The 461373-nt window shown below is 49.1% G+C and carries 390 protein-coding genes, 15 pseudogenes and 3 riboswitches (1 of these 408 cut by a window edge); of the genes and pseudogenes, 112 read left to right on the top strand and 293 right to left on the bottom strand.

Features of this window, described 5'->3' with window-relative positions; all coding sequences use genetic code 11:
• From KZ483_RS06975 to KZ483_RS06955, 5 genes are all read right to left on the bottom strand, one after another.
• Positions 1-790: the 5' portion of an MFS transporter gene (locus tag KZ483_RS06975; RefSeq protein ID WP_220351955.1), read on the bottom strand. Its footprint begins 482 nt before the window's first position; only the first 790 of its 1272 coding nucleotides appear in the window; it begins with the start codon at positions 788-790; its stop codon lies off the left edge, out of view.
• Between the two features lie 58 nt (positions 791-848).
• Complete coding sequence (locus KZ483_RS06970; protein ID WP_220351954.1) at positions 849-1265, bottom strand: GIY-YIG nuclease family protein; 417 nt, start codon at positions 1263-1265, stop codon at positions 849-851.
• 32 nt (positions 1266-1297) lie between these two features.
• Positions 1298-2062 (bottom strand): DUF2087 domain-containing protein, encoded by a 765-nt coding sequence (locus tag KZ483_RS06965; protein ID WP_220351953.1) that lies wholly within the window; start codon positions 2060-2062, stop codon positions 1298-1300.
• A 132-nt stretch (positions 2063-2194) separates the two neighbouring features.
• Positions 2195-5878, bottom strand: coding sequence for a 5'-nucleotidase C-terminal domain-containing protein (locus tag KZ483_RS06960; protein WP_220351952.1), 3684 nt, complete (start codon positions 5876-5878; stop codon positions 2195-2197).
• A gap of 123 nt (positions 5879-6001) precedes the next feature.
• On the bottom strand, positions 6002-6187 hold the full coding sequence (locus KZ483_RS06955) for a hypothetical protein (protein WP_220351951.1): 186 nt from the start codon (positions 6185-6187) through the stop codon (positions 6002-6004).
• A 304-nt stretch (positions 6188-6491) separates the two neighbouring features.
• On the opposite strand from KZ483_RS06955, the gene KZ483_RS06950 reads away from it, so the two are divergent.
• Entirely contained in the window at positions 6492-7574 is a 1083-nt protein-coding gene (locus KZ483_RS06950; RefSeq protein ID WP_220351950.1) for a lactonase family protein, read from the top strand.
• Positions 7575-7721: 147 nt separating this feature from the next.
• Here KZ483_RS06950 and KZ483_RS06945 read toward each other — a convergent pair whose 3' ends face one another.
• The 6 genes from KZ483_RS06945 to KZ483_RS06920 all read right to left on the bottom strand — a co-directional run bounded on the left by KZ483_RS06945 (position 7722) and on the right by KZ483_RS06920 (position 12626).
• The gene (locus tag KZ483_RS06945; RefSeq protein WP_220351949.1) at positions 7722-8090 is read right to left on the bottom strand and encodes a LytTR family transcriptional regulator DNA-binding domain-containing protein; all 369 of its coding nucleotides are present in this window, start codon (positions 8088-8090) and stop codon (positions 7722-7724) included.
• A gap of 13 nt (positions 8091-8103) precedes the next feature.
• Positions 8104-8238 (bottom strand): AgrD family cyclic lactone autoinducer peptide, encoded by a 135-nt coding sequence (locus tag KZ483_RS06940; protein WP_220351948.1) that lies wholly within the window; start codon positions 8236-8238, stop codon positions 8104-8106.
• Positions 8235-8762: an accessory gene regulator ArgB-like protein gene (locus tag KZ483_RS06935; RefSeq protein WP_220351947.1), complete on the bottom strand. Its 528-nt coding sequence runs from the start codon at positions 8760-8762 to the stop codon at positions 8235-8237. The genes KZ483_RS06940 and KZ483_RS06935 overlap by 4 nt, the downstream gene beginning before the upstream one ends.
• The gene (locus KZ483_RS06930) at positions 8752-9441 is read right to left on the bottom strand and encodes a hypothetical protein (RefSeq protein WP_220351946.1); all 690 of its coding nucleotides are present in this window, start codon (positions 9439-9441) and stop codon (positions 8752-8754) included. The genes KZ483_RS06935 and KZ483_RS06930 overlap by 11 nt, the downstream gene beginning before the upstream one ends.
• Positions 9442-9520: 79 nt before the next feature.
• Complete coding sequence (locus KZ483_RS06925) at positions 9521-10747, bottom strand: MFS transporter (protein WP_220351945.1); 1227 nt, start codon at positions 10745-10747, stop codon at positions 9521-9523.
• A gap of 154 nt (positions 10748-10901) precedes the next feature.
• Positions 10902-12626, bottom strand: coding sequence for an ABC transporter ATP-binding protein (locus tag KZ483_RS06920; protein WP_220351944.1), 1725 nt, complete (start codon positions 12624-12626; stop codon positions 10902-10904).
• Positions 12627-12827: 201 nt separating this feature from the next.
• On the opposite strand from KZ483_RS06920, the gene KZ483_RS06915 reads away from it, so the two are divergent.
• Entirely contained in the window at positions 12828-13889 is a 1062-nt protein-coding gene (locus KZ483_RS06915) for an efflux RND transporter periplasmic adaptor subunit (RefSeq protein ID WP_220351943.1), read from the top strand.
• Between the two features lie 199 nt (positions 13890-14088).
• Here KZ483_RS06915 and KZ483_RS06910 read toward each other — a convergent pair whose 3' ends face one another.
• From KZ483_RS06910 to KZ483_RS06885, 7 genes are all read right to left on the bottom strand, one after another.
• Positions 14089-17202, bottom strand: a complete 3114-nt coding sequence (locus tag KZ483_RS06910) for a beta-galactosidase, LacZ type (RefSeq protein WP_220351942.1) — start codon at positions 17200-17202, stop codon at positions 14089-14091.
• Positions 17203-17354: 152 nt separating this feature from the next.
• A complete protein-coding gene (locus KZ483_RS06905) occupies positions 17355-18560 on the bottom strand; it encodes an ABC transporter permease (RefSeq protein WP_258881569.1) in 1206 nt (401 codons plus the stop codon).
• Complete coding sequence (locus tag KZ483_RS06900) at positions 18493-19236, bottom strand: ABC transporter ATP-binding protein (protein WP_220351941.1); 744 nt, start codon at positions 19234-19236, stop codon at positions 18493-18495. Before KZ483_RS06900 ends, KZ483_RS06905 begins: the two co-directional genes overlap by 68 nt.
• Positions 19236-20678: an efflux RND transporter periplasmic adaptor subunit gene (locus KZ483_RS06895; protein WP_220351940.1), complete on the bottom strand. Its 1443-nt coding sequence runs from the start codon at positions 20676-20678 to the stop codon at positions 19236-19238. Before KZ483_RS06895 ends, KZ483_RS06900 begins: the two co-directional genes overlap by 1 nt.
• 46 nt (positions 20679-20724) lie before the next feature.
• Positions 20725-20850 (bottom strand): hypothetical protein, encoded by a 126-nt coding sequence (locus KZ483_RS28350; protein WP_258881568.1) that lies wholly within the window; start codon positions 20848-20850, stop codon positions 20725-20727.
• 163 nt (positions 20851-21013) lie between these two features.
• The gene (locus KZ483_RS06890; RefSeq protein ID WP_220351939.1) at positions 21014-21343 is read right to left on the bottom strand and encodes an antibiotic biosynthesis monooxygenase family protein; all 330 of its coding nucleotides are present in this window, start codon (positions 21341-21343) and stop codon (positions 21014-21016) included.
• 310 nt (positions 21344-21653) lie between these two features.
• Entirely contained in the window at positions 21654-22256 is a 603-nt protein-coding gene (locus KZ483_RS06885) for a sigma-70 family RNA polymerase sigma factor (RefSeq protein ID WP_220351938.1), read from the bottom strand.
• A 419-nt stretch (positions 22257-22675) separates the two neighbouring features.
• Here KZ483_RS06885 and KZ483_RS06880 point away from each other — a divergent pair, with 419 nt between their 5' ends.
• Positions 22676-23647, top strand: coding sequence for an aldo/keto reductase (locus KZ483_RS06880; protein WP_220351937.1), 972 nt, complete (start codon positions 22676-22678; stop codon positions 23645-23647).
• Positions 23648-23870: 223 nt separating this feature from the next.
• Here the strand turns inward: KZ483_RS06880 and KZ483_RS06875 are convergent, their stop codons facing one another.
• The 4 genes from KZ483_RS06875 to KZ483_RS06860 form a co-directional block, all read right to left on the bottom strand.
• Complete coding sequence (locus tag KZ483_RS06875; RefSeq protein ID WP_220351936.1) at positions 23871-25079, bottom strand: MFS transporter; 1209 nt, start codon at positions 25077-25079, stop codon at positions 23871-23873.
• Between the two features lie 51 nt (positions 25080-25130).
• Complete coding sequence (locus tag KZ483_RS06870) at positions 25131-25868, bottom strand: DeoR/GlpR family DNA-binding transcription regulator (protein WP_220351935.1); 738 nt, start codon at positions 25866-25868, stop codon at positions 25131-25133.
• 164 nt (positions 25869-26032) lie between these two features.
• The gene (locus tag KZ483_RS06865; protein ID WP_397376159.1) at positions 26033-26587 is read right to left on the bottom strand and encodes an acyl-CoA thioesterase; all 555 of its coding nucleotides are present in this window, start codon (positions 26585-26587) and stop codon (positions 26033-26035) included.
• A gap of 43 nt (positions 26588-26630) precedes the next feature.
• Complete coding sequence (locus KZ483_RS06860; RefSeq protein ID WP_220351934.1) at positions 26631-27515, bottom strand: AraC family transcriptional regulator; 885 nt, start codon at positions 27513-27515, stop codon at positions 26631-26633.
• A 496-nt stretch (positions 27516-28011) separates the two neighbouring features.
• Here KZ483_RS06860 and KZ483_RS06855 point away from each other — a divergent pair, with 496 nt between their 5' ends.
• Positions 28012-29400, top strand: coding sequence for an MATE family efflux transporter (locus KZ483_RS06855; protein ID WP_220351933.1), 1389 nt, complete (start codon positions 28012-28014; stop codon positions 29398-29400).
• A gap of 40 nt (positions 29401-29440) precedes the next feature.
• On the opposite strand, the gene KZ483_RS06850 is transcribed toward KZ483_RS06855, so the two are convergent.
• Positions 29441-30880: a flavin monoamine oxidase family protein gene (locus tag KZ483_RS06850; protein ID WP_220353304.1), complete on the bottom strand. Its 1440-nt coding sequence runs from the start codon at positions 30878-30880 to the stop codon at positions 29441-29443.
• A gap of 230 nt (positions 30881-31110) precedes the next feature.
• Here KZ483_RS06850 and KZ483_RS06845 point away from each other — a divergent pair, with 230 nt between their 5' ends.
• Entirely contained in the window at positions 31111-32274 is a 1164-nt protein-coding gene (locus tag KZ483_RS06845; RefSeq protein ID WP_220351932.1) for a glycosyl hydrolase family 18 protein, read from the top strand.
• Positions 32275-32434: 160 nt separating this feature from the next.
• Here KZ483_RS06845 and KZ483_RS06840 read toward each other — a convergent pair whose 3' ends face one another.
• The 5 genes from KZ483_RS06840 to KZ483_RS28345 form a co-directional block, all read right to left on the bottom strand.
• Positions 32435-33328, bottom strand: a complete 894-nt coding sequence (locus KZ483_RS06840; protein ID WP_220353303.1) for a carbohydrate ABC transporter permease — start codon at positions 33326-33328, stop codon at positions 32435-32437.
• Between the two features lie 31 nt (positions 33329-33359).
• Complete coding sequence (locus tag KZ483_RS06835; protein ID WP_258881710.1) at positions 33360-34217, bottom strand: ABC transporter permease; 858 nt, start codon at positions 34215-34217, stop codon at positions 33360-33362.
• 254 nt (positions 34218-34471) lie between these two features.
• The gene (locus KZ483_RS06830) at positions 34472-36103 is read right to left on the bottom strand and encodes an ABC transporter substrate-binding protein (protein ID WP_220351930.1); all 1632 of its coding nucleotides are present in this window, start codon (positions 36101-36103) and stop codon (positions 34472-34474) included.
• A gap of 269 nt (positions 36104-36372) precedes the next feature.
• Complete coding sequence (locus KZ483_RS06825; protein WP_309568650.1) at positions 36373-38604, bottom strand: helix-turn-helix domain-containing protein; 2232 nt, start codon at positions 38602-38604, stop codon at positions 36373-36375.
• Between the two features lie 341 nt (positions 38605-38945).
• Entirely contained in the window at positions 38946-39116 is a 171-nt protein-coding gene (locus tag KZ483_RS28345) for a hypothetical protein (RefSeq protein ID WP_258881709.1), read from the bottom strand.
• Positions 39117-39663: 547 nt separating this feature from the next.
• Here KZ483_RS28345 and KZ483_RS06815 point away from each other — a divergent pair.
• The 4 genes from KZ483_RS06815 to KZ483_RS29075 all read left to right on the top strand — a co-directional run bounded on the left by KZ483_RS06815 (position 39664) and on the right by KZ483_RS29075 (position 43750).
• A complete protein-coding gene (locus KZ483_RS06815; protein WP_220351928.1) occupies positions 39664-41349 on the top strand; it encodes a cellulase family glycosylhydrolase in 1686 nt (561 codons plus the stop codon).
• Positions 41350-41386: 37 nt separating this feature from the next.
• Positions 41387-43111: a cellulase family glycosylhydrolase gene (locus KZ483_RS06810; protein WP_220351927.1), complete on the top strand. Its 1725-nt coding sequence runs from the start codon at positions 41387-41389 to the stop codon at positions 43109-43111.
• A 107-nt stretch (positions 43112-43218) separates the two neighbouring features.
• Complete coding sequence (locus KZ483_RS29080; protein WP_397376158.1) at positions 43219-43431, top strand: hypothetical protein; 213 nt, start codon at positions 43219-43221, stop codon at positions 43429-43431.
• Between the two features lie 34 nt (positions 43432-43465).
• On the top strand, positions 43466-43750 hold the full coding sequence (locus KZ483_RS29075) for an SGNH/GDSL hydrolase family protein (RefSeq protein ID WP_397376157.1): 285 nt from the start codon (positions 43466-43468) through the stop codon (positions 43748-43750).
• A gap of 179 nt (positions 43751-43929) precedes the next feature.
• On the opposite strand, the gene KZ483_RS28890 is transcribed toward KZ483_RS29075, so the two are convergent.
• From KZ483_RS28890 to KZ483_RS06670, 27 genes are all read right to left on the bottom strand, one after another.
• Positions 43930-44142 carry a beta-galactosidase trimerization domain-containing protein gene (locus KZ483_RS28890; RefSeq protein ID WP_309568649.1) on the bottom strand — a complete coding sequence of 71 codons (213 nt, stop codon included), beginning with the start codon at positions 44140-44142 and terminating at the stop codon, positions 43930-43932.
• Positions 44045-44260: a beta-galactosidase gene (locus KZ483_RS28885; RefSeq protein ID WP_220351925.1), complete on the bottom strand. Its 216-nt coding sequence runs from the start codon at positions 44258-44260 to the stop codon at positions 44045-44047. Before KZ483_RS28885 ends, KZ483_RS28890 begins: the two co-directional genes overlap by 98 nt.
• Before the next feature lie 309 nt (positions 44261-44569).
• Positions 44570-47584, bottom strand: coding sequence for a glycoside hydrolase family 2 TIM barrel-domain containing protein (locus tag KZ483_RS06790; RefSeq protein ID WP_220351924.1), 3015 nt, complete (start codon positions 47582-47584; stop codon positions 44570-44572).
• A 100-nt stretch (positions 47585-47684) separates the two neighbouring features.
• Complete coding sequence (locus KZ483_RS06785) at positions 47685-48014, bottom strand: SGNH/GDSL hydrolase family protein (protein WP_220351923.1); 330 nt, start codon at positions 48012-48014, stop codon at positions 47685-47687.
• The gene (locus KZ483_RS06780; protein ID WP_220351922.1) at positions 47965-49143 is read right to left on the bottom strand and encodes a carbohydrate-binding protein; all 1179 of its coding nucleotides are present in this window, start codon (positions 49141-49143) and stop codon (positions 47965-47967) included. The genes KZ483_RS06785 and KZ483_RS06780 overlap by 50 nt, the downstream gene beginning before the upstream one ends.
• On the bottom strand, positions 49124-49417 hold the full coding sequence (locus tag KZ483_RS06775) for a hypothetical protein (RefSeq protein ID WP_220351921.1): 294 nt from the start codon (positions 49415-49417) through the stop codon (positions 49124-49126). The genes KZ483_RS06780 and KZ483_RS06775 overlap by 20 nt, the downstream gene beginning before the upstream one ends.
• Before the next feature lie 142 nt (positions 49418-49559).
• Positions 49560-52460 (bottom strand): glycoside hydrolase family 9 protein, encoded by a 2901-nt coding sequence (locus KZ483_RS06765; RefSeq protein ID WP_258881567.1) that lies wholly within the window; start codon positions 52458-52460, stop codon positions 49560-49562.
• Positions 52461-52672: 212 nt separating this feature from the next.
• Positions 52673-53809, bottom strand: coding sequence for an SGNH/GDSL hydrolase family protein (locus tag KZ483_RS06760; protein ID WP_220351920.1), 1137 nt, complete (start codon positions 53807-53809; stop codon positions 52673-52675).
• A 57-nt stretch (positions 53810-53866) separates the two neighbouring features.
• A complete protein-coding gene (locus tag KZ483_RS06755) occupies positions 53867-54661 on the bottom strand; it encodes an alpha/beta hydrolase (protein ID WP_220351919.1) in 795 nt (264 codons plus the stop codon).
• A gap of 25 nt (positions 54662-54686) precedes the next feature.
• Positions 54687-56126: a family 43 glycosylhydrolase gene (locus KZ483_RS06750; protein WP_220351918.1), complete on the bottom strand. Its 1440-nt coding sequence runs from the start codon at positions 56124-56126 to the stop codon at positions 54687-54689.
• Between the two features lie 139 nt (positions 56127-56265).
• On the bottom strand, positions 56266-56385 hold the full coding sequence (locus KZ483_RS29070; protein WP_397376188.1) for a glycoside hydrolase family 95-like protein: 120 nt from the start codon (positions 56383-56385) through the stop codon (positions 56266-56268).
• Between the two features lie 113 nt (positions 56386-56498).
• Positions 56499-58031 carry a glycoside hydrolase family 43 protein gene (locus KZ483_RS06745; RefSeq protein WP_220351917.1) on the bottom strand — a complete coding sequence of 511 codons (1533 nt, stop codon included), beginning with the start codon at positions 58029-58031 and terminating at the stop codon, positions 56499-56501.
• Between the two features lie 207 nt (positions 58032-58238).
• The gene (locus KZ483_RS06740) at positions 58239-59981 is read right to left on the bottom strand and encodes a type 2 periplasmic-binding domain-containing protein (RefSeq protein ID WP_220351916.1); all 1743 of its coding nucleotides are present in this window, start codon (positions 59979-59981) and stop codon (positions 58239-58241) included.
• Positions 59982-60110: 129 nt separating this feature from the next.
• Entirely contained in the window at positions 60111-60995 is an 885-nt protein-coding gene (locus KZ483_RS06735; RefSeq protein WP_220351915.1) for a carbohydrate ABC transporter permease, read from the bottom strand.
• Positions 60996-61019: 24 nt separating this feature from the next.
• Positions 61020-62006, bottom strand: coding sequence for an ABC transporter permease (locus KZ483_RS06730; protein ID WP_258881566.1), 987 nt, complete (start codon positions 62004-62006; stop codon positions 61020-61022).
• Between the two features lie 758 nt (positions 62007-62764).
• Entirely contained in the window at positions 62765-64453 is a 1689-nt protein-coding gene (locus KZ483_RS06725; protein WP_220351914.1) for an ABC transporter substrate-binding protein, read from the bottom strand.
• A gap of 26 nt (positions 64454-64479) precedes the next feature.
• Positions 64480-66057 carry a response regulator gene (locus KZ483_RS06720; protein WP_220351913.1) on the bottom strand — a complete coding sequence of 526 codons (1578 nt, stop codon included), beginning with the start codon at positions 66055-66057 and terminating at the stop codon, positions 64480-64482.
• Entirely contained in the window at positions 66050-67858 is a 1809-nt protein-coding gene (locus tag KZ483_RS06715) for a cache domain-containing sensor histidine kinase (protein WP_220351912.1), read from the bottom strand. Before KZ483_RS06715 ends, KZ483_RS06720 begins: the two co-directional genes overlap by 8 nt.
• Positions 67859-68013: 155 nt before the next feature.
• On the bottom strand, positions 68014-68958 hold the full coding sequence (locus KZ483_RS06710) for a carbohydrate ABC transporter permease (RefSeq protein WP_220351911.1): 945 nt from the start codon (positions 68956-68958) through the stop codon (positions 68014-68016).
• Between the two features lie 13 nt (positions 68959-68971).
• A complete protein-coding gene (locus tag KZ483_RS06705; protein ID WP_258881565.1) occupies positions 68972-69805 on the bottom strand; it encodes a carbohydrate ABC transporter permease in 834 nt (277 codons plus the stop codon).
• A 74-nt stretch (positions 69806-69879) separates the two neighbouring features.
• Positions 69880-72435, bottom strand: a complete 2556-nt coding sequence (locus KZ483_RS06700; RefSeq protein WP_220351909.1) for a DUF5696 domain-containing protein — start codon at positions 72433-72435, stop codon at positions 69880-69882.
• A 20-nt stretch (positions 72436-72455) separates the two neighbouring features.
• On the bottom strand, positions 72456-73091 hold the full coding sequence (locus tag KZ483_RS06695) for a Yip1 family protein (protein WP_220351908.1): 636 nt from the start codon (positions 73089-73091) through the stop codon (positions 72456-72458).
• Entirely contained in the window at positions 73072-74538 is a 1467-nt protein-coding gene (locus tag KZ483_RS06690) for a hypothetical protein (protein ID WP_220351907.1), read from the bottom strand. Before KZ483_RS06690 ends, KZ483_RS06695 begins: the two co-directional genes overlap by 20 nt.
• A 15-nt stretch (positions 74539-74553) precedes the next feature.
• The gene (locus KZ483_RS06685) at positions 74554-75423 is read right to left on the bottom strand and encodes a carbohydrate ABC transporter permease (protein ID WP_220351906.1); all 870 of its coding nucleotides are present in this window, start codon (positions 75421-75423) and stop codon (positions 74554-74556) included.
• 8 nt (positions 75424-75431) lie between these two features.
• On the bottom strand, positions 75432-76388 hold the full coding sequence (locus KZ483_RS06680) for a carbohydrate ABC transporter permease (RefSeq protein WP_220351905.1): 957 nt from the start codon (positions 76386-76388) through the stop codon (positions 75432-75434).
• Between the two features lie 17 nt (positions 76389-76405).
• The gene (locus KZ483_RS06675; protein ID WP_397376156.1) at positions 76406-79303 is read right to left on the bottom strand and encodes an extracellular solute-binding protein; all 2898 of its coding nucleotides are present in this window, start codon (positions 79301-79303) and stop codon (positions 76406-76408) included.
• Positions 79304-79388: 85 nt separating this feature from the next.
• Entirely contained in the window at positions 79389-80783 is a 1395-nt protein-coding gene (locus KZ483_RS06670) for an ABC transporter substrate-binding protein (RefSeq protein ID WP_220351904.1), read from the bottom strand.
• 629 nt (positions 80784-81412) lie between these two features.
• Between KZ483_RS06670 and KZ483_RS06665 the strand changes: the two genes are divergently transcribed.
• Complete coding sequence (locus KZ483_RS06665; RefSeq protein WP_220353300.1) at positions 81413-82273, top strand: helix-turn-helix domain-containing protein; 861 nt, start codon at positions 81413-81415, stop codon at positions 82271-82273.
• A gap of 682 nt (positions 82274-82955) precedes the next feature.
• Here the strand turns inward: KZ483_RS06665 and KZ483_RS06660 are convergent.
• Positions 82956-85871, bottom strand: coding sequence for a glycoside hydrolase family 3 protein (locus tag KZ483_RS06660; protein ID WP_220351903.1), 2916 nt, complete (start codon positions 85869-85871; stop codon positions 82956-82958).
• Between the two features lie 754 nt (positions 85872-86625).
• Between KZ483_RS06660 and KZ483_RS06655 the strand changes: the two genes are divergently transcribed.
• The gene (locus KZ483_RS06655; RefSeq protein WP_220351902.1) at positions 86626-87246 is read left to right on the top strand and encodes a hypothetical protein; all 621 of its coding nucleotides are present in this window, start codon (positions 86626-86628) and stop codon (positions 87244-87246) included.
• 898 nt (positions 87247-88144) lie between these two features.
• Here KZ483_RS06655 and KZ483_RS06650 read toward each other — a convergent pair.
• On the bottom strand, positions 88145-89761 hold the full coding sequence (locus KZ483_RS06650; RefSeq protein WP_258881564.1) for an SGNH/GDSL hydrolase family protein: 1617 nt from the start codon (positions 89759-89761) through the stop codon (positions 88145-88147).
• 956 nt (positions 89762-90717) lie between these two features.
• On the opposite strand from KZ483_RS06650, the gene KZ483_RS06640 reads away from it, so the two are divergent.
• Entirely contained in the window at positions 90718-92433 is a 1716-nt protein-coding gene (locus KZ483_RS06640; protein WP_220351901.1) for a cellulase family glycosylhydrolase, read from the top strand.
• A gap of 337 nt (positions 92434-92770) precedes the next feature.
• On the opposite strand, the pseudogene KZ483_RS06635 reads toward KZ483_RS06640, so the two are convergent.
• Both KZ483_RS06635 and KZ483_RS06630 read right to left on the bottom strand, forming a co-directional pair.
• Positions 92771-94199: pseudogene (locus KZ483_RS06635) on the bottom strand (IS4 family transposase).
• Between the two features lie 296 nt (positions 94200-94495).
• Positions 94496-94936 (bottom strand): winged helix-turn-helix transcriptional regulator, encoded by a 441-nt coding sequence (locus KZ483_RS06630; protein WP_258881563.1) that lies wholly within the window; start codon positions 94934-94936, stop codon positions 94496-94498.
• 307 nt (positions 94937-95243) lie between these two features.
• On the opposite strand from KZ483_RS06630, the gene KZ483_RS06625 reads away from it, so the two are divergent.
• The gene (locus KZ483_RS06625; protein ID WP_220351899.1) at positions 95244-96002 is read left to right on the top strand and encodes an alpha/beta fold hydrolase; all 759 of its coding nucleotides are present in this window, start codon (positions 95244-95246) and stop codon (positions 96000-96002) included.
• 364 nt (positions 96003-96366) lie between these two features.
• Here KZ483_RS06625 and KZ483_RS06620 read toward each other — a convergent pair whose 3' ends face one another.
• Entirely contained in the window at positions 96367-96735 is a 369-nt protein-coding gene (locus KZ483_RS06620) for a tyrosine-type recombinase/integrase (protein ID WP_258881562.1), read from the bottom strand.
• 1278 nt (positions 96736-98013) lie between these two features.
• Complete coding sequence (locus KZ483_RS06615; protein ID WP_220351898.1) at positions 98014-98781, bottom strand: nucleotidyltransferase domain-containing protein; 768 nt, start codon at positions 98779-98781, stop codon at positions 98014-98016.
• Positions 98782-99196: 415 nt separating this feature from the next.
• Between KZ483_RS06615 and KZ483_RS06610 the strand changes: the two genes are divergently transcribed.
• Both KZ483_RS06610 and KZ483_RS06605 read left to right on the top strand, forming a co-directional pair.
• On the top strand, positions 99197-99364 hold the full coding sequence (locus KZ483_RS06610) for a hypothetical protein (protein WP_220351897.1): 168 nt from the start codon (positions 99197-99199) through the stop codon (positions 99362-99364).
• 1012 nt (positions 99365-100376) lie between these two features.
• On the top strand, positions 100377-100628 hold the full coding sequence (locus KZ483_RS06605; protein WP_220351896.1) for a hypothetical protein: 252 nt from the start codon (positions 100377-100379) through the stop codon (positions 100626-100628).
• A 41-nt stretch (positions 100629-100669) separates the two neighbouring features.
• Here KZ483_RS06605 and KZ483_RS06600 read toward each other — a convergent pair whose 3' ends face one another.
• The 5 genes from KZ483_RS06600 to KZ483_RS06580 form a co-directional block, all read right to left on the bottom strand.
• Positions 100670-101134, bottom strand: a complete 465-nt coding sequence (locus KZ483_RS06600; protein WP_220351895.1) for a hypothetical protein — start codon at positions 101132-101134, stop codon at positions 100670-100672.
• Between the two features lie 102 nt (positions 101135-101236).
• Positions 101237-101656, bottom strand: a complete 420-nt coding sequence (locus KZ483_RS06595; protein WP_220351894.1) for a hypothetical protein — start codon at positions 101654-101656, stop codon at positions 101237-101239.
• Positions 101640-102422, bottom strand: a complete 783-nt coding sequence (gene istB / locus KZ483_RS06590; protein WP_309568613.1) for an IS21-like element helper ATPase IstB — start codon at positions 102420-102422, stop codon at positions 101640-101642. Before istB ends, KZ483_RS06595 begins: the two co-directional genes overlap by 17 nt.
• Positions 102419-103657 (bottom strand): IS21 family transposase, encoded by a 1239-nt coding sequence (istA, locus tag KZ483_RS06585; RefSeq protein WP_220351893.1) that lies wholly within the window; start codon positions 103655-103657, stop codon positions 102419-102421. Before istA ends, istB begins: the two co-directional genes overlap by 4 nt.
• Before the next feature lie 83 nt (positions 103658-103740).
• Complete coding sequence (locus tag KZ483_RS06580; protein WP_220351892.1) at positions 103741-104535, bottom strand: hypothetical protein; 795 nt, start codon at positions 104533-104535, stop codon at positions 103741-103743.
• A 539-nt stretch (positions 104536-105074) separates the two neighbouring features.
• Between KZ483_RS06580 and KZ483_RS06575 the strand changes: the two genes are divergently transcribed.
• Positions 105075-105638, top strand: coding sequence for a beta-class carbonic anhydrase (locus KZ483_RS06575; protein WP_220351891.1), 564 nt, complete (start codon positions 105075-105077; stop codon positions 105636-105638).
• Between the two features lie 1120 nt (positions 105639-106758).
• Here KZ483_RS06575 and KZ483_RS06570 read toward each other — a convergent pair.
• The 11 genes from KZ483_RS06570 to coxB form a co-directional block, all read right to left on the bottom strand.
• Positions 106759-108090, bottom strand: coding sequence for an ABC transporter permease (locus KZ483_RS06570; RefSeq protein ID WP_220351890.1), 1332 nt, complete (start codon positions 108088-108090; stop codon positions 106759-106761).
• Entirely contained in the window at positions 108083-108985 is a 903-nt protein-coding gene (locus KZ483_RS06565) for an ABC transporter ATP-binding protein (RefSeq protein ID WP_220351889.1), read from the bottom strand. Before KZ483_RS06565 ends, KZ483_RS06570 begins: the two co-directional genes overlap by 8 nt.
• A gap of 39 nt (positions 108986-109024) precedes the next feature.
• Entirely contained in the window at positions 109025-109933 is a 909-nt protein-coding gene (locus KZ483_RS06560) for an ABC transporter ATP-binding protein (protein ID WP_220351888.1), read from the bottom strand.
• A gap of 7 nt (positions 109934-109940) precedes the next feature.
• Positions 109941-110351: a GntR family transcriptional regulator gene (locus KZ483_RS06555; protein ID WP_220351887.1), complete on the bottom strand. Its 411-nt coding sequence runs from the start codon at positions 110349-110351 to the stop codon at positions 109941-109943.
• A 58-nt stretch (positions 110352-110409) separates the two neighbouring features.
• Positions 110410-111123 carry a hypothetical protein gene (locus KZ483_RS06550; RefSeq protein ID WP_220351886.1) on the bottom strand — a complete coding sequence of 238 codons (714 nt, stop codon included), beginning with the start codon at positions 111121-111123 and terminating at the stop codon, positions 110410-110412.
• A gap of 227 nt (positions 111124-111350) precedes the next feature.
• Positions 111351-111806 (bottom strand): DUF420 domain-containing protein, encoded by a 456-nt coding sequence (locus KZ483_RS06545; protein WP_397376155.1) that lies wholly within the window; start codon positions 111804-111806, stop codon positions 111351-111353.
• Between the two features lie 44 nt (positions 111807-111850).
• Positions 111851-112768, bottom strand: coding sequence for a cytochrome c oxidase assembly factor CtaG (gene ctaG / locus KZ483_RS06540; protein WP_220351884.1), 918 nt, complete (start codon positions 112766-112768; stop codon positions 111851-111853).
• 90 nt (positions 112769-112858) lie between these two features.
• Complete coding sequence (locus KZ483_RS06535; protein ID WP_220351883.1) at positions 112859-113179, bottom strand: cytochrome C oxidase subunit IV family protein; 321 nt, start codon at positions 113177-113179, stop codon at positions 112859-112861.
• Between the two features lie 3 nt (positions 113180-113182).
• Entirely contained in the window at positions 113183-113803 is a 621-nt protein-coding gene (locus tag KZ483_RS06530; protein ID WP_220351882.1) for a cytochrome (ubi)quinol oxidase subunit III, read from the bottom strand.
• Complete coding sequence (gene ctaD / locus KZ483_RS06525; RefSeq protein ID WP_397376187.1) at positions 113800-115608, bottom strand: cytochrome c oxidase subunit I; 1809 nt, start codon at positions 115606-115608, stop codon at positions 113800-113802. The genes KZ483_RS06530 and ctaD overlap by 4 nt, the downstream gene beginning before the upstream one ends.
• A 61-nt stretch (positions 115609-115669) precedes the next feature.
• Positions 115670-116710, bottom strand: a complete 1041-nt coding sequence (gene coxB / locus KZ483_RS06520) for a cytochrome c oxidase subunit II (RefSeq protein WP_220351880.1) — start codon at positions 116708-116710, stop codon at positions 115670-115672.
• A 352-nt stretch (positions 116711-117062) separates the two neighbouring features.
• Between coxB and KZ483_RS06515 the strand changes: the two genes are divergently transcribed.
• A complete protein-coding gene (locus KZ483_RS06515; RefSeq protein WP_258881561.1) occupies positions 117063-117809 on the top strand; it encodes a hypothetical protein in 747 nt (248 codons plus the stop codon).
• Positions 117810-117972: 163 nt separating this feature from the next.
• Here KZ483_RS06515 and KZ483_RS06510 read toward each other — a convergent pair whose 3' ends face one another.
• Complete coding sequence (locus tag KZ483_RS06510; RefSeq protein WP_220351879.1) at positions 117973-118599, bottom strand: cyclodeaminase/cyclohydrolase family protein; 627 nt, start codon at positions 118597-118599, stop codon at positions 117973-117975.
• Positions 118596-119462, bottom strand: coding sequence for a bifunctional 5,10-methylenetetrahydrofolate dehydrogenase/5,10-methenyltetrahydrofolate cyclohydrolase (locus KZ483_RS06505; protein ID WP_220351878.1), 867 nt, complete (start codon positions 119460-119462; stop codon positions 118596-118598). Before KZ483_RS06505 ends, KZ483_RS06510 begins: the two co-directional genes overlap by 4 nt.
• Positions 119463-119866: 404 nt before the next feature.
• Here KZ483_RS06505 and KZ483_RS06500 point away from each other — a divergent pair, with 404 nt between their 5' ends.
• From KZ483_RS06500 to KZ483_RS06490, 3 genes are all read left to right on the top strand, one after another.
• Entirely contained in the window at positions 119867-120361 is a 495-nt protein-coding gene (locus tag KZ483_RS06500; RefSeq protein ID WP_220351877.1) for a MarR family winged helix-turn-helix transcriptional regulator, read from the top strand.
• A gap of 95 nt (positions 120362-120456) precedes the next feature.
• The gene (locus tag KZ483_RS06495; protein ID WP_220351876.1) at positions 120457-120846 is read left to right on the top strand and encodes a DoxX family protein; all 390 of its coding nucleotides are present in this window, start codon (positions 120457-120459) and stop codon (positions 120844-120846) included.
• A 122-nt stretch (positions 120847-120968) separates the two neighbouring features.
• Positions 120969-121745 (top strand): pirin family protein, encoded by a 777-nt coding sequence (locus tag KZ483_RS06490; RefSeq protein WP_220351875.1) that lies wholly within the window; start codon positions 120969-120971, stop codon positions 121743-121745.
• Positions 121746-121953: 208 nt separating this feature from the next.
• On the opposite strand, the gene KZ483_RS06485 is transcribed toward KZ483_RS06490, so the two are convergent.
• Positions 121954-123597: an RNA polymerase sigma factor gene (locus KZ483_RS06485; protein WP_220351874.1), complete on the bottom strand. Its 1644-nt coding sequence runs from the start codon at positions 123595-123597 to the stop codon at positions 121954-121956.
• Between the two features lie 188 nt (positions 123598-123785).
• Positions 123786-124655 carry a helix-turn-helix domain-containing protein gene (locus KZ483_RS06480; RefSeq protein WP_220351873.1) on the bottom strand — a complete coding sequence of 290 codons (870 nt, stop codon included), beginning with the start codon at positions 124653-124655 and terminating at the stop codon, positions 123786-123788.
• An 83-nt stretch (positions 124656-124738) separates the two neighbouring features.
• Between KZ483_RS06480 and KZ483_RS06475 the strand changes: the two genes are divergently transcribed.
• Positions 124739-125554: a phytanoyl-CoA dioxygenase family protein gene (locus tag KZ483_RS06475; RefSeq protein ID WP_220351872.1), complete on the top strand. Its 816-nt coding sequence runs from the start codon at positions 124739-124741 to the stop codon at positions 125552-125554.
• A gap of 288 nt (positions 125555-125842) precedes the next feature.
• Here the strand turns inward: KZ483_RS06475 and KZ483_RS06470 are convergent, their stop codons facing one another.
• From KZ483_RS06470 to KZ483_RS06405, 14 genes are all read right to left on the bottom strand, one after another.
• Positions 125843-127561, bottom strand: coding sequence for an extracellular solute-binding protein (locus tag KZ483_RS06470; protein WP_220351871.1), 1719 nt, complete (start codon positions 127559-127561; stop codon positions 125843-125845).
• Positions 127562-127574: 13 nt separating this feature from the next.
• Entirely contained in the window at positions 127575-129128 is a 1554-nt protein-coding gene (locus KZ483_RS06465; protein WP_220351870.1) for a response regulator, read from the bottom strand.
• Between the two features lie 7 nt (positions 129129-129135).
• Entirely contained in the window at positions 129136-130902 is a 1767-nt protein-coding gene (locus KZ483_RS06460) for a cache domain-containing sensor histidine kinase (RefSeq protein WP_220351869.1), read from the bottom strand.
• Positions 130903-131172: 270 nt separating this feature from the next.
• Positions 131173-132969, bottom strand: coding sequence for a type 2 periplasmic-binding domain-containing protein (locus KZ483_RS06455; RefSeq protein WP_220351868.1), 1797 nt, complete (start codon positions 132967-132969; stop codon positions 131173-131175).
• Between the two features lie 153 nt (positions 132970-133122).
• Positions 133123-134019 carry a carbohydrate ABC transporter permease gene (locus KZ483_RS06450; RefSeq protein WP_220351867.1) on the bottom strand — a complete coding sequence of 299 codons (897 nt, stop codon included), beginning with the start codon at positions 134017-134019 and terminating at the stop codon, positions 133123-133125.
• A gap of 27 nt (positions 134020-134046) precedes the next feature.
• Positions 134047-135003, bottom strand: a complete 957-nt coding sequence (locus tag KZ483_RS06445) for an ABC transporter permease (RefSeq protein WP_220351866.1) — start codon at positions 135001-135003, stop codon at positions 134047-134049.
• Positions 135004-135172: 169 nt separating this feature from the next.
• Positions 135173-136681: an alpha-glucosidase/alpha-galactosidase gene (locus tag KZ483_RS06440; protein WP_220351865.1), complete on the bottom strand. Its 1509-nt coding sequence runs from the start codon at positions 136679-136681 to the stop codon at positions 135173-135175.
• A gap of 100 nt (positions 136682-136781) precedes the next feature.
• Positions 136782-137705, bottom strand: coding sequence for an AraC family transcriptional regulator (locus tag KZ483_RS06435; protein WP_258881560.1), 924 nt, complete (start codon positions 137703-137705; stop codon positions 136782-136784).
• A gap of 159 nt (positions 137706-137864) precedes the next feature.
• Complete coding sequence (locus KZ483_RS06430) at positions 137865-138080, bottom strand: spore germination protein (RefSeq protein WP_220351864.1); 216 nt, start codon at positions 138078-138080, stop codon at positions 137865-137867.
• A gap of 75 nt (positions 138081-138155) precedes the next feature.
• Entirely contained in the window at positions 138156-138539 is a 384-nt protein-coding gene (locus KZ483_RS06425) for a spore germination protein GerPE (protein ID WP_220351863.1), read from the bottom strand.
• Between the two features lie 17 nt (positions 138540-138556).
• A complete protein-coding gene (locus KZ483_RS06420) occupies positions 138557-138760 on the bottom strand; it encodes a spore gernimation protein GerPD (protein WP_258881559.1) in 204 nt (67 codons plus the stop codon).
• Positions 138750-139376 (bottom strand): spore germination protein GerPC, encoded by a 627-nt coding sequence (gene gerPC, locus KZ483_RS06415; protein WP_220351862.1) that lies wholly within the window; start codon positions 139374-139376, stop codon positions 138750-138752. The genes KZ483_RS06420 and gerPC overlap by 11 nt, the downstream gene beginning before the upstream one ends.
• Before the next feature lie 49 nt (positions 139377-139425).
• Positions 139426-139653 carry a spore germination protein GerPB gene (locus tag KZ483_RS06410; protein ID WP_220351861.1) on the bottom strand — a complete coding sequence of 76 codons (228 nt, stop codon included), beginning with the start codon at positions 139651-139653 and terminating at the stop codon, positions 139426-139428.
• Positions 139650-139892 (bottom strand): spore germination protein, encoded by a 243-nt coding sequence (locus KZ483_RS06405; protein ID WP_220351860.1) that lies wholly within the window; start codon positions 139890-139892, stop codon positions 139650-139652. Before KZ483_RS06405 ends, KZ483_RS06410 begins: the two co-directional genes overlap by 4 nt.
• A gap of 200 nt (positions 139893-140092) precedes the next feature.
• Between KZ483_RS06405 and KZ483_RS06400 the strand changes: the two genes are divergently transcribed.
• Both KZ483_RS06400 and KZ483_RS06395 read left to right on the top strand, forming a co-directional pair.
• Positions 140093-140305 (top strand): spore gernimation protein GerPD, encoded by a 213-nt coding sequence (locus KZ483_RS06400; RefSeq protein ID WP_397376154.1) that lies wholly within the window; start codon positions 140093-140095, stop codon positions 140303-140305.
• 11 nt (positions 140306-140316) lie between these two features.
• Complete coding sequence (locus tag KZ483_RS06395) at positions 140317-140784, top strand: Hsp20/alpha crystallin family protein (protein WP_220351859.1); 468 nt, start codon at positions 140317-140319, stop codon at positions 140782-140784.
• Between the two features lie 85 nt (positions 140785-140869).
• On the opposite strand, the gene KZ483_RS06390 is transcribed toward KZ483_RS06395, so the two are convergent.
• The 6 genes from KZ483_RS06390 to KZ483_RS06365 all read right to left on the bottom strand — a co-directional run bounded on the left by KZ483_RS06390 (position 140870) and on the right by KZ483_RS06365 (position 150149).
• On the bottom strand, positions 140870-142459 hold the full coding sequence (locus KZ483_RS06390) for a DUF3502 domain-containing protein (RefSeq protein WP_220351858.1): 1590 nt from the start codon (positions 142457-142459) through the stop codon (positions 140870-140872).
• Positions 142460-142570: 111 nt separating this feature from the next.
• Positions 142571-143476, bottom strand: a complete 906-nt coding sequence (locus KZ483_RS06385; RefSeq protein ID WP_220351857.1) for a carbohydrate ABC transporter permease — start codon at positions 143474-143476, stop codon at positions 142571-142573.
• Positions 143477-143783: 307 nt separating this feature from the next.
• A complete protein-coding gene (locus KZ483_RS06380; RefSeq protein WP_220351856.1) occupies positions 143784-144752 on the bottom strand; it encodes an ABC transporter permease in 969 nt (322 codons plus the stop codon).
• Entirely contained in the window at positions 144749-147661 is a 2913-nt protein-coding gene (locus KZ483_RS06375; protein ID WP_220351855.1) for a beta-galactosidase, read from the bottom strand. The genes KZ483_RS06380 and KZ483_RS06375 overlap by 4 nt, the downstream gene beginning before the upstream one ends.
• A 302-nt stretch (positions 147662-147963) precedes the next feature.
• Complete coding sequence (locus KZ483_RS06370) at positions 147964-149019, bottom strand: LacI family DNA-binding transcriptional regulator (protein WP_220351854.1); 1056 nt, start codon at positions 149017-149019, stop codon at positions 147964-147966.
• Between the two features lie 191 nt (positions 149020-149210).
• Positions 149211-150149: an aldo/keto reductase family protein gene (locus KZ483_RS06365; RefSeq protein WP_220351853.1), complete on the bottom strand. Its 939-nt coding sequence runs from the start codon at positions 150147-150149 to the stop codon at positions 149211-149213.
• Between the two features lie 177 nt (positions 150150-150326).
• Between KZ483_RS06365 and KZ483_RS06360 the strand changes: the two genes are divergently transcribed.
• Positions 150327-150659 (top strand): winged helix-turn-helix transcriptional regulator, encoded by a 333-nt coding sequence (locus tag KZ483_RS06360; protein ID WP_220351852.1) that lies wholly within the window; start codon positions 150327-150329, stop codon positions 150657-150659.
• A 22-nt stretch (positions 150660-150681) separates the two neighbouring features.
• Here KZ483_RS06360 and KZ483_RS06355 read toward each other — a convergent pair whose 3' ends face one another.
• Positions 150682-151485 (bottom strand): phosphotransferase, encoded by an 804-nt coding sequence (locus tag KZ483_RS06355; protein ID WP_220351851.1) that lies wholly within the window; start codon positions 151483-151485, stop codon positions 150682-150684.
• Positions 151486-151518: 33 nt separating this feature from the next.
• Complete coding sequence (locus KZ483_RS06350) at positions 151519-152031, bottom strand: DUF6886 family protein (RefSeq protein WP_220351850.1); 513 nt, start codon at positions 152029-152031, stop codon at positions 151519-151521.
• A 406-nt stretch (positions 152032-152437) separates the two neighbouring features.
• Here KZ483_RS06350 and KZ483_RS06345 point away from each other — a divergent pair, with 406 nt between their 5' ends.
• On the top strand, positions 152438-153061 hold the full coding sequence (locus KZ483_RS06345; RefSeq protein WP_220351849.1) for a GyrI-like domain-containing protein: 624 nt from the start codon (positions 152438-152440) through the stop codon (positions 153059-153061).
• 138 nt (positions 153062-153199) lie between these two features.
• Here the strand turns inward: KZ483_RS06345 and KZ483_RS06340 are convergent, their stop codons facing one another.
• Positions 153200-155272, bottom strand: coding sequence for a serine hydrolase domain-containing protein (locus tag KZ483_RS06340; RefSeq protein ID WP_220351848.1), 2073 nt, complete (start codon positions 155270-155272; stop codon positions 153200-153202).
• A 140-nt stretch (positions 155273-155412) separates the two neighbouring features.
• Here KZ483_RS06340 and KZ483_RS06335 point away from each other — a divergent pair.
• A pseudogene (locus KZ483_RS06335) lies at positions 155413-155606 on the top strand (EamA family transporter); the annotation flags it as partial.
• A gap of 118 nt (positions 155607-155724) precedes the next feature.
• Here the strand turns inward: KZ483_RS06335 and KZ483_RS06330 are convergent.
• The 11 genes from KZ483_RS06330 to KZ483_RS06280 all read right to left on the bottom strand — a co-directional run bounded on the left by KZ483_RS06330 (position 155725) and on the right by KZ483_RS06280 (position 164647).
• Positions 155725-156240: a DinB family protein gene (locus KZ483_RS06330; protein WP_220351847.1), complete on the bottom strand. Its 516-nt coding sequence runs from the start codon at positions 156238-156240 to the stop codon at positions 155725-155727.
• Between the two features lie 233 nt (positions 156241-156473).
• The gene (locus KZ483_RS06325) at positions 156474-156995 is read right to left on the bottom strand and encodes a DUF2179 domain-containing protein (protein ID WP_220351846.1); all 522 of its coding nucleotides are present in this window, start codon (positions 156993-156995) and stop codon (positions 156474-156476) included.
• A complete protein-coding gene (gene thpD / locus KZ483_RS06320; RefSeq protein WP_220351845.1) occupies positions 156996-157898 on the bottom strand; it encodes an ectoine hydroxylase in 903 nt (300 codons plus the stop codon).
• Positions 157899-157915: 17 nt separating this feature from the next.
• Positions 157916-158320 (bottom strand): ectoine synthase, encoded by a 405-nt coding sequence (locus tag KZ483_RS06315; RefSeq protein ID WP_220351844.1) that lies wholly within the window; start codon positions 158318-158320, stop codon positions 157916-157918.
• Positions 158321-158740: 420 nt separating this feature from the next.
• The gene (ectB, locus tag KZ483_RS06310; RefSeq protein WP_220351843.1) at positions 158741-160039 is read right to left on the bottom strand and encodes a diaminobutyrate--2-oxoglutarate transaminase; all 1299 of its coding nucleotides are present in this window, start codon (positions 160037-160039) and stop codon (positions 158741-158743) included.
• Between the two features lie 14 nt (positions 160040-160053).
• Positions 160054-160536 (bottom strand): diaminobutyrate acetyltransferase, encoded by a 483-nt coding sequence (gene ectA, locus KZ483_RS06305; protein WP_258881705.1) that lies wholly within the window; start codon positions 160534-160536, stop codon positions 160054-160056.
• 49 nt (positions 160537-160585) lie between these two features.
• A complete protein-coding gene (ehuA, locus tag KZ483_RS06300) occupies positions 160586-161413 on the bottom strand; it encodes an ectoine/hydroxyectoine ABC transporter ATP-binding protein EhuA (RefSeq protein ID WP_309568673.1) in 828 nt (275 codons plus the stop codon).
• 40 nt (positions 161414-161453) lie between these two features.
• On the bottom strand, positions 161454-162119 hold the full coding sequence (ehuD, locus tag KZ483_RS06295; protein ID WP_220351842.1) for an ectoine/hydroxyectoine ABC transporter permease subunit EhuD: 666 nt from the start codon (positions 162117-162119) through the stop codon (positions 161454-161456).
• Positions 162120-162126: 7 nt separating this feature from the next.
• Positions 162127-162777 (bottom strand): ectoine/hydroxyectoine ABC transporter permease subunit EhuC, encoded by a 651-nt coding sequence (ehuC, locus tag KZ483_RS06290; RefSeq protein ID WP_220351841.1) that lies wholly within the window; start codon positions 162775-162777, stop codon positions 162127-162129.
• A gap of 1 nt (position 162778) precedes the next feature.
• Complete coding sequence (gene ehuB, locus KZ483_RS06285; RefSeq protein ID WP_220353290.1) at positions 162779-163687, bottom strand: ectoine/hydroxyectoine ABC transporter substrate-binding protein EhuB; 909 nt, start codon at positions 163685-163687, stop codon at positions 162779-162781.
• Between the two features lie 357 nt (positions 163688-164044).
• Positions 164045-164647 carry an RNA polymerase sigma factor gene (locus tag KZ483_RS06280; protein WP_220351840.1) on the bottom strand — a complete coding sequence of 201 codons (603 nt, stop codon included), beginning with the start codon at positions 164645-164647 and terminating at the stop codon, positions 164045-164047.
• Between the two features lie 270 nt (positions 164648-164917).
• Here KZ483_RS06280 and KZ483_RS06275 point away from each other — a divergent pair, with 270 nt between their 5' ends.
• Positions 164918-165793: a helix-turn-helix transcriptional regulator gene (locus KZ483_RS06275; RefSeq protein WP_258881558.1), complete on the top strand. Its 876-nt coding sequence runs from the start codon at positions 164918-164920 to the stop codon at positions 165791-165793.
• Between the two features lie 4 nt (positions 165794-165797).
• Here KZ483_RS06275 and KZ483_RS06270 read toward each other — a convergent pair whose 3' ends face one another.
• From KZ483_RS06270 to KZ483_RS06250, 5 genes are all read right to left on the bottom strand, one after another.
• Positions 165798-166694 carry a carbohydrate ABC transporter permease gene (locus tag KZ483_RS06270; protein ID WP_258881557.1) on the bottom strand — a complete coding sequence of 299 codons (897 nt, stop codon included), beginning with the start codon at positions 166692-166694 and terminating at the stop codon, positions 165798-165800.
• Between the two features lie 22 nt (positions 166695-166716).
• On the bottom strand, positions 166717-167637 hold the full coding sequence (locus KZ483_RS06265) for an ABC transporter permease (protein ID WP_220351837.1): 921 nt from the start codon (positions 167635-167637) through the stop codon (positions 166717-166719).
• Positions 167634-169349: a type 2 periplasmic-binding domain-containing protein gene (locus tag KZ483_RS06260; protein WP_220351836.1), complete on the bottom strand. Its 1716-nt coding sequence runs from the start codon at positions 169347-169349 to the stop codon at positions 167634-167636. Before KZ483_RS06260 ends, KZ483_RS06265 begins: the two co-directional genes overlap by 4 nt.
• A 120-nt stretch (positions 169350-169469) precedes the next feature.
• Positions 169470-172235 carry a DUF5695 domain-containing protein gene (locus KZ483_RS06255; RefSeq protein WP_220351835.1) on the bottom strand — a complete coding sequence of 922 codons (2766 nt, stop codon included), beginning with the start codon at positions 172233-172235 and terminating at the stop codon, positions 169470-169472.
• A 304-nt stretch (positions 172236-172539) separates the two neighbouring features.
• On the bottom strand, positions 172540-173382 hold the full coding sequence (locus KZ483_RS06250; protein ID WP_258881556.1) for a helix-turn-helix transcriptional regulator: 843 nt from the start codon (positions 173380-173382) through the stop codon (positions 172540-172542).
• Positions 173383-173510: 128 nt separating this feature from the next.
• Here KZ483_RS06250 and KZ483_RS06245 point away from each other — a divergent pair, with 128 nt between their 5' ends.
• Positions 173511-174608 carry a zinc-binding dehydrogenase gene (locus tag KZ483_RS06245; protein ID WP_220351833.1) on the top strand — a complete coding sequence of 366 codons (1098 nt, stop codon included), beginning with the start codon at positions 173511-173513 and terminating at the stop codon, positions 174606-174608.
• Positions 174605-175435, top strand: coding sequence for an SDR family oxidoreductase (locus tag KZ483_RS06240; RefSeq protein ID WP_220351832.1), 831 nt, complete (start codon positions 174605-174607; stop codon positions 175433-175435). The genes KZ483_RS06245 and KZ483_RS06240 overlap by 4 nt, the downstream gene beginning before the upstream one ends.
• A 67-nt stretch (positions 175436-175502) precedes the next feature.
• On the opposite strand, the gene KZ483_RS06235 is transcribed toward KZ483_RS06240, so the two are convergent.
• Positions 175503-176114, bottom strand: a complete 612-nt coding sequence (locus KZ483_RS06235) for a phosphatase PAP2 family protein (RefSeq protein ID WP_220351831.1) — start codon at positions 176112-176114, stop codon at positions 175503-175505.
• Between the two features lie 201 nt (positions 176115-176315).
• Between KZ483_RS06235 and KZ483_RS06230 the strand changes: the two genes are divergently transcribed.
• The 3 genes from KZ483_RS06230 to KZ483_RS06220 all read left to right on the top strand — a co-directional run bounded on the left by KZ483_RS06230 (position 176316) and on the right by KZ483_RS06220 (position 178264).
• Positions 176316-176873, top strand: a complete 558-nt coding sequence (locus tag KZ483_RS06230; RefSeq protein WP_220351830.1) for a DJ-1/PfpI family protein — start codon at positions 176316-176318, stop codon at positions 176871-176873.
• 229 nt (positions 176874-177102) lie between these two features.
• The gene (locus tag KZ483_RS06225) at positions 177103-177666 is read left to right on the top strand and encodes an SLOG family protein (protein ID WP_220351829.1); all 564 of its coding nucleotides are present in this window, start codon (positions 177103-177105) and stop codon (positions 177664-177666) included.
• 25 nt (positions 177667-177691) lie between these two features.
• Entirely contained in the window at positions 177692-178264 is a 573-nt protein-coding gene (locus KZ483_RS06220; protein ID WP_220351828.1) for a 5' nucleotidase, NT5C type, read from the top strand.
• Between the two features lie 101 nt (positions 178265-178365).
• Here the strand turns inward: KZ483_RS06220 and KZ483_RS06215 are convergent, their stop codons facing one another.
• The 6 genes and pseudogenes from KZ483_RS06215 to KZ483_RS29065 all read right to left on the bottom strand — a co-directional run.
• Entirely contained in the window at positions 178366-178830 is a 465-nt protein-coding gene (locus tag KZ483_RS06215; RefSeq protein WP_220351827.1) for a hypothetical protein, read from the bottom strand.
• A gap of 364 nt (positions 178831-179194) precedes the next feature.
• On the bottom strand, positions 179195-179320 hold the full coding sequence (locus KZ483_RS28330) for a hypothetical protein (RefSeq protein ID WP_258881798.1): 126 nt from the start codon (positions 179318-179320) through the stop codon (positions 179195-179197).
• A gap of 173 nt (positions 179321-179493) precedes the next feature.
• A pseudogene (locus tag KZ483_RS06205) lies at positions 179494-179758 on the bottom strand (NUDIX hydrolase); the annotation flags it as partial.
• 182 nt (positions 179759-179940) lie between these two features.
• Complete coding sequence (locus tag KZ483_RS06200) at positions 179941-182892, bottom strand: transglycosylase domain-containing protein (protein WP_220351826.1); 2952 nt, start codon at positions 182890-182892, stop codon at positions 179941-179943.
• A gap of 150 nt (positions 182893-183042) precedes the next feature.
• On the bottom strand, positions 183043-183453 hold the full coding sequence (locus KZ483_RS06195; protein WP_397376153.1) for an RDD family protein: 411 nt from the start codon (positions 183451-183453) through the stop codon (positions 183043-183045).
• A gap of 276 nt (positions 183454-183729) precedes the next feature.
• A pseudogene (locus tag KZ483_RS29065) lies at positions 183730-183996 on the bottom strand (carbonate dehydratase); the annotation flags it as partial.
• 181 nt (positions 183997-184177) lie between these two features.
• Here KZ483_RS29065 and KZ483_RS06190 point away from each other — a divergent pair.
• On the top strand, positions 184178-185893 hold the full coding sequence (locus KZ483_RS06190) for a methyl-accepting chemotaxis protein (RefSeq protein ID WP_220351825.1): 1716 nt from the start codon (positions 184178-184180) through the stop codon (positions 185891-185893).
• A gap of 374 nt (positions 185894-186267) precedes the next feature.
• Here the strand turns inward: KZ483_RS06190 and KZ483_RS06185 are convergent, their stop codons facing one another.
• The 3 genes from KZ483_RS06185 to KZ483_RS06175 form a co-directional block, all read right to left on the bottom strand.
• Positions 186268-187023, bottom strand: coding sequence for a hypothetical protein (locus KZ483_RS06185; protein WP_220351824.1), 756 nt, complete (start codon positions 187021-187023; stop codon positions 186268-186270).
• Positions 187024-187090: 67 nt separating this feature from the next.
• Positions 187091-187420: a DUF6572 domain-containing protein gene (locus tag KZ483_RS28320; protein WP_258881555.1), complete on the bottom strand. Its 330-nt coding sequence runs from the start codon at positions 187418-187420 to the stop codon at positions 187091-187093.
• Positions 187421-187503: 83 nt separating this feature from the next.
• Positions 187504-188040, bottom strand: a complete 537-nt coding sequence (locus KZ483_RS06175; RefSeq protein ID WP_220351823.1) for a GNAT family N-acetyltransferase — start codon at positions 188038-188040, stop codon at positions 187504-187506.
• A 293-nt stretch (positions 188041-188333) separates the two neighbouring features.
• Here KZ483_RS06175 and KZ483_RS06170 point away from each other — a divergent pair, with 293 nt between their 5' ends.
• Positions 188334-189233, top strand: a complete 900-nt coding sequence (locus KZ483_RS06170) for a LysM peptidoglycan-binding domain-containing protein (protein WP_220351822.1) — start codon at positions 188334-188336, stop codon at positions 189231-189233.
• A gap of 110 nt (positions 189234-189343) precedes the next feature.
• Here KZ483_RS06170 and KZ483_RS06165 read toward each other — a convergent pair whose 3' ends face one another.
• Positions 189344-189880 carry an NUDIX hydrolase gene (locus KZ483_RS06165; protein ID WP_220351821.1) on the bottom strand — a complete coding sequence of 179 codons (537 nt, stop codon included), beginning with the start codon at positions 189878-189880 and terminating at the stop codon, positions 189344-189346.
• 126 nt (positions 189881-190006) lie between these two features.
• Here KZ483_RS06165 and KZ483_RS06160 point away from each other — a divergent pair, with 126 nt between their 5' ends.
• Positions 190007-190927: an NAD-dependent epimerase/dehydratase family protein gene (locus KZ483_RS06160; RefSeq protein ID WP_220351820.1), complete on the top strand. Its 921-nt coding sequence runs from the start codon at positions 190007-190009 to the stop codon at positions 190925-190927.
• Positions 190928-191262: 335 nt separating this feature from the next.
• Here the strand turns inward: KZ483_RS06160 and KZ483_RS06155 are convergent, their stop codons facing one another.
• Together KZ483_RS06155 and KZ483_RS06150 are read right to left on the bottom strand one after the other, a co-directional pair.
• Complete coding sequence (locus KZ483_RS06155) at positions 191263-193110, bottom strand: ABC transporter ATP-binding protein (protein WP_220351819.1); 1848 nt, start codon at positions 193108-193110, stop codon at positions 191263-191265.
• A gap of 15 nt (positions 193111-193125) precedes the next feature.
• Positions 193126-194745 (bottom strand): ATP-binding cassette domain-containing protein, encoded by a 1620-nt coding sequence (locus KZ483_RS06150; protein ID WP_220351818.1) that lies wholly within the window; start codon positions 194743-194745, stop codon positions 193126-193128.
• A 614-nt stretch (positions 194746-195359) separates the two neighbouring features.
• On the opposite strand from KZ483_RS06150, the gene KZ483_RS06145 reads away from it, so the two are divergent.
• The gene (locus KZ483_RS06145) at positions 195360-196124 is read left to right on the top strand and encodes an alpha/beta fold hydrolase (protein WP_220351817.1); all 765 of its coding nucleotides are present in this window, start codon (positions 195360-195362) and stop codon (positions 196122-196124) included.
• A gap of 92 nt (positions 196125-196216) precedes the next feature.
• Here the strand turns inward: KZ483_RS06145 and KZ483_RS06140 are convergent, their stop codons facing one another.
• The 3 genes from KZ483_RS06140 to KZ483_RS06130 form a co-directional block, all read right to left on the bottom strand.
• A complete protein-coding gene (locus KZ483_RS06140; protein WP_220351816.1) occupies positions 196217-197065 on the bottom strand; it encodes a carbohydrate ABC transporter permease in 849 nt (282 codons plus the stop codon).
• Between the two features lie 3 nt (positions 197066-197068).
• Positions 197069-198010, bottom strand: a complete 942-nt coding sequence (locus tag KZ483_RS06135) for a carbohydrate ABC transporter permease (protein WP_220351815.1) — start codon at positions 198008-198010, stop codon at positions 197069-197071.
• A 67-nt stretch (positions 198011-198077) separates the two neighbouring features.
• Positions 198078-199409, bottom strand: coding sequence for an ABC transporter substrate-binding protein (locus KZ483_RS06130; protein ID WP_220351814.1), 1332 nt, complete (start codon positions 199407-199409; stop codon positions 198078-198080).
• A gap of 380 nt (positions 199410-199789) precedes the next feature.
• Here KZ483_RS06130 and KZ483_RS06125 point away from each other — a divergent pair, with 380 nt between their 5' ends.
• The gene (locus tag KZ483_RS06125) at positions 199790-200737 is read left to right on the top strand and encodes an ArsR/SmtB family transcription factor (RefSeq protein WP_220351813.1); all 948 of its coding nucleotides are present in this window, start codon (positions 199790-199792) and stop codon (positions 200735-200737) included.
• Here KZ483_RS06125 and KZ483_RS29060 read toward each other — a convergent pair.
• From KZ483_RS29060 to KZ483_RS06100, 6 genes are all read right to left on the bottom strand, one after another.
• On the bottom strand, positions 200712-200897 hold the full coding sequence (locus KZ483_RS29060) for a DNA glycosylase AlkZ-like family protein (RefSeq protein ID WP_397376186.1): 186 nt from the start codon (positions 200895-200897) through the stop codon (positions 200712-200714). The genes KZ483_RS06125 and KZ483_RS29060 overlap by 26 nt on opposite strands.
• 56 nt (positions 200898-200953) lie before the next feature.
• Positions 200954-201787 carry an ABC transporter permease gene (locus tag KZ483_RS06115; RefSeq protein ID WP_220351811.1) on the bottom strand — a complete coding sequence of 278 codons (834 nt, stop codon included), beginning with the start codon at positions 201785-201787 and terminating at the stop codon, positions 200954-200956.
• Complete coding sequence (locus tag KZ483_RS28880) at positions 201784-202032, bottom strand: hypothetical protein (RefSeq protein WP_309568647.1); 249 nt, start codon at positions 202030-202032, stop codon at positions 201784-201786. The genes KZ483_RS06115 and KZ483_RS28880 overlap by 4 nt, the downstream gene beginning before the upstream one ends.
• An 8-nt stretch (positions 202033-202040) precedes the next feature.
• Positions 202041-202733: an ATP-binding cassette domain-containing protein gene (locus tag KZ483_RS06110; protein WP_309568646.1), complete on the bottom strand. Its 693-nt coding sequence runs from the start codon at positions 202731-202733 to the stop codon at positions 202041-202043.
• A gap of 75 nt (positions 202734-202808) precedes the next feature.
• Positions 202809-203630 (bottom strand): NAD(P)H-binding protein, encoded by an 822-nt coding sequence (locus tag KZ483_RS06105; RefSeq protein ID WP_220351810.1) that lies wholly within the window; start codon positions 203628-203630, stop codon positions 202809-202811.
• Positions 203631-203708: 78 nt separating this feature from the next.
• Entirely contained in the window at positions 203709-204605 is an 897-nt protein-coding gene (locus tag KZ483_RS06100; RefSeq protein ID WP_220351809.1) for a helix-turn-helix transcriptional regulator, read from the bottom strand.
• 95 nt (positions 204606-204700) lie between these two features.
• Here KZ483_RS06100 and KZ483_RS06095 point away from each other — a divergent pair, with 95 nt between their 5' ends.
• Complete coding sequence (locus KZ483_RS06095) at positions 204701-204997, top strand: hypothetical protein (RefSeq protein WP_220351808.1); 297 nt, start codon at positions 204701-204703, stop codon at positions 204995-204997.
• Between the two features lie 25 nt (positions 204998-205022).
• Here KZ483_RS06095 and KZ483_RS06090 read toward each other — a convergent pair whose 3' ends face one another.
• The gene (locus KZ483_RS06090) at positions 205023-206042 is read right to left on the bottom strand and encodes a ParB/RepB/Spo0J family partition protein (RefSeq protein ID WP_220351807.1); all 1020 of its coding nucleotides are present in this window, start codon (positions 206040-206042) and stop codon (positions 205023-205025) included.
• Positions 206043-206230: 188 nt separating this feature from the next.
• Between KZ483_RS06090 and KZ483_RS06085 the strand changes: the two genes are divergently transcribed.
• Together KZ483_RS06085 and KZ483_RS06080 are read left to right on the top strand one after the other, a co-directional pair.
• Complete coding sequence (locus KZ483_RS06085) at positions 206231-207292, top strand: DUF2268 domain-containing putative Zn-dependent protease (RefSeq protein WP_220351806.1); 1062 nt, start codon at positions 206231-206233, stop codon at positions 207290-207292.
• A 6-nt stretch (positions 207293-207298) separates the two neighbouring features.
• A complete protein-coding gene (locus KZ483_RS06080) occupies positions 207299-207841 on the top strand; it encodes a DUF5946 family protein (RefSeq protein ID WP_309568645.1) in 543 nt (180 codons plus the stop codon).
• A 24-nt stretch (positions 207842-207865) separates the two neighbouring features.
• Here KZ483_RS06080 and KZ483_RS06075 read toward each other — a convergent pair whose 3' ends face one another.
• Entirely contained in the window at positions 207866-208771 is a 906-nt protein-coding gene (locus KZ483_RS06075; protein WP_220351804.1) for a hypothetical protein, read from the bottom strand.
• Positions 208772-208951: 180 nt separating this feature from the next.
• Between KZ483_RS06075 and KZ483_RS06070 the strand changes: the two genes are divergently transcribed.
• Positions 208952-209407, top strand: coding sequence for a DUF6526 family protein (locus tag KZ483_RS06070; RefSeq protein ID WP_258881554.1), 456 nt, complete (start codon positions 208952-208954; stop codon positions 209405-209407).
• 54 nt (positions 209408-209461) lie between these two features.
• Positions 209462-210457 (top strand): phosphotransferase, encoded by a 996-nt coding sequence (locus KZ483_RS06065; RefSeq protein ID WP_220351802.1) that lies wholly within the window; start codon positions 209462-209464, stop codon positions 210455-210457.
• 78 nt (positions 210458-210535) lie between these two features.
• Here KZ483_RS06065 and KZ483_RS06060 read toward each other — a convergent pair whose 3' ends face one another.
• Positions 210536-212593 (bottom strand): beta-galactosidase, encoded by a 2058-nt coding sequence (locus KZ483_RS06060; RefSeq protein WP_220351801.1) that lies wholly within the window; start codon positions 212591-212593, stop codon positions 210536-210538.
• 186 nt (positions 212594-212779) lie between these two features.
• On the opposite strand from KZ483_RS06060, the gene KZ483_RS06055 reads away from it, so the two are divergent.
• Together KZ483_RS06055 and KZ483_RS06050 are read left to right on the top strand one after the other, a co-directional pair.
• Complete coding sequence (locus KZ483_RS06055) at positions 212780-212995, top strand: hypothetical protein (RefSeq protein WP_220351800.1); 216 nt, start codon at positions 212780-212782, stop codon at positions 212993-212995.
• 189 nt (positions 212996-213184) lie between these two features.
• Positions 213185-213328 (top strand): hypothetical protein, encoded by a 144-nt coding sequence (locus KZ483_RS06050; RefSeq protein WP_220351799.1) that lies wholly within the window; start codon positions 213185-213187, stop codon positions 213326-213328.
• Between the two features lie 320 nt (positions 213329-213648).
• Here KZ483_RS06050 and thrS read toward each other — a convergent pair whose 3' ends face one another.
• Complete coding sequence (gene thrS, locus KZ483_RS06045) at positions 213649-215562, bottom strand: threonine--tRNA ligase (RefSeq protein WP_220353287.1); 1914 nt, start codon at positions 215560-215562, stop codon at positions 213649-213651.
• Positions 215563-216113: 551 nt separating this feature from the next.
• On the opposite strand from thrS, the gene KZ483_RS06040 reads away from it, so the two are divergent.
• Positions 216114-216836: a metallophosphoesterase family protein gene (locus KZ483_RS06040; protein WP_220351798.1), complete on the top strand. Its 723-nt coding sequence runs from the start codon at positions 216114-216116 to the stop codon at positions 216834-216836.
• A 108-nt stretch (positions 216837-216944) separates the two neighbouring features.
• On the opposite strand, the gene KZ483_RS06035 is transcribed toward KZ483_RS06040, so the two are convergent.
• The 5 genes from KZ483_RS06035 to KZ483_RS06015 all read right to left on the bottom strand — a co-directional run bounded on the left by KZ483_RS06035 (position 216945) and on the right by KZ483_RS06015 (position 227036).
• On the bottom strand, positions 216945-217466 hold the full coding sequence (locus tag KZ483_RS06035; protein WP_258881553.1) for a DinB family protein: 522 nt from the start codon (positions 217464-217466) through the stop codon (positions 216945-216947).
• A gap of 107 nt (positions 217467-217573) precedes the next feature.
• Positions 217574-221251, bottom strand: coding sequence for a glycoside hydrolase (locus KZ483_RS06030; protein ID WP_220351797.1), 3678 nt, complete (start codon positions 221249-221251; stop codon positions 217574-217576).
• 310 nt (positions 221252-221561) lie between these two features.
• Positions 221562-222596 carry a LacI family DNA-binding transcriptional regulator gene (locus KZ483_RS06025; RefSeq protein WP_258881552.1) on the bottom strand — a complete coding sequence of 345 codons (1035 nt, stop codon included), beginning with the start codon at positions 222594-222596 and terminating at the stop codon, positions 221562-221564.
• A gap of 178 nt (positions 222597-222774) precedes the next feature.
• Positions 222775-226215, bottom strand: a complete 3441-nt coding sequence (locus KZ483_RS06020; RefSeq protein ID WP_220351796.1) for a glycoside hydrolase family 2 TIM barrel-domain containing protein — start codon at positions 226213-226215, stop codon at positions 222775-222777.
• A 14-nt stretch (positions 226216-226229) separates the two neighbouring features.
• A complete protein-coding gene (locus tag KZ483_RS06015; protein WP_258881551.1) occupies positions 226230-227036 on the bottom strand; it encodes a Nif3-like dinuclear metal center hexameric protein in 807 nt (268 codons plus the stop codon).
• Positions 227037-227235: 199 nt separating this feature from the next.
• On the opposite strand from KZ483_RS06015, the gene KZ483_RS06010 reads away from it, so the two are divergent.
• The gene (locus tag KZ483_RS06010) at positions 227236-228039 is read left to right on the top strand and encodes an HAD family hydrolase (protein WP_220351795.1); all 804 of its coding nucleotides are present in this window, start codon (positions 227236-227238) and stop codon (positions 228037-228039) included.
• A gap of 40 nt (positions 228040-228079) precedes the next feature.
• On the opposite strand, the gene KZ483_RS06005 is transcribed toward KZ483_RS06010, so the two are convergent.
• From KZ483_RS06005 to KZ483_RS05995, 3 genes are all read right to left on the bottom strand, one after another.
• Positions 228080-228835, bottom strand: a complete 756-nt coding sequence (locus KZ483_RS06005) for a DUF899 domain-containing protein (RefSeq protein ID WP_397376152.1) — start codon at positions 228833-228835, stop codon at positions 228080-228082.
• Between the two features lie 157 nt (positions 228836-228992).
• Positions 228993-233102, bottom strand: a complete 4110-nt coding sequence (locus tag KZ483_RS06000) for an IPT/TIG domain-containing protein (protein WP_220351793.1) — start codon at positions 233100-233102, stop codon at positions 228993-228995.
• Between the two features lie 273 nt (positions 233103-233375).
• Positions 233376-233537 carry a hypothetical protein gene (locus tag KZ483_RS05995; protein WP_220351792.1) on the bottom strand — a complete coding sequence of 54 codons (162 nt, stop codon included), beginning with the start codon at positions 233535-233537 and terminating at the stop codon, positions 233376-233378.
• A 179-nt stretch (positions 233538-233716) separates the two neighbouring features.
• Here KZ483_RS05995 and KZ483_RS05990 point away from each other — a divergent pair, with 179 nt between their 5' ends.
• Positions 233717-235405 carry an extracellular solute-binding protein gene (locus KZ483_RS05990; protein WP_220351791.1) on the top strand — a complete coding sequence of 563 codons (1689 nt, stop codon included), beginning with the start codon at positions 233717-233719 and terminating at the stop codon, positions 235403-235405.
• 175 nt (positions 235406-235580) lie between these two features.
• Here KZ483_RS05990 and KZ483_RS05985 read toward each other — a convergent pair whose 3' ends face one another.
• A complete protein-coding gene (locus tag KZ483_RS05985) occupies positions 235581-237185 on the bottom strand; it encodes a response regulator (RefSeq protein WP_220351790.1) in 1605 nt (534 codons plus the stop codon).
• Positions 237163-238917, bottom strand: coding sequence for a sensor histidine kinase (locus KZ483_RS05980; RefSeq protein ID WP_220351789.1), 1755 nt, complete (start codon positions 238915-238917; stop codon positions 237163-237165). The genes KZ483_RS05985 and KZ483_RS05980 overlap by 23 nt, the downstream gene beginning before the upstream one ends.
• Positions 238918-239074: 157 nt before the next feature.
• Between KZ483_RS05980 and KZ483_RS05975 the strand changes: the two genes are divergently transcribed.
• The 6 genes from KZ483_RS05975 to ribD all read left to right on the top strand — a co-directional run bounded on the left by KZ483_RS05975 (position 239075) and on the right by ribD (position 246202).
• Positions 239075-240034 (top strand): ABC transporter permease, encoded by a 960-nt coding sequence (locus tag KZ483_RS05975; protein WP_220351788.1) that lies wholly within the window; start codon positions 239075-239077, stop codon positions 240032-240034.
• Between the two features lie 20 nt (positions 240035-240054).
• Positions 240055-240933 (top strand): carbohydrate ABC transporter permease, encoded by an 879-nt coding sequence (locus KZ483_RS05970; protein WP_220351787.1) that lies wholly within the window; start codon positions 240055-240057, stop codon positions 240931-240933.
• Between the two features lie 18 nt (positions 240934-240951).
• Positions 240952-242934 carry a beta-galactosidase gene (locus KZ483_RS05965; protein WP_220351786.1) on the top strand — a complete coding sequence of 661 codons (1983 nt, stop codon included), beginning with the start codon at positions 240952-240954 and terminating at the stop codon, positions 242932-242934.
• A gap of 60 nt (positions 242935-242994) precedes the next feature.
• Positions 242995-243870, top strand: coding sequence for a pentapeptide repeat-containing protein (locus KZ483_RS05960; protein WP_220351785.1), 876 nt, complete (start codon positions 242995-242997; stop codon positions 243868-243870).
• A gap of 192 nt (positions 243871-244062) precedes the next feature.
• Positions 244063-244154, top strand: a riboswitch (cyclic di-GMP riboswitch).
• Positions 244155-244335: 181 nt separating this feature from the next.
• Positions 244336-245088, top strand: a complete 753-nt coding sequence (locus KZ483_RS05955) for a GTP cyclohydrolase II (RefSeq protein ID WP_220351784.1) — start codon at positions 244336-244338, stop codon at positions 245086-245088.
• A gap of 16 nt (positions 245089-245104) precedes the next feature.
• Positions 245105-246202 (top strand): bifunctional diaminohydroxyphosphoribosylaminopyrimidine deaminase/5-amino-6-(5-phosphoribosylamino)uracil reductase RibD, encoded by a 1098-nt coding sequence (gene ribD, locus KZ483_RS05950; RefSeq protein ID WP_220351783.1) that lies wholly within the window; start codon positions 245105-245107, stop codon positions 246200-246202.
• Here ribD and KZ483_RS05945 read toward each other — a convergent pair.
• Positions 246193-246513 (bottom strand): hypothetical protein, encoded by a 321-nt coding sequence (locus KZ483_RS05945; protein ID WP_220353283.1) that lies wholly within the window; start codon positions 246511-246513, stop codon positions 246193-246195. The two genes, ribD and KZ483_RS05945, sit on opposite strands and share 10 nt — an antisense overlap.
• Before the next feature lie 241 nt (positions 246514-246754).
• On the opposite strand from KZ483_RS05945, the gene KZ483_RS05940 reads away from it, so the two are divergent.
• On the top strand, positions 246755-247489 hold the full coding sequence (locus KZ483_RS05940) for a superoxide dismutase family protein (protein ID WP_220351782.1): 735 nt from the start codon (positions 246755-246757) through the stop codon (positions 247487-247489).
• A gap of 117 nt (positions 247490-247606) precedes the next feature.
• Here KZ483_RS05940 and KZ483_RS05935 read toward each other — a convergent pair whose 3' ends face one another.
• From KZ483_RS05935 to KZ483_RS05855, 17 genes are all read right to left on the bottom strand, one after another.
• Entirely contained in the window at positions 247607-248131 is a 525-nt protein-coding gene (locus KZ483_RS05935; protein ID WP_220351781.1) for an anthrone oxygenase family protein, read from the bottom strand.
• A 297-nt stretch (positions 248132-248428) separates the two neighbouring features.
• Positions 248429-249256 (bottom strand): phosphoenolpyruvate hydrolase family protein, encoded by an 828-nt coding sequence (locus KZ483_RS05930; protein ID WP_220351780.1) that lies wholly within the window; start codon positions 249254-249256, stop codon positions 248429-248431.
• A 7-nt stretch (positions 249257-249263) separates the two neighbouring features.
• Entirely contained in the window at positions 249264-250493 is a 1230-nt protein-coding gene (locus KZ483_RS05925) for a Tm-1-like ATP-binding domain-containing protein (protein WP_220351779.1), read from the bottom strand.
• Between the two features lie 29 nt (positions 250494-250522).
• Positions 250523-251275, bottom strand: coding sequence for a sugar phosphate isomerase/epimerase family protein (locus tag KZ483_RS05920; protein WP_220351778.1), 753 nt, complete (start codon positions 251273-251275; stop codon positions 250523-250525).
• 82 nt (positions 251276-251357) lie between these two features.
• Positions 251358-251720, bottom strand: a complete 363-nt coding sequence (locus KZ483_RS05915) for a cupin domain-containing protein (protein ID WP_220351777.1) — start codon at positions 251718-251720, stop codon at positions 251358-251360.
• A 23-nt stretch (positions 251721-251743) separates the two neighbouring features.
• A complete protein-coding gene (locus KZ483_RS05910; protein WP_258881550.1) occupies positions 251744-253243 on the bottom strand; it encodes an extracellular solute-binding protein in 1500 nt (499 codons plus the stop codon).
• Positions 253244-253279: 36 nt separating this feature from the next.
• Positions 253280-254161 (bottom strand): carbohydrate ABC transporter permease, encoded by an 882-nt coding sequence (locus tag KZ483_RS05905; RefSeq protein WP_220351775.1) that lies wholly within the window; start codon positions 254159-254161, stop codon positions 253280-253282.
• Positions 254162-254185: 24 nt separating this feature from the next.
• Entirely contained in the window at positions 254186-255148 is a 963-nt protein-coding gene (locus KZ483_RS05900; RefSeq protein ID WP_258881549.1) for an ABC transporter permease, read from the bottom strand.
• 16 nt (positions 255149-255164) lie between these two features.
• Entirely contained in the window at positions 255165-256160 is a 996-nt protein-coding gene (locus tag KZ483_RS05895) for a Gfo/Idh/MocA family protein (RefSeq protein WP_220351774.1), read from the bottom strand.
• A 197-nt stretch (positions 256161-256357) separates the two neighbouring features.
• Positions 256358-257659 (bottom strand): serine hydrolase domain-containing protein, encoded by a 1302-nt coding sequence (locus tag KZ483_RS05890; RefSeq protein WP_220351773.1) that lies wholly within the window; start codon positions 257657-257659, stop codon positions 256358-256360.
• Positions 257660-258124: 465 nt separating this feature from the next.
• Positions 258125-259813, bottom strand: a complete 1689-nt coding sequence (locus tag KZ483_RS05885; RefSeq protein ID WP_309568644.1) for a cellulase family glycosylhydrolase — start codon at positions 259811-259813, stop codon at positions 258125-258127.
• Positions 259814-260613: 800 nt separating this feature from the next.
• The gene (locus tag KZ483_RS05880; protein WP_220351772.1) at positions 260614-261420 is read right to left on the bottom strand and encodes a chemotaxis protein; all 807 of its coding nucleotides are present in this window, start codon (positions 261418-261420) and stop codon (positions 260614-260616) included.
• A 129-nt stretch (positions 261421-261549) separates the two neighbouring features.
• Positions 261550-262464: a phosphotransferase gene (locus KZ483_RS05875; RefSeq protein WP_220351771.1), complete on the bottom strand. Its 915-nt coding sequence runs from the start codon at positions 262462-262464 to the stop codon at positions 261550-261552.
• Between the two features lie 228 nt (positions 262465-262692).
• Positions 262693-263136, bottom strand: coding sequence for a MarR family winged helix-turn-helix transcriptional regulator (locus KZ483_RS05870; protein WP_220351770.1), 444 nt, complete (start codon positions 263134-263136; stop codon positions 262693-262695).
• Complete coding sequence (locus KZ483_RS05865) at positions 263117-263590, bottom strand: EVE domain-containing protein (protein WP_397376151.1); 474 nt, start codon at positions 263588-263590, stop codon at positions 263117-263119. The genes KZ483_RS05870 and KZ483_RS05865 overlap by 20 nt, the downstream gene beginning before the upstream one ends.
• Entirely contained in the window at positions 263583-264023 is a 441-nt protein-coding gene (locus KZ483_RS05860; RefSeq protein WP_220351768.1) for an SRPBCC family protein, read from the bottom strand. Before KZ483_RS05860 ends, KZ483_RS05865 begins: the two co-directional genes overlap by 8 nt.
• 161 nt (positions 264024-264184) lie before the next feature.
• On the bottom strand, positions 264185-264748 hold the full coding sequence (locus KZ483_RS05855; protein ID WP_220351767.1) for a helix-turn-helix domain-containing protein: 564 nt from the start codon (positions 264746-264748) through the stop codon (positions 264185-264187).
• An 82-nt stretch (positions 264749-264830) separates the two neighbouring features.
• Between KZ483_RS05855 and KZ483_RS28315 the strand changes: the two genes are divergently transcribed.
• Complete coding sequence (locus KZ483_RS28315) at positions 264831-264965, top strand: hypothetical protein (protein ID WP_258881548.1); 135 nt, start codon at positions 264831-264833, stop codon at positions 264963-264965.
• 203 nt (positions 264966-265168) lie between these two features.
• Here KZ483_RS28315 and KZ483_RS05850 read toward each other — a convergent pair.
• From KZ483_RS05850 to KZ483_RS05840, 3 genes and pseudogenes are all read right to left on the bottom strand, one after another.
• Positions 265169-265635 (bottom strand): annotated as a pseudogene (locus tag KZ483_RS05850) (glycosyl hydrolase family 18 protein); the annotation flags it as partial.
• A 31-nt stretch (positions 265636-265666) separates the two neighbouring features.
• Complete coding sequence (locus KZ483_RS05845) at positions 265667-265948, bottom strand: hypothetical protein (protein WP_220351766.1); 282 nt, start codon at positions 265946-265948, stop codon at positions 265667-265669.
• Positions 265949-266026: 78 nt separating this feature from the next.
• A complete protein-coding gene (locus KZ483_RS05840; RefSeq protein ID WP_220351765.1) occupies positions 266027-266899 on the bottom strand; it encodes a sugar phosphate isomerase/epimerase family protein in 873 nt (290 codons plus the stop codon).
• 200 nt (positions 266900-267099) lie between these two features.
• On the opposite strand from KZ483_RS05840, the gene KZ483_RS05835 reads away from it, so the two are divergent.
• A complete protein-coding gene (locus KZ483_RS05835; RefSeq protein ID WP_220351764.1) occupies positions 267100-269421 on the top strand; it encodes an AraC family transcriptional regulator in 2322 nt (773 codons plus the stop codon).
• A gap of 70 nt (positions 269422-269491) precedes the next feature.
• On the opposite strand, the gene KZ483_RS05830 is transcribed toward KZ483_RS05835, so the two are convergent.
• The 15 genes from KZ483_RS05830 to KZ483_RS05760 form a co-directional block, all read right to left on the bottom strand.
• Positions 269492-271114, bottom strand: a complete 1623-nt coding sequence (locus KZ483_RS05830) for an extracellular solute-binding protein (RefSeq protein WP_220351763.1) — start codon at positions 271112-271114, stop codon at positions 269492-269494.
• A 35-nt stretch (positions 271115-271149) separates the two neighbouring features.
• Positions 271150-272058 carry a carbohydrate ABC transporter permease gene (locus tag KZ483_RS05825; protein ID WP_220351762.1) on the bottom strand — a complete coding sequence of 303 codons (909 nt, stop codon included), beginning with the start codon at positions 272056-272058 and terminating at the stop codon, positions 271150-271152.
• A gap of 19 nt (positions 272059-272077) precedes the next feature.
• The gene (locus KZ483_RS05820) at positions 272078-273013 is read right to left on the bottom strand and encodes an ABC transporter permease (protein WP_397376185.1); all 936 of its coding nucleotides are present in this window, start codon (positions 273011-273013) and stop codon (positions 272078-272080) included.
• Between the two features lie 347 nt (positions 273014-273360).
• Entirely contained in the window at positions 273361-274893 is a 1533-nt protein-coding gene (locus KZ483_RS05815) for an ABC-F family ATP-binding cassette domain-containing protein (RefSeq protein ID WP_220351760.1), read from the bottom strand.
• A 646-nt stretch (positions 274894-275539) separates the two neighbouring features.
• The gene (locus tag KZ483_RS05810; protein WP_220351759.1) at positions 275540-275977 is read right to left on the bottom strand and encodes an HD domain-containing protein; all 438 of its coding nucleotides are present in this window, start codon (positions 275975-275977) and stop codon (positions 275540-275542) included.
• 62 nt (positions 275978-276039) lie between these two features.
• A complete protein-coding gene (locus KZ483_RS05805) occupies positions 276040-277302 on the bottom strand; it encodes a stalk domain-containing protein (protein WP_220351758.1) in 1263 nt (420 codons plus the stop codon).
• A gap of 122 nt (positions 277303-277424) precedes the next feature.
• Positions 277425-278084: an SIMPL domain-containing protein gene (locus KZ483_RS05800; protein ID WP_220351757.1), complete on the bottom strand. Its 660-nt coding sequence runs from the start codon at positions 278082-278084 to the stop codon at positions 277425-277427.
• A gap of 199 nt (positions 278085-278283) precedes the next feature.
• Positions 278284-279288: an LLM class flavin-dependent oxidoreductase gene (locus tag KZ483_RS05795; RefSeq protein ID WP_220351756.1), complete on the bottom strand. Its 1005-nt coding sequence runs from the start codon at positions 279286-279288 to the stop codon at positions 278284-278286.
• 420 nt (positions 279289-279708) lie between these two features.
• A complete protein-coding gene (locus KZ483_RS05790) occupies positions 279709-279978 on the bottom strand; it encodes a hypothetical protein (RefSeq protein ID WP_220351755.1) in 270 nt (89 codons plus the stop codon).
• 54 nt (positions 279979-280032) lie between these two features.
• A complete protein-coding gene (locus KZ483_RS05785) occupies positions 280033-280452 on the bottom strand; it encodes an ester cyclase (protein WP_220351754.1) in 420 nt (139 codons plus the stop codon).
• A gap of 299 nt (positions 280453-280751) precedes the next feature.
• On the bottom strand, positions 280752-281342 hold the full coding sequence (locus KZ483_RS05780; protein ID WP_220351753.1) for a TetR/AcrR family transcriptional regulator: 591 nt from the start codon (positions 281340-281342) through the stop codon (positions 280752-280754).
• Between the two features lie 79 nt (positions 281343-281421).
• Positions 281422-282453, bottom strand: coding sequence for an alpha/beta fold hydrolase (locus tag KZ483_RS05775; protein WP_220351752.1), 1032 nt, complete (start codon positions 282451-282453; stop codon positions 281422-281424).
• Positions 282454-282714: 261 nt separating this feature from the next.
• Positions 282715-282936, bottom strand: a complete 222-nt coding sequence (locus tag KZ483_RS05770) for a DUF2905 domain-containing protein (RefSeq protein WP_220351751.1) — start codon at positions 282934-282936, stop codon at positions 282715-282717.
• 92 nt (positions 282937-283028) lie between these two features.
• On the bottom strand, positions 283029-283901 hold the full coding sequence (locus tag KZ483_RS05765) for an SDR family oxidoreductase (protein ID WP_220351750.1): 873 nt from the start codon (positions 283899-283901) through the stop codon (positions 283029-283031).
• Positions 283902-283930: 29 nt separating this feature from the next.
• Positions 283931-285136 (bottom strand): stalk domain-containing protein, encoded by a 1206-nt coding sequence (locus KZ483_RS05760; RefSeq protein ID WP_220351749.1) that lies wholly within the window; start codon positions 285134-285136, stop codon positions 283931-283933.
• A 151-nt stretch (positions 285137-285287) separates the two neighbouring features.
• Here KZ483_RS05760 and KZ483_RS05755 point away from each other — a divergent pair, with 151 nt between their 5' ends.
• Positions 285288-285692, top strand: a complete 405-nt coding sequence (locus KZ483_RS05755; protein ID WP_397376184.1) for a winged helix-turn-helix transcriptional regulator — start codon at positions 285288-285290, stop codon at positions 285690-285692.
• Positions 285693-285827: 135 nt separating this feature from the next.
• On the opposite strand, the gene KZ483_RS05750 is transcribed toward KZ483_RS05755, so the two are convergent.
• The gene (locus KZ483_RS05750) at positions 285828-287297 is read right to left on the bottom strand and encodes a serine hydrolase domain-containing protein (RefSeq protein WP_220351747.1); all 1470 of its coding nucleotides are present in this window, start codon (positions 287295-287297) and stop codon (positions 285828-285830) included.
• 207 nt (positions 287298-287504) lie between these two features.
• Between KZ483_RS05750 and KZ483_RS05745 the strand changes: the two genes are divergently transcribed.
• Genes KZ483_RS05745 through KZ483_RS05735 form a run of 3 tightly spaced genes read left to right on the top strand, consistent with a single transcriptional unit; the run spans position 287505 to position 289991 of the window.
• Positions 287505-288266 (top strand): prolipoprotein diacylglyceryl transferase, encoded by a 762-nt coding sequence (locus KZ483_RS05745; RefSeq protein ID WP_220351746.1) that lies wholly within the window; start codon positions 287505-287507, stop codon positions 288264-288266.
• 2 nt (positions 288267-288268) lie between these two features.
• Positions 288269-289708, top strand: coding sequence for a radical SAM protein (locus KZ483_RS05740; protein WP_220351745.1), 1440 nt, complete (start codon positions 288269-288271; stop codon positions 289706-289708).
• The gene (locus KZ483_RS05735) at positions 289692-289991 is read left to right on the top strand and encodes a hypothetical protein (protein WP_220351744.1); all 300 of its coding nucleotides are present in this window, start codon (positions 289692-289694) and stop codon (positions 289989-289991) included. The genes KZ483_RS05740 and KZ483_RS05735 overlap by 17 nt, the downstream gene beginning before the upstream one ends.
• 72 nt (positions 289992-290063) lie before the next feature.
• Here the strand turns inward: KZ483_RS05735 and KZ483_RS05730 are convergent, their stop codons facing one another.
• The 4 genes from KZ483_RS05730 to KZ483_RS05715 form a co-directional block, all read right to left on the bottom strand.
• A complete protein-coding gene (locus KZ483_RS05730; RefSeq protein ID WP_220351743.1) occupies positions 290064-290465 on the bottom strand; it encodes an NAD(P)-binding domain-containing protein in 402 nt (133 codons plus the stop codon).
• Positions 290466-290653: 188 nt separating this feature from the next.
• Positions 290654-291103 carry a MarR family winged helix-turn-helix transcriptional regulator gene (locus KZ483_RS05725; protein ID WP_220351742.1) on the bottom strand — a complete coding sequence of 150 codons (450 nt, stop codon included), beginning with the start codon at positions 291101-291103 and terminating at the stop codon, positions 290654-290656.
• 193 nt (positions 291104-291296) lie between these two features.
• Positions 291297-292256, bottom strand: coding sequence for a glycoside hydrolase family 43 protein (locus tag KZ483_RS05720; RefSeq protein WP_220351741.1), 960 nt, complete (start codon positions 292254-292256; stop codon positions 291297-291299).
• A 27-nt stretch (positions 292257-292283) separates the two neighbouring features.
• On the bottom strand, positions 292284-293723 hold the full coding sequence (locus KZ483_RS05715; RefSeq protein WP_220353280.1) for an arabinan endo-1,5-alpha-L-arabinosidase AbnB: 1440 nt from the start codon (positions 293721-293723) through the stop codon (positions 292284-292286).
• A 131-nt stretch (positions 293724-293854) separates the two neighbouring features.
• Between KZ483_RS05715 and KZ483_RS05710 the strand changes: the two genes are divergently transcribed.
• On the top strand, positions 293855-294787 hold the full coding sequence (locus KZ483_RS05710; protein ID WP_220351740.1) for an ArsR/SmtB family transcription factor: 933 nt from the start codon (positions 293855-293857) through the stop codon (positions 294785-294787).
• Between the two features lie 88 nt (positions 294788-294875).
• On the opposite strand, the gene KZ483_RS05705 is transcribed toward KZ483_RS05710, so the two are convergent.
• From KZ483_RS05705 to KZ483_RS05690, 4 genes are all read right to left on the bottom strand, one after another.
• On the bottom strand, positions 294876-295724 hold the full coding sequence (locus tag KZ483_RS05705) for a carbohydrate ABC transporter permease (RefSeq protein WP_220353279.1): 849 nt from the start codon (positions 295722-295724) through the stop codon (positions 294876-294878).
• A 38-nt stretch (positions 295725-295762) separates the two neighbouring features.
• Positions 295763-296647 carry a carbohydrate ABC transporter permease gene (locus tag KZ483_RS05700; protein ID WP_220351739.1) on the bottom strand — a complete coding sequence of 295 codons (885 nt, stop codon included), beginning with the start codon at positions 296645-296647 and terminating at the stop codon, positions 295763-295765.
• 88 nt (positions 296648-296735) lie between these two features.
• Positions 296736-298115 (bottom strand): ABC transporter substrate-binding protein, encoded by a 1380-nt coding sequence (locus tag KZ483_RS05695; RefSeq protein ID WP_220351738.1) that lies wholly within the window; start codon positions 298113-298115, stop codon positions 296736-296738.
• A gap of 707 nt (positions 298116-298822) precedes the next feature.
• Positions 298823-299359: a hypothetical protein gene (locus KZ483_RS05690; protein ID WP_220351737.1), complete on the bottom strand. Its 537-nt coding sequence runs from the start codon at positions 299357-299359 to the stop codon at positions 298823-298825.
• Positions 299360-299448: 89 nt separating this feature from the next.
• Between KZ483_RS05690 and KZ483_RS05685 the strand changes: the two genes are divergently transcribed.
• Entirely contained in the window at positions 299449-300039 is a 591-nt protein-coding gene (locus tag KZ483_RS05685; RefSeq protein WP_220353278.1) for a TetR/AcrR family transcriptional regulator, read from the top strand.
• Positions 300040-300321: 282 nt separating this feature from the next.
• Here the strand turns inward: KZ483_RS05685 and KZ483_RS05680 are convergent, their stop codons facing one another.
• The 3 genes from KZ483_RS05680 to KZ483_RS05670 all read right to left on the bottom strand — a co-directional run bounded on the left by KZ483_RS05680 (position 300322) and on the right by KZ483_RS05670 (position 303197).
• On the bottom strand, positions 300322-300621 hold the full coding sequence (locus KZ483_RS05680; RefSeq protein ID WP_220351736.1) for a hypothetical protein: 300 nt from the start codon (positions 300619-300621) through the stop codon (positions 300322-300324).
• Positions 300622-300696: 75 nt separating this feature from the next.
• Positions 300697-302820: a protein translocase subunit SecD gene (gene secD / locus KZ483_RS05675; RefSeq protein WP_220351735.1), complete on the bottom strand. Its 2124-nt coding sequence runs from the start codon at positions 302818-302820 to the stop codon at positions 300697-300699.
• Positions 302821-302846: 26 nt separating this feature from the next.
• Positions 302847-303197, bottom strand: a complete 351-nt coding sequence (locus tag KZ483_RS05670; RefSeq protein ID WP_220351734.1) for a hypothetical protein — start codon at positions 303195-303197, stop codon at positions 302847-302849.
• Between the two features lie 119 nt (positions 303198-303316).
• On the opposite strand from KZ483_RS05670, the gene KZ483_RS05665 reads away from it, so the two are divergent.
• Together KZ483_RS05665 and KZ483_RS05660 are read left to right on the top strand one after the other, a co-directional pair.
• Positions 303317-303808 carry a hypothetical protein gene (locus KZ483_RS05665; protein WP_220351733.1) on the top strand — a complete coding sequence of 164 codons (492 nt, stop codon included), beginning with the start codon at positions 303317-303319 and terminating at the stop codon, positions 303806-303808.
• Complete coding sequence (locus KZ483_RS05660; RefSeq protein ID WP_220351732.1) at positions 303805-304392, top strand: hypothetical protein; 588 nt, start codon at positions 303805-303807, stop codon at positions 304390-304392. Before KZ483_RS05665 ends, KZ483_RS05660 begins: the two co-directional genes overlap by 4 nt.
• Positions 304393-304418: 26 nt before the next feature.
• On the opposite strand, the gene KZ483_RS05655 is transcribed toward KZ483_RS05660, so the two are convergent.
• On the bottom strand, positions 304419-305126 hold the full coding sequence (locus KZ483_RS05655) for a DNA alkylation repair protein (protein ID WP_220351731.1): 708 nt from the start codon (positions 305124-305126) through the stop codon (positions 304419-304421).
• A 224-nt stretch (positions 305127-305350) separates the two neighbouring features.
• Here KZ483_RS05655 and KZ483_RS05650 point away from each other — a divergent pair, with 224 nt between their 5' ends.
• Together KZ483_RS05650 and KZ483_RS05645 are read left to right on the top strand one after the other, a co-directional pair.
• Positions 305351-306337 carry an NAD(P)-dependent oxidoreductase gene (locus tag KZ483_RS05650; protein ID WP_220351730.1) on the top strand — a complete coding sequence of 329 codons (987 nt, stop codon included), beginning with the start codon at positions 305351-305353 and terminating at the stop codon, positions 306335-306337.
• Positions 306327-306995 carry a hypothetical protein gene (locus KZ483_RS05645; RefSeq protein WP_220351729.1) on the top strand — a complete coding sequence of 223 codons (669 nt, stop codon included), beginning with the start codon at positions 306327-306329 and terminating at the stop codon, positions 306993-306995. Before KZ483_RS05650 ends, KZ483_RS05645 begins: the two co-directional genes overlap by 11 nt.
• A gap of 31 nt (positions 306996-307026) precedes the next feature.
• Here KZ483_RS05645 and KZ483_RS05640 read toward each other — a convergent pair whose 3' ends face one another.
• On the bottom strand, positions 307027-308808 hold the full coding sequence (locus tag KZ483_RS05640) for an ATP-binding cassette domain-containing protein (protein WP_220351728.1): 1782 nt from the start codon (positions 308806-308808) through the stop codon (positions 307027-307029).
• Entirely contained in the window at positions 308781-309623 is an 843-nt protein-coding gene (locus KZ483_RS05635) for an ATP-binding cassette domain-containing protein (RefSeq protein WP_220351727.1), read from the bottom strand. The genes KZ483_RS05640 and KZ483_RS05635 overlap by 28 nt, the downstream gene beginning before the upstream one ends.
• A 99-nt stretch (positions 309624-309722) precedes the next feature.
• On the opposite strand from KZ483_RS05635, the gene KZ483_RS05630 reads away from it, so the two are divergent.
• Complete coding sequence (locus KZ483_RS05630; RefSeq protein ID WP_220351726.1) at positions 309723-310337, top strand: biotin transporter BioY; 615 nt, start codon at positions 309723-309725, stop codon at positions 310335-310337.
• A 167-nt stretch (positions 310338-310504) separates the two neighbouring features.
• Positions 310505-310927, top strand: a complete 423-nt coding sequence (locus KZ483_RS05625) for an organic hydroperoxide resistance protein (protein ID WP_220351725.1) — start codon at positions 310505-310507, stop codon at positions 310925-310927.
• Between the two features lie 49 nt (positions 310928-310976).
• On the opposite strand, the gene KZ483_RS05620 is transcribed toward KZ483_RS05625, so the two are convergent.
• From KZ483_RS05620 to KZ483_RS05610, 3 genes are all read right to left on the bottom strand, one after another.
• Positions 310977-311603: an SGNH/GDSL hydrolase family protein gene (locus tag KZ483_RS05620; protein WP_220351724.1), complete on the bottom strand. Its 627-nt coding sequence runs from the start codon at positions 311601-311603 to the stop codon at positions 310977-310979.
• Positions 311604-311799: 196 nt separating this feature from the next.
• Entirely contained in the window at positions 311800-313200 is a 1401-nt protein-coding gene (uxaC, locus tag KZ483_RS05615) for a glucuronate isomerase (RefSeq protein ID WP_220351723.1), read from the bottom strand.
• Positions 313201-313220: 20 nt separating this feature from the next.
• Complete coding sequence (locus KZ483_RS05610; RefSeq protein ID WP_220353277.1) at positions 313221-314510, bottom strand: Gfo/Idh/MocA family oxidoreductase; 1290 nt, start codon at positions 314508-314510, stop codon at positions 313221-313223.
• Positions 314511-314679: 169 nt separating this feature from the next.
• On the opposite strand from KZ483_RS05610, the gene KZ483_RS05605 reads away from it, so the two are divergent.
• The 3 genes from KZ483_RS05605 to KZ483_RS05595 all read left to right on the top strand — a co-directional run bounded on the left by KZ483_RS05605 (position 314680) and on the right by KZ483_RS05595 (position 317607).
• On the top strand, positions 314680-315528 hold the full coding sequence (locus KZ483_RS05605; protein WP_220351722.1) for an AraC family transcriptional regulator: 849 nt from the start codon (positions 314680-314682) through the stop codon (positions 315526-315528).
• A gap of 29 nt (positions 315529-315557) precedes the next feature.
• Complete coding sequence (locus KZ483_RS05600) at positions 315558-316022, top strand: SRPBCC family protein (protein ID WP_220353276.1); 465 nt, start codon at positions 315558-315560, stop codon at positions 316020-316022.
• 130 nt (positions 316023-316152) lie between these two features.
• A complete protein-coding gene (locus KZ483_RS05595) occupies positions 316153-317607 on the top strand; it encodes a SulP family inorganic anion transporter (RefSeq protein WP_220351721.1) in 1455 nt (484 codons plus the stop codon).
• Between the two features lie 373 nt (positions 317608-317980).
• On the opposite strand, the gene KZ483_RS05590 is transcribed toward KZ483_RS05595, so the two are convergent.
• Entirely contained in the window at positions 317981-318799 is an 819-nt protein-coding gene (locus tag KZ483_RS05590; protein WP_220351720.1) for a WD40/YVTN/BNR-like repeat-containing protein, read from the bottom strand.
• A 115-nt stretch (positions 318800-318914) separates the two neighbouring features.
• Here KZ483_RS05590 and KZ483_RS05585 point away from each other — a divergent pair, with 115 nt between their 5' ends.
• Positions 318915-319430: a GNAT family N-acetyltransferase gene (locus tag KZ483_RS05585; RefSeq protein WP_220351719.1), complete on the top strand. Its 516-nt coding sequence runs from the start codon at positions 318915-318917 to the stop codon at positions 319428-319430.
• Positions 319431-319479: 49 nt separating this feature from the next.
• Here the strand turns inward: KZ483_RS05585 and KZ483_RS05580 are convergent, their stop codons facing one another.
• From KZ483_RS05580 to KZ483_RS05550, 7 genes are all read right to left on the bottom strand, one after another.
• Positions 319480-319896, bottom strand: coding sequence for a VOC family protein (locus KZ483_RS05580; RefSeq protein ID WP_220351718.1), 417 nt, complete (start codon positions 319894-319896; stop codon positions 319480-319482).
• Positions 319897-320036: 140 nt separating this feature from the next.
• Positions 320037-322556: an S-layer homology domain-containing protein gene (locus KZ483_RS05575; RefSeq protein ID WP_220351717.1), complete on the bottom strand. Its 2520-nt coding sequence runs from the start codon at positions 322554-322556 to the stop codon at positions 320037-320039.
• A 197-nt stretch (positions 322557-322753) separates the two neighbouring features.
• On the bottom strand, positions 322754-324226 hold the full coding sequence (locus KZ483_RS05570; RefSeq protein ID WP_220351716.1) for an O-antigen ligase family protein: 1473 nt from the start codon (positions 324224-324226) through the stop codon (positions 322754-322756).
• A 64-nt stretch (positions 324227-324290) separates the two neighbouring features.
• Positions 324291-324788, bottom strand: coding sequence for a DinB family protein (locus tag KZ483_RS05565; RefSeq protein ID WP_220351715.1), 498 nt, complete (start codon positions 324786-324788; stop codon positions 324291-324293).
• Positions 324789-324920: 132 nt separating this feature from the next.
• Positions 324921-325910 carry a helix-turn-helix transcriptional regulator gene (locus KZ483_RS05560; protein ID WP_220351714.1) on the bottom strand — a complete coding sequence of 330 codons (990 nt, stop codon included), beginning with the start codon at positions 325908-325910 and terminating at the stop codon, positions 324921-324923.
• A gap of 139 nt (positions 325911-326049) precedes the next feature.
• Positions 326050-326811 (bottom strand): ankyrin repeat domain-containing protein, encoded by a 762-nt coding sequence (locus KZ483_RS05555; RefSeq protein ID WP_258881547.1) that lies wholly within the window; start codon positions 326809-326811, stop codon positions 326050-326052.
• Between the two features lie 124 nt (positions 326812-326935).
• Positions 326936-327367 (bottom strand): NUDIX hydrolase, encoded by a 432-nt coding sequence (locus tag KZ483_RS05550; protein WP_220351713.1) that lies wholly within the window; start codon positions 327365-327367, stop codon positions 326936-326938.
• 257 nt (positions 327368-327624) lie between these two features.
• On the opposite strand from KZ483_RS05550, the gene KZ483_RS05545 reads away from it, so the two are divergent.
• Complete coding sequence (locus KZ483_RS05545) at positions 327625-329274, top strand: bifunctional metallophosphatase/5'-nucleotidase (RefSeq protein ID WP_220351712.1); 1650 nt, start codon at positions 327625-327627, stop codon at positions 329272-329274.
• A 55-nt stretch (positions 329275-329329) separates the two neighbouring features.
• On the opposite strand, the gene KZ483_RS05540 is transcribed toward KZ483_RS05545, so the two are convergent.
• Both KZ483_RS05540 and KZ483_RS05535 read right to left on the bottom strand, forming a co-directional pair.
• Positions 329330-329695, bottom strand: coding sequence for a phosphotransferase (locus tag KZ483_RS05540; protein WP_397376183.1), 366 nt, complete (start codon positions 329693-329695; stop codon positions 329330-329332).
• 46 nt (positions 329696-329741) lie between these two features.
• Positions 329742-331328, bottom strand: a pseudogene (locus tag KZ483_RS05535) (alpha-amylase family glycosyl hydrolase).
• Between KZ483_RS05535 and KZ483_RS28310 the strand changes: the two are divergent.
• From KZ483_RS28310 to KZ483_RS05510, 5 genes and pseudogenes are all read left to right on the top strand, one after another.
• Positions 331302-331562: pseudogene (locus KZ483_RS28310) on the top strand (Mur ligase family protein); the annotation flags it as partial. The pseudogenes KZ483_RS05535 and KZ483_RS28310 overlap by 27 nt on opposite strands.
• A gap of 186 nt (positions 331563-331748) precedes the next feature.
• Positions 331749-333302: a spore germination protein gene (locus tag KZ483_RS05525; protein ID WP_220351709.1), complete on the top strand. Its 1554-nt coding sequence runs from the start codon at positions 331749-331751 to the stop codon at positions 333300-333302.
• Between the two features lie 55 nt (positions 333303-333357).
• Positions 333358-334560 (top strand): Ger(x)C family spore germination protein, encoded by a 1203-nt coding sequence (locus tag KZ483_RS05520; RefSeq protein WP_220351708.1) that lies wholly within the window; start codon positions 333358-333360, stop codon positions 334558-334560.
• 23 nt (positions 334561-334583) lie between these two features.
• Positions 334584-335684 (top strand): GerAB/ArcD/ProY family transporter, encoded by a 1101-nt coding sequence (locus KZ483_RS05515; protein WP_220351707.1) that lies wholly within the window; start codon positions 334584-334586, stop codon positions 335682-335684.
• 33 nt (positions 335685-335717) lie between these two features.
• Positions 335718-335891, top strand: coding sequence for a hypothetical protein (locus KZ483_RS05510; RefSeq protein ID WP_220351706.1), 174 nt, complete (start codon positions 335718-335720; stop codon positions 335889-335891).
• 263 nt (positions 335892-336154) lie between these two features.
• Here the strand turns inward: KZ483_RS05510 and thyA are convergent, their stop codons facing one another.
• Positions 336155-336988: a thymidylate synthase gene (thyA, locus tag KZ483_RS05505; protein ID WP_220351705.1), complete on the bottom strand. Its 834-nt coding sequence runs from the start codon at positions 336986-336988 to the stop codon at positions 336155-336157.
• A gap of 467 nt (positions 336989-337455) precedes the next feature.
• Between thyA and KZ483_RS05500 the strand changes: the two genes are divergently transcribed.
• The gene (locus KZ483_RS05500) at positions 337456-338943 is read left to right on the top strand and encodes a diguanylate cyclase domain-containing protein (RefSeq protein WP_220351704.1); all 1488 of its coding nucleotides are present in this window, start codon (positions 337456-337458) and stop codon (positions 338941-338943) included.
• Between the two features lie 49 nt (positions 338944-338992).
• On the opposite strand, the gene KZ483_RS05495 is transcribed toward KZ483_RS05500, so the two are convergent.
• Both KZ483_RS05495 and KZ483_RS05490 read right to left on the bottom strand, forming a co-directional pair.
• Positions 338993-339859, bottom strand: a complete 867-nt coding sequence (locus tag KZ483_RS05495; RefSeq protein WP_220351703.1) for a VOC family protein — start codon at positions 339857-339859, stop codon at positions 338993-338995.
• Between the two features lie 41 nt (positions 339860-339900).
• Complete coding sequence (locus KZ483_RS05490) at positions 339901-340539, bottom strand: NAD(P)-dependent oxidoreductase (protein WP_220351702.1); 639 nt, start codon at positions 340537-340539, stop codon at positions 339901-339903.
• A gap of 187 nt (positions 340540-340726) precedes the next feature.
• On the opposite strand from KZ483_RS05490, the gene KZ483_RS05485 reads away from it, so the two are divergent.
• Positions 340727-341161 (top strand): Rrf2 family transcriptional regulator, encoded by a 435-nt coding sequence (locus KZ483_RS05485; RefSeq protein ID WP_220351701.1) that lies wholly within the window; start codon positions 340727-340729, stop codon positions 341159-341161.
• 110 nt (positions 341162-341271) lie between these two features.
• On the opposite strand, the gene KZ483_RS05480 is transcribed toward KZ483_RS05485, so the two are convergent.
• Positions 341272-342747 (bottom strand): MDR family MFS transporter, encoded by a 1476-nt coding sequence (locus KZ483_RS05480; protein ID WP_220351700.1) that lies wholly within the window; start codon positions 342745-342747, stop codon positions 341272-341274.
• Positions 342748-343032: 285 nt separating this feature from the next.
• On the opposite strand from KZ483_RS05480, the gene KZ483_RS05475 reads away from it, so the two are divergent.
• Together KZ483_RS05475 and def are read left to right on the top strand one after the other, a co-directional pair.
• Positions 343033-343653, top strand: coding sequence for a TetR/AcrR family transcriptional regulator (locus tag KZ483_RS05475; protein ID WP_220351699.1), 621 nt, complete (start codon positions 343033-343035; stop codon positions 343651-343653).
• A 14-nt stretch (positions 343654-343667) separates the two neighbouring features.
• Complete coding sequence (gene def / locus KZ483_RS05470; RefSeq protein ID WP_220351698.1) at positions 343668-344186, top strand: peptide deformylase; 519 nt, start codon at positions 343668-343670, stop codon at positions 344184-344186.
• Between the two features lie 160 nt (positions 344187-344346).
• On the opposite strand, the gene KZ483_RS05465 is transcribed toward def, so the two are convergent.
• On the bottom strand, positions 344347-345033 hold the full coding sequence (locus tag KZ483_RS05465) for a PadR family transcriptional regulator (RefSeq protein ID WP_220351697.1): 687 nt from the start codon (positions 345031-345033) through the stop codon (positions 344347-344349).
• A 165-nt stretch (positions 345034-345198) separates the two neighbouring features.
• Here KZ483_RS05465 and KZ483_RS05460 point away from each other — a divergent pair, with 165 nt between their 5' ends.
• The 3 genes from KZ483_RS05460 to KZ483_RS05450 all read left to right on the top strand — a co-directional run bounded on the left by KZ483_RS05460 (position 345199) and on the right by KZ483_RS05450 (position 347861).
• Entirely contained in the window at positions 345199-346407 is a 1209-nt protein-coding gene (locus KZ483_RS05460; RefSeq protein WP_220351696.1) for an FAD-dependent oxidoreductase, read from the top strand.
• A complete protein-coding gene (locus tag KZ483_RS05455) occupies positions 346404-346931 on the top strand; it encodes a hypothetical protein (RefSeq protein ID WP_220351695.1) in 528 nt (175 codons plus the stop codon). Before KZ483_RS05460 ends, KZ483_RS05455 begins: the two co-directional genes overlap by 4 nt.
• Before the next feature lie 105 nt (positions 346932-347036).
• Positions 347037-347861: a COG4705 family protein gene (locus KZ483_RS05450; protein WP_258881545.1), complete on the top strand. Its 825-nt coding sequence runs from the start codon at positions 347037-347039 to the stop codon at positions 347859-347861.
• Between the two features lie 147 nt (positions 347862-348008).
• On the opposite strand, the gene KZ483_RS05445 is transcribed toward KZ483_RS05450, so the two are convergent.
• A complete protein-coding gene (locus KZ483_RS05445) occupies positions 348009-349982 on the bottom strand; it encodes an alpha-L-rhamnosidase-related protein (RefSeq protein WP_220351694.1) in 1974 nt (657 codons plus the stop codon).
• 170 nt (positions 349983-350152) lie between these two features.
• On the opposite strand from KZ483_RS05445, the gene KZ483_RS05440 reads away from it, so the two are divergent.
• Together KZ483_RS05440 and KZ483_RS05435 are read left to right on the top strand one after the other, a co-directional pair.
• Positions 350153-351043, top strand: coding sequence for an AraC family transcriptional regulator (locus KZ483_RS05440; RefSeq protein WP_220351693.1), 891 nt, complete (start codon positions 350153-350155; stop codon positions 351041-351043).
• 206 nt (positions 351044-351249) lie between these two features.
• Positions 351250-351381 (top strand): annotated as a pseudogene (locus KZ483_RS05435) (IS110 family transposase); the annotation flags it as partial.
• Between the two features lie 215 nt (positions 351382-351596).
• Here the strand turns inward: KZ483_RS05435 and KZ483_RS05430 are convergent.
• The 4 genes from KZ483_RS05430 to KZ483_RS05415 all read right to left on the bottom strand — a co-directional run bounded on the left by KZ483_RS05430 (position 351597) and on the right by KZ483_RS05415 (position 355347).
• Positions 351597-352175 carry a GNAT family N-acetyltransferase gene (locus KZ483_RS05430; protein ID WP_220351692.1) on the bottom strand — a complete coding sequence of 193 codons (579 nt, stop codon included), beginning with the start codon at positions 352173-352175 and terminating at the stop codon, positions 351597-351599.
• Positions 352176-352694: 519 nt separating this feature from the next.
• Positions 352695-353981 carry an IS110 family RNA-guided transposase gene (locus tag KZ483_RS05425; RefSeq protein ID WP_220351691.1) on the bottom strand — a complete coding sequence of 429 codons (1287 nt, stop codon included), beginning with the start codon at positions 353979-353981 and terminating at the stop codon, positions 352695-352697.
• Positions 353982-354209: 228 nt separating this feature from the next.
• Positions 354210-355022, bottom strand: a complete 813-nt coding sequence (locus tag KZ483_RS05420; protein ID WP_220351690.1) for a permease prefix domain 1-containing protein — start codon at positions 355020-355022, stop codon at positions 354210-354212.
• Positions 355015-355347, bottom strand: coding sequence for a PadR family transcriptional regulator (locus KZ483_RS05415; protein ID WP_220351689.1), 333 nt, complete (start codon positions 355345-355347; stop codon positions 355015-355017). The genes KZ483_RS05420 and KZ483_RS05415 overlap by 8 nt, the downstream gene beginning before the upstream one ends.
• Before the next feature lie 404 nt (positions 355348-355751).
• Between KZ483_RS05415 and KZ483_RS05410 the strand changes: the two are divergent.
• Positions 355752-356289: pseudogene (locus KZ483_RS05410) on the top strand (IS110 family transposase); the annotation flags it as partial.
• 359 nt (positions 356290-356648) lie between these two features.
• On the opposite strand, the gene KZ483_RS05405 reads toward KZ483_RS05410, so the two are convergent.
• The 5 genes and pseudogenes from KZ483_RS05405 to KZ483_RS05385 all read right to left on the bottom strand — a co-directional run bounded on the left by KZ483_RS05405 (position 356649) and on the right by KZ483_RS05385 (position 362284).
• Positions 356649-357377 (bottom strand): class I SAM-dependent methyltransferase, encoded by a 729-nt coding sequence (locus KZ483_RS05405; RefSeq protein WP_220351688.1) that lies wholly within the window; start codon positions 357375-357377, stop codon positions 356649-356651.
• A gap of 235 nt (positions 357378-357612) precedes the next feature.
• A complete protein-coding gene (locus tag KZ483_RS05400; protein ID WP_220351687.1) occupies positions 357613-357990 on the bottom strand; it encodes a YciI family protein in 378 nt (125 codons plus the stop codon).
• Positions 357991-358222: 232 nt separating this feature from the next.
• Positions 358223-358951: an RNA polymerase sigma factor gene (locus KZ483_RS05395; protein ID WP_220351686.1), complete on the bottom strand. Its 729-nt coding sequence runs from the start codon at positions 358949-358951 to the stop codon at positions 358223-358225.
• Positions 358952-360121: 1170 nt separating this feature from the next.
• On the bottom strand, positions 360122-360328 hold the full coding sequence (locus tag KZ483_RS05390) for a hypothetical protein (protein WP_220351685.1): 207 nt from the start codon (positions 360326-360328) through the stop codon (positions 360122-360124).
• A 1031-nt stretch (positions 360329-361359) separates the two neighbouring features.
• Positions 361360-362284, bottom strand: a pseudogene (locus tag KZ483_RS05385) (LamB/YcsF family protein).
• A gap of 286 nt (positions 362285-362570) precedes the next feature.
• A riboswitch (cyclic di-GMP riboswitch) is annotated at positions 362571-362665 on the top strand.
• A 134-nt stretch (positions 362666-362799) separates the two neighbouring features.
• Positions 362800-362891: riboswitch (cyclic di-GMP riboswitch) on the top strand.
• A gap of 295 nt (positions 362892-363186) precedes the next feature.
• Here KZ483_RS05385 and KZ483_RS05380 point away from each other — a divergent pair.
• The 3 genes from KZ483_RS05380 (at position 363187) to KZ483_RS29055 (ending at position 365776) form a co-directional block, all read left to right on the top strand.
• Positions 363187-364404 (top strand): MFS transporter, encoded by a 1218-nt coding sequence (locus KZ483_RS05380; protein WP_220351684.1) that lies wholly within the window; start codon positions 363187-363189, stop codon positions 364402-364404.
• Positions 364405-364448: 44 nt separating this feature from the next.
• Complete coding sequence (locus KZ483_RS05375) at positions 364449-364871, top strand: gamma-glutamylcyclotransferase family protein (RefSeq protein ID WP_220351683.1); 423 nt, start codon at positions 364449-364451, stop codon at positions 364869-364871.
• A 422-nt stretch (positions 364872-365293) separates the two neighbouring features.
• The gene (locus tag KZ483_RS29055; RefSeq protein ID WP_397376182.1) at positions 365294-365776 is read left to right on the top strand and encodes a carboxyltransferase domain-containing protein; all 483 of its coding nucleotides are present in this window, start codon (positions 365294-365296) and stop codon (positions 365774-365776) included.
• On the opposite strand, the pseudogene KZ483_RS05365 reads toward KZ483_RS29055, so the two are convergent.
• The 10 genes and pseudogenes from KZ483_RS05365 to KZ483_RS05320 all read right to left on the bottom strand — a co-directional run.
• Positions 365718-366122, bottom strand: a pseudogene (locus KZ483_RS05365) (helix-turn-helix transcriptional regulator); the annotation flags it as partial. The gene KZ483_RS29055 and the pseudogene KZ483_RS05365 overlap by 59 nt on opposite strands.
• 401 nt (positions 366123-366523) lie before the next feature.
• Positions 366524-368146, bottom strand: coding sequence for a S8 family serine peptidase (locus KZ483_RS05360; protein ID WP_220351681.1), 1623 nt, complete (start codon positions 368144-368146; stop codon positions 366524-366526).
• 277 nt (positions 368147-368423) lie between these two features.
• Positions 368424-370136 (bottom strand): proline--tRNA ligase, encoded by a 1713-nt coding sequence (locus tag KZ483_RS05355; protein WP_220351680.1) that lies wholly within the window; start codon positions 370134-370136, stop codon positions 368424-368426.
• Positions 370137-370946: 810 nt separating this feature from the next.
• Positions 370947-372233, bottom strand: coding sequence for an IS110 family RNA-guided transposase (locus KZ483_RS05350; RefSeq protein ID WP_220349494.1), 1287 nt, complete (start codon positions 372231-372233; stop codon positions 370947-370949).
• Positions 372234-372377: 144 nt separating this feature from the next.
• Entirely contained in the window at positions 372378-372611 is a 234-nt protein-coding gene (locus KZ483_RS29050; protein ID WP_220353273.1) for a GNAT family N-acetyltransferase, read from the bottom strand.
• A gap of 67 nt (positions 372612-372678) precedes the next feature.
• The gene (locus KZ483_RS05340) at positions 372679-374046 is read right to left on the bottom strand and encodes an immunoglobulin-like domain-containing protein (protein ID WP_220351679.1); all 1368 of its coding nucleotides are present in this window, start codon (positions 374044-374046) and stop codon (positions 372679-372681) included.
• A 438-nt stretch (positions 374047-374484) separates the two neighbouring features.
• Positions 374485-375201, bottom strand: coding sequence for a leucine-rich repeat domain-containing protein (locus KZ483_RS05335; protein WP_220351678.1), 717 nt, complete (start codon positions 375199-375201; stop codon positions 374485-374487).
• 127 nt (positions 375202-375328) lie between these two features.
• Positions 375329-376549, bottom strand: coding sequence for an IS256 family transposase (locus KZ483_RS05330; RefSeq protein ID WP_220350410.1), 1221 nt, complete (start codon positions 376547-376549; stop codon positions 375329-375331).
• 358 nt (positions 376550-376907) lie between these two features.
• Positions 376908-377609, bottom strand: coding sequence for a DUF3600 domain-containing protein (locus tag KZ483_RS05325; protein WP_220351677.1), 702 nt, complete (start codon positions 377607-377609; stop codon positions 376908-376910).
• Positions 377599-378177, bottom strand: a complete 579-nt coding sequence (locus KZ483_RS05320; protein ID WP_220351676.1) for a sigma-70 family RNA polymerase sigma factor — start codon at positions 378175-378177, stop codon at positions 377599-377601. The genes KZ483_RS05325 and KZ483_RS05320 overlap by 11 nt, the downstream gene beginning before the upstream one ends.
• 91 nt (positions 378178-378268) lie before the next feature.
• On the opposite strand from KZ483_RS05320, the gene KZ483_RS05315 reads away from it, so the two are divergent.
• A complete protein-coding gene (locus KZ483_RS05315; protein WP_220351675.1) occupies positions 378269-378418 on the top strand; it encodes a hypothetical protein in 150 nt (49 codons plus the stop codon).
• Here KZ483_RS05315 and KZ483_RS05310 read toward each other — a convergent pair.
• The 3 genes and pseudogenes from KZ483_RS05310 to KZ483_RS05300 form a co-directional block, all read right to left on the bottom strand.
• A complete protein-coding gene (locus KZ483_RS05310) occupies positions 378410-378952 on the bottom strand; it encodes a GNAT family N-acetyltransferase (protein ID WP_220351674.1) in 543 nt (180 codons plus the stop codon). The genes KZ483_RS05315 and KZ483_RS05310 overlap by 9 nt on opposite strands.
• Before the next feature lie 30 nt (positions 378953-378982).
• A pseudogene (locus KZ483_RS05305) lies at positions 378983-379321 on the bottom strand (thermonuclease family protein); the annotation flags it as partial.
• Positions 379322-379332: 11 nt separating this feature from the next.
• Positions 379333-380064, bottom strand: coding sequence for a tyrosine-type recombinase/integrase (locus KZ483_RS05300; protein WP_220351672.1), 732 nt, complete (start codon positions 380062-380064; stop codon positions 379333-379335).
• Between the two features lie 164 nt (positions 380065-380228).
• Here KZ483_RS05300 and KZ483_RS05295 point away from each other — a divergent pair, with 164 nt between their 5' ends.
• Both KZ483_RS05295 and KZ483_RS05290 read left to right on the top strand, forming a co-directional pair.
• Positions 380229-380480 carry an AbrB/MazE/SpoVT family DNA-binding domain-containing protein gene (locus KZ483_RS05295; RefSeq protein ID WP_220351671.1) on the top strand — a complete coding sequence of 84 codons (252 nt, stop codon included), beginning with the start codon at positions 380229-380231 and terminating at the stop codon, positions 380478-380480.
• On the top strand, positions 380477-380914 hold the full coding sequence (locus KZ483_RS05290) for a type II toxin-antitoxin system VapC family toxin (RefSeq protein WP_258881702.1): 438 nt from the start codon (positions 380477-380479) through the stop codon (positions 380912-380914). The genes KZ483_RS05295 and KZ483_RS05290 overlap by 4 nt, the downstream gene beginning before the upstream one ends.
• 578 nt (positions 380915-381492) lie before the next feature.
• Here the strand turns inward: KZ483_RS05290 and KZ483_RS29045 are convergent.
• The 3 genes and pseudogenes from KZ483_RS29045 to KZ483_RS05280 all read right to left on the bottom strand — a co-directional run bounded on the left by KZ483_RS29045 (position 381493) and on the right by KZ483_RS05280 (position 384046).
• The gene (locus KZ483_RS29045; protein ID WP_397376181.1) at positions 381493-382287 is read right to left on the bottom strand and encodes an imm11 family protein; all 795 of its coding nucleotides are present in this window, start codon (positions 382285-382287) and stop codon (positions 381493-381495) included.
• A 72-nt stretch (positions 382288-382359) separates the two neighbouring features.
• Positions 382360-382678: pseudogene (locus KZ483_RS05285) on the bottom strand (helix-turn-helix transcriptional regulator); the annotation flags it as partial.
• Between the two features lie 312 nt (positions 382679-382990).
• The gene (locus KZ483_RS05280; protein WP_220351669.1) at positions 382991-384046 is read right to left on the bottom strand and encodes an ABC transporter substrate-binding protein; all 1056 of its coding nucleotides are present in this window, start codon (positions 384044-384046) and stop codon (positions 382991-382993) included.
• Between the two features lie 82 nt (positions 384047-384128).
• Between KZ483_RS05280 and KZ483_RS05275 the strand changes: the two genes are divergently transcribed.
• Positions 384129-384266, top strand: a complete 138-nt coding sequence (locus KZ483_RS05275) for a hypothetical protein (protein ID WP_220351668.1) — start codon at positions 384129-384131, stop codon at positions 384264-384266.
• Position 384267: 1 nt separating this feature from the next.
• Here the strand turns inward: KZ483_RS05275 and yjfF are convergent, their stop codons facing one another.
• The 4 genes from yjfF to KZ483_RS05255 all read right to left on the bottom strand — a co-directional run bounded on the left by yjfF (position 384268) and on the right by KZ483_RS05255 (position 388929).
• A complete protein-coding gene (gene yjfF / locus KZ483_RS05270; protein WP_220351667.1) occupies positions 384268-385230 on the bottom strand; it encodes a galactofuranose ABC transporter, permease protein YjfF in 963 nt (320 codons plus the stop codon).
• Positions 385223-386251, bottom strand: a complete 1029-nt coding sequence (locus tag KZ483_RS05265; protein WP_220351666.1) for an ABC transporter permease — start codon at positions 386249-386251, stop codon at positions 385223-385225. The genes yjfF and KZ483_RS05265 overlap by 8 nt, the downstream gene beginning before the upstream one ends.
• 6 nt (positions 386252-386257) lie before the next feature.
• On the bottom strand, positions 386258-387775 hold the full coding sequence (locus tag KZ483_RS05260) for a sugar ABC transporter ATP-binding protein (protein ID WP_220351665.1): 1518 nt from the start codon (positions 387773-387775) through the stop codon (positions 386258-386260).
• 92 nt (positions 387776-387867) lie between these two features.
• Positions 387868-388929 carry an ABC transporter substrate-binding protein gene (locus KZ483_RS05255; protein WP_220351664.1) on the bottom strand — a complete coding sequence of 354 codons (1062 nt, stop codon included), beginning with the start codon at positions 388927-388929 and terminating at the stop codon, positions 387868-387870.
• Between the two features lie 251 nt (positions 388930-389180).
• Here KZ483_RS05255 and KZ483_RS05250 point away from each other — a divergent pair, with 251 nt between their 5' ends.
• The 3 genes from KZ483_RS05250 to KZ483_RS05240 are packed head-to-tail and all read left to right on the top strand — an operon-like array spanning position 389181 to position 393591.
• Positions 389181-390983 carry a sensor histidine kinase gene (locus tag KZ483_RS05250; protein WP_220351663.1) on the top strand — a complete coding sequence of 601 codons (1803 nt, stop codon included), beginning with the start codon at positions 389181-389183 and terminating at the stop codon, positions 390981-390983.
• Positions 390984-390989: 6 nt separating this feature from the next.
• The gene (locus KZ483_RS05245; protein ID WP_220351662.1) at positions 390990-392648 is read left to right on the top strand and encodes a response regulator; all 1659 of its coding nucleotides are present in this window, start codon (positions 390990-390992) and stop codon (positions 392646-392648) included.
• Positions 392623-393591 (top strand): sugar ABC transporter substrate-binding protein, encoded by a 969-nt coding sequence (locus KZ483_RS05240; RefSeq protein WP_220351661.1) that lies wholly within the window; start codon positions 392623-392625, stop codon positions 393589-393591. The genes KZ483_RS05245 and KZ483_RS05240 overlap by 26 nt, the downstream gene beginning before the upstream one ends.
• 55 nt (positions 393592-393646) lie before the next feature.
• Here the strand turns inward: KZ483_RS05240 and KZ483_RS05235 are convergent, their stop codons facing one another.
• Both KZ483_RS05235 and KZ483_RS05230 read right to left on the bottom strand, forming a co-directional pair.
• Positions 393647-395707: a YhgE/Pip family protein gene (locus tag KZ483_RS05235; protein ID WP_258881544.1), complete on the bottom strand. Its 2061-nt coding sequence runs from the start codon at positions 395705-395707 to the stop codon at positions 393647-393649.
• 132 nt (positions 395708-395839) lie between these two features.
• Positions 395840-396418, bottom strand: coding sequence for a TetR/AcrR family transcriptional regulator (locus KZ483_RS05230; protein ID WP_220351659.1), 579 nt, complete (start codon positions 396416-396418; stop codon positions 395840-395842).
• Between the two features lie 188 nt (positions 396419-396606).
• On the opposite strand from KZ483_RS05230, the gene KZ483_RS05225 reads away from it, so the two are divergent.
• From KZ483_RS05225 to KZ483_RS28305, 3 genes and pseudogenes are all read left to right on the top strand, one after another.
• Positions 396607-398676, top strand: coding sequence for a methyl-accepting chemotaxis protein (locus tag KZ483_RS05225; RefSeq protein WP_220351658.1), 2070 nt, complete (start codon positions 396607-396609; stop codon positions 398674-398676).
• Between the two features lie 44 nt (positions 398677-398720).
• Complete coding sequence (locus KZ483_RS05220; protein WP_220351657.1) at positions 398721-398903, top strand: hypothetical protein; 183 nt, start codon at positions 398721-398723, stop codon at positions 398901-398903.
• A 326-nt stretch (positions 398904-399229) separates the two neighbouring features.
• Positions 399230-399503 (top strand): annotated as a pseudogene (locus tag KZ483_RS28305) (hypothetical protein); the annotation flags it as partial.
• Between the two features lie 64 nt (positions 399504-399567).
• On the opposite strand, the gene KZ483_RS05215 reads toward KZ483_RS28305, so the two are convergent.
• Both KZ483_RS05215 and KZ483_RS05210 read right to left on the bottom strand, forming a co-directional pair.
• The gene (locus KZ483_RS05215; RefSeq protein ID WP_220351656.1) at positions 399568-399981 is read right to left on the bottom strand and encodes a DUF2203 domain-containing protein; all 414 of its coding nucleotides are present in this window, start codon (positions 399979-399981) and stop codon (positions 399568-399570) included.
• 59 nt (positions 399982-400040) lie between these two features.
• Positions 400041-400505 (bottom strand): helix-turn-helix domain-containing protein, encoded by a 465-nt coding sequence (locus KZ483_RS05210; RefSeq protein ID WP_220351655.1) that lies wholly within the window; start codon positions 400503-400505, stop codon positions 400041-400043.
• 442 nt (positions 400506-400947) lie between these two features.
• Here KZ483_RS05210 and KZ483_RS05205 point away from each other — a divergent pair, with 442 nt between their 5' ends.
• Positions 400948-401646 carry a class I SAM-dependent methyltransferase gene (locus KZ483_RS05205; protein WP_220351654.1) on the top strand — a complete coding sequence of 233 codons (699 nt, stop codon included), beginning with the start codon at positions 400948-400950 and terminating at the stop codon, positions 401644-401646.
• A 48-nt stretch (positions 401647-401694) separates the two neighbouring features.
• On the opposite strand, the gene KZ483_RS05200 is transcribed toward KZ483_RS05205, so the two are convergent.
• The 10 genes from KZ483_RS05200 to KZ483_RS05155 form a co-directional block, all read right to left on the bottom strand.
• Positions 401695-402630, bottom strand: a complete 936-nt coding sequence (locus KZ483_RS05200) for a S66 peptidase family protein (RefSeq protein ID WP_220353272.1) — start codon at positions 402628-402630, stop codon at positions 401695-401697.
• 121 nt (positions 402631-402751) lie between these two features.
• A complete protein-coding gene (locus tag KZ483_RS05195; protein WP_220351653.1) occupies positions 402752-403591 on the bottom strand; it encodes a PRD domain-containing protein in 840 nt (279 codons plus the stop codon).
• 32 nt (positions 403592-403623) lie between these two features.
• A complete protein-coding gene (locus KZ483_RS05190; RefSeq protein WP_220351652.1) occupies positions 403624-404127 on the bottom strand; it encodes a PTS sugar transporter subunit IIA in 504 nt (167 codons plus the stop codon).
• 16 nt (positions 404128-404143) lie between these two features.
• Complete coding sequence (locus KZ483_RS05185; RefSeq protein WP_258881701.1) at positions 404144-405475, bottom strand: PTS transporter subunit EIIC; 1332 nt, start codon at positions 405473-405475, stop codon at positions 404144-404146.
• 210 nt (positions 405476-405685) lie between these two features.
• The gene (locus KZ483_RS05180; protein ID WP_220351651.1) at positions 405686-407023 is read right to left on the bottom strand and encodes a glycoside hydrolase family 68 protein; all 1338 of its coding nucleotides are present in this window, start codon (positions 407021-407023) and stop codon (positions 405686-405688) included.
• A gap of 49 nt (positions 407024-407072) precedes the next feature.
• Entirely contained in the window at positions 407073-408410 is a 1338-nt protein-coding gene (locus KZ483_RS05175; protein ID WP_220351650.1) for a glycoside hydrolase family 68 protein, read from the bottom strand.
• 325 nt (positions 408411-408735) lie between these two features.
• The gene (locus KZ483_RS05170; RefSeq protein ID WP_220351649.1) at positions 408736-409578 is read right to left on the bottom strand and encodes a carbohydrate ABC transporter permease; all 843 of its coding nucleotides are present in this window, start codon (positions 409576-409578) and stop codon (positions 408736-408738) included.
• Between the two features lie 20 nt (positions 409579-409598).
• On the bottom strand, positions 409599-410477 hold the full coding sequence (locus tag KZ483_RS05165) for a carbohydrate ABC transporter permease (RefSeq protein WP_220351648.1): 879 nt from the start codon (positions 410475-410477) through the stop codon (positions 409599-409601).
• A gap of 83 nt (positions 410478-410560) precedes the next feature.
• Positions 410561-411916, bottom strand: coding sequence for an ABC transporter substrate-binding protein (locus KZ483_RS05160; RefSeq protein ID WP_220351647.1), 1356 nt, complete (start codon positions 411914-411916; stop codon positions 410561-410563).
• A gap of 23 nt (positions 411917-411939) precedes the next feature.
• A complete protein-coding gene (locus KZ483_RS05155) occupies positions 411940-413061 on the bottom strand; it encodes a glycoside hydrolase family 172 protein (protein WP_220351646.1) in 1122 nt (373 codons plus the stop codon).
• Positions 413062-413290: 229 nt separating this feature from the next.
• Here KZ483_RS05155 and KZ483_RS05150 point away from each other — a divergent pair, with 229 nt between their 5' ends.
• The 4 genes from KZ483_RS05150 (at position 413291) to KZ483_RS05135 (ending at position 418192) form a co-directional block, all read left to right on the top strand.
• Entirely contained in the window at positions 413291-414169 is an 879-nt protein-coding gene (locus KZ483_RS05150; protein WP_309568642.1) for an AraC family transcriptional regulator, read from the top strand.
• Positions 414170-414269: 100 nt separating this feature from the next.
• On the top strand, positions 414270-415835 hold the full coding sequence (locus KZ483_RS05145) for a spore germination protein (RefSeq protein WP_220351644.1): 1566 nt from the start codon (positions 414270-414272) through the stop codon (positions 415833-415835).
• Positions 415836-415840: 5 nt separating this feature from the next.
• Complete coding sequence (locus KZ483_RS05140; protein ID WP_220351643.1) at positions 415841-417055, top strand: Ger(x)C family spore germination protein; 1215 nt, start codon at positions 415841-415843, stop codon at positions 417053-417055.
• Between the two features lie 15 nt (positions 417056-417070).
• On the top strand, positions 417071-418192 hold the full coding sequence (locus KZ483_RS05135) for a GerAB/ArcD/ProY family transporter (protein ID WP_220351642.1): 1122 nt from the start codon (positions 417071-417073) through the stop codon (positions 418190-418192).
• A gap of 52 nt (positions 418193-418244) precedes the next feature.
• Here the strand turns inward: KZ483_RS05135 and KZ483_RS05130 are convergent, their stop codons facing one another.
• The 9 genes from KZ483_RS05130 to KZ483_RS05090 form a co-directional block, all read right to left on the bottom strand.
• The gene (locus tag KZ483_RS05130; protein ID WP_258881543.1) at positions 418245-420515 is read right to left on the bottom strand and encodes a LamG-like jellyroll fold domain-containing protein; all 2271 of its coding nucleotides are present in this window, start codon (positions 420513-420515) and stop codon (positions 418245-418247) included.
• Between the two features lie 163 nt (positions 420516-420678).
• Entirely contained in the window at positions 420679-421689 is a 1011-nt protein-coding gene (locus KZ483_RS05125; protein WP_220351641.1) for a LacI family DNA-binding transcriptional regulator, read from the bottom strand.
• 87 nt (positions 421690-421776) lie between these two features.
• Positions 421777-427803, bottom strand: coding sequence for a GH32 C-terminal domain-containing protein (locus tag KZ483_RS05120; RefSeq protein WP_220351640.1), 6027 nt, complete (start codon positions 427801-427803; stop codon positions 421777-421779).
• A gap of 117 nt (positions 427804-427920) precedes the next feature.
• Complete coding sequence (locus KZ483_RS05115; RefSeq protein ID WP_220351639.1) at positions 427921-428898, bottom strand: ABC transporter permease subunit; 978 nt, start codon at positions 428896-428898, stop codon at positions 427921-427923.
• Positions 428899-430458 carry a sugar ABC transporter ATP-binding protein gene (locus tag KZ483_RS05110; RefSeq protein WP_220351638.1) on the bottom strand — a complete coding sequence of 520 codons (1560 nt, stop codon included), beginning with the start codon at positions 430456-430458 and terminating at the stop codon, positions 428899-428901.
• A 37-nt stretch (positions 430459-430495) separates the two neighbouring features.
• On the bottom strand, positions 430496-431470 hold the full coding sequence (locus tag KZ483_RS05105) for an ABC transporter substrate-binding protein (protein WP_220351637.1): 975 nt from the start codon (positions 431468-431470) through the stop codon (positions 430496-430498).
• A 437-nt stretch (positions 431471-431907) separates the two neighbouring features.
• On the bottom strand, positions 431908-433209 hold the full coding sequence (locus KZ483_RS05100; protein WP_220351636.1) for an MFS transporter: 1302 nt from the start codon (positions 433207-433209) through the stop codon (positions 431908-431910).
• Between the two features lie 189 nt (positions 433210-433398).
• Positions 433399-434292 carry an SDR family oxidoreductase gene (locus tag KZ483_RS05095; RefSeq protein WP_397376150.1) on the bottom strand — a complete coding sequence of 298 codons (894 nt, stop codon included), beginning with the start codon at positions 434290-434292 and terminating at the stop codon, positions 433399-433401.
• A gap of 286 nt (positions 434293-434578) precedes the next feature.
• Positions 434579-435301 (bottom strand): Stf0 family sulfotransferase, encoded by a 723-nt coding sequence (locus KZ483_RS05090; RefSeq protein ID WP_220351635.1) that lies wholly within the window; start codon positions 435299-435301, stop codon positions 434579-434581.
• 394 nt (positions 435302-435695) lie between these two features.
• Here KZ483_RS05090 and KZ483_RS05085 point away from each other — a divergent pair, with 394 nt between their 5' ends.
• Positions 435696-437054, top strand: coding sequence for an N-acyl-D-glucosamine 2-epimerase (locus KZ483_RS05085; RefSeq protein WP_258881542.1), 1359 nt, complete (start codon positions 435696-435698; stop codon positions 437052-437054).
• A gap of 15 nt (positions 437055-437069) precedes the next feature.
• Here KZ483_RS05085 and KZ483_RS05080 read toward each other — a convergent pair whose 3' ends face one another.
• The 4 genes from KZ483_RS05080 to KZ483_RS05065 are packed head-to-tail and all read right to left on the bottom strand — an operon-like array spanning position 437070 to position 439147.
• Positions 437070-437270 (bottom strand): DUF5957 family protein, encoded by a 201-nt coding sequence (locus KZ483_RS05080; RefSeq protein WP_220351633.1) that lies wholly within the window; start codon positions 437268-437270, stop codon positions 437070-437072.
• 29 nt (positions 437271-437299) lie between these two features.
• Positions 437300-438547 (bottom strand): multicopper oxidase family protein, encoded by a 1248-nt coding sequence (locus KZ483_RS05075; protein ID WP_220351632.1) that lies wholly within the window; start codon positions 438545-438547, stop codon positions 437300-437302.
• Positions 438507-438746, bottom strand: coding sequence for a hypothetical protein (locus tag KZ483_RS05070; RefSeq protein ID WP_220351631.1), 240 nt, complete (start codon positions 438744-438746; stop codon positions 438507-438509). The genes KZ483_RS05075 and KZ483_RS05070 overlap by 41 nt, the downstream gene beginning before the upstream one ends.
• Positions 438743-439147 carry a DUF6220 domain-containing protein gene (locus KZ483_RS05065; protein ID WP_220351630.1) on the bottom strand — a complete coding sequence of 135 codons (405 nt, stop codon included), beginning with the start codon at positions 439145-439147 and terminating at the stop codon, positions 438743-438745. The genes KZ483_RS05070 and KZ483_RS05065 overlap by 4 nt, the downstream gene beginning before the upstream one ends.
• Positions 439148-439313: 166 nt before the next feature.
• Here KZ483_RS05065 and KZ483_RS05060 point away from each other — a divergent pair.
• From KZ483_RS05060 to KZ483_RS05050, 3 genes and pseudogenes are all read left to right on the top strand, one after another.
• Positions 439314-440000 (top strand): annotated as a pseudogene (locus KZ483_RS05060) (response regulator transcription factor).
• Complete coding sequence (locus KZ483_RS05055) at positions 439997-441358, top strand: sensor histidine kinase (RefSeq protein WP_220351629.1); 1362 nt, start codon at positions 439997-439999, stop codon at positions 441356-441358. The pseudogene KZ483_RS05060 and the gene KZ483_RS05055 overlap by 4 nt, the downstream one beginning before the upstream one ends.
• Before the next feature lie 232 nt (positions 441359-441590).
• Positions 441591-442973 (top strand): hypothetical protein, encoded by a 1383-nt coding sequence (locus KZ483_RS05050; protein ID WP_220351628.1) that lies wholly within the window; start codon positions 441591-441593, stop codon positions 442971-442973.
• Positions 442974-443039: 66 nt separating this feature from the next.
• On the opposite strand, the gene mnmH is transcribed toward KZ483_RS05050, so the two are convergent.
• Entirely contained in the window at positions 443040-444110 is a 1071-nt protein-coding gene (gene mnmH, locus KZ483_RS05045) for a tRNA 2-selenouridine(34) synthase MnmH (protein ID WP_220351627.1), read from the bottom strand.
• A 36-nt stretch (positions 444111-444146) separates the two neighbouring features.
• Positions 444147-445196, bottom strand: a complete 1050-nt coding sequence (selD, locus tag KZ483_RS05040) for a selenide, water dikinase SelD (protein ID WP_220351626.1) — start codon at positions 445194-445196, stop codon at positions 444147-444149.
• A gap of 157 nt (positions 445197-445353) precedes the next feature.
• On the opposite strand from selD, the gene KZ483_RS05035 reads away from it, so the two are divergent.
• The gene (locus KZ483_RS05035; protein WP_220353268.1) at positions 445354-446400 is read left to right on the top strand and encodes a permease; all 1047 of its coding nucleotides are present in this window, start codon (positions 445354-445356) and stop codon (positions 446398-446400) included.
• A 740-nt stretch (positions 446401-447140) separates the two neighbouring features.
• On the opposite strand, the gene mmsB is transcribed toward KZ483_RS05035, so the two are convergent.
• The 7 genes from mmsB to KZ483_RS05000 form a co-directional block, all read right to left on the bottom strand.
• Positions 447141-448304, bottom strand: coding sequence for a multiple monosaccharide ABC transporter permease (mmsB, locus tag KZ483_RS05030; protein WP_220351625.1), 1164 nt, complete (start codon positions 448302-448304; stop codon positions 447141-447143).
• Between the two features lie 8 nt (positions 448305-448312).
• The gene (gene mmsA / locus KZ483_RS05025; protein WP_220351624.1) at positions 448313-449842 is read right to left on the bottom strand and encodes a multiple monosaccharide ABC transporter ATP-binding protein; all 1530 of its coding nucleotides are present in this window, start codon (positions 449840-449842) and stop codon (positions 448313-448315) included.
• Between the two features lie 83 nt (positions 449843-449925).
• Positions 449926-451038 (bottom strand): multiple monosaccharide ABC transporter substrate-binding protein, encoded by a 1113-nt coding sequence (gene chvE, locus KZ483_RS05020; protein WP_309568641.1) that lies wholly within the window; start codon positions 451036-451038, stop codon positions 449926-449928.
• Between the two features lie 159 nt (positions 451039-451197).
• Positions 451198-452424 carry a response regulator transcription factor gene (locus KZ483_RS05015; RefSeq protein ID WP_220351623.1) on the bottom strand — a complete coding sequence of 409 codons (1227 nt, stop codon included), beginning with the start codon at positions 452422-452424 and terminating at the stop codon, positions 451198-451200.
• A 4-nt stretch (positions 452425-452428) separates the two neighbouring features.
• On the bottom strand, positions 452429-454252 hold the full coding sequence (locus tag KZ483_RS05010) for a cache domain-containing sensor histidine kinase (RefSeq protein ID WP_258881541.1): 1824 nt from the start codon (positions 454250-454252) through the stop codon (positions 452429-452431).
• Between the two features lie 26 nt (positions 454253-454278).
• Entirely contained in the window at positions 454279-455295 is a 1017-nt protein-coding gene (locus tag KZ483_RS05005) for a substrate-binding domain-containing protein (RefSeq protein WP_220351622.1), read from the bottom strand.
• 438 nt (positions 455296-455733) lie between these two features.
• The gene (locus KZ483_RS05000; RefSeq protein WP_220351621.1) at positions 455734-458751 is read right to left on the bottom strand and encodes an alpha-mannosidase; all 3018 of its coding nucleotides are present in this window, start codon (positions 458749-458751) and stop codon (positions 455734-455736) included.
• A gap of 183 nt (positions 458752-458934) precedes the next feature.
• On the opposite strand from KZ483_RS05000, the gene KZ483_RS04995 reads away from it, so the two are divergent.
• Positions 458935-460116 carry a GntR family transcriptional regulator gene (locus KZ483_RS04995; protein WP_220351620.1) on the top strand — a complete coding sequence of 394 codons (1182 nt, stop codon included), beginning with the start codon at positions 458935-458937 and terminating at the stop codon, positions 460114-460116.
• Positions 460117-460365: 249 nt separating this feature from the next.
• On the opposite strand, the gene KZ483_RS04990 is transcribed toward KZ483_RS04995, so the two are convergent.
• On the bottom strand, positions 460366-460770 hold the full coding sequence (locus KZ483_RS04990; RefSeq protein WP_220351619.1) for a nuclear transport factor 2 family protein: 405 nt from the start codon (positions 460768-460770) through the stop codon (positions 460366-460368).
• A gap of 110 nt (positions 460771-460880) precedes the next feature.
• A complete protein-coding gene (locus KZ483_RS04985) occupies positions 460881-461348 on the bottom strand; it encodes a DinB family protein (RefSeq protein WP_220351618.1) in 468 nt (155 codons plus the stop codon).
• Between the last annotated feature and the right edge of the window lie 25 nt (positions 461349-461373).

Raw genomic sequence — 461373 nt, 5'->3', positions numbered from 1 at the left:
ACTCCTTCGGCTTGCCAAGCCGCTCCGTAACAATGAACAATCCGAGCGTTTGGGCGATGCCGACGGCCAAGCCTGCCAGTGCAAAAACGCCGCAAAGCGTGCGCAGCACCGGATTGCGCAGGACGTACTGCAAACCCTCTTTCATTTCACGGACGATGTGCTTCTCGACCTGTTCATCCCGATTCACCGGAGCATCGTCAGGCAGCCGGAAGAGAACAAGCGCAGATAACAGAAAAGCTACGCCCATGACAGCGATCGAAGGTAAGATATCGAAATTCTGGTAAACAATAACGCCGAGCGACGGCCCGACAACCATAAAGACTGCAATAAGTGACTGGAAAATCGCCATCGCACTCTGCAGCTGCTCAGGCGCAATATTCTGCTTGAAGAGCTTCATAACAGAAGGCTGGGAGAACTGGGATAATATCGCCGATACGAAGGTTGCCAAATATACGGCCTCCCACGCCGCAAAGGTAATGGTCAGCAGCACAACGAAGACGGATACGGCCGACAGGAAATCGCACCAAATCATTGTCCGCTTCGGACGCCAACGGTCGGCGAATGTACCGCCTATAAACGAGAAAACGAAGATCGGCGCAAATTCGGCTACAGATATGAGAGAAACAGCGATAGGATCATTTCCCGTTTTGTCGGTCACATATAAGAGAATGGCAAAGTTGCGTACCCAAATTCCGATTTGCAGGAGTATGTTGGATAATAACACCGTTTGAAAAAAACGGTTGCGCAGCACATGGCCGCTGGAAGCGGCAGCTGCGGTATTTGTGGACATTTCCGGCACCCCTCATTGTAAAATATTCAACCCTCAAGGGCTGCTGCAGCCTGCATGCTTACAGCTTCGGAGGCTTGTTGTAGCCTGCAGGCTCGTATGGCCGAAGCTTCTCCAACCATTTTATTTCCATTTTTTTAAGATTATCCCTATAAGATAATATCACACTACTGCGCAGTCCGCCCTCATTCTGAAGCCCGATATCTTTGTAATCCTTGCGGACTTCATCGCCCAGCTTCAATGTCTCAAGAATTTCAAATTCAAACTGTGCTTCGCCGTCGCGTTTCCAGTCCGCTTGCAGCGCGGAGTTGCGGTGCGAGCCTAAGTTCAGCATGAACCGCTCACGTTTCTCCGCGGAATCGAGCGTTGACGAGTAAGCGATATAGCGTTTGCCGCTGAGCCGGTTCGTGATTGCAAACACACCCATTTCGCGCTTCTGCATCGCGTATTCATTTTGCAATTCTTTTCTTCTGTCCATCTGAAACATTCCTCCTCTAATGCTGCCAAGCTCTAAACGTTAAGCCAATAGACGCTGCCGTCGCTTTCCCGGTTTAAGAAACCGTAATCTATCAGATACCGCCGGAGGGTGACATATTCATCCGTCATAAACCGCTGCAGAATCTCGTTGACCTCACGTTCCTTATATTTGCGGCCTTTCTTGAAGCTCTTCGCAATATGCCTGAGAAGCGCCAGTTTTCTCTTTTCCTTGCGGGGAAATCCGGTAAGCGGCCCCTCCGGTCCCTGAGGCATATATTTGGACAGCAAAGCGCTGTACTCGTCCTGAGTAAGTGCATATCTCTCATCTACCTGAGGCGCAATCCGGTGAATCGGCACAAATCTGGCACCGCTCGGAAGAGCGCCGTCCATCATCTCCATTATCGCAAGGAATAGTTTGGCCTGCTTCGCTTTCTCCTTCAGCGCGAAACGATGATTGCGGATCGTCGAAGCGCTGCCTGCTCCTGTGAGCTTCACAATATCCGTATCGCTCATGCCCAATGCGAAGGCGCTGATGAGCTGCTTCTGCAGGTCGGTTAGACCGGCTGCCTTCTTGTCTAGCCCCAGCAAATACTCCAGCATGGAACCGTGAGCATGCTCCACATGATAACGGATATATTTGCGGGCTTCGAAATAACGTTTTTCAAACGGGTAAACTTCTCCATCCTCAAACTTATCTCCGCATACGAGACAGTAATAGCTCTCGGTCGCAGCATCGTAAACAAACCCCTGCTTCAAATCAGCCAGTGATGCGCTGTAAAAGTATTCGGAAACATCCATAAACAAACAACTCCATATCACGTTTATTAATTTAATAGACATAATACCATTTTGTTTGTTTAATTTCAAATATATTTCTGAAAAACAAAGCCTCTGTCCATTTCGGACAGAGGCATAATATTCACTGTACCTTCATTTCATCTGTGTGATGGCATAAGAGATATTTCGAATGAGCAGCTCAGCGAAGGCGGCTTCGATTTTTTTGCCGGACTGGGCTTTCACGAAATTTTGCATCAGCTGCATTTGGATGACTTTGGCATTGTGCAGAGCAATTTTTTGCGCAATCCGGGCCTGGTTCATTAGAACATTAATCGTGCCTGCGTGGCTAATTTTGCCGGCATTAATTCCGGCAAGGACGAGCTCATCCAGATGGTGGAGGTCCATTATCACGTGAAGCGGTATGGACTTGGTCGCCTCGTTCCCTACTTTATCGAACGCCTTGACCTCTACCGTGTAATCGCCGGGCTCAAGCGTGAGCGGTGCGATCTCAGTCGCCGGATTGACAGGCTTTCCGTCAAGCATAACTGTGAGCTGCCCCAGTCCGCTTCCCGCATCGGCAGCCTCAATATTCAGCTGCAGCTTATCGTAGGTGTAGATGCTCCACTCTTCCGGAGCGTTGATGACAGGAGCTGCAACGTCGCTGCTGATTCGGCCTTCCGCTGCCGCATAATGAACCGGACTCGTAAGGCTCTTGATGTAGTCAACGGAAGCTGTAATATCCTCAGGACCTTGCGTTACGTTCCGGCCATACTGCCCGAGGAGTTTATATTTAGACGTCGTCTGGCTGTACATGAAGTTATTCACCGTCAGCGTATAGACTGCGGCAGGATTGATCGGCTCACCGTTATCCAGCGTCAGCCGTTCGACTTTGTTTGTCGACGTATTCCAAGTGTACCTCGCTCCTGCAATAAAAGAATCCGGGCCATATTGCGGGCTGATCATCGCGTTCAAGATATCGACGAACTGTGCGCCGGTGACCTCAATTCTAACAAGGGTGTTGCCAAACGGCTGAATATTGAACATCTCGCCCCAAGTAATTGGTCCTACATCCAGGTCATCCCGGACACCGCCGCCGTTCATCAAGGCAAAATCGCTGTTCATCCCAGCTCTCATGCCGTCTGCGATCAGATTGCCGAGACCATTGTCGCCAAATATGTCTTTGGTCGGATAACTATTGCTGAGCGCAAGGTCGTTTGTTCCGATCACTTCATTCACTTTCGGAGCGACAACGTCTTTATAATGCTGAATAATGGCCGCTACGGCCGGGTCCGGCGTAATCTCGGATTGGATGACGTCCACGATCTCGGCTGATTTGCCGATGATATCGCGCGTGACCGGATCAATGTCCAAATCGACATCGGAGAAGGCCTTGCCGTATTCCCAGGACTGAACGATCAGCTTGTTGTCCACAACAGCATTGACCTTTACGTGGTTGTGACCTGCATAAATAACGTCAACCGCGTCGCTCACCTTCATCGCAAGATCGGCAATATCGCCTTTGGCGGATATTCCGTCCTGTTCACCCGGTACATGGGCAAGCACGACAATCGCTTCGACACCCTGCGCCTGCAGCTCGGGCACATATTTATTCACCGCCTCCGCCTCGTCCGTGAACCGGATATCGGCGATGCCCTCAGGCATAACGATGGACGGCGTTTCCGTAGTTACGACTCCGATAAAACCGATTTTGACGCCGCCTACTTCCTTCAACGCATAAGGCGGAAGAACAAGCTGTCCGTTCGACTTGAATTCCACATTGGCCAGCACCACCGGGAAATTCATTCCATCGTAGCCCGGCGTTCCGTTAGGATGCTGTCCTCCATGGACGAGACGAAGCATCTCCGCCGTACCTTCGTCGAATTCATGATTGCCGGGAACGCCAACATCGAAGCCGATCGATTCCATGATATCAACCGTCGGTTCATCCTGCAGCAGTGCCGATACAGGTGAGCTTGCGCCGACCATGTCGCCTGCGTGGATGATCAATGTGTTCGGGTTGCCCGCTTCCCGCTGCCGCAAATAAGCGGCGAGGTAATCGGCGCGGCCGTAATTGACGCCCGGCTTGCCGGAGACTGTGCCTGTCACGTCAATCTTGCCGTGAAAGTCGTTCACGCCAAGAAGCTGAACATGAATCGGTTCCTTAGAGCCCGGTTGTTCGGGGGCATAGCCGTTAGCCTGGGCTTCCTGCTCGGAGGCAAAGAAGATGCGCGACTCCACTGGAACTTTCCCCCAGTCTTCCGGTGCGACATAACGTTTGGTCGCGTAATTGCCGACATAACGGAGCAAACCCTTCCCCTGCTCCCTCGCGCGGAATACAAATGGCAGCTCAAGCAGCGGGTTCGAGGCACTCCATATGCCAAGCCCTGCGGACTTAGCTTCCTTAACGGCTTGCGAGAACAGCTCGAAATCGTCACTGATTGGCCATATGAAGTAGGTGACGGCGAACCCGTCGCGAACCATTTGCAGATTCACATTCATCCCGTCCGATTTGCGGATGACCTGCGCCAGCAAGCGGCCATAATCGTCGGTCGCCTCTTGCCCTACTTTCAGCGTTACCTGGTCGCCTGGGCGAAGCAGCGTATTGAGGTGCGCCTTAGCCGCATTTCCGTGATCCAGCTGGTTCTGATCCAGCTCGTTATGCACGGTATGATACGTCTCCGGTGTGTCCACATTGAGAAAACGGACCTTCGTTACCCCGAGCACCGGAGTTTGCAAATGAATCGTGTCTCCGTCAACGACGCTCTCCACGACCGAATCGTACTCTCCGGCAGCGGATGGAGCCGGAGGCTGAGGATCAAGCATAACGAGATCCGACGCTTTGCGCGGAATAAGCTGGTAGCTGTCGTATTGGCTGACGATCGCGGTAATTTCGTACCATTTGCCGGGCTGTATATCCGAGACCGGAATTGATCCTTCCATGACGCGCAGCGTCGTACCTTTAAAATCGCTGTCGATCAGAGAGATATTGTAGCCGCCGCCTGCCGGGCTCCCTGGAACCTGCTGAATGAAGCCCTTCAGCTTAACCAAACGCCCTTCAAGCGCTTCGCTGAGCGTTCCAATGGAAGCTGCCTCCGGAGCAGGGAGCGGCTTGCCAGACTCAAGCACCTCTATGCCGCTGACTGCCGCAGGCATAATTTCCGTCAAGCCTTTATATTCGGCAATCTTACCCGTAAGGCGAACGAGGTCGCCTTCATGCAGATCGAACGGGTCAACCTGGAACACATTGATTCCGCCTGTCGCATCCTGAATATAGGTCGACAGCTTACCTCCGCCGATTGCGGCGTTGTCGGCCGTAACGACGCCTTCCACTATGACGGTTTGACCGATTCGCGCTTTAGCCTCGGCAATCGTCAACAGCTCAGGTTCATTCGGGTTCGGATCCGATGGCGCTGCCGTCTCGAACGCTGTCGGACTCTTGATGCCCGGAACCGTGTAATACGCGGATAGCGTGCCGGTTACCCGGATCTTGCTGCCGATAAGCTGAGGGTTCGTTTGCAGCCCATACTCGGCCCTGAACGACGCGGGAATTTGAACCGGCAGCATGTGCGCTGTATCCCGCTCACCGGGAGCATCCGCCAGCGCGAGGTTATAATCGTTACCGAATGGGGCTTCGAAATCGTACGCATTCGTTCCTGTCGTATGCGCCACTACATACCCCTCAACCGTTGCGGTACCGCTGTTATTTGCGATCGCCGCACCGACCGTGATTCTACCGTCTTCCGCATATACCGGTGTCAAGAGAGAACCAAATACGGTTGTGAACAAGAGTGCATAAGCGAGAAAAGCCAATCCGACTTTTGCAAAACGAGATTTCAAAATGTTTCCTCCTCTATCAATAAGATACATTGCTAGGATAGAGGAATATTATTAAACGGCTTCCTGATTTATGTAAATAATTTGTAAGCCGCGGCAAATAAAAAAATGGCGATGATCCAAACTTTAAGCTGCCTCAGCTGCTTTAAAGATTCGATCATCGCCATTTTTCAGATACGCGTACTTTCTTTTATCCTGTTTAATCTTCGTTACGGGTTTGACGCCATTCCAGCTGCCCCGATGCATTCTTGGGTCCAAAGCACCCTGCTGCAGCCGTTTTTCCAGTTTTCTGCGGGCTTTCGTTTTAGCCATTCTTCATGCACACTCCTTGATTAATATGATAATTTGAATCTTCGTTCTATCTATAGAATACGCCACAATGCACCGTTTGTTCAAGGTCCGTGAATTGAATCTCCTTAAAATGGTTTAAAAATATAAATATGTGACCGAGAGGGGGGATGAGGGCATTTATACGCTTGGCGGCTGGCGGTTGAAGCAATTGAGAGGGGCAAAGAGGGAGAAAGCCGAAGCACCGGTTAACTGTATTCTTCAATTTGTTTATGAAGCGGTATAACTCTATAATTATAATTAATCGTTATTAATAGGAGGAAGCCGAGTGACTGATAAACAACAGCGTTTGTTCATATTTGCGGGCTCGTACGCGGAGCCGGAGGAAAATGGGGTGCATGTTTACGCCTTCGATGAGAACACGGGAGAATTAACACTTACGGATCAATTTGCCGGCCTTAAAAACCCGACCTTTCTTAATGTGGATGACCGCAATCTTAAGCTGTATGCGATATCGGAAGGCGCCAACTCAGAGGGCAAGAAAATCGGACAAGCCGCCGCTTTCGCTATCGATCCTGCCGCAGGGACTCTTCGTTTTCTGAGCAGAGCCGACACCGTGGCTGCGCCGACCTGCCATATACAACGGGATTCGGACAGCCGCTTCCTGATCGTTGCAAGCTATCATGGCGGTATGGCCGGCCTGGTCACCCTGATGGATGATGGCCGGATCGGCAAGCTTCTGGACACCGAGCAGTACGAAGGACATGGCGCCAACCCCGAGCGTCAGGACCGTCCGCATCCGCACTCGTCATTCTTCAGTCCGGACGGCAAATACCTATTCATCCAGGATTTGGGACTGGACCGGATTAATACCTATACGATCGATGCGGCCGCCGGAAAGCTCAGTCCTCACGGAAGTATAAGCACTCATCCGGGAGCGGGACCGAGGCATCTGGTTTTTCGCCCGGACGGCTTATTCTCTTACGTCATCAACGAAATTGACTCGACCGTGACGGCTTTCGCCTACGATGCCGATTCAGGGCAATTGACCAGCCTCGAGACGGTCTCCACGCTCCCTGAGGGCTTCGATGGAGAAAATACGTGTGCGGAGATAACGGTTTCCAGGGACGGCAAATTTCTATACGGTTCCAATCGCGGGCACGACAGCATCGTTATCTATTCAATTGATCCCGCATCCGGCAAGCTTACGCTTGTTGACCACGTTTCTGTTCAGGGCGCGCATCCGAGGCATTTCGCTCTCACGCCGGCCGGTAATTACCTTATTGCCGCTAACCGGGACACGAACAATATCGTGACGTTTCGGGTCCATAAAAATACAGGAATGTTAGAATATACAGGCAAGAGCATAACGGTGTCCAAGCCGGTATGCGTACAACCGTTGTATTTATAGAATAGTTAAATTCACGGCGATAACCGGAGCCTCGGAAATCATGGATCTTGGTTATCGTCTTTTTTATATCCATTGGACAAGAAAATGACCTTTACCGCACAAAAAAGACGATTGCAGATTTCACAATCGTCCGTTCTATCAGGCTGACTATAAATTATTGCTGGCGTTCTTTGTAAGTCCAATCAACTTTTTTACTTTTTGAATGTAACCCGTGGCAACCGTTGCAAATTTCGACCGTTTTTCAACCGTCTTGTCAAAATATACAACGCCGTAATCGGAATCGAAATACGTGACATTGTCCATTTTAACGACGACTGAACGATCAAGCTTCTCGAAGCCTGCGTCCGGAGTCAAAAGCCTGAGCAATTCATCAAAGTTGTTAATTTGATAGAAGGTTTCAGTCTTTGTATGAAATGCAATTCGCTTCCCATCCATAGAAGAATAGCATATATCTTCGATATTCAACCAATATATGCTTTTATCGCTTCTTAAGACAGGGATGTGCTTATGCTCCATCACATAACAACCTTTATCGCTTCTTTAATAAACCTTCGGGAGCTGTAGGCCGATGAGACCACCATGGGGAAGCAACACAGACCGAGCTGAAAGCAACCAGAAACAAGGCTCCCGATACAACCATGACGAACAGTTGTTTTATCTTCATTTTTTCACCCCCTTTAATTTAACAAGTAAGATAGATTGTGTAAAGAGAATTTTTGCCAATAAGGAGGAAACAAGGAAAAAATTAGAGATAACGATCAGAATCGATATCACTTTTAACAACGGAAAATATTTCTCGGGAATTCTGGTCTGGTTCTCAATCCCCGATGGCGCCAAGATGGCAGTCAATACCAGACTTGCTGCAGTCAGTATTAAAGTCCAATTTCCGTAAACAGGTATATACGGAAGCGCTATCATTAGGGTAGTTGAGAAGATGATGCATTTCAAGGCGGATTCAAAGTGAAATCCTCCGGAGAAAAATCTGAATATGCCGAATGCTACAAGTGTGTATAAAGTTTCTGTGAAATGCCCCCCCAGCCAGCCGCCAAGGAGTGAGAGACCCGCTACCGAGAAACCATTGAATGACATAATGATTCCATACTTCATTATTTCAACGCTTGTTGTTTTCTCGGGGTTGATCTCTTTTAACGATATTGCAGCCCTTTCAGCGAACGATTCAATCATCATTGGCCCCAACCTTAACTTTTTCTTTTTTGTTTGCCGCATAGATCAATAATGACGTCTCAACGATTAATACAATAATTGCCGATATGAAACTGATCGCACTTCCATGTTCTACCGTGAAATAATACGCGTAATACACAATGCCGACACCAAACAATAAGAATAATAACACCAACAATAACGTAAACAGCTCTTTCTTTTTCATCGACGATATCTCGAGCTCGTCACTGTTGGGGACGAACGAATATCCCCAATTCTTCCGTTTAATATAATAGCTGATCACAATAGCCACAGAGCTCGTTATTAAAGCTACTAAGTACATTTTCATTGTAAAAGGTTCCAGATTATTCACAAAAACGCGGGCCAAAAGCATGATAAAACCCTGCAGCAATCCATAAGCAAAGTAACCGATAAAAGATATAAACACCGAGTATCCCAAGTGAATTTGAAACAACAACCACATTAGAATAACAAGCACTCCGAGTTGAACAAACGGAGATAATGCCGCCAACTGGTCTTCTCTCATCGTAAAAGACAGGTAAGACAATGATACGCATACAAAGATCATATGGTATGCATACCAGCGGTACTTGATTCTGAATAATGTAAATATGAAAATGAGAATCGCTGCGTATTCAATTGAAGAAACGAGCGTGAAGACTATAAATTTCGTAAACTCCATTCTGACAGCTTCCTTTTCAAGGAAAATCAATCTGCTACCTAAAATATACTTAAAATTGATAATTAAGTCACTAGTTATTTTAAAATGAGGCTTCGCGCCGGTCCGGGGGCAGCAGAATCGATAGAAACCCGAGCAGCGGAAGAATGCTAGAGTAAATCATAACGTCGGCAAGTCCCCAAATCTCGGCAGCCTTGCCTAACACAACCGCTCCGAGAGCTCCCATGCCAAATGCCAGGCCGGTAATGAGTCCCGATGCCATTCCAACCTTGCCGGGAATCAGCTCTTGGGCATAGACAACGCTCACAGAGAAGCCGGAGAGCAGAATAAATCCGAGAACGACGGTGATCGGATAAACCCAGAATAGAGGCACGTGCGGAAGCAGGAGCGCGAAAGGCGCTGCCCCGCCGACTGAAAACATAATCATCTTCTTACGGCCGAAGCGGTCTGCCAGAACGCCTCCGAAGAAGGTTCCCAGGACGCCGGCAGCCATAAAGAGAAAGATCGGCACCTGTGCCGCGCGAATGGATAACCCGTAGCTATTTTCCAAATAAAATTGGTAGAAGGTCGATATCCCGCTGAAATACCATGACCGTGCAAACACCAGCAAAATCAGAATCGTTAATGCAAAAACGACGACTGACCGTTCGCGTTTGGCGAGCGCGCTCGAAACCGTATTCGCGGCCCGTTTGACCGGCTTCCCATACAGGGCGAGCTGGTTCCGGTACCAAGGCACGACCCGCAGCAGTACGATTATTGCCGCAGCCGCGAGCAGCGTCCCCCATATTGCGCCCGGCTGTCCGAGGGGCACGAATATGAATATCGTCATGAGGGGAGCAAGCGAGCTGCCTGCATTGCCGCCAACCTGATAGATCGACTGTGCCAGTCCGCGCCTGCCGCCGGCCGCAAAGTAAACGACCCGTGAACCCTCGGGATGAAACACCGCCGAGCCAAGTCCGATGAAGACGACCGCGAGCATGACAGGCCAGAAGCCAGGCGCAAACGCCAGCCCGGCCATGCCGATGAGGCTCATCCCCATACCCACAGGCAGCATCCATGGAGCAGGCCGTTTATCCGAGATATATCCGACAAGCGGCTGCATCACCGAGGAGGTCATATTGAGAGCAAAAGCGATCCAGCCGATCTGCGCATATGACAGCTCGAGCGATTTCTTCAAAACCGGAAAGAGCGCCGACACAACCGCCTGCATTGTATCATTAAGCAAATGTACCGAGCTGATCGCATATAAAATTGCATAGATCGTTCCGGCTTGAACCGCGGCCGAACGTGCCGTTGCCGTTGTTGCCATATCTTTATCGCCTCTCTTTCATGACACTTGCCAATAAGCTCCTGCCTCAAAAATCTACTGCAACGATAGCATATCATGCCAACGGTGACAACGATTCTTTGGCCGCGCTGCTGCCATTTTCACAGTGTCGCTATATACGGGCGCCGTCAGCCGCTTACGTCGCGACCGCTCCGAACTGGGAACGGTGAAGTCTGGCGTATATGCCGCCGGCCGCAAGCAGCTCATCATGCTTGCCGGACTCGGCGATTCCGTCTTCTGCAACAACGATAATCCGGTCCGCATGGCGGATTGTCGCCAGTCTGTGAGCAATAATCAGCGTAGTCCTGTTGTGTGCAAGCTCGGCCAGCGCCTGCTGGATAATCGACTCCGTCTCCGTATCGAGCGCCGATGTCGCTTCGTCAAGTATGAGAATCGGAGGATTTTTCAAAAACATGCGGGCGATCGCAAGCCTCTGCCGCTGACCGCCCGACAGCTTCAGCCCCCGCTCGCCGATTACGGTATCCAATCCATCCGGAAGTGCGTCGATCATCTCAAGCAGATGCGCTCTGCCCGCCGCATCTCTGATATCTTCCTCGCTTGCGCCGAGCTTGCCGTATGCAATATTGTCGCGAATCGTGCCGGCGAACAGAAATACATCCTGCTGCACAATACCGATTTGAGAGCGAAGCGAGCGCATCGTCATGCTGCGGATATTGCGGCCGTCGATCTCTATATCTCCTCCGTCCACCTCATAGAACCGCGGAATAAGACTGCACAGCGTCGATTTCCCGGCCCCCGAGGGTCCTACCAGAGCGATCGTTTCGCCGGAACGAATGCTGAGGTTGACGCCCGTCAGCACATCAGAATGTCCTTCATAGCTGAATTTTACATCCTTGAACGTAATATCGCCGCGCAGCGGGCTCGCTTCGATTGCTCCAGGCGCATCCTTCACATCAGGCTCCGTATCCAGCAGCTCGCAGAAACGCTTGAAGCCGGCCATCCCTTTGGGATAAGACTCCATAAGCGTATTGATCTTATCGATCGGTTTAAGAAAAATATTCACATACAAAAGAAATGCGACCAGCTGTCCGTTCGTAAGCTGGCCCTGATACGTATACCAAGCGCCGCAAATGAGGACGATCAGAGAGATGAGCCTTGTCAGCATATAGATCGAAGAGGAGCTGTAGGAAATTGCAAGATAAGACTGCAGCTTGGATAATCTGAACCGGTGGTTGTTTTCCCGAAAACGGCGCAGCTCATAGTCTTCATTCGTAAAAGACTGTACGACGCGAATGCCCGAGACGCTGTCTTCCACCCTGCTGTTCACATCCGCGATCCGCTCAAACATGCCTGTCGCCGCTTTGCTGAGCCGCATGTTGAAGAAAACGATAATCCAGACCAGAACGGGTACCACCAGAAACGTAATCAGGGCAAGCTGGCTGTTCACCGTCCACATGATGCCGAATGCGCCCGCAAACGTCATAAGCGCAATGAACAGATCCTCGGGACCATGATGGGCCATTTCCCCGATTTCAAACAAATCATTCGTCATTCTTGACATCAGGTGCCCGGTTTTATGATTATCGAAGAACCGGAACGAGAGCTTCTGAACATGAGTGAACAGCTGCTGGCGCATGTCCGTCTCTATATTGATGCCGAGCTTGTGGCCCCAGTAATTGACGATAAACTGCAGCCCCATACTGAACAAATATAAGGCGAGCAGCCCGATTCCCGCCCAAACGATCAGCGGCCAATTGCGGGAGGGAAGCAGATTATCGACCATCCACTGGACCGCCATTGGGAAGCTTAGCTCGATGAGGGCAGCCATAACTGCGCATCCGAAATCAAGTAGAAACAGCTTTTTGTAAGGGTTATAATAAGAAACAAACCGACGCAGCACGGGAGAACCTCCTAATACGATGTTTCAATCCGGAGCCCTGCATTCAGGGCAGGTTTTTCCTAAAACTAACATCTTTCGGTTGATTGTGCAATTCAAAATGCCATCCCTCTAATAACTGGAAATGAAAACGTTGACACTCCTTTATTTGACCGTTATGCTTTGGATAGGCATATGGCTTGTCTTGTCCGAATGTGCGGATTTATGGGGGGAAAACAATTGCGGATTATTCATCATACTCATTTTCAGCGTTCTTTTGTCCGTCGCGCCGCGGCGGCATGCTTGGCCGTTTGTTTGCTCAGCGGATGCTCGCTTCTTCCGGAAGAAGAAGAAACGCTTCAGCCGCCTGTCCAGCAGAAGAAAGAGGAATCCTACGAAACTACTCCGGTAAGAAAAGGAAATATCGAAAAGTACTTAAAAGCTGTAGCAACGGCTGTATCCGGCAGCAACGCATCCGTCTCGTTCTCCGAGTCCGGCGGCCGGGTAAAAAAAATGTTCGTTCAGGAAGGTGATTCCGTAAAAGCCGGTTCGCCTATCGCCGAGCTTGATACAGGGGATCTCACCACTCGCATAAAGCTCCAGCGGCTTGCCGTAGAGCAGAAGCAAATCAGGTATACAGGGGCCATATCGAAAGCGGCCGGCAAAACCGACCTTCGCCTCTCTCAAATCGATCTGGACCGGGAGAAGCTTGTTCTTGATTCGTTGGAGAAGCAATACCGGAAATCGTTATTGCTATCGCCCATTAACGGCGTCGTAACGTATGTTAACACACTCGACCCGAGCGAGCCGGTAGCCGCTAATGTAAACATTGCAGTCATCTCCGACCCGAACACGGTCAATCTTATTTATGAGTCAACGGATATTCGGAATATTGCCGCTGTCAAGCAGGGTACGGACGTAGAGGTCGAAATCGACGACAAATTATATAAAGGGAAAGTCGCACAGACCCCGTCCACCGCGCCGAAAACCACTGATGAGAAGATTCAAAGGCAGAATGCGAAATCTCTTATCATTTCGCTTAACCAGCCCAGGCCGGCGCTTAAAATAGGCGAAACAGCCGATATCAAGCTGTTTATCGAGAAGAGGGACAATGTGCTTATCATCCCGCGGGCCAGCTTGCGCTCCTTTCTGGGCCGGACCACCGTACAAGTTCTGGAGGGCGGCCGCGTGAAAGAGCTTGACGTACAGGCAGGACTGACAACAACAACGGAAGTCGAAGTAATCAAAGGCCTGGAAGAAGGCCAGAAGGTCATTATAGATAACTAGTAATATCAATATAAATAAGCAGACCGTTCGGAGCTAATGCTTCGGTTTGCTTTTTTTGTTGCGCTTGCGTTCTATCCGGGCTGATAAAATTCAAAGCTGCCAACTCATCCCCGGTGCCCTGCCGAGGCATCTGACTGAAGATAAAGACGGCTTTGCCCAGCTTAAGCTGAAAGCAAAACCGTCTTTGATTTTCACTCCATCAGATACCTTTAATCGTGAATCCAAATGCATACGGCTTGTTCGCCTGCAGCAAATACTGCTGGTGAGGAAGCGCGCCCCAGCTATCGTCACCGCCAACGCCCATTTGCCTGTGATTGATGCGGATTACCGTCTTGTCGCTCTCCGGCAGCTTATACACATGGTCGTGCGCTTCGAGTTCAAACGGAGTATACGGGAGGGCATTCAGCTCAAACACCGGCAAACCTGTTATAAGCAGTCCGGCGCCGTCTGCATTCGTAACAGCCGCCCGCCGGACTTCCATCTTGTTGCCGCATTCCTGCGGCCGGATGTAAGGCACGAACTGGTCCTCGACCTTCGCGCTGTAAAAGCCCAGCTTGGCGCCCGTCTGGCGGTCCCAATACGATTCGTGCGGTCCTTTACCGTACCATTCGATCGTGTCGAAGGACCGATCCAGGACGAACATCATGCCAATCTCCGGAATTTCCGGCAGATCCCCGTTTCCGCCCGGCGTAAGCTGCTGGTAAATATCGATTTCGCCGCTGCCCCGCACGGTATATGTGACATCGCAGCTCGAAGCCTTCGTCGTCGGCAGCAGGTAGCTTGCTTGCACGACCACCCGGTCCGGCAGCACTTCCCACGTGAGCTGGCGCAAGCGGCGCTCCACTCCGGCCGAGCGCCAGGTGGCGCAGCGCTCATGCTGCTTATTGCCGCGGTCGTTATCCGTGTACGCCCGCCAGAAGTTCGGAGCCGGCGGGGCTTTCAGCAGCTCCTTGCCGTTGGCGGCGAAGGAGACGAGGTTACCAGTCGCCTTATCGAAGCTGACGGCGAACTGCTCGCCTGTAATGCTCAAGACAGCCTGTTCTTCCGACACCTGCACAGCCGGACTCCCCAGGATACGGACTGCCTGCGCGCGATGCTCTGCAGGAGGAAGCAGGAACTGTTCGAACGCGACTTCGTGTCCCGCCTCGGCCCAAGCGGTCGCCTGCTTTGTAAAGAAGCCGACCGTCAGTACAGCCTCGCCTTCCGCACCGCTCAGAACCGGGAGCGGGATGGTGACTTGCTGCGAATCACCCGGAGCGATTGCCGCTGTAAGACTGCCTTTATCCGTGACGACGCCATCGACGGCAAGCGTCCACTTGAGCTCATATTCTCCCAGGTTGGTGAATAGAAATTTATTCTCTACCGTCAGAACTCCCTCGGCGAGATTGACTTCGGAGAACGTTACGTTCTGGTAGCATTTTTTCACTTCATAGATTTTCGGCGATACGCTGCGGTCTGCGAATATAATTCCGTTCCCGCAGAAGTTGCCGTCATGCGGCTTCTCGCCGAAGTCACCGCCATAGGCCATATACGAGATGCCGTCATCGTTCTTTGTCCAGATTGCCTGGTCGATCCAGTCCCAGATAAAGCCGCCCTGCAGAACCGGATAGCGGTCGAACAGCTCGCAATAAAGATGCAGCCCTCCGCAGGAGTTGCCCATCGCATGGCTGTATTCGCACAGAATGAACGGCTTTGCCGGATTGCTGCGTGCGTATTCTTCGATCTTCGCCGGTTTCGAATACATATGGCTTTCCATGTCCGTAGCCGCATCCGAATCCCGCCACATCGTGACTCCTTCATAATGAACGAGTCTTGACGGGTCTGCCTCCCGCAAAAAGTCGTGCATCTTGATAAAGTTGTCACCGCCGAATGACTCGTTCCCGAGCGACCAAATGATGACGGACGGGTGGTTCTTGTCGCGCTGCAGCATCGAATTGGCCCGGTCGAGCACATTTGCGGTCCACTCCGGGCGGCTGCCCGGTACAGTCTTCTCGCCCAGCTCCTTCTGTCCGTAATTCCAGCTGCCGTGCGTCTCGATATTCGTCTCATCGATGACGTATAAACCGTATTCGTCGCACAAGTCGTACCAGAGCGGATGGTTCGGGTAATGCGATGTGCGAACGGCATTGATATTATAAGCTTTCATCAGTTTGACGTCCGTCACCATGTCCTCAAAACCTATCGCCCGTCCGGTGTGACAGGAAAATTCATGCCTGTTGACACCTTTGAAGACAATTCGCTTTCCGTTAATAAGCATAAGGCCGTCCTTCAGCTCGAATTTACGGAAACCGATTCGGCAGCTTACCGCTTCAAGCAGTTCACCCGCTTCATCCTTCAAGCTGAGTACAAGCGTATACAAGTTCGGCTGCTCGGCGCTCCATTTGAGCGGGCTTCTCACGTCTTGAGCCCCTTCAATCCCGGCCTGGGCTGCACCGTCCAGCGGCGCCGTCATCACAATCGGGTGCGCCAGTACCGGCTGCAGGTCCCGGTCGTACAGTTGGGCTTCGACGGTTACCGTACCGAGCTTGTCTTCGAAATAGTTCGTTACGTTCGCCTTTATCTTAAGACTCGCATCCTCGTAAGCTTCATCCAGCTCCGTCGTGGCGAAGAAATCGTACAGATGCACCTTCGGTGTCGTATATAGATAGACATCGCGGAATATGCCGCTCATCCGCCAAAAATCCTGGTCCTCGAGCCAGCTTGCGTCGCACCAGCGGTACACTTCAACAGCCAGCTTATTATCGCCCTCGCGCAAATATGGAGTCAGATCGAATTCGGCCGGTGTGAACGTATCCTCGCTGTAACCGACAAGCTCGCCGTTCACCCAAACATAGAAGGCGGATTCAACGCCCTGAAAGCTGATAAATACCGGCTGACCCTGCCAATTCTCAGGCACGGAAAACGTCCTTACATACGAACCGACCGGGTTATATTTAGTCGGCGCGAACGGAGGCATCAGCTCCTCCGTCTCCTCCCAGGGATAACGGACATTCGTATATTGGGGGTAGTCGTAGCCCTGGAGCTGCCAATGCGAAGGAACCGGTATTTCGTCCCAGCCTCCGCAGTCGTAGCCTTCTTCATAGAAGCCTGCGATACGTTTGTCGGGCGTTTCGGCAAAAGCGAACTTCCATGTGCCGTTCAGCGACAAACAGCTGCGCGAGGATGCCCGGTCTCCTTTGAGAGCTTCCTGAACAGTATCGAAGGGGATGAGTGTAGCGTGCGCTTTCATCCGGTTCAGTTCAAAGATTTCGGGATTGTTATTCCACTCGGGATAGCCGTTCTTAGGCGGCGTATACACATATTTGGACTTCATATTCGCACCTCTCGATAGAAAAATAGTAGCTTATTAGCTTACTTTAGCCGACAAACCGGTCATCGTAAATAAAATAATCGGGTTATTACGTATCGAAAAAGCGCACAAAAAAGAATGCACACGGTGAACGTGCGCACTCTGCGGGCAAACCGCTATTCAAACCTTAGAGCTTCAATCGGCCTCAGACTGGACGCTTTGTTCGCCGGGAACAGTCCAAAGACAACGCCGATAAAGACCGAGAATCCGAATGCCAAGCCGATGATCGGCAGCGATAAAACGACGGTCATGCTCATCGCCTTGGACAAAAACTGCGCTGTCCCGACCCCTATTCCGACTCCGAGGAGGCCGCCGATGCCGCTGAGAGCGATAGCCTCGATAAGGAACTGAACCAGAATATCCTTTTTCTTGGCGCCGATCGCTTTGCGGATTCCGATCTCTCTGGTCCGCTCCGTGACTGACACGAGCATAATATTCATGATTCCGATACCGCCGACAAGCAGCGATATGGCCGCCACCCCGCCGAGTGCAAGCGACAGCGTATTCGAAATGCTGCTGAAGGAATTGAGCAGGTCCTGCTGGTTGAATACTCGGTAGCTGTTCGTATCGCCGCGGAATTTCTTGTTCAGCTCGGTCACAAGCTCGCCCATTACTTTGTTCATTTGATCCGGCGACGCCACTTGCACGTTGATTGTCTTGACGCCTTTGGATTTGAACAGACGTTCGGAAGTTGTAATCGGAATTATGACGACTTCGTCGTTCGATCCGGTGAGCGAGCTACCTTTGGACGCCAGTACCCCGACTACTTTATAACGGACGCCATTGATGAGAAACGTCTGTCCGACCGCATTAGCCGTGCCGAACAGATCAGTTGCCGTCGTTGAGCCGAGAACGGCAATTTTCTGATAATAGTCAAGGTCGATTTGCGAAATGAACCTTCCGGCTGCCAGCGTATATTCTTTCACATCCAGATAATCGGCAGTCGTTCCGACGACGCTTACATCGACGCTTTTCAACCCGTTCTTGGCGGAGCCGCTCTGCTGATTGACCGGCGCGGCGTATTCGATATCGCTATTGTTGGTGATCTCATCCGCTTCCTTGTAGTCCAGCGTCGTCTTCGAACCACGTCCGGTTATATTGACCGTGAGCAAATTGGTGCCGAGACTCTGCACCTGGTCGGTTACGTTCTTCGTCGTACCTTGGCCGACTCCGACAAGGGCGATTACGGCCGCAACGCCGATTATAATGCCGAGCATTGTGAGCAGCGATCTCATTTTGTTCGCCAATATGCTTTTAACCGCCATTTTGAAGGCTTGGCTGACGTTCACGTCTCTCACCGCCTTCCTCGTCGATTTGTCCATCCTGAATGCGGACTACCCGGGAGGCTTGTTGCGAAATCGATGGATCATGCGTAATAAGCACGATGGTGTGTCCCTGATGATTCAATTGCTTCATAAGTCCCATTACTTCCGCGCCTGTGCGGGTATCAAGCGCGCCGGTAGGTTCATCCGCAAGCAGGATAGGCGGATTGCCGGCCAGAGCCCTTGCGATCGCTACGCGCTGCTGCTGTCCGCCCGACAGCTCGCTTGGCTTATGCCGGACACGCTCTTCGAGCCCTACCTTGCGGAGCGCTTCGACCGCTTGATCCCTGCGCTCCTTGGCCGGAATGCCCCGGTAAATGAGAGGCAGCTCGACATTCTCGAGAGCTGACAGCTTGTTAAGCAGGTTGAAGCCTTGAAAAATAAATCCTATCTTGCGGTTGCGGATTTCGGCAAGCTTGCTCTCGCGCAGCCTGCTCACTTCTTCTCCGTCAAGCCAATAGCTTCCCGAGCTGGGAGCGTCGAGACAGCCGATGACGTTCATCAAGGTCGATTTGCCTGAGCCGGACGGGCCGACGATTGCAATAAAATCCCCGTGCTCAACGCGTAGTGAAATATCACTCAGCGCGTGAACGGTCTCGCCGCCCATCTTATACTCTTTGGACAGGGTGTCGATGAGGATTAACGGCTCTCGTAACGGTTCTCGTATCGCTTCCATTACCGCCCTCCTCCTCCTCCGCTATTCGAACCGCCTGGTGCGCTTGAATTACTGGAACGCTGCGTGTTGCCGCTTCTCTGTCCGCCTCCGAAGCCTCCGCCTCCGAATCCTCCGCCGCCAAACCCGCCTAAGCCCCCTGCTCTGAAGCCACCGGCGCCCTGCTGTTGACCGGCAGCGGTAGTGGTCGCTGTGACAGTCGGCACAATTACACTGTCGCCTTCATTTAAGCCCGAGACAATTTCAATATAGTCTTCATTGTGTATCCCTACCTGAATGACATGAGGAACACCGCCGCCGAACCGGCTTGCACTACGGTCACCGGTTCGCCTGGACCCGCTGCCAAATTGATACCCTCCATTACCTGATGAACCGCCGTATCCAGTGCCATTGCCTGTTCGGCCTCCTGACTGATTGCCGGACCCGGGCCCTGCTTGACCGCCGGTCTGGGAGCCTGTTAGACCGCTGTTTTGGTCGCTGTTTTGGCCGCTGTTTTGACCGCTTGTCCCAGCTCCTGTTTGACCTGTTGTCTCGCTGCCGGCAGGCAGGAATACCATGTATCTGCTGCCAAAGGACTGGACTGCATCGATCGGCAGCATGAGCACGTTGTCCTTCTTCTCAACTTCAATGCTCGCTTCGGCTGTCATGCCGGGTTTCAAGCCTTCTATGCTGCTAAGCGAAATCGTTACATCGAAAGATGCGACACCATTGCTCGACGTCCCCTCATCGGCGATTTTGACGACTTTACCCGCATACGTCTTACCGGTAATCGCATCGACTGATATCGCTGCCGTCTGTCCGAGCTTCACTTGTGAAATATCCAGCTCGTCAATACTGACCACGATATTAAGATGATCGTAATCGGCAATTTCAAACAGGTCGGACGCACCGCCCAGTGAATCTCCATCGGCGACGGAGACCGCTGTCACGTTACCTCCGACCGGTGCGACGATCGTGCTGCCTGCTTCAGCTGTCTTCAGTTCTGCAATTGTTTCTCTGGATTGGTCGATATCAAGCTGCTGCTGCTCTAGGTTCAGCTTTATATTTTGTATGCTTTGATCGTCGGCTGCGCTTTTCAACTGCTCCTGCGTGCTCTGAAGCTGCAGCAGCTTCTTCTCCAAATCCACCTCTGCGGACTTGATTTTATCCGTATTGTCTTCACCCTCTATCGTTGCGAGGACGGCGCCTTTCTTCACTTTGTCGCCTTCTGCGACATTTACCTGTCCGATCGTGCCCTGCTTTCCGGAGGACTTGACGCTCTCCTTCTCGGCAGGTGCGATGCTTCCTGTGCCGCTGACGCTCACTTCTATGGTCCCTTTGCGCACCTGAGTGGTCGTGACCGCCGCCGCCGCCGCAACCTCATCCTTCGTTCCCAGCTTGAAATAATAGATAACGGCAGAAGTGACAAGCAGAACGCCGATACCCAGCAGCCACCATTTTCTCATCCCTGATTACCCGCCCTTCTGAAATTTCCCGGATTAAACCGCTGCATTATGAATTACGCCGTTTTCTTATCCGAATTTCCTTGAGCTGCGGCCGAATCCTCTGCCTTCGCACCGCATCTGTCAGCAGCAGCGCCAGACTCAGCATTCCCGCTGCAAGTTTTTTATTTCCCATTGTTCCAAGAGCTCAGCCTCCACCTCCGTGTTATTATGAGACTTCAACTGAGGTAAGAGTATCACGCCCAGATGAAGTTACAATGAAGGATATATTTTCCGCAGACAGCAAAAAAAGCGCCTGCATGGTGCTGGCGCCGGAACATAATAAATTAAAGTAAACCCTATATTTCAAAGAAATAATCCCGCTCTACTTTCGTTACCCGCAAGCCGTATCTCTCGTACCAGTCTGTTCGCCCTTTATCTTGGGCCGCTTTATGGGAGGCATGATCCTTCCAGTTTCTTATCGCCTCAAGGGATTCCCAATACGAGACGGTAATGCCTAATCCGTTCTGATCACGCGCGCTTTCCACGCCTAAAAAACCGGGCTGCCGGGAAGCAAGCTCTTCCATTCTCACTGCCATGCTGCCGTAGCCATTATCTCCTTCCTTCCGTTCCGAGGTGAAAATCACAGCATAGTAAGGTGGCTGCGGGGTCTTGGCAATACCGCTCATATACCCATCCTCCTTGGTAAGCCTAATGTAAACAAAGCATACCACAGGCAATGAAACGACGGTATCACACAGTGTACGAAAACGGCGACTTCGACCCTTATTTCAATCGATGGGTGATATGATCTGCCGTACGAATCGCTAAAGCAAATGCTATCCGTTACAGGATTTATGATATTGTTGGGTATAGACCGAAATTAATATGCTATTCCCAAAGAAACGCCCCTTTTCAAAGCAATGGATTTGAGTCCATTTCTTTAAAAAGAGGCGTTTGTTTTTATGCTTACCCGATATTACAATTCAGAAGGCGATTTCAGAAGAAACCAAACAACAGAATGGAGTAAATAAGCAGCGTCTTGCCCCATCTTTTCTTCATGAAATCTTTCCCCCGGTGAATCCGCGATTTGACGGTATTTACCGGTATATTGTTCGCCCGGCTGATGTCTTCCATCGACATCTCCAGCACGTAGCGCTGATATACAACGTTCTTGTACTTCGCGGGCAGCTTATCGATCATCTCGGCCATCTTGGAGGAAAGCTCCCGTTCGATTACTTCTCCTTCCGGACTCGGTCCGGTGTTCGGGATAACCTCATGCAGTGACAGCTTCTGATCGGAACGGGCGACGACGGGCTGATCGAGCGGCAGCGAAGGGGCCTTCCTGCGGCGAAGCAGGTCCAGGCAGATGTTTTTGCCAATGTGAAAAATCCACGGGGAAAATCGTTTTTCCTCGTCGAAGCGGTTCAAGTTCAAATATACCTTGAGAAACGTTTCCTGTACGACATCCTCGCATTCCGTCTTGCTGCGGAGGATCCGGTGCGCCATATTGAAGATCTTATCCTTGTACAGCTCCACCAACTGATTAAATGCGAGTTGATCGCCCTGCCTCGATAACATTACCAACTGAGCCTCGTTCATCGCAATTCTCCTTTGCCGCTCCGTCGTGAAAACACCTTATTATCTATTATAGCAGGAAAACAAATAAACGCATCTGCAAAAGCGTCCTTTCCGCAAAAAAACGGACAATTGTCCGGAATTATGACAGATTGGCGACGCCGCCGGTATTGATGTCTGGTATTGTACCAGATTGGTTGGAATCATTTCCTGGTGGAAGGTCGAGATCGCAACATAAAGGGAGGGAGTTCCATCATTTTGTTCAATCTATACAAATGATGCGGTGGCCGGCTCGAACTTCAAAGCTCTTTTATATACTCCGGTATACTAAATATACTTTGTATAATTACATATCATAAATTTCACTACTTTTAATGATGAACCGTCTGGAATTATAATAAGCATGAACCTTTTTTTAAACACAGACGGACGGAGGCAAATAAATGAAAACGATTCCACTTCAAAATCGCGGCATTAACGCAAGCCAGCTTGTTCTGGGCTGCATGCGAATGGGCGGCGGCTGGGACCAGAGCCCGATTACGGAAGAGCATTACAAGGAAGGCCGCGAAGCGGTCGAAGCGGCTCTGCAGATCGGCATCAATATGTTTGATCATGCCGACATATATACCTCCGGCAAAGCCGAGCGCGTATTCGCCAAGGTATTAAAGGAGCGCCCGGGACTTCGCGAGCAAATCATCATTCAATCCAAATGCGGAATCCGCTTTGCAGATGATACGAACCCGCACCGCTTCGATTTTTCCGAAGTGCATATTCTGAACAGCGTCGACGCCATATTAGAGCGCCTTGACATCGACTATCTCGATATATTGCTGCTGCACCGACCCGATCCGCTTATCGAACCCGAGGAAGTGGCAAGCGCGCTGCGCCGTTTGAAGGAAAGCGGCAAGGTGCGTCACTTCGGCGTATCGAATATGAGTCAAGGCCAGATCAAGCTGCTCCAGGCTTACTGCGACGAGCCGTTCGTCGCCAACCAGCTCGAGATGAGCTTGCTTAAGCTCGGTTTCGTCGACACCGCCGTCAGCGTGAATCAGGAGACCGCGCGGGACAATGTATTCCCGGAAGGCACGATGGAATTCTGCCGCCTTGAGAATATCCAGCTGCAATCCTGGGGTCCTTTGGCACAGGGCAGGTACTCCGGCCGCTCACTCGAAAGTGAAAGCGAATCCATTGTGAACACCGCTAAGCTGGTCCAGCAGCTGGCGAATGAGAAAAGCACGACTGCCGAGGCAATCGTGCTGGCGTGGCTGATGACTCATCCGGCGGGTATACAGCCGGTGATCGGAACGATCAACACAGAGCGAATCCGCGCCTGTAAGGACGCAAATGAGCTGCGCCTGTCGCGTGAAGAGTGGTACGCCTTGTATAGAAGCTCCCGCGGGAGAAACTTGCCGTAAGGCTGACGCTTATGGCAGGCTGCGGCGTTTGATGCGCTGTTAAAGGGCGCCCATGGCGGTTACATCCGCGGGGCGCCCTTTAGCTTGAAGAAATGGAAAAGACCAAAAGTCTGCTCCGCTTTACGAATTTAACAATACTGCAAATCGCCTATTCGCTTGGATATCCTTCTATTCATGGGTTCAGCCAGGCATTTAAAAACAAAGGGCAACCAAGCCCAACCGCTTATCGCGCTTCGGTTGGACAGACAGCAACCCCTAAATGAGCTCTTCTCGAGTAACGGATCGCGTATAAGAGCATAGCCATCATGACTGCCATTAACGCGGCAAGCGTCCATATCGTGAATACCGATCGGTAACGATCCATGATCTCGCCGGTTAACAGCGGCAGCAGTGCGCCTCCAAGGCCTCCGGCTGCGATAAGCAGGCTTGTTGTCCGCTCTTCGGTGCCAGGCAGGACATGGGTCGTGAACACGAGCGCCATTGCGAATATTCCCGCCATCAGAAGTCCCAGCAACAAAATTATGATATAGCTCCCGGCAAGTCCGGTCATGACCGGTAATATGGCAAGAAAAAGCAGCGACCCAAAGCCGGTAATAACCAGATACCTTCCGTACCCCCATTTTTGAGCCAAAATCCCAGAAAAAAACCGCCCGATAACCATAGCCATCCAGAAAAAAGTGACTCCTAAGGTTCCAAATGCGCTGTTCGTACCGATATGTTCAATGAGGACCGAAGGGAGAAAATTCACCAGGCTCATCTCGATGCCCACATATAAGACAAAAAACACCAACATGAACGCAAGGATCGGCAAACCGCGCCGCGGCGTTCTTTCATAGGTCTGGGAGGACGCCGCCTCTTGACTTGTGTCCCGTCTGGCCAATACGGCATTCATCGATCCGAAAGAGGTAAACGACCAGAGCAGAAGCATTGCCAGGGACAAAACGGTCAAGATGGGGAACGACATTTTCCATGCCCCCATCGAAATAAGCAAACTGCCTGTCAGAGGCATAACGAAAGCCCCGATGCCGAAGAAAACCTCCAGCCGGCTCATCGCTATTGCCTTGTTTTCTTTAAAGTATTCCATCACAAGAGCACCGATAGCGGCTTCCACGGTACCGAAGCCGAACCCGGCAACCGGCGCAGCCGCCATCATCCAATTCCACGAGGGCAGAAAGCTGTAGACGGCTTCGCCGACGGTCAATGTCCCGAAGGCGAGCAATAACAACCCCCGTCGGCCAAGCCGTTTGGACCACAAGGGAGCGGTCAGGACGCCGACCAGAAATCCGGCGAACTGGGCAAATATCAGCTGACCGCCATCACTGTAATCTCTGTGGAAATGCTGCAGCAGCTCTTCCAGAACCGATCCCATTACAACGTGTGCCAAGCCGATCAGCAAATAGGAAAAACAGCCGATCCATAAAAAAACCTTCATCCTTTATCTCCTCCTGAAATTCTGCGCTTTTCCCGTAAGGCAGTGGCAGAGTCACACCCATTCGATATGCTTGGGACGGGACAAGCCTAATCGATTCTCCCCTGTGTCCGAATCGGTAATGAGCACATCAATATCTTTAAGCGGGCTTACGCAGAAGGGCATCTTTAACCCGACTTTGGAGTGGTCGGTTAGCAACAGCACTTTCTCCGACCGGGAAATCATTTGCTGCTTGACCAGGCAATCCTCCGCGTCAATTACGACTACTTCTCCTTCGTGTATGCCGCAGGTTCCAAGCAGGGCCAGATCGGCCCGAAACAGCTCCAGCATCTTGATCACCATAGAGCCTTGTACAAAGTGTTCCTCCTTATTCAGTTTGCCCCCCGGCAAATAAACCTCAACATGCTTCATCCGAGCGAGACTCTGGGCAATATGCAGGGAAGCAGTGATGACCGTCAGCTTCATATCCGAGATAAATTCGGACAGGTAAGATACGGTTGTAGAGGAATCCATAAAAATAACATCTCCCTCTTGTATGTAAGAGGAAGCTGCGCGGGCGATCTTTTTCTTCGTAAGCTCATTATCGAGGTGCCTGCTGCTGAAGCTGCGAACCTTCGGCGACACAGCCCCGCCGCGAGTCCTCGTGATTCTGCCCTGCTCCTCAAGCAGAACAAGATCCCTTCTTGCCGTATCCCTCGATACATGAAACAACTCGCAAATATCCTGGACGGTGAGGAGCGATTGCCGGCTCAGTATTTCTGCAATCTGATCTAATCTCTCTTCTTGCTTCACACAATCTCACCTCACCTCATGGCGATAGAAATAAGGAATTTCGATTACATTATAAGTATATTGGCTTAATAATGGCAATAGTCATAATTAATATTGCTCATATAATCATTTGGCAAGCCGATATAAAAAAACGGTCATCCGATTGTCTCGGATGACCATTTGGTTTATTCCCACGGAAAATGAATGGTTAAATAATTCGCAAATTTCTCGCTCTCGAGCCTTCTTTGCTTCCTCATTTCGGCCCGTTGGACTGCCGTTTCGTGCAGCTTCTTCTCCTCTTCCGTTTCCGGAATGACTTGGGGCACGCGGACCGGCTTATTATTATCGTCCTTTGCGACGAAGGTGAGGAATGATGTAGCCGCTATTTTGCGTTCGCTCGTTCTCAGGTCTTCCGTTAATACTTTGACGAAAACCTCCATCGAGGTCGTGCCGGTCCATGTCACGAAGGACTCCAGACAGACCGAATCCGTAGGACGGATCGGTGAGAGGAAGTCGACGGAGTCCGTCGATGCCGTCACTACGGAGTAGCGGCAGTGCTTCGAGGCCGCGATCGATGCGATATCGTCGATGTAGGACATCAGCTTTCCGCCGAACAGCGTATTATGATTATTGACGTCCGTCGGGAAAATCCGTGCGGTTTTGTAGCATCTCGATTGCTTAACGAACCTTCGTTCCAACCCGGTATCCCCCTTAGCTTGTACATATCTGATTTCAAACATAATGCAAAGAACCGCCGCCGTCAAATACACTCGACAGGATACATTATCCATGTGCAAAACGCTGCCGGTACTTACGCGGTGATATTCGTTCATACTTAGAGAAGCATGATGTAAAATACGCGGCTTGATTAAAACCAACCTCTTCGGCAATGCGCGCGATCGTATAGTCGGTTTGCAGCAGCAGCAGCTTGGCTTGCTCGATACGGTACCGCAGCACATACTGCACCGGTGAACAACCGAACTCCTTTTGCATGCAGCGGGCAATATAAACGGGATGGAAATTAAGGCTCTCTCCCAGCGCCTTGGCGCTCACTTCATCACGGTAATGGCTGCGCAAATAGGCCGCAGCCTGCTCGGCGCAGGCAACTCTTGGCGATGAACCTTGCGATTCGATGGATGCGGACAGATGCTGAAGCGTTTCCTGAAAAAGCATTTGCTGCTTCCACCGGATTCCGCTTAAGTGATCGCTTTGCTGCAGCTGAACAAGCTGCCCGAGTGTGTCTTCCAGCTTGTCCGGCTGCAGCAGCTTGGCGAACTGCGGCACTTGGAACTGGAAGGTTTGCGTGGAGAAGGAACGCGTGAGCCAAGACCGGTCCTCATCGTTATCCGGGCGGTGCAGAGGAAGCATGATTTCCGAGGCCGACCATCTCCCCGTCGTCTGGAAATGGAGCCAATAATAGGAAGTGCGCTCCCTGCAGCTTTCCGTTGCATAGTGATAGCAGTCCGGCCGAAGAATCAAGGCGCAACCCTCGGATACCTCATAATGACGATCTTCCTCCCCAATGAACAGACATCCTTGCAGAACAAACAGCAAATCGAACACCTGAATGTTGCTTCGGCTTACGTGTCTGTTCCCCGGACTATATTCCGTAAGTCCGCTCATCATGTAATGCGGCATGGGCGGCACGGTTAATTGAATCAAGTCCATCGACTCATTCCTTCCGCTTGCAAAAGGTTTCAAAATTGAAAGTTTAAGTTCCAATACTGATACATGTTTAACATTATAGCATCTATAATTTGATTCATCACACACGAACCGTTAATGCGTTAATTTCGCATTCGGTTCTGTGTACACGAACCGTTAATGCGTTAATTTCGCATTCGGTTCTGTGTACACGAACCGTTAATGCGTGAATACCGCATTCGGTTCTGTGTACACGAACCGTTAATGCGTTAATTTCGCATTCGGTTCTGTGTGTACACGAACCGTTAATGCGTGAATTTCGCATTCGGTTCTGTGTGTACACGAACCGTTAATACGTGAATATCGCATTCGGTTCTGTGTGTACACGAACCGTTAATGCGTTAATTTCGCATTCGGTTCTGTGTACACAACCGTTAATGCGTTAATTTCGCATTCGGTTCTGTGTACACGAACCGTTAATGCGGTTCAGCGAACATTTCATGGAGAGCAGGAAAATCCTATGGTCAATCCCGATAAAAACAAATACACGCTGTGGATGCTTGCGTGGCCGATTTTCATTGAACTGTTTCTGCAGACTTTGCTCGGCACGGTGGATACATGGATGGTCAGCCATATTTCCGACGATGCCGTGGCGGTTGTCGGATTGTCCAACCAGCTGTTTAACGCGTTGACCACTCTGTTCATGACGGTTGCGGGAGGAGCGGGCATATTGATCGCCCAAAAAATCGGCGCCAAGCGTGAAGAGGAAGCCCGGACGATCGCCGTTATGGCGGTAAAAGCAAGCACGCTGATCGGTCTACTTATAACAATCCTGCTTTGTACTCAGCCGCGGGCTATAGCCAGGCTGCTTCAATTGCCCGATGATCTTCTGCCGCTCTCGGATATTTACATTTCCATCAGCGGCGGGGGTATGGTTCTTACCTCGTTGACAGCCACACTCAGCACTGTAATACGCAACACCGGGAATACAAGAGGGCCTATGTATACGGCGGTCGGGATCAATGTCATTCATGTGCTGTTGAATTACGCTTTTATTTACGGGGCCTTCGGCTTCCCTGAGTGGGGACTTACAGGAGTGTCGATTTCCACCTTGATAAGCCGGTTAATCGGAGCCCTTGTCCTTATAACAATATTTCTCAACACCTTTAGTCGCAAGGTTGGAATCGCGGACATTCGGTTGTTTAATCGTAAGCTGTTCAAAGACGTAATGCGCATCGGCTGGCCTCTTGGCGTAAACATGTCCTGCTTTCTCTTCACCCAGCTGGTCATTTTCTCCTTTCTCGCTTCACTCGGGGCGAAGGAGCTGGCAGCCCGGACTTATATGAACACACTGGAGTCGTATTGCTTCATGCTAGGCTATTCGCTCGCATTAGCGGGCCAAATACGGGTCGCCCACCTCTACGGGGCGCGAAGAATGAGAGAAGCTTATTCCGGGGCGTACCGGGTTCTCTATATTGGCCTTGCAATCGTATTCGTAAATGCCCTTATCTTGTTTCTGTTCGGTACGAAACTGCTTGGTCTATTTACATCCGACCGGCAAATCATTTCATTGTGCGTTTCCCTGCTTGGATTAAATCTCATTCTGCAGCCTGGGAAGATGCTGAATATGGCTCTTGGAAGCTCTCTTTATGCCGTAGGCGACACAAGGTTCACCATGTATACGTCTTTAACTTCGATGTGGCTGGTCGCTACCGGCTGCTCTTACTTGCTGGGCATTGAGTGGGGCTTCGGGCTGATCGGCATTTACTGCTGCATGATCGCAGACGAATATGTACGCGGGATCCTGACTCTCATAAGATGGAGAGGGCGCAAATATATCCGGAACGCCGAGGCGGCACAGCAGCTGGAGGGCGAATCTTCTCAGAGCGGCATGACTGTAGGGGTATAAGCGGGATTGGAAAAGAAGAGCCCTTCCGCGAGGAAGGGCTTCATCTTGGTTTTGGGCGGTCATTTACTTCAACGGCAGCACGGATGCCGGACTCAATGGCCCCCTCCATCCAGCCGTGGGTAAGCGTTGTATGTTCCCCGGCGAAGTGAACATTCCCTTCCGGAGCTGCAATATAGGGGTAAAGCTCGGTTTGCTGTCCCGGCTTGAACATGGCCCATTCTCCGCAGGAGTACGGATTTTGGGCCCAGCTGAAGGAAGTGCCTCTCACAAACTCACGATAAACAATATCCCCGTGAATGACAGCTAGGTTCTTTAAGGCGTAACGAACGCGCTCTTCGTTCGGCAGGCCATCCCAGGACATTACATCGTCCCCAAGCGTATAACTTGCCAGAATGACAGCCGGACCCGGCGTTCCGATCCCGTGGCTTGGATAATAAGTAAACCTTATCGGAAGGTCTGTAATAGCCCTTCCGCCCTTTTGCCCGGCCCTTTCCCAGAACCTGCTTTTGAACTCGATCCCGATTTTGGTATCTATCACGTAGTGCAGCCCGCGTATCGCTTTCCATTTGTTGTGCGAGAAAGAATTGCGCGGTTCCACCTCCACAAATCTCATCACGGTAAAAGGAATAGCAACAATTGCTAGATCGCCTGCAAAGCTGCAGGTATCCAAAGTTCCTTCATGAGACGAGTGGATGGTTACTCCGCCTTGATGCAGGACAATCTTCGTCATTTTTTGCTCAAACATGATATTTTCATGCAGCTTGGGAAGAAAGGCTCGGGGCAGCAAATCGTTGCCCCCTGATATCTGGTAAAAGCGATTCGCCCGCAAAGTGTTCAAAAATCGCAAAATGTCCAGGAAGGACTGTTCCATGTATCCTTCCGAGCCAAGCAGTACTCCGATCATTTCAATGGCCCCTTCCGAAAGAGGAGCCCCAAACAGATGAGGGCGATACTTCAAAAATGTATACATCGAATATTTATCGAACTCTTTCTCAATCAGAGGCCAATGTCGGCCAGGATCTTTCTTGATAAATTCAAGGATGGGCTCTACCGCAATATTCAGCAGCTCCTGCGCGGTCTTCCCTCTTTCGTGCTGAGCTACCGGATAATTCAGTATATCCGGCTGGCTCCGGTAGCTTTTCAGCCAGGTCCTGATCCCGTTCACATAAATGGTGTCCTCAGGCGTTTCGTTAATAAACGACCCAATGGATAAGCCGAATTTCCGAATGTACTCGAGTACCAGATAATGAGAATCGGGAATGCGCATTGCGCCCACATCCAGATATAATCCGGCGGTAAACGGCGCCCTCAGGGTGTATACCCGCCCTCCAACCCGAGTGTTGGCCTCAATGATCTTCACGCTGTGACCCGCATCCTTCAGCAAAGAACCAGCGACCAGACCTGCCAGACCTGCTCCTGCAATAATGATTGTTTTCGGAAACCTTGTCTTAATGAGCCCGTTTCTGATAATTTCAACCATTTCATAAGGGGGAAGTGACGTTGGGATTAAAGGATCCAACCGGACATCACGCTCCTATGCAGGCTGCCAACTTACCTGTACGAATTTATGAGACTCATCGACATCATATTCAATCGCTTAACTTCCTATTCCCTCTGTGTTCGCTTGCATTTTGGATAAGAATGAACATTCCGGATAATCCTTCTCTTGAATTGGAAAAATACAAAAAAACAAGAGGAGCTGTTCTTATTATGAAAAAATTGTTACTCCTCATGCTCTCCCTTACCTTGACCTTTACAGGATGTGCCGGAAATGCTCAAAAACAAGGTACAGAAGAGCGTAAGGACGTTACAAATCCTCATCCTCGTGTCCAGCAAATCAAGACGAACGATAATAAACCGAAAGAAATCCGGCCGTTCGAAACGAATTACGGAAAAACTCCAACTCATACCATTGGGTTTCTTGAACCGGTCGATGCCCGTAAAGCCGTGTCCGATGTAAATGACGTAGGGAAACATTTATCCTACATTGCTTTTTTCAGTTACCGCGTGAAAGCCGATGGCAGCTTCTACCCCTTCAAGGCTGAAGAGGCTCTTGCGGCAACGCGAAAAACAGGCGCTGCTCCTATGATGGTCATCACCAATTTTACAGAAGGAAACTTCTCACCGGATGTTGCTTACACCATATTCACGGATAAAGCAGCCTCCAAAAGGCTGATTCAAAATGTTCTCCAAACAATGAAAGATAATGGCTACAAAGCATTGAATATCGACTTCGAACATATACGCGCGAAAGATCGCGGGTTGTATAACGGTTTTCTGGAGACCATTATTCCCCAGGTAAGAAAAGCGGGTTACAAAGTTTCCACGGCATTGGCTCCGAAAACGAGCGATGAGCAAACCGGACCGTGGCACGGCGCCCATGATTACAAAAGACACGGCGAGCTCACCGATTTTGTCATTCTGATGACCTACGAATGGGGGTGGTCCGGCGGCCCGCCGATGGCGGTGTCTCCTATTCCGCAGGTCCGGCAGGTGCTTGATTACGCCGTGTCGGTCATTCCGCGCAATAAAATTGTGATGGGAGCTCCTCTTTACGGATATGATTGGACCTTGCCTTATATAAAAGGCGGCCCTTTTGCAAAAAGAGCCGCACCGCAGGAGGCGGCGGATTTAGCGGTCAAGGAGGGTGCAAAAGTCAATTTCGACAACACGTCACAGGCCCCTTATTTCAATTACACGGACGATAACGGGAAAAATCACGTTGTCTGGTTTGAAAATGAACAGAGCATGCAGGCTAAATTCAACCTTGTAAAGCAATATCGGCTTCATGGGGTTGCTTATTGGGTGCTTGGGGAACCATTCCCGCAAAACTGGGAGCTGCTGGACGATCAATTTAACATAATAAAGCCGTGAAAGCTCCCGTGAACTGAAGATGGACAGCGTTTCTGAATTTGAAGGGCCTTAACAGCAGGAAAAGGGGCCGGTGGGCCCCTTTCATACTGAAATGCAAACATCCTCTCATCACCGGCATCAGACTTACCATATTGGAACTGATGTATACACTATTAGCCAATCAGCCTTTGACCGAGCCGATCATAACGCCTTTCTCAAAGTATTTCTGCAGAAATGGGTATAGCACTAAAATCGGCAATGTCGATACGATGATGACGCCGTACTTGATCTGGTCTGCGTATCTCTGCGCATAGCCTCCCGCATCTCCGCCCACGCCTGCACCGCTGGCAAATACCTGATTCGATAATAGAATATCCCTTAATATAATCTGCAGCGGCTGCAATTCATTGCTTCGGATATAAATTAAAGCTGTGAAGAAATCGTTCCAATGTCCGACCAGATAATAAAGTCCGATTACGGATATAAGCGCTTTGGACAACGGCATGGCCACTTGTATGAAAAATTTGAAATGAGAACAGCCGTCTATCGCCGCCGCCTCATACAATTCGGAGGGCAAAGAAGTTTCAAAAAACGTTCGTGCGATGATCAGATAAAAAACATTCACAGCGAATGGAAAAATAAAAACCCCTATCGTGTTAGTCAGATGCAGCCCCTTCATCAATAAGTAAGTCGGAATCAGGCCTCCGTTGAAAAACAAGGTCACGACGAAGAAGAACATAATAAACCGTCTTGCCCGAAATTCCCGTCTGGATAGTACATAGGCAGCCGGCAAGGTAAATAATAAATTCACAAATGTACCCAGAATCGTGTACGTCATAGTGTTTCTATACCCGGTCCAAATTCTCGGATCCTGAAATATTTCCTTGTATCCGAAGAGGCTGATTCCTTTCGGTATCAGAAAAACCTTTCCTGTCGATACGAGCTGGGAATCGCTGATCGACGCTATGATGATAAAGTACAATGGATATGCAACGATAAGAAACATGAACGTGCAAACCACGAACATAAAGATGCTGAACATAATTTCACTGGGACTTTTACCTCTTATACTCATACCCATAGCCATTCCCTCTTTCGACAGCCGTTTAGAACAAACTCATGTTTGAAGCTCTCTTTGCAATGGCATTCACGGCAAACAGGAAAATAAAATTAATGACCGTATTGAACAAACCGATTGCTGCAGCGTAACTGAACTGGTTCGACATAATGCCGATCTTGTAAACGTACGTTGCAATAACCTCCGATACAGGGAGATTCAATGAATTTTGCATCAGAAAGACTTTTTCAAAGCCTGTGCCGAGTATCCCGCCCATGCTGAGAATAAACAAAATAATCATCGTCGGAACGATAGCCGGTATGTCTACATAACGTATCGTTTGCCACCTGCTGGCGCCGTCCATTTTCGCGGAATCATACAATAGCGGATCGACAGTCGAAAGCGCAGCCAGATAGATAATGCTGTTCCACCCGCAATGCTGCCAGATGTCGGAGAGCACATATACTGGGATAAATGAAGTGGTCGAAGCGAGCAGATTAATATCGCCCATTCCGCCGGACTTCATCAAATATCCGACAATGCCCGTTTCCGGCGATAACAGGACATTCAGCATTCCCACCAGTACAATGATCGAAATAAAGTGAGGTAAATACACGGTGGTTTGCATGATTTGCTTTAACTTTTTCCTTCGGATCTGATTCAGGATAAGCGCCAGTATAATAGGCGCGGGAAAACCGATGATAATCGTTGCAAGACTGATGAAAAATGTATTCTTCATTAAATCGGCAAACAAATAGCTGTTAATAAATTGGTCAAAGTAATATAGTCCCCGCCATTCTCCTCCGGTAATCCCTTTGCTGAAGTCATAATCCCGGAAAGCCAGTTGAACGCCATACAGCGGGATGTAATTAAATATGAAGATAACGGCAATTGCCGGAAATATCATGATCCACAACTGATAGTCCCGCTTGAACGTGTTAATAACCGTCGGCTTCTTCGCGGACCGAACTCCGGCTGCGTCCTTATTGCCGCCAATCTCAATCGTTTGAGAGCTCATAGGCATTCTCCTAAAAAGTAGTGTTGAGCCCTAAGCTTACGGAGCAAGAATCGCAGGCGAAACCTTGCTCCGTAAGCTTAGGCGATTTAAGGAAGATGCTCTGCCGTCTTTAAGGACGGCGGCAGCATCTTCCGGCACTTGATTTAATTTTTGCTCATGTAGTCGTCGTAGTATTTTTGCATGATTTCAATGTTTTGTTCCAAGCCGGCTTTTTGATTCTCTTTCACATAGTTGTCCCACTCGGATTCAACTCCGCCTTTAATGACCCACTTCGCAAATCTGGTATTGGCCAGATTCATCACGTTCGTGTTGTTAAGGCTCATTGTGTTGTTGTCCTGAGTCGTATACTTGATGAACATGCCCGGGAATACATCTTTCTTCGGGTCTACCTCCAAAGCGTTCTTCAGCGGTTCCGACTGCGTGAGAACCTCCTGCATATCTTTGCCCAGCTTCAAATTTAACGAATCGGCAATATACATAGGTCCTGCATCAGCCATTGTTGATGTCCACTTCCATGTTCCCGGATCCATCTTCGGATCACTCGGCGGCAGTACACTGTAAGTGCCGTCTCCATTATCCTTAATGTTCGGGCCGATTGAACCGAATAACACCTGCATGCTCACTTTAGGGTTATACAATTCATTGATAAATCTTATGGCAGCTTCTTTATTTTTCGTTTTGGCCGACATGACAACCATGTTGGAACCATAATTTAATGAATTGTAATCATAGCTCCAGGAAGCTTTCGTCGTAGAATCGACCGTTAACGGCGACATCGACGTATATTGCGGTGCAAGCTGCTCGCCGAATCTGTCCGATGCTACCCAGCCCCACGTAAAGCCGACCTTCGCCGTATCTCCCGTTCCGCGGGCGACTGATTGGTATTTCGTGTAATCATGAGTAAATACTTCAGGGTTGATCAAACCGGCTTTATACAGTTTGTTTAGGAAGACAACCAGATTTTTATAGCGCTCGTCGATCAGGAAGTTCTTCACTTTACCGTCTTCAACAAAATAACCATTGCCGCTTCCATCCGTTAAAGTAATACCCTCGCTCCCGAGTAGAACGGCCGGATTGAAGTATCCTCCAATGCCGCCAGGCCAATCCATCGGGATCTCATCGTTCGGATCGCCGTTTCCGTTAGCGTCCTTTTCTTTAAAAGCGACGAGTACATCATATAATTCATCCCAGGTTGTGGGCATCTTTAACCCCAGATTGTCCAGCCACTTTTGATTAATGTATTGTCTTGTTGCAGAGGCAGGCCAGAATCTTTGGTATTTGGGCAGGCCGTAAATTTTTCCGTCCGGCTGCGTTGCAATAACTTTCGTTTCCGGCTTCTCTTCGAACATCGCCTGGACATTCGGAGCCTTCGGCAGCAATTCGGTCAAATCCTGGAACAGACCTGAGAATTGTGCAAAATCAGCGTCCGTAATAACATTGGCTCCGACAAACAAATCCGGAATATCGCCGCTGGCAAGCATTGTACCTTTCTTCTGTCCCCAGTCGGCGGTAATCTCCTGCCACTCGATTTCAACACCTGCGGCATCCTCCGCTTTCTTCAGCCATTCCATTTGTGCGAGCGGTTTCGTGAGAGGGTGCTTGACCATGATAGCCGTTAATTTAACTTTACCGCCGCTGCCGCCTGCATCCCCCGAAGTGGATCCGTTCGTATCCCCGCCGCCGTTGCCGGAATTGGAGCCGGAACCGCTGCATCCGGAGAGTACAAGTGCCAATACCGTAATCACCGACAAGAAAATCATGAACTTATTACGCATTGCATAACCCCCAACATATAGAATGTACATAAACTTCGCTGCGGCTTATTGCCGCTCCCGGCATCAAGTTGAACCTCGTAACCTCCCCCCCGTTCGCCGGGTGAATATGCTGTGCACCCTTACCCTAACCGAATCGCCTCAGGACCGTATACGGACAGTTTTTGAGCGATCATCAATTTTTGAAAGCGCTTATATTTACAGCATGAAAACGGTTGCAAATACACAGTTTTTGAACAAATCAAAAATTGCATATCTTCAAAAAATGCATCTCACATTCTCAAATCACGGAATTGCCCCGGCGTTGTGCCTATGTTTTTCTTGAAGGAACGAATAAAACTGGACGTATTGGAATAGCCTATCTGATGCGAGATCGATTCCAGCGTCTCGTCCGTGTTCCTAAGCAGCTCGATGGATTTTTGGATTCGAAGCCGGTCGATGTGCACTTTGAAATTTTGCCCCATCGTTTTCTTGAAGTAATAGCTGAAGTTCGAAAGCGACATTCCGAAGTGATCGGCAATCAGCTGCAGAGAAAAGTCGGGATTCATCCCCTCTTTTTCTATAAAGGCCAAAATCTCTTCTATTGAGACCGTTCGGGAAGGCGGCACCGTGCTCCTAATGAAATCGCACAGCTTACCGCAGCTCTCCCGCATTATCCCTACCATCTGTTCGATGGTATAACGATGGTGGAAAGCAGCTTCGGACAGCTGCAGCAAGCTCCGGTCGTCCTGTCTGAACCGGTCCAAGCCTGCCAATATAACGGTGATTGTATTCAAATATACCGTTCTCACCATATGCGGAGGCGTCCCGTCATTGCCGATATAATCGATGATCCGCTCAAGGACCGATTCGATTGCGGTGATGTCGTTTTTCAATATGAACAGCTCGAGCGATTGCAGCTGCTCCGCAAAATAGGAAACCGTACCGGTCTGCTGGACAACGATTTCCTCGAAAACAAGAACCGAGTATTGCTTACGGATGCGAAGATGCTCGGCCGCGCGCACAGCCTGCAAATAAGACAGATGGACCCCTTCCGGGGACGGCTCCGGCGACCCTATTCCAATCAGCGAACGAATGCCTGCCCGTATGGCCAGCTCTTGCTGAAGGCAGCCCAGATACGTCTTCAACTGCATATCCTGTTTGCCGGAACAGACAAAAATGATTTCGTGGTTATAGATGCTTTTGAAAAAATACCCTTGCAGACCTTCCGGAAGCTCGTTTTCCTTCATCCGGAAATAGTCGGAAGCTGTACCGATCAGATTATCTTCCGTTTCGCAGGAAATTACAGCAACCATAACTAAGGGGTAATTGAATGACAACCCGTATGGAGCGGCCTCCCTTTGAAAGTCCTCCCATGTCGTGTAATGCCCGCTTACCAGCTCAAACAACAGATTTTCCCGCATAATCGGAAGCGTGCTTCTCACTCTTTCGTCCAGCTTGCTGTTGTCGGAGGAAAGCTGATCCAGCGCAAATCGTATCGTATCGATTTCGTTCATCTTCGTTTGTTCGTTCGGTAAAAACATATTTCTGGCGAAACTGACCAAACCTTTGATCGGACGATAATTTTTGCGTATAGAAACATAAATGACGAGCACCTCAAGCAGCAGAATTAAAATAAATAGAAAAACGGTATTGCGCTGAATGGTTCGGATATCCTGCAATGTCTCCGCCACAGGTATCAAACTGACATATTGCCAACCGTTCTTATCCGAAACGTCGTGCGAGACGATATAAGACTCGCCACCCATCTTGTAAGTTCCTGATCCTGACTTGTTTTGGTCCAAGCCCGATATTAACTTGCGAAAATCGTCCGAATGACTGTAGGAGGTATCGCGCAAAGAGACTAACCGATTCCCTTTATGATCCAAGATAAAGAAGTCCCCGTTATAAGCCTCGGAAACCGACTTCATCATTCGAATGATCGTCTCTTCTCTTACCATGATTAATACCGAACCGGGGGAGCTAGTGCCGCCTAGGGGCAGCGGCAGCAGGAAGGTCAGCATTCGCATCCGGTTTTTGCCTGGAACGATGACGTTCTCGACAGGCCGGACGGTGGGCACACTCAGGCTGTTCAATTGCTCGAACATGTTCGGCCAGTCCTCGTAATAATATCCGACTCCCGGGCTTTCGAAATCATGAACACTGTATGCGCTTCCAGTCTTGGAAAAAAGATAGCCGGTGCTTTTGACGTATAAAAAGATGTTGTCGATAAATGCATCCGTCGCATTGTATTTGCGCATTTCTTCCGAGATTACAACTTTTTGATAGTCTTCTTCGTTCGCCATGTAAAGCTTCATCTCCCGGTTTTGCACCAGCTCCGACGGCAGATTGTACGCGTACCGGGTGAATATATCCATTGAGTTCATAACTTGGTCGGTGATGTGGGCGTTCCATTCCATTTGTTTCTCCTTCACGATATCCATTGAGTACGGATAATAGTAGAACAGGATAACGATGACAGGGAACAACAGGACCAGTAAATAAGAAATCAAGAATTTAGCCAACAAATTGAACCTGGTTTTTTTCACGTTTGTCACCTGCCTGTTGAATAGATCTTTAATAGAAGATAAAGTACCTTATTTATAGTATAACAGTGAATTCTGGCAGTGAATAATAAAAAGGATGTCCAAAGCGAACCGGCGCTTCGGAGACATCCTTGGTCCCAATCACCAAAACTCATTGGCCCATTCTTGGCCAATTCCTACGGCATCGGATCGCGAAAAGCCAATTAATATTCACATTATATCTTTAAGGTGTATATTAACTCAACCGCACAGATCATGGGACTTGATCCAGGCGGCCTCTGCGTACAACAATTATCAAAATTGGTTTTGCATATGATTCCTTATGAGTGCACGACTACCAACGTGGCTGCAATCAAAGTAATCATAAAGGCCGGTGCCGCACTTCCGACAGGATGCTTCACTCTGAAATGTAAAAGGCATGCCACCAGCATCGTGATGCCAATCCAAAGGCCTGCCCATGCGGCTGCTACCGGATTCCAGTATCCGATCACAAGTCCGGCTGCTCCGGCTAGTTGAACGAACCCCGTGACAACTCGAAACCGGCAGTCCAAGCGACTCGAACATATCAACGAAATTTTTCGCACCAGCCAGCTTGCTCCCGCCGCCAAAGACCATGGAGACGAGCAGAAAACTTTGTAAAATAACTAAAATGATATACATAAGGCTCCCCTTCCTTTTATTTTAATGAAACAGGCAAAAATGATGCTTCTTTCCGGACTCCCCATCAAACACGTAGCCGTTAGTCTTGGATATGGAGATATTTATTCCTTTACCAGACAATTTACGAAATCGTAAGGAGTGTCTCCCGGACGGTATATCCGTAACCGCCTCAATCAGATCGTTTAAATCCAATTTTGATATGATTTTTGGTGCATTTTTTATTGTATTATCTGGAAGTTCACACAGTTAAAATAAAAATGACACCGCTTACACCAATTTAGGGAGGTGCATAAAAAACTACAAAGGAGCGAAGTGTCGCTGTAATCGGTTTCTCGAAAGATAGCAAGCTTGTAATTTATTAGAGCAGGGGAGGAAATTATGTGTAAAACAAAAGCTTTCCTGTCGTTGATGTTGACTATCGCTTTGTTGTTTACTGCGTTTTCGTTTTCGTACCCGGCCTCGACCTCTGCCGCAACTCCTATGCAAACGTATGTGAGCGCGATGCAGCCCGGATGGAATCTGGGGAACACGTTAGAGGCGATCGGAACCGATTTCGAGTCTTCCTGGGGCAACCCGCCCGTAACCCAAGAATTCATTCAGGAAATTAAAGCGCAAGGCTTTAAGAGCATTCGTATTCCTGTTTCGTGGAATCAGCGGATGAGTGCCGCCCCTGACTATACGATTGATCCGGCGTTCCTGAATCGCGTTGAAGAAGTGGTCGACATGGCGCTCGCAGAGGGTCTGTACGTTATGCTCAATATTCACGACGTGTGGCAGTGGATGAGGCCGTCGATGGCTACGCAGCATGATGCGGTGATGGAACAATTCGAAGCCGCATGGACGCAAATCGCCAACCGCTTCAAGAATCATGACATCAAACTAATGTTTGAAAGCGCTAACGAACCCGATTACCTAAACGTTGATGAGGCGACGCAGCACGCGTATCTTGATGAGGTTAACACGACCTTCTTCAACATTGTAAGAGCGTCCGGCGGCAATAATGCGGTTCGTCCACTTGTACTTCCGTCTCTGATGACGAATGCCAGTCAAGTACATCTGAATTCGCTCGCAACCACGATAGAAAATTTGAATGACCCGAATCTGATCACTACCGTTCATTTTTACGGCTTCTGGCCGTTTGCTGTAAATATCGCGGGCGTTACAACGTTTAATGCCGAAACGAAAAACGATATCGATACAATGGTTAACAATGTCTATAATACGTTCGTATCGAAGGGCATTCCCGTTGTCGTAGGCGAATACGGAATACTCGGTCACGATAAGAACAGGGAAACCGTCGAGCGTGGAGAGATGCTTAAGTATTTCGAATACTTCCTCCACGCTACGCAGTCGAAGGACATTGCGACGATGTGGTGGGATAACGGCTCGTACTTTAACCGCACAACCTACGAGTGGAGAGACCAGGAGCTTTACAATATTATCATGCACAGCTTGACAGGCCGCACTTCGACGACGTCTTTCGATCAGATCTTCATCAAGAGCGGCGAGCCGGTCAGCGACCAATCGATCACCTTGAACCTGAACGGCAACAGCTTTGTCTCGCTTAAGAATGGCGATCAAACGCTGGTATCCGGCACAGACTATACCGTTAACGGGAACGTGTTAACCCTTAAAGCAAGCTATCTTTCTGGTTTCGCTACAGGCGGGTTCGGCCAAAAAGCGGTATTGTCGGCTCATTTCAACTCGGGCCCCGATTGGAAAATCCGTGTCCGCTATTATAATACGCCGGTACTATCAAAAGCATCAGGTACATCCAGCGGCGGCTTAGCTATTCCGACTGCTTTCAACGGGGATGTGCTTGCCACAATGGAAGCGGTATACACGAACGGCACTAACGCCGGCCCGCATAACTGGACCTCGTATAAGGAGTATGCTTACGCATTCTTGCCAGACTATGCGAATAACACGATCATGATAACACCGAACTTCTTCGCCGAAACAACAGGCGGAACGATCAACCTGACGTTTCACTACTGGAGCGGCGCCATTGTCAAATACCAGTTAACGATGAAGGGCAACCGTTTCACAGGTTTGCCCCAGTAAGGATCTGCTCAATTCATGAAACCAAAGGAGAGTTCCTATGAAAGCAAAAAGATCGTATTTATCTGTCTTCTTGGTCGTTGCCCTGCTCATGACGATGTTTCCACTCGTCAGCTCGGCCGCTGATTCCCAGCAAGAAACCAAAATGCAGTCTTATGTCAGTGCGATGCAGCCTGGATGGAACCTGGGCAATACATTTGATTCATTTAATACAAATGCTCCAAATAATGGAGACGAGACGTCCTGGGGCAACCCGATCGTTACCAAAGAATTCATTAAGGAAATTAAGAAACAGGGCTTCAAAAGTATCCGCATTCCGATTACATGGAGCGGGCGGATGGGCGGCGCACCGGATTATACGATCAATCCTGATTGGATGGACCGTGTACAGCAAGTAGTCGACTGGTCGCTGCAAGAGGGACTGTATGTCATGATCAACATTCACCACGACTCCTGGATGTGGGTCAGCAAGGCGCCGGAGAATCATGACGCCGTATTGGCCCAATATAATGCGATCTGGACGCAAGTTGCCGACCGCTTTAAGAATCATTCCAACAAGCTGATGTTCGAAAGCATCAACGAACCGTTATTTGAAAACGTTGATGTGGCGACGCAGCACGCATTTCTAGATGAGTTTAACAAATCCTTCGTACATATTGTAAGAGCGTCGGGAGGCAACAATGACGTTCGTCCGCTCGTGCTGCCGACGTTATTTACGAATCACTCGCAAGAGCATGTGGATTCGCTTGCAAGCACGATTGCCGATCTGAACGATCCGAATTTGATCGCTACCATTCATTTTTACGGCTTCTGGCCGTTCAGCGTAAACATTGCGGGCTTCCCGAAGCTTGAAGAATTAACGATTAACGATATCGATACAATGGCTAACAATGTATATAGTACGTTCGTATCGAAAGGAATTCCCGTTGTCATAGGCGAATTCGGACTGCTCGGCTGGGATGCTGTACCTTTCAAAACGCCGTTCAGCGAAGGTGTGCCTCAGCATGGCGAAATGCTGAAGTTTTTAGAGTATTTCACCTATAAATCCATAGAGAACAAGCTTACCCTTATGCTGTGGGACAACGGCGGGCGGTTTGACCGCAGAACGCTTGAGTGGAACGATCCGGAGCTCTACAATCTGATCATGGCAAGCTTGAAGAGCCGCTCTTCCACGGCCGAATCCGATCTGATCTTCGTAAGGAAAGACGCCCCGGCGCAGGACGCCGTAATGCCCTTGAGCTTGAACGGCAATGTTCTGACCGGCATTAAGGCCGGAGACTATAAGTTGATGAAAGGCAAAGATTATGAGTTGAACGGCGAAAACCTGACCCTCAAAGCAAGTTATCTCGCCAAGCTGACCGAATCGGCCGAACTCGGCGAGGCAGCCGTATTGAAAGCGGAGTTCAACAAGGGGGCAGATTGGACCTTCTATGTCATGTACAATGACACGCCTGTGCTGCAAAACGTGGAAGGCACCACAGCAAGCTTTGCGATTCCGACCGCCTTCAACGGCGACCGACTTGCTACGATGGAGGCCGTGTATGCTGAAGGGGGCAACGCCGGTCCGCATAACTGGACTTCGTTCAAGGAGTTCGCCCGAACATTTAAACCATCTTATGCTACAAATCAAATCACGCTTACACAGAGCTTCTTCAACGAGGTGAACGACGGAACGGTGATTCTGAAGTTCCACTTCTGGAGCGGCGCCATCATCGAATACACGATTACGAAGAACGGCACGAGCATCACGGGCACAGCATCGTAGAGCCGGATTCGTTTCGGGAATTAAGGAGTCCTGCCTTACGCCCGTGCGTACGGCAGGACTCCCTTCTTGCTGCCAAAAAATATCCAATAACGAAAGGAAAATCAATTATGAATCCAAGACGACAAACGATTTTGTTTCAAGGCGATTCCATTACCGATGGCAACCGTGACCGCAACGAGGACCCGAATCCCATTTTGGGGCATGGCTTTGCATTTACCATTGCAAGCTCGGCTTCGAATTGGCCTGCAACCGGCCTCATTTTATCAACCGGGGCGTCAGCGGCAACCGGGTTGCGATTTGTACGCCCGCTAGGACGATGACGCGATCCGCTTAAATCCGGATCTTATCAGCATCTTGATCGGCGTCAACGACGTTTGGTGGACTATGTCGGAATGTTCGGTCGACCGTTTCGAGAGAGCGTACCGGCATTTGCTTGCGGAGACGAAGGAGAGGTTGCCTTCCGCAGGATTGGTGCTATGCGAGCCGTTTATATTGAAAGTCGGGGCGACTGAGGAAAAATGGGAGGATTGGCGAAAACGCATCGATGACTACCGCCGTATCGTTTGCCAGTTGGCCGAAGATTACGATGCGGTAGGAATTTCGAGTGCCCGTGTTGGAGCGCAACTTCATTGCCGCTAACTGCATCGTATACGGCAATCGCCTTATCCGAATTTCATTCGTTTTAAACAGTCGCAGCAATGGATATTCCACCAAATTCTTCGACTAACTTGACGATTTCAACCGCATACGGGTCAAGATGGCAAACCGGTAAATCGGGTTAGACCCGCTCCATCGGCAGCCTTCCCGAATAATTCCAGTTAGAAGCTTTCCTCGGCAACGATACCCATATAGTAAACTTTACCCTTCCCATATGAATGAACCTTCACAGCCGTTTTACCCGCATAGAAATCGTCCTCATACCAAGCAACCGTCTCAGCGCCCGCAGGCTCCAGCATACGGAGCGCTTCGCCACCGGAAATGAACGAGCGTATCGGCGCCGCGGGCAATGCATTGCCAAGCGAAGGCCCCAATAAATCCGGGCTGCGGGGTCCGCCACATCGGAAACCAGCATCCGGAAGGGCCGCTTATCGTTTCCGTCGGCAGCCATCCGATACTTCTTTGACGATGTCGCCATTCCCGCCGCGCCATGGGCTATGTTTAATCGAATGCTCCGTGTAGGCGCTAGGCCGGGGCAGAATCTGTCATGATGCTTGCAAGTCAGGATCAATCCGGTCATTCCGGCAGATTTGCATACCTCCACCCATTACTTCGCATCGAACGCGGCAGGATGGAAGAGCGCCGTGGCCTCGTCGCCAAGCCCCCATTCTCTATCCGTAAAAGTGTTAATCTCGAAATGAATAAAGGAGTAAAACTCCAATTCCTGCCATGCCAGCTATCTTGCCGACGGTACAATATGCGCTGAGTTTCTGATCGATTCATTCATCGTAATACTCCCAGTCATCGAATTTGTGTTGGCTTAATCCAAAACTCAAACTCAAAATCTTTTTCATTTAATTGATATTGCTCCAACAAGAAAGGTCCACAGCTGTTTGATCCTATGCCGGATTGTTTGTAATCCATGCACACAACAGAGTATCCGCTCTTTTCGAGCTCGTAATGATGTCTTTTGGCCGATAATTCCTCTTGCGTGTATTCGGAAGCGTTGAAGGAAAATGGCGTTTCTGCCTGAAAGGCGACCAGGATATCGTTGGAGCTGATGTTCACATATTCGCAGCCGTAATGGGATGAATTTTCTTGCGGTTTGATATAATCCTCATGCATTTCGGAAATATGCTGTGAGAATACGCCCATATAGGAAGCTTGATGCTTATCGTTATAGCTTTCATACGGTCCGTACCCGTAATATTCCACCTGATCAAATTGTTTGTTCATAAACATTCTCACGCCAAAGCGCGGCAAGTAAGGACGTTCATCTGCAACTTGAACCTTATATTTTATTTTTATTTCACCGCTATTGAAGATAGCGGTTTCGGTCTGCAGTTGAAACGTATTATGGTAGGAGTGCCCCCCAAGAGCGATTTGGGAGCGAATCAGAACGTCGGAATCCGATTTCTCCACTGATATATGGTAAACCTTGGTCGTAAGGTTCCCGAAGCTGAACATATTCCACTTCGATTTAATCCATTCGTTATCCGTTGGTGCTCGATAAGCGTTGAATTCCATTGGTTTTTCGATTAATTCTTTATGGTGGAAAGTCAATTGATCAAAAAGTGCAATCGATTTATTGAACCGATAATCGAAGTCTTCGCCAGAAATATAGATGTATTTCTTATCCTCCGAATAATTAACAGATTCGATCGCTTGTGAAGGTGAAGGTTCGATCACTTTGAGTTCCTTGTAAATCAACAATTGATCGAAGCCGATCTCGTGGCCCTTTTCCGACCACAGCGTGTCTTGCTTTTGCGAGAAAATAAATCGCACATAAACACTTGCGCCGGTCACCCCTGCAAGACTTGGGATAGTCACAATAGTTGAGGTCTTTGCCGGCACTTGAATATCCAATTCCTCTTGTAAAATTACTTTGCCCGTGTCCGTAACCTGAACGGTGCATGCCAGCTTCTCGGACAAATTAGAAAAGTCATAGGTATTGATGAACTCATATACTCCATTCGAGGCGTCAACTGATTTGATTCGAATCGGACGATAAACATTTTTTGCTTCTTTCAACCCCGTATGAGGCGTACGATCCGGATATACCAGTCCGTCAATACAGAAGTTTCCGTCATGGCGCGGCTCATTGAAATCCCCGCCATAGGCATACTTTGGTTTGCCATTGCTGTCTTCCCCGATTTTAATCCCGTGGTCGCACCATTCCCAAATAAATCCGCCGCTAAATCTATCATTTGAATAAATGATTTGCCAATAGTCTTCTAAATCTCCAGGTCCATTGCCCATGGAATGGCTGTATTCACATAATACTAACGGACGTTTTTCGTCTTCTTTATTCAGAAAATCGTTTTTCATCCATTGAGTTGCAGGATACATCGTAGAAACAACGTCTAATACCGCTTCGCTGTCGTCCGCTTTTTCTTCGCCTTCTAATTCGTGCATGCTTTGATAATGGACTAATCTTGTTGGATCGTATTGTTTAACGTATTTCGCAGCCTTTTCCATGATTTTGCTGTAGCCGGCTTCATTGCCTAGAGACCATAACAATACACAAGGGCGATTTAAATCTCTAGTAATCATGAGGTCGATTCGATCCAAGATCGCTTTCTCATAGTCGTCTCGAACGACAAGCAAAGCAATCCCGGAATAGCCCCCCCCGTTCTCTTGTGTGTGTGCCGCCACTACGGAACCGTGAGATTCAAGGTCCGCTTCGTCAATGACATAAAAGCCAAGTTCATCGCAGAGTTGAAGGAAAATCGGACTGTTCGGGTAGTGTGCTGTTCGGATGCTGTTGATATTGTGCTGCTTCATTAAATAGAGGTCAGCTAACATCTGTTCCCTGCTAATAACGGAGCCAGTCACAGGGTCGCTGTCATGACGGTTGACTCCTTTGAATTTAATCGCCGCCCCATTCAACAGGATGACTCCGTTCTTAACGGCAACCTCCCGAATACCAACCTTCTCGGCAATCATTTCCTCATCGGTCTGCAACGTGATTTTGTATAAATCCGGATGCTCCGCATTCCACAGTGCTGGCTGATCCAAACTGAAGACCGCCGTTGCTTCACCGGATTGCAAATAACTTTCACCAAGCAATGTGCCCATCGGATCATAGAGCTTCACTGCAACGTTTGTATTTGCATGAACTTCGACAGCAATGTCCGCCTTCGTATATGAATCATAGAGTTTGGAGGTGATACGATAACTGTCGATTCGATTCCGCGGCCTGGAGAGGATGTACACGTCTCTGAATATGCCCGACATCCGCCATTTATCCTGATCCTCGAGATAGGTCCCGTCACACCATTTGAGCACAACAACCGTCATCGTATTCCTGCCGCTGACAAGATATCTGGTAATGTTAAACTCACTTGTCATATGAGATACCTGACTGTATCCGACGAACTGGTCATTTATATATAAATAAAAGCAGCTATCCACCCCTTCAAAGTTTATAAATCGTTCAAAGCCATCGGATACATCCATCAAAAATTTCAGGTTGTATACGCCTATCGGATTCTGATCAGGGACATACGGCGGATCAAACGGTATGGGGTAATGAATATTTGTATATTGAGGCACATCATATCCGTGCAGCTGCCAGTTGGAAGGCACGGGGATTTTATTATATTGGTTTAATTCCAGGAAGTTGTCTTCTAAATTTTGGAAGCTTTCATAATACCGAAAGTTCCAACTTCCATTTAATAGAACAAAACGATGGGATGTTTCCCGCTCTGCGAAAGCATCTTGTTCTGGAGAAAACGGGATATAATAATTGCGATTTTTTTCCGTATTTATATGCAGCTGCTGTGGATCCTCATGGTAGTTGGTCTGGATCAACATAATTCCTCCTCAACACGGGCCTCAGATTGTTTGAGAGGCGGTATGGTAAACCTCTCTAATCACTAATTATATAGCGCTTTCATACTAATTTCCTTGATTTTCAAGTCAACAAATAGCACAATATAGACAGATGAGCACACAAGACAATGGCGCACCAATTCGAACCTACCATCCCAGCCGATTGAACGTCAAACTTCATAGCCGAAATATTGGTATCGCCGGTTTCATCCGAATAAGCTGCGACTGCTTGCTCCACCATCGGGAAAAGAGCATCCCCCATTATGCCCAGGGTGCACATCAAATGCGCATTCGCATTACGCGATCGAACCTGCTTCAGGAATTCGACATAGGCATCTCTGTACTCAGCCTGCTTCACCGGATCATCTTTCGTATACGAATAGTCGTTCGTCCCAAGATTTATAACAATCATAATCTGTCTGCCCTAACGCAACCTGGTCGCCTTTTATCGTAATTTGCGCCTTTGTGCCCCTAAACTTGAACTCCGCCCCGCTGCCGGACAACGCCAGCCAAAGCGTGTCATTATAGAAAACGGTCCTGCCGATCGGCTTTACGAAGTTCTCCTCTGCTCTAAATAATTGATCGCCCTGCGCCAATATAATATAGTCTACATTCCAGCCCGAATCTCCGGCATCATATTGGAACTTCAATGTCGCGCCTGCAGGGATATTGACCGGCACGGTTACGCTAGTGTAGGCACCATTCCATTGGCCATTCCCGGTGAAGCTGATGGTCTTTGTCTTGACCCCATTCACGTACATACTATACGTACCCGAGTTAGTGGCAGCGTATCTCACAGTAAGGCTGGTTGCAGCAGGAACATTGTTGAACTGAATGCCATTTCCGCTCACATGAAGATACTCAACCGCCTGACCGCCTGACGCTGAGGAGTCATTGTAGACAGAAGCGAATCCTAGCCTGGTCGCAGTTTCCGCTTCAATTGGCGCAGGAGAAACCCGAATATGGTCAAGGTTAATGATTCCCGTATCGCCATATTTGTAAGCGATCGTATTGACGCCGGCATTTAATGTCACCGTTTCCGTTTGATTGCCCCATGTATCCCAGTTCGCAAGCATAGGCAAGCTTGTTTGCTTGATTTTCGTTCCATTCACAATAAGACTCACTGTAGCCGGATTGAAAGCGGCATTGCCGTAACGTGCGGTTACTTTGTATTTCCCTGCAGCCGGAACGTTAACGGTAAAAGTCGCTGTTCCTCCAAAGTTCCAGTATCCATCCACAAAGCCGCTGCCCGTGTATCCTGGATGATTGGTATTGACCTTAACCCCGCCTGACAGCTCAGCTTGTTCGGCTTCAAGTTGAATGGTGGCTTCATTCGAGTTGGACAACATCGCAACCAAGAAGGTCAGGGGCGAGTTGTAATTCAAGGCTTGCTCATTGGTCTCCCAGTCGATAGAGGAACCGTTGTAAGCCTTGCCGCTGAAAGTATAGCGTCCGTTGTTGTTCGGACCGCCAGGCATGTAACCGCTGGGCATCTCCAAGAGAAAGTCTGCATTGTAAATTTCATGAATGGTTTTTGTCACACGGCGCTCTGCTGGCCACCCAGGAGCCGTTGGTTTCGATCTTCTTCGCTGCCTTGCCCAGATAGGTTTCATCGGTTACCGTATTGCCGTGGCCATATTTATAATCATTGATCACGAGATCCTTTAGCTTGTTCCAATCCGCACCACCGGGAGGCAGATAAGGATCGTCGTCAGCAGCTGTGGCGGGAAGCGCACACAACAGCAGCAGTGAAACGGACATACATAAGGAAATGATTTGTTTGATGATGCGAAGCGACTTTTTCTTTGTTTTCATCTTGATAGTCTTCTTTTTAAAGTCTTTTTCTTCATAAAAGCGCATACATTAAATGATACTGCAACATCGATCATGATATGGACATCTCACCTGAAATACCTCCGAACCATTCCGGTCGGAGGTATCAAGCTTCTAAACAAGCTTATTTATTTCCTGACTGATCATGGGGAACCGTGACGGTGACAGATGCTTCCGTAACATTCCCTGCTTGATCTATCGCTCTATAAGTAATGGTATAAACTAGAGGCTCTTTACCCTTTGCTTTTTTGGCCAGAAGCATGAATTCCGTATCGGATGTGCCGAAATCTGCCTCTTGTACCATAGATTCATAGCTGTCGACGGCTACGCTCGGCGTAATAGACAGCAATTCCACTTGAGACTCATCCGCAGTTTCTACGGTTGCCGTCACCTTAACCAGACGATTGTTGGCCGGCCACAATGTTTCCTTATCCAGGACAACATTCAGGGTTGGAGCAACCGTATCAATGATCAAGCTTCTGTACGCCCACTCCGACCAGTCGCCCCGATTGTCCTTCAATCGAACCCTGATCGACCAATCTCCGTCCTCCAATCCATCCAATGTGTATGAACCGGATGCGCCAGCCAGTTCACCGCTGTCCACGTCAACCGTCTCCCAATCGCTGCTGGAGGCTTGAACCTGATAGGCGGCTTGTACATCCGCATCGTCGGCGTCAAGGAACGTCCAGTCAATCCGCGGATTATTTAAATGGATTGCCTGGCCTTCCTCATACGAGGTGATCGAGACGGCTGGAGCAGAATTCGATTCGGACAACATCGCAACCAAGAAGGTCAGGGGCGAGTTGTAATTCAAGGCTTGCTCATTGGTTTCCCAGTCGATAGAGGAATTGTTGTAAGCCTTGCCGCTGAAGGTATAGCGTCCGTTGTTGTTCGGACCGCCAGGCATGTAACCGCTGGGCATCTCCAAGAGAAAGTCGCCATTGTAAACTTCATGGATGGTTCTTGTCACACGGCGCTCTCCGTGCCCGGTAATATAGCTCATCTGAAGCGGGTTAATCCCAAGCAGATAGTTCAGATTGCTGGCGGCTACCTTAAGGTCTTCTTCATTAAACAGGCCGAGAATGCGGCTGCCGATCGCGAGGCCAACCGGAACGCCGGCATTATTGGAGTTCGCTCCCCAATAAAAATCATCCAGGGTGGCATTTCCCCACACCGATTTATTCCTATTGGCATTGATGAGAATGTCACGCCATTGTACAAATTTATCGGTAAACCATGTCTTCACTGCGGCGTTCGGCTGATCCCCCATCATGTAATGGTAGAATCCCATCCTTTGCAAGGAGCCGATATTGTGCGAGAACGTTTCATCCTCGAAAATAGAAGCGAAATTCAAGTAATGAGCGACGACGTAATCGTTATACACTTGCTCTCCGGTTGCCCGGTACAGCGTCGCTGCGGCATAGAAGCGGTCGTTCACATCGCTGGAAGAGTAGTATGGACCATCCGGCTGCGGGATGAATTCCGGATGCTGCTCCAGATAGTTCCATCCGCGGAGAGCGGCAGCCTTCAACGTCTCGGCATAATCCGTCAACCCAGGAACATCCTTCATGACGATATACGCATGAGCCAGAGCGCCAACTGCAGCGCCGGTGTGGAACGTCGGTATGAGTCTATTGCTTGCCGTTCCATCCATGATATAGCGATCAGGTGAATGCTCCCGATTGACGAAAGCATAGAAGCCTCCTGTGGCCTCATCCTGCATTTTGAGAATAAAATCCGTTTCAACCTTGATCTCGTCCAGCAGATCCGGGATGCCGTTTCCGCTTTCCGGGATATTCATCGAATGATCCTGGAATTGGCTCGGAAAGCTCTCGTATGCCCAGAGGAGATCAGAGATGGCTGTCGCTCCCACTGTGACATATTTGCCCAAGTCGCCGGCATCCCACCATCCGCCGGAAACATCCTTCGTGATCGTCGGATTGGATTGGAACGGAAGGTTCTGGTCTTCCTTGCGATCGCCGGTCCTGGCGAAGATCCCTGCGTGTTCCGCTAACAGATCCTCATTGGCGCGCTGGAAGTAGAAGAACTTCTGCACATCTTTCAAAAGGGTGCTGTAAATGCTGCCATCGCCGATCTGGAAGGCAACGGAAGGTTCAGCGACCCCATCCACAGTCAGCACATATTCGCCCGGTTCGTTCAGGCCGGTGAAGTCCGCCTTCAGCACCTTCTCCCCGGAGGAAGCATCATAGGCTGCGACCAAGGACAACGCGCCGGAGTAAGCAACGCTCATATCCGATGCCTTTTTCACTTGAAAAGGTGTGCCGGGCACCGCAGTCAGCTCGTCGTAATAGCCGCTCACCAGAGCGTATTTCTCGCTATTAACAATATAACCGACCTGGTTCACCTTGATCGGAGCATAGCTTGCCGCCTCATCCGGCGATTTGATGACAATATTGCTGATCCAGAACGTTTTCGGATTGTTATCCCCGGTGAAGTTCAGCATCTGCACACTGGAACTACTGAAAATGCTGTTGGAGTCAAAGATATCCTTCAGCGGAACAGAATAATGTTTCCATTCTGTTGTAAGCTCCTCTCCTAACGGAATCGATGCAGTCACAGAGGTTTGATACGGATGCTTATCGTTATCCGTGAAAAACTCTCCGTCCACCAACCGTTCCGTGACGACATCTACAAATCCCACGGAGAAGGTTTCGCCGCCAACCGCTCCAACCGCATCGAACTCTAATGTACCATTTTCGTACGGGCTTATATCCAACGTCTGCCAACCGTTCAGGATATAATTGGCTCCCCAAAAGCTGTCGACAGCGATTTTCCTCGCTGCCTGGCCCAGATACGTTTCATTCGTTGACTGGCTGCCGTAATTCCATGCAAAATCATTGATCGCGAGTTCCTTCAGCTTGTTCCAGTCCGCGCCTCCGGGAGGCAGAAACGGATCGTTCTCATCAGCTGCAGCGGGAAACGCGCAGGTCAGCAGAAGCGAAACGAACACCAATAAGGAAATGATTGATTTGGTGAATCCACGCGACTTTTTCCTTGTTTTCATCTAGCAAGTCCCCTTTTTATCGTTTTCTTCTATGAAAGCGTATACTTGGAAATGATTATATGACACAGCTTGATCATAAACCTTGATATTCAGGACATAAAATAGCACGATAGAGACATATAAGACCATAGCTTTTTTTGGTAAAAAAAAGCGGTTAGGAGAAGATGTCTCCTTACCGCGTGTTTAATACAGACTCAATAGGCAGCTCTCATTCAATACCATGCCGAGAAAGCTGAGGCAATAGCAGACCCTGCTTTACCATTCGGATGCGCATCGAACTCGTTCGACATATATTCAGGTATTATCAGGTTATCGCGAGGAGTCGCTTGCGAGAGTACTTCCGCAATATCGAATATTCGATCGACTCCGGCAATAGCATGGCTTCGTATTGCCTGATTCACATCCCTCCAGACAAGCTCCTGCGCGTCGGTCAGATTGTAAGGGGGGACGGTGCAAAGGATGACTGACATATCGATACGGCTGCCTTTAAGGATGGACACAATTGTTTGCAGATCCTCCAGCACTTGAAGGGCGCTTCGTCTGGTCGTACTTATATCGTTGACCCCCAATGCTATGACAACCTCATCGCTTTGCTTGGCTTTGCTTAGCCAAGCCTTGTCGCTTGCGGCATCGTAAGCTCGCGCCCACCCCGAACCGAGATTCCATACACTGTATTCCGGGCCAAGCCCCTCCGCAATGCGGGCAACCCAGTATTCATAAGCGTCGGGGCGCGTTCGCACACCCTGGGTGATGGAATCGCCCAAGAACGCAATACGCTTTGCTCCCTCACGCTCGCAGCCGATGAAATCCGGCAGAAACAGACAATTTGCGGATTTTTGGAAACCGTCGGCTGTGCTTTGGCCCGCTGCATTCCCGGGCGCATCGTAGGCGGACACCAATGGGCATTCCGTATTGTAGGGAAAGCTTACGCCAGCAGCCAATGTCGTAATCGTCCACGAAAATACCAAATAATGCTCCTCCGGGATCATGATCCGGGCGGCATCGCTCCAAAACTTTTCTCCCGGCATAACCAACCTAGCGATCGACGAATCGAACGTTACCGGAATTTGCGTACCCTCTACAACGCTTCCATCAGGCAGCCTCCCGCCATTAGCAATGTAAGCGGACTCGATTTTCCACGAGCCTCCAATCAGATTGGCGCTCGATTCAGAGCCGTCTGCCCATGTAGAATCTACCAGGTTGCTGCACCAGAATCTCAGCTTTAATTCCCCGGATTCCGTTGTCTTGATGTAAGCTCTGTACGTATGGGTAAAAGGTGATTCGCTTTTCATCATAAAATTTTTGGCCGTAGATTGAACCGTCGCCGAAGCATAAGAACTCCACCACATGGATACTTTCCCCCTGTCTATTGTTTGCAGCTTTATGCCATTCAGTGAAGCGTATCGTTATACAAAATTTCGTTTTCTTAGCCATGCCTCACAGAGTTCCGGCCAAGCCTTCACTTCAGGATGACCTTCGGCTAAACCTTGTCCATGTCCGCCGCTTTCAAATACATGCAAATCAAAAGGCACCTGATGGCGGCTAAGAGCTCCGGCAAAAAGCAAACTATTTTCAACCGGAACCCTCTCATCATCCGCCGCATGCCAGAGAAACGTTGGCGGGGTGTCTTCTGTCACTTTCTTTTCCGTGGACAATAAAGCAACAAGCGATTCATCCGGAGAATCGCCAAGCAGATGGTGCATGGACGGTCGATGACCATACGCTCCGAATGTGATGACCGGATAACACAAGATTAGCAAATTCGGACGGCTGCTCTGTCTTTCTATCGGATCGGATGACTGGTTATCTCCTGTGTCATACAAAGTGCCCGTTGCGGATGCCAAGTGACCGCCTGCGGAAAAGCCCAAAATGCCGACTCGCTCAGGATCGATGTTCCAATCCTTTGCATAATGTCTTACGGTTCGTACAGCCCGCTGCGCATCCTGAAGCGGAATCGGATGTTGATACGGCGATACACGATAATTCAGGACGAAAGCGGATATGCCGAGCCCGTTTAACCACTTGGCAACCGGCTCGCCTTCGTGCGCGGCTCGTCTGAAATATCTCCCGCCCGGACATACGATGACTGCAGGGCTTTGGTCTTTTCCATGCACAGGGTATGCACTCAAACTTGGACATCCCTGGTTCTCATCGCCAATGCTTTCTTTGGATGCTCCAGACCATAATTCAATCGTATTCATATTGCCCCCTGAACGTTGGAGCCTCTTAAAGACTCCGGTATTGAAAGTTTTTGAACAAAACCTTCCCATCCCCGCAAGTGTCCAATCCGATTCGCAAGGCCAGGAAGCCTCCCAGCGCATTGTGATGGAAACCAGATGCTTCGAACGAATGCGGAAGCTTCTGCCATGTGCTGCCGTCATGACTATAGAAATAGATGACCTCATGCTCTAAATTGCGCAATCGCATATGAACACTTTTTCCATTGAATGGAATGCACGGCGCAGGCCATCCGCGAAGTATGCCATAGATCCCTTCTTCAGAAATCCCCATGCCGCTATAAAACATTTGATTATAGAAGAGCAGCAGTCTTCCCTGGCTGCCCGCTTCAATGACTACCTCCACGGTAACCTCGTAATTGTGATCCTCCGGCATAAAGACGAGCGGCGACACACCCTCTGAAGCATGGAGCACAATTGCATCTCCCGTAAACGCATATCGTTCCTTGTCATGCTGCCTAAAGAAACTCCATTGCAGCCCTAGCCGATCCGATGTGAAGGAATCGGAATGCGGCAAGCCATGCTTGACAGCCGCACCATCCGGCTTGGCAATCGGTTGATCTGTGGAAATGTCCTCCGGTACTCGGAACCAACCGTCTGCCGTCCATTCAATCGGCTCCAGTAACGTTTGCCTGCCTAATGGATAGTTATTTTTTTCGTAAGCATGGTACAGGATCCACCATTCTCCGTTCGGCGTATCGACCAAGGTGCCATGCCCTTTCGAATACCAGCGCTCATCACGGCTTTCGGTGCGAATGATCGGATTGTATGGGGAGTTCTCGAACGGCCCCCACGGGTTTTTGGAACGCGCGGATATAACCATATGGCTCGTCGGAGGACCGGATGTTCCGCCTTGAGCGGACGTCAGATAGTAATAACCGTTACGATAGAATAACTTGGGCGACTCAAGAAACTTTCCTTCCACCACCCATTCATCCGGAAACTCCCATCCGTCATAGACGTGAACGGTTTCCCCTTCAATCGAAAGACCGTCTTTGGAAAGCCTGGTCATATAACCGCCGCCGGTATACAAATACCGGTTGCCTTCTTGGTCGACAACGTGCCCCGGATCAATCGCTTCCAAGCCTAACTGGACAGGCTCGCCCCATGGTCCTTCGGGTGCCGGCGCAGTTAGCGCCACGATTTTCCCGTCCACAGGCACATAGATATAAAACGTACCCTCATACACAATGAAATCCGGCGCCCAGACATCCCCGATATAGCGATCCAGCGCTTTGCCAACCGGACGCCAGTTGACCAAATCCCTCGAATGCCAGATCAAGAGCCCCGGGGCGAATGTAAAGCTGGAATGTGTCATGTAATAGTCGTTGCCTAGTCGCAATACGGAAGGATCGGCATAATCTCCGGCTAACACCGGATTCCGATAGGTGCCGTTCCCCAAGTCCCCTTTTCTAATATCCTTGGTCATCTCTTCTTCCTCCTACTGTGTTTGATCATTCTTCGTTTTTTATCGCACAGCCCTAATAGAATAGTCTCCCCTACGAACGCCTGAAACTTCAACACCGACGCACCATCGCTTTGAGCCTGCAAAGAGCCGTCTGCCAGCGTTACGCGAATGGCGCTCGAACGCGCATGCTGCACAGAGCATTCCGCGTCGCTCTCAGTTCGGCCTCGGCAACATATCCGTCTTTCCAGGCAATATCGACCTCGAAACCGCCCCGCTTGATTATCTAGTCATTGTAATAGCACATTAGAGACATTATAACTTCAAAAACCGAGTAGGCCCATGAATAAATTCATGGGCCACTTACAGATGAAGCTTGAATATTCGAGCTGTGCATCATCCGTTCAATGGCTCATATTCGAACCAATCAAAGCATGCCGGAGAACCCTGCCCCGTTTCGCAGACCGCGTACATCGCAATGATTACTCCTGTAAAGCCACCCGCTACTTCCGTTGAGAGCAGATGCGTTTCTCCAGACCCCAATTCAAGGACATTGGATTGATTCTGCTGAATCTTGAAATGAAGCCATTCCGGATGAGCTTCAATCTTAAGAACGACAGGACCCTCTAAGCATTCCAGCGTGCGCTCCATCCTCATGGATCCTACGGTTCGCCGGAATACGATCACCTTGCGACCTTCTTTGCGCATTACAGCCAGATCGTAATGATATCTTTCGCTCATAAATACGGTAAGTCCGGCTTCCTCGCCCTCGTGCTGCGGTTCGAAATCCAGCAAGGTGGAAATGTTGCATGACCAGTGGCGCAAACGACGACCTACAAAGGCGGGAGCGCCGGAATCGTCGAGCGACGCCTCGGTTCCGCGCAGTACAAGATTACCGGGAGATTCGCTGAGCGACCAGCATAACGGATCCGGATTCCGCAGGAATACCCAGTCGAAGCCTAAGGTTGAATCGTCAAAATCATCTCTGGTTGAGTTAGTCTGCCACCGGACCTCCGTCAACTGCGGAGCATCCATGACGCTCTCGACACTTCCCCCATTACCGATGATTGGCCAGCCATCAGCCGTCCATGACACGGGCGCCAGAAACGTCTCTCTGCCCAAATGATGCCGGTAGGGATATGAGACAGGTCTGACACCCAAGAAAACCGCCCACCAGCTGCCGTCATGCGCCTGTACCAGATCTGCATGCCCTGTTGCCTGTATGCTGCTCTTCATGCTTCTGTGAGAAAGAATCGGATTATGGGGACATGGTTCGTACGGTCCATATGGAGCGTCGCTTCTCGCTATCGTCACCATATGACCGTATTCCGTCCCGCCTTCGGCAAGCAACAAGTAAAAAAGTCCGTTGATCTTGTAAAGATGAGGCGCTTCCGGATGCGCTGCGCCCGTTCCCCTCCAGATTAGACGACTCTCTGTCAGCAATTTCCCGGTCGATATATCAATCTCGCATTGATAAATGCCATAGCCTTCATTGCCGAAACAAGTGGATTGAAAGTATACGCTGCCATCTTCATCGAATAATAGAGATGGATCAATGCCATCCTGCGCGACAGTAATCATCTCAGACCAAGGACCTTCCGGTTGTTGGCTGCGAACATAGAAGTTGCCGACCCCGCTCACATTCGTCGTGACCATATAGAACCAGCCGTCGTGATAGCGGATCGTTGGGGCGTAAATCCCTCCCGATAACCAGGTGTTGGCCAGCGGCAATTGCTGCTCGGTAGTGAGACAATGTCCGATCTGGCGCCAATTGACAAGATCCTTGCTGTGAAATATGGGGACTCCAGGAAAATAAGCAAACGAGCTTGTTACCAAATAATAATCATCTTCGACACGGCAGATGCTCGGGTCGGGATAAAAGCCTGGAATTACTGGATTGCTATACGTCGCGATGCTACACGTCTCCATGTTACAGCTCCTAATCAATCTAATGTTTGATAATACCGTAGTCCTTCCATTCGATTATAAAACACGGCATAGACTTGAACCTTGATTTTCAGGTCATCGAATAGCATGATTTAGCCATTTGTATTTCAGGCGCCGGGCTTAGCTAAAAAAAAATTCCGCAAGCTTATTACGCTCACGGAAATTAGATGTCAGTTCATTTCTTGTTGATTACTTTTTCAAGGCTGCTCCGACCGTTTTTTCGTAATTATCGACTTGGAACTTAATAACATCGTCGTAGCCCAGGCCTTTGGCTTTCGATACCATAGCCTCTTTTAAGCTGGCAAACTCATTATCGTTCTTCGCGAACATCATCTTCCAGGAATATTCCTTGATGACTTTGCCCACTTCGGCTTTCTTCTGCTTAATGTCGGACGGTTCCTGCGTTTTAGCTTTATCGCTAAAGTATGGAGGCTGCACGGCTACTTTGTTGTTCTTCACAACATAGTCTTTCACCGTCAGTGCATCCATAGCGTCCCGCCAGCTCTTCGTGACCGGATTCGGATTGTTGTTCAAATAAGAGGTCCACATCGAGTAATCGTACGGTTCCCCTGTTTCCGGATTGATCATGGACAGATTAACCGTTCTGTTGTTCATTTGGTTTACTCCGTCCTTGAACAGACCGCCGCCGTATTCGGCAGGCATATCGACGGAGTTGGAGACCGCTTTGTATCCGAATTCGGTCAGAGTCGGCTTGCCATCCACGATATCCCACAGCAAACCCTTTGGACCTATATGGGTTTCCTGAACGCCCTCCGGCGAGAACATCCAGTTCATGAATTGCATCACGCGCTCCGGATATTTTGTCTTCGCGCCAATAGACCAATACCAAGTGCCGCCATAAGGCGAGAATCCAGCAGAAGACATTTTCTCTTCGGCGAATGGCACGAACGCGAAGCCTTTACCTGCGTTTACGTGCTTCTCGGTGTTGTAGCCATCGGTAAGCCACGGGAGTTGCGCGAATAGAATTTGTCCGTCACTATACTTGTTGGTCACGTCGGGGAACTTCTGCGTCAAAGAATCTGGGTCAAGCAGCCCCATCTTATTCGCTTCAAAGAAGAATTTCAAACCTCTCATGTAGTAGCTGTCTTCGTCGAGCAAGCCTTGCCATTTCGCTTCATCGGCCTTCGTCATCATCAGTTCGGCGTCATTGAAGCCATCTCCATCATTATAGCCATAGAATTGAGCCATAACCTTGGGGTTCAGCGCCATCACCCCATCCCAGTCCGACCACAGCGAAAATCCGTACGTAGGCTTGCCGGAATCACTCTTCGGACTAAGCTCCTGCATTTTTTTGACAACGGGAAGGTAGTCTTCCAGCGTCTTGATTTCCGGGCTTCCCAGTTGTTGATATAAGTCCCAACGAAGCCACGGGCCAAACGTCATATTGGCGCCTTCGCTCGGACCGCTGCCGCTGCCGACGTTTTGACCGATAGCGTAAATCGCCGTGCCGCCGCCATACTGCTTGCTGTTGGCTTCGAGCGCCTGACCGGCATATTTCTTAATGTCCTGGCCGTATTTGTCAAGCAGGCCATCCTTGTTCCAATCCAGCAGTAATCCGGCTTTGGAAGCATCCACTATATCGATTGCGATCGCGATGTCGCCTAAATCACCGGAGGCCATCATCGTAGCAGCTCTTTGCTGCCCGCCGGAGATAATGTTTAATTTGATGTTAAATTTATCCTTGATCAACTTCCCAAACCAACCCGGTTGCTCGCCAGTATAGTTGGACAGGTTCGAGAATACGTTCAGCGTGATCTCCGGTTGCTTCGAAGGATCGGTGCTTACTTCCGTTCCTGTGTTATTGCCCGAGTTGGTTGCCGAGTTGGTTCCAGCGGATCCGCTGCACGCGGATAAGAATACAAGCATGGCGATCATCGCGACAGCAGCCGCTGTCCATTTGTTTCTTTTCATGTGTTTGTTACCCTCCTTGTCATATATCTGCAAAAACCTTCTCTTTCATTGCTAAGAATGCTGACTCCCATTTGACAAATTTTTCATGCGTACAACGACCCGCCTCACCCCCTTGCTAGTACTCACCATTTAACCCTTAACAGCCCCGATCATGATTCCTTTGACAAAGAATCGTTGGAAGAACGGATAGACGAGCAATATCGGAATGACGACAACCATCGAAACCGTCGTCCGAATCGAAGTAGCCGTCTGAATATTGGCCAGATTTGTATCGGAAGCCCCGGACTGCAACAGAGTTGCCAGCGATGTCGCTCCGTTGAAATAGCGATACAGGATAAATTGCAGCGTAAACAGGTTCTGATCTGTTACCAGGAACAACGTGTCCTGGAACGAGTTCCACTGTCCGATGGCCGAGAAGATGGCGATCGTGGCTAGAATCGGCGTGATCAACGGCATGACGATCTTCCAGAAGATCGTCATATTGCCGGCTCCGTCGAGTTGCGCCGATTCCTGCAGGGAAATCGGCGTCGACTCGACAAACGTTTTGACGAGGATAATAAAGAATGGCGAGACGATCCCAGGCACAATATAGGCCAGGAAATTGTTGACGAAGCCAAGCTTAAGCATGATCAGGAACCACGGAATCAAGCCGGCATTAAAGTACATCGTGGCGATGAGGAAACGGTACCAGAACTTGCGTCCCCACATGGTAGGTTTCGAAAACAAGTAACCAAGAAAACCCGAAGCGGCCACGGTCAGCGCAGTGCCGATCAAAGTGCGTGCAAAGGATACTAGCGTGGCTTGGCCCAGCCCAGGAATCTTGAACACTTGGATATAGTTGTCGAAATGAATCTCTTTGGGGTAGAACATAACGAGTCCTCTGCTGCTCAAGTCGTTACTGCTGATTGTATTGATGAACAAATAATAAAACGGAAAGAAACAAGCAGAAGTAAATAAGGCAAACAGCGTATAGTTAAATATGTCAAAAATTGTAATCCTGTTATTAATCCTCATATCGGTTCTCCTTCCTAGGTCGACTTAGATAACGCCTTCGCCGCGAACCAGCTTTGACAGGCTGTTGGCTGCAAACAGCAAGATCAAGCTGACAATCGATTTCAGAATGCTGACCGCTGTCGCGAACCCGAAGTTATTGTTCACTACACCGACGTTGTACACATATAGATCAAGCACCTCGATATTATTCATGTTTATCGCGTTCGAGAATACAAAATATTGCTCAAATCCATTATTGATAAAACCCGCGATCCCGAGTATGAGCAGCACGAAGAATGTCGGCATAACCCCTGGAACCGTCACATGCCACATCAGCCGGAACCGGCCTGCTCCGTCCACTCTCGCCGCCTCATACATTTCCGGATCGATGCCCGTAATCGCGGCAATGTACAAGATCGCTCCCCAGCCGAGTCCTTTCCATACCCCCCACAACGTCATAGACAGCCAGGTGTGGTTGTCCGATGCCAGAATGTTCAGCGGCCGTTCGATCAGGCCCATGTTTATGAGCAAATTGTTCAGGAAGCCATTGTCAACAGAAAACAACATAAAGGCGAAGGAGTACACCAGCACCCAACTGATAAAGTTCGGCAGCGTTGTAAGCGTCTGCACAGTTTTCTTAAATCGTGTGCTCTTTATTTCCATCAGGAAAATCGCGAAGATAACCGGAAGAACCGAAGTCAGAAGGCCAAGCGAACTGATCGCGAATGTGTTACGCAATACTCGGAGAACTTCCTCCATCTGGTACTTATTTGACACCAACGTTGTAAACCACTGAAACCCTACAAACTCGGTCTTGGACAGCGGAATGGCAGGCCTGTAGTCGAAAAAGGCATAAATCCAGCCGTAAAGCGGCAAATAAGAGAACAAAAAGACGAGTACCAGAAAAGGCAAAGCCATGAGGAACAATTTATATTTTTCTTTAAACTGAAACTGCTTCATCGCAGCTGTCGTATAAGCTTGACCATTCAGTTTCGCCCCCATATCGTTCCCCCTGCCCGGTTGATTTGACATCTCAACAACAACTCCCTCTATATTTTTTGTGTCCTCATCGTAGAGTATCATGAAAGTAGCGCCACCAAAGTGTAACCGCTTTCTTTTTCAAATCCAATTTATTGTCTGTAGTCGGCCTTCATGCTAAACCCCCATATTCGCCGTGTTGATTCTTCTATCCGCACTCCGAGTTTCTTGAATTTCTCCTTCAATACGGATTATATATGATGTTATAACATTAAACCTGCAGTTTCAGGACATAGAGTAGCATTATATAGACTTCTTTTTACTGGATAAAACTGCCCCCTGCACGATAGTACAGGGGGAGCACGTAAATGTCCGCTTGCTATAGCAAACTAGACTATTATATTTTTCCGATGAGATACGCTTGTTTGCCATCCCGTAAAAATACTGGAATCGAGCTTAGAGGAGCTTCAAGATGGATGGTCTGTCCACCTTCGAAAGTATTTCCTGTGCGCGCATCCGTCCAGCAGACCTTATCGTCATTCTGGAATATTGCCGCCCGATATGAGATATATCCGGCCACATTCGGAATTAACAGAATGATCATATACGATATAAGAAAGCTTCTGAATATGTTTGGAAATCTTGTTCTGAGCATTCAAGCACCCCAAAAAGAAAGCGTTTTCAAAAAAATATAACAAAAAATAGTAGCACATTTAGATGGTTAAGTCTATTGGCGTCTTTTGTATTAAAAACGCGCTATATGAAAAGCAGCCGGGCAAGGTAAGCCTCCGCCCGACCGCTAAAGGATCAACTTATTCATTCCAAAGTTTCACGCGGTCTTTCACCAGCTTGGTAAACTCTTCGTTCAGCTTCTCGACGCCTGCTTTCTCCAGCTCCTTCATGAAGACGTCCCATATAGCGTCGAATTGTTCCGGCTCTGCCAGAATCGCTTGGGTAATGTGCCACCTCGTAATGTCTTGGCACTTTTGGAAGATGGCATTCGCTTCAGAGCCGGTCTCCATGTTGATGTTCCATGCCGCTCCCCACGGTCTAACCGGGAATTCTTTCTCGGACGGCCACAGATCCTTGTAACTTTTAATATTGTAAGCAGCCAATGTCTCCCTGTCCGCTTGGGTGTATTCCTTCTCGATTTGTTCCGGGAAGACGGTGGTGTAATAGTTGCCCGTTGGATCCTTCACCCCGTCACCGTAGCTCTGTCCAAATCGGTACATATCTACACCGGTCGTCTTCTTAAAGTTTTGGTTGTCATTGACTTTCATATTCAGAATGTCTTCCGGAATGACGCGTTTACCATTTTCCACCTTATAATGCTTGCCTTCGATTCCCCAGTTCAGCAGTACTTGCCCTTCATCTGACGCCAGAAAATCAAGGAACTTGATGACGCGAACAGGGTCTTTGGCGCTCTTCGTGATCGATATGCCAGTACCCGCCAAGTATCCGGTGCTCTGAAAATCATGCCTTTTGTAAGTTTCATTCAAGGTAACCGGGAAGTGGGCATAGGTTTGATCGAACTTGCCTTCCTTCTTCAATACAGCTACTTCACCGGCGAAGTCCCAATCAGCATCGATGAGTCCCAGAACGCGTCCGCTGGCAATCTTCGCCCTGTACTGATCATACTTCTGGACGAAGCTCTCCGGGTCCAGCAAGCCGATGTCGTGCATATGGTTCAGCCATCGGAAGTATTCCTTCTCTTCCGGGCGCAGGTAATGGAACTTCGCCTCATAAGTATCCGGATCGATATAAAATTCGCCTTCATCCGGCCCGCCAGTCGTTGCGACGGCCGGGTTGGTGACGCTAATTAAAAACTGCCATTCCCCTCCGTTCAGGGACAAGGGAATGATCGGTTGACCGTCGGCCGTGGTCTTGTGCTTGTCATAATAAGCTTTGAGCGAATTCTCGAAATCCTTCACCGTCTTGATCTGTGGATAGTTAAGCTCCTTCAGCACTGCGTGCTGCAGCTCGAAGCCCGTTCCTGCCTTGAAGTAGGTTTGGTTTACCGGTGCTGACGGCAGGACATAAATGCCATGGTCGTCATTGCTCCAGCGCAAACGTTTCATGTATTCTCCATAGAGCTTCTTGATGTTCGGCGCATGCTCTTCAATGAGCGGCGTCAAATCGATCAATGCGCCGGCGTCCTTCAGCTTGCCCACGCTGCCTTTGGCTGAAACAATATCAGGATATTCGTTGTTTGCCACCATCAGCGCGAATATATCCGTGTCATTGCCGCTCATCGGGAATTGCGCTTTGATCGAAATGCCGGTTTTTTCCGTAATGAGCTTCCCGACCTCGCTTTGCATGTCGTCCCAAAGCGGGTTATTGTCGCCTGCTGCAAAAGTGATCGTCATGGGTGTGAGATCTTTGTTCGGCGATGCGTCAGGACTGCTGGAGCTATCGGAGTCCGAGCTGTTGCTGCAGCCGGCGGCAACAAGAAGTGCTCCGATCATTAAAAGACATGCCACTTTTGTTTTGCTGACATTCATGAAATGCCGCCCCCCACTCTAAATATCTATGATGTTTCCAGCGAAAAGGTCTTGGCCTTGGGAGGAGCCCCTTTGATCGAAGATGGGGAAGCTCCTACATATTTCTTGAATTTGCTATGGAAATAACTCACATTGGGATAACCTACGAGCTCCGAGACCTCGTAGACTTTGTGTCCTTCCCTGAGGAGACGGCTCGCTTGCTGAATACGGACCTTATCCAAGAAGGTATGGAACGAGTCTCCTGTATGCTGCTTGAACATTCTGCCCAAATACCCCTTGTTGTAATTGAACATCTCCGCCATCGTCTCCAGCTTTAGATTTTCATGGTAATGCCGCTGGATAAAATCCATCACTTGCTTGACCACAGGCAGGCTGCCGTCCCCTCCCAGTCTTCCCGCCAGTTCGGCGAGCTGGGAATTAGCGGCGCTCATCACCCTATCGTAATGGCTGTGCTGGTGAATCTCGGCAAGCAGAGGCGCATAATCCTGGATATTGACGCTTTGATGGAGAGCCGCCAGATTGCTCAGCGCAACGGACAACACTTGGGCCAGGCCAGTCTTGATCGCGGTTTCGGAAGAATCGTAAGCCGCAATTGCCCTTCCCGCTTCTTCAAGCGTCTCCGCCACCCCCTCGCCTCTACCGAGATCCAGCATATAGAACAGCTTGGTTGAGAGCGCCTCCAAATTCGGAGGAGCATGCCTGTTCGGCTCCGTCGCAAAATGGCTTAAGACCGGTTCCGTCGCCATGTGGATCTGCCCTTCAGCAAGCAGGAAGCGGTTTTCCAACAATCTCAAGGCACCCTCGTGCGATTGACGGATATCCGCAAGTTCACAGACAATCTGTCCAGCGGCAGCAGTGAAGCCCAGCTTATGCCCGCAGGCGTCTTGCAGAAGCCGGGTCCATTCGTTTTTGACGTCGGACCGGTTCAGATCTTCCTTCAACAGGAATCCGATATACGGTCCGGTCTGAAACCCGTACCCGAGGCTCTCCGCCTCCACGGCTTCCAGCCATCTCGTCTTGACCGACTCCAGATATCCAGGTCCTGCATTAGAGAAGTCCTCCGCCTCAACCAACAGAATCTGCTTGGATTTCCCTGCGAAGCTGGTTAAGTGCACAAGTTCGCTTTCCAGTTCCGCAGCGTCTGCAGCTTCAGCCGCGATCAACTTGAGGATAAGTTCCTCCCGTAGCGCATCGGTATGGAATTCGGACAATTTTGCGCGACCTGACAACTGATCCAGTTTGGCTCTGATGCGCAGCAGTTCCTCCCTTAGTTCCTTTTTATCGATCGGCTTGAGCACATAGCCGCTCACGTTCATCTCGATGGCTTGCTTGGCGTAGGCAAAATCGGCGTATCCGCTCAGGATAAGAAATTGGCAATCCCCATCCGTCTTGCGAATTTCGCGGATCGCTTGAAGACCATCCATGCCCGGCATCCGGATATCAATGACGATCAGTTCAGGAGAAAGCTCCTGATGGAGGGCAACCGCTTTTCTTCCGTTTGAGACGTCTCCTACTACGAAGAAGCCGAGCGCTTCCCAATCGACAATTTTCAGAAGCCCCTGCCGGATTGCCGGTTCGTCGTCGACCACTAGCACTTTATACATGCAAATTTCCTCCCAACGGTATGGAAAATGTTATGCGCGTACCGGATCCCGGCGGGCATTCTAGCTTTAGCCCGAACCCTTCTCCGTAAGTCAGAATAAGGCGCTGATGCACGTTGCGGAGTCCTATCCGATGCTCCTCGGCATCTTCCATATCCAGAAATGAATGCTCGATTGCCCGCATTTTACCTTCCGGTATGCCGCACCCGTTATCCTCCACCATAATCACTACTCGGTCCGACTCCACACGCGTACCGATGATTACAATTCCCCTTTCTTCAACATCCTCCAACCCGTGCACCACAGCATTTTCCACTAGAGGCTGAACGATGAGCGGCGGAATCTCCACGCTCATTGCCGAATGATCCAGATGGAGCTTGTAGGTCAAACGTTCATCGTCGAAACGGAATTGCTGAAGTTCCAAGTAGCAGCTCACAATATCAAGCTCTTCCTTGAGCGTGATTTTGCGGTCTCCGATTTCAATGCTGCGCCTCATCAGTTTCCCCAAGAGATGCACGACATTGGAGATCTCCGTATCTCCCCTCACAAACGCTTTCATTCGGATAGACTCCAGCGCATTGAACAGAAAGTGCGGGTTCATTTGACTCGCCATCATCTTCAGCTTGATGTCGCGCTGCCGCAGCTCCAGCAGGTTTTTCTGCATGTGGGACTCTCTCACTTCTTCCATCAGACTCCGGATGCTGGCTAGCATATGGTTGAACTGTTTAGATAACGTGCCAATTTCATCGTTTCCGTCCACATCCGACTTCACGTTCAAATTGCCCATTGAGACCTTGTTCAACACCTTATTAAGCAGAAGCAGTCTTCGGGACAAAAAGGAGGAGGTGAAGTAAATGAGAACGATCGCGATGGACAAACTGACCGCAATGATGGTGAACCCCAACCTGCTGACCCGGTTTGCTTCGCTCACGATACTGTCGATCGTAAAGACCGAAATGACTTTGAGCCCGTTCCGGCTAAATGGCGGAACCACCTCCTCCAGAACAATCTTCGAGGGCTTCCCCTCATAATTAAACTCGTAAGCGCCAGCCGGTCTATCGCTCAAATCCTTGGCAAAATCCATGCTGTCGATATTCCGTCCGACCCATTGTGGTTGTTTGGCAGCGACTATTAAGCCCTTCTCATCGAAAATCATCGTATCGAACGGTTCCTGGCTTAGAATCCCATTGAGTTCATCCTGATCCAAATTGATGACCAGCACCCCGTGGGAACGGTACAACGGAAAATCAATCCTGCGAACGAGGCTGAGATAAGGGCGATTTTCCTTCGTCTCGTCCGTGATGTAATGCCACCCGATGGACGAACTGGATTTGTCCAACGCCTCCTGATACCATTCCGAGTTCTTGACAGACTCATCCGCGCTTAAAAAGTCCCAATTGCTAAGCGGCATCGGAGGGTCTGTATAGAAGCGGACGCTTTGAATTTCCTTGTATAGCTGCACGTAGTCCCGGAAATAGTGAAAATCCCAGTATGCTGTCACCAGGTCGAACGTGGTCTCATAGCGGGAATTGACTAAATTAGAAAACCTGTCGTCGACTTGCAAGTTGTTCGATATTTCAATCGGCATCCGAAGAATGTCCGTTACGTGCTTCTTGATCTTATCCACGTTGTTCATGGTTTGCTGTGTAGCCTGATCTAGTACATTCTGACGGTAGGAAGCCGTCAAGATAATGCCCACGAGAAGAACCGGGATGAACACCACTATCACGATGGAAATGATCATCTTGTTCTTGAGCCGGATATTGTTCGTTTTCCTAACCGCGGCGAGGATCTTGCTTCCCATTCCAGGTCTCCTTTCTGCTCCGTTATCGTTTGTCCAAGGTCCCTGTTCAAATTATACCTCACAAATACTTTAATAAAAATAATATATTAAACGCCAAAAAACCGATCGATACCGGGCGTTATTACCTGGTAATCGATCGGTTTGCGGTCGGCTGATCAGCCGACAATGCCTGTGCGCTCGATCCCTTCAACGAAGTACCGCTGCACAAAGAAATAAATGATAATAAGCGGCAGGATAGCGAGCAGAATGCCTGTATCCTGCACCATGCTCAAATAGAAAGGATCTAACTGAGAGGAACCTCCTCGATCAAGATTGTTTAGGTTGTATGGCAAGGCAGCCAGCTGCACGGACATGACCTTGCCTGAAGCCAAATACGTTGTCGTAAAGAAGCTGTCATTCCATTGCCACACGAACGAAAAGAGCAGCACGGTGATAATCGCCGGGAGCGCGTTCGGGAGCATGATTCGCGTAAACGTCTTCCCGACCCCTGCGCCATCAATATATGCGGCCTCCTCGATCTCTTTGGGGATTCCCCGAAAAAATTGTCTGAATATAAAAATAAAAAGTCCCGCCTTCAGCGAGTTGGCTGTCAAGGCTGTCAGTATGAACGGCCAGTAGGTATTAAGCAGATTGGCGGATTTGCCGGTAAGCAATGGAATTAGTCCCATCAGCGTAAAATCCTTCAGATTGAGATAAAGGGGAATGAGAATCGTCGAAGGCGGAACCAATATGGTCAGAATGACTCCGGCAAACAGCAGATTGCTTCCTTTGAATTTAAGCCGTGCAAATCCGTAACCAGCCAAAGCGCAAGTTATCGCGGTAAGGATTGTAGTAGAGATTGACAGCGCAAAGGTATTGACCAATGTTTCCCAGTAATCCATAATCATGATCGCTTGCTTGAAATTGTCCCAAGTAAAATGGACGGGAACCCACACCACGATCGGCGAATATAGATCCTCCTTATCTTTAATCGCTGTCGAAATTTTTTGCAAGATCGGATACAAAATCAAAAATGACAGTCCTGCAATCAATACAAGACGGATGAATGACCAAATCCACCTTTTCCAGGATTCTATCGATAACAGTCGGGAATAGCTCACTCGTACATCCCCCCTAATCATAATAAAAAACTTTCCTCGATATCAGATAAGTGCTTATCAGTAAGATTAGAGCAACGGTCAGAAAATAGATCGTTGCCATCGCCGAGCTAAGTCCGAAATTAAAAGTAGTAAAACCGGTGTCCAGAATCAAATCCGTTATTTTGTTGGTGGAGACCGAGTCTACAATGGTATAAATCACATTGACCAGAATAAGCGGACTGACCATCGGGAACGTAATCTTCCAGAAGGCTTCGTAGCCGGTTGCCCCTTCCATCTTGGAGGCTTCGTACAGCTGCGGCGAGATGGTCTGGATTCCCGCGAGGAAAATCAGAATCTGAACGCCAGATTGGCTAACGATCTGATAGATACGGTCAACGGAACCTGTGAGGTAGCTGACGATCCAATCGCTAACCCCGGCTTGCAGCATCAGCTTCTCCAATTCGAAGCTCTGTAGCGAATGAACGACCTTTGCCCCTGAGCTTGCATCGCTTATCGCTTGCACCAGGCTTGTACTCTCCAGATTCATAATAATGCCGGATGCCAGAATAACGGGAAGGAAGAAAATCGCCCGGGCAGCGGATCTACCGATGAATTTCTGGTTCAGCAACACCGCGAGGAATAAACTGAAAATGACGATCAACGGAATATTGACCACGATATTCACAATCGATTCGGTCAAAACGCGGTTGAAGCTTGTGTTTATCGTCAAGGCTTCCACGTAGTTTTTGAATCCAATGTATTTAACTATTATCCCGTCTGAATTGGCCGTAATCGAACTGAAGCTGAATCGCAATGAATTCAACAAAGGGACAAAGAAAAAGAGAAGAAATCCAAGCAGCCATGGCAAAACGTAAAGAAAACCCCATAGTGCCTTTTTTTCCGCGTAAGACCTTTTCAACAGGCGAGGTTTAAGTATGGATTTCATTTTTGTACACCACCCATTACATAGCCTTCGGCTTCAACATTTATGCCATCCGCCTGTACCATTGATCGATTGTAGTTCACAATAACATAGATACCGTTCTCATAAACGGTTTTGAAGACGCCGTTGCTCAACTTCTCGTGCGAAATCATCTTCTGGTTCTGCACTTTGCCTAAGACTTCATTCACATTCCCATAGATCTGAGCAGCCTGATCCAGCCATTGCTCGTAATGAACGGCATACAAGTCGTCGTAATCCGTATCCTTAACTTTGTCATTCGATTCGTGAATCCATTCGAAGTAAACGCCGGATCCATATTCCAGACACTTCAATATATACTGGTTCATGTCGGTGAAGGTCGCCAGATTATAAGGCATGCCCGTATAGTCGATATATCCGTGAACGACCATTTGATAGAATGGAATTTCTTCGTCTTCGATCTTGAACCCGCTATTCGTCATCGGCGCATTCGTAATATCTGTAACGTACGGAAACGTATAGGCGTTGCCGCCATTCGCTATAATCTCAAGATTCCGTTCGCGTACCTTGGCCAGCGCCTGTTCCGATATCGTCTCAGACTCCGTCCGGTCGATCTGATGATCTGTCCGATAGTCGGTATTCAACCTGTTGCCCAGATCCCGCAGCGATATTCCTTCAAGGCGATAGCCGTTCAGTCCGTTCAGCATGGAGTCCACAACCTTCGGAATATAGCGCGGCGATACAACATAGAACGGAGCTTTGCTGCGGTCACGCTGATTCGAGACCGGATCAATCGGATAGATCACGGCAGGTTCTCCCCTTAATGTTCTGGAAGCTTCCTTGGTTACATCGAAGCCATCGCTTGTACGCGCCTCTGCGATGTAGACGTCTGGGAAAAAGGCAAGGTTCTTATCACGGGCGAAGGAGATAAATTCCCGAAGCGCTTTGCTCCCTCCTACAGCTCCGTCGACCGAGACATGATCCGGAACCTGATGATCAAGTCCTTTATTAAACCAACCCGAGTACTGAAGCTTAATATTGCGAATATTGCGTTCCTGCACCTGATTTACGATATCCTCTGCCTGTTTAAAGGTTGTCAGAGGTTCGAGCGACTTATAGGGAATTCCCACCGCATGCTTATTTTTGGCGATGCTTCCGATCAGTCGCAAATAAAACGGCACATCCACGGAATTTGAATCGCTTGCCGACTTCAATTCGGGAAGTCCATGCGTTTTGATCAAATACTGTTGATAGTACTGTGCCATTCCGGAATAAGTAGCTTCATCCCCGCTCAGAAAAGCGTAACGGATCGTAAAGTCCGATTTTGTCGGATTCTTTTGAAACCGGGGCAAGGAACGTTCCTTTCCGTTCGCGTCCAGGGAGACTTGGCCATTATTGATCACTTGAAAGCTTGGATAAATATAGTTATAGCCATTCAGTCTGCCGCTTACGTCTGCATTTACGCTTGCAACTGACTCGCCTTCTTCAATAATACCGAGAAAGGCTGCATCTCTGCGAATCATTCCGAATACCGGCAGTCTGGCGTTTTCTTCCCAGACGCTGTCTTTGACACTCTCCATCGTTAGATCGGATCCATAGATACTTTGTTTGTATGACGGATATTTGATTTTGCCATTGTTGAAATGAATAAGCGCCCCGGATCCGTCCGGAACCAATAATGAGCCTTCTGTCCCCTCTCCTTCTGCGCCGAAGAAACCAAGAACCGATACCGTGCTGATCGGATATTCGTCCGGGTAATGAATGCCGGAAACCGGCACTTTGACCACGAGGCTATCGTCATCCAAGGTATACTCGATCGAGGCAAGGAATATACGCGGTTCGGGTTTGGTTTGCTCCAGATGAAACGCCTCGAGATCCTTCTGGAAATCTTCAGCCGTATAGCCGGCATCATCGAATGCCTGGAGAGTCCGTTTCAGTTGAATTCCGGACAGAGATTCATTTCGCACATACACAGAAGGGTCATCGCTTTCTTGGTAGGCAATCATCAGCGCGCGCTGTCCCGTTTTATCCACTTTCCCCTTAAGTTCATCCAAGCGCGCTTTAGTCAGCTTGCTTGGAATATCGTCAACCGTTTTCTCGTCCGTTCCGAATTGATAAGTCACTCGAATGCCGTTAGGAATGCTTTCGAATCTGACTTGCTTATGAATGACGCTATCCGTATAGGAGTTGACCGAGCTGAGCTGGCTGAACGAGTTAAGGAAATCGAGTTTTAATTGAGCGGATAATAAATCCTTGTTAATTCCTGTCGCCAGTTTATCGGATTCTCGCTCCGGCGGGTTGCTGTACCATACTTCTCCGCTTTTTTTATCGAGAACGGCAATAACTCCCGACTGATCGTCTGCGAATAATTGCAGACGATTATTGGCTGCAACACCTTTCATACCTGCAACTCGAGGATCCGTGAAGGAAACGGCAAGAGCCGTACCCTTCACAAATTCTGCTGCAACAGAGCGATTTGCCTCCGTTTGTTTGTCAGAACCGGAGCCCGCACACCCAGCAGTCATTATTCCGAACAGAAATAACGAAGTCAGCAAAGCATATCTTTTCATATTCATGGCTGCGCATGCCTCCTTCCTTAACTTCTCAAGTCAATTTCCTGGTAAATAGTTATTGCAAATGATAAGATTTGCTGAATCAGGCTGAAGAAAAGCAAACACAGGAACGCCAGAAACCCCATAGCGATAACCGATAACAGAAGAGTGCCAATGGTCTTTGAAGGCGTAAACTGATGAACCGTCATATTCCCGACGAACAACAGATATAATGACCAAATAACGGCGACGCTGTGTGAGAAATAATAAAAGCTCGTTTCCTGGATCGAGATGACGTTGCTTAACCAAATCCATGGAAATGGGATGATGACCATAGGAATAAAGGCAAAGCAGGTCGACGTGAAAATTTCGACAAATTTCCCTTCCCCGTCCATCAAGGTCGTGAGCGACCAATTGGCCACGCACCAGAACAACACCGGAAGCAGTACGTACAGAACCTCCATCAAGCTGTTCATGTCAGCGGGATTGTATATATTGACGAGGAAACCGCTATACTGGCTGCTCATGATATTGGTAACGACCAAGAGGAACAAGATTGAGAAGGAAACGATCAGATTATTTTTTTTGTTCCAATCATACTTCAAATCCCAATAGCCGTTAAATGGGTGTAGAATCAGATAAAACGGGTGTTTAAGCAGTTCACTGTTCAATTGCGGCATGTTTCCTTCCCCCTTTCCAATGCCGGAGCTTCCTGAACGCGATCGTGCCGAGCGCAATCAAGACAATGCCGGTCATGATCGAAGGAAAGTATCCGCGCAGCACTTCCTTGCGATGAAGCAGGAATGCCTTCGAATAGCCCAGCTGATCCTTGCTTTCCTTAAAATATTTCATCGCCTCTGCGTATTTCCCTTGCCGAAGCAGCGCTTTGCCGATTCCGGCATACGCGAATTCCAGGTTGGCGTTCATATTAATCGACTTCTGGAATAAGGCGAAGGCCGCCTCTTCATCGCCCCTGTAGTAGCTTCGAACGGCTTCGTTGAGGGTCCGGCCGTATTCCGTTGTCTCGAATAAAGTGATCTCACCGAGCCCCTTATCCAGAACGAGAAATTGATCTCCTACACGCTCGATGGCTGACGGCGTTTTGAATTCGCCCAGCCGGTTGCCCAGACCGCCGAACACATACATGAGATATCCATCGCCGTTGTAAGTGAAAATCCGTCCGTGCCTGGAATCTAGCACCGAATAGATTTCGCTGTCCGCGACATCGATGTCAATCAATCTCGAAGCGTCCATCTGAGACGTGGCAGCGATGTCGCCGCGCGGGCTGAAATACCCCGTTCGCCTCAAAATATCGTTTCCCTGAGCATTTAATTTCTTGATCGTATCGCCAAATCTGTCCCCGTTCGTCGCATAAATAAAGCCTTCATCGTTAATATCCAGGTTCGTGAATTCCGTAGGCGTAAACTGGGCCATCTGACTCCGCTGGGCGCGGGTCGACAGCCGTTTCCATAACAACTCGGCTGGGTCGACCCTTACGCGGTTCGCACCGATGAACGTCGAAAATTCGCCATTAGCGTTAAATTCCATAAATCCGTCAAATACGCCGACGGCCATGACATAAATCCGCTTGGCCTTATCGACAACAACTCGAGCGGGTTGGAATTGGAATTTCTCCTGAAACAGCTCGGATTGAGGATTCTCGATCACCTTCACAAGCTTGCTATTCGAATCGAGATGGACAATTCGATTATTGCCCGTATCAGCGACGTAAATATGCTTGTCTTCGGTTACAAACAGGCCCTGCGGGCTCATAAACTTATCGGGTTTTCCATTCACTTCAAAGGAATCGATAATTCGAACCAGCTTGAAGCTCGCATCCATCACCACGATTCGATTATTGCCGGAGTCCAGCACATAAATTTGATTGTCTGCCGTAACGTGTATATCGTTCGGTTCCTTAAATGATCCGACTCCCAGACTGTCGCCGTTCAAGAGGGCCGTTGCCCGATAGGCCAAAGGCGAGGCGACTGCGTCTCCCCAGTAGGAATAATTATAGGATTTGGGAGTTTCTTCGGCATGAACGATCGCGCTTCCCATTCCAATGCTTAGCAAACAGATGAGCGTCGTGAGTACAAATGTCCTTGCTTTATATATGCTGCTCAACATCGCGTCTCATCCTTTCTACTCTTTCATCCCGGAGGTTGCCATCGTCTGCATGACGCTGCTCTGCGAGATGATAAAGAGCGTAATCGGAACGATCATCAAGAGAAGTGCGACCGCCGCTCCAACGCCTGCGCGGGCGATGCCGCCTGCCGAGATTATGCCAAGCGCGTAATGGAGCGTCTTCAGATTCTCGCTATATATGAAGTTGCCTCCGTCGGTCCCCCATAATGCGGGGAACTGCAAAATCATTAGCGTCAGCCATGCGGGCTTCACGTTCGGCATGACGATGCTCCAATAAATCCGGTATTCGTTAGCCCCGTCAATTTTGGCCGCTTCCAGCAGCGCATCCGGAATCTGTTCCATGAATTGCTTCATGAGGAACAGTCCGAGTGGGAAGGCGAGTGACGGCACGATCACCGAGGCGTGCGTGTTGACCCAGCCGAGCCAGGACATGACCATATAGTTCGGTATCGCGGTAACATGTCCGGAGAACATGAGGGACAAAATTACGATAGAGAACAGTGTCTTTGATCCCCAAAATCGATATTTCGCCAGAGGATAGGCCGCCGCAGACGCCAGCAAAATATGTCCAGCCGTCCCCACGACCGTAATAAAGAGGGTGTTGGAGATATAACGGGACAGCGGCACCCACGAGTTCCCCATCAGGGCGAACAGGTCGAAGAAATTGTCCAGCGTCGGATTGTTGACCAGAAACCGCGGCGGGAAAATAAACAGTTCGTCAAGCGGCTTGAATGCGTTGCTGACCGCATAGATGAGCGGAAGCGCCATAAACGCGCCGAAAACGGCAAGAAGCGCGAACAGTAAAAAACTGACGGCAAAGGATCGGTTCAACCGCCTGGGGGTCCGGAGTACAGTTAGCATCCTCATGACCAATTTTATTCACCTATCTTTCGCAACAGTTTTTGCGTCAACTTATTGGAGCCGATCATAATGCAGAAGAGCACTGTCGCGATAGCGGATGCGTAACCCATCTCGAAGCGGATTGTGCCGAAGTCCATCAAGTGCGTTACGATGGTATGCCCCGCGTAGTTAACGCTTGGAAATCCGGCTAGCGCGATCGATATATCGGCGACCGCAAGCGAGCCGGTAATCTGCATAACGGCTCCGAACATCAGCTGCGGCCGCATGGACGGCAGCGTGATGAACCATAATTCCTGCCAGCGGTTCTTGATGCCGTCTACTGCTCCCGCTTCGATCAGCGAACGGTCGATCGTCTGAAGACCTGCGATGAAGGCCAGGAAGCTGGTGCCCAGGCTAAGCCACAACTGGACTATGATAATAATAGCCAGAATATATTGTTCGTTCGAAAGCCATTGAATCGGTTCGAGAATAAAACCGAATTTCATGAGGAACCCGTTCAAATAACCGTAGCTGTCTCCTGAGAATACGATCAGCCAAATAAAGAAAACGTTCCCCGAAATGGACGGCGCATAAAACACAAGGGTCATAAACGCTCTGACCTTGGGCGACAGTTCATTGATAATCCAGGCAAAGAGGAAACACGCGATATAGCTGACCGGGCCGGTCACGACTGCGAACATGAACGTATTCTTCAGAGCGATCATGAACACATCGTCGCCAAGGAACAATCGGGAGTAATTCTGCCAGCCTACGAATCTCGGAAACTCCAACATGTTAAAATAAAAGAAACTGAGTGCCAGCGAGATGACGACTGGAATGACCGTAAAAGTGAAGAAAATCAGCATGTACGGACTCATCAACAAGTAGTAGTGCTTGTTTTTTTGAAGCTCTCGGACAACATTAGCGAGTCGTGACGGCTTTTTTACCTGGATGACGCTCGACGCGGCATGACGGTTTACTTCTGCTTGCATCGGCTTCCACCCCCTAACTATTTCTGCAGATTGAATTCCTGCCGCTTGAGTGCGATTTCGTCATTAATGTACAAAATATAATCCGAAAGGGCTTCGCGCGGATTTTCACTTTCGTTCACAACGCGTCGGAAGGCGTTATCCAGATGCCTGCCGGTGAAATACCCGCCCGGCACTTGAGGGATGCCCCGTACCCATTGCCATTGGCGTTCAAGATTGTTGAAATCATTGACCGGCCAAGGCAGCTGCTCCAACGCTTCGATGTTGGCTGTCGGATATCGCGCAGCCTCGCCGAGCAGCCCTTCCAGCTCTCGTCCGTAAGCGATTTGGGTATCCTTGTCTGTCCACCACTTCATGAATGACCACGCCGCGTCCTTGTCGTCGGCATTATCCAGCATCATGACCGCGGTCGTATGGCTGGCGACCTCATGACCTACGGAGCCGTCCTCGCGCTCGGTGCCGGGTACGATGGTAAAGTCCCACAACCCTTTGATCTCCGGCGCCAGAACCGTCAGCATATTGTACGTTGTATAATCGGCAATACCTATAGGCATCTCGCCAGTCCGGAACCGATTAGCGAAATCCGCTTGCAGCGGAAATTTGTAGTTCGAATAAAATTGCGTCCAGCGCTTGAAAACCTCCATTGAAATCTCGGAGTCCAATGCGCTCTTCCTGTCATTGTCCCGGTAGAACTGGCCGCCGTTCTGGTAAAGCAGCATGGCGAATGCAGCATTCGGAACCAGAGTCGCATTGTTTGTAGCCGATTCGATCGGCAAATAAAACTCCATGTTGTGCTTCTGCAGGACCGAAATCATGTTATATACATCCTGCCACTTCTTCGGAGGCTCCAAGTTTAGCTCTTTGAGAATATCCTTGCGATAGAACAGCATCGGGAAAGTCTGCTGCTCCGGCAGTGCATATACCCCTCCATCATATTTGTAAGGAGTTATTGCGCTATCGCGGAACCTGGCGGCGACTTCCCCGAAATCCGGGAAAGCAGTCAAATCGGCTGCGGCTTTCCTCATCGCATAATTGACAGGGAGATCCTCGCCGGCTTGCAAGGCAACATCCGGTCCTTCACCTGAAAGTACAGCCGGAAGCAGGATGCCGCCCGGGACGAGCCTTAAATTCACCGATATGTTCGTCTCTGGCGAAAACGTGTCGTCAATCAACGCTTTCAACACTTGCGCCTGGTCCCTTCCCGTCGTTACCCAAACCGTGACGGAACGCCCGGTTTCTTCCGTGCTGCCGATACTATCGTAGTCTTCGGTATAAGAGGCGACGTAAGCGCCTAGCTCGTGCTTTATCTTCTCGAGCAATGTCGCTTTCGCTCTCGGAAGCTTGCTGTCCGGAGACGCGACGATCAGATAATCCAACGTAAGCGGCTGTTCGCGCACGGTCAGAATCCACGTGCCAAGTCCGCCGACATTCACCTTGAAGGAGTTCAGTCGGTTCGCGATCGTTTCCGGCTTCTCCGCCATTTCGTTCAACTGCCTTACCATCGTATGAAGAACAGCGACTTTATCGCTCCGCTCCCCTGTCGATTGTTCGAGATAATCCGCCACTGCCTGGATATTGACAGCTTGTTCGCGGAAAACATCGATCATGTCGGGAATCCGCTTCTCCAATTGATAATCACGGTAAGGGTCCGGCGTATTCGAGGTAATTAATATAATTTTTCGATACGTCTCATTGAGCTTCAGCACACTCGATTGAATCGTCTTAATTAGCGGAGCGAGCTCGCCGAGCGAAACCGCCATACGAATGGTATGTTTCCCTTTCGTCAGATGGAACAGGTAAGGCTCATCCCCTCCCAGCACATCTGTCTGCCAGTCCATATTGAAGCTGAACCGCGTCCGCTTCATTTCCTGGAATGGATATTTACCATCGATCATTATGCTGCGCGTCGCATAGACGCCCCGAAGTTGATCCTGTTTGCGCTTCAGCGCAATCTGGTACAATCCATCCTCCTTCACTTCGAATTCCCATTCAATCCACTGCCCCGGCAGCTTCCAGTTCAGGCCCCCAATCGCGTTGACCCGAATTTTCGAAGCGCTGTTCGGCATGACCGCAGGGCTTGACCGATCGGCAATCGGATACAGTGTAGGGGAAGATTTCAGGGTCGCATCCTCAGCCTGAATCATGATAAAATGACCTTCGGTGGCTGCAGCTCCTTCGGCTTTATATTCAGCTTTCCGTTCTTCATAGGTTTTTGTCTCCGGCTCCTGGTATAACTCGATATAGTCGATAGCCATCGGTTCCCTCAAGGAAGTCAAAGAAACGGTCTGAACCCCTTTGCCGAAATAAAACAAATAGGGCTCGTCATTGTATCCTTCGCTGTCCTTGAAGGACGCGATTTGCCAAGCCGGCTTCTCTATCTGCCTCGGGCGCAAATCGTTTCCGCGATCGTCCCGCTCGATTTCGTCTTCACGATTGCCCCAGTATCGATCGAACAATAGAATTTCGGCGTCTTTAAAAGGCACTTCATGATTGATCGCGAACTCCCTCTCGATAGCGGAGCTTTTCCCCTCAATAGGAAAATAATGAATTCGAACATTGTATAAGCCCGGTTGATCGACCTGGACCTTCCAACTAATCGTACCCGACTCGGGCGTTAACACCGCTTGGCCTTCCAGGCCTTGAAATCCATTCGCAAGCTTAAAGCCGTCCCCTTCAACTGCGGAATATTGCTCGCCTTCGATTCGGATTTCTGCCGCTGGTCGGTCCGCGTTCGAGTAGCGTTTCATATAGGCGGCATATCCGTCATTTGCATCAGATTCCGTTACTGCTTTAAAATCGCTAATAGCCCGAACATTGCCGATGCCTTTTTTACTTGATGGGTAGATAGCCCATATGGACAAACTCAATACAAAAAAAACAACTATCCATTTCACTATTTTCTGGCTTCTGACGCTCAATTCTGCTCCCCTCCCGCGGCAAGAGTGAAATTCAAACAGTCCACATTATTAACTAGATGCGGACTGTTTGATTTCACTTCAATCGTTACTTCTTCTTGTAAACTTCATCAATCGCCGCCTGGAAAGGCGCTTTATACTTCTCGATGACCGTGGATACGGATTGGCCTTCGCTAATCTCATCAGCGAACGCATAATAAGGCATATTTGGGAAGGTGCCCAGACTGTCAAAATTAAATCGCTTACTCGCTAATTTAACATTGTTGATATCATCTTCGTTGTCAAACGATCTCTCGTACCAGTCCTGACCAGGATAGTCGTAAACCGAATCGTAGGTTTCAATTTTCTCCCAGATATACATGAGCTGCTCCGGATTCTTCGTTGCCTTCGGAATTACCATTGCCCCTGGATTGGTATCAGGTGTATTGTAGGAAGTTCCATTCGGCCCTTTAGGGAAAGGAATAAAGCCGATATCGAAGTCCTTCATGTCTTTCTTCAAAGCTTCCGCCTCATAATTTCCAGATAAATACAACAACGTGTTGCCTTGACGGAAAAATTGACTTGGCTCCGTCCAATCGCCGCCCTCTGAAGGTCTGACGAGTTTATCGGTATTCAGCTTGGATAGGAAATTCAAGACTTCGACGGTTCTAGGATCGTCCAGGTTCTGCTTATCCCCCTTCGTCAAGCTTGTCTCGTTGGAGGCAAGCGCTGAATCCAAAACGCCGGCGCCTGCCAATCCCCATCTATCAAGCTTTCCATCGTTATTCGTATCTTTATTAGCCTCTTTGACCACTTGTACGAACGTTTCCCAATTCCAGTTATCTTCATCAATATATTCTTGAAGCGGTTTCATGCCGAGATCTTTCATTAATGTGCGGTTGTAGAAGTAACCCGTCGCTCCCATTGTATATCCGCCAAAACCATACCCTCTCCCGTTATACTGCATAATTGTATTGGTTACATCCGGATTGAACACTTTTGTATTCTTCGTGTATTCGTCAACCGGCCACAACAGATCTTGACTTGCCAGCGTTGGAATGGTGTACGATTTGCTTACTGCAATGAGATCGCCTACCGGTTCGCCGGCAAGCAACGATGCCGTAACCTTTTTCTGGTACTCGGCGCCATCAATGACAACGTATTCAACCTTGAAATTATGTTTCTTCATTAGGGCTTCCAGATTCTTTTTCCTTTGAATATTATCAGGATTATCTTCTGGGATTTCCAAGCTCCAGAAATTTACAATCTTGATTGTTCTGCCGCCCATATCGAAATCCATCTCCGGCGTTTCGTTCGAATTTGCCACTGGAGCGTCATTCGTCTCCTTGGAAGTATTCGTCGTCCCCGGATCGTTTGATGCCTTCTCGGTAACTGCATTGGTGCTTCCTGGATCGTTTTTGCTGTTGCTTCCGCTGCTGCAAGCCGCTAAAGAAAAAATCAACATCAGACTAACAAGCAACATAACCAGTTTTTTGTTGTTCATTTCCATCCCCCTATAATTGAAATGTAATCGCTGTCACTTTGATGCAATGTTAATGAAGCGGTTTAAAGTCGAACCAACTAAGCCATTCAACTTGTGCTGCTATCCATTCCGCACCTATCACCTCCTGGCCGCTTCAACTTCCCTGAACACAGTTGAAAGCGGTGTCAAATCCATTTCAAATCGCGCATGGGACGAAATCCATATCGTGTCACTCCTTGCTCCTTTAATATAATATTGTAAAAAATTAACGAAAACCTTCATTTTATAGACATGAATATAGCATCATTTAGTCATGATCCAGTTATATTGAATCCTTGATATCAAATTAACAAAATGGCGTTTGGGATTACTTTTGTCCATATAATCCCCTCAATGGGAGTTGGGGCATGCGGGCATCACGGATTCAAGGTCCATCCGCATGCCCTTAGTTTCTTAAATAACGATTTTTGATATGTTTTTTAGTACATTTTTGATTGTATGATCAATAATTTCACACGGTTAAAATAAAAATGTTACCGCATTCATTTACCACAGAAAAAGGAGTGTTGATGGATGTCAAATCAACCGGACGAGGAAGCAACATGAAGTCGAACTGCATGCTCAAGTTGCCATCAATTAAAGACGATATCATGGATACCGTTTATTTGAACTGGTTTACCAAAGACGAGCAATTTCCGTTTTTTATTCAATATGGCGGGCACGAAGAGGATATGCACCTTCATAAGCATGAGGACTTCACCGAACTCGTGATCGTATTGAACGGGAACGCTACGCATATCGTCAATTCTGAAACTTATTTTATTAAGAAGGGGAACGTATTTGTCATTAACGGCCCTACCTCTCATGCTTACAAAAATCCTCATGAATTCAAAATTTGCAATATTATGTTCCGGCCCGAAATACTTCGAAGCGCCGGTCCGGATTTAATGACCTCCAACGGCTTTCAGGCACTTTTTGTTTTGGAGCCGTTTTATCGCAATATTCATTCTTTTCAAAGCGGGCTTAGTTTGTCGATTCCAAGCATGGAACACGTCGCATCGATTATCTCCTACATGATCAACGAATATAACAGCAAGAATCAGGGCTATCAGACGATGCTCATTTCCCTGTTTATGGAGCTCGTCGTCTATTTGTCCAGACAGTATGACAATCAGGAGAACGACACGGACAGCAATCTGATGCATCTGGCGAGTGCGATCTCCTACATTGAAGATCATTATCTTGAGCCCCTTACTCTGGAGGAAGTCGCGGCCAGATCCAATATTTCGGTTCGGCATCTGAATCGGATTTTTCAATCTTATTATCAAACGACTCCTATTTCATACCTGCAACGACTTCGTTTGGAGCGCGCGCGTATGTTGTTGAGGCAAAGCGGACTCCCCATCACGAAAATTTCATACGAATGCGGGTTTAACGATAGCAATTATTTCACTCGTCAGTTTTCCAAAGCCTATGGACTATCCCCCAAGGCCTATAGGCAGCATCGGTGATGCGCGATGGAACAAAAGATACACTAGTCTGGAGAACGTCTATCACGATGTGGCAATCGGATCAAACCAAATAGCTTAACCTATTCACTTCAGAGTTTCGCAATCTATATCGCTGAAGGTCTTTTCATACGACCTTCATCTTTTAAGGAAAATGATTTCATTAGGAACGGAAGAAAGTAGAGGAGTTAATTCTAATGATTTATATAAATTTCCTAGAGGGGTAGACTCTCGTTTGGGCTATCAAACGAAGGAGTCCGTCAATCCTACTGGGGGCAAAGCAAGGCGCCATTAGATAAATATCGACCTCAAAATACCATTCTGACGCAATATCTTCCTTTATTAATTCAAAGTGGAAGGCCTCTGATTGAGTATAAACGCGCCCCTACCGCTTTCAATACTCGTCCAATAACGGGTCAAACCAATGTAGGTCCTCCTAAGGGGCAGCTGAATTAACTTTGATTATTACACGCACTCTAAGCATCTGATCGAGCGACTTCAGCAAGGGTTTAATCAGTTTTAGAGCACCCCTTACAGTAAGTTCCTACTATTAGGAACTTACTGTAAGGAGCTGCACCGATCAAGACTCCATTTGCTTCGCTTCGTAGGAAAGTACCCGATTGAAATAGGAGCATCGCCATCGCCCCTTACTTGAATGCCATGCATACCGGAACTTTATTTATATTTAATCGGCCATCATTCGGAACCAACCGAGAGACACTGGCCCATCCAAGACTAGGTACACGTCGCGCCTGCCGGAAGCGCCCGTCAGCCCGCAAGTGAGGCTCCGCCAGTCCTGTTCTCCGCCAGTCGGAATCTTGCACTTACCTGCGACTGGACCGTCCGGTCCATCCAACCGAACTTCAACCACTGCATTCTCAGTGGCGGCGGCCCGCAGCTCGACCGCGGAGATGCCAGCACCGAGTTCTGCGTCATGGAATGCAAGCCAGCCCCTATTGCCGTGTACGGCTGCGGCGCTCCCGCCTTCGATACATTCACCGAGATGAATGCCTTGATACGCATCGTAGTTTGCGGCCCGAGTCACCCTCGTAAGGTCACGCGGCGGAATCGTCTCCCCGGCGACTGTAAGGCTGCCTTCAAGCCGCAAATCGGCGGAGGAAGCGCCGAGCATGACCGTGTACGTTCCGCTTTCTAAGCAGAATCGGTCGCGCGTTACATCCCAGATGGCCAGCGATTCGAGCTGTAGTTGGAACGTCACCTCCGCAGACTCTCCCGGAGCCAGAGCAATACGTTTGAAGTCCACCAGCTGAAGGCGCGGGCGCTTGACCCGGGATTTGTCAGCACGAACATAAAGCTGCACGACCTCTTCACCCTCACAGTCGCTTATGTTCGTCACACGGCAGGCAACCTGGACTGCCGTGTCAGTCCCGGCCTCAGCGCGGTTCGGCGACAACTGCAAGGCTTCGTAACGGAATTCGCTGTACGAAAGGCCGTGTCCGAACGGATATAGCGGTTTGCCTTCAAAATATTGATACGTTCGGCAGCCACGGATGATGTCGTAGTCCATGAATGGCGGAAGCTGATCGACGGACTTGTACCACGTCATGTTCACTCGGCCTGCGGGATTGACATTGCCGAACAGAACGTCCGCAACGGCACGGCCAAGTTCCTGACCCGCATGGGACGTGTAGATAATCGCCTTCGCCTTCTCCTGTAAAGCGTTCAAGGCGAACGGGTAGCTACCGACGACCACTACAATCGTGTTCGGATTCTCCTCAATTACCGCAAGCGCCAGCTTTTCCTGCGATTCCGCCAGCTTGATGTCGGGCCGATCCATCGTCTCCTTGCCGTTGATCAGCGGATGATTGCCGACAAACACGATCGCCGCATCGGCGCCGCGAGCCGATTCGACTGCCGCGTCCAAGCCGCTCGACACGCATTCAAACTCGAACGTGTCCGCATGCGTTCCAACAACCGAACTCCCCACCTCGGCTGCGCCTCCGACGTTAATATCATTCGCGGTCTCAGCCGCTTGGCCGTCACCGACGAGCAGTACACCTGTCTCTTCATCAACCGTTACAGGCGTTCCGTTCCAGGTCGAGGCGGTAACTAGCGAACTGTCCTGATCCACAGGTCGTATCTGGAACACTTCCTTCGTAAACCATTCCCAAATCCGATGAGCCGACGCTTGCAAGTTCTTGTCGTCTGTTGTCACATAGAGGTTATTACGTAACGCAATTAATGTATGGCTATCCCAGCCCCAGTCCGATATCTCGAAAATGTCGCCTTCTTCCGGCCTCTCCGCGCGAGCAGCGAGAGGGGCCTTTGAATCGTCGCTGAGCCGGACATACCGCCTGCTACGAACAGCCTTAATGCGCACTCGATCAGTGCCGGCGGAGTATGTCGTTTCGGCGCCTTTTCCCTCCGCCGCCAGCCTCTCGCGAATTCCCTGCAGCGGGGTAACCGCATATGGCAATGATCCGCTGTACCAGTCTCGATAAACAACATCGGCAAGCGGGCCGATGACGGCAACCTTGCTTAGCTTGTCAGCCTGCAGCGGCAGCGTCCGCCCGTCGTTCTTGAGCAGTACGACAGCTTTCTGCGCCGCCTCCTTCGCCAACTCCGCGTGCTCTGGATGGAGGATCGCCGATTCGTCGATCGCATCATATGGATTCCGTTCCGACGGGTCGAACTCCCCGAGTCGGAAACGGACGCGAAACGTGTTCCGAAGAGCGGTATCCAGATCATTTTCTGTCAATAGCCCGTCCTCTAATGCCTCGCGGATCGCTTCCGTCACTGCTGCTGCTTCGTCCGTAATACTGTCGATTCCGCCGTCCCGGATCGACCGGGCCACCGCTTCCTTCAGCGTCTCTACGTGGTGATGATCCCGCACCGTGCCCGTTACGTCGAAAGCATCGCTAACGACAAAGCCATTCATTCCCCATTCGCGTTTAACGATGTCGATCACGAGCTCGCTGAGGTTCGCCGGCACTCCGTTGATCGCATTGTATGCCGTCATCATCGACTGGGCTCCGCCTTCTTTGAACGGGATCTCGAACGCCTTCAAGTAATACTCGCGCAGGTTGCGCGGATCGAGGCTGACAGATGTATCGCTTCTTCCTGCCTCATTATTGTTACCAATAAAATGCTTCAGCGTGGCAACGGCCTTCAAGAAAAAAGGATGGTCCCCCTGAATGCCCTGCGTGAGCGCGGCGGCTAGTTTGCCGGCCAAAACCGGATCTTCGCCATACGCTTCTTCCGTCCGGCCCCATCGAGGGTCGCGCTCCATGTCGACCGTCGGCGCCCACAGCGTCAAGCCGTTAAGATTCGGATTCCGCTTGTAAAAGCCGCGAGCTTCGTCCCCAATCGCGCCGCCGATTCTCTTAAGCAACTCGCTATCCCACGTACAAGCGAGACCGATCGGCTGAGGATAACTCGTCGCTTCCCCGAGCCATGCCATGCCGTGTGCCGCCTCCGTACCATGCTTGTACGCCCGCACGCCCAGACGGTCTATTGCGATCTGGTACTGTGGCATAAGCCCAATTTTCTCATCCAGTGTCAGTTGTGCAATCAAGTCGTTCACACGGTCCTCGAGAGGCATATTGAAATCCCAATAAAGACAGGTCTTTTCGATTGTCATTTTCTCACGCTCCTAGGAATTACTATAAATAATACTCATACCATCATCAGCGACCTACTCTAATACTTGTTATCCGAACCAGTCAAACTGTGCGTTGATGGAGAGCGGACGCCGTTCATTGTAGCATTCTAAATGTGTGACAGACAATCCTCATATTACTTCTCAGCTTTACGCATTCATCTTGCATTGTAGTTCAAGAATGACAAGCATACCTCGATTTTTCGGACTTATAATAGCACAATATAGACAACTTATTTCGCGAACCCTCCAATTTGTTAAACACAAACAAAGCCCACCAGATCAATAAACTGATCGGACGTAGTTTTCTCCATCGGAGTGAAGATGTCCTAGTGTGATGGTTCACAAAAAATTATAAAGTAAAAACCTGAGAACCCGCGTGACACAGCTCTCGTCGTTTCATAATGAGAAAATAGCGGGATAATGATAACTTTAATTTTGTTCTTGTTTCACCATATATTGAATGGTCTTTTCTTATCGCCTTAACTCATATGCAGAAATTGCATAAATATTGAACCCGTTAGTGCAACACATATTCAACTATAGATTACTGATTATTAATTTGCTCGGCGGTTTTTTCAGCTTTAAGCATTGACTGGTCATCATTGAAACCAGCATAGCATTTCTTTTTCTCATCATATCGATAGCACGTCAAGGTTCCAGTGACCGACTATAAATTTTCCATTTATTACATTATAAACTGTGAAACAATGTACACTAAAGGGACGTTTAGATTATGAACGAATCAAATAATGTAGGTGATGGTATGAGAAAATATTTATTTGTATTGCTATCAGTAATACTTGTGATTAGCAGTTTTGGGGTAATTTTACCAAATAAGGCTTACGCTTGTTCTTGTGCTAACAACCCAGACCCTAAAACCGCATTAGAAAAAGCAGAAGCGGTTTTCGTAGGGAAAGTGATAAAGGTTAAGCAAGAACGGAAGCAACAAGGTGTTGTCGGGGCAATCGAGTACAGGGATGCTAACTTGTTTGAAGTTGATAGGGCATGGAAGGGCGTAAAGCAATCGCAAATTATCGTTTATGACTTTGGACATGATATGTCTTGCGGGTTCGTCTTTGAAGAAGGTAAGTCATATCTTGTTTATGTGTATAAGACTGATAACGGTGAGTTATATACAAGTTATTGCAGTCGTACTGCGGAATTATCAAATGCAGGAGAAGATTTGAAGCTGATAGGTGAGGGACAGGAAGTTGATAAGCAGGTAAACCTTGAAGGCGAGATGAAGCAGATTTCAAATAAGGATTATGATATGGAAATTTTCGTTGGGGGCATTGCGGTTGTATTAGCTATAGTATTTTTAATCGGTATGAAAATCAGAAGGAAGCATCAATAAAAGAGATAGTTCTATTAAAGAAACCACTCCATTGTCAGGAGTGGTTTTGTCTTATATAAACTGATGTATATTTTGTGGTCAAACTGCACTTTGTGCTTAGATACATAAAGGTGATCCGTATCGTAAATTGAACAGGCACGTTTGCGTTAAACTGCCCGTTAACATTCCTGTAGGTGTTAGTAGATTCAATTTGCAGAAAAACGAACGCCCCGCTCGTGTTTATTACGCAATAGTTATCCGTTAGCTTTATTATTTAATGGATTTCATTTTTTTCCTGAACCCAATTATTAATAAAGTAATACCAATCAATAAAAATAAGATCTTAAATGGATTTGTAAATAATCCTGGCATTTCTGGATTAGAAGGAATTTCTATAGTATGACTTCTTTGCAAACCAATAAAGATTTAACCGTCAAATTCATTAAGAATCAAACGATTGGCAATTCTCCGACAACTTAACAAAAAAAGGCCGCTTATTAGCTACAGAATATATTGCTCATATTTAGGTTTACCCTTCGGAATAACTCATGGCATAATGTCTGAGTATAAATACATTGGAATTGTTGTATGACTAGAAGGCAAATAGTAAAGAACAGCATTCGCTGTAAGCACTGTTTAGCAGTGATTGAATTGAATCTAAAAATGTACATGAATTTAAATTCTGCTCGTGTGGAAATGTTGGAGTTTATGGTGGCCCGAATACCTAATACCAATTGGATCTTTGGCGGATTACGAGGAGCTATCAGAATGGAGCAGCAAATAGCCAACTTTACAACACTTTCACAAGAGAAAACCCCCAACCATTTCGGTTGAAGGTATCCTACAGTCCGCTACAGCGCATCCCAGATATTACGTTCGTCATCTATTCCATTACACCAACTGCATGAAACTGCCGATCCTACCATCCCATCACTGCTTTAATATTGGCAATTAGCTTGTTTGCAGCTTTGGTATGGGTTGCTTCCGACGGATGCCAATCTGCACCGAAGCCGTCTTCCCATAATTGAACGTCAAACTTCATAGCCGAAATATTAGTATCGCCGGTTTCATTCGAATAAGCTGCGACTGCTTGCTCCACCATCGGATATAGATCATCCCCCATTATGCCCAGGGTGCACATCAAATGCGCATTCGCGTTACGCGATCGAACCTGCTTCAGGAATTCGACATAGGCATCTCTGTACTCAGCCTGCTTCACCGGATCATCTTTCGTATACGAATAGTCGTTCGTCCCAAGATTTATAACAATTAGATCAGGTACGAATTTGTTAAAGTCCCATGGTGAGTTGTTGACATCCAGATTCCCGTCAATACGGCCGGCAGATCTGGCAATGATTTCATAAATATTCGGAACCAGCAGCCCGGTGTTCTTCACACCATCACCGGTATAGCCAGAGACGATGCCATGACCGCTGTAGGCAACTATGCTGTGGTCGGCCTGGAGTGCAGCTGCCGTTTTATATGCATAGGTTTTGGTCACATCTTGTTTCGCAGTGGAATACCAGTTCATCATCGACACATCATCAACCCCGTAGCCTGTCGTGATCGAATCGCCGATGATCTCGATCTTATGAGCCAAGCCCTGCGTCGGGTGAATCCCATCCACAGAATTAACGCGAATCTCCTGGATTCCTGCGGTAGACCTCATCGCCTCCGACAGCTTGACGATCCGAATGACGACATCCTGTTCGGTAGCACTTTCAAATACGGTGTAAGTCTTCTGAGACTGATTTAATAAATCGTCTACGACTCGTACTCCGTTGGCATAAATGCCGATCCTTGCATAATCGGTCAGCCCCGACGCAACCTGGTCGCCTTTTATCGTAATTTGCGCCTTTGTGCCCCTAAACTTGAACTCCGCCCCGCTGCCGGACAATGCCAACCAAAGCGTGTCATTATAGAAAACGGTCCTGCCGATTGGCTTTACGAAGTCCTCATCTGCTTTAAATAATTGATCTCCCTGCGGCGCTTCAATTGGTGCAGGTGGTGGTGTAGGATAAATCCGAATATGATCAAGGGTAATGTTTCCCGTATCACCATTGTCATATTTGTAAGCGATCTTATTGACGCCGGCTTTTAATGTCACCGTTTCCGTTTGAATGCCCCATGTATCCCAGTTCGCAAGCATAGGCAAGCTTGTCTGCTTGATTTTCGTTCCATTCACAATAAGGCTCACTGTAGCCGGATTAAAAGCGGCATTGCCGTAACGTGCGGTTACATTGTAGTTCCCTGCAGCCGGAACGTTAACGGTAAAAGTCGCTGTTCCTCCATAGTTCCAGTATCCATCCAGAAAGCCGCTGCCCGTGTATCCTGGATGATTGGTATTAACCTTAACCCCGCCAGACAGCTTAGCTTGTTCGGCTTCAAGTTGAATGGTGCCCTCATTCGAGGGAGGCCGATTAGGATTGCCGTCAGCAGCTGTAGCGGTAAGCGCGCACATCAGCAGAAGTGAAACGGACATGCATAAAGAAATGATTTGTTTGATGAAGTGAAACGACTTTTTCCTTGTTTTCATCTTGATGTCTCCTAATCTAATCGTTTTCTTTTATGAAAGCGCATACTTTTAGAAAATTATATGATACAGCTCGATTGTAAACCTTGATATTCTGGACATAAAATAGCACGAAAGAGACGAAAGACCTAAACGTTTTTTGCGGCAAGTAAAACGTAGGCCGCCGTCCTTGGGACGGCGGCACACGTTTGTATCGAGCTATCAGATGAGCATAAGGACCTCTCAATCTTATACTTTCTGATAGTTTTACAAAATAAGCACTGTGATCAGTAAGTTCACAGTGCTTCCCCAAAGAAAGAATTTTCGACATTATTCTTGATCAGAGCTTCATTCAATCTCCCAGCCCCTCCTAAAAGAGAAGAAATTGCTACAGCTATATTATCCATTCTGATTGAAGAAGGGAAGGATACAGCTACGCTGACATATTTCGATATGAAAGGCACTCGCTTAGTCTCGAAGCGAATTTTACAATCAATGGCGATGTTGATTGTTTACAGCGGACATGCGGAATATGTACCGCTTTTACAAGTCCAGAACTATCCATTCCCTCCACAAATACAGGAACATGTCCCTCTCTAAGGCTTGCTCAGCAAAGAGCTTCTTTAGCTTCTGACTCTCCCATGCCTCAATATTATTGTATCTGAGTAAGGGGTGTAACTGTCCAAGTCTCCTAGGGGACTAGATAGATGGCATCATTCCGATTCTCTCATCTGTCTTAGCGAGAATTAGCCGAATAGCAACCGATAGTATACAGTAGTTTGTCGAAAAATTGATTTTTTATATGATTTTTAGTACATTTTTGGTTGTAGAATCAGCAACTTCGCACTGTTACAATAAAATTGTTAACGCTTACATATCGTCCAATAAGGAGGTAGTGTGGCAGAAGTAAGTGATCGCGATGCAGCCCGGCTAGATTGTACAGGACAAATGGCAAATTATGAAACTAAAGGAGAATTTCAATGCGCGCAACAAGATCCTACCTATCCGTCTTTGTGGTAGTTGCCCTTCTGATGGCTTTGTGTTCATCCGTCGGCTCGGCCGCTGCTTCCCCGAAACAAAGCAAAATGCAGTCTTATGTCAGTGCAATGCAGCCCGGATGGAACCTGGGCAATACTTTTGATTCATTTAATACGAATGCTCCAAATAATGGTGACGAGACGTCCTGGGGCAACCCAATCGTTACCAAAGAATTCATTAAAGAAATTAAAAATCAGGGCTTCAAAAGCATCCGCATTCCGATTACATGGAGCGGGCGGATGGGCGACGCACCGGATTATACGATCAATCCTGACTGGATGGACCGGGTTCAGCAAGTCGTCGACTGGTCGCTCGAAGAAGGTCTGTATGTCATGATCAACGTTCACCACGACGCTTGGATGTGGCTCAGAACGATGCCAACGAATCATGACGAAGTATTGGCCCGATATACCGCGGTATGGACGCAAATCGCCGACCGCTTCAAGAATCATTCCAACAAACTGATGTTCGAAAGCATCAACGAACCGGAATTTTTAAACGTTGATATCACGACGCAGCTCGCATTTCTTGATGAGATCAACACAACCTTCGTCCATCTTATAAGAGCGTCGGGAGGCGCAAATGCCTATCGTCCGCTTGTGCTGCCGACGTTATACTGCAATCACGAGAAAGTGCGTGTGGATTCGCTTGCAAGCACGATTGCCAAGCTGAACGATCGGAATTTGATCACAACCGTTCATTTTTACGGCTTCTGGCCGTTCAGCGTGAATATTGCGGGCTACCCGAAGCTCGAGGCCGACACCATTAAGGATGTCGATACATTGATTGACAATGTATCTAATGCGTTTGTATCGAAAGGAATTCCCGTTATCGTAGGCGAATACGGACTGCTCGGCTGGGATGCCAGCGAAGGTGTTCCCGAGCATGGCGAGATGTTGAAGTTTATCGAGTATTTCACCTCTAAAGCCGTAGAGAACAAACTTGCCCTTATGCTGTGGGACAACGGCGGGCGTTTTGACCGCAGAACGCTTCAGTGGAACGATCCGGAGCTTTACAATCAGATTATGGCCAGCTTGAATGGCCGCTCTTCTACTGGCGAATCCGATCTGATCTTTATCAAGAAAAACGCGCCGATCCAGGACACCGTAGTGCCCTTGCACTTGAACGGCAATGTTCTGATCGGCATCAAACTCGGAAACGTCGCATTGATGGAAGGCAGGGACTTTGTGTTGAACGGCGAAGACTTGACCCTCAAAGCAAGCTTTCTATCTGGGCTGACCGAATCCGCCGAACTCGGCGAGGTAGCCGTATTGAAAGCCCAATTCAACAAGGGCGCCGATTGGACCTTCCATGTCTTGTACCAAGACACGCCGGTGCTGCAAAGCGTGGTGGGCACCACCGCAGATTTTGCGATTCCGACTGCCTTCAACGGCGACCGCCTAGCCACGATGGAGGCCGTGTACGCTGCAGGGGGCAACGCCGGCCCGCATAACTGGACTTCGTTCAAGCAGTATGGCCGGACTTTCAAACCATCTTATGCTGCGAATGAAATCTCTCTTACACAGGAATTCTTCAATGATGTGAACGATGGCTCGCCGGTCATTCTGAAGTTCCACTTCTGGAGCGGCGCCATCATCGAGTATACGATTACGAAGATCGGCACGAGCGTCACGAGCGAAATTACACGAATCCTATAAATTCCACGTTATAATTTCGCGGGGATTCAGGTACGATGCTGTTTTTAGCTACTTATACCCTGCCAACATTCCCCATTCCACGTTATAATTATAACGTGGAACGGGGAGATGGTATGCCGCTCATTTATTTGAAAAACAAATAAAATGGCATTACATACGTTTATGAGTCCGAAAATTACTGGGACAAAGGGGTCCCGCCACATGCCCATCAAGCTAAGAACAAAGATACGGATATCTTTTATCCGTTTCACTTGAGTCTGATCCAATTAAGCTCTAAACAGAATTTCGTGCAGACCTAAATAAGCCTTGACAGGCTTTCTTTTTTTAAGTTCAATTTCTAAACAACAGGTCGAGATTTCTGTGTACACTCATAGACCACACTCAGGATATCAAACACCGTTTTCTTCTCATATCGATGGGACTTGCGTCCATTCTTTTCAATCATTCGAAAGATCTGGACAAGAACCTGTCCGACATCCTGTTCTTGCTTTTTCATGGCATCGTGAAGGGAAAGAAAATATTCTTTGACGATGCAGATCACTTTGAATTCGCTGGCTTCTTTCTTTTCTTCATCAGCAGAAGCCTACGCATTTGAAACATGAGAGAAGAACTAAGCAAACTGGCGATTAACTGCCCGTATACATGACATTCAAAGCGTTCGGTTTTGATGGGCTTGCACCGGTCGATATGGAAGATGGATTTCCACGTTTTAAATAAAATCTCGATTTGCCAGCGTAGAGAATACAACTCGTGGATATGCTCTTTTTTCAAGTAGATGTCAGGGGTATTGGTCATGTAGATATTGATGGCACTTAAACGCTTTGTTCGCTCTTTGTAGGTGATATTTTTCTTTTTCTCCTGTTTCTGTCGTATCATAAGCCGTTTTTGAGTCTGTTCCACTGTGAGTTTATATAAGAGAAGCCGTGTGCGGAATTTTTTGTGCGACCGAGATACACTTCCCGAAGTTCTATGATTTCTCCGGGTTGAAGGCGATTCATGATGGCTTCCAAATCGATTTCTTTGTACAACGATTGCTTTTTTACCTTGCCATCTTTGAACTGTTCCACTTCTTCATTCTTTTCATATACGCGGATATTCAATTTTAATCGTGAAAGGTAAAAAGCTCCTCGTCGCTCCATTTCTTCGAAATCAACTAAACAAAAGTAGCCCAAATCTCGAATACAAAGATCGTTCTTTTCTACCGTTTGCGCTCGTTTTTTGCCGTATAAGCCGTCGTTATTTTTTCCGGGACCGACATCCACTTGTAAAAATTCTCCGCTTTTCAGTTCGTATTCGAGTTGAATTTTCATGCCAGCCGTATGAGAACTTCCTCCGGATCCGTGGTAACGGTGAGCATAGGGATCTGGAAGTTGAAACACCGTCGAGTCCAGAAGACGAATTCGATGAAAATAGGAGTTACATTCACAAGGCAGCGAGAAAGAAGCCATGATTTTTTCTTGGAGAAGCATTGAAAAAAGCGATTGAAGAAAGGCTACTGCAGAAGGATTGAACCGTTGGTTCAGCCCTTCTGAGCTCATCGAAAGATGATTGGAGGCATCGAGTTGGCCGCATAATCGTATGAGAAGAGTCACAGAGACCTGTTCGTTTAAAAAAACACATAAGGAAACCAAATCCTGTGCGGTATATTTGCTTTTACGTTGGACGAAGCCAGCTTTTCTAGTGAGCTCTTCGAGCTGGATAGGAGAAAAATGATGTTGTAATTCTTGGGCTAGTAGCTGCATTTCTTCGCTGATAGAAAGTGGAATAGAATTCATGACAAACCATCCTTTCTATGGAATCATGCTTGATATAGAAAGGATATCTTATTTTTCCAGTTTGGATATCGTTTCATCTAGCCTTGGGCATGTGGTAGTACCAGCGAAGCTGACACCACCCGCAAAGCAGATGGTTACCGAACATATAATTTCCATAAAAGGTGATATGTCATTTCATGGTAACCTTGTACACGGAACTAGTGAAGTTCAATCGAAACAGGAGAATCCAGACGAAAACAGGGTGAGAAATGTTTATCCCCACCCTGCTCGTTAACCTGCCTAGTTACTTAAAACCAATACAGCGATCCGAATTTCTGCTCTTCCAATTGATCGTTAACACAATTCGGACCCGCACAGACAGAACCCCCACTTTTCACGGTAGTTCGAATAAGCTTTATAATCCTCTCCCGATCTTCCTGAACCTCCGCGATCCATTGTTGGGACGCCAACGTCTCCGGGTCATATTTTGCTCCCCAAGCTGTCAGTTCAAGCAAGATCGGAATAAGATCCAACCCTTTCTCCGTGAGAAAATAAACCTCCTTTCGATGATCTGTTTCATGCGGTTTCTTTGCCAAGATGGCGCTTATCTCCAAGTTAGCAAGACGATTGGCCAGGACACTTGGAGAAATATGTTCCTCGGAATCGAGGAACTCTCCGAAGGTTCTTTTTCCGGAAAATACAATATCCCGAATGATCAATAGCGACCAACTATCGCCAAAAATCTCCAAACTGAAATTAATGGCACAATGCGATTTCATATTCATATGTTTCATAATGACATTATAATACTACTTATTTAAAAGTGAAATAGATCAAAATAGCAATCCATAAGAAATATTAATCATTTATTATGATATAATAACTTCAACACATCATCAAAATATAGCTACTAAAATAATAGTAAAATGGGTGCGAGTGCAGTAATTCATTCATAAGGAAGCGACTTTGAGAGTTGTTCAAATGTGTATGGAAGTAAAGATTGGAGTAGGACAGGAATTGGAATCAAGTATATTAGGAATATTGGAGGGCTATTGAATGAGCAAAGTGATTTCCAGAGACGGCACGATTATCGAATATGATCGCACAGGGGACGGACCCCCGATTATTTTGGTGATGGGTGCATTTAATGATCGTTCGACCGGTGCGCCTCTCGCGGGGCAACTGGAACCGGATTTCACTGTAATCAATTATGACCGCAGGGGGAAGGGAGAGAGCGGAGATACTTTGCCTTACGCGATCGAACGGGAGATTGAAGACTTGAATGCGCTCATTGCAGAAGTTGGCGGATCGGCTTTCGTATTCGGCTACTCATCCGGCGCAGTTCTTGCACTGCATGCGGCAGTAAAAGGAGTGCCGTTATCCGGACTTGTTCTATACGATCCGCCCGTTGAAGGTTACGACGGTCGTCTCGTCCATCAGCTAACCGAATTGATATCTGCCGGTCGTCGCGGCGATGCAGTCGAGTTCTTCCAATCCCAACTCGTCGGCATGCCGGAACAAGTCGTGGTTCAACTTCGAAATGCGCCCTTCAGGCCATATTTGGAAGCTATTGCGCACACGACAGTTTATGATACTAAGATTGTTTGTGAACCGCCGAAACAGGAGGAGTTGGCTGGTATTTCCGTCCCCGTTCTTGTTGTTGCCGCCGAGGAAATGCGCGATAAATTCAAGCAAGCTGCCGAGTTGTTAGTATCTGTTCTTCCCAAAGGGCAGCACCTATGTTTGGAGGGTCAAAGCCATCACATTGTAGCTCCTGTACTGGCTCCGGTTGTTAAAAAATTTCTTCTGTCCTGATTCATACAACGGAGAAGGGATCAGAAAAAACAAGTGGAATTGGGCAACAGCAAGGCAATCTCCGCTTGTTTTTTCGTCTCATCGGAAATACGATACGCTTCCCGACTCACTCCGGCTATCATTCCACCCTCCACCTTAATAGGAGTCACTGTACTTTTTGGGGTAAACTGTCAAGCCCATCAAGCTAAAATTTTCGAAGACCCCCAAAACGAAAAAAAGCCATCCATATTTACGAAAAGAATAGCTTTTTTCGTTTTGGGGGTGTATTAATTTCTTAGCTTGATGGGCATGGGGTCCCGCCAACATTTTAACGAAAATATACGCTAAGCCTTCGGAGGTGACCGGCTTAGCGTTTTTTCTTACTCTAAGCTAAAGCAATCCTGACGATCTCAGATGACCACATTAGTTGGTGGTTAGTACAAACTCCTAAACCGCCGGTACAATTCTCTTCGCCGTTCTCCACGAAGCTGCTGAGCATAAATCTGTATGGTGGATCCCGGCTCTCCAAATATCTTTTTATCCAGATTTTGCATTCGGTCGTAAAATAAATCTCCCTTTGCTTTGCCCCCTTGTCATTCACAATGGCTGAACAGTTTTCCAAGTTGATGTCTTCAATATCTAGTTTCTGCACTTCGCCAACACGGCAACCCGTGCTATAAAGAAATTCAAGCATTGCATACTCCCGTGGAGATTCACAAGAAATTTTCAGATGAATGACATCTTCTTCAATCAAAAATTTAGGAATGCGCTTATCTGTTTTTGGCTCTCTCAGTTTTAGAGCCGGATTCTGTGAAATATGGCCTTCTTCAAATGCAAACCGAAAAAGGAAGGGTGTGAGTAATAGTTACAATTGAGACTAAAATGGACCAAAAAATACCGGAATTATAGCAACAAATGAGATTTGTTTCTATTTAAAATGAGACTTCCCGTATTTATAACGGTTACAATTGAGACTTTCCAATTCACAGGAAGTTTGCTCCATCGGAGTGATGAACTTGTCATAGACATTCCCGCCGACGACCAAAAAAAGAAAGAAGAACTTGAGCTTGCGCTAAGCGGAAATATGACCGCACATTAATTCATAATTCCAATTTCACCATTACCACTATTCAGACGCTTTTCAAAAAATGAATGGACGGCGTCTTCTTTAGTGCGGCCTTTTTCTGATACTGCGGATTTAATTTTCATGGGAGCTGAGGAAGGGGTTGCCACGCGGCAGCTCCTTCAGAGTTGAACTCTCAGTTATCTGTTAGTGTCGTGATTCAATCGATATTAGCCTATTTCCTCGGAGCTTAACAATTGAGAAAATAGCTAGGACAAAGCCAAGAATTAATAAGAATAACCATGTTTCGTAAGCAATCATTAATAGAAGTTCCCACGTGCTTGTTGGGCCTGAATTAGGGCCACCGCTGTAGGGATAGGCAAAAACAGATGGGATTGCTGAAAATACAATTAGTGCAACTCCAAATATCAGAGAGTACAAAATAAAGTTCTCTTCATACAAAGCCCCCTTTATTCCCACAAGTCATGATTAGGGACATTTCCAGTTTAAATCATATTACTCAGTTACTTCAATAAAACAAAAGAGAGCTGTTCAAGCACTTACTCCTCCCTCAACTCGTACCCGTTTAGCCACACATGCAACAAGCGCTGCACCACAGATGATGTAATACTGAGAGCTGCTTGATAGACACACCAATCACCTCGCGGTAAGTTTTCCCGTCATAAACAGTGACTATGCGAAAGCACGATCTGATTCACTGGAAAATCTTCGTCGGGAATGGGATCAAGTTCTTGTCAAAATCGGGAATGGGATCAAGTTCTTGTCATTGGCAATTGACAAGAACTTGATCCCATAAATAAAAAAACCGCTATTTATGCGACTTTTAATGGGATAATGTTCTTGTCACCCGACTATAATTTATCTTCTCTCTCAATGTCGGATCGACGGGCTTAGGGGGCTGGATGTGGTCACTCGCTTCTCAGAGTGACCCGGAGCGTCAATATGGTGTTAGCCGAAGGAAGTTCTGGAAGCAGCCATTGCATTTAAGGCGTTCTCAAAATAGCTATATACTTCATCTGCAATTCCCAGAAACTCTTCAACAAGTACATTACTATCCAAGTAACAAGCATACAGATAATCAACTAAAGCGGAGTCAATCTCACAATAGTTTAATATGGCATTCTTCATCTTAATAATGTCATCTTGCCATACACCTGTATCTTCTAAAACCAAAGAGTATAATGCACGAATTAATCTCTTAGAGTAACCTTTAATATATCTAGTTTTCATTGTGTTATCACAAGCATTAGAAAGTAAACTATGTATACGATCTACTTCCTCCTTGGTCTCTGTATTTAAGTCTAAAATGAACTCTGGAGAAATAATTATCGGTGGTACTTTTTCACCAACGTCATGGCCATATATGCAAACACAAATTATCTTAACCCAAAAACCCCACTCATTTGGTTTACTTAATACATCGTCAATCGAGCAAATTATCGTATCAATCTTAGTTACTACTGGATATTCTTCCAAAAGCCTGTCTTTAATATTTGACAATCTTTCGTAATCAATATCTTTGGGATTTACACATACAATAGTAAAGTCTGCATCTGACTTAAAAGGTTTAGCAGTTCCTTTTGGAATCGAGCCACACATATAAATGCTATGAATCTTACCTTTAAATTCAGTAAGTATATTATCTATATACTTATCAACAAAATCCTTATATTCACTTTGTATTACAATTCTATTTATAACTTTTTCTAATATCATATAGACTCCTCCTAAATTAAGAACTTCTTTCGGCTAACGTTCTGGTATTCACGAGCCCGAGAGGCTTAAGTGACCGTAGGGAACGGGTCGTCAGACTTAGCCTCGCAGGGTTGTCCGGCTGCCACGCTTCCCCGAAATCACTCTGCCGGACCGAGGGCGTCAGCCCGAAGCGTGAATATGGTGTTATCGGACGGTCTCGCCTTCATTGAGTTACCTTCAAACTGTCTTTCGTCTTCTATCGCTCTTAGGACTCAATTTCTCTCTTAATCTTCAATCGCTCTTCTATCTTCTATTGTCTTTTGATCTTCAATCGCTATTCTATCTTCGATTGTCTTTTGATCTTCAATTGCTCTTCTATCTTTAATATTTCTTGATCTTCAATCGCTCATAATCTTCAATCATTTTTCGTCTTCAAATGTCTCTGATTCTGGATCTTAATCTGGATCTTGATCTTAATCTTGATCTTGATCTTGATCTTGATCTTGATCTTGATCTTGATCTTGATCTTGATCTTGATCTTGAGCTTGATCTTGATCTTGATCTTGATCTTGATCTTGATCTTGATCTTAAAATGAGATTTTAAATCGAATTGCGAGACTGTCCGATAACCGTCTTATTTACGAATTTCGATAATACTTCCATTTTAAGCAAATTGACGACCTTCGTAAATACATAACTGGTGAAAAATAATACGCTCTCACTGTATGCTCTAAATATGTTCTACCTTTAAGTCGATCGTAGGGATCTCTGTCCAGACTGGGAATCTATTAGGGCCATAATGTACAAATGCATTATGAACTGGGATGTCTTTGGTCGGTTCTATAAGGATCGATTGTTGTAGAAACGACCGGAGCTGCTGCATACAGTTATTTTAACGTTTTCTTTTTCAAGATATGGAAACGATTGTTGCTTATAACATCGAATCCGCTATGACGCCTTCATTACATCTGTAAAATGAATTCGAGTCCAAAACAGTATTCCGTATCATTTTCGTTTTGTATCTTAAGATCGCCAAATGCTCAAAATCGTGTACACAGTGATTGTCTTAGTCGATTCCGCTGCCAAGCGCACCAAAGACAGCCGATCGTTTCCTTCCGACTGCCTTAGTGTGTTTATTGAACTCTCATGCCCTTATCTCAACGAAAATAGAGAAAACCAAATACTAGGACATTAAGTTGTATTGTATAATGAAAAAGTGACACTCAACTTGTATCCTTTAGCAACAACGGGAAAGGTATCATCTTTTCGTCCATTTTCGGCGAACAATACAACTTCTTGTCTTTTGCAAAGGACAAGAAGTTATATCCATAAATTAAAAAATCCGCTCTAATCGCGGATTCTAATCGATATATGTTCTTGTCCTCTTACATCTCACGTTTTTTTTATATATCAGGATTTGTCGGTTGACAAGAACTTGATGCCGGTATATCACGCCTGGGACCTGGTTCCGAGTATGCAGCTACCAGGGTTAAATACGACTTACCGCGATATGGTATATGTCGAGAAAGAGGTTCGCCGTCTTGCAACTCAGGTCATAAATCTAGGGATGGGGGTTGAGCAGCAGCATGAAAATGGACTCTCAAGCTGAGGTAAACATGCCTCAACTTGACGCTGCATTTATGATGATGGAGATCGAGCACCGTATTCGGGCACTCTCTTCTCTTGACGATCTGGAGATACAAATGGTGAACATGGAATGGCTGCTAGGGCGAATACACGAGCTGCGCAGCCTACACCAATTCTTTACGCGACACCAGGCTGTATACGGCGGTGGGTATCCAGTAGGTAGGGATATTGACGATTGCATCATCCGGCCGGAGATTAGACAGCGGTTCGGTTTGACATAGCAAAGGCAGGGGTTACATTATCCCCCTGCCCTTTTTATGCTTTACAACTTAAAAGGATCAGCCACTTCTTCACCCATAAGATTTAGATACATATGCTCCTCTGGTGCATAGTTCCAATACAGTTGACCATTAATATCAAAGATATGAATGTTCTCTTGCAAAAGTTCCTTATTTGGGTATTTTTCCTTCAAAAGAGAGACGATCTGCTCATACTTTAAAGGAAGTTCAACTTGGTCAGTTTTACCGTCATCACGAAAAATTACCGCAACCTGATTGTCCTTCTTATCCTTTGCAATAGTAATAAATGGGCTTTGGAAATAAGGTTTTGCAATAACTTCCGTTAACCCTCGCTTGCCGAGTTCATTTTTGTAGCCCTCAGGTATATATAATTTGTCCCCTGTAACATCACTGGTCGATCCTTGCTTATCGATTGTTTCGCCCCCTCCACACCCAATTAACGTGATACACATCGCTAAAACCAACAGTGTTCCCTTTATTATAGACATGATATCCCTCCCTTTATTAACCAGACGCAGTGGGTAATCGTAAGGTTACAGGCTGCTAAAGGAAAAGCTGAAACCAGAATCGGGTATCAGCTTTTTGAGAAATTACATGCTAAAAGTTACTGAGTATAACGAGGTGTAGTTCCTTCCGTAAGCAACATAAACCTTCTCTGGGGTACTGCCCCAGTTATCATGTACAGTCATATACTGATGGCCGTAGGAGCTTCCATTATAAAAGAACTCTTGGTATCCAATCCCCGTAACTGTATGGTCACCATAATAAGTTTGGCCTAAATAAGATAAAAGAGTTGGGCCAACATTGTAAATATTGCCTTTAACTGTGGAGTAAGTAGGATTAGAGAAATTATATGAATAGGCTGTATAACCACGTTCTTTCGCAGCATTAATCATACCTGTCAACTGCAAACGAAAATTACCCAAAATCGGCACTTGAATTTTCCCCATTAAGTGCAAGGTGAAGGCCCCCGAGGGGGCAGCGAAAATCGGTTCAATCTGTTTTTTCATTTTCCGTATCGGGTCGAAAGAAGCCTGCCTTTTTCTTTTCTTTAATGCGGTAGCTCTCCCCCTTGATGTTAATGGTGGTGGAGTGGTGGAGCAGGCGATCGAGAATCGCTGTGGCTAAAACGGAGTCGCCGAAAATCTCTCCCCAGGCACCGTAGGACTTGTTGGAGGTGAGAATAATGGATCCGGACTCGTAGCGCTCGGCAATGATCTGAAAGAAAAAGTGCGCTGCCGTTTCGTCCATCTTGCGATAGCCGATCTCGTCGATGATCAGTAAGTTTGGCTTGGTCAAAGCCCTCATTTTTTGCGTAATCGTGTTGTTCAGATGTGCTTGCTGGAGGGTTTGCACTAGATCGTGCGCGGTCGTGAAATACACCGTGTATCGCCGTTTAATGGCCTCCAGTGCAAGTGCCACGGCTAAATGTGTTTTCCCTACACCGGGCGGTCCTAAAAAGACAAGGTTTTCTTGGTGCTCCACAAAACGGAGCGTCGCTAGATCCCGGATACGTCGTTCCTCAACCGACGGTTGGAAACCGAAGTCGAACTGATCAAGCGTTTTGTGGTACGGTAAGTGAGCCATCCGGGTTTTCATGCGAATAAAGCGGTCATGCTTGGCGGAGAGCTCCTCCTGCAGTAGCCCGTCGAGAAAATCCAGATACGTTCGGTTCTGGGCGGCAGCCTCCTCGGCATGCTGATGCAATATTTCCGGAATTCGGCTCCATCCAAGATGCTCGAAAGCCTCCTGCAAGCGTTCGGTTACGACCATCATTGCATCACCGCCTCATCCAGAAACTGCTCGTAGACCGACAGGTCGCGCTGAACGACATCAGGCAGCGCTAGCTGCATGAGGCGCGGCATCGGGAGTTGCGCGGGCTTGCCGCCTGCTGCGCGGATGCCTTCGGTATGCTTCTTGTCGAAGATGACCTCGCGATGTCCGGCAGCCTTGTCGTGTTCGGCGATGAGCTTGTCTTGTACAAAAATTCGGATGCGGCCGTTACGCTCATCCTGTACCTCCACAACCTGACCGACATACCGCCAAGGCACCGAATAGCGGTTTGCTCCGTAGGAGATCAGCGCGTCAGCTGCTACCTTGCGGGGGTACCGCTCCGCTTGATCGAAGGGAACGAGATTGAAGGTTTTCAGGCCCTCATGCAGTAGGCGTTGCTGCGGTGCTTCATGGGTGGTGCCATGGATACGGACATTAGCAACGGTGTCGAGCCACAAACGAGCCTTACTATTGAGATCGGCTAAACCGGTAAACGTACGTACCCGCGGCCAGAAATTCTTGCGCACATATCCGACGCCATTTTCAACTTTACCCTTGGTTCGCGGACGGTACGGAGCACAGCGCCGCAGCAGGAACCCATGGTGGGCGGCAAAACGTGCGAATCGTTCGTTCCATAGGGGATGACCCTGTTCGTCGGCACCGGTGACGACTGTTTTCATATTGTCGTAGAGTACCGTTTCCGTTCTTCCGCCGAAGTATTGCATCGCCCGGACATGGCAGCCCATCAGGGTATCCAGTTTTTCATCTTCCGTATACTCCAGATACATCATCCGGGAGTAGCCGAGCACCATGACGGAAGCATACAGCCGCTTAGCTTCACCGTTCCACTCGACTTTGAAATGACCCCAGTCGACCTGCGCCTGTTTACCAGCCGGCGTCTCGAAACGTTCAGTCGCTTTGGCCAGTACCGCAGGCCTTAGAGGTTCCATAAAGGTGCGCAGCAACCGGATCTGCCCTGGGTATCCTTTGGCTTTGATTTCGTCGAACAACACGGCCGCATTCAGGCAGCCTTCTTCCATCCGGGAATGGATATAGTCTTGATACGGCGCCAAGATGCTCGATTTCGGTTTTTGGCGTTGATAGGATTTGGGCCCTTCTTCACGAAGCCACTTGTCAATGGTCTTCCGGTCTCGGCCGAGTTCCTCGGCAATTTGCGTCTTATTCATACCTTTTTGCCGCATGTGCTGGATCACGTAAAACTCCCCATTCTTGATCATTGTCTCTCTCCCCCGTAAGGAAGAGTCTCTGCCGATTATGGGGAATTTTCAAGTGCCGTTATTGGGGATTTTACCACTGCCGTTCACATACCGGAGGTTTGAGCTGAAATAAGAGTCCAGCCCCTAGTGTCAGTTCCCATTTTTTGTCGTAATAAAAGGACAGTCGCATCCTTATCGACGTAGCCTGAGCTGTTTTTTAGCAAGCTAGATTTTCCCTTTGTGTAATGCCACCAATAAAAGACATTATAAGCAGAGGTTGGTGCACAACCCGATGGTCCACTCCACAATGAGCTATAGTATTGGTTTGCATCACCTACAGTACCATAACTAAAACCATTTCCCGAGGACCATCCTTGCTCAAAGGCAAGACTGTCAGTTACCCCATCACTGGTAGTTCCGATTTCTCCAGTTGCAAGTTTTTTAATTTCCCCCCATATCTCCTTGCTTTCATTGTTTTTTTGCTTGGGTTCTTTAGCTTTCGGAATATTCTTTTCCGCAGAAATAACTTCGATATTATCAGGGGTCGCCAGATCAGCAGAACCATCAGAATAGTCAACCTTCAAGGCGAATTTACCAGTACCGTATACCACGACTTTTTCTGATGCTTTATTTTTTTCCTTATGCTTTGTTTGGGCTAGATTTGTGATGGACTCGATATCCGCAGCGGTCATACGATTTGATTGCTCGCCAAAACTGAGAACTGGGAAATCCCCGGAATTGTTGGCGATTTCAATAAAGCCAGCAGGTTGACTATTCGAAGTTAAATTCACAATATAACTATGTAAATCCCCAGCGGCATCATACACTTCGATAGGCTCTTGGGCTTCTACATTGCTCCCCTTCCAAGTAGATGTAGAATCCGTGGTTTTCTGCATCATGACAATGTAATACAATGCGGCAGCAATTGCTTCTTTCTTAGATACCTCCCTTTAAAGGAGAGTGCTTTTTTTTATGCTTTATAGACCTGGATGTTGAGACGGAACCTAGCTTCCTCCCCCGATTTACAAGAACTTTATCTCATTCCCGACGTAATTCAACTTATTGGTCTGAAACGAGAGTGTGTCCCTCGGTCATTTAAAGACTTTTGGTACCCTCGGGAAATACTGCATCACGAGGCTGCCGCAGAAACGATCGGTGTTGCGCTCCTTCGAAGACGTTAGTTAAAAGCCAGAGATGGTCTCCGGTTTACAATTTGAGGAGCCTTATGATGTAGCACCATAAATTTTCATGGTAAACCATCCTTTCTATGGAATTATGCTTGATATTAAAAGGATAGTTTATTTTTCCAGTTTGGAGTATAGATTTCATTTTAGCTTGATGGGCATGCGGCAGGGCCCCTTTCAGAAGTTTAGTTGTTGGATATTGAATATCAGAGAAAGATATGAAATAATTTTATTAACTATTAGGAGGGATTTAAATGACATTACTTTCAGAGATTCTTGAATACAATAAACAATTCGTTGAAAATGAGGAATATGAAAAATACAAAACGACTAAATTTCCTAATAAAAAAATGGTTGTTCTTACATGTATGGATACTCGACTTGTTGAATTATTGCCACAAGCGATGAACATTAAAAATGGTGACGTAAAGCTTATCAAAAATGCAGGAGCGATCGTTTCACACCCGTTTGGAAGTGTGATGCGGAGTATATTAGTTGCGATTTATGAGCTTGGAGCAAAGGAAGTCGCCATCGTTGGACATCACGGTTGTGGGATGAAAGGGTTAGACCCTGATTCTTTCATAGAAAAATGTGGACAGGCCGGATTAGATGAAAAAATCATAAAAACCTTAACTGATGCAGGTATTGACATCAAAAGTTGGTTAACTGGATTTCAATCGGTTGAAGAAAGCGTCGAACAAAGCGTTAAGATGGTCAAAAACCATCCGATGTTCCCAAAGAATATTAGTGTTCATGGACTTGTCATCTGTCCAGAAACAGGAAAATTGGATATAGTAGTAGACGGCTATGAGCACTAATAGGTTAAAAACAAAGTCTTTCTTATACCCTTGTTATCTGGCTCCTATTACGGACAAAATATGCAAAACAGTTACGAATTTTAATGAATGATAATATGTTAAATTAACTTCCGCTAACGATTGTTATGTCAACGAGCAGTCCTACATAGGGGCTGCTTTTCTTCGTCCTTAGCACATAGCAGTATCCGCATTTGGTCGGGGGTACCCCATATCCATCAAGTTAACGAAACTGATTACCTCCAAAACAATAAAAAGGCACAAAGTTTTCGTTTTGGGGGCACCAAAGGATTTTAACTTGATGGGCATGGGGTCACCTCACGAAACGGAAAAAATCGTACGCTAAGCAATGCGTTGCAGAAAAAAACCGGACCCTTACAGGGGAATCCGGTTCTCGTCATAGCAGCAAGTGAAGTTGAACTCCCTATCGTTACCCTTTAGCTTAACCTTCCTTATAAATCAATTTAAAGGTTTTATAGCCAAACATACATACGAATATCAGTCCTAGTGTACTTAGTAATTGTTGAAGAATAGTATCAATCAGGTCATCCGCTAAAATATCACTAACAATAAAAATATGTGGCTTAGGAAGATACATCAAGATGACCCCCATAACAAAACCGATAAATAGATTTAATACCCTAGGCAAAGTAATGACTCCCTTCAATACTCAGTTCATCATAAATACGTTTCCAAAGGTTGAAAGTTGCGTAAGATGCCCCTTCGTATAATGAGGCAATCTACCTTTCCGGCAGCTTCGTCCTGGCTAGTTGGTGGAACTAACAGTGCCCGTTAGTTTAGCGTTTCTTGATTAACCCATATGTAAATATCAAAATTCCAATGATTAAGAAAAACAAAACAAAAAAGTTATCCTTAAAACTTGGGTATTCTGTTTTGAAATTAGCAGTTGTCCCGTGTGATGCGAAGCCGCCAGCCACAATTAGCGAATTAGAAATATTAGCAATACATCTTTCAATAGTATAGATTGATCCACTTAAAATCATAAATATTGTCCCCAATACCTTGTAAATGTGATTGGCCACGCTACTATTCAGCCCCTTTATTTTATAATTGTCCATGACATTAATATTCTGCCTAAAGGGGGATTACTCACGCCCGGCCGTTAAACCTTATAAGCCTTCATCGCCTTGCGCAGCTCCTTGATGCTCGGTCGTTTACCGTACATGAGCACGCCCGCGCGGTAGATCTTCGCGGCCAGCCAGCCTACAACGAATATGGTGGCGAGCAGAATCAGAATCGAGATCCACACCTGCCATACCGGCGGATCGGACAGACCCAGACGGGTCACCATTACATAGGGCGAGAAGAAAGGGATGAACGATGTCACTTTAATAAGCATAGAGTTCGGGTTGTTGAGTCCGCCGAACATACAGATATAGAAGCCGGCGAGCGAGAGCATCGTGATCGGCAGCACCGCTTGGCCCAGATCCTCTGTGCGGCTGACGATTGATCCCACAGCCGCAAACATCGTTGCGAACAGGAAATATCCGGTCAGATAGAATAAAATCGCGTAACATAGCAGCACCGGATCGATATCGCTTAGACGAATATTCATACCAGCGAGCGTCTCTGCATTGTGCGGCAGCGTCATGTTGATGATGATGACAGCTACATACACCGCAACCTGAGTGAGGCCTACAAGGAACATGCCGAAGATTTTGCCGAACATGCCTTTAAGTGGAGAGACACTTGTGATAAGAATTTCCATCACTCTGGAGCTTTTCTCCGCGGTGATTTCGCTTGCTATCATTTGTCCGGTAATCATGATCGCCATAAACAGCATGATGATAATAACATAGACAAGCCCCATATCCATAGCCTGCTGGGTTTCGGATTTCCCTTGACCTACTGAGCCTGCTCCTCCGGACGTGGATATCTGTACGGTATCGATTGTTACGGGAGCAAGCAGCAGCGATTTCTGCTCACCGCTTATACCTCCGCCTTCCAGTACCGCCTCCGTCTTCACCGCTTGAAGTGCGGCTCTGAGCGATTGCGCGGCGCCGACGTCCATTAACGCTTCAGATTTATAGGTCACCGTCGGGAAGGAATTTTCCTTTGGGGTAAATTCGATGTATCCATCGATCTTACCATCAGCGACCGCCTGCTTGAGCGCCTCCTCATTCGCAGCCGCGGAACCTGCATCCGGAATCGGAACCAGCTTGATATCCGGTTTCTCCTGCGCTTCATAATATTTGTTCACCAATTCCGCCATTCGGGTAACCGTGAACAGCTGGGAGCTTAGCTTATCTGCGCTGCTATCCAGATATCCGACTGCCGCCGGCTTATCTTCGCCGCTGAATTTTGTGAATAAGTAAGGCAGGTTGATCGCAACGCTTAGAATAACTGCGATAATAATCATCGTAATAAGAAAAGCTTTCCCTCTGAACTTGTTCTTCACGGTAAAACCGACGACCGTCCAAAAGCTGTTACTCATGACTCTCACCTACCATCTTAATAAAGATTTCGTTCAGGGTCGGTTCCAAAACTTCAAACCTGGTCACATCCGATTGTTCCATCGCCAGCTCCAGAATAGGCCTGCCCGCGTCCTCCCGGGAAATAAACAGCTCATATCCGTATTCGTGACGGATTACCTTAAGGACGCCGTCAATAGATTCGAGCCCTTTCACGTCGCCGTCAACGGCCAGTATAACGCGTTCCCGCGGGAACTCCTTCTTGATAGATTTCAAATTCCCCTGAAGCACCGGATTCGATTTGTGCAAGATAGTAATATTCCGGCAAAGCTCCTCTACATGCTCCATCCGGTGCGTCGAGAACAGGATGCTCGTGCCGGCGTCTCGAAGCTCTTTTACAGTTGATTTGAGCAGCTCGACGTTAACCGGATCCAGCCCGCTGAATGCCTCGTCCATGATGATAATCTTCGGATCGTGAATGACGGCTGCGATAAATTGAATTTTCTGCTGGTTGCCCTTCGAGAGTTCCTCTACCTTCTTCCCGTAATATTCGGGAACGCTGAACCGTTCGAGCCACCGCTTCAGGTTGCGGTCTGCTGCTTTACGCGTCATGCCGCGCAGCTGCGCGAGGTAGATGATTTGGTCGCTAACCTTGACCTTCGGGTACAGCCCGCGCTCCTCCGGAAGATAGCCGAGATTGCGAAGCTGCTCGACGCTGTAGTTTTTGCCGTTATATTGAATGCTGCCGCCGTCCGGATATATAAGTCCCAGAACCATCCTCATCGTCGTTGTTTTGCCTGCGCCATTGGCACCGAGCAGACCGTATATCTCCCCCTCAGCCACTTCAAAGCTGATACCGTTCACAGCGGTCTTATCACCGTACTGCTTGAATACCTGATTTACTTTCAAAGGATTCATTATGTCTTTCGAACTCCTCTCATATTCATATGGCAATAATTATGACTGCATCCGATGTCTTTCTTGTTCGACTAACAGGGACAATATATCGTCCAACTCCAGCTTCTGCCGGTTTATGATTCGAACATCCGAGGCTTCACACCAGTACTCCGCCTCAAGCACATGACTGGTCACTACTTTAAAGGCCGTCCCCCCCGTATACTCGGCACTCATGAAGCCCGGCATTGACGACCAGTTTACGCTCGCATCACTGCCAACATCAATGTACATTACATTCCAGGACTCGAGCAGCGTATCCTTCTCGAACATACCAAGCACCCTGCCTTGCACCATGAATACGATATAATCCGCAAGTCTCCGCACTTCATCCACAATGTGCGACGACATTAATATGGTGCGTTCGTTCCTCTCCATGTAACGGTGAAGGACATCGATCATCGTCTTCCAGGCAATTGGATCAAGTCCGGAGGAAGGCTCATCAAGCAGCAGAAGCTCCGGATTGTGAGCCATCGCCAGCGCAAGATCGAACTTGCGCCTCATTCCTTTGGACATCTTGCCAAGCTTCAGCGTGGTGTCGATTTCAAATCGCCTCTGCAGCTCCTGAAATCGATTGGCGTCCCACAGCGGATACCATTTCCGGCAAAATAACGCCTTTACCTCCGCTCTCAGATGGTCTTCAAGATCGATCGCCTGCTCCGGAACATAGCCAATGCGCTCTTTGAGCAAGCGATCGTCGCCTCTGCCGATTTTCTCGCCAAGCAGAGCAATTTCCCCGGTGTCGGGTTTAGCCAGATCCAGCATGAGCCGGAACAGTGAGCTTTTTCCCGAGCCGTTAGGTCCAATGATCGCTGTGACATATCCCTTCGGAATCTCAAGATCAATCGGTCCAAGTTCAAAATGCGACCTTCTCTGTATAAGCCCTTGTATCGACACTGCCGTTTGCTCCATCGTTATTTCAGCCTCCCCCAGATGATTCATCCGCCTTCCGTTTGCGGCGAAGTATATTTTGCAGCAGCTCCGTCATTTCCTCTTCCGTACACTGCACCCGCAGCCCGGCATCAACAGCCGATTCGAACGCCTCCACCACAGCGCTTAGCCGTTGTACCTGCCGAATCTCATCGCCAACTCTGGCGACAAAGGTACCCGTACCCTGACGGGTTAGCAGCAGCCCTTCATTTTCCAGGTCCTGATAAACGCGGCGAATCGTAATTACACTGCATTTCAGCATTTGCGCGAGTTCTCGAATCGACGGCAGGAGTGTGCCCTCGCTTAGCTGATCACTCACAATTAATGCGCGCAGCTGAACTTCAATTTGGTGGTATAACGGCTCTGCGCTCTGTTCGTTAACTTGTATTGGTATCCACACCGTACACACCTTCTTCTCCGGGGCAATAAAATCCGTTCCCAGTCTATGGCGCTAATGTCTAGCTTAGCAAATTCCTTGTTGCCAGCCGCTTTCGCAGAACTATACCGGTAAAAATCATAACTGCAGCTCCTAGTGTCAACGCACCTGCCGGCCACATAACATTATGACGCTGAGCCGCTTCGATGGATGATTTAAGTAATTGTACGTCTGCAGTCCAGAAGACGAGCACCGAGATGCCAAACAGAATCAGATAACCTATGCAAATGATAAGATACAGCTTACCGTTTATGGCCTGTTCGAAATAAACATAGGTTGAGCCTATCGCAAGTGAATAGCCAAGCCAGGTAAGCGCGAAATAGACATATTCGCCCGGGCTCAATAATTCACGAAGCTCATTCAGCATCAGATACTGGGCAGTGAAGAAGAAGATCCCGACAATCACAAGCACGGTTACAAGCTGCATCATCCTCGCCAGTACTATAGAGGTCAAGCCAATCGGCATTGTTCGCCAATAGGCTAACTTTCGGGTATATGGGTCGTTCAGCCAATATTTGAGAAGCGAGCGGTTCATCAGGAAGCTCATGCTCGGCAGCACTGACAAATAAACAAAATCACCGGCCCAGCCCCCATCTTCGCCTTGCAGCACCATTGTAAACAGCGGCATCGTCACGATACTCATATAAGTGAAAAACAACATCGTCAGAAGCAGTCCCAACCACGAACGGCGCATCTCATGCTGGAACAGAATATTGGCGCCCCGCCAGTTCATCATATATTTTCTCCTCCATTCACAAACTGTATATATCTTTATGCACAGTATAATCACACCACTCCTAAAGTGTCAATAGTTGGTAATTAAAGCTTTTATAAAGTACAATTTTCTCTGTCCCGTTCTTCGAAAAATCGTTTTTATTTATCCGCTTTACGCCAAAAAAAACGGCAGACTCAAAGGTCTGCCGCTTCATAAATACACTTCTTCACGATTATAAGCGTGATTTTTTAGCCGAAAAGTATATCCAATACGGGTTTCGTATGCCCGCCGGGAAACATCAAGTACAGCAAAGTATAAACAGTAACGCCGGTTATAGCTGTGAAAAACCAAGTCACCGATGTTACTCTTCCCCATTTGCGATGCTTGGCGAAACGACCGCGGAACGCGAGCGTCAGAGTGGTTATGCCGAATACCGCTGCAACCGTAGCAAGAACAATATGAAAGAAAAGAAAGATCATATAAGCCGTTTTCAACTCGTCTGGTCCGCCCCACTCCGTATTCCCGACGAAGATCGTCCGGGACACGTAGACAATGAAGAAAATAAGCGCGGCCACTGCTCCCGCGAGCATGACCTTCTTATGGGCTTCGAGCCTTCTCTTAATGGCAAGTCCCCAACCGATTGCAACTAGGACCGCGCTTATAACAATGAAAGAGGTGCTGATAGCAGGCAAAATATCATACATTGACAAAGGACATCCCACCAATTCTTACGATTCTATAGCGTAAATTAAACTCCGGCGCCCGCTGCACCGGCGGAGCCGGCATCAGTCAGCTCGTCTTCCGTATCCGCGTGTTCCTTCTTGTACCAATGAAAGAATATATAGGCAAGAATCGCTCCGTACATAACCTCCTGGACAAGCTTCATCACGATTCCGCCGAGCTGCTGGTCCTCCGCCGGCTCCATCAGATTAAAGAAAGACGGCCCGCTGAAGCTTGAAAGGAGAGCCTTCGGGTCACCGGATACACAGTAGCCCATAGCCTTTGCCCACACTTCCGGATCGTTATAGGTCGCATACATCGGTGTGCTTGAGAAAATAATAAGCGCACAAGCCGGAGTAAGCATAACCCCATTTGCGAAGACGTAGGCCATCTTACGGACGTCCGTTAATCGGTTCCATTCCGGAACCGGGCATACAATTTGCCACCACATCATAAATGCTGCAACGAGCAGGACCCCGTAAAAGATGCGATGGACAAGAAAGTGGGTCATCACGTAATCATGCACTACCGGCACATGATAGAACGAGAACAGCATATTAAACAGCACAAGAGTGAAAATCGGGTGCATCAGGAGGTTCAGCTTCTTCAAGAATGCCGCCCTAAACAGCGAACGCCATATAAAAGCGGGTATACTCAGCAAAATAATCGGCGGAACGATCAAATAAGAGAGTGACATGTTCACCATATGAAATGTAAACATCAAATGGCCTAGCAGTTCAAGCGGCCCGCCCTGAGCCATATAATAAAGCACCGCACCGGTTACAAACAGGCTCTTCTGCATCACTGTTACCGGCGGTGCTTCCGGCACATGTTTTTCCCTCCAAGGTCCGGCCAAATAAAAGTAGAGAATGACAAGCGCTGCCATAAAGAAGAAAAACATCGGGCTCCACAGCTCTTCGAAGGTGAAATATTGTAATCCCAGCATGATGGAATTCCCCTTTCTTGCTTACCTTGACTTACAACAAAAGAGGGGGGCCGACTAGGACCGCCCTCTTTTCAATTTAATCCTTCGTAATTAGCCCCACCAAGCCCAATACTCGGCCATGACTACCAGCGTGAAAACTACGAATACGCCCATAAGAATCCCCATAATTGGGAAGATATGTCCGCGGTCTTTCATATGCATCCAGAACGACATCTGAATGAATACCTGCAGTACCGCCATAAGAACGAGGATAATATACACAAACGATTGATTGATTTCCCCTGCCGATACCGCCGCGAAGGCAATAACCGTTAACAGGATCGAGAAAATAAATGCAATAATGTGCTTCCGCGGGCCTTCTTGCTTATGGCGTTTGCCATGCTCTTCAGCGGCAGAATGTTGAGTTGACATTCGTTAACCCACCTTTCCCATCAGGTAAACGACGGTGAAGATGAATACCCACACGACGTCGATAAAGTGCCAGTACATACCGGCAACATATATTTTCGGCGCAGTTACAACGGTAAGCCCTTTTTTCGCAATTTGAGCGATCAGCAGTGAAATCCAGATCACACCGAATGCGACGTGAGCGCCGTGGAAGCCGACCAGCGTATAGAACGATGAGCTGAAAGCGCTGGTTGATAACTTATGGCCTTCGTGCACGTAGTGGTTGAATTCATAAATTTCAAGACCAAGGAAACCAAGTCCCAAAATTACCGTTATCACGAGCCAGTTGATCATCGATTTCACTTGATTAGCATGCATCGCCTGGATGGCAAATACGCTGGTCAAGCTCGAAGCCAACAGTATGAACGTTGCCCCTGCAATCATTGGAAGCTGAAACAGTTCCTGAGGGGTCGGATTTCCGTCGCCGACTTGATGACGCAGCGCCAGAAACATTGAGAACAACGTACCGAACAAGACCGTCTCACCGCCAAGGAATAGCCAGAAGCCGAGCACCTTATTGCGGCCTTCGAGAGTTGCCTTCTCCGGCTCGTGCGGCAGCTTGCCGTCTACATGCGAGTGTGCGCTCATGCTTTTACCCCCTTGTCGTGCAGTTCTTCAGGTTCGATATGAAAGCCGTGATCGTCAATTACCGAACGGAGGAACATGCATCCGAAGGTGATGACAAGACCCAGAATTCCAAACAACGTGTGATGATACATGAAAGCAAGTCCTGCAATGAATAAGCCTATCGACATAATGAGCGGCAGAATCGAAGGAGACGGCATATGGATCGAACCGAGCGGTTCAGCCGGCGTCATCGTCTTCTTGCCTTCCATTTTTTCTTTCCAGAAAGGATCATAGCCGCGAACAAGCGGTGTCTGCGCAAAGTTGTATTCCGGCGGCGGGGACGGGATCGTCCACTCCAGCGTACGTCCGTCTTCCCAAGGATCGTTCGTTGCGGTGCGCGGCTTGGCCGATGTTACCACAATATTGATAAGGAAGAAGATCGTACCGAAGCCCATTAAGAAAGCGCCTACTGTACTGATCATATTCAGGTTATTGAAGCCCATGCCGTCCAGATAGGTCCATACCCGACGAGGCATCCCCATCAGACCTAGGAAATGCTGCAGGAAGAACGTAAGGTGGAAGCCTATGAAGAAGGTCCAGAATGTCCATTTGCCAAGCGTTTCGTTCAGCATACGGCCGAACATCTTTGGCCACCAATAGTACAGTCCGGAGAAAATGCCCAGAATCAGACCGCCAACGATAACGTAGTGAAAGTGAGCGACTACGAAGTAGGTATCATGATACTGGTAATCGGCAGGCGCCGCTGCAAGCATTACCCCGGTTACGCCCCCCATAACGAAGGTCGGAATAAAGCCGACCGCGAACAGGTTTGCCGTAGTGAAACGGATTGAACCGCCCCACATTGTGAACAACCAGTTGAAGATCTTAATGCCGGTCGGAACCGCGATCAGCATTGTCGCAATAGAGAACAATGCGTTTGCAACCGGACCGAGGCCGGTCGTAAACATGTGATGCGCCCAAACCATGAAACCGAGGAAACCGATCAGCACGGTTGCGAAAACCATCGAGCTGTAACCGAACAGGCGTTTACGCGAGAACGTACTGATTACTTCCGAAATGACGCCGAAAGCCGGCAAAATCAGAATATATACTTCAGGATGTCCGAAGATCCAGAAGATATGCTCCCAAAGAACAGCGTTACCGCCATTCGATACTTCAAAGAAGTTGGCATGGAACAACCGGTCGAACATAAGTGCCACCAAACCGACGGTCAGCGCAGGGAAAGCGAACAGAATAAGCGCCGAAGTAATGAAAGCGGTCCAGGTGAACATCGGCATACGCATGAAGCTCATGCCCGGAGCACGCATATTGATAATTGTCGCCAGGAAGTTAATCCCACCGACCAGCGTACCGATACCGGCTATTTGCAGGCCCATGACATAGTAGTCGACCCCATGGTCGGCATTGTAAATCGGACTTGCAAGCGGAACGTACGATGTCCAGCCTGCGTCCGGAGCGCCGCCCGTAAACCAGCTGACATTCAGCAGAACGCCGCCGGCAAAGAATGTCCAGAAGCCGAGCGCGTTCACAAACGGGAACGCGACGTCGCGCGCTCCGATCTGAAGCGGAACGACCGCATTCATAAGCGCGAACAGCATCGGCATAGCCGCAAGGAAGATCATTGTAGTTCCGTGCATCGTCAGCAGCTCGTTATATGTGTCCGCGCTGACGAAATCATTCTGGGGCTGCCATAGTTGAATCCGGATAAGGATCGCTTCCAGACCTCCGACGAGGAAGAAGAAGCCCCCGGCCATCAAATACAGTATGCCAATTTTCTTATGGTCAACGGTCGTAAGCCAATCCATCAGGCCGCTATACCGCTTAACCGCATGTGCGTGAGCCAACGTTGGTACCTCCTTCAATCCTTTAATAATTAAGCTTCAAGCCCGCCAAATACTTCGCAATGGCTTCAATTTGTTGTTCAGTCAGATCGACCTTCGGCATCAACGTGCCTGGCTTCACCCTTTGCGGATCCTTTATCCATGTGACAAGGTTTTGCTCGATCGGGCCTTCATACTTATATTTAGGATCGTCGCTGTTGACCAAAATGCCGGCTATCGAATCACGGCTTCCAATACCGGTAAGGCTAGGATACAGCTGTCCGCCGTTTGCACCGATCGCATGGCAGGACAAGCACTGCTTAGTCAATACGTCCGCGATTTCCTGATTTTCCGGCAGCGCAACCGGTTCTTTCATTGCTGTCACCCAGCGTTCAAACGATGCGCGGTCAACTACTTTAACCTTAAAATCCATAAGCGCGTGAGAAGGGCCGCACAGCTCCGCGCATTTACCCAGATACACACCTGTTTTCGGAGCTTTAAAGAACATTGTATTGACGTTTCCGCCCGGGTTGGCGTCCGTTTTACCCGCAAGCGACGGAATCCAGAACGAGTGGAGCACATCCGCCGTTTTCGCTTCAATAGAGATGACGGCATCATTAGGTATGAGCAGCTCCTGGGCTGTTTTCACACCGTATTTGGGATATTCAAATTCCCACCAGTACTGGTGAGCGGTTACTTTGACCTGAATCGCATTGGGATCCTTGGTGTAATCTTGGGCAAGCCCGAACACCGATTTGATAGTCGGAACACCGAGGATTACAAGAAGAATAATTGGAATGACCGTCCAGATAATCTCGAGCTTGTGGTTCCCTTCTACTTGCACGGGAATTTTGTCGCCTGGGCGGCGGCGGAAACGAATAATTACATAGAAAGCAATTGCAAAAACGACTACAACGACCAGCACCATGATCGCGATAGTGAGCTTCATTAGTCCGAACTGTTCTTCGGCAACCGGCCCTTGCGGTCTAAGTGTCGACAGGTCAGCTCGTCCACATGCTGACAGCAGCAACACCATTCCGGCAAGAAGCGGCATAAGCCGTTTTAGAACGTGCCACCGATTCATCATCAATCAACCCCACTTTTTACTTTTTCGCAGCTGCCGTGGATGGCGGAAAAATCGGCTTCTACTGCGTACTTCACTGATGTTTAGACAAACTTCCGCAATCTTAATCACTTTATTAAATATAAAGTTGAAGGTTCTATTTGTCAATGTTCGAGGAAGAGTTCACAAATTGTTCTCAAAGCTGTCAAAACCGCGATATTATCGGTTTTTTTCCTTGCCAAACGGCGGTTTCCGACCCTCCATGTCTATCCTACATTGTGTGCATAAACCATGGGTCTTTATGTATCTTGGCAGCGTGCATATTTCAACTTTCGACGCCCATCCTAAGGAGAGCTTAAGGAAGGAGCCACTCACCATGAGAAAGCGCAAAGCGATTCGCACCTTTATTGTATTACTAACGACAGTAACAGTCGCTGCGGGAATATCCGGCTGCAATTATAAGAGGCATTTGCAGGACAGCACATACGATTACGGTTCACGGCAAAGCGGCGATCCCAAGCGCGTCGGAAGTAAGATGTACGGCTCGATGAGCGGTCTTCCCGGCCAGCATGATAACGCCTGGTTCGAATACAGCTCTCTCCTGTCGACCGACGTCTCCAATATAAACGGTGTGGCCGGAGCACTGGTGTTTCTGACCGACAAGAACGCCTATGTGGCTATGACGATGGATTGGACGGCCGTTGGAACGCGCAACACCGGAGGAGCTGAATCCAGAGAGCAGGACAATTCCGGCGCCCAGGAAGGGGTCTATAATCATTCCAACGGCAGCCCTTATTGGAATAATCAACGAATCGTCGGTCCTTTCAATTCGTATTTCTCCATAAACGACCATAATGATATATCGAGCGAGCTGAAGCAAACAATTGCCCTCCATGTGCGCAGAATAGCGCCTACAGTGCAGGAGGTTCATATTTCCGCCAATCAGGAATTCGTTAACCATTTAGTCCAATATGCACAGGAGGCATGGGCGGGACATTCGCTTACTCCATGGACCGAATCCTTCAACACTCTGATCAAGCATCAGTTTGCCGGCGGACACGCGGTTCCGGAACCGCTGGACGTGCAGCAGCGACGCGGGAATGCCATTATCCATCAGGGCTGAGGAGCGACAAAGCGGCTCTTCAGTCTTTTTTTTCACAGCTTCCAAAATTATCCCTTCTATAATATTCTGCGCAAATAACGACGTACAAACCCGACCGAATGCCGGAAACAAAACCGGGTAATGCGCATTTAAGTATCGTTGGTTAATAATCGGAAGCTCCTCTTTACAACCGTGCTCTTACATTACGCATAACCGTTTGTTTCAGCTGGGCGATCTCATCCGACAATTGAGACCCTTGCTCTTGAAATCGGCCGGCAGCTTCTACATCATTGATGGAAGCGACATTAATCTCCACAGTGAGCCAGGCGGATTGGGCTGCCGCATCCAGCATTAGTGCGGCGATTCCCCAATCCGAGATAACGTTCCGGTTCACCTCATGCACCGATTCGTCTAATACAATGAGCAGACGATGGATTAATTTCATTAAAGACAGCGGCACTTCAGCGGCTCTCACGGCAGCCTGGCCAATTGCCCGGCTGCGAGCATCCCGTTCAGCGGACGAAGCTTTGGGCAGCGCAAGTGCGCTCATATAATTATTAAAGGATTCTATATCCCGGTTCATCAAAGTCTCGCATTGGCGCATCGCTTCCGACATTTCTTCAGCCGTTGCCGCCATCTGTTCTCGAACGGCTTCATGCCGCTTACCTGTTGTCAGCGTTGAAACCATCGATCCCATCGATGCGCCAAGGGCTGCAGCCAGCGCTGCCACGCTTCCGCCGCCCGGCGTTGGCGAAGCCGAAGCCGCTTCATCCAGAAACAAACGTATGGAGCTATTCCATGACCCGTTCATTGCTTCAGCCTCCCCGTACTGTGGAGCAAATCAACCGCCCGAAGAACATTTTCAAACAAGATCGCAGTCGTTAACGTGCCTACGCCGCCGGGAACAGGCGATATCGCATGGACATACCGGCCGGTTTCATGCGCCGCGTCGCCTACTATTCCGCTTCCGTCCGCTTTCTCATTTATACCGGCATCAATGACCACAAGCTGCGGGTGAACCATTTCAGGTGTGATGAGGCCGGGACGGCCTGCCGCTGCAATGACGATATCGGCATGTTTGATGTGGACAGCGAGGTCGGGCGTGTGCGAGTGGCATACCGTTATGGTTGCATTTTCACGCAGCAGCATATTCATGAGCGGACGGCCCACGGTCTCTCCCCTTCCGACCAGAACAACATGCTTGCCTTGGAGCCCGAAGCCGTTTTCGCGAAGCAGCCTGATGCATGACTGTGGAGTCGCCGGGAGCAGGCCCGGGCCACCGGTCAAACAGGCAAGCTTGTTTGCAGGAGTGATACCGTCGACATCTTTGAGCGGATCGATCGCCTCGCATAGCGTCTCCGCTCTGATTCCTTCAGGCAGGGGCAGTTCGAGCATGATCCCGTGAATGTCGGATGCTTCATTCAGACGCCTGATTTCCCCCAAGAGCCTGGTTTCCGTCACTTCGCGGCCAAACTCCAGCAGCTCCATGCGAATTCCAAGCTTGTCGGCAAACCGCCGCTTCGCCTGAGCGTATGCGGCCGATGCCGGGTCTCCCTGGACCATAAGCACAGCAAGCGAAGGATTCGTTCCGGCAAGCTGCCACTCCCGTACGCGATTCTTAATGACGCTGCACGACTGGTCGGCAAGCGGTTTTGCCGTTAACAGCATAGACATTATAAGCGCCTCCTTCATCTACCCGTGATAGTACCGTATAAAACAACCTGCAGCATGCAGCGGAAAATAAAAAAAAGCATCCGATGGCAGTGAGCATTAGCACACAGACCTTCAAATACTTTGCCCAGGCGTTCGGCTTATGGCAACTTCAGCTGCGGCTTGCCCCGTTCATTTGCAAGCTGTCCGTCGCCACTTCATGAGACCGCTCTGCTCCCCCATGGTTGTCCCACGTTACGCCAGTTACATGCGGCTTAATACATACCTTTATTATACCAGAATCTTGCACCGGCCGGCAGCCGAACAACCGATAAAATTTATCTGAATTATTTCCTTGACAAAACATTCTGATTGCGTTATCTTTAAGTTAAGATATTTTACGTTAAGGAAAATGGAGGTGAATACTAATGAAAACAGGGCCGACTGACCAACCAATCCACAACACGGGCGATACACAGCATGAAGATTCCGGCGATGACGCCCTGCACCTTTTCATCATTCTTTCAAGAGCCCATCAATGGGTAACAGCACATGCCCACCAGGATATTCGTCGACACGGTCTTAATCCGACGGAGTTCGCGGTACTGGAGCTTCTCTATCATAAAGGCGAACAGCCACTGCAGCAGATCGGTGAGAAAATACTTATGACAAGCGGCAATATCACCTATGTGGTTGATAAGCTTGCCGATAAGGGACTTGCAAGGCGAAAGGCATCCAAAGATGATCGAAGAGTTATTTTTGCGGAAATCACGGATAAAGGAATACAGTTTCTTGACGAAGTATTCCCACAGCATACGGAAACGATCCGGAAAGCGGTTGGCGGATTGTCTGCCGAGGAGAGGGCGCAGGCGATTCAATTATTAAAGAAACTGGGCGTTTCAGCCCAAGGGAGCTTCACTTAGCAGAGAATACTTGCGCGGTGAACTTGACGCTCCTTTCCTCAAGCAAAATATCTTAAATTTAAGAAACTTAATTTAAAATAATGGAGGAGATTGAAATGAGTATCGCATTGGGATTGTTGATCGTTCGGTTGGTTGTCGGTTTGGCGTTTATGGGGCATGGAGCTCAAAAGCTGTTCGGTTGGTTTGGCGGTTACGGCTTGAAAGGAACCGGCGGGTGGCTGGATTCTATCGGCGTTAAGCCCGGTGTATTCATGGCATTCTTGATCGGATTGCTCGAGGTTGCAGGCGGACTACTGTTGGTGCTGGGTCTTTGGACTCCGGTAGCAGCTGCGCTTATCGTCATTCTGATGCTCGGCGCAATTATCACGGTTCACGGTAAGAACGGCTTTTGGGTTACGCAGAACGGAATCGAGTACAACGTCATTCTGATTGCAGTTTCGGTGGGGTTGGCCCTCATCGGACCCGGCGCATACGCATTGAATTAATATCCGTGCTCGCCATGACGCATAACAAAGTTGTTTCGCAGAAAACCAGGACTAAGCTGTTTTCTGCTGGCCATGAGGTGTATCGTACAAGTAACGCAAAAACTTTTTAGGAGGGTAAATGCATGCAAACATTAGTTTACGGTCCTGCGCTGCAGGCGGTCGGGGCATTTGACGGCGGTAAAATTACGGAGCAGAAACCGATCGGCTTTCCCGGTGAAGGCTCTGTGGTGAAACGAATCGGCCCCCTCTTCTACTGGGCATGGGCGAAAGCTAAGGCTGATGGTTACATTCCGCTTCATCCTCACCAAGCTTTCGAAATCATGACATATGTAATAGCAGGCCAGGCTCAGCATGGAGACACTTTGGGAACGAAAAGCACAGTTGGCCCCGGCGGCGTGCAATTGATGCAAACCGGTTCGGGAGTCAGTCACGAGGAGCGTTTTATAGGGCCTGATGTGGAAGGGTTTCAAATCTGGTTCGAGCCTCATATGGAGAAAGCTTTAAGAATGACGCCGACATACAGCCAATATGACCACGAGGAATTCCCGCTTTCCGAAGGCGAGGGCTTCGTCCGGAAAACAATAATCGGAGAGGGATCGCCGGTCAGCATTATTGCCGATGCGCGGATGTGGGACATTCAAATCGCGTCGGGCGGGCGGTACCGGTATGATGTACCGGGTGATAGAACTTTGGCGGCACTGGCGATTCAAGGCGGAGGAGTATGGGCTAATGGTGAAGCTGATTCGAAACGTACGGCTTTCCGCCATAAAGACTTTCTTGTTGCCCGCGCCGATGAAGCTCAGAACGTTATTGTCGAGGCATCCGAGGGTTCGCCGCTGCGGCTCATCCTTATCGAGGTTCCCACCAAGGTCGATTATCCGCTGTACCCGAAACGCTAATGATTGACGGTGCGGCGGCCGGCAAGCTACCATGAAAAAGGGGCTGCCGGCTATGCCAGCCGTATATATCACCGGAGCGGACCCGCGGACTTGGACTCGCGCTTTGCCGAATTTACGCGGATAAATTTATATTGACTATGAAAATAACCCGCTGCCCTGGTAAAGACCAGGGGAAAGCGGGCGTACTACACTCACGTTTCTTAAGATATTATTTCTCCCACACCATCGTCGTCAGCCGCTGCATCTCATTGTGCAGCGGCTCTTTCAATTGGCCGAGCCGAACCAATGCTTCCATAATCGCGAAGACGATTCCCATCCCCTGGTTCAAGACGAAATAATTGATCTCCCGCTTTGATATATGAGATGGAGCCAGCTTCTCCCATATGGCGACAAATCCGTCAAGAACCGATTCGAGCTTCTTCCCTGCTTCAATCTCATTCATAGCTTCTTCGAGGATGATCATAAGCTTCTCGTACTGCGATTTTCGAAGAAACGGTATTTGAATGACTGGCTGTCCGTCTTCTACGGTTACTAAACCCTTTTCCGCCATCCGGCTGATCGTCAGCTTATCGTAATCGGAGCTCTCCCTGCCGTTATCAATGGCCTCGGCTATTCGTCCCAAATCCGTCAAATCAGGTCCGTCAAACTCACGCCATGTCATACCCGACCACCAAGACTCCATCTGCAGTCCGCACAGATTGCCTCCATTTTCGCGAAATTTAATACCGTTTGTGGCGTATTTCCTTACTATTTCCCGATTCTCTACTTCCACCTTGTAGGCATCTTCATCGTATTTAATGTCGCCAACGGCAATATACCGGCCGCCATCGGGGCGTTCGATCGGGCCGCTAGCCGCGTGATATGCCGCATCTTTAACGCTGCAATACTGGTTATGCACGGTAAAAGGAATAAGCCACCAGAGTAAGAATTTTTCATTAGTCCGATTTCCGTGAAAACAGATACCCTTTATCGCTTCAAGCCGTGAAGCGATTGCCTGCAGAAAGTCGGCCGCGATTTCTTCCGCTTTCAATTTAAGAAATGCTGATTCCTGTTGATGACTCCTCATATTCCGGATTAAAAAGTTCGTCTGAAATCTGCCTCCGCCGGTTTGCAGCATCAGCTCGGAATACTTTAGCTTCTCGACATGCTCCTCCACATAAGCGCTGGCAGCACCCACTTTCCTGGCAATTTCATCGATAGTGAGCGGACGGTCATAGGCCGCAATCGCGATATTACCGGCCAGAAGCGAAGTGAAATAGCTGTTTGGTTCCTCTTTTGGACCCGGTGTACCGCAATGCCCGACACCAAGCCGAAGCGGCTTGTAGCTCAGCTGTTCTTTGGATATTGACATACTCAACCCTTCTTTCAGTTTTTTCCTCGCTTCAAATAAGTGCCATTTCACCGTACCGGGCGGAATATGGAGGGTGGCGGCAATCTGCTGAACATTCATGCTGTGAAAATAATGCATCACCGTAATTTCGCGGTGCCGTTTGGTAAGAAACGCGACCTCCCGCTGCAGCAGATGCATCGTTTCATCCACTACCAGCATCTCCGGCGGGGAAGGATCCCCGCTCGCCACCACGATTTCGTCGATGCTTGCATCGCTGCGCCAGTGACGCTTATGCTTGGCCACGTAATTGGACCAAGTGAAGCTGCAAATCCGCTGCACCCACGCATCCATATTATCGATTTCACGGCCCGGTCTAAGCGATTGAATCAGCGCAATTGCGATTTCCTGCGCCAAATCTTCAGCCTCCTGCCTGTTCCCGGTTCTCGCGAGTGCGAAACTGAACACTCTCTTGGAGTATCGGCGCACAAGCGCCTCATCCATATTCACATTGGCACCAGTCATTGCAGCGGCTCTCCTTTGAAGGGATTCACTATTTAAAGTAGGGTGTAAGCAAGAATCGGTTGGCGTAATCTGAAAATTATATATATCGAAAACCGCTGAACCAATGGGCCGCATCATTCAGCGGATCGAACGGTTGGGAGATATGAATACATCCAGGGGGCTGGACAAGTGAAATAACGCTTGCATACTTAGTCATCTGTTTCCGCCTCGATCTGTCGGCTCCGTTGGCCAGCCGATTTGCGGAATGCGCTCGGGCTCTGGCCGTACAATGCCGAGAACTGCTTCGTAAAGTAGAACGAGTCCGCGAAGCCGACATCCTCCGCAACCTGCGCGATTGGCAGTGAGGTTCGTTCAAGCAGCCTCACCGCATGGCGAAGCCTCATCTTCAGCAGTGTTTCGATGACGGAATCGCCTGTTTCCTGTTTGAACAAATGAGCGAACCTCGAAGGTGACAGCGCCGCCCGCTCCGCAAGCGATCCGATCGTATGCCGATTTTTCAAATTCTCGCTTAAATAATCAAGCGTCTGGCGGATCCGCGTGTCCATCATGCTTCTCTCGAACCTGGCGGTATACCGGCCAAGCAGCAGAGCCACCTCTTCCAGAGCGTTCGCAGCAAGCCTCTGTTGAAGAGGATCCGCGTCCGTGCTGTCGCGTATAACCCGGCGGAACGCGGTTAGAAGCCGCTCGCGGACAACCGGCTGTTCGACGTGAAGCTGAAGCAGCTCGCCCTTCTTATGGGGGAGCTGAAGCAAATCAACCCAGCCCGGTTCTGGCAGAAAATGGGCCCAGACAAAACGCCACACCTCCCCCTCAGGCGTCTCATAGTCGTGTCTCACGCCCGGCCGAAGCAGCACGACATCGCCTTCGCGGCATTCGGAGCGCCCCTCATCCGTGCCGAAGCTTCCCCTGCCCCCATAGGTAAAAGTAATCAGCCAGTCTCTTGTTCCTTCAGGCCGCCGGGTACGGTAGCCATGCGGCTGCATATAATCGCCTGCAAGTATGATGCCGGGATTCAGCGTGTACAAGTCGACAGCAGAATCATCCAGATATTCAGCCATTCCGTTTATTCCTCCAGCCCCAATACCGTTTTATAATCATGATACAGCAAGTCTAATAAAACGTGAACCAGGAGGGCTGTTTTATGACTACGGCAAAGCTCGGCAACGTTCTGAGTCCTGAGCAGAAGAAGCAGTTTGATCAAGAAGGTTATTTACTGCTGCGCGGATTGTTTGCGGAAGATGCAGCGAGATTGCGGGAACACTTTATGAAGCTGCACGCGGATGCTCCCGCCCAATATTACCGGCCCGTTGGACCAGAGGAATCAGGCGGGGACATCCTGAAGCAGTACCCTCGAATGATGCATCCGCACCGATTCGATGAGCTGTCCAAATCGTATATGCTGCACCCGAAAGTTCTGAATGCTCTTGCTGATCTGTTTGATGCTGCGCCCGTTGCCGCCCAGTCGATGTTCTATTTCAAGCCTCCGGGCGCCAAAGGACAGGCGCTGCATCAGGACAATTTCTACCTGCTTGTAGAACCGGGTACGTGTATCGCAGCATGGGTCGCGGTCGACGATGCGGACCGGGATAACGGCGGCATGGTTGTCGTGCCGAAATCGAATCAGCTGGAAGTGCAGTGTCCGCACGAAGCCGACCCTTCCGTCTCATTCACGCGCGATGAAGTTGATGTACCGCCAGGCTATTCCCCAGTGCCTATGGACATGAAGGCGGGCGACGTACTGTTCTTCAACGGCAGCCTCATTCACGGCTCCTATCCGAACACCTCGGATGACCGCTTCCGGCGTGCTTTTATATGCCACTACGCCAGTGAGAAAGATATCAGAATCAGCCACTGGTATAAACCGCTTTATCGTCACGACGGGAGCGAGTTTGAGATTGAAATGAGCGAGAGCGGCGGACCCTGCGGCTCCGAGCATATTGTCACAGGACCGCATTAACGGGATTGACGTATTAACAAGCAACAATCAAGAAGAACCGGATGCCGCAGGCATTCTCCTTTTCATGGTACCCGCTGGCTGAGCATGACGACTATGATATTCCTACACATGACTGCCTGTTTTAGTGTAAACAGCCGAAAAAGGCCCGCTGTAATGTTTCTCACAGCAGGCCTTTCGTAATTATTACGTTGATGCCCGCGCGCCTCAGCTGCACCAACATGCCGTAATCGTAACGTTCCCGCCTCGGCGTGAAAACGCCGCTGTGAAATTGATCTCGCCGGGCGCCGATTATCTAAGGCCTTTCTTCTTCAGATCCAGCAGGTGCCGCTGATACATCAGCTTTTCCACACGATCCGCTCCGAGCTTGTCGATTTGGTCGATAAAGTCGCTGTAAACGGTATTGAATTCGCGGTCGGAAGCGGCCATCACAAGCAGTGGAATCGTTTTGTTCCACAAATCCTTGATGTTGGCGTTGATGACTCCTTCCGGCGAGGTGCTGTCCGGCTCGAGATTTTCCATACCGAGCGCGTAATCGTCATAATTGAACCGCTGCAGCTTCATCGCCGCATTGTATTCATCCGTCCGTGACAGGATCAAATCCCGAAGATCCGCCTCGTCCCAAAGCTTGCCTTCCCGCCAAAGCAGCGTTGAGTCGTTAAATCCGTACTTTCGAGTCCACGCATTGATGTCCCTGTTCATCAGATTGCGTACATCCGGCGTGTACTGCGGGAGACCGTCCACCATCTCGTACGTCTCCCCTTCCTTGCCGTAGCGTAAATCCATCTGTCCTTCATCGGACCAGGCATATTCGGCGAACCTGATAATCCTTTCGGGATGCTTCGCTTTTTTCGTAATGAACAAACCCTGCCAGCCAAGCAGCCGGGTCGCCGGATAGCGCGGTTCGTGCCCGTTTGCACTCAAGCCGGCCAGTTCCACATATTGCTTGTCCGGACCGAGTGTGTTTGCGATGAGCGGGTTGAATTTCCGGAACATATCGCTGATATACTGAGACGCAACGATAAACGATCCGTGGTTCATGGCGTCCATGTACTGTTCCTGCTTGGTGATCAGCAGTTTCGAGTCAAGCAGTCCTTTGCGGTACAGCGTATTGAGAAACCGGAACGCGTTGATGAAGCCTGCGCTTCGCATCGGGTATTCGACGATCTTGCTGTCGTCCTTGATGCGCTCTTCAAGCAGCCTCGGTGAGAAGGAATAGATCAAATAATCCATCGACAAGCTTCCCTCGAAGCCGTTTTTGGTGACATCGAAGAAATCGAGCCCGACCGGACTGAGATCCGGATGAATTCGCTTCGCCTGTTCCAGTACATGGAGCAAATCCTCCACCGTTTCGACCTTCGGGCTCCCGAGTGCCTCGTAAATATCCTTGCGGATAAACCATGGCCGAATGGAAACGATCGGTGCGCCGTTCTTCAGCCGGTTCTCCGATTCGTAATTATTGGGCAGGTACCATAGCTGGCCGTTAACCGAATGATATTTCACCATCTCCGGGTCAAGCATTTTCCAAAACTCGGGCGCGTATTTGTCGATCAGATCGTTCATCGAGTAGACAAGTCCGTCATTGATCAGCTTCGACACGGCAGGGTTATTCCAGTCGAGCATAATCGAATCGGGCAAATTGCCGGTTGCGATCATCATGTTTAAATAATCGTCGTCGCTGCCGACGGCCAGCTTCCGGTCAATCCGGACACCTGTCTTCGCCTCAGTCAGCTTCATGTCATATTGATCTTTCCACAAGTAATCGGTCGCCCAATTGCCGTAGAAATACTGCGTGAACGTAAACGGAGACGTATCCTGCTTCCAGGACAAGTCTCCCTTCCCAATGGGAGCAGTGCCGGCTTTGGGCGTCTGTGCTGTGCCGCCGCCGCCCTGCCCGGCGCTGCCCGGCCAGCCGGCTCTCTGCAGCCATGCCGCAGGAACGGCGAACAGCAAGGTCAGTACCAGCAGCGCCAGAATACCGGGCAAGACGATGACCGGTTTCCTATTCATTTTCGAGCCCCTTTCATTGCCGCTGCATCAATTCCTGGTATTCACCCGGACTCATCCCGAACTCCTGCTTAAATATCGAGCAGAAATAAGAAATGTTGGACATCCCGATGCTGCCTGCGATTTCGGATACTTTGAGCTTGGTCGTGCGGAGCAGTTCCTCGGCCTTGCTCATCCGGATATCCGCCAAGTATTGGTGAACCGTTCTTCCCGTTATTTTCTTGAACATCGTATTCAGATGATTCGGAGAGACGAACACCTCGTCCGCCAGCACAGTCAGGCTGAGTTCGCCTGATCCGTACCGCTCGTCAATCAGGCGGATTACCTTGTCGATGATATATTTATCTTTATTTTTCTTTTTTTCTTCCAGGAGATGCATGATATCGCTTATATAATTCCGCACATAGTCATGCATGTCAGGAAGGCGGTTCATTGCGAGCAGCTGCTGGATGCTCCCTTTGTTCCCTCCCTCTCCGTCCGCGAGCACCGAAAGCTCGATGATGAGTGCTTTCAGCAGAGCGGCGACATAGGCGCCGGGGGCATCCGTAATGGACTTGATCATGGCTTCAAGCTGCATTTGGACTTCTTTCTCTTGCAGAGCCAGAAGGTGAAGCCGAAGCTGCCGGGACATCTCATGCCAAGCGGCTAGAAATTTCCCGACCTGCTTGGAGAACCGAAGTCTCGCCTTTTTCTCCCACTCGGCGGTAATGACGCCTCCATGTCCGTAAAACAACCCGTACTTGGCGGCATTTAGTGCCTGCCGATAAGACTCTTTCAGCATGGAGAGACCGCCCGCCGTCATTCCGATCCCGATCGCCGGCAAAGAGGGAAGCACATCCCTCCATTCCTTGATCAGAAGGTCCGCAGCTGTTTCCGACGATACCGTTTCTGGTCCGGGGTTTGGAAGGATCACGGCTGTTGCGCCGGGAATCTCTTCGCAGCTTATCAAGAAGCACGGACTGCCGATCTGCCTTCGGACCGTTTCTTCACGAATGACCGAGTCCGTTGGAGCGATGACCAACACATCATAAGAATCTGCCCGGAGTTCTTCCGCGCCCGCGAGAAGCTCCTGCTCCGACTGCTCCTCATCGATCCGGTTATGGAGCAGTTCCGCGAGCCGCTTCTCCGCTGCCATGCGCGCTCCAAATTGAAGCATATCCAGCAGCCGCTCATTGTCCTGCCGCCTGCTCCGGCTAAGCTCGCATTCCTTGAGGACTCTTGCCATCGCGTTCCTCATATCCTCCTCTTCCACCGGTTTGAGCACATAGTCGTCCACATGCAGGAAGATAGCTTCCCGGGTATAATCAAATTCGTTGTATCCCGTGAGAACGACGAAACGCACGTCGGGGAGCTGTTCGCGGATGCGGCCGGCCATCTCAAGCCCGTTCATTCCCGGCATACGGATATCAGTAATGATAATATCCGGACGCAGCGTGAGCGCCTTCTCGAATCCGTCCAAGCCGTCGAAAGCGGTTCCAATTACTTCGATCCCAAGAGCCTGCCAATCGAGGAACTCGACGAGGCCCTCCCGTTCCCATCGTTCATCTTCCACAATCATCAAGGAAAACAAGGGTATCTCACTCCTTCGGCAGTGTAATGGTAAAGACCGTACCGATTCCCGGCCGGCTGAACAATTCAAGCTTGTAATCGTTGCCGTAATAACCGTTTAATCGTTCGATAATATTTTTAACCGCATAGCCGCTTCCGCTCGTCCGGCGGATCTTTCCTTTCAGCACCGCCCGAACTTGGTCCGGAGCCATGCCGACTCCGTCGTCGATGATGCGGAAAACGATATTCTCCTCATGCAGGCCGGCTTCGATCACGATCGTACCGTGACTGCGTTTCGGTTCGATGCCGTGCGACAATGCGTTCTCCACGAGAGGCTGCAAAATATTTTTCGGGACAATATAAGGAAGAACACGATCGTCGATGCGGAACTCCGCATCAAACATATTCTCGAAACGGAACTTCTGTATTTCCAGGTAAGCCTTGACCATCTCGATTTCATCCTTTACGAGTATGGCAGACTTGCCTTTATTCAACACCAGACGGTAAAATTTGGCCAACGAATTGGACAGATGCGCGATCTCGGACGAACGCACTTTGCGCGCCACCCAGGAAATCGTCGCTAAGGTATTGTAGAGAAAATGCGGATTGATCTGCGATTCGAGCACCCGCAGCTCCGCTTCTTTCTCCATAATGCGGCTTTTGTAGACCGTCTCGACCAGATCGTGAATGCGGGCTGTCATCAGATTAAAGCTGACCGCCATCTGGCTGAACTCGTCGTTCGCTACGACCGGGACAGATACGTCCAGCGATCCTTCCCGTACTTGCTTCATCGCTTTTACGAGCACTTTCATCCGACGCAGAAGCGCATGGGTAATAAAGGTGACTATGCCGCTGAGCAGGATCAACGAGGATAAGAGGATCACGATGATCCATTTCAGCGAAAGCCTCATGCTCTCGATGAAAGGACTGACGGGAAAGACGCCTGTAACGTAAAGCTCCGGCCCGCCGAGCGGGACTGAAATCACAATCGATCGTACTCCCTTAACGTCCATAATTTTGTTGATCTCGGTGCCCTGCTCAGGTATCGGCAGTCCGAGCGACTTGGCGGATTCTCCTGCCAGCTGAGGCACGTTATCCGATACGATCTCACCGCGGCGGTCAACGACGAAGATGCTGCCGAAATGCGCGCTTTGCGGATTTTTCAGCCCATCGAACAGAACGCCGCGATCGACCTCGATCTCCAGAACGCCGGCCAACGCCGTACTATTGGACGAAAAGATCTTTCGGTCGTAAGTGAATACCTTCTTCTGGACGCTTGCGTCGAAAGTGCCGATAAAGCTCTTCTCCGTATGAAGCCCCTGCCAATCTCCCACCGCCGTTGAATGGGTGAACGAAGCATACCACGGGTCTGACTGCACACGCTTCAGATGGTAGAAACTGTCGTACAGTTCCGGTATCTCGTTATTGGCCATGAAGATCCGCATTGCGTGTATATAGGTGTTCTGAAGCATTAGATTACCCAAAATCGGAGCGATGTTGTATCGGTAATCAATCAATTGGAATGGTTCGCCCGAAAAAGTAGTCCCGAGGAAATTTTGTATTTTCGGATCAAAGGCAATGATTTGAGACAGGTTCTGGACCATGTCCGCTTTTTGAGACATGCTGTTCCTCATTTGCAGCACGTTCTGCATCATGAGAATTTGCCCCTGTGCGATGGCCGCCTGAGAGGACTGGTAATACAGAATATAGCCCATGAACGACATCGATACCGTCAGGATGGATATAAAAGTAAGTACGAATTTTGTAGTGACGCCCAAATGCTTCGGTAGAGCCATGCTGAAACACCTCATGCTTGTTCAGATGAGCCTATTATATCATGAGTAAACGTTTTTATTTCTAAACCAAAAACTTCCCGCACCCAATCAAAGGATCGGGTACGGGAAGCGAAGCACCAACCTTATTTTCTTCCCATCGGCGCATGTCAATCTGATCCCATTTCTCCATTAGACGGAGCATTCCCTGCATATTTGCAGGGAATGCTGTTGTGGTCATAGAAGAAACAGCTTCTCGCACCCGTACGGAAAGGGTCGAGGTACTATTCTTGCTTATTTGTACATCGTGAATACTGTATTTTTCGTTTGCTGCACTTCCCAGTTGACGACATCATCATAGCCGAGGCCTTTTGCCTTCTGGACCAATTGCTGCTTCAATTGGTCGAATTCATCCTGGTTCTTGGCAAACATCATCTTCCAGGAGTACTCCTTGATGACCTTGCCAACCTGGCTGTGCTTCAGCTTGATATTCGAGGGCTCTTGGGCCGCCGGCTGTCCGTTGAAGAACGGTTTCGTGACCGCAACCTGGTTATTCTTGACAAACAATTCCTTTCCTGTGATCACGCCCATCGCTTCCCGCCAGCTCTTCGTCACCGGATCCGGATTAGCGGTCAACGTCGAATTCCACAGGTTGTAATCATACGGTTCCCCGGTATTCGGGTTGATCTGAGACGTGGTAAGTGTCGCATTGTTAAGCGCGGAAACACCGTTCTTCCAAGTTCCGCCGCCGTATTGTGCCGGTACCGGTGTGTCGCCGTTAGCCGTCGCCTTCTTGCCGAAATCGGTCAATGCCGGCTTGCCATCCTTGCCGATATCCCAGGCGAGGCCTTTCGGACCGATGCTGGTTTCCTGAACGCCATCAGGCGAGAACAACCAGTCGAGGAATGCCATTACACGCGCAGGATCTTTCGTATGGGCGCCGATCGACCAGATCCATTGGCCACCGTAAGGATTGAAGCCAGAGGAGTACACTTTCTCGTCCTGGAACGGAACAAGCGCGAATCCTTTGCCTGCCGACGTATGAGCCGGTGTATTATACACGTTGGAAACCCAAGGGAATTGAGAGAAGAGCACTTGGCCGTCCTTGAATTTGTTCGAAACATCGCCGAATTTCTGAGTCAGGGAATCCGGATCGAGCAGTCCCATCTGATTAGCCTTGAAATAGAACTCCAGTCCTTGCATATAGTAGCTGTTATCATCAAGAAAACCTTGATATTCCGGCCCGTCGGCTTTGGTAAGAATCATGTCCCCGGGATTGAAGCCGTCGCCTTCTGCATAGCCGTAAAATTGTGCTGTAACTTTAGCCAAGGTGGACCAATCTCCATCCCAGTCGGACCACAGCGACATTCCATACGTTTTCTTGCCCGAATCACTCTTCGGATCCATCTCTTGCATCTTCTTCAGAATCGGCAGATAGTCGTCAAGCGTCTTGATCTGAGGGCTGCCGAGCTTCTGGTACAAATCCCAGCGAAGCATCGGTCCGAACGTCATGTCCGCTCCTTCGCTCGGTCCGTCGCCGGTGCCAACGTTATGCCCGATGCCGTAAATCGCTGTGCCGCCGCCGTATTGTTTCTTGTTCGCATCAAGTGCCTGAGCGGCGTACTTCTCCAAATTTTTGCCGTATTTGTCGAGCAGTCCGTCTTTCGTCCAGTCGAGGATCATTCCTGATTTGATCGCATTCTCATAATCCTTGCCGCCGAGTCCTACAACAAGGTCGCCCAGGTCGCCGGATGCCATCTGCGTAGCGATCATTTGCGCACCGCCTGACAGGTTCGGTGCGACGATGTTCAGTTTGATATTAAATTTGTCCTTGATCAGCTTGGCGAACCAGCCCGGCTGCTCGCCGGCAAAGTTGGCCAAAGTATCGAATACAGTCAAAGTCATTTCCGGTTGCTTGGACCAGTCCGTTATGACTCCGTTGTCCGAAGTACTTGTGCTTGCTGTTCCCGTACTGCTTTTGGAACTGGACGAGCCCGTATTACCCGCTCCTCCGGAATTGCATGCCGCGGTAAAAACCATCATCAGGCATACAGAGGCAACGAGAAAGGCCCATTTCTTTTGCCTAGACATGCTGTAAAACCTCCCTTTTCAATTTAACCGCTTTAACCTTCAAAATGCGCAATATGCGCCGAGAAATCCGGAAATGACCGATTTCTCCGTTGCAATCGCTCGCAACGAATAAACCACCTCCTTAAAAGAGTTTGTGTGCATCAGATCGGCGCGCTAGCCTTTAACCGCACCGATCATGAGGCCTTTCACAAAATACCGCTGGAAGAATGGATAAACGAGCAAGGTCGGGATCACGACAATCATCGAAACCGTCGACTGGATTGAAGTCGGCGTCGGCTGCAAAGCCAGATTAGCCACCGATCCTCCCCCGCTCATCGCTTGTTTCATGAGCTCGGCGACAGACAAAGCCTCGTTCAAATATCGATACAGAATGAACTGAAGCGTGAAGAGCTTCGGATTCGTCACAAGAAACAGCGTGTCTTGGAACTGGTTCCACTGGCCGACGGCAGAGAAAATCGCGATGGTAGCCAGGATCGGCGTAATGAGCGGCATGACGATCTTCCAAAAGATCGTGAGGTTTCCCGCCCCGTCGATCTGTGCGGACTCCTGCAGGGCAATCGGCGTCGACTCTACGTACGTTTTGACCAAAATAATGAAGAATGGAGATACGATCCCAGGCAGGATATAAGCCAGGAAGTTGTTGGTCAGTCCGAGATTGCGCATCGTCAAGTACCATGGAATCAGACCGGCGTTAAAATACATGGTTACGATAATGAATCGATACCACAGCCGGCGCCCCAACATCTGATTCTTCGTGAACAGGAACCCGAGCAAGCCGGACGCCGCTACCGTCAATGCCGTGCCAATCACGGTACGCCCGAACGACACGAGCGCAGCCATGCCCAGGCCGGGAATTTGGAAAATATTCTCATAGTTGGACAGTTGGAACCCCTTCGGCCAGAACATTACCAGCCCTTTGCTGCTTATGTCGTTGTTGCTGATCGTATTAATAAACAAATAATAGAACGGAAAGAAACAGGCTAATGTGAACAAGCCGAGCAGAGTATAGTTTAACGCGTCGAACAAGGTAAATCTTTGTCTGGTCGCCATTTGTCTCTTCTTCCTTTCTCTCTCGTCTTAGATGATACTTTGGCCGCGGATGAGCTTGGACAGGCCGTTGGCCGCGAACAGCAGGAACAGGCTGACGATGGATTTCATGATGCTGACAGCGGTAGCAAACCCGAAGTTGGAGTTCCCCATGCCAATGTTATACACGTACAGATCGAGCACTTCGATATGGTTCATGTTCATGGCATTGGCGAACACAAAAAATTGCTCGAGTCCGTTATTGATAAAGTTCGCAATCGATAAAATCAGGAGCACGAAGTACGTCGGGATGATGCCCGGCACCGTCACGTGCCAGATCTGGCGGAAACGGTTCGCACCGTCCACTCTGGCCGCTTCATATAATTCCGAATCGATGCTCGTAATCGCGGCGATGTACATAATCGCGCCCCATCCGAGCCCTTTCCACACTCCCCACAACGTCATCGCGAGCCACACGTGATTGTCATCGGCGAGGATGTTCGTCGGCGAACTAATCCAACCGAGGCTCATCAAGAGGTGATTGAAGAAGCCGTTGTTAACCGAGAACAGCATGAATGCGAAGGAATATACCAATACCCAGCTAATGAAGTTCGGCAAAGTCGTCAAGGTCTGAACGATCCTCTTGAACTTCGAATTCCTTACCTCGGTCAGAAGGATCGCGAAGATTACGGGAAGTATCGAAGTCACTATGCCGAGTGAACTAATGGCGAACGTATTGCGCAGAACCCGGAACATCTCGGCCCGTTGAACCTGATCCGATACCATAGCAGTAAACCATTGCAGGCCGACGAAGTCCGTATTCGCCAGCGGAATGCCCGGTTGATAGTCATAGAACGCGTAAATCCACCCGTAGAGAGGCAAATACGAGAATAAAAATACGAGTACAAGAAAGGGCAGCGCCATCAAGAAGAGTGTATATTTATCCTTGATTTGGAATCGCTTTCTTGTGAGCGCAGAATCCGCAGTTTTCGTAAGGCTGGCACTCATCTTACTCCTCCTTCGTCTATTTATGTGTCTGGCATTTATTATAATCAGGGACGAAAGCGCTTTATATATCAATAACCCACTCGAATATCAAAATCTAACGCATTTGCCTTGTACAAAACAAAAAGAACCCTTTCGGGTTCCTAATAGTTGGAGCATATTCCATTTTCGGTTAATGTGCAGCCGCAGGACGTTCCTTCGCTTTGTCCGATTCGCCTGCATTTCGGTTAGCCGCTTCGCGGTCCTCCATCATTTCCTCGACCGTCTTCGTCTTCAGACGCGCAGCGCCTTTGTAACCCTCGCGGGTCGGAACGAGCTTCCCGGAGGCCAGACGCGCCTTCGCTTCTTCAATGGCCGGGCCGTACTGTGGAAGCCATTTCTCACCCGCCACGAGCATCTCGTCCACCATTTGCCAAATTTCTTTCGGATTGCATACCGCTCCGACAAGCGGATCCATCATAAACGCTTGACGGAGAAGCTTGTCATCGCCATGAATCGCCGCTTCCACCGCCATACGTTGAACCGAAATACTCGCGGTGCACACGGCGGCGCAGCCGAGCGGCAGGTCGCCGACATGCGGCATGCTGATACCGTTACGGTCCACATAACCGGGCGCTTCGATAATGGCATCGTCCGGAAGATTTGCGATAACGCCATTATTGACGACATTAAAGTGCCCGCGGTATACGCGGCCGGTTTCAAGCCCTTCGATAATATATGAACCGTGCTCTTCGCCGCGATTCTCTGCTGAATAGACCAGCGGTGCTTCTTTCATCCAGTTTGGAAAATCAGTCTCGAACCAGTTGCGCCCTTCCGTGCAGACTCGAAGGTAACCGCCGGTCTCGCCGTTGATCCATGTCCCAAGGTCGATCCAGTCCTTAATTTCATCAGCTCGCTTGCGGTACCACGGCACATATTCGCTCAGATGGCCGTTCGATTCCGTTGAATAATAGCCGAAACGGCGGAGCATATCGATCCGAACCTTCTCCGTTTTGCTGAACTCTGGGTGGTTCTCGAACGCTTCAAGCAGCTTGCCGGTCATATCTTCGCCCTTATGCCGCACTTGTACATACCAGGTTTGGTGGTTGATGCCCGCGCATATAATGTCTACTTCCTTCTTCTCGAGGCCCAGCGCCTGAGCAATTTGCCAGTGCCCGCCTTGAACGCCGTGGCACAAGCCGATAGTACGAACGCCGCCGTATTTATTGCAGGCCCATGTCAGCATTGCCATTGGATTCGCGTAATTGAGCAGCAGCGCATTCGGCTCAGCGACCTCGCGGATATCCTTGCAAATATTCATCATTTCAGCAATGCCGCGCTGGCCGTACATAATTCCTCCGGCGCAGAGCGTATCTCCGACGCATTGGTCGACGCCGTATTTAAGCGGGATATCGACATCGTGCTGGAACGCTTCAAGTCCGCCGATCCGAACGACCACGAATACATAGCGCGCATCCTTCAATGCTTCTCTGCGATCAGGCGTCGAATGGATCTTGATATGAAGGCCATTCTCGGTAATATCCCGCTGACAAAGCTGTGTGACCATGTCCAGGTTATGCGGGTTAATGTCAGTAAAAGCAACATCAATGTGTTGGAATTCCGGGACAGCGAGTAAATCCCTCAGCAGCCCTCGTGTAAAACCGATGCTTCCGGCCCCGATAAATGTAACTTTGAACGACATGAAAAAGAACGCCTCCTCATGATGCCGGTACTGACCGGCTTGCTATCCCAATTGTAGCAGGGACATGGGGAAGGCGTTTTCAATTTCGCAACTGGATTGGCTATGGGATGTCAACTATTACAACCTGGTCTTCATGTCCCTGCATCGTTTCAACCGACTTTCGGTAAACGGCCGGTGAAAGGCCGGTATACTTCTTGAACAGCGCACTGAAGTATTGCCTGCTGCCCAGACCGACATAATCGGCGATTTCAATAATCGGGACATCGGTTCGGGCGAGCAGCATTTTGGCCTTCTCCACTCTTAGCTCAGCCAGATATTCGGTCATCGTCACATTCATGCTCGCTTTGAAGATCCGCTGCAAATAGACGGGATGAAGATTGACCGCAGCGGCGATATCTTTCGCCTGAATATCGCAGTCGTAATGCTGATGAATATATTCGGCCGCCCTTCGCACATAGTGGTCGATCTGCCTTACCGCGCTGTCCTTCGCTTCCTCGGCGGCAAGCCTGGCGACGCGAATAATCAGCTGGGAAATGAGCAAATGAGCCATATTGGAGTCATCCCCGTTACCTGCTGAGTCCAGCTCCATTACGAGGCTTTTGAGCGTATAATAGACATCGCTCGGATCACGCAGCACAATATAGCTGTTCTGCCGATGAAGCAGTTCCCGTAAAGCGGCGTTTCCCTGCGCGAGCTGCTTCATGGAAGGATAAACACCCTCACAATCGGTAAATGTAAACTCGACATTAAGCATCCGGCAAGGATTATCCTTCTCTACAATAAGGCGGTGCGGCACGCCCCCGTCAATCATTATAAGGTCACCCTTGCGCATGACGATCGGCTGATCCTTCATTTCTACCGTGCATGTGCCGGAAATCACATACATGATTTCAACGGTATGATGAGCATGAAAGCCCATCTGAAAATCAATCCACTGCTTGTAGTAATACGCGATGATCTTCGTCCGGTAATCACCGCTTGTCCATTGAGGATTAAATAAGCTGTAATTTTTCGTCTTTAACACCCCGCTTCGCACTCTTTCCTTCTACTTATACATTTTTCCCCACGAACCGTTTTCAGTCAAGAAAAACCCCCGCAGTGCGGGGGTTCTCACGTCACAAATGAGCCTTGGAAATGGAATAACGATCCGGTTATCGCCTTGAACCGAATAACAACCCCCGACTTAAACAGCTTCTGTGTTTGGTTGGTCAATTACATCAGGATCTGTTGCATTGTTCACATTAGCCCCGTTCAGTGTAATGACGACATTCCCCGTATTTGAGCCGCCCTGGCCTGACACCGTTTTGGAAGAGGTTTGCGGGGAAATATTTAACGTATCTCCAAAGTTAATGACGCCTGAATTCGTGTTAATATTGAATGAATTAACGAGGGATGGCATTAATAAATCCCCCCTTAGGGGCGCGCCGCAAACGGCATAGAACCGGCTATGCGCATTCGGGTCGGAATAATAAAATCATAACCTTTGGGGTCTTTCTCTTAAAAGATGCCGGATATGTTTAATTCGTGTTTCGGCTCGCAGCGCTTCACTTGATCCGATTTGGACGACAGCAGCGCCTGAGATAGCGAAAACATCAATATTTTGCACACCGATCACTGCGGATTCATTGATCGTTGTCATCCTGATTTTTTCATTTAGGACCGACTCTGAAATCGGCCGAAAAAAAATAGCGTAATCGCGAAAATTAAATTCATTTTGGAAATAAATCGCTTTCTCGCGTTGTACGGCAATGGAATGATTAACCGGTGAAATTTGTTTCGAATCTCCGATTTCAAAGACAGCGGTAGCTCCCGTATCCGTTATACGGATTTGTCCGACGGATGAGACTCTGCTGGTCAACAGCGAACTCTCCTTTACTAGGTAGTAGGAATAATCGGGGGGAGAACCGGTATCGTAACACCGATAATCAACTTTTCAGGCGGTCCTTCGAAGACGTTGGACAAAGAGACCGTTTTAACATCCCCGACTATAAAAGTGGAAGCTGTGCTCACAAAAGACATTTTAATATTCACAACCGAGAGCTCGCAGTTAATGACGGTATATTCCATCTTATGATCCATTCTCCTTTCGGAGCAAGTTTCTCAAAAATGTTTCGAACGTTTTATCAATATCCCGTTTTACATCCTCATAAACCGATTGCTGAATATATGTTAATTGTTTCGGTGCCGCTTCTTCGGGATGGATACGTTTCAAATAATCGCGGATTCGATTATCAATTTGATTTCTCACGTCCTCCAAAATAAACTTGCGATATTGGTCATCCAGCGGGTGGCTGTATTGATTTTCCAATTGCTTGAGCGACTCGAAAGCGCCGTTGTTTAAATAATCGTCAACCTGCTGCTTAACACCCGGATATAACTGTGGATACTGTTTCTCGATCATTGACGGAACTTCCATTGATTGTCCGATGGCGAATTCTTCTATAGACGAATCGGATCCGTTCTCAGCTCCGTTCGGGTTGATTCCTATGTTTAACGTTCCCTCTAATTTTTCCACCTTCAACAAATCAAACCGGTATTCATTCCGAATAACGGGAGGCTCGGTATATTTTTCTTTAAACCTGTTGAATTCCTGAATAAGGCCTTGAATCCTTTCATCCATTTGCTGGATCTGTTGATTTTGATAATGCATGTATCCATTCAACTGCTGCAAAAATCGTAATAATTCCGGGGGCATATACATTCAAATCAACCTCTCCTGATCAAATCGCCCGTTACAACCTGATTTAAGGCTGGGATAGAGGTGTCAACGGAATAAACGGAATGGGCGAATGAACTGCAGCACCCGGCTGCGGTCCCGCCGGCGGTGCGGGCTGAGTAAACCCTCCCGTATTAAAAAGCTGTGCGAGCGGTTTTATTATGCCTGCGCTCCCGATTTGGAGAACAGAGGAATTCGATATCCCCTCAACCTTCAGACTATGAATGACAATATTCTGGTGAACGAATAAATTCATGGCCGTCTAACCTCCCGATCCGAACGTTCCGGTACAATGATCCTTTGTTCGTAAGCATCGGAACCGTAAATATTAATTACGCTGGGGGAATTATTGATGTTTAGGGTCTCACCGGAATTAAACGATCCGCCTCCGGCAAATGTTTTGTTAAAGCTGCTCGGCGCTATCGTTCCGACATCGCCTATATTTAAGACTCCACTTACACTGTTCACATTAATCGCACCCACAATAGCCGGCATACCACGACACCCTTTTTCTCGGGCCTTGGGTACGGATCCCGCCTGACTGCACGAAATCCGTCGTTTGTGAAGACTCTTATAAGTATCCTATGATGTTCTGTTTCCGAGTATTCATTCCGCCCTTGGAACTGCATAGAATATAGAAAGTAAGCGGACCGGGCAGAAACCGTTTCATGAGCATGACCGGAGGAGGGAGACGTATGATGAAAATGACGGTTGTGAACAAACGCATCAAAATCGGGGATATCGAGATCGTGGGGTTAGGCAGTTCATCCGTCGTATTGGTCGGAGATACGGAATCCATCATCACTTCCTCCTACTTCGATACACCGGCTGATTCGTTGATTTTCAGTCCTCATGTTCCCTTCAAACCACTGGAAACGCGACGCGAGATAACAAATAACGGCACCTGAGGTGATTGATTATGGACGATTCCAAAAACAGCCCGCCAAAAGGAGAGTTTAATTGGCAAAATTTCAAAAAGGTGTGGGGCAATGATTTTCCCTTTAATATTCATGAGAAAATGGACGATTTGTCCTGGGTCGACAAATACGTTCAGGATGCTATGACGCAGTTTTTACCAAAACCGGTATCCATCAAATCACAAACAAAGAAAAACCTGCAGATGGAGATTTTCGAAACTCACAAAAATGTTATCGTCAAATTGCATTTCTCCGAAGAAGAGGTCAGAAATATAACGGTATTTGCCGGTATCAACAGAATCAAGCTGGAGGGGCTGCCCGGCAACACCAGGAAGATCATCAAGCTCACCACTTATGTCATTCCGGAAAGCTGCTCAGCCGTGTTCAGAAACGGGATTTTACAGCTGCATATGCGAAAACAAGCACTGGACGATTACTTTCAAGAGATCGACATCAAATTTCCAAAATAACATCACGGTAAATGAACAATGAAAGGGCTGCTTCTTACGTCTTAAGACGTAAGGAGCAGCCCTATTAATTCAGCATAAGTGCCGTTTAGCCTTGGTCCAGCTTCTTGTATTCATCAAGCTGGCGTTGAATTTCATCTTTCACTTTGTCGTAGCCCGCTGCTTTCAGCTTGTCGCGAAGATCGTTAACCGCTTTGACCGGATCTCCCGCTTTGCCGTATATAATTGCAGGCATTTTCTCGCCGATTACTTGCGAGATTGCCGTCATATACGGATCTACAGCCGTTTTATCGAATACGAATTTACCATATGGGAAAGGCTTTTTAATAGCATCGTATTTTTTGTAGATCTCGCCGATTTGGTCCCAATCATTAACGCTCGGGATCTCGAACCTGTCTACACGCCCGCCCCAGAAGTCGGTATAAAATTTGTCGCGGGTCTCATCATAGCCGGCTGGTAGATCACGCTTGCCGTCTTTAATCTCATACTGCACGCCTTCTATGCCGTAGTTGATCAGATGGTAAATCTCCTCGTTCTGGCGGATCAGCTCATAGGCCATCAGCGCGCGTTCAGGATGCTTGCTGTGCGCGCCGACCGACGTGCCGCCGTGCGTAATCGGCATGGAGATCAGGTTGCCGCGCGTATCGGAGAATGCGAACATTTGCAGCTCGGAGCCCGGCTGTTTTTTGTCCATTTGGACGCGCAGCCCTTTGAAGGTTTGCGTATGGTGTTGATCCGCTCCGGTTTGTCCGGCTTGCAGCTCGGTACGGGTGTCGCCTTTGTAGTTCAGCACGTCTTCGCGCCAGTAGCCTTTGTCTCCCCATTCCTTCATCATCGTAGCAAACTTGATGAAATCATCGTTGAAGATCGGGCTGTCTACCGTATAACGCTCGTCATAGGATTTGCCATAGAACACGTTCGCATAACCTGTCGAAATCGGAAGCTCGATATTGTCCGTGTAAGCCGCAGCGAAGCCGCCGTACAGCGCGCCGTTCGTTCCGTTAACATCCCACGGGATGACTTTCTTGTTGTCCTTGACGCCTTGGAAGTATTTTCCCAACGTTTCGAAGTCCGTGATCGGCTTGTCGATGCCGAATTCCTTCGCCCAGTCGCCGCGGTAGAAGATACCGTGGTTGACCCATTGCGTGAAGTGGTTTTCCGGAATCAAGACGATATCCTTCTTGTATTTGCTTTGATCCCAATCCTCTTGCGGAACTTCCGCCCATGTTTGCGGTGCGTATTTCGGCAGCAGGTCGTTCAATGGAAGGAAAGCTCCCCGCTGCGCATTGCCCCACGTATCAAGCCAGTCGGTTCCGATCGTGATCAGGTCAAGCGGCTCGCCCGAGGCAAGAAGCAGATTGTATTTGGTTTGCCAGTCAGCCCATTCCACCCATTTGAACTGGAGCTCGGCATTGATTTTCTCTTTCATGATGGCATTGACCTTCGCCATTACTTTCTCAAGCTGGCCGTTCTTAGGTTTGTCGCCAAGCACAACATACGTAATCGTCTCGAATTTCGAGGTGTCGATTTTACCGTCGTCGGTGGATGTTTTGCCGCCTGAGTTCGCACTTCCGGTCGAATTTCCATCCGCTCCCTTGTTGTCGCCGCCGCATGCCGCCAGACTGACGATCATTGCCATCATCAGAAGCATGATTGATAAACGCTTTACTGTTGCCATTGTGTTGCCTCCCTTTTTATGATCGAGCTTATAAGCTGCCGCCATGCTCCGAAAGCGCTTACAGCGGCTATGGCAAGAGGTGCGCTATTCGCAACCTCTGTCACCCGGTGATTATCCTTTGACTGCGCCAACCGTTATCCCTTGAATAAAGTACTTCTGAATAAAAGGATAGAAGAGTATGACCGGCCCTGTCGCCACAACCGCAGTTGCCATCTTCATCGATTCCAGCGGCATATCGCTCAGCGGAACGTTCGATGAAGCCGAGGAATTTCGGATAAAATCCGCACTCGTGATGACGTTATACAGAAACAGCTGCAGCGGCCTGTATTTCATATCAGGCGAGAGGAACAGCATCGCGTGATACCATTCGTTCCAATAGCCAAGGGCAATGAACAGACCGATCGTAGCCAGCGCCGGCGTCGTCATCGGCAGAATGAGACGCATGAAGATCGTAAAATCCCCCGCTCCGTCAATTTTGGCGGACTCGGTTATGGCATGAGGAATCGATTTGGTGAAGCTCTTCATCATGATGATGAGAAACGGGCTCATTAAACCAGGCAGAAGAACGGCCAAATAATTGTCCTTCAGGCTCAAATACTGCGTCATCAGCAAGTAGAACGGCACAATACCGCCGGAGAACAGCGTCGTGAAATAAATGAAGAAGGAAATGCCGTTGCGATACTCGAAATCCGGCCGCTGAAGCGCATATCCGGTCATCGCGACGAGGAATAATCCTACCGCGGTACCTACCAAAGTAATGCCTATCGTGACGGCATACGCTCCGAGAATCTGATCGGGATTTTCAAACACAATTTTGTAAGCGAACGTACTGAATTCTCTCGGCCAGATGTTAAACCCGAACTTCGTGATAGCTCCTTCTGCTGTAAAGGAAGTTCCCAGCACAAGGAGAAAAGGAAGCAAACAGCATAGCGAGAACAATCCGATGAACACATATCCGAACGCCCGCACCGCCACGGATGCCGCATCCGTGCGTATCCTTTTTTGGACAGCTTCCATTTTAGCAACCCTCCTAAGGCGTTTTCTTGGAAAACGCTTCTTCGTAAGCATAAGCTTGGCGTTTTCTTGGAAAACGCTTCTTCGTAAGCATAGGCTTGGCGTTTTCTTGGAAAACGCTTCTTCGTAAGCATAAGCTTGGCGTTTTTTCTTGGAAAACGCTTCTTCGTAAGCATAAGCTTGGCGTTTTTCTTGGAAAACGCTTCTTCGTAAGCATAAGCTTGGCGTTTTTCTTAGAAAACGCTTCTTCGTAAGCATAAGCTTGGCGTTATTCTTGGAAACGCTTCTTCGTAAGCATAAGCTTGGCGTTTTAAAATAACGTATTGTCAGGCGAGAACTTCTTCACCAGCCAGTTGGCGGTAATGACAACGATAAAACCGAATACGGACTGGTACAAGCTGACCGCGCTGCCCATGGAGAAGTTGAAATTGTTCATAAGCGAACGGAACACGTACGTCTCAATAATATCCGTGGTCGCATACAGCGCCGTGTTGTTGGCTCCGACCAGGTTGTAAAACAACCCGAAGTTGCCTCGCAGAACACCGCCGAGCGAGAACAGCAGAAGAATGATAAACGTCGGCTTCAGCCATGGGAGAACGATATACCGGATGCGCTGAAGGGCGTTGGCGCCATCGATTTCCGAAGCCTCAACCACCTCGCTGTCCAGCCCCATTATAGCTGCGAAATATACAATGGATCCGTAGCCGGTCGACTGCCATAAGAACGTAATAATGATAATGAAGGGCCAGATGCTTGGGTTGGAGTAGGTTTTCACCGGATCCGCCCCGAGTGATGTCAGGATGACATTGAGCAAACCGTAGTCATAGCTCAGAATGTTGTAAGCGATCAAGCCAATGATGACGAATGAAATGAAGAAAGGCAGAAACATAATGGTCTGGGACAGCTTCTTGAACCATTTCTTCCTCAGCTCGTTGAGCAAAATTGCCACAAAGATTTGAAGAAAATTGCCGAGCACGATGAACGCAAGGTTGTAAGCGACCGTATTGAAGGTAAGCCGCCAGAGATCTCCGGTCATTACGAGAAACCGGAAATTATCAAAGCCGACGAACGCACTTTTGAAGATGCCGTCCGTATAGTTGTAATTAATGAAAGCCAGATAAAGGCCTGGCATCGGCAGATATGCGAAAATAATAAAGAATACGATGGCCGGCAAACACATCAGAATGAGCGTCTTGTTGTTCCAGAACCTCCTGAAACGCGAGTTTTTGCTCTGCTCCCGGGTATTCGTTAAAACGGCGGGTTCAGCAATTGATTTCATCCGGCTGTTCCTCCCTTCTCTTTCAGAATCTGTGTGACTGTGGGAATGAATGCCAATCCTTCAAGAACGGAAGTTGCCCCTGCCACAACCGCTTCCAGCATAATGGTCAGCTCATTGCCTTCCTTGCCTTCTTCTTCGCAGAACCATGCACCCGGCAAGTAAAAGGAATCCGGGTCGCCGCCTGTCATGACCGGCCGCGCTTCGCCTCCGGGGGTCCACAATCGTCCAACCAGCTGGCCGTTGAAGAATATTGTAAGCTTCATATTGCTCCCTCGAACGAATACGCGCCAGCCGGCACCATCATTCGAATCCTGCAGCATGCCATACAGCCAGCACATTTCGCCAGGCTCAAGCATTAGCGGCATCTCCGTTAAAACGGATTCAATCCGACTGCCGGCTGCATGCCGCAGCAGCTCCGGCTCCTCCGCAGCGGAAAGCTTCCACTCGGCGGCCGCGCTTCCTTCATAGACAAGCACGTTACCGGCCGGCAGCCCCAGCACCCGCTCGAGAAAAACTGAGATATGAACGGTTTCGCCCGGTGTCACAAAAGCACTGATATCCAGGTAGGGGTCGAACGGATTCGCATTTGCAATCTCCATGCCGTTTACAAATACTCGTGCCACAGCTTGCAGCCCTTGAAAATGAAGCGTCCACGAATCGGCATCCTCTCCGGCCCGGAAGCTTCTCCGGTAATACTCAAACGCGGGATGATCCGGAGACATCCAATTGCCAAAGCTTACAAGCGGCCAATGTCTGTCGTCTAAGCCGGGATCGATCAATTCCGCTTGAAGCTCACGCGTATTCGTGCGCAACACCCGCCAGTTCGAGGTAATGTTCTTCGCATCTGTAACCGCTGTCAACCCAGTGAGGCCTTTACGCGCATTCAGCCGCAGGCCGGGCAGCCGGGCATCGTCAAAGTTCGTGTGTCCCCATATTTCCACCCGTGCGTTAAATTGGCCTGATCGACCGCCTGAACCGCCATTGCCGCCCTTCTTGCCTGTGTTTTCGACGTTCCCGGCATCGTATGCATTGCCGCTGGCGCTTACCGGTACATAACGGCTGCCGCCACCTGGTGTGACCGTATCGATGTAGCGCAATCCGTTGTAGAGCGAAACCACGTCGCTCCCCTGTCGAATAAGCACACCCTGCAGCGACTCATGGGCAGGATACTTATATGACGCTTCATACCAGGCGTACCCTCGGTAAAAGCCTTGATTTTCGAGAAAATCCGCTTTATCGAGAGCAATCGGCGATCCTCCCGACATAGAAGCCGACGGATCAATTCGGCTGGTGCTCCAAGCGTTCTCCATGGTACGGGGTTCAAGGTCGTACGTTTTTTTATCCCCTACTACTATGTTTCCGCTTTCATTGATCTCCTCAAGGAGCAGCGCATCCGTTCGTTTCATCCCGATCAGCTCGAGGAGATGTCCCCCGTTCAATTGAATCCGGCACGTCGATATGCAATCGGCCGTGAAAGAAATCGTCAGTAAATCTCCCTCTTCGGTTAGCCACATATTACTCGTGTCCGTCTCGGCCTCGTACCGTTCATCAAGCCGTATGGCAATCTCACCTGCGCGCTCCGTATGAAACACCATGACGGTCCGGGAGGAAGTCTGCTTCACGTCGGTCAGCTCGGCTGTCGCATAAAGGAGCGTTCCGGAAAGCCCCCATGTGCCAAGGGGCACGTCGATCGGAAGTATCGCACACTCCCCGGCAGGACAAACTCTCTTGATATCCTTCTGAACCGAACCTGGCCGAAGACTGATTTCTTCAGTTTGGTTACCGACATTCGTGACGAACAGCAGGTTACCGCCCTGTTTCAGCTCCAGACTCTGTCTCACCGCCGTATTCTTCGTGCCGCCGACAACCATGCTCAGGTTCAAGGCCGGTTTCCCCTCGGCAAGCGAGCTGCCGTAAGCCTGAATGATTCGGTGCAGCATACGCCCTTCGTACGCCTCGTCCCGTATCCGCCCTTCCGGCGAAACCATTCCGTAGAAATCATAATCCGAAGTCATAAACGCAAGCGGCTTTCCCCAATTGTTCGTTGCATTCGTAAAGCCGAAGTTGGTGCCGGACACCTGAAGGTAGGGTCCGAGCAGCTTCGTTCCGCAGGAGAGCAGACGCCGCAGCAGAAAGTGTGAACGGTTCGTCTCCGTCACAAGCAGAGGAAGTCCTCTAGCTGCAAGCTCGTTCTTATAAGCCGTTACTTTCTGCTCAAACTCCGGGTCGAGGTCATTGGGATAGAAATTGCAAGTAGGCACCACACCCTCCGCGAATCCCGATGCCTCACGCAGTCCGCCTTGCCCGGCACAAGCAATGAGAGGAACTTGAATGCCGTGGTTCAGCGCCATGTCCCGCAAGGCCGCTATGTACCCATGGGGATCGCTGCAATCGTAAAAGTCGAGCTCGTTGTCAAGCTGAACGGCGATCACCGTACCTCCCCGGCCAAGCTCATACCGCTGAATAAGCGGTAAAATCCGGTCAAACCATCTGGAAACTTCGTGCAGAAAGGCGGGATCGTTATCCCGGAGCGTCATACCTTCCTTGGCAAATAAATAGGCCGGAAGCGCCCCGCCATCCCATTCAGAGCAAATGTATGGTCCGGGACGTGCGATGATCCATAACCCGACCTCAGCGGCGGTCTTCAGAAAGTCCTCGATATCCCGTTCCCCGCTAAAATCCCACTCACCTTCGCGTTTCTCGTGGTAATTCCACGGGAAGTACACATCGATTGCGTTGTAGCCGAACGCTTTGGCCTGTTCCATCCGGCTTCGCCACTCCGCCCTTGCGATGCGGAAATAGAAGAGTGACGCGCAAAGGATAATTTCGGGCTTGCCGTTGATACGAAAGGAATCGGGTGCCCATTGTATGGATAACGCAGAATCCGATTCCATCATATTCATGCTCATCGTGCTGACACCCCTTCTCTCACTATTCATGCCCATTTATGAAACCCATTTCACAATGACCAAATAAAAAATACACTTGATCTTTAGCGGCTATTAGAGGGATGCCGGGACATCTTCTACCGTTAGCAAAGTGTATTTCTGCGTAAAGGACAGCGAGAGGAAAAGCTGCGAGCATTGGTTTATTGCCATATTGTGAAATGGGTTTCATTACTAGGAAAATAGTAAACCCTTTCACAAGGGCTTCTTTGAGTCGATCTTAAATCAAAATGATAGCGCTGTCAAGAAAATTATTGAACAAAATTTTACTCTTTAAGGGGCGCCGTGCTTTCCCGAACGATAAGCTCCGGCTGGATTGAAGTCAGCCTGCTGACTTTTTTGTTCGTAATGAGCTTATGGAGGACATCTGCGGCCATCCGGCCGAGCTCTGTGCACTTCAGGGAGATCGTCGTCAGCTCCGGCATGCTGTTCGCTGCAAAAGGAATATCGTCAAATCCGATGATGGAAATATCCTCAGGCACGCGAAGACCCGCTTTTACAGCGGTTTTAATCGCTCCAATAGCAGTGAGATCGTTTGCACAGAAGACCGCGGTAATACGGCCATGCTCGTTATTTTTCAACAATTCCGCCATCAGCTTCTTTCCCGCTTCGACGGAAAAGCCGCCCTGCAGGATCCTCTTCTTATCGACAGGCAGTCCATTTCTTTCCATCGCCTTCACGTAACCCTGCACTCGTTGGATTGTGTTCGACATTTGCTTGTAGCCGCCTATGAAAGCGATTTCTCTATGGCCCAAATCAATAAGATGCTGCATAGCCATAGCCGCTCCTGCGGATTCGTCAATGACGACCCGATACAGCGAGGCGCCGGGCAAATTACCGTTAATCAGTACAACAGGCAGCCGCTTGTTCACCTCCGCGACTTCCTTGATCAGGTCGGGGTCGCATTTCACCAGGTCGACACGGCCGCCGAGCATGATGATCCCGTCCACCTGTTTCTCAACCAGAATGTTTAAATACTGCGATTCACGCTGATATTGTGCCTGCACATCCTGGTTGGAGGAGCCGGTATCGCACAGAAAGAATGTATAACCTTTATTTCTCGCTTCCTGCTCGAGACCAGCCAGAACCTCAGGGAAAAACGGGTTCGTAATATCCGGCAAAATAATGCCGATCATGCCCGTCTCCTTCTTGATCAGACTGCGAGCAAGCGCATTCGGGGAAAATTGGTATTTGTTGATCAGGGATACGACCCGTTCACGTGTAGATGCTTTGACTGGAGCGGTGTTGTTCAGAACGCGGGACACTGTTGCGACTGATACATTGGCTTCTCTTGCAATGTCGTAAACGGTAACCGGTTTCATAAATGGCTCCACCTCTAGTCGAATAATTCATTTCTTACAGATAAATAACAATATATCAGAATTTTGTTTCAAAAGATATCCGTATTTCTTATTTCTTCAGTCTGGGCCGCCGGGATAAAAAAAAATCCCGCCATTCGTTATTTAAGAAGGGCGGGCTCTCGTTGGTGCTCCAATTCCGTCTGAAGACAATACTAATTGAAAATGTGTTCGATTTGTTCTTTTACGTCATCCGAAAGTACAAAGCCGACGGCTTTTACATTCTCTTCGATCTGCTCCGGGCGGCTTGCCCCCACGAGCGCGCTCGCCACATTGGGCTGACGCAAAATCCAGGCAAGAGCCAGCTGTCCAACCGGGATCCCGAGCTTGGCCGCAACGCCGGAAAGGGCCCGTACTTTCGCGAGCCTATCCTCAGTCAGCCCTTTGCGGACCCATTCCAATCTCGCCGCGCGGCTGTCCGCCGGAACGTCATTCGCAGACGAATATTTTCCTGTAAGCACGCCTTGCGCCAGCGGCGAGAAGACGACCTGCCCAATACCGTTTCGCTCGGCGAACGGTATGACCTCCTTCTCGATATATCGCTCGAACATGTTGTATATCGGCTGATTCACAATGATCCGGTCAAGCAGATAACGATCTGCAATCGCGAGCCCTTCGGCCATTTGGGAGGCCGTCCATTCGCTAACACCGGCATACAGCACTTTACCCTGGCGAATGAGATCGTCAATCGCACGAAGCGTCTCGTACAATGGAGTCTCCGTATCATAGCGGTGGCAGTAGAAAATGTCTACATACTCCACATTCAATCTCTTTAAGCTCGCATGACACTGCTCGATCACATGTTTGCGCGACAAGCCCCGGTCGTTGGGACCTTCACCCATCGGCCAATAGGCTTTTGTCGCCAGAACATAGGACTCGCGCGGAAACGATTTGATCGTCTCACCAAGCAATATTTCCGCAACTCCCTGCTCGTACACATTTGCCGTATCAAAGAAATTAACCCCTAAGTCATAAGCGGTATGTATTGCTTTAACTGCGTTCTCGCGCTCAACGTATCCGCCATAAGTAAGCCAGCTTCCAAGACTGATCTCGCTTACTTTCAAACCGCTGCCGCCCAGCTTGCGGTAATTCATAGGACGCACCCTCCCAGCATTTATCCGAATGGTCAGCACCTTTCCAGATGAAGCCCCACTTCTATTGTGCACATGCTTATATAAATTTATAAAGTAGTGAAAAAAATCTCATTTTATTGAGCGGCATATATATACTATACTGGATGTAAGTAATTATCGGAGAAGGAGACTGCATACATGTCCGTAAATAACTATATTCCGAAGGAACCGGTTTCCATTGATTGCAATGTTGAAAAAACGCTTAATGTTATTGGCGGCAAATGGGCATTTCTCGTGCTCCGTGAGCTCTTCTGCGAGAAAAAAAGATTCGGCGAGCTTCAGCGCTGCATTCCTTCAGTCAGTCCGCGCGCGCTGACCAGCACGCTTCGCCATCTCGAGGAACACGGAGTGCTGGAACGCCATGTGTACCCCACAGTACCGGTGACGGTCGAGTACTCATTAACGCCCAAGGGTATTGATTTGCACCAAATTCTGAAAGAGATGAAGCTCTGGGCGGCCAAGTGGACTTAAACCTGTCGGCCGCCCGCATGCTTCATTCAGAGAGCAATTCATCGATCATACACATCAGCCATTCGCTTTCTCCGGGCACATTCTCCCGAAGTCTGGCAGCCGCGATGGGCAGCATCCATGCCTTGAGCTCATCTTGATGCGCCCCGGTCAGTCGTAAATATTCCTCGCGGTAGTTATCCAGCAAGACCCGCTTGATTTCAGCTACTACCGGCGCCATGGAGGCTGGAATATCCGGAGTTATGTATGGTGAATTTATCATGAGGCATGTCCTGGCGGCATCGCCGAGGGGATCGCCGATACAGGCATTCATCCAGTCGATGATCCCTATTGACTGGCCGTTGACGATAATATTATCCGGATGAAAATCGCCATGACAGATCGAGCTCCCTTTGGGCATGGCACCCAGATATTCGCAAATCCGCTTTGTACGCTCACCAAGCAAAGCGGCCGAATCCCTGACCGCACCGGCAATGATCTCCTTCTGGAGCTGGAGCTTGCCCGTTCCGTCCGACTGGTGCACCCGGGCGTGAAGCTCTGCCATCCGGCGCCCGTACAGCCATGTATTGCCGGGCTCCGCCTGAATCAGCTTCAGCATGGAGCTGCCCTTCAACCGGTCATAGATGATGCCCTTTCGACCTTCAACTTCGATCGTTTCATATACGCTCGGGGAAGGGATGCCGGCGGCCGCGGCGATGGCTCCTGTCTTCGCCTCCCGGTCAATCCAATCTTGCGATACGGAGGAGAAGAAGAGCTTAATAACCCTGTTTTCTCCCCATTCGAATACCTCTGCCGTCAGCCCGCGGCCGATTAATGCGCCTTTATTCATTGCCGCATCCCCCACTCAACTAAAAATCGTTTACTAGTCTTGTTTCCTTGCATTCCTAAACCGGATAATAGAGAAATCGACCGTTGAAGCGACTACTTTGTCCCGAATGGGGTGCAAAGAAGGGGTAAAGGTTAGCTCTACCCGACGGCCTAACAGCTTCTTCAGCAAATCGCCGACCGGTTCGACATTCAATGGAGCTACCTCAGAGGTTGAAATATAATAACCCGCTGTACCGTCGAAGCATTCAAACGACTCCTCAGCGAACGTATAAACATACAGCTTCGTGCTTCGAATCCGTTCCAGCCAGCCATTCTCGACTGCTATGATTTTGGCCGCCGCCGTATGTGAGAAGAAAGCGTTCAGGTCCTCTTCAGTCGTCGAATCCGCCTTCCAGTATATAACCCTGGGACAATCCCTGGGGAAAAAGTAATGCGCCGCGTGCTCTTCATCGATAGCAAACACGACAGGCGGGTAATGCGGGAACGCCGCCGATGGCCGCGGTTTGAATCGTCTGATACCCGGCTCCTCGCTAAAATGATAATACAACTGGGCACTCCTTTCTCCCGGCCCTGAGTACGCCTGGATACCAGCTGGTCGGACCTTGCTTCGCATATACCACGTCGAACCCCCCACAAAGATGAATTTGCCGGCCGGCAAAAACCATCTTATGGGAAATTTAATAAAAAGTATAGACTTATAATAATCCGAAGGCTATAGTAATAGTATAAGTGGTTTGAAACACCACCTTCTATTTGAATCCACCCACCTATTAGCACCTCGTACATGCGACAGTTGATGTCGGATGTTTTTTTATTTTTTGGCTATATTAAATGTCGTTGACACTTACGAACGTTTGTTCTATAATTAGGGTAACATCATTGTTTCGGAGATGATTTACCATGGGCTTGAAGGATCTGAAAAAACTTGCTAATTCCTGGAGGAGATACTGGCTTTGGGCAAAAAGGTAGATTATAAAAAAGATTATAAGCAACTCTATATGCCAAAAAGGTTGCCGGAAATTGTGGTAGTGCCACAGATGCCATTTTTTATGGTCAGTGGTTCTGGGGACCCTAACGGCGAGGAATTCGCCATGGCAACAGAAGCTTTGTACAGTATGAGTTATGCTGTGAGAATGTCTTACAAAAGTGAAAAGGTGCCTGCTGGATACTATGAATATACGGTTTTTCCACTTGAAGGCGAATGGGATTTGCTTGATCGGTCAAAGCCCGCGACTGACAAAAGCAATTTTAAGTACACGATTATGATACGCCAACCCGATTTTTTGACAAAAGTAAATTTCGAACGATTTTTGGAACAATTGAAAAGGAAAAGGTCAAATCCATTCCTTGAGAAAATTCGGTTTGAACATGTCGAAGATGGAATGAGTTGTCAAATGATGCATATTGGAAGCTTTGACGATGAGCCGGAAAGCTTTACGCGAATGGAAGTGTTTTGTACAGAACAAGGATTTATTCGTTCAAGTAAAATTCATCGGGAAATTTATTTGTCGGATCCCCGTAAGACTGAACCGTCAAAGTTGAAAACTGTGTTAAGATTCCCTGTAAAAAAAACCTGATATTCGGAAGTATGATTCGATAGGAGCGCAAATCGGTGTAATCCGTTTATATTCGATTCGTTATGGCAGAAAAGCCGCAGGCTCCCCTCCTGCGGCTTTTCATTTCCAAGCTTCAATCGTTTATATCGCTGTAATATTTTATTTTATAGATAAGTCAAACTTCAATCCGGCTTCACCGGCGAAAACAACGGTACCTTTCTCAGGCAGCACAACCTTATGATCGCCGCTGATCACGGTGAAATTCACGCATGTGCCTTTCTCGTCATAGACGGCAAACGAGCTGTTTGCAGGCATTTTCACCTTCATGGTCCTGCCTGCGGCCTTCACGGGCACCTTATACCACTTGGCATGACCGCTCGCCGCAATGGTAGTCGAGGATTTTGGACCGGTATAGAGCGGCTTCACTGCATCTTCATGCACATATAGGCTGCCCGCGGCTTCGAGATATTCGGCTCCCTCCCGAGTATAGAAGTTATACTCCATGAGGTCTCTGCCGCTAAGTGCCGGAATTTGCAAATCGCTGGAAGCCGTATTCGGGCCGGTTATTTTTTTGTCCAACACATATCCGGGTGCTTCCTTGATCAAATCCACGCTGAGGGATGACATTATCAAGTACGCCAGCGATGTATATTTTTCGCTGACCAGGTAATATTTCTTGCCGTCTCGATCCATCCAGGTGACAGCGGTCTCTTCCGGTATCTCCTGAGCCGCGAGCTTCTCGGCTATATAATGCGAGAAGGCCGTCTGGCCAAGCCCTGGAAGCGAGACATACTGTCTGGCCCACATATATGTGCGGCCATTCTCCTCCGTCACGAAGCTGATCTTTGTATTCCCATCCGCACTCATGAAAGAACCGTCCGCCGTATACACGTATTTATCAGCCGGGAAGTCCGGCATTTGCACCAAAGACAGCGTCAATTCGCCGGCATTGCTGATGTCTGTTTTGATCAATTGATTCGTTGCTCCATACATCCCTGCATTCTTCTGTATTTCCAACGTGATATCCGACGCAGCAGGTGTGCCATGCGACTTCTCGGGTTTGAATTCGGTGATGATCCCTTTCTCTTTGAGCGCTTGAAGCAGCAAATCGTTCGCCAAGAATTGATTAGTCGTGCTGGAGCCACCGGAAGAGAGAACGGCGGCAGCCATGTCATGGTCTGGAAGTACAACGAGCGATGCGTGATAAAGGATCGTATCTCCGCCTTTCGTCAGCGCCTTAATGCCGTAATCGCTGAACGGAAACAGGTTGACACTGTCCCAACCGAGACCGAAGCTGAAAGACGTATCCGCATCATCGGGCCATAAGCCATTCTTATATTCCTCTTGTTCCATCGCTTCGATCGATTCATCAGAAAGTATGCCTTCAACTTGGCCTGTGAAGATTTGCGAGAATCGGGCAATGTCTTCGGCCGTTGAATATACGCCGCCCGTCCCAATAACGTTGACCGACTCGTTCGGCAGTTGTCCCTCGTATGTAGGAAAATATAGACCCGCCATCCTGGATGCGTCCAACTGGTCCTGCGGCGTCTTCGTATCGGACATTCCAAGCGGTTTAGTAAAATTCTGATGGATATAAGAGGTATAATCCATGCCGCTGACCTTCTCCACCATAATCTCCGCCAACGTAAACCCGTCGTTGCAATAAACCGAATAAGCGCCCGGGTCGGCCTTTAATTTCTGGTTGGCCAATTGTTCCAACAGTGAATCGTGCGCATAGGTATCGTTATCTTCAAACAAAAAAGAGTTCGCGAGCGACGATCCGTTAAGACCGGAGGAATGATTAAGCAGCATCCGCGGGGTAATCTGCTTGTATCGTTCGTCTTTCATCGTAAAACCGGGAATATACGTGACGACAGGCGTATCCAGATCTACTTTTCCCTCTTCTGCCAGCTTCATCACGGCCGCCGTAACGAACATCTTGCTCGTGGACCCGATGCCGTACATCGTATCCGCCGTCAACGGCCTTTTCCCTTTCTCATCGTTTCGACCGGACTGACCGGATACGACAATGCTGCCATGATCGATAAGTGCATACTGAACGCTTGTCGTACCGTAAGTTTCCGTGAGCAGTGCGGCTTTCTCCGCCGCTGACTTCCGCGTCTCTTCGTAGTTAAGTGCAGTGCTCTGGCCGGCAGCCATTGCTCCAGTTGGAGCAAGCATCGCCATCACAAGCGCCGCTGCCAGCATCATCCTGGATTTTCTTCGTCTCATTAAGAACCTCCTTAAGGTTTAGTCTAAATTCAATACGTACATAAATTCCAAAAGTATTCATTTTTTGAATAAATATGAAACTGATGCTTTAATCATGGTCCAGATAATCAGGCAGCCCTCATCCTCAGCGAATGAGAGATGTTGGCTATCTGTGGTGGAACAAAGGCAAGAAATCAGGGCAAGTAAAACATCTCTATTTTTCAATCTTGTCCCTGTTGTAACTATGATTGTTTCGTTTGCTGCCGGTTTACCTGTATCCATCCATCAAACATTGGGTGCTGTTTTGGTTATGTTGGGGGTACTGACAGCTTCAAGGGGTTTTCATTTCTCTTAGAGGGCACGTTCCTATCGAGGAAAATTCGGAAAGAAGCGCATGTTGTGACACAAACTGGCACCTGTGCTCTGCAGGGCCAGTTTTTTAGCTTTCTTCTTGGTTTTGATCGGAAGAGGGTTCAGTGCGGCATCAGATACTTCTCACGCACGACATTCAGATGGTGGAGGGCGTGTCCGATAATGAAGTATGCAAGCGCGACGGCTGTGGTTGCAGCATTGTTGATCACCCCGGCACGGCGCAGCTCCTCCCCGTTCAATCCCTGCACCAGCGTTATGGAAGCTGTCCGGACGGCGCAAAACTCGGCGATCAGTTCAGCGAGCGGACGACGGTCGAAGCTGGTTCCGTTCACAAAGATATCCTGATGTCTCGGCAGCGGCGTCTTATCGCCCCTTGCGGCACAGAGCAGCCGATAACTCATGATCCGCTCCGTGTCGATGATGTGTCCGAGCACTTCTTTCAGGCTCCATTTTCCCTCATCATAACGGTAGAAGCTTTGCTCTTCGCTGAAGGAGCTGTACAACGAGAGAAGATCCTGCTCTTGGTCCTTAAGCAGCTGTACCAGATCACCTTCTTGCACTGCGTTGATGTATCTGCCCCATTGGGGGTTAAAGTCGCCTTCTTTAGGTTTGTTCATGGTTAAGGCCTCCTCAGCTTGGTAAATTTCTCTATTAATTTTACCAGAGTTAAGAGTTTTCCGATAATGAGACAGCACCGAATATTTAGGCAAATAACAACGGGATTCCGACGGCGCAAAACAAAAATCCTTTACCCGGTTTGTTTAAACGACCAGGTAAAGGTTTTACGCTCACAGTGTACAGTTTTGGATGCTATAAGTACACAATTGCTGAGTTCTGCCATCTCAAACTTTTATCGCTCGATCATTTTGGCCCAGAAGCCGCCTTTGAACTGTCTCGGTTCATGGGAGATGACGAATGCTTTGGGGGCAATCATCATAATGCTGCTCATAAGCCGTCTTTCGTTGCTCCGTTTAACGAGCACCTGCATGACCAGACGCCTGCCGTCTCTGCCGTCCGCCGTCCAAGTCGTCACCCCGTAGCCGAAGCCGCGCAGCTTGTCCGGCAGGGTGGACTTATCGGATTCGGTAATTACTTGAACGACCGAGTAGCCAAGCGCCAAATATTCCTCGATCCTGCTGCCGAGGTAAACGCCGAGTCCGAACCCCACGCAATAAGCCGCCATGTGGATTGGATTGGACAGGTTATTAAGCACAAGATTTAACCCCGCCAAGTAAATAAATACTTCAGCCATGGCAAGGAAGGATGCCGCGCCCCTCCTTCCTTTAATCACGAGGATAAGGCGCAGCGTGAATATCGAGACATAGGCGATGTTGATCGCCATGATGGAGAGGATGAGCAGGAGCGGGCTCATCTATCGATAGGAGCGCGCGGCTATATAGTCCGGTCTTGGCGTTTGCCCCGAATAGGGCTCCGCCAGTGTGTTCTCCACGCTGTTGTAGACAAGAAACACATTGCTGCGTGGAAGCGGCGTAATATTACTGTTCGATCCGTGCATAATGTTGCAGTCGAACAGCACGATGGACCCGGCTCCCCCGACGATCGTTTCGATTCCGCCTTCCTCCACCAGCGCTGTCAAGCTGTCCGGGTCGGGAACGCCATATTCCTGGCGGCGAAGCGATTGCTTGAAATGATCATCCGGCGTGCGGCCGACACAGGAGACGAATTTCTTATGTGAGCCGGGCACAACCATAAGCGGACCGTTGAAATGAAAATTGTCCTCCAGCGCTATCGAGCAGCTGAGCGCGCGCATTGACGGCATCCCGTCCTCCACATGCCACGTCTCAAAGTCCGAATGCCAGTAAAACTCTTTGCCCGTAAAGCCCGGCTTGAAATTGATGCGGGATTGGTGAATATAAGTCTCCGAACCAAGCAGGTGGTTCACAATTGAGGTCAGCCGCGCATTTGCCGCAAGCTGCTTGAACAGTTCATTATTCTCGTGTACGGCGAAGATTGACCGCACATCGGTGCCTCCAGGCTCTCTTATGACATACTCGGCATCGCGCTGACCATAAAGCTTTTGCAGCTTCCTGAGCTCCAGACGCCACTGTGCAATTTCATCCTGCGAGAAGAATTTATCCAGGAACAGATAGCCGTTTTTCTCATAAAATGCGGACTGCTCCTCCGGCAGCGGACCGTCTTTGTGCGATTTGGCATAGACGACCGGGTCTTCCCGATCAATCACGGCCGGCTTGTCGGCAATTCGTGAGGGATACTTGTCTGGCGGCTGCTTTACCTGGAACTGCTCTGGTCTCATATACGGATACATCTTAATCAGCACCTCGCTTCCAATTCGTTGTCTTCCACCAATGGATAAACGCCGTCTTGATCATGAACCTCGCGCCCGGTCAGAGGAGGGTTGAACACACAAACCATCCTGAGCCGGGTATTTGCACGAAGGTAATGCTTCTCGTGTCCATCCAGCGCATACAGCATTCCCGGCCGAATTGGATATACTTCGCCGGTGGCGAGCTCGATCTCGCCTTCCCCCTCGATACAGTAGACCGCTTCAACATGGTTACGGTACCAAATCATAGTCTCTGTACCGGCTTTAATAAGAGTATCGTGCATGGAGAACCCCATACCGTCCTTACGGAGAAGGAGCCGGCGGGCATTCCAAGTGTCCGTATCGACATCATCTTTAGTACCAATGATTTCGTCCAGTTGCTTTACTTTCATATGAATGCGCTCCTTAAGAGTTTTTAACGATGCTTCCGGGGGTTTCACCTCTGCGAGTTAAAAACTCACTTCGAAAGCATACGCTGAGTTTTTAACGATGCTTCCGGGGGTTTCACCTCTGCGAGTTAAAAACTCACTTCGAAAGCATACGCCGAGTTTTTAACGATGCTTCCGGGGTTTCACCTCGGCGAGTTAAAAACTCACTTCGAAAGCATACGCTGAGTTTTTAACGATGCTTCCGGGGGGTTCACCTCTGCGAGTTAAAAACTCACTTCGAAAGCATACGCTGAGTTTTTAACGATGCTTCCGGGGGTTTCACCTCGGCGAGTTAAAAACTCACTTCGAAAGCTTACGCTGAGTTTTTAACGATGCTTCCGGGGTTTCACCTCTGCGAGTTGAACCTCACTTCGGAAGCATACGCTATACGATTGCCTCGACGGGTTCGGCTTGAACGACCTCCACGAAGCTTTTGCGGATGATTGCGAGTCCCTCCTCAAGAACGGAAGGCTCGATAGTGAGAGGCGGCATCAGCTTCGCCACTTCGTCGTACGGCCCTGATGTTTCCATAATGACGCCGTTTTTGAAGGCGGCAGCGCTTAAACGGGCGGCAAGCTCGGGCTTTGCGAAGGATATGCCCTGGATCATGCCCCTGCCTTTGATGTGCGCATCCACCTGGGGATGATCGGCCAGAAGCTGCTCCAATGCATTGTGAATCCTGCGTATTTTTCCGGCGAGTTCAATTTTGAACGTGTCCTTCTCCCAATAGGAGAGCGCTTCGGACGCCGCCACAAAGCCGAGATTATTGCCGCGGAAGGTGCCGTTATGTTCGCCCGGCGACCACAGGTCGTATTCCGGTTTGATCAGGGTGAGCGCTAGCGGCAAGCCGTAACCGCCGATCGACTTCGACAGACAGACAATATCCGGCTCAATGCCGGAGCCTTCGAAGCTGAAGAAGGAGCCGGTGCGGCCGCAGCCCATCTGCACATCATCGACGATGAGCAGAATATCATGCTTCCGGCACAGCGCTTCAATCCGCCGCAGCCAGGCGAATCCGGCTACATTCAGACCGCCCTCTCCTTGAACCGTCTCCAGAATGACCGCTGCCGGCAGATCGACTCCACTGCCCGGGTCGCCCAGAAGCTTCGCCAATATCTCCGCCGTATCGATCCGTTCGCCGAGGTATCCGTCATAAGGCATAAAGGTCGTGTTCGGAAGATCCACGCCCGCTCCTTTTCGTTTAAACGTGTTACCCGTCGCCGCCAGCGAGCCGAGGGACATACCGTGAAACGCATTCGTGAAGCAAATTATATTGGTTCGGCCAGTCGCTTTGCGGGCGATTTTCAACGCGCTTTCTACGGAATTGGTTCCGGTTGGACCGGGGAACATGATTTTGTAATCAAGTCCGCGCGGTTTTAGAATCGACTTATTAAACCGTGTAAGAAACGCTTCCTTCGCTTTCGTCGCCATGTCCAGGCTGTGCGTCACACCATCGTCAAGCATGTAACCGATCAGCTTGTGACGGATTGCCGGATTGTTGTGTCCATAATTAAGCGCTCCTGCGCCTGCAAAGAAGTCGATATATTCATTGCCCTTCACATCCCACACCTTGGCATTTCTTGCTTTGTCGAACACAGCCTGAAAGCTGCGGCAGTAGCTCCGCACTTCGGATTCCAGCGTGTCAAAAACATGCAATGTACCGGCTTCCTTGGGAAAATTCACCGAATCACTCCTTCTTATTTGTTGTTCATAATAGGTCCGATGCTCAGCAGCAGCTCCGGCTCATGGGCGGATGCTTCGGGAAAGAACCGCGCCGGGTAGCATTCGGTAAGCGACGATTCACAGCCCTTTTCTTCGGCAAGCCCGAGAAACAAACGCCGCGATGCCGTATTGTCCGGACCAATCGTCGCTTCGACGAAGCGGATATCCGCATTTTCCCGGCGCGCAAGCAGCTCCCTCAGCATTCTCTTCCCCAAGCCCTGCCCCTGCATAGAGCCCGCGACCGCAACCTGCCAAACAAACAGCGTTTGCGGCCGGTCCGGCCTGCGATATGCAGAGATGAACCCGACAGCTTCACCTGCCTGCGCGGCAATCACGCATGTATCGCGAAAGATATCGCAAAGCATGATGTAGCTGTAGACCGAGTTCAAATCGAGTGAACCGGTTTCCTTGATAAGACGCCATACCCTTTCTCCATCGGAGGGGGACGGTTTAACCAGCGCCAGCGTATCGACAGCTTCTATCGTTCCTCACCCCTTTGCCTGTCAATCAGGCCCGTGCTAACGAGAATCGTCCAAGAAAAGACTGAAGACGCTCGCTCTGCGGATTTTCGAATATTTGTTCAGGGGTTCCCTCTTCGACAATGCGGCCCTCTGCGCCGAAGATGACGCGATCCGCCACTTCCCTGGCAAACTCCATTTCGTGTGTAATAAGCAGCATGGCCATATCGCCTTCATCCGCGATCTCTTTAATAACCTCAAGCACCTCGCCGACAAGCTCCGGATCGAGTGCTGAGGTCACTTCATCGAAAATCATCACTTTAGGCTGCATGACAAGCGCCCTGGCTATTGCAACGCGCTGCTTCTGTCCGCCGGACAGCTGAGAAGGATAGACATCCAGCTTCTCTTCGAGTCCGACCTTGCGAAGCATCGTAACGGCGCGCTCGTGCGCCTCTTCCTTCGTCAAGCCCAGAACGCTGCGGGGCGCCATCGTTACATTGCGAAGCACACTCAAGTGGGGGAACAGGTTGAAATGCTGAAATATCATACCGACCTTGCCGCGCATCCGGTGCAGGTGCTTTTCGCTTGCCCGTACAAGCGTCCCACCAACTTCCATATGCCACAGAAGCTCGCCGCCAAGCTCGATCGTACCGCTGGTCGGCTCTTCCAGTGTCATTAATAATCGCCCCAGCGTAGTCTTGCCGGAACCGCTGGGACCGATCATGGCGATTTTCTCCCCCGGGTAAATGTCAAGATCGATCCCTTTGATCACTTCCAGCTCCCCGAAGGATTTCGTAATACTGTTATACTTCACAATCGGCTGGATCACCTTATCGGGCACGGGATTCGGCAGGGTCTGCGCGGCTGCCGCAGCCACATGTTCCAGTTGTGCATCCACTTTCGTTATTCCTCCTTCACTATCTTTGGACAAATCTGCCGTTCAGTCTCGTTTCCACGGCTCTTACCAGCGCCGATAAAACCAAGCTGACGAGCAGGAACAGCACGCCGACAATGGTATAAGGCTCGAATACGCGGTACGAGACGGAAGCCGCATTCTTCGCGGTAAGCAGCAGCTCCACAAGCGTAATGGCGGATAAAATCGGCGTTTCCTTGAATATGACGATCAGATAATTACCCATGACCGGAATTACCGGCGGAATGGCCTGCGGCAGTATAACCTTTAGCCAAGTCTTGGCCTTCGTTAAATTGAGCGCCGAGGCTGCTTCCCATTGACCACGGGGCACCGCGTCAATCCCCGACCGGTATACCTCGGACATATAAGTGCTGTAATGCAGACCGAGGCCGATTACTCCCGTCGTAAAAGCCGAAAGCGAGAACGGGGTAAGCATCGGCAGACTGTAATAGAGAAAAAACACCTGTACGAGCAGCGGCGTGCTGCGCACGAATTCTACGAAGCTGCGGACCGTCATCCGGACTGCGGCAAATCTGGACCGATAGGCTACCGCCAGCGCCAGGCCCAGAAGAGACGCGACCAGAAACCCGCACAAAGTGGCGGTTAACGTAACGCGAAAAGCGCTCATCAGCTCGGGCAATAAGGAATATACATAATCCCATTTCCACATGTTCCGTTCACCTCCAAGCCGCGTATTTGCGTTCCAGCAGCCGGATCGTTACCGTAATGCATGCGGATAAAATAAAATAAATCACGAGCAGAAGACCGAAAATTTGCGGTGTCCACGGATAAAAATTATTGCGCAGTATCGTCGCTTGATAACAGAGATCCGTCAGCGTAATGAAATAAACAAGCGAGGTTGATTTGAGCTGCTCGATAAGCAGGTTGCCGAAGGGAGGCAGCATCCGCACGACCGCTTGCGGAATAATGACGCGCCACATCCGCTGCGTCCGGGTTAAATTAAGCGCCAGTGCAGCTTCCCGCTGGCCGGACGGCACTGCAAGGATGGCGCTTCGGACGATTTCCGATCCATACGCCCCGTAGTTCAAGCCGATCGCCAGCACCGCAGCCGTCATCTTAGGCAGCTCAATACCGACAAAAGGGAGAGCAAAGTAGATCCAGAACAACAGAACAAGCAGCGAGCACGCCCGAAAAAAATCGACATAAACGCGGGCGATGCCGCGGACTAGCGCATAGCTCGATACCCGGCAAAGCCCGGCGACGACGGCCATCACCAGTGACACAACCGCAGACAATACCGTGACCTCAACCGTTATCTTCGTGCCTTCGAGCAGCAGTGGGAGCATATCCGACCAGACCGGATTCATGTTACCCTTTGCAGAGCTGCTCGGCTGTTGCGTCCCCGGGCAGCTCCTGCTCGGTGAAGCCGAACTTCTTCAGTATCGTCAGCAGCTCGCCCGACTCCTTCATCTTCTGCAGCTCCGCATTGAAGGCCTGCTGGAAAGCGGTATCCTCCGGCCGGAAAGCGGTAGCGCCGAATCCGCGTACATCCTTGCCATCCACGACAGGCTGCTCGAAATCCATCACGCGTTCCAGATTGCCGTCTTTAGCCGTATCGAGCCGGGACTGCAGGGCTGGTCCTGTCATTGTCATGACGTCTGCACGGCCCGACTGCAGAGCGCTGACGGCGCCGTCCTGATCCGGAACGACGACCATCCGTTCTTCCGGTACTCCCGATGCTTTCAAATAGCCGATTTCAACCGCACCGGCCATCACGGCAACCTTGGCTTTATCGTTATCCGCGATGGATTTGTAGCTGTTTAGCTTAAGCGGATTTCCTTTCTTGACCGCAATTGCTTCCCCAATGCTGTATTCAGGATTGGCGAACAGCACTGCCTGACAGCGGTCCGGGTTAATAAACATCCCAGCCGTGATCAGGTCGAACCGTTTGGCCTGCAGTCCGGCGATAAGTGAGGTAAACTCCGTCAGCTCGCCTCTCATTTCATTGATTCCAAGCCTCTGCAGAATGACGCGGGCGATCTCAACCGCCTCGCCTGTCAATTTTCCATCCGCACCTTTGTAAGCATACGGATTCTCATTCGCAAATCCTACCGTAATAAACCCCTGCTTCTTGGCTTTCGCTAGTGTATCTTGAGCTGCTTCATCGCCTGTTCCGCCTGAACTGCCGCTTGCCGCAGCCGGATCATTTGTCTTTTGTCCGCAGCCTGCCAGCAAAAGCATCGGCACCACAAGCACGATGATTGCCCACCCTTTCATCTTCAAAAGTTCCCACATCCTTTCCACATTTATTAATAACACTTATATAAGGCTATCACCTTTATTCCATTAGGTCATTTCCAGAATTATCTGATAATTAACCTTATTTATGGCTCTCCTTTCCAGAGCGCGCCTCATCGGACGAATCCTCCCTTTTCCTCCCAAATAAAGTCGAATCCTCCCCGATACAATGGTTTACATAGTTATTCTTCTGTGTTATATAAATATTTTTTATTTTACAATCGACATATTTCCTCGTTATATCTCATAATAATTTTTTATATTTTGAAAACCACGCTAATATGCCAAAAAAACCATCTCCTTTCGCACATGCGAATCGGAGATGGTTCTAATGTTTCAGTACGTATAGCGCTCGTAATTCATAACCGCCTTGGTCCATCGTTCTACGGTTACCATTTGTCCCGGCCGCCGTAACGAAGTATTGCGTTTCGGTATCACCAATGCCGTCTCTTCAACATTGTCATGGCCCTTCAACCGTTCGCGCAGTAACCGCTTTGAGCGGTGAAGCACCATTTTGACGGCAGGAACCGTGCAGTGGAGCTCATCGGCGATATCCCGGTAGGAGTAGTGGAATACCTCGGCGAGCATAAGCATGTCCACTTCCCGCTCCGATAAATGCTCCGCGAGCCATTCGAGCAGCCCGCGCACGGAAGCATAATTCTGGTCGTTATAAGGCTGATTCATGGCTTCATCAATGGGTACGATTGTTCCCCGTCGCCGGCGGTGCGCGTCGATGTGCAAATTTCTGGCGATTCTGAGCAGGAGAGCTCGGGGATAGTGAACCTCGCCGGAATTGTTGTATTGACTAAAGGCCCGGAGGAGCGTTTCCTGACGCAGATCCTCCGCTTCCCATTTTGATGCGGTCAAGTAAAAGCAGTATGTCCTCAAATGATTAAGATGCGGCATAATCAAATCTTCGAACTTGGCCCACGGCTTCATGCTCGGGCGCCCCCTCGCTGTATAGGCTGGCATCGTACCTTGCATGATCAGTGTAACAGGCCATTATGAACACCATGTGAAAATTGGTTGTATTTCACATCTTAAACTAGTTATAATATAGTTCAACAAAGTTGAACTATTTATTGAATACGGCTTGTAAGCGTAAAATTGCAGGAGAAGTCTCTTCGTCCATCGAATAATGGAGTTGTTCCAATTTTCAAATAAATCAGCTCGGGGTGATTGCTGATGCCGTCTTTTTCCTTCTTGAAAATGGGCGTAAGGACTCCGCTGGTTTTTGTTTCCAGCGGACAATTCGCTTCCGAAGAGGCGTGGAGCCATGCAAGTCGAATCATCAACAGCTTTGAAGTCATTATCGGTGTAAACAAAACACTCTACATCAAGCAGGACGATACTGAATACCAGGTCGCTCCAGGTGAAGTCCTGCTCCTCCTCCCGGGGCGGGTTCACGCCGGCTACCGGGAGTGCGAGCCGGGAGTATCCTTTTATTGGCTTCATTTCAAGTGTACGGGCCACTATGAGCTTCTGCCCGAGAGCGAGCTTGCGGATGAAATCGGGCGGCTAACCGGGAGTTCGGCGGAACCTGCCAAAACCGAATCCGTTTACCTCCCTTTGTATCACCATCCCAAAAGTCTGGAGCGGGTCAATATTTTGTTCCATCAAATGCAGCATCTGGCCAAATCGAACAGCTTTATTGCAAGCGGCGTCCACTATCTGCTTACTTCGTTATTAATCGAGCTGTCAGAGCAGGCACTGTCCAAATTCCACTCCACCGCCCAGACAGACTTGGACCGGAGGCTCGTCGACATCCTCGAATGGATTCGCATTCACACCTCCGGCCCGTTAACCGTATCCTCGGTCGCCCACAAATTCGGCTACAACAAAGATTATTTGTCCCGCTTCTTCAAGCAGAAAATGGGGAAAACAATGCAGGAATTTATTCATCAGCAAAAATTGTCGAAAATGAAGGACTTTCTCTCCCGCACTAATCTCAGCATTAAAGAGATCACCTACCATGTCGGGATGAACGACGAGAAATACCTGCTTAGGTTATTCAAGAAATATGAGCGAATGACGCCTACCGAGTTCCGAAGGGCGTATTATCTGAAGCACATGAATAACGATTAAACGCTTATTCCTTCACAGCTCCGATCGTGATCCCGCTTATGAAATATTTCTGGAAAAACGGATATGAGATAATGATCGGCAAGGTTACGATCATGGTCGTAGCCGCCCGGATCGAAAGTGGCGTGAGCTTCCTCATCTCCTCCATCTGCTTCTGCTCATTCGTCAATTTGCCCACTTGCTCGACATCAAGCAATATTTTCCTTAAATACACCTGCAGCGTATCCCATTTGCCTGATGAATTGTAAAGAATGACATCGAACCAGGAATTCCAGTGACCGACGGCGCTGAATACCGCTACGGCCGCGAATACAGGGACGCAGAGCGGAGCAATGATCTTCATATAGATCTTGAGCTCGCCGCAGCCGTCGATCCTGGCCGACTCGGCCAGCGCATCCGGCAGGTTGTACATGTAGGAGGAGATAAGGAGCATATAATACGCGCTGAATAACCCCGGAAGCCAGTAGACTGTAAATGTATCCATCAGATTCAGCTTGTTGTACAGCAAATAAGTCGGTACCAGCCCCCCGCTGAAATAGAGGGTAATCAGAAACATGACCCTGGTGAATCTTCTGCCGGAGAACCACTTAACCGTCGTTACATAGGCTAATAGCCCGGAACAAAACAGTGTTGTAGCCGTCCCTACCGTCACTCTTAATACGGATATTACAGCTCCTCTGGTCAAATTGCCGTTCTCGAACATATAACGGTAGTTATCGAGCGTAAATGCCCTCGGCCAGAAGTACAGTCCTCCCCTGGCCGTATCCATGCCTTCGTTGAGGGAAACAATAAGCTGATTCCAGAAGGGATATAACATGACAAACGCCATAATGAACATGAGAATTGCATTGATCCAGTCAAACAGGCGGCTGCCGAAGCTGTCCTTCAAATAGGCCGCTCTCATAGGCATTTACTCCCTTCCGGGGTCAGATGATTGACATATCGGTCAGTTTCTTCGAAAGCTTATTCGTCAGCAGCACCAGCGCCAATCCCAGTATGGAGCTCATGAATCCGACCGCCGTCGCAAACGAGTAGCGGCCTAGCTGTATGCCGTACCTGTATACATAGGTATCGATGACCTCGTGATATTCCCTTGTTGTGGGCGAGCCGAGGAGCAATTGCTGTTCGAAGCCTGCGTTAAGCAAGCTGCCTACGCCGAGTATGAACAGCAGAAGCACTGTCGGCCTGACCCCGGGAAGCGTAATATGCCAAGCCATGCCGAATCTTCCAAGGCCATCAACGGCTCCGGCCTGATAGAGCTCCTGATCGATCCCGGCAATCGCGGCGATATAGATGATCGACGACCAGCCTATCCCCTTCCATATATTCGAGAACGTGAGCAGCCCCCAGAAGTATTTCCCTTCTCCGATAATGTGAAGGGGCTCCTGAATCCAGCCGAGTTTCATCAGCACTTCGTTAACGATCCCCTCGTTTCCGAGCATTGTGAAGATTATGCTCGCCACCACGATCCAGGATACGAAATGGGGGAGATAGGAAACGGTTTGAATGACCCGCTTGAAATTCACCATTCTGATCTCATTGATCAAGAGCGCAAGTATGATAGGCGCAACAAATCCGAGTGTTAAATTCAGACCGCTGATGACAAGCGTGTTTCGCAAAATAAGCCAGACATCCGGCAGCGAGAAGAACTCGATATAATATTTCAGCCCGACGAACTCGGAATCGCTCAGCTTCTTCCCGGGAAAATAATTAAAGAAGCTGTAGATGATTCCATACATCGGAATATAGGCAAAGACAACTACCCAAGCAATCGCAAACAGATTGATTGACCATAATTCCCTCTCCCGATACCAGACGCGTTTCCATATCCTTTGAAGCCTCATCATTTACCCAGCTTCTCTACATTCTTTTTGTAGGATTCGGCATAGAACTTCTCAAGCTCGCGAAGTCCGAGCTGGTCCAGTTTTTCGCGGGAAGCATTAAAGTTCTTTTCCAGGTCGGATTCCGTTTTGCTGGTGATGATCTTGGCCCATTCCGAGGTCAGCGTATCTTTAATCGTCTGGTTCGTGGTCGTTACGGGATCCTCGGCCTTGAAGGTTACACGGAACAGCGTGGAGTCCCAGCTCTTGCCGTCGACATTCGCCCAGCTCGTATTAACACCTTGATCCAGGAACTTGCCTTCCGGAGTAACCGGCCACATGTCGTATACGCTGACCCTTGTCACCCTTGGGTCAAGATGGTCGTCTTTGAACCATCCGCCGGGTGCAGCCATCCAGTAGGACTGAGCCCCGAACTTCTCCCTGACCGCATGAAAGTTTTCATTTTTCTTGTTATAGTCCAGCGCGCTGTCCTTGAATATCCACTTGCCGTCTTTAATATCCCATACATTCTCCGGATCCGGTTTGCCGTACCCGGTAATCATGGTCCCGATCCCGCTGACTTCCCAGTTAAACCATTTGACGATGCTTTCGGGATCCTTCGCTTTATCGGTAATGATAACTCTGTAATTGCCGAGAAAATCCGATGCGACGTCAGTCGCCTGATCAACACCCGGAGCTTTGACCGTGACGTCCATAAACCGTTTATCGATGTTGTAGTTTCCCTTCTCCTGCTGCGACCATGCTTCTTGTCCGGCCACCCATACATGCCACCACGTGCCTATGTTGCCGATAACCCGTTCATTCATTACTTTTGTCTGCCAGTCTTCGAATTTGTTGTTCAGAAAATCCGGATCGATCATTCCCTCGCGGTAAAACCGGTTGATGTAGCGGGCGATTTCGAGACCTTCGGGCGTATTCATCCAATGCGTGAATGTGCCGGAGGCTTCATCCACCTTGTATCCGTTCTTGAATCCGTATGCCGACAGCATCGCTCCATATAAACCGGCGCCCTGCGTATTATCGGACAAGGCATACACCTTCTCGCCGTTCGTGTTGACAGAGTGCTTGTTCATAACCTGCCTGAGCACCTGATAATACTCTTCAGGCGTCTTATATACAGGAGAGCCGGCTTCCTTCCACCAGTCATACCGGATTGCAAAGTCCCAGCCGGCTACGTTTGGATTCTCGCCCCAACCGATAGGCAGCTTATAGATTTTGCCGTCATCGGTCTTCAGCAGATTCATGTACTTACCTAATTTTTCTTTGATGTTGGGGGCGTATTTATCGATTAGCTCGGTAAGATCGACTGCCCTTCCCTGAGCGATGAACTTCTCTGCCATCTCATCGTCCATGTTGGCGATCACCTCGGGATAATCGCCGCTAGCAAGCATAAGATTGAGCTTCTCGTTCATGTCGACGCTGTACACCGTCTTCTTGATCTCAACATTGAACTTCTCCTTATAGAACTTGGCCATTGGCGCGGAAATCTTGTCCGCCTCCGCCTGATCGCCATAACCGGCGTAGAAGGTAATCTGCAGCGGTTCCTTCGGAACATCCCAGCCGTACTCGTTGACACCCGTCGTCTCCGCATCCGACTGTTCGTTTGTTTTTACAGTCTTATTCTGTTCCTTATTCCCGGTTCCTTCGCCCGAATTCGAGCAGCCGGCAGCGGTGAACACAACCGCAAGCGCAAGTATGAAACTCAATCGTTTTTTCATAGTTTACGAGCCTCCCTTAAGATCTGAGTAACTTTACGGAATTCAACCGCTACGCTTCTCCAGAACGAATTCAGCCTCTCCGCTGCTTCTTCCACCGAATCTCTTAAACTACCCGACGGTCTACCTACCGGACGTCAGATCCGCCACCTCACCTTGTTCCCGCTTGACGATAATCGTCGCTCTACTCGACACAACGGGGACAGGAACCGCAAACGTTTCACTCTTTTCGATTAAAGCCACCCGCTCGTTTTCCACATAAATGCCATACGCTGCTGCTGCGGGAAGGCCGGATACGCTCAGCACTATGGTATGCCCGGCTGCAGTGCCGCTTTCAAGCACAAAATGCACCTCCGTTAGATCTTCCTTCAGAACAATCGGGCTCCTCGCGGAGATGTGGCCTGTATCGATCCCGATATGCAACTTACAACCATCCAGCAAAGAATGGAACCTTCTTCTCACCCCATCCTTCATCGTGACCATAAGGCCGTTGTCCGTCTCCGCGAAATCGCCGCCGTAACAGAAACGTCCAAATATCGGATCATCGGCAAGTATTGTTGAAGCCCCTCGCAAAGCCCCGCAGTAACCGAGGTCAATTTCACAGGAATAGTACCAAGAACCGCGGTGATGCTCTTGATCCAGCCATGTATAACCGAAGGGTGAAGGCTCGAACCCGCCGCCCGCGCCGCCGTCGTTTTCTTCACCCGGGTACCAGTAACCGTAATTGCTCTCCGGCCTTCCGCTGTTCATCAGCGCCCACGAGCTCAATATCGATGCATAGCCGAGTCGCAGATGCACGTAAGGGTTGCCGCTGTAATTCAGCGCGTAATCGAGCACCGCCCATCCGCCCATCTGAGACATGTAGCTTAACGTGTACGCCGCGTCCCCTGTCGCCCGGTAATCGCTGCCGTACAAGTAATAGGCCGGTTCAATCCAGCCGCGGCAGAAAATGTTCGCTTCCACCTGCGCCTCCATGAACTTCACCGCGCTGCTGTATGTAAGAGTTTGTTTGGCATTCCGCTCCGGTGATTCGTCCATGGACTTGACCGAATGCTTCAGCGCGTATTTCGCAAAAGCGTGGGTGCTTTCGAATCCGGTTGAATCGAAGGGGTACTCCGATCCGAACATATCCGGATTTTCATCTACGAAGAAGCGTACTTTCTTGCTCCAAAGACGTTCAAGCCGCAAGGCCTTCTCTTTCCAGCCGATCGCATACAGCTCGCTCACTATGTCTTCGATAACCAATTCGTTATACAGCCCGGTCTTGTAAGCCGGCCAATCGCCGGTTTCCGCCGGAATTGTAAACATGGCGACCGCCGTTCTGTATGCGCGTTCGAGATATGCTTCTTTGTGCAACAGCATGTCGGTGTCGGGGTAATTTCTACCGATCCTGTACATGCTCCAATACAGGAGAATGATGTGGGGATAATCGTAAATTCGCCATATATGCAGCTTCCCTGCGGGACCGTCGTCTTCGCTGCCGCGAAGCGTCTTCCAATCGGGAATGCCGTATATGCCGTAAGGGTACTCTTCCTCATCGGTTCGTTGGAGGCCGCCCCATACGAAGTTCGCGATGTAGTAGTCCAGCGCCTCAACTTCCTTCCCGTCGGGGTATTCGGCATTTTTGGCTGCCAGATATGCCGGCTTGCAAAGTCCCGGGTCATCGCAGCTCACCTCGTAAATCCTCCAGCCCTTAATCCGGTCGTAATTGTCCGGACCAAGCAGCACCTGGCTCTCCATGTTCCATTCGGCAAATAATCCGTTATACCATTTGGCCGGATCCTTGTGCTGGCACCTGGCGATGAAGGCGGCCCTTTTTTTGATCATCGTCTCAACGGGCTCCGTAACGAAAAACTCCAGTATCATCGATTTCCCGTCTCCATAATTCACTGTGAGGAGATTTTCCCCGAGTTTGGAGAACTTCACCTTGTAAACGTGCGTATCGTCAGCTTTGGGCCCGATATACGACAGCTCGGTATCACCCGGAAATTCGGGGATTACGGAATGTATGGATTGCCTGGTCCTTAGATAAAACATGGCGAATAAATCATCCGGCACGGTCATCCCGGGTACGACCTGCACGTCAATCAGACCTTCCTCCACGATGATCCTCCGTACATCGTCATAATCGGATGCCCACTGAAAGCGAAGGGAATACGATGCGGAATCTCCTCGCTCCCCCTTTGGCGATAACCTTACGCTCGTATGGGTCTTGCGCCAGCTGCAGCCCTTCCGCCCGGCAATTCCACCTTGCGCTGCCGAGTGGATGTATGCACGGTATTGATGCTCTTTTCCATTGCCTTGATCCTCTTCGTCTGCGTGCATATCGAAATATTCAAATTTAGTGTTAGCCGCCGGTGTCATCGTGAGATACGGCCCGCAGCTGTTGCTGCGCATCCAGAACATGAAGGAGCCATGCCCTGAGATGAAGCTGTGCCTAAGTACGCTTTCGGACGGCTTCTTCCCCCAACCGAATGAACTGTTCATGGGGAAAGGTATTGCAAGGTCGCCGATTTCCACAGGTTCGCTGCAGTTGTTTTCAATTTGGACGGTGTAGTGGAACAGATCTTGTTCGAGCTGGTAGGAGCGATGGATCAAAATATCGGAGGGGGCGTTTTCATTAGGCATGCAGCTCGCGTAGTACGCAGCGCCGTTATCCGGCGCTGAAGGCTTTAGAGGGTTCTTTCCGCACAGGATGCGCGTGTTTGTCCGGACCCAGTCATGGCCCGGTATCCGGTAAGTTACATAGACTTCACCGAATGCGCTGTTTGGGTTAATGAACTCGTTATCATGCGGGTCCCGTGCATATTTGAGGCTCGCGACGGAGCCGTTCCTGATCCGCAGGTCAAAACGCCCGCTCGTCAAGATGTCGACCCTATTCTCATTCATAATTCAACACCTTCATTCCGCATGGATTAAATGATATTGAATAATATGAAACAATGTTGAATCCTGATAATAATCGTAGCATTAGTAAAGAGTGTTGTCGGTAGACAAAAGCAAACAATTGGTGACCAAAAAAGACCCGTTCTCTCTTGAACGGGTCTCCTGACTATCATTTTTCCATAGAGTAAGGCATTCAGTCATGAATGGCATAGAAAGCTATCCGAGCGATCTTGCGAGCTCTAAATTGTTTGAGCGAGATGTCTGTAAGCCTGTTTCATGACTGCGGTTCGGATGTGCTGTCAAAGAATCACCTGATCAAAGCTGTTAACTTTTCTTTGGTGTCCGTACCCGGATGCGGGGTAAAAACGGTGAGCACCCAATCCGGGTGCTCCGGAAGCAGCAGATTGTTATAATCCAGGCTCAGCATCCCCACTCTCGAGTGATAAAGCTCCTTCTTTCCAACCGGTATACCGAACACTTCATGCTGCTGCCACCATTCTCCGAACTCCGGGCTGGATTTCTTCAGCTTCTCCGTAATGTCGTTATACCACGGATCCTCGATATTTTTGGCAAAATAACTCCGAAATTGGGCTAGCAGCCTCTTCGCCAATGCTTCCCAATCGACAAATAACCTGCGGTACTCATCGTCGGTAAACATCCGCCAGATCACATTTCGCCCCAACTCGTCCATTTCGGAATAGTTTCCAAAAACAGCGCAAGCCATTTGATTCCATGCCACAATGGTCCATCGGTTGCCGATTATGTAAGCAGGGCAGCCGTGCAGCTGATCAAGCATAAGTTGTAACGACGGAGAGATTATATCTAGTTGTAATGATGCCGGCTCTATGATCATCCACTGATTGGCCAAAGCAAATAAATAGTTTCGTTCGTCTCTATCAAGCTGCAGCGTCCGGGCCAAGCTATCCAAGACCTGTTCGGATACGCGAATCGGCCTCCCCTGCTCCAGGTACGTGTACCAAGCCAATGAAACTCCGGATAAAGCGGCAACCTCCTCCCTGCGCAGACCCTTAATACGCCGTCTTGACGAATGAGGAGGCAATCCGGCAGCCTGGGGAGTTAAATGCAAACGCCGTGTTTTCAAAAAATCTGCAAGCTCCTTATGTCTTTGAGAATGTTCCAAAGCTAACACCCCTTTCGGGAAAGTTTCATGGTAGTGTCAGTACCACTAGTGCGAGTGCGGTTACAAACCCTCTCCTTCTTATTATACTAAATATCGCCTACTATGAACGTATATCCGATACCAAGGAGGCAATATCCATGAAAGCAGCTGTTTTACATGAATCAGGTTCGCCGCTCAAGGTAACAGAAGTCTCTTCTCCTCCCTTGCGTTCTTCAAGTGTCCGGGTCCGCGTGCTGGCTACCCATATTTTGTCCTTTACGAATCAGGTCGTCGGAGGACAGTTTCCTTTCCCCCTGCCGACCCCCTACACTCCCGGTTTATGTGCGATCGGATTTGTCGAAGATCTTGCGGATGATGTTTCGGGTTTGACGGTCGGGCAGAAGGTGTTTTGCAGTCCGCTCGTCTCCTCAAGAAACAACTCGGGTGAACCGGAGCGTATTTTAAAGGGCTGGTTCGGGATGACAGCGAATTGTCAGGACTTGCTTGATCTGTGGAAAGAAGGTACATTCGCGGAGCAGGCCGATTTTCCGGTTGAATGCATTACCCCTATTGACCTGATTGGTGATGATTACGATAATTCGCAGCTTGCATGCATGTATTACTTATGTATCGCTTACGGCGCCTTCCTGCGGGGAGAGTTTAAACCGGGGCAATCCGTACTCATTAACGGCGCGACCGGTAATTTGGGCACTGCTTCCGTTCTTACAGCCCTCGCCATGGGAGCATCCAGAGTATATGCGGCGGGCCGCAATTTATCCGTACTTGAATCGCTGACGGAGCTTGACCCTCTTCGTGTCCAAAGCGTTCCGCTTCCGCAGCGTGAAGAAGAGTATGGTTCCACACTTTCCAAGCAGGTTAAACAAGTAGATATAATGATAGACGCAGTAGGTATAATCGATAGCCCTTCACTCGTTGAAGCCGGGTTGTCTGTGCTCCGCCAAGGGGGAACTGCTGTACTTCTAGGCGGTGTGGCGGCGAATGTTCATTTATCCTACTTGATGACGCTTGTCAAGGAGCTTAACATTAAGGGCTCTTCCATGTATCCAAGCTCGGCACCCTCGGATATCGTAAGAATGATTCATTCCGGAGCATTGAATCTCCGGGCATTCCGTCCGAAGACGTATCCATTGGAGCTAATTAATGAGGCGATCGCGGCAGCATCCGGCTCACGCGGGCTCGACTACTCAATTCTAGTACCTTGGCAGGGAGATCAGGAACAGGAGGAATCGCGATGAAAGCAGCAGAGGAAAAGGTCATTCTTGTGACGGGAGCGACCGACGGCATCGGTAAACAGACAGCGCTTGACTTGGCGGGATTGGGAGCGACAGTTCTCCTTCATGGAAGAAGCAGCGAACGCGGAAGAACTGTTATGGAAGAAATTGCTGCATCAACCGGAAACAAGAAAACCAAATTTTACCGGGCTGATTTTGCTTCGCTCGCCGATGTACGGAGTTTGGCCTCAGAGGTACAGGCTGATTATTCCGGTTTGGATGTCCTGATCAACAATGCGGGTATCGGGGCAGGCGAGCTTAAAAATGGCCGCCGGGCTTTAAGCCAAGACGGGTTCGAGCTGCGACTTGCCGTCAATTATTTGGCGCCATTCCTCTTAACCCACTCGCTGCTTCCGGTTCTGCGAGCCGTATCTTCTCGGACTGTAAATGTTGCCTCCGTAGGACAAAGTCCGATTGATCTATCAAACATAATGCTCGAGCGAAATTATTCGCCTTTTCTCGCTTACAAGCAGAGTAAACTTGCCCTCGCAGCATTTACCATTGAGCTGTCCGAGAGATACGGTCATGCCGGCATGACATTCAATTGTCTGCATCCAGGGACTTTCCTCGATACCAAGATGGTACGCGAAAGCGGGATCGCGCCAATGGGAACAGTCCAGTCCGGTTCGGATGCAATAATTCATCTTGCTCTCTCTTCGGAGCTCGAAGGCGTAACCGGCAAATATTTCGATCAAAAGCGGGAGTCTCGCGCTGACAGCCAAGTGTATGACAGCATGTTTCGGGACAGGTTGTGGGAGCTTAGCGACAATCTCACAAGTGTTAAGAAATGATGTTACCTGGATGACGGCTGCCCAAAAGGCGGCCTTTTCTTGTGCAATAACATCGCTTCGCCTTATTCTATTTCCTTAGCAGATAGCGCTGGAACAGCTTGATGCATAGTGCGACCCAGCAGCCGCTAACCCAGTATCCGCCCAGAACATCGGATGGATAATGAACGCCAAGATAGACACGGGTCAACCCGATGCTTATAATCATCAATGCACTGATGGCCACAAGTGCGATCCTCCCGCCGCGTGAGGGCAAGTGCCTCCAGAGCAAGAAAGTGAGCAGCCCGTAGAATGTAAAAGCCGCCATCGAATGCCCGCTCGGGTAGCTGAACCCCTGTTCTTCGACAATACGGTGGATATCCGGGCGCGCGCGCTGGTAAAAATCTTTCAAGAAATGATTAAGCAGTGTAGACCCCAGCATTCCTCCTATTAGCAGTATGAGCTCCTTGCGGTGCCCCAGCAGTAGAAACAAGATGACGGCTATTCCCAACACAAGCGGTATCATGACCGACGGGGAGCCTATTAGCGAGAGAAACTCTGCGGCCCGGGTTGTACCGGGACTTTCCAGGCTTTGCACGGTGTGAATGATTGACAGGTCGAATTGTTTCAACCTGTCCCTTGAGACCAGCAAGGATAATCCTTCAAATCCGGCAACCGCAAGAAACAATAAAATAAACCACATGAACGAGATTCCCCCATAAGTGAATGATCTTTTTTACAATTATAAAACAAAACATCCATTGGAAAATAGAGGGTTTAGTATTTTGCAAATAAACGGGTAGACATTAAATGACAAACTCTAACATTTTCCACCTATTTACAAATAAAGAACCGCTCCTTCATAATTAAAAGGTGTCCCCATCCTTTCCGAGGAGTGATATCATTGTCCAAGAAAGTCTTGATTCTGACAGGCGACGCCGCTGAAGTACTAGAGGTCTATTATCCATATTTCCGCTTACTGGAAGAAGGCTGCGAAGCCATTATCGCTTCACCGACGAAGAAAACACTGCATACGGTCGTTCATGATTTTGTCGAAGGATGGGATACGTACACGGAGAAGCCGGGCCACTTGCTTCAATCTCATATCGGGTTCGCCGATGTTGAGCCTTCCGATTATGACGGACTCATCATTCCCGGCGGACGGGCACCCGAGTATATACGTTCGGACGCCAATCTGCCCCGCATTCTGCGCCACTTCCTCGAAGCGGACAAGCCTGTTGGCGCGATATGTCACGCTGCACAGGTGTTCGCTGCCTTGAAAGACACGAGCTTCTTCGAAGGACGTACGATGACTGCCTACAATGCTTGCCGCCTGGATGTCGAGCAGCTGGGAGCCAGCTACGCGGCAGAAACGCTTCACGTGGACGGTAAGCTGGTCAGCGGACACGCATGGCCCGATCTGCCGGGCTTCATGCGAGAGTTTCTTAAACTGCTTAAGTAAGATCAGGACGGCACGGCGTTTTTTTTCCAGTATTCGGACGCAGACTGTTGCAGCTGGAGTTCCGTTCTGAATCAGTATTTTAAATGAAAATAAAACGCTAAGCCGACATTGAGATTCGGCTTGGCGTTTTTTCTTGTTCAAATTCTGCTCCGGCAGTAATTTCGCCTCTTTAATTCTTGTTGTTCATCACAAGCATCAGCGATATGATTAGTAAAGAAAGGGGCGTACTATGAAAAACCTTCTCGTGACGGGTTACCGTGCGCATGAAATCGGGATTTTCGATCAGAAGCATAAAGGCATTGCCTACATTAAGAAGGCGATCGAAGCCCGGCTTGCCCCACTCGTCGAAGAGGGATTGGAGTGGGTCATTACACCCGGACAGTACGGCGTAGATTTATGGGCATGTGAGGTCGTCATCGGCTTGAAGAAGCGGTATCCGCACTTGAAGCTTTCCATCATTACAGCTTATCTTAACCCCGAGGAAAAGTGGAAAGAGGACAAGCAGAAATACTATAAGGACATTCTCAAAGCATTGGATTACTACGGCAGTGTGAGTAAGCAGCCCTACAATGGCGTATGGCAGCTTACTGCACGAGACGACCTGCTCCTCAGAAAGACGGACGGCATTCTGCTCTTCTATGATGAAGACGCGGGCGAAGCCAGCCCCAAATTCATGAAACAGAGAGCGCTCAAGAAGCGCGAGGAGGGCAACTATCTTTACCTGAGCATTACCTCCGAGGACATTCAGGCGATTGCAGACGAGGAGCAAAGGGACGTGCAGGACTCGCAGTAAATTTCGTATAGGAGTTGTTAAACTTATGCACATTGCGGTCGATTTGGACAACACTGTTCTGGATGCCACTACAGCTCACTTGCACTTTTATAATGAAGCATCCGGTTTATCGTTTACGCCTGAAGATGTCAATGATTTTTATTTATACCGTTTGTATGGCTGGAATCAAGCTGAACGTGATGCCGTTTATACACAATACGGCCACGATATTCATTGGAACTCATCGCCTTTGCCGATGGCAGCAGAAATATTACAGCAACTATTTAATCAGCATAAAATATCGATTATTACTGCTCGTCCGTTAATTTTTCGTGATGTTACCATCGAATGGCTTAAACAGCACAAAATTCATTATCACAATATCACTCTCACTGAGAACAAACTCCAGGAATGTATCAATTGCCAGGTGGATGTGCTGATCGATGATGGTCCCCACTATGCGGAGGAGTTTGCCCTTGCGAACAAGCACGTCATTCTATACGAACAGCCATATAATTTGTCCGTCACTAATGACTTAGTATTTCGTGCTTCAAACTGGACTGAGGTCAAAAAGCATATTGAATACCTGGAACTAAAATTCAACCGTCGAGCCGTTTGATATAGAAAGGGCCGTCCTTTGAGGGATGGCCCTCACTGTAATCTTTCACATGTTGAACTTTCCTGGTACGATAATGTTTTCTCACAAATCTCTCGTGCCCGTCAGTTGAAAAATTGATTGGTCGCCGTCATCCCCGATTCATTTGCGTAAGCCGAATATTCCTTTAATAACTGCACCCAAACTTTATCGTTAACGACTAGTTCCCAATTGACATTTTCGACACCGTTTGGCGTAGCTTCGGGCACTAGGTTCTTGGCAATCGCGGACCACCGTTTGCTGATCCCATAGATGCCCTTTATCTTTTTGAATTGTTCCTCATTAATCGTGATCGTTGACTTAGCCGGGGTGCAATCCCCGAGAATCCCATTTCCTATCAGTTGCCTGGCCAGAAAAAAATGGATATCCTGAGCTGCGTTTGCTGTTAATTGGTTCGTTTGTACGTCGTTCGCCTTTTTTAAAGTTTCGGATGTCTGAAGCAATTTTTCATATTCCGTCCCGATCGATTTGAAGTTGTAACAAAGCGTTGTCACCTGATCCGGCAGCACTTCTTTCTTGCTGCTGTTCATGTATTGATTAAGGGTCTCTTCGTTAACCATTACGGCTGTCAAAAAATTCGATAATGATTGACTTAATTTAGCGGAAATATATCTTTCGTAGCTCTGGTTTTCCTTAAACTGTACAAATATGATAATTATTGAGATGATTAACAAAACCGTGCATATTGACATTGCAACAAGAAGCCGTTTGAATGTCATTCAACACTTCTCCTATACCGATTCTTCAAACGATCAGTAGCAGGTCGCCGCGATCCCTGCTCCAGTCATAATTATACTGCTATCACTAATCCGTTAGCTTAATTTTGATCGGTCATTCCACCATTATAATCCCGCCGCTGATTAATTTGTTCTCTCTGAGATGCGATTAATAACTTCAACGAAGCTCAGAAATGAATTCCGATGACGCTTCGTGGCTGAAGTTGCCGATTTGACTGCCGTCTTGGCCGCTTTCCAGGCTGACTTTCTTCACCTTGCCTTCAATGTCCAAGAGATCCCCCATTGTTGCCGCATTTGGATTTTCTTTTGCGCTTCGTAAATCTTGTTATCCGATACGACGCGAAATTCGGACTTGTAACCCTCCAATGCATAAATAACGGTACCAATCGGAAGAAATGCCGCATCCCCGTTCTTAACTGAGTGACCCGTACATGCATGCTCATTAAGCATGTATGAGACTTCACGGATATATGTGGAATCTATCTCCGTGTTTTTAGCAGTAATCTTAATGCTGAGAAATGCAGTAATGTCTAAAAGGTTAGGATAGTCTTTTCAGATCACTACGAAGCTGAAAATAAATATAATTTGTATCTTCTTCCCGAGTAATAAACCAGCAATGAAATGCTTCATGCCAATGTCCTAGTCTGTGAACTTCTTCTCGAGTTGCGATACCGATTTGAGTTTTGTTATCATCAAATATTTTTAGCATTTCGTTTTCCACTATTACACATCTCCATTTTTCGCTCGCTATTTAGTATTGGACGCTTCAATAAAAAAAAGGAACAGGCCGCCGCGGCAGACTGCTCCCTGCTTATCTGTCATTCCGGTTACTAGACATAAAAGGAGTAATAGAATATCACTTCATATTTCTATGGAGAGGGAACCTGAAGGAGATTGACCTGATTACTTACCTGCCGGCATGTCACTGGAACCTGCCACGCTTTCAGGCAGGGAAGGCGCAGATTCGCCTGTTGCGGTTTCCGCCGTAACATAGTAGATAGGTTGCGCGTTCCCTAAAGCTTGGGTGTCGTCATATGTGTTTATATTAGACGAACCGATTAATAGGTAGGTGATCCCGCCGTCCAGGCTTCGGTATATGTTGTAAGATTGAGCCCCTTGAACCGGGTTCCATGCCAGTTGATATCCGGCAGGTCCCGTAGAAACCGCAAGTCCAGTTGGAATGTTTCCGGTATTCGTATTATTCCCGCTAACTCCACCCGTGGCACCGGTTGCCGCGTTTCCGGAAAGTTGCAGAGAATCTCCCTTAACTGACGAAACCTTGTAAGAATAAGAAGAACCCCCTGCAGTGTTCTTGTCAACATAATCAGGCTGGGAAAGCACGTTGCTGATAATTTGATACTGACCTGAACCATCAGCCCTCCAAACCACATATCCATCTGCGCCTTGAACATTCGACCAAGTCAAATTGATTTGATTGTTATTAGCGGATGCAGCGGCCTTCAGATCTTCTGGAGAAGAAACGGCTGAATTCTCATCAGCACCGGTTGTCTCTGGCGTTTCCCATTGGTAATCCCACGGAGGGGAGTAATTAGGACCGTCCTTAAGTGGCTTGTAAGGCTCCGTCTTGATGAAGACTCCCTCTTTCACGGAGTCTCCTACAGGTACATTAGGGTCAGCTATAAAATAATTCTTTCCGCCTATTTCACTATACTTTACATTTACCACCATGTCGCCTTGCTCAGTTGGAAGTTTATCGGTCGTAAACCAATCGTTTACGATCATGCTGCCAAACCGCGACGTATACTGCTTATTTAATTGGTTATATTGTTGATCTAACTCCGTAGGCAGTTTGCCGGATGGGAAAAACACCTCAGCCTTCTGAACCCCTGCCGGCGCAGGAGGAAATTGATTCGTTTGATTTGGAATCAAAGGATATATTTTGTCCATAATTGCTTTCCAAACCGATAATTGATTGTGTGCGTCTTTGAGAGGATATGGAATATCGTATCCTTCCCATACACCCAAGGTAACGTCCGGAGTATATCCTATGAACCAAATATCTTTTTCGCTGTTGGTCGTTCCCGTTTTACCGGCAATGGGTTTCTTGGGAAAATACGAGCCAATTCTGTAAGCAGTCCCTATGCGGGAGTGAACAACATCCTTCATCATATCGGTTAAAATAAAAGCTGTCTGCGGGGAAAACACACGTGTTTGTTCCGGCTGATGGCTGTAAACGACATTACCTTCCCGGTCCACGATATGGTCGATTAAATAAGAATCTTTGTGAATTCCCTGGTTTGCGAATGTCGTATATGCACTCGTATTTTCTTCGACAGTCAAGCCGCGGTAAAGACCGCCAATGCCGGCAGGCAAATTGTAGTCGTTTGGCGTTAAGGTTGTGATTCCCATTTGCTTAACATAGCTGAGTCCTACTTTAGGCGTAAGTTGTTGAAACAGCTTAAGGGCAGGAACGTCATAGGACTCGGCCAGCGCAACCCTTGCCGACACCCATCCCCGATACTGATGGTCCCAGTTCTGCGGATATTGGTCAGTACCTGGGTAGGAAAACGGTACATCGTCAATTCCCTCGCCAGGGAATATTATTTTTTGCTCGACAGCGGGACCGTAAACGGCCAATGGCTTCATGGAGGAACCTGGCTGCCGTGGCAGAAGCGTATGGTTATTTTGATCCTCTTTCCAGCTGCGCCCGCCTCCAACGGCAAGAATACCGCCGGTTTTGTTATCGATGAGTGTGGTGCCGACCTCCAAAGATTCTTTAACATCTTTTCCGGTACTTGGATCTTTAACGGTAATCTTTGTTTTAGACGGGAAGTTTTTATTGTCAGATAAAACATCTTCCATAGCATTTTGCTCGTTTAGGTCGATTGTGGTATAGACTTTGTATCCTCCGCTATCCAGAGCCTGTTTTGCTTCCGCTAACGCTCCTGCCTTTTTTGATGGATCGTATTGTGCGGTTGAAACAATATCTTCTGCGGCCCGTTGTTCTATTTCAGGGATCAAATAGGGGTGCACCCCAGTGACGGTTTTGATGGGGTCTTCTTTGACTAAACTTTTTTTGATATCAAAATTCATTGCGTCGGCAAACTGTTGCTTACTGATATAGCCGTCTTCTTTCATCTGAGTCAATATGTAATGCTGCCGGTCAAGAGCGCCCTTTAGATTCCTGAAAGGGTTTAAATTTGCCGGATTGTTAGGCAAAGACGCCAAAAGGGCAGCCTGCGCAACATTAACTTGATCGGCCGGGATGCCGAAAATAGCTTTAGATGCAGACTGTATTCCGTACAAGTTAATACCCGACTTCGATTTCCCGAAATAAACCCAGTTTAAATAATCCGTCATAATTTGGTCTTTGCTGAGTGAACGGTTCATTTCAATTGCCATAATGGCTTCCTGTATTTTTGTGTGCAAATCCCGTGTTTGCTTGTAGAAGTCGGGGAAATATACCGTCTTTATCGTCTGTTGGCTAATGGTGCTGGCACCGGTTACCACCTGGTGTGAAATAAAATCATCATACGCAGATCTTAAAATGGCCATCGGATCTATCCCTATATTGCTATAAAAGGTTTTATCTTCTCCCGAGATAAAGGCATCGACGATCCAATGAGAAACATCAGATAAATTTTTAATGGGAATCCGGTTTCCATCACTTACACTTTGTCCCAATAATTGCTGGTTTCGATCATATATAAAAGTGGTCGCACTTAAAGCAGACAATGGTTTCAGGTCTATAGGTTTCAGGTCCTTGGTAATCGACATGGCATATCCAAAAACAGCACCAATGCCAGTCAGTAACACCAAAAATAAACCCAGTAATGTAAATTTAGTTACTCTCCAAAGCATTCTCCATATTTTGCTCTTTGATGAGATAGACATATGTACCTCCTTCTTAAAAAGTAAATGTCGGCCAGCCGTCAAAACTAACACTATGCTATAACCACGCCTGCCTCTCCGTTAAGCAAAGGACTGCCTGCGGCAGTTATTTCTGTATTAAGCTCTCGTTTCCTTAATTTACTCTTCAATGATTTAGAGCCTTTCATGCACAACTTCCGTCCCCGCGATAAAATCATGCAGCGACCGTTTATCCTCGCGGGCTGCCACCATCGTCGCGCTCACTATAACGGCAATGCCCAATGTAATAGCATATATTAGGCCGGTCACTACATTACGCAGCAGCATGGTTCCAAGACCCGGCGGCAGCCCGTCGCTAACTTTCACGATTCGAATACCACAGATCCGTTTGCCAATCGTATAGCCCTTCCAAAAGATCGGAGTAAGCAACGTATACAGGAACGATAAAATATCCATGACATACTCATCTCCTGATCTTGCGATGAAAACAAGCGCAATAATGGTGAGTGGTACTCCGACGATAAGCGCGTCAAGAAGCAATGCGCCGAGTCGAATCCAGAAACCAGCAGGGTCATTTGTGTTCAAGTCAGTGCCCCTCTCCATTCGAATGTTCCAGTCACGTTTCCAAAACGTCAAGAATTATTGGATTATTAAATCCAAATAACGATTATAAAAGGGCTGCATCAAGCCGCCCCAATATTAAAGTAACACATAGCGCCTATTGTTTAAACCTTATTTCATATGCCCATTAGTTAAGCGAAGACTGCGCAAGCCGACATGGAGGTGTTGATGAAGCATCCGACGGCAATGAAGCTGTAGAAGTTGTTACGAGGTCTATTCCAAAAGGCGGCCCTTTAACATTCAGCACTCATTTTTCAATAAACGTCCTTTCTCATAGGCTACGCCGCAGGAGCAGCGCGTTGTACCGAATAACAGATTATAAGAATGGGGGAACTCCCGGTTTACTCGTTGCACTTCGCATGCGAATTCAACTCGATCTTTCGGCACTCTGCGCAGGGAATCGGCTTTGGCTTGAGTGTCTATATGCGCTCCAGGCGGAACGAATCGATCGGGTGCAATTCTTACTCCGTCGGTAACTACGGCATCCATCGATATGAATGACCCATGACCTACGAAGGACACAAATTTGACATGAAACACCATATTTCTATCTTATAGGCGAAATATTTAATAAATTATTAATCTTTATAGTTTATTTTTATTTTATAGAACGTATATCCTGAGACCTATGCTTATAGACCCACATCAGAATATAACGAATAGACAATTTAGGAGGAGAGTCTTTTTTATGCGCAACTGGCGGATAGGTATCGCTGCAAAAATCGGATCAGGATATTTCTTTGTTATCCTATGTTTGACCGTCATGACTTTCCTCGTATTATCGCAGATCTCCAGACTGGAGAATGAAATGTCTTTTGTTACAGGCCACGATATGGAAGTGCATGACCTGACCAACCAGATAACGAAAAGTATGATCGATATGGAAACGGGTCAACGAGGCTACATTATCACCGGTGATGAGAGCTATTTAGCCCCCTACAAAAGCGGTAAAACGGATTGGCAGAACGAATTCGCCAGACTATCCATTCTGGTCTCCGATAATCCGGCCCAGGTCGCGAAATTGAAAGCTATTAAAACGAATATTATTAATTGGATTCAGCACGCAGGGGATTACTCCATCCAACTGAAGACGAATGGCGATGCGAATGGTTTAACCCAGTTCTTCAAAAACGACCCCGGAAAGAAGGATATGGACGGACTCCGTCAGAAGCTGGAGCAGTTTATTACAACGGAAAAAGGCTTAACCCAACAACGCGTCGACAATTTGAATCGCCAAGATAGTACGCTCAAAGTTATCTTAAAATCCCTTCTGGCTGCGGCCATCCTCATATCTTGCATCTTGGCCTTAGCCATATCGGTTGGAATTACGAGAAGCGTGAAAAATGTAACTCGCGCCATTCAAGAGATTGCCACCTCCGGGGGTGATTTGACACGACGAATAGAAGTGAAATCGAACGATGAAATTAAAGATTTGGGCGATGCAACGAATAAGATGCTCACCAATTTGCAGCAAATGATGAATGATATCAAAGAAAGCACGGTCCAGCTCTCGCAAGCGGCAGCCGTATTGAAGCAAAGCGCAGGAGAAAGCAGCCGCGCTACGATTGATATTTCCAACTCAATCCAAAAAGTAGCTGCCGGCAGTCAGAAGCAAGTGTCTCAGACGCAGGAAATCTCGGCTTTCGTGCAAGAGAGCAACGCAGGGCTGGAGCAGGTCACGGGAACAACAACGGAAGTAGCCGAATACGCAAGAAGTGCGAAAGAGCTTGCTTTGACTGGGGAGAGCAAGATCCAGTTCTCCATGAGCAAGGTGCAGTCGATGGCCGGCGCATTCGAATCGATTCAGGATAACGTCGAGAAGCTGGCGCAGCAATCGACGAGTATTCTCTCCATAGTCCGGTATATTTCGGAGATATCCAGCCAAACCAATTTGCTCGCTTTGAATGCCGCAATTGAAGCGGCGCGTGCAGGCGAGCATGGAAGAGGGTTTACCGTCGTTGCAAGCGAAATCCGCAAGCTTGCGGACCAAACGGCCAAATCGACAAAGGACGTCAATGAAGTGCTCGGCACAATGACGGTCAGCATCGGCGGTATCGTTGAATTGGTAAAAGCGAGCACGGAAGGCGTCAATCAAGGCGTCACATCGCTCGCAGAAGCGAAGGACACCTTCCAAACGATCGTGCAGCAAGTCAGCGCCTTAAGCACACAAATAATGGAGGTTGCAGCGGCAGTCAAGGAAATTTCCGCAGGTTCGCAGTCCGTAGGAGATGCCGTACAGGGGATTGCCATAGTGACCGAGGAAACGGCGGCATTAACAGAAGAAGTATCGGCTTTGACGGAAGAACAATCGGCTACTGTGGATGAAATCGCCGAAACGTCATCCAAATTGAATGAAATGTCAGGAAGTTTGGAAGCGTTGGTCGGCAAATTTAAAACTTCATAGGCTGCGATTTCATAAAATTAAGGTTATTTGAAGGGGGCCCGGTGCAGTTCCCTTTATTTTTCGCCGTTTAATAGAAAGACGATCAAGTTCTTTGTCGCATCAATGTTACAACCTGAGCAGTTGATTCATATATGATTACCTTCCTTCTCTTAAAGGACATAAGTTCAGTTTATACAAAATAAATCTGCCAAGTTACTTCTTGAACAAAAAAAGAGCCAGCACGATACTGGCTCCTCCACTTTAGTTCGCGTTAGTTCAGCATTATCGTCTTCAGCATCAAGTAGATAACCCATGAATTGAACTTCCCGTTCAATTCAGTTCTAGTCGTAAAAAACCTTAAGGGCATGAGGGCAATCAAGATAAACCAAACAAGTTTATGGTGTTACAGTTACTCTAATCTCTTCTAATTCTAATTTAGGCACCGATTTTAATTGAACTTCATCAAGATGTTCAAGATAATACTCAGAATCACCAAAGGAACCTTCTCCTAAAAACGTCTTTGCATTTTTCTCATACCCCTCATCCTCCACCAATTCCCCATCTGGATCATTAGCAAGGAACGTAAGAATTGCGCCGTTCGGAAGCATCTCCCTTTTTATCCATGGACCATTCAGGAGTTTTTCTTCGCTGAAAAAATCAACATAAATTCGACTAAAATAGTTGCACCAAAAGATTCCTGGTAATCTCGTTTCAATATTGCCTGGTACAAATTGGCGTTTCTGTACTTCCTCGATGGAAATATAACCGTATAACCCATCAAACTCTTGCTGAATTTCAATAAATATTTGCATAAACTTTTTCTGGTTTTTTTTAAATATCTTTGTTGGTACAAATACCGTTAACCAGTTTGGTCTGATAAATCTTTCTCCTTTGTTCCATCCCATAATGAAAGAATATGAGGGATTCTTTTTTTTCCCCATCATACTTCCTATTATTCTTCCATTACCTGTCTCAGTTTTCAGCCACATATCAATAGCTCGTTCTCTTGTAAAGTTCTCTTTTAGGGGTTCATACAATCCTATTTTATCTGGTAAAAGCCCTTCACTCTCAAGTAAATTGAAAAAGAAATTTGCACTTTCTTTCTTTCCAATAAAGGCATTAAAATCGAAGGAAATAACAATTGTAGACATAAAAACTCCTTTCATTTCTAGTTAAATGGTAAAAAGAAACCTTGAAAGGTACTTAACCAATCAAGGTTTAACACTTATTATCCAACTGAATAAGAAACATAAATCCAGCGCTCTCGATAATTTCTCGCACACTTTCCAGAAAGGCTTTACAGCTTTGAGGATAGTTTTCCTTAAAGTGAATCACTATTTCAAATTTTCGGCCCACCGAATCTTCATACGCGGTATATATTTCTCCACTTTCAATAAAGCGTAGATATGTGTTCAGCTTTTCTTGGAGCATATGTAAATGAAGCTCCTCCTCAATCCAATCATGGCTATCAAATATAGCTAATGTGACGCAGTCCTTTTCATTACTTATACCAATCGCATCAATTTGATTGCTTTCTTTTAATGCCATATCAATTCCTCCCAAACGTGTACTTTCTAATTTGAAATTGGCTCAGAGGTATTTGATAACCATTTTTGTAAGGCGGTTTACCCCTATCCTTCCTTACTATATTCATTTTCTAGGATAGAATATTGATAAGAATCGTTCCATTTCCCTTTATGGAACATATGTCCCCGGATATGTCCTTCGTATATCATGCCTACTTTTTTCATCACACTGGCGGATCCGATGTTATCCGGGCGACAAGTCGCATAAATTCGGTGAAGACCCAGTTCACGAAAACCAAATTCAATCAAGGCGCCAGCTGCTTCAGTAGCGAAACCATTTCCCCAGAAAAGGTGATTGAAGCAATATCCTATTTCTCCTTGGAATTGGCCGCACAAATGAATTCCACAGCCGCCGATCAACCTGTTGCTCGCTTTAATGACTACAGCAAATTCAAAACCTTGACGGGGTACTTCTTTTTGCATTTCAATTACCCTGTTAATGAAGCTTTGTGTATCCTCTATTGAGTTTGGTCCCCAAATCATATGCTCTACTACTAACGGATTTGATGCATAGACATGTACATCTTCCAAATCTTCGGTCTTAAAATCTCTTATAATTAACCGGTTAGTTTCAAGAATCATTATAATGGCTCCTATCAAATGAATTGAATATATTTCCTACTTAAATATTAATTCTAACGTCTGACTCTGCATAGTGCCAATTACCTGATTTCTCCCAAACTGAGCTTATGAGCGGATAATTATAGTAAAATAGTTTATGTAGGTAGATTCAGAGACGAAAGGAAGATTTAGTTTTGAACAAGGACTCGGCAAGCAGTGTTCGTCGCCCCAGAGCCAGACGTATGAGGGGAAACAAAACCGACTCTAAAATCTTTCTGGCAACCGTAGCCTTTCTTCTTATTATTTGCGGAATAATGTACAGTATTTATGCAACGAAATCCGGTTCTGAAGAGAAGAAGGCACTAGCCAAGCCTGCATCAAGCAATACTACAGCTGAAAACGCTCATTCTACAAATGATGCATCGGCCGGCACTGAGCAAAGCGGCAGCGCGGATACTTCCCAGGCTGACCCTTCACCGGGCGAGCTCCCAACCAAGTCTGCGGTTCCGGAGGCTTCATCCGAGGCAACCAAAGGGGAGGCTGTTCACTCGGAAGGCACAGGAGCATCCGTACCGAAGGATAGTAATGGAGGCCAAGCCCTAACGGTATCAGGTGAAGCGGCGAAACTCCCAACTACTTACGTGGTTCAAAAAGGGGATACATTATCCACGATATCGATGAAATTCTACCATTCCAAGCAGTACGTTTCCCTGTTAGCGGCGAAAAATAATATTGTGTTTATTAATGATATGAATGTAGGGGATACCATCAAGATTCCGGCGCTGCCTTCGGACGGCGGAGCAACAATCAAGAATGAGCAGAATAACCTTGACTATAGTAAGGTAACGCTGCCGGCAACTTATTTGGTCCGTTCCGGCGATACCTTATATCAAATTTCAATGCTATTCTACCGTTCAAAGGATTATGTGAATCTAATTGCGGAGCAGAACAAATTAGACAAAACCAAAGATTTGAAAGCCGGAAGCTCATTAGTCATTCCGGCAATTCCCAATCAGGCTGGTGTCAAAAACAGTAAAAGCGATACCGAAATAGAACATATCGTTCAACGAGGGGAGACGCTTTCAAGCATTTCCAGAAAATACTTTAATTCAAGCAATTACGCCAAGACCATTGCGAAATACAACCATTTGGCGGATGGCGATGATGTTAAGATCGGCTCTGTGTTGAAAATCCCATCTATTCCAGCGCCTTGAAACGGGTTAACCTCATGTAAAATGGAAGCGCCGTGCAGGTTTCTGCCGGCGCTTTTTTGCGCTGTGACAAATAAAATAAGCATCATTAGGCTCGATCCTAAGGTCTTCAATTACTTTCCGATAAGTGATTCTCTATTTAACACTACCATCGATTTTTCAAGTATAGTCTTATCACGTAATATCATAAATTTAGTTGAATAATCATCGCAATTTAGTATCGAGTAATTCATCACTTCTAATGCTTTGTCTAATGTCATCCATTTTACCACCATACCAAGTTCCAATTCACTTTCACTAAGCATTGTGTTGCTGGAACTATCGTGTGCTTGCGCTATAAAGCAGTAGGAAAATTGCAAAAAATTATTTCTTTTCTTATGCTCCTCGATGTATCCCAATTCGTGAATAATTTCAGCGCTATAACCTGTTTCTTCTTTAACTTCACGCAAAAAAGCATCTTTAATATTTTCGCCCTCATTTATCCCCCCGCCAGGCAACTTGTAAAGGTTAGTTTTTGACATATACATCATGGCCGTATTCAACATGTCATCAAGCAATACGCCCCTAGAACCATAACGCGATATAAGATCCAATAGCTCAGGGGTACCACCTGCGATATCACTGTCTGTTATTCTTCTGATCAATTGCATAAGATCACTCTGCCTTTGAGAAGAAACAGTTTCCTCGCCATCGTCCGCTGTCTCCAATTTATTTTTTGGTTTATAATATGTGTCAAATAAGTAGGGTAGGTGACATGTTTGAGCAGAATACTAATAATGGGTGGGTCAACGTTTGTGAGCCGTTCTTTAGCTGAGCATTTTATATATAAGGGTTTTGAAGTGGATATTCTCACAAGAGGATTAGGAAAAATACCATACTATGGATTTAGAGACCATTTGGTATGTGATAGGCAATCCCGGATTGAACTTCAAAAGACCCTGGACGGAAAGCAATATGAGTATATTTTCGATATTTCCGCCTATACCAAGGATGACGTATCCGCGCTTTTATCAAGTATAAATACCACCTCTCTTAAAAAATATATATTCTGCTCGACTGCAGCGGTTTATAAGCCCGACGACAGCCCGAGATCCGAGAATGATGAACGGGGAGCAAATCCACATTGGGGCAAATATGGATTTGATAAAAAAGAAGCCGAAGATTATCTGTTTCACGAATATCTTCATAAAGACTTCCCAGTGATAATCTTCAGGCCCGCTTATATTTATGGTGAGAATAACAACTTGTATCGCGAAAGTTATTTCTTTGACCGGCTCAAAGAGAACAAAGTTATTCCGATACCCTATGGTAATGATACTCGGGTTCAATTTATACATATTGTTGACCTATGCAACGTGTTCGAATCTGCCATGACTACCGACGCAGTTGGAAAAGCATATAACGTCTCTCACCCAGAGCTAATATCCTGGGAAAATCTGATTGAGTGCTGCAGTAAAGCGGTTGGCGTTGAAGCTGCGATCAAACTGATCGATCATCGAGCAATGGATGTGGAGGCTAGAACATTTTTCCCCTTCCACGATGTTGATGTGAAACTGGATATTGCTAGCTTAATAAGTAGTGGCCTTTATATTCCTTCCATTCGTTTAAGCGATGGAATACAGAGGACTTACAATTGGTATTTAAACCATTCCCCTCGCCTGACTGATGGCGGGATGAATAGAGTTGATGAAGTGTAATTCCAAATAGATGTACAAATAGTTGTTTTCGCGGGCATCGATGATTTCTATATACGGCGCTTCATAGCTCATCCTAACTGTTCCCATTGCCCTGACTACGCAGCTTGAGCGCATGCAATCCGACGAGCAAGAGCCACACGAGATAGGACAAAATCAGGAATCGTCCGAACAGACCTGCCTGAACGTCAGGGCCAAACTGGGCATCATAGGGTATCTGAAGTATAAATAAGACCATGGTGACCTAAGCAATGCCCGCACTGATGAAAAGACGTCCCCGAATGGGTTTCCAAGCCGCGTTGCGACAAAAGTTAAAGTCGTTTCGTTTCCTCCATTTGCTAGGCACCTCGATACCATTGCGCCTGTGCCCGGAACATGGCAGCGTATGCGCCGTCTGCGGCCAGTAACATCTCATGCGAGCCTTCTTCGACGATCTCTCCATTCTTGAGCACGACGATACGATTCGCGAAGCGTGCCCAGCCGAGCCGGTGCGAGACGAACAGCACAGTCTTTCCTTTTGCCATTTCTCGAAACGAATGATACAGCTCGGTCTCATGCTGCGGGTCGAGGGCGGCGGTCGGTTCGTCAAGCACGAGCAGTTGCGTATCACGCAAGGCTGCCCTTGCGATGGCCAGCCGCTGCCATTGCCCACCGCTCAGTTCACGGCCGCCGGCTGAAAGCAGGCCAATTTTGGCATCAAGTCCGCCAGTTAATCCTTCCAGATATGCTGTCCCGCTCGCCTTCATTGCGCCGTGTATCGCTGCGTCATTACGGATATGATCCGGTAACCCGAAGCCGACATTATCGCGCAAGGTTGTTTCATACCGGACGAAATCCTGGAATACAGCGGAAATGGAACGGCGAAGCAAGACTGGATTAAGTTGCTTGTAATCGGCGCCGTCCCATGTAATCCTGCCGGCAGTGGGGCAGTACAAGCCGAGGAGTAACCGTACCAGGGTAGACTTCCCTGCTCCGTTCTCGCCGACCAGCGCAACCGTCTCGCCGGGGTTCAGCGTAAGACAAATATTACTCAAAGCCGGTTTTACTGCGTTGGCATACCGGTAGTTGACGTTGTCGAATATGATCTGGCCGTTCTCTTTCGGAGCTTGATTAGCCCTTAGAATCAATTCTTTGTCCGTTTGATCGACGGTCGAGATCGATTCAGCCTTCAATGACTCCTGATTCTCATTCAAAAACTCGGCCAAATCATAAACTTTGGTGCTCTGGATGTATATTTTACTGGTAGGGTGCGCCATCCTTCCGGAAATGCTGTATGCTTGCCGCATTGCCAGAAAGACAATGATAAATGTCCCTGCCGTAAATTCACCCGATTTCATCTGCAGCACCATCCATGCGACCGCTCCAATTAATCCTATGATCTGCACTGACGATACGAATATTCCGCGTTTAATTTCTCTTCTTCGCGCGTCCATGCGCAGTGCGAGCGAGTCACGCATGATGCCGCTCCATTTACCGATCAGATAGTCCAGAGAACCAAAGATTCTCATTTCTTTCACAGTCTCCGGTTTTGTCAGGGCTTCTCGTAAATAGTCGGACTGTCGACCCGATTGAGTTAAATCACGGTTCAGCCGGCGTACGACAATATCCGATTCCAACCGGACGGCGAACGATAAGGAGAATACAACCATCAGCAAAGCTCCGATAATTGGATGAGCTAACCACGCCACAATAAAAAGTCCGATAAACTCGAACAACAAACGGAGTAAGGCGATCACATTGTGCAGCACGCCGAACAAATCCGTACCCGCGACACCCTTTGCCCTTTGCAGCCGGTCATAGTATTCCGCTTGTTCCATCCGTTCCAGCGGTACACTAACCGCCTTTTGATGAACTTCTGACTGAATTTGCATAGTTGCCCGATCCCGAAATCTGGCATCGACGACGTTATGCAAGGCGGAAAGTGCTGCACGGAGCAAGGATATGCCGGTAATTACTGCAAGAGGTGACCAAGCAAGCAGCAGCAGCTCCGCCCATTCTCGTCCCGCTCTCCCCCCCATGAACAAATCGACGAGTGCTCGCTGAGCCGAGAACACCGGTACGATAAGTACCCCGAGCAATAAAGGAATGCCCAGCCATACCGGTAACAGGACGGGCATGCTGCGCCAAATCCGGTAAGCTAGGAGAAAGATGCTGCCCCTAACCGCTGAACGGGAATTGTTGTCCATTCGCTCCCACCCTCCTCAGATATACCACGATGCCTGTAGGTTGAACATGCGGCGGTAAGGGCCGCTTCTCTGTATTAACTCGTCATGCGTCCCTTGCTCCACAAGCTGGCCATCCTTCATGACAAATATTAAATCCGCCAGCTTCGCTGCCCCTAGTCTATGTGTGACTAGAAGCGCTGATCGGCCTTTGGTTACACGCAAGAACAACTCGAATGCTTCCTTCTCTGCTTGAGGATCAAGTGCAGCTGTGGGCTCATCGAATAACACGAAGTCCGCATCCTTAAGTATTGCACGGGCGGTGGCAATCTTCTGCCATTCACCACCGGATGGCTCGACCCCTCCGAATGACACGCCGAGCTGCATATTCAAATCAGAGAATTTGCTTCCTGCGGACCGAAGTGACTTTTGCAAGATTAAATCCTGATCGATTTCTGTCAGCTTGCCAAGCGCCACGTTTTCCCTGAGAGTCAAATACATTCGGGTAAAATCCTGGAGCACTACGGATACATTTCTTAAATCACTCCATATGATTTCCCCTTTATTCGGTGGGTAAAAGCCCAATAACAGTTTGATCAGGGTGGATTTTCCCGAACCGTTTTCACCGACCAAGGCGGCGCGGCATCCTCGGGGAATTGTAAAGCTGATCCCGCTTAACGTGTCTCGATTAGCACCCGGATAGCGGAACCCGAGTTCACGGACTTGCAATTGTAAGCTGTCCGGGGAGTCGTTAGAGATTAAATGATTCGCCGGCTTGAGGTTCACTTCTTCTTCCAGATCCAGATAAGCTCTGAAATCTTCCCACTTCATATATAGTCTCCGCATAGCAACACTTTGTCCGATCAAACCCGGCAGCTGGGATAACAACATTGTCAACGCAATAAACAATAGAGCAAAATCTCCGGCAGTCAGCTTATTCGCGCCAGGCAATACTACAACCAATGCCAAAAGGAGTCCGGCGAGCAGAGCCATCAGCAGCTCGGGTCCAATTTTACGAATTTCCGAAGAACGAACTGCATTCATCGTTTCATTGGATTGCTGCTCTATCAAAAGCGTCCACCTTTCAGTTAATAAACGATCTAGCCCAAACAAGCGGATTTCTTTGGCTCCGTTCCGTTCAGTCATTAGTTCGGCATAATGCTGCAGTAATCTGCGATCGGGGGTCTGTTTTCGCGCCAAATCTTCAAGACTTTCCTCCGTTCTACCGGATACATAAGTTAATAGTAGTGCGGCCGCAACAGCGGCAGCTACCGGAATCCATTGGCCGAATCCGAGCATGACTGTAATCAATACGGCTAACTGCAGTGACATCTGTAAGACTTGAACGCCTGTATTATAAATTTCATAAAGCGAAACCTGCACCGCCCGTTCCCGCAGATCCTTAATATTCGGCGATTCAACGGCCGCTATCGGAAGCAGTGAGGTTTTTTTCATCAGCATCCGCTGTTCCTCTAGGGTTCCAATTTCATTCAATCGCGTCATCGCGAGCGGTATCGGCACTCCCAGAGCAATGTTATTCACAAACATAAGTACTCCTAACCAAGCAGCCACCAGAAGAATAGGCCCCAACGAATCAGGTGCGGTCCATCCTTGAATCCGGTCAATCAAGGTTTTGACCAGCAGAAGTTCAGCCGGCATGATGGGAACTGATACCAGTAGAGCTGCAGCCAAGACTACTACTGGCCGCCGTTCAACTCGATAAAGAATAGATAAGGCATCTCGAAAGCACTTAAAGTAATTACTGATCAACAACACCTTCAACCGACCGACGTATGTAATTCGGTTTCACCACCATTTCTTGTATTTCGAACCGCATGTATAAGATATAGAAATATCCATAAAAAGTATAGACTTATAATAATCCTAATTTCCAGGGATTTCTCACATTGTTGGAAGCGATAATGTTCGATTATACTTTTACAGTTTACTTTATGCTTTTTTTAGATTGTGTTTAGAGTCCATTTAGAGATACCTAATATAATTAAGGAAAACAACGCGGATTTTAAAACCGTGCGAAAAAGGAGTTAAAAAGACGTGGAAAATGTAAAAGGAAAGAGAGTGGAACACGAAATTTCCCCGGTGATGAAGCTGCATGCGAGCTGCGTTGGGAACCCTGACCATGTACCTGGTCGGTGTCCCGGGCTTTCCCAAGGTCCCGATATTGCGATTTTTTGCGGCAAATAATAAACGCATCCCGAGTAATGGCCATGCGTATAAAATAATATAAGGCAACCAGCAGGAAGAGGTGTAGGATGAATTCAATCGGCAAAAACAAAATCCAGACAGCTTACGGGACAATGGAATATGCTAAATCCGGCGAAGGAACCCCCGCTGTCATTCTCATCAACGGCGGAAGCGGCCCCATCGAGGGATGGTTTAAAATTTTTCATGAGATTGCCGAGCAGTCCACGGTTGTGGCCTATAACCGGTTCGGGGTAGGCGGCAGCCAGAAGCCGGCAGTCCCCCAGCATGGTCAAGCCGTCGTTGACTCACTCAGAGAACTGCTTCGGGAAATCGGGGTGAATCCTCCCTATATTCTGGTTGGGCACTCTCTGGGAGGACTATATGCCAATTTGTTCGCCCGGCAGTATTCGGATGAAATAGCTGGCGTCGTACTCCTTGAATCCAGTCATCCGAAGGATCTCACCATCAATGAGACCCAACCCCCTTTCATTCGACGCCTCAATCAACTGCTTGGAATCTTCGATTCCTTCTCGCCGCATCGAAAATGGAATGAGGTTCATTATGTAGAAGAAACAATTAACCAATTAGCGCAATCCGCTCCTTTTCCCGAGGTTCCTCTATTTGTGGTATCCGGGGGTAAAAAACCGCCGATGATGCCGGAAAGCGCCTTTGCAATCCGAAAAGAAAACCAATTGGATTTCGTACGGTTAAATCAACGCGGCACCCACCTCATTGCGGACAGCAGCGGACATTTCCCCCAACTCTCAGAACCGGAAATTGTATTAAGGGCAATACGTGAATGTATACATACAGTCAGAAATATGCAACGTTAGTGGCGAAGCGGGCGGAAACGGTCTGAGGCCATCCCTTAAGCCATTATTATGGCTTTCGGGACAGCCCCTTTTTGCCGCAGATAATTTGATCCTTATCCTTTCACGCCTCCGGCTGTCATGCCTTCGATAAAATATTTCTGAAAGAAAAGGAACACGATCAGAATCGGAATGATGGCCATAACGGCACCTGAAATGAGCATGTCAAAGTTATTGCCGTACGGCGTAAGCAGCGTGGCCAATCCGATTGGGATCGTCAGCTGCTCGGTCGTACGCAGAACGATTAGCGGCCACAGGAAGTTGTTCCAGCAGAATAGTGCCTGCAGGATCGCCATCGAAGAGAACGCCGGTGCCATAAGCGGCATCATGATCCGGAAATAGATTCCGAACTCGGTCGTGCCGTCAACGCGCGCAGCATCCAGAAAATCCCTCGGCAGCCCGCCCGCATACTGCCTGAAGAAGAAGATCGGCAGCGGCGCTGCGACGAACGGCAGGATCACGCCCCACATGGTATTGATCAGCTTCAAATTAATGGATAGCTTGTAGAGGGGGAGCATGATAATTTCGATCGGAACCATCATCGTCACCAGCACGAGCGCAAAGATAAGGTTGCGGAATTTAAAATTATAAACGGCCAATCCATAGCCGACCATGGAAGAAAACAGCATGCAGAGGATGGTAAAAACAGCCGTAATTACCAAGCTGTTCTTATACCAGGTCAAGTACAGCGATTCACCGGAAAACAAATAGACATAGTTTTTGAACGAAAAGATTTCCGGACTCAGCTTGAGGTTGAGCCCGAACCGCATCAGCTCCTGCGCCGGCTTGAAGGAGGCGATCGCGAGTGTGACAAGCGGGAACAACGCGAACGCCGCAAAGACGATAAACAGGAGAAGAAGCAATATGGTATTTAACGACCATTTGGTTTTCTCTGCCGTCTCCATGGGCTACTCCTCCTTCTTGAACATACCGAATAGTTTAAGCTGCAGGATCGTAATGATAAACATAGCGGCAAGCAGCGCGATACCAACGGCCGAGCCTAAGCCCAGATTGTTCTGCTCGAGGCCGTTCCGGTACAGGTAGCCGACGATGGTAAGCCCGATGTCATTCGGTGAGCGGTTGCCGTTCCAGAGCATGAAGCTCTCTGTAAACATGGAATATCCGCCGTAAATGCTTATTGTAAACACATAAATCGAGATGGGTTTGAGCAGCGGAACCGTAATCCGGGCAAATTTATCCCACTTGGATGCGCCGTCGATTTCCGCAGACTCATACAATTCTTTCGGGATGTTCTGCAGCCCTGCCAGGAAATACAGCAAATTGATGCCGATCCAGCGCCAGGACGCAAGTATGACAAGCGTAAACATCGCCAGGTGCTCCTTGCCGAGCCAACGCTGCTTCTCGAAGCCGAGTGATGTGATGATCGTGTTCATAAGTGAACCTTCCAGTTCACCGAAGGCAAGCCGGAATATCGTACCTGCCACTACAACGGAAGTGAGCGCCGGAATAAAGAGGGTAGAGCGGAAAAAGTTCCTGGCCACCATCACCTTAGAGTTTAAGAAAACGGCCAGGATCAATGGAATCGGGATGAGGATCATAATGGAATAAAAGGTGTATTTGGTGCTGTTGATAATCGCCTTCAAAAAAGTAGGATTCCAAAGATCCTTGTAATTGGCCAATCCGATATATTTGACCTGTCCCGGCAGTACCGACTGAAAGCTCATATTGATGGCGGATAGTACCGGGTAGGCGAAGAAAACGGCAAAAGATAGCAGGAATGGCAGGACAAAAAGGTAAGGGGTTATCTTCCGGTTATACAGCAGTCCGGCCATTGCCGAAGCTTTCGGTTTCTCGGCGCTTGCTGCCGAAACCTGTGAATGATGTGCCATTACTGGTCCTCCTTTCGAAAGCAAGGTATCACCAGCCTCCAGGTTGGTGATACCTTGAAAGCATCTGTTACTTCAGCTGACCGGCAGCGTCTTGAAGCACTTTAGCAGGGTCTTCCTTATCAAGGAGCGTTCGTACTAGAATCGATGTCTTGAAGGCATCGGAGATCGTCGGTGTTTTCTCGTTGATATTTACACCTTCAATCTCATCTTTTACCTCCGATAGAATATCGAAGATGCCGGGTCCGAAATAATCGGTGAATTTGTTCGGCTCGCTAAGCGCAGGATCCGTCCACACATCGGAACGAAGCGGATCGAAGCCGAGCTGCTTCCAGATTTCAATGTTGCCTTCCTTGCTCAGTTTGCAGAAGGCCAGGAAGGCTTTAGCCAACTCAGCATTTTGCGTCGTCTTCGTTACAGCCGTACCCGTACCGCCCATCCCGGCAGAACGTGGATCGCCGGCTTTCCAGGCAGGCATCGGTTTGATCACCATCTTGCCTTTCAGGTCAGGCATATAATCAGTGAAGCGGCCCATGTACCACATCGGCATCCAGACGGAAGCGGAACCCCCGCTGTTCATTAGACCGTAATATTCCTCCGTATGGTGATTGCCTCCCGGTACCGGGATCGCGATCTTCTGATTAAGCAGATTTTGCTGCCATTTCAGAGGTTCCAGAACGATTGGGCTTGTCAGGTTCAACTGCCCGTCGGCTGTTTGGAAGTCATCATTACCCGGTGCCTGGGATACTTGAGGCCAGAGAGACCACATATCTGCGGTTTCCAGTGTAGTCATCGGGACGCCGGTTTTCGCGAGAACCTGCTTGCCCGCCTCCTCAAAATCCGCCCATGTCCTTATATCGTCCGGGTTGACGCCTGCTTTATCCAGGATCTCCTTGTTGTAGTAGATGACTGCTGCGCCGACGTGGAAATCAATGCCGTAGTAGCTGCCGTCTTTGGCGTAAATATCGAGTCTCGATTTAACCAGATTGGATAACTCCGGTTCAACGATATCGTTCAATGGGAGAAGCTGCGGCTCGCCTTTCAAGAAGTTCGGAAACTTATTGAGCTCGATATCCGCGAGGTCCGGGGCGCCAGTGCCGGATTGAAGCGCGATGAGAAGCTTATTGTGCATATCGTCGTAGGGAAAAGTATTGGCAGCGAGCTGGATTTGCCTGTCCGGATTGGATGAGTTCCAGCGCTTGGCCATTTCTTCGTAGAATTTTTGATGAAGCTCGTTGAAAGTCCACAGCTGAAGCTTGACAGCTTTGCCATTACCCTGGCCCTTCTCGCCCGGCTGCTCAGTCTGATTGCCTGAACATGCCGACAGAAACACCATAAGTACGACCAGAAGAGAAAGTACCGCAAGCAGATGCTTTTTCACTTCGTTTCCCCCTTGTTCCATCAGGTTATATACTTAATCTCTTTCGAGATTGAAGCCGCTGAAGATAGTAAACTTGGTGGTCGGAACCTGTTGTAAGTGTTTAGTTTATATTTATTTAAAATGTTTTATATCATTATCATAATTACCCTTATTTTCTTTGTCAATATTAAATGTATGCGCTTTCTTAATTTATTTTATTTATATTAGTTTAAAATATAAAGAGGCTTTCTCAGCTTGCGGCTGGAAAACCAAGGGTGTCCAATAACGCATAAGCGAAATTTCTTGCCTTGCATTGCACTAATTTCACTTAAAATCTTATATTTTAACCTTTCTCTTCTCAGTACTCACTGTTTATTATATAATAATCTAAAACAATTATTACCAGAGAGGATGCATACCTCATGATTCACATAAAAGAGCTCCGATCGGGATTAAGTATTTTCAAGGCGTTAAGTTCCGAAATCCGGATCGAAATCCTGGAACTGCTGACCGAGTATGACAGCTTGAATCTCAATGAAATTGCTGAGAAGCTCGGTCTGACGAATGGCGCGATCACGATGCATATCAAGAAGCTGGAGGAAAGCGGATTAATTGACATCACAACCGCAGTCGGACGACACGGCATCCAAAAAATATGTTATTTGAATGAAGACATCCTTACCGTGAATCTTCGGAATAAGAACACTGGTCAGTCCAACGTGTATGAGGTCGAGTTAAAGGTCGGCCATTATTGCGATTATCATGCGGAAGCGACCTGCGGGCTGGCAACTAAAGACAGCATTGTGGGCGAGTTCGACAACCCGCGTTATTTCGCCGATCCCGAGCATATTAATGCAGGCATCGTTTGGCTTACCAAAGGCTTTTTGGAATATCGAATCCCGAATTACCTTAAGCCAAACCAGCGGTTCAGCGAGCTGCAGTTCATTATGGAGCTCAGTTCCGAAGCGCCGGGGTACAATGACGACTTTCCGTCAGACATCGTATTCAGTGTGAACGGCATCGATCTCGGCGTATGGACGTCCCCCGGCGATTTTGGAACGGAACGCGGCACTTATAACCCGGATTGGTGGCCGCCCCACTTGAACCAATACGGACTCATCAAGCTGCTTCGAATTAACGAAAACGGCTCGTTCATTGACGGCTGCCTGATTTCGCATGTTACGATTGCCGACATTAATCTGAAGGAGAATGCGGATATCAAATTCAAGATCGGGGTGGCGGAATCCAGAGCAGGCGGACTAACCATTTACGGACAGAGCTTCGGAAACTACCAGCAGGACCTGATCGCCAGGGTTATCTATGATATAGTCGCAGAAACGCCCCTTAATCGGATAAGCAGGAACTTTTAGATGCGTAAATGAAGGCTGACGAGCGTGACGAGCGCCCTGCGCACCGCGGTGAGCGTCGACCGAGCCACCACTTGATGTCGGTCGCGGTTACGGGTCCGAAGGCCCGCAACCACAGTTCGACTAGCCGTGCTTCACCCTCGGCTTCAGTGGAGGGTTCTATGTTTTCACCGTACTTATCGAACAGTCAAAATGAATGGCAATTATTCGTCAGTGGTGCTAACGATTATTTTTATTCAGATTATTCAGATACAAATACAATGTTGTTGGCGCAAAGATGACAATCAACAGCAGGCAAACGCCAAGCCCTGCTGCACTGTCCGTTGTGCTTGCTGTGCCATTCATGAATCCTCGTACTGTAGTAACCGCAATGCTGATTGGATTGATATCCACGATGACCCCAATCCATTTTGGCATTGTTGATGAGTCTACCAAAATATTGCTCGCAAACAAGAGAGGATACACCACCATCATGCTTGATCCCGATACCGTCTCAGGTCGTTTGGCTATAACACCAATCATGGAAAAAATCCAGCTCACACTAAAGGCGAAAAAAATGATAAACAAGATGGCTATTATCGTGCCCTTAACCCCATCCTCCGGGCGGAAGCCAAGTAACAACCCCGTTCCACAAGCTACAAGCAAGGCTATTGAATATCTTAGTCCATCTGTCATTAATGGCCCGAGCACGGGGGCCGACTGCCAAAATGGCATTGTTCGGAAACGGTTGTACACCCCTTTCGAGATGTCCTGGCACAGGGTTGTCCCGCTGTAGACGGTCATAGGAACAACCGTCAGAACGAGGATGCCCGGCAGCAGAAATTGAATGTATGCCTCGGTAGAACCCGCAATGGCGCCGCCGAACAAAAAATTAAAAATGAGCAGCATCATGACGGGAGTCAGGATGGCATCCATTGCAAAGCCAAACCCATTGTTTTTCGTATTTTGCCATGTTCTCCACATGAAGATTGATGTCGATGTTAAGGAATTTGGACTGCGTGGCCCGGACTTTCGTAACAACAACGATTCATTTATGTTAGGGCTGCTGTTCATTGAACGATCTCCTTCTTCTGTTTAGAAGCAGTTAAGGCCAAGAATACCTCGTCCAAGCTTGGCTCACTTAGCGAAAAGTAATCAACGGGGACTCTATTGCTGATGAGCGTATGAATGGCTTGGCTCGCGAGATTTGCTTCCTGCACAGGTATGTTATAAACGAGTGGATCAGCACCTTGAAATCCTGTCAAATGATGATCAGCTAACAGGCGGTTGAGGGTTGCTTCATCTGTCTGTTCTGCCAACCGGATCGCTAACGTTTTACGCCAATGGATGCCTTCAATTGATTGGGTGTCCCTTCGGCAACAATATTCCCTTTATCGATTACAGCGATTCTGTCAGCCAGCTGATCGGCTTCCTCCAGGTATTGGGTCGTCAACAACACCGTCGTTCCATGCTTCAATAACGTGCGAACCACTTCCCACACCCCCATTCGACTTTGAGGGTCTAATCCGGTTGTCGGTTCATCTAAAAAGATAATTTCCGGCTGAGTGACAATGCTAGCGGCAATATCCAAGCGTCTGAGCATACCTCCGGAATAGCTCCGAACCATACGATCCTTAGCATCCGAGAGCCCGAACGATAGAATCAGTTGTTCTGCTATGGAACGTGCTTCTTTCGGAGGAAAGCCATAAAGCCTGGCAATTAGAATTACATTTTGAAGCCCTGACAACCCTTCATCTAGGGCAGCGAACTGCCCGGTAAGGCTTATTTTCTTTCTCACTTCTTTGGCGTGCTTCACCACATCATAACCAGATACAAGCGCAGTTCCTCCATCTGGCTTAAGAAGCGTGGATAACATATTTATAGTTGTTGTTTTCCCGGCGCCGTTAGGGCCAAGCAGGGCAAACAGTTCTCCTTTTTTGACGCTTAGATGAATGCCTTTAACCACCTCTTGATCGTTAAATGATTTTCGGAGGCCAATGATTTCAATAGCATAAGACATATATGACATCCCCTTATCCTCTTGATCAAAGAATGCCCTGGTTGAAACCAAGGCACCCCTATTTAACATTGAATGTTACAAAAAGTCGTGTTTATGTTCAGCCATCCACTCGGCAAGTGTTCTGGCAGGACGTCCAGTCACTTGCTCGACAGTGGAGACGACCGTATGTCCGATTTCGGGTGGATTTTTGCCCATGAGGACAAAAAATTCGATATCCCCCTCTTCATAGCCTTGATCTCTCCAGTTTTGTCTCGCTTGCTCCTCCGACAGTTCTTCAAATTGAATTTCCTTGCCGATCCCTTCGCTAATCGTCCGTACAGCTTCTCTACGCGAAAGAGTCTCCGGGCCAGTGAGAATATAGCTTTGTCCGTGATGACCACCCTCCGTGAGAGCAGTAACGGCAACGGCGGCAACATCCGCTTCATGGACTCTGGCACTCGGCGCGTCCCCGAAAGCCTCCCGGACAACTCCCTCCGAACGAATCGATTCCCGCCAGTCCATAAGTATATTGGCCATAAATTCTCCCGGCTTTACGAGTGTCCATTCCATCCCGCTATTCTTGAGCGCTTCCTCAACAGGCCCCTCTTCGTAACCGACCAATACGACGACCCGTTTCACACCGGCATGCTCCGCCAGCTCAATCACTTTGGGCTGAGTTTCCAACGTCGCATTAGCCTCATCGCTGGAGATGATTAAGAATAACCCTTTAACGCCTACCAATGCGGCCTGCAGCGTATCTGGTTCATTAAGATCTCCTGCCACAACCTCAACACCCTCCGGTAAATTCGCTTTTGCCGGATTGCGTGAAACCGCTCTCACCTGTTCCCCTATTTGCATGAGTTGATTGACAACATGTCTTCCTACCGTTCCTGTAGCACCTGTTACTAATATTGTCATTTGATAATCCCTCCAAAAAGTTTTGTTTAGCTGCGCTCCCTGACATTCATCGCAGCAAATCTAGCTTCGTAAGCATACTTAAATTTGCGTATAAAGCCTTTGTATTTCATTGATTTTTTCTATTAAATTTTGCTTCAACTCGTCTGGTGAAATGATAGTCACCTTTGAACTGTAGCTAAGAATAATGGAAATCGCGTATTCTTGTGAGTAGAAAACTGTGTGTACGTCAATATAATCCCCATGATGCGTACACTCTCCCTGAAACTGCTCGAACACTCGAGGCTGAGCTGTTAAATCAAAACGAAGATGGGTTTGTACGCCTCGGGCCTCTTCCTCAGCTTGAAGGGAGCATATGTCTCTAGGTTGAAATTGGTCGTCTAACACTTCCAGCTCGGTGATCCTAGAAACTCGGAAAAAGCGTTTCGCTTGATGCGATAAGCAATATCCCTCCACATACCATGCCCCGCGCTCCCAATACAGCTTGATTGGCTCCACCTTTTTTTGAGATAAGGTGCCTGTTGCACTTGTGTAAAAAAATACAATGACCCGGGTCCGATTGATCGCATGAAGGAGTGGATGAACAATCTCCTTCTCGCTTTCTGATGTACTCATATCAAATATGATCTTATCGTGGTACCCCCCATTCAACAGAGCAGGCTGCAGACTGGAAAGCTTTTGCATTAACGAGACGGACTGGCCCCCCATAGCTCCTTCCATGCCCTTAAGAAGATTATAGATGACCGAAAAATCATCAACAGAGAAGTGCTGTTTTGTTAAGAAGAAACCGTTCATTAGCTCAAAACCGCCGTCAGTACCCGTAAACGAAGCAACGGGTATGCCCGCTTGATTGATTAGATCTACATCACGATAAATCGTACGAATGGAAACCTCGAATCTAGCTGCCAATTCTGTTGCCGTCACTCTTCTTCTTGTTAATAGCTCCATCGTAATCCCGAGCATGCGATCCAGTTTCATCTTTTCACTCCTCTCCTTCCAAGATTTATCGACCCATCTGTTTGAAAGCATAACGCATGAATTCTGACATCATGTATGTCAGGATTAAAAATAAAATGGATATTACATCCCATCCCATCTATGATTCCGAAATATATATTCGCTTTGCATCTAATTCTGACACACATGTTGTCAGTAAAGATATCTTACTTGAATTCCGTTACATCGATGAGCGATTTTATTTCTTCGCTGCGGCCAGGAAAACAATTTCTTCACTTGATACTTCTTCGATAATAGCGAGTTTCTCTAAAGCGTTATATTTTCCTATAGACATGAAAAAAGCTCCCCTCACAGCAGCAGGTTTTATTATTTCGCCTGTCTACCGTAAGGGGAGCATATCAGAAAGTCCTTGACTGCCGCTGTTTTATAACCGTTCTATTATTCCGTCGTTTCTGTTGCCGATACCTTGGAATTAGCCAGATCCTTCACGGTTCTCCAATCCGCAAGATGCTTCTCCAAGCTTTCAATGAGCATATCCAGACCCCTCAGAAAATTGTCTTTATCGCTTGCCTGGATTCCTTCAAACGAACTGATCATTTCCGCCGAGAGAGGACTGTGGGCCGGAAGCGCAGCAAGCAGCCGCTGCAGCTTGCCCTCAATAAGCGCGGCTTTAACCCGCTCCGGTTCTTCTTTCTCCGGATTGACGTTTTTAACCGCCGCCTTCGGCTCGGCCGCCTTTGCTCTTTCCGCTTTATTTTGCTCGAATACGAACCATGTTTCCAGCAGCTCACGCCCGGATTTGTACAGCAGCTTGTCTTTGGTGCCGGATGAGAGATCCTTATCCTTGAATAAACGGGCAATCCTTTTGACATCGCTGACGGGCAGCTCATCCCTGGCAATAATCAAGGCCAGCGGGTCGCGGTGCTCGATTGGCAAATCCTTGATGGGCATCAGCTGATCCTCGGTTAGTTTATCTTTCTTTATCTCCGTGCCGCTAACGACCAGCTTTTTTACCGCATTGCCGAATTTCAGAAGCTCGCATTTGTTTTTGATATAGGCTTCCGGCTTCCCAAGCTTGCTCGAGAGGTACTTGGTCGAACTGCTGAACTTGGGATCATTAAGCAGCTTGTTGAAGGCTTCTCCCTCTTCAATCGGCGAGAACCCTTCCCGTGTCAGATTCTCCGCTATCTGCTCCAGATAGATTTCGAGCTCATCCGTTACGGTGGATACGATACAAGGAATGACCGGACGGCCCAGCATTTTGCTGGCTTTGTACCGCCTGTTCCCATAAATGATTTTATACCGGCCGCCGCTTGTCGTTCTCACTTTGATCGGAGAAAGCAGGCCCAGCTCCTCAATGCTTTTCATTAATTCCTGCAATGACTCTTCATCAAATTGATATCTGGGTTGGTCGGTATCTTCTTCGATCAAACTTATTGGAATATCGATAATGTCCATGCTATTTCTCCTATCATTTTCATTAGCAGACAGATCATGCCGCCCTATGAGAGACATACGTATTATATAACACTGTCCGCCCTTATGAAAATGTTTGCGCTGTTTCTATTGATTCTAACGCAGCGTTATCCCTTATCATGTATTTATCAAAAATATATAATGTAATACTTAGGAGCGTGAGACGGAACATGCGAAATGTCATTCATAATACATTGCCTGTACTATACCGGTATTTTGCGGAAAAGGCTAAGCCAAACGAGCACCTGCCCCGTTATTTGGAATGGGCGGAAAGCCAAACAGGTATTTTAACGATTATCCGGGAAGCTGGAGGACGACATGGAATGCAGGATTACGACATTCTGTCCGCAGTAAGAAGCGATGGTATCGACATTTTGGAAGGACAGCAGCAATACGGCTTGTTTAATCCGTCAAGGAATATTGAGGCGACAAAATGGTGTTTCGACGAATCCGAAAGACTGCAGCTGGACAAACGAATCGAGAAATGGTTGGGTGTAATTGTGAATGCGCTGCCGTCATCTCTTTTGCCCGATCGGCTCAATGTTGTCATCTTACCGGCAGACTGCGGCAATGGAGATTTGATGCTGAACGGTTCGGGTCTAAGCTGTTACGGCCGAACGCCGGGTTATTTGTTCCTGCGAGTGTGGCCTGCTGCAGGCAATATGAATCGTCTCGGCCACGTCCTTGCGAGAAGCCTCATCCATGGAATCCGGAGAAAGTTACACTATACGGAATCCCTATCGCTTGGTGAAGCACTTGTCATGGAAGGCTTGGCAGCATCCTTTATACAAGGTTTGTTTCCTAATGTGATACAACCTTGGTTAGTCGGCTTCGTGCCGCCGAATGACTGGGAAGAGGCACTGTCTCACGTAGCCGGGTATTACGGCAAGCCCGACTATAACGATGTATCGGTCAACATTTACGGAATGCAAATCCAGGCTGGCAGCATGCGGCCGCCGGAGCCTGTTCCTCTGACGAATGAAGAACTTGAATATGCTTGTGAATTAATGATTGCTCAAGCTGACCGTTCAGAAGCGAACGTTGTAGCTGCCTATCTTTATGGTGATCCATCAATCTCCGCGCAGGGGCATCCATCATTTGGGATCCCTCATCTGGCAGGCTTCGAAGTGGGATATCGGTTGGTCAGTCGGTATTTGAAATCGACAGGCATTGAGATTGAGTCGGCGCTGTCTTCCCCCTGGCAGGACATTATTCTATCTGAAGGGTTGTAGAATCTAATGGAAATGAACCAGAATAAACCGATAATGCGAACGCACCTCTATACTGAACCGTGTGTGGGATGCGGGTCCCATTTCCCCCCGTCCGACGGTCCGATTCATCGTTATATGACGTCATCTGCCGGCTGCTGGGCAGCATTCGGAGAAATTCTGCAGCGATTCTACGGGGACGGCGCGGCAGCCGATGTCCATCGCATCAGTGTCGACGCCTACGCCGTGCAGCATCCCGGTACACCATCTCCCCAAGCGATCCAGTCTGTCACCGGCCATCTTGTCAACTTGTGTCTCATGTTCGAATACAAGGTTAGCGACCCGGGATGGAGACGAGGGATGATCAAAGAGGTGACCCGTTATTCGGACCAGTTCGTTTGGCTCGAGCCTCCTAAGCAGAATGGTACGATTACGGTAGCTGACCTGCTGCCGCTCACCGATATCCTTGCACTGCAGAAGCAATCGGTTAAGTGGGCCATCTCGATTTGGGATTCTTGGCATTTGCACCATCCCGAGATCCGAAGGTGGGCAGCTAAGATCATGGAACGATAACGCCGCCTGTTATTTGATTCGAGTTTATTTTCGCGTTATTGTCATATTCGAACCATTTGCGGTTAGGCCGACCCTCTTGCTGGTCAGTGTAGTACGGAGAACCGCAGCAGCCGCACCCATTCCGATCAGGAAACAGAAGGCGGCCATCAGTGGAAACGTTGACCACTCCATAACAGTCCGGCCTATCATCGTCTGCCAGCCCACTGCAAGTAACCCGAGCAGAAAGGTAATGCCGGCCAGATGCACATAACAGCGGCGCACAGCGGGCGGCAGCTGTGCCCGTTCGGTTAGCCAGGCGACGAAAGGCACCGCCTGCAGCGCATGGAATCCGAGTCCATGCACAATGATGATGTTGCCGCCCATACCTGTATAACGGCCCTCATTGATTGAAATCCAAATGCCCGCCGCAAAAGATAAGACTGTGGCTATCATGGCGTAGCGGATGCCGAGTACAAGCTCCGGCCGGCCCTTATAGGCTTTCCGGCGGAAATAGTATGCGGCCAAGAAAAGATAGTAAAGGATAAGGAGCAGCGCTACAAAGGCAAAGATTGAACCGAGCAGAACATCAATGGGAGCGCCGTCCTCCACAAACCTCGGATTGACACCCCGGAAGTGTTGCACGGTTTCTACCCCATACGAGTACAGCGCCAGTATAATGTATGACCATCTGAAGAAGCTTCTGCTCTTCCTGCCCATTGCAGTAAGTGGAACGATGGCGGCCGTCGACAGCATAAAGGCACCCAAAGCGGCGTTGAACGATAAAGCTTTCGCGACATCCCCATTCGGAGAAACAGGTCCCCCATTGAATAGCACCCATACCGCGCAAAAGCCGGCAAGCAGAAAGCCGAGCAGCCCTGTAAATACGAGCCACATTTCTCCTTCGAAAAGCTTTGGCGAACGTTCCGCTCGCTGCACGAATTGTAAATTCATAAATATTTTCCCTCCACTCACTTCATTAGTTCCAGTCTAAAGGAAATAGATGGAAGTAACGACGAGCGTGAGAAGGAAACAGCTTCAGCCTTCGGCCTGATTTTCGAATCAGGCTTAAGACGTATCCAAAACAGTTGGAAACCTTTGGATATTGATTTATACTCGTAGTATTACATTTCAATGGGAAGCAGGGTGATTATTTTGCAAGAACAGAATTTCAGCACTCACCGAAGATTTCATCCCCCTTATCATTTCGTATTGGTGCCGCTGAGCTTTATTGTTTTAGTTGGAACCGTAATATTGCTTATCAACTCATTTAATTCAGGGGAAATGCTCTGGTTGTCCGTGTTAAGCTTCCTGATGAGTATTATTCTTGTATTAATCGTATTCATACTTCGGATATACCCTTTAAAGGTGCAGGACCGGGTTATTCGATCCGAACAGCAGCTTAGACATTTCGTCTTAACCGGGCAGCTTCTTGATCCGTCCTTAACCTTGAAGCAAATCACGGGACTGCGTTTTGCAGGTGACCGGGAGTTCCCCGAATTGTGCAGGAAAGCTGTGAAGGAGCGGCTGACCGGCGAGCAAATTAAAAAACTGATTAAAGAGTGGAACGGGGATACAAACCGAATTTAGCAGACTGAATGGCTTAAATCGTACATAACGATTCTCAGGAAGGAGGTGTGACGCTTGCGCGAACCTAAACCATTTTGGAGTGATGTGCCGGCCCCGGTGCGTAGGGAGATCGAAGCCTTAGTGGGTTCCCCGATCCGCAAAGGTACTCGAGTGTTTGGGGGATACGGGCCCAGTGCAACGTTCCGCATCTTTCTGGAAGACGGCCGAACCGTGTTTGCGAAGGGTGCCGGGAAAGGCTCGAACGAAGTGAACTGGAGGGTTGTCCCGGTCGAAGAGTCGGCATACCGAAATATCGATGCAATCCGTCCCTTTTCCCCATCATATCTCGGCTCTGTCATGGCTGACGGTTGGCACCTCCTATTGCTTGAAGACTTGAAGGATGCCGCTGCAGTACCTCCCTGGACAGATAAGCTGGCGGTTCAAGCCGTTCATGATATTGCACAATTTCATCTGCGGGGTATGCCCGAATCGGGAAAGGTCGACGAAATCAATGTGAAAGGCTTCACCGACAATTGGCGGACAATTCGATATAACCGAGAAGAATCGGACTGCTTCCTCGGATTGTTTGGGGAGGATAGAACTGAAGCCGAGGCTTGGCTTAACGATTCGTTTGATATTCTGATTGCGGCCGAGTCTGAATTGATGCGAATGGACCAGCCCTGGGGGCTCATTCACAGCGATATACGTTCGGACAATCTTCGGTTCAGGGACGATAAGCTCGTTCTATTCGACTGGGCACTGGCGTGCAGAGGTCCGTTAATACTTGATGTCATATTCTTCTTTCCAAGTGTTCAAGGAGAAGGCGGCCCGACTGCCGAACGTCTGCTGCCTGTCTATAAACAGGCAATGTCGGACCAGGGAGTGAGCTTCCCCTCTTACGCCGAGCGGGCGGCAGCGGCGGCCACAGCCGGATTCTTCGCTAGCCGGACGGGAAAGCCGCCTATACCTGCTCTCCCGAGACTCAGGGACATTCAACGGCTGCAGCTCGGACCCGCTCTTGAGTGGGCTGCGAAGGTTCTGAGCCTGCCCAAGCCTCCTCCTTTGGTTTAAAATCCGCACGTGGACAAAGTTCAAAGGCTGCCGTTCACGGCAGCCTTCTCTCCTCTTATTATGGATTATTCCGTGTTTCTACCGCTTCAGAATACGTACGCCGCTCACCGGGAGCGAAAGTACCGTCTCCAAGGTTTGTCCCGACTCCATATCCGTATAATCGCGGCCATCAAGCGTAATCGACTGCTCTTTGCCGCTGAAATTCATCACGAATACATAATCGTTCTCACCGTCTGTACGAACCTGGGCGGTTACTCCCGGCGGAAGCATGGTCTCAACCGCTTTGCGAATGCCTGCTTCCTTGACAATACCCGCATAGAACGCGTCGTAGAAGCTGTCTTCCATTACCCGGCCGGCAAGATGGTACGCATTGCCCCTGCCCAGTCTGTTCATCGTCAATGCAGGCCGCCCCGCATAGAAGTCATCACGGTAGACGCCGATCGTCTCAGCGCCTTCAGAGTGAATCAATTCGCAGAGCTCGCCGATTTCGTACTCTCCCTTCAGCCCAAGCGCATTATCCGCCTGCATCTTCAGACCGTTCACATCGTGGTCGTACAGTCCTTCGGTTTCCTCCGCCCAGATGCCGAGCGTTTTACGCAGCGGTCCGGGAAATCCGCCCAAATGGCACAGATCGTTCTCGTCTACAATGCCGGACCAATAAGTCGCGACGAACGAGCCGCCATCCTGCACGTAATGCTCAATCCGTTCACCTGTATCTTCACTGACCATATAAAGCATCGGAGCTACGATCAGCTTATAAGCGGAGAAATCACCGCTCGACCCGATCACATCAACCGGTACGCCCAATTGCCAGAAGGCCCTATAATGCTGCATGACCGTTTCTTCATATTTGATGCCCATGTTTCTTGGTCCCTGGGCATCCTTAACCGCCCAGCGGTTATCCCAATCGAACAGAATCGCCACCTCTGAAGCAACACCCGTACCCACTACATCCGTCAGCTGACCGAGCGTCTCACCGAGTTCGGCGACGTCACGGAATACCCTCGTATGCTCATGACCGCTATGGTCAACGACGGCTCCATGGAATTTCTCGCTGGATCCGCGGCTCTTGCGCCATTGAAAATATTGGACGGTGTCCGAGCCGTGAGCGACGGCCTGCAGCGAAGAAAGCCTGTGCATACCCGGGCGTTTCAGCTTGCTGACCGCCTGCCAGTTAGTGAGGCTCGGCGTGCTTTCCATCAGCATGAACGGACGGCCCTTGAGGGAACGGAACATATCATGGTTGAACGAAAACCATGCCGCCAGTTTACTGTCATCCTCCGCGTCATGCCATGTCGGATAGGCGTCCCAGGAAATGACATCGAGAACATCCGCGAATTTCCGGTAGTCGAGTCCTTCGAACAGGTCCATCATATTTGCCGTTACCGGCAGATCCGGGTTTATCGCCCGCAGCGGCGCGATTTCATGCTTGCAGAAATCTACCGTTTTGTCAGTCACGAACCTCTTCCAATCGAGATTCATGCCATGCACCTGCGTTTCGCCGTGCGGAGCAGGGGATTCTATTTGCTCCCAGGATGTATAAGTGTGGCTCCAGAAGGTCGCCCACCATGCATGATTCAGCTTATCCAGCGTGCCGTACTTCTCTCTGAGCCACTCCCGGAATGCTTCCTGACAATTGCCGCAATGGCAATCGCCGCCGAATTCATTCGAAATATGCCAGCCGATGACGGCAGGGTGATGCGCGTAGCGCTCAGCCAATTTACTGTTCATGATGGCGGTTTTCTCGCGGTAAACCGGCGACGAGTAGCAGTGGTTGTGCCGGAATCCGTGCAGGTTCCGAATACGATTGGCCCCGACTCGCAGTACCTCGGGGTACTGTGCCGACATCCATGCGGGCCTTGCTCCGCTCGGTGTGGCCAGAAATGCGTATATGCCGTTCTCCGCGAAAGAATCCAGAAGCTTGTCCATCCATTCAAAGGTAAACACACCCTCCTCGGGCTCCAGCGCAACCCAGGAAAAGATGCCGACCGACATTACATTACAGCCGGCCAGCTTTATCAGGCGCAGGTCCTCCTTCAGAATATCGGGATAGCTAAGCCATTGTTCGGGGTTATAGTCCGCCCCGTGCAGCATATGCGGCACTTTCGGGCTGATTGGCGGAAACCGCTTGCTCATTGTAATCTCCGTCCTCCATCGTAAATGTTTTAGGTTTTAATTGGATGAAATCGTTTTATTTTAACATAATAAAGCCGCTTCAACAGTAAGGCCGCCGTATAAAGCTGCGATTATCTCCAATATGTTTCAATCGTATCACTAAATTGCTACAATGAGACTACCCACCTTACAAAGGAGCGAACACCCGTGTCCCAGATCCGCCGATTGCTTACAGACCAGGATTTCAACGAAGCGTTGGAGCGTCAATTTCGTATACGCGTTTTCCGGGACGATCATATTGTCGATACGGCCGGATTCATCGTCCGCTTCGACGATCATACTGTTGTTATTCAGTCCAGCGTGAGCGATATCGCTTATCATTCAAGAGAAAGCTGCGAATTTTTCGAGCTGCGTAAACGATAGCTGGAGCGACTCCAGCATGCGTTTGATCAGCATTATGGACATGCCAGATGACGACAAATTTCGCGGATAAGATATGTTGATTAATTTCGAGCAAAAATGAGAAATTTCTCATCCAAGTTCCGCTTAAAGGCTTCTTCCTGCGGGTAACGATAGGTATATTATCATCTTATCCTAAGGAGGATGTGCTGAATGGCGGAAATTAACCGAAAAATGGCGCTGACCGAGGACGAGCAGACGGTCATCAATATGGCCACGAAAGGGGCTACACTTGAGGAAGTTCAAATTTATCTGGAAGGCCGGAGTGTTGACGACGATGTAATTGTTGGAGACTAACTATTATATAACAGAAACGCGGCCATTCCGGTGGCCGCGTCTTTGTGTGAACCCCCGAACCCGTGCTCCGGGAATTATAGAGCCATTGTCACACCACTTTCTCTCCCCCTCGAACGTTCATTGCCTTTCACCGCGATTTGGCCGAGAATAATAAGAAATTTTTTGAGATCAACCTTTAACGCTTGTCATGGCGATCCCTTGAATAAAATAAAGCTGTGCGATGAAGAAGAGAATAAGCCTCTAATTTCAACCCTTTTGGGAAAGCACCAATTCTATTTGTTCTGACGGTCTGCGTAGCGTCATGCCGTCGCCTTGCAGCTTTATTGCTTACTTCGGATTTCTCCAAGCAGCATCTCAGTAAACTCGCTGATTGCCAAAGCCCCGAGATCACCTTCTCCGCGCTTGCGCACCGCCACGGTACCGGCCAGCTTCTCCTGTTCGCCGAGTATGAGCATATACGGCACCTTCTCCAGCTGTGCTTCGCGGATTTTGTAGCCCAGCTTCTCGCTGCGGCTGTCGACTTCGGCGCGGATACCGGCTTCCTCCAGCGTCCGCTGCACTTCCAGCGCATAAGCGGCGAAGTGCTCCGATACCGGCAGCACCTTCACCTGAAACGGCGCAAGCCAGAGCGGAAATGCGCCGCCGTAATGCTCGGTAAGGATGCCGATAAAACGGTCGATTGAGCCGTATACCGCCCGATGGATGACGACCGGACGATGCTTCTGGCCGTCCTCGCCAATATACGTCAGTTCGAACTTCTCCGGCATTTGAAAATCCAGTTGAATCGTTGCGCACTGCCAGCTCCGTTTGAGCGCATCGAGGATATGAAAATCGATCTTCGGTCCGTAGAAGGCACCGTCCCCGTCGTTGATCCGGTACACAATTCCCCGCTTATCCATTACGCGCTGCAGCGCAGACTCCGCTTGGTCCCACAGCTCCGGGGAGCCCATCGATTCTTCCGGACGCGTAGAGAGCTCGATCCGATACTCAAAGCCAAAAATTTTGTAAAACCGGTCGACCAGCGTAATAACGCGGCCGATTTCCTCCTCGATTTGATCGGGCCGGGCGAATATATGCGCATCATCCTGGCAGAACGTCCGGACACGCATCATGCCGTTTAATGCCCCCGAGAATTCATGACGGTGCACTTGACCGAATTCGGACAGCCGGATTGGCAGCTCGCGGTAAGAGTGCAGACTGTTCTTGAAAATCAGCATATGCCCGGGGCAGTTCATCGGCTTGAGCGCGAATTTCGTTTCGTCCACTTCGGTAAAGTACATATTATCGTGGTAATGATCCCAGTGTCCGGACTCCTCCCACAGCCGCTGGTTCATCATAAGCGGCGTACGCACCTCGTCATAGCCTTCCTTGCGCTGCAGCTCGCGCGAGAAGTTTTCGAGCTCATTGCGGATCGTCATGCCGCTCGGCAAATAGAACGGCATGCCCGGAGCCTCCTCTGAAAACATAAACAGTCCAAGCTCTTTGCCCAGCTTGCGGTGGTCTCGCTTCTTCGCTTCTTCCAGCAAATGCAAATGCTCAGCAAGCTGTGCCTTCTTCGGAAACGCCGTCCCGTAAATCCGCTGCAGCACTTTATTCCTCGCATCTCCGCGCCAGTATGCGCCGGCAACGCTCTGCAGCTTGAATGCGCGAATTCGCCCTGTTGACGGCAAATGCGGGCCGCGGCACAAATCCATGAACTCACCCTGCTCGTAAATCGATATGACCGCGTCATCAGGCAGCTCCCGGATGAGCTCCAGCTTGAACGGATCTTCGAGGCTGCCGAATATATGCAGCGCTTCCTCTCTTGTCACTTCCCGCCGGGAGATAGTCAGATCCTCCTGTACGATTCGTTCCATCTCCTGCTCGATTGCTTTCAGATCATCGGGAGAGAGCGGGTTCGCAAGGTCGATGTCATAGTAAAAACCGTCTTCAATGACCGGTCCTATACCGAGCTTGACGCGGTCTTGGCCATAGAGCCGCTTGATCGCCTGCGCCATGAGATGCGCCGTGCTGTGCCGGTAGATCTCCAGTCCGTCCATACTTTCCGTCGTAATGATCTCAAGCTCGCAGTCCGTTTCAATCGGCCGCGACAGATCGACTGGGCGGCCGTTTATTTTGCCGGCTATCGCGCTTTTCTTCAAGCTGCCGCTGATGGATTCCGCCAACTGCAAGACAGTGGTTCCTTGCAGCACCTCACGATTCCGCTCATCCGGCAGTCTTACTTGCACTTGCATTTCAGCCATTGCTGTCTCCTCCTTTTCACTGGTTTATCCGAATATTTGAACGCAAAAAAACGCATCTCTCCCGAAAGGGACGAGTGCGTTCAAGCTCGTGGTTCCACCCTCATTCGACCTGCGGCGATCCAGCATAAACAGAAGCTGCGCGCGCAAGGTCCTCATTGACGCATCCGGTAACGGGAATGACCCGGTTTCGTTTATAACCGCCGCCTTGAAACATCAAGCATACGGGTTCAACGTCACGGCTACAAAGGGGTAATTCCGCATCCGGTCGCTGGGGAGCTCGCAGCTGAAACCCCTTCTCTGGACAGCCCGGTTCATGCGAATCATGTCTTTGATTATCGCCTCGTATTCTATTTTTTCACATTATAATGAACCTGCCTGCGCCGGTCAAGGAAAATAAAAATGAATACGCCGGCTTCTATCAAGTACTTCCAGCAGCAGAGCCAACCAGCCCCCGATAATGTCTAACGGTGAAAAGAAGGTAATTGCGAAATTTACGGCGAATACCGATACTCAACAGGAACAGAAAGCGGGAGGGAATTAGAATGAAATTGGCTTTTATTTCGGATATTCATGGCAATGCGGTCGCCCTTGAGGCAGTTCTGGAGGATATCAAGGAGAAAATGGTCGACCGTATTTACGTTCTGGGTGACATTTGTTACCGCGGACCGGACCCCAAACAATGCATAGATAGGATTCGTTCGTTGCAGACCGAGGCGATAAAGGGTAATGCGGATGAATGGGTTGTACGCGGGGTCAGCCCGGGAGAAGTACCGGAGACTGTTATCGATATGATGAATCTCGAACGCAGCTGGACGATATCGCGGCTAGACCGGCATGACATCGATTATTTAGACAGACTGCCCACCACACTTGATCTTAACGTTGAAGGCGTGACAATCAGCGCATTTCACGCGACGCCCGAAAGCTTGTTTGAGATTGTCCCGCCGGATGCCGGCGACGAATTCCTGAAGGGGAAGCTCATGTCGGCGGCGGAAGCCGACGTGTTTATTTATGCGCATATCCATAGGCCCTATATTCGATATATTGAGGGCAAAGTCCTTATCAATACCGGAAGCGTCGGTCTGCCGTTTGACGGCCTGCGCAAAGCTTCATATGCAATCATTGAGGTGAATGGCGGAAGAATCGGCACTTCGATTGAAAGAGTTCCCTTTGATGCGGAAGAGGTTATCCGGCGGTACGCAAATGAACATTATCCGAATTCGGAAATGATGGCCAGGTTAATCCGGAAGGCAAGCGTGAAATAGCCCGGAGTCTGCCTGAAATGAGCGAAAAGAACCTTCATTATCCGCTGTAAAAGTGGATAACTGAAGGTCCTTTTTTATCCCTGTAAACCGGAACAGCACGCGGGCCGATCAGCCGAATGGATTCTCATCCGCACTTGGCCCATAGACGGAAGGAACGGGAACGTCAAGCAGCCGAAGGTACACGGTGAGCTGGCCGCGATGGTGATACAAGTGGTTGAACATAACCGAACGAGCCATACCGACCCTCGGCAGTGCTATAATCGTTTCCGTACCACTGATCATCTTCCATTCGGCCATCAGATCATCCTCTCCCCAAGAGGAAAGTTTCAACTTGGCGGCTTCCACGCTGCTGTCGAACGCCGTGAGAATCTCTGCAAGAGATGCCGGCTCGGGCGCCCGCTGAGAGGAAGGGGCCTCCCGAATCAAATCATTCAGAAATTCAGCGAGCGCCCCGGGTATTACCGCTACGTGCAAAGCAAGCTGTCCAAGCGTCATTGACTTGGGGTGCGGAGCCCATGCGAGCTTGTTCTCCGGAACGCGTTCAAGAACGCGGCGTGTTGATGCAGCCTCCTGCGCAAGCTCCCCGATCCACAGATCCGTTAGTTTCATCATCGATCCTTGTGATTTCATCTCGTGGTCACGCTCCTTAACCGCAATTTGATGTCTTCGATTCCACTATAACCCATTGCGGTTCTGAGGATTTCTTCCGGATTGCTAATGTTGCATCGCCAACTATATCATTTCTCAATCTTGATCCAGCTTACCATCGGCTTGGAACCGCCGGCTTTGACGGCTTTCACGATGAGCTCTCCGTTAGTTACCGTAATATTATCGAATACCTTCGCTTCCCGTTTCGAGCCGATCACGTAATTGGCCAATTTCACCTCTCCATTGATCGTGATATTCATCACCCGGTCGCCCGCCTTCCATGGATCAAAGAAACCGATCGTCACCTTATACGTGCCGCTTGGGAGCTGGAAGCGATAGGCAAGCCCTTTGCCATTCTCGTTTCCGTCGTATTGGCGAATCGATTCGTACGCATCCGCCGGGGAAGTGTATGCCCAGGTGAGCCCGTCATCGGCTTGGTAACCCCATTTCATCCCCGTTACAGGGTCACTTCCATATTCCTGTTCTTCCTGTGACTGTAGCGCTCCGAATACTTCTCCGTCTTCTAATTGGCCAGGCGTCCCGTCACCGGCGTCAACGTAGTAAACAACCTGACCGGCGGCCGCGCTCGGCGTCGCTTCCACCGGAGCCGATTCCGCTTGCCCTGTGCCCCGAAGCGCGACCACGGTGAACGAATAGGTCTTGTCATTCTCAAGCCCCGTCACGATCGCGGAACCCGGAGTCGCGGCGACCTCGACAGGAGCGGATCCGCCGTTAACTGCTGCATACCGGATGGCATAAGAATCCGCTCCGTCAACTTCACTATAGTGCAGCGCGACTTGCCCATCGCCCTCCTTCACCTGATAAATTTCAGGCTTGGATGTAAGGTTAGCCGCATTGCGGGCAATCTTCAAGTAGGCGAATTGCGCATCGGACCAGCTGTGAAGTCCGACGCGGCCGCTTGTATAAACCGTGTCCGCCACGTCGAAGATCTGCTTTCCATCGATATAGCCCTGAATCTGTTTCCCGTTCAGCCGGACCTCCAGCTTATAATACTCGCCCAGCTTTGCCGTGAAAGGAACCGGAGGCACTAAATTCTGCCCGTCTTTCCGAATGAACAATAACCCGTTCTCAAATCCGAACATGTAGCCCTTCGAATAGCTGCTGCCGCGGAAAGTGATGCCCCAATCCGCTTCCTGCGTTGCATGCTTGGCAACCGTCGTAATGGTTCCATCGATCAACTGAAAATCTTTGATTCCAAGCTCCCCTTGAGAGTTTCCGCCGGAAACATGCTTCAGCAAACCGTCCTCAATGAGCCAATTGCTTACATCCTGTTGATAACGAGGGATGTCCGCCTCATTATATTCGTCCTCGAACCGGACTTCTTCGGCTGCCGGCGTCACTTCCGTATCCGTATACCCGGTCCCTTTGCCGCCTTTGCCGATAGTGGCGACTCGAACGACTACCGGCGAACCGTTCGTTAAGCCGTTCAGATCCAGTGCGCTGCTGCTGATTTCCTTGGGATTGCTATCAGGTGAGCCGGAGACAAGCGATACCGAATAACCGAAAGCGCCTTCTACCGGGGCAAATACGATGCGCGCCTTTTGATCGCCCGGAATGGCTATTAGCTTGCCCGGCGCAGGTATATCCGGCTTCACCTGGAATTCAGCCGAAGGCGGGCTCACTTCTTGACCGTCAACCGCTTCTACGACCCCGTAATAGGTAACGCCGTTCACGAGCCCGTCGACTTGGATCTTTCCACTGGGCAATTCACTGATCGACTGTTTATCGTAGTTCCCTGGCTGTTCACCGTAACGAACGCGATATGAGGGAACGCCGATCTCCGCATTATAGGCTGCCGTAAAGCCTCCATCTGTTCCACCAGCCGTTACACCGGCCGGCGCCAGCAGCTGCGGCGTGCCATATGAGCGCAGCGACGGCGGGCCGAAGCCTATTGAGTTGCTGGCACTGATAGTCACAAAATATTGTTCGCCGTTCTTCAGTCCCTGAAGGACGAACGAATCGTCGGACATATGCGATAGCTTCAGCTCTCGGATGTCGTTCTTGACTCCGTATCTAACGTTGTATTCATAAGCGCCTTTTGGAGCGTTGAATTCGACCTTCAGACCTTTATTAAGAGGCTTGACACTCACGATCTCCGGAGCGTCAGGCTTCTTGTCCGCTTTAACGATATCTCCGTTCAGCGTCACGATAGAACGGGCGGGAATGATTGTTTCGAACGTACCGTCCGCTTGAACCGGCACGTCTTCCCCTCTGGCAAGATCCCGGTCTGCCGACGTTGTATACGGTTTCATAACAAAGACGGATTCATGCTTGTCGACTCCGTTCAAAGCCAGTTTAACGTGTTTAGCCTCTTGGCTGTCGTTCACGAAAACAGCCGTGACGGTCTTCTCTCCGTCATGCTCATAAGCAGAACCGAACAGTCCGCTCCGCGCTTGTTCATCCAGCCCCGTCAAAGCGATGCGCTCGGCTCCGGGACGAATGAATTTGCTGTAGTTGCCAAGCGCCCAGAGCAATTTCGAAGTAAGTATGTTCTGCTCGTCGCCCGGGTTGTTGTAATCGGTATAAATCAAGCCATCCTTATAATCTTCCTTGGAAACTGCCGTCCACCACTGCCATGCCGCCGCATTGGCCCGGGTCAAGTCGAAATGAATCGTTCTGGCGACATAGAGGGCAGGATCGATGCCAAGGTCGCGGCCCGGTCCATAGGATCCGAGTATGCAATATTCAGTCATCCAATATTTGGCATTCTCGTCATATCTCTTCAAATTCTCACTGAGCAGATCCCTCAGCTGACCGAGGCGGTCATCGCCCGGACTGCTGTAATCGGACCAGTAGGAATGCGATGCGATGGTATTGCCGATAGCCGCCTTAAGCTCCGGGTCGCCCAGGAAATCCTTGATATATTCTCGGTATTTGCCGAGCCCCAGATTGTTCGACCCGCCTGTATACTGCTCTCTATTCGCGAACGTCTTATAGACGTCATCGTCCAGCAGCGCGGTGATTTCGACGCCCTCCGGCGCACTGATCGAAGTCCCAAGCCCTTTGGCTTGCAGCTGCCGGTACAGCTCGAGAATTACCCGTTTCATATCGTCGTTGTTATAGCGGTTCCCTTCCTGTCCGGCCTTGTTCCAGTCCCAGGTCGGTTCGTTAATCGGACTGATATCGGCCAGCTCGAGACCTTCCTTCTTGAAATGCTCCACGACGTCAACCAGGTAAGAGGCGAATTCATCTTCGTACCCAGCCTTTAAATTCGTGGACCCTACGGTCGAATCCGGCTGGGCGTGCCCATTCTTGGTCATCCATACCGGCGGACTGTTTACAAAACCGATCAGCGTGCCTACTCCGCGTTCCTTGGCCGCTTTCAGAAACCATTGCTGCCCTGCCTGTTTGCCCCAATCGTAAGCGCCATCCTCAGTGGATTTGAACGCTTCCGACCGCCGCCAGGGATTCGTTATAATCGTTTGATCCGTTTCCGTGGAGCCGGCACCGATGTTAAAGCGCCAAGCGGACAGCCCGATTCCCTTATCCCTGGAAAATAGAAGATCCGCGACGCGCGATTTATTTTCCTCTGTCCAATTCTTGCCGATCGGGTCCATCGACCAGGCGTCGGATGCGCCGAAGTTATCGATCGTCTGAAATTTTTTCGACGTGTCAATGGTCACAACCGCGTCATACGCGACACTCTTGTCCGCTTCCACAGCGGATGAAAAACTTCCGAACGGGGCGAGGCAGCATACGACGCTAAGCAGCACTGCCGCGCTTTTCTTAAACATGAATTTCCTCATTTTGCTTTCCCCCTTATTATGTGATGATTCTTGCCGTGCATCGACAACATCGAGAGCCGCATTCTCATACACTTTTCTCCTCCTCTAAGTTTCCGCCAGCTTCCTGCGGGACAAAGAAAACGGTTTCATGAAACCGGTTTCCAAATGCTTCAAAAAAGATGGCGCCCCCCGAAAGAAGGGTTCCACTTCCTCGATTGTACTTCGCTCTCCGGCCGATAACATCCAACTTTGTACCTAAAAAGTTCAAGATTCGGCTGCTTGTTTTGTCTAATTTTGCAGATACCGGTACCTATTCCTTAAGTGGCAGCCATCATCGAACGGGTCCGGTACTCTTTCTTTCGACAAGTTCAGGCGTCAGGACAATGCGTTTTGTCATTTGCTCCTTCGTTATTATCCGATGGAGAACCTCCACGGATAGCTTTCCGAGCTGGTGCGTATGCTGCGAAACCGTCGTTAACTCCGGAATAACCGCAGCTGCCAGCGGCGTATCGTCGAAGCCAATGACCGAGATATCCTCCGGTATGCGAAGGCCGTGTTCGATAATCACCTTAATTGCCCCTACCGCCGTATAATCATTGACGCAAAAGACTGCAGTCGGTTGTTCTTCGCCTTCCAGCAGCCTGGACATGAGCTCCTTGCCGGCGGCGATCGAATAATCTCCGTACAAAACGCGCTCCGCCCGATATGGGATACCGCTTTGTTCAAGCTTCCTTCGATAAGCTTTCACTTTGGACATCGTCGTTGACATTTCCTTTAACCCGCCTATAAAGGCAATATCCCGGTGTCCCAGGTCAAGAAGATGCTGTGTTGCCAGTTCCGCTCCCAGAGCTTCGTCGGTGTAAACACGGTGAAAGCCGCCTTTGGGCACATTTCCATTGACCAGAACGATCGGAACGCGCTTCGACAGGTCGATGATTTCCTGTGCCAGCTCGGGTGGACATTGAGACAAATTGATTCGGCCTCCCATGTAAATAATACCGTCCACACGTCTTTCCCGAAGAACGGAGAGATATTGCGACTCCCGGCTGTAGTCGCCGGCCGTATCGCACAGGAAAAGAGTGTATCCTTTATCTCTGGCCTCGTTCTCCGCCCCCCAGAACACCTCCGGAAAGAATGGGTTCGTAATATCGGGCAGAATGATCGCAATGGTACCCGTTTGCTTCTTCAGAAGGCTTCTTGCAATCGCATTCGGCTGAAATTGATGTTTCTCGATGATGCTCATAATCTTTGCTCTGGTGCTTCCCTTAACCGGGGCCGTGCCGTTCAGTACGCGGGAAACCGTTGTTACCGATACTTCCGCTTCTTTGGCGATATCGTAAATCGTGATCGGAGAATTCATCTTCATATCCTCTCAATTCCGTATTATGAACATTATCATATCAAAACCTCCCCTAATATGTAAGGTGTATAAAAATAAGAATAACCTCAGTCCGATTTTGATCGAAACCAAGGTTGTTCCCATCGTGAAGAATCGTCCGATCAAACCGCCGCAGCAGCGGTCTGCCGGCCCATTCCCCAGCTTGTTACCTTACAAATTGAAACCAGCCGAAATCGAAATTGCTTCCCGGCAGGAATATGAAGGTCACTTTTTGTATGCCCGTTATTTTATCCAATTCGAATATCCGCTCTTCGTATCCGCCCGATTGTGAGAATTCAATGAGTTGATTGCTTTCGCCGTCATCATTCGCGAGTCGGATATGAATGGTGTTTTTATCAATAGGCGAGCTGCCGCAGATGATAAGCTTCGCAGCGCCTTCGCTTGTGAAATCCATTTGTTCAAACTCCAGAGAAACATTATTGCCTATACCCTCAACGGCATCGCCGGCAATAGCAAACGTATCTCCATAAATATGGTCGCATTCCACAGCGCTGTTTCGCTCGAAGGCACGGTTCTTTTTGTCAAAAGAAAACCCTTTGATATGCACCTTCTTGTGAAGGACAAAACAAATCGAAGTTATGCCGCGGAGCCGTTTGGACAAGCGGTAGGTCGCTTCCTGATATACGTTCCATCTGGATTCCTTCTGATAGATGACATCCGCCAGTAATTCGCTGCCCTCTTCATCTGGGATTCCTTCCCAAATTTGCAGAGCGTACTCTTCGCTTGACAAGGCAAAAATCGGAATGGTGATCAGATCGGAGCCGTATGAGCCAAAGTCAATATCGCGAAAACCTACCTGGGTTTCTCCATCTCTGCTTGTAGCTACTCCTCTCTCATTTCCATTTCCCACTTCGCCTTTACTGTAATCATACAGTCCTGCAGATATAAATTCATAAGGATCCTTGAAGGCTGTTCCCAGTCCGACAGCCTTAAATTCCTGCTGGGAAATAAGCTTTGTCTTGTCACTGCCATTCTTGCTCATACAGCGGACTCGAAACTCTCCATCCCCTAATGCCGTGATTTTCGCGTCAAGGCCGGAAGCCTCTACTGCTGCAAGATTGGAGGGGATCCCCGCATCATTCACGACACTCCACGTCACTTCGTGATAAGAAGTGTTATTCGGATAAAGAATGGCCCGCACGGTCATCTCCTGCCTCGATGCATCAAACACCTTTCCCGAAGGGCTCACGATTTCAATCCTGCGAAGGGGGATCTCCTCCCTGGTTCCCATGACGATTGGAAGATCTTTATTGCTCATGCTGGCGGAAACCCCCTCCGAGGCTCCATCCTCTGCCGGAAGAGATACGAACTCCGCAATCCGGCTTTCGAATCCGGCCGAGGCAACCTCGATCCGAATCTTGCCGGGTTCGAGTGTCGCCGCTATGATAGCCATCAGCTTACCGCTGAATAACCGCCTGCTTAACCCCTTGTACGGATCGTAATCCGTACTGTCGCCATTATCCAAACCGATCAAACGGCCCGCTCCCGTAACATGAACATGCACCCGGTTGTTTGCATTCTCAACCGGATTGCCATCCTCATCCTCCATGGTTATTTCGACAAAGATCAAGTCCGTTCCATTTGCAATCAGCGTATCTTTATCCGGATGCAAACAAATATTGCTCGCGTCTCTGAAAGATTGCCGCACATCCGTCGCAATCACATTACCGGCCTCATCATAAGCGACCGCCCTCAGCTCCCCTTCTTCATAAGGAATCTTCCACCACCCGACAAGCTGCGTCCCATGCTCGTGGTCAATCTCATGGGTTCCAATTGTAACACCGCCCAATTGCAGCTCAATCTTAGGTGCGTTCGAGCATACGCGAACATCGATCATTTGCTCTTTATTAAAATCCCAATAAGGGAAAATATGAACCATTGGTTTGGTCTTGTAATCCGTCCAGGACGCCTGGTAGATGTAATAGGAATCCTTCTTGAAGGAAGCCGTATCAATCTGTCCGAAATAAGAGTTTTTGGTGTGGTAAGGAGTCGGTTCGCCGATATAGTCGAATCCGGTCCATATAAATTGACCGAGGGAGAAGGGTGTATCTCTCTCTGCAATAATGCACGCTTCCGCCGACCTTGCACCCCAGCTTGTCGAGCTGTTCCCGAGTGCGGAGCACTGCTCGTCGTCATCGGCAAGAATGGGTTTCTCGAACGGAAAATGATAGATGCCTCTACTTTGAACGACAGAGGCTGTCTCGCTCCCATAGATGATCCAATCAGGATGCTCCTCATGATGCTTGCCGTAATATTTCTCGGCATAATTGTATCCCGCGAGCTTAACGATATCCGCGCATTTCCGGGCGTTCTCCCAAGGCATATAATTCGAGCCGATTGTAACTTTGGCATTTTCTTTCGGATCGTATTTCAGCACTTCATCCATCAGCATTGTTGTTACTTCTTGCCCTCTCGCATCCGCATGGGTATCGTAAATTTCATTTCCGATACTCCACATAAGCAGGCACGGATGATTTCGGTCCCGCATGACCCAGCTTTTCACATCGATAGGCGCCCATTCCTTGAAAAATCTCGCGTAATCATACGGGGTCTTAGGCCGCTCCCACATATCGAAGGCTTCCGAGACGACCAGCAGCCCCATCTCATCCGCCAAGTCCATAAGCTCGGGTGCAGGCATATTGTGAGCGGTTCGGATCGCGTTAACGCCCATTTCCTTCAAAATCATAAACCTTCTTCTTAGAGCGTGTATATTAAATGCCGCTCCCAAGGCTCCAAGGTCATGGTGCTCGCACACCCCGTTTAATTTCAGCTTTCTTCCGTTTAGCTGAAGTCCTTGCCCGGGATCAAGAATGATGGTTCGAAATCCAATATTCCGGGATATACTTTCAATAACCTCATAACGCCGATCCGCATCTTTATCTGACACTGCCAGCTCTAACTCGGTTATAAACCGGTAAAGATTAGGGTCGTCCGTGCTCCATAACAGAGGATTCTCTACAAACAGGCTTTGCCGGTTAGGCGAATCGGAATTACTTCCTGCGGCAATCCTCTCTGAAGCAGCAGCAATGACCTGGTCCTTGTACACGAGCTTATGCGAGATTTGCGCGTCTTGATCTATGCTCATCTCAGTCTCGACATCTACCAGCCAGCCACCCGCTTCCTGTCTGGTCGTTATATAAATTCCATCCGTCACGATATGATTGCGGTCTCTTGTCTTCAGCCACACATTTCGATAGATGCCGGCACCCGAATACCATCTGCTGTTCGGACTTTGATGCACGACTTTCATAAGGATTTCATTTTCCCCGTCCACGACTGCACCGGTGATTTCGTGTTCGAATGATGAATATCCGTACTTCCATTCCCCTATGAATTGACCATTCACATAGAGGGACGAGTCCATATAAACGCCGTCAAAGCATAGGAGAATCCGGCTCGCTTCTCTCGTACATGTAAATCTCTTGCGGTACCAGCCTACACTGTTTTCATAAAGGTTTAATGTATCGTAAATAAGCCAATCATGCGGGATGTCGACCGGTTCAAATATCAAAGCGGCACTGTCTGCAGCCTCCAGGCTGCTTTTGGCAAACTCCCATCCATCGTTAAACAACGTTTTCCTGTTCAAGTTATTATCTCCTTTTAAAGAATGTTAAAGAGGGGTTTGTCCTTTACATAATGGACGGGAATCATTGGAAACTCATGCCTAAGCCGCTCTGCCAGGAAGGACATGCCGGGATCTTCGCTCTCCGCGTGTCCGAGCACGATAAGCGCTTTCTCAATTCCGCAATACGAGGCGTCGCGAATATATTCGGGCGATTCCCATTCGGGACCCTCACCATAGATGACGAGGTCGAGACGCTCATTCTCGAGGAGTGGAATGACCGTCTGCCCCCCTCCCCGGTAACCTGCAAGCACCCCGATACGCGCGCATTGCATATCCGGATTGCCTATCGTTCTCAGGAACGGGATGCCGAGCGCCTCCTTGACCCGAAGGGCGGTCTCCCGCACTGTTGCAGCGGGAATCTCAACAATCGTGGCGTCAGGCAGACGAACCTTGACATGCTGGCCCCACCCAAGAGCGTTGATAAGTCCCTCCGTTATGCCATCGGGCTCGCAGAGGTGCGGATAGTCGTGACAGCGGTAGACCGCAATGCCGGATGCATCGATTCGCCTTTTTTTCTCCTGTCCCACGAGGCTGCCCCTGTATATTTCGATTCCGCCCCGATGAGAATAGAATGGATCTTCGTGCGCAATAACTAAATTGGCTCCAAGCCTGGCGGCCTGATCGATCACACCCGCAGTGGGCATGAATGCTGTCACGATTCCCGTAACCCCGCTGCCGGTATCGCCTGTTAACAGGCCGTCAACCGAACCTTCCTTATTGCCGGAAGGTAATTGCAGTACCTTAATCACATCTTGTATGGTATTGATTGGAGTTTCCTCCACACCAAGCTCACTCCTTTTTTAAAGTGGGATGTTTATCCTTTCGTCCCCGTAATCGCAATTCCTTCAATGAAATACCGCTGAGCGAATAAATAGATGAAAAAATCCCAGCCGGTGTACCGGAAGGGATTTCGTTGACTTTTGGGTCCTCATCCTTCAAGGTTAATGTATAAAACCAAAGGGAAAAGGTGATTTGACCAACATGCCGAAAGCGATCTTGTTTGACCTGGACAATACGTTGATTTGGGATGAAAGGAGCAATCAAGAATCGTTTGAAGCCACTTGCCGGTACGCAGGTCTTCGTGTGAACGTCGATCCGGGCCATCTGGAATCCTGCGTACGGGATGAGTCTCTATCTTTATACCGCTCGCTGGACACATTTCCTTATGCGAATGCAATTGAAGTGACCCATCTGGAAGCGTTATGGGCACGGTTCGATCAGGGCGACCATCCCATGCTCCGCCGTTTGGAGAAGCTAGCGCCTTCGTACCGCAAGCAGGCGTGGACGCGTGGATTGCTTCGCGCCGGTGTGAACGATGAAGCGCTGGGCGGTGAGCTGGCGGAACTGTTTATGCAGGAGAGAAGAAACAGGCCGATCGTTTATGAAGATACCTTTCAAGCGCTGGATCAGCTTAAAGGCGACTATTCACTGCTGCTGTTGACCAATGGAGCGCCCGACCTTCAGCAGGAAAAGGTGGACGGTATCCCTGGGCTTTCCGGCTATTTTCCGCACATCGTTATATCCGGATACTTGGGCGAAGGCAAGCCGGGCGAGTCGATTTTCAACCATTGCATGCGCCTGCTGGACGCCGGACCCTCTGAGTGCGTCATGATTGGAGATAATTTATATACCGATATACTAGGCGCAAACCGCTCGGGAATAAGCAGTATATGGCTGAACCGCACAGGCAGACAGCGGGAGCGTGATATCGGCATCATACCAACTTATGAAGCAGCCGGCTTGCTCGAAATTCCACAAATATTAAGAAATGCATCCCTGCTTTAACTTTCAGGGATATATTGCCTTATCAAACGGATCGGATCTCTCACGAATTACAACAGGAGTCCGAACCCTTGGAATGCTCGTATTCGTCGTGGCGCCGCCACCACTTATACGGCGGAGATTGCGGCCATCCCTCAGGTGAATCTTCCCAATCCTCCTGCCGGCCGAGCGGCGTCAGGTCCAGATAATTGAAGCTGGCGTTCAGCCTGTCGGAGCCGCGGGCAGAGGTGAAGTAGGTACGGAAGACATTTTCTCCATCTCGGAGAAAGACGCTTAAACAGGATACCTCGCCTTTATCGGTCGTTGCGCCAAAATCATAGTTAAAGTCGCTTCCGAAGGAGGAGAACCACGGTATGTTCCAGCCCATCCGCTTCTTGAACGGCTCGATCCCCTCAAGGGGCGCACGGGAGACGAGGACCAATGAGGTATCGCGGGCTTGCAAATGAGCCGGATGGCCCATGCCGTCAACCAGCATCGAACAGCCGACGCACCCCGCTTTCCAGCCTGGGTCGAACATGAAGTGATAGACGATGAGCTGCCGTCGTCCGTCGAATAGATCGAGCAAACTCGCCGAACCATCCTTACCCTCGAAAACATAACCCTTGTCGATGCGGACCATCGGCTGTCTGCGACGCTCTGCGGCCAGTGCGTCCAGCGCACGGGTCGCTTCCTTTTCCTTGGCGAGCAGTTGTTTGTGTTCAGCCAGCCATTCTTCCTGGGACACGATTTTGGGAAAAGCCAAATTGCTGTTAGTCAAATGAATTCCACCTCCTATATTTGCTTGTTTCAAGGTTATCATTTATACCTACCGCGCATTTCTTCTCGATTGCTGATTTGAATAACAGGGGTTAACTATTCCGTGGAAAGCATCCGGCCGAATCGGCAAAAACCGCGCAGGCAGGAAGGCGAATGGGCCCTCATCTGCTGCGCGGCTCTGCAAGTGCGATACAGTTGTATTACGAGAAGCTGAGCGTCTGTACGTTCAAGTCAAGGGCGTCCCAATCCGAGACGGCGACCACCAGATCGTGGCTAGTCGGCAGATGGACCGCTTCCACCTTGTCGTTCAGCGGCGTATTGGTTTTCTTATCAATCGTAAAAGCACGCACATCGACTGTTTTCCCGCTGCTCCGGTTGCCTACTCTTACGAGCGACAGCTCGGGCGACAGCGTAATATCGAGCCCCGACAGAGGTCCCCCGCCAATTCCCTGGATGGCGACAGCCCGGACCTGATCGTCGACCTGACGGGCAATTGTCATCGTAAATTCCTTCTCCGCCCCTGGCGTGAAGCGAAGCTGTGAATGGTCTTCATTTGCCGAGAGCAGATCCTCCTGACCGACCTGTGTGGATACCCCCGAGATAACGACCGACAGTCCATTGGGCAAAATCGAATTATACGTGTAAGTCCCGCTGCCGGTGCCGACGATCCTGCGAGAAAGCGCGACGTTCTCAGGCAGCAGGTAAGCGCCCGGAACCAAATAGCACAGATGGCTGTCCGGAATATCCGCATGAAGCTGCGAGCCGAATCGTCCGGTCGCAAGACCGTTCTCGTCGGTAATTTGCAGATCAGCCGGCGAGAGCAGGAAATCGATAACGAAACGGGTCAATCCGAACGGTCCGCTGAACGGCAAATCGTGGTCTGCCAGCATATATTGGCCGTTGGTCATCATGCCGAGCGTAATCCCGTCCTGGCTGCGGAATTCCGTGACGCCCGGATCGCATGAATATTCGAATGTGAACACGCTGCCGCTTCGTTTAAAGGTAAGCTTGCATAAATCCGACGTTGGCCTGTTGCAATCCCAGACGAAGAGCTGGACACCGTCGAGATCTGTCACTGTCGTCGTTCCGTCCGCAGAGAGCTGCGGTCCGGGATGACCGTCCGGGTAGACGAACTTGTACGGCATGACGCAGTGCGAGTCGCTCAGCTTGTCGGTGTATCCCGCATCCCACACTTCGCCAGAAGGGATGAAGAACAGCAGCGGAGCGTTCTCGCGGTCGCACCCGCGCAGGAAGGTCGCTTCAATCTCACGGTATGTCCTCTCCACGCGTGCAATCCCTTCGCGGCCTTGATCGTGGAAATGAATCAGGCTTTCCCGGCTGAGCAGCTTGCCGTGCACACCTGTCAGCATCGTCTGCAGACCTGCCTTGGTCAATGTAGGCGTATCGAGGCGACCCTGCCAGAAATTATCGGCGACCAGGCTGGCCAAGGAGGTGCAGTATCCTGTCGCCAGACCGCCGTTGGCTTTGCCTTTGAGGAAATAATGATAGAATCCGTAAAATGCCGCGGTCAGAATCGGATGGCCGAATACCGGATCGAGCTGCTCGTGCCAAACCTCGGCCGAGCCGAAAGTATCCTGATAGGTTCCCCATGTCGGCAGTCCGTCCGAGAAGTTCTTGAAAGTCAAATTGTGTACACCGTATTTGAACGGAATTTCGAGTACCCTCGCAACGGAGGCCGTACGGCTGTTGCTGACGAGCCCGTCGGGATTGCGCACCTGCAGGGATGCGCTGCCGCCGGCGCTGCCGCCTCCGCCGGTGCCGGGCATGACGAAGGTGATATGCTTCCGGTCGATGACGGTCGCCGGCGCTGCGGCTCCGTTAATGAGAACTGAAGCGCCCGGCAGGAAAGCGCGTCCCGTAAGCGCAATCGTCGAACCCGGTATGAGTCCGCCGCTGAATGCATCGAGCTGCGGCTTGATCCGGACTGTAAGCCGGTTGCTCTCCGTTCCGTCCTCCCGGCGCACATAAACTGTCTTCTCGCCGCCCGTCGCCTCGAGCGGGATGGTAATGGACAAGCTTTCATCCGCATTGACTACCGGAACCATTACCGTTCCGCCGAAAACAACCCGGTCATGACTGGTGAAATGGCTGCCGCGAAGGGTAAGCTTATCGCCCGTAAATGCCTGAGTCGGCGAAATCTCGGAAAGCCATGGCCGTTCAAGCAGGTCTTCCCATGCATCCTCTGTAAATTCAAAGAACCGGATGCTGCCGTCGATACCTTCATAAGCGGCATCCATCCCCGGGTTGCCGCGCTGGCCCTGCGCGCCCGCTCTTCCGTTCCGTGCGTCACGGCACGTTTCGCCGATACCGCTGAGGCCGCCTGCGCCGGGGGATCCGCCATCGGCGCCATCACCTCCACGCCCGCGCTGGCCGCCTTGGTTCTTAATTTTGAATGCGCGGTTTGTGACCGTTGACACCAGCGTACCTTCGAGCACACCGATCGTAATGTTGCCGCCCGCGCCGCCGGTACCCCCGCGTCCGCCGCGTCCGCCCATGCCGCCGTCGCCGCCTTCTCCGCCATCGCCCGGATCTGCCGAGCAGTGCCAGCCGAACAACCACCAGCGTTCGCCGACATGCCCGTCGGCGCCGTCGCCGCCGCGTCCGCCGCGCTGTCCACGTCCGCCCTTTCGGCCGTCTTCGCCGTTCATATCGATGTTCGGCATCGCACTCATGTCTCTGACCCATATTTCCAGATTCGGAGAGCTGCTGCCTTTAGCGCCGTCGATTCCCGGTTCACCGGAACGGCCGTCTTCGCCGTTCAAGCCGTCGCGCGAGTCCGGCTTCGTATGCACGCCGGACCAGCCCCGTCCGTTCAGGTCCGGATTATCGAGACGGGGAGGCGTTACGCCGCCGGGGCGGCGCCATGTGATTTTCGCATTATTGCCGCAGATGATTTTCTCCGCAATAATATAAAACGTCGTAACATTCGGTTCGACTATCAGTTCGGTCTCTGTCAGATCAAGCGTATTGGCGATGATGACCGCACTCGAGACAGGAATTGTTTTGAGACTGATTAGCTGAGCGCCCTTGTCGGTTAACGAAGGCCATGCTGCGGGATTCCCCGCTTCTAGCTTATCGATAATCTTCGTATCATTCAGCTCAATGGTGTTCTGGTTAATGGTAATAAGCTCGGATATCGTTGTTGAAGCCCCGAGCCTGCGTAGAACCGGGCTCTCACGAAGAACGTTCGTGGGCAGGAGGACCCCAGTACGTCTCACAGGTTGGATATGCATGCCGGCTGCAGGCGAAGTTCTCGGAATTGTAGGCGTCGGTATCGTCGGCCGGGTAGGAATGGTAGGCCGCGGAATAGATGAAATGGGAGGTGTCGTCGGTGAATTGGGTATCCACTTCTTAAGCGTTGGCGTGCTGTTTCGGTTGGTTAAATATTTCGCCAGATTCTCGCGTTTCACTCCGATATCCGTGAACTGCGATATATCCTTGGCGATCTGCGACCAATCGATCTCTTTGCCGCCGCCCTTCTTGGGTGCGACAATAATTTTACCGGGCGTCATAACGGTCTTGGAAACGAATTTAAGCGTACCTAGATCGGTCAGCTTATCGACGCCGGCAGCGTTCATTATATCTTTCACCGGCTGCAGCCGCGCTCTGCTGAGGTCTGGAAGCAGGTTGACCTTGATGTCCTGAATTCCGATAGCTTGACGGACGGATTGTTCAATACTGGCTGCAAGCTTCTGCTTCTCGGTCGTATAGTTAGCACCGACTGCGCCATTTCGGATGACCGTTCCGCTGATCCTGCCTGTAAATGCGTATACTTTGCCGTCGATGCCCGCTCCAAGCTTGAAGCCGAGCGCTCCGACATTCCGAATCGGCCCGGGAATAGCTTTGGAGGCGACAACCCGGTCATTGATATGAAGCTCCATGACCCCTGCATCATCCCTTGTGAACCGAACGCCAACGGCTTCACCGGCTTTAATAAGAGTGCTGCCGCTGTCCACGCTCACCCACCCGGCAGCTGTATGTACGGAGCCGATCAGCTTGCCGTTCGACTCAATAAACAGCGCCACGGACGGGCTCTGCGCTTCCATGATATTCTGCCTAGCGCCTCCGATCGAATCGGGCTGGATCGTAGCCTCCAGCGTGAAGGCCTGAAGCTGTTCAAGGTCTTTATTGCGCGCCAGCTCGATATAGCCTTTCTCCAGTCGGAAGCCCATATCCCTCTCAAGCGGCTTAGCATTGACCGACCGGGCGATTGATATCCCCTTCACGGAACCATCGTATGCTCCTTCGCTGTCGCTTTTGAGCAGAAACAAAGTCGTTCCTTTTTCCACAATCATTCCTCCTTGTATTAAATTTTCAAAGTGTTATTCAGGCAAAGCTGGAATCCCTTCTGTTATCTCCGAGTTCTCTCTGAAATAAAATTGGAAATGTAAGCGTGCTCAAAAACAGCTTTAACCACACAAAAAAGCCTGCATCCCTCCCCTCTGCACAAGCTGTAATATATTATTCATCTTAGTTAAATATTCCAGATGGCAAATTTCGCATCAAGCGCCAAAAGAACGAGTAAGCTTCCCGTCCTATCGTCCTACTATGAACATATGCCATTATGCTTCAGGTATGATAATCGCCAAGCCGGCGACAAGTTTCCCAGTTATCTCCATTAAATTTACGGCATTCGCACCGAAATCTTGCCGAAATGGATATCGTCGACTGCCGGCCTTATTCTCCGAAAATAGTGACAAGCTGATTTCATAATCGATCTCCATTTGTTCCACTGCGCGGATTCAACCAACATAGTGGGATTGCCCATTTCCGGGCAGAGATATTTGCAGACACCAGGCCAGTTCATGCCAAGGTTATGATTGTTTAGATTAGGGCATATACGCAGGTTGTTTCAGTTTGCTACCATTAAGGTGCAGACTGAATTTCAGAGAGGGGTTATACAATGAAGAGAAACAAATGGGTTGCGTTGATGCTGACGCTGGTTCTCGCAACCGCGGTCGGATGCTCTTCCAATGGGGGCGGCAATTCGAATTCCGCAAACGAGTTGAATGCGCCTGAAGGGGAAACAAAACCGGTGCAAAATGCTGCCGGCAAATTCGAACCTCCGGTTACGATTACGACCGCCCGCGTCGTAGGCTCGGACTATACCTTTATCAAAGGCGAAGATATTAACAACAACGTCCATAACAAGTGGGCGAAGGACAAGCTTGGCATTATAATTAAGGACCTTTGGGATACGCCTGACAATGCGGCTTATCATACAAAGCTCAGACTTTCACTAACGACTCAAGACCAACTGCCCGATGTGTTCATCGTGCAGGACGTCAACCTGATCGCCGACCTCATTCAATCCGGCAAGGTGAAGGATATCGGAGAAGATTTCGAGAATTATGCACCCGAGCGGATTAAAAAGATTTATGCAGATAACAGTAAAGCGCTCAATCAAGTGAAGAATGGAACGCAGCTGATGGGACTTCCAATCTTCTCGGGCGGAGACGGAACGAACCCCGTCCTGTGGATTCGCCAGGATTGGCTGGATAAATTGAAATTGAAAGCGCCTACGACAATCGATGAATTCGAGACGGTCATGGATGCTTTCACCAATCAGGATCCGGACGGCAACGGTAAGAAGGATACGTTCGGCTTCAGTTTTTCGGCCCGGAACGGGTTCTCTAACTGGATGTCCGATGCGAGCTTTGTATTCGGCGCGTATACCGGAAAATTTATTACGGGGAATTGGCAGAAAGCCGATGACGGCAGCTTGAAATACGGATCGATTCAGCCGGAGATCAAGACGGGCCTTAGTAAACTGCAGGAATGGTACAAGAAAGGGTATTTGGATCCCGAATTGGCCGCGCTTGATGAAGTCAAAGCAACCGAGAGTTTTATTCAGGGCAAGTCGGGCATGATTGCAGCTCCGTTCTGGGCGTTAGGTTGGCCTCTCGGCGATGTCAAAGGTACCAATCCGAACGCGAAGCTCAGAGCGTATACTCTTCCAACCGGGCCGGACGGTAAATCCGCCAGATACACCGGGTACGTAAATGAAGGCAAAGTCATGATGTTCAATAAAGATTTCAAGCATATGGATGCCTTCTTCTTCTATTTGGATAAAATCTATGATAATCCGTTCGAAACGGGCGATTTCAAGAACGGTTTCTTCGAAGGCTATGATTATGCAATGGTAGACGGCAAGCCTGTCTATGACCCAAAGAAGTTTCCAACTCCGATGGAGAAGGCAGCTTCGTCCGGCAAGTATAACTTGTTCTGGAATACACCAGCGATTCCGTTCCAAGGTTCAGCCAACTACGAATATATTTACAAAGGCGGCGAGCCCAAGACGAGAGCGCACAATGAAATCCTCAGTCAAGATAAAGAGCTAATCCGTGCCGGAGCTTTGAATTATGAAATGACCGGCATTAATGCGCCGACCGAGTTTCTGGGCGCTCCTACGGAAACGATGAGAAGCAAAGGCGATAATTTGAAAACGATGGAGCTTGAGACTTTTGCCAAAATCATCTATGGCAACGAGCCGCTCGATAAATTCGATACGTTCGTGACCGATTGGAAAAGCAAAGGCGGCGACCAGATCGAAAAAGAAGTTAACGAATGGTACAAAAGCGTGAATCCGTAAAACCTCAAGAAGAAACGGCTCACACCGTCCTTTGGCGGAAAGCAAGTTTCTTCCCTTAGAAATATCAGAAAAGTATGGAAGCGAAACTTATACTTTCTGATATTGAAGCAAAGGGCTGTCCCGGGTAAGTATGTCCCGGGTTCAGCCCTTTTTCTCATGCACTTTTTGGGGATTCTTATCGGTTCCGGAAGTTCTGAGGGGTGCAATCATAGTAGTCCTTGAATAAATGAATAAAATATTGTGTTTTCTGATAGCCGACCTCTTTGGCAATATCGGCGACCTTCTTATTGGTAGACATCAGCAGCCCCGCCGCTTTCTCCAACCTGACACGCGATATATAAGCGGACAGGCTTTCTCCCGTCTCTTTCTTGTACAAGCGGGACAGATAGACCGGGTGAAGGTATACATGTTCGCCAATACGGGTGAGAGATACATCCTCCTGCAGATTGCGTTCGATATAGTCTTGGATTTGCCGGATGACATGACTCGGGCCGGGCGCAGATTCCTGCAAGGACCGTTTGAACTGTTCAATGAGCGAAAAGGACCACTCTCTAATTTTATCCGTAGACTGAAAATAGAACGGATCGTTCAGTAAAGCCGGGCTATCGATCATATCGGCAAAAGAATCCCCCTGCTTGTGAGCCATGAAGGAGAAGCTGCTGAACAGGTAATAAACCGCCTCCAGAAGATGCTGCTGCGTCCGGTATGGCGGCATATCCAGCTCACCCAGAATGAGGTCGAGCCTGTCCGTGACTTCTTCCCAACGGCCGGATTCCATTAGCTGGGGCAGGGTGGGCGATAGATGAAGCCGGGTTAAAGGCTTCAGTTCTTTGTCTGCCTCCGCATCGTTCATCGTAAGCACAATTCCGCTGCGCGTTCCGACCAGCCGCCAGAATACGTTCACCGCTTGCAAATATTGACGATGGAGCTCATGCCGGAATGCGAAAGGATGTGTAATCACGATGGAAACGGTACGCTTCATATAAGTTTGAACCGCCTGCTGAAGCGAAGCTAACCGCCGGCCGAGTTCCGGTTGTTTACCGGGCGAATGGGCGGGGAACACAATGGCGACATAACGATGCAGATCCTTGCAGGACCAGAGGGAAGGAATCTCATCGATTTTCTCGAAGAAGATTTCCTCCGCCATATTGAGCAAAGCATAGCTGAACAGCTCGAAATCCTCCCGTTTCGTTTCTTCCGCTCCCGTTTCAATCCGGATTAAGGCAAGCACGCAATTTTGGTCCGGCTGCAGCTCCAGATTGAGCGCCTTAAGCTGCCGGCCCAGTTCCTCCTCGGAGGTGTACCGCTTGCCGAGCAGGAGATCAAGCAGCAAGTGCTCTCTCATTCTGGTAATTCCCAGCTTCAACACATCGCTCGCCGCTGACACATTGTCCCTCTGCCGCTGTTCCGTTTTGATTTGTGCGCACACTTTGCTCAAGCAATCGGTTACTTCTTCTACGGTGACGGGCTTCAGCAAATAGTCGGCTGCTCCATGCTGCAGCGCCTTCTTGGCATACTCGAATTCGGAATACCCGGATAAAAGAATAACCTTTGCGTCAGGGTAATCGCCCTTAAGAGCCTCGAGCAGCTCCAATCCGCTTATTTCAGGCATTTGGATATCGGTGAGGACTATTGAGACATTTACCCGCTTTGTAATATTGAGGGCCTCTTCTGCACAGCTTGCCCGGTAAACATGAGTTATTCCCATACTTGTCCACTGGATCTCTTCCTCCAAATAATCGAGCACGTAATCCTCGTCATCCACCAATAAGACGTTCATTCCCATTCACCTGCTCTTTATGCGATAGTCTGAGAGTCACCCGGAAGCCTCCCCACTCATTGCTTGAGAAGGACAAGCCGGCATCCGGACCATAACGATTGATAAGCCGATGATGCACATTCGACAACCCGCAGCCCATTTCATCGGAATACTGAAGGTTATTGCGAACTCGTTCCTCAAGCATCTGCAGCGCTTCTACGGATAAGCCGGCGCCGTCGTCATCGATATAAATGATATATTGATCATCCGATTCTTTTCCCTGAATCAGAATCCGCCCGGCCTTCCGTCTTTTCTCCAGACCATGAACGACTGCATTCTCCACAATCGGCTGCAGAAGTAAGGTCGGGACGGAAAGCTCAAGCATGGAAGAAGGCATATCGATCCGGTAAGTCAACCGTTTATTGCGCAGAGACTGGACCTCAAGGTAGCTTTCTATCAAATGAATTTCGTCTTCCAGTGTCGTGTTCATTCCGGCCTTGCGTGTGATGTAACGATAGAATCGGGACAAATTCTTGGCCATGGAAATGACGGCGTTCGGCGATTTATTCGCCATGCTCATGATGTAAAACATGCAGTTGTACAGAAAATGCGGATTGATTTGCGACTGCAAATGCTTAAACTCCGCCTCCCGGGTTCGGACCTTCTCTTCGTATACATTCTCTATCAAGGATTGGATGCGGGAGGCCATCTCGTTGAAACGCTCGAACAAATAATCAAATTCGGTATTCGTTTTGACCGTCGCTCGGCTTCCGTAATCGCCGGCGCCCAAGCTTTCGATTTTCCGCACCAGATATCCGAAGGGCAAACGGAAATGACGGAGAAACAAATATGATATCGCCACCCCTGCTATAAATAGAAAGAACAGACTTCCGTTAACAAGCCAATTCACCTGTTGGAGCGGATTGAGGAATTCATCCAGCTTAATGTAACTCACCAATATCCCCCCGAGTGAAGGGCTCGGTATCGATTGAACCAGATATTCTACACCTTCCATATCGAGAACCGTCAGCCTGGGATGGGCTGATACGTTGCCGTCGAATACGTTCTCCTTGGAGAGCGTCGAAAATAATTGCATATCTACCGCGCCGCTTGCAATCGGCTGTGCACCGGGGAAATAAAAAAAAGATTTGCCGTTACCGGACGCATCAAGACCCTGCAGCACCGCCTGTAAATAATCGCTTGAAATAGTCGTCTCGACAACGGAAACAATATTGTTCATATCGGGGGCTGCGATCGATGGGTTCGTAAATAACAAGTGAAAGGTGAGCCGGCCTTCGCTCTTGCGAACAATCCAGCTATTCTTCGGCGTCGTCCTGAGTTCCTCGCCATCAAACTCGATTTTCCCCTCGGTTGAAGATATGGCTTCTTGTATGGAAGGCCAATACACCGTTAACCGGTATATGAGCGGTTCGGCCTGGCTTTGCAGGATCAGCTTCTCTTCTACGGTTTTCCTCAGCAGCAGATGATTCAAATATTCGGGAAAATCCAGTGAACTGGCATATCTCTGTATTGTGGCATCATTAACAAGCAGAAGGGTTTGCGTTTCGAGCTGCCTGAGCGACTGTTCCATCTGCTGAATCGTAAATTCCAGCTGCTTCGAGGCCGATCTCTCGAGAGACTCTCTTACGACGTTCTCGCTGGCATGGTTGGCATAGGCGAATAACAGAGTCGCCGGTATGAGCAATGCCGCCAGCATAATAATAAGCTTTTGAAATATTCTATATTTTATCATGAATGTCACCGCCTGAAACGGAATTGGCTAAACAGGTTAAGAGAGAGGATATAGATGTTAAGACCTTATCATAGGTGGGGTCAATAGCTGTTGGTATAATAGTAGCAGAAGCCAATCAAAGTGCAATCTGGATATTTACAGAGAGGGGATTTTACGTATGAAAAGCGGTCTTCAAGCATCGATCGCACCTGCTCACGCGGTTAAAGCGGAGTCGAAATGGAGTAGAGGACTGAAGAAGACATGGCCGCTTCATCTGCTGATTTTACCGGCAACGGTCATTGCCATTGTGTTTCACTATTTGCCTATCTTTGGGCTTGTAATGGCCTTTCAGGACTATAAGCCATGGCTCGGCTTCTTCAAATCGGAGTGGGTCGGGCTCAAGCATTTCGAATCGTTGTTTCTGTTCGAAGACTCGGTTCAGGTGATCTGGAACACGCTCATTATCTCGGTATTAAAAATCGTATGCGGGCTATTCGTGCCGATTGTGGTCGCTCTCCTGCTCAATGAAATCCGCATTGTCGGAATCAAACGGGGCATCCAAACACTCGTCTATCTTCCGCATTTTATGTCTTGGGTTATTCTTGGCGGCATTCTTATCGATTTATTGTCGGTTAAAGGCGGTCTTGTCAACCGGATGCTTGTCGATTGGTTCGGAATGCAGCCGATCTTCTTCCTCGGGGATGGCGATTGGTTCCGGTTCGTGGTCGTTGTCAGTGATATATGGAAGGAATTCGGCTTTGGTATGATTATTTATCTGGCGGCGATTGCCGGCGTAAATCCGGCATTGTACGAAGCTGCCGAAGTGGATGGCGCAACCCGGATGCAGCAGACGATTCACGTGACGCTGCCCATCATGATGCCGATAATCGTCGTCGTGGCCACGCTCCAGCTCGGCAATGTGCTCAACGCCGGTTTCGACCAGATTTTCAACCTGTATAACCCGCTCGTATACTCTAAAGGAGACGTCATCGATACCTTCGTCTACCGATCTGCTATGTTGAAAGGCGACTTCAGCTTCGCCACCGCGGTCGGATTGTTCAAGTCGATCATCAGTTTCGTCCTGATTATTTTCTCATACCGGATGGTGTACAAATTTGCCAACTATCGGATTTTCTAAAGAAAGAAGAGGAGAGAATCATGTATAATAAAACGACCGGGTACAAAATCTTCAACGGCTTCAATCATCTCTTCCTGATTGTCATGTCCCTAATTTGCATACTGCCGCTTCTTCATGTATTGGCGGTGTCTTTCAGCGGTAAATCAGCCGCAACTGCTAATATCGTCAACCTTTGGCCGGTGGACTTCACGATAGAATCATATAAACAGACGATCGATAATCCGGCATTTATAAGAGCGCTGTTTTACTCCATCTACCGGACCGTTCTCGGAACCGCCATCGGCATGGCTGTCATCATTTTTGCAGGATATGCGTTGTCGAAGCGTTATACGGAATTCAAGAGCCGGAACGTCTATATGTGGTTTTTCGTATTTACGATGCTGTTCTCCGGCGGATTGGTGCCGGGCTATATTCTGATTACAAATCTGCATCTTATCAACACGATCTGGGCGCTCGTTCTGCCGTCCGCGCTTAGTGTATACAATATGATTCTGCTCATGAACTTCTTCCGCACGATTCCGGCCGAGCTTGAAGAGGCTGCGCTTATCGACGGGGCGGGGCTGTTTCGAATCTTGTTCAGCATTCACCTGCCGGTATCTCTCCCTGCGCTGGCTACAATAACACTCTTCACGGTCGTAGGTCATTGGAATTCCTGGTTCGACGGGCTGATTTATATGATGGACACAAAGAAATATCCGCTCGCCACCTTCCTTCAAACCGTTGTCGTACAGCAGGATTTCAGCAAGATGAGCATCAACCCCGAGGATATGGCCAACTTGTCGCAGCGAACCGTAAAAGCAGCGCAGATCTTTATCGGGGCGCTTCCCGTCCTGATCATTTATCCGTTTTTGCAAAAATATTTCGTAAAAGGCATTGTGCTGGGAGCGGTGAAAGAATAGAGAAGGAGCTGCTTAATCGTGACATTCAATTTACCTGCCGCAGCGTTTCGCTGCGCTCCCAATACCTATATGGACATGACCGGCGCGAACAGATTTCGGATGGAAACCACTCCGCAAGGCGGGAGCATCAGTCTGGATGCGAAGCAGTATGATTCAAGCATCTGGACGGACTATGGTTTTGTAACGGCCGATGTGTACCATGAATCGCACGACGTTCTCGTCGTGCTGTTCTCCTTCGATGATGAAGCAAGCCGCTCGATTAGCGTCCATTATGGCATACTGCCCCGAGTTCCGACGAGGATCTGCCTGCCTTTGACCGCGCTGAAAGGGGAAAAGCTGTTCCTTGACCGCTTTCCCGGCGTCATGCAATCCGTCATTCGAGGAGATGCGTTCGTAGACCGGAGCCTGATCACCCGGCTCACCATCTCGACCATCCCTTCTGTCGCTTCAAGAAGTCTGGAAATATCCGGTCTGTCCCTCAGCCCGTCCGTTCCGCAATTCCAATATGAAAATAAGCCCTATGTCGATGAGCTGGGACAGCTTGCCGGTAAGGATTGGCAGGGAAAGACGGCTAACCCCGAACAGCTCGCATCCGATTTGACGGAGGAGTGGCAGCTTTCGCAAATAAACAGTACGTTTCAAACGGATCTCGGACGATTCGGCGGGTGGAAACGGCTGCGCTTTGAGCCGACCGGTTTTTTCCGGACGAAGCATGACGGTAAGCGGTGGTGGTTCGTCGACCCCGATGGTTACGCCCTATTCAGCGCGGGGATGGACTGCATTCACCCTTCCGATCATATGAGGATTTCCGGCATGGAGCATCTCATTCCGCCGCTTCCGGACAGGGACGGCCCGTTCCGCGATGCTTGGTCACAGCAAGGATACAGCTTCTCGGTTGCGAATCTGATCCGCGTATTCGGAGAGGAATGGCGGGAGAAATGGGCTGATTTGACGGAGCATCGAATGAAGCAATGGGGGTTGAACACGATCGGCAATTGGTCCGCTCCCGATTATATCCGTCAATCCGAACTTCCTTATGTCTATCCGATGGACGGCTTCCCGGCTACGGAGAAGACTATTTTCCGGGATTTCCCGGATGTGTTCAGCCCGGAATATGAGCGGAATGCAGAAGCGTTCTCTAGACAATTGATCCCGATGCGGGAAGACCCCCGCCTGATCGGTTATTTTATGCGGAACGAGCCCCATTGGGCATTTGTCGACGGTTTGGATTTGACAGGACAGATGCTGAAGTCTGAGGTCCGTTTTGCAAGCAAATTGCAGTTTGTGGAATGGCTGATTGAGAGATATGATACCGTTGACGGCTTGAATGCCGCTTGGGGGACTTTATACGAGCGGTTCGAGGATTTATACGAGACTGGGTCTGCTGAATGGACGGATCACCCGGGACGCAAGGAAGATTTCACCGCCTTTAACCGTATACTTATCCGGCGGTATGTGGAAGTGCCTGCAAGAGCTTGTAAGATGGCGGACCCTAACCATTTGAATTTGGGAATGCGGTATGCATGGGTAGGCAGCGACGACGTGCTGGAAGGATGCGAGGCATTCGATGTGTTCTCGGTCAATTGTTATCAATTCGCCCCGGAACGCAGCATGATTGAGCATATCAGCAAACGGCTGGACAAGCCGGTCATGATCGGCGAGTTCCATTTTGGGGCTGCCGACGTCGGCATGCTGGCCTACGGTATTCGGGCAGTTGCGACCCAGGATGACCGCGGCTTGGCATACCGGTACTTTGTAGAGCAGGCGGCTTCCATACCGGAACTGATCGGGGTTCATTATTTCCAGCTGAACGACCAACCTGTGTTAGGACGCTTCGACGGCGAGAACTATCAAATTGGGGTTGTGGATGTATGTCAACAGCCTTATCGTCCTTTTGTCGAGGCCATGAAACAGGCGCACGAACGGATGTATAATATTCGTACCGGAACGGCGGAACCCTGTGCTAATTCCCCGGTTGAAATACCGAAAACGGGATTCTGATTCACTGAGTTATGCAAGCACTGAGTACTGTGTTATGCCGGAACTGAAGGAGACCAGACAATGTCTAATAATCAAGAATCTTCTGGGCTTTTCCAGGGCGGCAGCCGGCTCCTTCTGCAAGCCGACTGCGAGGCATGCTTCGGCTTGTGCTGTGCTGCCCTGCCGTTCTCGGCTTCGGCAGACTTCGCAATTGACAAAGCTGCCGGGCAGCCCTGCCAAAACCTGCAGCCGGACTTCCGCTGCGGCGTTCACGGCAGTCTCAGGCAGCTGGGCTTCCCAGGATGCACTGTTTATGATTGCTTTGGCGCGGGGCAGCAGGTTTCCCAAGTGACCTTCGGCGGGCAGGACTGGCGGCAAGCCCCGGAAACCGCAAAACAAATGTTTGAAGTATTTCCGGTCATGAGGCACCTCCATGAACTCCTTTGGTATCTGAGTGAAGCGCTATCGTTTCCGCCAGCCCGTGTGATGCGGGATGCTCTCCGTTCTGCCCTGGAAGAAACGGAGCGCCTTACTCATCTTGCTCCCGATTCACTAATCGAACTGGATGTTGCCGAATATCGGGCAGATGTCAACGCTTTGCTCGTGGAGGCCAGTGAACTTGTCAGAGCCGAAGCACTTCGCTCCCTGAAGGGCTCCCCGAACCGTCGCAAGACGTACGGCCGAGGGGCTGACCTTATCGGTGCGAAGCTGAAGGGGGCCGATCTTAGAGGCGCCAATTTGAGAGGGGCTTACCTTATTGCAGCCGACCTCAGAGGTGCCGACCTGAGAGCGGCTGACCTTATTGGAGCTGATTTCCGGGATACTGATCTCAGAGGCGCTAACCTTACTGAAAGTATTTTTCTCACACAAGCTCAGGTGAACGCTGCCAAAGGGGATATGACTACAAAACTGCCCCCGTCACTTATTCACCCGGCGCACTGGTCCTCCCTCGAATAATAGGTAGGTCAGCACGGACCCTATCGACTGATGTCGAAAAATCATGATTATTCTTGCTTTTCTTGAATTTGTATCTTATATTCATTGTGTAGTCAGTTAAACATGCTTTAGAGTATAATGACATTTTTTACTAATTTTTACCTGCCCTTTCGCAGTGATTGCGGCGGCAGGAGTGCTTTTTTGAAATATTTCGTACGATAATGGCAAACCCGCTGAAAAGCGGCGACGCAAAGCTAAAGGGGCTAATGCGGATCAAATATCCGCTATGCCAGCCAGCTACCGAATACGACGGCTCAGCCCCGTCTATTCACTCTCACGTGTAGACGGGTTTTTTTGCCGTCCGCGGAAGATCTGCCCAAGCTGAATAACTATCAGGAGGTGCGGTGACAGGTAAGCAAAGTGATTTCAGTTGAGAGACGGGGCCATCATACCACCGATAACTATACAAACAGAGGAGATGGATTCATGAATAAGAACCAGGTTAACAATGCTCTGGCTGATAAAACAACTATTCTAAAACAACAGCAAAGTCCTGATATAGCTCTTGTAGGCCCGGTGAGGCTTCCTGTTCAATTGGACGACCAGGAGATCGATTTCAAATGGTATTCCTGGCTGAATTTAGGCAGCGCTTCCATGCAGATGGATGATGTACTCAAATTTTTACCTCATGCAGAATTAGCTTCCTACCAACAATCCTCCGTGCTTGTATACGGTGATTTTGCCAATAGAGAGAATGCCTTAATCCGGATGCACAGCATTTGCCACACGGGAGATATATTTGGAAGTAAACGATGCGATTGCGGCTATCAATTACGGAAATCCATGCGAATGATTGTCGATAACGGCTGCGGGGCATTATTCTATTTGGCCAATCACGAGGGCCGTGGAATTGGACTTTTTTCCAAATCATTAGCTTATATCCTGCAGGATGAAGGATGCGATACTGTAGAGGCAAATCTTAGTCTTGGCTTCGCTGACGATCAAAGATCCTATGAAGAGGCGATACGCGTACTCCAAGGTTTGCGGCAAAAACCGGTAAGTTTAATAACGAACAATCCCAGGAAATTGCAGTCATTGCGGGAAAAAGGTCTCTTAACCGATAACCATGTATCCATTTGGGGGGATGTATCCAAGCACAACACTCGTTATTTGGCAACGAAGGTTGAAAAATCGGGTCATATTTATAACGCTATGACTGAAAGCGTCAAACTGGGATGAGGAGCCGGATTACAACATGAACTCAGACCAACATTTTATGAAACTCGCATTGGACATGGCGGCTACGGCGATTGGAAAAACGAATCCGAATCCGGTTGTTGGCGCCATCATCGTTAATGATGGACAAATTGTCGGCCTCGGCGTTCATCGTAAGGCGGGTGAACCCCATGCTGAGGTGCACGCTTTCCAAATGGCAAGCGGCCATACAAGGGGAGCAACATTGTACGTTACGCTGGAGCCTTGCTCTCATTTCGGGAAGACCCCTCCTTGCGCAGAACTGATTCGAAGCTCCGGGATCGCACGGGTTGTTGTGGCCATGCAGGATCCGAATCCGATGGTTGCCGGACGCGGCATTCAATTGCTGCGAGAGGAGGGAATCGAGGTCGAGGTTGGCGTACTGGAATCGGAAGCCAGACGACTCAATGAACAATTCGTGCATCATATGACACACCGGCGGCCTTTTTTCATCTCCAAGGCTGCTATGACCTTGGACGGGAAATTAGCTGCGTCAACAGGGCATTCCAAGTGGATCACAGGCGAGGAAGCACAGCTTGAGGTACATCAAATAAGGAACGAGGTCGACGCCATATTGGTCGGGATAAATACGGTATTGACCGATAATCCTCACCTGACCACCCGTTTGCCGGAAGGGGGAAAGAATCCCATCCGTATTATCCTTGATTCGCAGTTGAGGCTGCCGGATGATGCCCATGTAACCGACTGTTCGGAGGTTCAAACTTGGGTTGTCACCAAGTTGGATGCTGACCCGGAAAAAGTATATAAGCTGGAACAGATGGGAGTTGAAGTGCTGTCCGTCCCTGAAACCAGGTTCGGATTGGATCTGCATGCGCTTTCGGATATTTTGCACCGCCGGGGAGTAACCTCTCTACTGGTGGAGGGTGGGAGCGAAGTAAACGGCTCATTTCTACGCGCTAATCTTATTGACAAGTGGATAATTTATATCGCTCCGAAGGTATTGGGGGGACGGCATTCCATTACACCCTATGGGGGTGAAGACTTAGAATTGATGGATGAAGCGATCAAGGTTAAGGTCCATTCCGTTCGACAATGCGGCGAAGATATTTGCATTACGGCCTATCCTGCTTACAACTGAAAGCCCACGATCTCTGTATCAGAGTAGTAGCGAATTGCTTTTCCCTTTTTTTCAGCATACTCAATTTCTCTTCTTGTACTGCTACCTATGTAACCATCAACGTCAATGACGAATATTTCATCGGAAATATCGATTTTCCGGAAATGTAAGTTTCCGAGTAATTGAGCCTGTTCTTGTGTGATTTCAACCTCTTCACTCTGCTCAAAGAAGGCAAGGCTGATTACTATATTTCCTTGAAGTGTAAGAAATGCGTTTGCTTGTTCAAATTGATTTTTGAATTTGGTAGAGCCGCACAAAGTTATAATCTTCATAATTAAGCCTTTCTCGGTTAATCGACTTGTTCTTCTGTCTATTTGAATACAAGTAAAAACAGTCGGCTTCACGTTCATCGGTGATTCACCGTTACCATCGGTTGGTAAAAATAAAAAACAGGCTCAATTTCGCCGCTACTCTATTATAGCTAAGCCTGATGAAAAACTCGATATTACAATAAAGGATGTGATTGGCGCTTCTTTGTAATCCAAATACTTAATCATCGGAGGATGAGAACTGATGAGTGAAAAGAATTATTCTATTAAACACCTTGCCGTATCATTCTTATGCGGATCGGTATTCTTCTCTGGCGTGGCACTAGCCGCCGGCGACAAGATCGAAGCAAACCTGGACAGGGTATCGCTTTTCGTTCAGGGAGAAAACAAATCTTCAGCGGACGGCCTATACGATAACGGCGGCACTCAGGTGCCTGAATCGCTGGACTACCGCGGTACAACCTATGTACCGGTTCGCATGGTGAGCAGCCTGCTCGGTCAACCCGTGTATTGGGAAGGTAACGGGAGATCCGTTTCCATCGGGGCTCCGACAGCCACTTTTGTGGATGCCAAAGGACAAACCATTGGCAGTGCCGTCTTAAAGCAGCAAGCGAACGGCGTGGAAATCACCGTGAAAGTATCCGGCTTGACGCCAGGCAAGCATGGTATCCACATTCACGAAAGCGCATTTGCAGGAAGCAACTTCAAGATGGCAGACGGCCATTTCAATCCGGAAGTAAAAAAGCACGGACTTCTAAATCCCGAAGGCCATCACCTAGGCGACCTGCCGAATCTGGTCGTAGGCGAGAACGGCACAGCCGAGGCGACCTTTCTGGTCGAGAATGCCACGCTGGAACCCGGCAAGACCGATTCGCTGCTGGGACGTTCCATCATTATTCATGCCGGTGAGGACGATGAAATGACCGATCCGGCCGGTAATTCCGGCGATCGTGTCGCCGGCGCCAATATCCCGATGTGAAACGACCGTTGATTGCAGCACTCTGTATTTCGTTGTGAACGGATCTGATAACTTAACAACGATTGAGGGGCAGCCCATTGCGGCATGCCCCATTTTTTCCTCGATAGTCCTACCTACCTAGCGGGCACCGGTCGAGCCTATCTGGATCTTGTCCGCATTCACTTGCAGCGGGGCGCTGGCCCGATTGACGGTGTGAGCAGCCAGAAGCGCGGCAAACGCCCCAACGGCAAGTACCGTGCGCACGGTATGCAGGGCAAGCCAGCGTTGCCGCACCTCTTCCCAATCCGCGGGCAGCTGATCGGGGTCCCAGGTATCGGCGAGTTGGTTAAGCGGCTCCATCATGGTAAGAGTAAGAGCGACAGTGAGTACGATTAGCAGAAGGGCAAGGACGCTGAGAACGAATATGAGGTTACCGCGTCGGTACGAGAGTATAGTGGTGATAAGAACCAAAACAATACTTGTCATGAGGAGTATCGGCATGGCACGGCCGTAATCGACGTTGAGGGCCTGCCAGTATCGCGTGTAGTCGGGACCGGGGAGCTCCATTAAGGATGGAGCGATCACCGTGAAAGCGACACCGCCGGCGAAGATGCCGAGGAGCAGCACCGCCAATCCTCTGGTCGCAAGCAACAGCTTGAACATCGCAATAACCTCTCTTCTAAATAAATTTTTTTCGAATTAAGATTCAAACGATCATTGAAGTAACTGAGCTTGCAAGCAGCGGAGTTGCCGTATTAGAGTAAAAGTCTAAGAAGAGGAAGAGTGCGGATATGGTCACATTGAGCTGACGATGCCAGAGCGATTCTGACCCGTTACCTCCACCATTTTACCATTTCCATCATTTGGTTAAAAGAGGTGGCCAGCATAAAGCTATGCAAAAAAAACAGCCCTCACGCGGCTTCCCGTTATCTGGGAGGCGTTGTGAGGGCTGCATGCCTATTATTTCATCAGCTTCTTAAATCTTCTTACCTGCTCGGTAATGGCTACCTCCGTAGGCAGGCGCTCAATGCTCGAAGCCCCGAAAAATCCGACAACGCCGCTCGTGCGGCCCAGCACATATTCGACATCTTCCGGCTCCGAGATAGGGCCGCCGTGGCAAATTACCAGAATATCAGGATTAACCGATTTGCCCGCATCGTGAATTTTCTGCACCAGAACGGCTGATTCGTCTAGTGTCAAAGCGGTCTTGGCGCCGATGCTGCCTTTGGTGGTCAGTCCAACATGAGCGACCAATACGTCCGCTCCAGCTTTGGCCATATTAATGGCATCCTCTTCATTGAATACGTACGGAGTAGTCAATAAATCCAGTTCGTGGGCTTTACGGATCATATCCACTTCCAGGTGATAGCCCATACCCGTTTCTTCGAGGTTTTGTCTGAAAACACCGTCAATCAGGCCGACGGTGGGGAAATTTTGCACGCCCGAGAATCCCATCCCCTTGAGCTGCTTGAGATAAACATCCATCAGCCTGAAAGGATCTGTACCGCATACTCCGGCAAGCACCGGGGTGTTCTGCACGATGGGCAGCACTTCGCCGCCCATATCCATTACGATTTGGTTGGCATCGCCGTAAGGCATCAAGCCGGCCAAAGATCCCCGTCCGGCCATCCGGTAGCGGCCCGAATTGTAAATAATGATCATATCGACGCCGCCCGCTTCCGCGCACTTCGCCGACAGTCCGGTTCCGGCTCCGGCCCCTACGATAAAACGCCCATTTTCCAGCTGTGAGCGAAGGTTTTGCACTATTTCCCGCCTTGATATCGCCATTGCTCCCCTATCCTTCCTTACTATGCTCCAGCAGCTTAAGCAGCTGGTCAGATATCATATCGGCTACCGCAGGATCGTTAATATCCTGCTCCATCTCGATCAACGGAATGTCCGCCTTCAGATGCTGCCTGATCTCCTCATATAACGCCTGCCGTTCCTCTATGCCCTCGAACGGCTTGGCTGTCACATCGAGCAAGGATACTCCGCCTTTCGGGAAAACGACAACCGTCGGAGCAGCGCTTTCATTCAGCTTCCCTGCAAGAATGCGCCCCAGCACGCGGTTCTCATCCACGGTCGTTCTCATCAGTGTCGTTGTCGGGTTATGCTGATAGAACACTCTGTCCTTAAACTTATCCGGAACCGTCTCCGGCGGACCGAAATTAACCATATCGAGCGCACCGATTGACACCACCTGAGGAATGCCGGACTGACCGGCCGCTTCCAGACGGTTCGGACCGGCGCTGAATATGCCGCCTACCAGTTCGTCCGCGAGCTCCGTCGTTGTAATATCGGCTACGCCCTTGATGTAACCGGCTTTGATCAGTTCCTCCATCGCCATTCCGCCCGTGCCCGTCGCGTGGAATACAAGCAGGTCGTATCCCTTCTTCTCAAGAGCTTCGCGTACCCGAGTCGCGCAGGGGGTCGTGACGCCGAACATCGTTATGCCAAGCGTCGTTCTATCGTCGACGGCTTCTTCTTCCTTCCCTGTTTCCCGGATCATCCCCGCCAGGGCGTAAGCGGCATTGCTCAATATTCTTCGTGAAAGCTTGTTAATGCCCGCGATATCGACAACCGAGTACATCATCATAATATCTTTCACGCCCACATAGGGACGAGTATTTCCGGAAGCAACCGTTGATACCAGCAGCTTCGGAATACCGATCGGAAGCGCCTGCAGGGCGGCCGATGCAACGGTCGTACCGGCCGTCCCTCCCATTCCGAACGCTCCTCCGATGACTCCCTCGCGCTCAAGTTCGGCAGCGATCTTCGCAGCGCCACGGGTCATGACAGCAACCGCTGTGCCGCGATCATTCCCCCTTCGCAGCTCTTCCAAGCTTGAACCTCCTGCTGCGGCCACCTCATCCGCCGGCACATCAGGCTGGAAGAGAGGATCCCCGATCACCCCCGTATCTATGATCAATGTCGCATGACCGCATGCTTCGATCGTATTCTTGACGAAGCGGAATTCCTCTCCCTTCGTGTCAAGGGCCCCGATCAGAACCGCCTTTTTCCCCATTTCACCCAGCTCCTTCAAGGATCTGCAGTTTACTTCAAGCCATTTCTCATATAAGCGTAGCAATCCTGCATACCTTCGAGCACGCCGCTGCCGCTTTCCTCGTCCGCCGAGACCCAGCCGCTGTAGCCGATATCCCGTATCGCCTGAAAAATAGGATCGAACGGGATCGCTCCATGGCCAAGCACCTTCCACTCCCCCTGCTCGAAATCCTTCAGATGGAAATTATCGATCACGGGACGGAAGCTGCGAATGATCTCCGCCACATCCTCGACGCCGGATTTCACCAAATGGGCGGTATCCACGGTCAATCCGACTGCCCCTTGCTTGGCGCGATCGTAGAAAATGTCAAAATCCTCTCGGTACATCACAGGATTATTGTGATGATGATGGAGCGAGAGTTTGATGCCGTGCTGCTGCGCTTCAAGCCCAAGCTCCGAAAGGACATCAGCATACCGGCGAATATCATCCGCCGTCACATCCGCTCTTGCAATCCCATGGCAGAAGACGATCATCTCTGTGCCGATGCCCGCTGCAAAACGATATATGCTGCGCAGCAGCTCCACATTCGTCTCATCCAGACTGCCGCCTGCAATGAGCGCCGAGCCTACTCCTGACAGGTGACCCCATTGTTCCTTGAACCGTTCCGGCTCGTTCAAATAAGGGGAATATTGCCCCCACTTGAGCTGCAGCCCGTCGTATCCGGTCGTTCTGTATTGTTCAAATAGCAGCGTCTGCTCCTCGGATATGGAAGTCGGCCGGGAGAAAGCCAGCTTAATACTCATGATTAGGACCTCACAATCTTTATAAATAAATTAGACCTTCCAAGGCAGCTTCAGGGCCAACGATTTCAAACCGCTGAAAATCCTACTCTCCGATCGTTTGACGGTCCGGTGACGAATAAGCGATGATCATTCTGCACGGCTCCCAGCTTGTTGTCGTAGCATTATGAGGTACATTACGCGGAATGCGCAGCATCATGCCGGGCTCCAGATGATAGGTTTCGTCACCCAAAGTATGATCGCATTCACCCGACAGGATAAAAATGATCTCTTCGCAATTCGGATGAACGTGTCTCGGGTTCGCTTGACCCGCATGGATATAGACCATGCCGAACGTCATTTCGCTGTCCGCATCGATATCCCGGCCGCAGAGCCACTGAATTCTTCCCCAATCCTGTTCAAACATTCGCTGCGGATCCTGTTTCCTGAGGTCCGTAATGGTAGCCATACACTCCACTCTCCTTAGTACTTTTACTGGGTCCCCATGCGCGCTTTATAAGCTGCATTCATTTCTTCGATAATTTTCAGATAAGTGCTGTCCTGCTTCAGCTCGGTCACGAGTTTATCCCATTCATCTATGCTGGCTTTGCCCATAATAATTTGAGTCTTCAAATCGCCGATCTTCTTATTGTAGTCGGCCCCAACCTTCTGATCCGTCTCAGATACCAATCCTACTGCCGGGTTAGGCGTGCTCAGTTTGGACTTGGCATCGATAATTTTCTTATTGCGTTCGAATACTTCCTTCGGCATTCCCGGGGCGAAAGCATACATATATGGGTCATACTTCATGAACAGCTTGCCGAAGGATCCTGTCCCGACACTATCCTTGACCGATTGCTCGTTCGTCACGAAAAATCCGTCTTCCTTCTTATAGTGCACGCCTTCAATCCCGTATTGGGATAAAGTGCTGCCTTCCTCCGACGCTCCGTAATCGAGGAGTGCCAGAATCTTCTTCACCTTTGCTTCCGGGACCTTCTTCGGAATGGCGGCCACGCCGATAAAGCCTGAATTTTGCCCGTTGAACTGACCTTGGCCTGCATCGATGGAAACCATCGGCTCCCATGTTACCTTAGGGTCCCGCTTCCATTGATCATATGTCCAGCGCCATAAGGCTTCAATCGTTTCCCCTGTCAATCCGGCCCTGCCGCTTGTCGCCAAATCCCAGTACTGATCGTCTTTCATGACCGAGAAGTCCGGCGGAATAAGCCCTTCATCGTACAATTTCTTCTTGTAGAGGATGGCGTCCCGCGAAGTCGGTTCCAATGTCACGTCAATCAGCTTGCCGTCGACCAGCTTCCATTTGCCGTTAGAGCCTGTGAACGCGTTATCGATCAAACCGTTCACACGCATCGTATAACCATACGTATCCTTCTGTCCGTCCGGCTGTTTCTCTTTAAAAGCTTTCATGACTTCATACAATTCATCCATCGTCGTCGGCATTTGGAGACCCAATTTATCCAGCCAATCCCGGCGAATCGCGAATGTGCCCCCGCCCTCCAAAGGCCGTACAATAGGCACGACGTAATTTTTACCGTCAATCTTCGTTTTGTCCCAAATTGGCTGGGGTGTTTCCATCAGGTTCTTATAATCGCTGATAAAAGGCGTGAGGTCCCAGAACGCGCCCTGCTTCACCATCGTCCTGAACTGAGGAATGGAAGTCGTATCCGGCAGCTTGATGAGATCGGGAAGATCGCCGGAAGCCAGCAGCACATTCAGCTTGTCGTTAAACCCGTTATCCGAGCTCCATGTGATATCGAGCTTCGTGTTTGTCCTTTTCTCGAATTCCTTCGTAATCGGACTATCGGCGGCAGGCGGCTGCGCGATCGAGAAATTGCTCAAGATCGAAATCGTCGTAGGAGAATCCTTCCCGCCTTCCGCATCCGCTGCTTCCTGGGAGCTGGAGCAAGCACTTGTCAAAACAGTTACCGCCAGCAGCGCTGCCGCCGAAACTTGCGTTATTGCTCTCTTCACAAACAAAAACCTCCCCTGGTTATCTTCTCTCATCGGTCAACCTTTGACCGAGCCCAGCATAACGCCCTTGGCGAAATGTTTTTGAAGGAACGGATAGACGATGAGGATCGGGAAGGTGGCGATAACGACCGCAGCCATCTTAAGCGTCTGCGACGGAATCTGCTTATCCGAGATCATTTCCGCTGCTGCGGCTCCTCCCGTGGACATCTCCGAATCGATCAGCATGTTCCTCAGCACAATCTGCAAAGGCACTTTGGTATAGTCATTAATGAACAGGACCGCATTAAAGAACGTGTTCCAATAACCTACCGCGTAGAACAGCCCGAATGCCGCCAGTGCAGGCGCGGACAATGGAATCACGATACGGAAGAAAGTACCCATATCATTGGAGCCGTCAATCATGGCGGCCTCCTCGAGTTCTACCGGTATGCTGTCGAAGAAGCTTTTCATAAGAATGATGTTCCACCCGCTGATCAGCACCGGAATAATAAGCGACCATATACTGTTAATCAGCCCAAGGTCGCGCACAACCAGGTAATTCGGGATGATGCCCGGATTGAACAAGATGCTCAGCAGCACCATCATCATAATGATTTTTCTGCCTCTGAGTCTCTTTCGAGATACCCCGAAAGCCATAGCCGCCGTGAAAAACAAGCTCAAGCCCGTTCCGACCGTTGCCAGAAAAATACTCACCAGCATCGCGTTCTTGAACGCTGAGGTGTTCAGCAAATACTCGTAAGAGGCGAGCGTCCAGCTCTGCGGAAACAGTACAAAGCCGCTCTTCTGCAGGTATTCGTGCGGCTGTGTGAAAGAGACTACAAACACGTAATACAAAGGGAATACAGTAACAATGCCTATCAGTGCCAACAGAAGTATGTTCGCCGAATTAAACAGCCTGCTTCCAAAGCTCTCCTTCATATTCCTTCCCCCTGCAAGCCCGCTCTAATAGACGCCGTCCTCGCCGATCCGCTTGGCGAACCTGTTTGCCATCACGACGAGAATAAGGCCTACTAACGATTTAAACAATCCGACTGCCGTACTGTAGCTGAATTGTCCGCTCTGTATCCCGTTGCGGTATACGTAGGTTTCGAATACGTCCGCATACTTGGCGACAGCGCCGTTATTCATCAGAAAGACCTGTTCGAATCCGACATCCATGATATGGCCGAGTCTTAATATGAGCAGCACGATGATAACGCTTCGGATAGCGGGAAGAGTTACATTCCACATCTGCCCCCACCGGCCCGCCCCGTCGATCTTGGCTGCCTCGTACAATTGCGGGTCAACCGCGGTAATGGCCGCCAGAATAATGATCGTCCCCCAGCCGCTTTCTTTCCATATGTTCTGCAGCACCAGAAGCCCCCAGAACGTATCGGTATTGGTCAGAAAATCGTATTTCGGCAGTCCGACGGACATCATCATCTTATTGATAATTCCCGAGGATTCCGAGAGCAGCAGAAACGAAATACCGACAATAATAACCCATGATAAGAAGTGCGGAAGATATACGATCGATTGAATGACTCTTTTGAACCCCTGATTATTCAGTTCATTTAGGAGCAAGGACAATATAATGGGCAAAGGAAAGAAGAAGAGAAGGTTCAGCAAGCTGATCATCATCGTATTGCGGAACAGCAGCGTGAAATCCGGGTTCGAGAAGAACCGGATGAAATGGTCAAGACCTACCCATTCGCTCTTCAGGACGCCGAGGTAAGGCGAGTATTCCTGAAACGCGATGATGATTCCCCACATCGGAATGTATTTGAAGATGATAAAAAAGAGCACACCTGGAATGACCAGCATATACAAATATTTATCCCGTCTTACATCCGATAGCAGAGTACGAGATTTGCTTTTTTTAACAGCCGTTGCCGACGACTGCAGAACGGAAGTTCGAACGTTCACTTTGCATCACCCCGGTTTATACTCCGATACCGTGCTTTAATTGAACGATCCTTTGCTCCTTCGCCGAAACATAAGCTGAATCCAGCATCGTTATCGTTTTCAAATTATCCTGCGAGCTGTTCGGCGCTTCCACGCCTGTCTCCAGTGAAACGAGCAGCTGCTCCAACCCTTCATAGGTGGCTACTTCTCTTGACACGTTGTTCTCCCAGCTTTGCGACGGCGCTTTGTCGTCTTTCCGGTACAAATCGACCTTGCCGTGACCGGTGACGAGCGTGCCGGTATCGCCGATAACGATCATTTCCGTTTTCCCGAATGTGGAGGAGAAGCTTTGAACATAAGTTGCAACCGTATTATTCTCGAATACGACCTGTACGGTGGCGTCTGTTTCCCCGATACAATCGATAGCCGAAGAGGAGCGGTTCTGGCACACGATGGATTTGGCGTCCGAGCCGAGAATCAGTCTGAAGCCGTCAAACCAATGGATCCCCATAACGGACAGTGCATGCCGCTCGCATTCGAGCCGCCAACCCGCATCCTGCCTGAAGTGGATATTGGTAAACAAAATCGACGTCACCTTGCCTATGGTGTCTTTCGCGATGATATCCTTGATCAGCTCGAACGGGAAATGCCGTCTGAAGTTCTGGTTGACGGATACCGGTACGCCGTGCTGCTTCGCTTTCTCGGTGATTTCCGCCGCTTCGGCCAGCGAGTCGGAGAAAGGCTTCTCAACGAATACCGGCAATCCCGCTTCGACGAGAGGAAACAGAATTTGCTTACGGATCGGAGATGGCGTGCAGACAACAGCAACATCTATACCGCTGCTTTGGATAAAATCGTCAAGGTTCGTATACCGCTGAGGTACCCCATATTTCTCGGCTCTCGCAAACAGCGCTTCGGGATTCGGATCGCAGATCGCCACAACTTCGACACGCTCCGGATGATCCTTGTAGCCTACGAAATGTAAATCGGTGACGCCGCCTGCGCCTACAATACCCACCTTGTACTTTTTCATGCTTGTAATTCCGCCTCTCATTTTTTAATAGTTAAACTATGTTTTGTTTTATTAAACTTTGTTCAATAGCATTGTACATTAGGTTTTTAATTTTTGCAATCGCTTTCTTGGAATTTTCTTCTGTTGTTTAGGGTTCAAAAAAGACCGCCTGTTAAAAGGCGGCCTTTGAGATTCATTATAGACTATTAGCGTAGTCTTTACCTCTGGATATCCCTATAAATCCTATACATCCGTGAAACTCGTCTTATCACATTTACCATGTTAAATAAAGATGCAAGTATTAACCATATGCAAACACTTGGCATAATTAAGAAAATCCGTTCCCAATTCAGTACCCTTTGTCCCGCAATGAAAGACATGACTTGCGGGAGAGAGATGAGTAATACAAGAGGAATAAAGGCCAATAAAATGTTTAACCAGGTTAGCCATTTGGCACGCTTTCTATATTTCTCCTCCCATTTGCGCAATCGTAGGAGGCTGCGAATCCCGACCGCAACAGTCACAACAGTGAGAAGAGCAATAATAATCTCAAGGTTCCACCCGGAGAAGTAGGACTTCTCAGGTATTTTCCCCTCCAGTATTTCAGTTATCCCCTGGGCGAACGAAGAATAGTCAACAAGCATATTGAGACCGCTATTGAATAAGACGACCACTCCAATACCACTTTCGGGTATCAGAACCTGATGCGCATAGTAAGTCCATAATAACCCGTTATGAGTAACTTTGTGTTCGTCAACTACCCATCCCATCCCGTAGTTACTGTTCATCCCCGCCGGGGCAGCATGCATCGCTCTGATCCCTTCGCCGCTAAGAAGCCGGACACCTCGATACGTTCCTCCATTAAGCTGCAGCATGAGCCAATGCGCCATATCTTCTGCTGTAGAAATATTTCCCGCAGCACCTTCTATAAACCAATCGGGTTCTTTCTTTATAACAGGTTTGCCATATAGGAAAATATGTCCGCTCGCGAAATTATCGGCTGCTTCAGTAAATTGCTTGGTAGTGGCGACATCAACTGTGTGATCCATTTGAAGAGGTTGAAAGATATGCCTTTTCAAGTACTCCGCATAGCTTTCTTGACTCACTTCTTCCACGAGCCAGGCCAAAATCTGATAGTTGGGATTATAATAATGAAATTGCTGGCCGGGGTCACTCGAAAGTTTGACGGTTTTTAACCGGGCTAAGGATTCCTCCAAGGTGTTGGGCTGCTGACGAAATGCCATTTCAGGAAAAGCAGCGTCCGTTAGCCCGCTTGTTTGATTCAACAGCTGCCGCACGGTAATTTTCGAACCGCGAGTGTCATCCATTTGGAAGGAAGGAATATAATTCGTAATTGAAGCATCCAGGTTAATTTTCCCTGCCTCAACCAACTGCATCACGGCTAAGGCTGTGATCGACTTACTTAAGGAAGCAATAGCAAAAGGTGTGCTCGTTGTAACCGGCTGCCCATTTCCTGACTTGCCAAATCCCTTCTGCCAGACATTGAGCGGCAACTTCATTGAGCTCTGGTAATCCGTTTGTTTTTAATGGTGGAAAAGAAAAGAGATATTTGTTTATTTTAATCCTTTTCCTTCTTTTTTCTGCGAATTCTTTTAATAAGAATTCCTAAAACTAAAAACCATAAACCTACATTAACCATAATATTAATCGAATTCAACGGCATCATAATCCGGCAACGAGGGGACCTCCAGCGTAAACAAAATATCCAAACGTTGTTCAGCTGTCACGACGCCCTGCAAGGATAGGCTGGTCCCGGCCGATCGGACCGTGATTCAAGTGGATTACAAAAGTCGCTTTCCATCGCCGATGCTTAAAAACCAAATAAAGTGAAAAAGAAGACATCTTCCCTGAGGGTTGATGTCTTCTTTTTTTGTGCCAGAACAGCCACCTAGACCAAACTCACCAGTTCTTCAGTGGCTTCGGCCTTGGCCTCAGGCTTTTTTACGAGCAAATATTCTTATCGATTACGAAGCCGAGCCAGTGACGATCGTACCGGTCTTTGTGATCGTGTACTTGACGATTGCGCCGCTCCAGAAGTGGAACGTCAAATTCACTACGCCGTCATTCGTATAAGTGAAGAAGTTCGGCTTCAGCGTTATCGTGTTATTGGTGTAGTCAGGCGCGAAATCATAGTTGAACGCCTTATATGAAGTCCAATTATTCGAACCCGCATTGCCGCCAGTTGCGTAGACGGCTTCCATCGTGGCTAACTGGTCGCCGTTGAAGGAAACTGGAATCGCAAAGTTGCTGGCTGTGCCCGATGCGTCGGAAAATACAGGTGTATCATTGTATTTCACATGGATTTGCCAAGCCGGACCTGAATTGAAACCGACTGTTAAAACCGCCTTCTCTCCAAATGCGCCTGTTGCAAACTTGGCGAGGTAGCTGGCTTTGATCGTCAAGACGCTGCCGTTAATCGTGTAATCTTTGTCGAGGGCCAGCACCGTGTTGCCGTTTTTGAGCGAGACGAATTGATTCCCGTACAAGTTCAAGTTGATGGTTGCGTCACCAACCGTCGTTCCGCTCTTTAAGAAGACCAGATCGGTATCGGCTGTAGACGTATTGCCTTTTAAGCTTTGCATGATGTAAGCGTAGAGGTCCGGATCGCTCCACGTATAGTTGGTGCGGTTAAATTTCGTGCCGTTATCCCAAAGCATGGTGGTAATGCCCTTTGATTTCGAGTATTGGAGCGCGTACGATAAAAATTTCAACTCCTCGCCGCGCTCGACAGTTCCCGGGCCTGCATCCCAGCCAAACAAACCGAATTCGCCCATAATAACCGGAATTCCATTGGCCACAAAGTCGTCGTACGCTCCATCGAACGCTGTGTTGACATCGTTTTGCGAAGTGGAATCAAATTTGGTGTAGCCCGCGATGTTGCTGGTGAACGGCCAAAATCCGTAATAATGGATCGTAGCAATCAGATTCGGGTCGTTCAAACTTTTCATAAGGCTGAGGGTCGCATCCATATATGACTTATCGGGACTGGTCCCTATTTCAGGCAGTACAAGCGGACGAGTGGCGTTGCGACCCCCCGTGTTTCTGACAATATGGAAGAAATTCGTATTCAACTCGTTGAGCAGGTTAATTTGCGTAGCCTTATCTGCGTTGTTGAAGGACTGTTCATTGACGCTTTCGAACATCAGTTTGTCGGGATGATTCTTGAAGCGGTCGGCGATTTGTGTCCATATCGCATTAAATTGGGCTAATACAGCGTCATGATCCGTCGCCATCTTGTTGATCCACATCCAGGAGTCGTGGTGAACGTTGATCATGACATACAGTCCCTCTTGAAGCGACCAGTCTACAACCTGCTGAATCCGGTCCATAAAGGCCGGATCGATCGTATAATCCGGTGCGCCGCTCATATGTTCGCCCCATGTAATCGGAATGCGGATGCTTTTGAAGCCTTGCTTCTTTATTTCCTTAATGAAATCTTTGGTTACGGCATTTTGGACTACTTTCGGGTCGCCCCAAGAGTTCAATGCATCAAATGTATTGCCCAAGTTCCAACCCGGCTGCATTGCTTCAACGTATTTCTGCATCTTGGATTTCTTCATGGTTTGTGACTCTTGTGCCGAAGCGGTAACGGAAAACACAGACAGCATCATGGAAAAGGCCAGAAAAAACGAAAAGAATTTTTTAGTGAACAATTCGATACGCTCCTTTAATTAATGAATGGGATACAAATGTTTTCGGATATTCACGGAGAGACGGCGCAAAAGAAAAGATGGCGCTTGCGATCAACCCCTTTAGCTAATTTCGGCTCTCTCTAAGAAATAATAGCGCTCACAAAAAAATTGTAACATTATGTCGAATTTCAAAATACCCTCCAAACTAGACATGTTATCATTCAAAATCGTACATGCACTTCAAGCGTTACAGCCGTAAGTTATGATGAACGTGAAACAGCTCCGTATTTGCTGAGAATCGTAGGTTAAAATGGAAAGTAGGGAAACCAACGAAAGCGGTATTCACCTTAATGGAGGAAGCCGTTTTTTTGTTTGTCTGCGTTACTTTTTTAGAAAAGTTCTTTCTTTTGAGCCTATAATCTCGCACCAGTTTATTAATGTCTGAAGAAAATTAAGTATAGACTGGAAAAATAAAGTGTTAGACTTTCGACGCTTCAATAAGCTAACAGACAGATTAATTTATTGGTATATACTAGAAAGGTGATTCATCAGACAGGCTATATTGATCGGCCGCCTCGTGGGAGGGGCAAACAATCAAACGATTTTGAAAAGGCAAGGGGGATGTATGTGCGCGCTATCACGGAGTTACAAGAGACCATTCTATGTCGCAGCTGCGGAGAGATTGTGAACGATTTTTTTGAGAAATACGGATACAAACTGGTCGAAATGATACCGGAATGCGTTGAAAAGGAACACGATGGCATTGAAACTTTATGCTGCGAATGCTGTGATGAAGAAATTCCAGTGGGGGACAACAATTATTACATTTTCACCGTGGTTGATGAAATAATCGACGACATCGCAGATTGGAGGCTGAACGGGTTCCAACCGGTCAGCCAGTTACCTACCCGAACCTCCATGTCCTCTTGGACCGCCTCCATGTAAGCGGGATGCAAAGGGCGCAAGGGATAAGCAAGAATATCGTCCTTGTCGTAGAAATTTATCCACTCCCCCTCGATGTTCCGATCGCGCATAGATTCACTGGGTACGCGGATAGGCTTGTCGAATTCACGGTAACGCAGGCTCCATAAGGGCAGAGTCGTTCCGCAAGAATAGAACAGCGCCAGCGTGTCTCCACGCTCCAATGCCGAGTCCGGGTTGTAGATGACGGGCTTCCAGTTGGAGGAATTCTGAAGATCGTAGAAGTAATTGCTGGCAATGACCGTGCCTAGGCTGTGCGAGATGACCCAGAGCGGGGCGCCGTCTCCTGCCTTATCCGTCAGAGCATGCAATGAGGCGCTGATCGTTTCATTAATCGCATAATAATTCTGATCGTTGGTCTCGAGCGGTTGATAGGCGATAGCATCGGCTAAATAATGCACAACGTAATCCCTCAGCCATTCATAATGCAGATCGTAAGGCCGGAACAGCTTCTGTTTGAACTCTGCTTCCCTGCCTTCCAGCACCTTGGCCCAATGAACGGCCTTTACGACGACATTTTGTTCAGGATCTTTTGCTCCTGTCTCATGTGCAAACTTAGTCATAAGTGTACGAATAAAATGGTCGGCGTAATCTTCATTCTGCCTGCCTAATCCATGAACCACGATAACAGCCAGCTTCTGTTTCAACCTCATCCCTCCCGAGTTTCTGTTTAATGGTTGTATGCGCTGTTAGTTGTGAAAAGACAGCAGTTTCTTATAAGTGATGCCTATCCCTTCTTCATTGAGCTCTTGTTCCCGTTAGCGGAATGACATTTCTTAATCAGCGAGAGCACGTTTTATGTTCGCTTTTGCTTCATCAACCAACCTTTCATCTTTATCATCAATTGCCTGCATCATTATCAAAATGGGAATATAGATGGCAATCAATCGAGCTAATGTCTTCGTTTCTTCATCTACATCCCCATATTCTTTGAAAAAGTCAGAACGCGCATCCGGAGGTAAAAAGCTATACACAACATTCAAGTCACATGCAGGATGCCCAATATTGATATCTCCCCAGTCGATAATCCCTGAAACTCTTCCATTCTCATCTACCAGCATATTTTTAAAATGAAGGTCACCATGAAGGAATACGTGCTTTTGTTTCACTCTTTCAGTTCTGAGCTGTTCCAAGTAATTCGATATTGCACGATACTCTTCTTCACGAAAATGAAGGGCAAGGTCGGAAATAAATTTATGCATCTTTTCCTTACGCATCGCAATATCAGTCAGATTTCTATGGTCATGTTGAACTCCATTTTCTTGGGCAATTTGCACAGGGAATGCATGTAAGCTTCTTAAAAATTGCGCGAGCGTTGTAGCTGATAACGCACGTTGCTTGTCAGTTAATCCGATCGGAAATTCTCCGGATAAATAGGGGTAGCCTAGGAAGGGTGCAGGATAATCATAATCCCCTTCCCCCAAAAATAGAGGTATCGAATATGCAATGGAAAAATAATCTTTAAGCTTAGGTAGTATCTTTCCTTCCATCCTTAAAGAATTAATTGCAACTTCTCTTCTAGGAAAGCGAAATACATATTCGGCCCCGATAAGAAAAACAGTGTTATCCCAGCCATGTCCTAGTTTTTGTACGCTTTTTGAACCTAACTGCGGAAACTGACTGCTTATTAATTTATGAGCCAATTCTTCTGATACTTCCCATTCTGCATCCCATTGATTCGAACTTCCCATATCCCTTTATCGCCTCCCTTGTAATAATAGAAAATCTGCTCACCTAACCTTGACCCATTTCCCACATCATTGTCCATTTAAAATACGTGAAAAGGCTCAAGATTCCTTCCTGATAATTCCGCAAATCTGCCCGTTAATAAGAAAATCAACAACAAAGATTATCATAGCCTTAAAAAAAATAATAGGAGGCATGCTGGCTGCCCCCTGCAATTTTGATGCATTATTATGTTACAGCTTCGTAAGCCGCCTCAGAAGCCGAGTCAGCTGTGCGCTCTCTTCACCGATGCCGGTAAAAAACGCCCGGTCTGCCGCTTCAACGGCATGCACGGCTCGTAAAGCCAACTCGCTTCCGGTGCTGGTCACAGTAATCAGGTTCGCCCTTGTATCCGCTGGATGGGGACTGCGTTTTACATACCCCTTCTTCTCCAGCGTTCTCAGTACCTGCGAGGTGACATTCACGTCCACTTGAGCATGCTGAGCGAGCTGTACTTGTGTCACGCCCGAACCGCCCTCTTTCTCGCTCAGCCATTGGCACGAGAAAAGCAATACGAACTGAGGCTGTGTGAGCTCAAACGGTTCCAGCGCCTTCCGTATTTCCTTTTGCCAAATATTCGTCACTTGCCACAGCAGAAACCCAGGGCTTTCTTCCGCTTTATTGAATTCCGAACTCATTTATTGTTCCTCCAGCATCTTCTAGCATCGCATCCGCAATAACAAAGAAGTCTTCACGGGAAATCTCAAAATGACCGGTGCGGAACAAGTATCCCCAATTCCGCTTCCCGTGTGTGAACGTAAGCTGCTCCAGCAGGGGAGCTATCTCAGCTTCTATACACAGAGTATAGCGAATATTTCGGCGGAATGGTACAAAGGAGTCCGACATCCGGTATTCATAAACCTTGTCATCAATGACCAGCCCTATCGCGGTGAATGCTTGCAGTGGATTCCCTTTCGCCATATCTGTTCGCGGCGAGTAGTATATGAGCCAGTCGCCGGGACGCATCCGCCTCAAAGGGGCTGCCTTACCATGACACAGCTGGGCGAATCCGCCCTGCACGCCGAGCCTCACATGCGAAGCCGAAACAACGCCGATCCAGTATCGAGTTTCCCTGCTTACGGATTCAGTCAACAAGCTGCCGCTCTCTTTCGAGCGCCAATGAGACTAGGCGCTCCATCGTATCCGGGATACCTTCGGCCATACCGGCTCCAAACTCCGGACCTAAATGTTCCGCATTCGGACCGATGATAGTCACTTTATGTGTAACGCTCGTCCCTTCGGCAGTCTCTAGAAGCCGATGCATGAAACGAATTTGAATACCCGCATCCGGAATATCGGTAACGTCCGAGAACCCATTCAGAGGACTCACTTCCGTGAGTTCAAAAGCAAGAAGCTCTTGGCCTTCAGGCTGCAGCTGCCCGCGTGTTCCAGCGGTAAATGGCCCCTCCAGTGAAGCATAAACAATCCCCTTATCCCACTCCACCCAAGTCGAGATATCGCTGTACAGCTTCCAAATCGTCTCCGCTTTTGCCATAGTCGTGATTGTGTGCTCGAATTCCCACATAATTTGTTCACCCTTTCTTAGTATGTATTTATATTATATGTGTACATATTATATGTGTAAATATTATTTCTGTGTATTCTGACCATTGTGTGCAAAAAAATAGAACAAACAACACATACATGTGTTTGCTCCATGACCTTCATTTTTGATTTTGGTTCCAACTACTCGCCGGACCTCGCATCCGGCTTGGACTGGGTGAATACGGCCACATATTTTACCTCATCGGTGATCGGATAGAGCGTGTGCTTTTCAATGGAATCAAAATACAGGCTGTCCCCGGGACTCAGCGTATATTCCATGTTGCCGACCTGATACCGCATTTGGCCCTCCAGAATGAATATGAACTCTTCCCCGTTGTGACTGAACACATGTCTGCTGTCATTCTCATCTTTCCTGGAGACAAAGAGGAAGGGCTGCATCAGCTTGTCCGAGCGTTCCACGGCAAAAGCAAAAAAGGAGTACCCTTTTTCCGTCTTCACCAATTTGGATTGGCTCGCTTCTTTTGTCGTATGAATCGTTCCGGTCTGCTGCTGATCATCCAGCAGGATGGAAACTTTAGTCCCTAAGGCATCGGCAATCTTTATCAAAGTTGAAATGGGCGGCATCGTTTTGCCGTTTTCGATTTGTGACAGCAGGCTTTTTGAAAATCCACAAATTTCGGCAATATCCGTCAGCTTCCGGTTTTGCTCCTGCCGCAGCTTTTTAATTTTATTTCCAAGGTCCATATTGTTGTTCTCCTAATATGTAGTATTCAATATCGTTTAACTATGTTTATCATAATTATACATTATAGGAGTATCAAGTGATATGGACAGTAACCTTGAATGCTCTCCGCCACAGAATGAGGCTGACTGCGATCAGGACGGCCAGGTAGACGTATATGCCCAGTCGATGAATGTCACGCCGAAATGGGTACTCCTCTTGCACGGTGGATACGAATAATTCGGCAATAACCTTGTGCTTGTTAAAGCCCGTCAGCTGCTGCCCCTTAGACCACTATCCCCAAGGTTCAGTCCGGTGTTTATTGGATATTCCTAATAATACTAATAATTCCATCAACTGATATTGACGGCTGCAAAGTCGGGCGGTTACGATACGTTGCCGTTTCCCGGCTATCGGATATATTACACTCCAAGGGTAAAATCAATCGTCAGCATGTAATGACGGCCGTCCGACTTCCCTTTACCGTCGAGCGCTTCCCGAATCGTGCGAAGATGAAGCGTGAAGTTTGTTTTATCTTCAGCGCTGGCCCCGATGCCGGCTTCGGCATAGCAGGGATATTCCCAGTCCAGATCGATGCCGTCAAACGGGTGCTCGCCGAGCACCCGCAGCGCCCGATTCCGCCATCCGTCTGCGGCCCGTTTCCTTGGGGGCTGCTTCGGAAAAGCCGCCTGCGTTCCATCCCCCAACCGACAGCAGAACGGTAAGCTCGGGGTGCTCAAGCTTCAGCTTCTTCAACTCGTTCATATACGGCTGCAAATGGTCAGTCCGGATCTCGTCCTCCCGGACATGTCCGAACGCTACGTTCAGGTGTGTCAGCTTGCGCACGTCCTCGTTCGTCGAGATTCGCAGCTGACGCATAGCCCGCCGAAATGTATCTTCGCGTCGTCATTAATCATCGCTCACTGCCGGGGTTTTCACAATCACTTGTCATTCCCCTTCCACAGATTGCCGTCTTCCCTGATGTACCACACCGCTTGTCCGTCCGTCGAAGGCGCCGATATTTCAAACATTATTCCGCCCATTTCAATGTGCGGGCGAATCGTCCAGCTGTCTTCCCCCATAAGCAGAGCCGAGTCCCGGGTAAATTCACCGCACTCCGCGTAGTGATTGCGCTGCCGGTCATACAATCTGCGAAGCTCCCATTTGATGTGTTCATCCGGTAGCAGCCGGAAAGATTCGTCTGCAGCTCCTTCCTTCGCCAACGATATTGACCGCCGTCCGGAGCCCGCTTATATCCCATCCGTTAACGGCGAGACCGCCGGCGTGAAAAGCCGAGAACGTCAGCATTCTTCCCAAAACCGGCGCAAATTGTCCATTCCGGCACGCGATGCGGTTCTGCATTCTTCCATCCCTTCGAACTCAACGGTAATGTACCCGTCGTAACCCGATGCCTTGATCAGCTTGACGATTTTGCGGATTTTGATATCGCCCTGTCCGACGATAGCACCGCGCAAAAAGTTGCCGTAAGCGGTTGTAAACCAGTCCCCGGCACCCGGATGCTCATCGTAAGGACGGAAATAGAAATCCTTGAAATGAATAAGAGAAGCGAACGGTAAATTCTTCTTTACGCCGACGATCGGATCCTCATCCACACACATGAAATTGCCGATATCGAGTGTCGTTTGGAAATTGGGGCGGTCCACCGCAAGGAGAATCCTCTGCACCCGGTCGCTGGATTGTACGCTGAAGCCGTGATTCTCGATCGTTGTCGTGATTCCGTACTGATTTGCATAGTCCGCAATGAGTTGACTTCCCTTGACCATCAGCGGCAGATGCTTCTCGAACCATGCGATGGTCATAGATTCCGGAGGCAGCGTAAAGGCGGTCACATCGTGCCGCATATGCTTCATGCCGAGCCGGTGAACGAGATCGACATGCTGCTTTACCCGGGCAACCTCTTCATCGAACAGCAGCTCCGTTTCCTGAACGAAATTGGCCGGCATCGAATAGTTGGAAAGCTCGATACCTGCCGTTTCCGCTTTCTCCCTTACAGCATCCGCCAGTTCGGGATTATCGACCAGCGTAAATCCGTAAGGAACGATTTCCATATGCTCTCCGCCGTTGTCGGCGATCCACTGGATAACGTCCAGCACGGTCATTTCTCCTGTCCTGATGGCGTTTAGCAAACTGTAAGAGCTCAGTCCTATCTTCATTGTTTATACCTCCCAACCTTTATAAACATGATTCGATATTTAATGAACTTCTCCTTCATTTTTATGCAAATTTCGAATGTAATAATATTAAATTTTATCAACATCCTGCGTACTATGTTCAATATTTTTTTATTTGGTATGATTAACAATGACAGGCATTCATGAATTTTTTGTAAACCCGCTTACGGGAGGCAGAATCAATGAAACGGAATTATTTCAAATCCAACCTGTTTTTAAAATATATCGGCTCATATCTGCTCATTTTGCTCATTCCCCTCGTCTTGATCACGGTGTTCATCTATCAGAACGCGGTCAGCAATCTTCGAGCCGAAATCGAGCGCTCACACCTTGGCCAGTTGACACAGGCGAAGACGATCATTGACGGCCGCATGAAGGAGTTGAACGAAATTGCCTCGCGCATTTCTTATGACGAGAGGCTGACGCCGTACCGGGTTCACGATCCGTATTATAGCAGGGAGGCGATCGCCGCTCTGGACCAATACAAAGCGACAAGCTCCATCATCGGCGAAATGTTCCTGTATTTTCATCACGATGATCGGATTTACTCGTCCGAAGGAATGTCCAGTCTGGATGTGTTCGCACGAAAGTATAGCTTCCATAATTGGAGCCGCGCAAATCTTATTCAGGACTTGAACAGCATCCATTTCCCGACGATGCGCCCGGCCGATCTAGTGAAGCGCAGTTCTTCTTTACAGCAATCAATCGTAGCCTATCTCGTTCCGATAACGCCAAACAACCCGAATCCGCATGGGATGGTGATGTACCTGATTGAAGAAACCGAGCTTACCGGCTTGATCGATTCCATTCTTGGTAATTACAAGGGGCTTACTTATATTTTCGATAATAAGGGACAAGTGCTTGCCGCCAACCGTCAGGGCGAAACCTTGACGAATGCCGAGGCCGGCTCGTTGTTTGCGCTGAATCCGGGCATACATAGTCTGACTTTAAACGGCAAGGCGCATTCCGTTGTATCGGTCAAATCGGCAAATAACGGCTGGACGTATGTAACCCTTATGCCAAGCGCCCAGTTTTTCAGCAGCGTATTGCATGTACGCAGTTTCATTGTCGTGCTGTTTTCTATCGTGCTGCTCGTCGGGGCTGCGATTGCGCTCTTGATGGCCAGAATTCAGTACCACCCGATATCCGCTCTGGCCGAGTTTGCAAATTCCAAGTCCAAATCCAAAAGACCGAATCATTCATCCGGTGAAAACACCCGTCCCGAGAATGAGCTCGACCGGATCCGGTTGACCCTCCAGGAATACAGCTCCCGGGCTGACCTGCAAGAGCCTTATGCGCGCAACCACTTTCTGCTCATGCTTCTGAAGTACGGCGGCACCCAGAGCCTGTCTCCAGACCTCCTTGATACCTTTGACATTCAATTCGACCGTACTCACCATTTCCTTATGGTAATGGGACGGGATGAAATTCCAGGCAGACAGGAGGGCCTGCATAATTGGCAGTCTATTATCCAATTGCGCGCCGAGGCTGAGCTGCCCGAACTGGGCGCCCACGCGTACTGTGTTGAGCTGCCGGATCCGGATAGGCTGGCGATCATTGTGAGCTTTAACCTTAGCGACGCCATTGTGGAATACGACCATATGAGCCGTATTGTTGAAACGATGCGAAGCAATATCCTAGAGATTTTCAGTGTCAGTGTCAGACTGACTATTGGAGTCGGCAGCTGTTATGCAAGCTCCAGCCAGCTGAATCAGTCTTTTATCGAAGCCTGCTCCGCGTTCAACCGTATGTCCACGGGGAATGGCAGCATTACTTTTTTTGAGAAGGTGCCCTATGCACCGGAGCAAACCTTCTGGATTCCCGCCAATATGCTGCTTAAACTATCGCACAGCTTAAAGCAAGGCAGTTACGATGTTGCAGCACAGGTGATCGGCGAAGCCATAGAAAATGTTCGAGCTTCCGGAATATCCGTCATGTACATTCGCTGCATCGGCTTTGACATCCTGAATACGATGCTGAAGACAGCCGCGGAGCTCGGCATCCATCATCTAACACCGGATATTCCGCACATCTCCACCTTTCAATCCTTGAGTGAATTGGAGCGCAGTCTCGTGAATCTCGCTTCCAGGATATGCGAGCAGGTCGAGCGGAATATGAGAAAGGAAGAATACTCTCTCATGGATGAAATCACAGCCTACATCGATAATCATTATAGGGATCATACGCTCAGCCTGGACACGATATCCTATGAGTATGCGATCTCTCCGTCGTATTTCAGCCGTTCATTCAAAGAGAAAATGGGCATAAACTTCATCCAGTACATTTGGCAGAAACGAATGGAAGAGGTCATGCACCTGCTCAAAACAACGAACGAGCCGTTAAAAAGCATCATCACGCAGATTGGCTATCTCGATACCCCGAATTTTATCCGTAAATTCAAGAAAGAAACCGGTCTAACGCCCGGCCAATACCGCAAGCTGTATTCGGACACCAGCAATGAAACCGCAGCCGGTGATGAAGAAGCTTTCGGTGAAGACATGTAATGACTGACGCTTCTTCGCCCGGACACGGACCTGCGTGACCGGGCGAAGGAGCTTTTATATTAACGGACGCTTATTGACCTGAACCCGATTTGTTCCAGCGGTCGTAGGCAGCCTGATAGATTTCCGCAATACGTTCGCCGCCCATTTTTGCAATCTGGCTCTTATACTGATCCCAGTTTGAGAGCGGCTCTTGCCCCGTTACGAACTTCGCTTCCATCTGCTTCACGTAGGTGTCCAAATCGGAGAGCAGTGAAGAAGCCTCGGTTTGTTCCGCTTCCGTCAGGAATACGTGAGGATAAGGCGGCTTGGCAAACGGTACGAGCTTCTCCGCGGTTTCCTTGTCAATCCACTGGTCGAAATCTCCCCGCAGTCCTTTGGCAAGCTCGCTGCTGCTTATCCCCGGAGCCACGATCCCGTAATTCGGTGTGAGCGTGCTCCGGTATTCTTCACGGTCGCCGCCGCCGGGAACCGGCAGCCATTCCTTCACATGATTTTGCTTGTCTTTAAATTTCCACAGCACGTTCTCCGGTCCTTGTCCGAACAGCGTTGCACCGTCGTAGCCGTACAGATAGTCGACCCAGCGCATCGACGCTTCCGGATCCGGATTGGTGCTCGTTATGGCGAATGTGCCATTTGACGAAATACCGGGATGCTTGCCGTAGACCGGCGAACCGGGCACTTCGCTCTTGACGGGCTTCATAAGCGGATTGCTTCCGTCAGGCTCGCCGCCCAGCGTGAAATATGGGAACCAATCGGAGAACAGTGCAACCTGGTTGTTCTTCCCTTTCGCTTTCTTCTGATCGTCGGTTTGGGAGAACGTCTCTTTATCGAGCAGCCCTGCCGTCCAGAGACGGTTCAAGAAAGTCAAATACCCTTTGTAGCCTTCCTCCTGCGGCGTATAGTGCACTTTGCCATCCTTATCCGCATAAATCTGTTCGTCGTAAATCCCCCAGAAACCGAGCATGAACATGCGGATATCGTCCAGCTTGACGGATGTAAGCGGAATTTCATCCGGCTTGCCGTTCCCGTTCGGATCTTCATCCTTGACCCGCTTAAGATAAGCGAACAGCTCTTCCGTCGTTTCAGGCAGCGCCTTTACGTTCAGCGCCTTCAGAAACTTGCCGTTGTACCACATCGGACCGCGGTACCAGACCGCAGACAAATCAATGTACGGCAGCGCATAGATGTGACCGTCATTGGTCGTGATCGATTTGCGCAGCTCCGGATGCTGATCCAATATTTTTTTGAGATTGGGCGCGTAATCGTCAATCAGCTTCTCAAGCGGAATGAGTACCCCTTGTGCGCCGTACGTCACCTGCTCCGCGGGCGTAAGATCAGCCGCATAGAAGATGTCCGGCAGGTCACCGCTGGCGAACACGAGGTTTTTCTTCGTGGCGAAGCTGTCCATCGGGGCATTCCGGAACTGCAGCTTGATGTTCGTCAGCTTCTCCAAGTCTTTGAAAACCGGCATATCGTCCCATTTTTGTACCCCTGCATCCGGGGCCATCATGGAGAGCGTGATCGGCTTGCCCACGATAGGAAAGCCTTCTTTTTTGACGTCCGACGTGACCGGTTTTTCCGTGCCGCTATCCGAACCGGCGGCTTCATTGTTCGTCTTGCTGCATGCGGCCAGCAGCGAAATAAGCAGCGCCAGGCACAGCCCTATAGCCCAGGTTTTTTGAAGCTTTTGCATGAAAATATTCCTCCCCTTATCGGTTTATGGACAGATCAGCCCTTAACTGAACCGATCATGACACCTTGCACGAAATATCGCTGTAGAAATGGATACACGGCAATGATCGGCAGCGTGGAAACGATGATGACCGCATATTTCACAAGAGCAGCCACCTCGGCTTTGCTGTTGAGCGCCGAAGCCATCGATGCATCCATCGCTCCGCCTCCTGCCGTCGATATTTCCTGGAGCACGAGGATTTGTCGCAAAATGAGCTGCAGCGGGTACTTCGATTCGTCGTTCAAGTAAATAAGAGCCGAGAAGTAGCTGTTCCAGTTCCCGACCCCATAGAACAGCGCCATAACGGCGATGATCGGCAGTGATAACGGAAGAACGATTCGAACGAACAGACGCAAATTGGAGCAGCCGTCGATCTGGGCCGCTTCCTGCAGCTCCTTCGGAATCGAATATTGAAAGAATGTCCGCGTTACTACGATATTCCAAATCGACGCAGCCCCAGGCAGAATAAGCGCCCACATGCTGTTGACCATCCCAAGGTCTTTGACCAGCAAATAAGTCGGCACCAGGCCGCCGCCGAAAAACATGGTCACCATAAACATCCCCATAAAGAAGCTGCGCCCGACAAAATCCCTGCGGCTCAGCGCATACGCTGCCGGCAGCGTGACGAACAGATTGACGCTCGTACCGACTGCCGTATATAAGATGGTATTGGCATAACCCGTCCAAATCTTCGAATTTTGAAACACACGCTCGTAGCCCTCGAATGTAATGCCCTTGGGCCACAGCCACATTTCACCTGATCCGACAAATTTGGGATTGCTGATTGAAGCGCTGATGATGTAAACGAGCGGATAGGCGACAATCAGGAAGGCCAGCGCCAAATAAATATAATTGCAAATCAGGAATACTTTATCCCGTCCTGTTTCTTTTACTGCGGATATCACCCGGCCTCACCTCCTTCTTCTACCACAAACTGTTCTCGCTTGTACGCCTTACAATCTGGTTTACCGCAACGAGCAGGATCGCGTTGACCACCGAATTGAATAAGCCTACAGCCGTGGAGAAGCTGTACTGGGCATCCAGCAGGCCCGAGCGGTATACGAAGGTCGAGATGACATCAGACGAATTCATGTTGAGCGGATTTTGCAGCAGCAGTATTTTTTCGAAGCCGACGCTGAGCATGCCTCCCATATTGAGGATCATCAGAATCGTCATCGTCGGAACGATTGCCGGAATATTAATATGGCGCAATCGCTGAAACCTCGAAGCGCCGTCGATGATCGCCGCTTCATGCAGCTGCGGATCGACTCCGGACAGTGCGGCGAGATAGATGATGGTCCCCCAGCCTGCACTCTGCCAGACTCCCGAGAGCACGTACATCGTCTTGAACCATCTCGGATCAGACAGTAAATCAGGCGCATTAAAGCCAAGCCATTCGATCATATGAATGATAATACCTGTCGATGGCGATAAAAAAGTGATGATCATCCCGGCCATTACGACGACGGAGATGAAGTGAGGTGCGTAGGTGACCGTCTGCACCGTCTTCTTGAAGAAGCCGCCTTTCACCTCATTAAAGGCAAGCGCCATTATGATCGGAATCGGAAATCCGACGGCCAGCTCATACAGGCTGATGCTTAGCGTGTTCCAAAGCAAATCCCAGAAGTAGTAGGAATTAAAGAAGCGTATAAAATGGTCGATACCGGTCCATGAACTCCCTATTATTCCTTTTGTCGGGACGAAATTTTTAAAGGCGATTTGAATGCCGTACATCGGACCGTAGCAAAAAATGAGAAAATAAAAAAACGCCGGCGCAATGAAGAGGTACAATTCCCAGTTTAGAAGCATTTTCTTCCAGACCGACTTTCTCTTTACGATCTGCGGGGACATACCGCCCATCAGGACTCCTTGCGAATCCTGCATTCTCTCACCCCTCTTCTTTAAATGGTTAACAGTTCGCTTGGTCATGAATTCACGTCTAGTAAGTTCGTGTTAGCGGTTACAACAAAGTGTATCGAACGGTTATGGGCACGTAAATATGTCGTTTTCAACGGCTAATTTAAGGGGAATGACGGTTTTGACAACGCGATATAACCGTTGGATGCACAGAAATGTGTCATTTTTGACCGGAAACGCCTTCGAACTTCTCTTAAAGCACAAAAATGGCCAACCGCCGCCTTGAAGGCAAACGATTGGCCGGATTCAAGATCAGGTAACTCAATTCCAGGAAGCCATCTCCGCGCCTGTTAACGCCAATTTTCTATGCGCCAAATTTGAGTCACCCAATCCTGGTAAAAGGAGGGCTCATGAGAAATGAGCACAACGGTCCCCTTGTATTTCTTGAGCGCATCTCTGAGCGACTCCTTCGCTTGGACATCCAGATGATTAGTCGGCTCATCCAGGAAAAGAACATTGCTGTTCACCAGCATTAATTCACATAGCCGCGCCTTCGCCTGCTCTCCGCCGCTCAAATTGTTAAGCGGCTGACGAATATGTTTTTCATTGAGTCCGGCCATCGCCAAGGTTTGCCTGATTTCCTTCTGAGTGAGGTCGGGGCGTAAGGACCACAATCGTTCCATCGGCGTTTCACTAGAGGTCGGATGTTCTTGGGCATAATAGACGGCTTGGACTCGTTCACCGAATTGCACAGTACCGCTTAAAGGCTTTACGTAGCCCAGTAATGTCTTCAGCATAGTGGATTTTCCGATACCGTTGTCACCGACGACCGCGATCTTCGCACCGCGCTTTATCTGCAGATCCAGCGGTCCGAACAGCGGCTTGGTGTAACCGATTTGAACCTGCTTAGCCTCTGCGATCAGGGTCACCGGTTCTGTGTGAACCGGGAACATAAAACGGGACTTAGCGGCCGATTGCGGCCTTTCAATGCGGTCTATTCTGTCCAACATTTTCTCCCGGCTTTTCGCTTGCCTCGCATTCCGGACACGATTCTTCTGTATAAAGCTCTCCAATCTGCCGATTTCCTTCTGCTGCCTTGAAAATGCCTCCTGCGTCTGTTCTTTATTCTGTTCATAGCTGCTGCGGAATGCATTGTAATTACCCGCATAACGTTTAATCGTTTGATGCTCCAGATGAAAGATCGCGGTGGTTACTTGATTCAGAAATCTTTCGTCATGCGAAACAACCAGATAGGCATGCTCGTACCGTTTCAGATATCCGGCCAGCCATTCAATATGCACGTCATCCAGATAGTTTGTCGGCTCGTCAAGCAGCAGGACATCCGGTTGTTCGAGCAAAAGCTTGGCGAGCAGCAGCTTTGTACGCTGACCGCCGCTCAGCCTGCTGACATCCCGGTCCCGGCCGAGCTCTAAAATGCCTAATCCTGCGGCCACTTCCTCAATATTTAGATCCAGATTATAAAATCCGCTGTGCTCCAGCCTATGCTGAAGCTTTCCGTACAGGGATAGTAGTGGCTCTATATCGCCTTCGAAAGAAGCCATTTTTTCCGCAGTCTCGAGCATTTTCCGTTCTATTTCATATAGATGCGCAAAGGCGCTCTGTAATGTTTGCATGACGGTGGTTCCTGCTTTCAGATCGATATGCTGCTGCAGGAAACCGGGCTTAACGGTGGGAAGCCACTCTATAGTGCCGGTATCAGGAATAATATCCCCCGCCAACACCCGCAGTAAAGTCGACTTGCCCGCCCCATTGCTTCCAACGAGACCGGCATGCTCGCCCCGAAGAAGCCTCATGCTGATATTACGAAAGATTTGTTTATCCCCATACGTGTGGGTAAGGTGTTCAACGGACAAAATACTCATCTTTGTTCTCTCCTTTTTCACTTCGCGTTCGAAGCCAACCGGGAGAGGCAAATAAAGAAGCAATAAAAAAAGGGTTAGGTGAACACACCCTCCCCATTACAATATCTCAATGTAAGAAGATAGGAATCGCGTTCTTTATCAACTGTTCTTCGGTTGGCTTAACCTTAAAAATGGGCAGACTTCTCCCGTCTAAGCCAATTTCCGAATTAAAACAGTCGATAAAAAGAACATTTCCTTCCTCCTCAATTCAATTTTTGTATGACACCTTGAAGTATACAATCATGTTTTTGGAATTGTCAAATACAGGATGCTAGCGTTATGCGATTTTCGCAGCACGAGCGATTCTTTATTTTATTTTAATATATTTATAGTAAACTTCATTAAGCGATGATTATTCTCCAGGATTGGATGATTCTTGCCGGACTCCAATCTATTCACTGTTGCTTATCCTTTCCTGGAATGCGCAGTTTGAGGATAGGTTCTTGGGGCCGTCATTTCTTGCGGAAAGAGGCAGCTTGACGCACAGGAAAACCGCCCGATGAAAACAAACCCATCTTTATGTTTTGTTCTTGGATTTCATCAGGACGGCACAGAACCCAGCGCGAAGGGCACTCGAGCTAATGGTCCGTGCGGGGCGCCAACCGTTTCACCTTGATTCACTGTCATAGCCTAGCAGCACATCCAGCGCTTTACTGTATTTCTTCAATCTTTCCTTATCCTTGACGCTCGGTTTTTTGATTCGACTCAAGTTCATATTATCCTGCAGATCGTACACCTTGACTCTGCGGGCCAGCGGATCTTTCTTAATGCGATAAATGAATTCCTCGTACGTTTCATTCTTACGCCGTGACAGACTGTCAACCGCTTCGACAATCTCGCCGCTAAACCCTTCGCTGCGCAGATCATCCAGCGTTAAATCCGTATCTTCTATGGTGTCGTGCAGAATGGCAACGATTTGTTCATCCTCCGTTATTCCCTTCAGCATCAGCCGGATCGGGTGGAAGATATAAGGATTTCCGCCTTTATCCTTCTGCCCTTCATGATGCTTGGCAGCCAGCACAATCGCTTTCGTTAAAGTCGACATATCGGACACCTCCAGGCATTTTCGCAAGAAAATGCAGCTTCGTAAGCAGTGCTTGACGTTTATTATTTCATTATAATGCTTTTCTGCATTTCCTTCATCGTTTGGTCTCCGATCAGACCCAGACGCCATACGGCAATGCCTTTCAGCGCATAGCGCTTTGCGAGACCGATTTTCCCGTTAATCGTCTGCGCATTTTCACTGCCCATGGATATTCCCAGCAGCAGCCTTTCCTTTGGAACTTCCTTAAGTGCCAGTTGGATCGCTTGATCTACGAGATTTAGCGGCTCGGGCCCTTTCTCATACGAATAATCGTAGGCCATAATGACAATCTCGTCCGCATGAGCGGCCAGCCCCTTATAATCGTAGCCCTTATAGGAACCGTTCAGCGGATGAAGCGCAAGCGTCAGCTTCAAATGAGCGGAATTTGCGCTTTCATCCAGCAGCCGCACAAATTCATTCAACGATTTCTGAACGGCGGGCAAATCCCCTGTCAGGCCAAGCCCCTCGAAATCAATCGTTATGCCTTCAAAATGCTTCTCCACCGCCAGTTCTACCATGCTTTCAATCGCTTTGGCGCGAAGCGATTCGTCTTCAAGCAGCTTGGTCAGCTCGCCGCTGCCGTCAGTGGCTACTACCATAAGCTGAGGCGAAGTGCCTCCCGCAGCGGTCTCATCCACGATCGCTTCCGGCGTCAAATTACCTGACGGCTTCGGCCAGTAGAAATCCTTGCCCGTAAGGGTTAAATTACCGCTGCCGTCAATTCGGCTCCATCCAAAAGAAACAGCATCGAAATTGCCGACATATTGTCGTTCGTCGAATGAAGATATCGCATAGAAGGTGGTCGTGTACATCTTCTCCGGCGGAGAAACGATCGATACGGTACGCGTTGAGCCGTCCCAGCTTACAGCAGCGCCGAATTGAGTGCCGAAGAAGCTGAGGGGGACAAGAATAGTGCCGTTCCTGGACATAGGCGCGACAGCGAGGAGAACTTGTTTTCCATTTACTGCTGCGCGTTTGTCGTTTTGACGCAGTGTAACTTTTATCACTTGTCCGCCGATGGTTTTGGAAGCGGTGATCGTTTGCGTCTTTGCCGTCCAGACGACCTCGATATGCAGCGCCTCGGCAATTGCGCGGAAAGGAACCATGGTCGTTCCCTTCGTTACCAAGGGAGCGGCCGGGAACTGCAGCGGATACCCATCCAGCAAAATCGTTGTTTCTTTCGGTTTATCGGAGGTTCCGGCAGCCGAAGCCACTGTTGTAAAACCGGAAAACAGCATAACTAATAAACATAAGAGCAGTGTGATTGTGTTTAATTGCCTCGTCATTTTCCCCAGTTCTCTCCCAATCTATCAATCTATTTTTTTCCATTATAGCAGTTAGAAGAGTCGAACAAAAGCTTCCAGAAAAATGGCAGTGAATATGCCGGAAATCATTCTCTCGATGCCAGCTAATACCGTACCCGAACAGCGGCATAAACGGTCAATTGTCCAGGTTCGATTGGCGTAACCGCTTTTTCCGCAAGAATGGAGGCTGTGAACGGGATGGGTTCATGAGCTCTCGGCAGCTCCTCGACTTGGGAAGGGTGTGCGGGAAGCGGTCTCCCGAGTGTATTCGCTATTGTCTGAGCCTTTCGCCGCGCATTTTGTATTGCAAGCGACAAAGCCTGATTCTCGTAAATCTCCGGCTTTGCTATCGTGAACCGGATACCGGTAACGGAGTTGGCGCCTTGGGAAACGGCAGTGTCAACCAGTAACCCTGTCTCTCCTACTCGATCGGTCGTAATTTGCAGAAGATGGGTAACTCTATATCCCCGAAAGATTTGTTTTCCATCTTGGTAATCGTACTCGGCCTCAATACGAAAATCTCTTGTTTGTATCTTCTCCCGCGGAATGTTTAACTTCAAGAAAGAATTAATGATATTCGTCAGGATATTTGCATTATCGGTTTGGACCGCTTGCAGGTTGGTACCTTCCGTTACAGCCCCTAATACTATTTCGACCTGGTTTGGAGCGGCGGATACCGCTCCCTCTCCGAGGACTTCGATAGAGGCAGCGTTTTTTTGTGAAGGATAATAATAATTAGCCCTGTAATAAGGATAATCGTACATCGCCGGACCCCTTTCCCATATCGACCTATAACCATTGTATGGGGACTTTATCCGTAAAATTCTTGTAGCGGTAGACTACGCGGCATCGCATTATAAAAAAAGAGCCCTAACGATCAAGCGATCGTCGAGGCTCATAGATTATTAGTCCGGCGCTTTAAGATGCCGTTTCTCTGTACCACCGGGGAACGGTTTTCTTCTCTCATCCAAGCCCGAACGCTTCAGCAAGCAGCTTATACGATCTTCGCTTCGCCTCGTAATCGTGAACGATCGTGGCGATCATAATTTCATCGGTCCCATATTCTTCAGCAAGACGGAGCAGCTGTTCCTTGACCGTATCTGGCGAGCCGACTACCATCCGCTTGCGGTTCTCCTGCAGCCGCTGACGTTCTATCGGCGAGTACGGGTAAGCTAGCGCTTGCTCAGGCGGAACCACGCCCCTTGTTAACCGGCCCTGCTCCAGCAGCACGAATTGATAGTCGAAGCTCGAGGCCAGCCGCTCCGCTTCGTCCTCCGTTTCAGCGCAGACTACGAAAATACTGACCAATGCCTTGGGCTTATCTCCCTGCAGGTCCGGCGTGAAGGTGTCCCGGTACTCCTTGACCGCGGCAGCACCCCCCGCTCCATTGATAAACTGTGCGAAAGCAAACGATACCCCTCGCTCCGCGGCCAGCATAGCACTGTCTCCGCTGGACCCGAGCAGCCATATTTCCGGAGCCGAGCTAACGGAGGGCACTGCTTTCAAGCCGGCAAAACGGTGTTCGCCCTGGTTGGAATCATGCAAATAATGAAGAAGGTCTTTGATCTGCTGCGGGTATTTGTCGATGCCGCCAATTTTCCCTTCCTGCAGCGCTCTTGTAGCAATCGGCATGCCTCCGGGAGCGCGGCCGAGTCCAAGGTCGATACGTCCCGGGTAAAGCGCTTCAAGCAGCCTGAAATTCTCGGCGACTTTATAGGCGCTGTAATGCGGCAGCATTACGCCCCCGGAGCCTACGCGAATGGAGGCTGTCTGCGCCGCTATGTGTGAAATAAATACTTCCGGACTGGAGTGTGCCAGGCTCGCCATATTATGATGCTCGGATACCCAGAAACGGTGGTATCCCAGCCGTTCTGCAAGCTGCGCCAATTTGACCGTTTCCTGGAGCGCCCTGGCCGCCGTGCTTCCTTCCGGCACTGGTGACTGATCGAGTACGCTTAACCGTAACATGCAGACAAACACCTCCCAATGTCTTTCTAGTAATCATAAACAAACGGAACGATGATCGCAAACAACCGGGCCGCTATTTCCCGCAGCTCTAACCGTTCATCCATACCAAACCTTGGAAATTTAAACTATTAAAAAACCCGAGGTGATAGGATGAGTCAGTTGACTGCCGCGGCACTGCGTATAGGTGCATCAAGAATATTCAATATATATCGCAAAATAGCCTCTGACCGCATGTTTGCCATCCGATTGGCAAGTGCGATCCGCCGAGTTGATCTGGCGGAAGTTGAGCGGTTGTTCCGCAAAACTGCACCGGGCTTTAACACCTTCAGTGTCAATTCATTCACCTTTATCATCGGCTTTCCCGCACCCCAGCCTGCGGACGAAATTTTCAATGATACCTCCCTGCAAGGAGGAGGCAGATTAACTGCGGCGGACTTGAGAAGCCTCTCGAAGCTGGTTCTTCCGCTTTACGCTAAGCTGGCCTCTAACGAAGCGTTTGCCCTGGAAATCGTTCAGGCGGCGAAAGCCGGAGACTCCGGCCGTCTCCGCAAGCTGATTGTCCCGCTTATTCCGGCCAGAAACCTGGCATCCGTCAGGGGAAGCAGCCAGGATCTTTCGCTTCGGATCAGACTGGACAACGGAGTAATCTTCCTTAGAAAAATAAGAGAGCTTGCTGGACCTAACGCTCAAGATGGGCGGGCGGTCTGCAAGCTCTGCGGTTTCGCTGAATGCAGGTATCATGTTTTAAGTTGTTGGTACCGCGCCGATTTGCTGAAGCAGCCCAAGCATATCAGGTTGTCCATATTCCTCTACGATTTGCCCGCCGGACAATCGGTAAAAATTCATAGCTTGCACCTCGATTGTATTTGTTGTCGCCGGGAAGCCGAAGAAAGTGCCTTGGTGTGTGCCGTGCATTGTGAACCGTACAGCCACCTTGTCCCCCTCTGCAACCATCTCCTCCAGCTTCCATTGTATATCGGGGAACCCGCTTCTCATCATCGCGATAATTGCGAGATAGCCTGAAGGCCCCCTCATCGGCTCGGTTTGTCCCGCGACATGGAAGATCGCATCCGGGGCGATGAGCTCTTCAGCAAGCTTCTCGCTGGCGGTGTTAATGAACACGGTAAAACGGTGCATCAGCTGTTTGTTGGTTTCTGAAGTCATAGTGTAACTCCCTTTCTGAAAAATTGTACTCATTTGTTGAGACGTCTTAGATTACGAAATCCAAGCTTTGCTTGATTATTGGTTAGACATCTAATTTTCTTGCAATCTAGTGCCTCGGTTCCTAAACAGGTGCATTAAATCTTTGCAGCAGATTCTCAAGGACGTTGCGGTTAATTAGTGAGGCTGCATTCCTTTTTATAATTAATTCATTATAGTTTGATATCTAAGTAATGTCAAATTGACATGGGGGAATCACGAAGGATACAACTCACCGGATTTTAAGGCGTTCGGACCTATCGTTACTTCATCAAAACGCGCATTAAAAAATCAGCACTGGGCATTCCGTGCTCCTCCTGCTCCACTTCCTCCACTATGAGCGAATTGACCATGTAGATGTACCAGGACAACAGCTTTAATGGGTCCCCCGCGGAGAATTGTCCGGACTTCTGGCCGTTTATAAAAACCGGGAGCAAGTGTTTAAGTAAACTATCAACCGGATTTTGTTCAAGAATCCGCGCAGCCTCCTCCGGGATTATCCCCTCCTTGCGTGCCCTCAGCATGAACATAAAAGCAAACTTATTGTTCTCGTCAAGCATGTCTTCGGTAAATGCTTTGATTTGTTCAACAGGCGATCCGGGCAACAATTGAGCGTTTCCGGTTTCTTTCCTCGCTTCCTCCAATAACTCCTGAACAAGTGCGGTGAAAAGCTCATCTTTAGATTTGAAATAACGGAAAATAAGTCCTTCGCTGATGCCCGCTTCAGCAGCGATGACGCTCGTTTTCGTTCCTGCATATCCGTGGCGGGCGAATATTTTTAGCGCCGCTTGCTTAATTTGCTCTCTTCGTTCCTCGCGGATCTGATCCAATTGTTGTTTGTTTAATGGTGACAATGAGCCTCGATCTCCGATCTTTTGAAGATATTATTCTCATTGTATCATGAAATGTATAGGTCATCCCAACTGCGGATGGTTAACTATCGACGGTTACGAGCGGAGCCACAAGGCGGAGTAGTTCCTCCAGAAATTGCTCGGGCCGGGCAAAACACGCCAGGTGGCCGGCATTCCTTATAAGTACAAATTCTTTGTAAGAAGCTTCAATCTCGTCAAAGTACGCTTTTGCCGTTGCAGTCGGCGTTATGATATCTCTGTCGCCATGAAAAACAAAGAAGGGGAGCTCAAAGCGCAATCCAACTTTGTCGAAGTCAAAAGTGATCAATTCGCCAAATAAATGATCGAGAGAGAAGCTCATTCCTTTAAAAATATGTATGATATCGCTCATTTTATGTTCCGGAGATGAGAGCATCGACGGCAAAAAGAGGTCCATAATCATATTCGGAACGTCTCTGACCGCTTTGACCATATATTGATTCCTTTTTTCAAAATCTTTGCGGCTCCAGAGGGATGGCTCCGGCCCCATTTGCTCAACAAGTCGGACTGCCTTCGAATTGCCTGCATGGCGGAAAGCGTCCATCGCCAACTGGTACGTAAGATGCTGAGGATCCGGGGAATTCTGGTCTGTACCGACATAGGCATAGAAAAGATCGGGACGCTGTTTCGCCATCATAATTCCGGTCAGGCTTCCTACCGAACTGCCGATTAGGATCACTTTCTGATGTCGTAGTTTGCTGCACAGGTATTCCGCCAGTTCTATTCCGTCTTCAACGAGGCGGTTGAAAGAGATGGTTCCGCTTCCTTCCTTTCCGTTCCTGGAGTATGTTTTGCCAGCACCTCGCTGATCCCACTGAACGATTGTAAAGTGTTTCTCCCAATTACGCAACAACGGGCTGAAAACGGAATACGTGGAAGCAGGTCCTCCATGGATCAGCATTAATACAGGATTATTGCAGTCCTCCCCGCGTATCGTTACCCACTGATCAATGCCTCCGAGGGTTACGTAACGGCTTTCAACTATACGATTAGCCGTATTGATATGTAGTTTTCGTGCGTTAATACGCTGATTTCGTTTACGCAGGAATAAATCCGGCAGAATATTCGTTTTCAATTATTTCATCTCCTTTATTAAATAGAGGAAAAGTCTTGAGTGAGTTACTCACTCATCAAAAGATTAAGCCATTTTCCGCCCATTGTCAACTCCATTTCTATCTTGTTCTTGTTCGTCATTTGTCGAAAGAAAAGCCCAAAAAGGCCGCAACAGCATGCCTCTTGGCATCCTGTCACAGCCCTCCAGCCCGCGCCCGACGCGGCCTCTTCGCTCTTACACGTCGCCCTGAGCGATCGGATACTCTGCCTTTCACGTATATGTCTACTTGAAAAACCAGCGGGCAATATACGCGATTAGCGATAAAACAACACTGATCACAATGCAGGTAACGATCGGGAAGTAGAACTTGAAATTCCCCTTCTCCACAGATATATCGCCGGGCAGACGACCGAGGTGGATGAATCTGCCGAGCACCGTCCAAAGCAGGCCGACGATAATCAGAACGGCCCCTGCGGTAATAAGAAGCTTCGGAATATTAGTCATAAGAGAATCCCTTCTGCGGCTATTGATACGTTTATTATATGCAAAAAAATAACATAATAAAAAACTTTTCCGCGAGTTCGGGATGCACATATCTAACCCTGCAAAGCTTGCCTTACCGTTTCTTCAAGAGGAGTAAGTGTTCCGATGAGATTCTTCAGGTCGTCCGAGGTTCTCGATGTTTCACCTTCGGAAACCCCTTGATAAATTCCTGCAATCATGTCAGCTACCGGCTCAGGGAGCCCTGCCTGTAGGAGCATACCCTTCTGTTCTTCATAAGAAACGGGCTGATATACAACGTCCTTGCCGGCAACCTTCGAAATAATTTGGGCCAGATCGCCAAAGGTCCATGTTTCATTGGAAACGAGGTTATAAGACTTGTTTTCATGTCCATTCCCGGTGAGCACCGCGGCCCCGGCCAAAGCGAGATCACTGCGGGTCGCCGTATTGACGGTACCGTCTGCCGCATTTGCAACCAGAGCGCCGAACTGCAGGGCAGCACCTACTGCGTCAGGGCTCACGAACACCTCGGTATATAGGGAATTGCGCAGGAATGTATAGGGAATGCCCGCACCGCGAATGGCTTCTTCAGTGCTTACATGAGTGACGGCGAGGGGCAGCTTGGACTGCTCACCAAAGGCGTATCCGTAATAAATGATATGGCCCGCTCCAGCCTCCTTGGCAGCCTGTATGACGTTTGTATGCTGAGCCATGCGCAGCGTTTCGTCGTGAGCGTCAGGACTTGGGACGAAGAGAATTTTGGAAGCCCCGGCAAAAGCTTTCTCGAGTGAAGCCCGGTCGTTATAATCTCCCTGTCGGAGTTCTAATCCAAGCTCCGCCAGATGAGCGGCCTTCTTTAAATCCCGGACAACGGCCACGATTTGATTTGCGGGTATTTTTTTGGCCAGAAGATGCCTCACCGCGAGACCTCCGAGTTGACCTGTAGCTCCTGTAATGACAATAGACATGTTGGACTTCCTTCCCTTCATTTTTAATTTTAGAATTTACCGTTCGTATTCTTCCATTGATCTTGTGGCGGCACGGCCTCGAAAATATCCCAATGCTCGGCGATTTTTCCGTTTTCCACCCGGAAAAGGTCATAGACCGCAGCAGTATTGCCGCCCATATTCACTTCACTTACAACTAAAACAAAATTACCCTCGCCTATCACCATGTGAATTTTATCGTAGCTGGAGCTGAAACCCTGCTCGGCCATTGTCCGAAATGCCTTCATGACTGTCGCCAAGCCATCCCCAACCATAGGGTTATGCTGGATATAATTGTCGCCGTCGTAATAGCCGGGCATCGCTTCAATGTTCCCGCCCACCAGAACATCTTCTACGAATTTTTTGACTAAAGCCTTGTTTTTATCCGTCTTATCACGGTCTGTAATCTCGGTCGAACCGTCAACCATCGTATGACCGCTCGGATTGGGTGCAGCCAAATCCTGAATGTTGTCCCAATGCTCGACGATCTTCCCGTTTGAAAATCTGAATATGTCAAAGACCGCCTTGGACCCGAAGAGATTAACCTCCGAATGAACGGCTACATAATCTCCGTCCTGGATTACCCTTTTGACATCATATTTCACGCCGGCGCTTTTGAGCTGCCGAATTGCGGCGATAGGAGCCTCCTTGCCGCTGGGGAAGGCAAGATTATGCTGTATATATTTGTCGGGGCTAATCCATTTCTCCATGGCTGTCGGATCGCCGGTTTCAAAGCTCTTCAGAACCTCGACCGCTTTTGCCTTATTGCTTGTTGAAATGTGCACCGATTTGGTGGAAGCGTCCCATGTTACTTGTTTGCCCAAGGTTTGTTTGATTAACTCCGCAGGGACATATAATTTTCCGCTTCCGGAGATTTTCGGCGCAGTAGCCAGAGTTATCTGCTTATCGTTTACAAACGCTTTTTGGCTGCCTTCACGGATAAAAATCTTGTTTCCGTTATAGTGGAACGTGACGCTTCTTTCCCCCTTATTCCAGATAATGTGTTCGTTGTCATTCGGAATACCCAGCTCCGGCGCTACGGCTCTGAACGGCAGCAGAACACGATTATTTTGCATGACCGGATCATCCGCATAAGTTCCCTGCTGTCCGTCGATTACAATTTTAATATTTGCTTTGGCATCGGCGGCAAAGGCGGATGTCGTGCAAGAAAACAGTAACAGTCCGGCTAACGAGATAGAAGCGATTTGCTTTTTCAAACGAAAATAACCTCCTCAGTGATAGATATGTAACTCAAACAGTTACAACTTGACGCAAAAAAAATTACTACTCACTCCCTATTCGGTTAACTATTTGCTACAATATTAAAGTAAAGGATACTCATAATAAAAACAAGTACTATTATTTTTCATAGATAGTATTAAAAAACATACTATTGGAGGAAACGTGATGTCGAAGTATGGGGAAGAATTCATGAAGTGTCCTATATTTACAACACAAAGCTTAATCGGAGGGAAATGGAAGGTTTTTGTATTGTGGATGCTCCATGATGGGCCAAAACGATTCAGTGAGCTGCAGAAGACGCTGCCGCAGGTGACCCAAGCGATGCTGACCAATACCCTTAGAGATCTCGAGGGCGATGGATTGATTCACCGCGAAGTTTACCGGCAGGTCCCGCCGAAAGTCGAATATTCGCTTACGCCGATCGGTCTCAAGCTCATCCCCATATTGCAGCTGTTAGTGGAATGGGGAATTGATTATATGGAAACTTCCGGCGAAACGACGTCTGAATTGACAGTTGCAGACAAGAATTAGGATAGCACTCGCGCCATTCACGTTACTGCTGCCGTCACCAAGACCTCAGGGGAGGTGCACTTAAGGTCTTTTCTTATTCACGATAAACCGATTGGTCTAAGGGCAGCGATTATATTATGCATTAAGACTGCATTATCAAACAGTGCGTTTAAGCGCATCAGTTCGGTGGTTATGCGGATCCAAATGAGTTAGCCTTAGTCGTCCATTTGGTTCAATTCGGAATTCTACCCGTTCTTCAATGTGCAATGTAATGCATGTCAGGGAGTTATCTTGTTTAGAGACCGGAACGATTTCGTACTTAAACCATGCACCCTTATTTTTTTGCATAAACAAGTAAATAGCATCATCTTCATAGGTTACTACAACGGTTTTTGTAGGGTCGATGCCGTATTCGTAAAATATTTCGTAGAACAATCCGACGGCGAATTTAGGATTATCGATACTTGTTAGTTTATCCAAGGCTTCTCTTAACTGTGCCTCTTCTACGGAGTCTTTACTATTGGTCTCTTCACCAGTGTTATATATTCCGGCATATTTTCTTAATTCATCGGAGGCTATACTTATCCGCACGACGGGATTAGGCGGAACGACTTCTTCACCCATCACTATTTTCGCCAAACGCTCACAAATGACGTCTACAGGCGTCAGGTTCACATTACTCAATACAATTATAGTGATATTCTCGTCTATATAGCGATTAAACTCCGAATAGAAACCATTCATTGTCCCGTTGTGCCATACCCGTTTTCTTGTCTTGTTGTTGATGAATTGTTCTGTTACGACCCAACCGCAGCTGCCGAATGGTGAGGTATTACTCCCGAATAGCTGCTCCCATTTCTGCTGACTGAGTATTCCGTCCCTGGATAAAGCCTTGTCCCAGAGATAAAGATCCTCGACTGTGGAATACATCCCTCCGGCTCCTGCATGCAATGAAATGTCAACATATTCGGTTGGGATGATACCCTTATATATCGAGTAACCTGAAGCTGAATGCTTCAGAAGCGTTCTACCGTCGTCAACCCCCGTATTTCTCATATTCAAAGGGCTTAAGATACTATTTGTTATATATTTTTGATACGAAATTCCTGAAACCTTTTCGATGATGTAACTTAACAAAATGAAGGGTGAACTTGTGTAATTGCAGCCATCTCCCGGAGTAAATTGCAGCGGTTTATCTTTAAACGATTCAATTGTTTGCTCGGTAGTAGAATAAAGTCTCATCGTCTTTTCCCAATAGAGAGGGAAAGACGAATAATCTGGAATTCCTGATGAGTTTGTTAGTAAATGATGTATGGTTATGATGTTTCCGTTGGGATAGTCCGGTATGTACAAACTGATTGGATCATTGTCATTAAGTAACCCTTGATCCTGTAACTGGATTATAGCTATTGCAGTGAAGCTCTTGGTTATTGCACCGAGACGAAACTTCGTTGTTGATGTGTTTCGTACATCATGCTCAAAATTGGCCATACCAAAACCTTTACTCATTAATGTCCGGTTTTCCTCGGCAACCAGTACCGCACCATTGAAATATCCTTGATCCGCTAATGTATTCATGTAAGTATTTAACTTTTCGCTTACTTCAGTGTGGGCAGATGTTTTCATTTTTGTCCCCGATTCGTAATTAATAGTGCTTCCTAGCGAGTAAAAAATTGGTGAGTGTGAATGTAATCATAACCAAGGTTGTTGATATAGTCTAAGGATAATACATTTTAAAATTACTTTACCACCGCTTGTGGAAATAAAGGATTATCAATTGCCTCTATCGAAAGTGTAGAAAATAAACCCATAATAAAGAAACCGGAGATCGCGATGACCTTCCCTATTTGGATCAATCTTGGCTTTATAAAGCTGCATCCTCATGCGGTATTTGAAGCGCTCGCATATTTTATAGGCTTTCGAGTGTACCTCTACACCCGCAGCAAGGATAAGCTTCCGATGGTGCAGGCCATATGGATAATTGTAGGGGCCATTCTAGGAGCCGCCATCGGGTCTAAAGTATTGTATTGGCTGGAGGACCCCGTGCGGACGATCGAAAACTGGAGCAGCTACACCTATTTAATGGAGGGCAAAACGATAGTCGGCGGACTGCTAGGCGGACTGATCGGCGTTGAGCTAATGAAGAAGCGTGTCGGCATTACCCGTTCCACTGGCGATGATATGGCGCTGCCGATTATGGTAGGCATGATTATTGGGCGCATCGGCTGCTTTATGACCGGGCTTAGTGACCATACCTACGGCATTCCAACATCTTGGATTACAGGCATTGATTTTGGCGATGGCATCCCCCGTCACCCGACACAGCTATATGAAATCGCTTTCTTGCTTATGCTTGGCGGAATGCTCTATCGGTGGAAAAAAAGAGCCGCATTTCCTGACGGAGCGATATTCCAGCTTTTTATGGCAGGGTATCTCTTATTCCGCTTGGCCGTCGATTTTATAAAGCCGACCCCTCATCTATATCTCGGGCTTAACAATATTCAGCTGGCTTGCCTCGCAGGGTTAATCTATTACTTTGCTTTGATATACCAGTGGCTGGGGCAACCGCTGCGCTCACATAGGAAGGAGTTGTAGCGATGACAACGAAAAACAGACCCTACATTTTCTACGAGCTGACGAACAGCATCTGTTCGAAATGTTTGCGCAAGGTCGAAGCTAAAGTCATCATTGAGGACAATCAAGTGTTTCTGCTCAAATATTGCGGACAGCACGGACGGGAAAAGGTACTGATTGCAAGCGACGCCGCCTATTATAAGAAATGCCGCGAATTCCTTAAGCCCGCGGAAATGCCGCAGCACTGGAACACACCGATCCGCTACGGCTGTCCATATGATTGCGGACTATGCCCCGATCATGAGCAGCATAGCTGTCTGACGCTGCTCGAGGTCACTGACCGCTGTAATCTGCAATGTCCGATTTGCTATGCAGAGTCTTCCCCGCACAAGGACTCGTGGCGCTCACTGGAGCAGATCGAGAAAATGCTCGATGCCATCGTCCGCAATGAAGGCGAACCTGACATTGTGCAAATTAGCGGGGGCGAGCCTACTATTCATCCGCAGTTTTTCGAAATATTGGACCTCGCCAAAAGCAAGCCAATCAAGCATATTATGTTGAACACCAATGGCCTCCGTATTGCTCAGGACCGGAACTTTGCCGAGCGGTTAGCCGAATATAGGCCCGGATTTGAAATTTACTTGCAGTTCGACAGCTTCCAGGAGGAGGCACTGCGAGAGCTTCGCGGCGTTGATTTGCGCGATGTTCGCCGCCGGGCTTTAGAGCATTTGAACGAATTCAATATTTCGACCACGCTGGTCGTTACGCTCAAAAAAGGATTGAACGATCATGAGATCGGCGACATTATTCAGTTCGGCCTGAAGCAGCCCGCCGTACGCGGTGTAACCTTCCAACCTATCCAAGCGGCAGGACGTTTGGAAGATTACGATCCGGCGAAGGACCGCTTGACCCTTAGTGAGGTGCGGCAAGCAATAATTGACCAATCCGGCATTTTTCGCCCAGAGGATATTATTCCGGTGCCATGCCACCCTGATTGTTTGGCCATGGGCTACGCCTTGAAGCTGGGCGGGGATGTGCTGCCGCTTACCGGATTAATGGACCCTCAAATATTACTGGAGGGCGGCCGCAATACGATCGTGTTCGAGCAGGATCAATCACTTAAGTCAAAAATATTCGAGCTGTTCTCGACTGCTCATTCCCCTGATTCTTCCGCGCTTTCGCTGAAAAACCTGCTATGCTGCTTGCCGATGGTCGCCGTGCCGGGCAACATTAGCTATGATAATGTATTCCGTGTCATCATTATGCAGTTTTTAGATCCATACAATTTTGATGTACGCTCCGTCAAAAAATCCTGCGTTCACATCGTACATCCGGATGGACGAATCATTCCTTTTGACACGTACAATATGTTCTATCGCGGTGATCAGGAGAAGAAGCTGGCTGAACTGAGAAGTGAATTTGACATGCGCCCGGGAGGTAAAATCAATGAGTGGAATGAATGAAGAGGAAAACAAGCAGCCAGACGTTTCGCCTTCTCGCAAATCGCCTGACCATGCCAAGCAGGTATGGCTCGGAATCGGGCTGTTGGCCGTGCTGCACTTACTGCTATTCCTTTTTCCTGCCGCCTTTTTCTTTATCAGCATCACGCAGCTCTTATACCTGATTCCTGCTATCCTTATTTTCCGTAAAAAAAGCGGTATCGTTCAAGGATTACTGATCGCCGCTGGCATTACTTTGCTGTTGAATGCTGCCTGCTTCGGTCTCGTACTTACTGGAAATTTTTAAAAATATTCATAATCCAGATGTGCTGACATCTTGAGAAAAATTAAATATTCAGGAGTATCTTCCGAATATCCCTCAGGTTGGTGAACCGGTAACGCAGATGATATTTCTTGCCAGGTACGTTTGCCCTGTTTCAGTCATAATCTGAAAGTTCCCGGCTACTTTAATAACCTGTTCGGCGCGGCTGTGGTACGCGATCGGCAGCTTATAATGCGAGGCGTAATCCTTTAAGTAATGAATAACTTCATCACGGGTCGGATACCGGTCTCCAGGTAAAGGAAAAGACATGCCAGGTAGAGATGAATACTTCGCCGGCGAGAATAATTTCAGACTATCGTAGTATTCCGGCCACGACCCTGCAGCCGTTCCGCTTGCCTCAAGAATTAAAAACGTAAGGCCGCTCTTTTTGAGATGGTATCCCGAGGCCAATCCTGATTGACCTCCTCCGATAACGATGACATCCAGCAGTCTATACATGTTTCACCCCCTTTTTTTGTTTGTAAATTGCAACTATTGGGTCGCCATTATCTTTTTTTCACCGCAGCGGCCGTGGCACTACAGAATCTGTCCGTATTGACCCTCTGAATGGGAAACAGCGTTAAAGCCGATACAAATTAGTTGCAATTTACAATAATTAACCTAAAGATAATGGAGTAATTTAACCATCACCCCATTGGAGTACAGCACATTTTTGATTTTTGCATACTATCGTTTAATAGCTTTAACGATCGAATTACCGTTTCTTTCTCAAATTCATTCATAAACGAGAAGACCTCGTCCAAGTAATCGTTCATCATTCGATCAATCGTGGAGGCGACGAACTTCCCTTCGACCGTTAGAGTCAGGATATAGACCCTTCGATCTTCCGGTAAAGCCGTTTTCTTCACGAGTTTTTTCTTGATCAAGGTTTGAACTTGACGGCTAAAGGTGGTGATATCCATGCCCAGTGTATCTGCAACCTGCTGCATCGAAGGCTGGTGCCCGCGATCGATTTCATAAAGAATATGGCTTTGAACCAAAGAAATATCGTTGTTGCCAATGCTGCAGCAGGTTTTATTCAGTAGCCCAAACCGGCGCGTCATGATTTGCAGCAGTTCTCTTGGATTCCGATCCATACTCATTCACCTCATGTTTTAGTTATACAATATATAATTGCATTTTGCAACTAATAAGTGAATTCATTGTGCACGAAACGGAAAACGCCCGGCAAGTAGTCTTTCGCCGGGCGTACCGTTGCAGAATTCATCGAGCGGGGCCAGTGGTAAACCGGGATTACCGCATCGCATCCGCATTCCCGTCCAGTCGCCTCTAACCGCGAAAGTCCGGCGTACCGTCAGGAAGCCAACGGACCGGCTTGATCCAGGTATGGCGGTTCGGATCGTACAGCGGATCACCGACGATCTCTTTGTACGTACGCGCATGGTAAACCATAACGTCTTCAGTGCCGTCCTCGGACACTGTGAAGCTGTTATGGCCCGGACCGTATTGCCCTGCTTCCTCGTCGGTCGTCAGCACCGGCGTACGTGATTTATTCCAGGATGCCGGGTCCATCAGGTCGGCGTCTTCATCCGCCCACAGCAGCCCCATGCAGTAATTGAAATCGGTCGCGCTTGCAGAGTAGCTGATATAAATTTTCCCGTTCTTCTTGATGACGGCCGCGCCTTCGTTGACCAGAAAGCCGATTTTCTCCCACTCGTACTCCGGCTTGGTCAGCATCACCTGCCTTCCCCCCAGCGTCCAGCCGTTGGCCAGCGGGGCGATGTACAGATTCGAATTGCCCGGAATTGAGGGGTCTCGCTGTGCCCATACCAGATAGTGCGTGCCCTTGTGCTCGAACCGGGTGGCGTCGAGCGAGAACGATTCCCACTCCGTTCGGAGCTGTCCCTTTTCGGCCCACACGCCTTCGAGCGGGTTTGCGGACTCATTCTCAAGCACAAACATGCGGTGGTCGAACAGACCGTCCATAGTCTCCGACGTGTGGGCGGCGGCGAAATAAATGTACCATTTGCCGTCCATGTAATGAATCTCCGGTGCCCAAATGTTAGCGCTGAGGGGTCCCGTGTCGTATTTGCGCCAGACCACCTTGGCTTCCGCATCCGCAAGTCCCCGTATGGTCTCCGCCCTCCTCACTTCGATGCGGTCGTATTCCGGTACGGACGCCGTGAAGTAATAAAAGCCGTCATGATGGCGGTATACCCAGGGGTCCGCACGCTGCTCGATGATCAATTCAGCTGTGCGAGATCCGCTTTGGTTCAGTTTCTCGTTCATGGTTGTATTCATCTCCTGATAAATGTATTAGTTCGTCTGCTCCATGCGGTCATAGACACGGCTGCCCCAGACCGCCGTCCCGCCCTCCGACAATACGGTAAACGCCATGGTCTCCGTCTGCGCAGCGTCGTCCCACTGGCGGACGAAGACGCCGGTGTAGGCGATCCCGTCCAGCGTAACCGCCGCCTTGTTCCCGTCCGACAGCTTCCACGTGCCCGCGAGCGCTCCCGTGATCGTGCCGTCGCTCTCCAGCGTAATCGCAGCAGAGGGTTTAATATCGGCCGATATGTCCTTTCCATGATTGACCAGTCTATATGCACCGGCCAAGTCCTTCTTGCCGTACTTCCCGGTCGTTTCTCCCGCATAACGGTGCGGCGCAACGACAGGCCAGCCGTCCTCGTTCAAAAACATTTGATGGACGCGAACATTGTGCGTTTCGCCCATATTCGGAAACCGGGTATGAAAAATGAGGTAATACTTGCCGCTTTCCTCGTCATAATAAGCGGAGTTGTGGCCCGGAGAGACGTAACCGCCGCCTTCCTCACCGTCCTTGCCGATCCATTGAAAATTGCCCATCAATTTGGCGCCGTAAGTCTCAATGGACCGGTCGTCAAACAATGTACCGGGCGCTCCCATAGCGTGAGCCATATCGTTACCTTCGGTATCGACGAATGGACCATCCGGATTTTTGGAACGTGCGACCCTGATGTTGTATCCGCCGTTTGCGTCAAGCCCGCCGTAGGAGAGGAACAAATAGTAGTACTTTGTTTCCGGACTGTACAGCATGAAAGGCCCTTCGATTCGGGCGTGATTGCCCCCGAGCAGTTTCTTGCCGTATCCCTGTCCCGGTTCCGGCTTTCCCGATTCCGGATCCATCTTCAGGATATATATGCCGCCCGAATAAGAGCCGTACACCATCCAAAGATTGTCATCCTTGTCGTAGAATACGTCCGGATCTACCGCATTCGGATGGATGGTCGCATCGTAGTAGCTGCCGTCCGCAAGCGGCTCGGTCGCATCCATTCCGGACTTGAGCAGAATTCCGAGATCCTTGTAGGGCCCTTCCACCGCGTCCGCAACCGCTACACCAAGCGCCGACCTCGGGGAGTCACCCCGGCACGCATTGTAATACATATAGAACCTGCCGTCCTTCAGCTGGATGACATCCGCTGCCCACAGCGTCCTCGTCTGCGCCCAATCGAACGTTTCCTTTAATTCGAGAAACGGATCAGGGATAAGTACGTTACCGGAGCTGACATCCGTCGATACCTGGGTCCACGCCTTCAGGTCGGCTGATTTCGCCGATGCCAAATGCGATCCGAATATATAATACATATCGTCAACCTTAACGATCGAAGGATCATGGACCGTTACTTCTCCAAAAACAGGGGGCTCGATTTTACTGTCACCACCTTCGGCCGAGCGGAAGTCCGCGCAGCCAACGACCAGCAATATGACCGCCAGCATAACGATTACGGCACGCAAACGATTGTTCACAGCAATCCCTCCGTCATTATTTATGTCTGCCTTGTAATTGATAACTAAAGTACGTATATTGTTCATAAGAATATTAATTTTAAGAGTTTGGAGAAGAAAGAATGAAAATCGATACGACCCCTCTCTCGCTGCCGATATATGAAGCGCTATCGAGCAGCGTACGCCTGCAAATCATCAATCTACTGGCCAAGCAGGACATGAACGTCAAAGAACTTGCCCAAGCCCTGAATTTAAGCAGTCCCATTATGACTATGCACGTCAAGAAACTAGAGAAGGCCGGTATTATCCAAGCAACGAAAATCCCGGGGCAGGGCGGCAATCGCAAGGTGTGTACACTCGTCGCCGAGCAGATCACCATCGATTTTCCGCGCAAGGGCGATACATCACCTACCCGCGACTATCACCAAACCATTGTATCCGTTGGGCATTACACCGATTTCCACATCGAGCCTACCTGTGGACTCGCCTCGACGGAAAAGGTGATCGGCGAGTTCGACGAACCGCGCTGCTTCCTTGATGCTGAACGCTTCAACGCCAAGATTCTTTGGTTCGGGCGAGGCTTCGTCGATTACAAAGTGCCAAACTACCTGCTCAGCGATGAAATCCCTGAAGAGCTTGAGATTACGATGGAGATTTCATCTGAAGCCCCGTTCACCAACAGGAACTGGCCCTCCGACATTTCCTTCCACCTGAACGGCGTCAAGCTCGGCACCTGGACAAGTCCGGGAGATTTCGGCGGTAAACACGGGAAGTATACGCCGGATTGGTGGTGGGACGAAGTCAACCAGTACGGACTTCTGAAGGTGATCAAGGTGAACAAGCAAGGGACATTCATCGATGGAAATCAGGTGTCCGTCGTCTCGCTCGACCAGTTGAACATTCGGGAGAAGCAGCTGAGTTTCAGGATCGGCATTGAAGAGAACGCCTCACACATCGGCGGAGTTACGCTGTTCGGCTCCGGATTTGGCAACTACAATCAGGACATCGTATTCAAGTTATATTACCGGCAAACAGAACAAGCCCCGGCAGAGTAACCCTCGCCGGGCTTCTTTTTGTCAAAGCCGCGTGACGATCTGCTGCCCATACGGCCGAACCGCATGCCGGACTGATCTTCTTCCCCTATCAGCCCTTTACCCCCGTGAAATTAAGAGACTCGACGAAATAACGCTGGAACACGAGAAAGACGATCAGGATCGGAATCATGACGATGAACGCGGCCGCCATGATGAGCGGATAATCGCTCTGGATCACGTAGAAAGCGTTGAAGTCGGCCATCATCAGCTGTATCGTTTTCTTCTCCGGGGTGGTCAGATAGAGACGTGGCCCCAGGTAATCGTTCCAGATGCCGAGAAACCATAGAATAAGCTGCGCGGCGACAGCAGGCTTGACCATAGGCAGCATGATCTTGATGAATATGCCAAACAGCGAGGCGCCATCAATTTTGGCAGCTTCGATGAACTCGTCCGAGATGCTGTTCATAAACTGCCGGATGAAGAACATCATGATTACGTTGCCGAGCATGGCCGGAATAATGAGCGGCTTCAGGCTATCGATCCACTGCAGCTCCGAGAACATGACGAATTGCGGAATCATGACTACCGGAAACGGAATCATAATGGTAGCGAGCAGCATAAGAAAGATGAAATTGCGTCCCGGAAAGCGCAGCTTTGCAAAAGCAAAGGCCGCCAGCGAGGACGTAAAGGTGCCTATGGTGATGATCGGAAGCGCAACCTTCAGGCTGTTAAAAATACCTTGAAGAAAAGGAGCTTTCTCCCAAATTTCCGTATACTTCACAAAATTCGGTTTCGGAAACCAATCTGGCGGCATGATAAAGGCTTCCATCGGTGATTTCATCGTAGTGATGAACAAAAACCAGAACGGAATAAGGATTACAAGAGAACCGAGGGCCAGGAGAAAATAGACGAAGAAATCCGTCCATCTTTCGCTCGCCTTTTTACTCGCTCCTTGCATTGTTTTTGGATTGGCGCTCACTTAGGCTCCTCCTTCGCTTATTCGTGCACCCATTTATCCTGGAACTTGAACTGGATGAACGTAATGATGAACATTATGATGCCGAGTACCCATGCCATGGCGCTGGCGTAACCCATTTCGTAGTAGTTAAAGGCCTTCTGGAACATATACACGACAAGCGTCACCGCGCTGTTGTTCGGTCCGTCTCCGCCGTTGCTTGCCATGATGATGACCTCAACGAACAGCTGGAATCCGCCGATCAGCCCAGTAATGACCAGGAAGAACGTCATCGGTGTCAACAAGGGGAAGGTAATATGGCGGAACATGCCGTACCTCCCTGCTCCGTCGATTTCCGCTGCCTCATACAGCGATTTCGGGACGTTCTGCAGACCGGCCAGATAGAAGATCGAGGAAGCGCCAACCCCTTTCCAAACCATCATGAGAATGAGGCCAGCCTTGATCCACGCCTCGTTCCCAAGCCAGGACGGCCCTTCAATACCGAACCAGCTCAATACATAGTTGATGAGTCCGTAATCCTTGTTAAGCAACCACTGCCACAGAATGGCGACTGCCACCAGCGAGCAGACCGCCGGCATATAGAATATGACGCGGAACGCCTTAGAACCCTTGAGCGGCCGGTTCAGTCCAATCGCAAGAAGCATCGCTAAGATCAGTCCAATGGGTATTCCGATCATATAGTAGACGGTATTATAGAGGGATTTCCAGAACTTCTCATCCCGAAATAAGTTCTTATAATTGTCGAAGCCTACGAATGAAGCCTTCTGCACGATATTCCAATCCGTGAAGCTCATGATGCCCGAGAAAATCATAGGGCCAACCGTAAAAATCACAAACTGAAGAAGCAATGGCAGGATAAAAAGGTATGCTATCCACATTTCCTTCTTCTTTTCAGACAGCTGCATGCTCTCACCTCTCTTGAGTTATCGTTGCCTCTCTGAAAGAAAATCCGGGCGTGGAAAGTGTCCCACACCCGTACGTCCTCTGCTTCGTTTATTTCTGCCCTTGGGCTTTCTTCTTCTTCTCGGCCGACTTGTCGACAAGCTCCTGCATTTTCGGCTGGAGTTCCTTGACGAACGCTTCAGGTGTCTTCTTGCCCTCCCACACCTGGGTTACACTGGAGTTGAAGAGGTCATACCATTCACGGTCATAAGTCTTCTCAAAAGACCAGTCATGCCCGTTCGTTTCGATAACATCAAGGAACACTTGCTTGTTGACCGGCTTCTTGTCGGTCATTTTCAAGTAATCGTTCTTCGCCATATCGATCAGGTTCGGCACCTGCAGGCCCATAGTCATCGCTTCGCGCTGGATGTCCGGGTCGACGCTAAGGAATGCAACGAGGTCGAACGCTTCCTGCGGGCTTTTCGTCTTCGCGGATACGCCGAAGCCTTGGGAGCCGAGCCACGTGCCCCAAGTGCCGTTATTGGATGGCCAAGGCATCAGGTCGTAATCAAACTTCAAATCCCAAAATGCGGCGGTATCCCACGGACCCATCGGAAACATGGCTACCGTACCGTTCAACCAGCGCGTATAACCGCCCATTGCAGTCTCGTCTTCTGAGGACGGAACGACATGATACTTGTTGCGGAGGTCGGCAACAAATTGCAGCGATTCAATAAATTTCGGGTCGTCGATCGTAACCTTTGTGCCGTCTTCGTTAATGTAATCCGCGCCGTTGCCCCATACAGCAGGCTCGTGCCACCAGAAGCCCGCGCCGTATTGCTTAATTTTCTTCGGATTGAAATCCGGGCTTTCCGCGTTATTGCCCTTGTCGTCGAGCGTCAGCTTTTTGGCGATCGAAATGTATTCGTCCCAGGTTAGCGGGGTTTTCGGGTCCGGAGTCGGGATGCCGGCCTTTTCAAACAGCGTTTTGTTGTAAGCGTATGCGAAAGGTCCAACATCCTTAGGGAGCGCGTAGGTTTTGCCGTCCCTGGTGTACTTCGAGAGGCCCTTCTTCCAAATATTGTCGACGTTAAAAATGCTCGTTTTCTCAATATAGGGCGTCAGATCGAGCAGCTGGTTGGTATCAACCATGAAGCTGACATTCTCCGGCGATGCGTAGAATACGTCCGGCGTCTGCCCGCCTGCGATCATCGCCTGCAGCTTTGTTGGATAATCTGCAGGAGGTGTCGTAATGTAGTTCACCTTGACGTGAGGATATTTCTCCTGATACTTCTTGATCAACTGGGTATACATCTTCTGCTCATGCGGCTGCGCGAAAGCCACCAGGTTGATCGTCACCTTGTCCTTTGCAGTCGCAGTTTCGCCGGATTTTCCTCCATTGCTGCCGCTAGTATTGCCGGACCCGCATGCGGACAATACCATGCTTAGGATGAAAACGGTTGCAGCAAGCAATAATAAAGATCTTTTCATTTCTATTCCCCCTACAATAGTAAGTTTTAGCTTTAAAGCTTGATATTAGCATTAATATTAACTTTAAACCTGTTAGTTAACATTAATTCAAACCATTTTCATTGTCAATCTGTAATTAAGTAATCCTTTTCATTAAAAACTTGCACTGTACTCACATCTTTTTTAATGCTATTAACCGGAAATGCCTGCTTTTATCTCCATATTACGGTATTGCTATCGGGCGTCCTTTTTTTATCCCCTTTCAAAGGTATCCAAGGTTTTATATTAACAATTTTACTTATACCACAACACATAATTAATTACAATGTTATTTTTAAAGTCGAAATCGGGCTTGTATTGATTGCAAAACGCTTTATTGGCAGATAATTGTAAATGAAATAACGTTATAGAAATTTATGGTTACAAAATTACCATAATAGTTATCAATATCGACGCATGTGGACGAACCTATCGTCAGCGGGTCTGATGCACAATACGAACCGGAAGCAGTCTGAGGACAGCAAAAAAAGCCTCACTCGATGAGTGGGCTTCTGAAGAGTCCGACAGCTGATAAATATTTTTATCAGTTAAAGTTTAATATCGTCAGCATTCCCGATAACATGAATCATCGTGGATTCCAAACGACCGATATATTAAACTCCATTTAATGGCCTCATTCATCGGCTGATAGAACAATTCTGTGTAAATGAGGGGGAATGGAGGAGCTCCTAAGCCGTATACTTCCTCTTGCGCGGCCAGAACGAGTAGCTGAAGCTGATAAAGAAATCAATACTGAGAATTAGCGACCAGATCCGGATAGTTTGCAGAAGTATCTCCGTTTGGCTTCCCAAGTCGATCATAAGGATAATCCCATACAGGATTGCGCAACCAATGACCCAGGACAGCAGATGAAGGTACCAGCCGTTTCGTTCATGTCGGGCATGCTCCATTCCGTATTTTCGCTCGGGTGCAGGACCATGAGCGAACCAGTGGGCAAACCGGACATCCGCCCAACGGATCATTCTATGCCCGTATCCGATCGAAACGCCGATGTAGACAGCTGCAAGTGCATGGGCATATGTCGCTTCCGTGCCTGCTCTTAGACTGATGAAAGTGACGACCAAGAGTATCAGGTCGATTAGAGGTGTACAGAACAGCAAGAGAGTACCAATTCTTTTTCTGCGGAAAAGATAACGGAATATCAGGCCGGCCAAGACGAACAGCCAGAATGCGATTTCACACCCTATGATGATGGCGGTAATCACGATCCCTCCTTTTTTGATACAGTTGTATTATAAAGATGGATTTATTATAGCACAGTTGTATTAAATAACAAGCGTGTTATAATGTGAATATGCCGAAAATCGTAAACCATCAGGAACGAAAAGAGAAAATTGCAGAGGCCGCCTGGCAGGTGATACGCCGGGAAGGATTGGACGGTATAACCGTTCGCCGGGTCGCGGATGAGCTCGGCATCTCGCTCGGGTCCTTACGCTATTATTTTGATTCGCAGAATGAGCTGATCGCTTACTCTATGCGGCTTATTTCCCAACGAGCAAATGAGCGTATACAGAAGCTCCCTTTCAAGGGCGAGCCGCGTCACGACATCGAGCTTATTATCGCGGAGATCACGCCGCTCGACGAAGAACGCACATTGGAATCTGAGGTGTGGCTGGCTTTTGCCGGCAAAGCCGTATCTGATCCAGATATTCGAGCTCTTAGCCGCGAGGTTCACGATGAACTGCACGCTGGATTCCGACGAATGATTGATCATCTTATCGCACGAAGTGTGACGAAGGAAGGTATCAACGCGGAGTTTGAGACGAAGAGGTTGCATGCACTTGTGGATGGGCTAGTCGTCCATCATACGACCTTCCCTGAACTATTCGTGCGAGAGGAACTTATGGCTGTCGTATCCTACCATCTCGACGACATTCTCCGGTAGGGTAATGGAGAATAGCTTTCATACGTTCACGAAAAAACCGCCGTTTTTATCCATCTTCATACTTAAGCGTGAAATAGCCCCTACCTTGTGAAAGATAGGGACTGTTTTACGCTTTTTTTAATAGCCGACCAATGGGTAATTGTCTATGACCAACCCTTGCACCTCATTCGAAGATACAACGGGATGGACTTTCGTGGGGTGAACCATCTCATCGGTATGGCGCCGAAAGCGGGGAATAAAGGAGCCGACGACTCCTTTCCCCCAGCAAATTTACACCTGGCCTTATTTAAAAAATCTATGCCATTCTTTATTTCCCTTATTAACCAAATCCGCAACCGTACGCTCAATCACAGTATGAATGGCTTGACGGAAGAAAAGGGCCTCTTCACGGATAGCCGCCTCCAATTGACCATTGGGCTTCTCATAATTCAAGCTGCGAATGCCGACTTCAACCTGATGCTGCCGTTCATGCTCATCTACCATATCCAGCAGATGATCGAATGCAATCAGCACATCTTCGTGCCCCTGAAGCTTATTCTCCTTGACCAGCAGCTCTTTAAAATTTTCGATACTTTTTCTCATCTGCAATTTCTCCTTTTGACAACATTCTTCGTTATAATTTTATTTTCACACAAAACCGAATATTCGCAAGTGAAATTATTCCTTCAATTTGTGTTTATATAACATCAGCCATATTGGGGCTGCAACAAAAATGGAAGAGTATGCACCGCTTACCAACCCGAATATGAGCGCAAGCGAAAACAGATGTATACTTTCCCCTCCCAGCCATAATAAACCAACCGCTGAAATAAATACAGTCAGCACCGTGTAAATAGAGCGCTTCATCGTTTGCCAGAGGCTCGTGTTCACAAGTTCTTCTAAATCACGGACCGATGTGATGTCTTTCCTCCTCATATTCGTACGAATCCGGTCGAATATAACGATCGTGTCATTAAGCGAGTAACCGACAATAGTCAGTATAGCCGCGACAAAAGTTAAATCGATTTCGAGCCGGAAAACGGAAAAGAGGGCGATCGGAATCAAAATATCATGGATCAGTGCAATGATGCATGCTATTCCGTACAAATAATGAAAGCGCAAGGCCGTATACAGCACGATGCATCCCGAAGCGATAAGTATGGCAAGACCTGCCTTCTTCACCATCTCTTCCGCAATTACGGGAGCAACGGTGGATTCCTGCCTGGTTACTTGATCGCCGTACTTCTCCTTCAGCTTGCTCTCAACCGAGTCCAGCTGATTAACCGGGATCGTTCTGCTGAAGGTAGTCGTGGCCGACGTTCCACTCTCGCCATATTTTACAACGGGCTTCATTGATGCTGAGGGAATCTCCTCTTGTATTATCTCTGTAATGTCCCGCGCTTCAAATGTGCTGCCTATGTGCAGGTCCAGTCTTGTCCCCGAATGAAAATCGACCCCCAGATTCAACCCTCTGCTTAATATCACAAGCAGTCCCAATACAAGGATCGAAGTTGAGATGAACAGGTACCGCTTTCTTCCCTTAACGATATTTGGCGCCGATTGCACAGCGATAGTCTCCCGTCGGCACGGATTCACACCAAACCATGCAGAACTACGGATCATATTCCCCTTGAGGAGCAGTCCCAGAAGGAAACGCGAACCAACCACATTGGTGAAAAGACTGACGATGATCGTCATCATTAAGACGATGGCGAACCCTTTTACAGCATTGGTGCCGATAATCGTTAACACGAGAGCGGCGATAAGGGTCGTGACGTGAGCATCGAGAATGGTGGGAAAGGAAGTCCTGGCGCCAATCCTGCAGGCGGACCGTATGCTCCTGCCTTCCCTCAATTCTTCCTTCACTTTCTCGTAAGTAATGATGTTCGCGTCGACCGCCATACCCATGGCCAGTATGAACCCGGCGATGCCGGAAAGCGTCATTGCCGCATTCATCCAGTCAAGAAGAAGGAAGCAGATATATACAAAACCAAGAAGCGTCAGGTTGGCAATTAGTCCCGGCAGCCTGTAGGCAATTAGCATAAAGAGAGCAATAGCCGCTGATGCGGCATACCCTGCAAACAATGTCCTGTGAAGCGCCTGTTCTCCCAAACTTGCCGAAACGGAATTGACTTGTTTCTCAATAAGCTTCGCCGGCATGGATCCGGCATTCAGAAGATCTTTCATTTCGGTGGCGGAATCCAGATTGGCACTTGATATAGCAGAGGTTCCGGTACTGATGATATTTCGTACTACCGGCGCTGAAACAACCTTGCCGTCGAGCAGAATGGATAACGGTTTCCCGAAATTCCGTGTCGTCACGTCCTCCAGCTTGGCCGGGTCTTTGAATTTCACAATGACCTCGGGATGATTCAAGTTGTCGTATCCAATGACGGCGCCGTTCGGGGATAAGTCATGGCCGTCCAGCACCAACTGGCCGCGATCATCTTTAAACGTCAGGTAAGCCGGTTGACCGATCAACTCGCGAAGCTTGGTCTGATCTGTAACGCCGGCGATTTTCACCCGGATGCGGTCAGACCCTTCTATGGTTAGCTCCGGCTCCGCCACTTTGCTTATATTAATACGCTTTTCGATTATTCGTTCGGTTGCCAAAAGCAGCTCCCGGGTTACCTTCCCACCGGCATCCACTGGTTTAACCTGGTAAAGAATCTCGAAGCCGCCTTTCAAATCAAGGCCAAGCTTGATGTGACGGGCAATATAAGGCGCGGTCGATAAAACAAAGGTCACAAATAATAACACCGTAAATATAAACGGCATTAATGATTTTATTATTTTGAACAAACTGAATTCTCCCTTTCATTCTATGATTATAGATGAACAGGGATTAACGCTATAAATTTGGATTTAAATTTAACAGGATTAAGGATGTAGAACAGCTTTAGAATGGGGATAAAAGAACGGATGCTAAATTTCAGCCTTCCAAGAGGGGGAACAGCAATAAAAAGGAACATAATGAAAATGATGACGGGGATGAACAGGAGTGACGTTTGGCCGTTTTTGAAAGCGGCCGGCTCGAATTCAGCTGTTGGATACGTGTTCTTCACCCAACTGAGCTGCATAGTGTTTCCTTGTTCCACAGCAGCATGCTGCTGAAATGGGCAGAGACAGGCGGCAATAAGTAAAACGGCGAGCAGAACCACCTTCGCTGTTTTTGACATATATTCACCCCCTCTCTGTCGTTAAAGCGGATTATATCACCGGGGCGCCCTGCTGTAAATATACGTAACTTTTTCCTCATTTTCGCGTTATAGTTATATCGATAGAAGGAGGCGGGTTGATGAGACGTTTGATCCTCGCGGGAACCTTAGTAAGAAGGGTCATCATCGTTATTTTCGGGATATTGCTGATTCCTCAAGCAATTGAGCTTTTTTCGGTGGAGGATAACAGCAAAGCGGAATTAAAAGCACTGGAGCAGGACGGTCCAGTTAGCGTGTACGAAACGAACGCCTTGATGCATATTGACCGGGATGTATTTACAGTAAACGCGGTTTATATAACACCGAAACAGATCGTTCTCCATTACACGCTTCATAAGGCGGAGCCCGGAGGGTGGTCATTTCCACATTCAGCCGTTAAGGTAATCGGCCCAAACGGTGAGGAGCCTTTCCAGCACTCGGCGGGAAGCAACGGCAAACCTTGGGGAACTGAGGGGACACTCCATTTTGACGCAATAAAAGGCAGCTATAACAGTTTGAAGGTGAAATATGATTTATATGACAGACAGGCAACTGTGAATATCCCGCTTACACAAGAAGGTGAACACCAATGAGAAAGAAGACGATCATCACTGCAGCGGAATGGATCGTTGCCGTTCTCTTGGTCTTTCTTTATTTCAGGGACGGAGATCCCTTGGACGGCAGCACTGATGCCAGGAAAGCGCATGAATTGTCCGAGAGCAGCTTCCACTACGGTCCGTCCAAGATTGTGAGAGAAGTTTCTTTCGACAGCAATACCGTCATTTTTCTAGGAACGTACAAGAAATGGTTTTCCGCCGGTACTTCGATAAAAAGGGGCACCCGGTGGTTTCCGGGCGGGGGAGTTGGCGGTATGGAAATCGATAACAGCAAGCCGCTCACTTACAGCTGGGAGGTATCTCAAATTGATAAAGAGCTGCGGCTTGCGAAGTGGTACGGATATGTGTCCGATCCTCAGATCAAGACCGTCGTCCTTTACATGGAGGTTAAGAAAGAGTTCCGTAACCCGGCGGGAAAGGAAGAGGTTCTGCGTCAAACGATCAAGGAAGACCGCATGTTTCTGTTTGTATGGAATGAGGGAGACCAGCAGTACATCTGGAAATCGATACAGGGTCTGGACCAAGAAGGGAAGCTGGTATATGAGCAAAAACTGAATTGAATAACTCTTCTAAGCTAATCAAAATCTTAACAAATACAGGTCTTCTTCTTCACGCTGAGCTTTCCCAGAGCTTCGATTTTCGCAATATACGCTCGTGCTTCCGGCACTTTACAGGCTGTTTGTCCGACATTCACATGCACCTTGCCGATTGCCTCGGCCGCTTGTACAGCCTCCTCGTGCAAAGCCTGTACGTACGCACCCACTACGATAACAAAAGTATTCATGTTGTAGCGTACACGGTTTCGTTCTCCATGAATCGACGCTTCTACCTGCTGCAAAAGACGCCGGATTTCCGCCAAATCCAATTTCTCATCCGGCGTTATGGATATGTAGTTAGCATAGGTACTCCACCCGCAGGTAGCGATTAACTCATCGCTTGATACCAGCCATTCCCTCGCAAGCTCGAGCGCAAAAGGGCTTTCTGCGGCCACGCCCGCTACCGTGCACTCCGTCAGCATATGCCAGTTGGCTTTCTTCGCCCACTCTTGCAGTACTTCTTTCGCCATGGTTTTCGGATTGACGGAGAGCCCGGCCAAATACATGGCATCGCTATTCCCGGTCTCGTATAAAGCTTGTACAAGTTCTTGGTCTTTCTTTACGTCTTTTACGAGCTTCTTCAGATCTCCAACCTTTACGCCAAACAGAGGTTCCTTCGCCCCGTGACGGAAGAAGGTTTGCTTCGTCTGTTCTGAGCCCATGTTCTCAAGCTTCATCATAACTTCTTCCAAGGTCATCGTAATTGACACCTCTATTCGTTTGCTGCGGCGTCTACTGCCGTCTGCGAGCTAATCGTCGTTTTCCGAATTCTGCCTGTGAGAGTTATCATATCAGTCCGAACTTTGTTTTTCCATCCCGGCGGCAGGTTGAATATCGTGCAGCAACAAGGCTGTCAGCATCGTCTGGTAACTAAATGTATATAGTAAAGTTATTACATATCTGTTAAAGGGGGAGATACGTATTGAAGAAAAAGGCCGTTCTTATTACCGCGATGGGCAAAGAGACCTTTACTACCGAGCAGACAGCTCGATTAGAGCTTGCCGGTGAAATTACATACTGCAAAGCGCTTGATCCCATTCCTGCAGACCGGCTGGTCCTGCTGCTGGGTGACGCGGACGTGGCGGGCTTAACGCCCCGTTCGGTCCCATCCATCGACGGAACATGGGTGAATCGCCTGCCGAAGCTTATAGGCATTGCCGTCTTTGCCACAGGAGTTGACTATATCGATATGGAACTGCTCGAGGAGAGAGGAATTACACTCTCCAATCTGCCGGAATACTCAACCATATCGGTAGCCGAGCATACGATCGGACTGCTTCTGACGCTGTCGCGGAGGATCCATCTCAGCCAAGACAGGGTTAGAGGACGTGTGCCGGCCGGAACCTCGGTCAAAGGCTGGGAGCTTCGGGGCAAAACAATCGGCCTCGTCGGCCTTGGCCGGATCGGCGGTTATGTGGCGGAGCTGGCAAAAGCGTTCGGCATGAGAGTGATCGGCTGTGATCCGAAAGCGGACAAGGGCGATAGCGTTATAAAGGTATCGATGGCCGAGCTGCTCGCCTCTTCCGATGTCGTGTCGCTTCATTATCCGTCGAGCTGGGGCGGCTCGCACAGCTTCGGAGCCCATGAACTGCAGCAGATGAAGCCCGGTTCCTATTTGATCAATGTGTCGCGCTCAGCACTTGTCGACGATGCGGCTGTAGTCGTTTCCATCCAGGAAGGGCACCTGAAGGGATATGCCGTCGACGACCGGTTCTCGTTGGCGGGGGAACCATTAGCCGGGCGTCATATTGCAGAGGGCCGCATATTGCAAACCGGACATACCGCCTGGTATTCCTCAGAAGTCATTGATCGCGGCTACGATACTTGGGTGGACCATGTGGTTGATCTGCTGACAGGCAATACCAATCATACCGTAACGAATAAAGGGCGTGACTTCAGTGTCAGGTAACGCGCGGCTTCATCGGATGGAACGCTGGTTAATCGCCGCAGCGTTCATTACAAGTGCATTGTTCGTCCTTCTTCTGGCTGCAGTCAAGTGGCCGAGCTATTGGGTATATATCGCTGCAGAGCAGACCCCTATGACTTGGCTCCAGAGTATGTTTTGGTTCGGATGTGTGCTGCTGGCTTTACTCTGCTGCATGCTGGCTTATGCCCTCGAGGGCATAAGCCGCAGTTCGCTCATCTGGCTAATGCTCACCGCGGGCTTCGCCTTTCTGATGACCGATGAACGGTTCGCCATCCATGAGCGGGTGCGCGACCGCTTCTTGAAGCCGACAGGCATTAAGGCGCTTCCCTGGATGGAAGCAGGCGACTTTATCCTGCTTATCTACGCCGTCATCGGGCTGCTGCTGTCGGTATACATTATCCGGTTGTACCAAGCGCGGCGCGCGGCACTCGTCTGGCTCTGCATAACGGCCTTGTTATTCGCAACTGCAGTAGGAATGGATACCTTTGACGTCTCCCGAATGACGCAGGCGGGCGAACGCTTGGAACAGAGCCTAGAGGAAATCGTCGAGCTCTTCGCGGTGGTGTCGCTGCTTAGCTCCGTCTTTCTCATGCTCATCCACTATTTGCTCGCTTTCCGGCAAGCAGGCAAAACACAGTAACACAATAGCGGTTTAATCGCAGGTATTTCCATCACGTTCCACTTCCGCCTGCCCACCACCATAAAAAAACGGTTATTCCAAGGCAGCCGGCGACAAGTAAACTGTCCCGCAATCTCCACCGTTCGGTCGGCGGCAAGGCCGAATGCCGGCGCTTACCAACTCCCCGGCTTTCCAAGGCGTCCGCCACTTGCTCGCCCAAACGGAAGAGCGAGAGCAGGAAAGGAATCGCGGTGTCCCGCAAACGGCCGGCCGCACCGCGTGCCCGCCGGGCAGCTTTCCCCCTGGCAATTGCAATTCGGGAGAATCTCTCCCATTCACCCAGCAGAATCGGGATAAATCTCAGCAGCAAAGTAACCGTTAATATAATCTTTTGCCCCAGGAAGGGAACGAGTCCGCGAATTGTCAGCGTCTGTTCCAGGGAACGTCGAAGGCGAAGCGGCGATATTGCCAGCGGGAGTACAAGGCCAAGCAGCATGGCCAGCCACGGACGCGTAAGCGAACGAAGCGAGACCAGAAACGCTTCCGTATTCCACAGCGGTCCGCTCCCACCGCCGCCTATGCCGGCGAAGACAGCAATCATGAGGGAAAAGAGGCCTAACGCAGCGATCGGGCCCCGCCAGCGGAGAAGTGGGAGACGGACAACTCCAATGATCACTGCTGTGAGTAACCCGATCCACGCAATCCCCGTCCATGTTTTTTGCAAAAACATACCGGTCGACAGCAGGATGTATGCAAGCCATACCGATCGGGGGTCGAAAAGGGCCAGCCTTGATTGGGCTCCTGCCTTGCGCTTTGGCTTCTGCTCCCCTGGCGGTGTTTGGGACTTAGCCACAGGCATTTGATTCGGCGGTTGTTTTGAATAATACACTGACTCTTCATCCTGCGAATGCAGCGGCTTTGCACCACGCGCCAGTCCCTCTTCATTAGCTGCAAATTTTAGCCTGCCTGCTTCAGCGAGCTGCGCTATCTCCACAGCCAGCTCCGCAGGATTCCAGACGCGATGCGGCGGTACGCCCAACTTCCACATACCGTTCGCGAACATTAACCACTCGGGAACCGCCATCCCCGCCTCCCCGAACCACTCCGGATTCGCCAGAAGCTCGTCTCTGCCGCACTGCCGAACCGCCCCGTCAGCGTTCATCAGTAAAATCCTGTCGGCCAGTCCCAGCGCCCAATCGGCGTCGTGGGAAATCAGCAGCACACCTTGCTTGTCCTCGGTGCATTTCTTCAGCGCGGCCCCGAGCAGCGCGTGACCTTGAGCATCCAGCCCGGCCGTCGGCTCATCGAGCAGCAGCCAAGGTGCGGGCGGCGCAAACAGGCATGCAAGCGCGGTCCGTCGACGCTGGCCCCCGCTCATCTTGTACGGGTCCCGTTCCAGCCACGCACGGCTCCATCCGACTGCGGTTAAAGCCTCATCGATCCTCCGTTCCTTCTCAAGTTCCGGCAAATCGTAAGGCTTCAGCACATAATGGAGTTCATCCGCAACCGTTCGTGAAAACAGCTGCTCCTCCGGCGCTTGGCTGGCATAGCTGTATGCAAATAAAGCAGCGGAATTTCTTATTCGCCTGCGCAGGCGTGGATGATTCCACATGTTCCCGTCCCCATAGGAGACGGTTATTTCCGAAGAGTAGACCAAGCCGGCGGTGATTTCCATTAGTCTCGTCTTACCTGCGCCGTTTGGTCCCATAAGTAACGTAATCGTTCCCTGTTCTAATATGCACTCGGTATATTGCCCGTCCATATCCTTTAATCCTGTCATTATGAGAGGAACAGACCGTTCTTTCATCATCCCCGATCCAACGCCTTCCGCCACTCTTCCATAGTTACGGGAAGCGGAGAATGCAGCTGCCCGAGCCGACTTAATTCCGCCGCCAGAGATGCCATATATGGCAAGCGCAGCCCGCATTGCTCGCAGGGTGCCTGCAGCTCAGCGGACTGGTTATCCCCGTACAAAAACCGCCGCCCCTCTCCGTCATACACAATTTTTCCTCCCTGCAGCGCCACAACACGGTAAGAAGGGTCCAGCTCTTCCAACCGCTGTGTCACCCAGACAACCGCCGTCCCGCGCTCATTCAGCCGTTTCGCCAATTGATGAACCTTCCCGCGCGAAGCATCGTCCAGCATGGATGTCGCTTCGTCGAAGACGATCAGCGCGGCTTCACCGGCAGCCGCCGCGGCAACGGCGGCAAGCTGTCGCTGCCCGCCCGACAGCTTATCCCAAGTATGGTCGGCAAACGCCCGCATTCCCGTAACCTCCAGGATCCGGTCCGTACGCTCCAAAATGTCCTTCGAAGGCAAGTCAAGCCATTCCAGCGAAAACATAATTTCCTCCCGGGGAGTCTCGCCGAACAATTGCGCATCCGGATTCTGCATGACGTATGGGGATGGCCCCTCCCCCGCAAACCCGCGGCGCAGCGTGCCTTGAGCGCCTTCTACCATCAAGCCGGCGAGCAGTCTCGCGAGCGTCGACTTGCCGCTTCCGTTGACGCCTACGATATTAAGCCACTCACCGGGCGAAAAAGTCAGATCTATATTTTCCAACCTGGAAGTCGGTTCGCCTTCATCATAAATAGAGAAAACAGATATATCGGACAAAATAAAATCACCGCTGATAATTTTCCCGCTCACTAAAAATCCCTCTTCCCAACCAGATGCTCCCGTGTTAAAATGCGAAATGTTAACCATTATTCAATAACCAGAGGTTAACATTGAAAAGGAGATTTGACAATGCCATCAATACAATCCACATCTGCCAATGTTCAATCAAATCAGGCTTACCGAGTTCGGGGTCTCGTCTTTACCGCTTTATTCGCCGCTTTATTTATCGCCTTCAGCTCTATTCAGTTTCCTGTATGGTACACACCGGTCCCTATTACGCTGCAGACACTGGCGGTCATGCTGGCAGGCGGGCTTCTTGGCGCGACTTACGGCTTCTGGAGCATCGCGCTTGTCATCGCCCTGGCCGGAACGGGTCTCCCCTTGCTGCACGGCAACGGAGGACTCTCGCTGCTGTTCGGGCACACCGCCGGATTTATATGGATGTTTCCATTCGCTGCCCTTCTCATCGGTTGGGTCAGCGACCGGTTGTTCCGCAGCACTGCACAGCTGAACACGAGGCAATTCATTATGCTTCTAGCCGCGATAATCGGTTTCGGCGTTCTGTTGGAATATGCAAGCGGAGTTCCCTGGCTGGCTTATAAATTTGATCTAACCATACATAAAGCGCTCATCGCCGGTTGTTACCCGTTTCTGCCGGTTGACATCGTCAAATCGGTTGTCGCCGCCATACTGATCCGGAAGCTTCGCCCCTATCTGCCGCGGCTTCGACCGGCAGCCCGATAAGCTTGCAATCTTGCCGCCATTCACAACTATTGTGTTTGGCGGTTTATTTTGCATACGGAGAAGTAAACTATACTGCGAGGGACAGGTCACCTGCCGGAGGTTTTCATTATAGGCAATAAGGGTAATAGCAACACGTACACAATTTTCCAAGTAAGGAGAGGAACACTATGGAAACGATTTACACGGCGCAGGTTACTTCGCACGGAGGTCGGGACGGCGTTGTTCGCTCCTCTGACGGGCATTTGAACTTGAAAGTCGCTACTCCCAAGAAGGAGGGAGGCGAAGGGACCAATCCTGAGCAGTTGTTTGCGGCGGGCTACTCGGCCTGTTTCCACAGCGCATTGAAAAGCATCGCGAAAACCAAGGAGATTGATACGGACGAATCCGAGGTGACGGCGAGCGTATCGCTGCATAAAGGCGACGACGGCTTTAGTCTGTCCGCACGTCTGGACGTTCGAATCCCAGGGCTGAGCGAGGAGCAGGTTATGTCGCTGGCCAAAGCGGCACATGAGATGTGCCCTTACTCCAAAGCAACCCGCGGTAATATCGATGTCGAACTTAAAGCGATAACGGAGCAAATGCAGCCGTAGTTCTTAAAAAAGCCCCGCCCCGCTTATATGCGGTGGCGGGGCGTTCGTTTTATGCTTTAACGGCCTGAAGCCATGCTTGAGCGATTAAAGCGCTTCCGGCAGGTGAGGGATGAACGCCGTCCGGCGCCCAATATGCCGGTCCCGTTTGGCTGCTCGCTTGTGCAAACAAACCGTCCAAGGGAACGTACAGCGTTTTGAACTCGTTTGCCAGCTCGCGTACAGCTTGGATCTTCGATTCCAGATCTTCCCGCCATGCTTTCTGGCTCTCATTGACCGGAAGCACGAATGGCTCCACAAGAACGATGGTTGCATTCAATTGTGCTTTGGTCATCCGGATTAATTCACGGTACCCGGATTCGAAATCCTCCGTGCTTGTCGGGTCGTTATTATCGTATCGCCGCCAAGTATCATTAATGCCGATATAGATCGATACCCATGTCGGCTTTAAATCCAGGCAGTCCTTCTCCCATCTCCGATGCAAATCGACAACCCGGTCGCCGCCTATCCCCCGATTGAAGAAAGTGACCTGCTTTTGTGGATATTGCGCTGAGAATAGAGATGCAGCTATGTTCGCATAACCGCTCCCCAAGCTGTTTCCGTCTTCGCGGTTTCGCCCAGCATCCGTAATACTGTCCCCTTGAAACAAAATAACTGCGTCGTTTTCGATTAACGTCATCTTATTCATCGCCTCCCAGCCTATTATACTCTCAAATTTCCTTTATCCGGTAGATATAGGATTAATAATTTTTTTTCGAACCAGCAAGATAACGCCTGAAAGACGGCTGTTATACAGCGTTAGGGCTCGAGCGAAACGAGCATTCAAAAAACCGCCCGAAAAAGGCGGTTTAGTTTGATTGAGCGAGTCGGCGCTCCTAGAACCCGAAATAACGCTTCGCATTGTAATAGCAGATGCCTTGCACGATGTTGCCGAGCAGTTCGCGGTCATTAGGCGCTTCGCCGCTGTCGACCCATTCTCCCAGAATACGGCATAGCAGTCTGCGGAAATATTCATGTCTTGTATAGGAGATGAAGCTGCGGGAGTCCGTCAGCATGCCGACAAACCGGCTGAGCAGGCCGTTGTTGGCCAGTATGTTCATCTGCTCCAGCATGCCGTCCTTCGTATCGTTGAACCACCAGGCAGATCCCAGCTGCATTTTGCCCGGGATACCGTCTCCCTGGAAGCTGCCCATCACCGTTGCCAGAATACTGTAGTCATTCGGATTCAACGAGTATAGAATCGTTCTCGGCAGCGCGTTCTCCGAGTTCAACGCATCAAGAAGCTTCGTCAGCGGATACGCCACGGAGCTGTCATTGATCGAATCGTATCCTGTGTCCGGACCTAACTCGCCGAACATCCGGCTGTTGTTGTTGCGGGAAGCATTAATATGGAACTGCATCGCCCAGTCCAGCTCCGCATAGATTTTACCAAGGAACAGGAGCGTGCAGGTTTTGTATTTCTTTTCTTCCTCCAATGTAACGGTCCCGCCGCTCAGTGCCTTGGCGAAAATTTCGGCCGCCTCTTCTTTCGTCGTCTCGGCAAATGGCACATAATCGAGTGCGTGATCGGAAACCTTGCAGCCTACCGAGTCGAAAAACAACGCTCTGTCCCTTAGGGCTGCCAATAATTGATCGTAATCGGCAATCGGTTTCCCGGTAGCCTGAGCGAGTTTATCGACCCAGGGCAGAAAGGTGGCGCGATTAATTTCCAGACTTTTATCCGGGCGGTATGATGGAAGCACGCGAGTCGCAAACTCCCGGTCCTCCTTCAGTTTAATGTGATATTCCAGCGAATCGGCCGGGTCGTCAGTCGTGCAAATGACCACCACATTAGACTGCTCGATCAAATCCCTGGCCCCGAAGCCCTCGCGAGTAAGCACGGAGTTCGCCTTCTCCCAAATGACGGGCGCATTGCTCTCGTTAATGAGCTCTTCCACTCCGAAATACCGCTTCAGCTCCAAATGCGACCAATGATAAAGCGGGTTGCCGAGCGTCATCGGAACCGTAGCGGCATAGGCCTCAAACTTCTCCCGGTCGGTCGCATCGCCGGTAATAAACCGCTCCCCGATCCCGTTGCTTCTCAGCGCCCGCCACTTGTAGTGATCGCCGGATAGCCATACATCCGTAAGATTCCGAAAGCTCTTATTCTCGTAAATCTCTTTGGGGCTTAAATGGCAGTGATAATCGATGATCGGCAGATCCTTGGCAAAATTATGGTACAGGTCTATGGCCGTTGCACCGTTCAATAAAAAGTTCTCATCCAGAAATTTTGTCATGAATACCATTCCTCTCGGCTTTAGAATCGGACCAAATCTTCAATTCGGACCGGCAGTCCGCTGCGAATAGACCGGTTTGCCGCGATTCCGGTCAGAATCGACTTCGCGCCGTCCAGATGGTCTGCCGCGCGGTTAAATTTATCCGGCTCAGGCTCACCGAACACATCCCTTAGCAGCACCGGATCGCCGCCGCCATGGCCGCCTTCCGCTTCCTCCACGTTCACCTCGTACGGGGCGTCAAACATCGGAAACACCCGGATGGATTTCCCTATCAAAGCGCCTTCTAATGCTTTGTCCCCGCCGGAATTAACATACGATTGCTCGACAATATTCATCTCGAGGCGCCCCTTGCTGCCGTTGAATGCGATCCTGTAGCCCTCCCAGGGCAGATAGGCGTTCAAGGAATAAGTCAGAATAGCCCCGCTCCGGTACTTAACGAGCACGCCCATTGTGTCCTCAATCGAAATTCCGTCGCCGAATACGCTCTGATCGCGGCGATAGCCATCTTCATGCTCGGCATCGAGGTACATCGCCTTCAAATGCGGTTTCGCGTCCAGATGAAGGGCGAACGGATCTTCCTTCGCGAGCTCGCTGCCCGTCGCACGCTCATAGAACCTGGTCGTACCCCGGCTCTCGGCGTTCTCGCGTCCATAGAACATAAGATCCCCGTACGCGAATACAGATTCCGGCTCGGAGCCGATCCAGAAATTCACAAGATCGAAATGATGCGTCGATTTATGGACAAGCAGTCCTCCGCTGTTACGTTTGTCCCGGTGCCACCGGCGGAAGTAATCCGCGCCGTGCTGAGTATTGAGCAGCCATTCGAAATGGATCGAATTCACTTTACCGATCGCACCGTCCATAATTAGCTCGCGCGCTTTCGTATGGTGCGGCGCATAACGGTAATTGAAGGTCACCCTAACCTTGCGTCCCGTCCGTTTCACTGCATCCAAAATCTCTTGGCACTTGTTCTCGTCAACGGTCATCGGCTTCTCTGTAACGACATCGCATCCAAGCTCCATCGCCCGAATAATGTACGTATGGTGCGTACGGTCAACCGTTGTGACGATAACCGTATCCGGACGCTCCTGCTCGATCATCCGGTCGAAATCCTCCGAACGGTAAATGTTTACCGCAGGATGGTCGTATTTCTCCATCAGCAGCTTATTGGCGTAAACCATACGTGTCTCGTTTATATCACAAAATGCGGTTAATTTCGATGTTTCCCGAAAATGCTTTGCAAGCGCGCCATAGAAAAATTCCGCTCTGCCGCCCGTTCCGACAAGCACATATTTCTTCCGTTGTTCCATTTTGTTCCCCACTTTCATCCCATGGTTAATTTTCATTTCCTCCATAAGGATAACGCAACTAAAACATTTTTTCCCTGTGCTTTATGTATCATGACACCAAAACCACGCTTTTTTTGCTATAATAATCGTATTCAGTACTTGCAATCGCGAACGAAAGCGGTGAATACGTATGGCTACATTGTTTCGCCACGAGTATCACGACCCATCCGGACATCTCGATATTGAGCATATCAAACGCAGAGGTCATTTTTCAATGACCGCCAATCATTTTCATAACTATTATGAGCTCTATTATCTGTGCGAAGGGGACCGGATGTATTTCATCCGGGACCGCGCTTACCGTGTCAGGGCAGGGGACCTCGTCTTTATCGATCGCCATGTGCTGCATAAAACATCGGATACCGGGATGCCCGACCATGAGCGGATTATCGTCAATATTTATCCCGAATGGATCGAAGCGGCTTATTCCGATCATGCGGATTTGCTCCTGGCGCCTTTCCGGAGCGAACTCCCCGTATTGACGCTCCCGCCGCAGCAGCTTGCCGCCGCCAAACGCATTATCTCCGAGATGTCGGGAGAGATGCAGCGGCAAGAGCCCGGCTGCTCGATAAGTCTTCGGCATGCGGTCATTCAGCTGCTGCTGCTGTCTGCGCGCAGCTTGGCCGCGGGAGGTCCCGCCCAGATGGAGCCGGTGTCGCCAATTCACGGTAAAATAACAAAGGTCGTCCGGTTTCTAAACGATCATTATGCCGAGCCGCTGGCCTTAACTCGGGTGGCGGAGCGCTTCTCGATGAGCCCGTATTATTTGAGCCGCATTTTCAAATCGACAACGGGCTTTGCATTCAGCGAATATATCAATTTGGTCCGGCTTAAAGAAGCGCAGCGTCTTCTCCGCGAAACGGAAGACTCGGTTACCGAAATTGCCTGGAGAAGCGGCTTCGAGAATTTCTCCCACTTCGGCAAAGCATTTAAGAAGATGGCCGGGGTCTCTCCCCGCGCTTACCGGAACCTTCAATAATCTTATAAACACCGGGGAGGCACACGCAGCTGATTACGATTCAAACGGAGATTGAAATTAACGCGCCTGTGGAAACATGTTTTGATTTTGCGAGGAATATCGATGTTCATACGCTGACGGTGTGGCCGCATACCCGGGAGAAGGCCATTCAAGGAATTACCTCCGGCCTGATTAATGCAGGCGAGACCGTAACGTTTGAAGCTACGCATTTGTTTGTCCGCCAGAAACTAACGTCCAGAATTACGGATTATAACCGGCCTTATCTCTTTGTGGACGAGATGGTCAAGGGCGCCTTCAAAAGTCTGAAGCACATTCATGAGTTTGAAGCGCGCGGATCCGTTACCGTGATGAGAGATGTATTGACGTTTGAAGCCCCGCTCGGCGTTGCCGGCTGGATTGTCGAACGGCTTATCTTGAAGCATTACATGAAAAGCTTCATCGAAGACCGCAATCGGAGGCTCAAATATTTGGTGGAGAACGATGCGGGGCGTTAGCCCGGTATTATTTGGGGTAGAAGGATCCGGGCATTTTGTTTATAATGTATTGTAGCGAATTACGGACCCCGACTTTTCTGCGAGTGGAAAGTCACCACAAATTTAGAGAATCAAAGGAGCTGGAGTTGTTTTGCTTTACCAAAAACTGAAAAGCGCCTGGTTTTTCAATGCGCGGAAGGATGTACTTGCCGGGATGACGGTTGCTTTTGCATTGATTCCGGAAGCTATCGCTTTCTCGATCCTGGCAGGAGTAGACCCGATGGTCGGTTTGTATGCGTCCTTCTGTATTGCCGTGACCATTTCGTTTGTCGGCGGGCGTATGGGGATGATTTCCGCGGCAACAGGCGCGATGGCGTCACTTATGGGACCGATAATCGTTAAATACGGCATCGAATATTTGTTTGCCGCGACGATTATGACCGGTGTAATCCAGTATTTAATGGGCGTAATGAAATTCGGGAAATTTATTACATTCATTCCGCATTCGGTTGTTACCGGCTTCGTTAATGCTCTTGCGATAATTATCTTTATGGCCCAGCTTACCAACTTTAAGGGCGCTACCTGGCAGATGTATGCAATGGTGGCGGCTACGCTTGCCGTTATTTATCTTTTTCCGCTCATTACCAAAGCCGTTCCATCCGCATTAGTTGCCATTATCATCATGACGGTGGTCTCCATTACGCTGCACCTGGACTTAAGAACAGTTGGAGATATGGGACAGATAACACAAGCTCTGCCTTTCTTCCATATACCGGATATTGAATTTTCGCTCCAAGCTCTATGGCAGCTCGTCCCTTTCTCCTTGGCACTGGCAGTTGTCGGATTAACCGAGTCCCTTATGACCGCAACGATTGTCGACGAGATGACGGAAACCAAGAGCGATAAGAATAGAGAAGTCAAAGGTCAGGGAATTGCCAATATCGTGGCCGGCTTCTTCGGGGGAATGGCCGGGTGTGCGATGATCGGCCAAACGGTTATAAATGTAAAATCCGGAGGAAGAGCGCGGTTGTCCACCTTTGTCTCCGGCGCATTTCTGCTTTTCTTGATCCTGGTCCTGGGAAGCTTCGTGAAGCAGATTCCGATGGCCGCATTGGTCGGAGTTATGTTCATGGTATCGATCGGAACGTTCGATTGGAATTCATTACGGACTTTAGCGAGAATCCCTAGAAGCGATGCTCTTGTAATGGTTGTTACGGTCGCTGTTGTCGTTGCCACTTCCGATCTCGCGCTTGGCGTTGTAACGGGGGTGGTCCTGAGCGCCCTAGTTTACGGCTGGAAATCGGCCAGCATTAAAGCCCATTTATCAGTAACTGACCAGGGGGTTAAGAAATATACTCTTTCGGGTCAGCTTTTCTTTGGTACCATGATTCATTTTGTGGATTTATTCGATTACAAGAACGATCCTGAAATGGTTGTCATTGATTTTACCTCCTCGCATGTTTGGGACCATTCAGCAGTGACCGCGATCGCCAAAGCCGTGTCGAAATACCAACAAAACGGTAAGAAAGTGACGATAGTCGGTTTGAATGAAGAAAGCCAGAGGATGATTGACAGGGCGGGTCTTGCCGAACCGACAGGACACTGAACGCTAAAACAGCACCACAGGCTGCTTTGCTGCAAAGCCCATGGTGCTGTATTTGATTTGAGTTGAATTCTGATCAACGGACAGAGTTTTTATTTTTCAGCCCGAACAGCGATGTGATTATTTTCACGACACTCTTCCGAACGTTGAGCTTGCTTTCCCTGAGATCCTGGATTAGTTCCTTTTTGGCGTCTTCCCTTTTCGCTTTGAGGAGCTCCAATGCACGTCTTCTGCAAGCCGATTCAAAAAGCATAATTGAACGACCTCCCTGCTCATCTTTAAATGCTGATAACGCTTATTTATGGTATTCGGCTTTTTTGTTCAATACAATTATTACCATTAAATATCGGTCGTATACTAACATTGACCACGGTGTTCAATCCGGCTGCCAGGAATCCCCGCCATTATGAGTAATATATTTAATTGTAAGCCGTTTGGAATCACTTACGAACTCAATTTCCATCGTTCCAAGCTTAGGGGTTGTCTCATAAAACACCGGCGGCATTACATTTCCGTACTTGTAACCTCCGGGGATAGCAATCGGTTGCAGCTCCCAGGTTTTACCACCATCTTTGGATCTATACAAAGGGACCATGGCTGTTCCATGTTGAGTTGCCGTTATCCATCCGTTCTTGGAATCGCGGAATGAAACTCCGGTGACGTAACCATCGATAACCCGGCTTACATCCGAAACCAGCTTCCACGTTCTGTCTCCATTATTGGTTTGGTATAATTTTTTCCCCATATAACCCAAGGCTGGATCTGAGGTAATAAGAATCCAGTCCGGTGATTTTTGGGAATGAAACGATGTGAACACATTTTCCTTAGCTAGCTGCTGCTCCCAAGGTTCACTAATCGGTAGTTTCGACTGTTCCCAGGTAATACCTTTATCTATACTGTGATATACGACTACTTTACTCTTAGTACCGGTCTTGGTCTGATATACGAACCATCCTTCCATTTTCCCAGTTACGATGGAAGCTAAGGATTGTGCTCCTTGCGCAATTTTAGGCGTGGGATAAACGTTATTTCTTACCGGGTTGTACAGTTTATTTAAAGCTGTTGCCCCGGTTGGTTTGGAGGTCTTAGTTACGATTGTAGAAATCGGACCCGGCATTGAGATATCCTTTCTAACAGTGCATCCGGATAAAATGAGCAGCAGACAGAGCATTATCGCAACGGTAATTTTCAGCATAGCTCCACTCTCCCTTTCCATGCATAAAGATCATATAATCATAGACATGAATGATATGAAGAATGTTTCGCCTGTTGATTTCATCCGGTACAATATTTATTGGGAGGCGGATGCTATGATTGAATCGTATCTACGGGGGAGCCATTTTCACGTGCGTAATATAGTGGAAGCGGAGTTTGAAGAAGTCTCATCTGTTCTAAAAGAAGCTGCGCTGTGGTTGAAGAGTGAAGGACAGGAAATGTGGAAAGAAGATCAAATTTCTATTGCGAGGCTGTACGCTAATTACAAAACGGAGGAAATATACATTGGCCGTTTGGGAGGCATGTCTGCTGCTGTAATGATCCTCCAGGAAGAAGATGCTTTTTTCTGGCCGAATGCAATCAGGAATGAGTCGTTTTATGTGCATAAGCTTGCCATTCGCAGAGATTTCGCAAAGACGGGGTTGTCTAACGAAATGATTAATTGGGCAAAAGCATGGGCACGAGCAAAGGGCAAAAAATACTTAAGACTGGACTGTGCTGCTGACCGGCCCAAGCTATGCGGTTTCTATGAGAAAAATGGATTTAAGAGAATAGGAGAAACAATATTGTTCGATAAATATCCCACGGCATTTTATGAATTCGAAGCATAACTAAAATCACAATCAATAACCTGCCGCATAGTTACATTTATGTTTTAAATCATCTTAAATGTTTAAACCGCTCTTTTTCATAAAGGCCCGGCAGATAGGCTTCCAAACAATTACCATCCGGGTCTTTAAATTTAAAATGCCCCTTCTTTCCTCCGTCGACCAAAACGCCTAATTTCTCTAATTCGTTATAACAGGTTTCCGCTTTGTCCGAAGCGATTGTAAAAACAGGATATGTCCCGTTTTCAGCAAAATCAGGCAAAGCTTCATTTTCTGCAAGCTGGATCAAGCAAACGCTGGTTTGAATTAGCTGACCTTCAGACATTGAATCCTTATGAAACGATAATACTACTGTATCGCCATAGTCGTGCTTAACGTACAGCCCCAAAACTTCCTCATACCACTTGACCGATCTGTGCATTTCCTTTACCCGTAAGTTGATTTGATGAACGCCTTGAAATAAACCCATGAAAAATCCCTCCCTTTCTAAATAATAATTCGATAATTTCCGAGTGTTTCCTTTTTTGCGCCGATTGTTTATTCGATAAGGTCCAGATTCTATAAAAAAACTCCGAACGGTCAACTACCGTTCGGAGTTTGGAACCTAAGTTATAACTTAGCAATAAGCATTGCCGCTTCCGCGCGTGTTGCCGTGCCCTTAGGAACAAACAACTGTCCTCCGCGGCCTTGAATGAAGCCCAGTTTATAAGCTGCATTTACATAGGTCTTTGCCCATTCGCCAATTTGTGCTTTGTCTGTAAAATCGACGTCCGCTGCCGAATCGATATTCTCCCCAGTCGAAAGTGCGCGAGCTTTCATCAGCATTACGACCATCTCTTGGCGTGTTACCGTGTCATCGGGAGCGAATGTATTATTAGTACGACCGGTTACAAGGCCCGCTTGTGCCGCGGCCGCGACTTCATCGGCATACCATTTCGTTGCGTCAACATCCGCAAACGGGCTGCTTCCATTTGCTTTCAGACCCAATTTGCGAACCAGAAAGGCCGCAAACTCAGCACGCGTTACCTGCTTCGAAGGCGCAAACTGATTGTCGCTAACGCCTGTTATTACATGTGCCGCGGCCATTTCCTTGATTGCATCCGCGGCCCAATGGCCCTTGTTTACATCGTCAAAGGATTTGCTGTATTCCAGTACGGCATATTTGCTGAAGTGATGAACTTCCGCCGTCATGACTTGATCCTTCAGTTTACCTCCGACGTATTCGAGAGTCCCATCGTCCGCAATGTAATATACGCCAAGAAGCTTGCTGTTTACACCATCAGCCACCTTCAGCTTCAACATAACCGGTTTGTCGAAAGAGGTTAACTTCTGTTCTTTGCCGTCTTTCGTTTTGATGGACAGCGTAAACTCGTAAACTTCGCCCGCTGCCTTCAGGTTCGTGTTCTTTTCCTTCTTCTGCGACTCCGCTAATAGGGATTGAACGGTGCCGGTCGTCAGTTTATCGAAGGAGAATACGATTTGAGCGTCTTTCAGAGCATCCGCAGATACCAGACTTCTCAGCTGATCAATGAGCGAGCCCGGAATTTCGGCCGTCAACTCATCGCTGGAGAACGAGACTACGCTGTCTTTTGTAATGGCGCTCGAGTTGGCTGGAAGAAGAACCTGCTTGTCTCCCTTGCCGATCGTAACCGCGACTTTGCCTTGGTCGTTCTTTAGGCTGCTTTCATTGATGATTCTTACGCCCGGCTCTTCTGGAGCTGCCGGACTGGCAGGCGTCACAGGCACATAACCTCCGCCGCCGGTATTTGTGCTTGCCTTCGGCGTTGCGTTAATAGAGGCTTGCGAAGATTTGTTGCCGGCTTTATCGACAGCTTCGATGTCGACATCATACGTCTTGCCGTTGGTCAAGGCGGTAATTGTATAGGAGGTCGCCGTAATAGGCGTTCCCGTCAGCAATTTTCCATCCAAGTAGACATTATAGCCTGCGAGGTCCGTCTCAGTGTTCGCGTTCCAGCTGACCGTAATCTGTCCGTCGCCTTCGGCAGCCTTCAGACCTGTCGGTTTTGCCGGCGCGATCTGATCACCGATGACAAGGTTAAAGCTAAAGTATTGATCAATCGCAGACCAATCCGAAAGACGCAGTGAAACAAATATAGCTGCATCCGACATGTTCTTATTCGGCAGACTTATCTCGGTGCCGTCGCTTTGCTGCGACATACGGAGAACATACTGCTGGCCGCCGGACAGATCTCCACCGATAAACAGCTCAAGTAAATATCCACCGTTCAATTGTGCCGAAGTAATTGGGATGACGGTTCCATCCGATTTCACCAATTCGAAATCATTAACTGAAATATTCGAGCTACTCATCATATAATCCGGTATGATGATATTCAGCCCGCTCCCTGCCGGGAATGATATGGAGGGGATGAATGTAATGAGAGGGTCTCCCGGCTTCAAAGCATAACCTGCCGGTTTGCCATCCGTGTTTATCGTAATGGATTCGAACATGCCCGGAACATAATAGTAAGTCTCGATAATGTCCGATTCGTGACCTGCTTTATCAACAGCCGAAACACCAAATTGCAGTGAACTGTTAAGCGGCAAATTTTCTGCCGTGAAGCTAGTGGTCTGAACAGTCGCAACTTTCTCACCGTTCAGGTACACGTTATATCCCGCAAGATCCGGGACATTTACCGGACTCCACTGAAATTCATAACTATAAGTTCTGTTGTCGTAATCGGCATAAACGTCGAACAAATCAATGCCGTCCGGAGCCGGAGGCACATCGTCCTTATCGAACAAGTACGTCATATCCGTAACAGTAGGCGTCAGAACTTCGTACGCACTGTCCACCACGGTTATGCTCTCAAGCATTTTACCGATCCCGATGTTGCCGTTCACACCGAAAGCATAAACACCTTCCGTCACGGTAGGCTGTGCCGGGCCGACGGCGGAGGTGATATCTGTCGATTGCCCGTTTTCGTAGACTGCGAGCGATACTGTCGGCTTATCGGAATAGATGACCCCCGATATTTGACCGCTTGTTGCATCGTACGCAATCTTGATGATGCTAGCGGCGTAGGCCAGCACCGGTAAGCTGAGACTGAGCAGTAAACTGGCCAGCAAGGCGAAACTGATTTTGCGCATGTAATGTGGCTTCAACAATGAATATCCTCCCTCTATTTCTATTATTCTCCTCCCCAATATTATGATGAATTCTACCAAATTACAACAAGAATATTAGTAAATTGTACCTGAATTTCAAATGATATTGTCGAATTTGCAGTAATTAAGTCCTTGCTTGACGGAAGATAATCACCATAAAAGGCCTATACGATGCCCTATTTCCACCTTTATAAGAGCTACTTTTTACCCATTCCATCAAATGAATACAGAGACTTCATCATCTGCTGATAGACCGTATACTGCGGAACACTGCGCACCGCCTGTTCCATTTCACGAATTGCCAAACCATAATAACGGTTCTCTCCCGTCTTGTTTCCATGAGCCGTATAACTATTGGCAAGCTCAAAATGCACAGAATGGGCCCACGGAAGCATCTGCCCGGAGACCTGCAGCATGTTAGTGGAGTCGTTCCAATTTTCATTTGAGGCGGCGCGGACACCGATGGCCTTTATCCCGTAGCCGGCGGAAATCCAACCGAATCCAATCGTTACGATTACGCAAAGCGCCGCCAAGATTATACGTCCATGAGCTTTGCCGAGCCCCACGACAATCACCGGCTTTCCGCCTTCAAGCACGCAGAGCGACATGATAAAATACCCGAAGCAAAGCGGAAATGAGAAATCGATATCAAATGCGATGTGTATCAAAAATACGAAAGTAACCAAGGGGATCGGCGCCGTCTTTTCGTTACTTTTTATCGCCCCATAGGCTGATGCCAACACCAAGGCCACAAAAATAGCTGTCGCCCAAACCCCTGCGTCCAGCGCCGCCTGCAAATAATATTGATGGACGTATTTGACGAAATATCCTCCCGGGTGAAGAACCGCCCATCCTCCGCCTCCGAGGCCTGTGTGCCAAACGTCCTTCAGAAGCCGAAATCCGTCGAACCAATAAATGCGCCTCAGATGGAATTCGGGGCTGTTCCAGCTCCACTCAGTTAACCTTCGAAGAACTCCGCCGTTCAGACCGGCAGCAATCAACAGCAAGATAGCGATTGCTGCGCTGTAAAACCATACTTTAGGGTCTCGCAGCCTGCCGGACCTTGCGAGCTGCCATAAAGAACCGGCAACAAACAAAGCAAGAACCGCTCTGGACCCTGTTTGAAGCATTCCGGCCAACTGAACGGCCACTAGGAGCAGGTAAATGCGGCCTCCTTTTTCCCGGTAAGCCTTCCATCCCATCCATATGCCGACGGCCAAAAGAATCGCCAATACGTTAGCATAACCGATCGTGGACTCAAGACGTCCGTTCCGAAACAGGCGCAGTACCCAGCCCAAGACCGTCAAAAACGCCCCAATCCATGCCCACTGCTTCAGCAAGTCCCATCTGCGGTTCGCAGGGAGAGCGGAAACGAGAAGAGCGATTGGCAGCAAATTCGTTATGCGAGCGGCTTCCAACACGGCGGCTTCGCGGTCCACCGCATAGAAGCAGGATAACCAGTAGAGGGAGATCAGCAGGAACAGCAGTCCGTGAAGAAGGGTGACCCGTACTAATCCCGTTCGACAGATGTATACAGCTAAAGCCAGGAACAATGCCGCATTCAACGCCAAAAAGGATACTTCAAAGAAGTATCCTGCGGCGGCCGCGCCTATCCACAAATAAACGGTCAATATCGTGTACGCAAATTTGCCTTCGTTTGTTTTTATCATTTTGTGATAGTACCATTTCCTTCTTCAAAAATAAAGATCGAACCTTAAACAAAATGAACTATGATCATGCGTAAGGTTTGACGCCCTTTTCGATCCAATCATCGCGCGTAGGACCGAGAACATCGGGGACGCGCAAACCTGCTTGACGCATCAGCACGGTCATTTGGCCGCGGTGATGAATTTCATGCCGTAATGAATAACGCAGAGAAGCGCCGTTATGCCAGTCCTGACCTCCGAAGTTGACAACCTGATTAAGCGACTCATCGGTCCATTGGCTTCTTATGGCACGCAGCATGCATTGTGAGAGACGGCGGTATTCGCTTGCAATCTCCGCTGCCGACGAAGGTGCATCTTCCGATGCCAGGGGCTCGTCGAAGGATAGTCCCAGATATGATAAATAGTTAATGGAGTTTACGAGATGCCATGCAATCTGGCCGAGCGTACGCTGATTGTCCGAAACGATTTGTTTAAGCGATTCATCCGTCAATGTGTCCAGCACCCGTTCTGTAATCGCAGACTCCGTTTCGAATTCCTGAATAAAATCATTAATGGTAGTAATCACTCATAATCCCCTCCAAAAAAATTGTTACTGCTTAGACAAGTATATAGAGGTATTGCTGACAATTACGGTCAGTAATTCTGATTGCGATAATGGCAATTAAAAAAGGACTCCATATTCAGAGTCCCCTGTCTTCTATTCCCTGCCTGATTTTGATAACTTCATCGATTTATAATGGGCTGCAATTCCAGCGCTTACTTCCGCCATCCTATCGACAAGAAAATCCGGTTCAAGTATGGTAAGGGATTTGCCGTAGGGAAGAAGAAAATAAGGAACATAAGACTGCAGGGAAGGAATGCCCAACCTGAATACGGCTGTTCCTTCTTCTCGTTCGACAAGCGCGTGGCCGAACAACCAATGCTGGCATAAGAGATCCAGCGCTTGCTCAGGTCCTTCTATCCTTACCTCTGACAGGGATTCCGCATGAAGGGAGTCGGGAAGCAAATTACGCATCAGAAACTCTTTGGCGGAGAAAGCTTCCGGCCGCTCGAAAAGGCGCTCGGTCGGTTCCAAACTCACAATGCGGTCGATCCTGAAGCTGCGCAATTGCTGGCGGAGGCTGCAGAAGCCGACCGCATACCAGCTGCCCTTCCAGTAAATGATGCCGTAGGGGTCGAAAACGCGTTTGCTGGGAGAACCTCCATTACCTTTGAAATACTCCATCTCTACTGCCCTGCCCTGGGCTGCAGCTTCCTCCAGAACTCGGAGCATGTCCTGCTGCTTCCCTTCTATCGGTGAATGAATGACGGAGAGTCCGCCAACATGGCGCTCAATGTGATCGAGCTGCTCTTCATTCGTATAGCGCTTGAGCTTGTCAACCGCCCGGTTAAGCGCATCCTTGAACGGATAGCCTGCCTCCAGCGCGAACGTTGAAGCGTGTGCGAGCGCTTTCTGCTCTTCCATATCAAACAGCAGAGGAGATTCGGTGAAACGGCCCAGTATCTGGTAGCCGCCGTTCGGCCCGGAATCGGCGATTATGGGAACCCCGCTGGCACACAATGAGTCTATGCAGCGGTAAACCGTGCGAACATGAATCTCCAGTTGATCCGCAAGCTGCTGGGCCGTCATTCGTTTGCCTGACCTTAGCATCCATAAGATCGAAAGCATGTTGTCTGCTTTGGACATACTCTATTCGATACCTTCCTGTTATGGCATATGTTATGCTTCTGATTGTACACATTAATCAGTCACAGATATAGTCAAATAGTCAAGTTCATCCCATATCTATTTAGGGCTATTGCACCCTCCATTACCAGTGAGGCCGTTATTGTGGATCTGCCGCGGATTTAGCGCCTTGGCTGGTTAGCCATTCAACCAGATCGACCGCTTGATTTCGGGCTGCAATGTCGAGGGGAGTCAATCCGTCATAGCCCACCCAGTTCAGATAGGCACCACGATCAAGAAGATACTCTGCCGCCTGCCGCTGATTGCCGTGGCATGCCTGCCAGAAAGCACTGGTAATATCGCTGTCCGAAGGCGGCGTTTCCCCATTAAAAAATTCTTCAACACGCTCCATAACCCCGAGCGCTGCGGCGTGCCAGAGTTTGAGTCGGGCTCCGCGTTCAACCAGTCGGCGCGCTGCCTTCCATTGTCCAAACGCAACCGCGTCATCCAGAGGAGTACCTCCGGCAATTACCGCACCGTCAGCCTCGATATCGGCGCCCGAGCCCAGCAGTGCGTCGATCACTTCAATATCGTCGTTACTCGCAGCCCAATGAAGCGGCGTCTCGGTATGCGGGCCGGTAAACCGGGCGTTCACCTCGGCTCCGGCCTCGACCAATGCGGTCACTGTCGCCGCACCGTTCGGGAAATGACCAGGCCAGTCGGTCGCAATATGCAGCAAGGTTCGCGACGCCCCGGTGCTGCTATACTCTTGCTCACTACCAATTATTCTCACATGGACCAGTTCCGGATTCTCGGCAAGCAGCCGCTTTAACTCCAGTACATCGCCGGTGCGGATGGCCTGGACCACGGCGACAGCCAACGGTTTGTCTTTTAATAGAAAGATCATGTCAACTCTCCCCACACATTATTCTTTTCATTGAAGGAGAAGACGGAATGTCTGATTATCTCCTGCCCGGTCTTCTCCACACGGACACTACTATTACCATTCTAGTCATTCCTGATCCACTGAGACAACTTAAATCGACTTATTCAATCCACTGTCTAGGACCAATAACGTGGAATAGATGCTGCCTGTCCTTGTCTAAAGCTTCCTGTATACGTTTATAAGTAAAATCGCTAATCGGTTTGGGGAGATCATCTATTGAGCAATATCTGCATTCCAATATTTCTGGTGAACTCGGCTGAGGTTGTTGATTATGGTCGTTATTCGACAGGAAAACAAAATGGTGCATGTCATAGCCTGGATCATAATATATGCCGGTTAATTGTCCTACTGTAACTTCAAGTCCTGTTTCTTCCAACACCTCTCTCTTTGCAGTTTCCTGTGCTGACTCATCCTTTTCTGCTTTCCCCCCGGGAAGATCCCAATTATTTTTTCCGTAGCTGTGTTTTACCAACAGAACGCGTCCTTCAGAATCCAGTATGACTGCCGCTGCGCCAATTAGCTTATGTGACAAAACCGCACCCCCTATGAATGAATTGTTTGTTTCTACAATAGCGTAACGCCAATAAGTAGAAAAATGTTGCGTGGGTGAACTAATAGGCGAACGTCAGCTGCTCCTTTCAGTCATTCATCATAACGATTCAAATACCACCCTAACATAGGAAAAAGCTTGACATTTAACACCTTTTTTACAATCGGTTAATTCTATCAAAAACTTCTGTGATATAATGGGATCGTTTACCATTCTCAAATTACGAGGAGGAAAAAAGCATGAAAAGAAAAAGTAAGTTTCTTGCTGCTGTAGCGGCAGCAGGACTACTTGTGTCGGCTTTGTCTCCAATGGTGCACGCGCATGGCGTACAGGGGGAAGCTATTGCCCCGAATCTAGTAGGTCCGGCGTATGAGAAAGCGAACAGACCTTTAGCGGAAACTACGCTTACGATCATTCACGACACGCATTTTCACGGGAATTTCGGACAGCCGGACAGTGCGGAAAATATCGCAAACTACTTCGGGCTGGCGAACCGGATAAAATCCGAGCAGCCGAACTCCCTGTTTATCGGTAACGGCGACGATATCGCGACATCGGTGTTGTCCTCGAATTTTAACGGACAGCACATGATCGACGCATTCAATGCCGGCAAGCTTGACGTAGATACATACGGTAATCATGATTTCGATATGGGCCCTGACCGATTGGCTGAGCTGGTAACGAAGAGTCAATTCAAATGGGTGAGCGCCAACGTCATCGACAAGCGGACCAATGATGTCTTTGCGAAGGAACAAGGTGCCGCGCGGTTCATCATTAAAGAAGTTAACGGCGTGAAAGTGGGCATTACCGGGTTAATTAACGAAGAAGCCCCGGAAATCACGACAATGGGTGATAATGCCATCGTGCTTGATCCGGTGGAAGCGATGAAGACCATCATTCCGGAAATGAAAGCGGCTGGGGCGAATATTATCATTGTCTCCTCTCATCTTTCCAGCCCAGACGCTCGTATCCTTGCTGAGAAAGTTGACGGCATCGATCTTATCGTCGGCGATCACGCAGCGTTCGCATACGAAAGCCCTGAGAAAATTCACGATACGCTTCTGTGGTTTATCGGCGACGAGTTCGAATATCTGGGAGAAATTAATCTCCAAATCAAGAACTCAAAAATCGCAGATTTCAACTATCATCGCTATGCATTGAAAGAGGAGGCTGCAAAGGAAGGCTTTGCGCCTGATGCGGCCGTAAAGGCGGTCATGGACAAATATATCGGCCAATTGAAGGAGCAGCTGTCCGTCGTCATTGGCAAAACCGCGACCGAACTCGACGTCATGAAATCGACTCAGCGGCAAGGGGAAACCGCAATCGGCAACTACGTGGCCGATACGATCCGCGAGTATACCGGCTCGGACGTCGCTCTGATTAACGGCGGCGGCATCCGGGCAGACCGGGTCTTCCCGGTTGGGCCATTGACCAAACAGGACATTATGGACGCGATGCCGTTTACGAATTACGTCGTCAAGATTGAAATTACAGGCAAGCAGCTGTATCAAGCGTTGGAGAACAGCGTCAGCGGTTTGGAAGAAGGGGCGGGACGGTTTGCACAAATCAGCGGCATTAAATACGCGTTCAAGGCCGCTCTTCCGGTCCAATCCAGAATCATCGGCGTGAAAGTAAATGGTAAACCGCTCGATCCTGCCGCAACTTATACGCTTGCAACCGTAGACTTTATCGCGAATGGCGGAGACGGTTACGAAATGTTTAAAGGCGCCAACTTTTTGCTGGATTCAAACAATGGTCCGCTTCTTTCAAGCCTTGTAACGGAGACTATTCAAAAGCAGGAAACGATCGCTCCGAAGCTTGAAGGACGCATCAAATCTCTGCCGTTGGCTGGTGCCCAAGTAAAAGAACAATTACAAACACCTGCTTAACCGGTCTCTATCGCACATATCTTTCCAATCCGGTAAACGAAGCCCCTCGCCCTTTTCAAAGGTGAGGGGCTTTTTTGCCCAGTTGAAACTCACTGTACCACTTTGGCACGATTAGCTTGAAGCAATCGTGGTCATCCATTACCTTGTGGATCTTCATCAACATCGTGTCCAGTTCCTCCGGCTTCACCTGCCCGACTGAAAAAGGAACACTGACTGCCGCGCTAAAAATTCCGACCTTCACAAATTCATGAATTGGATCTCCCCAGTCATGCCTATTGAAATCAATGATGCGTGAAAGCTTACCATCCTTAACAATAAAATTTGCGATATGGGAATCGTCGTGTTGGAAAAGGTTCGGCCTATCCTTCATTAGGTATAAGTTCTCATCAATAATAGAGAGCAGCATTTCCTCATTGTCTATTGCAACTCCGCATTTGGCATATTCCTGATGTTAAAGATTCGCCCCGTTAACCTTGAACCGCGTAAATCCGTGCTTCGTAAGGCCGCAGGCGGAGCATGCCGTCCGAACCCACAGCACTCGCATCATAATTGGCAAGCAGCAGCTGCAAAGACGCTTCCCGGTAGCTTGCAGGCAATTGCAGCTCATACGGTTCATCCGCGTGATTCAGGATGATCAGCCAGTTGACATCGCCCAGCGACCGTGTGTAAACATAGAGGCGCTCGTCCTCCATCCATTCCGGAAGCTCCTCAAAGTCTCCGTATACCATAACTTTGTGCTCTTTGCGCAAGCGGATCAACTGCTGATAGTAACGGTAAATGGAGTCGGAAGCGGAGAGATCCTTCCAGGCGTTGATTTCCGGATAATTCGGATTCACCTTGATCCAAAGCGTGCCGCTCGTAAAGCCCGCGTTGGGCAAATCGTTCCACTGCACCGGGGTACGCGAATTATCCCGGCTTAGAAGCTGAAGGCTTCGCAGAAATTCCTGCGGATCACGGCCTTTGCGCACCTCTTCTCCGTAGCGGCCCTGCATCGCAATGTCATGATAATCCTCAATGGAAGCAAACCGCACGCCGGTCATTCCGATTTCCTCACCTTGATAAATATAGGGAATGCCAGGCAGGGTGTGAAGCATGGTGGCCAGCAGTTTTGCGGATTCCCTCCTGTAGGCTCCGTCGTTTCCGTACCTGTTCACCTGCCTGGTGTGATCATGATTGTTCAAAAATTGCGAAATGCTTCCTTGCCCCCATAAGGCAAGGTACCAGCGCCGCTGAATATCCTTGAAGCGAAGCATGTCCCAAACCGGCATTTCATCGCACACTTCAAAATGAAACAGCGTATTTAATTCGTCCCGATCTTCTCCGACAAATTTCAGGCCTTCCTCCGGCGTCACGAACGCCGTTTCGCCAACGGTCACAATATCGTAATGGCGGAATACCTGCTCGTTCATTTCCCGAATATAGTCATGCAGGCCGGGATTGTTCGTCAAATAGCGGATGTCCTGCAGATTCTCCGCATCCGGATAGGCTTCCGGCTTGGCTAATAAAGCGATTGCGTCCAGCCGGAACCCGTCGATTCCCTCTGTCCAGCCATCCCCTCATCATCCGGTAAATTTCTTTGCGCATCTCGGCATTCCGCCAATTCAAATCCGGCTGTTCCGATGCAAAGGAATGAAAAAATACTGTCCGGTCGCTTCATCCCATTCCCATACAGACGGTGTAAAATAAGAGCGCCAGTTGTTCGGCGCTCTGCCGTCCTTTGCATCCTTCCAGATATACCAGTCTCTCTTAGGATTGTCCCTGGATGAGCGCGAATCCAAAAACCAGGGATGCCGGTCGGAAGTATGATTGATCACCATGTCCATGATCAGCTTCATCCCCCGCGCATGGACCTCCGAGAGCAGCTCTTCCCAAACTTCCATGGTTCCGGCTTTCGGCATAATCGATTCGTAGTCTGCGATATCGTAACCGTTGTCCAGATCGGGCGACTCGTATACGGGGTTGAGCCAGATGATGTCGATGCCAAGCTCTTGAATGTAATCGAGCTTCTGGATAACGCCCTGCAGAATACAAGCATAGCGGTCACCGGATCGCATGGGAAAACCACAACTACAGGAATGATGGTACATGCTCTTAGCGCCATAGAACCGATAGGCAGTCTCGTTGGAGACGGAAGCGGCAAAGGTGATCCAGATGCCCGTTTGTTTGTGTTTGAGAACTGTGAATATAGACGCCACTTTCTTGCGTATCAGCCGGATATAGCCGTCATTACCAATATCGACTTTGATCATCCGGACTATTTTGCCGATGTCGACGACGTTGCACATGCCTGTTTATGGGAGCTGGAGATATTCAGAAGTATCAGGATATGTTGTTCGAAGCAAAACCGTCCGGTTAGGTTTTCATACAATTTTATAAGCCTCTTGGACAAATGGTCCTTGGGGTTATTTTTATTTGTATAGCAACCGGCAGAATAACAAATAATGACAACAGTCCAGCCTGCAAAGGGGTACATTATGTTATTCAGATGGTTGTTTGGCAGCAAAAAGAAAGAGAAGAAAAAAGAAATCGTCCACGAAATGGGCTTTCAGGAGAAAAACCCTCCGCTTAAGAGCGACATTGACTATACACTTGACCGCATCAAGCAGGAGCTCGGGAACAGCCCTGATGTGAATATCCGCACATTCAAGATAGGGCACGATCAACAAATACGTGTTGCGGCCATTTACATGGAGGGTCTGGCGGACGCGGACAAGGTAAATGATTTTGTCGCGCGTTCGTTATTGAGCGAGGCCCGGGATGAAGAGGCGCCTAATTCAAACGAGCCTCAGCATACCTTCGACGTCATCCTGAGCAGAGCACTAACCGTTGGCGCCGTAAAATATCAGCGCGACTGGAACAGTATGATGTATGCCATTCTATCGGGAGATATCGTCGTCCTGGTCGACGGCTGCCCAGGCACACTTATCGGAAATCTCCGGGGCGGCGAACGAAGAAGCGTAACCGAGCCCGGAAACGAGGTTAATATTCGTGGCCCCAAGGATAGCTTTAACGAATCGCTCGGGACCAATATTTCGCTGATCCGCCGCCGGCTGAAAAGCCCGAATCTGTGGGTGGAGTCCATGCGAATCGGGAATATATCGCAGACCGAAGTCTCCCTTATGTACCTCAAAGGAATTGCGGAAGATCGGCTTGTGGAGGAAATGAGACGGCGACTCAAGGATATTCGAATCGATGCCGTTCTCGACTCGGGTTACATTGAGGAATTGGTTCAGGATCAAACGTTCACACCGTTTCCCACTGTATACAATACGGAGCGGCCGGATGTAGTTACCGGCAATTTGCTGGAGGGACGTATCGCTGTATTTGTTGACGGAACTCCGAATACCCTTATTTTACCCACGACCTTTTCACAGTTTTTCAAAGCGGCTGAAGATTACTACCAGCGGTTTGAATTTGCCGTATTCATGCGACTGATCCGCTACTTCAGTTTTTTTGTAGTGATGCTTCTGCCATCGGTATACATCGCGGTGACCGCCTACCATCACGAGATGATTCCCACGCCGCTAGCCATCAATCTGCTGGCCCAACGCGAAGGCGTGCCTTTCCCGGTCTTTTTCGAGGCTATTCTTATGGAGATTGCATTTGAACTCATGAGGGAGGCAGGCACCCGCATGCCTCGAGCCATTGGACAAGCGGTCTCCACAGTCGGCGCTATCGTGCTGGGACAAGCGGCGGTGGAAGCTGGGATTGTAACGGCAATGATGGTCATCATTGTTTCATTCACGGGTATTGCGAGCTTTACATTGCCCGGGTTTACTTTATCCACTTCAGCGAGGTTAATCAGGTTTCCCATGATGATCGCGGCTTCCACCTTCGGTTTCTACGGGGTTTTCTTAGGCATCATTCTGCTTGTTGCTCACTTGACCAGCTTGCGTTCTTTCGGGATTCCGTATTTGTCTCCATTCGCTCCATTCGGATTCAAGCATCAGAAGGATACGTTATGGCGCTCGCCCTTTAAGACGCCGAATACACGGCCGGAATTACCGGACGCAAAGCGGAAGAACTGACGCAGGCAAATCTTCACCCGGTCTTAACAGCCGGACATTTCAAGGAGGGAACTGCATGAAGCTTAAAACGGGTTTGCTTGCTCTAATGGCTCTCTTCAGCATGTTTCCTCTGACAGGGTGCTGGAATTACCGGGAAATGAATGAGCTGGCCTTCGCACTGGCCATGGGAATTGATAAAACCAACCGGGACAATTACCTCTTCTCGTTCCAGGTTGTTAACGCCAGAGAAATTGCAGGCGAGAAAGCGACCGGCGGAATACCGGTTAATGTTTATTCCGGCAGGGGGAAGACACTGCTCGAAGCGATCCGTAAAGCATCTCAAAAGGTACCGCGAAGAATTAATGCCCAGCATATGCGGGTATTTGTAATCGGGGAAAAATTGGCGCGAGAAGGGATCGAAGAGGTATTCGATTTGATCGAGCGGGATCCTGAACCGCGTTTGACGACAAGAGTATTCATTGCCAAAAACACCGAAGCCGTGATGATTCTGAAGAACGTTACGGCCGTTGAGGCCATTCCGGCCAATGCCATTCTAGGCAAAATAAAAATATCGGGAAGGGTATTGGCGGAAAGCTACGAAGTCGAGGTGGACGATGTCATTCGCGGGCTGATCACCAAAGGAGGAGGTCCCGTCATCAGCGGAATAAAGCTTGTCGGAGATCCGGAAGCCGGGAAGAAAAATTCCAACGTGGAACAGACCGATGTCCCGTCAGACCTGTATACAAGCGGCATGGCCTTATTTAAAAAGGGAAAATTGGCAGGATGGGTGAACGGCGCACAAGCCCGGGGAGTGTCCTGGATTAACAATCGAATGAAGAGCAGTATTATCAATCTCGACTGTGATGATGATAAGGATGCCATCGCGATTGAAATTCTCCGATCCCGCTCGGAAATCAAAGCGGTGATCCGCGGAGAAAAGCCGTTGATCCGGATAAATATTCAAGAGATCGCATCTGTGGGAGAAACCATGTGCCCGGTTGATCTCAGCAAATCGGCGGAAATGAGGAAGCTGGAACAGCAGCTGAACAAAGAAACCATGCATGATGTGATGGCGGCTGTCAAGACAGCCCAAAAGCTGAAGACCGATGTTCTCGGTTTCGGGGAAGCGGTTGATCGCGCCAATCCGAAGGCATGGCAAAAAATGGAGAAGGAATGGGACAGGATTTTTCCCGAGTGCAAGGTTGAGGTACAGGTCGCCTCGACAATCCGGCGTACGGGTATGGTATCGAAATCGTTTTTGTCCAAAGAAAAGAAGTAGCGCAGTGGAAACGGTGGTGGGTAATGGTGGAGAAAGCGAAAATCAGTCCGGGACAATTGTTTTCGTTAATCGTGCTGTTTGATCTGGGAACCGCAGTCCTGCGCGTTCTTGCAATCAAGGCGGGGAAGGACGCTTGGCTGGCGATTCTATTGGGATCGCTGGGCGGACTTACGATATTCCTGATTTATGCTTCCCTCTACCGGCTGTATCCGAAGCTTCCGCTGACCGGTTACATCAGAGAGATACTGGGAAGATGGATCGGATGGCCCTTGGGAGTACTCTACGTTTTATTTTTCATCCATGGAGCGGCAAGAGATTTGCGCGAGGGGGGCGAATTGCTCGTCAGCTCTGTACTTGATCAAACACCGGTAATTGCGGTCAATGCCGTTATGATCCTGTCGATCGTGTATGTCCTGAATAAAGGTATTGAAGTGTTGGCAAGGACGGGTCAGATTTTCATTGCTGTACTGATCATATTGGCAGTACTCACCAATTTCCTCTTGTGGGCTTCCGGAATCGTTGAAATTAACCGGCTGCTTCCGGTCTTGGGCAAAGGCTGGGGCCCCGTGCTTACAACAACATTGACACAGACATTCGAGTTCCCTCACGAAGAAGTGATTTGTTTCGCCATGCTGCTGCCCTATTTGAATCATCAAAAAAGAGGGATCGGGGCGGGGTTCGCCGCTGTATTGTTCAGCAGCATCATCCTGAGTACTTCCACTGCAATGAATATCGCGGTGCTCGGGACGGATATCGCAGGAAGGGCTACATTCCCTCTCCTGCACACGGTCAGCCTGATCAATATAGGCGAGATTATTCAGCGGCTTGACGTTGTAGTCGTTCTAACGTTGATTATCGGGGATTTCTTTAAAGTCGCGATCTTCTTTTATGCGGGTGTGCTGGCAGCTTCAGACCTGTTTAAAATCCGTGATTACCGGAGGCTTGTTTATCCGGTCGGAATCATCATCTTATCCATAGCCATGATGCTCTCAGGCAACTTTACGGAGCAAATCGAAGAAGGAGATATCTTGCTTGTTACCGTCTTTTTATTTTTCGGAGTGGTTATTCCTGCCTTCTTGTTGGTGGTGGCCGGCTTTCGAAGACGATCCGGGACCAGTCGATGAAGCGGACTGCTGACGCTTGTTTTTCCTCTTATAATGAATAACGGCAGGTTTGCCTATTGCGTAAAGGATCATCAAGGAAATGACCAGGATCTCTTGAGTCAGCATGGATTTGAACGGAGTCATCACATTATCGAGGGATTCACGGAGTGGTATTTGCAGGAAGAGCAGGTCCATAATGAGTACAAATCCAACGCTAAGGAAAAATAGCATGAGAGAAAGTATAAATATCGTCAACTTGATCTCGTCCTCCAATCACCTGATGGGTGCGCTTCTGCGGGTTTGTCCCGTTTGAATGTTAGTATGATTACCATACGACCCTTTCATGCATCATCGAGCTAACATCACAGTCGCAATAACTCTTCTTGCAACATGCAGACGACAAAAAGCTAGCCTTGAAGTCATTTCTTCAAGGCCGAGTTAATCTCTTATTGTGATTTTTGCCGGCTTAGCGGAATCCGGCAGCTGCGTAATTAAATTGCGATTTCCATCTTGATTGAAGGATGATACTGATAATTGATGAGCTTGAAATCATTGATCGTGAAGTCGTCGAAGCTCCTTATGTCGGGGTTTATCCATAATTCCGGAGCCGGGTACGATTCCCGTGTAATCTGTTCCTTCAAGTGGTCTATGTGGCGCTCGTATACATGCGCGTCATTGATGTTGAAAGTTAATGTCCCCAGTTGATGGCCCGTCACCTGCGAAACCATGCGCTGCAATACATAATATTGAAACACATTAAACGGATTTCCGAGTCCGATGTCGTTAGACCGGACGCTGACGATAAGATGAAGCTTTCCCTCTTTAACCAACCACTGATTGTTCCAAACGCACGGGTATAATTCCATTTGGTCCAGCTCGTCAACATCCCATAAAGAAATGACATGCCTTCTGGATGCCGGATTGGTTATCAGTTGATCGATTAAGTGATGGACTTGGTTGGTGATTCTGCCGTTGACCATAATCGGTTTGCCTAATTGATAACCATAGGCTTTCCCGATATTATTGCTCTTGTTCGTCCATTCTTTCCATATGACCACCTTGTTTTGATCAAGATATGAGCAATCGCTTGTTCGCTTAACATAAAACCATAGCATTTCATGTATCGCAGACTTCCATGGGATTCGCTTTGTCGTTAAGATCGGAACCTCCGTATTATCGTAAGTCACCTGCTTGCAAATCACGCTTTTGGTATACGCCGGCGTGCCGTCAGCCCATACGGTCCTGACCGTTTGGTCTTTATCCCATACTCCGTGCTCCAAAATATCAATAACCATGTCTCTGTAAATTTCATCAGCTGCTGCCACCGTCTTCACTCCCCGCCTTCTACACTTAACAATCTTGCCCTTGATAAATATTCTGCAGTTATTCATAAAATCCTGTTCCTTTTTGTCGGTTTCCCCGCTGCGCCCGTGTAACGCCGTTCCACTCTTTGTGGAGATGGCCCTATACATATGGACATGGGTCATCCCCCTAAGTAGTGAAATCGAAAAAAGCAAAAACCGCCGCCAGCGTCACACTGTCGAATACGTCGAGGGTCAATACTCCCCCGAGAACGGCGTCAAAATTTGTAGAATTAACAGTGGCTCTGTGGTACGATACAGGCAATACTGCAATTCTCTTCCAACCTCACCTCAGTGCGCATTCTTTATCGGAGCTGATGAATATGAATCCTTGGCCTTACCTCTACTATTGTCTCCCCTTCCTATTTCTCTTTGCTTTGGCGATAGAAATATATCTGCGGGATCCGCAAAGCAAACTGCATCGCATAACGATGCTTTTCATTTTATCATTCAGCTTTGTTTTCTTCGGCCAATTTTTATTACATGTGCTCCCGGATGAATCGTCGCTGTTTGCAGTCAATATCATGCTCGCAGCAGCATTTTTATCGATGACGTTCGGACTTTACTTCTCCAGAGCGTTAAGCAAATCGACGTACCGCCCTTTTCTCTTCCACTGCTGCGCCTCGGTTCCGCTGCTGGGTATAGCCGTACTGGCAGCCCGGTCTCCTTTGCTGGACTTCGATGTGATTCACGGGCCTTATTGGCGCACAATACATTATAGCGGCCTGTTCAGTATAGTGATTTTCGGCTTGCTCATTTATACGGTGTCCGGCTTTTTAAGTCAAAGCATAGCGGCTTATCGAAGGGCAAAGTCCAATAAAGTCAGCGTTCAGGAGAGGACACGGCTGCGGCTTATTTTGAAAGGGGCCGTGATCGCCAACATATGGATGGCACTTTCATTTTTATTCATGGGTACGCTCGAAGCCTGGAACCCTTTTCTCCCGACGGTCGCCTTCTCTTCCTATTCGGTTATTATTTTCCTGCTGTTTATCCGTTATGCGACCGTTAATTACGATTTTTTGTCCACCACCGGCAGAAGATATCAGATTTTGTTCGATCTATCTCCGAATGGAATTGTGCTGCTGGACGAGCTGAATAGAATCGTCGAGGCGAACCCCGCTTTGTTGCGCCTGATCGGGGTGCAAAACTTCCAGGAATCCCATTGGAAAAGAGAGAGAATCTCAACATTCGTTACGATTGAAGGAGACGGAACCACATATAAGCAGCTGACTGACGCGCTGGCAAACAAAGAAATCATTCAGTTGGAGCTTCAAATACGCAATCATATTAACGAGGTGTACATCATTGAAATCAACACTCGTTATATGGAAGTGGAAGGCCGAATCTGGACGTACATGACAACCAAAGACGTCACTATGCAGAATGAAAACGAAAGGAAGCTTTCTTTTCTGGCATATCATGATCCGCTTACCGGGCTCCTAAACCGGAGACGCTTCTACGAAATGCTGGACCTTGCAATCGGGCAGACCGTTACGGCGAACCGTGTGATTGCCGTCATTTCGATTGACTTGGACCGCTTTAAGTGCGTCAATGATACGCTTGGTCATTCAGCTGGCGATGAGCTTTTGCAGACGGTCGCGGAACGCTTGCTTTCCTGTTCCCCTTCCGATGCTTGCATCGCGCGTATGGGCGGAGACGAATTCGTAATACTTCTGCAGGATATCTCACCTTCAACGGAGTGGTTAACCGATTATGCAGACCGGTTAAACGTGCAGCTCGGGCAGCCGGTCCTGCTGGACAATAATCCATATCGGATTTCCGCCAGTATTGGAATCGATATTGTTACCGAAACGGACGCGGATGCCAAGACTGTCCTAACAAATGCCGATAAGGCTATGTATGCGGCCAAACAAAACGGGCGCAACCAGTACTGTTTCTTTGATGCGGAAATCGCTTAATGGGATTAAGGATGGAAAAAACCACGTTCGAAATGAACGTGGTTTTTGGTCAGGAGATCAATGCTGACAGATGAATTTCAATGCCTGACGGATCATATGCGTATACGGTATTCCCTTCATGCCTGACTGGTATCCCCGCTTCCCGCAGTCGTCCGGCAGCTGCCTCCAGCGCTTCCCGGTCCGGAAGATCGATTCGATAATACGCCAGTCCCGCAGCATTCGCCGGAGTTAAAGGAGCTCCCACACCGGCCCATGTGTTGAGTCCGATATGATGGTGATAGCCCCCGGCGGAGATGAAGAGTGCGGAGTCCCCCATTCGCGCCATTATTTCAAAACCGATTATTTCGGTATAAAAATGCTGCGCCGCCGTGAGATCCGAAACATGCAGATGTATATGTCCGATAGTCGTACCCGCAGGCAGTCCTTCCCACTTGGCATCCTCTGCCTCAGCCAGCAAGCCGTCCCAATCAATGGGGTCGGTAGCCATCATATAATGGCCTGACGCGTCGCGCCGCCATGTATCACGGGGGCGATCCGCATATATTTCAATTCCATTGTTGTCCGGATCGGCGATGTAAAGCGCTTCGCTTACGAGATGGTCTGCCTGGCCGATATGAATACCGGTACCAATTAGGTTCCGAAGCGAAAGTCCCAGCGATTTACGGTCGGGCAGCAGAAGGGCAAAGTGATACAAGCCGGCTCCCGCTCTGCGCGGCGGCACTACGACGACATCCGGAATTTCCTGCAGCAGCAGCAGCGGCCGAAGGCCGTCCGGTGACATAACGGCAGAGCCATTCTCTTCCTCAAGAAGTCTCAATCCGATGACGTTTTGGTAAAACCCGATCGATCTCTTCAGATCGCTGACTCTCAGCTTAACTTGGCCGATGCTTGTACCCGGGTGAATACGGCTCTTCATAACCCGCACCTCACATTCCATTTTGCTTAACCTGCTTAAATTTATTCTGATTCCGAAGCAACCGTAAAGCGCTCATTAACATGCTGCGGATTCTCGATTTCATCGATTACGGCAACCGCGAAATCTTCATAGCTGACATAGCTTTGGCCTTTGGAATTGACAAGAAGATGATCTTTGCCGAGCTGATACGATCCGGTTCTCTTGCCGAGCGCGAACAGGGCCGACGGGCTGATAAAGGTCCACTTGATGGAATCGGTCTGTTTCAGTATATCCAAATTTTTCGCTTGATTCGCTGCGGTGGCATAATACTCTTGAGGGAAATTAGGCGTATCGACCACACGCATAGTTTTGTCCGGATCTACATACAAGCTGCCGGCACCGCCGACGACAATCAGCCTGGTGTTCGGGACGCCCTTAAGCGCTTCAATCAGAGCATTGCCGGCATCGACATGAAGGTGCTCTTGGCCGGCAGGTGCTCCGTATGCATTAACAATGATATCAAACGGGTTAATATCACTGGAGTTTAAGTCAAATAGGTCTTTTTCGATGACCGAGACGCGGCTGTCCGATACTTTAGTGCGGTCTCTCACGATGGCCGTTACCTCATGCCCTCTATCCAGCGCTTCCTTCAAAATCCGTCCGCCTGCCTTGCCGCCCGCGCCTATAATTCCGATTTTCATAAGTAATCTCCTCCAACTTAGTGGTGTATTTTTGAACAAAAAAAGGTTATACTTGTAACTATAATTGTTACAGGTTAATCTGTCAAGTCGAATGCCCCTTCCATTCTTACTTACCCCGCGCGGCATTGACAAATCAGGGTATTTGTTACACCATAGTTACAAATCATAATTGGAATGAGGTTATGAGATGGCGATAAGCAGTCGGCTCTCTGTGGCGGTTCATGTACTTGTTTTACTTGCTACTCATAAAGATAAACGGATTACTTCGGAGTATATGGCCGGCAGCATAAATACGAATCCCGTCGTTGTGAGACGAATCATGGGTCAGTTGAATAAAGCAGGGATCATCGCCACCAGTCCCGGAGTGCCTGGGGCGACTATATTACGGCCGGAGAGTGATATTTCGCTTGCGGATGTTTACCGGGCGGTAGAAAATACGAATGACGAACAGCACTTGTTTTCATTTCATGAAAGTCCGAATCCAAACTGCCCGGTAGGTAAAAATATTCAAACCTCCTTGGAAGGAAGCTTTACACGGGCGCAAAGTGCACTGGAGCAGGAATTGTCCAAGGTGTCACTCGGTGATATCGTCATGAATATTGTGCAGCTAAATCAGCTCTGACATGGATTTCCTTATCAAAAAAATGGCGAAGGCAGCAACAAGAGTTACTTGTGCTGCCTTCGCCATTTATTTTCAAGCTGCTATGTTATTAGTGTAGACAAGAGCCTATGTCAATGACCCGCCATCATCGCCGGATTCGGCTTCTCTGTCTCTCTGCCGGCTGTATCGTCAGGCCGCGGTTTCGGTTTCCGCAGAATGAATCCAAGAAGCAGTCCGACGAAAGCAATGCAAGCAGCAAGCTGGAATGTAGCTCCAAAAGCAGCTACCGAAGCGCTGGCCGGGTCGCCCGATTTTGCCAAATTGTCGGCAATATGTGATGACAAATACCCAGTCAAGCCTGCTACTGCGAACGAAACCATAACTTGCTGCGCTGCAGTTGTAAGAGGGGTGACGCGGCTCACCAAATGGCGCGGCGCTGCGGCAAGCACGTGCGTGTTGATAGCCATCATCGACATCCCCATCCCGGCTCCCATCATGGACAGTGCTGTCATGATATAGGGCAAGCCGGTGTTCATGGAGATTTGCGACAGCATGAACAATGCAGTCGTGATAATGGCCAGGCCGGTAATGGCCAGCGGCCGCGCCCCTATTTTATCGAACAATCGCCCGCCGATCGGCATGAAGATAGCGGAAGCCAGTGCCTGAGGGAGCAGAATAAAGCCTGTTTCAAGCGCACCGTAGTGCTTCACTTGCTGCAAATATAACGGGATAAGCAGAATGGCCCCGAACAAGGCGATCTGCATAATCCAAGCGATTACGATCCCCCGCGTAAAGTCCGATGAACCAAACACGCGAAGCTCGAGCAGCGGCTGCTGTTTGCGAAGCTCCACGAAGATGAACACAATCAGAGCTGTACCGCCCACGATCAGACCCGTTAACGTCTTGCCTGACGACCAGCTGGTCCCGCCTTCGTTAACGCCGTAAGCAAGCATGGCGAATGCTATCGGCGCGAGGATCATCCCGGCAATATCGAGCATCGGGACGGATTTGCGTTCAACATCAGGCAGGAAACGGATACCGACCAGAATTGCAATGATGCCGATCGGCAGATTAATAAGAAATATCCAGTGCCAGCTGACATACTCGATCAGGTACCCGGCAAGGATCGGGCCGAATGCGGGCGCCAGAAGCATCGGGACGCCGAGCATGCCCATTATGGAGCCCACCTTACCGGGAGGCGCGAGCTTGAAGATCATGGCCATGCCGATCGGTGCAACCATACCGCCGCCGAGACCTTGAATAACACGGAATAGAATCAATTGCTCCGGCGTCTGCGCCATGGAACAAAGTACGGAACCAAGCGTAAACATGCCGATCGTAATAAGAAAAATCCGTTTCGCTCCGAATCGGTCGGTCATCCATCCGGCCAGAGGAATAACCGCGGATAACGCAAGGGTATAACCCGTTACCGACCATTGCAGGGTCGAGACGGTGGATTGGAAATCCTCAACAAGCCGCGGCAGCGCCACATTCACGACGGTACTGTCGAGAATAACCATAATCATGCCGACAATAACCGCGAGCAGCGGACCGATCAGCTGCTTTAACGTTACAGAAGCTTCTGCTGCTTCAACCTTGGTGCTCATTTCGTGGCAACCCCCCTTAAAATTGACGTTGTGTTGATTAATGCTCACTGCGTTTATTATAAAACTATACATATTGAAATCAATAATCAGTTCAATTCAATTCGTCTATTACCCGTCACATTGCAAGCATATGTTCATTAGTTCACTTTTTTGTCGATCTTAATATCGCTTTCATCCGATAAAATTGATTTTTAGGAATACTCCCATTAAAATAAACTACGTGCTGATTAATGTTCACGATGTCTATTTACTGCCTTTCATTTTTATGTAAAGGAGCCGATTCAGATGATCCAACCGTTGGACCGGAGAATCATCCGCACGAAACAATTGCTTCGCGAAGCATTGATGAATTTAATTGAGGAAAAAGGAATCGAAGGCATTACGGTCCGCGATTTAACGGAACAAGCCGGTCTGAACCGCGGCACCTTCTACCTGCATTACCGGGATATCGCCGATCTGCTCGAGCAAAGTAAAACCGAGATGCTTCACGGCTTGCTGAAGATTCACGACAAGCTGAATCCGAAAACCGGGATCGACGATAATTTCGAGAAGAAAAAAGAAGCCATGGCGCTGGCCATGTTCGAATATTTCGCCGATAACCACCGTTTCTTCGAGCTAATGCTGGGCCCTAAAGGGGATCCCTCCTATATTGATCAGATGAAGAAATTTCTAAAGAAGATTCATTATGAAAATCATCTTAGAATTCAACCCAACGATGCGAATTTGCTCGTCCCACGGGATTATCTCATCGCTCACGCCATCTCATCCACCCTGGGCATCATTCAGCATTGGTTTGAAAGCGGCATGAACCTTACTCCTAAGGAAATGGTGACGCTTGTCAAGCGGTTGGCTGAGTTGAACCCGCTTCAACTCTCGGGCCTTGAAAAAAGCTCAGTTGAGAAATAGATAGGAGCATAACGATGACGATAAGAGATATATTGCCTTTTGGCGATCCGATCCTGCGCAAAAAGGCCAAGCCGGTTGAAGAAGTGAATGCGAGAACATTAAAACTTCTTGATGATATGACAGAAACGTTATATGCCTCTGACGGACGGGCAGGTCTTGCCGCGCCTCAGGTTGGCATACTTAGAAAATTAATTGTTATGGATTGCGGCGAGGGATTAATCGAATTGGTCAACCCCGAAATAATTGAGACGAATGGTGAACAAATCGGAGCGGAAGCCTGCTTATCCTTTCCGGGCTACTATGGGTTGGTCAAGAGAGCAAGCGAGGTAAGAGTATCAAGCTTGAACAGACAAGGTCAGCAAGTCATTATTCACGGCGAAGGGCACCTGGCCCGCTACATGCAGCATGAAATTGACCACCTGAACGGCGTCCTGTTTGTAGATCGTGTCCAGGACAGGTGGCTGTATCACGAAGAAACACAAAAAAGAATCGCTTTGTTGGATGTAATTCGGTTAACGAATCAGGGTTCGTAAAGCAAGAAAACGCCAGCCTCGACGTTTGGATGCGTTCAGCTGGCGGATCTGAGGTCGATCGGCAAGTTCCCCCACGGTGCGGGGGCATCTGTGCAACAGTTCGACGATTTGCATGCGAGTGGTTCCGCTATCGCGCTTGAGTCTCGTGGTGTCCGTGATATTACTCGCCTCTACCCTCTTGAATTGAATTATTGGGGACGATAGTCGTACTTGTATCCCCATTCTCTGAATAGTCTTGGGAGGTTTGCTCGAAGCTTACCGCCCAATTCCAATCCTCTCCCTTCCGTTCCGTTATAACCTCATACTCAATGTCCTTGATCAGTTGTTCCAGCCATTTCCATTCCGCTTCAAGCAGGCTGAGGGAATATTCCTGTTCAATGAGGAACAGCCGATCGATTCCCATTGCCAAAGTGTCCTCCACAGAAGAACGAACCGTTTGAATCTCCGTAAATAGCGTTCGGGACCGTTCCTTCAAAAGCTCAAGAGCATCCCTTGGTTTCAGGTGAGCAAGAAAAGATAGCCCGGCCGCAAACTGCGGGTATTCTTTCACAGGCGTACGCAATAAGGAACGCAGCCAATCGAAAAACTCCGCCCTGCCTGCCTCTGTTGGCTCATAGATCGTACGCTCGGGATGTTTTCCCTCCCGCTCGGTACCTACCGGCTGAATCAGTTTGTTCTTCAATAAAATTTCGATCACGGCATAAAGTGAACCCGTGTTCAATTTGATGCTGTCGGAAATACCCCGCTGGCGCATCGTAACCCCGATCTCATACGGATGCATCGGCCGTTCATTCAGCAGGGATAAAATGGCCAGAGCCAGTAGATTACTCCTCTTTGGTTTGGGCATGCCGCTTCCGGCTCCTTTCTGACTAGAAACAGTGACGTATTACGCTGAACTCTCACTGCACATTATAGCCCATTTTTATCATTATCGAAAATAAATAGTTGACTTTATTCTAGTCTAAAACATATAGTTTAATTAAACTATATGTTAACGGAAAGGATGATGGCAATGGCGAACTCCAGCAATCCGCCTCGGAAAGCATTGATCATCGGGTGCGGGATCGCGGGACCCGCAGCGGCTCTTTTCTTAAAGAGGGCGGGGATTGACTCCGTCATTTACGAAGAGGACAAACACACCGATGATTATGCCGGATTGTTCCTCAATTTGGCGCGCAACGGTATGCATGTTTTGAGGGAATTAGGGTTAGATGAGCGAGTCAGGCAGGAAGGAATTGCCCTTCATATGATGAAGATGATCAGCGGGAAGGGCAAGCTGCTCGGTAATGTCGGCCAACTGTCGGGAGAGCCCCAGGGCTATACGATAAAGAGAGGTATTCTGCACAAGGTGCTGCGTGAGGAAGCGCTCCGGCAAGGGGTTTCGATCGAATACGGCAGGAAGCTGAAGGGTATCGAAACGAATGAGCCTGGTCGCGTTAAGGCTTCTTTCGAGGATGGAACAGTTGTGTCGGGGAATTTCCTAGTGGGTTGTGACGGGCTTCATTCCCGTGTCCGGAGAATTGTCATGCCAACAGCTCCTGCCCCATCTTATACGGGATTAATAAACTTTGGAGGTTTTGTACAGAGCAGCAAGATTCCTTATGAGCGTGGTATTCAGACTATGGTATTCGGGAAGCGTGCGTTCTTCGGTTATCTGGTCAGTAACGCCGAAGAGGTATACTGGTTCGGCAATATGAACTTTCCCGGTGCGCCTTCGCGCCGGGACCTGCAGAGCATTCCGCAAGCGGAGTGGCGGAGAACAATCAACAGCCTTTACGCGAATGATATCGCACCGCTTCCGGAAATTGTGAATTCGACGAAGGACGAGATCGGTGTTTTCCCGATTTACGATATGCCGCCTTTGCCTGAATGGCATAATAAGTCTGTTGTTTTGGTTGGTGACGCGGTCCATGCGACATCGCCGAGCGCCGGACAGGGCGCTTCGTTAGCGCTTGAGGATGCACTTGTGCTTGCTAAGTGCATCAGGGACATCCCTGATGTAGAGGTGGCATTCTCCGAGTTTCAGAAATTGCGCCGCAGACGAGTCGAACGGATCGTGCAGTATTCCAGGAGCATCGGACAGCGCAAACATGCGACCAACCCGGTGCAGGTATTTTTCCGCGATTTGATGCTGCCGCTGTTTCTGAAATCAGTCAATAAGGACTCGCATGGGTGGATGTACGATTACAAACTCGATTGGAGTGAGAAGACAGCTCTATGAAAGAAAAATTTGCGTTTTTATCATTGTTTATAACGGTTTTACTGTTCGGTGTGCTTAATGGAGGAGGCCTATACGAGGAAATCGTAGTTGCTCCTGTCTGGAGTGCTTCGCCGCCCACGTCCTTCGCTTTGATTCAAGAACCCGGCGGCCTGTCTCTAACTAGCTTTTGGATCCCCTTTCACATCTCTGCCAATATCTTTCTCGTCATCGCATTAGTACTCAATTGGCAGAATATCAAACAGAGACATTATCTTTTAGCTGTACTTGGACTTTATATCGTTATACGCGCAGCGACCTTTGCATATTTTGCCCCTGAGATTATCGCATTTCAGAATATTCCTCCAGAAGGACCGTTTTCGCCGGAACTCGCAGAACGTGCAGAGCTGTGGAGCACTCTTAGCCGCTTTCGGGGGATTGGTGAAATCGCGATTAACATCCTGCTTCTACTAGCCATCAGCCGACAGGGCAAAGAGATCAGTAAACGGCATAAAGGAAAGACCGGAATAAATGGCCTCCCTTTATGATTTTTCCCGGTCTTTAGTTTTCACATCGTATTCACAGAATACTATGGTAGACTCAGGTGCAGCGGTAGGGATAACCCCGCAATAACACACGGGAGGCAATCAATCGTGAACCTGGGAACTGCACCGATTTCTAATGCTGCGGCTGCTCCATCAAGCGGCCGGCAGCTGCTGAGCAAGGTTCCGGAAGTCACCATCTTCTTCTGGATCATTAAGATTATGGCAACAACAGTAGGCGAGACAGCCGCGGATTTTCTGAACATCAACCTCAACTGGGGCTTGACGGGCACGACCTATGTCATGAGTATTTTCTTGCTTGCTGCGCTATTCTTCCAATTCAGAGCCAGTAAGTATGTGCCGGGGATCTACTGGCTTACGGTTGTGCTTATCAGCGTCGTCGGCACGCTAGTCACCGATAACCTGACGGACAACTTCGGAGTGCCGCTCGAGACGACTACTGTTATCTTTACAATTGTACTGGCAGCAGTGTTTATCATTTGGCATGCCAGCGAGAAGACGCTGTCCATTCATTCCATCTACACCGCCAAGCGGGAGGCGTTCTACTGGTTAGCCATCCTGTTCACATTCGCACTTGGCACAGCAGCCGGTGACCTCGTATCGGAAGGACTCAATCTCGGTTACTCGGTTTCAGCGTTCATATTCGCCGCATTGATCGGGCTTATAACCGCTGCCCACTACCGCCTGAATTTAAATGCGGTGACGGCCTTCTGGATCGCGTACATCCTCACCCGACCTTTCGGCGCCTCTATCGGAGATTACCTGTCGCAGCCTCGTGAAGAAGGTGGCCTTGGATTGGGGACGGTGATAACGAGCTTCATCTTCCTCGTAACAATCCTCAGCTTGGTCGTCTTTTTGACCAAGACGAGAAGAGACGAAGCGCCGCTGCCTGGCTCGGCTCAACCATTGAATTAGGATCTGGTTGAATACAAATAGCTGGAGGCTCGACTTAATATTACAGTCTGGAAACGCATGTAAAAACCGTTTAAAGAAGCCGCATAAGCAGCGGCTTCTTTTTTAATTTTTCATCCTAGGCCTGTTTGAAACTGTGAGACGAATAACTTACTTTAAGCTCAGCCTAAAGGGAATATCCTTCAGAAGCGGATACTCCTGACCATTAATACGTACTAACCCTCCGTCTTTATCAGAGACAACATCCAAAGCTTCCTGCTTCAGTTCTACGAATACCGTCCCACCGTTCACCGGGACCGATCCTTTGATCCATTCCAATCCGCCAAGCTGCGGTTCCACTACAAAGGAATCGTAACCTGCTGCAGTTGGATAAACGCCAAGGTAATACCGCCCGAGCAAATAAATCGGGCTCGCTCCCCAAGCATGGCACAAGCTTTTGCCGTAGCGGTCGCCGTACATTCCGTATCGATCAAGACCGGCTACAGCAGGATCATACTCCTCCCAAAAGGTAGTCGCCTCTAATTCAAGCATGCCTCCCCAATAACCCTGGATCTGCTTGGTGACATCTTCCAATCGGCCGATATTACACATAACCTCCAACTCATAAAACTTAAAATAGGGAGTACTGATCTTAGGTACGGCATCATTGGTCAGAACGTTCATGATAATGCTCTCCCGCTGCTCCGCATCCGCATAGCCCCAGAGCAGTGCAAAAATATTGGCATGACGGGTGATGCTGCGTTGTCCGGATTCAAAGCTGTCGATATACGCTCCCCGCTCATCGTCCCAATACAATTCTGTTATCTGTTTCTTGAGCCCGTTGTACCGTTCCAAATAACACATCTCACCGACGCCAAGCAATTCCCCGCAAGCCCATGCGGCCTTTAAGCTTTCGGCCAAAAGCATTTGTTCCGCACACACAGCGCCGGTTTTGTCCATTTCCGCCCAATCGATGAAAACCCAATCTCCCTCTCTTCCCCGGATAAAACCGTCTTGATCCGTAAGCGAGATACAATAATCCATCATGGATTTCATCCTCGGATAGATAAAGGCAATAAAATCGATATCCTTAGTCGCTTGATAATACGCATGAATGCTTATGATCCAGTAAAAGGAGTAATCGAGTATTGTGTTGATATGTGTTACAATGGGGTCCTTTCCCCGCAGTGCGACGATCGTCCGCTTGGTAATATCCGCATCAAAATAGAGGTAGTTGTTGATCAAATAGCTTTGGTAAGCGTCACCCGACCACACCCACCGGTCCCTTTTGATTCCATCCAAATAGAACTCCCGGCTGTTCAAACGAAATGTATATTCGGCCGTCTTCCAAATTCGGTTAATCCTTTCATCCGAACAGGAAAAGCTACCTCTTCTATTAAGCTGCAAATATTCATACAAAGCGGTAAGCGCGTATTGTTCTGTCCCCGCACCCTGGATAAATAAATACCGGAAAGCCCTGGGGGGACAGTAATACTTTTCGCTTCCGGCCGGTACAGCATCAATCAGAATACTGTGTTCCGTATCCAATGCCTCATCTATTGATTCCCCGTAAAAAATCCGAATATCCTTGGGCGCCTGAACATGCTCGAACATTAATGCGGCGAAGGTTTCTTTTCCGTAGTCGTATAGAATACCGTCTTCCCTCTTTTTTACCGATACAGGCTTCATTTCCTCATATTGAAAGGCGAAAATGTTCGGGTCATCCTCTTTGTTCGGGTACAGCCCGCTGCAGCCTGCGGGAAGCCATTCGAAGCTGTAGTCATTCGCCTCCCAGGACGAATTGCTTGCACTCTGATTCCCGTCCGCATAGATACAAGGCAGCCCGTCCGTACGGGCAACACAAATCACAATCTCGTGGTTGCCGGATGAAAGGTTAATCGGCTGTAGAAAGGCATGCTTCTTCCCATCCACCCAAACATGTCCGGTGCCATGAGCATATACGGTCATTTCTTCAGGAATGTCACAGTGCACCTGTTTACGGAACCGAACATTGTGGTAGCAGTCGTCCAGCCGCCAAAAAGCCGGCCACTGATACTCTCGTTCTTCGCGCCTGGTGTTAAGCAGCAAATGATGGTATATTTCAAAATCTCCCGGGTACCAGATCCATGCGGGGCTCTTGTTCATGTTGTTCTCATCCTTTCATAAGTGCAGGCATAAGTAGGTTATTTCATAACAATTATATCAACCGCATGGCGATGGCTTCCGAGTAAGATGGACATCTTATCCCTGCAATAAGGACAAAATCCTTACTTCAGGGTATACTATGCCTACAGCTAAAAACGAGGGATGATCAGATGAACCGTATCAGCAAGGTGTTTCAAAGTGAATTTTTTCTGCAGAATAATCTGCATATGTCGGTCAACCGATTCACGGAAGACTTTACAGTACCTTATCATGAGCATGATTTTATCGAGTATTGTTATGTTGCCGAGGGGATTGGCTTTCACCATATTGAGCAGGAGACGTTTCCCATTCATAAAGGTTTGTTGTTTGTCATTCCTGTCGGCGTCGCCCATGTGTTCAGGCCCGCCACACCTGAACGGTCCAGTAAGCCTCCCATCGTCTACAACTGCCTGTTTGATACCCATTTGGCCACTCAGTTGTCAATTTTTCAAGAACAGCCTATTCAAGAGCATATTTCTTCTTTAGGGAGCAATGCCTCTTCATACTTTTCCGTTTTCGATCGGGATGGTTCTATAGAAAGCATAATGCTCAAACTGTACCGGGAAATGTCCATCAAAGAGACCGGTTCCAAAACGATGCGGTATGCCCTTTTGAGTGAACTGGTCGTGACGGTTTACAGATTAAAATACGGGAATGAAGAAAATATACCGAATGAATCAGCAGATTTTAATCATGTCATTCACTACCTTGAGCAGAACCTTAATCAAGCAATCTCGCTGTCCGAGGTGTCCCGTTTCTCGGGTTGGAGCTCCAGACACCTTCAGCGACTCTTCCTGAAGCATACCGGGCAATCCTTCGGATCCTTTCTTCAGAATCTTCGTATTCGGAAAAGCTGTGAAATACTTCGCAGCAGTAATCTTAAGATTGGCTTGATTTCCGAGCTCGTCGGTTACCGCAGCATAGACTCGTTCAACACTGTATTCAAAAAAACCGTAGGACTTACGCCAACAGAATACCGTAAATCTTCTTTTTCCCAAGCTAAACCAGTTACACGTTTTTGATAAAGGCTCTGTTATTCTTGATTGTTGATTTCTGACCAAAAGAAAAACCGCCATATGATTAGGCGGTTATTCTGTACTATCGTATCCGTTAGAATTCCTGTGGAACGAATAATTTGGAGTTTGAATAAAAAAGAGCGCCCCTGTACGATGGGAGTACACAACGGGAATACAGCCCTTAAAATCCCATATCAGGAGGTCACTCTACTATGAAGTTTAAAGCACAAGATAAGCAAAATCAACTCATTGAAAACATTACCGCTAATCACCTTGTCATCGGTGTAGATATCGCTCAGGAGACCCACGTTGCTAGAGCTGTAAATTTCCGCGGTATTTCCGTGGAGAATACGTGCAGCAAATGGAACGAATTGGGTGAGGCTACCCGCACCTCTCTTTCCGCACGCCTTCTAACGGTTCAAAAATAGCAAGCACTGGCTCTCTTCATTCATCACCGAATCTAAAAGGGATGAAATCCTGCGAATACACGAGCTTGCGTGAGAAAATCAAATCATATCGAGGGAGCTGAGATAAGACCTCCGATCCAGTCGACAACCAATCAATCGTTGTTGCACAGGTGGTCTTCTTTTAGAATACCGAAATGATCTACATCAATTAATCCTTGGCCTGTCCAAATCCTCGCCTGCCGTAATGTCCCTTCTTTCGTAAAACCATTTTTAAGCAGCACTCGTTTGGATGCTTCGTTATTCACCATTACCTCCGCCCAAACTCTATTCATCCCTGCTTGTGTTAGTAAGAAGTCTACTACCACTCGGACGGCTTCCGTAGCAATTCCTTGGTTCCAGCAGCTTTGATTAAAGTAAAACCCTATCCCTGCTACATTTATCGCAGAATTAAAGCCGAAAGCCTCCATAACTCCTATCACAACTTCTGGAGACTCGAGTTTGCAAACTCCCCACCTGATGATTTTTTGTTTTTTAAAATCCCTGCCAATATGGCCAAACATAGCTGGAACGATTTTTTTGTTTTTTTTCGGAATCCCCGCGTTATATTTATACAACTCAGTATTACTTATCATGTCAAAGAAGGCATCAGTATCTGTTTCGACCATTTTTCTCAGCAGCAATGAGTCAGACTGGAGTGTGGGGAATTGGTCAAATAAAACAGCTTTATTCAATATTGTGGGCTCCTTAGTATAAATGAGATATTTACCAGCTAAATCAATATACCGTACATATGTTCTGTTGTAAATATTAGCTTTTGCTTTATTAATTTAATTGAACTAAGCTCCCTCTATGGAGAATCACTTTTCTCTTAAATACTCACTTTTTCTCAAATTTTGACCGAGTTCACTTCTTAGCAGATAACATTTCAATGGAATGAAGTTGTAGATGAAGAAATTTATGGGGCTGTTGAATGTGCAAAAAATCTTCACTTAGACCACCGTTCTGTAAAAAGTGGTTACTCTAGCAAAGTATGGTTGCACCTATGGATCTCCACATAAGTTCATGGCGGTGAACCCTCCCACATCTCACAGAGTCTACGCTCCCACATTCCTTCATTCAACCTGTCCATGAGGTGGAGGTCGGATATGCTGCCCGACAGGATCTTCGTCCGTACGTTAGTTTTGTTCCGACTCATCCGTGCTTCTGTTATCTGTTTTTACTTAGGTTATCATTGCAGAAAATCGATTCATTTAAGCTGCTTGCGGCAACTCTGCAAATCGAGGAATATCCTGCAGCATCTTTTCTTCACTGAACTCATGTCCCTTTTTCAATACACCGAACAGGATCCGAACCAGTTTGTTACATAAAGCGATGAGGGATTGCATCTTTTTCAATGGATTTACCGGCCGCTTGGTGTAATACTCGTGCAGTGCCTTAAAGGCTGCATTTTTGGCGACCAACGGCATCATGACTCTAAAGAGCAAGGCACGAAGACGTTTGCGGCCTCTCTTCGTGATCTTAGTCTGTCCTTTGTGCGTGCCTGATGTATTTGTTTTCAAATTAAATCCAGCAAGCTTCGTGATCTGTTTTGGATGACGGTACCGACTAATGTCACCTATCTCAGCAAGAAATCCTGCAATGGTGTCCCTGCCAATCCCTTTAATGGCCAGCAATTGCTGCACATGTGGGATCTGCATGAGCAATTCATCCAATTTTGCTTCCAGTTCTTTGAGCTTGTTTTGAAACCATTCGTACTGGGTCAGCAGTAGCTTTAGCTCCATTTTAGCTAACTCTGAACCGTCTCGTATGCCGACAGAACGGCTCGCTGCTACCTTCAGATTTTTGATTCGACCAAGGCCAAGCCCTCGCTTTGCAACTTCTCTCAAGTGTCGCAGCAAGGTTTCATCCGGCACATGAACAAGTTCGTGCGGTAGTAAATAAAGGCTCAGCATTTGTATGGCTGACTTGCACTTCCAATCTTTAAATACCGTCAGAAACTCTGGAAAATACCGATCTAGCCAGTTATGGACACGTGCTTGCACAACACAAAGGTCAGTCGTCAGGTGATCGCGAATTTTCATCGCTTCCCGCAGTTCGGCATAAATGCCCTGAGGAAGGCTTGGTACGGCGTATCTCCCGTCTTTGACCAGCTGTGCAATGACTTTCGCATCCTTAACGTCATTCTTCGTTGGAGAATTGTCATCGAGTTCTTTGCTTTTCTTCACGTGCAGCGGATTTACCACACCGTACTTCACTTGTTTTTCACGTAGAAAATGAGCAAGGTTCAACCAGTAATGACCGGTTGGCTCCATGCCAACTATGACGTCCTGGAACCCTCGTTCCGTTGAGATTTTCCGGAACCAGCTCATAAACAACTCGAATCCTTCCCGGGTGTTTTCAAACGTAATTGGCTTCCCAAGCTCGACTCCGCGATAGTCTTGTGCTCGAGCCACGTGTTTGAATTTCGCGATGTCGACACCGACAATTAATGTAGAAGAAGTGATTTGATTAATTCGTTCAATTTGAGTAGAATTCATCTTGTAGTCTCCTTGGTTTGTTTTTTTGGATCCGGTAGCTGGCCGCGTCTGGGACCCATCAACATCATACCAAGGAGCCTTTTTGTTTCTCAAGCCTCGTATTTCTTCATAATAGGAATGCTGCCCGTTAGCGTAATGAAGGGGTACCACATGGCAGCCCTTTCGGTGTTCAACTACGCCCCTTAGCTTAATGATGGTAAGATTTTTCGGATATCCTCTTGTTTTCTTTCATCCTTGCACCAGCCAATGCTTTATTTTATTTTTTATTTTTACAACTATTTGGCTTTCAATCATTTGCTGGAAGAAAACATACAGCAAAAAGGTGTTAAGAAGTAATACATGCCCCTCACCTGAACTCGTTATAAGTTCGGCTCTCATCATATAGAATGCAATAATAAACATTGCCCAATACTCATAGCTGATTCGTGCCAGGGCACGCCATCCCTTATTCAGGAATCGTAAGAGAACGCCGACCCATAACAGATGGGTGATGGATATGGTAGCCAATCCTTCTCCACCTAATCGAAAAGTTACGAATTCTTCTATAAAGAGCTTGAACGAATGGTATTGAATCATATCCCAAGTGAACGTGCTGTACAGCAGTAAGAACATGGTGATCCATAAAATTGGGCGCCGTATTCTTTGGATTATCCCATGGTACAACATGGCGCATACAATAAGATACATTAACGGGGCAGCTACGAAAAGTGGTGAGTAATGTGCATTAATGAGCAGGCTAGGGCCAACGGATGCTGCGGCCAAACAAATAAGCCAAATAAGGATTTCTTTACTCATGTATTGTTTCCAAGAAGGAATATGGCTTTTTTGAAATTCAGGCCGTAACTGTTCAGGATCGCCGAATTGTTCAAGTGATCGTTTCATTGCTTCCTGTTTAGATTGACCTTGCACTATAAATTGGGTCATCAGTTTACCTAAATGCTGTTCCAACTCTTCACGCAGTTCGTCTTTTTCTTCTGGATTTAGAGTCAATGTCTCGGTAAAGGACCTAACGTAATCGGTAAATTCCGTTTTCTTAGCCATGGGACACACCTACAATCTTGTTCATCACCCGTTGGAACACATTCCATTCTTTTTTTAAATCGAATAATGCTTTTTTACCCGTGTTGGTGATTTTGTAGTATTTACGGCGTGGACCTTCGTTGGAGTCCATCCAATAGCTTTCGACCAACCCTTGAGTTTCCAACTTTTTCAACGCAGGGTACAACGTACCCTCTCGAAAACGGAGGAACCCCTCAGATTCATTTTCAATCTTTTGAGCTAGTTCGTAACCATACATAGCATGTTCTGATAACAGGGATAAGATAATGACTTCGGTACTGCCTTTGACCAGTTCCGTCTTACTCAATCGGATTTCACCTCTATATCATGATCTTATGTAGTAAGTATATCGTAACCCGATATAGTATGAAAGGTCAAGTTAACAGAAAAAGCAGCCGCTCTCGGGCCGTCAAAAGAGCCTGGGTAGCACGCTGCTTATTTAACTATCGTTTCCCGTTAGCCATTCATGCAGCGCAAGAAACAGCGCTGCACCACAGAGGATGAAAATGGAAAAGACGTCAATACTTCTACTACGGCTGGGAGAAGAAGGTCGATCAACTATGGTGCGTTAGAGCCCATCCGTTAGTCTGACTCCGACGACCACGGTGCATCACAGAATGTCGCTCCCTTTGGGAAGCACTCATGGTAGATTAATCCTATCTTGGTTGTTGCACCAGCTCCAACTTTATAGCCGCAGAAAGGATACTTTCAATGGATATTCTCATTGAACGTGCATGTGGTATGGATGTTCATAAAGACTCTATTACTGCATGTGTGATGACACCAGTAGGAAAGGAGATTTGTACGTTTTCCACTAAAACAGTCTTTCTGTTGCAATTAATCGACTGGATTAAAAAACATGGGTCGTACTCACGTAGCAATGGAAAGTACAGGAGTATTTTGGAAACCAATTGTTAACTTGTTAGAAGCTGAAGACATTGAGTTTCTAGTCGTAAATGCCCAACATATGAAGGCACTACCAGGCCGTAAAACAGATGTCAAAGATGCTGAATGGATTGCCCAACTTCTTCGCCATGGACTTCTGAAAGCTAGTTTCGTTCCAAACCGAAATCAAAGAGAACTTCGAGAATTAGTTCGTTATCGCCGAAGCATCATTGAAGAACGTGCCAGACAGCACAATCGAATTCAAAAGGTGCTAGAAGGAGCAAACATCAAACTCGGCTCTGTTGTTTCCGATATCATGGGTGTTTCATCTAAGAATATGCTCCGTGCGATCGCAGACGGTGAAGATCTTTACATGTGTCCTCTGCTACATCCTCGGTAAACCAACCACCTGTCAACGAACTTATTATTTGATGGATCTTTTGTACAATGGGGTTACCAAATCTAGCGGGTCTTTCGTAAAGATTTATTGAAAGGTCCATCTTTTACACCCCCCTCGTTTCACGTGAATTCACATCTTTTCATGGGCTATTGCAACATATTACCAAGAAGGGAATCATTTCAACTATCCTGCCCGATCATTCAGCAAATCTGCCAGTTAGCGGAGCGAAGAGCTGCCAAGCGGCAACCATTTCGATATTCAACTATCGTTTTTCGTTAGTTGAGTATAGAAACAGGAACCTCTTCGCTAGCCGGACCCTCACTTCAGTCCGGTCGAGCGATGAATACGAATTCGCGTCCAGGACGATCTGGCGCATCTCGAACATCCACGACAGCTAAGCCAGCGGCGAATAAGGAGTTAAAAATCTCGGTCTTACTGCGGAACCTCAATGTAGAGTCCGAGGTCAGTACCGTACCGTCCCTCTGAAAAACGAATGTATGACGGAACGAAACGAGCGGCAGTTGCACATCCACGAGATCCACCCATGTCTCTACCCTTCCGATTTCAGGTGCTTCTATCACCTGATAGGACTGCTCACGAGTCCAGTCCTTCCACGCTTCTTTTAAAGGGTCCCGAACCTCGAATACAAGCCGTCCATCCGGTCGAATAACACCACGACATTCACGAAGTGTTGACATCCACTCTTCGTCAGTTATAAAGACTTGGGCGACGTTACCGGTCATCGTGACTAAATCCACTTTCAATCCAGCAAGCATCTTGGTTGTTCCATGAATCCATCTAACCCGATGTGCATACGCCTTAAGGCTTGCTACTTTGAGCGAGGCGTCGGCTGGATCGACTCCAATGACTTCTCTACCGAGGGCAGCAAGTCGGCAGGCAAGGGTGCCAGTTCCACAACCAACGTCAATCACGGATTGGGCACCGAACGCGTCTGACATTGCAATGTATGGGTCAAGATCCGGACGTTCAGACGAATCAAACAAATCGTAAACTTCTGCCAGTCTCGGCTCTTCAAATAGCCTGTCAGGCATGGCTGTGTTCCCTCCTTAAGTTACCTTCGACCAGTGAGAATATTTCGTAAACAGCTCTGTCGTCGAGCCTAATCCACTTTGTAAATTATAGCAACAAACCTCGTTAGGTGGTATGAAGAAAACAATTATATTCAACTTTCCGTTACTTCGACGATCAGGAGCAGGTTTCCGCGGCGCCTGCTCCTGATCTAATCACTTCACTATCGTCTTCGTTAGTTCAATCATTTCCCACTTCTTATTGCTCCCCCGACAACTCCGGCGCCTCAAATACTTGACGCAATTCAATCTGACCTTCCCCATGTCCTTGCGGGTCTGGCATCCGCATGGCCCACTCGATTGCTTCTTCCCTCGACTTCACATCAATCAGAATGAACCCGGCAATCAATTCTTTCGTTTCCGTAAATGGGCCATCCATAACTATCGGCTTTTCCCCTGGTTTTGGATATGAAATACGAATCCCATTTGAACTTGGATGAAGTCCTTTTGCCGCAACCCGCACGCCTGCCTTATCTAATTCCTCATTGTACTTCGTCATGGCTTCAATGAGCTCTGGGTCCGGGAGATTTGCCCCTTCCGAATTCTTCGAGGCTTTGACAATCAACATAAACAGCATAAAAGTTCCTCCTTTTTTTTTAGAGGCCAATCCCCTAATTGACCTCTTTATAAATACAACGAACCGGTATCTTCAAAATCGACACATTGATCAAAAATTTAAAATGAGATCGTTACGTATAAATTTGATCGTGCAATTCATGGCATAGGCTGGTTTGCCACGGCTCTTTTGAATTTCTCGATAAACTTCGTAACCCCTTGAATTGTTTGAGATTCTTCTCTCGTTTCTTGTCTTATTCTATGTTGCAATCGGAAGCGCGCTTCAAAAGGTACTTGCGTTCCTTTTCATTACGCGCTAGAGCTGCAGCACGATTGAATTCTAAACATGCTTCTTGCTTGCGGCCCAGTTTCATGAGAAAGTCCCCTCGAATGCTTGGTAATAGGTGGTAGTTTTTCAAGGATGGTTCTTGGATTAACATATCGACGACTTCTAGCCCCACTTCTGGACCGAACGCCATTGAGAGCGCGACAGCACGATTCAGTTCGACGACGGGTGATGATGCGAGCTGGGAGAGAGCGTCGTAAAGCGCCGAAATCCAGACCCAGTCCGTTTCCGAAGCCGTACGGTCACGGGCATGACACGCTGCAATCGAGGCTTGAATTAGATAAGGACCGTACGCCCTGTCGAGACGCTCGGCCCGTTCGATTGCAGTCAGCCCCCTGCGAATGCAGATGATCCCATAACGCCGGTTCTGATCCATGAGCAGAATCGGTTCTCCACTCGGGTTAACCCGTGCCCTGAATCTGGACGATTGAATTTCCATCAGCGCCACGAGTCCATGGACTTCCGGCTCGTCAGGCGCGAACTCAGCCAATATCCGTCCAAGCCGCAGCGCCTCCTCGCAGAGCACGGGCCGAATCCAGCTTCCACCGGAAGACACGGCATAGCCCTCATTAAACATGAGGTAGATCACCTCAAGTACAGACGACAACCGCGTCGGCAGCTCGGTATTCGGCGGCAATTCGAAGGGGACGCGTGCTGCTGCGAGCATGCGCTTTGCTCGAACGATTCTCTGGGCGACGGTCGGTTCCGGAACAAAGTATGCGAAACCCTGACACCACGACTGCAGAATGAGTAATCGAAAGAGACCCTACATCCCCCAATGACTTTAAACATTTTACAGAATCTTTTACAAGTTGTTTTTGGGACGATAGCAGTCGGATTCCTCGTAATATTAATGCATCCCAGGTGAACACATTATATAAAACGCAAATAGCTAATAGCACTCAGTCTATATGGCCCGGAAGTATCGGATCTAACGGGCAGAGCTTTACGATTTCGCGTTAAAACTTAATGAATACTTAAAAGCATAGGTTTATTTCAGAGAATACCTACGTGCTTCTCGATTGCTTGGCAAGACCAAGTTCGAAAGCCCAGGTATTCTCTATCCTCATTTTAATAATAAAAAAGTGAATTAAGGGCTGCAACAATATCCCGTTGTTAATAGTCTTAAGATTAAGAGTTAGAGTGGAGGGAAAGCCTGTGAATTTGTTACCGAGCACCATTCCTTGCATAGCCTTTTACACCTCCTTCATCCCGCGTTTTATATAGACTAAACTAGAACAATTTGATAAGATAAAGCATATAAGACAGTATGAAAGCAGGCCTTCATAACTCCTTTTCAAAAAAAGGAAATGAAAGCTTCGTAGGTGAGATCTTGGTGGCTGCCGGTGATCTCCGTATATGCACCTTGGATGTCTGTGCTGGTAACACAGACTATCCACAAGAAAGAGTCCTTTTCTCGAAGGGCTCTTTTTTCGTTCACACAACTGTGGATAATCGCTCGAAAAAGGTCGAATTTTCCACATATATGCACAACATGACTTTATCACTGACAAAATTAATTGGTCAATTGGGGCTGAGTATATACTTCACATGTGGGTTGAGTATATAGTTCGGGGTTCAGTATATAGTTCGGTGCTCAGTATATAGATTGCTTAGGGGCTGAGTATATAGTTAGGGGCTCAGTATATAAGACGCTTAGGGGCCGAGTATATGGTTGGGGGCTCAGTATATAAGACGCTTAGGGGCTGAGTATATAGATCAATATCTGATAGTTTAATAGAATATATTGTGTATAAAAAATATTGATAGATAGGGTATGAAAAGAGACGTTGCACCTGTGAAGGTGTCACGTCTCTTTTTCCGCTTCGATCCGCGGTTTCCGGTGCATCAATTGAAAGATGAGGAAGAGGAGTAAAGGGGCATGTGGGAAGAAGGAAAAGCAATAGCAATCGGCCAATATGACGATACTGATCGCTCGCGTACAGCTGGTAAAGATTTCCGAATCAAGTCCATTTGCATTGGTTTGCATTGTCTCAGGCATCGTGATGGACATGTTTGATCCCTCCTTCTAATTAAATTGAATTGGGTTGTGAGGCGCAAAAAAAGTGCACCTAATATGACACCACAGGCCCCGAAGGGATGTCGCGCCATATTAGCTGCACTGTTTATAGTGCTATTGGCGAAGATGGAACACCTAACGTTTGGGAAAGGTGAGCGGCGGATTAAACCGGCATAAAACAGAAAAAAAGCATGACCAACAGAGTGGGAACAATGCTTTTCGAGAACGTGAATTGAGCTTCAGTTGGAAACCTCTTATGTCGCATGACGGAGGCAAATGGAATAAATGAATTGTACCATCATTATACCACATGCCCTTTTTATTGGGAAAGGAAAGAGGCGTAGATGATGACAAAGTTAAGTTAACTGAATGAAGCGGGAACACTTAACTTAAGTGAAACTCCGCGGGCTTTGCTTGAACGGAAGGGGAAATTCCAATATCCCCTCCCCTGGCAAAATGAGCTTTAACCCCGGAACGCAGGCACGGAGTGCCGGGGTTATTCCGTGACAAAGTGATCAAACATCACTCAGAGGGGAGGCGCCAAACTGCTGAGAGAAATAAAAAAGCGACAGCCTGAAGGGCTGCCGCAATAGCTTAGGTTAAGACCAGATTTGGAATCTCATAGGCTTCCATGAACGAGAGCCATTTTTCCTTTGCTCCTAGAGGGGAGTGTACATCTAGCCAATTCTGATACGCTTTTTCCGTAAGGTGGCCCGGACGTTTTAATCCAGAGTGAAAAAGCAAGTACTCACACATGTGATTCGCCAGAGACGGGGCAACGCCGGAATTGATTAACCCGTAAGTGCCATTGTAAATCGACTCATCTGCAAAACAGATCTGAAAATCTTGTTTGTACGTTCCGCGATTGACTGGAAGGTCCCTAGCCAGCTATTCAAGTTGCATGTCAGCTCTTCCCAGGAACTGAAAGTGATAGGGGTGCCGGTGCTATCCCACCAGATCGGACCTTCGCCGGGTGTGATCGAAATTGATACCATTTTGATTTTACCCATACTAATATTGCCTACTTATAATGTGTGGGTATAAGACATATCGTCTAGCAACCCATTCAAAATATCATCCACGCTGCGGGAGAAAATGTTTCGATCAGTCAACCAGTTATAGAAGAAATCATCTTCGCAATGATCGACTATTTCAGAAAGGGCTTGCTGAAATAATTTTAGCGTAGCCTTCTGTTTACTCGTAAACTGGTGAGCCTGTTCCCGCTTCTGAGTCGAGGCCCAATCCTTAAGAAAAGCACTCAGCTCTTCATAGGCAGGTGTATTGCTGGAGATGTGATTCAACACAGGTTCAACCGCAGCCCCTTGACCTTTTGCAAGTAAATATGCAAAGAAAGCCTCCTGAACCAACGCGGTATCCTCTCCTTCATACAACGAATGCCAGAACATGAACGAATCGGCCATCCCGAAAATGTCTCGTTCGGACACCGGTCTTAAAGACTGCCTGAGCGCTTCGTCCAGCAGCATGCTGCCGGACTGGCCGTAAATGTGTAGCATGGGGTCGTATGCCTTGACGGCTCTGACGATCGCCTCGGCGATTTCCGGCCGTTTATTCGCCATATGGTAGAGGGCCCCAGGCGGTTTCACATGCCGCAGCCTGGAACCGGCCGCTTTTACAAAGGCGTCCAAAGCACCGAGCTGGTAAAGGATGATGTCACCGACCTCCGCGCCCGTCACTGCCATTTCCCTGCGACCGAAGCCGAGCCTGTCAGGCAGGCCCGGATGCGCACCGATTGCGACGCCCGCAGCCGCGGCACGGAAGACCGCTTCACGGATGCGGATCGCCCGCATGGAAGCCGCAGGCAATGTTCACGGATGACACATAGCGCAGAAGCGCTTCATCCTGACCGAACGTGTAGATGCTGTAACCTTCACCGTAATCGCAGTTGAGATCGACCCGGCCGGCTTTGAGACTTTCCGAAGTTCCATTCATGGTGCCTCGCTCCAAGGCTGCAGGGGAACGCAAGAAGGCCATTGAAATCGCCAAAAACTTACTCGAATCGGGCGTCCATGTTACAGGGTATCGCTTCGTCCATCAGGCTTAGTTCACCTAAAAATGCTTCAGATTCGGCAGGACTATTGAGAAAGTATTACTACAAAGTATATTTTTCCCTCTTTTTAATTCGCAATAATTTCTGTAAAAAAAGTGTCGAAACGTGTTGATTTCCATCGATAAATACTGTAAGGTAATTTTAGGTACTACTACAATCAAATACTTCGTACGACAATAGCAAACCCACTGAAAAGTGGCGACGCAAAGCTATAGGGGCTAATGTGGACTAACCTACGACCACGATGTCAGCCAGTTGCCGAATACGACGGAAGCCTCCGTCTATTTTGGGACGGAGGTTTTTTGTTTACGGTTAAAATTGATTGATAGAATTATAATTAATGGAATTTACCCTTTAAAAGTACTTTAAAGTAAGTTATTAATAAATCTGAATATTCGTGCGATAATGGCAAACCCATTGAAAAGTGGGGACGCAAAGCTACAGGGGCTAAGGTGGTACATAATGCGACGATGCCTGCCAGCTATCGAATACGACGGAACCTCCGTCTATTCATATTTAATCAACGATAGATAGGGGGTTTTTCATGTTCAAATACCGAGAAGCATCTGGTTAAGCATCCCAGAGCGCAAGTTACGGCTTAAGCTTTCATGAGCATGCAAACGGTCTGTAACGGACGGCATCCGCAGCCGATATCGTTTTCACCGTGGCTCATGGCGGAATGATTGCTTGTCGAGTCGTCGACCGTAACCGCTAAATCATCGCAATATCAGATGTGGATTTTTTTCTTTATAAACTAAATCCAGTAAGAGAGGGGGGGGGATTTATGTCTGGCTTTCAAACGAAAACGGTGCCTGCTGTAGCGTCGACCGCTTTCCCGATTCTGATCGCCATCAGTATTGTGCATTTATTGAATGACGCGATGCAGTCGACCGTTTCGGCACTTTTTCCGATTTTGAAAGAGTCGCTGCATTTGACGTATAAGCAGATCGGGCTGATCGCCTTTTGCATGAGCATGACCGCTTCACTGCTGCAACCGATGGTCGGGAAAATGGCGGATGCTCATCCCCGGCCCAATATATTGCCCCTAGGGGTTATCTTCACATTGGCCGGTATTGTTGCGCTGTCCATGGCGTCGAGCCTCGGCGCCATTTTGCTCGCTGTTTTCGCCATCGGCATCGGATCAGCCGTCTTTCACCCGGAGTCTTCCCGCGTTGCTTATATGGCCGCCGGGAACAGACGCGGACTCGCGCAGTCGATATTTCAAGTCGGAGGAACGATCGGCAACTCGCTGGGCCCGATTATGACGGCGGTATTGTTCGTCCCTTTGGGGCAGTTCGGTGTCATCTGGTTTACAATTGCGGCAACAGCCGGCATCGTGATCCAGGTTTACGTAGCAGGTTGGTATCGTGCCAACATGACGATGTGCGCCAGCATCAAAGGCGGGGCACCCCGTGCAAGCCGCGCTGCAGCATTGTCCCGGAATAGGATGGCTTGGGTGATTGTGATTCTCGTATTCCTGCTTTTCTCCAAGTATGTATATATTTCCAGCATAACTAGCTACTATTCGTTTTATTTGATTCATAACTTCGGTATGTCAATTGCGAATGCGCAATTGCTGCTGTTTGCGTTTTTGTTAGCGTCTGCGATCGGGTTGATGTTTGGAGGACCGATTGCAGATCAATATGGCCGCCGGAACGTCATTTTCCTTTCCATTTTTGGGGCGGCGCCGTTCTGTCTTTTGATGCCGTACGCGAACTTGTTCGGTTCCGCTGTGCTCGTCGTCTGCGCCGGGTTCGTTCTGTCATCGGCTTTTTCGATTATTGTCGTCTATGCGCAAGAGATGCTTCCGGGCAATGTCGGTCTCATCTCCGGACTGTTTTTTGGTCTGGCGTTCGGTCTCGGCGGTCTCGGGTCAGGCGTGCTCGGCTGGGTCGCTGATGCGAGAGGCATCGAATTTGTTATGCAACTGTGCGCCTTCCTTCCTTTGCTTGGTGTGTTTGCCTTACTGCTTCCAAAGGACCGAAATGCGACGGAGGCCTGACGGCCTCTTCAAACAATTTTTAGTTTATGAAAGGGGTTCGGGCCATGATTAGCTTATTTGTATATGGCACGTTGTTAACAGGGGAATCAAACCATCATGTTGTCGCTCCTTATCTAATAGCTACTGAACCGGGCGCAGTCCAAGGAAAGCTGTACAATGTCGGACCGTACCCCGCGCTTGTGCTGTCCAAGAGCCGTGCTGCAGGCGTTATCGTGGGTGAATGGATGACCGTAAGCGAATCCGGGCTGCCGGCGTTGGATCAGTTGGAGCACTTTTATGCACCGGGGGACTCGAGAAACGAATACGAGCGCGTGCGTGTCGTCGATATCGACGGAAATCGTGAAGGCTGGGTATATGTATATGTATGGCGCGATCCGAGCGGCTACCCGGAAATCGCATCCGGCTCGTGGCGAAGCGTCGTGGAGCGGTCGCGAGGCGATTCGTTAACAACCCGGTTGCCTGTCTGAAGTAGGCAGCGGCCTGATCCATACTTCTACCTCCATCTTGTGAGTAATATGGAGGTAGCGCGATGAGCAACTTTTTACAGTTGTGAGGTTGGTCGGCAATTCATTTGCGGCTCAGAGCCTGCTGGCGCCTTTCAAGCGCAATTGCCTCCCGCATTATGCTGCAGATGCAGCAGCATAATGCGGGAGCCAAGTTGGAGGCGCCACGGTTATGGAGAAAGGAAAATATGTCATGGCGTTGAAGCTGCTCGAGGAAGCAGGCACTGGTCCGCAATTCGGCGGATGTCGTCTATAAGACTGGCTTGAGCAAGCTGAAGCTCGGGAATCTGGAGGAAGGCGAGCGGCTCATTCGGTAGCTTGAAGCCGAATCCGCGGATGAAATACAGAGAGTCCTATTTGGGAGGCGGGGATTATTGGCAGAAGGTGTGAGGATCTTTCCATTGGGGGAACGCGCGCTTATCGTCAAGTTCGGTGTCGGTATCGATCCCGTTTCGCACCGCAAGGTGTTGGAACTGACGCGCACTTTGGAACAAAATCCGTTTCCGGGGTTTCATGAAGCTGTGCCGTCTTATGTATCCGTAGCTATTTATTATGATCCCGTAATTGTAGGTAAGGCGGGCAGGCCGTCAGGAGATGCACAGTCGAAAGTTGTTTCATGGTTAACGGAGCGTGCGACGCGTGTTCACAACGCAGCAGTGACAAGTGCAAGCACGTTTACCGGAAACACGGTTGAGATTCCCGTCTGTTACTGTTCCGAGTGCGGTCCGGATTTGCCTTTCGTTGCGGAACACAACATACTATCGCCTGATGATGTCATTAAGATCCACACGTCCGGATCGTATACGGTACATCACATTGTTGACGGAATTGAGCAACTTCAGCATATACATTATGGGGATCGGAATTGACCAGACCATAAGCTCCAAACATCTCAAAAGGCCCTTTTGATTCGATGCGATAGTTCATTTCGACATCTCCTTTTATTGAAATGTGAAAGGACATTCGAGGATAGGCTTTTAGAGAAACGCCTTTATCGCGCGCAGATATCGGCATGATCCCATGAAGATTCTTAAACGCCCGTGCAAACGCTTCTGGCGAATCATATCCATATTTCACAGCTACTTCAATAACCTTTGCATCTGTTGTCTGCAGTTCAAATGCTGCCAATGTCAACCGTCGACGTCGAATGTACTCAGATAACGATACTCCAGTAATCAATTCCATGGCGTTCTTCATCCTGTCCAACCAATCCATCGTTTTCCCTCCCTTCAATATAAAATTCTATCGCAGATATAAAGCCGTGCATTTCCTGCACGAAAAAGTCAGCATGTCGAAGATGATATAATTCTCCCGCTATTCGTATGTTCCACTTCTCCTGAAGATTGATCCCAATAATTCCAATGTATTAGTAACATTGAGCTATGCTGCCAATTAGCGGAGCGAGGCTGCGATCGATCCACTGTGGCCTTTTTCCTTTGAAGGACCACTTAGCGCTACCCAGGCTACAAATTTTATTCCTTCCGTTCCTGGAGCGCCTGGTATAACTTCGACTTCGAAATCCAGCCCGCTCTGTAATCTCCTTCACGGCATATTTGGTTTATTAGACTATTAGCAAAGGAACCACCTTGAACAGGAACAGATTCATATAGTAAACGTCACGACTTCTTCCACTCCTGCCATTTTTGACAAATGCTAAGTCTGACATCGGTGGTGCGGTCGGAATAAGGGCAATCTCCCTCACGCCACCCGGTTTCGGGGAAATGAATACCAGTTATGGCCTTCAGTGCAATCACGCGTGCTCCGAAAGCAGCGACGTTTTGATTCCTTGCATCATGCTCCAATCCGCTGATTAGAGGTTCGATAAAACGCCGGTTTTTGATCTTGGAGGCGATTTTTAATGCGCAAAACTTGATATCGGAATCGGGATCCGAAAATAGGCTGATCAAATCACCGGATAATGGTTCCCACAAGTCAGCGCAATTGCCGAGTGTGTATAATGCTCCCATCTTGACATAACGGCTGTCGTCCGTCAGCAATTTCCGCAAGTCGTCCTTTCTCACCGCAGCTGGGTGAGAGGCAAGAAGCGCGACGGTCGCAGTACGTATTCGCCATGAAGGGTGTACGAGCAAATCCTGAATAGGTAAAGCGTACTGTTCGGAAATCGTTTCGAATAAAAACGATAATAACACCCGGACAATCGTTTCTTCATGCTGACTCCGAAGAGCTTCAAGCCGATCGGCGGGTATTTTCCGTTTCCAGCTCTGCCAATGGGAAAACGGACTTCCTAACTGATCTTCCGCATGACTTGGTTCATAATCTACCGCAGCCGAAACATCGATCAATCCGGCTTGCAGTTCTTGCCATGCGGGATAGTGAAAACTGCTTTCCAGTATGGCAGTTTTCACTTGATGGGCAGACCACTCAGGATGAGCTTGCCAAATGCACGCCGCTGCGCCCAAAATAATCGGTCCCGCAAATGAGGTTCCTTCGTTTCTCGCATATTCTTTCGGCAGCACATCGAATGGTGCCGTCGCATGGCTCATACGTTCTTCTTCCGACTGAAACGGCATCGGTAGCACAACGTTTTCGGCAGGAGCAAGAATTTCTGGAACCCCTTTGCCTTCAAAAGTGACTCCCCGGCAGCCATGGTACGGTTTTGTATGCTTAATCATACCGTCTTTAGGGACTATAAGGCCCCCGACAGATAATACGGAAGGGGAAGATGCCGGTCCATTACAGGTGAGTTCAATCGTGTTACCTGATGCAGAAATCACCAGCAAACCTTCATGAGTAAGTTCTTCGCATAAAACGCGTATCGGATCCGCCTGCCACGGCAGCAGTCCCGAGTCCCTCAAAGCTGAGATTGTAAGTACTGTCCCGCGAATATTAAACTTGCGATAATTCTTCTTCAGCCAATTCAGTGCCTCGCAAAATTTCACTTCCATATCATCTGTGTTGATGTATAGTCCTGCCTCGATCAAGAAGAGCTCCGCTTCAGGTGCCGCACCGGAGTAATTACCGCCCGAAAGCTGTCCTGAACCGCCGGCTGCTGAAGCGGTCCACAGGCCGTGCAGCCCTGTATTCCATGGCCCTTTATTTGCAGTTAACCTAAGGGGCTCCGCCTTCGGTTCCGATGTATTGACGTGATACACATTCCGACGATTGTTTGATGAAATGTCGGGATGATGCGGGAAAATGACGTCTATCACGGCAATAGCAGTATTTTTACCAGTAAGGTGATCCGGAACGTTTAGAAATTTCCTGATTGACGGCCACATGATTCATCACTCCTTAGGGGTCACCTCACGATACGAAAAAAATCGTACGTTAAGCAATGCAACTAAAAAAAGAGCTGGTTGCCGTGGCGACTGCTCCTGGCATAATCTTTGCGTTTCGTACCCGTTGTTTGAGCATATTTTATCTTTTCTCGGGTACCACGAAAACCATCACCCAAGTCGCTACTATATTGATCAATAAGCTCATTTATCCTTCCGCTAACGTACCCGTTTACTGAACGAATTTTTGGTGAAACTAAATAATGATAGATAGAGTGTTTTAACTGGACAGTCTTACCTCCTCAAAAATACGAGAAAATACATCATCCACTGTCATAACTTGCTTTTCGTTGTTCTTGCGCTCAATGTATTCGACTTTTCCGCTTTCTGCATGTTTGCCGACGACGATCCGAAACGGAATACCAATGAGATCGGAGTCGTTAAATTTGACACCGGGACGTTCGTCTCTGTCATCGATTAGCACTTCAAGTCCGTGATTTCGCAAACGATCATACAACTCTTCAGCTATCCGCGTCTGCGATTCATCTTTTATCGATACTGGAATGATATGAACATGATAGGGGGCGATTGCCGGAGCCCAAATTATCCCCCTCTCATCGTGACTTTGTTCCACGATTGCTGATAATATCCGAGAAACGCCAATGCCGTAGCAACCCATAATCATTGTTTGTTCTCTTCCGCTGGCATCCAGATAGCGCGCGCCTAATGTTTCACTATATTTTGTACCGAGCTTAAAAACATGACCTACTTCGATGCCCTTGAAGAATTGGAGCACGCCCTCGCTGCAGCGCGAACACGCTTCACCTTCTATAGCATTCCGAAAATCGCCTGTGCGCTCAACTGTAAAATCCCTGCCTGGAACGACGTTTCTGAAATGATAATCGGTTTCGTTTGCACCAGCGATACCAGATTGCATTTGGCCAACGGCTGTATCAACAAGAATAGGGATTTCGATTCCAACCGGTCCTATAAAACCAACTGGCACCCCGGTGGATGCTGCGGACGATTGAGCATCTGCCAGTTCGATGTTTTCAGCTTCCAGATAATTCTTCAGTTTAATTTCATTTACTTCATGATCGCCTCGAATCACTACTGCTAATGGCCTATCATCCGCCACATAGATGAGCGTTTTGATAATGTCCTGCGGCTCAGTTTGTAGATGTTTGGTAAGCTGACCGATTGTGCGAACGCCTGGCGTGTGGATCTTTTCAAGCTTATCAGCTTTTACTTCGGTGCTCGTTATTTTTACCGAGGCAGACTGAGCTTTCTCCAGATTCGCCGCATAATCACAATGGGAGCAAGTGGCGATTGTATCCTCCCCAATATCGGCCAGTACCATAAATTCGTGTGTTCCGCCTTCACCGCCAATTGCTCCAGCATCAGCTTCCACAGCTCTGAAGTTTATATTGCAACGATCAAAAATCCGCCTGTAGGCTTCATACATGTTCCAGTAGGATTGGTCTAGGCCTTCCCAAGTTGCATCAAACGAATATGCATCTTTCATAAGAAATTCCCTGCCGCGCAATAGCCCAAAACGTGGACGCCGTTCGTCACGAAACTTCGTTTGAATTTGATACAAGGTAACCGGCAATCTTCGATAGGAACTGATTTCGTTTTTGACAAGGGTCGTGATTACCTCTTCGTGAGTAGGACCTAATGCAAACTCACGATCATGACGGTCCTTTAACCGGATTAATTCAGGTCCATAAACACTATAACGCCCGGATTCTTTCCAGAACTCAGCGGGCTGCAAAGCCGGCATTAACAACTCTTGTGCACCCGCACGGTCCATTTCTTCGCGAACGATCTGTTCGATTTTACGCAACACACGCCAGCCTAACGGTAAATAGGTATAAATGCCGGCAGCAAGTTGTCGGATAAAACCGGCTCTTAGCATAAGTTTATGACTTATGACTTCGGCATCAGACGGAGCATCGCGTAAAGTACTTAAAAACAGGGTTGATTGTCTCATCTAATGGTCTCCCTCTACAGTTATTGAGAAACAAAAAAACACATTCGTCAGGGACGAATGTGTCGTGGTACCACCCTATTTCAATCGCCAAAAAATGACGATCCTCAATCGAGTAACGGTCAATACCGGTAGCGGATACTAAGATTCACCGCTACAGCTCGCAAGGTGGGGAGTTTCATGCGGCGAGAAACCTTTCAGCCTAGGGTCTCTTCTCTGCATCACCGTTAGTGAATCTCATATCCTTGGTCGAAGCAATTGGAATATGAATGCAAGCTAATTTTAATCACTTTACATTATAATTTCTCAAGAGTCAAGGGATCCCGATGACGGGAACCTCCTTTGACGTAAAGGTGAATCTCCTGAAGAGATTTCCTGCGAATCAATGTTAGGCGTTGGGTTATCTCTTCTGAGCTATCGTACTCGTCCCTCGGTTTTAAAGGTTTATCTCACGTATGCTCACTCCTTCGCAGGATTTCATCACCTTGTATTGTAACGGTTGGGTGGAATGTAAGCCACATGTACCTTTTCGTCTAGGATTAGGGCATGCGGGAATAGAAGAAACGTCTGGAACATTTCCCCAAGGCCTTTTTCTACTGCACGCATACTCCACAAATCCCTGAAGGTTTACCATCCCACGACTCGACGGGTCTACGCCCTTACATTCCTTCGTTACACCTATCCAAGGTGTGGAGACCGATAGCGTTTAGCGGATGGGTCTATGCCCTTATCGGGTACGTACTCGGTTCTCCGTGCTTTCTTTAGTCGAAATCCTGCGAATGAGTCAATTTACGTGATTTCAATAACGTTTTTTTATGCTGCTTGAGCGTATGAGTGGACTGTTTTTTCAGGAGTAAACGTCTCTCCGCTTTGAACCATACCGATTAGGATTCGAGCTAGTTTTCCAAGCAGTTTAAACACCGATTGTTGCTTGCTCATATGCTTAACCTGCACATTATGTTCATGCAGCTGCCGAAAGACGGGATTGGTCCCTACCATTGTAAGCGTAGCGAGATACAGATATTTTCGTAGTTTGGCATCTCCTCGTTTCGAGATCACGATCTCTCCCTTGCGTTTTCCTGACATGCTTTCGGCTAAGTTTAAGCCGGCTTTCCTCAGTAACTGACGCCCGTGGGCGTACTGTTTCAAGTCACCTGCACCAGACAGAATCGCTGCAATGTAAATCGTTCCTAGACCTTTTACCGAGCGAAGTTGGCTGACCAGAGGTATCTCACCTAGCAAAGTTACAAGTTCTTTTTCGATCTGTTCCAAAATATTGGCAATGCGCTGATACTCCTCTAACAAGCGTTGTAAATCTTGCTTAGCCTCCCTTAGCGCAGTCGTATCTCCCACACTCTGCCTGGCTGTGGAAATTAATTCGGCGGCTTTCTGTATGCCAGTGGAACCGCCAGCTCGCTTCATATATTTTCTCCAAGCTGTAATAACCCCTTCCGTTGATTGGCCATTAAGATCAGACGGAGACGGAAACTCTTTTAGGGTCGCCATTGATCGAGGGCAAGTCCAATCCTTAAAAACGGAAGCATACTCAGGGAAACGAATATCCAGCCAGCGAACAATACGATTCTGCAATCGAACACTATTCGTAACCCAAAATTCTCGATCGCTCATAATGGTGCGTAACCTTTGAAAGTGGGGCGCTTGGCGAGTGTAATCATAGTAATAGCCACGGCTAACAACATCTGCGATCACAAGTGCGTCCTTCGGATCGCTCTTGGAGGGACAGTTGTCACGGTTTTCCTTGTTTCGTTTTGTCGTTGCTGGATTCACCAAAACAACGTGTACTCCTTTCTGGGCGAGCCAATTGGCCAAGTTTGTCCAATAGTGCCCTGTCGGTTCCATGCCGATGATAGGACTTTTTAATCTATGTTTCTGCTGTAAGGCATCCAACCACCGTTGTAATTTTTCGAATCCTTCCTGTGTGTTCTTAAACGAAAGATGCCGATTAGAAAGGACGATTCCTCGGAAGTTTGTGGCTTGTGCAACATGGGTTTCCTTTGCCATGTCAATTCCCACAACAAGATGAGAAGTGGTAATTCGTTCAATACGTTGATTTTGCCCGTCCGATTGCTTAAACTTCATACTAAGAGCGCCTCCTTGATGGTGTTGGGTTTCGAACCCGTGGACAAACCCATCATACCGAGGCGCTCCTTTTTTGACAAAGTCCATTTCTTAGGACTAACAGGAATGTTTAGCGCAACAAGCTACAATTCAGAAACGTGATAGCTATGTCTCCCAACGTTCTCGACTTAAGAAGAAATATATCAACTGATCTCTTAATTCAGGTTCCCTTTCGAAGTTAAGTTTTTCAAGCAAGTTAATTGATCGATCATTTTCTTGTTCAACAGTAGCTTCAATTATCTCTAAGCCCATATGCGTGAAGCCAAATTCCATTATAGGGTTCAATGCTTCTTGCATTATTCCTTTTCCACAGTGTTCTTTAGCTAAATCAAATCCGATCTCTGCACTAGGCTATTCTCCTTGAATCCAGTAGTGGAAACCGCAATCAAACCAAGTCTGTACTCGCTCAGGAGATGATTTCGAACGGGGCGGCGAGGGTAGCGCTAGCATCACCGTTCGCGGCGTCGAACGTTTTCACGATTCGGTATTTGCCGGGCTCGAGGCTTAATGATTCGATAGAAAAATCGTCTTCGTAAACGCCGCCCGGACCGACTCCCCTAAGCTCATCCGTAAACGCTTGCCCTCCGTTCAACCACTTCCAACGACCCGAATCCCACTTCTGTACGCCGAACCACGACCCGAATTCAAGCGCTGTCGGCCCCCAGTTGGTCAGCTTGATCTTCAGAGTGTCAGCTTGCCGATATATTGGCTTGTCAGCCTCCATTATGGCGTTGATCTCGTCTGTTGAGAAGGCGTAAACCGTTACTTTCCCATCCACGACGTCTCCGGCATCGTTCAGTAGTTCGAGTCTGAGCCCGTACATGACGTTCCTGCGATCGGGGAATTCAACCCTCATTCCGTGCGCGTTCTCGAACGTCGCGTTCGAAATTTCGTGTACCGGTTTCAACGATTTATTGAGCTCCGTCACGCTGATCCTCGTTTTCATCCCTTTCGGCAGCCTGTTGATGCTAAAGACGAGATCCCCTTCCGGCAGAGGCATATCGTCGCTGTCAAGCTTAGTATACAGACCATACTTATCGAGAAGCTTCCCATCGAAACGAGGGAAACCCGTCTTCGTATACACTTCGTCTTCGAGCGCCGCCGATGCGGCCTCGTCCAGGAAGCGATTTGTGTTTGGAGGCCAAAACACTTTGTCATTCGGTCCGCCGACTTGTTGTACCGGCTCCGGCAAATTCGGGATATGGCTGTCACCATCCGGCGCTATAGCCCCGGGATCATAGATTTCCACCGAGACTGCGTCTCCGTACTTGCGCAGCACTTCTTTTTTCTCGGCTTCGGTCCAATCGGCTTGCACTTTGACGACCTGCCCAATCACGTCCGCGCCGACAGAGATGGAATCGTAATTTTTCACTATTTCGTCCTGGATGCCACGTAGTTTCAAATATGGGTATTTCGAATGCTTGATCTCGATATGTCCGCCAAGCTTCCTCTCCAAATCCCGTTTGAAGTGACCCGCCTTAGCGTCGTCCTTGTCACTGAGAAAAACGTACCGGTTGTTGTCGTTATCGATGTAAAAAACGCCATACTCCTCAAGTGAAGGTCCCTTGTAGGACTTGTAAATCCGCTTGTCCGGAAAATGCTTGCGGATCAGCTCCTCCAACCTATAAATATCGCGTTGCACGTCGAAGTCGTCCTCCGACGCCACCTCCGTCGCCATAATGCTTTCTTTCGGCGAAGCGCCTGAATAGACGCCAACCGCTGATCCCGCCATTAATACCGCGAGCACAGCCGAATAGATTAACCTTTTCCCCATACCGAAACGACTCCCCCACGATAACATCCATCTTGTTTCCTAAACAGACGTAAGCCGCCTGTGAAAGTTGCATGGTACATTTTTCAAAAATAATCGAAGGTAACAGAAAATGGCGACGTGGCTCATTTACGAGATCTTGCGGTGACGCCGATGCAATGCGCTCACCCTCTCTCTGCGCACGATATAAGCACACTACACACTCCGTATCTGGCCGCAATCGCATACGGAAGCGATTTATGGCTAGCAAGGAGCATAAAAAAACGGTTGCCGAAGCAACCATCATTCATCTATCGTTCCCGTTAGCATGCAGCGCTGTTTCTTGCGCTGCACCACAGAGGATGAAAGTTAATCCGTTCTTTCATGGTGGTTGAACGTCTAGGTGTCTGTGCCAACTATCTTCACCCATGATTCGGCCAACAATCGCTGACTTGTTTCCGCCTACTGCTTGCGGCTCGAGTCATTATATAGCTTCGCCAACCCGTCTTGCTGCGTCCAAGAGACCGCAAACTTTTTGCACATTCTCTTCCTGGAGCCATTTGTCATACCCTCGTCGGAGATCGATACGTATTCTAATTTTGGAAATCCCGATAGCAGGAAACTCCAATCCATAGCGTCGATGCCATCGATATACAGGTATCGGAGTTTCGGAAGATGCAGTTCGTGAATGTTCTTTACCGGATTATTCCTCAGGATAACGCAGTCCAACTCCGTTAGTAGGTTTAAAGGAAGGATATCTTCTATTTGGTTGTTTGCAACGTCGACCCGGGTTAGCGATGGAAAAAAAGCAAGCGGAGACAAATCAGCAAGTCTGTTGTCCGAAAAACAAACAGAGCTTAATTTAGTAAGCACCAGGTCATTCATGTTATCAATATTCATCAACCTGCTTTTATTCACGACCAGTCCACAGAGACTCTCCGGAAGATATTTTAGCTCATTCACGTCGAACTCCGAATTGCTAGTGACCATGAATTCGAGCAGATTCTTGGCATGTTCCATTCCGCTTAAAGAGGACACAATTCCGTCGTCATACTTCGGAAAGATATGACGCAGCTTAAGCAGGTTGATGTCTGTAAGATCTTCTTTGTATACTTGAAGCTGTACGCGCACCATACGCTCCAGGTTCTTATCCTTAAAAATTACGGTGTTCCCTTTCATATATTTGCCATCAACTTTGGAGATCGACGAAGGAAATATTTTGTTGGCTATCCATTTTTAATACGTATTTGGGTCTGTCAAATCTTTTGTGTAAACTCTTTTCGTGCTTTCCCCCGAGGGGGAAATTTTATCGCAGATGCTCTCCGATGCGGTCCGGATAGAAAACGGAGAGCTGCAGCAGCATTTGACCCCAGTTTTGAACGCGGCCTGTCCATTTACGCGTAACATCCATGGTGGCCAGATAAAGCATTTTCAACAAGGATTCATCCGTCGGGAAGATGCTTTTTCCCTTCGTCACTTTGCGAAGTTGGCGGTGGTAACTCTCGATGATGTTGGTGGTGTAAATGAGCTTGCGGATTTCGGGTGGATACTTGAAGAAGGTGGCCAGCTCATCCCAGTTATTGCGCCAAGAGCGAATGATGAGCGGGTACTTATTCCCCCAGGTTTCCTCGAAGCGATCGAGCTCGACGAGTGCCATTTCTTCCGTCGCTGCTTTGTAAATCGGCTTCAGGTCAGCTGTTACCTTCTTCAGATCCTTGTAAGAGACGTAACGGGTGGAGTTTCGGATCTGGTGGATGATACACTTCTGAATGTCCGTTTTCGCGTAACAAGCCTGAATCGCTTGGCTGAAACCGGTCAGATTGTCGACACAGATGATAAGGATATCATGCACGCCCCGGTTCTTCAGGTCGTTTAGAACATTAAGCCAGAACTTGGCGGATTCATGCTCACCAATCCACATGCCCAGTACATCCTTGTTGCCATCCAGGTCGATGCCGATTACCATGTAGGCGGCTTTATTGACAATGGCACCATCTTGCTTCACCTTGAAGTGTATGGCATCCAGGAAGACAACCGCGTACACGCCTTGGAGCGGCCGGTTCTGCCATTCCTTAATCAAGGGTATGATCTTGTTGGTCACGTTAGAAATAAAGGTGGGAGAGACCTCAATCCCATACAGATTTTGCAGATGATCCTGAATCTCACGCGTGCTGACACCTTTGGCATAAAGGGCAATAATCTGATCTTCAATGCCGGTCACATTAGACTGGTGCTTCTTCACCACCAGGGGTTCAAATTCCCCTTGCCGGTCACGGGGAACGGCGATCTCCTGATCACCGTACTCGCTTACGATGGTTTTCTTACTCTTGCCATTACGACTGTTGGTCGTCTGCTTGTTCTGCATGTCGTGCTTCTCATAGCCCAGATGTTCATCCATCTCGGCTTCCAGCATCTCCTGCAGCGTTTCGGCAAACAGCTCTTTCAACGCATTCTGTGCATCCTGCGCAGAGACCAACTTATTCTCCTTGATGAACTGCCGGAGTTGCTGCTTCGTCCATAATCCCATGTGTTCTCCCCAACCTCTCTTATACTTCCATTGTAATGGGTTTAGGAGTTTACACAATCTATTTTACAGACTCACGTATTTCGGTTCCTCGTTAACTGTAAGAGTATACACAAGCCCATCTGTGGTTCCATTCATCTTTGTAGTAACTTTTACATTTCGCCCCCAGGTATTCCCATATACAAATTATATAGCCGCAGGTCATTTTAATACTAGGCATCGTTTGGATATACTCAACTATGCTGCCAGTTAGCGGAGCGAAGGGCTGCCGCATGTCAGCCCTTCGGCATTGAACTAACGTCTCCGATAGCTCAATCGACTTTCTATTCCTCGGATGACTCAAACATCATTTGTATTGCATTTAGCCAGTTTCATTTGTTGAACGTGTAATTACGAGTGAACGAGCGTACCTCATTTGTTCTCTTGCTTCTCTAAGTTGTTTAGCCATATCATTAGATAACTTAGTTTCATCTATGGTGCTACCGTTTTTAACTCCAAGTTTCGCCAAGACGCTTTGAAAGCTTAAGTTAGCCTCGATAAAAGAATCGTACTCTTGTTCGTTTAAGTAATTTCGTGATATTGGCTCCTTGTTTAGTTTATCGAAATAAGGCTGCATATCCATAAGTATTTGCTTATACTCCTTACGAAGCTTACTATTAAGAGTATTCGGATCCAAAATCCCATTGTCACCATTTTCGATCACAATGGCGATCACTCGCTTCATCAATTTCTCAAGTTTCGGGTACTCGTCTCCAAGTTGGTCATCCCACCCGGCGAATTTCGCACTTAGGTTCATATATTCTGTTTTTGTAACATAGGTGGCTTTCTTTTTTATTGATTCGAATGACCCATATATACGATCCGCATGTAACGTTGCTGGGACTGCAGCTGCCAAAACCAATACGCCCGTAACCAGTAAAGCAGTCAACAGTTTTTTATGTCTCTGTTTCGGGTTAATTCGTTGCCCAATAGTTTGAGTTATCCTGTAGTCTGTATCAACAGGTACTACTAATTTTTGAACAAATCTTCTGAGGTCATATCGAATTTGTTCCTCAATAGACATATGGAGATTCCACCTTTTCTTCAAAGTTTTCATTTAGATTTTTTCTCAATTTTTTCATCGCTAAGTGATGACGTGATTTAACTGTTCCAATAGGGATTTGCAACAACTCCGCTATTTCCGATAAATCGTAATCTTGATAATAACGGAGTATTACTACTATTTTTAGTTTGAAAGGTAATTCGAGAATCTGATCCAACAACTCGGAACGTACTTCCTGACGCATTATTTCTGTAGACGCAGCAGGACTAGAAATCGGGTGTATCAATTCCTCTGTCTGTTTTTGAAATAATCGAAACCTTCTCCAATTTTTGCGCTTATATTCTTTCGCTTGGCAAACAGCAATTCCATGGATCCAAAACTTAAATGGCTTTTTTGAATTGTATTTATGTACGGATTTCCAAACTTGTAGATATACCTCATTTAAAACGTCACTTGCATCTTGTGGGGATGAGGTCAATAACAAAACGATACGGTATACGTCTTGCTTTGAATATTCGTACACGCGAACAAATGCCTCCTTATCCCCTGCTATCCAGTTACGTACTGCTTCTTCCAATAAATCATGCATCTATTCAACCCTCCTTCCTGTAAAGATTTACAGTATATATTCGTTTGTTATCTTCGATCGGTTCACTCGTTAATTCAAAAAGTATCCACCAATGCCCAAAATTAACAGATGCTTTCTGTTTGATCAACAGAAACAGCCGATCGTTTTTGCGGATGCCGTTGCGTTAAACTGCCCGAAAGTGGAGCAGGCTGCCGATATCGGCAGCCTGTTCGTCATGATGCTATCGTGTCCGTTAGTTTAGTTTCTTGATTAAGCTTACTCGAATAACATCATCCCAAATTGGACCACGCCGAACCTTTTTGTAACCAATTTTCTCATTGAGTTTAATTACATGGGTATTCGTTTCTTCTGTATGTGTGTAAATTAAATCAACTTTATGATGTTGGGCCTTTTCCTCCAACTTCAGTTTTAATTTAGTCGCTAACCCTAATCTGCGATAATTCGGATGAACCCATAATTGAAATATTTCCATAAACTGACCATCACTTTGAAATAAATTTTGATCTAACTCGTGGAATACTGTCCAGGGATACACTGAATCTCTATTTGCTATGGAGTACATTATCATTGCAATCGGTTTGCTAAAAGCGGAATCCTCAATAATATATGCACCTTTATTTGAGTCAGTTAGATACCCTTCTATTTTCTTAATATGTTCCTCTTTTTCTTGTTCTGACATTTCAGCTTCATCCGGAACTGTGTACCCATCGTTTTTCGAGTCAATTCGAACCAAGAATTGGTGGTCAGTTATATTAGCTTTTCGCATTTTTAGCATTCTATCACCTCGTTGTACTTTACCTCTCTTTTAGATCAAGAACAGGTCATCACGGTGCTTGTGCGGAACCGGTTCGCTCTGCTCGGCTGGCTTTGCCTCTGTATTTGTATGTACTTGTGGATGGTATCCATCATCCCGCACATAATTGTCGATCGACCAAACGCCAATTTTCTTCTGCATAGCCTCAGCTTCGACCTTTCGATATTCATCTACGTATTTCGTATTGGGTTCATAGATGTAAGCAACCCTGGCGAGTCCTTTGGCGAGTTCCATCTTCGCAACCGAGTTGCCTTCCTTTTCACACAGCTTCTTTGTATCGGCATTTGCCGGGCACGCGGGAAGATAAACATACGCCAACAGGCGATCGTATTTATCACGACCTAATCAGCCAGGGCAGCGCGCGCATCGGCCGACAAGTACTCGGTTCCTTCCGTTTTTCCCTTCCCGCGTATCCGGACGATCTTAGCACTTCGAGCGGTACGCAGTTGCACCGGATCACTGGGTTCGACTTGCTCCAAGTTCAGATTCGCCAATTCCTCCCGACGCAGCCCCGTCGAAAGAAGGACGTAAACGATTGCCCGATCACGCCGCGGGCGTGCATGCGTTTTGAGTTCCAATTTCCCTTTCATTCGGCGCCTGTCCTTTTTTAAATGAAACCGCTCGAGCCGGTCACAGATGTTTTTAAGTGTCAGAATCTGCTCGGAAGTCAGAGTCCGCGGCTCGGGATCCGGCAGCATGATCCCACGGATCCCTTTCATAGGATCTTCCGGCAGTAGACGAATCCGAAGCCATTTCATAAACCGGGACAGTGCAGCCTGGTGATTATTCACGGTGGCCGGCGCATACGCCTTCCCTCTCTTTTCGGGAGGATTATACAACTGCTCGAGCCACGCAGTAACATCCCTTTTCACGATCGCCGTTACTTTTTCGTATCCATACCGGTCACGAAAGAAGTCGATAAACCGGGTGAGCTGCAGATTAATCTTTTTTTCAACATCGAGGCTCCGATCCCCTGTTATTTCCATCTCGCTGTAGCGATCTTTCCAAAGCGTCAATCGGTCTTCCACCGGTTCATTAACTGAAAAATCCTTCCGTGTCGTGTTTTGTCTCACTTAGCGGCCTCCTTGAACGTCCTTTTTTAGTTAATATGGCACAAATTAGAGCACAGAAGGGACATTCTGTGACGTATTTTGTCTTCCCGGATTTAAGGTTGGATTAAATCGCCGGAAGTATGATAAAATAAATAATAGTAAGATGAATCAAAGGACGGTGTGACATGGAACATACATTGAAATTGGAAAGCGAAATTCGTACGAGATATCAGATTACGATTCCTGAAGAGATACGTGTGAAAGCAAAATTGGCAGTTGGTGATAAACTGTTATGGCAGTATGATGAGGTTCATGAAGAGATCATTGTGATGCCAAAACCAAAATCATTCTCTGATAAACTTTGGGGACTTGGAAAAGAATTATGGAACGATGAACCAAGTGATAATTATGTTCGGAAGGAGAGAGAAAATTGGTGAACGCCTCCTCCCCCTCTTCTTTTAAGAATATTGCGTTGGACACGAACATTTTTATTTATGTGTTTGAGCAACATCCTGAATTTGGTGAGAAAGCCAAGTGGCTGCTCGAGCAAATTGAGGATGGAACCTATTCAGCCGTTGCTTCGACCATTTCATTGACCGAGATCCTCGTGAAACCGATTCGGGAGGGGAACCTGGCTCTAGAGAAGCAGTACAAACTGCTTTTTGCCCATTTTCCAAATCTTTCAGTTGTGCCCGTTGACAACACGGTTGCCGAACGGGCAGCCTTTCTTAGAGGAAAATACGGAATGAAAACACCGGATGCGCTTGTGATCGCATCCGCCATCATCGCACAAGCGGATGTTTTTGTTACGAATGATATTCGACTGGAACAAGTGGAGGAAATACCTTGTAGAAGTTTAGCTCAATTATAATTTCAAACAAGGCTGGCTCTGCTATCTGCATAACAGGGATTGCCAAAGCCGAGCGGATAGCTTCTACCTATCGAACCAATTACGGCAATCAGTAGAAAAAAACGCCTGCTAGAATTGAAGTGATCATGGCAAATAAAACAATGTTTTGATTCTGACTACCGAGGTGAGAGGATTGCTCACCTCGGTATACTGATTTACGTTCCTGATTTCCTACTTAGCTTCCAGCAACGACATATCTACATCGATTGAAATCATTTTATTAAATTAAACATTACTTAGAAATAATCCAACCTTTAACTAAATAATAAATATCATCACTAAACCGCAGCCGAGGCCTACTTGGCATGCGAATACAAGCCATCCTGACAGCCATTGGTGTAAATGCGAAGCGAATAGTGAAGCTAATAACCCCAAAAATGGCCTAGCAGATAGGTCTAAGCTCGTTTCCTAATGATAAAAAAGCATTGTTCTGTTGCTCGCGGCAACAAAACAACGCTTTTTCAGTACTCTCCAGAAAAGGGTCTCTCTTTCGCTTAATTCTTTGGCTTCTTCGCTTCGTGATGCCCGACTGCTTGAGCTCAGAATTCGGATAACGGGTGCGTATTCCATTTCATTTGTAAATGCGGTACAGGTACATGGACCGGATCCATCCATACAACAGAACCGTCGGAAATCCGTTCGCCGAGTACCAGAATGCCCTCTTTGTTTCTCTGCCACTTGTATCTTCCGCTGACAACCGCTCTTTCCCCGAGCTCGGCGATCTTTATTGCTTCTCCAAATGTGAGCGGGTAATCGTCCGCCTCAGGATCCCAGTCCTCGACGGCAAGCTGCTTTTCACTAGCCACGGAATTCCAAACTTCATAAAAAGCAAAGCCGGTGAGTTTATGTTCTTCGACTTTAGCTTTAAATTGATCAGATACAAATATTTTGGTGCTTAGCATCTCGGGGATTTTAAAGATATGCTTACCTGTTAGCAGCTGCTCGTGAAACGCAAACCGATTAAAACCGATAAGCGTACCGCTGGACAGCTTTTTCGGTTCCGCGCGGCTGTAATCGATGCAATTAATCACGTTAAGTACATTAATTGCATAAACCGCGAACGGCTCATGCACCAAAGGAAGAATTTCAGCACTATCTCTTATCAGATCACCTAATGTCTCTACCGTTTTTCCGCTGAAGATGGGTTTTCCTGAAACAAAATAAGGAGCATCACAATACTTGCCGCCACCTTTGTAAACCATCATTTCAATCTCTCCCCAAGTGGAAACGGGCTGACCCATAAACTGCGAATCAAAATATTTATAGTACTGTTCCTCGTAATGTTTGAGCGTGATCTGGACTTTGTCTTGTGTGCTGAGTTCCCAGATTTTCATAAGAACCATCGCCTCTCTTAAAAGGTCCCACATATAAACGATATTTATCACTATAATATCACATGTGGGACCGCCTTTATCGCGCGCAGATATCGGCATGATCCCATGAAGATTCTTAAACGCCCGTGCAAACGCTTCTGGCGAATCATATCCATATTTCACAGCTACTTCAATAACCTTTGCATCTGTTGTCTGCAGTTCAAATGCTGCCAATGTCAACCGTCGACGTCGAATGTACTCAGATAACGATACTCCAGTAATGAACGGAAACATTCTTTGAAAATGATAAGTAGAGCAACAGGCTCTGCGCTATTTCATCATATGAGATATTGTCCGCTAGATTTGTTTCGATGTATTCCATGGCGTTCTTCATCCTGTCCAACCAATCCATCGTTTTCCCTCCCTTCAATATAAAATTCTATCGCAGATAAAAAATAAAGCCGTGCATTTCCTGCACGAAAAAGTCAGCATGTCGAAGATGATATAATTCTCCCGCTATTCGTATGTTTCACTTTTTCCTGAAGATTGATCCCAATAATTCCAATGTATTAGTAACATTGAGCTATGCTGCCAATTAGCTTAATAAGAAAATCTACAACAAATTTTAACATAGCCTTGATAAAAAAAGACCAGTCAGATCAACGGTTTGATCTGGCTGGACATCAAGTTAAAGTCCCATTTTGTATCTGTTAATCAGTCAGTCTCAATATTTCCGGTTTCCGACCTCCCTCCCGGCCGTTACTTCCGTAAATACACTTTCCGGCGTTACGATCCGCTTCGGTATGGAACGGCCGGCCATCAGCTCCTTGACTGCCTGCATCAAATTGGGACCGAGAAGGGGATTGCATTCCACGACACAATTGATTTTGCCCTCTGCCATCTTTTCCATCGCTTTACGGGTGCCGTCTACGGAAATAATGACTATATCTTTACCCGGCCGGAGACCGTATTCTTCAATAGCCTCAATCGCGCCCAGAGCCATGTCGTCATTGTGGGAGAATAAAACGCGGATTTTCCTGCCCTTCTCCTTCAAGATCGACCTCATTACGTCCCTGCCTTTTTCGTAGGTGAAATCGGCCGACTCGCTTACCAGTACGGTCAAATCTTTACGTTCCTTAATCGTGTCATGGAAGCCCTTCCCTCTGTCGATAGACGGGGTAGAACCTTCCGTTCCCTTTAATTCCACGATTCCGATCGGCCCCGGGCTGTTGCTCATCTTATCAAGCAAATATTTGCCCGCCTTCCGGCCCTCCTCGTAAAAATCGGATCCAATAAGTGAGACATACTGCGAGGAATCCCGAATGCCTACGGCCCGGTCGAGAATGAGAACCGGGATCCCCGCCTCCTGCACTTCCTTCAATATACTCTCCCAGCCCGACTGAATCACGGGGGCGATGGCGATGACATCCACGCCCAGCTTGATAAAACGGCGAATTGCCGCGAACTGCTGCTCTTGCGATTGTTCTGCGTTATCAAGAATCAGCTCTACTCCCGATTCCTTCGCAGCCTCCTGGATCGATAATGTGTTCGCTTTACGCCAATCGCTCTCCGAACCAAGCTGGGAGAAGCCAAGAACGATCGGACGGCTATCCGTTACAGGTACCGTCGAAGCCGCACTCGTGTCGATATTGCCCTTTTGCGTTCCGTTTAACGTTTCTTTCGGCGGGTTATACGAACCGGACTCGCAGCCGGCCAGAATGGTCAGCAGAACCAATAGCCATATACCCAGCCCAATTGGCGCTTTATACCGAATGTTCATTGTTGTCTATTGACCTCCTATATTCAGGCCTGGCATCGATTCCTATCGGAATGTTCCTTAGTTAAATGCGAAAGCTTGACATATGCAATTCCAGTTTACCAGATACTTGCTTCATTTTGGCGGAAAGTTTGAGCAGCTGTTCCCCGACTTCAAGCTGGGCAGCGCAGCGCGACTCCACTTGCCCGGCAGCCACCGACGATTCGGATTATCGCTTGGATGACCTAATTTCGCTGCGCCAGTCGGCGTTCGCTGAGCAGCCTTTGCAGCAGGATAAATAAGAACAGCAGGAGACCGATCACAATCTTGGTCCACCATGAGCTGAGTGTACCTTCGAAGCTTATAATCGTTTGAAGAACGCCCTGAATCAGTACGCCGAAGAACGTGCCGACGATATAGCCTACGCCGCCGCTAAGCAGCGTGCCGCCGATAACGACCGCCGCGATCGCATCAAGCTCCATGCCCATCGCATGCAGACCGTATCCCGATAGCATGTAGAAGGTGAATACGACGCCTGCAAGAGCGGAACACAGACCGCTGACGGTATAGACCCATATTTTCGTCCGACCGACCGGAAGTCCCATCAGCAGTGAGGACTGTTCGCTGCCGCCAATTGCATACGTATTGCGCCCGAACCGCGTGTAATGGGCTGCGTAAAATCCAACCGCCACCACTGCTAATGCGATAATAACGCTAATGGAGATATAGCTGCCGCCGGGAAGATGAACCTTCATCTGGGCAGCCTTTGTGTAAAAGGCATTATCGATGGTAATGGTGTCGGTGCTGATGACATAGCAAAGTCCCCTGGCAAGAAACATTCCGGCCAATGTGACAATGAACGGCTGAATTTTGAAATAATGGATAATCGAGCCCATGGCCCAGCCGAACAAGGCTCCTATCAAGAGGACTGACGGAATGACCGCGAGCGGCGGCCATCCTTGCTGAAGGAGACTCGCCGACACCATCGTCGTTAATGCAATCATCGACCCTACGGACAGATCAATACCGCCCGATACGATAACGAAGGTCATCCCGACTGCCACTACAAGCAGGAATGCATTATCGATCAGGAGGTTGAACAGAACCTGCAGAGAGAAAAATCCGGTGTACCGGAATGATCCGGCGCAGAACATGAGCGCGAATAAACAGACGGTCACCAGAATCGGAATATACTGCCGCTTAAGCATGCCGCTTCACCTCCCGTTCCGCCGGATAATGGCGGGTTTTCCAGCGTGCCGCAAGCGTGCTGCGGAACGTCTCTGACTGAAGCAGACAGACGGCAAGCACGACAAACGCCTTTACGACGAGCGTGATTTCCGGAGGAACCCCGATCATGTAAATCGTCGTTGTCAGCGTCTGGATAATAAGTGCGCCGACAAGTGTGCCGGTCAAATAAAACCGCCCCCCGCTAAGCGATGTTCCGCCGATGACGACAGCCAGGATCGCGTCGAGCTCGTACCACAGACCCGCGTTGTTCCCATCCGCGCTGGATACGTTGGAGCTTAGGATCAACCCGGCGATACCCGCGCATAATCCGCAAAATACGTATACGACGATCATTACCGCTGACGAGCGAACGCCGGCCAAACGGCTTGCGGTCGGCTTGCACCCGACCGATTCGATAAAGAGGCCGATAGCGGTCTTGCGGGTTAACAAGGAAGCGGCCGCAAATACCGCGATAACAATAAAAATCGAGAATGGCAAAGTCCCCAAAGCGCCTGCTCCGATATACTCGTACTTTGCGCTTTCCACGGTAATAATTTGTCCATCCGTAATAAGCTGGGCGATCCCGCGGCCGGCAACCATCAGAATGAGAGTGGCAATAATCGGCTGAATGCCTACCGTTGCAACCAGCAGGCCGTTCCATATGCCAAGAACTACCGATAGAGCCAATGAGATGCCGACGGCAGCCAGTACCAGCGTCAGCGCATTCTGGTCGCTGCCTTTGCTGATCGTGAGGCAGGCCATCGCCCCGGTTATCGCAACGACGGAGCCGACGGATAAATCTATTCCCTTCGTAGCGATGACGAGCGTCATCCCGATGGAAACGAGAATAAGCGGAGAGCCGAAATTGAGTATGTCGATGACGCTGCCGTACAGGTGGCCGTCACGCATTATAACCGAGAAGAAGTCGGGCGAATAAATTAGATTAAATAATAAAAGCGCCGCCAGCACAGTAAGCGGCCAAAACAAATGATGCTTCACCATTTACGTTCATCCTCCTGCTATTGCCTGCATCACATTGTGCTGGCTAATCTCTTCAGCGGCCAATTCTTTAATTTTGCGCCGGTCTCTTAGTATGCCGATACGATCGCTTACCCGCAGCACCTCTTCAAGCTCGGAAGAAATAAAGAGTACGGACATTCCTTTCCGGGACAGGGTCATGACCAGCTTCTGAATTTCCGCTTTGGCCCCGATATCAATGCCTCTTGTCGGTTCGTCCAGTATGAGCAGCTTCGGGTCCGTGAGAAGCCAGCGTGCCAGCAGCACCTTCTGCTGGTTTCCGCCGCTTAGATTGCGGATCAGATGCTCCGGATTCGGCGGATTAATGTTCAGCATGCGGATATATTCGAGTGCGATTTCGTCCTGGCGCTTCCTGGATATCGTTCTGAACCAGCCGCGCGTCGCCTGGAGGGCGAGAATGATATTTTCTCTGACGGTCAGGTCATCGATAATGCCCTCCGCTTTCCGGTTCTCAGAACAAAACGCAATTCCGCTGTCAATGGCCTGCCTCGGCGAATGCAGGACTCCCCTTTGCTTGCCGGATAACCGAAGCGTGCCTTGTTCGGCACGGTCAGCCCCGAACAGCAGCCTGGCAAGCTCCGTTCGGCCCGAGCCGAGCAGCCCGGCCAGTCCGACGATTTCGCCCCTGCGCACCTTTAGATCGAACGGCTCTATGGCGCCTTTCTTGCCAAGGCCGACCGCTTCGAGCATTACTTCATCCATGGCCGAGGACGCTTCGCCACCGGCCTCCTTCGGCAGTTGATCGAGCATATGCAGCTCTTTGCCGATCATCCTCGACACCAATTCTATCCGGGGGAGCTCATCTGCCGGATACTCCCCGACAAACTCCCCGTTACGGAGAATGGTTATTCGATCGGAAATTTCATATACCTGATCAAGGAAATGCGTAACGAACAAGATGGCCAATCCTTCGCTCTTCAGCTTGTTCATCACGGCAAACAGCTGCTGCACCTCGCTGCGGTCCAGGCTGGAGGTTGGCTCATCCAATATGAGCACTTTCGCGGAAATATTCAAAGCACGCGCAATCGCGACGAGCTGCTGAACGGCAACCGAATAGGACTGAAGCGGCTGTGTCACATCGATTTCCAGGTTCAACCGATCACGGAGCAGCCTCTGCGCGGACCCGTTCATTTCTTTCCATCTGATCCGGCCCAACCTCCGGGGCTGCCGGCCGATGAAAATATTTTCGGCTACCGACAGGTTCGGGCACAAATTAACTTCCTGATAAACCGTACTGATCCCCGCATTTTGCGCATCCTGCGGACTTTGAATGCCTACTTCAGCTTGCTCAAGCTCGACGGAGCCCCGGTCGATCGAGTAGACCCCAGTCAATACCTTGATAAGTGTTGATTTGCCGGCTCCATTCTCTCCCATCAACGCATGGACTTCACCGGGGAACAACCGGAAATCGACGCCGGATAACGCCTTGACGCCGGGAAATTTCTTATGAATATCCGTCATTTGCAGAATCGGCTGTAATGTTCTCATAAGGCGACTCCTTTCTACTGGGAACAAGACGAAAGCCACCCCGGGCCAAGCGTTGCATCAAGCCGGAGTGGCTTTGTCACAATCATTGCGAATTAATACTTACGGTTCGGAAGCTCCTTCTTGGCCTCCTCCGAGGTGAACACGCCTTCCACCGTCACAATACGCTTCGGAATTTCCTTGCCGTCCAGAACATCGCGAACCGCCTGCATGAGCTGCGGCCCGAGCAGCGGATTACACTCGACGATAAAGTTGATTTTGCCTTCGCTGGCCGCGGTGAATCCGTCTTTGACGCCATCGATGGAAATGATGACAATGTCCTCTCCCGGCTTCAGACCGGCAGCTTCAATCGCTTGAATGGCGCCAAGCGCCATGTCGTCATTGTGCGCGTACAAGACATCGATTTTCTTATTTGCCTTGAGGAACGCCTGCATGACCTCTTTGCCTTTCGCACGGGTAAAGTCGCCTGTCTGGGAAGCGATTACCTTCAAGTTCGGATTCGACTTGATTACTTCCGCGAAGCCCGCTTTCCGGTCATTGGCCGGTGCGGAGCCTGTCGTCCCCTGCAGCTCGACGATATTAACGTCGCCGGCTGCATCCTTGTATTTATCCACGAGCCACTGCCCTGCGCGGCGGCCTTCCTCCACGAAGTCGGAGCCGATGAACGTTTCGTACAGGGACGTGTCCTTGGAATCGACCGCGCGGTCGGTCAAGATGACCGGAATGCCGGCGTCTTTAGCTTCCTTCAGCACCGTGTCCCATCCGGATTCGACAACCGGCGAAAATGCGATTACATCTACTTTTTGCTGGATATAAGTACGAATGGCTTTAATCTGGTTTTCCTGCTTCTGCTGCGCATCCGAGAATTTAAGGTCGAAGCCGGCCTCCTTGGCCGAATCCTGAATCGACGTCGTGTTCGCCGTTCTCCAGCCGCTCTCCGCACCGACCTGTGCGAAGCCCAGGGTCACCTTCTTATCGGCAGGCGCTTCCGCAGACTCGCTCTTGGCTTCCGCTGCACTATTCGCCGGAGCTTCCGCGCTGCCCCCGGATGTGTTGTTGCCGCTGCCGCTGCCGCTGCCGCCGCTTCCGCACGCCGCCGTAAACAGCAGCAAGACCGATGCAGCGAGGACAATGCCCATTTTTCTAGTCAGTTTCAAGTTTTATTCCTCCCCTTTAGATCACCTTGTGACTGGTGTGCTCTGATTATAGAACGCTTACAAAGTGACCGGATACGGAGTTTCACCGCCGCTTGTTGTAAATTTTTATCCATTTCGGCCGAGTGCGCTCCAATCGGTTTGTTATTTTGTTTCGAAGTTGTGTTATTTGGCGAATGATTGCGTTTTCATCCCATCTCCTTCATAATTTAGCTAGATTCGCCTACTTTATTTCGAAAGGTCTCGGAACGCTTATGAAATTGCTGCGTTGGATCTCTTCGAGCTTGCGTGCCAAGCTGCTGACCATGTTCGTCATTCTGACCTGCGTCCCATTGATTGCCGTGGGCTTGATTTCTTACCAGAAATCATTCAACACCGTATTCGGAAACAGCAAAGCCTCCGCCATACTCGTAGCCGGTCAGCTTGCCCGGGACATCGATACCCTGTTTATGGATACCGGCAAATTGCTGGAGCTTGGCAAAAATCCGCAGGTGCTTCATTTCCTATTCTCGCAGAGCGATACCTATGAGGATGCCAAAGAAATATTGAGGACGATGGACTCTTACCGTCAAACGTATAAATATGACAGCGTTCTTAACATCACAATGATCAACTTGTACGGAAGAGGCATAAGCGAACGGAGGGGGGTCTTTCAGTTAGACCGGAATCCGCTCAGAAATCCGCACTTCTCTTATTTGGTCAACCATCCGGACGCAATTCTCAATATCCCTCCCTCCGATTCCATGACAATGGATCGGCTGGACGGGTTTCAGTACGATAAACAACATGTGATATCCATTATGGCTACGGTCCGGCAGCGGATTACGCATGAGGTGATCGGTTTTATCGTGATCGATCTGGACGATTCCATCGTGAAACGGTTTTGCGACAATGTCACGATCGGCCGGACGGGCTTCTTCTATGTCGCGGATAACACGGGTGCCCCGATATTCACCCCGGCGAACATGGACGAGAGCAGCACATTGCTTAAGCCTGCGGACCTGACCGCAATGACGGCCGGTTCCAGCGCCAGCTTCGTCGATTCCTCGGCCGGCAAGCCCAAGTTCGTCGTCGCTTCCGCTTCCCTGGCCACCGGCTGGAAAATCGTCGGGCTTGCTCCTCTGCAGGAAATCGTCAGGGAGGCCAACTCGATCCGGCAGCTTATCATTATAAGCGTCGCGTTAAGCATCGTCTTCGCCATTACGCTCCACTTCTTCATCACCGCCCGGTTGACGCGTCCGGTTCAGCTGCTGAAGAACAAGATGCAGCTCGCCGCTTCGGGATATCTGGAAGCCAAGGTTACGCCGGAAGGCAAGGATGAAATCGCCGACCTCGGCAGCAGCTTCAATATTATGCTGGGCAAAATCAAAGCACTGCTAAGCCAGAGCATCAAGGAGCAGGAGGAAATCCAGAAGGCCGAGCTCCGGGCGCTGCAGGCCCAGATTAACCCCCATTTCCTGTATAACACCCTCGACTCTATCGTCTGGATGGCGGAAGCAGGCAAGAATGACAAGGTCATCCGGCTCGTGCAGTCACTGTCGCGGCTGTTCCGCATCAGTCTGAGCAGGGGCCGGGATTGGATCAGTCTGGAGAGGGAACTCGAGCACGTGGGCAGCTACCTGGAGATCCAGCAAATGCGCTATCGCGACATTCTCGATTATGAAGTCGATGTGGACCCGCAGCTTCATTCCTTTCCGATTCTGAAAATGACGCTGCAGCCGATTGTCGAGAATGCGCTTTACCACGGACTCAAGAACAAGCGCGGCAAAGGATTCATCCGTATAAGCGGATATGAGGGCGGCGAACGGGAAATCGTTCTGACCGTCCGTGATACAGGCATCGGCATGAGCCCGGGCAAGCTGGAGCAATTAAGAGTTAATTTGTCGAACCGCCATATACCGGCAGAGACCGGAAAAGAAGTTTCCGGCGGGTTCGGTCTCCACAATGTGCACCAGCGGATTCGGCTGTATTATGGCGAAGGCTACGGGGTGCAGGTGGACAGCATGGAACGTGAAGGGACGACGGTGACCATACGAATACCGATGAGACTGGAGTGACACCGGGTGAAGAAAGTGATGTTGGTTGACGATGAAATTCTGGTCAGGGAAACGATCCGCGACTGTATCCAATGGGAGCAGGAAGGCTTTGAATATTGCGGGGATGCACCCGACGGCGAAATCGCGCTGCCGATGATCGAGCAGCTGCAGCCGGATATCCTGATCACGGATATCAAGATGCCCTTTATGAACGGGCTGGAGCTGTCGGCAATAGTCCGCAATCGAATGCCTTCGGTAAAAATCATTCTGCTGAGCGGGCACGGCGAGTTCGAATATGCCAGAGCGGCCTTGCGCATGGGCGTCGAAGAATACTGTCTCAAGCCGATAAGCGCGGCCGGCCTCACCAGTCTGCTTCATTCGGTCAGCGATAAAATCAACGGGGAGCGCCGCGAACGGGAGCGGCTTGCCAGGCTTAAGGAGAGCGAGCTCGAGCAGGCCGGACTCACCCGGGAGAAGCTTCTGAACGACCTGTGCAGCGGGTTTATCGGTGCCTCGGAAGCAATCAACCGCAGCGCAGGCCTGTCTCTCAACCTGGTGGCCCACTACTATGCCGTAGCCCTGCTGGACATCCGAAGCGAGGATGATCCATCCGCCGCCGGATTATATGAGGATAATCATCAGCCGCAGACTTGGTACCCGGACAATCATACGGCAGGAGGCAGCGATCATGAAACCTTGATGTTCAGGCGAAGCCGGACAGAAACGGTTTGGATAATGAAAGGGGACAGCCTGGAAGAGCTTCAGCAGCGTTTGCTGTCATTTCAGAACATAGAGAAGACGGCGGAGGACAAATCCCCCTCGATTTCAATTTCCGTCGGGATCGGAAGTGTCAGGGAACGTCTTCATGGTATCCATATTTCGTTCATGGAAGCGGAAGAGGATATGCATACGCGGCGATTGTCCAGACGGAACCGCCGCAATGTATGGGATACGGTCGCCGGATCGCTGCAGCAGACGGTTTACTTGGACCGCAGCAGGTTTATCGAGTTTCTGAGACTCGGCTCTACGGCGCAGACAGCAGAGTTCGTCGCCGAATTCGCTCACGAGCTTCGATCCGTCGATTGGCATTCATCCCTGGCGGGATATTACATTCTTAACGACCTGACGCTGGAAATTTTCCGGACTGCCAAAGAACTGTGCGGCAAACAGGCACCACCCGGGGAAACATTGAATGAACTGCAGAAGTCAATTGAATCGGTACGGACGTGGGAGGATGCCTGCGATTATCTGATTGCCCTCGCGGAGCAGTTTCGGGTGTGGCGGTCCCGCTGCCTGGATAAATATAGCGATATGCTGCTCAAGGTCAAGGAATATATGCATTCCAACTACGATAAAGACTATTTCTCGCTTCAGGACACGGCTGATTATGTCAAAATAAGTCCCAGTCATCTGAGCAAGGTGTTCAGCCAGGAGACGGGACAAACATTCATCGATTATTTAACGCAAATCCGCATACGCAAAGCGATGGAGCTCCTTCAATCGACGAATGCCAAATCCTACGAGATCGCCTTTCAGGTTGGCTACAACGACGCCCATTATTTCTCCAATCTGTTCAAACGCATCACGGGAGTAACGACAACGGAATTCAGGAAAACGGGCCGTTTCTCAGGCTCTCCTTCCGGCAGGGAGGGCGCGGATCATGCGCAGGGCGAACTTCGCAATTAAATGGCTGGGGGGTGCGCTCGCAGCGGTGATCCTCCTTGCGGGGTCAGGCTGTCAGAGCGGGACCCCGCCCGGTCCGGCGGCGGCGAATACGCCGTCGCCTCAAGAGAAGGAAAGGCCCGCCGAACGTACCTTCGGCATAATTTATCCGGTAGCCCATCCTTTCTACGAAATGGTTACCCGTCTGGCCGAGGAAGCCGCAAAGCCCTATTCCATTCAGCTAATTGTCAAAGCGCCGGAAGAAATGAATCTGGAGCAGCAAATCCGGATGATGGAAACGATGATCAAACAGAAGGTGGACGGGATTGCGATCGACCCGATCGATTCGGAAGCGCTGGTTCCGGTTATCGACAAAGCCGTCCAAGCCGGGATTCCTGTTATTTGCTTCGAGTCCGATTCACCCGGCAGCAAACGGTTATCGTTTATCGGTACGGATAACCTGAAAGCCGGAACGCACATGGGGGAAGTAATCAGCCGGCTTCTGAAAGGTAAGGGGATGATCCTTGTCGAATCGGGATTGTCCACGATGAGAATTTATAAGGACAGGCTTGACGGCTTGCTCCGCTATTTGAACGAACAAACGGAAATTCAGGTGCTTGAGGTCCGGTATAACGAGGGAAGCGGAGAACGGGCGCTATCCGATATGGAAGCGATGATTGACGCACATCCCCATTTCGATGCTTTCGTCTCCATCGACTTCATATCCGCATTAAACTCCGTGCTTGTCTGGAAGGCTAAGGGACTCAGCCGGGATGCCGTCGCATTCGGAATGATGCCAGAAATCCGCGAAGCGATCCGCAACGGCCAAACGACTTCCGTTATTTCGCAAAATGAGCAGGATTGGGGAAAGTGGATCATCGAATATCTGCTGAAGGCAGACGAAGGCAGGAACATACCCGCCTTTGTCGATACGGGCGTTCGGGAAATCGGAGCGGAAACGAATTAGGGCGTGAGTTCAACTCACGCCCTTTCAATGGTCAGCTTATGCCTTTCAGTATACCTTATACAGTCAATTCTTTGAAGCTGCTTCGATCGGTGGTTTGCCGGATGAAATACACCCATGTCAATACAAGGAACAGGACGGCATAAATCGCCAGATATCCTAATTGCTCCCGCATCAAGCCATAATCGCCGCTTGCGATAATTGCTTTGAAGCCCGTAATGCTGTGTGCCATGGGCAGCCACGGATTCAGCTTCTGCATCCAGCCCGGCAGCAGCTCAAGCGGGAAGGTCCCGGCGCTTGATGTCAGCTGAAGAATCATCAGCACAATGGCGATAAATCGTCCCGGCTGGTCAAACCAGGTCACAATCGCCTGAATAATGAACGTAAAGGTTATGCTGGCTGCGAAGGTGTACAGGAAGAACAGCGGCACGCTTCTAACCTCCAGCCCAAGACCGTAGATAATCACCGCACCCGCAATTACGGATTGCAGCAGACTCATCGTTGCAAAGGTCAGGGTACGGCTCGTGAAACGTCCCATCGGTGACGCACCGGGAACGCTTGAATCGCGGACCGGGAAGACGGTTGTAAACACCAGTGCCCCTATAAACAGGGCAAGCGACAGGAAGTACGGAGCGATTCCAACCCCGTAACGATCCACCTTGCGATCGCCATTCTCGACAACTTTAACCGGATTCGCAAACATATTCACGGTATCATTCCCGGACTTCACTTGTGCCGTTTGAGCCGCCGCGTCTTTCAATTTACCGGCCAACTCGCCTGTCCCCTCGGCCAGCTTTAAAGTCCCTTCCTTCAGCTGACCGGTCCCGGCGTCCAGCTTTCTCGAACCGTCCGTAAGTCCGCCGATACCGCCCGCCACCTGATTAAGGCCTTGCTGAATTGCAGCTGCGCCTTGATCAACCCGGCCCAGGCCGGCTGCAAGTTTGTTTCCTCCGGCGGCGGCTTCATCCAGTTTACCGTCAAACCGGCTTAACCCGTCCACCAATTCCGATTCTCCCGCATTCAGTGCGGATGCTCCCTGCAGAAGCTGCTGCTGGCCTTGATCAAGCTTCTCGCTGCCTGCAAGCAGCTGCTGCTGGCCGGCTGCCAGCTGCGCGCTTCCCTCAGCGACCGCTTGGCTGGCCGCAAGCAATTTCAGCGCCTCGGGATTCGCTTCAAGCTGCGGGTCGGACTTGATGAGCTGTTCCAGACCCGCTGCCACCTGACCGGCTCCACCTGCCACCTTGCCGCTTGCTTCCGCCGAGTCAGCAAGACCTGCTTTAAGCCTGCCGCTGGCATCCTTGGAGGATTGAAGCCCTTTCTCCAGCTCGGACGCCCCCTGCTGAGTTTTCACGGCCCCATCCTCCAATTCATGTCCCGCAGCTGATAATTGACTCAGTCCGGCGGCTAAATCGGAGGCGCCTTTGTGAACGGTTGACGCGCCGGTATGAAGGGTTCCCGCTCCAGCAAGGAGCGGCTTCATTCCGTCTTGAAGCTTCGATGTCCCGTCAGCGAATTTGGCGACATTGTCCTTCAGCCTTGATAGGCCTTCCTGCAGCTGATCGGCACCGTCTTTCAGTTTGTCCGCGCCGTTACCCGCGGTTCCGAGCCCTGTGGAAAGTTTATCGACCTGCCCCAGCATGCTGCGCGTATACGCTTCTGTGATCTGGGCGGACAGCTTCGACCTTAGCTCTTTGACCGCGTTATTGCCGATCTGTCCGGCTACGAAATTATAATCGCTGTTCGGTTCGAATATAATCTCAGCCTGCTCGGGATGGTCATTCATCAAGGTGGTCGCTTTTTGCGAGAAATTGTCCGGAATCGTGACCGTCATGTAATATTGATTGTCTGTCATTCCTTTCGCGGCCTCTTCCCCGTTCACGAACACCCACTTGAAACCAGTATTTTTCTTCAGCTCATTAACAAAATCCGCACCGACATCCAGCGACTTCCCATCATACTTCGCGCCTTTATCCAAATTAACGACTGCGACCGGAAGCTTATCTAGCTTTCCGTAGGGATCCCATGAGCCTGCAACGAGAATGCTGCTGTAAAGCATCGGGAGCAACGCCACCGCAATGAAGGATATCAAGAGCATCGGTTTACGAATAACTCCTTTCATGTCATTCCAAAAAACGCTAACCGGATTCATACCTATCACTCACCTTTTGTTTGATTACTCGTCTGAACGAATGACTATATTGTAATTTCGGTCAGTTACCCGCTAAAAAATTCCTCCGCAGCAGAGGATTTTTTACTTGGTTATGAGTAAGCCTTCCGAAATCAGCAAACGGATGTTGTCCTTGATCTGCTCCTTGCTCAAAGGCGCAGCCGATTTGTTCCACTCCGTTGTGAGGCCGACATACAGCCTCAGAAACATGAAAGCGACGATGTTCGAATCGCATGGCTTGATTTCCCCATCCCGAATCGCTTGATCAATCTGCTGCTTAAGAAATTCTCGCGCCATACTCTCCAGCTGCCGGATACCTTCAACTGCCTGCACAGTGCCGATATCGCGGACTTCCTGGGACAGCTTGATAAACAGCTCATGGTCCGACCGAAATTCAAGAAGGCTGTCCAGCACACGGAAAATATTATGGATAAAGGTATCGCCGATAACAATTCCGCCGTCCATGACCTGTCTCATTTCCTGCAAAACCTTGCGCAGTATCTCCTCGAATAGCTCATCCTTGGTCTTAAAAAACGTATAGATCGTCCCTTTGCCTACGTTTGCGATCTTGGAAACCAAATCCATAGTGGTGGCCTTATATCCGAATTGGGCAAACGACTGCGCCGCTGCTTTCAAAATCAACGCTCGCCGGTCAACGGTCATTGCAGCGAACCTCCATTCTACTTAATGACTAAATTACAAATCCGGTCAATCAGTCACCATTATCATATCATACACTTTTCCGCTGCACAACGCCTTTCTATTCAAAGTCATCTTTATTCATCCGATATATTGACTATAAGTTCCAGCAAGCTTGCAAAACAAAATCCACAGCAGGGAAGGAAACCGCTATGCCAAGGAACAAAACTGAACGTTCGCACAAAGCTTTCTCCCAAACATCTCTGAAGATAAAGCTGCCTCTATTGATCAGCTTGTTGGTTATCGTTGTTTTGGTTGTCTCCAGCAGCTTTATGTACAGGTTTGGCTCAAGCCTGCTCCTGGCCAAAACGAAGGATGAAATAAGGGCGAATGCGGATCGCATAGGAGAAAGCCTGTCAGGTATTATCCAACTGGAGGAACAGTCCACCTACCTGCTTTCCGTTAATCCGACCTTTAAGAATCTATTGCAATTAAGAAACGCGTTGACAATGACGGACCAGGACTTCTTCTCTTCCAACAACGCTTTGTTCACAGAGGCGAACGCCATTCTGACAAAAAGCTTTGAAGGAACCAGAGGAAACCAGTCAATCACCCTTATAGACGCAAAAGGAACGATTGTTGCAAGTAATCTCCGGGACTCCATTAAGACCGACCGGTCGGACCGGGAATATTTTAAGGCGGCGATGCAGGGTAAATTCGTTATAAGCGATGCGCTCATCTCAAAAAGCACAAAAAAGCTGGTTGTCGTATTTGCCGAACCGGTTAAAGACGATGAAGGTAAAGTATTGGGAGTGTTTATAGGAACAATAGATACATCCTTCTTTGTCAATAACCTGCATAATGTGAAAATCAATGATGAGGGAAGCATTTTTATCATGAGCCGGGAAGGCACAATCGTATACCATTCACGGGAACCAGCTCTAATTGGAAGTAAAGCTGCAAATACTCCGGAGCTTGAGGATATCCTGAAGCTGAAATCGCCAGATACGATTTTGCGAGGAGAAGTGGATCAATCGGATAAGTATATCCGCTATTCCAAAATTCCAACCGCCGATTGGACGGTCGTCGTGGAAGACAACTATCGGGATATCAAGAGACCTCTTGACAGTCTGCTGCTCAAAATCATCTTTGTAACTGCTGCTGCGGTCGCGGCCGCTATAGCCGCCGGACTTCTCTTATCCCGGATGATCACAAGCCCGATTGCAAAATTAACCGCTTTGTTCAAGAAGCTGTCCGCGGGCGACTTGACTGCTGCTGCAGAGGGCAAATATCACAGTGAATTCCGGGATTTGGCAGACAGCTTTAATCAGATGGTGGAACAAAATAAAGCTCTTATTACGAGCATGAACAAATCCATCGGCGTCCTGAATGAAAGCACCGATGTGCTGGAGAAATCATCGAAATCTACAGCTCAATCGCTCGGCGAAACATCTGTCACGACAATGGAAATCGCCAAAGCTATGGAATCCCAGTCTCATGAAACCGAGAATATCGTGGGCAAATTTTCCGGACTAGGCGATAAGATCGCTTCCATTCATAACAAATCCCAATCCGTCAAGGAGCGGGCCGAAGCGATTATTGAGGTATTCCATTCCAATAATATTGTGATCGACAGCCTGATTGAGATTAACGACAAGAACAGACAGGAAGTCCATAAGTTTTCTTCGATTATTTCACTGCTGACGGAAAGCTCCGCTAATATCCGCAGCATCACTGGAGCGATTGGCGACATTGCAAAACAAACCAATCTTCTGGCGCTGAATGCCTCCATTGAAGCAGCCAGAGCAGGGGAACACGGTCGCGGCTTTGCGGTAGTGGCCGGAGAAATACGCAAGCTGGCCGAGCAATCCTCGAAACAGTCGAATGAAATTAACGGCATCATCCAGCAAATGCTAGTGCATGTGAATGAAAACAATAAAAGAGTCGGTGAAATTCAGTCGATTGCCGCGCAGCAGCATGAGTTTGTCGGTAAAACGCAGGAATCCTTCAAAACCGTTGCGGACAATGTAATGGATATTACGGATCAAATCAAATCAATGGCCAATGAGGTCGCCAGCATGGAAACGGATAAGAATGATGTGCTTCAATCCGCCCAAAGCTTGTCGGCCACCGGAGAAGAAGTTTCCGCCTCTGCGCAGGAAGTGACGGCAACCGTTCAAGACCAATCCGACATGGTCAACCAATTAGCCCGAATGGTTGAAACAATTGACAACCTCACCAAGGAATTGGCGAAATCAGCCTCCCGGTTCAGAATTGAATAAATCAGGTGAACGAAGCGGTAAAAGAAGGGTTAACGAAAAAACATATGCTCTATATCCTTATAAAAAAGAGCAGGCTTGGAATCCATCCAAGCCTGCTCTTTCTATTCGCCCTTGAGCTGCACAGACGCAATCGACTGCCTGTTAATGAATTCGCCGTTGATCAGCGTCTTCTCAAACGGCTTATCGGGATCCTCGATCTTGTTCAGCAGCATCTGCACGGCGCGTAATAATCTGCAGGAAACGGTCGGAGTTGTGCTCGGTCACCACCATGCTTCCGATTCCCCGCTCTGCGAGCGATGCTATGACGCCATCGGCAATACATAGAATTGAACCCTCCTGCAATAGGAGAGCCGGATATTGCGTTTAAAATCATCAGTGGACGTAACAAGGCGAAGGCGGACGACTATTAAAGAGCCGAGCAAAAAAGTAACATTACGATCATAACACCTAGAATATCATGTCTTTGCGCCTGTCAGAATGATTTGCCTAATAAAACACTTTGGTGTGGAGCACTTCCAAGGCGCGTCCGATTTCTTCCAGTTCTTCTTCGAATGGAAGTAGCGAGAACCCCAACATTACTAAGGTAAAGGTGCTGGATCTGTTTGAGGAGGGGTTTAATCCGGTCCTGGTTTTCAACAAGCAAAAACGGGATATGCACTTTCTGGTTAAACAACGCGCACAAAGCATTAATGAAAAAAGGCTTGTTTAATTATGTGGGCATAAAAAGAGTGAAGTTTTTTGAATTTGGAAATATGGAAAGTCCAAAGGGACGGCAAGACGAAAAACTAAATAAAATCTATCGATATTTCAAAACGATAGACCGCTAGGAGTTTCAACAACAATACAGATGACTGAATCTCATGCAAACTGGAGTGAGCCTCCTATTCACTTTCACTCTTCCGGAAGTGATTTCCGGCCGGCAAAGCCGTCGTTCCAGCCGTGATAATGCGAGATTCGTTCTTCCCCTTCCTTCCAGCAAATCAGTACGTCCTCCCCGTCCAATACGGCCGGAAAGTCAATCAGACCGGGGTTTATCATCTTCAGCAGAACACCCTTTCGCTCGAAGTTGTTAATTAACAGATCCGCTTCCATTCGCATAAACTCAAGCTGGCCTTCCATCTCAAAGAACGGATCCTTGCCAACCTCCGGGCTCACGGAAGGCTGTCCTTTCCCCACTTTCTTCTTCCGCAGCTCTGAATATTGAAGCTCAAACTCTCTGGTGAGCGCCTGCAGCTTCCGCAAGTCCTCCTGCAGCTGCGGCAGCATTGCGTTCGCTTCGCTCACCGTAAACGTTTTATTCGTCATCACACATCCACTCCTTAACTTTATATTACACTGTCTTAACACAATGTTTCACTTTGGACTCACTGCATTTTTTTGCATCGCAGCTTGGTCGGGGCTTCGCCGGTGTACTTTTTGAAGAGATGGCAGAACTGCGACGAGCTGGAAAAACCGCTTTCCTGTGAAATCTCGGTGACACTTTTATTGGTAAATAAAAGTTTTTCCTTCGCCGATTCCAGCCGCTTCAGCAATAAATATTGATTCGGCGAGTACCCGGTAGATTCCTTGAATTTATGTCGGAACCGGTCGCAGCTGTACCCCGTAAGGTCGGCAAGCGTCTGCAAATTTATATTTTCGTTAAAGTGCAGGTCCATATAGTTTTTTACATAGGAATGCCATTCTTCTTCGCAGGTTTTGCGCTGTCCGTTAAGCATCCGGTCGAGCTCGATAACCAAATCTTGAACAAGAAGCTCTAACCTTAAACGGTAATGAGTTTGTCCGGCAAGCATTTCTTCCTTCATCCGGTTCAATCGTCCTATTACTTCCATATTTGAATCCTCAAAAACTCCATTCTCGAAAGCCACAGGCAAATCATGATAGAAAGCGACCGCTATAAAATCCGTTTCCTCACAAGTGCGGCGATCATGTGTACAGAAAGGCTTCATGAAAGAAAACGTACCCTCACGGTATGTATAAAAGCGGTTGTCAATTGTTGTATCGCCGGTACCGCTCCATTAATAAACCAGTTCGTAGCAGTGGTGTTTGTGCAAATCCTGATAATGCCGGGGACTCCTTGTCTCGTAATACAGATACTCGATCTTAGCGCCCATATTACTCCTCCTATCAGTTAACCTTAGCCATAATCTGCAAGCTAATTAGCCGTCTTCCGATAGTTGCAAATGCTTTCTTCCCGCTATGATATAAGAAAATAGTTTTCCGCACAAGTCGCTGAAGCCTTTAGCAATAAATTATCGATGGGAGGAAGTACCAATGCCTATGTTTGATTGGTTTTATGATGAAGTACGGCAGGTGGGGACGGACTTTACGGATGCGGAGCAGGTGAAGAGATATGATTCCAATATGGGTGATCGGTCGGGTGAAATACAAAAGCTGATTGACGTATTGAAGCTCGACAGCTCCCAAACGGTACTTGAGATCGGTACTGGAACGGGGAGCATTGCGACAGGATTGGCAGCAGTGTGTGAACATGTATACGCAATTGATGTTTCGAAAGCGATGCTCGATTATGCGGCTGCGAAAGCCCGCCGGCACGAGGTGGGGAACATCACTTTCGCTGAGGGAGGTTTTTTATCCTATCGCCATTCCGGTAAGCCGATTACTCGTATCATCTCTCATTTCGCGCTTCATCATCTGCCTGATTTTTGGAAGTCGGTTGCCATTCAAAGGATGTATGACCAGCTGGAAAATGGCGGAATACTGTATATTCATGATGTTGTATTTTCATTTCCGGTTCACAGCTTTGAGACATCGATTGACACCTGGATTGAGAGTATAGCCCGAAGCGGTTCTTCTTTTGATGCAGCTGAATTGTGCGCACATATAAGGGATGAATTTTCAACCTACGGCTGGATATTGGAGGGAATGCTTAGAAGCTCCGGATTTCACCTGGCAAGCGCAGAATATAACGGCAATACTTACGCAACATACTTGTGCATGAAGAGGGAATGACCAATAGCAGCGAGTCTGCCGATCACCCGGCAGCCCCGCTGTTCCAAATCAGCCCATAGGCGGGTAAACAACGGCTGGTTCTAACAGTGTGATCGTGTTGTTGTAAGTGTTGATATTTGCTTGGATACCGATCGGTATGGCGGCTTTATAGCGCCCGTGACCTGAAGCAAGATTGGTTATTAACGGCTTGCCGAGCGGCACTATAAATTCGTTGATTAATTCATCGTAAGTTACACCGTAGGCCTCGATACATTCGGTGCACTCGCCCATAAGGATTCCGCTGCAAGCCGCGAATTTGCCGGCAATCCTTAATTGCTCGATATAACGGAAAACGGTATTGATCGGCTCATGCGTTTCTTCGATAAAGAGAATTTTCCCAGTCGTATCGATTTCGTATGGCGTACCAAGAGAGCCAACCATGGACGTTAAATTTCCTCCCACGATCGGCCCGCTGGCGCTGCCTGTAACTCTGGGTATGAGCGGCATTCTCGGAGGATTCAATATTTGGCGGGGAATAGACGGATTCGAGGCTGCGGTAAAAAACTGCTCGAAATTGTATGGCGGCGTTTCGGGATTAAAATCAATGAGAAGAAGGCTGTGGAGTGTGACGACGTTAGAAAACCGATACAGTGTGTTCAATAAGACAGTAATGTCGCTGTAACCGGTGACGATTTTCGGATGTTGATGAATGAAAGAGTAATCGAGAAACGGTAAAATGCCTTCAACTCCCACACCGCCTCTTACAGGCATTATCAGCTTCACCTGCGGATTGGCAAACATATCCATCAAATCTTGGGCTCGCTGTGCAGCCGTTCCGGCGAGAAATCCATTTTGTGCATATACATGCCGCCCCAACACCACCTGAAGCCCCATGCCTTGCAAATAAGCGATACGGGCATTGATCGAGTCCGCATTGAGGGGGCTGCCCAGTGTTACAATACCTACCGTATCCCCCCGTTGCAAAGCTAGCGGTTTAATCGCCAATTGATTATCACCTCGCTTTTTGTTCATTATTAATTAGAATATGAGCGAGGGAAACCGAATAGGCATACAACTCTTTGTTTCTCCGGCCTTCATTGAATCCGGGAGACTTAGATTTAATAAATTAAACCAATTCCCTGGTTTTAATCCGTTGGATTTGCATGGTGATATACGCCAGCTCCGACTCATGGAGTTCAAAATCATACTCATCTTTTACAAATTGGCCCGCTTCTTGCGCGCACAAAAACGATTCCTTGAATTTCTCTTTAATGAGTTGAACCATTTCCGGATCCAATTCGTGAAAAGGCTCGCCGGATTCAGAGCGCTGAACGGCAAATCGCAGATGCGTGACTAAACGCTCATATGATACCGTTTCCTCAGCAAGCTTGATATTCAAACAACCTTCTATTCCGGCTATGATGTCCCGTATCATAGAAGTGATATTTAACGTTTTCGCCATTTCCCCCGCATTCATTTTCGCAGTATAGATATGCAGAGCAATATAGCCGACCTCATCCTCCGGAATTTCAATTCCGAGCTTTTCTTTTATTAGCGTTTTCGCGAAAAGTCCGATTTGAAATTCTTTAGCATATAAAACTTTAATTTCGTTTAGCAGCGTATTTTTAATGATCATGCCTTTAGCCAGCCGTTCAAGCGCAAAAGACAGGTGGTCTGTGAGCGCAATATGAATGTGCTCATTTATTTTAACCTTTAATTGATTTTCGGCATGGGATATGATCTGCTCGGATACCTGAATATGCTCCTCCGGCAATGTCGATAATATTTCTTCGAATTGTTGATGCTTTGTTTGATCCTTCATTACAAAGATTTTTTCAATCCGGGATTGGTCTACGGGATCGTTCTTTTTTTTCTGAAACGCAATCCCTGACCCCATCACAATCTTTTCCCCGTCCCAATCCTTGATCACAATCGCATTATTGTTTAATATCTTGTTAATTTTCATGGTGTACTCCTTTCTGCAGTGGAGTCCCGGATTTAAGATTTTACTTTTACCTTCATGAGCGGGGTAATTCCCATTTCAGCGCATTCCGGCAGCAAAATTTCCAATTTTTCAATTTGATCTGAATGAATGATCATCATGGGAGTGATGGGACTTGTCGCTTTCAGCCGAACCAGATCAAGCGAAAAGTCGATCAGCGGTTGTCCCTTCATTACCCGGTCCCCTGTCTCGACGTAAGTTGTAAATCCCTCCCCATTCATCGAAACCGTATCCAGACCGATGTGAATGAGTATGTCCAATCCGCTCCCGGTACGAATCCAAACAGCATGCTTGGTTCGGAAAAGGTGAATGATCTCCCCATCTACGGGAGCGCCGACCTTTCCTTCCACCGGATCGATTGCAATTCCCATTCCGGCCATAGTCCTGGAAAAGGTAGGGTCGGGCACTTCCTCCATGGTCAGCACTTTTCCGCTTAAGGGTGAGATAATGATTTCTTCTGTAATCCGATGATCCCGAAGACCAAACCATTTTTTAAACATAGTGTACTCCTTGTCTCTACTCCTCTTTTCCTTCATCAAATCCAAGAAGCCAAGTCAATGTGAAAGCGCAAGCCACGGCAATGACAAAGCCTATGAGGTAGTTGAGTAAGTTGGGTATGCCTAAAGGCGCTGCCAGGACCACCATCGGAAGACCCGTCAAACCATAAGAATTTGCGATTACATGAGTAAATACAACGTATGCGCCGCCTGCCGCTCCCCCAATGCAAGCACCGATAAACGGTTTTCTTAATCGCACGTTCATACCAAACATGACAGGCTCCGTGATGCCTAAGAAGGCAGAAATCGACGCAGGGATGGCGTTTTCCTTGAGCTTTTTGTTTTTTGTTTTAAAATAGACCGCCAAACCGGCGCCGCCTTGCGCGACATTGGCCATGGACCATACAGGCAGCAGAAAGTTAACCCCGATTTTGGGGTCGGCAATCAAACCGAACTCGATTGCATGTAAACTATGATGAAGTCCAGTAATCACGATCATTGAATATAACCCGCCCAATAGGAACCCGCCTATAAATCCGACGCCATGCGAATAAACGCTCTCTAACCCTTGGGTAAGCAATCCGCCGATGAATGCACCCAGCGGCCCTATGGCAATTAGGGAGACAATCCCGGTAGACAGGACGGTTGTAAGCGGGATAACGAACAATGCCAAAGACGGATGCACGACTTTTCTTAATCCCTTTTCAACCGCACACATCAAATAAACCGACATCAATATCGGAATTACCGTTCCCTGATATCCGATTGATGCGGGCTGAAATCCGAATACATTCAGCCTTTCAAGATAATCGGGTCCAAGCGTCCCCGGCTTCAATAAATCGGAATGCGATAAAATACCGCCTACAAAAGCCCCCAAAGCCGGAGTACCGCCGAATTCTTTCGCCGCGCTAAACCCGATGACAATGGGCAGAACAAGAAGTGCGGATGCTGAGAAAAGATTGAGCAAGCTGATCCAATCGCTATCCGGCGCAGCCCAGTGAGAAGACTTTATCATTCCGGTCAGACCGATAAACAGACCGGTGGCTACAAGAAAAGGGAGTATCGGGACAAAAATATTGGACAACATTTTCGTAATTGCAAGCACGGGATTCCGTTTTTTCGGCGCGGCCGAGGCAGGTTTCACTCTATTATCGGATGCATTAGCAATCGCTTCTTCAAGACCTTTATAGATCTTGTTCACGATTCCAATTCCGAAAATGATCTGGTATTGTCCCGCTCTGGAGAACACACCCTGCACATGGTCCAGTTTTTCTATGGCGGTGGTGTCCGCTCTTCGTTCGTCATGCAGAACCAAACGCAGCCGGGTAGTGCAGTGAGCTGCGCTTATAATATTCTGCTTTCCGCCCAGCAGCGGCAGCAGCTCTTCGACGATTCTTTCCGCTTCGGCTCGAATTATTGATTCCTCCTTCTCAGCATGTTCAGTTATTAAAGCATTCGCCTGCGGCTGTCTTTCTTCCTGCGTACGTTACCCGATTTATCGCCAAAATACGCCCAGCATAAGCTGAGCGCAATTTTGGCTTTCATATTATTCAACCGGATATTACTTGATCCAGCCTTGAGGCAGTATTCTCTCGATCTTCGTGCGGTCGCCATCGATCGACAGCTTCACCGTCGGAGCCAAAGTGCCGCCGAAGTGACTGAACTGGAATTCCGGAGACTGGTTGCCTACATCGCCGATCGACATGCTGCCCAGATCGCCGAAATGCGCGAATCCGACAACATTCAGTTCCGGCGTCACCAGCCAGGAATATGCTTGGTACGGATTATCCGAAGGGTTGGCCAGAACCAGCCCGCTTCCGTTGAGCGGTTTATATCCGCCGATCAGCGTGTCGGAAACGAAACCGTACATTCCTTCCGGTCCCCCAAGACCCTCAGCGTATTTGTTAATGTGGCTGTCGGTGAACAGATAGTATTTCTTGTCTTTAACAACCACATGCGGGCGCTCAAGCTCTTCATTCACATAGTTCGCCTCAACGAGCGGCGGAAGGAGCTTGATGTTGTTCAGATCGCCGCCCACCACTTCGGCGATGCCAATATTGCCGTTGGCGTGTACTGCACCGGACGGCACAGGGTGCTGCTGCAGGTATTCGGCGCTTCCGGCATATTCAGGCTTGAACTGCCGCTGCGAAGCGGTCCCGCCGGAATTGCCTTCGAACAGCAGGTATTCTTTACCCGTTTGCGGATCTTTGAACCACATTGGATCGCGGAATGCGTAACCTCCGCCTTCGCCTTGCTTTGCTTGCTCTACCGTCTGGTAGTATTTCCCATCAGGCAGCAAAATAATGCGGTGCTTATCCCAATTTTCGAAGCGAACGCCGTCTTTATCAGCAACCATAGTTCCAGTGGCTGCAGCGATGCGCTGCTCATAAGTCAGCTGAGGCTGGCCTTCGGGGCCGGTCGCAGTGTAAAAGGCGTGAATTTTGTCGCCGTCGAGCATGGCGGAGCCGGCCCATTGGCGTTGGCCGAGGGCGGTTCCTTTCGGGAACAGTTCCCCGCCCAATGTCCAGTCCTTGCCGTTTTTCGAATAGAAGTAACGGATTGTCGCGATATCGTGTACTTTACCCGGCAGCACGTCGTTCGGAGCGGAAAGCGCGAAGATCACTTTCCAGCCTTTAACCGACGCAGTGTTCCCGTCACGGTCCATAAGCGGCCACGTATCCCAAATGTGATAGCCCGGCGCCATTTTGTCCAGCTTGCTGATGTCGGTATATGGCAGGGTGTTGTCTTCATTCAATTCGATTTTCGATACCTGTTCACGTGTCCAGTTGACGGTTTGCTCCCCGCTTTCAGCATGCGAATGTGGAGCAGCAAAGCCTGTTACAGCAATGCTTGCCGCCAAAGCGAGCACGGATAATGCTTTTTTGTTTTTTCGGATCATTTTATTGCTCCTCTCAAATCATCTTAACTACGTTCGGATTATCGCGGCTTTAGCGGTTTGCGCCGAACGGTTTGATTTCTCCTGCTTTGCCTTCCTTAACAACTGCCGATTTGTCGCCGTTCAGACTAATTTTCAGCGTTGCCGCGAAGGTGCCGCCGAACTGGACATTGCCGTTCTCGTCTTTCGGTTCGTTAATGAAGCTGATCACCTGCTGATTCGGGAGCACCATCCAGGAATACGCTTGATACGGTTTGCTGGCCGGGTTGGCGATGACAAGGCCGCTGTCGTTCATCGGCTTGTAGTCGGCGCGGATTCCGCCTTTGCCGTAGAAGCCGTACACGCCGTCCGGACCGGTCAGGCCAGGTGCGTAAGTGAACGTGTGGCTGATCGTGAACAGGTAATACTCATCGCCGTTTACGACAACATGCGGACGCTCCAATTGATGGTTGGTACCAATCGATTCGACCAGCGGCGGCAGCAGTTTCAATTTGGTGATATCGTGGTCAAGCACTTCCGCAATACCGATATTGCCGTTGTACATTTCCGATCTTTCCGGAACGGAATGGGTTTTGCGGTATTCCTCGTCGCCGATGTTTTCAGGTTTCAAAGAATAGTTGCTGCCGGCCTGGCCTTCAAAAATAATGTACTCTTTGCCGGTATTCGGGTCCTGGAAGAAGAACGGATCACGGAACGCCGTAATGATATTGCCATGGCTTTGGAATTGTTGAATTGTTTCGTAATATTTGCCGTCCGCTTGAAGAATGAGTTTGTGTTCGCCTTCGTTCGTGAGATGCACGCCGTCTTTATCGGCGCTAATGTCGAAAGTAGTCTTGGCGATGCGCTGCTCCGCTCTTTGCACCCATCCGTCTTCATTCCATTCTTTACCGCCATTTGCGTTCATATCGCTGGTTGCCGTGTAGAAGAGGTGAACTTTGTCGTTCTCGTCCAGCATAGCCGTCCCCGCCCACTGCATATGGCCTAAGGCTTTATCATAGTTGTAAGGAATTCCGGCATAGGTCCAGTCTTTGCCGTTCTTCGAGAAGAACATGCCGATTCTTGCATGCGTATGGCGCTCGCCCCAACCCAAGCTGCGCGGCGCGACCAATGCAAACGCGACCTTGTATCCTTTTACGATGGCCAGAGAACCGTCCCGGTTCTGCAGCGGCCACGTATCCCAAACCCATTGATCCGGCGCAACCAGATCGAAGTCCATGTCTACCTCAGGAGCTGTGTTCTGTTGCGTGAGGGCTACTTTCTCCGCTTGTTGACGCGACCAGATTGCGGTGTAATCGTCCGAAACGGTCGCCGAAACGGAGGCAGCGGCCAGACTGCTTGCAAGAATCGTCGAACATAAAATCAATTTCCCCAATTTAAATCCTTTTTTCATTTTTCTTCCTCCTCATGGTAATTGCCAATATGGCTTCCAAACAGCTTTTACTGCTGAAACAACCCTTAAATTCAAAAGATCCCCCCTTCGGTCCGGCAGCGGAACGAAAAAAAGACCTAAAACGTTTAAGAATAATCCGCACCCATTACGGTGCAGTCATTCTTGAAACATTTTAGGTCTTGCCTGCTGAGCAGTAACAATCCCGCGTATTATGTTTTGCATCCCCTATTCTAGCCGGACTCAAACTGAATATCAATAGTAAAATTTCCCTATACATTCGCTGTCGATAAAATAGGAGTTCCGAACCAGCATATAAATAACGGCATCATTCCTTAACCGCTCCCATCGTCATTCCGCTCACAATATATCTTTGAATCAGGAATGAGAAGACCATGACAGGAAAACTGAAAGTGACCGCCGCCGCAGTCATTGGCCCTAAATCAAGGTTGTACGCGGTCAAAAATTCGGATAGGCCGACAGGCAAGGTTTTGGCGGAAGTGCTCGTCATCATGAGTGCCATCAGAAAATCATTCCACGAGAGCATATAGCTGAAGATGGAGGTCGTAGCCAGTCCCGGAAGCGAAATCGGCAGAATGATTCTCATGAACGCCCCGAATCTGCTGCAGCCGTCCACACGGGCCGACTCATCCAGCTCCTTGGGCAATCCATCAAAAAATCCGATCATCATCCAAATCACAAATGGGATGTTAATGCTGGTATACACAAGGATCAGCGCCAGCTTCGTGTCGTAAATGCCCAGCTGGTTGATGATCCGGTACATGGGAATCGCTACACTGATCAAAGGCACCATACGGACGGCCAACGTCAGCAATAAGAACAAATTTCCTAAGCGGGAGGAAAACCGGGATAAACCGTATGCGGCTAGCGATCCAAGAAAAACACTTATGATTGTGCTGAAAATTGCGGTAAAAAAACTGTTGCCAAAGTACTTTCCAATCGGAAGAACTTCAAACATCTTCCGAAAATTGTCGAATGTGAATACCGAAGGAAACAATGTCGGTGAAGAGGAAATAACCTCTGACGGAGGTTTCAGGGAAGTCATGACCAAATAAACATACGGAAACAAAAAGGCGATTACAAACAGTCCCGTTAAAACGAGGATCAATGCGGAACCAAGCGTCAGTTTCCGGCCGGCGAATGCACTCATTTTGGGTGAACCCCCTTCTGTCAAGCTGCTTTCTTATTCGGATTCCATAACCGCATCATGAAAAAACCGCAAACGGATAATAATGCGATCATAAACAATACGGCCAGCGCACTGGAATATCCGGTTTGGTTATAGCGCGCCATCGTATTATAGATCATTGTGCTCAGAACGGAAGAGGAGAAACCCGGCCCTCCCTGGGTTAAAACCCATATGATATCGAACGAGCGTGCCGCATCGATCATTCGAATAAGAACCGCGACGACGATGACCGGCCGTAAGCTCGGCAGTGTAATGTGCCAGAACCGTTGACTTCGGCCTGCACCGTCAATGTGGGCGGCTTCGTATAAGCTTCCCGATATTCCCTGTATGCCCGCGAGCAGAATCAGCATCATAAACGGCGTAGTCAGCCAAACATCCGCCAGCATGCAGGAAAGAAGCGCATATTTACTGTCCGATAGCCACAGGATGCTCTGAGGACTATCGATCAAGCCTGCCCGGTAAAGAAGGGAATTGAGGATGCCGAATTGATCGTTAAGCATAAACTTCCAAATCAGGCCGCAAACCAGAGGAGCGATCATGAGCGGACTTAAAAACAACGTTCGCACAAAATGATTGCCTTTGAAACCTGTGCTTAGCAGGAGCGCCAGAATGAGTCCGATCACCAGCTCGAGCGTCACCGCACCTAGCACAAAAACTACCGTGTTGTACAACGACTGATAGAAACGGTCCGAGGTCAGGGCTCTGCTATAATTCTCCGCTCCTACAAACTGCATACCGCTTTTGGAATCAAACAGGCTGTCTCTGATTAAGAGAAACATCGGATATACGAAAAAGAGAAGCATGAAAACGGCAGCCGGAGAGAAAAACAACAGGGCTGTTCTCCGATCACTCTTGGTCATGGGAGTCATCATCCTTTTGATTTCAATGGAATAGAAGCGGAGGATAGACTTTAGACTACCCTCCGCACCGGACACTTCACCTTTTACTGGCCTTGAATCTCATTTATGAGATCAGCGGCTTGATCCAATGCCTCTTGCGGCGTTGCTTTACCTGATAAGGCAGACTGCAGGGCCGGAACCAATGCCTCGCTCTCAATCTCGTTCCAATACTCAAGTACCGGGCGATTCTGCGTCTGTTTGGCCGATAAGGTTGAATTAAGCGCGCTTAGGTGAGCGTACTCCGATTTCTGTCCATACTGCCTGAAGACAGATTTGCGCGCGGCCACGCCAAGCGCTTGCATAAATAGTTCATTATGCTCATAAATGAACTTAACGTATTCTTTGGCTGCAGCCTGTTTCTTTGATGAGCTTGGAATGACTTGATACCAAGGTCCCGGAACAACACCCACCCCGGATTCTCCGCCTATCATCGGTGCCGCCCCTACCTTTCCCGCTACTTTGGATTTGGCCGGATCGTCCGATGGGACGAAGAAATGCCCCCATGCCAGCATCATCGAAAGCTTGCCGTTCATGAACAACTCGGACGTTTCCGAAGAAGCCATATTGAGCGCGCCCTCGGGGGCCGATTTATCCTCCCTGAGTATTTTCGTTAAGAAATCCAGTGCTTCCACATACGGTTTCGTATTGACCAGCGCTTTACCGCCCTCACCGACTACTAGCGGTCCAGCCCCGGCTTGCGCCGCATGATCCAGCCAACTGGCAACGGAATCGCCGTTATTCATACCGAATACGCTCGTCCCATATAGATCCTTACCCCCATCTTTATCCGTGTCGCGTGTGAAGAATTTCGCGGCATCCCGATATTCTTTCCAATTGGCAGGCGGCTTCAGCTCGTAGCCGTATTCCTTTTGAAAAGCCGCTTTTTCCTTCGGATCCTCGAACAGGTCTTTGCGGTACAACAAAATCTTCGAGTTCGTCCATACCGGCATGCCCAGTGCCTTGCCGTCAACGGTCCCGCCGTCAATCAAATTCGGAAACAGGTCGTTCTTCACCTCATCCGTCATCAGATCGTCCATTGGCGCAAGCCCCTGAGCAAGTGTCGAGAACCATAATATATCGATGGTTGCGACATCGTAAGAACCCGCTTTCGCCTTCAATTCCGCATTCAACTTGTCATAAACGCCGATGTAAGGAACGGCTTCCACCCGGATTTCATAGCCCGTCTTTTTTCTGAATTGTTCAGCGGTTTCATTAACCACTGTGAAGGCGGGACTTCCCCCCTCCACAAGAACCGTTAGAAATTGCCCTTCTTTGTTATCCGATTTTTTGACAGTCGTATTGATAGCGTTTTCTTTTCTCTCCGCACATCCCGCCAAGATTGACGTCATTACCAACATGATGAGCATAGCAGCCAAACCCATTTTTCTTCGATAAGACATACCGGCATCCCCCTTGGCAGTAATTATCGATCCCACAATCCGTGTTCAGGCCATCTTCGCGGCAATCTTTGCTCCACCGGCGGCAAAGGATCAAGCGGTTTATGCGGCTCCAGCTGATACCAGTAGGCTACGCTCGAAAATTCATTCCCCTGGTCGTTCGCATGCCCGTGTTCGATGGTCACCTTGATAGACTTCCGGAATCTGACTGGATCTTCAATATGAAACCTGTACAAGCTCCATTTGCCGAAATGCTCCTGAACATCGCTTCCGAGTGAAATGCCGTGATAGGGAGCGGCATACTCCCCGCTCGGAAATCCCCAGGCGGCATTGAAATAATCTTCCGTCCCCGTTCCATGCAAGGACGGAGGCCAGACCTCACCATCGATAAATATCATATCGTCACCTTCACCAGGCCAGGTGAATTCCTGATTGGAGGCGTCAAAGTTGTCAATGTTCAGCACGCAGCCTACGTAATGGCCTTTTCCTTCGGCGTCGAGTATAACATAGTTGTCCTCACCGGTTAGGTTAATCCCCGGAAGATCCCATGGCGCCGGATTTTCAAGCTCGGATTCATACACTACTTTTTCACATGGATTTTCAAGGTTCCACTGCGCATGGAAACGGCCGACATCATCTGTCAACGGCTCATCGGTAAGCTCATAATCGATGTAATAAAAGAGGTTCTCGATTTTGGATTCGCTTTCATTAATGATTTTAATAATTGCGCCGCCCGCAAACGGCATCGGAAAGTAGCTGTTCATTGCAGCGCTGAACGGTCCTTTGGGACCTCGTTTCTCACCGGTGACCATACTGAGCGGCAGGGAAACGAAATGCTTGCAGGTGGCATGTCCAATCCCGAAAAAATCGCCAAGAGGCACCCTTACGCTTGGATTTTCTTCTCCGTCCCAATACATTTCAATAACAAGCTTTCTCAGATATTTAGGAGCATAGCAGCGGGTCGTCATCCAGATATGCTTAATGCATCCCGACCCCTTGATATCTGCAACGACAAATGTTTCTCCGGGCTCGACCACTTTAAAATCGCGGTTCCCTCCCGTGCGGTCCCAGCTTGATTCGCGAAGGGTGCTTGCATTTTTGATCAGGGGCAGTCCACCCAGCGGACTGTTCGGTTGCCAAAAATTCATAATTTTTTCCTCCCATGGCGGTTCTTCTTATTGCATCCCGCGTTACCTGGCGTAATTTGTATATCTTTATCACATATTGGGATGCTTCTGGAAAGTTTGAGGTGGTGACTTTTGCTTCCCATGACTTCATTGTATATTAGGAATATTCAGAAGTCGTTGGCATAGGTTATTCAATTGTTGTCAGTTATTGCTTTTTTAAATCCATCTTTCTGTTGAGGTGATTCTCTTGTTGATTGAGCAGCTCTCTCCCTACATTCGGGTAGCGATGGACAGCAGCATTCCGTTCCGATGGAAACTGAAAGAGCGGGTATTATTCGATTACGAGCTTCTCTATGTGAAAGAAGGCAGGATCAGGGTAACCATCGAAGGTCAAAGCTATGAAGGGAAAGCGGGGGATTTGTTTCTTTTTCGGCCGAAACAGAGACATTCCATTGAGAAAATCGGAACGGAAACAGTGCGTCAGCCCCATTTGCATTTCGATTTGTTTTACCAGGAAGACAGCCCGGACGTGAAGGTTTCTTTCAAACCGCTTGAGGAAATTTCAGAGGAAGAGATGAAGTGGTTCCGCGAGGATGCTTTGGACCTTTTTTCCGTACCGCTGGCGAGCCATCTAAGGCTTCGTAATCCCGTCATCATCGAGAACATGCTGTTTGACATTATTAAAGAAACCCAGATGAAGCTGCCTTTCTACGAGATGAATATCAAAGGTATGTTCATTCAGCTATTTATTCATCTTCTGCGCGAGAATTATTGGAACCAGAATCCTCATCTGCTTACCAATATGGATGAACTGGTCAAGCTTCGTAACTATCTGAAACATCATATCGATCAAAAAGTGACGCTGGAAGAATTGGTTGACATCTCGGGAATCAGCAAATTTTATTTGATCCATTTGTTCAAGAAAACGTTCGGCATGAGCCCGATTCAATACCACCAGCTCCTTCGGATCGAGAAAGCGAAGGAGATGATCCAGTTCACTACGGAACCATTGACGGTAATTGCAGAAAAATTCGGATACCCAGATATCCAGTCGTTCAGTAAAGCTTTCAAGAAAACAGATGGTGTAACCCCTTCTTTCTATCGTAAGCGTTCCTCAATATCCCCCTAGCCGGATCAAGCAAAGGGCTGCCCCTCATGACTCATGTATAACCCTTCTTCATGAAGGGGAAAATGGGAACTATTACATACTGCCTCAGGGGTTGCCTTAGATGAATAAATTACTGCAGTATTTTGTCCGAAAAATGAATCAGAAACCGCAGGGAGGCGCTCAAGAAGAGATCAAACAAGCCGAAACGATTTCAGACAGCCTTCAGCAAAATATAAGCAAGATCTTGGCGTTGTCGGGAAGCAGCTCGGATTTTACCATTCGCACGTTTCAAGGTGCGGGTGGTTTGCCGATGGCTATCGTTTATATCAACGGTCTGATCGATTCCGCGATCATTAACGACAACATAATTAAGCCTATTATGTCAGATGCGGAATCCGATTCTTTTACGTCTATTAAAGACAAGATTGTTACCGTTGGCGCCACAAATACGGTAAATAAGCTCGATGATTTAATTTCGGCTTTATTCGGCGGGAATACCGTTATTCTCGCTGAGGGGTGGGATCAGGGCATTTCCGCAGGCTGTGCCAAATGGGAGCATAGAGGCATTGAAGAGCCTTCGTCCCAATCCGTTATCCGTGGGCCTAAGGACGGGTTTACAGAAAATATAAGCACAAATACAGCGTTACTTCGGCGCAGAATCAAAAGCCCTAGCTTATGGAAAATCGACCGTAAAATCGGACGAGTAACCCAAACTGACGTTAGTGTTATGTATTTAAAAGGGACCGCTGATGATTCAGTGGTGAAAGAAGTGCTTCAGAGACTCGACTGTATTGACACGGACAGCATTCTGGAAAGCGGTTATTTGGAAGAATTTATACAGGACAAAACTTTTACCCCGTTCCCTACCATGATAAACACGGAGCGTCCCGATAGTGCTGCAGCCGCCATCTTGGAAGGGCAGATTGTCATTTTGGTTGACGGAACACCGTTTGTTCTTGTCCTTCCCATCACCTTCTTCAAATTCTTCATTGCCAGCGAAGATTATTACCAAAGGTTTGATATCTCTACCTTTCTGCGAATTCTGCGCTTCTGTGCTTTTACTGTTTCGATGCTTTTGCCTTCTCTTTATATTGCAATCACGACTTTTCATCAGGAAATGGTACCCACGACTCTACTGGTCAGTCTTGCCGCACAAAGGGAAGGGGTTCCTTTTCCCGCATTCTTTGAAGCATTAATGATGGAAGTCACGTTTGAAGTATTAAGGGAAGCGGGGATTCGAATGCCCAGGGCGATTGGTGCTGCGATATCCATCGTTGGAGCGCTTGTTTTGGGACAGGCGGCGGTTGAAGCAGGTCTTGTGTCGGCAGCCATGGTAATCGTAGTAGCCTTTACGGCGATTTCCAGCTTTGTCGTTCCGGCGTTTAATATTTCGATTGCCGCCCGAATGATCCGTTTTGTATTGATGCTTCTTGCCGCAACCTTGGGATTGTTCGGAATTATGTCGGGGCTCTTCTTTCTCTTGATTCATATGACGGCTCTTCGTTCTTTCGGAGTTCCCTACTTGACTCCGATAGCCCCTTTCAGACCAAGTAATTTAAAAGATACCCTTTTACGGGTACCTAGGTGGATGATGATTACCAGACCGCGTCTTTCTTCTATAAAAAATGTTGATCGTCAAAACGCTAATTTGCGTCCTGAACCTTCCGACAAGGAAAAGGAGAAGTAAAGGAAATGAAGCGAGGGCTAATCGTGCTGTTAATTTTAACCCTTTCATTACTTGTAGGCGGTTGTTGGAACCGGATCGAACTAAACAGATTGGGGATTATTAGCGCAATGGCCTTTGATATGGACGAAAACAATCAATGGATATTAACCTTCCAAATCATCATTCCGCAGTCAAGCCAGGGCAAATCCGGCAGGGGCGGCTCCCAATCGCCGATTACGGTCTATTCAACGAAAGGAAAGACAATATTGGAGGCGGTTCAAAAGAGTGAATTAGAAGCCCCTCGCCGTCCTTTCTTTTCACATGCACGTGTGGTTATCATCAGCCAGCGTGTTGCTAAATATGGGATAGATCAAATATTGGATTACCATTTAAGAAGCAACCAGGAAAGGGAAAATGTGGACGTCCTTATTTCTAACGGAGCTGCAAAGAACGTATTGGAGGTTCTTACGCCATTAGAAACGATTCCCGGAGAAGCGATTACGAACCTGGTAAGTGAACAGTTAGACGGCCAATCCAACTTAGCCCTCTCCAAAATGTATGAATTAATTTCTATAGTAGCCAATCCTACCGCAAGCGCCACTTTGCAGGAGATCAAAATTGCGGGTGCACACGAGGGACAAGCTTCTTTAAAATCACTTCAGGAGACTCGCAGCCCTGCGGCAATCAAAGTGGATAGGGTCGGGGTATTTAAGCAGGATAAATTTACGGGTTGGTTAAGCTGGAAGGAAAGTCAGGGCGTACCCTGGATAACGAATCGCTTACATAGAACGACCGTAGTGTTTTCCTGTAAGGGGGAGAATCGGATCAAACAGCTGTCCACCTTCCTGGTTGATAAATCCGACACACAATTAAAACCGAGAATTTCGGACGGTCATTTGTTCATGACCGTAGATATCAATGTCAAAGGAAACTTGATGGAAACATCATGCGACCTGGACCTGAAAAAGTCTGCCGTCTTGAGTAAACTGGAGGAGTATATCGAGGAACAAATAAAAGCCGATGTGGAAAAATCGTTTCAAGCATTGAAAGGGATGAAGGCGGACGCACTGGGCTTCGGGGACGCTTTCCACAGGCAATATCCGCAAGCCTGGAAAAAATTAAGCAAGAACTGGGGAGCTGAGTTCGACAAGGTTAGGATGGACGTTAACGTCAAGGTAACGATCCGGCGAACCGGAATGATTAATGACTCCTTCTCCAAGATATCCGGTAAAAAGGAATGAAAAGAGAGGTTATATATGGGGAATATTAGCAAGTACCAGCTCGGCGCGATGATTATCCTGCTGCAAATCGGAAGTACTCCTTTATTTGAATTAGGAATCAAGGCCAAGCAGGATGCCTGGCTGGTGGTTTTAATCAGCACGCTGTTGGGGTTATTGCTGCTTATGCTGTTTTTGGCGATCCAGCATAGAGAACCGCAAAAAAACCTTAACCAGATGTTGATTCAATATTTCGGCTCTTATGTGGGGAAGTTCACCGTATTGTTTTACGCCTTGAATTTTACTTATGAATCCATGCGAAATTTGCGGGACTTCGGGGATCTTACCCTCATGACCATTCTTCCCCAGACCCCCATTTCCCTTATTATGCTTATTATGCTGTCTCTATCTATTTATGTAATTTACAAGGGAATAGAGGTCTTCTTTCGGGTTGCCGAATTTATAGTGCCATTCGTGCTGTTTTTTTACTTTATTTTGATTATCACATCCTTCTTCTCAGGAATAACTCATTTCGGTCGTCTTCTTCCGGTCTTGGAAAACGGAATCCAACCCGTATTAAGGGAAAGTTTTTATACTACCTGGTTTCCTTTCGGCCAAATGATGGTTTTTCTTGTGTTCTGGAGCTATCTGAATGAGAAGAAAGGGATGTCCGGAGCGTCGATTCGCGCTTATATTGTATCGGCCATTCTTATCCTTCTCACAAATATAATTAATCTCGCCGTTCTGGGGCCGGAATTCACCGGCATCAGTACCATCCCCCTGCTTCAAACCATACAGTTAATTCAGATCGCGGAAGTATTCGAGCGTTTTGACGCTCTTGTGATCTTACTTTTTTATGCGGGCATATTTATCAAAGCAACATTATGGCATTTGGCCGCCGTACTTGGGCTGGCTCAATTATTTCACACCGATTATCGAAAGTTTGTCCTTCCTGTCGGAGCCGTTATTTATTTCACTGCTTTTCTCCCTCCAAATTGGCAGAGACATCTGGAGATCGGGGATATTGTATCGAAACAATTCATGGTCAATCCGATATATATTGAAATTATTCCGGCCATTCTGTTTATCGTTATGCTGATTAGAGGCGATGGAAACAAAAGAAGAAGGGGCTCACCGCCTCCTTCTTCTCCGCTTCAATAATCATACCTTTTCCGAAAGAACTCCAGCCGCCTATATCGTTCACAAGTAATAGTTAATCTGAAAACGCCGGCTGCATGCTCCAAATCTTAATCGTTTCAATATGCGGATTCCCATCCGAATACAGCCGGATGCCGCATGCGTCCGTACGTGACGGATAAGTGCGTGTCGTGAGACTCTTTAAGCCGCTCACATAAGCCTCGATTAAGGAGCGATCTACAAAAATATGCAGCCGGAGCGGCTCCTGGTTCAAATGAAGCGAACCGCCCTGTATGCCTGTCGGCCGCTCTCTGTTATCCAATGTGGACTTGCTGCGGTCCACCCACAATTTCTGCTGATGCCGGTCATAGTAGACGACAGTTTCTTCTTCGCCTTCCGGCGATCGCCGGAGTGACACTCCATAGCGGTCAATATGCTCGGCAGTTCCATCACGAAACACAATCTCGATTTCCACCATATCGCCTTGAATGTCCTGAAGATGACGGTTTATTTCGTCCAATTTCACGTCGTGAAGCTCCAGCAGCAAACGGTCGCGAAGCTTTTCCATTTCCTGAATCGGCTCGACGCCCAGACGGTCGTCCTGCCGCAGGCTCAAGGATACGGGGATTCCCCCGGTATGGGACCAGCCGCAATCGTAATCGATCTCGGGTGTCCGTTCCCCTTGCGCTATCGTGAACAGGATTGTTCTCCCTGTCGCCGGGTCGACCATTCCGCTCGGACCGGTAAAGTGAACATCCCCGACATCGATCAGCCGCGGTTCTTCGTGATCCGGTGTGAAGCGCAGGTTAACCGGGTCGAACGTACCAAGCCAGTAGGTAACATCCGGTTTGATACCGGTTCCCCATGGGCAGATCAGGAAGATATGCTTGCCGGTATTTTCACCTTCGCGCCGCAGAGGAAGCAGAACCGGCAGCTCCCAAGCGACACCGAGATGGGGGTACTTTATGTAGTCGCTCACGAAGAGCGGCCCTTTGTATTCCCATTCCGTCAAGTCGGCCGACACGTAGACCAATGCCGTTCCACCTAACCCTTCCACCCCGCTTCCGACCAGCATGACCCAACGACTGCCATCCTTCCAGACGAACGGATCCCGGAATTCCCCGAACAAACCGATCCCCCGTTCCTGCACGACTACCGGATGATCGAGTTTGTTCCATCTGACAAGATCCAGATCGCCATCCTGCGGATAAGTGCTCCTTGCCAAGCCGACACTTTGATTCGGAGAACGTTCATTGTTGCCCGCTGTAAAGAAAAGCACCGGAATACCGTTCTCATCATACGTCGCGCTGCCCGACCACACGCCGTCGGGATCAATCCGGGGCTCGGGCGACAATGCAGGCGGCAGATCTCTCCAATGAACCAAATCCTCGCTCACCCAATGCCCCCAATGAATGTAATGCCAGAAAGGTCCATTCAGATTATACTGATAAAACAAATGATACCTGCCGTTAAAATAAATCGGACCGTGCGGCTCGTTCATCCAATGCCCCGGAGGAGTCAGATGAAATTGCGGACGATGCCTGTCATCCTTCCACAGCTCGCGCGGATACTTAAGTTCCTTAGGGTCCGGAACCGGAATTACTCCTTCGTGCGGAGCAAGTGCCGATTGAACGGCGCGCCGCACCTCATCCGCGCTCAAAGCACGGTCATAAATCATTATTTCATCCATCAATCCGTCAAAATGATTCATAATGAACGACTCCGCCAGAACAACACCGTGGTTGTTGCGGCCGATAACCAAATCCTCGCCGCAGGAAGTAATCCCTGCGCTTTGTTCAAGCTGCCGGGATGCGACTTCCGTTCCGTTCAAATACAGCTTTAATAAGGATGCTGCCTGGTCATATGTCGCGCAAACATGAGACCATCGATTGAGCGGGAGAACTTGCTCCCGGGACCATATTTCCGTCCATTCGCCGCCGAGCCCCAGCTGCAGCGACCATTCGCCGTGACGAGTCACCCCGAGCAAATAACCTTCCGCTTTCTCCCTGTTGTGCTGGTTCGCAATAGCGGCCAGACGCCCCTCGGCTCCATATTCATACGTTCTCGGAGCCACCCAGGCCGTTATGGTCAAACCGGCGCTTGGCATCAAGACCTCCGCCGCAGGACGACGCAGGTAGGTTGAGTATCCGTCAAACAACAGGGCCGAGTTTGTAATTCCCTTCCGCCATACCGGGTTTTGGGGAGCTTGAAACCGTCCGTTAAGCAGAGCAAATTGAACCTTGTCCAAGCGGCCTGTTGCCGTGTCCAGAGTAAAATGCCCCTCCCCTTCGGGGAAAGACCATCCGGCGATCAAAGTACCTACCCGTTCATCAGCTGACTGTGTCAAACTCGCATCCCCCTAATTCCAGCGGTACGCTTCCGTTGAACATAAAGCTCACTTCAAAAGCATACGCTGGGCTTATATTCAGAGCCTGAGTATTAATGATTCAAACGTTTACGTAATCGTTTTCTTAACCTTCAAAAAAAAGGGGAACTCCCTATGTGCCCGTTCAGCACGAACCCCTTATGATTAATTCCGTCTGCAGCCGGTACTCCTTGAACTCTTGCTGTTCATCGTTATTTTCAATTCTGTTGACCATAACCTCAGCCGCTTTCTCGCCCAGCTCAAAGGAAGGCTGCCTAATGACGGTGAGCGGCGGTGTCGTGATTTTCGTCCAGTCATAGTCATCAAATCCGATAACGGCCAAGTCCCCCGGAATATTGATTTTCTTCTCCTGCAAGTAACCGATCGCGCCCATTGTAAGTACATTATTGGCTACGAACAAGGCCGTAATGTCACTTGAGGAAAGTAATTGCTCTGCGCATTCGTATCCGCTTTCAAAACTGGAATTAGCAATCTTCACTATTGACGGATCAAACGGTATGCCTGGCTGGGCTAACGCTTTCTTATAACCCTCGAACCGTTCGTTGCTTGTTGATATGCCAAGTGTGCCGGTAATACAACCGATTCTTGTGTGACCCTTGTCGAGCAGCAGCTGCATCGCTTTGAACGCTCCGCCGAAACCGTCGGATAAAATATAATCTCCCTTATAGCCTTCCGGTTTCCGGTCAATAAAGACAACCGGGAATCTGGATTTCACAATCTCGTTCAAATAACCGACTTCCTCGGCAATCGAAGCGATTATTAACCCGTCGATCAGCTTCGTGTTGAACAGCCTGATTTGCTCCTTCTCCTCTTCCAGCTCTTCCGTATTATTGTTGCTGAGCAGCACCTGGTATCCGTGACGCTTCAATGTTTTCTGGATGCCCTGGGCGACCGTCATAAAGAAGAAATTGGAGGTATCTGAGGGGAGAATCGGCACAATCAAACCAATCGTATTCGATTTCTGGCTCCGTAAGCTTTGCGCAATGGCATTCGGCCGGAAATCAAGCTCTTCCATAGCGCGAAATACTTTTTCTTTCGTTTCATTGGAGACGAATCGCGTGTTATTAATAACATGCGAGACTGTAGCCGTCGAAACCGCCGCCAATTCTGCAACCTGTTTAATTCCTGCCTTCATCGCATCTGTCTCCCAGGAAAAAACGTTTACGTAATCGTTTTTATTAGTGTGAATTGTTTCTATTATACGCATTTCGATTAATTAGTGTCAATCTTTTTCCCTGTGATACAAATCGTTCTCCGCCGCATTCAATTGATAGACGGTGAGACTTTTCAAGGTCACGTTACCGCCCGTCGAATACAGTTCAAGTCCTGCATCTGCGAGCGCAGGAAAAATTTGATCGCTGATCACTGTCATTCCATTGTTGGCGAACACTTCGACCGAGGAGCGGTCCACATAAATCCGGATTTTCACCTTTTTGTTGTCTGGAGTCATCGCAGCTTCGTGCCTTGCAGCGAAGGCGGCGTTGAACTTGGCGTCGCCTGATGCAGTCCGGTCCACAAACAGCTTGGAGCTTGCTTTGTTATATCCGATAACTGTTGATTTGTTCGTACCTTTGCGTACTTTGAATCCGTACTCGGAAGCCGTGGCCGTGTCGTTCTGAAACTCCGCCACAATTTCCACCGTGCTTCCCGTCACTCCGGTTAGCAGATTGCCGCTTGCCGGCGTAATAATTTGGTTCCTCCAACTGCTGCTCACCCCCCGCAGAGCGTTCAGCTCCGTCACCGGCGCCTGCGCCAATCGGACGCCTGATCCGGCGCTTACCAGCTTCGCTTCGCGCGGAATCGTGAGTGAGCCTCGCCAGATCGAGGTCGGGATGCTTTGGCCGTAGCTCCAGTTATTCATCCAGCCAAGCAGGATTCGGCGCCCATCCGCGACCGGCACATCTCCGAACGAAATAGAAGCATAATTGTCTGAACCGTAATCCATCCATAATACCGTATCGTCAGAATTATCGTTCGTGAAGCTTGTTCCGTTAAATTGCCCGACGAAATACTGAATGCCCGATCCTCCGGCTGGAGCGCCGCTGCTGACACTAACCGCAAGAACCCACTTCTTGTTCGCCGGATTGCCGTCCACCGCCATTTCATATAGATCCGGACATTCCCATGTGCCGGCGTGGGAACCAGCGGCTCTGCCGAACTCACTCGCGTAGGTCCAGCTTTTCAGGTTGGCGGACGTATAGAATCGTACCCGATCGCCTGCGGAAACGACCATCACCCATTGATTGCTCCCGGCGTGCCAGAATACCTTGGGATCGCGAAATACACCAAGTCCGCCCGGCATCGGAATAACCGGATTGCCCGCGTACTTGGCCCACGTTCTGCCCTTATCGTTGCTGTAAGCGAGGCTTTGCGTCTGGACTCCGGCCTTCTCGTGCGTGAAGACGGCTACCATCGGCTTCTCGGCTCCAGTCTGAAATCCGCTTGTATTATTGGTATCGACAACCACGCTGCCCGACCACGGAAATCCGTTCATATCCGGTCCAAGCGCGACCGGAAGATCCTTCCAGTTCACCAGGTCGGTGCTTACGGCATGGCCCCAGAACGTCGGCCCCCACGTTGTGCCGGTCGGATTGTTCTGGTAGAACAGATGATACTCTCCGCCGTAATAGACCAGTCCGTTCGGATCGTTCATCCATTTGCGGTCAGGCGAGAAATGGAACTTCGGTCGGTACTGCTGGTATCTGTCGCCGGCCGTGATGTCGCCCAATGTATTATAGACATGGAAATCGTCGACATTGATATGACCCCATTCGCCAGTAGCGTTATCGACGATTTTGATATATACCTGCTCCCCCAGAAATGCAGAAGCATCCCAGTATGCTCTGGTATATGCTTCGTCATTATAGCCGGTGGCCTTCATCAATTCTGCACCGTCGGAGTCTCTGACGAGAGCGGCGTATGTATTGTTTATGTCTTTGCCGCCGCCGATCAGGAAATCGATCCAACCGCTGCCGCCGAGGGTGAAGGTCGTCGATTTGACGACCCCCGTTTGGCTGTCTCCGCCATCTTTGAAGCTCCACAAATGGTACGTTCCATTCTGATTGAACGGTCCCCCCCATCCCCAGCCGGAATCCGCAGTCACATCCGGATTGCTGAAGGCGCTGCCGCTCACAACCGTCCAGCCGGACAGACTACCGCTTTCAAAATCGGGATTGGCGATGGCTGCCGTGAGAGGCTCTTGCGTCGGTACATTGACGTCGTCCACATTCAGGTGTCCCCACCCACCTGTCGCGTTATCGATGATTTTAATATAGCATTCCGTTCCGATATAATCGGAAGCGTCCCAATACATTCGGCTGTAGGCTTCCCGGTCTCCGCCGGTTGCTCTAAACAATTCTTTTCCGTCGGAGGACCTGACTAGCGCGGCATACAGATCATAATAATTGTTGCCGCCGCCGATCAGAAAATCGATTTGACCGTTGCCGCCAAGAATGAATTTCTGCGAACGCATCGAACCGGTTTGCGCATCCGTGCCGTCTTTGACACCCCATAAGTGGCTGTTACCGTTCTGGTTGAACGGCCCGCCCCATCCCCAATCATTCGCCGTTGTCACATCAAGATTACTGAAGGCGTCACCGCTTAGAATCGTCCAACCGCTCAAATTATCGTCAAAATCATGATTGACCAGTTCACCGTGGGCGGGCTCGGGCACAACCGTAATCGTGCTGCTGCCGATTAATCCGCCGACTCTGGTTTTGGCCGTAATCGTGGCGGTCCCGGCTGCTTTGGCCGTGACCCTGCCGTTAACAACTGTCGCGACGGACGTGTTGCCCGACGTCCAGATCACATCTTTGTCGGACGCGCCGGAAGGAGAAACAATGGCCGTCAGCAGTTCGCTGTCGCCTGCGATTATCTCTTTAGCGGACGGTGTCACGGAAACTCCCGTCGGACTAACCGCCGGATACGCCGAATTCATCGCCCATACTTTCAATGATTTGACGACGACGGTGTGCGAGCTGTCGTTTGCCCAAAGCTGCAGACCCTTGGCATCGCTTCGGCTCGGATAAGCGCGGGTAGTCAACGATTTCAGCCCGTTTAAATACGCTTCCACCATCGATCGATCCACGTAAATACGAAGCTTGATATTTTCCGAACCGATATCTGTGATTCCCCCCTGATACCATTTCTCCACGTCGGGGTTTAGACTCGATTTGGTGCGGTTCACAAAAAACTCCTTCGAACTCTTCTTGTAGTAAATGACCGTTTCCTCTTCCGCGCCCGGTGAACGACGAAGGCTGAATCCAACCTCGTTGGCCGCTCCGGGATCAATCTCCGCCTCAATTTCATACATATCCGAGTTGACTCCGGAGAGCGCCGTGTTTGCGGCTGCAAAGGTAGTATCTGAAGTGATGTCGACCAGTTGTGCTCCCCGAAGCGACTGCAGCTCGGAAACCGGTTCCATTCCCAGCTTCCCGTCCGGACGCAGGTAGACGCTGAGCGGCAATCCGAAGTTATGGGCATAGCCGGCGTTATAGTCCATCGAAGCCGTTCTTCTGCCCTGCGCGATGCTGTAAATAACAGTCCGGCCGTCCGGCGTCACCATGGCAGCCGGTCCCGTGAAGTGCTCGCCGACGTCGAGCAGCTGCGGCGCGTCATTATCCGGCGTGAACCGGGCCGTTTCCGGATTCCAGGTGCCAATCCAATAGTACGTGTAACGGGACTGGTATTCCTGACGCGACATTTTTGCCGGATTAATCAGGAAAATATATTTGCCGCTCGTGCCGAGCGGGCGCAGAATCGGCAGCTCCCATACCCGCCCGGTCTCCGGATATGCGGCGTAGTCTCCTGCATACATCTCCCCGCGGTAAGTCCAACCGCCCTCCAAGGTCGGATCCGTCGTCGAGTATACCAACGCCGTTCCGCCTACGTCGTTTCCGCCAGAGTCTTTCTTGCCGGAGGTGACGAGCATGAACCATGTGTTACCGTCCTTGAACACAAACGGATCGCGGAATTCTCCCATGATGCCTTGGCCGGGCTGTTGATCGACGATCACCTTAGGGCTTTTATCCCAGCGGTTCAGGTCGTTGTCCCCGTCCTTGGGGTAGGTGCTGCGCGCGATATTGATCCGTTGGCCCGGCGTCCTCCGGTCATCGCCCGCCGTATAGAAGATGACCGGTACGCCATTCCCGTCAAGCACCGAGCCGCCGGCCCACGCGCCATCGGGATCGACGTCGTTTTTGCCCGGGATGACCGCATCCTTGGCGTCTCTCCAATGCACCATATCGCTGCTTACCAGATGCCCCCAGCGGATATGATTCCAGAAAGGTCCTCTAGGATTGCTTTGGTAGAAGACATGATACTGACCGTTGAAATAGATCGGCCCGCCCGGTTCGTTCTGCCAGCTGGCTGGAGGTTCGGCATGGAACTGAGGACGCTGCGAATCGTCTGCCAGGACGGTTCGGTCGATACGGTTGTCAGCCGTCGGCAAGTTGCCGCCGCTCAAAGCGCTTATATAATTATGGTAAGCGCTCTGGACCTCCGCTGCGCCAAGCGCTTGATTGCGGATTTTCACTTCATCGATAAGCCCGCTGAATGCGTTCAAGTTGAACCCGTAGAGCCAGAAGCCTTGGCTGTTTTTTCCAATCAGCAGGTCGGTAGCGCTCGGAGCGATCGTTTGGCCAGCCGGGAAATTGGCAGAGGCCACCCGTTTCCCGTTCAGATATAACGACGCAACGCCGGAGGCGCTTTCATAAGTGGCAGCCACATAAGACCATTCATCCAAAGGCAGCAGGCTGTCCGACATGATTTCCCGCCAGTTATCGCCCGTACCGAACTGGAAACCCCATGTGCCGTGCCTGTAATTGCCGAGAATGAACCCTTCTTTAGCTTCACGGTTATACTGGTTCACAATTGCCGATAGACGCCCTTCGTCTCCGTGTTCGAAGTTTCTCGGCGCGACCCACGCTTCAACTGTGATCGCCTTCGACGGTGTCGGGATTTTATCCGCCGGCCGTTTCACCCATGTGGAATATCCGTCGAACAACAGCGCGCCGCCGCTTATACCGTCACTTCTCCACAACGGATTCCGGGAAGGCTGATACACTCCGGTATTCAAATAATATGAGACAGGATCGGTTGTACCCGTGACCGCTTCTGCGGCATTCGTCCCTGTACCTTCATCAAGCTTCCAATGACCGATCAAGCCTCCTGCAAATTTCGAATTAACGACGTTAAAATCGTCAACTCCGATGTGTCCCCATCCGCCGGTCGAATTATCGACGATCTTAATATAAAGATCTTGACCGATATAGGCAGATGCATCCCAGAATACTTTCTGATAGGCTTCAGAGTTGCGGCCGGTCTCTTTGAACAATTCCGCTCCATCCGACTCTCTGACCAGCGCGACGTATAGATTATTACTGTCCCGCCCTCCGTTGATCAGAAAATCAATGCCGCCGTTCCCGCCAAGCGTGAACGTAGACGATTTCAGAACACCAACCTGGCTGTCGCCTCCATCCTTGAAGCCCCACAGATGATAGGTTCCGGCCTGGTTGAACTTTCCGCCTTGGCTGTACTCTGTCTCGTGAACCAGACTGCCCGGTGTGAAGGCGTCACCGCTTACATTGATCCATCCCTTGATTTCGGCCGGGAACAAATCCGACTGCTCAAAATCATGGTTATAGAGCGCCGGTTCCACATGCCGGTTAAGCGATGCGCTCTGCGGTACGTTAACGTCATCCAAATTGATATGCCCGGTTGTCGAATTATCCACGACTTTAATGTAGACGACCGTGCCGGCATAAGCCGACGCATTCCAGTTAACCGGTGAATACGTGTCTGAGTTGTTAGCTGTTGCTTTCATCAGCTCCGCCCCGTCGGAGTTTCTGACAAGCGCCACATATAAGCTGTCGATATCACTGTTCCCGCCGATCAGAAAATCAATCTGGCCGCTGCCGCCGAGCGTGAAAGCCTCGGACTTCAGGACTCCGACCTTGGAATTGTCGCCTCTCCCGCCCCAAATATGCCAGAAGTTATGCTGGCCAAATGACTGCTTGTTCCAATAATCGCTGTCTACCGCCACATCGCCGCTGCTGAACGCGCTGCCGCTGACCGTCGTCCAGCCGCTCAGATCTCCCGTTTCGAAGCTCGGATTCGTAATCGTACCCGGAGCGGCATGAACGTATGGTGCCGGTGACTGGATTTGAATAATCGCCGTCACTAAAATAAAAACAAGCAATTTCTCCGCAAGTTTAGCAAACGTCTTTTTCTTTTCATTTTTTATAATCATTTACAGACTATGCCCCTTTCAAAAACAAGAAATGCATACGCTTGCAATAACCCCGCTGAATCGCAAACCATTGGTACCGCATGTATACGGGTCCGCTTACGAGGACCCGTATATCCCTCAGCTCTTGCTGCGCAAACGATCAAGGAGTACAGCAATGACGATGACCGCACCCTTAACGACAAGCTGCCAGTAATAATCAACGTTCAGCAAAGTAAGCCCGTTCGTAAGGACCCCCATGATCAACACGCCGATGATTGTTCCCTGGATACGGCCGAATCCTCCGACAAAGCTTGTCCCCCCCAGAACTACTGCGGCAATTGCATCAAGCTCGGCTCCCGCTCCCACCATGGGCTGTCCCGAGAATAAGCGTCCCGCCATAACCACGCCTGCAATACCTGCAAGAAGACCGCTGAAGGAGTAAACATTGATCAGTGTTTTTTCCACTTTAATGCCTGTTAGTCTGGCTGCCTCTTCACTGCCGCCGATCGCATAGACATGACGACCGAACATCGTATATTTAAGCATGAAAAACATGATGACATACACCAGAGCCATGATATAAATGGGGGTCGGAATTCCCAGCATGTAACCTGCTCCCATGAATTTGAACAAATTATTCTGGAGCACGAGGGGATACCCTCCGCTGATTACGTAAGCCAGCCCTCTAAGGTAAGTCATACTGCCCAATGTGACGATGAATGAAGGCAGTTTCGTAACCGCTGTGAAATAACCGTTAATCGCGCCTGCCGCATAACCGGCAGCAGCTCCAGCAGCCATGGATAAGATCGGGTTCAGTCCCGCATTTGTAAGCATTACGGAGAGGACGCCGGACAGCGCCAGTGTGGAGCCGACAGAAAGATCAATACCTCCTGTCAAGATGACGATCGTCATACCCGCTGCCAGAATGGCTGTAATGGATACCTGCTTCAAAACGTTTAGTACATTGCTCACTTCCACAAAATTGGGAGCAAAAACAGCCATAAGAATACAAAGAAGAACAAGAATAATGAGCATTCCTAGCTGATTCCAATAGTACATTACCTTTTTTCTCGTCCCCAATTCATCAACGATTGAAGCCGTAATATTCGTTTCCATCTATTCGACCTCCCCCGTTGCGTAATACATGATCTTTTCCTGTGTCGCTTCAAGACTTGACAGTTCGGCCCTTATTCGCCCTTCGTGCATTACCAGAATCCTGTCGCTGACGCCCAGTATTTCAGGCAGCTCGGAAGAAATCATCAATACGGCCATTCCCTGTTCAGCCAGCACGCTGATGATTTTGTGGATCTCAGTTTTGGCACCGATATCGACACCGCGGGTCGGCTCATCAAGCAAAAGCACCTTTGGCGCAATTGATAACCATTTGGCAATCACAACTTTTTGCTGGTTTCCGCCGCTGAGCCTCATTACATTTTGCTCTTTCGACGCGGTCTTAACGCCCAAATCCTTAATGTAGCGGTCCGCATCCCGGTCCATTCTACCGTGCTGCAGTATGCTCGCTTTCCTATAAGTACGCATTTGTGCCATTAGAATGTTTTCCTTCACGGATAAGTTAGGGAACAGCCCTTGCTCTTTGCGATTTTCCGGCACATGGGCAATCCCATAGCTCATAGCATCGCCCGGAGACTTGATGTTTACCGGTCTGCCTTCTACCAAGACTTCCCCTTCTATAACCTCGGAAATTCCGAATATGGCACGAACCATCTCCGTTCGACCCGCACCGACCAAGCCGGCGAGACCGACAATTTCACCGGGAAATAACCGCAGCGAAACCTCTTTTATCCTTTTCTTGTCGGAGATATTACGCAGCTCCAGGACAGGCCTGCGGCTGATTTCGCCCCGCATGGGTTCCTTCGGCTTTCTTTGGAACAGCTCCTTCATATCCCTGCCTACCATAAGCTTGACCAAGTGATTCGGATTCGTTTCCGTTATAGGACCACTGGCGATCCAATGACCATCCCGCAAAACGGTAAATCGGTCCGAAATACGGAAAATCTCATCCATCCGATGCGAAATATATACAACCGAAACGCCTTTACGTTTTAAATCCCCGATAATGATAAACAATTTTTCGATCTCTCTATCCGTTAAAGAAGCCGTCGGTTCATCCATGATTAGGACTTCGGAGTTAAAGGACAGCGCCCGGGCGATCTCCACCATTTGCTGCTGCGCAACACTGAGCGTCGAGACATTCGCCCTCGGATTTAGCGTGGATCCGATGGAACGGAGAACCGTCTCTGCTTTTTCATGGATTTCACTCCATTTGACGAGCCCTAATCTGTTTTTCGGATAGGTTGTGCCCATCAGGATGTTTTCACCGATCGACAGATTCGGCGACAAGCTGATTTCCTGATGAATGACACTAATCCCGTTGGCTCTGGCCTCCAAGGGATTATGCCATTGTACTTCTTTTCCCTTGTAGACGGTCAAGCCTGAATCGGGCTTGTGTATCCCCGCCATAATTTTCATCAAGGTCGATTTTCCTGCGCCGTTTTCTCCCATAAGGGCGTGGACTTCACCCTTGTAGAGCTTTAGGTGAACATTGTGAAGCACATTGACGCCGGAAAACGACTTGTGGACGGCCTCCATCTTCATAACAAGCTGTTTGGCCGTTTCTGGTTCCGTAACCGGTGCTTGTACAAGTACAGTTTCCATCGTTCCACCCCTCTGAACAGTTATTCCGGCTGCCCGATTACCAGCCTCTATATGAATCCACATTGTCCTGTGTAATTAGCTCGGTGGGAATGAGTACTTGCGGGTCGACTTTCTCGCCTTTGATGACTTTCAGTGCGAGTTCAACCCCTTGAATTGCCATCTGGTTCGGAAACTGAGCGGATGTTGCCGCATAGCTTTTCTTCTCTTTCAATGCATCCGCTGCACCAGGAGCGCCATCGACACCGACGATAAAAAATTCGTCCGTACGTCCCGCCTGTTCCTGTGCGATTTTGACGCCGACACCTTCTTCATCGTTAATGCAAAATACCGCATCGATTTTCTTGTTTGCCTGCAAAATGTTTTCCATAAGACCGAGCGCTTTCTCGCGGTTGCCTTCTCCATTTTGTTTTGCGACTACTTTGATATCCGGATAATTTTTCAGGACTTCCTCAAAGCCTTTGATTCGATCCGTGACGGCAGACACCGGCGGACCATCGATGACGACAATGCTGCCACTGCCGTTCAAACGCTTTGCCAAATACTCGCCGGCCAGTTTTCCAGCCTGAACGTTATCAGACATAACGACGGAGTCAATTCCGCCCTCTGCGCTGCCGTCAAGGGCTATAACCGGAATGCCAGCCGCTTTGGCTTGCTGTACGGCCCCTGCGATTCCTTTAGAATCGAACGGACTAAGCAGAATGAGATCGACTTTTTGAGTAATAAAGTCTTCAAATTGCTGCGTCTGCTTGGCCAGATCCTGATCAGCGCTAACGACAGTAATTTCTGCATTATACTTTTTTGCCACTTCCTGCGCACCTTTGGACATTGAGACAAAGAAAGGATTTCCGAGTGTCGGCACCGTCAAGCCGATCATAAGCTTTTTCCCTTTGGCAGCGTTTTCATTACTTGCCGTATCGCTGAAGCCATTGTTGCCGGGATTGTTCATTGAACATGCAGAAAGAACCAGGACCGAGGATAACATCAGTAAAACGAGAAGTTTATATGATTTCATGCTTTTTACCTCCAATGATTTATAAGGGATATAGAATAATCAATCTTGTTTCATACAGGTGTTTTCAGAATTGATCAACCCCTTTGGCGACCCCTAACGACCGCAGCGTTTTCTTTTCCCCCTAATGAATCCGAATTTTTTATACCAGCATCTTTGAATTTTGTATAAACGTTTACGTAAACGTTTACTTAATGCTTACAATTTGTACTATAGAGGAACCCTATTATTTGTGTCAACACATTTTTCCAATTTTTGCGACATTATCTATTACACAGAACTCTTGGTTCCTATTTTATCGTCTCAATATTCATCAATAGTGAACGCAAGAGCATCGGCGGCCGCCGGACTTCACAGTCAGACGGCCGCGCTGCCGTAATTGAAAGTCACTATGTTAGGCAGTAGTTGCCGACGCTATCCTCCCGATAACTTTGACTTATCTATCGTTTTTCGGATTCGATATGGGAGACCTTCGAAGACTCACCCATACGCCAGTAGACGATGAAGCTGACGGCAATGCAGACGGCTACATAGTAATAGAAAAGCGACTCGAATCCAATGCTTTTGAACCATAACGCGATGAACTCGGCTGTGCCGCCAAACACCGCAACGGTGAGTGCGTAGGGAAAGCCTACCCCAAGAGCACGGACCTCTGTAGGGAAGAGCTCGGCCTTCACGATTGCATTAATGGAAGTGTAACCGGTAACAATGACGAGGCCGACCATCATGAGCAAGAAAGCGCCAATAGGGCTCTTCGTTTGCTGCATTAACAAGAATAACGGGACCGTCAGCAAAGTCCCGAGGATACCGAAACTAATCAATAACGGACGCCGTCCGATCCGGTCGGACAGCATACCGGCAAGCGGTTGAAGGATTACGAATACAAGAAGGGCTATAAAGTTGATCCAGCTGACGACCTCTTTCTGGATTCCTACGGTATTTACCATGAACTTCTGCAGGTACGTCGTGTATGTATAGAAAGCGACCGTTCCGCCGAGCGTCAGTCCGACCACCGTCAGCACCGCCTTGGGGTGCTTCATCAGCGCCTTGATTGTACCTGCGCTTGCCTTGCTTTCAGAGCCCATTTTGGAAAATTGCTCCGATTCGTCCATCGTGCGGCGCAGCCACAATACGGCCAATGCACCCATTGCTCCTATGACGAATGGAACACGCCAGCCCCATGATTTCATATCGGATTCGCTGAGTATTTGTTGGAGGATGATCTGGACGCCCAGCGCAACCAGCTGCCCGGCAATAAGTGTCACGTATTGGAAGCTCGAGTAGAAGCCGCGGCGGCCGCTGCTGGCCATCTCGGACAGATACGTAGCCGAGGTTCCATACTCTCCGCCAAGCGACAAACCTTGGAGAAGGCGCGCAAGAACCAGAATAATAGGCGCCAGCACGCCAATGGATCCGTAACTTGGGGTGCAGGCAATGATCAGGGAACCACCGGCCATGACGGTGATAGACAGCGTAAGCGCGGCACGACGGCCATGACGGTCAGCATAGCGGCCGAGGAGGAGGCTCCCTATCGGGCGCATAAGGAAGCCAACCGCGAAGATCGCCGCTGTATTAAGCAGCTGGCTCGTCTGATCTCCCTTCGGGAAAAATTCAGCTGAAAAATAGACGGCAAACGCAGCATAAACGTACCAATCGTACCATTCGATCAGATTTCCAACCGAACCCTTGAAGATGTTGCTAGTAATCCTCCTCGTGTTTTCACGCTCAGTGAGATGATTCATTGTGACGTCCTCCTCCTAAGAATGCGATGTTAAATGCTCCTAATATGGCTGCGTCCTGCCATCATCAAGCATCTCTAGATATATTTATACAAAGGAGTGAGGATGTAATCATGACACTTAAAACTATTACAAATTTTCCCGAAGTATATATGCAAAAATACTGTGAGCCATCGCGATACCCCCGAACGGTTATTGACCGAAATACGTCCCCCCGTTAACATGGATCACCTGTCCCATCACATAGGTGGAATCGTTAGATGCCAGGTAGACGTATGCAGGCGCAATCTCCCAAGGCTGAGCGTCCCGTTTCATGGGATGTTCAAAACCGGCCGACATATAAATATTCGGAGGCAGCGATGCCGGTTGCAGAGGCGTCCACGTTCTACCCGGAGCAACTGCATTTACACGGATTCCGCGGTCGATCAGCGACATGCTTAAGGAACGCGTAAACGTGGTAATCGCGCCTTTGGTGGCCGAATAATCGATCAGCCCTTTGAATCCCACAAATGACGTTTCGGACGAGGTATTGATGATCGTGCTTCCTGGTCTCAGGTAAGGGAGGGCCGCTTTGGTGAGATAGAACATGGCAAAAATATTCGTCCGAAAGGTTAGTTCCAGCTGCTCGCGTGTGATGCCTTCAATGCTCTCCTGATAAAACTGCACCGCCGCGTTGTTAACCAGGCAGTCGATTCGGCCGAAAGTGCGGATCGTCATTTCCACCACATGCCTGCAGAACGATTCATCACCGATATCTCCGGCGAGCGTGAGGCACCTTCGGCCCAGCTGATTGACCCTTGCCATCGTCTCCTGAGCATCCCCGTGTTCATTGTAATAGACGACGACGATGTCCGCCCCTTCTTTGGCGAACGCGTACGTCACAGCCCTTCCAATCCCGCTGTCTCCGCCTGTTATAATTACAACTTTATCGCGCAGTTTTCCGCTTCCCGTATATGCGGGGTTTTCGGAAACGGGTCTTGGAATCATGTATGTTTCGATACCTGGCTGCTGTGGTTGGTACTGCGGCGGATAATAAACCGGAATCCTTTTACACTCGGTATAACTTCCGTAGATGGGCTTCATCATATCCCGTCCTTCTTGATAGCTGAGATATCCTAACTTATGCCCATTGTCGATTGATTGTGCGCGGCTCAGGGATGTATAGTAAGAGCTTAGGGATCGGTAGTTATCTTTCCAGCGAGTATCGATAACCATTGAGGAAGTGCCGCCAAGGGGTTTGATTGCCAATTACACAGCTCTTCAAGCTGCTGTATTGAGAGTCTGTCTCCTTCTTCTTTGGATTCATCTATCCAAAACGAACCATTCTCCGCGTACATTTCTTCCATATGCAAAACGGATTGGTGCCGCGCGATCACCAGGCCAGTCTTTCCCAGCCGGCTTGGCGCTCTTGACGGTAGCGCTGCACCCACTGCTCGGCGATGTCATCTGCTAACTTATCTAAAGCCGGCGGCGCGACTTTAACGGAATCGGTCTTGATATTAAGAAATTCCAATACTCTTAGTACCGTCGCTTCATATTCGAGAATGAAATCCTCATAGACGATCGTAAGCGGCACAATGCCTTCTTCCGAGAAAAAGTCCTCCAGCGCGGCTTCCCTTAATGAGCATTCAATGTACAAATGGTTGATCGCGTCGAAATTATATTGGCCTGCAATATCGTGCTCCTGCGGCTTTTCCCCATAACGCCGATGCCACTCTCCCGATACGATCGCTCTCCACCAGGATACGGCCAATCGGACCTTATTTCTTCGGGTCATATAGATATGTTTATTGCAGTTCGGAAAAGCTGCACGCCAGATGCTCGGTCTCGTGGCCGTCTGCGGTAATTGGAAGATGTTTCGAAATGCGGAAAGCCATTCGGCATTAAAGCTTGTTTTCAGTCCGAAAATGCCGCTTGGCGAAGCTCCCTCCTTCCACATCTGTTCCAAATCCTCCCGCGTCATCCTCTTGGGGTCTTTCCCATGCAGCCATTCTCCAGGATTCCCCGCTACCCCCGTTGATGCAAGTGCTGTATTCAGCAAAGTGCTTCCCGTTCTCTGTGAAAACCATATCGTGTAGCATTGCTCCGGTTTCATTCGGTCATCGTCCTTTCCTTAATGTGATTAAGCATCGGTATAAACGGCAAAAACCGTAGATGAACAGATGTCCATCTACGGCTTACGGCATACATGATTGCCGTCTCGTAACGATTTTCCACTAGTTTCATTCTTAGTTTAAGAACCGGGATTCAGAGGGGCAAGGTAATGTTTCAGTATAACTGTTTAGTGCCGCGATGATGCAACACATCATTTGGCTCGGATCGCTTCCACCAGAGTTTCTACCGCTCGTTTAAGCAATTCATGAGTTCCGTTATCGATCAATTTGCCCTCATCGTTTATCCAGATAAGCGGCGGGCGCGGCCTTCATACAGAAACAGTTAATACGCATAAGATAGGTTTATACTCTGATGAAGAATGCGAGGAAATGACCATGAAACGGAATAAGGCGGCTCTTTACGGCCCGACTATCCAGATCGACCCCGGTTTCTTGTATTACCGGAACCGTTCTCCGGAAAGCATCGCGGATGAAATCCTGCAGAACGGCTACACTTCAGTCCGTTATTTCGTCGTAAATGAAAATATCGTGGACCGTGCGCTTATAGACGCCTTCCATGAGCGCGGTGTCGCCGTGTGGGCGACTGTGCTGGGCAACGGCTCCTATTCGGTCGAACAATTCCCGGCCGAGTGGCCCGGATGGCAGATGAAGCTGCTCAAGCCCGTTAATGACGGCTATTATCGTTTCTCCCCTTTCAGCAAAGGATATCGAACCTGGAAGAAACAAGCGCTTGTCCGGCTTGTAATGGAATACCCGTTCGATGGCATCGAGGTGGCTGAGCCCTATTTACCGGAATGGGACGGCATCGACAGCGGTGTCTACGGGGATGTCGGACCGCTCGCTCAAGAGGCGTTCCTGCAAGCAACCGGCAGGTTAATGCCGAACTTTACCGATCCTGCCGCATCGGATTACTATTTAAAAAATCCGGAGCTGTATGAGCAATGGGTCGATTTCCGCGTCCAAGCGGTTAATGGCTTTCTCGCTGAATTGATTAACGGATATGGCGGGGTACGGGATTCGCGGAAGGATATTCTCGTAGCGACTTGGTCTCTCGCCGTCGACGCCGGTCTCGATTCGGTTCATCGGCTGAGGGAATATCAAGGTCTCGATGCAGCCCGAATGATCAGCGCAGTTGATCCCGACCTTCACATTCTGCAGACGCACTGGCCGGATTGGATGAAGCCGCAGGGGGTGCTGCCGGGCAGCTATATCCGCAATTATCAGAATTTCATTGACCAAATACGATCCGTTCATCCTGATCTGCCGCTGGGCGTCCAAGCCGATATTGGCTCCCGCCTCTCGATGGTGAAGGACCGAAGCTGGCTCCGGCAATTTCATAGGACCGCTCAAGAAATGGGCTTCTCCACGTGGACGGCTTACGAGTACCATCTCGGCAGTTACATGTATACCGAAGCCCCCTTTCCGACGGCCATTCAACGTCCCGATAAGGAGAGCGCCATCATTTCGTTCCAGAAAAGGATCGATCCGGCTTCCGCTCACCTGCCAAACAGCTTTATCGTCCTGACAGACGGGCAGAGGTTCGCTCTCCCTTCTGAGGCGGTCACCGTCGATGGAAACCGGGTGCTGATCCGTTCCAGCCAGCTGCCGAACAAAGAGTTCCAGATTCACATTGCGAACGTGACCGATACCCCGCAGTATTGGCTGTACAACAAGACGCAGCCTGCCAATGTGGTGGGCGGGAGTACCCATGTTCACAGACGTTCGAAATCATAATCATGGTGGAAAATGTTATGAACGTCGCCTCCTGCGAATAAGCCATACTGCTATAACGGCACCCATAAAGGGTATTACCATGGACAATGTCCCGATTAAGGCAATCGGAACACTGTCCAACGTGCGAAGCGCCGTTCTTACAATCAGCTCGAACAAAACAAATCCCCCAAGAAATCCCCCGATAATGGCAAGCACGGTTTGGCTTATTGTTTTCATTTCACACATTCTCCTTTCTGGAATATATATTAATCCGGGATATTTCCCGACTTGGTTCCGACCCGGTAAGGCGTGTAAACTCCTTCATAATTGACCATCATCGTCATCCCTGCGGCAGCGTGTCCCAGATTGTGACAATGAGTCATCCATAAGCCGGGGTTATTCGCATGAAAGGCAATTTCATATTCATCGCCTTTGAAAAGCAAAATGCTGTCCGCGTAAATGGGGCTTCCGGTCAGCGGCTTTCCGCTTTTCGTCAATACTTTAAACAGATGTCCATGTAAATGCATCGGATGCTCGGACCCTAATTCGTGCTTGAGCCGTACTTTAATCCATTCCCCTTCCTTCACCATGAGCGGCGGAATGTGATGGCCGGTTTTTCCGTTAATGGTTATCGGACCAAGCACCATATCGTATTCCCGGTCAAATTTCATCTGAGGTGATATTCCATCGTCCTTAGGCGTTCCGTAGGCTGTAAAATCAAACGCCTTTGCGTCTTTATCCACATCCTCCGGTACCTCACCTTCTCCAAGTGCAATGCTCCAATTTTTCTCCGTCTTACTGTACACCCTTACCTGACCGCTTTCCGGCATCGTAAACAGCAAATCATACCTTTGCCCGCCTCCAATTGGAATCCATTCGCCGCGGATCAAGCCGGGACCGTTTAAATCCTGCCCATCGATCGATATAACTTTATAATCTGCACCTGCCACACTCATCCACTGAACGAGATTATAAGCGTTGATCAGCCGCAGACGTACGGTTTCCCCCGGTCTGGCGCTTAAGTTCAGTCCACCCAAAACACCGTTGGTTAACTTGTGCTTATCGTTCAACTCTAGAAGGGTCACGGCATAATCGCGGTCATAACGGAACGTTTCCCCCTTCGGTTCGACGATTAACCGTCCGATTAGTCCCATCTTCGCCTGCTGGGAGCTTTGCTGATGGGAATGATACCAATACGTTCCCGGGTGACCGGCGATAAATTCATAAGTAAATTGTTCGCCAGGCCATACGGCATTCTGGGTTACACCCGGCACACCATCCTGTGAGCAAGGAAGGACGACGCCGTGCCAATGAATCGTTACTCCCTTATCGATGTTCTCATTAACCAGATTTACAATAACACGATCCCCTTCCCGCACCCGCAGCTCCGGTCCTGGGGTGAAGCCGTTATAGGTCCATGCTTTGCTCTTTTTTCCGCCGGTCAGTACAAGCGAGGTCTTGGCTGCCTTCAGTTCAAACGTGCGGACAGGCCCGCTTGACGGCTGCTCCGTCATATCCGCGCAGGATTTGGTGCCCTTCCGAAGCACTGCCATGACCGCCATGGCTTTCATGTGAGGGATTCGCAGCCCCCATGTCGATCTCGCTCGGAACCTTCCCCTGAATCGACCCGCCGCAGGCTGTGAGTGATATGCAGATTACCAGCATTAGCGGCAGCAGAAATATGCGGTTAAAGCGGTAAATGAATGGCTTCAATTTACTTCTTCCTTTCCCAAGCCGGAGTTCAAGCGCGCTGTCTGCCCGGCGACCCTGAAGGAGAGCCAGAACAGAACCAGGGCGATCACCGGGTGAAACGCCCCCGCCCCAGGCAGATTAGCCGTAAAATATTGGGAAAAGAGCAGTAAGAATAAGGCAAACGTCTGCCAGCCCAGCACTCTCGGTAAACGGCCGGCGAAAGCAAAAATAAGCATCAGGATCGGCAAAAACTCAAACAAATGCACAAAACTGACATGACTGCTCCACTGGGCCGCATCACTAAAGATTGCCATGCCTGCGATGAATGTCTGTATAATAATGCAAGCAACCAGCAGCCAAGAGAGGCCCAGAAAGATAAAACCCGATAATCGGGCCACTTGGTTTGATCGGAAATCTGTCATCTGAAATCATCCTTATTCTTTGGTTTTTAAAGATAAGACCATACTAACAACAAGATGTTGTGAACTTGTGATGTTCCGTTGCGATTCCCGTGAATTTTCCCAATCGGGCGATATGAGTATGTATAATGTATGTAATAAAGCTGCTAAACCAAGGTAGGTGAAGGAAATGAAGCATACATTGCTGCTGGTGGATGACGAGGAGAAGGTGCTGGAGTTCATGGCGCCTTTCTTACGCCAGGAAGGATACGAGATCGTTACCGCTAAAACGGGCAATGAAGCTTTGCGGAAGGCTGCGGAGTTTAAACCTTCACTCATTGTGCTCGACTGGATGCTGCCTGAGATGAACGGCCTCGACGTATGCCGGGAGCTGCGCAGGAATAGCCGTGTAGGTATTATTATGGTTACGGCCTGAGCCGAAGAAACCGACAAGATCATAGGGCTTGAGGTCGGCGCCGACGATTATTTGGCTAAACCCTTTTCAATGCGGGAGCTCGTGGCACGGATCCGATCCCTGCTGCGGCGGATGGAAGGAAGCGAGCTAGCTTTACAAACGCTCGAACGCGGTGAGCTGTCAATTTCAGAAGTGCAATGCCGAGTATGGAAAAGAGGAGAAGCACTCCAACTGACGCCTACAGAGTTCAAAATACTGCTCACTATGGCAGCCAAACCGGGGATTGTCTACAGCCGGCTCCAGCTTCTGCAAGCAGCACTGGAGGACGACATCTTGAATGACGAGCGAACGGTTGACGCCCATATCAGCAAGATTCGAAAAAAAATCGAAGACGACCCCGCCAGCCCGGTTTTTATCCAAACCGGCTACGGATTCGGCTACCGCTTCGGAGACCGGCCATGACAATCCGGCGCAAGCTGTTTCTAGCAATGGCAGCAATTATCGTTGCAATGAGCGTGGTATTCATACTGTTGACGCAATTTGTAGTGAAAGCAACGCTTGAGCACATACGGATTGCGGACAGAACTTACGAGATCGATAGTTTATCCAAGCTTTTTACAGACTATTACAGGAAGAGCGGAGGTACATGGGAGAATGTACAGCAGGCACCGGCAATAAAAAAGAGAGACCATGAGAGTCCTGCGGACACAAGTTATCTGCTGATGTCTACCGAACAAAAGCCACTGTACCAAAGAGGAACCGCCGACGTGGAACAAATCACAAAACTGGGAATTCGAACCCCTCTTCAATTAAATGGTAAGACTATCGCTCTAATGTATTATCACGACCCGGAAGTGGCCAACTTGTCAATCATTCAGCTGGGCATCGGAAGTTCGGTGTCGGTTCTACTCTTGGCAAGCAGCATCGTGTTCACTATTCTCTCTCTCCTTGCTGCCTACTGGTTGTCCAAACGGCTGACAAAACCAATCCGACTGCTTATTCCGGCCATTAAGAGCCTGGGTAAAGGCGAGTTCGGGATTCAAGCTCCAATTATAAGCAAGGATGAATATGCTACTGTTGCCCGGGCATTCAACGATATGTCCCAGCAGCTGCAGCGGGCTGAGGACGTTAGGCGCAATTTTGTCGCGGACGTCGCCCATGAGCTTAGAACGCCGATCACGATCCTTCGCGGGAAGCTGGATCTCGTGCAGCAGAGCGGCCGCTCCATCGATCCGGAAATGCTGCTGCCGCTGCAGGATGAGTTGATCCGCTTGACCCGTCTTGTCGATGATCTGTATCAGCTTTCACTCGCCGAGGCCAAGAAGCTGTCGATTGAGCGGAAGCCCACCAATGTCTCGCCCCTGCTGCAGCGGGTTATCGACAGGGTTTCGGGTGACGCCCAAAGCAAACAAATTCAGATTGAACTGGATATGGAGACCCTCTCTCCCACAATCCTTATCGATCCGAATAGGATGACGCAGGTATTTATGAATCTCGTAATCAATGCCGTACGCTATACCCGCCCAGGAGGCTCGGTCACAATTACCGTCGAATACGTCCCAGTGCACACCGGCTCTGCTGACATGCTGCGCGTTACAGTTGCCGATACCGGTCCGGGAATTGACGCAGAGCATCTTCCCTTCATATTTAATCGTTTTTATCGAACAGATGCAGCGCGCACACGCAACAGCGGCGGCATGGGATTAGGACTTGCGATCGCCAAGGAGTTCGTATTGGCCCATAACGGTACCATTGAAGTAGAAAGCCGATTCGGTCAAGGCACGACCTTTATTATCCAATTACCGATCACTGCGGAATAATTGAATACTTTCCATTTCGAAAAACGGCCATAGGTCTGTCAACCTCCACAAACTATAAGCTCTCTGAACGGATGACATGTTTTCGGAAGAATTAATCCATGCTCAAGGAAGTCGACCAGGTTTACAGCGTTATGATCTTATTATATTGACAAGGGATTTATTCGGATGATAGAGTGATGTAAATATTTCCAATTTATTTAGTCGGAATTAACTTCTCTTGGGAGGTTTTTGGATGCGTAAACCGTACAAGCACCCCAGATGGCTGGCTGCAGCCGTACTTTCCGTTTCAATGCTGCTGACCGTTTCTGTAACGGCGGCACACGCCGGGCTGAACCCGTCGCCCGTGGCGGCCGTGGCCGAACAAGGCATTCAGCAGGATTACCCCTTATTTCTGAAGGAAAAGTTCGGAGTCGTTGTGCCGGATCGCTCGACCAAAGGCGATTATATTCAGACCGTCGCCCGCATCCTGCAGCTGAAGCCGCCCGCAGAAGCCGTGGCATTCAGCGATTTGGACGCTTCCAGCCCGTTCTATGAAGCCGCCGCCGCACTTCGCGGAAACGGTATTCTAAGCGGCTCTGAAGTACGTGCGTCAGGGACTTTGAGTGCCTTCCAAGCACTATTTATCGCGGTCAAAGCGGCAGATTTGAGCGAACTCGCCTACTCCTACCCGCAGTCGAAGACGGCAAGCAGTCTCACGAAGCTTCATTTGAAGGCGGATGTGTTTCAGTCGGTGACGGCCGCTCAGGAAGTCGCTGCCGCCATTGATGCGGGACTTGTCGCGCCCGCCTACTACAAGGAGTTGAAACCCGGCGCGCCCGCCACCAAAGCCTTCGTGGAGCAGCTGCTCGGTCAAGTGCTCTCAACAAAGGGGCTGTATGAGCATTATATCGGCCGGACGAGCGACGCGGACATTTACGCCAAGCTGTTCGACTCCTACCGCACGTCTGACGTTATTGAAGCGCCTGAGCTTGAAGCTGTCGTTAACGATGCGCTCGAGCAGGGACTTGTGACTGGATACAATCTGAAAGACTCCCGTTACGATCCCAACTTTATCGATTCGCTTACGATAACTTATGGCCATTCCGACATTAAACACGCCGTCCAGCTGATCGGCCTCCTGCGCAGCGAAGGAATCGACGCCAAGGTACAGTTCGAGCCGAAAACGTCAGCCTTCGTTCACCTGCTGGAGTGGGGTGAGCCGTCACCCGATAACGATAACCGTTACAAAAAGCTGGCAAACGGAAACTACATTGCTTCCGCGAAAGAATACGACATTTCGTTCGAGTTCAAAAGCGCGGCCGATAAAGAGCGTTTCCAGCCGATCGTTCTTCAATACGCCAAGAAGAACAGCGACGATACCAAGGGCCTTATCGCCGGTTCTTGGTGGCAGCCGCTTTACTATTCACTTACCAAACTCAAAGACTATGATATCATTACTAACAATAAAATTACCGGAGACGGACCGTATTACGCTCAGTCCTTCTCCTTGAACAAAGACTCCGAATCGATCGCAGCCGGATTCCGCAAAATCGCCCCGGAGGCGCATGTCTCGACCTATACGTTCTGGGTCGACCGGCCGTTCTACAATTATTTAACCGGTGACGATTTTAAGTAAGGCACACAGCTTATAGATTTTAATGCAAAAACCCGGCGCATGACATCATGCGGCCGGGTTTTTGTTTTATATTGGATTACGGCTTTTCAGGTCACCTGAAGCCGGCTTTATTGTCTGAAGCACCCGTTCTACTGCTGCCAGTGCTTCATCGACCGATTGGACGGACAGAATCGTCGCGCCCTCAGGCTTGTACTGCTCGGCTGCATAACTATAGCGAGGATCGTAATAATAGATGAGAAGCAGCTCGACTGCACGTTCGAAGCGCCCCTCTTTAAGGCAGCTTTCGATCTCCGCGGCGATCGGCGTATGCAAACGGGATTTGATCTGCCGGAAAGCAAGCAGGCATTCTTCTTGATGCTCCCAAGGCTGGTAATCCTCCAGGATTGTGCGTATCCGTGCTTCCATCGGCATTTCGATCCAAATGTGATGCCCTTGTTCTTTCGCATTAATCAACAATTCCGGGAGCACGACTTTACCGATTCGCTTGCTTTCAGCTTCGAATAAAACGTACGGAGATTCCTGTAATTGAATCAGCTCATCAACAAGTAACGAGTCAAATGTCTTTTGATTATGCGCCTTCATCCCGATCTGTCCGAATATGGAACCGCGATGACCGGCCAATGCTTCCAAATCCAATATCGGATAACCCCGGTCTTTCAATCTTCGTAAAAGGGCCGTCTTCCCGCTCCCCGTATTTCCGTGAATGACAACTGCTTCCGGCTGCAACGACATCGTTCCCAAGGTATGGACGACCCACTGCCGGTATGCACGATAACCGCCGGAAAGTCTGTAAGCATGAATGCCCATTAATGACAATACGGTTGCCGTTGTTTTGCTTCGCATTCCCCCGCGCCAGCAGAACACCGCTTTTTTCTCGTTAATCTCCGCAAATTGCTTGATAAAGGCCGGCAGCTTCGCCGAAACAATCTCCAAACCTCTTTCCTTTGCGGCTTGAACGCTGACCTGCTTGTAAATAGTCCCAATCTCGGCGCGCTCTTCATCATTGAACAACGGGATATTCAAGCTGCCGGGAACGGTTGATTCGGCATATTCAGAGGGTGACCTTACATCGATCGGAACAAGCTCCTTCCTCAGTCTGAGATCCGCCCATTCCTCCAGCGTTATATCCTGAAACATATTTGGAAGACTCCTTCTGCCTTAATGTTTGTCGTTTTATTCAACCACGATTTGACCTGGATGGAGCTGCGTTACTTCACCGATCATGCTCGCTTCAACCCCTGCTTGCTTTAATTGCTGAAGTAGCTGCTCCGATTGGGCTTCCGTCACCGAAATCAACAATCCGCCGGACGTAACCGCATCGCATAAAATCCAGCGGTCAATCTGGTCCATATCATCCGGGAAGGAAATGCTGCCTTGTACATGCGCAAAGTTATTTTTTGTGCCTCCCGGCACAAACCCCTTCTCTGCCAACTCTCTAACGCGCGGGAGAAGAGGAACATCGCGTTGTATAATTTTAATCCCCATACCGCTTCCCTTGGCCATCTCCAGGGCATGTCCCAGCAATCCAAAGCCGGTGACGTCCGTGCAGGCGTTCACATCATAGGGCTCCATGATCTCGGCAGCGGTTTTATTCAACTCAGCCATAACACGGGTAACCCGCTCCGTCTCTTCCGCCGTTAACTGGTCTTTCTTAATTGAGGTTGTCATGATCCCGACGCCGATCGGCTTGGTAAGAATCAATTTATCACCGGACTTCGCGCCGGCGTTGGTTCGCACCTTATCCGGGTGGACGATCCCCGTTACTGCAAGGCCGAACTTCGGCTCTTTATCGTCAATGGAATGACCGCCGACAAGCGTGGCCCCCGCCTCCCGGACCTTATCGGCCGCACCGCGCAGGATGTCGGACAGAATTTGCTTGTCCAATGTCGATATAGGGAAAGCGACGATATTTAATACCGTTAACGGCTTGCCGCCCATTGCATATATGTCGCTGATCGCGTTGGCCGCAGCGATTTGTCCGAATGCATATGGATCATCCACAATCGGTGTGAAAAAATCCACGGTCTGAACAAGCGCCGTCTCATCATTAATCCGGTATACGCCGGCATCATCGCTGGTATCAAGCCCGACAAGCAGGTTCGGGTTGGGTTCCGAGGCGGGTAGATTGCGGATGACCTGCATCAAATCGGCCGGACCGATTTTACAGCCGCAGCCTCCCTTACTTGACAAAGAAGTCAATTTCACATTTTCAGCTGTATTCATACGCGCACATTCCTTTCGAGCTCTATTTAAACGATACCAAACAGCACTATTTGAATCGTACCCTTCCTTTAAGAGAAACGCAAATATTCGCAGTAGAGAAGCCTTAAATATGCTATAATGCTTAATGTTCAATTACGTTAATCAATCGGAGGAAAATATGCTGCCAATAAGTGAAAACATATTGCAGGGCCGTCCAAAAACGATTAAAACCGCTTTACTGATCGGTTTATTCGTCACCATCGCCTTGGCCGGTCTTTTCTACGTAAAGTGGTGGCCCTATTATCATAAAGCTTTCACTGCCGCCAGCTCGCATTCAATCGGATCCTCGATCCTCTCCAATGCAGTACCGTCATGGGAAGCAGCCGCGGGATACGCCGCAGCTTATTTCAAATCCGTGTGGAAAGCTGCGGTTCTCGGGATTTTACTTGGATCCTTGGTGCAGGTGCTTCTTCCCGTCCAGTGGCTTTACAGGGTACTCGGGCAAGCCTCATTCAAAAGCACGTTCATAGGCGGTGCCGCCGCTATTCCGGCCATGATGTGCTCCTGCTGTGCGGCGCCCATCGCATCGGGCTTACGCAAAAGAAATGTATCCATCGGCGCAAGCCTCGCGTTTTGGCTCGGAAATCCCGTCCTGAACCCTGCGACGCTGATTTTTATGACATTCGTCTTATCTTGGAAGTTCACTCTCATCCGTCTGGCGTTTGGCCTTATTCTCACATTCGGAATCAGCTATTTCGCAAACCGGTTTGCAACACAAACTTCAATTCCTGAAAGCATGACAGAAGCAGCAAGCTTGCCGGAGCCGGAGGGAGCGTTATGGGTTCGGTGGCTCAGGAGCTTGGGGACAATGCTGATCAGCGTAGTGCCCGCCTATTTGATCTCCGTATTGCTGCTTGGCGCTTTACAGACCTGGTTATTTCCGGTCGAGATGGGGAGCGGTTTCTGGGCCATTGTCATTTTTGCGATAGCCGGCGCTCTCTTTGTCATTCCGACCGCTGCGGAAATTCCAATCCTGCAGTCGTTTCTGTCTTTAGGATTGGGATCCGGGCCTGCGGCCGCTTTATTGCTTACTCTTCCGGCCCTTAGTCTGCCGTCATTGTTGATGGTGGCTAAAACCTTCCCCCGTAAAGTGCTGGCATTCGTTCTTATTTCGGTTATAGCGATCGGGATCTTGAGCGGTTTGACCGGAATCTTAGTTTTATAGATTTAGTTGCACCGCGTTCACACTTGTACTTTCCGAATATAGAAGAAGGGGCTGTCCCATAAGTCATCAAAGATGACGATGGGACGGCCCCTCGTTTTTAATTTGGGTTAAACACAGGGAACTGCGCGGGTCGAATGTTCTTACGATCGCTGTTGTTCGGGGATTCCTTGAATAGATGAGCTAAAGTGGGAATCCCCGAACAAAGGCGACCGCTGACTCTTCTCCAGAATCATTCGACCTGCTCCGTTTTGGTTTAACCTAAAATATAAAACAAAAAAAACCTTTCCTTGTTAGAATGGAAAGCACCTTAACCAGCTTCAACAGAGGAGCGACGCCTCTCCTGAAATAAGATTCATGGCCCAGGTCGAACAAAATATTCAACGCATGAGAGTAGGTTAGCATGTGGCCGATTAAATCGTTGTGCGCTTCTGCTCTTTACTTCCAGGATCATCTCCTCGGCCTGTATAACGCCGATACCGGGTATTGTATCCGCCACTCGCGAGAATCCATGCTTTCTCAGCATATTTGCGGATTGGGCGGTAACGCTGGCGGCTGTTTCTTCAGACAGGCTGTTTCCTTGACAAAAAAGGCCGCAGCTATAGCCGCGGCTCCAAAATGTGCATGCCAAATATCTCCCGTTTCCTGCTTGCATAGAGATATAATCGATAATGCCCCTGGCAGTACCTTTATTTCATCACTGATTCACCACTTATGGAAGGGTCTTCCTTTTTCCATCCATATTAAGCGGTTTTATTCTTGTTGTAAATATCAAACCCTACGGCCATAAGCAGAACCAAGCCTTTAATTCCCTGCTGCCAGTCGATGCCAAGACCGATAAGCGACATCCCGTTGTTCATGACGCCCATAACCAAGCCGCCTATCATCGCGCCGATGACGGTTCCGATCCCGCCTGAGGCAGAAGCCCCGCCGATAAAGCAAGCCGCGATGGCATCAAGCTCGAAGTTGACGCCGGCTTTGGGAGTAGCCGCGTTCAGACGCGCGGCATAGATCAAGCCCGATAATGCCGCCAATGCGCCCATGTTGACGAATACCCAGAACGTTACCCGTTTGGTTTTGATCCCGGACAGCTTCGCCGCCTTCTCATTGCCGCCGATCGCGTAAGTGTGGCGTCCCATTACCGTTCTCTTCATCACGAACGTATAGACAACGACGAGCACGAACAGAACAATGAGAATAAATGGTATCCCTTTATATTGTGCCAATACATAGGTGAAAATATTGATAACCGCTACGATAGCGATCAGTTTCGCCAGGAATAAGGGCATCAGGAGCACCTTGAATTGGTACTTCTGCTCCGCGCGGCGGTTCTTGATCTCCTGGATAATGGTGACGGCACCCAGCAGGAGACCCATGAGGATCGTAAGAATATGAATAGAAGGGTCCTGATCGAAATCGGGAAGAAAGCCGGAGCTCATTTTTTGAAAAAGCTTCGGGAAAGGCGCTATTGATTTGCCGTCCAGCACGACCATCGTAAGTCCCCGGAACAGCAGCATGCCTGCGAGCGTAACGATAAAGGACGGTATTCGGACATATGCAATCCAGAAGCCCTGCCAGGCCCCTACAAGCGCGCCCAGGATCAGAGACAGAATCAAAGCGATGTAGAAAGGCATGCCATGATCCACCATCATTATGGCGGATACTGCGCCGACGAATGCGGCTACCGAGCCCACGGACAGATCGATGTGACCCGTGATAATAACCAGCACCATACCGATGGCCAGCACGAGTATATAGCTGTTTTGCTGAATGAGATTGGTTACGTTAAGCGGTTTGAGCAGTATTCCATCCGACAGGATCTGGAACAGCACTGTGATCAGTACGAGCGCGAGAATCATGCCGTACTGCCGGAAGTTACTCTTGAACAGATTTTTCAAGACGTCCATCGTTTTTGTTACCCCCTGCTTTGTGTCATATATTTCATTAGCGTTTCTTGAGTTGCGTCTTCGCGGTTAACTTCGCCGGTTATCCGGCCCTCGTTCATGATGTAAACGCGGTCGCACATTCCGATGATCTCGGGGAGCTCCGAAGAGATCACAAGCACTCCTTTGCCTTCGGACGCCAATTGGTTAATGATTGTATAAATCTCATATTTGGCTCCGACATCGATCCCCCGGGTAGGTTCGTCCAGAATGAGAATGTCCGGCCCCGAGAAAATCCACTTGCTGAGAACGACCTTCTGCTGGTTGCCGCCGCTCAAATTTCCCGCTTTCTGCAGCACGGACGGTGTTTTGATGTTCATTTTTTTCCGGTAAGTTTCGGCGACAACCACTTCTTCGTTCTGATTGACCACCGAACGGCGGGATATTTTATTTAAGCTGGCTAATGATATATTGGATTTAATATCGTCGATGAGAATTAGCCCGTACTGTTTCCGGTCTTCCGTGACATAAGCGACGCCATGATCGATCGCATCGCTGATATCATGGAAACGGACTTCCTTGCCGTCCTTGATGATTTGTCCCGAGATATTGCGGCCGTAGGAACGGCCGAAGATACTCATGGCCAGCTCCGTGCGCCCTGAGCCCATAAGTCCTGCGATACCGACGATTTCTCCCTTGCGGATATGGAAATCCACGTTGTCGATCACTTTGCGCTCCAGATGCTGAGGATGATAAACGTTCCAGCCTTTAACCTCGAAGATCGTACCGCCGATTTGCGGCTGCCGTTCGGGGTAACGATTCGTCAGATCCCTGCCGACCATCCCTTTTATAATCCGGTCTTCGGTGATCTCATCCGCTCGCATATCCAACGTTTCAATCGTTTTGCCGTCGCGCAGTATCGTGATGGAATCAGCTACTTTGGCTATTTCGTTCAGCTTGTGCGAGATGATGATGGAGGAAATACCCTGCTTCTTGAATGCCAGAATAAGGTCCAGTAAATTTTCGCTGTCCTCTTCGTTCAGCGCCGCCGTCGGCTCGTCGAGAATGAGCAGCTTGACCTTCTTGGATAATGCTTTGGCAATTTCGACAAGCTGCTGCTTACCTACTCCGAGGTTAGTGATCAGCGTAGCCGGCGTTTCATTTAACCCGACTGTTTCCAGCAGTTCCTTGGCCCGCACGTTCGTGTCGTTCCAGTCGATAATCCCCTTGGGGGCCTGCTCGTTGCCGAGAAAAATATTTTCCGCTATCGATAAATATGGAATGAGGGCAAGCTCCTGGTGAATAATAACGATACCCAGCGTCTCGCTCTGCTTGATATCCTTGAATTCACACACCTGTCCCTTGAACAAAATGTCCCCTTCGTAGGAGCCGTGAGGGTAAACGCCGCTCAGTACTTTCATCAGCGTCGATTTGCCTGCGCCGTTCTCGCCGCAGAGAGCGTGAACTTCGCCTTCCTTGACCTTGAGATTAACATTCGCAAGCGCTTTGACGCCGGGGAATGTCTTGGTGATATCGCGCATTTCCAGTATATAGTCCGCCATCTGTTCACCCGGCCTTTCTTCTCACTAATTATGAAATGACTACGTGACGGCCGCAGATGGCCGCCACGCAATCACAGATACGTTTATTTCAATTGGTCTTCAGTGTAATAACCGCCGTCTACCAGAATCTCTTTGTAGTTGGATTTATCAACGGAAACCGGATTAAGCAGGTAAGCAGGAACGATCTTCACACCGTTGTTGTAGGTTTTCTCGTCGTTGACTTCCACTTCCTTGCCGTTCAGAATGTTGTCGGTCATCGCTACCGTTACTTTCGCGAGCTCGCGGGTGTCCTTGTAAACGGTTTGCGTTTGTTCGCCTGCGATAATCGATTTGACGGATGCGACTTCCGCATCTTGACCGGTGATTACCGGCAGCGGCTTGTCGCCGGAGCCGTAGCCGACGCCTTTCAGCGAGGACAGGATGCCGATGCTGATGCCGTCGTACGGGGACAGAACCGCGTCCACTTTCGCTGAAGTATAGCTAGCGCTCAGAAGATTATCCATCCGGGATTGGGCTACGCCGCCGTCCCAACGAAGCGTTGCGACCTGATCAAACTTCGTTTGACCGCTCTTGACGACCAGCTTGCCGGAATCGATATACGGCTGCAGGATGCTCATCGCGCCGTTGAAGAAGAAAGTAGCGTTGTTATCGTCAGGGGAACCAGCGAACAACTCGATGTTGAACGGACCCTTGCCGTCTTTGAGGCCTAATTTGTCTTCGATATAAGAAGCTTGAAGCACACCGACCTTGAAGTTATCGAAAGTTGCATAGTAGCTGACGTTGTCGGTTTTCTTGATCAGACGATCATAAGCGATAACCGGGATATTGGCGTCATGTGCTTTCTGCAGCACGTCCGTCAAGGATTCGCCGTCGATTGAAGCAACAACGAGCAGCTTCACGCCTTTGGTGATCATGTTCTCGATTTGCGATACCTGATTCTCAATGACGTCTTCGCCGTACTGAAGATCTGTTTTGTAGCCTAACGCTTCAAACTGCTTTACCATGTTGTCGCCGTCATTGACCCAGCGCTCCGACGATTTTGTCGGCATTGCAATTCCGATTGTACCTTTATCTCCTCCCGTATTGCCGCCGGAATTACCCGCAGTAGTGGTGCTTCCGCCGTTCTTGGCGCCTCCGCAAGCCGCCAGAGTCAGTACGAGTGCGATCATTAATGCTGCCATCAGTATTTTTTTCAAAATAAAAACTCCCCTTTCGTTGATCTGATTAAAATTTATCATGATCACCGAGGGGAGTCTTTCGACTAAACCGACAACTTTATTCAATTATTTAACCTTTGTTGTAAGCGCCTTCTTCCCCTGGCGCCGGTTAGCCGGCCGCAAGGATGAGCTGCAGCCTTATTCCTCAGTCGCTTCAGACCTCCGGTAGCGGTTGGGAGAGACGCCTACGACTTTTTTGAAGGCGGTGCTGAAATAATGCTGTGATTCATAGCCTACCGCCTCGCCGATCTCGGCAACGGTTTGGCCCGTCGAGCCGAGCAGCTGCATCGCCTTGGAAATGCGCATTTGGGTCAGTAAGGTGACAAAGGTGGTGCCAAGCTCCTGCTTGAACAAGCGGCTGAGATAGACCGGCGAGACGCCGATCGCCTTGGCCGCGCCTTCGAGCGATAACTGTGAATCGGCGAAATGCTCGCGCACATACTGCCGGGCACGGCGAATTAACGGCGATATCGTCGTCTCTTTGTAGACCCCTTCCCTTGCCCTGAGATAAGCGGTTCCTACGCCGGAATAGCCCGCTTCTTCCGAAACCAGGGCATGCCGGGTCACAACATTCAGCTTGAGATAACGATTTACCGACTCCTCGATTGCCGGAAGCAATTGCTCATCATTCGTCCCCCATACCATCATGCATATGAAGCCTGACGAATCCCGGAAAATAACATGAACATAGGGTGACAATAGCTCTGAAGCAATATTCTCGGTGGCGAACAGCAGAAGCTGCCGATCACGCTCCGAGTGGATCGACCGTCCCAAATCAACCTCAGGCCAACGCAAAATGCCAAGCAAATCCGGCGGACTCTGCGGCAGCTCCAGAAACGCCAGCTGTTCCGCCACCTCCTGCTGGCTGAGCGCGTCTTGGATCCATTCGTTACAGAACCGCTCCCTCAGCAGCGGGATGTTCTTGCGAATTTGCCGTGATGCGATCTCCAGATGACTTTCCCGCATGGCCGTGCGCTCAAGCTCCTCTCTCACTCTGCTGAGCACCTCATGCAGTTGACTGGGATTGGCCGGCTTAAGAATGTATTCATCGACGCCGAACCGGACAGCCTGCTGGGCGTAACCGAACTCATCATGGCCGGTCACAATGATGATACGGCAATCCGGCAGCTGTTCCCGCACCTCGCGAATGAGCGTCAATCCATCCATTATCGGCATGCTCAGATCGACAAGCATAATATGAGCCCGGTGCTGAACCGCAAGCTCGAGCGCCTCTTCTCCGTCCTCCGCTTCCGCAACGACTTCCAGTCTCAGAGCGGGCCAGTCGACGGCGCTCCTGATGCCTTCGCGTATAATTGGCTCATCGTCGGCTATAATAACCTTCCAGTATCGCAATGCCGAGTCCATCTTGTTACCCCTCCTCCTGAATAATCGGATGTACAAGTGTAACCGTCGTACCGACTCCGCGTTCACTTTCCACCGATATTCCATATTCGCTGCCGAATGTTATCTGCAGTCTGGCCTGTACATTAACCAGCCCGTAGCCCGACCTTTCGAGTTCCGGCTGAGCATCCGGCGCTCGCTTAAGCTTCTCGCGAAGCGATTGCAGCTTCTCTGCGTTCATGCCTACACCGTCATCGGCAACGGTCATTACGATCCGCCCTTGATCTCTTGCCGCCTTCACGGTGATATGGCCCGGTCCGCGCCGTTCCTTAATACCATGATAAATCGCATTTTCGATAATCGGCTGCAGAATAACCTTCAGAACCCGGTGATGGGAAATATCCGGATCAAGCTCCAGCGTATAGCCAAGTTTGTCCTTATACCGAATCCTCTGTATCTGCAGATAGCTCTTGCTATGTTCCAGCTCTTCGGCTAGCGGTATATATTCGCTGCCATTGCTGAGTCCGATCCGGAACAATCTCGCGAGCGACTCCACCATTTCCGACACATCCTCGGCACCCTGCTTACGCGCCATCCAGTGGATCGTATCCAGCGTGTTATACAGGAAATGCGGCTTGATCTGGGCTTGAAGGCTGCGCAGCTCGGCATTGCGCTTCTGCCGCTCCTGCCGCTCTGCCAGCCCGATAAGATCATTAATCTTCGTCAGCATCCTGTTGAAGCTGCGCCCCAGCATGCCCACCTCATCAAGCCCGTCACCCCAGAAGCGGCTCGTCAAGTCGCCGGATTCTGCGCGGTACATGAAGTTCGTCAGCCTGTGGATCGGCCGGGAAATGCTTCTCGATAGCGCGAATGAAGCCGTTGTTCCGAGGATGCAGACCAGGAACACGAAGCTGCCCAGATAGAGCCGGATTTTACGGACCTCGGGCGCCGATTCCTCGGACGAGAAAACGGCGAGCGTCGTCCAATTGGTGAAGGTCGACACCCGAAATATAAACTCCAGGTTCCTCCCATTCACCGTTCGCGCAAAATTGCCGGACGGTTGACCCTGCAGCCAGGCGGTCGGAATGGAGCGGATTCCGATTTGCCCCGGCACATAAATCTGTTGGCCCTTATCGTCTACTACCATCAGATAGCCTGTTTTGCCGAGACGGACATCCTGTACAGTCTCGGAAATAACACGCAGCTTCAAGTCGATCAGCACCACGCCCATAACTTTCTGCGTATCCGGGTCTACAATGGCGCGAACGGCAGAGATCACCTCATTGTCCTTATAATCGGCGTGCGTCGTGACGTTCCGCGGGGAAGGGTGTCCGATCATCCGGAAGATGCCTCTGCCCGCAACCGCCTCCTGGTACCAGCGTTCAAGCGTCAAATCCCCGGGCGCTTTCGCATACATATCGTTACTTAAATATTGCCCGCGTGAATTGACGACCATAATGCCGGCTATCTCCGAATGAAGGGTCGTAAACCCCTGAAGGAAGCGTCTCGCCTCGTATCCCGCCTGACCTTTGGCCATGGCCGCCGAAATCCTGTCGTCATACAGAAACTTCTGAATATCCGAATTGAACGAAATAAGGTAGGTTGTATTCTGCACATTGCTGAAATAAAACTCAAGATTGCGGTTTACTTTGGCAATGAATTGGAGCGTATTCTCATTCGTTTGCCGTTCAATAATGCTGTCGACGACCCACCCGGTCAGCACGCCAAGCGCAACGGACGGCAAAATACTGATAAATAAAAAATGCACAAGCAGCTTGTACCGGATCGCCATATTTCTCATCATCAAACGCTGAAACAGGGTTTTTACGCTGAACGTTTGCCGCGGCTGCATATCTCGTCACCCCTCGCATGCTGAATTTACTTGGCGTAATAGTCCTCTACATTGCTGCGGGTAACGACGGTAATTCCAGTGTCGGAATAAGGCGGTACAGGGTGGACCCCTATTGTCTCCCCGTTCGTGCGCGGCTGAGTGGTTTGGTGATGCAGGTGAAACAAAGACAGCAGGGACCAGTACCCCATGTTCCACGTCCCCTGTGCGAGTGTCGCATTGATGACGCCGTCTTTCACCATATCAAGGGTTCCTTTATCCGTGTCGAAGCCGATGACGACCCGCTTCCCGGCGAGTCCCCGCATCTGCAGCGCCTGCCCGATCCCGACGCCGCCGTTCGCTTGCGTTGCGAAAAAACCCGCCACCTCCGGATGCTTGTCCAAGACGCTCATGGCCGCCTTCTCTGAAACAAGAGTATCCCCTTTGCCATCGACGACATCGACAATGGCCATACCGGGAAATTCTTTATACAGCGTATCGCGGAATCCGTGTGTCCGCTCCTGATGATTCAGCTGATTCGGCTGGGTTACCACCGCCACTTTGCCGCTTCCGCCCAGACGCCGCCCCATCTCGCGTGCAGCCTGCGCCCCGGCTTCGTAATTGTCCGTCCCGAGAAAAGCGTAGGCTTTACTTTCCGGCGCGCCGGAATCGAACAGAACGACGGGTATGCCGGCATTGACAGCTTTATTAATCGTCTGATTAAGCGCTTCCGGATTGATGGCACTGATCGCGATACCCGCCGGTTTTCTGGCTATCACCTGCTCCAGCACGGTGATTTCTTCATTCGCGTCATACTGGGTGGCTCCCCGGAATTCGACGGAAACGTTCAGCGCCTGCGCAGCGTCCTCGAAGCCCTTCATGCTTCCCCGCCAGTAATCGAGCCCGGATTGGAACGTTACCATAACATAATTCTCATCGATTTCCCCGACAAGGCCGGCAGTGCCTTCCTCCCAGCCGCCAAGCTTGTCGTCCCGATAGCCGTAATACCAAATATAGACCATAAATGTCGCGGCAAGAAGACCGTACACCAGAAACAGCTTTTTCATCCTCAGACCCCCCGGACTTCTTAAATGTAGTATGGTATATTATGCGAAAACCGCGAAAACTCAAGGGTCCGCCAGCATTCCCTTGAGTTAATATGTGCCGCTTTATTTATTACCAATCGCCCCTCGTTTTGCCATTGCTGCTGCAATTGCGAGTTATGGCCGAATGTTAAGGCTTTTCTTTTAGTTTAAGTAAAGGGGGCTCGTCTGTCTTTTCACAATTTGGCATCTTTTTTGCGTTTTTTTAACCTTGGAACAGCTGCCGCTGTTGTCCGGCCTAATGAGCTGCTCTCAGGGTAAGAAACCGCTTACATACTTTGTTTCGATTCATTGTAAGACACCATTTGGTTTGGCGTCAAACCGGATCTTAATATAGTGGAAGAACAGGAAAAAGAGGACGCTTCGGGATAGCGTCCCCTCATGCTTTATTGCGCCGGAATGTCAAAACATAACTTTAAGCGTCTTGATTTCAAATGCGGAAAACGTAAGTGCGACCGGCTCTCCCGGCTCCGCTGCTATGGCTTCGGCCTGATCCTCCATCATGTTTACCGACTCGATGCGGCTGAACGGCAGCCCAACATGCAGACCGGCTTTAGTTCTCCCGCCGAATGCTTCATATAACCGGATAATCAATCCGCTGCCGTCTTCCGATTTCTTGACAGCTTCGATCATAACGCCCGGATGATCAATGGAGAAGAAGGTTCTCCGATAATCGACATTCTGATTCGTTCCTGACTTACCTGCGAAATAAGGCCGCAGCGGAACGTTGAACTCATAGCCCGCTTTATATACCTGGGCCTGCACGAAATCGCCTGTATGCGGCATCAGGGCATAAGCGAATTCATGGGTGCCCCGGTCGGCCTCGGGATCCGGGTAAGCCGGACTGCGAAGCAAATTGATGTCCAGTTCATTGCCGGAAGCCCGGAATCCGTATTTGGAATCACTCAGAAGCGCCGCACCATACTGCGATTCCGACAAATCGATCCAGTGATGCGCGCATATTTCGTCTCGGGCATAATCCCATGACGTGTTGCGGTGTGTGGGACGCTTCAGGTAACCGAACTGTATATCACAATTCACCTGGTCGGTCGCAATATCAAGCGGGAAAGCGGCCCGGAGCATTTTATCGCTTTCCCGCCATTCCACCTGAGTCCGAAATTCGGCGCGGCGGCTGCCTGCCGCAAGAACGATCCGCTGCACAAGCCTGGACTGGCCGAAGAGATATGTCTGCTCGACAATCGCTTCCGGGCCGTCCACATAAGCGCGCGTATCGCGAAGCAGCGCCTGCTCCGACAGTCTGCTCCGGTAATCCGCCGGAAAGTCCCAGGCATCGCCGTCTTTGTCGTCATAGATAATGAGCCGGTTTGCGGCCGAACCAGGTGGTATCAGCTCGCGTCCTGCAGCATTATCGTATAGGGAGCCTATTGTGCCATCAGTCAGAAATTCGATGCGAAGCCACTCATTCTCGAGCCGGCCGGGTTCCGCGCTTAAACCGCTCACTACTGTCGCAGTAGAGCCCGCATTGCAGTTCATAACCGAATAACCCATTGCCGGTACAGAAACCTGCTTCCACTCGCCGGCAATTAAGAGCCACTCATTGCGCTCCCAAGGCAGCGAGTTAAAGACGATGGCCGCTTCGCCGCTCTCCGGGAAGCATGCTCGCGCCGCCAATGCCGCGTACCGTTCGCGGATCAGCTGCTCCGTACGTTCGAGCAGAACTTCATATCGGGCAATTGATTCATCGTACACCCGCTTGATGGATGAGCCCGGCAGAATGTCATGGAACTGGTATAAGAGCACTTCCTTCCAGATTTCATCAAGCTCCCGTTGCGGATAGGCGATATTGCACCGCGACTCGGCTAGTACAGCGGCAAATTCCAGCTCGCGAAGCGCTTTCTCCATGCGGCGGTTATATTTCTTATTCTTAGCCTGCGTCGTAAGAGTGCCTTGATGCTTCTCCAGATAGAGCTCGCCGCGCCATGTTTTGTAACGGTCGGCCCGAATATTCAACCTGTCGAGAAAATCGATGGACAGTTCCTGTACGACAGGCGGCAGACCGAGCAAGTTCCGCTCGCGGCCGAGTCTCTCCAGGTGTTCTTCGCCCGGACCGCCGCCGCCGTCGCCAATCCCGAATAGCATCAGAGCGCAGTCGGAAACGGCTTTATCCAGATACTCCTTCTCGATTTTGACGAGAGAGCGCGGAGCGGCCGGAGAATTATACGTATCTTCCGGCGGCAGATGCGTCAGCACCTTGCTGCCGTCGATGCCTTCCCATAAGAAGGTGTGATGAGGATAGTCGTTCGTGTTATTCCAGGACAGTTTTTGGGTTACCATATAGTCGATACCCAATTTTCTCAAAATTTGGGGCAGCGCGGCCGTATAACCGAAAATATCAGGCACCCACAGCATTCGGACTCGTTTGCCGAATTCCTGCTCATAGAACTGCTGCCCATACAGCACTTGCCGTATCAAAGCTTCGCCTCCGGAAACGTTGGAATCGGGCTCGACCCACATGGCGCCCTGAATTTCCCAGCGTCCTTCGCTGATTCTCGCCTTAATGCGGTCATACAGCCTCGGGTAATGCTCCTTCATCCATTGATACAACTGGGGCTGGCTGGCGCCGAAACGATAATCCGGATAACGTTCCATCATATGGAGGACGGTGGAGAAGGTACGAGCGCCTTTGCGGATCGTTTCCCGGATCGGCCACAGCCATGCAAGGTCGATATGAGCATGACCGATTGCGCTCACGGTGAGCGTCGGATCGCCGCCTCGTTTCTGCAATTCCGGCGCAAGGCGTTCTCGGGCGGAAGCCGCATGCTCTTCATCGAACACATTCATAGTTAACGACACATCATACAGTGCCTGCAGTATTTGCGAGCGCCTGGATGAAGGATCCAGGTGGAGGGCAAGCTCCAGCAGCACTTCGACATCAAAGTACAACTGCCGCATCGTTTCACAGCAAACAGCGATTTCGGCTTCCCTTAATGTGCCGCTTTGGTATCTTCCGAATAGATCGTTGCAGCCCGCATCGCCCCACAGATCGATGATTTCGTCACCGTCTGCAAAGTCCGTGACCGGTACGACGCGTTTACCCGGCAGACCGAGGCTAAGATCAAACTCGGAGTTAATGTTGGTCAGACCTTGGACCGGCACTCCCTCCAGGTCGACTAAGCAAAGCTCCCCATTGACGTCTATGAGCAGAACAACTTTTTTTCCGGCTGCTTCGGACGGTACGTTTCCCTTAAAATGAAACCAGGCGCAGTCCCATAGACCGCCCCATTTATCTCCCGGCTGGATTGAACCCAAATGGGTGCCCGATTCGCGTTCGGTATATGGTACAGGTTCCCGCGTTACAAATGCATCAACGGAAAGCGGCGCAGCCTTTGTATAAATATGGGCTTCTATCTGCCGTTTAAATTGCTCCAATCGTTCAGGTTGTATAGCCTCATATGGCATGAACAGACCTCCTGCGACTTATAATACATATTTAATATATATAAATATAGCATTCGTTTTATGCCTTGTAAATGGTTAACAAAGATCAATCGTACGTTGTGGATATTATAAATTGCGGTTCCTTGACGGTAAAGATATATTTGATATAATGTAAGAAAATTGGTTGTTGCAGGGGGTAGTTTGATGCACAATGACAGGCAGCCGTTATACATTCAAATACAGCGTTATTTCAAAGAATTGATTTCCTCCGGAAAATTATCCGCTGAAGATAAAATCCCCTCCGAGAAAGAATTGATGGAGCAGTTCAACGTCAGTCGCATTACGGTAGCCAACGCGCTCGCCCAGCTTGCCAAAGAAGGCTGGATTTACCGTATACCCGGACGCGGCAGCTTCGTAAATAAAGACGCGCAGCAGCTGAGCAAAGATCTTCCGCGGGTGGAACCAAGAAACGACGACAGGGGCGCCGCAGTCAAATCAGCACCGTTGCCGAGTCGCAAGATGATCGGCTTTCTTATTCCAAGTATCTTCGATTTCTTTGCGATTCGCTTGATCAAAGGCCTCAATCAAGTGCTGGAAGATACGGAGTACTACCTTGTCATCCAGTTCACGAACAACTCCAAAGAACGCGAGGAACAAGCGATACTGGAGTTGATCCGGAATGGGGCCGTCGGCCTCATCGTGTTCCCCTCTGACGCCGAAAATTATAATGAAGAAATATTGGCGTTGAAGCTCAGACAGTTTCCGTTCGTGCTGATCGACCGGTATTTTCCCGGTGTTGAGACGAACTTCGTCTGTTCGGACGGTTCTCTCGGCGCACAGCTGGCCGTCAATCACTTGTGGGATCTCGGCCATCGCAAAATCGCCATCTGTTCCGATTCACCGCTCCCGACACTGTCGGTTGAACACCGGATCTCAGGTTATATGGAAGCGCTGAAACAGAAGGGCGTTCTCATCGATCCATCGCTCATCTTGACGGAATTCCATGTGGACTATAACAAAATCAATGAAGAACACGCGCTTTACCGCTATATCAAGAACAGCATGGCGACGGCGATTATTACACTTAACGCCCGCTTGGGACTTCATATCGCATCTATTGCAAAGCGGTTGAAAATTCACGTCCCGGAGGATCTGTCCATCGTCACCTTCGATGACCCGTCTCCCGGGCTTGACGAGTCAGGCTCTTTCACTTACATCTCGCAAGCGGAGGAGGAAATGGGCAGGAAAGCGATGCAAATATTGCTTGATCTGCTTAGTAAGCCCTCCGACCAAAGCACCGGGTATAACAAAATCATCATGAAGCCGGAGCTAGTAGTCCGAACCTCCACTTCCCCGGTTAAAACCGAAGCCAAAACTCCGATCTAAGAAATCGGGGTTTTTTTTGTTGTTTATAAGCGCATTACTCTGTTGACATATATACATAGCAAATATGAATTATATACATAATATAGGTATTATCTGCTCAGGGAAACAGCGATTAGCACTTAAAGGAATGGCTAAAAGCTGTCGAGAAGCTCTTGAAAGCTTTTGGTGCGTGGATGAGGGCAAGAATAACTCCTTTATCTTCCCGTGGATTTTTAAGGGGCATAAGATTTCCGTTCATTGTAATATCTATTATGGGGTCTCGTAGTTTTTTAACGGCATACCTACATATTCGCGGAATGAGCGGATCCGCTCTGCCTCGAACTCGAAGACAACCGCAAGCTCATTGCGATAAGGCTGCCCATTCAACGAACCTTCCGCGCGAAATACCACCATCCCGTTGTCCTCATTCTCAAGCACGATGAGCGAAGTCAGCTCCACCTGCAATACTGAGCGCTCGAACCTGATCAATTCCTCGAACCGCTCTTTTCCTTGCTGCTCGTGGTTCCACCCCTCTAGCGGGAGTGGAACGGAGAAATGAAAACCTTCCGTAACCATCTTTAGAAAATCGACTGTATGCCCTGTTTCAAAAGCCCGCCTAAAAGCATCAAACACTTCGCAAGTTCGGGATGGGACTGAGCCTACGGATTTCTCCATGATAGAATCCTCCTCATATTAGTTTATTGGTGTTTTGAAAGAGAGGATAAATCGGTTTCAGCCTTCTGATTGATGAGACGCCATGAAAAAGGACGCTTGCTTTTCATTGTTTAGCGCGACAGGACCTTCAGCTGGCTCGATATCGTTCCAAGGTGAATGGCTTCGTGAATCAAAGCGAAGTTGAACAACTCGCCGGCGGTGTTGAATTGGAACGGTCCCAAGACATGCGAAGTTGAAAGCTTCTCGCCAAGCATTTCAGGTGTCAGCTCAGATAGGCGGGAAAGCTGCGCCGCTAAAATCTCGACCAACTCTTCCTTCGATGGAGGAGCAAAAGTCCAGTCCAAGGGCTTTGTTCCAGAGTTAAACAGCGTCTCATACGAGTCCGGTATGGCCGACGGAGAGCCGAAGCTTAAGGTAGAATACTTATCCATCCAATAAATCATATGGCCGACATTCCAACGAATGGTATTGTTGAAGCCTTCCGGCTGCTTGTCGAAATATCCCTCCGTAACTCCCTGAAGGTTACCAAGAACAACCTGATGCAGTACTTTACCGGTGTTAATAATCGATTGTGTCATAATCAAACGCCTCCTGATTTGGTTT

Origin of the sequence: Paenibacillus sp. sptzw28, assembly GCF_019550795.1 — a bacterium.
Lineage (GTDB): Bacteria > Bacillota > Bacilli > Paenibacillales > Paenibacillaceae > Paenibacillus_Z.
Note: the sequence above shows the minus strand (reverse complement) of the source record. Positions and strands in the feature narration are given on the sequence as shown.

Coding starts and splice junctions, on each gene's coding strand:
- KZ483_RS06970 (WP_220351954.1), bottom strand. CDS start 1,265: ATGGACAGAAGAAAAGAATTGCAAAATGAATACGCGATGCAGAAGCGC.
- KZ483_RS06965 (WP_220351953.1), bottom strand. CDS start 2,062: ATGGATGTTTCCGAATACTTTTACAGCGCATCACTGGCTGATTTGAAG.
- KZ483_RS06955 (WP_220351951.1), bottom strand. CDS start 6,187: ATGGCTAAAACGAAAGCCCGCAGAAAACTGGAAAAACGGCTGCAGCAG.
- KZ483_RS06945 (WP_220351949.1), bottom strand. CDS start 8,090: ATGGAGCATAAGCACATCCCTGTCTTAAGAAGCGATAAAAGCATATAT.
- KZ483_RS06940 (WP_220351948.1), bottom strand. CDS start 8,238: ATGAAGATAAAACAACTGTTCGTCATGGTTGTATCGGGAGCCTTGTTT.
- KZ483_RS06935 (WP_220351947.1), bottom strand. CDS start 8,762: ATGATGATTGAATCGTTCGCTGAAAGGGCTGCAATATCGTTAAAAGAG.
- KZ483_RS06930 (WP_220351946.1), bottom strand. CDS start 9,441: ATGGAGTTTACGAAATTTATAGTCTTCACGCTCGTTTCTTCAATTGAA.
- KZ483_RS06925 (WP_220351945.1), bottom strand. CDS start 10,747: ATGGCAACAACGGCAACGGCACGTTCGGCCGCGGTTCAAGCCGGAACG.
- KZ483_RS06915 (WP_220351943.1), top strand. CDS start 12,828: ATGGGGGGAAAACAATTGCGGATTATTCATCATACTCATTTTCAGCGT.
- KZ483_RS06910 (WP_220351942.1), bottom strand. CDS start 17,202: ATGAAGTCCAAATATGTGTATACGCCGCCTAAGAACGGCTATCCCGAG.
- KZ483_RS06905 (WP_258881569.1), bottom strand. CDS start 18,560: ATGGACAAATCGACGAGGAAGGCGGTGAGAGACGTGAACGTCAGCCAA.
- KZ483_RS06900 (WP_220351941.1), bottom strand. CDS start 19,236: ATGGAAGCGATACGAGAACCGTTACGAGAGCCGTTAATCCTCATCGAC.
- KZ483_RS06895 (WP_220351940.1), bottom strand. CDS start 20,678: ATGAGAAAATGGTGGCTGCTGGGTATCGGCGTTCTGCTTGTCACTTCT.
- KZ483_RS28350 (WP_258881568.1), bottom strand. CDS start 20,850: ATGGGAAATAAAAAACTTGCAGCGGGAATGCTGAGTCTGGCGCTGCTG.
- KZ483_RS06890 (WP_220351939.1), bottom strand. CDS start 21,343: ATGAGCGGTATTGCCAAGACCCCGCAGCCACCTTACTATGCTGTGATT.
- KZ483_RS06885 (WP_220351938.1), bottom strand. CDS start 22,256: ATGAACGAGGCTCAGTTGGTAATGTTATCGAGGCAGGGCGATCAACTC.
- KZ483_RS06880 (WP_220351937.1), top strand. CDS start 22,676: ATGAAAACGATTCCACTTCAAAATCGCGGCATTAACGCAAGCCAGCTT.
- KZ483_RS06875 (WP_220351936.1), bottom strand. CDS start 25,079: ATGAAGGTTTTTTTATGGATCGGCTGTTTTTCCTATTTGCTGATCGGC.
- KZ483_RS06865 (WP_397376159.1), bottom strand. CDS start 26,587: ATGTTTGAAATCAGATATGTACAAGCTAAGGGGGATACCGGGTTGGAA.
- KZ483_RS06860 (WP_220351934.1), bottom strand. CDS start 27,515: ATGGACTTGATTCAATTAACCGTGCCGCCCATGCCGCATTACATGATG.
- KZ483_RS06855 (WP_220351933.1), top strand. CDS start 28,012: ATGGTCAATCCCGATAAAAACAAATACACGCTGTGGATGCTTGCGTGG.
- KZ483_RS06850 (WP_220353304.1), bottom strand. CDS start 30,880: ATGGTTGAAATTATCAGAAACGGGCTCATTAAGACAAGGTTTCCGAAA.
- KZ483_RS06845 (WP_220351932.1), top strand. CDS start 31,111: ATGAAAAAATTGTTACTCCTCATGCTCTCCCTTACCTTGACCTTTACA.
- KZ483_RS06840 (WP_220353303.1), bottom strand. CDS start 33,328: ATGAGTATAAGAGGTAAAAGTCCCAGTGAAATTATGTTCAGCATCTTT.
- KZ483_RS06835 (WP_258881710.1), bottom strand. CDS start 34,217: ATGATATTTCCGGCAATTGCCGTTATCTTCATATTTAATTACATCCCG.
- KZ483_RS06830 (WP_220351930.1), bottom strand. CDS start 36,103: ATGCGTAATAAGTTCATGATTTTCTTGTCGGTGATTACGGTATTGGCA.
- KZ483_RS06815 (WP_220351928.1), top strand. CDS start 39,664: ATGTGTAAAACAAAAGCTTTCCTGTCGTTGATGTTGACTATCGCTTTG.
- KZ483_RS06810 (WP_220351927.1), top strand. CDS start 41,387: ATGAAAGCAAAAAGATCGTATTTATCTGTCTTCTTGGTCGTTGCCCTG.
- KZ483_RS29080 (WP_397376158.1), top strand. CDS start 43,219: ATGAATCCAAGACGACAAACGATTTTGTTTCAAGGCGATTCCATTACC.
- KZ483_RS28885 (WP_220351925.1), bottom strand. CDS start 44,260: ATGGCGCGGCGGGAATGGCGACATCGTCAAAGAAGTATCGGATGGCTG.
- KZ483_RS06790 (WP_220351924.1), bottom strand. CDS start 47,584: ATGTTGATCCAGACCAACTACCATGAGGATCCACAGCAGCTGCATATA.
- KZ483_RS06785 (WP_220351923.1), bottom strand. CDS start 48,014: ATGATTGTTATAAATCTTGGGACGAACGACTATTCGTATACGAAAGAT.
- KZ483_RS06775 (WP_220351921.1), bottom strand. CDS start 49,417: ATGAAAACAAAGAAAAAGTCGCTTCGCATCATCAAACAAATCATTTCC.
- KZ483_RS06765 (WP_258881567.1), bottom strand. CDS start 52,460: ATGAAAACAAGGAAAAAGTCGCGTGGATTCACCAAATCAATCATTTCC.
- KZ483_RS06760 (WP_220351920.1), bottom strand. CDS start 53,809: ATGTGGTGGAGTTCTTATGCTTCGGCGACGGTTCAATCTACGGCCAAA.
- KZ483_RS06755 (WP_220351919.1), bottom strand. CDS start 54,661: ATGAATACGATTGAATTATGGTCTGGAGCATCCAAAGAAAGCATTGGC.
- KZ483_RS06750 (WP_220351918.1), bottom strand. CDS start 56,126: ATGACCAAGGATATTAGAAAAGGGGACTTGGGGAACGGCACCTATCGG.
- KZ483_RS06745 (WP_220351917.1), bottom strand. CDS start 58,031: ATGGAGACGTGTAGCATCGCGACGTATAGCAATCCAGTAATTCCAGGC.
- KZ483_RS06740 (WP_220351916.1), bottom strand. CDS start 59,981: ATGAAAAGAAACAAATGGACAGCGGCTGCTGTCGCGATGATCGCCATG.
- KZ483_RS06735 (WP_220351915.1), bottom strand. CDS start 60,995: ATGAGGATTAATAACAGGATTACAATTTTTGACATATTTAACTATACG.
- KZ483_RS06730 (WP_258881566.1), bottom strand. CDS start 62,006: ATGTCAAATCAACCGGGCAGGGGGAACGATATGGGGGCGAAACTGAAT.
- KZ483_RS06725 (WP_220351914.1), bottom strand. CDS start 64,453: ATGAATGTCAGCAAAACAAAAGTGGCATGTCTTTTAATGATCGGAGCA.
- KZ483_RS06720 (WP_220351913.1), bottom strand. CDS start 66,057: ATGTATAAAGTGCTAGTGGTCGACGACGAACCGGCAATCCGGCAGGGG.
- KZ483_RS06715 (WP_220351912.1), bottom strand. CDS start 67,858: ATGGGAAGCAAGATCCTCGCCGCGGTTAGGAAAACGAACAATATCCGG.
- KZ483_RS06700 (WP_220351909.1), bottom strand. CDS start 72,435: ATGAATATGAAAAGATATGCTTTGCTGACTTCGTTATTTCTGTTCGGA.
- KZ483_RS06695 (WP_220351908.1), bottom strand. CDS start 73,091: ATGCCGCAATTGAACAGTGAACTGCTTAAACACCCGTTTTATCTGATT.
- KZ483_RS06690 (WP_220351907.1), bottom strand. CDS start 74,538: ATGTTGAGCAGCATATATAAAGCAAGGACATTTGTACTCACGACGCTC.
- KZ483_RS06685 (WP_220351906.1), bottom strand. CDS start 75,423: ATGAGGATGCTAACTGTACTCCGGACCCCCAGGCGGTTGAACCGATCC.
- KZ483_RS06680 (WP_220351905.1), bottom strand. CDS start 76,388: ATGCAAGCAGAAGTAAACCGTCATGCCGCGTCGAGCGTCATCCAGGTA.
- KZ483_RS06670 (WP_220351904.1), bottom strand. CDS start 80,783: ATGAACAACAAAAAACTGGTTATGTTGCTTGTTAGTCTGATGTTGATT.
- KZ483_RS06665 (WP_220353300.1), top strand. CDS start 81,413: ATGGATACCGTTTATTTGAACTGGTTTACCAAAGACGAGCAATTTCCG.
- KZ483_RS06660 (WP_220351903.1), bottom strand. CDS start 85,871: ATGACAATCGAAAAGACCTGTCTTTATTGGGATTTCAATATGCCTCTC.
- KZ483_RS06655 (WP_220351902.1), top strand. CDS start 86,626: ATGAACGAATCAAATAATGTAGGTGATGGTATGAGAAAATATTTATTT.
- KZ483_RS06650 (WP_258881564.1), bottom strand. CDS start 89,761: ATGAAAACAAGGAAAAAGTCGTTTCACTTCATCAAACAAATCATTTCT.
- KZ483_RS06640 (WP_220351901.1), top strand. CDS start 90,718: ATGCGCGCAACAAGATCCTACCTATCCGTCTTTGTGGTAGTTGCCCTT.
- KZ483_RS06625 (WP_220351899.1), top strand. CDS start 95,244: ATGAGCAAAGTGATTTCCAGAGACGGCACGATTATCGAATATGATCGC.
- KZ483_RS06615 (WP_220351898.1), bottom strand. CDS start 98,781: ATGATATTAGAAAAAGTTATAAATAGAATTGTAATACAAAGTGAATAT.
- KZ483_RS06610 (WP_220351897.1), top strand. CDS start 99,197: ATGTCTCTGATTCTGGATCTTAATCTGGATCTTGATCTTAATCTTGAT.
- KZ483_RS06605 (WP_220351896.1), top strand. CDS start 100,377: ATGCCTCAACTTGACGCTGCATTTATGATGATGGAGATCGAGCACCGT.
- KZ483_RS06600 (WP_220351895.1), bottom strand. CDS start 101,134: ATGTCTATAATAAAGGGAACACTGTTGGTTTTAGCGATGTGTATCACG.
- KZ483_RS06595 (WP_220351894.1), bottom strand. CDS start 101,656: ATGAAAAAACAGATTGAACCGATTTTCGCTGCCCCCTCGGGGGCCTTC.
- istB (WP_309568613.1), bottom strand. CDS start 102,422: ATGATGGTCGTAACCGAACGCTTGCAGGAGGCTTTCGAGCATCTTGGA.
- istA (WP_220351893.1), bottom strand. CDS start 103,657: ATGATCAAGAATGGGGAGTTTTACGTGATCCAGCACATGCGGCAAAAA.
- KZ483_RS06580 (WP_220351892.1), bottom strand. CDS start 104,535: ATGATGCAGAAAACCACGGATTCTACATCTACTTGGAAGGGGAGCAAT.
- KZ483_RS06575 (WP_220351891.1), top strand. CDS start 105,075: ATGACATTACTTTCAGAGATTCTTGAATACAATAAACAATTCGTTGAA.
- KZ483_RS06570 (WP_220351890.1), bottom strand. CDS start 108,090: ATGAGTAACAGCTTTTGGACGGTCGTCGGTTTTACCGTGAAGAACAAG.
- KZ483_RS06565 (WP_220351889.1), bottom strand. CDS start 108,985: ATGAATCCTTTGAAAGTAAATCAGGTATTCAAGCAGTACGGTGATAAG.
- KZ483_RS06560 (WP_220351888.1), bottom strand. CDS start 109,933: ATGGAGCAAACGGCAGTGTCGATACAAGGGCTTATACAGAGAAGGTCG.
- KZ483_RS06550 (WP_220351886.1), bottom strand. CDS start 111,123: ATGATGAACTGGCGGGGCGCCAATATTCTGTTCCAGCATGAGATGCGC.
- KZ483_RS06545 (WP_397376155.1), bottom strand. CDS start 111,806: ATGTATGATATTTTGCCTGCTATCAGCACCTCTTTCATTGTTATAAGC.
- ctaG (WP_220351884.1), bottom strand. CDS start 112,768: ATGCTGGGATTACAATATTTCACCTTCGAAGAGCTGTGGAGCCCGATG.
- KZ483_RS06535 (WP_220351883.1), bottom strand. CDS start 113,179: ATGTCAACTCAACATTCTGCCGCTGAAGAGCATGGCAAACGCCATAAG.
- KZ483_RS06530 (WP_220351882.1), bottom strand. CDS start 113,803: ATGAGCGCACACTCGCATGTAGACGGCAAGCTGCCGCACGAGCCGGAG.
- ctaD (WP_397376187.1), bottom strand. CDS start 115,608: ATGGATTGGCTTACGACCGTTGACCATAAGAAAATTGGCATACTGTAT.
- coxB (WP_220351880.1), bottom strand. CDS start 116,710: ATGATGAATCGGTGGCACGTTCTAAAACGGCTTATGCCGCTTCTTGCC.
- KZ483_RS06515 (WP_258881561.1), top strand. CDS start 117,063: ATGAGAAAGCGCAAAGCGATTCGCACCTTTATTGTATTACTAACGACA.
- KZ483_RS06510 (WP_220351879.1), bottom strand. CDS start 118,599: ATGAACGGGTCATGGAATAGCTCCATACGTTTGTTTCTGGATGAAGCG.
- KZ483_RS06505 (WP_220351878.1), bottom strand. CDS start 119,462: ATGTCTATGCTGTTAACGGCAAAACCGCTTGCCGACCAGTCGTGCAGC.
- KZ483_RS06500 (WP_220351877.1), top strand. CDS start 119,867: ATGAAAACAGGGCCGACTGACCAACCAATCCACAACACGGGCGATACA.
- KZ483_RS06495 (WP_220351876.1), top strand. CDS start 120,457: ATGAGTATCGCATTGGGATTGTTGATCGTTCGGTTGGTTGTCGGTTTG.
- KZ483_RS06490 (WP_220351875.1), top strand. CDS start 120,969: ATGCAAACATTAGTTTACGGTCCTGCGCTGCAGGCGGTCGGGGCATTT.
- KZ483_RS06485 (WP_220351874.1), bottom strand. CDS start 123,597: ATGACTGGTGCCAATGTGAATATGGATGAGGCGCTTGTGCGCCGATAC.
- KZ483_RS06480 (WP_220351873.1), bottom strand. CDS start 124,655: ATGGCTGAATATCTGGATGATTCTGCTGTCGACTTGTACACGCTGAAT.
- KZ483_RS06475 (WP_220351872.1), top strand. CDS start 124,739: ATGACTACGGCAAAGCTCGGCAACGTTCTGAGTCCTGAGCAGAAGAAG.
- KZ483_RS06470 (WP_220351871.1), bottom strand. CDS start 127,561: ATGAATAGGAAACCGGTCATCGTCTTGCCCGGTATTCTGGCGCTGCTG.
- KZ483_RS06460 (WP_220351869.1), bottom strand. CDS start 130,902: ATGGCTCTACCGAAGCATTTGGGCGTCACTACAAAATTCGTACTTACT.
- KZ483_RS06455 (WP_220351868.1), bottom strand. CDS start 132,969: ATGTCTAGGCAAAAGAAATGGGCCTTTCTCGTTGCCTCTGTATGCCTG.
- KZ483_RS06450 (WP_220351867.1), bottom strand. CDS start 134,019: ATGGCGACCAGACAAAGATTTACCTTGTTCGACGCGTTAAACTATACT.
- KZ483_RS06445 (WP_220351866.1), bottom strand. CDS start 135,003: ATGAGTGCCAGCCTTACGAAAACTGCGGATTCTGCGCTCACAAGAAAG.
- KZ483_RS06440 (WP_220351865.1), bottom strand. CDS start 136,681: ATGTCGTTCAAAGTTACATTTATCGGGGCCGGAAGCATCGGTTTTACA.
- KZ483_RS06430 (WP_220351864.1), bottom strand. CDS start 138,080: ATGCCATCCCTCGTTAATTCATTCAATATTAACACGAATTCAGGCGTC.
- KZ483_RS06420 (WP_258881559.1), bottom strand. CDS start 138,760: ATGGATCATAAGATGGAATATACCGTCATTAACTGCGAGCTCTCGGTT.
- gerPC (WP_220351862.1), bottom strand. CDS start 139,376: ATGCCCCCGGAATTATTACGATTTTTGCAGCAGTTGAATGGATACATG.
- KZ483_RS06410 (WP_220351861.1), bottom strand. CDS start 139,653: ATGAATTTATTCGTTCACCAGAATATTGTCATTCATAGTCTGAAGGTT.
- KZ483_RS06405 (WP_220351860.1), bottom strand. CDS start 139,892: ATGCCGGCTATTGTGGGTGCGATTAATGTGAACAGTGTAAGTGGAGTC.
- KZ483_RS06400 (WP_397376154.1), top strand. CDS start 140,093: ATGATGAAAATGACGGTTGTGAACAAACGCATCAAAATCGGGGATATC.
- KZ483_RS06395 (WP_220351859.1), top strand. CDS start 140,317: ATGGACGATTCCAAAAACAGCCCGCCAAAAGGAGAGTTTAATTGGCAA.
- KZ483_RS06390 (WP_220351858.1), bottom strand. CDS start 142,459: ATGGCAACAGTAAAGCGTTTATCAATCATGCTTCTGATGATGGCAATG.
- KZ483_RS06385 (WP_220351857.1), bottom strand. CDS start 143,476: ATGGAAGCTGTCCAAAAAAGGATACGCACGGATGCGGCATCCGTGGCG.
- KZ483_RS06380 (WP_220351856.1), bottom strand. CDS start 144,752: ATGAAATCAATTGCTGAACCCGCCGTTTTAACGAATACCCGGGAGCAG.
- KZ483_RS06375 (WP_220351855.1), bottom strand. CDS start 147,661: ATGAGCATGAATATGATGGAATCGGATTCTGCGTTATCCATACAATGG.
- KZ483_RS06370 (WP_220351854.1), bottom strand. CDS start 149,019: ATGAAACCGGTTACCGTTTACGACATTGCAAGAGAAGCCAATGTATCA.
- KZ483_RS06365 (WP_220351853.1), bottom strand. CDS start 150,149: ATGAATTACCGCAAGCTGGGCGGCAGCGGTTTGAAAGTAAGCGAGATC.
- KZ483_RS06360 (WP_220351852.1), top strand. CDS start 150,327: ATGTCCGTAAATAACTATATTCCGAAGGAACCGGTTTCCATTGATTGC.
- KZ483_RS06355 (WP_220351851.1), bottom strand. CDS start 151,485: ATGAATAAAGGCGCATTAATCGGCCGCGGGCTGACGGCAGAGGTATTC.
- KZ483_RS06340 (WP_220351848.1), bottom strand. CDS start 155,272: ATGAGACGAAGAAAATCCAGGATGATGCTGGCAGCGGCGCTTGTGATG.
- KZ483_RS06330 (WP_220351847.1), bottom strand. CDS start 156,240: ATGAACAAACCTAAAGAAGGCGACTTTAACCCCCAATGGGGCAGATAC.
- KZ483_RS06325 (WP_220351846.1), bottom strand. CDS start 156,995: ATGAGCCCGCTCCTGCTCATCCTCTCCATCATGGCGATCAACATCGCC.
- thpD (WP_220351845.1), bottom strand. CDS start 157,898: ATGAGACCAGAGCAGTTCCAGGTAAAGCAGCCGCCAGACAAGTATCCC.
- KZ483_RS06315 (WP_220351844.1), bottom strand. CDS start 158,320: ATGAAAGTAAAGCAACTGGACGAAATCATTGGTACTAAAGATGATGTC.
- ehuD (WP_220351842.1), bottom strand. CDS start 162,119: ATGTGGAAATGGGATTATGTATATTCCTTATTGCCCGAGCTGATGAGC.
- ehuC (WP_220351841.1), bottom strand. CDS start 162,777: ATGAATCCGGTCTGGTCGGATATGCTCCCACTGCTGCTCGAAGGCACG.
- ehuB (WP_220353290.1), bottom strand. CDS start 163,687: ATGAAAGGGTGGGCAATCATCGTGCTTGTGGTGCCGATGCTTTTGCTG.
- KZ483_RS06280 (WP_220351840.1), bottom strand. CDS start 164,647: ATGAAGCCGTGGGCCAAGTTCGAAGATTTGATTATGCCGCATCTTAAT.
- KZ483_RS06275 (WP_258881558.1), top strand. CDS start 164,918: ATGGGCGTAAGGACTCCGCTGGTTTTTGTTTCCAGCGGACAATTCGCT.
- KZ483_RS06270 (WP_258881557.1), bottom strand. CDS start 166,694: ATGAGAGCGGCCTATTTGAAGGACAGCTTCGGCAGCCGCCTGTTTGAC.
- KZ483_RS06265 (WP_220351837.1), bottom strand. CDS start 167,637: ATGATGAGGCTTCAAAGGATATGGAAACGCGTCTGGTATCGGGAGAGG.
- KZ483_RS06260 (WP_220351836.1), bottom strand. CDS start 169,349: ATGAAAAAACGATTGAGTTTCATACTTGCGCTTGCGGTTGTGTTCACC.
- KZ483_RS06255 (WP_220351835.1), bottom strand. CDS start 172,235: ATGAATGAGAATAGGGTCGACATCTTGACGAGCGGGCGTTTTGACCTG.
- KZ483_RS06245 (WP_220351833.1), top strand. CDS start 173,511: ATGAAAGCAGCTGTTTTACATGAATCAGGTTCGCCGCTCAAGGTAACA.
- KZ483_RS06240 (WP_220351832.1), top strand. CDS start 174,605: ATGAAAGCAGCAGAGGAAAAGGTCATTCTTGTGACGGGAGCGACCGAC.
- KZ483_RS06235 (WP_220351831.1), bottom strand. CDS start 176,114: ATGTGGTTTATTTTATTGTTTCTTGCGGTTGCCGGATTTGAAGGATTA.
- KZ483_RS06225 (WP_220351829.1), top strand. CDS start 177,103: ATGAAAAACCTTCTCGTGACGGGTTACCGTGCGCATGAAATCGGGATT.
- KZ483_RS06220 (WP_220351828.1), top strand. CDS start 177,692: ATGCACATTGCGGTCGATTTGGACAACACTGTTCTGGATGCCACTACA.
- KZ483_RS06215 (WP_220351827.1), bottom strand. CDS start 178,830: ATGAACAGCAGCAAGAAAGAAGTGCTGCCGGATCAGGTGACAACGCTT.
- KZ483_RS28330 (WP_258881798.1), bottom strand. CDS start 179,320: ATGGGGGATCTCTTGGACATTGAAGGCAAGGTGAAGAAAGTCAGCCTG.
- KZ483_RS06200 (WP_220351826.1), bottom strand. CDS start 182,892: ATGTCTATCTCATCAAAGAGCAAAATATGGAGAATGCTTTGGAGAGTA.
- KZ483_RS06190 (WP_220351825.1), top strand. CDS start 184,178: ATGCGCAACTGGCGGATAGGTATCGCTGCAAAAATCGGATCAGGATAT.
- KZ483_RS06185 (WP_220351824.1), bottom strand. CDS start 187,023: ATGTCTACAATTGTTATTTCCTTCGATTTTAATGCCTTTATTGGAAAG.
- KZ483_RS28320 (WP_258881555.1), bottom strand. CDS start 187,420: ATGGCATTAAAAGAAAGCAATCAAATTGATGCGATTGGTATAAGTAAT.
- KZ483_RS06175 (WP_220351823.1), bottom strand. CDS start 188,040: ATGATTCTTGAAACTAACCGGTTAATTATAAGAGATTTTAAGACCGAA.
- KZ483_RS06170 (WP_220351822.1), top strand. CDS start 188,334: ATGTACAGTATTTATGCAACGAAATCCGGTTCTGAAGAGAAGAAGGCA.
- KZ483_RS06165 (WP_220351821.1), bottom strand. CDS start 189,880: ATGCAATTGATCAGAAGAATAACAGACAGTGATATCGCAGGTGGTACC.
- KZ483_RS06160 (WP_220351820.1), top strand. CDS start 190,007: ATGGGTGGGTCAACGTTTGTGAGCCGTTCTTTAGCTGAGCATTTTATA.
- KZ483_RS06155 (WP_220351819.1), bottom strand. CDS start 193,110: ATGGACAACAATTCCCGTTCAGCGGTTAGGGGCAGCATCTTTCTCCTA.
- KZ483_RS06150 (WP_220351818.1), bottom strand. CDS start 194,745: ATGCCGGCTGAACTTCTGCTGGTCAAAACCTTGATTGACCGGATTCAA.
- KZ483_RS06145 (WP_220351817.1), top strand. CDS start 195,360: ATGAATTCAATCGGCAAAAACAAAATCCAGACAGCTTACGGGACAATG.
- KZ483_RS06140 (WP_220351816.1), bottom strand. CDS start 197,065: ATGGAGACGGCAGAGAAAACCAAATGGTCGTTAAATACCATATTGCTT.
- KZ483_RS06135 (WP_220351815.1), bottom strand. CDS start 198,010: ATGGCACATCATTCACAGGTTTCGGCAGCAAGCGCCGAGAAACCGAAA.
- KZ483_RS06130 (WP_220351814.1), bottom strand. CDS start 199,409: ATGGAACAAGGGGGAAACGAAGTGAAAAAGCATCTGCTTGCGGTACTT.
- KZ483_RS06125 (WP_220351813.1), top strand. CDS start 199,790: ATGATTCACATAAAAGAGCTCCGATCGGGATTAAGTATTTTCAAGGCG.
- KZ483_RS06115 (WP_220351811.1), bottom strand. CDS start 201,787: ATGAACAGCAGCCCTAACATAAATGAATCGTTGTTGTTACGAAAGTCC.
- KZ483_RS06110 (WP_309568646.1), bottom strand. CDS start 202,733: ATGTCTTATGCTATTGAAATCATTGGCCTCCGAAAATCATTTAACGAT.
- KZ483_RS06105 (WP_220351810.1), bottom strand. CDS start 203,630: ATGACAATATTAGTAACAGGTGCTACAGGAACGGTAGGAAGACATGTT.
- KZ483_RS06100 (WP_220351809.1), bottom strand. CDS start 204,605: ATGAAACTGGATCGCATGCTCGGGATTACGATGGAGCTATTAACAAGA.
- KZ483_RS06095 (WP_220351808.1), top strand. CDS start 204,701: ATGGATATTACATCCCATCCCATCTATGATTCCGAAATATATATTCGC.
- KZ483_RS06090 (WP_220351807.1), bottom strand. CDS start 206,042: ATGGACATTATCGATATTCCAATAAGTTTGATCGAAGAAGATACCGAC.
- KZ483_RS06085 (WP_220351806.1), top strand. CDS start 206,231: ATGCGAAATGTCATTCATAATACATTGCCTGTACTATACCGGTATTTT.
- KZ483_RS06080 (WP_309568645.1), top strand. CDS start 207,299: ATGGAAATGAACCAGAATAAACCGATAATGCGAACGCACCTCTATACT.
- KZ483_RS06075 (WP_220351804.1), bottom strand. CDS start 208,771: ATGAATTTACAATTCGTGCAGCGAGCGGAACGTTCGCCAAAGCTTTTC.
- KZ483_RS06070 (WP_258881554.1), top strand. CDS start 208,952: ATGGGAAGCAGGGTGATTATTTTGCAAGAACAGAATTTCAGCACTCAC.
- KZ483_RS06060 (WP_220351801.1), bottom strand. CDS start 212,593: ATGAGCAAGCGGTTTCCGCCAATCAGCCCGAAAGTGCCGCATATGCTG.
- KZ483_RS06050 (WP_220351799.1), top strand. CDS start 213,185: ATGGCGGAAATTAACCGAAAAATGGCGCTGACCGAGGACGAGCAGACG.
- thrS (WP_220353287.1), bottom strand. CDS start 215,562: ATGCAAGTGCAAGTAAGACTGCCGGATGAGCGGAATCGTGAGGTGCTG.
- KZ483_RS06040 (WP_220351798.1), top strand. CDS start 216,114: ATGAAATTGGCTTTTATTTCGGATATTCATGGCAATGCGGTCGCCCTT.
- KZ483_RS06035 (WP_258881553.1), bottom strand. CDS start 217,466: ATGAAATCACAAGGATCGATGATGAAACTAACGGATCTGTGGATCGGG.
- KZ483_RS06030 (WP_220351797.1), bottom strand. CDS start 221,251: ATGAGGAAATTCATGTTTAAGAAAAGCGCGGCAGTGCTGCTTAGCGTC.
- KZ483_RS06025 (WP_258881552.1), bottom strand. CDS start 222,596: ATGAAGATGAATTCTCCGATCACGATTTACGATATCGCCAAAGAAGCG.
- KZ483_RS06010 (WP_220351795.1), top strand. CDS start 227,236: ATGCCGAAAGCGATCTTGTTTGACCTGGACAATACGTTGATTTGGGAT.
- KZ483_RS06005 (WP_397376152.1), bottom strand. CDS start 228,835: ATGATAACCTTGAAACAAGCAAATATAGGAGGTGGAATTCATTTGACT.
- KZ483_RS05995 (WP_220351792.1), bottom strand. CDS start 233,537: ATGGAGATCGATTATGAAATCAGCTTGTCACTATTTTCGGAGAATAAG.
- KZ483_RS05990 (WP_220351791.1), top strand. CDS start 233,717: ATGAAGAGAAACAAATGGGTTGCGTTGATGCTGACGCTGGTTCTCGCA.
- KZ483_RS05985 (WP_220351790.1), bottom strand. CDS start 237,185: ATGAACGTCTTATTGGTGGATGACGAGGATTACGTGCTCGATTATTTG.
- KZ483_RS05980 (WP_220351789.1), bottom strand. CDS start 238,917: ATGATAAAATATAGAATATTTCAAAAGCTTATTATTATGCTGGCGGCA.
- KZ483_RS05975 (WP_220351788.1), top strand. CDS start 239,075: ATGAAAAGCGGTCTTCAAGCATCGATCGCACCTGCTCACGCGGTTAAA.
- KZ483_RS05970 (WP_220351787.1), top strand. CDS start 240,055: ATGTATAATAAAACGACCGGGTACAAAATCTTCAACGGCTTCAATCAT.
- KZ483_RS05960 (WP_220351785.1), top strand. CDS start 242,995: ATGTCTAATAATCAAGAATCTTCTGGGCTTTTCCAGGGCGGCAGCCGG.
- KZ483_RS05955 (WP_220351784.1), top strand. CDS start 244,336: ATGAATAAGAACCAGGTTAACAATGCTCTGGCTGATAAAACAACTATT.
- ribD (WP_220351783.1), top strand. CDS start 245,105: ATGAACTCAGACCAACATTTTATGAAACTCGCATTGGACATGGCGGCT.
- KZ483_RS05945 (WP_220353283.1), bottom strand. CDS start 246,513: ATGAAGATTATAACTTTGTGCGGCTCTACCAAATTCAAAAATCAATTT.
- KZ483_RS05940 (WP_220351782.1), top strand. CDS start 246,755: ATGAGTGAAAAGAATTATTCTATTAAACACCTTGCCGTATCATTCTTA.
- KZ483_RS05935 (WP_220351781.1), bottom strand. CDS start 248,131: ATGTTCAAGCTGTTGCTTGCGACCAGAGGATTGGCGGTGCTGCTCCTC.
- KZ483_RS05930 (WP_220351780.1), bottom strand. CDS start 249,256: ATGGCGATATCAAGGCGGGAAATAGTGCAAAACCTTCGCTCACAGCTG.
- KZ483_RS05925 (WP_220351779.1), bottom strand. CDS start 250,493: ATGGGGAAAAAGGCGGTTCTGATCGGGGCCCTTGACACGAAGGGAGAG.
- KZ483_RS05920 (WP_220351778.1), bottom strand. CDS start 251,275: ATGAGTATTAAGCTGGCTTTCTCCCGGCCGACTTCCATATCCGAGGAG.
- KZ483_RS05915 (WP_220351777.1), bottom strand. CDS start 251,720: ATGGCTACCATTACGGACCTCAGGAAACAGGATCCGCAGCGAATGTTT.
- KZ483_RS05905 (WP_220351775.1), bottom strand. CDS start 254,161: ATGAAGGAGAGCTTTGGAAGCAGGCTGTTTAATTCGGCGAACATACTT.
- KZ483_RS05895 (WP_220351774.1), bottom strand. CDS start 256,160: ATGAAAAAGTACAAGGTGGGTATTGTAGGCGCAGGCGGCGTCACCGAT.
- KZ483_RS05890 (WP_220351773.1), bottom strand. CDS start 257,659: ATGAAGTTGCCGCTCAATGTCTGGCAGAAGGGATTTGGCAAGTCAGGA.
- KZ483_RS05875 (WP_220351771.1), bottom strand. CDS start 262,464: ATGGGAAGTTCGAATCAATGGGATGCAGAATGGGAAGTATCAGAAGAA.
- KZ483_RS05870 (WP_220351770.1), bottom strand. CDS start 263,136: ATGAGTTCGGAATTCAATAAAGCGGAAGAAAGCCCTGGGTTTCTGCTG.
- KZ483_RS05860 (WP_220351768.1), bottom strand. CDS start 264,023: ATGTGGGAATTCGAGCACACAATCACGACTATGGCAAAAGCGGAGACG.
- KZ483_RS05855 (WP_220351767.1), bottom strand. CDS start 264,748: ATGGACCTTGGAAATAAAATTAAAAAGCTGCGGCAGGAGCAAAACCGG.
- KZ483_RS28315 (WP_258881548.1), top strand. CDS start 264,831: ATGGACAGTAACCTTGAATGCTCTCCGCCACAGAATGAGGCTGACTGC.
- KZ483_RS05840 (WP_220351765.1), bottom strand. CDS start 266,899: ATGAAGATAGGACTGAGCTCTTACAGTTTGCTAAACGCCATCAGGACA.
- KZ483_RS05835 (WP_220351764.1), top strand. CDS start 267,100: ATGAAACGGAATTATTTCAAATCCAACCTGTTTTTAAAATATATCGGC.
- KZ483_RS05830 (WP_220351763.1), bottom strand. CDS start 271,114: ATGCAAAAGCTTCAAAAAACCTGGGCTATAGGGCTGTGCCTGGCGCTG.
- KZ483_RS05820 (WP_397376185.1), bottom strand. CDS start 273,013: ATGGGCGGTATGTCCCCGCAGATCGTAAAGAGAAAGTCGGTCTGGAAG.
- KZ483_RS05815 (WP_220351760.1), bottom strand. CDS start 274,893: ATGAGTATTTTGTCCGTTGAACACCTTACCCACACGTATGGGGATAAA.
- KZ483_RS05810 (WP_220351759.1), bottom strand. CDS start 275,977: ATGTCGACTTTAACGAAAGCGATTGTGCTGGCTGCCAAGCATCATGAA.
- KZ483_RS05805 (WP_220351758.1), bottom strand. CDS start 277,302: ATGACGAGGCAATTAAACACAATCACACTGCTCTTATGTTTATTAGTT.
- KZ483_RS05800 (WP_220351757.1), bottom strand. CDS start 278,084: ATGTACGATTATCCTTATTACAGGGCTAATTATTATTATCCTTCACAA.
- KZ483_RS05795 (WP_220351756.1), bottom strand. CDS start 279,288: ATGTTACGGTTAAGCGTACTCGATCAGTCACCAGTGCCGGAAGGAAGC.
- KZ483_RS05785 (WP_220351754.1), bottom strand. CDS start 280,452: ATGACTTCAGAAACCAACAAACAGCTGATGCACCGTTTTACCGTGTTC.
- KZ483_RS05770 (WP_220351751.1), bottom strand. CDS start 282,936: ATGACTAATATTCCGAAGCTTCTTATTACCGCAGGGGCCGTTCTGATT.
- KZ483_RS05765 (WP_220351750.1), bottom strand. CDS start 283,901: ATGTCTATTGTCATTACAGGAGCTACAGGTCAACTCGGAGGTCTCGCG.
- KZ483_RS05750 (WP_220351747.1), bottom strand. CDS start 287,297: ATGAAAACATCTGCCCACACTGAAGTAAGCGAAAAGTTAAATACTTAC.
- KZ483_RS05745 (WP_220351746.1), top strand. CDS start 287,505: ATGACCTTCCCTATTTGGATCAATCTTGGCTTTATAAAGCTGCATCCT.
- KZ483_RS05740 (WP_220351745.1), top strand. CDS start 288,269: ATGACAACGAAAAACAGACCCTACATTTTCTACGAGCTGACGAACAGC.
- KZ483_RS05735 (WP_220351744.1), top strand. CDS start 289,692: ATGAGTGGAATGAATGAAGAGGAAAACAAGCAGCCAGACGTTTCGCCT.
- KZ483_RS05730 (WP_220351743.1), bottom strand. CDS start 290,465: ATGTATAGACTGCTGGATGTCATCGTTATCGGAGGAGGTCAATCAGGA.
- KZ483_RS05725 (WP_220351742.1), bottom strand. CDS start 291,103: ATGGATCGGAATCCAAGAGAACTGCTGCAAATCATGACGCGCCGGTTT.
- KZ483_RS05720 (WP_220351741.1), bottom strand. CDS start 292,256: ATGAACGAGAAACTGAACCAAAGCGGATCTCGCACAGCTGAATTGATC.
- KZ483_RS05715 (WP_220353280.1), bottom strand. CDS start 293,723: ATGCTGGCGGTCATATTGCTGGTCGTTGGCTGCGCGGACTTCCGCTCG.
- KZ483_RS05710 (WP_220351740.1), top strand. CDS start 293,855: ATGAAAATCGATACGACCCCTCTCTCGCTGCCGATATATGAAGCGCTA.
- KZ483_RS05705 (WP_220353279.1), bottom strand. CDS start 295,724: ATGCAAGGAGCGAGTAAAAAGGCGAGCGAAAGATGGACGGATTTCTTC.
- KZ483_RS05700 (WP_220351739.1), bottom strand. CDS start 296,647: ATGCAGCTGTCTGAAAAGAAGAAGGAAATGTGGATAGCATACCTTTTT.
- KZ483_RS05695 (WP_220351738.1), bottom strand. CDS start 298,115: ATGAAAAGATCTTTATTATTGCTTGCTGCAACCGTTTTCATCCTAAGC.
- KZ483_RS05685 (WP_220353278.1), top strand. CDS start 299,449: ATGCCGAAAATCGTAAACCATCAGGAACGAAAAGAGAAAATTGCAGAG.
- KZ483_RS05680 (WP_220351736.1), bottom strand. CDS start 300,621: ATGAGAAAAAGTATCGAAAATTTTAAAGAGCTGCTGGTCAAGGAGAAT.
- KZ483_RS05670 (WP_220351734.1), bottom strand. CDS start 303,197: ATGTCAAAAACAGCGAAGGTGGTTCTGCTCGCCGTTTTACTTATTGCC.
- KZ483_RS05665 (WP_220351733.1), top strand. CDS start 303,317: ATGAGACGTTTGATCCTCGCGGGAACCTTAGTAAGAAGGGTCATCATC.
- KZ483_RS05660 (WP_220351732.1), top strand. CDS start 303,805: ATGAGAAAGAAGACGATCATCACTGCAGCGGAATGGATCGTTGCCGTT.
- KZ483_RS05655 (WP_220351731.1), bottom strand. CDS start 305,126: ATGACCTTGGAAGAAGTTATGATGAAGCTTGAGAACATGGGCTCAGAA.
- KZ483_RS05630 (WP_220351726.1), top strand. CDS start 309,723: ATGCCATCAATACAATCCACATCTGCCAATGTTCAATCAAATCAGGCT.
- KZ483_RS05625 (WP_220351725.1), top strand. CDS start 310,505: ATGGAAACGATTTACACGGCGCAGGTTACTTCGCACGGAGGTCGGGAC.
- KZ483_RS05620 (WP_220351724.1), bottom strand. CDS start 311,603: ATGACGTTAATCGAAAACGACGCAGTTATTTTGTTTCAAGGGGACAGT.
- uxaC (WP_220351723.1), bottom strand. CDS start 313,200: ATGACAAAATTTCTGGATGAGAACTTTTTATTGAACGGTGCAACGGCC.
- KZ483_RS05610 (WP_220353277.1), bottom strand. CDS start 314,510: ATGGAACAACGGAAGAAATATGTGCTTGTCGGAACGGGCGGCAGAGCG.
- KZ483_RS05605 (WP_220351722.1), top strand. CDS start 314,680: ATGGCTACATTGTTTCGCCACGAGTATCACGACCCATCCGGACATCTC.
- KZ483_RS05590 (WP_220351720.1), bottom strand. CDS start 318,799: ATGCTGAAAATTACCGTTGCGATAATGCTCTGTCTGCTGCTCATTTTA.
- KZ483_RS05585 (WP_220351719.1), top strand. CDS start 318,915: ATGATTGAATCGTATCTACGGGGGAGCCATTTTCACGTGCGTAATATA.
- KZ483_RS05580 (WP_220351718.1), bottom strand. CDS start 319,896: ATGGGTTTATTTCAAGGCGTTCATCAAATCAACTTACGGGTAAAGGAA.
- KZ483_RS05570 (WP_220351716.1), bottom strand. CDS start 324,226: ATGATAAAAACAAACGAAGGCAAATTTGCGTACACGATATTGACCGTT.
- KZ483_RS05560 (WP_220351714.1), bottom strand. CDS start 325,910: ATGTCCAAAGCAGACAACATGCTTTCGATCTTATGGATGCTAAGGTCA.
- KZ483_RS05545 (WP_220351712.1), top strand. CDS start 327,625: ATGAAAAGAAAAAGTAAGTTTCTTGCTGCTGTAGCGGCAGCAGGACTA.
- KZ483_RS05525 (WP_220351709.1), top strand. CDS start 331,749: ATGTTATTCAGATGGTTGTTTGGCAGCAAAAAGAAAGAGAAGAAAAAA.
- KZ483_RS05520 (WP_220351708.1), top strand. CDS start 333,358: ATGAAGCTTAAAACGGGTTTGCTTGCTCTAATGGCTCTCTTCAGCATG.
- KZ483_RS05515 (WP_220351707.1), top strand. CDS start 334,584: ATGGTGGAGAAAGCGAAAATCAGTCCGGGACAATTGTTTTCGTTAATC.
- KZ483_RS05510 (WP_220351706.1), top strand. CDS start 335,718: ATGAATAACGGCAGGTTTGCCTATTGCGTAAAGGATCATCAAGGAAAT.
- KZ483_RS05500 (WP_220351704.1), top strand. CDS start 337,456: ATGCTTTTCATTTTATCATTCAGCTTTGTTTTCTTCGGCCAATTTTTA.
- KZ483_RS05495 (WP_220351703.1), bottom strand. CDS start 339,859: ATGAAGAGCCGTATTCACCCGGGTACAAGCATCGGCCAAGTTAAGCTG.
- KZ483_RS05490 (WP_220351702.1), bottom strand. CDS start 340,539: ATGAAAATCGGAATTATAGGCGCGGGCGGCAAGGCAGGCGGACGGATT.
- KZ483_RS05485 (WP_220351701.1), top strand. CDS start 340,727: ATGGCGATAAGCAGTCGGCTCTCTGTGGCGGTTCATGTACTTGTTTTA.
- KZ483_RS05480 (WP_220351700.1), bottom strand. CDS start 342,747: ATGAGCACCAAGGTTGAAGCAGCAGAAGCTTCTGTAACGTTAAAGCAG.
- KZ483_RS05475 (WP_220351699.1), top strand. CDS start 343,033: ATGATCCAACCGTTGGACCGGAGAATCATCCGCACGAAACAATTGCTT.
- def (WP_220351698.1), top strand. CDS start 343,668: ATGACGATAAGAGATATATTGCCTTTTGGCGATCCGATCCTGCGCAAA.
- KZ483_RS05465 (WP_220351697.1), bottom strand. CDS start 345,033: ATGCCCAAACCAAAGAGGAGTAATCTACTGGCTCTGGCCATTTTATCC.
- KZ483_RS05460 (WP_220351696.1), top strand. CDS start 345,199: ATGGCGAACTCCAGCAATCCGCCTCGGAAAGCATTGATCATCGGGTGC.
- KZ483_RS05455 (WP_220351695.1), top strand. CDS start 346,404: ATGAAAGAAAAATTTGCGTTTTTATCATTGTTTATAACGGTTTTACTG.
- KZ483_RS05445 (WP_220351694.1), bottom strand. CDS start 349,982: ATGAACAAGAGCCCCGCATGGATCTGGTACCCGGGAGATTTTGAAATA.
- KZ483_RS05440 (WP_220351693.1), top strand. CDS start 350,153: ATGAACCGTATCAGCAAGGTGTTTCAAAGTGAATTTTTTCTGCAGAAT.
- KZ483_RS05425 (WP_220351691.1), bottom strand. CDS start 353,981: ATGAATTCTACTCAAATTGAACGAATTAATCAAATCACTTCTTCTACA.
- KZ483_RS05420 (WP_220351690.1), bottom strand. CDS start 355,022: ATGGCTAAGAAAACGGAATTTACCGATTACGTTAGGTCCTTTACCGAG.
- KZ483_RS05405 (WP_220351688.1), bottom strand. CDS start 357,377: ATGCCTGACAGGCTATTTGAAGAGCCGAGACTGGCAGAAGTTTACGAT.
- KZ483_RS05400 (WP_220351687.1), bottom strand. CDS start 357,990: ATGCTGTTTATGTTGATTGTCAAAGCCTCGAAGAATTCGGAAGGGGCA.
- KZ483_RS05390 (WP_220351685.1), bottom strand. CDS start 360,328: ATGTCCATCACGATGCCTGAGACAATGCAAACCAATGCAAATGGACTT.
- KZ483_RS05380 (WP_220351684.1), top strand. CDS start 363,187: ATGTCTGGCTTTCAAACGAAAACGGTGCCTGCTGTAGCGTCGACCGCT.
- KZ483_RS05375 (WP_220351683.1), top strand. CDS start 364,449: ATGATTAGCTTATTTGTATATGGCACGTTGTTAACAGGGGAATCAAAC.
- KZ483_RS05360 (WP_220351681.1), bottom strand. CDS start 368,146: ATGTGGCCGTCAATCAGGAAATTTCTAAACGTTCCGGATCACCTTACT.
- KZ483_RS05355 (WP_220351680.1), bottom strand. CDS start 370,136: ATGAGACAATCAACCCTGTTTTTAAGTACTTTACGCGATGCTCCGTCT.
- KZ483_RS05350 (WP_220349494.1), bottom strand. CDS start 372,233: ATGAAGTTTAAGCAATCGGACGGGCAAAATCAACGTATTGAACGAATT.
- KZ483_RS05340 (WP_220351679.1), bottom strand. CDS start 374,046: ATGGGGAAAAGGTTAATCTATTCGGCTGTGCTCGCGGTATTAATGGCG.
- KZ483_RS05335 (WP_220351678.1), bottom strand. CDS start 375,201: ATGAAAGGGAACACCGTAATTTTTAAGGATAAGAACCTGGAGCGTATG.
- KZ483_RS05330 (WP_220350410.1), bottom strand. CDS start 376,549: ATGGGATTATGGACGAAGCAGCAACTCCGGCAGTTCATCAAGGAGAAT.
- KZ483_RS05325 (WP_220351677.1), bottom strand. CDS start 377,609: ATGTCTATTGAGGAACAAATTCGATATGACCTCAGAAGATTTGTTCAA.
- KZ483_RS05320 (WP_220351676.1), bottom strand. CDS start 378,177: ATGCATGATTTATTGGAAGAAGCAGTACGTAACTGGATAGCAGGGGAT.
- KZ483_RS05315 (WP_220351675.1), top strand. CDS start 378,269: ATGCCCAAAATTAACAGATGCTTTCTGTTTGATCAACAGAAACAGCCG.
- KZ483_RS05310 (WP_220351674.1), bottom strand. CDS start 378,952: ATGCTAAAAATGCGAAAAGCTAATATAACTGACCACCAATTCTTGGTT.
- KZ483_RS05295 (WP_220351671.1), top strand. CDS start 380,229: ATGGAACATACATTGAAATTGGAAAGCGAAATTCGTACGAGATATCAG.
- KZ483_RS29045 (WP_397376181.1), bottom strand. CDS start 382,287: ATGAAAATCTGGGAACTCAGCACACAAGACAAAGTCCAGATCACGCTC.
- KZ483_RS05280 (WP_220351669.1), bottom strand. CDS start 384,046: ATGAACATTCGGTATAAAGCGCCAATTGGGCTGGGTATATGGCTATTG.
- KZ483_RS05275 (WP_220351668.1), top strand. CDS start 384,129: ATGCAATTCCAGTTTACCAGATACTTGCTTCATTTTGGCGGAAAGTTT.
- yjfF (WP_220351667.1), bottom strand. CDS start 385,230: ATGCTTAAGCGGCAGTATATTCCGATTCTGGTGACCGTCTGTTTATTC.
- KZ483_RS05265 (WP_220351666.1), bottom strand. CDS start 386,251: ATGGTGAAGCATCATTTGTTTTGGCCGCTTACTGTGCTGGCGGCGCTT.
- KZ483_RS05260 (WP_220351665.1), bottom strand. CDS start 387,775: ATGAGAACATTACAGCCGATTCTGCAAATGACGGATATTCATAAGAAA.
- KZ483_RS05250 (WP_220351663.1), top strand. CDS start 389,181: ATGAAATTGCTGCGTTGGATCTCTTCGAGCTTGCGTGCCAAGCTGCTG.
- KZ483_RS05240 (WP_220351661.1), top strand. CDS start 392,623: ATGCGCAGGGCGAACTTCGCAATTAAATGGCTGGGGGGTGCGCTCGCA.
- KZ483_RS05235 (WP_258881544.1), bottom strand. CDS start 395,707: ATGAAAGGAGTTATTCGTAAACCGATGCTCTTGATATCCTTCATTGCG.
- KZ483_RS05230 (WP_220351659.1), bottom strand. CDS start 396,418: ATGACCGTTGACCGGCGAGCGTTGATTTTGAAAGCAGCGGCGCAGTCG.
- KZ483_RS05225 (WP_220351658.1), top strand. CDS start 396,607: ATGCCAAGGAACAAAACTGAACGTTCGCACAAAGCTTTCTCCCAAACA.
- KZ483_RS05220 (WP_220351657.1), top strand. CDS start 398,721: ATGCTCTATATCCTTATAAAAAAGAGCAGGCTTGGAATCCATCCAAGC.
- KZ483_RS05215 (WP_220351656.1), bottom strand. CDS start 399,981: ATGACGAATAAAACGTTTACGGTGAGCGAAGCGAACGCAATGCTGCCG.
- KZ483_RS05210 (WP_220351655.1), bottom strand. CDS start 400,505: ATGGAAGTAATAGGACGATTGAACCGGATGAAGGAAGAAATGCTTGCC.
- KZ483_RS05205 (WP_220351654.1), top strand. CDS start 400,948: ATGCCTATGTTTGATTGGTTTTATGATGAAGTACGGCAGGTGGGGACG.
- KZ483_RS05195 (WP_220351653.1), bottom strand. CDS start 403,591: ATGAAAATTAACAAGATATTAAACAATAATGCGATTGTGATCAAGGAT.
- KZ483_RS05190 (WP_220351652.1), bottom strand. CDS start 404,127: ATGTTTAAAAAATGGTTTGGTCTTCGGGATCATCGGATTACAGAAGAA.
- KZ483_RS05180 (WP_220351651.1), bottom strand. CDS start 407,023: ATGATCCGAAAAAACAAAAAAGCATTATCCGTGCTCGCTTTGGCGGCA.
- KZ483_RS05175 (WP_220351650.1), bottom strand. CDS start 408,410: ATGAAAAAAGGATTTAAATTGGGGAAATTGATTTTATGTTCGACGATT.
- KZ483_RS05170 (WP_220351649.1), bottom strand. CDS start 409,578: ATGAGTGCATTCGCCGGCCGGAAACTGACGCTTGGTTCCGCATTGATC.
- KZ483_RS05165 (WP_220351648.1), bottom strand. CDS start 410,477: ATGACCAAGAGTGATCGGAGAACAGCCCTGTTGTTTTTCTCTCCGGCT.
- KZ483_RS05160 (WP_220351647.1), bottom strand. CDS start 411,916: ATGTCTTATCGAAGAAAAATGGGTTTGGCTGCTATGCTCATCATGTTG.
- KZ483_RS05155 (WP_220351646.1), bottom strand. CDS start 413,061: ATGAATTTTTGGCAACCGAACAGTCCGCTGGGTGGACTGCCCCTGATC.
- KZ483_RS05145 (WP_220351644.1), top strand. CDS start 414,270: ATGAATAAATTACTGCAGTATTTTGTCCGAAAAATGAATCAGAAACCG.
- KZ483_RS05140 (WP_220351643.1), top strand. CDS start 415,841: ATGAAGCGAGGGCTAATCGTGCTGTTAATTTTAACCCTTTCATTACTT.
- KZ483_RS05135 (WP_220351642.1), top strand. CDS start 417,071: ATGGGGAATATTAGCAAGTACCAGCTCGGCGCGATGATTATCCTGCTG.
- KZ483_RS05125 (WP_220351641.1), bottom strand. CDS start 421,689: ATGAAGGCAGGAATTAAACAGGTTGCAGAATTGGCGGCGGTTTCGACG.
- KZ483_RS05120 (WP_220351640.1), bottom strand. CDS start 427,803: ATGATTATAAAAAATGAAAAGAAAAAGACGTTTGCTAAACTTGCGGAG.
- KZ483_RS05115 (WP_220351639.1), bottom strand. CDS start 428,898: ATGGAAACGAATATTACGGCTTCAATCGTTGATGAATTGGGGACGAGA.
- KZ483_RS05110 (WP_220351638.1), bottom strand. CDS start 430,458: ATGGAAACTGTACTTGTACAAGCACCGGTTACGGAACCAGAAACGGCC.
- KZ483_RS05105 (WP_220351637.1), bottom strand. CDS start 431,470: ATGAAATCATATAAACTTCTCGTTTTACTGATGTTATCCTCGGTCCTG.
- KZ483_RS05100 (WP_220351636.1), bottom strand. CDS start 433,209: ATGAATCATCTCACTGAGCGTGAAAACACGAGGAGGATTACTAGCAAC.
- KZ483_RS05095 (WP_397376150.1), bottom strand. CDS start 434,292: ATGATGAAGCCCATCTACGGAAGTTATACCGAGTGTAAAAGGATTCCG.
- KZ483_RS05090 (WP_220351635.1), bottom strand. CDS start 435,301: ATGAAACCGGAGCAATGCTACACGATATGGTTTTCACAGAGAACGGGA.
- KZ483_RS05085 (WP_258881542.1), top strand. CDS start 435,696: ATGAAACGGAATAAGGCGGCTCTTTACGGCCCGACTATCCAGATCGAC.
- KZ483_RS05080 (WP_220351633.1), bottom strand. CDS start 437,270: ATGAAAACAATAAGCCAAACCGTGCTTGCCATTATCGGGGGATTTCTT.
- KZ483_RS05075 (WP_220351632.1), bottom strand. CDS start 438,547: ATGACGGAGCAGCCGTCAAGCGGGCCTGTCCGCACGTTTGAACTGAAG.
- KZ483_RS05065 (WP_220351630.1), bottom strand. CDS start 439,147: ATGACAGATTTCCGATCAAACCAAGTGGCCCGATTATCGGGTTTTATC.
- KZ483_RS05055 (WP_220351629.1), top strand. CDS start 439,997: ATGACAATCCGGCGCAAGCTGTTTCTAGCAATGGCAGCAATTATCGTT.
- KZ483_RS05050 (WP_220351628.1), top strand. CDS start 441,591: ATGCGTAAACCGTACAAGCACCCCAGATGGCTGGCTGCAGCCGTACTT.
- mnmH (WP_220351627.1), bottom strand. CDS start 444,110: ATGTTTCAGGATATAACGCTGGAGGAATGGGCGGATCTCAGACTGAGG.
- selD (WP_220351626.1), bottom strand. CDS start 445,196: ATGAATACAGCTGAAAATGTGAAATTGACTTCTTTGTCAAGTAAGGGA.
- KZ483_RS05035 (WP_220353268.1), top strand. CDS start 445,354: ATGCTGCCAATAAGTGAAAACATATTGCAGGGCCGTCCAAAAACGATT.
- mmsB (WP_220351625.1), bottom strand. CDS start 448,304: ATGGACGTCTTGAAAAATCTGTTCAAGAGTAACTTCCGGCAGTACGGC.
- mmsA (WP_220351624.1), bottom strand. CDS start 449,842: ATGGCGGACTATATACTGGAAATGCGCGATATCACCAAGACATTCCCC.
- KZ483_RS05015 (WP_220351623.1), bottom strand. CDS start 452,424: ATGGACTCGGCATTGCGATACTGGAAGGTTATTATAGCCGACGATGAG.
- KZ483_RS05010 (WP_258881541.1), bottom strand. CDS start 454,252: ATGCAGCCGCGGCAAACGTTCAGCGTAAAAACCCTGTTTCAGCGTTTG.
- KZ483_RS05005 (WP_220351622.1), bottom strand. CDS start 455,295: ATGAAAAAGCTGTTTCTGGTGTACGGTCTTCTTGCCGCGACATTTATG.
- KZ483_RS05000 (WP_220351621.1), bottom strand. CDS start 458,751: ATGCCATATGAGGCTATACAACCTGAACGATTGGAGCAATTTAAACGG.
- KZ483_RS04995 (WP_220351620.1), top strand. CDS start 458,935: ATGCACAATGACAGGCAGCCGTTATACATTCAAATACAGCGTTATTTC.
- KZ483_RS04990 (WP_220351619.1), bottom strand. CDS start 460,770: ATGGAGAAATCCGTAGGCTCAGTCCCATCCCGAACTTGCGAAGTGTTT.
- KZ483_RS04985 (WP_220351618.1), bottom strand. CDS start 461,348: ATGACACAATCGATTATTAACACCGGTAAAGTACTGCATCAGGTTGTT.